Consider the following 395,394-nt stretch of genomic DNA (forward strand, 5'->3'; position numbering starts at 1 on the left):
CGGGCGGTCTGTATCCGGGCACCTGTTCGACATTGAACCTTTACAGTAAAACCCGCGCGGCTGCGCCGTTAAGCTGGCGCCTGCGGGCGGCAGGCGTGGCTTGTCACTTTACCGACTGCCTGCTTGGCCCGCAGCAGATAGCTCCGGCGCTGGCCCGGGAAGATTATATTCTGTTGCGCCGCGACGGCTTATTCTCCTATCAGTTGGCCGTCGTGGTGGACGATCTGGATCAGGGGGTAACCGAAGTGATCCGCGGTGCGGATTTACTCAGTATGACCCCTCGTCAGCAGCATTTATTTCAGTTATTGGGGGCAGCGGAGCCGGTTTATGGTCACTTACCGTTGGCGGTTACCGCACCAGGTTTTAAACTGAGCAAGCAGAACCATGCGACGGCGCTCAGCAACTGGCCTGCCTGCTACACTATGGCCCGCGCACTGGCGATATTAGGGTTGGTTTTGCCGGCTGAATTACAACAGGCTCCGGCAGCAGAGCAGTTAACGTATGCGCTTGCCAACTGGTGCCCGGCCGATATTCCGGCAGCACGGGAAGTATTAACCAGCGATTTTGGCTGATTTTAGCCAGATTAATTCTTTTTTGTCGTCTGCTGCGGTATTATTAGCCGTTTTTTTTATTCAGATGCCAATGCCATCAGCCCGACTGGCAAGTGCTCAGGAGAGATATCATAATTTCGCGTGTGTTAGATTTCTGCCGCAGAACCCTAAGCGGCAAGCCTCAGGGCGACAATAAAAGTAAGCCGGTTGCTGCCAGAACAGTTGCAGCAGCAGCGCCTATGGCCCAGGCGGCTGCAAGCTCAGTATTGCCACCGATGCAGGTGATTACCCGCGACCAGCACAGTGTTTCACGGCGCGATATCAGCCCAAGTGCGCTGAAAGTTCTGTATCGGCTGAAAGATGCCGGCTTCGAAGCTTATTTAGTAGGCGGCTGTATTCGCGACTTATTACTGGGGTTAAAACCAAAAGATTTTGATGTAGTCACTAATGCCCATCCGGAGCAGGTAAAGCAGGTATTTCGTAACTGTCGCCTGATTGGCCGGCGCTTCAGGCTGGCGCATGTGGTGTTTGGCAGGGAAATTATTGAAGTCGCCACCTTTCGCGGACATCACAGCGGTGCTGACGACGAAGAAAATACCGCCCCGAAACTGAAAACTGCCAGTTTAAGCGACCATGGTCAGATTTTACGTGACAACGTCTACGGCACGATTGAAGAGGACGCTGAGCGCCGTGATTTTACCATTAACGCGCTGTATTATTCGGTAAAAGACTTCGCCATTTACGACTTTGCCAATGGTATGCGGGACATTGCCGCCCGGCGGATTGAACTGATTGGCTCAGCTGAGGTGCGTTACCGGGAAGACCCGGTACGGATGCTCAGAGCCATCCGTTTTGCGACCAAGCTTAATATGGAAATCGCTCCCGACGCATTAACACCTATCAGTCAGTTAGCGGTGCTGTTAAAAAATATTCCGGCGCCGCGCTTATTTGACGAGCTGGTCAAAATGCTGATGGCGGGAAAAGCGTTTGACAACTTTATGTTGTTGCGTGATACCCGCATTTTAAAACAATTGATGCCGCAGCTGGACAAAATACTGAAGCAGGAACCGGAAGGTAAAGCGTTTAGTCTGGTTACCCGGGCGCTGCAGGACACCGACCAGCGGGTTGCTGTCGATAAACCGGTGACCCCGGCCTTTATCTTCGCCGCTATGCTGTGGTATCCGGTAGAGCTGCGCAGCCAGACCCTGCTGATTGAAAGTGGCCTGAATGAAATTGATGCTCTGAATATTGCAATGACTGAAGTGCTGGACGATGTGCAGCGCACCATCGCTATTCCAAAACGTTTTAGTTTAACGATGCGCGATATCTGGGCGCTGCAATCCCGGCTGACCAAACGCAGTGGCCGCCGCGCTTTTAAAATGCTGGAACAAACTAAATTTCGTGGTGCCTTTGACTTTCTGCAACTGCGAGCACAGGCTGAGGGCGGCAGCCTGACCGAGCTGGCCAGCTGGTGGCAGCAATTTCAGTTTGCCGACGATGCTGAAAAACTGGAACTGATCAACAGTCTGGGCCGTGAGGGGCAGGACAGGCCCAAACGCCGGCGTAATAACTATAAACGTAAGCGCAGCAGCACCCCCGATGCCTGAACAGCAGTTGGCACATCAGCCTGCGCCAGCGCAGATGGCTGAGCATGAAGTCTATCTGGGGCTGGGGGCAAATTTGGCCAACCCGGTATTACAGCTGCAAAACGCCATCAGCGCGCTGCATACGCTTGAGCAAAGCACTCTGGTGGCTGTATCAGGCTTATATGGCTCGCGACCTATGGGCCCGCAGGACCAGCCTGACTACGTTAATGCGGTGGCTAAGATCCACACCCGGCTTACGCCGCTGGCATTGCTCGACGCGCTGCAGCAAATTGAGCAACAGCAGGGCCGGCAGCGTAAAGCCAAGCGCTGGGGACCACGCTCGCTGGATCTGGATATTTTACTGTATGCCAACCACACTATTGCTTCAGAGCGTTTAACAGTGCCGCATTATGGGTTAACGCAGCGTGAGTTTGTGTTGTTTCCGCTGGCCGAAATTGCCCCAGAGCTGATACTGCCCTGTGGCACACCGTTACAGACATTGCTTAAGCAGGTGCCGTTAAATGGCCTGGAAAAACTAAGCGAACCCTGCAGCGGCTAACTTGCAGCTGCCGGCACTTTGTGCGATCTTGCGCACCCGTAATCAATGGTCGGATGAGAACTTTATGGCTAAGATCACCACAGCAGTACTGCAAAAGATGAAGCAGCAGGCTGATAAAATCACCATGCTGACAGCTTATGATGCCAGCTTCGCCAAGTTGTTTGCCGAGCAAGGCGTTGATGTGCTGTTAATTGGCGACTCGCTGGGCATGGTGTTGCAAGGTCATAGCGATACGCTGCCGGTGACGGTGGCCGATATTGCCTACCATACCAAAAGCGTGCGGGCCGGTGCGCCTGAAGCGTTTGTTATTGCCGATTTACCATTTATGAGTTACGCCACAGCCGAGCAGGCAATGCAAAGTGTTACCCCGTTAATGCAGGCCGGCGCCAATATGGTGAAACTGGAAGGCGGTGATTTTTTACTGTCAACCATTAAAGCCCTGACGGAGCGTGGCGTACCGGTGTGTGGTCATCTCGGCCTTACCCCGCAGTCAGTGCATATTTTTGGCGGTTACAAGGTGCAGGGTAAAACCGAAGCTGCCGCCGAGGCGATGGTTACTCAGGCCAAAGCGCTGCAGGATGCCGGGGCCCAGCTGCTGGTACTGGAGTGCATTCCCACCCCGCTGGCAAAACGGATCACCGAAGCGCTGCGTATTCCGGTTATCGGCATCGGTGCCGGCAATGTCACCGACGGCCAGGTACTGGTGATGCACGATTTGCTGGGCATAAGCAGTGGCTATATTCCAAAATTTTCCAAAAACTATCTGGCGCAGACCGGCGAGATCAGAAGCGCTATTGCCGCTTACGTCAGTGAAGTAAAAAGCCAGGTATTTCCAGGCGCTGAGCATAGCTTTAACTAAATGAATATTGTCACCACTATTGCTGAGCTCAGAGAGCTTACCGCCAGCTGGCGCCGTGCGGGTCAGAAAATTGCTTTTGTGCCAACGATGGGAAACCTTCATCAGGGCCACCTGCAACTGGTTGATGTTGCAAAAAGCCGCGCCGATAAAGTGATTACCAGCATTTTCGTTAACCCGATGCAATTTGGTCAGAACGAAGATTTAGCCAGTTACCCCCGTACGCTTGAGGCCGACATAGCCGGCTTAACCCGCCACGCTGCCGATGCGGTATTTACCCCTACGCCCCAGCTGATGTATCCGCGCGGGCTGGACGTGCAAACCTTTGTTGAAGTGCCGCAACTGGGCGATTTGCACTGCGGCGCCAACCGGCCGGGCCATTTTCGTGGTGTATCGACTATCGTTTGTAAGCTGTTTAATCTGGTGCAACCCGATATTGCCTGCTTCGGTAAAAAAGACTTTCAGCAATTGGCGATTATCCGCCAGATGGTAACGGATTTATCATTACCAATAGAAATCATAGGCGTTGCCACTGAACGGGCCGGCGATGGCCTGGCGTTAAGTTCACGTAATGGCTATTTAAGCAAAGATGAACGGGCTAAAGCCCCGGCCTTATATCAGGTATTGCAGCAGCTGAAAGCTCAGATAGCTGGCGGCAACCATGATTACCGCGCTCTGGAGCAACAAGCTAAAGCGCAGCTGGCTGTAGCCGGCTTTGTGCCGGACTACGTCAATATCAGCAACCAGCAAAGCTTAACCCTGGCAGTTGACCCGGCTGAACCGAAAGTGATTCTGGCGGCAGCTAAACTGGGTAGCACCCGGCTGATTGATAACCTGGAGCTGTAATTAATGGAATACCTAATGGATTTCGAAATGCACGTAGGCGGCAAGACTCTGAACTGGAGCGCCAGTGCGGCCCATGAGCTTAGTTGTACTAAGTGATTGGGGTTCAGGGATCGCAGCCAACACCCGTGCAGTTTGAAAGACGACAGGTATATTTGGGTTGTCCGATGTGGGCTAATCCACGCTGGAAAGGCAGCTTATTTGCAGAAGATCTCAGCAGCAACGAGTTTCTGACCAGTTACAGCCAGTTTTTTAACACTGTCGAGGGCAATACCAGTTTTTATGCCGACCCGGCAGCCAGCCAGTTGCAGCGCTGGGCCAGCCAGTTGCCAGAACATTTCCGGTTTGTCTTTAAAATACCCCGTCGCTTCAGCCACCAGTTAGCAGAGCTGGACCACACCGCCCTGCTGGCATGGTGGCAGCACTTTGCGCCCGTACACCGCTTTATCGGCCTTATTCAGCTGCAATTGCCGGCGACTGCCGGCCCGGCGATGCTGGGCCAGTTAACAACGGTCCTTGAGCTGCTGGGCAATGTGGTGCCGCTGGCTGTAGAAGTGCGCCATCCGGCGTTTTTTGATAAAGCGGAACATGAGCTGGCATTAAATCGCCTGCTGCAGCGTTATGATGCTGAACGGGTGGTACTCGATAGCAGGGCGTTGTTTTCCGTGGCGGCCAGCAGCGCGGCATTGCTGGATGCCCAGGCCAAAAAGCCGCGCTTACCGGTGCATGCTATTTGTCTGAGTTCCCGGCCGATGCTGCGTTTTATCGGCACCGATGATTTGGATTTGAACCGCCGGTTTTACGCCCCATGGCTGGCTAAAATTAACAGCTGGCTGGCGGAGGGGAAAAGCCCTTACTGCTTTTTCCACACCCCGGATAATACCCTGGCGCCACAACTATGCCGCCAGTTTGCCCGGGACTTACAACAGGCGCACCCTGTGCTAGGGGCCTGGCCTGGCGAGCAGCAAGCCCAGCTGGGTTTGTGGTAGCAGTAGAGCAAACCACCCAACCACCCAGCCAGCCAGCCACAACGTTATTCCAGCACAAACCCGCTATCAGTTAGCGATATTTTCATGCTGATTTAAGCAGAGCCGGTATTATTCCGATTAACCGGGTTGGGTTGGACTATGTTCTGCAATCGCAACCCCCAGCAACAGCCAGAAAATACCTACCAGAAAACCTGCAGCAACGTCGCTGGCATAATGGACACCAAGCAACATACGGCTAAAACCCACCAGACAGATAAGCACAGCAGCCCAGTAAACAACTTCAAACCGACGACGCCGGGTATCGAGATCTCTGGCAATAATGTAAGCAAGAAACCCGTACACCGCCATGGCACTGGTAGAGTGGCCACTGGGGAAGGAATGGGTAACTTCAACAATATCTGTTACAACCTCTGGCCGGGGACGGGCAAGTACGTATTTGCCAACATAAGTGGTAATTTGTGAGCCAATAATTGTCAGCCATAATGGCGCGATTAGCGACGTGCGACGATGCGCCCACAGCAAACCCGTTGTGACAATGGCTACCGCTACCAACACCGGTGAGCCACCCAAATCAGTCAGCCAGCTGAAGGCTGTTATCAGTTGCTCAGTTCGTAGCACAGTGAGTTGCTGATTAAGCCACTCGTCGAGCAACACCAGCTCTTCTGCTTCCAGTAATTCTTCAATCAGGCCACCAAAGAGTGCAGCAATATACAACGCAGCGATCAGCATAAGTGTCAGCGGCAGGCCGCTGAAGTGATGTGGTGTTAGCCTGGCTTTTACTACCCGGAACGTTTTTGGATAGGCTTGTTTAAACCTTAAGCTCAAGCCGGCAACCCCCTCTCGCGCCCGGATTTGCCTGACCGCTGTTGCAGAGCTGCCGGCAAGCCGGTTAAGCCCCTTCAGCCCGAACCAGCTTACAAAACGCAGGATGATTATAATAGCCAACAGTAGCAACAATACTGATAGTTCGACTGTCATAGATACATGCCTCCTTGCTACTTACTCAACACAAGTATAATTATTCTCAGATCCACAATTAGTGTAGTTCAGCAAACGCATCAGGTCGTGATTAAGACACTGTAGTCAGCATCGGTTGGCCAAACAGTTGAAAGATAGTAAGACATTACCCGGTCTTTGAACCATATATGACTAAACCGCTTATAACTTACATAAATATCGAGCAGGCAATGAGTATTTTTAATATGAAAACCCTATATCTGGCGCTGTTACTGGTTCCGGCTTTCAGTTCAAGCGCCGACACAGCACCAAAGGTCTCTGCCCAGCAGTTTGTTAATCTGCAGCAGGGCGACACTGTTTTTGCCGGATTTCGTCGTGCGCATGCCAAAGGCATTTGTATCAGCGGTGAGTTTCATGCCAACGGCCAGTTAGCCGCTTATTCAAAGGCCAGTCTGTTTAAAGCCGGTATTACCCCTTTTACCGGCCGTTTATCTATTGCCGGCAGTAACCCAACGGCACCTGATCTAAAGTCGCCGGTACGCAGCATGGCGCTGAGTTTTGCCAGCAGCAGAACCGAGCAATGGCGGCTGGCGATGAATACACCGCCGGTGATGGCCGTTGCCGATCCCCACAGCTTCTACCAGCAAATACTGGCCATTAAAGCCGGTCCGGCGGCAATACAGCAGTTTTTTGCTGAGCATCCTGAGAGTAAAGAATTCCGCGCCTGGGCAGCACAATATCAACCAACCGGCAGCTATGCCGCAGAAACCTATCACAGCATTAATGCGTTTTATCTAGTTAACGCTACTGGCGAACAGCAGGCGGTGCGCTGGGCGATGCGACCAACAATTGCTGTCACGGCCGGTGCTTTAGATGGCAACGATGCGCTACAGACAGAAATTGCCAACCGGATTGCTGGCGGACCTGTGGTATTTGACTGGGTTTTCACTCTGGCAGAGCCGGCAGACGATGAAAATAATCCGACTAAAGCCTGGCCTGATAACCGCCGGCAAATAACCGCCGGCCAGCTGGTACTTACCAGTACAACCGCGCAGCTCGAAGGCAACTGCCACGCTATCAACTTCGACCCACTGGTGTTACCCAGTGGCGTCGCCGCCAGCCGGGATCCGATTTTACGAGCGCGCTCTGCAGCCTACGCTGAGTCTTACCGGCGCCGGGCAAAAGAGCAGTTACAAGGTGCACTGGAGGGCAGCAATAATGATTAGCTCAGATCGTTTTTCATTGTCTATGCGGTTGTTTCACTGGGGGATGGCAGCGCTGGTGTTATCGATGCTGGCCGCCGGTTTACTGATGGTAACGTCATTGCAGCCCTGGCAGTTAACGCTGTTAACCATTCATAAAGCGTTTGGGGTTGTCGCCATTTTACTGGTAACGGCAAGGTTGATAAACCGCTTGCGACATAAGCTGCCCGCATTACCGCACGACTTAGCTGACTGGCAGAAAACTGTGGCGAAAGTATCTCATTGGTTACTGTATTTTTTATTGTTTGCCATGCCGGTGTCAGGTTATCTGATGCAGTATTTTGCCGGGCGGCCAATTGATATTTTTGGCTTGCTTCGTCTGCCTGCGGCGCTGCAGGTTGATATCCACCTTTACGCCTTGTTCCGGGAGTTACACAGCTTGCTGGCACTGGCCCTGATCGGCATGATCGCACTACATGTTGGGGCTGCAATGCACCACCATTTTGTTCGCAAAGATGATGTTTTAAAAAGTATGCTCTGAACAACAGGCTATAGCGCTGCTGCTACTTTAGCCACTAAGCGGCCAGAATATCGGTAACAGTGCCATGGTGATCATAAACAGCAGTAAACTTAACGGGCCGCCAACTTTTAAATAATCAACAAAACGGTAGCCGCCGGGGCCCATTACCAGGGTGTTGGCGGCGTGCGACACCGGGCTGGCAAGGCTGGTAGCGGCTACTGCAACCACCATCATCGCGCTTTGGCCATTTACCCCAAGCGCATTGCTCAGCATTAAGCCAATCGGCGCCATAATCAGCACTAGTGCCACTGTGGGTATCACCAGGGTGCCGAGCGCGGTTACCAGATATAAACCCGCCATGACGGCCAGCGGGCCATACTGACCTAACCCTGACTGCACACCACTGGCCAGCCAGGCAGCGGCGCCTGAGTGTTGCATCGCCAGTCCCAATGGCAGCATGCCGGCGATCAGAAATATCGAGCGCCAGTCGATGGCGGCATAGGCCTGCTCCATACTCAGACAGCGACTGGCAACCATTAAGGTAGCAGCCAGAATAGCGGCCAGATAAATTGGTAAAATGCCGGTTACTGTCAGCAAGACCATCAGGCCCATTAAACCGGCAGCAAGCGGTGCTTTGCTGGCATTTACCGGCTTAACCTGTACCGGGTTCATCACAATTAAATGCTCGCTGTCATTTAACTGCGCCAGCCGGGAGCGTGGGCCCACGATCAGCAAAGCATCGCCTGGCTGCAGCAACATGCTGCCAAGTGCGGTGCGATAAGAGCGGCCCTCGCGCCAGATGGCAGCAACTTCCACTTTATAGCGTTTATCCAGTTGCAGGGCATTGACGCTCTGGCCAATGTATTTACTCCGCGGGTGCAGAGTGGCCTCAACCAGTTCCAGTTTACCCTTGGCCAGCAGGTCATGATAGGGCGACATATCATCTAACCGTTCCAGCTCTTTAAAACCACGCAAAATATCGAGGTCTTCTTCCCGGCCCTGGATTAGCAGTAAATCCCCGGCCTCCAGGGTGTCGTCAGAGTGAAACTGCTGAATAATTTCGCCATGACGGAATAACCCCAGTAAGCGGAAATCAAACGCATCACCAAGGCGGTTATCAGCAAAGGTACTGCCAACCAGCGGGCTGTCTGCCGGCAAGCCAAGCACAAACAGCCGTTCTTCCAGTTGATATTGATGTTTTACATCATCGGCAGTTAACGGCAACACAGAGCTGAAGGCCTCCTGCTTTTGCATCCCTTCAATTGCGCTGCGACTGCCCTGTACCAGCAGCTTGTCTCCTGGTGCCAGGGTGACATCGGTCAGCCGGGTATATAAGGTTTTTCCCGGGCGCTTAACAGCCAGCACATTGAGCTGATAATTTTCCCGAAAGCGGTGGTGTTGCAGGATTTCATCATTCAGCGGCCCGTCAGCGGCTACCTCCAGTTCAGCCAAACCACTGGCTGCCAGCAGTTTCTCATGCAGCATCGGTGCTTCACGTTCAATCGTCAGTGAGTTCCAGCTGCGTAGCCGCTCAAAACGGTTAAATTTGCCCTGCGCCAACACGATATCACCGGCTTTGAGCACCGTCTGACGTGATGGCAGGGTAAAGGTTTCCCGGCCCCGGGTTAACGCTATTACCATCAGGCCGACTGTGCTTATCAGCCCTGACTCTTCCAGCGTACGCCCTGCCAGCAAGGACGGCTTTGGTAAACGCAGCGCAAAAATCCGGTCCTGTAAGCCATACTGATCGCTTAAGTTACGACTGCCAGCGAGGCCGGCGCGGCCGGGATCAATTGCCGGCAGCAAATGACGGCCAATAAAGGCAACAAATAACGTACCTGCCAGCAGCACCGGCAGGCCGATAAAGGCAAAGTCGAACAGCTTAAAACCTGGTTGATTATTGTTTTCCAGGGCAATGCTAACCAGTAAATTCGGAGGCGTACCAATCAGCGTCAGCAGGCCGCCGAGCATGGCACCAAAAGCCATTGGCATCAGTACCTTGGCGGGTGCAATGCCACAGCGCCGGGCCGCTTCTACCGTAACCGGCAATAACAACGCCACTACCCCGATATTACTCATAAAGGCTGATAACAAGCCCGCCACCAGCATAATGACGATGATCATCTGAGTTTCGCTCTGGCCCGACAAACGAATAACCCGCCGGCCGATACTGTCAGCAATGCCAGCCCGGGTAAGCCCTTCACTCATAATAAACATGGCCCAGACGGTGATCACCGCCGGGTTACTGAAGCCGCTAACTGCCTCCGCTGGTGATACCAGTCCCAGCAAAGCCAGGGTGCACAGGATGAGCAAAGCAACCACATCCATTCGCAGCCATTCGGTGACAAATAGCACCAGTGCCGTCATTAACAGCAACAGCACCAGGGCAATTTCCAGTGTCATAGCGGCCAGAACACCGTAAGTAGTGGCAGAGCAACCAGCACCACCAGGATTTCCAATGGCAGGCCCAGACGCCAGTAGTCACTGAATTTAAAGCCACCAGGCCCCAGAATAAGGGTGTTATTCTGGTGTCCTATCGGGGTTAAAAAGGCACAGGAGGCCCCGATAGCAACCGCCATTAAAAATGAATCTGCATTTACCCCCAGGGTCATGGCCGCACCGATAGCGATAGGACACATTACTGCTGCCGTCGCGGCGTTATTCATCAAATCAGACAAAAACATGGTTATCACCAGTACCATACCCAGGGCAACGATAGCATTGCCTCGGGCGACATTCTCCATCAATAAGCTGGCTATCAGTTCAGCTGTGCCGGTTGCTTCCATGGCACCGGCTACCGGAATCAGCGCTGCCAGCAGCACAATAACCGGCCAGTCGATACTGGAATAGACCGAACGCGGCGGCACGGTTTTAAATACCATTGACGCCAGCACGCCAAGTGCAAAGGATATCGCTGCAGGCAATAAGCCGAATGCAGCCCCGGCTACTGCGCTTAACATAATAATCCCTGCCAGCGCAGCACGCTTTTTATCAGGTATTTTTAAGTTTCTTTTGGCTAGTGGCACACAGCCATAATCACTGGCAAACTCCAGCACACTTTCGTGGGTGCCTTGCATTAACAATAAGTCACCTGCCCGCATTCTCAGGTTTCGCAGTCTGGACTTAGCCCGGGCGCCATCGCGCGAGACTGCCAGTAAATTAAGATTATAGCGTGAGCGCAGCATTATATTGGTCGCTGAGCGGCCCTGTAAGTTAGATTCAGGCCGGACCACCAGTTCCATTAATACAATATCTTCTGAATTTTGAGTTTTGCTATCATGTGACTTGGTGTCTGGCTTTTTTTCTTCAGTTTGCTTTGTGCTGTTTTTTTTCTGCTCAGCGGGGCCATTACTCTTTGCTGCCTGAGATTCCGGTTTCTGCTGTTCTTCCTCCTCTTTTGCCGGCTTTTCTACCGTTTTGGACTCTTCCAACTCCAGCCCCAGCGTTGAAATCACGGTGCCCAGCGAATCCACCTCGGCTTCCAGCACCAGAATGTCACCGGCCCGGATCACCCGCCCGCCACTGGGCGCATTGATTTTGACATTATTTCGGATCAGGCCAACAATTTGAGCGCCGCTGTCATCAAATTCGCTTTCGATATCGTATAAACGCTTATCGACAATTTTACTCTTTTCGGTGACCCGCGCCTCCGTAAGGTAGGCGCCGGTTTCAAAGCCCTCTGTACCGGCCTGCTTGCGCGCCGGCACTATCCGCCAGGCCAGCACCACAAATATGCAGCCTGTCAACGCTACGGCAATACCTACCGGCGTAAAATCAAACATTGCAAAGCCGGTATTACCCTGTTGTGCCCGAAACCCCGAAACAATTAAGTTAGGCGGTGTACCAATTAACGTTGTCATACCGCCAAGAATAGTGCCGAAGGCCAGTGGCATCAGTACCCGGCCCGGCGGCACATCTAACCGGTTAGCGATCTGCAGCGCAACCGGCATCAGTAACGCCAGTGCGCCAACGTTGTTCATAAAGCCTGATAGCAGAGCGCCAATAGCCACCAGCGCAGCCAGGCTGACCATCAGACCGGCATTTTTGGGCATAGCCAGGCGGGCCAGCACATCTACCGCCCCAGATCGCTGTAAGCCGGCACTTAATACCAGCACACAAGCGACCGTAATAACGGCTGGATGGCCAAAACCGCTGAAGGCGATAGCAGGCTCAATAACGCCGGTCAGCACACAAGCCAGCAGCGCAGCAAGGGCTATCATGTCATGACGCCAGCGGCCCCAGAGAAACATCGCAACGGTGACCAGTAAAATCAGAACAATAATGCTTTGCGGCACGGTCATAAGGGCTCTTTCTTAGTTAATCGTCGTTTTAACGGTTGTTGCCGCTTGCGTGTGCTGCAATTTTCTCAGTACAGCCGTGGCCGAAACTTTGCCGCATCTATAATGGCCCATAAATGGGCAATTGCAGCAATAATGGCCGGTATAATCAGCCACCAAAGCGCGTAGCCAGCCGCACAAACCACAAAAAACAGCAATGCGGCCAGGATGCGCCCCTGCACCAGCTGCCCCAGGCCTGGTACAAAAATATTACAAAGAGCCGCTATAACGTTCCCTCCGGAACCCTGTCCTGACATAGTACTCTCCTGTTCTGTTTAATCTTGACAATACACAGCGCGCACGCTGGCGCTGCCTATTGTTTAAGGGTAGCAATAAATTGTTGCGATTCGCTAATCGCTTTATTCATGTTACTGATAAGTTTAGTGATATCCCGTTCAATACTGGCAAACTCATTGCGAAGCGCGCCAATCGCCTGCGCATTTAGATTATGTTTCAGATACAAGCTATTGTCTCGCAGGCTATCGAGCACCGGTGCCATTGAGCTCTCGGCCTGGCGCATAGTGTTAAGTAATTGCTGGTACTGGCGTTGGGTCGATTTCAGCTTAGCTGCACTTTCCTGCTTCAGCTTGGCGTTACTGTACATATCCAGTTCTTCCTGCCACTCATCAAACAGCGCCTCTGCCACATCTTCAATACTGTTTATCCGCTCTGAAACCAGGGCTGCCGCTTCACTGCAGTCCTGATACTGTTCATTGGTTTGTTCGTACTGTTTCTGTAAGTCACCACCATCAAACTGAATCAGGGTACTGAACTGCTCCAGTGCCGATTTAAACTCCTGCTGGGCGTCCTGCTGGGCATCCTGTGCTTTATCAACCCGGTCGGCCAGAATATCGCGCTTATGAACGCCCACTTTCTCCATCGTGGAGTAGTAGGCGCTCTGGCAACCTGTGAATAATAACAATGACATAACTAATATTAGTATACGCATAAGTGTTCCTTAAGTTGGTATGGGCCAGACTGTCCTTTACTACACCGACAATAGCAATTCATCATTAGTTTACAACATAAATACCGAAATAATGTCACAGATCAAGCTATAAGCTGGCAGCGGGCTATACTCTGTAGCGAAAATATTTAAAAGGAATTTGTCTTGCTTAAACAGCTTTTCGGCGTAGCTCGGATTAACTTTCTGAGCCTGACCCTGGTATGTATAGCCCTTGCTGCCGGCGCCAGCTGGCAAGCCGGCCATCCGTTATCGCCTGGCGTGCTGATGCTGGTTACTGCTATCGGATTATGCGCCCATATAAGTGTCAATGCGCTGAACGAATACCTTGATTTTAAATCCGGCCTGGATTTTCTTACCAATCGCACACCGTTTAGTGGGGGCAGTGGCACCCTGGTGACCCATCCGGGGGCCGCTCATCTTGCCCTGCTGCTGGGTATCGTCAGCATGCTGCTGGTTATTGGCGGTGGTTTGTATCTGAGTTATCAGCTGAACTGGCAACCATTACTTATTGGGATACCCGGTGTACTGCTGATTTATGGCTACACCCGGCACATTAACCGCTGGCCACTGCTCTGTTTGCTGGCCCCGGGTATTGGCTTTGGTATTTTTATGACGCTGGGCAGCTACTGGGTACTTGCCGGCAATATAAGTGCTGCGGCGTGGCTGCTGGCAATGATTATCACTTTGCTGGTAAGTAATTTATTACTGCTAAACCAGTTCCCGGACGCAGAGGCAGACCGTCAGGTGGGCAGACGCCATTTACCCATCGTGATTGGCCGGCGCCATAGCGCCAGTGTCTATACCCTGCTGTTATTACTCAGTTATCTGGTGTTGATTTTAGGCGTATTGAGTGGAATTTTGCCCTGGCAATGTTTACTGGCGCTGTTAAGTCTGGCGCTGGTAGCAAAGTTGCTACCGGGGCTATTCCGCTTTGCTGACAAACCGCAGCAACTGCAGCCCTATCTGGGAATGAATGTGTTGCTTTGTCATCTTTACCCACTGCTGCTGCTGACCGGGCTGCTCTGGGCCGGGCCCGTCTGACACTAAGGCCAACCAATGCTATAAAACATTATTTAAGGGGTTGCAATCAGCTAGTCGGCGTCGCAGTTAATCAGCCAATTGACTATTGCATTGGTGTAGCTCATTTTGCAGCTGAAAAAACTGTTCAAACTCTGCTGGTACAACATAGTTCAATTCAGCTGGCTGACCTAGCATTGCGCGTTTACTTCGCCAATCCTGCAACAGATTCGGGTAAATCTCATCGAAGCGGGCACTTTCTTCAGCCGACAACACCTCCTGCTGTAATAGCTTACGTAGCGGATAATGCATGTTAGCAAGCTGCGGCATCACCTCTAATGATAAGTGTACATAAGCAAGGAGTAATATTTTTGTATCTGTGATCTGATCTGTTATTGCTGCAGCGTGCTGCGGACTGGCTGTTAACTGCCGATTTAAATCAAGTAATTCAATTAAATAGCTTCTAACTAGTAGCGATATAAAGGCTCCGCCGTAACCATGCAGGGCAGCTTGCTCTGCCCAGTAACGCCCCTGTGCCAGCGCCGAGTGATCGAGCTGTATTGAAGTTTGCTGCTGAGCTGGCCTTTTATACTGCTGAAACTCGGCATAGTTCAGATACTTTTCAGCCAGCATCCGCATCGCATTCACATCAGCCGCTTGTGCTTGTTGCAACAACTCGTCCATTTTCAGGCCTTGATAGTAGCTGTTACGCAAGTCGGCTGACAATTCCTGTTCAAACCAGATTATAAACTGCTCTCTTGCAGGATGATTTTTCAGTTGGTTAGCGAAGGTTTCACAGTTTTGGGGGGTAGCAGGCGCAGTTTCCACTGGCTGTTCTGGTGACAACGCAGCAGATGAACCGGTTGCCGGGAGTTGGCGTTCCTTATCTCGCTCACTGAGATTATTAGCGGGAGTGGCTGCAGTGCCTGGCTCTGCTCGTTGCAGTTTTCTATCGGCAGTCGGCTGATCGGGCCAATAGCCCACGTATAGCACAACTACTGCAATGGTAAAAATAGCAATTACGTAGTTGCGGCGGGATTTGTTCACCATGGCTGTCAACCTGCTGTCGTTTTAGCCAACTGCAATAACTTCGGATAAAACTCTTTATTTTGCTGGGCTATCTGATCCTGCTCCACCAGCACATCATGCAGAATTTGCTCAGTGGTCAGCGGGTTAGCCAACACTACCCTAAATACAATGGTTTCCTGGCGATCATATACGGCCGGGGTTAAGCGGGTACGTGAAACAAATGACTTACCCTCTTCCCGTTGCCGTTTCTGAATAAATTTAGTCAGGCCGTTTAACAGCTCGTTAAACTGCTGGCGCTGCTCGCTGCTGGCAACTGCCATGGCTTTTTGCACCTGCGCCGGCACATAACGATAGGTCAGTAAACACAGCTCTGGCGCGGTAATCAGCTCAAAGTCAATATTATGCTCAATTAACATGGCAAAATAGCGGGCTTTTTCCAATGAGCGGTTTATCAGAATTTCATAGCCATCGCGGCCAATCACCTGCAAACAGGCATGCACCAGCATCGCCATACCGGGGCGTGAGCCTTCCAGGGTCTGACTGCCTAAATCTTTCGAGCCTTTACGCAGAATATACTCGGCATGATGCTCAATGGCATGGGCCGATGACGGATGCTTAAACACCACCATGCCGGCACCCATTGGCACATACATTTGCTTATGTGCATCAATGGTTACTGAATCGGCCCGCTCAATGCCGGCCATTAAATGGCGGTACTGATCAGATAGTAAAGTTGCACCGCCCCAGGCAGCGTCGACATGAAAATGACACTGAAACTGCTCTGCCAAATCGGCCAGCTGATTAAGCGGGTCAATATTACCGGTCTCAGTAGTGCCCGCCACGCCAACAATGGCCAGTACTTTAATATTTTTTGCGGTCAGTTCAGTCAGCACCTGCTGCATCTGGCTGACATCAACTTTATTGTCAGCGTCCGTTTTCACGCTAACCACATAATCACGGCCAATACCCAGCACGTCGGCCGCTTTGCCTAACGAGTAATGGCCGCGTTCAGAGACAACGATCGCCAGGCCCTCATAGCCATAATGCTTCAGCGCCCGGAATAAGCCTTCTCTGGCAATCCCTTTAAAGTCGCCGTCAGCTTTTAACAGCCGGTTGCGGGCAATCCACAGCGCCGTAATATTAGCGACAGTGCCGCCCGAGCAGAAGGCACCGAGTGAGTGATTGGCACTGTGCATCCACTTTTTATAGAAGTTATCTTTTTCGCCATAAACCAGGTGATGGATCATCCCTAATACCTGGCGCTCCAGCGGGGTAAAAGCTTTGGACGTTTCAATCTTTACCAGATTCTGATTCAGCCCCACCATCATTTTAGACAACGGCAGCACAAAGTACGGCAGCGCTGAGGTCATATGGCCGATAAAACTGGGTGACGCAGTATGCACTGAATGAGCCACCAGTTTTTGCATCATACTTTCGGCATAATCTGAAACAAACTGTGGCGACAGCGGGATTTGATGCGCCTGAAAATCGCGTTCAATTTGCCATAGTGGCTTTTCCAGCGCGACAATACTTTCCCGCAGAAAGCCGGCCAGGTTCTGCGACAGATTCTGTTCAATAATGCTCAGGGTGGAATCCGGCGCCTCGGGTACAGTAAATATACGCCAAAGCGCATCTTCAGAGGCGGCGGCCAGCCGTTTTGTCGGTTCTGTCATGCGTTTTGCTACTCACTGCGCCGAAACAAGCCCCACTTCAGTTATCTGATATCAGATTTCAGACCAGGGCGAAGAAAGGGCCTAACTCTACTGCAACTGCTAAAAAATGTCTGCAAAAATTTCAATAGTACAAAGATACTAGCTGCGCAGACCGACACCGCGGTTGATTAAATACAGCGAAAAACTGAACATCACCACGATAAAACTAAGCACTACTGCCAATGCCAGCAACAGGCTGACATCGCTGATGCCAAGGAAGCCGTAACGAAACGCATTAACCATGTAGACAATCGGATTTAGCGCCGCCACGTTTTGCCAGAACCCCGGCAACAGGGTTAACGAGTAAAATACCCCACCCAGATAGGTCAGCGGTGTCAGCACAAAAGTCGGAATAATACTGATATCGTCAAAGGTTTTGGCATAAATAGCGTTAATTAAACCACCCAGCGCAAACAGCATCGCTGTCAGGATAACGGTAATAATAATAATCGCCAGATTATGGATTTGAATATCAACAAAAAACAGCGACAAAATTGTGACGATAATCCCGACCAGAATGCCGCGGGCCATACCACCACCAACATAACCCAGCACAATCAGGTAGTTCGGGACCGGCGCGACCAGCAGCTCTTCGACATTGCGCTGAAACTTGGCGCTGAAAAACGACGAGGCCACATTGGCATAGGAGTTAGTGATAACCGCCATCATAATCAGCCCGGGGACGATAAACTCCATATAACTGAAGCCGCCCATATCACCAATTCGTGAACCGATTAAACTGCCAAAAATGACAAAATACAGGCTCATGGTAATGGCCGGCGGTACCAGGGTTTGCACCCAGATCCGCATAAAACGGGTAATTTCTTTCGTTAAAATACTTTGCAGGGCAATCAGATAACTCGCTCGCATTATTTTGTTTCTCCCCGACCGGTTTCGACCAGTGCCACAAATAGCTCTTCCAGCCGGTTGGCTTTATTGCGCATCGACAATACATTGACCTGCCGCTTGCTCAGCTGCTCAAAAATCGGGTTTAAACCGTCACTCTTTGCCACGTCAACCTCAATACTGTGCTCATCCAGGGTTCGCCATGTCAAATCGTCCAGTTGCAAGCTGGCCGGGTCCTGATCCAAATCGAGAATAAAGGTTTCGATGGTCAGCTTATTCAGCAAGGCTTTCATGCTGGTATTTTCGATAATCCTGCCCTTGTCGATAATGGCGATATTGCGACAAAGTGTCTCCGCTTCTTCCAGATAATGGGTGGTCAGAATAATGGTGACACCGGCTTTATTAATTTTCCGGAGGAACTCCCACATTGAGCGGCGCAGTTCGATATCAACACCCGCTGTCGGCTCATCCAGGATCAAAAGCTTAGGTTCATGCATCAGGGCACGGGCGATCATCAGCCGCCGCTTCATGCCGCCTGACAGCTCCCTGGCCCGGGCATGGCGTTTTTCCCACAACCCCAGCTGCCCTAAATACTTTTCTGCCCGCTCCAGCGCCAGCTTTTTCGGCACGCCATAATAACCTGCCTGATGCACTACGATTTGCAGCACGGTTTCAAACTGGTTGAAATTAAATTCCTGCGGCACCAGGCCCAGCTGGCTTTTTGCCTGCTCCAGCTGACTGTCGATATCAAAGCCAAACACACTGACACTGCCACTGCTTTTGTTCACCAGTGAGGTTATCACCCCGATAGTGGTACTTTTACCGGCCCCGTTCGGGCCCAGCAAGGCGAAAAAGTCACCCTGCTTCACCTGTAAATCAATACCGCTTAACGCCACAGTGCCACTTTTATAGACTTTATGTAACGCTGAAATATCTAATGCCAGACTCACTCACCCTCTCCTGTCTCTGCTTTATTGCCGGTATCAGACGTTGGCCGCTCGCCGCCATAGCCCCAGCGGGCAGTCAGCTGCTGCGCTACCCCAAGCTGGTCTAAAATACGGGCAACCATAAAGTCGACTAAATCGCTGATTTGCTGTGGCTGATGATAAAATCCCGGCGCAGCCGGCATAATAGTCACGCCAAGCCGGGCCAGCTTCAGCAGGTTTTCCAGATGAATCGCACTTAGCGGCGATTCACGCGGCACTAAAATCAGCTTGCCGCCCTCTTTAATGACCACATCAGCCGCCCGCTCTATTAAATTGTCACTGGCACCACAGGCAATTGCTGCCACTGTGCCGGTCGAGCACGGGCAAATCACCATCTGTTTTGGCGCTGCAGAACCCGACGCTACCGGCGAGAACCAGTCATCCTTGCCATAAACCGTCAGCTGATCCGCAGCGCAGTTAAATAAGGCTTGCAGCTGCGCGGTGCACTTATCGGGTGCACCAGCCAGTTTAATATTATGCTCAGTAGCAAACACCACCCGGGCGGCACTGGAAATCAGCAAATGCACCCTGATCCCTTGCTGCAACAGCAACTCCAGCAGGCGCCAGCCATAGGGTGCTCCTGACGCACCGGTAAAGGCTAAGGTTATTTCCCGCATGGTTACTCCCATTTGCGCGCCAGCGCGCTAATCAGCTTATCGTGAATGCCGCCAAAGCCGCCATTACTCATAATGACGATGTTATCACCCTTTGCTGCCTGTTCGACCAGTAAACCGACCAGCGCCTCAATATCATGCGATAAAACGGCTTTCGGGCTTAAACTGCGGGTCAGGGCGTCGAGCGACCAGTTGGCATTGGCCGGCTCATATAAGTACACTTTATCGGCAATGGCTAACGACACCGGCAATGCCGCCTCGTGCACGCCCATCCGCATTGTATTGGAGCGCAGTTCCAATACGGCGATTAACCGGCCCTGGCCCACTTTATTTCGCACCCCCTGCAAGGTGGTGGCAATGGCTGTCGGGTGATGGGCAAAATCATCGTACACCTTAATACCGGCAATCTCGGCTTTAAGCTCCATCCGCCTTTTCGGCGCGACAAACTTTGACATTGCTTCCAGCGCGACGGCTACCGGCACACCGGCATGACGGGCAGCAGCTATCGCCATTACCGCATTATCGACATTGTGCTGGCCTCCCAGCTGCCAGTGCAGCTCACCTTGTAGCTGCTGCCGGTAATAAAGTTTAAAAGCGCTACCATCGTTGTTAATCAGCTCTGCCCGCCAGTCCTGGCCGTAGCTCTGCCGCTCGCTCCAGCAGCCCATGGCCAGGGTCTGACTGACCGCTTTGGTATCTTCCGGCGATAACACCAATCCATTGGCCGGCACCATTCGCAATAAATGATGAAACTGGCGTTGAATGGCTGCCAAATCAGGAAAAATATCGGCGTGATCGAATTCCAGATTATTAATGACCAGAGTGCGGGGCCGGTAGTGAACAAATTTTGACCTTTTATCGAAAAAGGCGGTATCGTATTCATCCGCTTCAATCACAAAAAACGGTGACTCGCCAAGCCGGGCTGAAGTATCGAAATTTTGCGGCACGCCACCAATCAGAAACCCGGGCTTCAAACCGGCGGCTTCTAATATCCAGGCCAGCATGCTGCTGGTGGTGGTTTTACCATGAGTGCCTGCGACGGCCAGCACCCAGCGATCCTGCAACACTTGTTCAGCCAGCCACTGCGGGCCCGAGGTATAGCGCAGGCCACGGCTCAGCACATATTCCACCGCCTCATTACCGCGTGATAACGCATTACCAATAATCACCAAATCCGGCTCAGGGCTGAACTGGCTGCTGTCATACCCTTGCACCAGACCGATACCCAGTTCAGTCAGCTGTTCACTCATTGGCGGATAGACGTTCTGATCGGCACCGGTAACCTGATGCCCCAGCGCTTTGGCAATAGCGGCAATACCGCCCATAAAGGTGCCACAAATACCTAAAATATGAATATGCATCAGTTATTTCCTGCCTGTGCAGGCCCGTTAGTCACAGAAAAACAGATAAAACTACGATCAAAACTGCAATTTAACAATAAATTCTTTAAAATAGCCCGACCCTACAACTTTACTACAGCAATAAAAGGAATAACAAAATGCGCCGTATTTCCCCGGTACTGCAGCAGGACGGAGTCGAACCTGATTTAATAGCCCTGCTTAAAACTATTCTGGCCGCCTGTCGCGAAATCGCTTTTCGGGTCAGCCAGGGTGAACTTGCAGGGGTATTAGGTTCTACCCTGGGTGAAAATATTCAAGGGGAAACCCAAAAAAAACTGGATATTATTGCCAATGAATTACTCAAAGAAGTGATCCTGGAAACCGGCGTAGTCAAGGCAATCAGCTCAGAAGAAGAAGACACTATTGTTGCCGGCAACCCGCACGGCAAATATCTGGTGACCTTTGACCCGCTTGATGGCTCATCAAACACTGACATTAACAGCTTAATTGGTACCATTTTCTCTATTTTGCCTGCCGATCCTGACAAAGCGCCTGACGACAGCAGCTTATTTTTACAGCCAGGCACGGCACAGGTTGCAGCAGGCTATGTGCTGTATGGTCCGTCTACCATGTTAGCCCTGACTACCGGCCACGGCACCCGCCTGTATACCCTGGACAACACCTATGGTGGATTTTTGCTGACTGAAGACCAGGCCGCCATTCCCAAATACACCACTGAGTTCGCCATCAATATGTCGAATCAGCGCTTCTGGCAGGAGCCGATGCAGCGTTACGTTGCAGACTTGCTGCTGGGCAAAACCGGTCCGCGGGGCAAAAACTTTAATATGCGCTGGATAGCTGCCATGGTAGGTGATGTGCATCGGGTACTATGCCGCGGCGGGATATTTGCCTATCCCCGCGACAGTAAGGATCCGCAAAAGCCTGATAAATTGCGACTAATGTATGAAGCCAATCCAATGAGCTTTCTGGTAGAACAGGCAGGGGGGGTAAGCTCAACCGGCTACCAGCGGATAATGGACATCGTGCCGACCGATATCCATCAGCGGGTAGCGGTTATTCTGGGCTCAAAACATGAAGTGGAAACCTGTATTGGTTATCACAAAGCGTAGCCATTTCTATTGCCGGCGCTATAATAGGCGCCATTTTTAACGAACTTAATTGTGAACCTAAGGACCAGACCATGAGCTTAAGCGATGTTGCAGCAGGTAAGAATCTGCCAGATGAAATTAACGTTATTATTGAAATTCCGGCTAATGCCGACCCGATTAAATATGAAGTAGATAAAGATACCGGCACCGTTTGGGTTGACCGTTTTATGTCAACGCCAATGTTTTATCCCTGCAACTACGGTTTTGTTAACCATACTTTGTCACTGGATGGCGACCCGGTAGACGTATTGGTCCCTACCCCTTATCCACTGGTTCCGGGCGCAGTTATTAAATGCCGGCCGGTTGGTGTATTAAATATGTCAGACGAAGCGGGTGAAGACGCTAAAGTTATTGCCGTACCGGTAAGTAAACTGACTAAGCTGTATGACCATATTCAGGACATCAATGACGTGCCTGAGCTGTTAAAGCAACAAATTCAGCACTTCTTTGAGCGTTATAAAGAACTGGAACCGGGCAAATGGGTTAAAGTCCTTGGCTGGGGCGACGCGGCAGCTGCCAAAGCTGAAATTATGACGTCGTTTGAGCGCGCGAAGAAATAACCACCGGTTTTCTGTGATTAAAGCTAAAAATAAAGCCGCAATATGCGGCTTTATTTATTGGTTATGCCGGATTCAGCGGCTTTATCAGTATTGTTTTCCGCTAGAAATACCAGCAATTGCGCGGCGGACATCGGTTTGGCGAACAGAAATCCCTGCATCTCATCACAGCCCATAGCGGCAACCGCCTGTTGCTGCGCCTCGGTTTCCACCCCCTCAGCAATCGTTGACAGGCCAAGCCGTTTACCCAGGTTAATAATGGTTTGGGCAATCACTTCGCCGGCAGGCTCAGTAACCTCTCGGACAAAAGCACGGTCAACTTTAATCCGGTCCAGCGGTAACTGCTGCAGATAACTCAATGACGAGAAACCAATACCAAAGTCATCAATTGCAACTTTAATACCGGCATTTTTAAGTTTCTGCAGAGCATCAATCACAATCTTCGGTTCGTCCATCACGACCGACTCGGTGATCTCAAGCTCTAACAAGGCAGGGTCGATATTATAACGGTTAACGCAATCGATCACTGTCTGGACAAAGTGATGGTTTCTGAACTGCGGCATGGAGACGTTAACGGCAATGCGCAAATCACTATAACCCTGGGTAGCCAGATGTTTAATTTGCTGACATGCCTGCTCAAGTACCCAAGTGCCAATTTCAACAATCAACCCTGAATACTCTGCCAGCGGAATAAACACCGCAGGTGAAATATACTGACCATCAGCAACCGGCCAGCGCAACAGCGCCTCCATGCCAACCACCTGTTTACTGCTTAATGATACTTGCGCCTGATACCATAGTTCGAGTTTATCACGACTGAAATCACTGCGTAGTTTACGCAGCAGTGACAAACGTTCAGCCATTTCATCTTCCATTTCCGGTTGATAATACTGGTAACTCTGACTGATACTTTTTTTAGCTTTATTCAGCGCGATGTAAACATGTTTTAAAATGGTCAGGCCTTGCTCAGCAGAGTCAGTCAGCCGGCACAGGCCAAAGGTTGCATTGACCTGCAACGCATGCTCAGAAGCCTGGAAGGGCTCGTTGAATACTTCTTCTAACCGCTCTGGTGTCAGCTCATGAGCCGGCCCGACTAAGCCAAATACATCTGCGCCAATCCGGCCCAACTGGCTACTGGTACCAAAAAAAGCAATCAGTCGCAGGGTCAGGGCTATAAGTAACTCATTGCCGACATCCTGACCGAGACCATCGTTTACATCAGAAAAATGATCAATATCCACTAATACCGCAACCATCCCTTCGGCATCGAATCGCCGGGTATCCTGCAGGATCTGAATGAACTCGTTGCGGTTAGGTGTTTTAGTCAGCGGGTCAATATAAGCAGCATGCTTCAGCTGCTGAAACAGCGTCACATTTTCATAACCAATAGAAATGTTGCTCAGAAACACTTCTATCAGCTGGCGGTCGAATGCCTCAATCGGCCGGTTGGTTTCGATATAAACCGCTGCACAATGTCTGTCGCTGCCCAGGTACAATACCGTATCCTGCTGGCCAAAAATATTTTGGCGCTGACTTAAACATAAATTAATCTGCTGGACTATTCGTGGATTATCTAACTTATCCAGCTGGCATTTAATAAAAGGCGCATAGTGGCCTGCTGCACCGAGCACATAAATTTTGTCACTGGTACTGCCATCGTCTTCAATTTGAGCGCACAGTACCCCTTCAGCATGCAAGCCAATTAGCGACGCAATCTGGGTTACCACGCCTTCAGAAAATTCATGCAGGGAATGCTGCTCCAGCAAATTAGCGCCGGCATTAATAATTTTTTGCAAACCAATCCGGTTCTGATTGATAGTGCGAATTTGCTGATAGGAACGAATTGACGCAATGATAGCGGTGACTAACTTGCCACGGGTTAGCTCAGTTTTCGTTTTGTAATCATTAATATCATATTCTTTAATAACGCTTTCTTCCGGTGCGTAACCGGGCTGCCCTGTTCTGAGTACGATGCGTAACTCTTCCAGATGCAACTCATCACGGATCCGCTGCACAACTTTCAGGCCCGCGTCATCAGATTCCATTACAACGTCAAGTAATACCATGGCAATATTTGAGTTGTTATGTAAAAACCGTATAGCTTCGTCACCAGAGTAAGCATGGTGAAAATTAAGTTTACGGCCAAGGACAATCAGATCGTTCAGTGCCAGCTTGGTAACGGTATGGATTTCTTCATCATCATCAACGATAAGAATATTCCAGACGCCAACTGCAAGCTCCGGTTCAGGCGAGGGTTGCTCGTCTTCCGCGAAAAACAGAAAATCTTCATCTGTTTCATTCGATTTCATGATTACGCCTTTATCTGTCTCTTGTCTTAAATATACATGCATACGTTAGAAAACAAAAAACGAATTGTCGTTTATTTTTATGTTATCTGACTTTCTTAGCCGCCAGGCCTAAATTTTTGCTGCTACTTGCCGCTACAACAGCTTAATGCCAAGATAACATTTATTACGTTATCAATACCGGATTTATTTTGAGCAAAATAACCTCGGCTTCCGGGCAGCAGCGGCTATTAAAACTGGCGCGTTATCATCTTGGTGCGCCAGTGGCTGGCAAAACTGCTGAAACCCTTGATGAAGCCGGTGCACATGTCACCGACGTTACCCCGGGTAGTGCTAAACATCAGCAACTTGCCGCACGCTCAGGTGCGCCAGACCCCGATGGCGATCTCAACCTGGCACAACGGGTAAACCGCCGCCTGCAAATGCAACGGGAACGTCAGCAGCAGAATCTGGAAAAAATCATGGCAATGGCGCTGGAATATTGTCCGGAGCGGGTCTCTGCGCAGGAAGTTGATCCGGACTGGTTTTCTCAGTATTGCGAATTGGTACTGGATATCTCAAATAGCAGCATGCAACAATTATGGGCCAAAATACTGGCAGGTGAAATCGCTACTCCGGGTCGTTTTTCCCTGAAAACCCTGCAAACGCTGAAACTGATGAGTTTTAAAGAAGCACAAAGCTTGCAGCTGGCAGCCAGTCTCAGTTGTCGCAGCAGACAGGAACAAAGTGGCCGCATTTATTTTGGGTATATCCGTAAACCCTCGCTCTGGCAACTGCTGACAGGGCGGCGGATGGCATTACTTAACTTAAGTCAGTTTGGCTTATCTTATCCGCAAATCCTTAATCTGGTCGACATCGGCATTTTACATAACGTGGAAATTGAAAGTGGTGAACTGCAACCCGGGCAGCACTTCAGCTGGCAGTTTCAGAGTCAAACCCTGGAGTGCACAGCGCTGCAGCGCGGCGTGGTATTACAATATTATAAATATACTGCGGTGGGCACCGAGTTGCTGCCACTGTTAAACAGCCCAACCCATAGTGGTTATTTAGCCACATTGCAGCAGCAACTTGGTGCCGTACTGGCATTTAAATGAGTCATGCTTAGCGGTTGAATCCGGGCTAACCCGGATTTGCGCTGAGAGAAAATCTGGCAAGTAACGTGTCTAACCTCGCGGGTTCCAGTGGTTTAAACACAATATCATCCATGCCCGCCTCTCGGTAACGCTCTATCTCTGCCGGCAGGGCATGTGCGGTGAAAGCAACAATAGGAACCTGCCGGTACTGGGGCATCTGACGTAGTTTTTTAGCAATATCAACGCCAGACATATCCGGCAGCTGAATATCGAGCAGAATCATATCAAAACGCGTTTGAGCACATAGCGAAAAAACCTGAGCCGCAGAAGTAGCGGTATGTAAGACCAGCGGCTTATTTTTCAGCAATACCTGGACGAAAGCCAGGTTTGTTTCATTATCATCAACCACCAGAATATGTTGCTGGTTAGCCGGATTGGGTAGCTGCTCAGCCTTTTTCTGTACCAGGGACAGACAAAACTGCTGACTTGCCAGTACATCTGGCAGGGTTTGCAGCCAGCTTGCAATTGAATCCGGTGGCGCGAAATATAGCACTCCGGGCTGTTGCTGCAGACTATGTCGTAGTTTCTGCCAGTCTGAAATATCTGTCGTCGGCGGTAAAAACACTAAGACTATATCAAACACCTTGCTGTGAATTAACTGCTCCAGTTCAGCAGGCTTATTACATTTACTAACCTGAGATGCGATGCCATTGAGCGCAACACTTCGCTGTTGTCCCCGCTCCGAATCCGCATCAAAAATCAATAAATGTTGAATGGTCTTTGCGACATGGTGCCGCTCAGTCTGCACCGGAACGGTTAACTGCAGAATACATCCGAGACCATCCAGTGATTGAGAATTGAAAGCGGCGCCTGTTGTCTGAATGGCTTTAAGCAAAGCGACATCGGTGTCACTCCATTGCAACTCTTGCAAATCATCGGTTTTTATCAGCTCGCGGCAATGCGCTGGCAAGCCATTGCCATTGCAACTGGCGGTCAATCGCAATACCGGCTGTTGTTCACTCGGCTGCAATTGAATTGTTACAGCAATTTTGCTGACATCCTCGATCCGCAGACATAGCATAATCAATGCTTGTAACAATGACTGTAATGTTTTCTGACAAATATTTACGGTACAACCCAGGCTGTCTGCATGTTCGTGCCAGTCCAGCGAAATTGCCGCAGTAGGAGCTAATATCTCGTTCAGTTCACTAATATGCTGCCCCAGCCAATGGCCGAGCTGAACCGGCTGCCCCTGGACAACTTTGTCACTGAACTGATAATACCCCGCCAGCAAATGCATTTGCAGTAACCGTTGCAGCTGTCCAGACTGAAGCTGGTCTCTGCGCTGCCACAGCAACATACTTTGCCCAAACCAATGCCGTAACTGACGTTGCTGTAACTGTAGCTCAGTCGTAAGCTGCTGCCGCTGTTGTTCAAGCTCAGTCAGTTGTAAATTAGCGTGTTGCGCCCGTTGGTTTAACTGTTGGACTAATTGCTCTGTCGTCAGCTGCTTGTGATCAAGGGTGGCGGCCAGATCATTGATTACCTGCTGTAACGGTTTTAACACTGCTACCAGCGGTTCAGCAGTCTGGCTGTGTTGCCGGGAATTTTGTAACCGCCGGCAATAGTGGGCTAACAGTTCTACATCAGTTGCCAAACGCAGCTGACCACGTCTCAGTGCACCGATGCTTAGGATCAGGCCAGCCGCCAACGCCACTGTTAACAGCGCCAATGGAACTAACCATACCAGGCCGCCCGGCTGGTTTCTGAAGACTACCACCACATAACCGTTGCCCCGGTTCTGTCCTGCAACAGCTGGCTGGCTGCTGGCCAGACCGGTACTGACTGGTAACACTGCCAGTTGGCTACCATCGGGCAATGCTGTTACCTGATAAACGTCTGCGGCATCATTCAGCACAGCGGCAGCTTCAGCGGGTTTACTACTGGCAATCAACTGCAGTTGTCCATCATAAGCAGCAATGTACTTTACCGCTGGCGCAGCACTGTAGTCGATTTGCCGCAGCTGATTGGCTAATTGTTGATTGTTATTGCCAGACAGCGTGGCCTGAGCAGCATATTTGGCAGTAACAGCCAACTGCTGAATTTGCTGCAGTTGCTGATTGCGGGTCTCATTATAATGCCATACGATTATGAGTACCCAGGCCAGGACCAGGGCGAGCAGCCAGGGAGCAATTAACTGTCTGAATATGTTTGTCAAATTGATACTGCCATCGGTCAGAGTAAGGTAACTATAAAGTGATTTTATGCTGGCAACAAGGGTTGCTCCTTAGCACAACTGACCGATAGCGAATGATGAGTAGTTAACCAGATAAGTTGCAATTAGCCGGCTTACCTGGGGGTTACCGGTTTAAAAGTGCAACTCGACACCAGCAAATACTCCTTTAAAATCAAGATTACTATACAAGTTATCCAGATCGTCCAACCGTAAATTAACTGCCCGGTATCCCACTTTAAACCTGATATCGACTGCAAGTGTATCAACAATTTCATAACCCAGGCCCGCCTGAACATCATACATCCGGCTATCACTCCAGCCGATATAACTCCCTTGTGCAAACACATCCAAACCGGTTAGTGGCAGACCAACTTTGCTGTTGACGTACACCAACGGTAACCATTGTGATACTGACTCTTCACCTTGCAGACCATTCTGGGCCTGATCCACTACTGAAGCTGAACCATTAATATGTTTCGCATTAACACCCAGATCGAAAGCGACCACACTGTTATCGAGAATTTCATAATACAGTACGATATCGGTATTAGTCAGATCTACCTGATTGGCTACGGTTGTATTCACAGCGAAGTTTTCACCGCCAAAACTAAACTGACCGTCAATTAACGTAACACCGGCAGCATCCAGTTGATTATGTGCCAGCCGGATATTGGGTAACACGGGTATCGGGTGTTCAAGCGCAATGAAATATGAACCTTGTGTTTTGCTGTCAAAATTAAATGCCGGTGCAGGTTCGCTGTTACCAAAGCTGCCCGTTACATCTGTACGCCAGCCATCCCCACCCACGTAAACACCCAACAGCGTGTCGGCTGCGGCGTTTCCTGTAAGCAAGACTGAACTTAGCGCAAGCGCTGACATGGAAGCAATGACGGAGTGTTTTTGCATACTACTTATCCTTGAGTTAATAATTCTGATAAATCAATCAGTGCCGCATTGGCCCGGGAAATATAGTTTGCCATTACCAGGCTATGATTGGCCAGCAGTCCAAAACCGCTGCCATTTAATACCATCGGACTCCAGATTGGCTGCTGGGTCGCTTCCAGCTCGCGGATGATCTGTTGCAGACTTACCATAGCGTTACGCCGGTGTAACACTTCGGCGAAGTCAACTTCAACGGCTTTCAGGTAATGCAATAAAGCCCAGGCTGCACCGCGAGCTTCGTAAAACTCATCATCAATTTTCCACCAGCTGGTTTTAACCACCTGATGACGGGGTCCATCAGTAGACTGTCGAGCATCTGCGTCACCGGCAAGATCAGTATTCAGCCGGTCCTGACCAACGCTGGCACTTAACCTTTGCGAGTAACTGCCCAATCGTTTTTCGACATTTTTAAGCCAATCCCGCAGGTTGTCTGCCCGCGCATAAAACTGACTGCCGGCACTGCTACTGTCAGATAAGGCATCACGGTATAAGTACAATTGCGCAATCGCTTTTCGGTATTCAGACTCGGCACTGGGGATAGCCCAGCTGCGATGGTCAATATTGAGTTGGGGCTGAGCAACTTTTAAAAATTCATTTTCAGCAGATTGTGATTGTGAGCGACTGAAGTCTTTCCGAAATGCCAATGCCAGATCGCGCGACATTTCCAGCACACCAAACTCCCAGGCAGGCATATTATCCAGCAGGCTGTAAGGAGGTAAAATATCATTAGCCAGGTAACCACCCGGTTTATCAAGCAGGGTTTCCGTTACTTTTATCAATGCAGTTGTTGTTGTATGGCCGACTGTTGCGCTGTCAGTACTGGTTTGCTCAGACTGCGTAATATCTGCGGTTAACAGCGCCGGTTCCCGGCTGACCCACCAACTGATCACGAAGAAAAAAAACAGTACTAGGCCTGCCGTTATGAAGGCCAAATTACGTTTGTTCATAGTTAATCCTTAGCGCCGTGGCATTTCAGTTAGTGGCATACTCAATTCAAGTTGTTTGCCATTACTAAAGTGCAGGACAACGGTGACACTTTCACCGGTAAGTAACGGCTGCTGCGGGTTAAATAACATCAGATGCAGACCGCCAGGTTGCAGGCTGACACTGCTATTGGCCGCAATATCGATATGAGCAACGTGCTCCATCCGCATCACGCCATCCTGATGGGTGTGTTGATGTAACTCAGCACGTTCAAACGCAGCACTTTCAGCTGACATCAGCTTTACTGCCGCTGAAGAATTGTTATGAACAGTAAAATAACCTGCGGTCACTGTCCGCCCGGGCATTGGCACCCTTACCTGGCCTTCAGTCACAGTCAACTCTGTCGCAGTTGCAGGTAAGCCTGCCAGAGCGAAAATAGCAGTAGATAAAAAAATAGCCAGTCGATTCATGTTACGCTCCCTTAACAAGTTTAGCTCATCTTACACCAAATCATGGCAGCGAACAGCGACTTAGCACAAAGTTAAAACCTTAAAATGGCAAAAAGCCCGGAACAACTAACTCCGTGCTTTATGCCACAACAACATTACAGGCGTAAGAAAGCTCCACAACACGAACGCCGAAAACATGGTGACAACGGGCAGTAAATACAGCAGCAATAAACTGCTTGCGGTCAGCATCGGTTACTCTATCGCAGACTTGGTGTCGGCTTTGGCAACCACATCTTTCTGCTGAGTAACCTGGGGTTCTGCCTGTAACAACTGACGAACCTCAGCTGCTGTCTTTTCCATCGCCTGCCGCGCTTGCTGTGCGACAGTGACTTTCAGTTCAGCTAACTGATTCGCAGCTAATTGCTGTAAAGCCTCAGTTGCCGGGTTGGCCTGGACAGGTGTTGCAGTAAACATTACGGCAGCGGTTAAAGTAAGTGCAGCTAACGTTTTCATTTTATATTCCTTCATAATAGTTAAGTTATTTGATACTACGACTTAGCTATTACAAAGCTTATGCCAACTTTAAATGAAAGCTATCCAGCTGATTTATAACAATTTTAATTCAATGCAAAAAAAACGGAATTTACCACTGATAAGCCAGAAACCAAAAAGTAGCAAAATTAACCACTAAGTTGGTCAAAATCTTCATGCTCTATTCAGCTCGCTGTTTCAACTGTTCTACCGGGTGCCGCATTTTCAGGAACAAACGCCAGCGCCTGCAGCAATACCTCAGGCCCTGCCTCAGCCTTATGGCCGTTTTCACTTAAATGCCGTCGCCACTGGCGGGCACCTGGCAGCCCCTGAAACAAGCCCAGCATATGACGGGCAATATGCCAGAACCGCCCGCCTTGCTGCATCTGCTGTTTAATGTAAGGTAGCATCGCCCGCACCAACTCATGCTGGCTTAACACTGGCTGTTGTTCGCCGTAGATATAATGATCAACCTGACTTAATAAATACGGGTTGGTGTACGCTTCACGTCCCACCATTACGCCATCAACCAGCTGCAGCTGTTGCCGCACATCATCCAGTGTCTTGATCCCGCCATTGATACTGATATCCAGCGCTGGAAAATCCTGTTTCAGTTGGTGCACCCTGGGGTAATCCAGCTCAGGTATTTCCCGGTTTTCTTTTGGGCTCAGGCCTTTTAACCAGGCTTTACGGGCATGGACAATAAACTGCTGACAACCGGCATCAGCAATGGTACCAACAAAGTCGGTTAAAAACTGATAGCTGTCGAGCTCGTCAATTCCAATCCGGCTTTTCACCGTCACCGGTATCGATACCGCATCCAGCATCGCCGCAACGCAGCTGGCAACCAGTTCCGGCTTTGCCATCAGACAGGCACCGAACATGCCGTTTTGAACCCTGTCAGACGGACAACCAACATTGATATTTACCGCATCATAACCACGCTGCTCTGCCATTTTTGCGCAGCTGGCCATTTCTGCCGGATTCGAACCACCCAATTGCAGTACTAACGGATGCTCCTGCTCGTTAAATGCCAGATAATCGCCTTTACCATGGATAAGCGCGCCCGTCGTTACCATCTCGGTGTACAACACCGCATGCTTGCTCATAAGCCGGTGAAAATAACGACAATGTTTATCAGTCCAGTCGAGCATCGGGGCGACTGAGAACTTGTGATCCAACGGTGTAATAGCCAAAAGTCAGGTACCTGCAGCGAGTCAGTAATATAAAGCTGTATAGTGTACAACATATGACGCTGAAATTGACGCTGGGCAGCCAATTATCAGCTAAGCCGGGGCGTGGAACTTAGCAGGCAATATGCTACACTGCGCTCGACTGCTGCCAGGAGATAAGATTAAGTATGTCGACAGAATCATTAGTTAGCCGGGCCAAAGCTATTTGTGATAAAAATGGCGCGCGCTTTACGTCCATCCGTGAAAAAGTTTTTCGCTTAATGGCTGAAACCGATGGTGGCATGGGCGCATACGATTTGCTGGAGCAATTAAAACAAACTGAGCCGGCAGCCAAACCCGCCACGATTTACCGGGCACTGGAGTTTTTGACCGAGCAGGGCTTTATTCATAAAATTGAATCGAGCAACGCCTTTATGCTGTGTCACCATTTTGGTCACCACCACCCTGCACAGCTGCTGATCTGTGATAGCTGCGGCAGCGTAAGCGAGTTACATTCGGCATTATTACACCAGGAGTTCAGTGCACTGGCGATAGAGCAAGGTTTTAAAATTACACACCAGACCATTGAAGCTCACGGTTTTTGTCATAAATGCCAGCAAGTTGCATAAATAACAGCAAACTCATAAGCTGGCTTGTATGATGAGCGAAATACTCCTAGTCTTAAAATGGCAAGCTGGTATATTCCAACGTATAACTTACAGGCGCGTTCCATGAATGTTGAGTATATAAATCCTTTTCTTTCTTCTCTGGTTAATGTTTTAGCTACTATGGCCAATACTACTATCGTACCAGGGCAGCCGCGGATTAAAAAAGATGAAATAGCGCGTGGCGATGTATCTGGTCTTATTGGTATGGTTGGCACCGATATAAAAGGTTCGTTTTCAGTCAGCTTTGAAGAAGGGCTGGCACTGGAAGTGATGTACCGGATGCTGGGTGAAAAGCCAAAAACCATTAATGCAGATGTCACAGATATGGTTGGCGAAATTACCAATATGGTTACCGGTGGCGCCAAACGTATTTTAGGCGATAAGGGTTATGAGTTTTCGATGGCCACCCCGATAGTTGTCTCAGGTAAAGCCCATACTATTACTCACAAATGCGAGGGGCCGACCATTTTAATGCCTTTCGATTCGGAATTCGGTAAAGTACATATTGAAGTCAGCTTCGATAAATAGCCTTTGCGTAGGTGAATGTCAGCCAGAAATGTACTGATAATCTACCCTCGGGGTAATATTACAAAGCAGTTCGTATGGAATGGTATCAGCACAGCGGGCGATCCGTTCAATTGCCAGCTCCGGGCCCCATAACACCGCTTCTGCGCCGATAGTCTCCGTCGGCTCAGAGCCCAGATCGACCGTGATCATATCCATCGATACCCTGCCCACCAGCTTAACTTCGCGCCCGGCCAGCCAGACCGGTGTGCCATTCACTGCATGGCGCGGATAACCATCACCGTAACCAATAGCGATAACCCCGATCCAGGTATCTTTTTCTGCTTGCCAGTATGCACCATAGCCAACGGTTTCACCCGCCTGGACCTGGCGCATGGCAATAAGTCTGCTACTTAACCGCATTGCTGGTTGTAACTGGTGCTGTTGTCCCTGTTGATTGGCAAAGGGTGAAATACCATGCAGCATCAATCCCGGCCGCACCCAGTCGCAGTGACTTTGCGGCAGGCAGATAATCGCCGCGCTGTTTGCCAGACTGCATTGCTCTGCTTTATCAGCACAAAGCTGCTGAAATAACGCCAGTTGCTGTGCCGTTTTGTCGCTACCTGGCATATCAGCACAGCAGAAATGACTCATCAGCCGGATACCGGGCTGCACAGCGGGACATTGCCACAGCCTGCGGTAGAATTCATTAAACTGCTCCGGCGCAACACCCAGCCGGTGCATACCGCTATCGACTTTCAGCCAGATTTTCAGCTGCCCGTCTAACGCTGTTTGCTCCAGTGCCTGCAACTGCAGCTCGTTATGCACCACTGTCTGCAGATTATTAGCCAGCAGAACGGGCAGTTCAGCGGCTTCGTAAAAGCCTTCCAGTAACACAATCGGTTTAACAATGCCGGCAGTGCGTAAAGCCAGCGCTTCATCAATTCTGGCAACGGCAAACGCATCGGCTGCAGTTAATGCCTGCGCTACCTTTACCAGACCATGACCATACGCGTTAGCCTTCAGCACTGCCAGAATTTTACTCGCCGGCGCCAGTTGCTGCACCCGCTGTAAATTATGACCAAGTGCCGCCAGATTAAGTTGAGCGACCGGCCGGCGGGACATTAATACTCATCCTCAAAACGGGCACTACCGGCGTAGTTGTCGAACCTGGAGAAATGACCATGGAAGGTTAGCCTTACTTTGCCGATGGGACCGTTACGCTGCTTACCGATTATAATTTCAGCAAGGCCTTTTTCGGCACTGTCTTCGTGGTAAACCTCATCGCGGTAGATAAACATAATTAAGTCAGCATCCTGCTCGATAGAGCCCGACTCCCGTAAATCCGAGTTAACCGGACGTTTATCGGCACGTTGCTCCAGGCCACGGTTTAGCTGCGATAAGGCAATAACCGGCACTTTAAGCTCTTTGGCCAATGATTTTAACGAGCGGGAAATTTCGGCAATTTCCAACGTGCGGTTTTCACTTAGCCCCGGCACTGTCATCAGCTGTAAATAGTCGACCATAATCATACTCAGGCCACCATGTTCCCGCGCTACCCGGCGGGCACGGGAGCGCACCTCAGTCGGCGTCAGGCCGGAGGCATCGTCGATATACATCTTGCCTTTGCTGTTTAACAGCTCAATGGCAGATGACAACCGCGCCCAGTCTTCATCTTCCAGCTGGCCGGTCCGCACCTTAGTCTGGTTAATCCGGCCAAGTGAGGCCAGCATCCGCATCATAATCTGATCAGAGGGCATCTCAAGGCTGAATATCAGTACCGGCTTGTCGCTGGTAATGGCCGCATGTTCACACAGGTTCATGGCAAAGGTGGTTTTACCCATCGATGGCCGCGCCGCAACAATGATTAAATCCGATGGCTGAAAGCCATTGGTCATTTTGTCCAGATCCATATAACCAGACGACAAGCCGGTAATACCGGTTTGCGGTGAGCGGAACAGCGCGTCTATTTTATCAATGGTTTTAGCCAGAATATTGTTAATCGGCTCCGGGCCTTCGTTAGCATTGGCCCGCTGCTCGGCAATCTTAAATACCTTACTTTCGGCAAAATCCAACAGTTCTGCTGACGTGCGGCCCTGTGTGTCATAGCCCGCATCGGCAATATCATGGGCTACTGCTATCATATCGCGCACTACGGCGCGCTCGCGCACGATGTCAGCATACGCCATAATATTGGCAGCGCTCGGCGTGTTCTTAGCTATTTCACCTAAATAGGCAAAGCCGCCAATATCATCTAATTGCTGGTTGGCTTCCAACGCTTCAGAGACGGTAATTAAGTCGATAGGCTGATTCGCTTCAGCAATCCGCGCCATAGCACTGAAAATAAAACGGTGCGAGCGCAGATAAAAATCCTGCTCCACCACCTTCTCCGACACCCGGTCCCAGGCCTGATTATCCAGCATTAAACCGCCCAGCACAGATTGCTCAGCTTCGATAGAGTGCGGGGGCATTTTCAGGCCGGCGACCTGCTTGTCTTTATTACTGCTCATAACACCTGACAGAGTTGGAAATAACTGTGCAATGCTACCTTGCAAGCGGCAGAATAAAAAGCAACGTTGAGGATTTTTTTAAAACAAGTGGAACAGGCGATAAGAAATGCGAAAAAGAGGGTGTCCGGAATAACAGGATGGCGCACTGCAAGGCAGTGCGCCAATAGCCTTAAGCTTCTGCGATAATAACAACTTTAACCGTTGCTACTACTTCAGCGTGCAACTGCAGATCGATATCGAACTCGCCAGTTTCACGTAAAGTACCGTTTGGTAACTTCACTTCAGCTTTAGTCACTTTTACGCCAGCTTCAGTAATGGCATCTGCGATATCGCGGGTACCTACTGAACCGAACAGCTTGCCTTCATCACCGGCTTTAGAAGCGATAGTCACTTCACCCAGTTCTGCCAGCTTAGCAGCGCGGTCGTTAGCGGCAGCTAAATCAGCAGCCAGTTTGGCTTCTAATTCAGCGCGACGCTGTTCAAACTTTTCGGTGTTAGCTTTGTTAGCCGGAACTGCTTTACCCTGTGGGAATAAGAAGTTACGAGCATAACCAGACTTAACAGTAACATTGTCACCTAAACCACCAAGGTTTGAGACTTTGTCTAACAGAATTACTTGCATACTTATACCCCTTCTGTATTAGCTGTGTGAGTCGCTGTACGGCAACAAGGCCAGGTAGCGAGCGCGCTTGATAGCACGAGCCAGCTGACGCTGATACTTAGCGCTGGTACCAGTAATACGGCTAGGTACGATTTTGCCGCTTTCTGTTACATAGTTTTTCAGAACAGCGGTATCTTTGTAATCAATCTCTACAGTGCCTTCTGCAGAAAAACGGCAGAATTTACGGCGACGGAAAAAACGTGACATTTGTCTGTCTCCTAACTTATTTGTTCAATCTGCTGGGCGTGCAGTACCAGTTTTGCCTGACCACTGCGGTTCTGGTGCCGGTTTAAAAACCCGCTGACCTTTACCATGCTACCCAACGTCAAAGTTTGAGCTTGCTGATGTAACACCGTACCACTTAAGACTACCTGCATCCTGACATAAGCCTGACGGTTAAAGCCGGCTTCCTGTTGGTTACTGCGATGTTCTATGCTGATAACAGTGTGCGGGATACCCGCCGGACTCTCACTGCGTTCAGGGTGCCGGCATACGGCGCCACTAAGCACGATGATATTGTCCATCAAACTTACTCTTCGTTTTCTACCTGCTCTTCTGATTCACGAGGAGCACGGTCACGAGGACGGTCGTCACGTGAACGCTCTTCACGTACCTTAGCCATTGGAGATGGCTCAACTACGGCACCGTTAGTGCGCATAATCAGGTTACGTAATACAGCATCGTTGTAACGGAAGTTAGTTTCCAGCTCATCAATCACTGTTTGTGGTGCTTCCACGTTCATCAGCACATAGTGTGCTTTGTGCAGTTTTTGGATTGGGTAAGCCAGTTGACGACGACCCCAGTCTTCCAAACGGTGGATAGTACCGCCCGCTTCTTTGATAGAGCCAGTGTAACGCTCAATCATGCCAGGCACTTGTTCACTCTGATCAGGGTGAACCATAAAAACGATTTCGTAATGACGCATTGTAGCTCCTTACGGTTAGTAAGCCTCGGGTGAGCTCGGCCGGGCTCGCATAGAGGCAAGGAACGTTAGTGTATGGCCGAAGGTCGCGTATTTTACGGAGTTAGCGGGTAAATAACAAGCAGAATATCCAGTAACGGGTTTACTACCCAAACTATTTTAAAAGTGCAGGTAGGCGGCAAGGGAGTGAATTCCCATGAGCATAGGTAAACTATGTAATTGGGATGAATGAACGAAGCCAACACCGCTGCAATTTTAAATAGGAAGGGTTTAGCTTCGCTGTCGTACTGCTTCGAATAAGCAAATCCCAGCCGCAACTGATACATTCAAACTGGAAACGGAACCAAACATTGGTATTTTCACCAGACTGTCACAGGTTTCGCGGGTTAGCCGACGCAGGCCTTCGCCTTCAGCGCCTAACACCAATGCCAGCGGGCCTTTAAAATCGGCCTGATAAATGGTGGTGTCGGTTTCACCGGCGGTGCCAACGACCCAGACCCCGGCATCCTGTAATTCGCGCAGGGTTCGGGCTAAATTAGTCACAGTGATAAAAGGCACCGCTTCGGCTGCCCCACAGGCGACTTTACGCACCACAGAGGTCAGTTTAGCGGAGCGATCTTTAGGTGAGATAACGGCATGCACCCCGGCCGCATCAGCACTGCGTAAAATAGCGCCTAAGTTGTGCGGGTCAGTTACGCCATCAAGCACCAATAAAAACGGTTTATCTTTTTGCTCGAGTAAGGTTGCCAGATCGCTTTCATTACCACTGCTGGCTAAACGCGCTTTAGCAACAATGCCCTGATGCTGGCCATTGACCATATCGTCCAGGGTTCTGCGGTTACAAAACTGAATAGAAATCCCTTGCTGGCGCGCCTGCTGAATAAGCGGTTGCATCCGCTTATCTTCGCGGTCTTTCATAATAAACAGCTCTAAAATATCCTGCGGCGCCCGCTCTAACAGGGCATTAACCGCATGAATACCGAATACAAAATCTGCGCTCATATATTGCGTTTTCTCTTTACTTATTTAATGTCGGTCGCCTAAGATTTTTTCGCCCGGCGCCGCGGCTTTTTCGGGCCACTTTTAGCCGCTTTCGGCTTGTCGGCTGCCTTGGCTGCAGGTTTAGTAGCGGCTTTGCCACCACTTTTGCCACTACGCCGGCCGCTGCCACCGCTTTTTGCTTCTTTTTCCGCAAACGCGGCATTGCGGCTGGCTTTTACCGCGCGACCAGACACATTATGCTTAGGCTCGCCCACTACGGCTAAATCTATTTTGCGTGATTCCAGACTGACAGCCAGCACTTTTACTTTAACCTGATCCCCCATCCGGTAACTGACACCGCTGTGTTCGCCTAGCAGCACCTGACGTTCGGCGTCAAAGCGGTAGTAATCGTTTTGCAAAGAGCTGACATGCACCAGGCCTTCAATGTATAGATCACTTAACCGGACAAACAAGCCGAAATTAGTGACGGTTGATACCACACCCTCGAACTCGGTGCCCAGATGGTCCTGCATATACTCGCACTTCAGCCAGTCAGACACCTCACGGGTGGCATCATCAGCCCGCCGTTCAGTCATCGAGCATTGCTCACCAAAATGGCTTATCTCTTTTTCGCTGTATGCCCGTTCACCTGTTACCGGCTGCTTTTGTTTAAGCAGAATGGCTTTAATGGCCCGGTGCAACACTAAATCAGGATAGCGGCGGATAGGCGAGGTAAAGTGCGCATAGGCCTCCAGCGCCAGGCCAAAGTGGCCCTGATTATCGCCCTGATACACGGCCTGCTTCATCGAACGCAGCATGGTGGTTTCAATCAGCTCCCGATCCGGCCGGTCGGCGAGACTTGCCAGTACCTCAGTAAGTTCCAATGGGGTTGGTTCGCTTGACAGATTGGCCTCAATCCCTAATTCCGCTAAGAAACGGCGGAAATTGGCAAAACGGTCGCTGTCAGGCCGCTCATGCACCCGGAACAAAGCATTCGCTTCATGTTTCTCAATAAAACGGGCAGAGGCAACGTTAGCCATAATCATACATTCTTCAATGATTTTATGGGCTTCGTTACGATGCACCGGTACTATCTGTTCAATCTTACGATGGCTGTTAAAAATAAAACGGGTTTCCACCGTTTCAAACTCGATTGCGCCGCGCTGGCCCCGCACTTTAGCCAGCTTTTTATACAGACTGTACAGCGTTTCCAGGTTGGTCAGATTTGCCTGATACTGCTGTCGCAGTTCCGGATCGCCCTGCAAAATGGCATGGACTTTGTTGTAAGTAAAACGGGCAGCGGAATGCATTACTGCTTCGTAAAACTGATAGCTTTCCAGCTTACCCGCAGCGCTGATTTGCATCTCAGCAACAAAACATAAGCGATCAGTATGCGGGTTTAACGAACACAGACCATTGGATAAGGCCTCAGGCAGCATCGGCACCACATGATCGGGGAAATACACCGAGTTACCGCGCTCCAGTGCGCTGCGATCCAGTGGCGTGTCGGGTTTGACGTAGGCGCTGACATCAGCAATGGCAACCCACAGTTTCCAGCCACCATTTTCTTTCGCTTCAGCATACACCGCATCATCAAAATCACGGGCATCTTCGCCATCGATAGTCACCAATGGCAGTTTGGTCAGATCAACCCGGCCCCGCTTGGCGTCTTCAGGCACCTGCTCGCCGTATTTGGCTACTTGCTGTAATACCGCTTCCGGGAATTCGTGCGGGATCTGATGATTGCGGATAGCAACTTCAATTTCCATGCCCGGTGCCATATGTTCACCCAGCACCTCAGTAACCTTACCTACTGCACTGACCCGTTTTGACGGGCGCTGGGTAATTTCCACCAGCACTATCTGGCCATGGCGGGCTGCGCCCTGCTCGCCTTCAGGAATAATGATGTCCTGGGTCATTCGCGGATCGTCAGGGACTACAACGCAGACAGCATGGTCTTTATAGTAACGACCGACCACCGGCTCAGTTCGAGGCTCCAGTACCCGCACTACCCTGGCTTCAACTTTATCTTTGCTTTTCATCGCAGCCGCGGTAGCCAGCACTTTATCGCCTGGCAGCACCCGCTGCATTTCATGATAAGGCAGATACCAGTCAGGACCACCCTGTTCCAGCTTCAGAAAGCCAAACCCTTCGCGGTGGCCGATAACAATGCCTTTTACCAAATCCATATGATCGACCAGACCATAGCGTTTACTTTTGGTAAAAATAAGCTGGCCATCGCGCTCCATTGCCCGTAAGCGCTTTTTCAGGGCAAAAATAGCATCGTCATCGGTCAGGGCAAGCTCAGTAACCAGTTCGTCAAAATAGGCAGGTTGCTGCCGCTTGTCGATGTGCTCCAGGATAAACTCCCGGCTGGGGATGGGGTTGTCGTATTTTTCTTGCTCACGCGCAAGATGCGGATCATTTACCGTCATTAATTAAACTTTTTTTTCCTTTATTCATATAAAGAGTGTAACAGCTCAGCCGTCACTTTGGATGAAATTCATTTGACAGGTCGTCTGGCACTTGCCACGACCCGCTCTGGCATCTTTTGGGCAAGCTGTTGCAGCAGTTTCTGTATTCTAGCATGTGTCGCATCATTTGCACTAATGGCATGGTGCAACCAGCGATAACTCTGCTCGTAATCTACCGGCGAACCATAGCCCTCTACCAGCAACTGAGCATAGCGCAATTTGGCGTTCAGGTTACCCATAGCCGCAGCTTCATGTAAGTACACCAGTGCTTTATCGATATCCACCTGGACAAAACGGCCGATATGGTAATAGCGGCCTACCTGCTCCAGTGCTTCGGGTAACCCCTGGGCAGCTGCTTGTAGCATCAGATCCCAGCCGCGCTCGACATTTCTCGGTACACACACCGCGTACGCCAGCATATCGCCATACAGAAACTGATAGGCCGGCAGCCGCATGATGTCAGCCCGGGCTTCAATATCTTCAACCAATTGACAATCGTCAGCACGAACCCGACGTAAATGACTGTTAGTTTTAATTAAATCTAACAATTCATCCTGGCTGTATAGTTGTACAGCATCTACTTGCTGGGCAGTTGCCTGTGGCACGGCTGTAAGGCTGCTGCTAAGCAGGACAACCGGTAGTAACATTGCTAATTTCATAAGGTGTCAATAAACCGTTAAGTAGTGCAACCAATTAATTACCGCCTGCAAAAAACACGCCATTGATACTTATTGCTCATTATAAAGCAGCCATTGCGGTTGCACCTGCTCCAGCGTCCGTCGCTGCTGCAGGCTCTGACCACTGACCGCTACTGCGGAGCAACTGTCGTTATCAATATAGGCAAGGGCTTCGGCATACAGTGGGTCATCGCTTACCCCCCAGTCGCCGGCAACCGAGGCGTTTACCGGACAATTGGGGCTAAGCCCTTCAAAGTAGTCGCCAAAATCCAAGGCATTCACTGTCTGAAAGTTAATAGCGAATAACCGGAAATCGCCGACCCGGTCTGGCACCTGCCCCACCGGCTTACCGCAGGTGGTTTCGCCAATTTGTACCACATCAATAAAGGGATTCAGCGCATTGATGACCAGCTCACTGGAGGAACAACTCCCTGCTGTGGTTAACACAAATACCCGCGGCAAATTCAGATTAGTGCGGCCGGCGCCCAGTGCAAAAGCAACTGTACTGTTTTTCCGGGTATTTTTATCGTTGTAGCGATACTTAACGAAAATATTGCCCTGCAATTTAGGTAAGGCAATATGCGAACTCAGCTGATTTGCCACCCGGATTAAGCCGCCGCCGTTGTAGCGTAAATCCAGCACCAATTCGTCAATATTCTGCTGAGCGAAAAAGCTGAAAGCCTGTTCCAACTCAGTTTCCGATAATTCAATAAAAGTATTAAATACCAGATAGCCGACTTTTTTATCGCCCACCTGAGCGACCGAGCGGTGCATTACAGTGTTAGTGCTGACAGTGCTCTTTACAAAGTCAGCCTGACGCTGGCTGTTATCCGGCTTACGCCAGACGAATTGCCGCACCACCCCTTCTTCATTCGGACCGTAAATGTCATCATTGGTGGCAGTACCGGCATCCAGTCGCGCTAACCACTCAGCAACGCTGATACCATCAATTTCAATTATTTTATCAGCCCGGCGCAATCCCCGCTGGGCGGCAGAGCCGGCATCATAAACATATAACACCTGCAAAGCCGTATTATTGTCAGTACGCTGAGTGGCAAAACCGTAACCGAAAAACACCGCATTAATGTAACGGTCCTGATATTGCTGCTCAGTCATGATAAAACTGTAGCGATCCCTATCGGCAATTACCTGATTTAAATAAGCAGAAGGCGTGGTGAATGCCAGCGGGTCGACGCCTGTTTTCAGTTCGTCGTACCACAGGTAATCGGCATACAACTTACAGTAGACCTGGCTGTTAATATCATTGCGGCTACACTCAGCAACAGTATTATCTGAGTTATCAGCCGCACTGTCAGATCCGCCACACCCGGCCAGCAGCAGACTTAAGAAAATCACCAGCAGCTTATTCATTTCAGACCTCCAACCTTGATGGCTACAGCGTATAAAAAAACGCCACCAAATGGCAGCGTTTTTTTATACGAGCGACTTACGCAAACGGATGCGTTAGCACTATAGTCTGCACCCGGTCCGGTCCGGTGGAAACAATGTCAATCGGCACGCCGGTCAGTTGCTCCAGCCGGCTGATATAATCACGCGCGGCCCGGGGTAATTGTTCCAGTTGCTGGATGCCAAAGGTATTATCAGACCAGCCTGGCATGGTCTCATAAACCGGTGTTACCAGCTCATAGCCTTCTGCTGCCAGAGGTGGCGTATCCAGCACACTGCCATCAGGCTGGCGATAACCGACACAGATACTGATGCTTTCCAGGCCATCGAGTACATCCAGCTTGGTCAGACAAAAGCCGGAAATACTGTTCAGTTGCACCGCACGGCGCACGGCGACGGCATCGAACCAGCCGGTACGACGCTTACGGCCGGTAGTAGCGCCGAATTCGTGACCTTTTACGCCCAGATGCTCGCCTACTGCACAATCAAGCTCAGTCGGGAACGGGCCGGAACCAACCCGGGTGGTGTAGGCTTTGACGATACCCAGCACATAATCAAGATAGCGGGGGCCAAAGCCACAACCGGTAGCAACGCCGCCTGCAGTCGTGTTAGATGAGGTGACATAAGGGTAGGTACCATGATCAATATCAAGTAGGGTGCCCTGCGCACCTTCAAACATGATCTTGTCACCATTTTTGCGGGCTTTATCCAGCAAATCTGTTACATCCACCACCATCGATTTCAGCAAGTCTGCCATGGCCAGGGCATTGTCCAGCGTAGTCTGATAATCGACCGCTTCAGCTTTGTAATACTGAGTCAGCGTGAAGTTATGCAACTCCATCACAATTTTCAGCTTTTCTGCAAAAAGTTCCGGGTTAAACAAGTCACCAACCCGTAAGCCACGACGTGCCACTTTATCTTCGTAAGCCGGGCCGATGCCACGACCGGTAGTACCAATCGCTTTGTCTCCACGGGCTTTTTCCCGTGCCACATCCAGTGCCACGTGAAATGGCAGGATCAACGGACAAGCTTCGCTTAGCAACAGCCGCTCTTTTACCGGCACGCCACGCTGCTCGAGCATGGTCATTTCCTTTAAAAAAGCTTCCGGAGAAAGTACCACACCATTACCAATCACACATTTTACGTTAGCGCGTAAAATGCCCGATGGAATTAAATGCAATACGGTTTTTTCACCGTCAATAACCAGAGTATGCCCTGCATTGTGGCCGCCCTGATAGCGCACCACATAGCTGGCTTTATCGGTTAATAAGTCAACGATTTTACCTTTTCCTTCGTCACCCCATTGAGTGCCGAGCACAACGACGTTTTTGGCCATGGTTCCTACATCATGGAAAAAATTAGGCGAGGATTCTATCAAATCGCTGGCTAACTTACAGCTGTGTTACTAAAAAAAAGCCGGTTTTTTATCCGGCTTAATCCTTAGCAGCCGTTTTATGCGTGTTGCAGGCAGGATAAATTAAAGCTGTCGCTGGTTTGATACAGGCCAAACCCAAAACGCAACCGATCACCACGATAGTCAGTAATAATGCCTTTATTTTTGAGAAATGCTGCTAATTCAGCCACTTCACTGTTGCTGGCAAGTTTATAGGTAAAAAAATGGCCATGGGCTGCCAGATCAGCAAGCAGCAAATTAGCCTGATTTAATTGCGGATGCTGCTGACGTGCTAACTCAGCAAGAAAAGCCTGTTGCAATTGCCTGACATAGTGATGAATTCTACCAACGGTAATACCTTGCTGTTTAAATAACAGCAGCACGGCATGCAAGCGGTATAGGGCGGTATAGTCCATGGTGGCACCAGCAAAATGATTACCGTCATTGCTGTACAGTACCAGCGCAGACTTTTCAGCGGCCAGAGTACCAAATTCAGCAAACCAGCCAGTGTACCAGGGCCGCTGCTTACTGCCGGGTGGCACTGCCATAAAGCAACACCCCTCACCGCCCTGAGCATACTTATAGCTGCCGGCCAGATAAAACGCCTGTTCAGCCACCGACGCAAGATCTGTCGGCAGTGCCATAAAGCCATGATAGCCATCAATCACCAGCATGGCGTCGGTGACCGCTGCCAATGCGCTGACAAAACCAGGTAAATCAGCTATCGCATAACCGGAATTAAAAAAAACCTGGCTGCAAAACACCATGTCTGGCTGCTGCTCTTTCGCTTTCGCAATAAAACGTTCGGTAAAGCTGGCAAAAGGTTCAGTCGGTACCGTAATCAGCTCAATATTGTCAAACTCTGCCAGCCTTTTTGCCTGCCGCTGAAAACTGTAAAACTCACTGTCAGTACTTAATACCTTGAGCGGTTTAGACAAATCAAAACAACTGAATAGCCGCATAACCAGTTCATGGGTATTGCCAGCAAACACAATTTGCTCGGGCAAAGGCAAATTAAGCACATCAGCTATCAGTTGCTGGGTTTGCGGGATCATCTCCCCAAAAATCCGCTGCCATTTATCATCGACCAGTCGGGCGCTGTCGTCCCAGTAAGCCAGGGTCGCGTCGCGGGTAACGTCTGGCCAGTAATGATGAGAGTGGCTGGCAAAATGCTGTTTGCCCTGATTAGCCTGCAGAAAACGCTGATAAAATTGTTTATACATAGGGCCTCCGCCACTCTTGCTACTGAACTTAAGATTGCTCAGACGAAAAAGGCCCTGACGGGCCTTTTTATATTATTGATTATCTGGCTAGTTTTGCACTTTATCTGACTGCATATATTTAAAGAAGTCATTATCAGGCTGAACTACGATAATATCGTCTTTATCTTTAAAGCTGTTTTTATACGCTTCAAGACTGCGAACGAAAGAATAAAACTCAGCATTGCGGTTGTACACATCTGCATAAATTTTTGCAGCCTGCGCATCGCCCTGACCGCGAACAGTACGCGAATTTCGTTCAGCGTCAGCCAGCATCACCGTTACCCGGGCATCAACATCAGCGCGAATAATATCCGACTCTTCCATACCACGTGAGCGATGCTCCCGAGCTACCGCATGCCGCTCGGCTTCCATCCGGGCAAATATTGAACTGCTGACTTCAGTCGGCAGGTTAATCTGCTTAACCCGGACATCAATCACTTCAATACCCAACTCGTTGGCCGCCTGCCCTGCCTGAGCCAGTGCACTTTCCATCAACTGGGTCCGTTCACCGGAAACAATTTCCTGAATAGTACGGGCACCAAACTCAGTCCGCAGGCCGTTGTTAATATACTGCTTTAACAGCACTTCTGCCTGTGAGGTAATACCACCGGTTGATAAGAAATAGGCGCCAAAATCTTTAATCCGCCATTTTACATAACTGTCGACCAGTAAGTCTTTCTTCTCAGCCGTGACAAAGCGATCAGCCTGATCGTCCAGGGTCTGGATCCGGGAGTCCAGTTTGCGTACCATTTCAATCATCGGGATTTTCAGGTGCAGGCCGGGTTCATATACCACTACCTGTCCGGCATCGTCCCGTTGAATTTTACCGAACTGGGTAACAATGGCCCGCTGACCTTCCGGCACCACAAATAATGCGGAGACAACGATAATAGCGACCACGACAATAATAGCGATAATAAAATTCTTCATAACTTATCCCCTCCCGCTACGCGTCGAGCTACTGCGCAGTGTTTCCTGCTGGCGCGGTGTCGTATTGTCGTTACTGCGAGCTGGCAATGGCATCGGGTTTGCGTTACCACTACTACTGCCACCAGACTGATTCATTAACTTATCCAATGGTAAATACATAATATTATTGCCATTTTTAACATCTACGACCACTTTCGATGTATTACTGTAAACCGACTCCATGGTTTCTAAATATAAGCGGTCACGGGTCACTTTTGGTGCTGCCAGGTATTCTGGTAACAATTGTTCAAAGCGGGCGACTTCACCTTGCGCTTTTAACACAACCTGCTGCTTATAGGCTTCTGCTTCCTGCATTACCCGGTTAACCTGACCCCGGGCCCGCGGTTCGATTTCCCGGGCATAGGCCTGGGCTTCCTGGACAAACCTTTCCTGATCTTCCTGAGCCTTAATCGCATCATCAAACGCATCACGTACTTCTTCCGGCGGTCTTGCGTCGCGGAAGTTAACATCAACCAGACTTAGTCCCATGTTGTAGGGTGCAATAATAGACTCCAGTTCCTGCCGGGTATCCTGACGAACCACTTCGCGACCACGGGTTAACACGTCATCCATAATAGAATGACCAATAACAAACCGCAGCGCGGCATCGGTCGCTTCACCTAAGCTGCGGTCGGCATCCACCACTGAGAACAAATAATCACGGGCATTATAAATGCGGTACTGTACTTCAAAGGTTACCCGCACCAGGTTTTGATCCTGAGTTAACATAAAGCCATCTGAGCGCAGCGACTTTACCTCCTGCACGTTCACCGGCGTGACCGTGTCAATAAAGGTCGGTTTCCAGTGAATACCCGCACCCACCTCAGTGTGATACTGACCAAAGCGCAAAATAACGCCACGCTCTGCGTCTTTAATGGTGTAAAAACCGCTTATTGCCCAAACTACAGCAGCAATAACCAGGATCAGGACCAGTGCAGCAGAAGCACCATTACCAGATGACTTATTACCCCCACCGAAAATACCGCCAAATTTCTTACCAAAATTGCGGAATACTTCATCTAAATCGGGTGGACCCTGGTCACGACCGCCCTGCTTCCAGGGGTCGTTGTTTTTACCATTGTTACCCGGCTCATTCCAAGCCATGTTTAACTCCATCTCAAGTTATAAATTAACGGTTAATGTATCAAATAACAGGCGCCTTGACGATATAGTTTTCCAGCTCACCCTCGCTTTGCTTTAACATCCGGGCCCATTGCGCCAATGAAAGCCTGAGATCAAGCAAACAAACACCGTCGTCATCAAAACGTTCAGCTGAAATCAGCTGTAGCTCATGAAACCTGGCTCGCCAGGCCGAACAATGCGGAGGCAGTGCTAAGCGCAGCTGGACATGCTCTGTTGATAACAGATCAGCAATTGCCCGCTGTAATAAATCCATGCCCTCGCCAGTCAATGCCGACAGATACACCGCCCGCGGCAGGCCGTCATCGCCATACTCTATACGGGCGGTCTGCTCCATCTGATCTACTTTATTAAAAACCAGTAATTGCAATACGCCATCAGCGTCAATATCGGTTAACACTTGCTGCACTGACGCGATATTTTCATCTTTCCTGGGATCCGCACCATCTATCACATGCAGCTGCAAATCAGCGTCACGGGTTTCCTGCAATGTCGATTTAAACGCGGCCACCAGATTGTGCGGCAAATGGCGAATAAAACCTACCGTATCTGCCAGCACAACAGGCCCGAAATTATCCAGCTTAACCTGACGTAAAGTCGGATCAAGAGTGGCAAAAAGCTGGTCAGCAGCATAGACGCTGGCCGACGTCAGCCGGTTAAATAACGTTGATTTACCGGCATTGGTATAACCCACAATGGACACTACTGGCGTGGCACTTCGTTGTCGCGACTTGCGGCCCTGTTCGCGTTGCAAACCGATTTTTTCCAGGCGCTGCAACAAGGCTTTAACCCGTTCCCGCAACAATCTGCGGTCTGTTTCTAACCGTGTTTCACCGGGCCCGCGCAGGCCAATGCCACCTTTTTGCCGCTCAGCGTTATCCCAGCCGCGAACCAGCCGCGAGGCCAGATGCTGTAACTGGGCAAGCTCTACCTGCAACTTACCTTCGTATGTTCTGGCGCGCTGGGCAAAAATATCAAGGATAAGGGTTGTGCGATCAATCACTCTGGCTTGCAGAACCTGATCCAGGTTGCGGGTTTGGCTGGGGCTTAAAACGTGATTAAAAATAACTACCGTTGCCGCAAATTGCTCGACGGCAGCTTTAATTTCCTGTGCTTTACCAGAGCCGACAAACAGCCGGGTATCCGGTGCACGGCGGTTGGCAGTCACAGTATGCATGGCGTTGACATTTGCAGAAGCCACCAGCATGGCAAGCTCCTGCAAATCTTCGTTGCTATGCTCTTGCGGAAAGGTTACATGAACCAGAATGGCTTGTTCTGCAAGCTCAGCTAAATCAAACAAGCGCTAATGCTCCTGGCGTTATTCCACGTCCTCGCCTTCACTGTCGTTTTGACCCGCACCATGGCTAACCATAGTATTGACCGCACGAGCTGGCACGACCGTGGAAATGGCATGCTTGTAAACCATCTGGCTTACTGTATTTTTCAGCAAAATGACGAATTGATCAAAAGACTCAATCTGCCCCTGAAGTTTAATTCCATTCACCAGATAAATAGAGACCGGAATACGCTCTCGTCTTAAGGTGTTTAAAAATGGATCTTGTAAAGATTGGCCCTTTGCCATGTGCCGCTTTCCTTTTTTTATTAGTGAGCTGTATATAGGTATTATTTTTTTTAATTCAAGTTGTTAAAGCTAACTTTTTTTTCCATCTTAATTAGCTTAGCGAAGAAAGCACCGCTTGCAAGTTTTCTGCCGGTTCAGCTTCACTTTTCAGCCAATTTACCTCTGGCCAACCTCTTAACCAGGTTAACTGCCTTTTCGCCAGTTGCCGGGTAGCCGCAATGCCTTTTGCCACCATGTCGTCATAGCTGAACTCGCCATCCAGATATTGCCAGACCTGGCGGTAACCGACGCAGCGCATTGACGGCAAGTCCGGATGCAATTGTGGCTGACTTTTTAAGCCGGCGACTTCCTGTTCAAACCCGTTAGCCAGCATCTGCTGAAACCTTTCAGCAATACGCGTATGCAGCAGTGCACGATCAGTTGGCGCAATGGCAAATTGGTGTACTTTATACGGAAAAGGTTCCCCTTTTTGCGCAGTTAATTCTGTCATGGTTTTGCCACTCAACCGGTATACCTCGAGCGCACGGTTTATCCGCTGCGGATCATTCGGATGAATACGCTCAGCTGCAACCGGGTCAATCTGTTGCAGCTGACGGTGCATTGCCGGCCAGCCTATTGCAGCAGCTTCAGCTTCCAGGGTTGCTCTGATTGCGCTGTCTGCCGGCGGTAACGGCGATATCCCGTCCAGTAACGCTTTAAAATACAACATAGTACCGCCGACCAGAATGGGTATCTTGCCCCGCTGCTGAATGTCGCTGATCAGTCGCAGGGCGTCATCTCTGAAATCCGCTGCCGAATAACTTTGCCAGGGTTCCAGCATATCCAGCAGATGATGTGGCGCCTGCAATAGTTCTTCCCTGCTGGGTTTAGCTGTGCCGATATCCATACCGCGATAAACCAGTGCACTGTCGACACTGATGAGCTCTGCCGGCAGGTGTTGCAGCAGTTCAATTGCTAACGCTGTTTTACCAGACGCCGTCGGCCCCATAATAAAAATAACCGGGCTGGTGCCACTCATATTTGCCCTTGTTGGCTTAATGCCCGAATGCTGTTGCTTAAATCAAGCGGGACGGCCCGCCAGTCGCTGCTGTCAGTTAACATTGAGGCAAAGTAGTCTAACAGTACTGCATCACTGAGCCAATTCGATGATAGTAGCATGGACAGTATTGCCTGGCTGCTGGCAGCAGGTTCAGCGGGTTGCAACAGTGCCAGTGCTTGCAACAACCACTGACTAACCGGAGTTGAACGTAACCAGGGGGCTACTGCTCTGACAATAGCGGTATGGTCATGCAGCAGAATATCAAATCCCAGTTGCTGCAGCAGCTCAGCGCCAGCCAGTAGCTGCTGTTTCTCGGATACGTCAACTCGAAGCCGAAGCGGCAACAACAACGGAACCTGCTTACCATCGTCCAGCCATTGCCTGGCGAGACTGGCTGCTAAATCCAGCAATACCAGGCCATCCGGCCCCCGGGTAACGGCAAAACCCTGCCCTGCAGGTAAAAATGCTACCGCATCAGTGGTAACAGCAATACCGTTGTCAGCGGCCGCGGCATACTGCTGCTGTAAATACTGCACCTGTTGCTGCGTTTGCCGGGGGCCCGGCCTTTCTGTTACCGCCAGCGCACTGCCTGCTGGCCGCTGTCCAAGCGGCGAACGCCCCTGCAGGCCGGCGCCACTAGCACGAGCTGCAGGCGCCTGATAAGCGGCAGCAGTATCCGTCGTCCGGGATGGCACTGCGCCAGGTGCAGCAGTTAGCTGATCGAGGGCATCTGTCAGCGCACTTACCACAAAGTCATGTATCAGCCGGGCCTGATGAAAACGTACTTCATGTTTGGCTGGATGAACATTAACATCAACTTCTGTCGGCGCTATCTGCAGATACAGCACAAAACCGGGCTGCTGCTCTGGCGTCAGCCGATCACCATACGCCTGCCGAATAGCATGGTTAAGCAATTTATCCCGCATCATCCGGCCATTAACATAGCTGTACTGACAACCGCTCTGGCTCTGACATGCCTGCGGCGTCAGCAGCCAGCCACTAAGCTTCAGCGAACCATAGCTGTTTTCGATATAGGCAGCTTGCTCAGCAAAAGCCCGGCCACAGAGCATTGCTACTCTTTTCTGACGGGCTGTATCGGTAATCGCCTGCGGCAAACGACGGACACTCTGACCATTATGGTTAAGCTGCCAGCTGACATCAAACCGGCTAAGCGCCAGCCTTTTAATCAGCTCATCAATATGACCGAATTCCGTTTTATCTGTCCGCAGAAACTTGCGCCGGGCCGGAGTATTAAAAAATAAATCGACCACTTCTATACTGGTGCCTTCAGGGTGGGCAGCCGGCTTAACCGTTACCGCCATATCACGCCCTTCAGCCTGAGCCTGCCAGGCTGCAGCCTGGCCTGCTGGTTTAGACGTTAATGTCAGGCGTGATACCGAACTGATACTGGCCAGTGCCTCACCGCGGAAACCAAGACTGGTGATCTGTGCCAAATCGTCTAAATCACTGATTTTACTGGTTGCATGCCGACTTAATGCCAGGACAAGTTCTTGCTCAGCAATACCAGAGCCATTATCCCGAATCCGGATCAGCTTGCTGCCGCCTTTTTCAATATCGATATCAATCTGGCTGGCACCGGCATCCAGGCTGTTCTCTACCAGCTCCTTCACGACTGATGCCGGTCTTTCAACCACTTCACCGGCGGCAATCTGGTTCGCCAGTTGTGGCGGCAGAATTTTAATGGTCATCGTCAGGGGATCCGTAAAACCTGACCAATCCGGATACTGTCATTGGCTAACTGGTTGTGGCTGCGCAGCGCGTCTACCGACACATCATAGCGCTGCGCCAGTAACGACAACGACTCACCAGCCTGCACTTTATGTTCACGAGCCCGCTGCTGCGCAAATAGTGAATCAGCCGGCGGCGCCAGCTGAAAATGACGCTTTAACGCCCGGTGCAGTGATTGTGCTAATCGCGCCTGATGGTTAGCCGACTTTAACTGCTTTTCTTCCTGCGGATTCGAGATAAAGCCTACTTCTACCAGAATAGAAGGAATATCGGGCGATTTCAGCACGCCTAAACTGGCTGCCTGCGGTTTTGCCTGATGTAGTGAGGTAATTTTACCCAGCTCGCCCAACACCTGATTGGCTGCCTGATAAGCAGTGACCATTGAGTGGTTCATCGACAAATCGAGTACGGTTTGCGCCAGATAACGCTCATTGGCCGAATCGCGGATAATTTCTGCCACACCGCCCAGTAACTCAGAATGGCGTTCAGTTTGCTCCAGCATCCGGCCCACTTCTGTCGTTGCGCGGCGTAACGACAGTACCCAGACCGACGCGCCCCTGGGCTGCGGTGAAGTAAAGGCATCGGCATGAATTGACACCAGCAAGTCTGCCTGCTGGCCCCGGGCCAGCTCTGTGCGTCGGTTAACATGAATAAAGTAGTCGCCGGTCCGAACCATTTCGGCGCGCATGCCGGGTTCGTTATTAATCAGTTCAGCCAGCCTGTTAGCAATCGGTAACGTCAGGTTTTTCTCATAAATGCCACTGGGGCCAATCGAACCCGGGTCTTCACCACCGTGGCCGGCATCGATGGCAATAATGATATCCCGCGCCGCGCGGATGCTGGGCGGTGGCCGACTTTCAGTACGTTGTTTATCCGGTAAATCGATTACCAGCCGATGGCCATAAGGCGCGGTAGGCGTAAGCGCAAAGACGGTTGGTTTTACCTTGTTGGTTAAATCCAGCACAATGCGCATCTTGTCATTGTCGCCGCTACTACGAATTGCTTTTATCAGCTGCGAGTCACCGTCAATCTTCGGCAACGATATACCAGAGGCCATATTACTCAGGTCGATAACCAGCCGGTCGGGATTATCCAGACTAAAACTGTTGTATTGCGGCGCCGCTGCCAAATCAAATACTACCCGGGTATTGTCTGGCGATGGCCAGATCCGGATATTCTGAACCTGATTACTTGCATAACTCCACGCTGAAAAAAACCATAGAATGGTTAAACCGGCGCAGCTAAGAAATTTATTATTATTTTTCATCATCTCTTATTGCATCTGTTATGGCCCGGCCAGCAGCAGTGCCGGCACGAATGACAATCTGTCGCTGATCGTCAAGATAACTTAAGTGTATGTCGAGATCAGGTTCAGGTAAATAACCCTGGCCGTGTTCAGGCCATTCCAGCAAGCACAGGCTCTGCGGATTAAAATAATCGCGGATCCCCATAAATTCCAGCTCTTCCGGGTCGGTCAGCCGGTATAAATCAAAATGATATACGGTTAACACCGGCAATTGATAGGGCTCGACCAGGGTGTAAGTCGGGCTTTTAACATTCCCCTGATGACCTAACGCCAGCAAAATGCCCCGGCAAAAAGTCGTTTTACCCGCTCCCAAACTACCATGTAAAAAAATAACCTGACCACCCTGTAAATATTGTGCCAGCCTGGTTGCCCACTTCAGGGTTGCTGCTTCATCCGCTAAAACTGATGTTACCATCGTAACCTGCTCCATCGGACACTCCGTTGTAAGTAATGTAGCCACTTTACCTCTGCTATATGTTAAGCGCTGCCAAGCTGCCAGACATGTTAACAAACTATGGCAAAGGCCGGCCAGCAAAACTGGTGTTAAACAGCGCGGACAGCATAAATACTGTTATTGCATGAGGAGTCTGACCCTAAAATGAATATCCGGTTCCCGGTCGTTAAATCGCTATGGTAAAGTAGCACAAATTTTCTTGCTAATGACCGCCTCCGGAACTGACAGCTATGGCAATCGATTATCAGCAACTGGCCGTGCGGATAAAACAATGGGCACAGGAGCTGGGTTTTCAGGAACTGGGGATAACCGGCACTGACTTAACTAAAGACGAACCTAAGCTTCAGGCCTGGCTGGATAAAGGCTATCATGGTGATATGCAGTATATGGCAGAGCATGGCATGCTGCGCGCCCGCCCCGCTGAGTTGCTGCCAGGTACCTTACGGGTGCTCAGTGTCAGAATGGATTATCTGCCGGCTCAGGCCGGCTTTGCCACTAATCTGGCTGATCCGGCTAAAGCTTACATCAGCCGCTATGCGCTGGGTCGCGATTATCACAAACTTATTCGTAACCGGCTGAAACAACTGGCGCAGAAAATCCGCACCGAAATACCTGAACTGGGCTTCCGGCCTTTTGTCGACTCAGCACCGCTGCTTGAGCGGCCGCTGGCCCAGCAAGCTGGCTTAGGCTGGGTCGGCAAACACAGTTTATTACTCGAGCAGAGCGTCGGCTCCTGGTTTTTTCTGGGTGAATTGCTGGTCGACATTCCGTTGCCGGTCGATGAACCGCATCAGGGGGATTGCGGCAGTTGCGTCGCCTGTATCACCAGCTGTCCGACAGGGGCTATCGTTGAGCCTTACGTGGTAGATGGCCGGCGCTGCATCTCCTATTTAACCATCGAATTAAAAACCGCTATTCCTGAAACATTGCGGCCACTAATCGGCAACCGCATCTATGGCTGTGATGATTGCCAGCTGGTTTGCCCTGAGAACCGGCAGGCACCGCTGAGTATTGAAGCCGATTTTCAGCGCCGGCCGCAGTGGCAGGACCAGAACTTGCTGCAGCTGTTTGCCTGGGACGAAGCCACGTTTTTACGGCTGACTGAAGGCAGTGCTATCCGCCGGATTGGTTTTGAGCGCTGGCAGCGCAATATTGCCGTGGCGCTGGGCAATGCGCCTTATCAGAGTGAAATTACCGACGCATTACAAAAAGCCAGAGCGCACAGTTCTGCGCTGGTACTGGAACATATCGATTGGGCACTGGCGCAGCAAAAACGGAAAAGCTGGCAGGCGGCTAATCTGCTGCCCCGCGCGACTGAAAGACTGGTCAGGATTGTTCAGAAGGGGTTGCCGCGGGATGCATGAAAGCAGGCTGGCGGGCGTTCTGTCGCTGCTTAGCCTGTTCAATGATAAGGTGCTGCTGTTGCTCGCTAAGTTGTTGCCATTGCAGAATTTCTGTCAGAAAACGACCACAACCCAGACAACAGTCCTGCTGGTCCAGACAACAGTTTCGCACACAAGGTGATATTAGCATAAGCACTTACCTGAAGACGTTAAGCTCAGTGTAGCAAAGCTGAAAAACAAAAAGCCGCTTAAAAGCGGCTTTTTGTTCGAATGTGGAGCGAGTAACGAGGTTCGAACTCGTGACCTCGACCTTGGCAAGGTCGCGCTCTACCAGCTGAGCTATACTCGCATCGGTCAACGCTGTTGCGTTGTGATGGCGCGCATTTTACAAAATCGGCGCTCTTATGCAAGTACTTTATGCCGGTAATTTGAAAAAATTTTGGCGATAGGTTACTAATTCAGCAATCGACTCCCGAATATCGTCCAGCGCCAGATGCGCACCTGTTTTCTGTACTTTTTTCAGAATTGCCGGATGCCAGCGCCGGGCCAGCTCTTTTACCGTACTGACATCCAGATTGCGGTAATGAAAATAACGTTCAAGTTCCGGTGCATATTCGGCTAAAAATCGCCGATCCTGGCCAATACTGTTGCCACACATTGGCGATTTACCTTTCGCAACATACTGACTTAAAAAATCGATAGTCTGCTTTTCCGCCTCGGCTAGGCTAACATTACTGGCCAGGCAGCGGGCGGTTAAACCGCTTTTGCCATGTTGCTCTACGCACCATGGGTCCATATTATCGAGGATCTGGGCCGAGGTACTGATAGCAAACACCGGCCCTTCGGCCAGAATATTCAGCTCGCTGTCGGTAACAATAGTGGCCATTTCTAAAATTACATCAGTTTTGGGCTCCAGCCCGGTCATTTCTAAATCCAGCCAGATTAAATTAGTGTCATTTGTTGCCATATCCTTTCCTTACATGCATGCAGCTTTGTTCAAATTCAGATTACAGGTATGATACACGTCTTAAGCTTAACACTGATAGCGCCTGTTTGCGCACAACGGTAAAACCAGCACGTGACCAAAAAAAAACACCTGACCAAACGCCAGACTGACCGGATTGCCCAGAATGAGCAAAAACGGCTGCGGGGTAATAAAAAAGCCAAAACCGAGCATTGGGATGACGATGTGCTGCTGGCGGCAGAACCCGGCCTTGTGCTCAGTCGCTTTGGCCAGCATGCCGATATTGAAGATGCTAACGGTGACGTGGTGCGCTGCAATATGCGCCGCACCATCAGCTCGGTGGTAACCGGCGACAATGTAGTCTGGCGCAGGGCCAGGCAAAGCACTGGCAGTATTGATGGCGTTATCGAAGCGGTAGAGGATCGCAAATCCGTGCTGTTGCGGCCCGATTTTTATGATGGTTTAAAGCCTGTTGCAGCAAATATCGATTTAATGATTATTGTGTCTGCCATTTTGCCGGCATTGTCATTAAATATTATTGACCGTTACCTGGTCGCCGCCGAAATGACTCATATTAAGCCGCTGCTGGTTATCAACAAAGTTGATTTGCTGACAGAGCAAGAGCATCAGCAACTTACTGAGCAACTTAGCCTGTACCGTAAAATTGGCTATGATTATCTTTTAGTCAGCGCCAAATCTGGTCAGGGTATGCCTGAACTGCTGGAGCAGATACATAGTGGCACCAGTATTTTTGTTGGTCAGTCCGGGGTGGGTAAGTCATCGCTGATGAATAACCTGATGCCGGGCCTTACTGCTGCAACCCGCGAGGTTTCGGAAAATTCCGGCTTAGGTCAGCACACGACTACGGTGTCCCGACTGTATCATCTGCCACAGGGCGGCGATTTAATTGACTCCCCGGGCATTCGCGAATTTGCTTTGTGGCATTTAAGCGAACAGGAAGTGACTGAAGGCTTTATTGAGTTTCAGCCCTGGCTTGGCCGCTGTAAATTTCGCGACTGCAAGCATGTCAATGACCCCGGTTGTGCCATCCAGCATGCGGTGCAACAAGGTGAAATCAGTAGCGAGCGCTACGACAGCTATTTGAAAATCCTGGCCAGTATGGCGCAGGACAAACCGAATTATTTTTAAGTAAAAGGTTAATAACCCCGATGGATAAAGCAAAAATCACCTTGCAGTACCTGATGCCGAAGCATCTTATCTCGCGCCTTGCCGGTAAAGTTGCCGCAGCTGAACTCGGCTGGTTCAGCCATTTTCTGATTAAGCGCTTTATCAAAGCGTACAAAATTGATATGAGCGAAGCCCAATGGGAGCGCGCTGAAGATTACGCCAGTTTTAATGAATTCTTTACCCGGCCTCTAAAAGACGGCATCCGGCCGCTGGCCAGCGAACCTGATATTGTCGCCCATCCGGTCGATGGCGCTATCAGTCAGTTAGGGCCGATTGTTGACGGTAAACTGGTGCAGGCAAAACACCATAACTACTCGTTGCAAAACCTGCTGGGTGGCCTTGAGCAAACTGCAGCGCCTTTTGCCGGTGGCTCTTTTGCCACTATTTACCTGGCGCCAAAAGATTATCACCGGATTCATATGCCGGTAACCGGCACCCTGCGCGAGATGATTTATATCCCCGGCGAGCTGTTCTCGGTAAACCCGTTAACCGCCGAGTGTGTAAAAGATTTGTTTGCTCTGAATGAGCGAGTAGTCACTATCTTTGATACCGAGTTTGGGCCGATGGCGCTGGTACTGGTTGGTGCTACCATCGTCGCCAGCATTGAGACTGTCTGGGCAGGTACCATTACCCCACCAAGTGGCAAAAACATTTTCCGCTGGACTTACCCGGCAAAGGGCAATACCGCAGTTAAACTGGAAAAAGGCGCTGAGATGGGCCGCTTTAAACTGGGCTCTACGGTGGTACTGGCTTTTCCGGCCGGCAAAGTTGATTTTCTGGCCGACCAGCAGCCCGGCACCGTCACCCGGATGGGTGCGCCTTTTGCTGAAATTAACTAACTAGCCCCTCATGAGCAGGACATTGAAGTGTCCTGCTCCTTTCTCCGCACTCGCGACAGCGCCGTATATTTTTTCTGCGACACGCCGTAAACCCTTCCATGGGGGCTCGTTTATAAACTCCATCCATGAAGTTTACCCTGCGGGCCAGCGAGGCTGTTTAAATGTGTTCCCTACACATTTATCCGCCCGTCCAGGGCTTCAACGGTCTCAGAAAAAAATACTCTGCTCCCGCTTTATCTGCAGTAGACTAATTAAAAGTCGTTCTGAGGAGTGAATATGCAAATTATAGCCCATCGCGGGGCCAGTGGCGATTACCCGGAAAACACCCTGCTGGCCATCGAACAAGCCATCGTTCAGGGGGCAGATGCGATTGAGATAGATGTTTTTGCCGTACAGGGCGAGCTTATCGTTATTCACGACCACCATTTAGCCCGCACCACCAATGGCACCGGCAGCATTTATCAATACAGTCTGGTTGAGCTAATGCAACTGGATGCCGGTCGTGGCCAACGCATTCCGATGCTATGGCAGGTACTTGAGCTTATTAATGGTAAATGCTGGTTAAATATCGAATTAAAAGGTGATGACACCGTCGCGCCGCTATTAGCGCTGCTTGATAAAGCCGAACAGCAACTGGGGTTTGATCTGCAAACGCTGGTTATCTCGTCATTTAACCATCACCTGCTCGCCGCTATTAAACAAGCACGGTCGCAATTAAAGCTCGGCGCGCTTACTGCAAGTCTGCCGCTCGATTATGCAGCCTTTGCCAGCCAGTTGCAGGCCTATTCGGTAAATTGTGATGTCAGCTTTGTTAATAAAGCATTTGTTGATGATGCTAAAGCCCGCGGCTTAAAAGTATTTGTCTACACGGTAGATCAGCCAGATGATATCCAGCGCTTAAAAGCATATAGGGTCGATGGTATTTTCAGTAATTTCCCGGCCAGAAGCCGGACGTTGGCAAACAAAAAACCCGCTGATTAAGCGGGTTCGTCGGCGTGGTGTTCAGTCTCGCAGCTATCACACTGACTGCATAAACGCATGTTCATCACATGGGCCAGCACCACCAGGGAGGCGCCCACTATTAACACCGCATGCTCATATTCGTGGCCCCAGACATCCCGTTGCCAGTAAATAAAGCCACCTAAAAACAAAGAGTAAAAAGGGTAAAGCTTCCGATGGTAACGATGAAAGCCAATAAACAGCGCGACAAAGCCAAGCACCATGGTAAACAGCAGCATAATGCGCTCAAACGCATGGTTATGGTTAACTGTTAAGCCAAGCAGTGGCAGCACCGGTAACAATACCGGCAGCATAATACAGTGAATCGCGCACAGCGATGTCACAGTAATGCCCACTTTATCAAATAACACTCTGGCTTTGGCTAACACGTTAAAAATTCCACTGTGCTGAATTAACTAAAACGATATAATATAACAAATCAAAACACAAATAAACGACCTGATAAAAATTAGTTTCGGATACCCTGCTCTGCCGACATCCGCAAAGCTGATCGCCGGTTCCTGTTATGGCATAATGGCCGCCTGTCATTTTCCAGTAGGCCTGATATGGACTCCTTACTATCCCAACTTGATGAAAACCTGAAAGAACTTTATCGAAAAGCATTAGACGCTGATGCGGTATTAGACCAGTTACAGCAACAGGGTCAGGCGAAACATCAGAGTATTTTTCCTGCCAACAGTGATTTCAGCGTTAACAGCAATCGTTTTATGCCTTATTTAAGCGAAGCAGCAGAGCAGATTGCCGCTATCCGGCAAAGTCAGCAATTCAATACCGCTACGCTGGCCCGGGTGGTTAAACAGCTGCAGTTGTTGCACAAAACGCTGGCAGAGTTTCGCCTTGCGGTGAAGTAATTGCCGGCAATACCGGTAATAAGTCCGCTGGTAAAATCAGCGAAAGCAACTATGCTTAATGGTGGTTAATTGAACCTACATAGTTAGTGAGTAGTCGATGCTAGTTAATAAAGTTACCATTAACAATCCGGGCATTGCCGCCAGCGGAACGTCGAATAACAGCATTGCGACTGCAGCCCCCCTGGTTGCAGATGCAGCATCAGATCAGCTAAACCAGAACGCAACAACAATTAAGGCGCTATCAACACCTCCTGCATCTGAATCTGTGCAAACAGCTGATAGAAACTCAGAAAGTATCCGGGTTAGCAGTAGTATTGGCCGGGCAGCCAGCGCCGGCCAATTAACCCGGGAGCAGGCATTGGAAATTTACCGCAATATTGCCCGCTTTCTATAAGTTCAACCTTACCGTTCTGGATGACTCACTTTTGCAGGTAAGGCGGCATGTTCAGTAATTTCAGGCTTTAGGTCCTGGTTAAACCAGTCTTGTAGCATGTCCCGTTCAAATGAAAATTCAGGAGTATTGCTACGGGGTTTCATCCGGCTCATAAATGCCATATCGCGCAGACGCTCCTCACCACCAACCACTTCTTCACCATACTGATCACGTAACAGGTGACTAAAGCGAACAGCCGGTGAATGAATTTCTTTGATCACCCGAATTGCCTGGCCGGTATCGGTAACAAAGTAGTCAACTTCACCTGCCAGATCAATATCAGTAATCGTTACCTGCCAGCTATACCCTTCAGGTAACTCATCTGCCATTTCCTGAAAAAAATTCTCGAAATTACGCTTCACACGATCTTTAAAACGGCTGCGGGAATCATTGGCAGCCCGAACATCAGTAAATTTATCCATATCCTGCCAGTTAAGTTCCAGTGTGGCGCTCGAGTCTGGATTGCTTAGCACTGGTGCTGACATTGCCAGGACACACACCGCTATCAAAAATGTTTTCATCACTACCTCTCAGTCATTCTCTGCACACGACAGATCGCCCGGTTCAAGTTTTACTATATGCGCCAGATCCGGCATTAAAAAAATTATTGGTACACACAGTCACTACTATAGAGCATAAAAGCGCAACGTTTCTGGCTAAAATTGTATAAATAGTAGAGTGAAAGTGTATTAATCTGTATCAGAAAAAAGCCCCCGCTTTAATACGGAGGCTTTCAAAATATCAGCTAAACTGAATTATTTATCGAGATCAAAACTTATTGAACTTGCGCATAGTCGCTTACTTTTGGTTTAAACTTATTATCAAACCAATCTTGCAGCATCTGCTGCTCATAACGGAACGCGTCATCATCGTTAGTTGAACGCAGCGAATGCATAAAGCCCATATCACGCAACTTCGTTTCGGTGCTAATCACTACCTCACCCTGTTGGTCAGTTAAGACATGCTTAAAGGTGATAGCGGGCGAATGAATATCTTCAACGACCCTTAGCGGATTACCTGCACCGCCAACGAAATAATCTACATCGCCAGCTAAATCAATATTAGTAATTGTCGCCTGCCAATTGTAGCCATCAGGCAACTGGCTTGCTAATTGCTGGAAAATCTCACTAAACTCTCGTTTAACCCGTTCGTGAAACTGACTACGGGTAGAATTGGTGGCGCGAACATCTGTAAACTTGTCCATATCATGCCACTTCAGTTCCAACTCCGCACCCGACTCAGTATTGGCAAGTACTGGTGCTGTCATGGCCAGTGTCAATAATGCTATCGGAAATGTTTTCATATTCACCTCCTGAAGGTTGATTTTCTCAAATACTGCTACCGAACTCTGGTCAACTGTTAACAGCATTCACTGTCTGCTCAGACCCCAATTACAACCTAAAGTTCAGTTTACTGCGTTATCACTAAGCTTAGCAGGCAAAGCCTGCAGAGCAAATTGTGCTGAAAACGCACTTATTCACGAAAAAAAAAGCTCCCGGGATCAGCCGGGAGCTTTTTCTGCAGAGCCAGAAGCAGCGAATTACATCATACCGCCCATGCCACCCATGCCGCCCATATCAGGCATTGCCGGGGCATCGTCTTTTGGCAGTTCAGTGATCATCGCTTCGGTGGTGATCATCAGTGAACCGACAGATGCCGCAAACTGCAGTGCTGAACGGGTTACTTTGGTTGGGTCCAGAATACCCATCTCCAGCATGTCGCCGTATACGTCGGTAGCAGCGTTGTAACCGTAGTTACCTGAACCTTCTTTAACCTTGTTCACCACCACTGATGGCTCTTCACCAGCATTGGCCACGATTTGACGCAGTGGTGCTTCCATTGCCCGCAGCGCGATTTTAATACCGTGGGTCTGGTCTTCGTTAGCACCAGTTAAGCTGGTCAGTTTGGCTGCCACGCGCACCAGGGCAACACCGCCGCCAGGTACCACACCTTCTTCTACCGCAGCACGGGTTGCATGCAGTGCATCTTCCACCCGGGCTTTCTTCTCTTTCATTTCCATCTCAGTGGTCGCGCCCACTTTGATAACGGCAACACCGCCAGCCAGTTTAGCCAGACGTTCCTGCAGTTTTTCTTTATCGTAGTCTGAGGTCGCTTCTTCGATCTGCTGGCGAATCTGCTTCACCCGGCCATCGATACCATCCTGCTCACCGGCACCATCGATAATGGTGGTGTTGTCTTTAGTGATCACAACGCGCTTAGCGGTACCTAAATCCTCCAGCGTGGCTTTTTCCAGTTCCATACCGATTTCTTCAGAAATAACGGTACCGCCGGTTAACGTTGCAATGTCCTGCAACATCGCCTTACGACGATCACCAAAGCCTGGCGCTTTAACGGCAGACACTTTAACAATGCCACGCATATTGTTGACAACCAGAGTTGCCAGGGCTTCGCCTTCCAGATCTTCAGCAATAATTAACAGCGGCTTACCGGCTTTTGCCACGCCTTCTAATACCGGCAGTAACTCGCGGATATTAGAAATTTTCTTATCAACAGTCAGAATAAACGGGTTGTCCAGTTCTACCTGGCCGGCTTCCTGATTATTGATAAAATATGGTGACAGGTAGCCACGGTCGAACTGCATACCTTCAACCACGTCCAGCTCGTTGGCTAAACCCTGGCCTTCTTCAACAGTGATTACGCCTTCTTTGCCCACTTTATCCATGGCATCGGCGATGATTTTACCGATTTCTTCGTCAGAGTTAGCTGAAATAGTACCTACCTGAGCAATGGCTTTGGTATCGGCACAAGGCTGAGATAAGTTTTTCAGCTCTTCTACTGCTGCGATAACGGCTTTGTCGATACCGCGCTTTAAGTCCATCGGGTTCATGCCGGCCGCAACCGCTTTTACGCCTTCATTAATAATGTTTTGCGCTAACACGGTTGCAGTAGTCGTACCATCACCGGCTTCATCGTTGGCTTTAGACGCAACTTCTTTCACCATCTGCGCGCCCATATTTTCGAACTTATCTTCCAGTTCAATTTCTTTGGCGACCGATACACCGTCTTTGGTGATCAGTGGTGAGCCAAAAGATTTGTCCAGAATAACATTGCGGCCTTTCGGACCCAGGGTAACCCGTACCGCGTTTGCCAGAATGTTTACGCCCTTAAGCATTTTATTGCGAGCTTCGTCGCCAAAACGTACGTCTTTTGCAGCCATTTTGATAATTCCTTAATTCAGTTTTCAGTTAAACGATGCGTTAAAGTGCAGCTTACGCAGTGCAACTTAATCGAGGATCACACCTAAGATGTTGTCTTCTTTGGTGATTACAAACTCTTGCCCGTCTACTTTTTCAGTGCGCTCTACATAGGCACCAAATAATACTTTGTCGCCAACTTTTACATCTAATGGCTTCACGTCACCGTTATCCAGAATGCGACCATTGCCAACCGCAACGACTTCGCCACGGCTCGATTTTTCGGCAGAAGCACCAGTTAAGACGATGCCACCCGCTGACTTGCTTTCTGCTTCTAAGCGTTTGATGATGACACGATCATGTAATGGACGAATATTCATGCTCTAATCTCCTAAAGCGTTTTTTGTGTTTTAACATGGGTGTTAAAATGTGTGTTCGGTATATGGGGCAGTAGCAAAAAAAATCCAAGGGGCAATCAAAAAAATTCTTGCTGTTAGCCAGATTCAGCAACGCTGACGCCGCTTTCTTAAGACTTAATTAAGTAAGCCTTGAAATAATTGCCAGCGACAACAGGTCTGATATTTGCAATGTCAGATCGTAACTAAAAAGACCAATTGACAGCTATTGCCGTATAGTAGCGGAGCAACATCGGCAAAGGTATAGCCTGCGTTTAACCAATAATTCAGAAGGTTTAATTGATGTATAAACTGTTTTTGCTGCCATTTTTACTGTGGTTTTCGCTGCTTGGGCTGACTCTCAGTGCTTCGCCGGCTCAGGCTCAGCAAAGCTCGGTGCTCGATAGCCTGCTGCAACAAGATGATGACTTTTTACCGGTAGACCAGGCCTTTGTTATGGATTTCCGGCAGCAGGACGATGAACTTATTGTCAATTGGACGATAGCGGACGGTTATTATATCTATCGCGATAAGTTCAAATACGGCGGCGTCGCGGTAAGTTTCTCTCATCCCACTTATCCACCCAGCATGCAGATAGAAGATGAATTTTTCGGGGTAACCGAAGTTTATTTCCATCAGCTGACCTTGCGTATTCCTTTGTCGGATATTAGTGAAGATGCGTTTTTACGCATTCAGTATATGGGCTGTGCTGAAGCAGGCCTGTGTTACCCCCCGATTAAAGCCGAGATACCATTGTCAGTTCCGGGCAATTCAGCAGCGACAGCCAGTGCAGACACGGCCGGGCAAACGGAAGCCGGCATACCGGTATCCAGCCAGTTTAATCTGGCAGATCGGCTTAGCAGCGGCTCGGTCTGGCTGAATATGGGCGTATTTTTTCTGTTAGGGCTGGGCCTGGCATTTACCCCTTGCGTATTTCCGATGTATCCGATTTTAAGCAGCATTATTGTCGGTCAGGGCAAACAGCTTAGTACCCGCCGGGCATTCAGCTTATCATTCAGTTATGTCCAGGGTATGGCCATTATGTACTCGGCGCTGGGGCTGGTTGTCGCCAGTTTAGGGGTTAAATTCCAGGCCTGGATGCAGCACCCTGCGGTGCTTATCGTCGCTGCGGTTATCTTTGTGTTGCTGGCACTTGCCATGTTCGGTGGTTTTAATTTTCAGCTGCCAGCCAGCTGGCAGGCCAAAGTCAGTAACATAAGTAATAAACAGCAGGGCGGCAGTTTAAAAGGCGCCTTTATTATGGGCGCCTTGTCTGGCCTGATAGCCTCACCCTGTACCACAGCGCCATTGTCAGCAGCATTGTTATATGTGGCACAAAGCGGTGATTTGCTGCTGGGTGCCCTGACATTATATGTTCTCAGCCTGGGCATGGGCATACCGCTTATTCTGCTGGGTACGTCTGGTGGCAAACTGCTACCCAAAGCCGGCCCCTGGATGAATATCGTTAAAACTGCCTTTGGTTTCGTGCTGTTGCTGGTGCCGATAATCCTGCTGGAGCGTATTCTGCCAGTATGGCAAGTCGTGCTGCTGGCTTCAACCCTCAGCCTGTTAGTTTGTGGTTATTTGTTTAAGCTGCTGTTTGAACTGAAAAGCAGCACAGCGAAAGCGGCCATGTTGTTATCGGCTCTGGTGTTGCTGCTAGTGACCGTATTGTTTAACTGGCAATATTTCAGCCCCACCCAGCCTGCTCCGGCCCCGGTTGCAGCAAATACCAGCCAGAGTGGCCAGTTTATTGACGTAGCCGATTTAGCGGGTCTGGAGCTACAATTAGCAGAGGCTAAAGCCGCAGGCCAGTATACCCTGGTCGATCTTTATGCAGAGTGGTGTGTTGCCTGCAAGGAGTTTGAGCAATTTACCTTCCCGGCGGAGCAGGTACAGGCCCACACCAGCAAAATGCGCCTGATAAAAATAGATGTTACCAACATGAGCCGCTCCGACGAAAAATTATTGAACCATTATCAGGTGCTCGGCCTGCCAACCTTGCTTTTCTTCAGCCCTGACGGTGAGGAACTGACAAAAGCGCGGGTAACCGGCTTTATGGCAGCCACTCCCTTTGCTGAGCATCTGGCCGCCCTTACCAAAAAGTAATGGCAAGCGGCAGGCAGCTGGCCTGCCGCTTTTAGCAACTATAAGCCCCCTGCCCCGTGCCCGCTTTTTGACTACTCTGTGCCTACTCTGGCTGATAAGACCAGTATTTTGCTGCCATTTGTCACGATTTCACTATAATAAGGCGCTAATCTGGTAATAAAGGGCGCGGTAATGTGCTGAATTAAGCAAACAGGTGCAATTTTGCATCCACTTTCGTAAGATAAAGCTTATTCGAAACATTTAGCGGAAATACAACACAAATGGCGGCAAAATACCGAATTTTAGTTTTAAATGGTCCGAACCTGAACATGCTTGGCGTACGTGAGCCAGGGGTGTACGGTGCCGCCAGCCTGAATGATATTGTCAGCGAGCTGGAACAGCAGGCCGACAGCATAAACGTCAGTCTGCAGCATTTTCAGTCAAATGCTGAGCATGAGCTTATTGCTACCGTTCAGCAAAGTCTGGGGCAGCAGGATTTTATTATTATAAATCCGGGCGCCTATACTCATACCAGTATCGCACTTCGTGATGCGCTGCTGGCGGTGGCCATACCCTTTATTGAAATTCACTTATCCAACGTGCATGCCCGGGAAGCATTCCGGCGACATTCTTATTTAGCTGATATCGCCCAAGGGGTTATCTGCGGCTTTGGTGCCAAAGGTTATCACTATGCGCTGGACGCAGCGGTAACAGCATTACAAACAACCAAATAAATTAACTAGCAAATTAACTAACATCAGGCGACAGACATGGATATTAGAAAAATTAAAAAATTGATCGAATTGCTGGAAGAGTCTGGCATTTCTGAGCTGGAAATTACCGAAGGTGAAGAATCAGTGCGGATCAGCCGCCACAGCCCGGTACAGCACTATGCACCAATGCAACCGATGCAGTACGCCCAGCCACAAATGCAGGCCCCGGCAGCTGCACCAGCCGCCGTTGCAGCCGAACCAGCTAAACCGGCTGCCAGCGGCCAGGTTGTTAAGTCACCAATGGTAGGCTCATTTTACCGGGCAGCCTCACCCACCTCTAAAGCCTTCGTTGAAGTAGGCCAGAGCGTTAAAGTAGGTGATACCTTGTGTATTGTTGAAGCCATGAAAATGATGAACCAAATCCAGTCTGATAAAGCAGGCGTGGTAAAAGAAATTCTGGTTGAAAACGGCGATCCGGTCGAATTTGATCAGCCGTTATTTATTCTCGAATAACCGAAAAGGCTGACCGATGCTAGAAAAAGTACTCATTGCCAACCGGGGCGAAATTGCACTGCGTATCTTACGCGCCTGCAAAGAACTCGGTATTAAAACGGTAGCGGTGCACTCCACCGTCGACCGTAACCTGAAACATGTGCTGCTGGCAGACGAGACCATTTGTATTGGCCCGGCACCGTCACCACAAAGCTACCTGAATATTCCGGCGCTAATTGCTGCAGCAGAAGTCACCAACGCCCAGGCGATTCACCCTGGTTATGGCTTTTTGGCTGAGCGTGCTGACTTTGCCCAGCAGGTAGAAGAAAGCGGCCTGGTATTTATTGGCCCGCACCCGGACTCTATCCGGCTGATGGGCGATAAAGTGTCAGCGATTGAAGCGATGAAAAAAGCCGGCGTGCCCTGTGTGCCAGGTTCAGACGGCGCAGTAGGTGACGATGCTGACACCAACAAAAAGATTGCGAAACGTATAGGCTACCCGATAATTGTTAAGGCTGCCGGCGGTGGTGGTGGTCGTGGTATGCGCGTGGTTCGCAGCGAAGAAGAGCTGGTCAGCTCAATTGAGATGACCAAAGCCGAAGCCAAAGCCGCTTTTGGTAATGACATGGTATACATGGAGAAATTCCTGGAAAACCCACGTCATATCGAAATTCAGGTACTAGCTGATGGCCAGGGTAATGCCATTCATTTAGCTGAGCGCGACTGCTCGATGCAGCGCCGCCATCAGAAAGTGGTGGAAGAAGCGCCGGCACCGGGTATTACCCCTGAGCTGCGGGCCTTTATTGGCGGCCGCTGTGTTGATGCCTGTAAAGTAATGAACTATCGCGGTGCCGGTACCTTTGAGTTTCTGTTTGAAAACGGTGAGTTCTTCTTTATTGAGATGAATACCCGTATTCAGGTAGAACACCCGGTTACCGAAATGATCAGTGGCGTCGATCTGATTAAAGAGCAATTACGGGTCGCATCCGGCATGCCATTAACGCTGAAGCAGGAAGATATCGTCATTCGTGGCCATGCGGTAGAGTGCCGGATAAACGCGGAAGACCCGGTAACTTTTATGCCATCACCGGGTAAAATTACCCGTTTCCATCCGGCCGGCGGCAACGGCGTGCGCTGGGATTCGCATATTTATGCGGATTACACGGTGCCACCTAATTATGACTCGATGGTCGGCAAGCTGATTACCTATGGCGAGAGCCGGGAAATAGCCATCGCCCGGATGCGTAACGCGCTGGACGAGCTGCTGGTAGAGGGCATAAAAACCAATATTGCGCTGCATAAAGACATTATGCGTGATACTGAGTTCTGTAAAGGCGGCACCAATATTCATTACCTTGAGAAAAAACTTGGCATGAAGTAACGCTGCTATGTAGTGCAACTGCAGTAATTAGCTGAGAATAAAGGCCGCATTTGCGGCCTTTTTGTTATAATGCGCCCAAAATGCAGCAAGAGAGCTCACCATGCCCTGGATCCAACTACGCGTTACCACTACTGAAGTTAAAGCCGAGCAAGTCAGCGACATGCTGCAAGGCTGGGGTGCGCAGGCGGTCAGTTTTGTCGATGCGCATGATACGCCGATTTATGAGCCCATGCCCGGCGAGGTAATTTACTGGACCAATACCGTGGTCGTCGGTTTATTTGATGCTGAGCACCCGATGGACCAGGTGATCAGTAAATTGCAGCAGGTGTCTTTTTTTAAAGACAAGCTGCAGTACAAGCTGGAACAACTGGAAGACAAAGACTGGGAACGGGAATGGATGGATAACTTTCATCCGATTAAGTTTGGCGAGCGCTTATGGGTATGCCCCAGCTGGCGTGATATTCCGGACCCGGATGCAGTTAATGTGATGCTCGATCCCGGTCTGGCGTTTGGTACCGGCACCCACCCTACTACGGCGCTGTGTATGCAATGGCTTGATCAGCATATTAAGCCGGAACAAACGGTGGTCGACTTTGGCTGTGGTTCAGGCATTTTAGGCATAGCTGCCCTGAAGTTAGGTGCAAAACGGGTCGTTGGCATTGATATTGACCCGCAGGCCATAGAAGCCAGCACCGCCAACGCGAAGCGCAACAATGTCAGCGGCCAGATAGAGCTATACCTGCCCAGGGATCAGCCCCAATTACAGGCCGATGTGGTGGTGGCCAATATTCTGGCCGGGCCGCTGGCAGAACTTAGTCAGGTAATCAGCGGTTATGTAAAGAGCGGTGGTTTACTGGCATTGTCCGGTATTTTACAAAGCCAGGCCCAGAGCGTTATCGATGCCTACAGCAACGAATTCAGCTTTGACCCCGTCGCCGAGCAGGACGAATGGGTGCGGTTAAGCGCCCGTAAAAATCACGCTTAGACCACAACGCAACTGGTGACAAAATAAACAGCCTTACAATTATCTTTTTAGTGAGGCCATTGTTTACGGGCTGGTAGCAGCGGGAAAACACGTCTTTTCAGCCTTTTAGCGAATGTCAATCCCTGAAAGGCCAAATTAATTGCAGTTTTGTTTAAATAATAACCTTTGCTTTGTTGCCAAAAATCCGTAAACTTAGCGCCCCTTGGGGGTAGAGCCTTGGATTACATGGTGCGCATAGGTCCTTATCAGTTAGCGAACAAGGTAATTTGTGCTCCGATGGCCGGAGTGACAGATCACACTTTTCGTGAGCTTTGCCGGCGGTTTGGCGCCGCTTTAGCTGTATCTGAAATGCTATCAAGCAATCCTCAGGTCTGGCAAAGCGAAAAGTCACAAAACCGGATGGGACATCGCCAGGAATCCGGGATCCGCTCGGTACAAATTGCCGGCAGTGATCCGGCCCAAATGGCCGCAGCAGCGCAATACAATGTTGAGATTGGTGCTGATATTATCGACATCAACATGGGTTGCCCGGCCAAAAAAGTAAATAAAAAGCTGGCAGGCTCGGCGTTATTACAATACCCGCAGCTGGTAGAAGACATTATTCAGGCCGTGGTAAAGGCGGTAACAGTACCGGTAACGCTGAAAATTCGTACCGGCTGGGATACCGATCATCGTAATGGTGTGCAAATTGCCCGGATTGCCGAGGATAATGGCATTCAGGCGCTGGCCGTACATGGCAGAACCAAAGCCTGCATGTACAAAGGTGAAGCCGAATACGACACCATTAAAGCGATTAAACAGGCAGTGTCACTGCCGGTTATTGCCAATGGTGACATTACCACGCCGGAAAAAGCACAGTATGTGCTCGATTACACCGGTGCCGACGCCATTATGATTGGTCGGGCGGCACAGGGGCGCCCCTGGATATTCCGGGAAGTGACCCACTACCTGGCAACAGGTGAAAAACTGGCTGCACCGGCAATTGCTGAGGTGCAGCAAATCATGCTGGAACATGTGCAGGGCTTACATCAGCTATACGGTGTGCATTTGGGGCCTCGGATTGCCCGTAAGCACGTTGGCTGGTATTTAGCTGAGCATGATGCCCAGGGTGTGTTTCGCAGCGAATTCAATGCCATCGAGCAGGCTGAACGCCAGTTTGAGGCATTAAATGACTATTTTCATAAACTAGCAGCAACCTAACGCAAAAGAGATAAGCAATGTTTAATTCGAACGTTACTTCGCCATTTATTACAAATGCCCATGTTCAAACCCAGGAAAAGCCACAGGCGTTAAGCAACGCGGTGCAAAAAGCCGTTGCTAACTACCTGCAACAGTTAAACGGTCAGGACGTTAACGACCTGTATGAGTTGGTGCTGTCTGAATTAGAGCGGCCGTTACTGGAAGAGGTGATGAAATACACCCGCGGTAACCAGACCCGCGCAGCTAACCTGATGGGCATCAACCGCGGTACCCTGCGTAAGAAGCTGAAACAATACGGCATGAGTTAATGCCACTGCGGGGCTCCGGCCCCGCCACTAAGCACCTTCGGGTGCTTTTTTATTGGTTAAGTTAAACTCTGATTTCTGCAAGTGACAAGAGAATTTAAGCATGACAACACTACGCCCTATTCGCCGCGCACTATTAAGCGTGTCTGACAAAACCGGTATCGTTGAATTTGCCCGCGCCCTGGCAGAACAACACGTTGATATTCTGTCAACCGGCGGCACCGCTAAATTGCTGGCCGAACACGGTATTCAGGTGACTGAAGTTTCCGACTATACCGGTCATCCGGAAATTATGGACGGCCGGGTGAAAACCCTGCACCCGAAAATTCACGGTGGTATTCTGGCAAGGCGTGGTGTTGATGAAAACGTGATGGCCGACAACAGCATTGGCCCGATTGATCTGGTGGTCGTTAATCTGTATCCGTTTGCCAGTACCGTTGCCAAACCAGGTTGCACCCTGGAAGATGCGATTGAAAATATAGATATCGGCGGCCCGACCATGGTGCGTGCTGCCGCGAAAAACCATAAAGATGTGACTATTGTGGTTAATGCCAGAGACTACAGCACGGTGCTCGCTGAGATGAACGAGAATAATGGCGCAACCAGCCATGCCACCCGCTTTAGCCTGGCGATCAGTGCTTTTGAACATACCGCGCAGTACGATGGCATGATAGCCAATTATTTTGGCGCCATGCTGCCGGCCTATGACAACCCTGCCGAGCCAGTCAGCAAGTTCCCACGCACCTTCAACAGTCAGTTTGTTAAAAAACAAGATTTACGCTACGGCGAAAACAGCCACCAGAGTGCCGCGTTTTATGTGCAGGATGGTGCCGCGGAAGCGTCTGTTGCAACGGCTAAACAGTTACAGGGCAAGGCGCTGTCTTACAATAATATCGCCGATACCGATGCTGCACTCGAATGCGTCAAAGAATTCAGTGAACCAGCCTGCGTTATCGTCAAACACGCTAACCCGTGCGGCGTGGCCATTGGTGACTCTATTCTGGCTGCGTATAACCGCGCCTATCAGACTGACCCCACCTCGGCGTTTGGTGGCATTATTGCCTTTAACCGCGAGCTGGATGAAACCACGGCCAAAGAAATTGTCAGCCGCCAGTTTGTTGAAGTGATTATCGCGCCCGCTGCTTCAGACGCCGCCGTTGCGGTAGTAGGCAGCAAGCCTAATGTGCGGTTACTGGTATGTGGCGAGTTCAGCCAGGCCGCTAACGCGCTGGATATGAAACAGGTTAATGGCGGCATGCTGCTACAGGACCGCGACCAGGCCCAAATAACAGCTGATGATTTAAAAGTTGTGACTAAGCGCCAGCCCACCGAGCAGGAACTGAAAGACTTACTGTTCTGCTGGAAAGTCGCTAAGTTTGTTAAATCAAACGCCATTGTTTATGTCAAAGACAGCATGACCATCGGCGTTGGCGCCGGCCAGATGAGCCGGGTCTACAGCGCGAAAATCGCCGGCATCAAGGCTGCTGATGAAAACCTGGAAGTTAAAGGGTCAGTAATGGCTTCAGACGCGTTCTTCCCGTTCCGGGATGGTATCGACGCTGCTGCCGCTGCAGGTATTACCGCGGTCATCCAGCCAGGTGGTTCGATGCGCGATGCTGAAGTAATTGCCGCCGCCGATGAGCATGGCATGGCCATGGTGTTTACCGGTGTAAGACATTTCCGTCATTAAGCACCTGCTTTAGTTGATAAAAGGCCGCTATGCGGCCTTTTTTTTCTTTAATAAAGCTGTAAAGTCTAGTGTTACAACCAGATACAAAATTTTAGAGTGGCAAAAATGTCTAATATGGGTGACGTGGTAATTCAATCATTTGAAAATCCTGAAGATTTTTTTTCTTTTATTTCTCAGCGTTTAATTACAAGAGATCATAAACTAGGTTTTAGGGGACATGCATGTTCCTCTTGGGAACTTGAAACCACTCTTACAAGATTTTCAAAACAAATACTTTCGAAGTTTCCTGATAAAAAACACAGTTTAGAAACCATAACATCTGTAACCAAAAATCGATTAGAACGACAATTCATAAATAATCTCATAGTCAACAATGACCTTCCCAGAGATAAAGCTGAATCTATAGATATCTGGCAATTTGGCCAACATTTTGGGCTTCCATCACCTTTACTTGATTGGTCACACTCACCCTATATCGCGTTATTTTTTGCTCTGTCAGATAGTATAAAAGCGAGTGGCAATTCAGAAAAATGTATTTGGGTTATAAATATCGATCTTATAAACGAAATAAACGATTTAATTAGTAGAGAGATATGGCCTGAATTCATCGAGAAGATACAACCAGTAGAAACTCTTCACGAGCAGTTCCCTCTTTTAAAAATCAAAGGAGATATGGAACTTCACAACCGAAGATTAGCATTCCAGCAAGGCTTCTTTACTGAGCATGGTTTCTATATGAGCCTAGAAATATGGCTTAAACGAATAGTCTCAGTTTTTGCAAGACCGAATACAGACAAGCCCGTATTGCAGAAATTGACATTCAAATGTAACGAAAAAGATCGCATAAATATCTTGGATCGCTTAGACAAAATGAATATCAACAATCGAACCTTATTTCCAGATATTGAGGGCTCGGTCAAAGACGCAATCGACACGACATTCAGATCATTTCAGGAAAATAGCATTAAGACTTTTAGTTACTGGGCAAACAATTAAACACTAGAAATCACAAATCCTTAAAATAAAAGGTTGGTGTGCACACCGACTAACTTTTGCTGGCTTTAACCCAACCAATACTCAACAAATAACGGCTGCCCTGCTCTACTTTGCTTACTGCATGCTCGCATAAGTCTGGCCGAAAAAATTTAATGCGGGAATTCTGATAAATCGGCGCGGCGCAGATAAAATCGCCGCCCTTTTTGGCTTGTTTTAATACGATATTCAGCCGGTAGTGCCGGCCACTGCGTATGGTGTCTTTATGTGGCGGTACTTCACAGCCTTGCGGAAAGCGCAGCAGATAGCAGTCAAATTTTAGCGGCCAGTATGCGCCTGCCAGCAGCATTTTATTGTAGCCACTCTGCTGGCGGCCTTTTTGCCAGCGAAACAGTTGTTTTAGCATACTCATAACGCAAGCCTGCTGACTAACTTCAGGCTGCGCTGTTTAATACTAATTTTTCAACTACAGGCTGTTCGCCATGTTCGGCCTGCCATGCATCATAATTTGCCTGCAGGTTTATCCATAAAGCCACATTGCTGTCGGTTGCCAGGGCAATACGCTGTGCCAAATCTGCGGAGCAAGGTATATGACCATGACAAAAATTACTCATAGTAGTACGGGAAACACCTAACGCTTTGGCAGCTTTAGTCACCGAGATACCATGTTCTTCCAGGATCTGGCTTCGAAAAACCAGCCCGGGATGATTAGGACAACGTGTCATTTTTTCCATAACAACCTCCAGATTACTTTCTACACCAGCCATACTATTTTTGTGCCCTTATTTGCTTACCGTGATAATCCCGGTAATCCAACAGCACAGCACCATCTTCTTCAAGTTCGAAGGTCACCCGCCAGTTACCATTCACTTCAATTGAATATACACCTGCCCCGGAACCCACTTTTTCAGTAAATTTGGTTTGAAACAATGCACGTAAATCTTTAGGCTGATGAGAGGCGGCAATCGAATCAAGAATTATGGTGAGTTTGGCCGCATGTTTCGGCTGCACCCCACTGTGGTCGCCGTGCAAAAATAGCTTCTTTAGTCCTTTATGTTTAAAGTTCTTAATTGCCATGTTGATCCCTCATCAATGCCCAAAGTGTAAAGCATTGCTTTACACTTATCAAATATTGCGAGGTAAACAGGATAGTTTTAAAGGCAATGCAGAAAATCACCCGACATTATCTGCTGCAGGCCATCAGTTGGGTGGTTATAGCTATACACCCAGGCGCTAATCTTTAGGCTGTTTTCAACAGTGATTTGTTGTTTAAGCCGCAGGTATTCGGTGGGGCTGGCAAAGCCGGGGCCGCACTCTTCATACTGGTCCAGTTCTGCCAGTAATAGCGCGGGTTGCTTAAGCTGATACACCTCACCTGATACCTGCCACTTCGGGTTGTTACTTACAACGGCACCAGGGTAATAATCGACCAGATACAACGTTGCCTGCAACCGGCCCTGCCCGAGCAGACTGGCATGCTGCTGTAGTAATTGATAACAATGCTGGCCGGCGGCGCGGCGCTCGGCATGTTTACGAAGGGTACCGTATACAAATAAGTAGTCTGACATTGGCACAACCCGCGAAAGCAGAAATCCTCAATTCTACATAAATTTAGCCGGAACTGACCATTCCAGCTGAAAGCGGTTGCTGATTTCGCAGTATGCCAGTGCCGTTAATGACGCTTTTCTGATTTTAAGTGCCGGCTGATAACAGCCCAGCAGTAGACTAATCAGAGCTGAAATATCCGGCTCATGGCCGACCAGCAAGGTGTGCTGCGGCAATTCGGGCAGCTGCTGATACAGCTGGCATAAGGCGCTTTGACTGTCGGTAGCCAGCGCCAGCCAGTCAAGCTCACGGGCCGGTGTCAGTTCTGCCTCTTTGCAGACTATCGCTGTGGTTTGAATAGCTCTTGGATAAGGGCTGGTCAGTACCAGCTCAGGTTCAATAGTGTGGCGCTGCATAAAATGGGCAACCCGTCGGGCCTGCAAGCGACCTTTTTCCACCAGGCAGCGGTCAATATCCAGCTGATTGGGCCGGATAACCTCTGCGGTAGCATGGCGAAGAAAATATAAGTATTTATTCATAGCGGCCGCAGTTATAGCACGGTGTTAAGGCAAATTTATGACACCAAAAATATCTGCTAGCTATTTAAGCCAATTTAGTCCCGTTGGGCACCGGGCTGTCGACCCCTACCAGCACAATGGCACCGTCTTCGCGGGCAAAGCCGGTTACCAGACACTCTGACTGGATTGGCCCTATTTGTTTGGCCGGAAAATTAACCACCGCCATTATCTGGCGCCCCAGTAATTGTTCTTTACTGTACAGGGTAGTGATCTGAGCACTGGATTTTTTAATGCCTATGTCGCTGCCAAAATCGACCTGCAGTTTATAAGCAGGTTTGCGGGCCTCGGGGAAATCGTCCACCGCAATAATGGTGCCTACCCGAAGTTCTACTTTGGCAAAATCCTGCCAGCTGATAGTTTCCATACCGACTCCTGCGCTAAACTGTTAAGCTGCTATGCTAATATCCTGAACATAAAGCATAACTTAATCCGGAGAACCCTATGGCGCAATGGTTAAATGCAACGGTTTCTGAAACAATTTACTGGACCAGCAGCTTATTCAGTATAAAAGCTAAAACCGGACCACTGCCTTTTATTGCCGGTCAGTTTGTCAGACTGGCTGTTGAAGGCCCACAGGGGCGAGTTCAACGCGCCTACTCCCTGGTAAACCCACCCGACAGCGACTATCAGGAATTTTTAATCAGCACGGTGGCAGAGGGCTTATTATCACCGTTACTGCAGCAACTTACCCCAGGCGATACCATTGGCATCAGTCAGCCGGCCAGCGGCTTTTTTATTCTGGATGAAGTGCCTGATGGTGATAATTTATGGCTGATTGCAACCGGCACCGGCATTGGTCCCTATTTATCGATGCTGGCGACCAGCGAACCTTACCGGCGGTTTGAACAGATTATTCTGGTGCATAGCGTACGCAATGCTGCCGATCTGGCGTATAAAGATTTGATTGAAGGTTTTGTGGCGCAGCATCCGGGACACCTGCATTACCAACCGGTTGTTACCCGCGAGCAGCATCCGGGTGCATTACATGACCGGATCCCGAATTTAATCAGCTCGCATCAGTTGCAGCAACAATGCGGCCAGCTACTCAACTCCAACTCACAGGTCATGCTGTGTGGTAACCCGCAGATGATCACAGACACCAAAAACTTACTGATCAGTTTAGGCTTGAAAAAGAATTTACGCCGCAGCCCCGGCAATATCACTGTTGAGCAATATTGGTAACGCTTGCCGCAGCTGACCACATTTGCAGCAGGATCAAAAGATACCGGCTAACGAGCGCAGCAGCCCCTGATGCAGCGGCTGTTCGGCGTCCTGCCAGCTCAGGTTGGCTTTATTAGCAAAGCTAACCACTTTTACCTGATACTTGCGCCGGTCGGTTGCCAGCTCCCATAACAATTCAGTATTACCACTGTCACCCTGTTGCAGTTGCTGCCTGCTGCTTTCCTGCACCCGGCCAATACTGTCAGGGGCAATCTTTTCGGCCAGCTGGATATCGGTCAGCATAGTGTAATATTTATCCTTTACCAGCTGATTACCGACATATTCAGCACCCGCCCAGGCGGCCAGCACCACCAATGCCCTGGCGATATCCTTACCATCAATATCAGTACCATAACTGGCATCAGCATATATTGCGACATTGCGGGCCCGGCGCTGCACCGCAACGGCCTGCAAATGGGGATCTTCGTACGGTATGCCCGGATACAACAGCTGATGAATTTGCTCCGGGCTCATATTATATTCGCCACTGGCCAGTACCACCTCTGGCCGCTCTTTTAACACGGTGCGGACATTCACCTGCAGCCAGTACTGTGCCTGCTGCGGGGAATCAACCAACTGGTAGCCACGGCTTAGTAGTAAATCGCGCACGTCGTCCGCCAGCGGCAACTGGTATTCGGCTGCAGTCTGGCGGATATCCAGAAAAATGGTTCTAAGCTCAGGCTCTACCGGGTCCAGATAGATGGTTTCGCTCATCCGGGTTTGCACATCCAGCTTACCTTTCGCGACCGAAGTATGCAGTGCCATACAGCCTGTTAGCGGCAATAGCAGCAGCAAGCACATTAGCCAGCGCATTTAGAACAAACCGGCCAGCGAGCGGGCAACACCATCAGTAAGTTGTGGTGCCGCTTCGGGCCACTTCAGGTTTGCCTGATTGGCATAGCTCATTACCCGGCTCTGGTATTTGCGCATATCGGTCTGCCGCTGATAGCTTGAGCTCGTACTGCCACTGTCACCCTGCAATAGCTGGTGCTCAGAGCGTTCGCTGACCGTGCCGGCAAAGCGTTCCATAATCTGAATGTCGGTAATCGCGGTGTAGTAAACATCTTCCACCAGGGCATCGACAATAGTACCGGCAGCAGCACCCGCTACCGCCGCACCTAAACCGGCAGCGCCAGAGCCGCCTGTTGCGCGGTGAATGGCATAACCGGTAACCGCGCCGCCAGCTATACCAGGGCCCGCGGCAAACGCCCGGTTCGCATCGCGGCCATTAGTACGTCCGACCTGCAATACATTTGCCTGTAACCAGTAATGTGCCTGGCCCGGGCTATCTATTACCTGATAGCCTCTGGCGCGCAGGTTAGCGACCACCTGCGGTTTAATATCAAATTCGGGTTTATCAGAGGTATTGCGCACGTCGACAAAAATGGTGCGCTGAGAAGGCTCTACCGGGTCCAGAAAAATGCTGGAGGACATCTTGGTCTGCACATCCAGATTACGTTTAGCCACTGAAGTGTGTAAAGCCCCGCAGCCTGTCAGGCTTATCAGCAGCACGCCTGTCAGGGTCAGTTTCAGAAAACTCATAGCAACCTCACTAAATTAGTACTTTATTTATAGCGCTATTGTGCGCAATCAAGCTGAATATTATCTGAATCGTTAGCAAAGCGTTAATATTCGCTGGTTAAACTATGTAACCAGGTGTTGCTGGCGATGACGACGCTCTTTTAATGCCAATTATCTTTACTTTTAGCCTGCAGCCGCTACAATACGCGCCGCTCTTTTGTTTGTTCTTTATACAGCTCTTTATAACGCTCTTTTTAAAATAAGGTAATCGCTATGCATCCGATGTTGAACATCGCCATCCGTGCTGCCCGTAGTGCAGGTAATATCATTGCCCGTGCTTGTGGCCAGTTAGATATGGTTCAAAAGCTGCAAAAAGGCAGCAACGACTTTGTCACTAATGTCGATAAAGAAGCTGAACAGGCTATCGTGGCAATTTTGAAAAAATCTTTTCCGACGCACGGTATTGTTGGTGAAGAGCATGGCGATTACGGTAACAGCGACAGCGAGTTTCAGTGGATTATTGATCCACTCGACGGCACCACCAACTTTATTAAAGGCATTCCGCACTTCGCGGTTTCCATCGCCTTAAAACATCAGGGCAAACTGGACCAGGCAGTGATCTTTGATCCACTGCGTGGTGAGTTATTTACCGCCTCACGTGGCCGCGGTGCCCAGCTTAACGGTACCCGTATCCGGGTAACGGCGCTGCCTGATATGACAGGTGCTATTTTAGCAACAGGCTTTCCGTTTAAAGCAAAACATCATTTAGACAGCTACAGCAAAATCTTTAACAGCTTTTTTGCTGATTGCGCTGATATGCGCCGGACCGGCTCTGCTGCCCTGGATTTAGCCTATGTCGCCGCCGGTCGGTTCGATGGTTTCTTTGAAATTGGTTTAAAGCCCTGGGATATTGCCGCCGGTGAACTGATTGTGCGTGAAGCCGGTGGTATGGTGTGTGACTTTACCGGCGGTTCTAACCAGATGAAAAGCGGTAATATCGTAGCTGCCAGCCCGAAAGTGTTGCAAGCGATGGTGAAAGGTATGCGGCCACACCTGTCAGAAACCCTGGCTAAATAAACCGCTTACCCGTTCCGGCTTAGCGCTCAGGCCTAAGCCGGCACTTCCACTGCCAGTCCCTGCTCTGTCCATTCTCTGTAGCCACCGGCCAGACTCAATACCTGCTGATAGCCCATTTGCTGCAAGGTAAGTGCTGCCAGCGCTGAACGATAGCCACCGCCGCAGTACAACACGATTTTTTGTTTCTTATCCGCTACCGTTTGTTCAATATCCCGTTCAATAATGCCTTTGCCCAGATGCATTGCTTCGGGCAGGTGGCCTTTGGCCCACTCGTGATCTTCCCGCACATCCAGCAACACATAAGGTTGGTTATGTTGCAGCAATTCATCGATAGTGATCTCATTAATTTCAGCTTTGGCCTGGTTAACCAGGGCAATAAAGCCGGGGGCATGTTGGGCCGCCATAGTTATCCTCCAATTATTCTCAACAGTACTCTTAACAATACTCTCAACATTATTTAAAAAAAATGCCAGTCACAGACTGGCATTTGTAGCACATAAAGCGCTGTTTTACAGCAAAGGCTCGGTGCCTTCGCCTTCTTTTTCCGGCGGCGGTGGTGGCAACATATCCTCACGGCTGATACCCAGCTGCACTGCCAGCGAACTGGCCACGAATATAGAGGAGTAAGTACCAATGCCAATACCAAACAACAAGGCAAAGGCAAAATTGTGGATTAACGCCCCGCCCATCGTAAACAATACAACCAACACAATAATGGTGGTTAATGAGGTGACGACAGTCCGGTTCAGCGTCGAGGTAACCGCCTCATTGATGGTTTCATGTACTGTGGCGTCACGCAGTTTGCGAAAGCTTTCCCTAATCCGGTCAAACACCACGATGGTATCGTTAATCGAATAACCGATTAGCGCCAGGATGGCCGCCAGCACCGTTAAATCAAACTCCAGTTGCAGCAATGAAAACAAGCCAAGAGTAATAATCACATCGTGGCCCAGCGACAATACTGCACCTACAGACAGGCGCCATTCGAACCGCATGGTGACATACAGCAGAATACCAATCAGTGCCGCCAGCATGGCTAAACCGCCCTGCTCTTTTAACTCATCTCCGACACTGGGTCCGACAAATTCCACCCGGCGCATCTCAATGGGCTCGCTGGAGGTTGCACTCAGTGCCCGCAGCACCTCATTGGAAATGGTTGACTGGTCCACCCCTTCGCGCGGTGAAATCCGGATGGCGACATCTTCGCTGGAACCAAAGTACTGCACCACGGCATCAGCATAGCCGTTATCGGCCAGCACTTTACGCACCTGGGATAAATCGGCGCCACCGTTGTAACCTACTTCAATAACGGTACCACCGGTAAAATCCAGACCCCAGTTCATGCCTTTCACGGTAATGGTCGCCAGTGAGGCAATGACCAACAGACCTGATAATATCAGCGCCGGCATTTTAAACCGCATAAAATTAAGCGGTTCTTTAAAGCTAAATATTCTCACACCGCCTCCCTACATAGGTAGTGACTGCACACGGCGGCCACCCCAGATTAAATTAACCAGCAAGCGGGTTCCGACCACAGATGTAAATATTGATGTCAGAATACCGATAGCCAGAGTAATGGCAAACCCTTTAACCGGTCCGGTACCAATACCAAACAGGATCAGCGCCACCAGTAAGGTAGTGATATTCGAGTCGGCAATGGTACCAAATGCGCGGTCGTAACCATGATGAATGGCCTGCTGGACACTGCGTCCTTCTGCCAGCTCTTCCCGGATCCGCTCAAATATCAGCACGTTAGCATCAACCGCCATCCCCACTGTTAACACGATACCGGCCATACCCGGCAGGGTCAGCGTAGCGCCCGGGATCATCGACATAAAGCCGGTGATCAGAATAAGGTTGGCAATCAGGGCAACATTGGCAATTAAACCAAAGGCTTTGTAATACAGCACCATAAAGATCAGTACTACCACCATGCCCCACATAATGGCGGTCATACCCAACTCAATGTTTTCCTTACCCAGGCTCGGGCCTATGGTCCGTTCTTCAATGATCTGAGTCGGGGCAATTAATGCACCTGCGCGCAACAGCAATGCCAGATTCTGGGCTTCGGCCGGATTATCAATACCGGTTATCCGGAAACTACGGCCAAGCCTTGCCTGAATAGTGGCCGCATTAATAACTTCTTCATGCTTAACCAATACCGGCGTGCCATCTTCATTACGTTCTTCACCTGGCTTGTATTCAATAAATACCGTTGCCATTTGCCGGCCGATAGTACTGCGGGTTGCATTCGACAGTAAGTTACCGCCCTGTGCATCCAGCGTAATACTGACTTGTGGCCGTGACATTTCATCATAGCCAGAGCTCGCGCCGGTTATATGATCACCAGTTAGCATGGTGCGGTTTTCCAGCAAATAAGGCATACCGTTACGATCCCGATATAAACTTGCCCCGGCCGGCAGACGGCCGTCTAACGCCGCACCTATATCAGAGTCATTATCTACCAACCGGAACTCCAGCGTGGCGGTTGCCCCCAGAATTTCCTTGGCTTGCGCCGGGTCCTGTACGCCCGGTAATTGCACAATAATCCGATCGGCACCCTGGCGCTGAACCAGCGGCTCAGCTACGCCAATTTCATTTACCCGGTTACGGATAATGGTAATATTCTGCTCCAGCGCATATTCCCGGATTTCTCTGACCCGGTTTTCGCTTAAGCTGACAACCAGGCTATGCTCGCTGTCACCGTCACTGAATAGCAGCTCCTGGTCGTTTTTAGCTAATGCAGACCGCGCTGCTGCCACATCTTCAGCACTACGCAGTAAAATCTGCACCTGAGCGCGCTCTAAATCGGCCTGCACTGCCCGGTAGCGTACCCGCTCTTCGCGTAAGTCGGCCCGGAACGCCTGCACCAAATCGTTAAGGTTTTTATCAATAGCCGCTTTCATATCAACGGCCATCAGAAAGTGCACGCCACCACGTAAGTCCAGGCCCAGTTTCATCGGACTGGCACCAATAGCGCGCAGCCAACCCGGTGTGGTTGGCACCATATTCAGCGCAGTAATGTAGGTACCGCCCAACTGGCGCTCTGCCACTTCCCGCGCCCGCAGCTGATCTTCAGCACTGCTGAACCGGGCCAGGATCTGACCTTCGGTCAGGGTCACGGCTTTAGCCGTGATATTGGCAGCAACAAACGCCTGCTCAAGTTCGGCGCGGGTGGTCTCGCTGACCACGCCGCCCCGACTGGCATTAATGTTTAATGCCGGATCTTCTGGGTACACATTAGGCAGTGCATACAGGAATGCTGCCAGCAGCATGCCAAACACCACCAAATACCGCCAGAGAGGATTTTTGTTCAACACAAGATGATCCTTTTTATTCGCTTAGCCGCTTACAGCGACTTTAAGGTGCCTTTCGGTAATACAGCACTGATCGCTGATTTCTGCACTGTTACTTCAGTGCTGTCATTTAACGCTACGGTAACAAAGTCTTTGTCATCGGCAATTTTGCTGATCCGGCCAACAATACCACCCTGAGTTAATACTTCATCGCCTTTACCCAGTGCCGCCATCAGGTTGCGGTGCTCTTTTACCCGCTTGGCTTGTGGCCGGTAAATTAAGAAATAGAAAATCAGGCCAAAGGCCAGCAACATAATAATTAAATCCCAGCCGCCACCCTGTGGTGCTGCTGCGGCGCTGTCGGCATAGGCATTGCTGATAAATAGACTCATGGTTATCCCCTTAAAATTAATAAAATAGTTAAGTTTTAATTTATTACATTGTTATTGCTGGTCGTTATTAATTCGTGCTAACTGCTGTTGCAGTATTATCCGGGCAATTGGCAATCTGCTCCAGCTGCGGTACCGCCATATCGCGTTTAGCATAAAACTCACTGACAAACTGCTCCAAGGTACCAGCGGCTATGGCGTCGCGCAATCCCTGCATCAGTTTTTGGTAATGATGCAAATTATGAATAGTGTTAAGCCGCGCACCCAGTATTTCATTGCAGCGATCCAGATGATGTAGATATGACCGGGAATAATTTTTACAAGTGTAGCAATCGCATTCCGGATCCAGAGGCGAGATATCCTCTTTATGTTTGGCATTGCGAATTTTCACCACCCCGGTACTGATAAACAGGTGGCCATTGCGGGCATTGCGGGTTGGCATAACACAGTCGAACATATCGATACCCCGGCGTACGGCCTCAACAATATCTTCCGGTTTGCCAACACCCATTAAATAACGAGGCTTGTGGCTCGGCATCTGGCCGGTGGTATGGTTCAGAATATTAATCATATCCTCTTTCGGCTCACCGACCGATAAACCGCCAATGGCGTAGCCATCAAAGCCAATTTCTTCCAGGCCCTGCAGGGAAACATCACGTAAATTCGGGTACATGCCGCCCTGAATAATGCCGAATAACGCTGCCGGGTTGTCAGCGTGGGCATCTTTAGAGCGCTTTGCCCAGCGCAGCGACATCTCCATCGACTTTTTCGCCTGCTGCTCGGTCGCCGGATAAGGCGTACATTCATCGAAAATCATCACGATATCTGAGCCTAAATCACGTTGCACTTCCATCGAGCGCTCAGGAGTCAGCATAATTCGCTCGCCATTAAGCGGCGAGCGGAACTTAACACCCTCTTCGGTGATCTTGCGAAGCTCACCCAGGCTAAATACCTGAAAGCCACCAGAGTCGGTCAGAATAGGCTTATGCCAGTGCATAAAGTCATGCAAGTCGCCGTGTTTTTTTATGATCTCAGTGCCCGGGCGCAGCATTAAGTGAAAGGTATTACCTAAGCAAATCTGGGCACCGGTGGCGTCCAGCTCTTCCGGCGTCATACCTTTAACGGTGCCGTAAGTGCCTACCGGCATAAAGGCCGGGGTTTCGACTATGCCACGGTCAAAAATCAGCCGGCCACGACGGGCCCGGCCGTCGGTGGTATCTAATTCAAATTTCATTACTATCCTCATATGCCAGAAAAACAGTCTGGCTTTTTTGCGCCGCGATTATAACAGCTAAATCCAGATTAACTAAGCAGGAACCTGCAAGAAGGTAGTAAGGTGTTCCTGTGTAGCAGCGGCATGGATGCCGCGGAGGCTGAGACAGCACAGGGATGTGCTGTCGAAGGCGGCGAAACAGGAATTTCCTTACTACCTGATCTTACTTAGAAGTTAGCCAATAAACATCGCATCGCCATAAGAGTAAAACCGGTATTGCTCGTTAATCGCTGTATCGTAGGCATTCATGACATGTTCCCGGCTGCTGAATGCAGATACCAGCATAATCAGCGTTGATTCCGGCAAATGAAAGTTAGTGATCAACGCATCAACGACTTTAAACTGGTAACCCGGATAGATAAAAATCTGGGTATCGCCGTTATAGCTAATCAGCTGACCACCGCCCTGCTGAGCAGCCGATTCCAGTGAACGCACCGAGGTCGTGCCTACCGCTACTACTTTGTTGCCACGGGCTTTACAGCGGGCAATAGCATCAACCACCTGCTGTGGCACCTCGATATACTCGGCGTGCATCTTATGTTCCAGCACATTATCAACCCGTACCGGCTGAAACGTGCCCGCGCCAACATGCAAGGTTACATAAGCAAACTCCACGCCTTTAGCTTGCAGCTTATCCAGTAACGGCTGGTCAAAATGCAGGCCGGCAGTCGGTGCGGCAACGGCACCAGGCTTTTCGTTATAAACCGTTTGATAACGCGCTTTATCTTCTTCGGTGTCAGGTCGGTCGATATAGGGCGGCAGTGGCATATGGCCTAACCGCTCCAGCATCACTAAAACCGGCTCGTCGCTAAGCACTTCCAGTTCAAACAGCTCGTCATGGCGCTGATTCATCCGCACTTCAGCAGCGTTTTCCAGCAGCAACACCGTGCCGGGTTTAGGCGCCTTGCTGGCCCGGACATGCGCTAAAAAACGCTTGTCATCCAGCATTCGCTCAACCAATACCTCAACTTTGCCGCCTGAGGCTTTCTGACCAAACAGCCGGGCCGGTATCACTTTGGTGTTGTTAAACACCAGTAAGTCGCCGGGCTGCAAAAAGTCAGTCAGCTCTTTAAAAATATGGTGGCTTAATGCTCCGCTTTGCTTGTCCATCGCCAACAGGCGGCTGCTCGAGCGTTCGGCTTTGGGAAAACGGGCAATAAGTTGCTCAGGCAACTCGAATGAGAAGTCTTTAACTTGCATACAAAAATTTCCTTGGCTTTACCGACCAGAGGCACGGCTGTAAAAAAACAGCCGCTATTCTAGCAGAAGCCCGCTTAGATTTACTGGCATTTTTGCGCCAGTACTTCGCTGATCAGGCTGGTCATTAACCGGTAGCTGCGAGCTTTACTTGATGTCGGCCGCCAGGCTACGCCTATATCGCGGTATGCGTTGCCGCTGGTTGGCAACTGGGTAATCAGTTCGGTACTCTCCAGCAAGCCGCTGTTAATCGCCATTTGCGGTATAAAGGTCACACCCAGTTTATTATTGACCATCTGGGTTAAGGTATGCAGGCTGGTAGCAAAAAACGGGTTTACCTTGCGACTGTCTTCCAGCTCACAAGCTTTGACCGCATGACCGGTCAGGCAGTGCTCCCGCTCCAGCAAAAAAATACTTTCGTCCGGCCATTGGCTGATATCCTGATTAAAACCCCGGCCCAGCCAGTCTTTATGCAGCACCAGTTTAAAACCATCCTGCGCCAGGACTTCGGTATGAAAAGCGCCGGTTTCGTAAGGCAATGCCAATAACACCATATCCAGCCGGCCCTCGGCCAGGGCATGCAGGGAGTTGTCGGTAGTGTCCTCCCGCAGCAACAGTTGTAAATCAGGGTAGCGCTCGCGGCATAAACTCATTACCTCGCTAAGCACAAACGGCGCTATAGTCGGGATACAACCTAACCTGAAGGGGCCCGCCATCGGTTTGCCCTGCGATTTGGCAAACTCAGTTAGCTCCTCACATTGCTCAATAATATGCCGCGCCTGGCGCACCACATCTTCACCGAGCGAGGTAAAAATAAAGGTTTTATGATCCCGCTCCAGCAACTGGGTTTGCATGGTCTCTTCCAGATTAGCAATAGCAGCACTTAAGGTTGACTGGCCAACAAAGCAAGCTTCAGCAGCACGCCCAAAATGCTGGTGTTCATGCAACGCCAGTAAATATTGCAGTTGTTTAACGCTTGGCAGTCTTTTCATTGTAAATTTCGCTCAAAAATCAAATTTTGTACAATTATACAAATCAATATAGCGGATAGCATGCCCGGGGTCGAGCGCCGCTCAAAAATTAACATCTGTAGTAATTTTTTATTAATAAGACTGCTGATTTGCTTTTGCAAATTATAAAAAGCGAATTTTCAAACACTTACATTTACTATTTGTTTATTTTGTAAATTACAATTTGAAACAGTAATCCTTTTGTTATAGCTTGATGCAATCAATGTATGTAATTTGCGCCGTATTGCAATAGTGCTCCGGAGTATTTCACTGCTAAGAGTAACATGCGATGTATTTGCATTGACCCTTGTTTACGAGTTGGGCAGTCCGTAAACCAGTTTGAAGGAACAATCTATTATAAAAATCACCTCAGGAGGGTGAATCATGTCCAAATTGACCAAACCACTGGCCGTTGCCAGCTGCAGCCTGCTGGCCCTTGCCGTTAGCAGTGCCCTTGCCGCCACCGATAAAAACAGCGCTGACGATAATCGTTATATCATTAAGTATAAAGACAGCAGCCTGGGGCTGAGTAAACACAAAGATTTTGTCTTAAACCAGCATAAACAGACTAAAGAAGCCATTCTGGCGCAGCTAACTGACAGTAGCAGCAAGTTAAAACGCCAGGGTGCCCGGGTTCATCATCTGTTGGCGGCGCAACGTGCCATTGCTGTTGAGCTGCGCCCCGGCCTGGTTAACTTGTTAAAAACTGATCCCACCATTGAAATGATTGAAGTGGATCAACGTCGTTACCCGCTGATGCAGCAAATTCCTTATGGCTTCCCAATGGTACAGGCCGATTTAGTCAGCGATGAGTTTGCCGGTAATCAGACTGTCTGTGTGATCGATTCCGGGTTAAATCTGCCGCATGAAGATTTTGCAGCAGGGAACATTAACGGAACCAATGATGTTGGAACAGGTAACTGGTTCGATGCGGGTGGCCCGCACGGCACCCATGTAGCGGGCACTATCGGCGCCCTGAATAATGACACCGGTGTAGTCGGCATTATGCCAAATGGCCAGCTGAATATGCATATCATTAAAGTGTTTAATGCTGAAGGCTGGGGCTACTCGTCAACCCTTGCCAGTGCAGTTAATGCCTGTGCCGATGCCGGTGCAACAGTAGTTAATATGAGCCTGGGCGGTGCAGGTGCGAGCGCCACCGAAAACAACGCCATGCAAGCCGCCTTTGACGCCGGGCTGTTATTAATTGCTGCTGCCGGTAATGACGGCAACACCGCTATGTCTTACCCGGCCTCTTATGATTCTGTGGTTTCTGTTGCGGCAGTAGATAACACCCGCACCCTGGCAGATTTTTCCCAGCGTAATGCCCAGGTCGAATTAGCCGGTCCGGGTGTAGACGTGCGTTCTACTTACCCTGAAGGTCAGGGCCTGGAAGGTCAGCTTAGCGTAAACAGCGTGTTTTACGATGCGATCCCAATGTCAGGCTCTGGCAGCGGCGCGGTTAATGCAGAATTTGCAGACTGTGGTCTGGCAGTTGAGGCCTGTACTGATGTTACTGATAAAGTCTGTTTAATTTCCAGAGGTGAAGTGGCTTTCTCGCAGAAAGTCGAATCGTGCCAGGCGGGTGGTGGTTTAGCTGCCATTATCTATAACAATGAATCAGGTAATTTCAGCGGCACCGTGGAAGGCACTACTGCCACCATTCCTGCTGTAAGTATTTCTCAGGAAGACGGTCAGATGCTAATGGCGCAGCTCGGTAGCATAGCTAACCTGACTTCAGGTGCCAGTAACTATGGCCTGATGAGCGGCACCTCGATGGCATCACCTCATGTTGCCGGTGTGGCAGCGCTGGTCTGGAGCCACTTCCCGGATTGCAGCAATGCTGAAATACGCTCTGCCCTGGCCGCCAGTGCGGAAGATCTGGGCGCTGCGGGTCGCGATACCTCTTATGGCTTTGGCCTGGTGCAAGCCAAAGACGCCGTTGACTATCTGGCTGAATATGGCTGTGCCGGTTCAGGCGATGGCCCGGATGAGCCTACCCCGCCCGGCGCGACTGAGCTGGAAAATGGTGTCGCAGTTACCGGATTGGCCGGTGCCGGTGGTGAGGAGTTAATGTTCACGTTGGATGTGCCTGCGATGGCTACCGACTTGTCCTTTGTGATGAGTGGTGGCACAGGTGATGCTGATATGTACGTTAAATTCGGCGCAGCGCCTACCGTTGGCGACTACGATTGCCGGCCTTACCTGGGCGGCAACAATGAAAGCTGCGACATTGACCCGGCCCAGCAAGGCACTTACTTCGTTAAGGTAATTGGTTATACCGCCTTTACCGGGGTTAGTCTGACAGGCAGTTTTAATGAAGCCGACGATCCGGATTTACCAGATGCCGGTGGTGAAACCATTACTGATATCAATGTGGGCCGTCGTGCCTGGCAGCACTACACGCTGGATGTCCCGGCGGGTATGGCAGAGCTGAGCGTAACCATTACCGGTGGCCGCGGCGATGCCGACTTGTATCTGAAGTATGGCAGCACACCAACAGCAGGCAGTTATGATTGCCGGCCAAACCGCAATGGTAACGAGGAAACCTGTGTTATCTCAAACCCTGAAGCGGGCGTCTGGCATATGTCGGTCTATGGCTTTCGTGCAGTTCGGGATTTAACCCTGATCAGCACATACCAGCCGTAACCGGCCAAGGTTATTTACAGACCTAACAAAAAGGGGCTGAATTTCAGCCCCTTTTTCATTCCCGCATTTCAGAACAACTACAAGGTAAACAAGAACTGCAGAATGTAAAAGAAGACAATCGCCAGACCGGCACCGACTGGCAGGGTAATAACCCAGGAAATAAAGATATTACGCACCACGCCTAAGTTAAGGGCAGCAATGCCGCGGGCTAAGCCGACGCCTAATACAGCACCTACCAAAGTCTGGGTGGTAGATATCGGTAAACCGGCACCGGAAGCGATAACCACCGTTGACGCGGCCGACAGTTCGGCTGCAAAGCCACGGCTTGGGGTTAAGTGGGTAATGGCTGTGCCGACGGTTTTAATCACCCGGGCACCCAGGGTTGCCAGACCAATTACGATACCAATACCGCCCAGTGGCAATATCCACCAGGCCAGTGCCGCTTTACTGGCGATTTCGCCGCCAGAGCTGACCACGCTAACGACCGCTGCCAATGGCCCTATCGCATTGGCAACGTCGTTAGAACCATGGGCAAACGCCATACAACAGGCAGTGGTAATCATTAACACACTGAAAATGCGCTCAACGTTGTTAAACTGCATTTTCTTATCAGCTGCCGGGTCAATTTTTATCCGGCTGATAACAATTTTACCAATGATGCCAACGACCACCCCCAGCGCCAGCGACAGCAGATAGCCATTGGCCGTACTGATATCCAGACCAATATGTTTTAAGCCTTTTTGCACGGTGACCAGCGCCATAACAAAAGCGGCGAAGGCCATATAAAACGGCACGTATTTCTTGGCATTGACAATGGGATGATCGGTATCAAAAATAAGTTTCTGTGCACTCATAAAGAACATATAAGCCAGAATACCGGCCAGCACCGGCGTCACCACCCAGCTGCCGACAATACCGCCTACTTTATCCCAGTGCACCGCATCAATGCCGACGCCGACTGCGGCAAAACCAATAATCGAGCCAACAATAGAGTGCGTGGTTGATACCGGCCAGCCAAAGTAAGAGGCCACGATTAACCAGGTTGCTGCGGCCAGTAACGCCGCTATCATGCCGTAAACCATCAGCTCTGGCGTATCGACAAAAAACGCCGCATCGGTAATGCCGCCACGGATGGTGGAGGTAACCGAGCCACCAGCCAGATAAGCACCGGCAAATTCAAAAATGGCAGCAATAAAAATTGCCTGTTTAATGGTCAGTGCCTTTGACCCTACTGAGGTGCCCATGGCATTGGCCACATCGTTTGCCCCGACGCCGTACGCCATCAGAAAGCCAAAAACGGCAGCCAGGATAATCAGAATGAGGCCGTATGATTGAATAATATCCATCAGTAATACCTTTTTTATTAACGGGCTAGCATGATTTCTAGACGAGAGCCCACTTTCTGGGCGATATCGGCTAAATCGCCAATCCATTCGATAGTCCGGTACAGAAACATTACATCTACCGGATTCAGTTGGGCTTCTGCGCCGCGCACTGCTTTACGCAACTTAATCTGCATTTCATCGGTATCATGCTCGATGGCGTCCAGCTTTTCGACCATCTTGATAACCAAGTCCACTTCACGCCCGCGAAAACCGGTTTCCAGCAATTCGTCCAGCTCATTAATGGCTTCAGACGCCATCGCCGTGGCATCAATACAACGCTGAATATACGCATGAAAGTCGGTTTGAATGGCCTCAGGAATTTCCAGCTCGCGGCCCAGTACCCGGCCAGAGATATCTTTGGTTTTATTGGCAATTTTGTCTTGCTGTGCCACTAATTCCAGAATATCAGTCCGGTCTACCGGCAAAAATAAGCCGCGGGGCAAGTTAATCCGGATGTCCCGCTTCATTTTATCTGCGTCTTTTTCCAGGGTAACGATATCTTTTCGCACCTCGGCTGCTTTGTGCCAGTCTTTCTGATACACCGCAGAAAAAAATGGCAACAGCAGCTCACTGGCTTCGTGCACTTTGCGAATATGTTCTTCAATAGGTTTTATCGGTGACTTGGCAAACACGGATAAAAATGTATTACCTGGCATAGTCTGGCCTCATAATATTCAGGGTGAATAAGGTCGGCGCGCATTGTAACTGCAATCAAACCGCAATAAAAATGAAATATTAGCAGATAAAAACAAACGCCTCAGCCAGAAGTCTGGTTGAGGCGTTTTAAAAAAGCGAGCCGGTTTTCAAAATGTCAGCTGCGGGCTTCTTTTTCCAGCGTTTCTTCCGAGCTGTGCCGGACGACTTTACCTTTAACAAAAAAGATAATGTATTCAGACAGGTTTTTGCATCTGTCTCCAATCCGCTCCAGCGAACGGGCCGACCAGAGCACATTCATGATCTTTGGAATAGAACGGGGGTCTTCAATCATATAGGTCATTAACTGACGGGTAATAGACTCGTATTCCCGGTCCACTTTTTTATCTTCTTTATGCACTGTTAATGCAGCTTCGACGTCCATCCGGGCAAACGCATCCAGCACATCATGCAACATCTGACCAACATGCCGGCCCAGATTATCCAGATTAACCAGTAAATCCTGCTGTGCACTGTTAAATGACTCCAGTGCCACCTTGGCAATCCGCCGGGTTTCATCACCAATCCGTTCCAGATCAGCAATGGTTTTCAAAATGGCCATAATTAACCGTAAATCGCTGGCTGCTGGCTGGCGCTTGGCAATGATCCGGGTGCACTCCTGATCAATTTGCAGCTCCCAGTCATTGACCTTTAAGTCGTTCTGAATGACTTGTTGCGCCAGCTCGCTATCGCTGTTGGCTATTGCTTCCAGTGCATCAAACAGCTGTCTTTCAATTAAGCCGCCCATCGCCATAACATGGTTACGAACCTGCTCTATCTCTTCATTAAACTGACTGGAGATATGCTTAGATAAATTTAACTTGTCCATTGAATGACCCTTGCTGCTGTTAAATGTGCTGTTTGCTGAGCCTGCTAGCCAAAACGACCGGTAATATAATCTTCGGTAGCGCGGTGGCTGGGATCAGTAAACATCTTATTCGTTTCATCAAACTCAACCAGCTGCCCCATATTTAAAAAGGCGGTGTAATCTGACACCCGGGCGGCCTGTTGCATATTGTGCGTTACTATTACCAGAGTATAGTGCTGTTTTAAGTCGTACATCAGCTCTTCTATTTTCAGCGTTGAAATCGGATCCAGCGCTGAAGCGGGCTCATCCAGCAATAACACCTCCGGTTCAATCGCTATCGCTCTGGCAATCACTAACCGCTGTTGCTGACCACCCGATAAATTGACCGCACTGTCATGCAGGCGGTCGCGGACTTCTTCCCACAACGCTGCTTTGCGTAACGCCGACTCTACCCGCTCATCCAGCTGCCGGGCCTGGTTAATGCCCTGTAAGCGCAGGCCAAAGGCAACATTTTCATATACGCTGTGCGGAAATGGATTCGGCTTCTGAAACACAATTCCCACTCTGCGTCTGAGTTCGGCCACTTCAACTGCAGAGTGGTAAATGTTCTGACCATCCAGTAACACTTGGCCGGTTGTCGTCGTATCTTCCAGTAATTCATTCATCCGGTTAAAACTGCGCAATAAGCTGGATTTACCGCAGCCAGACGGGCCGATAAAGGCGGTAATTCTGTGCTTTGGGATCCGCAGATTCACGTGCTGCAATACGGTTTTGTCAGCAAATTTCAGCGATAAATCCTGCACTTCCAGTTTTGCGATAACCTCTGCTGCCATAGTCTACCCTGCCAATGTTACAGTTTTATTACTCTGCTGCAGGTCGGTTGCGATAGCGCTGCGTTAAGCGCTTACGCAGGCGATACGCCAGCAGATTCAATATAAAAATTAACGTTATCAGCACCAGCGCTGAGGCAAATACCAATGGCTCAGCCCGCTGTGCATCCGGGCTTTGCAAGCCGGCGTCATAAATATGCATACCGAGGCTGGTAATTTTCTGTTGCAGCTGCAAATACGGAAAATCGCTGGTCAGAGGCAACTCCGGCGCCGATTTAACAACCCCGACAAATACCAGTGGCGCCACCTCACCGGCGGCCCGGGCGATGGCCAGCATCAGGGCAGTGACCATCGCCGGCGAGGCCTGCGGTAACACTATTTTCCAGATAACTTCAGCCTTAGTTGCTCCCAGTGCAAAACAGCCCAGGCGCAAATTGTTCGGAATACCGGCCAGCCCCTGCTCGGTCGCCACTATTACCACCGGCAGAGTGAGTAATGCCAGCGTCAGTGACACCCACAGCAACCCCGGCGTGCCAAAGGTAGGGGTCGGCAGGTTGGCATTGTAGAACAGATTATCAATACTGCCGCCCAGAAAATAAACGAAGAACCCCAAACCGAATACACCAAAAATAATAGATGGCACCCCGGCGAGGTTATGCACTGCCACCCGGATCAGCCGCAGTAACGGGCCGTCTTTTGCGTATTCATGCAGGTAAACTGCTGCCAGCACGCCAAGGGGGGTTACCAGCACTGACATCAGCAGCACCATTAATACCGTTCCCAATATCGCCGGAAAGATACCGCCATCGCTGGAAGAACCGCTGAGAAACTGCCACCAGTTAACCAGATATTGCAGTAATTTTTCGCCAACATGACCGGGCAGCTCTGCCGGCCAGAACACCCCGATACTCTGGATCAGAATAAACGCCAGCAGCGAGCCGACCAGCAACAGACTGAGTGCAACAGCGCCGGCGTTCAGCCAAATCCAGGGCGTGCCACCGCCAAACCAGTTTCTGAGCATGACTATAACCTCTGATACTTTTTACGTAACCGTTGCCGGATCACTTCAGCAACGGTATTAGCGACAAAGGTAAATAGCAGCAGTAGTAAGGCGGCAACAAACAGTACCCGGAAATGGCTGCTGCCTACTGTCGCCTCCGGCAACTCAATAACCAGCGTGGCGGTTAAGCTGCGTAGCCCCTCGAAAATATTAAAATTGGTTATCGGGCTGTTACCGGTCGCCATTAAAATAATCATGGTTTCACCGATAGCCCGGCCAAAACCAATCAAAGTCGCGGCAATTAGCCCGGGCAATGCCAGTGGCAAACTAATTTTAAGCACCGTCTGCCATTGGGTAGCGCCAAGGGCTAATGCGCCACGAGTCAACTGTGGTGGTACCTGATAAAGCACATCATCGGCGATGCTGAAAATACCCGGTACTACCGCAAAACCCATAGCAATACCAACTATCAGTGCATTGCGTTGCTCATAGTAAATACCCAGTTCATTCAGATATAAACGTAAACCACCAGCAAATAAGCGGGCGTCCAACACATTAGCCAGGCTGAATACAACAATTGTTACCACTGTCAGCCATACCATCAGCAGCAGGATTTCCCGCCCGCCGCTGCATCGTTGCCGGATGCTGACTGGCAGCCGGGGCCACAGCGCTGCCAGAGCAAGAATACTTAGCGGCAGCAACAAGATCCAGAGCACTAATGCCAGCAAGTGGCCCTCAATTACCGGGGCCAGCCAGACCGCTGCAATAAAGCCCAGAATCACTGTCGGGAATGCCGCCATCAGTTCAATTACGCCCTTAATGCGCCGCCTTGGCCCCGCGGGCAGAAAACAGGCGGTATAAATAGCTGCCATAATGGCCAGCGGCGCCGCAAAAAGCATGGCATACAGGGCGGCTTTCAGGGTGCCTGCTGTCAGCGGCACCAGAGAGAATTTAGGTTGATAGTCATCTGCTGCTGACGAAGTTTGCCAGACATAGTCGGGCCGGGCAAAACCTTCATACCAGACACTGTGCCATAACGTCTGCCAATGCACTTCCGGGTGTGGATTATCGATCGCGAAGGAATGACGGCTAGTTTGGGTATATACACTAAGCTGCTGGTTATCAGCAGAAAACCGCAAGGCTGTGGCGTTTTTAATGCCGCTGGCATCTTGCCATAATGGTTTGGCCATAGTCGAGTAATACAAAGCCAGCTGGCCATCAGCGCTCAGCGTGGCAAAACCACGGCGGTTATATTCCGGTGCAATATGCAGTATCGCTGCCTGCTGGCCCGGCAACTCCCGCACTAACCGTAAGTGCGCTGCACTGCTATTTTCAGCCAGCAAAAACCATTGCTGTAAGCGGCCACTCTGATAGCCCGCCAGCAGTGATTGATCTGCCGCCAGCCAGCGTAAACTGGTCAGGGTGTCGCTACTGTCAGTCAGCGGCCACTGCTGCAGGCAGCCGGCACTGATATTTTTTGAATAAAGACAGGCATCGCCGTCTGCTGTGGCCAGCAGGGTATAATCGCCAGAGCCGGATACAGCGCGAAAAGCAACGTTACCGGACCAGCCCGGTCTTGATTCGGCTATCTCTGCCGCAGCTGGCTGATATTGCTCCGCCACCGGCGGCAGCGCTGTACCGGTGATCTGCCGCAATAACGGGATCACTTCACTGAACAAGTAAATAAACAGTGCAGCCAGCATGATCAACACGCTGACACCAGACAAACCAATTACTGCGTGGAACAGTCGGTTATACCAGCGCCGGCGTCGCTGCAGCTTATACGAACGTGGCGGGTCTGTTAGCTGGCTCATTTCATTATGGCTCCGGCCAGGCGGGTAACCCAAGCATCTGCCGCCAGTAGCTGATAACTGCAGCCGGCAGCGGCAGAAAACCATCCTGCCGCACCAGTTGCTGACCCGTAGGCGATAACACCAGATCAAAAAAGGCCTGCTCGTTGGCGGTCAATGGCTGTCCTGGCGGCCGGTTCAGGTAAATATACAGCTGTCTGGCCAGCGGATAATCTCCGGCCAGCGCGTTGGCAGCCGTTGGTGCAACCGCCCGGCCGTCAGCCATTACCAGCGACAGCACTTTGACATCTTCGGTGGCATAGCCAATCCCAGAGTAACCAATACCGGCCGCTGACTGACTGATTGCCCTGAGGATGGCAGACGAGCCGGCCAATTGGTTCGTCCGGGCTTTGATATCGCCATTGCATAATACGTGCTGTTTAAAATAGCCATAAGTTCCCGACACCGAGTTGCGGCTATACAGGCTGATAAAACGTTGCTGCCAGGGCCCGGTTAAGCCTAACTGGCCCCACCGGGTGATATCAGCCGGCGCGCCACAACGCCGGTTTATTGAGAATATGGCGTCCAGCTGAGACAGGCTTAACTGATCCAGCGGATTATCGGGATGAACATAAACCGCCAGCAGATCAATAGCTACCGGCACGGCCGTTGGCAGATAACCAAACCGCTGTGCAAACTGCTGCAATTCCGTCTGGCGCATCGCCCGGCTCATGGGCCCAAGCTGCGCAGTGCCTTCAATCAGCGCAACGGGGGCGGTTGATGAACCAATACTTTGGATTTGAAAATTCACGTTAGGGTGGCGACGTCGGTATTCGTCTGCCCACAATTGCATGACCTGCTGCAGGGTGTCAGAGCCGACGCTGGATAAGGTACTGTCAGACTTCGCGGCAACCTCTGACACCCCGGCGCTGCCAATACCTGCAATCAGGATCAGCCCGGGCAACATTGTCCGCCATCTGGTTAGCCTCATCTGCATTTTTACCTGTACCCGATAACTTGCTGGGGCTATCTTATAACAGCACAGCGTGACAAGACAGCAAACCAAAAATAAATTGTTAAGTAGCGTTTTAAAATCAGAAAGTTGTGTCTACACTCTAAATCACTTTTTATCGTATAGTAAGCCTAATCAACCGCGTAAAGCGAAGTTTAACCTTTAGTGATAGTAAGGGAATATCCATATGAAGCAGTTAGTCCTTACCGTTATTGGTAAAGATAAAGCAGGGTTAGTAGAGCAGTTAGCCAGGGTAATTAATGACCATAACGGTAACTGGATGGCCAGTAACTTAAGCCACCTGGCCGGCTATTTTGCCGGGATAGTGCAAATAGAAGTGGCTGAACCCGACCTGGGCAACCTGGTGACGGCTCTGAGTCAGATCACTGATTTAGATATTAAAGTGCAGCAAGGTGAGCAAAGCGATCTGAATAAAAAACAGCAATTGCGCTTTGTTATTACCGGCAATGACCGGCCAGGTATCGTCCGCGAACTGTCATCGGTTATTAAGCACAAAGGCACTAATATTATTCAGTTTTCCAGCAATAAACAAAGTGCACCAAACTGGGGTGTACCGCTATTCCATGCTGAAGCCACGGTGCAGTTGCCCGCCGGTTTAAGCCGTGATGAAGTGATTAAAGCGCTGGAAGCCATTGCTGCCGATATTGTGGTGGATGTGGAAACTGCAGTGGACTGACAGCCGGTCCTGGCAATATCACAGCAATTAATGATTTGAACCGACACCCGGCTTCGTGCCGGGTGAGCCGTTTCATCATTTTGTCACAAAAATGCCATAGTGTGCTTTGCAGGCAGTAAGCAGGAGCAATCGAGATGGATCAGCTGGCATCACCACAACCAAACCCGGGGGCGCACCCTGACTACCCGTTATTTCCACGCGAACTCAGCTGGCTGGCATTTAATGGCCGGGTGTTGCAGGAAGCGGCCGACACCCGCAATCCACCGATTGAGCGGTTGCGGTTTTTAGGTATTTACTCCAATAATCTGGATGAATTTTTCCGGGTGCGGGTCGCTGATGTTAAACGGCGAATTCTGCTGAAAAAATACCAGACCTGGGAGCATGAAGACGCCGAAACCCTGCTGCAGCAAATTCAGCAACAGGTCAAAGAGCTGGGTAAGCAATTTAATAAAATTTACCTCGATATTCAGCTGGAGCTGCGCAAACACAACATCGAGCTTATTGACGACAGCAAGCTGACCGAAGCCCAGTCGGCCTGGGTAAAAGCCTTTTTCCGCAGTGAAGTAAAACGGCATATTTCGCCGATTATCCTCTCCAGCACTGACAGCTCGCTTAGCAAAATTCTGGAAGATAACACCACCTACCTGATGGTGGAAATGACCGGCAGCGGCAAACCCGACTATGCCATTATTGAAGTGCCTACTGCTGAAGTATCGCGTTTTATTGAGCTTCCGTTGCAGTTAAATACCCGCAAAAAAAACGGCCATTACCGACGCCAGATATTATTGCTCGACGATATTATTAACCATTGTGCCAGTGACTTATTTAATGGCTTTTTTCAGTTCGACAATATTTGTACGTTTTCATTAAAACTGACCCGCGATGCTGAATATAATATCAGTGACACCCTGGATCAGAGCCTGATTGATAAAATGTCCAAAGGCATTCGCCAGCGGTTAAAGTCAGAGCCCACCCGGTTGGTTTACGATGCGGCCATGCCGGAACAAATGCTTAAAGTGCTGACCAGGCAGCTTGGCACCAGCTCTACCGATGCCCTGATTGCAGGCAGTCGTTATCGTAACTTTAAAGATTTCATCGGCTTTCCAAACCTGGGCCATCAGAGTATGGAATTCCCACTGATGGAGCCGTTACCCAGTCCGGATTTCGAGCACTACCCAACCAGTTTCGATGCCATCCGGGCGACCGATATTCTGCTGTACTACCCCTACCATAATTTCAGTTATTTTACCGAATGGGTACGCCAGGCATCATTTGACCCGAAAGTCAGTCATATTAAAATGACCATGTACCGGGTGGCGAAGCACTCAAGGGTTATTCACTCGCTGCTGGATGCGGTGCGCAACGGCAAAAAAGTAACCGTGGTAGTTGAATTAAAAGCGCGGTTTGACGAAGAAAATAATATTAACTGGGCCAGGCGAATGACCGATGCTGGTATAGAAGTGATTTTCGGCCAGACCACGTTAAAAATTCACTCGAAACTGTGCTTAATTACCCGCCAGGAAAAAGGTAAAGCGGTGCGCTATGGCCATATTGGCACCGGCAATTTTAACGAGAAAACTGCCCGTATTTACACCGATATGAGTTTGTTTACCTGTCATAGCGAAATTACTGCAGAAATTGACCAGGTATTTGAGTTTATTCAGTACTCATACCGGCCGTTTAATTTCCAGCATTTAATCGTTTCGCCTACCTGGAGCCGGCCGCGGCTGCTGAGTTTAATTCAGCGTGAAATTGATTTTGCGACCAGCGGCCGCAAAGCCGAAATCTTTTTAAAAGTAAACAATCTGGTCGATGAAGAAATTGTCCAGCTGCTATACAAAGCCAGTCAGGCCGGGGTCAAAATCCGGATGATCATTCGCGGCATGTGTTCATTAATGCCCGGACTGCCGGGTAAAAGCCAGAATATTAAAGTGATCAGCGTACTGGACCGCTATCTGGAACACGCCCGGGTTTATTTGTTTCACAACGGTGGTGATGCGTCGTTATATATATCGTCAGCCGATTGGATGACCCGCAACATTGATCAGCGGGTTGAAGTGGGCGTACCGGTTTATGATAACCGCATTAAGCAGCAAATTATCAGTACCCTCGATATCCAGTGGCGGGATAACGTTAAGGCGCGTATTATTGACGGCAAACATTCTAATGCTTATGTTAAACGCGGTAACAAACGCAATCTGCGTTCCCAGCAGGAAATTTACAACTTTCTGGCGCGACAACAGGCGGTACAGGTTGATACAGACAATTGACTGATTCTGAACAGATAACGTCGTCAAACGCTGACTATATGGCAGCCGTAGACCTTGGCTCTAACAGTTTTCATATGGTTATTGCCCGGGTTATTGACGGCTCGTTGCAGCTTTTGCACCGGGAAAAACAAAAAGTCCAGCTGGCCGAAGGGCTGAACGATGAGCTGGTACTTAGTGAAGAAGCCATTGAACGCGGCCTGCATGTGCTGGCCCAGTTTGCTGATACCCTACAGCCTTTTGCCCCGAATGCAGTGCGGGTAATTGCCACTTACACCCTGCGCCGGGCCCGCAACTCAGCTACCTTTTTACGCCGGGCTAAGGTGGTCTTCCCATTCCCGATAGAAGTCATTTCCGGACAGGAAGAAGCCCGCTTTATTTATCAGGGTGTCGCCCACTTTGAACATTTCAGTGCAAAACGGCTAGTGATTGATATTGGCGGCGGCAGCACCGAATTTGCCATTGGCGAAGGCTTACAGCCGCTGCGCCTGAGCAGCCGTAATATGGGCTGCGTCAGTTATGGCCAGAGCCATTTTAGCCAGGGCAAAATCAGCCCCCGCCGTTTTGAGCGCGCCATTTTACAGGCCGAGCAGGAACTTGAACCTATTGTCAGCAGTTTTCGCACTGCTGGCTGGCAACAAGCCGTTGGCACCTCAGGTACCGTCAAAACCATCAAAGACGTGATCAGCGGTCTTGGCTGGAACAGCACCAGCCTGCGGCTGAATGATTTAACCGCGCTGAAGCACCAGCTACTGCAATATAACAATGCCAGTGAACTTGAACTAAATGGTTTAACCGACGATCGCAAGTTGCTGCTCTGTCCTGGCCTCGCCATTTTAATCGCCGCTTTTAACATGCTGCAAATTGATGAGATGGTATATGTCGATGCGGCGCTCAGAGAAGGGGTGCTGTATGAAATGAGTGAGCGCCTGCAGCATCATGATATCCGTGAGCACACGATCAGCAGTATGATGCGCCGGTATACCGTTGATGATGCCCAGACACAACGGGTGCAACACACTGCTCAGGCTTTATTTAACCAGGTGCAGGCTGCCTGGCAGCTAACTGATGACGATGGTCTGCTGCTTAGTTTTGCTTGCCGGGTATTTGAAATTGGCCTGCATATTAACTCGTCCGGCATTCAGAAACACTCGGCCTATATTCTGCAAAACGCCAACCTGCCGGGTTTTAACCAGGAGCAGCAGCAGTTACTGGCCTGTCTGGTGCGCTTTCACCGCCGTAAAATCCGGGCGGATGAGCTGCCTATTTTCAGTTTGTATCAGTTGCCTCAGGTTATAAATCTGCTGGTGCTGTTACGGCTGGCAGTGTTACTGAATCAGAAACGACGCGATGATTTTATCCCGCAGTTCACAGCCAGCGCCAGTGCCCAGCAGCTGCAACTGCTATTGCCGCCCGAGTGGCTGGCCCAGCAAAGTGTGTTATCTGCTGATTTGCAGCTGGAGCAAAAAGCCCTGAAAAAAATTGCTTTCAGACTGGATTGCCCGGGCCTGCCAGAGACGGTTGTCTATTAATACCAGGCTTTCATGTTGTCAGCGCCCGACCAACGGCTCGCCACCTTACCCGGTGGCTATCTTTGATAACGGCATGGCTTCCAGGTTATTTGTGGCTTCCGAGATACCCGATACCTGCTGCAAGCCGCTGCGCCGGCCGGCCTGATAGCCTGCTTCCAGCTGCTCCGGGTTCTGACAAAAACGGCCCACTCCAAAATCAGCAGGCGGCGCCACCACATTTACCGTGCAATCAGCCGGTGGGCTGGCAATAAAATTCAATGCCTGATTATAACGCGCCGTTCTGCTCAGTACGGCGCTGAACATCTGAGGATGCTGTTTAAAAAACGGTTTCATTAATACCGGCAAGCGGCTGGCGCGTTTACGATAGCCTACCGGCTGTGACAAAACCACAGTAATATCACGCGCGCCCATGGCATAAGCCTTTAATACCGGAATGGCATCGGCCAGGCCGCCGTCGGTCATCTGCTCACCGTTAATCTGGGGGAAATCACGGTACATCAGCGGTATCGCGCACGATGCCGGAAACAACTGATGCATGTTATCGCCGGTTACCTCAAAATAGTGAGCCAGGCCGGTATTAACACTGGTAGTGACGGCATAAAGCGGTACCTGTTGGTGCAGGTAGTGCCCGACATCAAGCGGGACTTCGTCAAAAGAGGCATGCCATAACCAGCTGACATCGCAAAAATGGCCGCCCTTCAGGTAGCGGCGCCAGTTTAGAAAATCGGTGCGACGGGCATGGTCCAGTAAAATTTGCCGGCTGCGGCCATGATTGCCGGCTAAATAGCCAATTAAATTAGTGGAGCCGGCAGAAACGCCAATGGCAAACTGAAACGGCTGATACTGCTGCTCCATAAAAGCATCCAGCACGCCTGCAGCAAAAATGCCACGCATGGCGCCACCTTCTACCACCAGTGCCGACGATTTTGCTGGTATCCCCTTACTCATCGTACCTCCTGTTACTACCTTGAAGCCTAGCACAGCCCTACCCGGAGTTACAGGTCAACTTGGAATGCTTTTAAAGCCATCGCTGCAACCGACTTATGCCTGCTTACAAAAACATTGTTCAGACGCTATATCGGTAAGGCGCTGTTGCTCTGCCTTCTGCTGCTTCTGCTATGCTATTAGCAACTAACAATCTGATCCCGCAGCCAAAACTACATATACTTAAACCCGCTGTGACCTGACTGACTGCAGCAGCAATTTCAACGATAGTATAAGGAGATATTTTTTGGATAAAAGACAGGTCGACGTCGCTATAATCGGTGCCGGCACAGCCGGCCTTACCGCTTACAATGCTGCGCGCAAGCACACCGACAAGCTGGTGCTGATTGAAGGCGGCAGCTATGGCACTACCTGCGCCCGGGTAGGTTGTATGCCCAGCAAATTATTGATTGCCGCCGCAGAGCGCGCCCACGACGCTGCGCATAGTGAGCTATTTGGTATTCAGATTAATGATGTTGTTATTGATAGCGAGCAGGTGCTGCAACGGGTTCGAAAGGAAAGAGATAACTTTGTCGATTCAGTAGTTAAGTCAATGCAAGCCATTGCCGATGACCACAAACTAAAGGGCCCTGCCCGTTTTTTGGCGCCGGGTGTGCTGGCGGTTGGCGAAACAACAGAAATAACCGCAAAGCGTATTGTTATTGCTACCGGCTCAAGCCCCCATATTCCTGAGATGTTTCAGGGGTTAGGTGACCGGCTGCTAACCACTGACACTCTGTTTGAATTGCCCGTCTTGCCAAAGAATATTGCCGTATTTGGCGCCGGCGCGGTCGGGCTGGAACTGGGCCAGGCGTTAAGCCGGCTGGGTGTTGACGTTTACCTGTTTGGCCGCAGTGGCGCCTTGGCCGGCATTGCTGATAAAGACATTCGTGACTATGCCACACAATGTTTTAACAAAGAATTTTATTTGGATACCGATGCGGACGTGACGGCTATTTCCGCTGTCGCTGACGGTGTAACCATCAGTTTTACGCATCGTGACAAAGGGCCGGCAACCGGGCTGTTTGATTATGTTTTACTGGCCACCGGTCGCGCCCCTAACCTTCAAAGCCTTGACTTGTCTAACAGTGGCCTGACGTTAAATGAAAAAGGCGTGCCATTGACTTCCCCATCAACATTACAATGTGGCGATATGCCGGTGTTTCTGGCCGGTGATGCCAATCAGCAAAGCCCGGTGCTGCATGAAGCAGCTGCTGAAGGCAGAATTGCCGGAGATAACGCAGGACGTTATCCAGAGCTTAAAACTGCAAAGCGCTATGTGCCGTTTTCAGTGGTATTCAGCAGCCCGCAAATTGCCCGCGTCGGTACTTTGCCCTGCCAGAGGGCAGCGGCTGAACGGGGTAACTATGCAGAAGGTCGCTGCTCTTTTGAAGATCAGGGCCGCAGTAAGGTTATTGCGAAGAATCAGGGCATACTGAAAGTATACGCCAGACGTGACAGCGGAGTATTTAGCGGCGCCGAAATGTTTGGTCCGGCGGCTGAGCATATAGGTCATCTGCTGGCCTGGGCGGCACAACAGCAGATGACAGTTTCTTCGATGCTGGCGATGCCTTTTTATCACCCGGTTATCGAAGAAGGGGTGCGTACCGCGCTGAAAGATTTGCAGCATAACCTGCAAAAATCCAGTGCTGAGGTTAACCCCTGTCTTGAATGCGGCCCAGGTACTTAGCAATGTCGGCTTTCGCAGTTAATCAACATTGGCGCTTCTGGTAGACTGCAGGCTTCAGATAGCATATTGACGGAGACGCTATGATCCGCTTATTTACGATTGACCAGGGCATTATCCGGGAAATTCCGGTGGCCGGGGCCACTGATGATATTGAGCTGATGCGCACCGCTCACTGGATAGACGCCCATGAGCCGACTGAACCCGAGCGTGAGCTGCTAAGTACCCTGCTCAGTGTCGAGCTGCCTGAATCAGATGATGTCGAAGAAATTGAAGCCTCGGCCCGTTGTTTTGTTGATCAGGCCGGCATTCATGTCCACTCCCTGTTTCTGGCTGCTCAGGAGGGTCGCCATGTTACGGTAACCGTTGCCTGCATTTTGCAGGACGAGCGGCTTATCACCATTCGGGAAGATGAAATTGCCGACTTTAGGTTATTGCGCTTGCGGGCCCGACGTGGTCAGGTAAGTTGCTCTGATCCGGCCGGGCTGCTGGTCACTATCCTTGAGCAGAAAGTGGAAAATCATGCCGATACGGTGGAAGACTTGCACCGGCAGCTGGAAGACGTCAGTCATCTGGTCCTGGAAGAAAAAGACTCAGAGCTTTATCAGGCGATTAGCAAAATGGCGCGACTGGAAGACAGCAACGGTAAAATCCGGCTGTGCTTAATGGATACCCAGCGCGATATCTCTTTTTTGCTACGCAATCTGAAAGGCCGGCCCGCCCATGAAGAAACCCTGCGGGAAATTATGCGCGACGTCGAAACCCTGATGTCCCACACCACGTTTTTATTCGATAAGATTAACTTTCTGATGGACTCAACCCAGGGTTTTATCAATATCCGCCAGAACCAGATCATTAAAACCTTTTCCATCGCTGCGGTAGTCTTTTTACCCCCGACACTGGTGGCCAGTGCTTACGGTATGAACTTCAGTCATATGCCGGAACTGGAATGGCTGCTGGGCTACCCCTGGGCGCTGGGGCTGATGCTGCTTTCCGGCTTTGCCCCCTACTGGTTTTTTAAACGCAAAGGCTGGCTATAACAGTCTGGTTATAACAGCCAGATTGGAACTGCAGCATATGCCTTGGCTTTTTTAGCCAGAGCGCTTAAGGTAGTAATACTTAATAGTCACTATCCGGAATTGCTATGCGTCTGTCGCTGCTAAGCCTGTCTGTTTTACCCTTTTTATTCGCGCCACTGGTTATTGCTGAAGAGCGGCCTGAGCTTGCAAAAAACATTCAGAACGTGATGCCAAAGGTTATTGCCTGGCGGCGCGATATTCACCAGCACCCGGAGCTGTCAAACCGCGAGTTTCGAACGGCCGCTAAGGTCGCCGCCCATTTAGAAAAACTGGGCCTGGAAGTACGCACCGGTATTGCCCACACCGGTGTGGTCGGTATTTTAAAAGGCGCCAAGCCCGGCCCGGTAGTGGCGCTGCGGGCCGATATGGATGCCTTGCCGGTAACCGAGCAAACCGGTTTGCCGTTTGCATCTAAGGTAACCAGCGAATTTAACGGCCAGCAAACCGGCGTTATGCATGCCTGCGGCCATGATGCCCATGTCGCCATGCTAATGGGTGCAGCAGAAGTGCTGAGCAAACAACAAGCCGATATTGCCGGCACTATCATGTTTATCTTTCAGCCGGCTGAGGAAGGCCCGCCAGCCGGTGAAGAAGGTGGCGCGAAAATGATGCTGGCCGAGGGGCTGTTTGCCAACCCTGCCCCAAGCGCTATTTTCGGCCTGCATGTCTGGCCCGGCGAGCCGGGCCAGCTGCAGGTTAAAACCGAAGGCATTATGGCCGCGGCCGACAGCTTTCAGATAACCGTTAAAGGCAAACAGGTGCATGGCTCCAGCCCCTGGCGTGGCATCGATCCGATAAATGTCACCGGCCAGCTGATCAACGCTATTAACCTGATACCGGCGAGGCAGATAGATGTGACCAAAGCCCCGGCGGTGGTGTCGTTTGGTCAGGTACACGGCGGGATCCGCTGGAATATTATTCCGGATGATGTGAAATTAGAAGGCACCATCCGTACCTTTGACAGTGAGATGCGGGAAGACTTAATCGCCCGGATGGCTCACACCAGTGAACACATTGCCAAAGCCAGCGGCGCCGAAGCTGATTTTCATGTCCATAACTTTGCGGCGGTAACCTGGAACGATCCGGCCCTGACCGATTGGGCAATGCCAAGTTTACGATGGGCGGCGGCAGATAACGGCGTTGCGTCGATAAAACCTATTACCGGTGCTGAAGATTTCTCGTTTTATCAGCAGCAAATTCCCGGGGTATTTTTCTTTTTAGGCATATCACCCGATGACACGCCGCTTAGTGAGGTACCACCGAATCATTCGCCAATGTTTGACGTTAACGAAGATGCGCTGATAACCGGAGTGCGGGCATTAACCGGTTTAGCGCTGGACTACCTGGCCGCACCGCCACAGCAGGCCGCACAGGGGGCAGAATGAACAAGGAATTATGCCGTTGCAGCTGGGTTGATTTAAGCAAACCCGATTACGTTGCCTACCACGATACTGAATGGGGCGTACCGGTATATGACGATACTAAGCTGTTTGAATTTTTAACCCTGGAGGCCGCTCAGGCCGGTTTAAGCTGGTATACCGTATTAAAAAAACGCGACAACTACCGGGCCGCCTTTGCTGATTTTGACCCGGTGAAAGTGGCGGCTTTTGATGATGCTAAAGCCGCTGAATTGCTGCAAAATCCGGGAATTATCCGTAACCGGTTAAAAATAGCGGCCGCTATCAACAATGCCAGCCGTTTTCTGGAAATACAGGCCGGGTTTGGCAGTTTCAGCGCTTATCAGTGGCGCTTTGTTAATGGCAAACCACAGCAAAACAGTATAAGCAGTGCCGCAGATTTTCGCGCCACCAGTCCGGAATCCGATGCGTTTAGCAAAGATTTAAAAAAACGCGGTTTTAAGTTTGTCGGCTCGACCATTATTTATGCTCATATGCAGGCCTGCGGCATGGTAAATGATCATCATAACGGCTGTTTTCGGAAAACAGAGCTAATCAGCAGCTAAGCCGTGACCTTTAAGCGATAACCCGCACCCTGGCGCTGCAAATTTTACGTTTGGCGACGGTAATATCTTCAGTATGACGGCTGGCTGCCAGCCTGGCCATGTCGGTTTTGCGTTGGCTAATCCACCTATACTTTTGATTTTCTTAATTTTTTACCTCACCTTTATTACGGGCATAAAACCTGCAGCAAGCTTACACGCTTATTTGTTTTTACTGCTGGCAGGAGGTGCTGAATGACCACCAAAAATCAATTCTCAATGCAGGATCCCCGCAAACAATATACCACTGGTAACACGGAGCATGACCCTTCGCAGCCCGATCCGGGGCTTGACGCTAAACTGAGCCCGACAGCTGATCATGGAGAAGACAGCTATCAGGGCAGCGGCAGGCTGCTCGGGCGCAAGGCGCTGATCACCGGTGGTGATTCCGGCATTGGCCGGGCGGTAGCTATTGCCTTCGCCCGCGAAGGCGCAGAGGTGGTGATTAATTATCTGCCAGACGAACAGACTGATGGCGAAACCACCTTAAAACTGCTGAAAAAAGCCGGGGTAAATGCTTATGCGGTACCCGGCGATATTGCCGATGAAGCCTTTTGTAAAGAATTGGTGGCCGAGACAATCAGCAAGCTTGGCAGCATTGATATTCTGGTCAATAACGCCGGGAAGCAGCAGTTTGAGGCAGAGCTCGCAGATTTAAGCAGCGAGCAATTTCAGCAAACTTTTACCACCAATGTGTTTGCCATGTTCTGGATAACGAAAGCCGCTGTGCCGCATATGCCGGCCGGCGCCAGTATTATCAATACCACCTCTATTCAGTCTTATCAGCCATCAGCCGGCCTGCTGGATTACGCCTCTACCAAAGGCGCAATTACCAGTTTTACTAAAGCATTGGCCAAAATGCTGATTGACAAAGGCATCAGGGTTAATGGGATAGCACCCGGCCCCATCTGGACCCCGCTGCAGCAAAGTGGCGGTCAGCCGCCGGAAAAGCTGGATAATTTTGGCAAACATGTGCCGATGGGCCGCCCCGGCCAGCCGGCTGAGCTGGCGCCGGCTTATGTTTTTCTGGCCTCGCAGGAGTCCAGTTATCTGACTGCCGAAGTTATCGGAGTGACCGGCGGAGAACATTTACCTTGAGCGCCCCTATGCAAGATACAACCGCTGAGCCGGCCAGCTCGCCGCTCGGTAACATTAACCAGCATTTTCATCAATGTTATGCCAGGCGCAAACAGGATTTTAAAGATAAGATAAGCCGGGGTGAAGTATTGCTGATTATCCGGATGGACAGCCGGCTGGTGGCCAGTTGCGGTGATGACATTCAGGAGTTACCGGTAAATGGCGAGACTTATCATCAGTGCAAAGCGTTAGCCCATAGCACTCTGGCAGCCTATTACACGTTACTGCACTCGCCGCCAGAGCAGGCTGTTTCGTTGTTAAAAGACTGGTTACCACAACTAAAAAGTGAGGCGGCGCCTGAACTGGCCAGCACTATTGCCGCCCACATTCGCCAGCTTATTAACGATGTTACAAAACACAGCACAGTTAGCCACTTGCAGATCCAGCACTTTGCCAAAGCGCTGGAGCCGGTGTTTGCCAGGTTACTTGTACTCAGTGCTGAAGATGAAGTTAAACAGTTGCATCGTCAGTTAAACAAGCTGACCAGCGACTATGATATTGCTACTTCAGATAGCTTTTTTATTGTGTTTGGCGGCCCGCAGGCCCGCTCGCGCGAGCTGGCCAAACTGGTCTTTACCAAATGGTGTGACGAGTCAGATGACTTGCTGGCAGATAGCCGCCATCATGTCCGGTATTTTGAAAACGCCAGCACCATTGCCGATGCGGCTGAGCTGGTTGCGACCCTGATGGCCGATCGGGAACTGGCACAAACCTTTCTGGGCCGGGCCGAGGGGCTGGAGCAGGATGTACTGGGTAAAGCGGCCGAAAAAGTACTCGAGCGTTGCTGGCCCAAACCGCAGGCCAAGCACCGTTAGCGCCGGATTATTTTACTTTAAATTTGGCTTTTTTCAGCGGGGCTGTTTTATTGTTACCGAGTACCAGTTCGGCCGGTATGGTAAAAGAGAAGCTGCTGCCCCGCCCCGGTTCGCTGAAAATCATCAGCTGGCTGTTATGGCGCGATAGCACATGCTTGACAATGGCCAGGCCAAGGCCAGTGCCACCGGTGTTGCGGGCCCGCGCCTGATCCACCCGGTAAAACCGCTCGGTTAAGCGTTTGACATGATGCGGCGCAATGCCCTCACCGGTATCATTTACCGCAAATACCGCCCGCTGATGCTGGCGCTGCCAGCTGACTGTGATGTCTCCACCGGCCGGAGTATATTTGATAGCATTGGTTACCAGATTATTAAAAGCGCTACGCAGCTCTTCGGTAACGCCGGTGACTTTTAAATCTGCTTCAATATTAAAGCTGATATTGTGCTGCTTTTCATGGTTCAGCGCCTGCGCTTCCTGCTCCAGCGTAGCCAGCATAGCCGGCACATCGACTTCATCATCAAACTGAACCCGGGCAGAGGCTTCTATCCGCGACAAGGTCAGCAGTTGCTGGACCAGACCGTCCATCCGCCGGGTTTGCTCCAGCATCACGGTGTGGGCTTTTTGCCAGATAACAGGGTCAGGTAACCGCTCAGCGTCGATCACTTCCAGGTAGCCCTGTAGCACGGTGAGCGGCGTCCGCAGTTCATGTGAGACGTTGGCAACAAAGTCTTTGCGAATTTGCTCCAGCTGTTTTAACTGGGTAATGTCGCGGATAATCAGCAGATACTGTTCACTGCCGTAGGGCATCATTTTACATTCCAGTACCAGGGTGTTGTTGCCGCTGGCGCTGATTTCCAGCGGCTGCTGAAACTGCTTCTGCTTTAAAAAACTCTGAAACTCCGGATTACGCACCAGGTTGTCAATCCGCTGGCCTTCATCACTGGGCCAGCGCAGCCCCACCAGCATCTGGGCCAGCTTATTACACCAGACAATGGTCCAGTCGCTGGTCAGCACCACTACCGCTTCCGGTAACGCTTCTGCGCCATCCCGGAAGCGCCGCACCAGGGTACGCAGTTCTTTGCGTTTTCTGCGCTCACGTCGTTGCTGATAATAAATGCCATCGAAAATCTGCTGCCAGAAGCCTTTGCCTTCCGGCGGGGTCAGTTTACGGTCGTGCCACAACCATTTGGTAATTAAAAACAGGTGGTTATAATTAGATGCCAGCAAATAAAAGCTTAGCAGTAACATAAACAGCATGCTCTGGCCGAAGGGCCAGCCCAGTAGCCCCGCCAGGGAATAAAAAAGGAAGACTTTAGCGAAAATCTTCCCTTTAGAAAGCTGTGGCCGCATAAAACCTACTTAGCAGAAAAGCGATAGCCTGAGCCCCGCACAGTTTGCACCAGCTTATCATGCCCTGCGATAGAAATCGCTTTACGCAAGCGACGAATATGCACATCAACCGTACGGTCTTCCACATAAACATTGGTACCCCAGACATGGTCGAGCAACTGCTCACGGCTGTATACCCGCTCCTGATGCGTCATAAAGAAATGCAGTAACCGAAACTCAGTCGGCCCCATATCCAGTGGTTGCTGCTCCGCCATGACCCGGTGTGCTACCGGGTCCAGTTTCAGGCCCTGCACTTCAATCACTTCATCCAGGCTGGTAGGCGAAACCCGGCGGATCACTGCTTTTATCCGGGCCATCAGCTCTTTCGGTGAAAACGGCTTGGTGACGTAATCATCGGCACCCACTTCCAGACCGCGTACTTTGTCTTCTTCTTCGCCACGAGCGGTGATCATAATAATCGGGATATTGCGGGTCAGTTCATGCTGCTTCATTTTTTTGGCAAACTGAATACCGCTACCACCCGGGATCATCCAGTCCAGCAAGACTAAATCCGGATAAGGTTCAATCAGCTGATTGACCGCACTGGGGAAATCTTCAGCAGTAATAGCCTGATAACCATTTTGTTCCAGTACAAAGCACAACATATCGCGGATCGGGGCTTCATCTTCCACCACCAGGATCTTTCTTGCCATAAGGTTCACCACATTCTGTTAGCCGGCAACACTACCGGACGGTTCTAACTGTCTCTGCTGCCTAGTATTACTGCAGTTTATGACATTTTTATGAAAACACGAGGTTAATCTTGGCTGCGGGCTAAACGGCCAGCAAGCAATACAAATAAATAACAATTATCACAATATTAAAACCTTAGCCGGACCGCTATGGCATGACAGTAAAATGAATTTTTTTTGACAGCGTTACTGCCGCCCCAGAGCCCACCACAAGCAGCCATCACTGTAACTCAGGCGTCGCATTACTGTAATAAAAGCGTCATTCGCCTGCTGTAGGGTGCCAGCAACTTGATTGGCAACACCTATAACAACTCAATGGAGAGATGGTAATGGCTTTACGCAAACTGTTAAAACTAAGCGCAATAGCGTCAGCATTAATACTGGCCGGCTGTGGTGGCGACTTAGTCGTTAATGCTGGTGGTAATGATAACGGCGGCGGTAACGGCGGCGGTGGTACTCCGCCACCGGTCACCTCAGATTGTCCGGCATTTGCCACCGAAGGCGATAGCCTGGCCGGTGTTGATTTGCCAGTATGCGAAATCAGCGGCACCATTACCAGTGATACCCGTTTAAGCAATGATATTGCCTGGTCACTGAGCGGCAAAGTTACCGTTGGTAACGATAACGCGGACAGCGCCACTCTGACTATTGAACCTGGCACCTTTGTTTTCGGTAAAAGCGGTGCCGATTATCTGGTTATCGCCCGCGGCTCAAAAATTCAGGCAGTAGGTACGGTAGACGCACCCATTGTTATGACGTCTGTTAATGACATGCTGGGCTTATCTGATAATGAGTCATCAGCAGAATGGGGTGGCCTGGTTTTATTAGGTAACGCACCAAGTAACAAATGCGACCAGGCTGCTCTGGCCAGTTGTGAAATCCAGGCAGAAGGCGAAGCCGGCCCATACGGCGGTGCAGATCCGGAAGATAACAGCGGCGCTCTTAAATACGTCCAGGTACGCTATGCCGGTTTCGAAGTTATCCCGGACAACGAACTAAACGGTATTACCTTTGCCGGTGTTGGCCGAGGTACCAGTGTTGAATACATTCAGGTACATAACAATCTGGATGACGGCGTAGAATTTTTTGGCGGTACGGTAGACGCAAAATACGTCGTGCTAACCGGCAACCGCGATGACTCCTTAGACTGGGCAGATGGCTGGAGTGGCCGGATGCAGCACGTCCTGGTTCGTCACAACCCGAACGACACCAAAGCAAACCGTGGTATTGAAGCTGACAACCAGTCAGGTAACTTTACCGCTGAACCAGTATCCAAGCCGCGAATTGCCAACATGACTATCATCGGCAATAACTTTGATGGTGAAGATGATTCAGAAGGCGTGTTGCTGCGCGCAGGTACGGCCGGTGAGTTGTACAACTTTATTGTCACCGGCCCGGCAGGTATGGGTGAGTGCTTTGAAATAAACTCTGCTGAATCAGTAACGAACACTGGCAATGGCGAAATTATCTTCCGCAACTCTATTCTGGACTGTGCCGAACCAACCAAAAACTCTACAGATGACGCGGGTAACGTTACGCTGGATGCTAACGCCTGGTTCCGCGCTCAGCCGGGCAACATTATTGGCGACGCCTTACTAGGTGGCTATATCCCTGCGCCGAATTCACCGGCCCTGGGTAATGGTTACAATGTCGCAAATAACGTTGACAGCTGGTTCGACAATGTTGATTACATTGGTGCCTTTGACGGTGAAGATGACTGGACAGTAGGCTGGACTGTGGGTATTCACCCGGAAGATGACTTAGCTGCCTGCCCTACCGGCACCAGCGAAGTTAACAGCTTATCGGGCCGCTTAAACTGTCAGTTAACCGGTGACATTACGGCCAACGTGACCCTGGCTGCGGGTGCTGACTATGTGCTAAGTGGCAGGGTACGGATTGGTGTGGATAACACCACCGCCGCCACCCTGACTGTTGAACCCGGCGTGCGGATTTACGGAAAATCAGGTGCTGACTTCCTGGTGGTTACCCGTGGCTCAAAAATTGAAGCTAATGGTACCGCCGCCAACCCTATCGTCATGACCTCAGTACAGGACATAATCGGCTCGCCTACAGCAGCCGGTCAGTGGGGTGGTTTAGTCCTGCTGGGTAACGCGCCAAGCAACAAATGTAATCAGGCAGACTTAGCCAGCTGTGAAATTCAGGCAGAAGGCGAAGCCGGCCCTTACGGTGGTGCAAATGCAGAAGATAGCAGCGGTACCTTAAACTATGTAGTAGTCAAACATGCTGGTTTTGAAGTTATCCCGGATAACGAATTAAACGGTATTACTTTTGCTGGTGTTGGTTCAGGTACTGAGTGTGCAAATATCCAGGTTCACCAGAACGTGGATGACGGTATCGAAATGTTCGGTGGTAGCGTCAGCTGTAAAAACGTGGTGTTAACCGCTAACGGCGACGACTCAGTAGACTGGGCCGATGGCTGGAACGGTAAACTGCAATTTGTGCTGGTAAAACATGCTGCCGATGGCGCCAAGGCTAACCGCGGTATTGAAGCCGATAACCAGTCTGGCAATTTCACTGCTACTCCGGTATCAAACCCAACCATCGCCAATATGACCATTATTGGTAACAGCTTTGACGGTGACGATGACTCAGAAGGCGTATTACTGCGCGCCGGTACCAATGCTCAGCTGGCTAACTTCGTTATCACCGGTCCTGAGACCATGGGCGAGTGTCTGGAATTTGATTCAAACGAAACTAAAGCCCTGGCAGCGGCCGGCTCATTAACCATGACGCATTCGGTTATCGCTTGTGCCGAGCCATTTAAAGGCGACCTGGGCAACGGTACCACCACTGAACAGTGGTTCCTGGGCCAGCAAGGCAATAGTGTGGCAGCTAACCAGGCTGCAGTACTGGACGGCATCTTTACCATCGACGCCACCGCACCAAAAGATATGTCTGCGCTTGATAGCTTCTTTGAAGCGGTAGACTTCATCGGTGCAGTTGAAGCCGGTAATGACTGGACTGCTGGCTGGACAGTTGGCTTGGAAGACTAAGCAAATCGGCACTGCCGGGGCAACCCGGCAGTGCCTTTTCTTATTCAGACATTCGATATACCAAGACTAGTAACCGTTTTAAGCTGATAGGACAACGTTCAGATGAGCAGCATTCAAAAATTTAGTTTCAGCCGTGTTGGCCGCAGTGTACTGCTGGCCTTAGGCACGACCACTGCGATGATGTCGTTAAATACCGTCGCACAAGAAACGCCAGAACCCACTCAAGCCGGGCAGGAAGAAGTAGAACGTATTTCTGTATCCGGCCGCCTGATGAGCTCTGCTGCCTCTGCTGCTGCAGAACGTCGTGAGCAAGCCTATGTAGCAGAAGTACTCGGTATGGAACAAATTTCCCGTGCCGGTGACAGCAACGCTGCAGCCGCCCTGCGTCGGGTTACCGGCTTAACCCTGGTAAAAGACAAGTTTATTTATGTTCGCGGCTTAGGTGAGCGTTATTCCAGTACCTTACTAAATGGCGCCATGGTGCCAAGCCCGGACCCTACCCGTAACGTTATTCCGCTGGATATGTTTCCGGCCGGTATTATTGAAAGTTTAGTAGTACAAAAAGCCTATTCACCAGAGCTGCCGGCGGCTTTCGGTGGTGGTAATGTTAATATTCGCACCACCGCAATTCCGCTGCAAACCAGTTTTAATGTCTCAGTGGGTACCGGCTATAACAGCCTGAACAGCGATGATGGTTTTGACTATGCCGGTGGTGGCGACGATTGGCGCGGCAAAGACGATGGCCAGCGCAGCATTTCGCCGGCACTGGCTTCGGCCCAGCAACAATATGGCGTTCTGACACCGGTTAATATCGCTGAAGCCTTAGGCGGCATTAATGCATCTACGCTGGCGCAGGCAGAAACCATAGTGCGTGAGCTGGGTACCGCCTTTAACCGCGATATTGATATCAGCCGCACTACAGTAAAGCCTGACTTCGACGCCAGTGCCTCGTTTGGCACCCGTTTTGATCTGACCAAAAATGTGGTTTTCGGGGTAATGACCGGCCTTAGCTACGATCGCTCCACTCAGAATATTGACGAGCGTGAACGTTATTACTCAGTATCAGGTGATAATCTGGTGCCGCTGAATCGCTACGATGATATTAAAGGTACTGAACATCAGGTAAAACTGTCGGGTATGCTGAACTTTGGTTTAGAGCTGGGGGTTGACCACCGGCTGGAAACCTCAACCATTTACCTTAGTGACACCAAAGACGAAATTAAGATTAAAAACGGCGACAGTATCGAAACTATTAACGAGACTAACCGTTCTAATACCGATACCAGCATTTTGTATGAAGAGCGCACCATGCTGAGTAATCAGCTGCGTGGTAAGCATAACTTCCCGTATTTGATGGATTTAGCGCTGGACTGGCAGTACACCGATGCCAAAGCACGACGCAATGCGCCCGGTGAAGTTGAATATCGTTACCTGAATGAAACCCAGGACGATGGTTCAGTGTTTTCATTCCTGCGCCGCAATCAGAATGCGGTAAATTACAGTTTCAGTGATATGAAAGATAACACTGAAAACCTGAGCTGGAATATGAAGCTACCGTTGACATTCGGTAAAGCTGAGATGACCTTCAGCGGCGGCTACAGTTACTTTGAACGCAGCCGTAATGCCCAGACCGATCGCTTTAACTTTGATACCGTAGGCTATAGCCTTGAGCAACTGTCAGGCAGCTTCTCGGAGATTTTCTCTGACAGCAATATTTTAAACCCGGCTAATCGCTTTAAAATTTCCAACGTTACTACTCAGGCCGACGATTATGTGGCGGCACAGATGATTGATGCCGGCTACGGCGCGCTGGAACTTAACTATGACTATCTGTTGCGGTTAAATATTGGTGTGCGTTACGAAGATTTTAAACAAATCTCGTTACCCTTGGGTGCTAATGGCAATGTCAGCGGCAATGTCACTGACTCCATTTTAATGGAAGATGGCTTCTACCCGGCGCTGTCATTAACCTGGTTTGTTAATGACGATTTGCAGGCCCGCTTTGGTTACAGTAAAACGGTAGTGCGGCCAGACTTACGGGAAGTGACACCGGTGTTGTACGTTGACCCGTTGACTGACTTTAAAGTCACCGGTTTTGCCGGCCTGAAAAGCACCGACATTGGCAGTTTTGATGCCCGCCTGGAATGGTATTACGACACCAGTAACTACAGCTTTGGGCTGTTTTACAAAGATTTGGAAAACCCGATTGAAGCTATCGAACTGTCAGGCTCTGATGGTAACCTGCTGATGTCATTCCGCAATGCCCAGAGCGGCAAGGTGTATGGTGCAGAAGCAGAGTTTTTACAGCAGCTGAATATGTTCAGTGGTGATTTTGGCCAGTTTGCCAATAACTTCTTTGTTGCCGGCAACCTGACTGTCAGTGAGTCTGAAATTAATATTCAGCCATTCCCCGGTGCCGACTTAACCAATCTGAAGCGTGGTTTAAGCGGTCACTCCAAGTATGTTGCTAACCTGCAACTGGGTTTTGACTCTGATAATAACCAGCACAATGCGACTCTTACCTATAACGTATTTGGTAAGCGGATCGCCTTTGCCGGGGTTAACGACAAAGACGATGCCTTTGAGCAGCCGTTCCATTCACTGGATTTCACCTATGGTTATACGCCGCTGGAGAATATGACCGTGAAACTGGGCCTGAAAAACTTACTGGATGAAGAAGTGGAAATTCTGCAACAGGGCGAAATTCTGCAGCAGCGCACTGAAGGCCAGAGCTACAGTTTAAGCTTTTCATACCGCTACTAACCGGCTTTTAATAACAGTGGAAACAAAAACGCCGGTCAGTGACCGGCGTTTTTTATAACATCATAAGCTTAGAATTTGTGCTTAATACCTACAGCCAGATAGTCACGATCCGGCGCAGCCATATCCAGATTAAAGCTGCTGTACCAGGCAAACAAGGTGGTATTTTTACCAGCTTTGTAATCAACGCCGATACTTACCGCGTCGTCATCTTCCAGCGTTTGATACTGGGCTTTTAACTCGGTTTTACCCAGCGGGTAAGCGGCACTCAGTAACCAGCCATCCTGCTCCAGACCACTGACAATATTTTCCTGAGTGTGATACATCGCCCCCAGTTTAAAGCCTGCCACTTTACCCTGAGCCTGAGCACGCATGGCGTCAAAGCCGGCAACCTCTGAATCCATCGCAACGGCCGCATAGAAAGTGCTGTCTTTCAGGTTTTCGTCACCATAATAGACGGCTGCTGAGAACGCATCTTCAGCATCTGCAGCGTCTTCCATTACATAAGTCAGATGCACACCAAAGCCATTTACCGTTGGCGTGTAATAGGTAACCGAATCACTGGCCCGAACTTCGCCGCGCCACAGGTTCTTAACGTCAGCTTCGTAATCACTAAATAAGTCAATTTTACCCTGAGCATCTTTTAAGGCGGTATCATGACGGCCCAGCCGCACTTCACCAAAATTGCCTTTCAACCCGACATACTGGTTGCGCGAGGTAATATTGTCACCACCGCCAACATCAGCCATATCAACAGCCCATTCCAGTTGGTAAACCAAAGTTAAACCATTATCCAGGGCAAAATCGCCCTTTAAACCAAAACGTGAGCTGTTGCTCTTTAACTCAGAGAAGCGGCCATCGCCTTCATCACTGGATTGAGCCGATACATTCAACTGACCATAGACTGTTACCGGGTCGGCCTGCACTGTTGTGATTGTACCTGCCAAAGCCATTGCTAAAGCTACTACTGATTTTTTCATATTCTGCACCTGAGTTAGTGGCGTAACCAATGCTGCCAGCGCACTAATTACTGCTGTTGTTGACGGCGGCTATATTATGGCCACTTTATGACATTTAGATGACAAGGTGGCAATTTTATGACTTTAAGATGATGATTTTATGACTGCAACAAGCCACACCAGCCAATTTCATTTAGCAAAAGTATTCATCAAATTAAGCAGATAGCCAGCACTTATCGCAAAAAAATAAAAAAAGGAGCCGCAGCTCCTTTTTATTTTTTTTAACCGGTTGCCGCTTAACCGTAGCGGCCGGTAATATAATCTTCAGTTCTTTTATTCTTTGGATTGGTGAACACTTCATTAGTGGCACCAATCTCAATTAAATCGCCGAGGTGGAAAAAAGCGGTCCGATCAGACACCCGCGCCGCCTGCTGCATATTGTGAGTAACGATAACAATAGTAAAGTTTTGTTTCAGCTCGTCTATCAGCTCTTCAATAATAGAGGTAGCAATAGGATCCAGTGCCGAACAGGGTTCATCCATTAAGATCACATCCGGGCTGACGGCAATACTGCGGGCGATACACAGTCGCTGTTGCTGACCACCCGATAAACCGGTGCCGGGCTGGTCCAGCCGGTCTTTGACTTCGTTCCAGAGGCCGGCACGACGTAAACTGGACTCGACCACGTCGTCCAGTTCTGACTTGCGGCTGGCCAGGCCGTGTAAGCGCGGACCGTAAGCAATATTTTCATAAATCGATTTCGGAAACGGGTTTGGTTTTTGAAATACCATGCCCACCTGTGCTCTTAACTGCACCACATCCAGTGACGGATCGTATATATCCCGGCCATCCATCTTAATACTGCCGGTTACCCGGCAGATATCAATGGTATCGTTCATCCGGTTCAGACAGCGCAAAAAGGTGGATTTACCACAACCAGACGGGCCGATAAAGGCGATAACTTCGTTTTCAATGACATCCAGGTTAACGCCGTGAATAGCCTCGTTGTCACCGTAGAATACCTTGACATCGCGCGCTGTCATCTTTACCTTGCCGCTGCTGCTAGTCTCAATTGCTGTCATCGCTAAATCCGCCTTAGTTACACCGTGTAAGGTTACATCGTGTTCGGTTAATATTACATCTTGTTTAGTTGATATGCCGGGTTGGGCCGGGTTACTCATTTATTGCTACCAGCACTGTTTCCCCGCATCGCTTACCAGCGTTTTTCATACTTTTTACGCAGCCATATCGCCAGCGCATTTAATGACAGCATTAATGCCAGCAGCACAATAATGGCTGCAGAGGTGCGCGCCTCAAAGAAGTTGCGCAGCTCGTTACCCTGCCACAGGAAAATTTGTACCGGCAACGCCGTAGACTGTTCAAAGGGCCCGGTGGGTACCTGAGCCACAAATGACTTCATGCCTATCAGCAGCAGTGGTGCAGCCTCACCAAGGGCCTGCGCCACACCGAGGATAGCACCGGTTAAAATGCCCGGTACCGCCAGCGGTAAAACATGGTGAAATATCGCCTGCATTTTTGATGCGCCAAGACCCAGCGCGGCCTGACGGATGGACGGCGGTATCGCTTTCAGGGTTGAACGGGTGGCAATAATGACGGTAGGCAAAGTCATTAAACTCAGCACCAGACCACCCACTATCGGCGCGGACATTGGCAATTTAAACCAGCCAATAAATACCGCAGCCCCCAGCAAACCAAACACAATAGAAGGCACCGCAGCCAGGTTATTAATATTCACTTCCACTAAGTCGGTCAGCTTATTTTTTGGGGCAAACTCTTCCAGGTAGATTGCTGCAGCCACACCCATCGGTACCGCCAGAAAAATCACCACCAGCATCATATACAAGGAGCCCATAAAAGCTCCGGCTAAACCGGCAGATGCCAGCGAGCTACGTGAATCCGGGTTCATAAACAGGGCAAAGCTGAAACGGTTCTGAATAATACCCTGCTCTGACAGCATCGCCACCCACTCCCGAACTTTCGGGCTTAACTGCTGCTGCGAGTCCGGCAGGCTACGGTCAATATTACCTTTTAACCAGACATCGATATTGGCATCCGTCAGCAAATCGACCGTTTTGGTCTGGCCAATTATATCCGGATTTTCAACAACCATATCCCGAAGGGCGTAGCGCTCACCGGAGGTCACAATCCGGGCTGCGTCCCGCCGGTGCTGGCGTTCTGCCGCTTCAGGGATCACCTTATACAGGCCTTCCAGAATTAACCGGTTAAAATTGATCATACCGACTTCAGTCTGCCATTCCAGATAGCGTTGCCGGAAGGCATTTTCAGTTTCATCCGGCTGTTGCACCGGCTTGTCACTGATTTGAATAATTTCCGGGTCAAAGTAAATATCCAGGGTAATGGCCGATTGCCAGAACGCCGGTAAACCTTTGGCAAAAATATTAATAAATAGGATCGCCACCAGCGTCAGGCTGATCAGCACCGCAGTCAGACCGATGCCTTTAAACAGCTTTTCCTGGCGATGGCGCCGGTTTAGTGACGCCGCCACCTTTTGCTGAGTTTTACTCAGCGGCGCCGGTTGTCCGGCCGATGTTGCTTGCGCTGAATTCATATTCTGCTCAGTCATAAGTTACTCGTATTGTTCCCGGTATTTACGCACTATCACCAGCGCTACCACATTCAGCAGCAAGGTAATCACAAATAAGGTCAGACCCAGTGCAAAGGCTACTAACGACTGCGGACTGGCAAAATCATTGTCACCGGTTAACTGGTTAACAATGGTCACGGTCACTGTCGATACCGCCTCAAACGGGTTAGCGGTCAGGGTTGGACTGTTACCGGCCGCCAGAACCACGATCATGGTCTCGCCTATAGCACGGCTGGCTGCCAGCAAAACAGCGCCGACAATACCGGGTAAGGCTGCTGGCAAAACCACTTTTCGTACGGTTTCAGACTTAGTTGCGCCAAGCCCCAGCGAGGCATCACGCAATGCTTTTGGCACCTGGGTAATGATGTCGTCAGACAACGATGAGATAAAAGGGATAATCATAATACCCATGACCACACCGGCTGTCAGGGCAGAGGTGGCGCGGATCGTCAGGCCAATACTGGCACCAAAATCAGCCAGAAACGGCCCCACTGTTACCAGCGCGAAAAAGCCATAGACAATGGTAGGAATGCCGGCCAGCACTTCGATAATTGGCTTAGCAGTCGCCCGGAATTTTGCAGGCGCATATTCGGCCAGGTAAATAGCGACCATTAACCCCAGTGGAATAGCCACCAGCAAGGCAATAACAGCCACCAGCATGGTGCCGGATAACAGTGGCAATAAACCAAAACTTCCCTGACTACCGGTCAGTGATCCCTCAGTGACGCCGGTTGTTGAGAAACGGGGGTTCCAGGTGGTACCAAAAAAGAAATCTGCCGGAGGTACAAAAGTGAAGAACTTGATGGTCTCGCCCACCATCGACAACACGATGCCAATGGTGGTTAAAATTGCGATCGTGGAGCAGATAATTAATACCGCTTTGACGGTCCGCTCGATCTGATGGCGGGCCCGCAGCTGCGGCTTAATCCGTTTATAGCTGAAAAACAACCCTGCGGCTGCTATTGCTGCCATCAGGCCGGTTAACAGCAAGGCACTGCTGCTTTTTAACTGCTGCATATAAGCTGCAGCGGCCAGCTCCCATTGTTCAGCTTCCGCCACCACCCCAAAATTGGCAGCCAGGTTACTGATCCGACGCATAATGACTTCGGCATTCATCCCTTCTGCTGCCAGCGCTTCCGGCGGCAATTGCGCTGCCACCATGCTACTGATCACACCAGGTGCCAGTAGAGTCCACAGCACCAGAATAAACAAAGCAGGGATAACCGCCCATAGGCCCACCATCATGCCGTAATGATGCGGCCTGGAGTGCATTTTTTGCTGCGGGTTAACTGTCGCGACCTTGCGACTGCGTACCATGCCAAGTTGATAGCCAACCGCCATCAACGCCAGCAGCAGTACAATTAACGAAAAATTACTCATGCTTGCTCCATTCGCCAATCCGGGTTATCCCACAGGGGACATACTTCTTTAATAAGCCGCGCAAGCTTAACGCGCGCATATTGCAGTTTTATTACAATCGCTGTCATATTACTGAAATAGAAAAAGAGGACCGCCTGGCCCTCTTCTTTTCTGTACCATGCAACAGCTGTTACAGAGACTTTTTCGCGCGAATTCTGGCCAGCATTTTTGCCCGTTCGTCATCATCCAGCGGAATTAAACCTGCGGCTTCCAGTGGGCTGCCAAAACCTGATGCCGCATCAGAGACAAAGTATTCAGCAAACTCTTTTAAACCCGGGATAACACCGATATGCTCACCTTTAACATAGAAAAACAAAGGCCGCGACACCGGGTAAGTTCCCTCGATGATATTATCAACCGTTGGTTCAACGCCACTGACAGTCGCGACTTTAATCCGGTCGCGGTTCGCTTCATAGAAACTTAAACCAAACACACCCAGGGCATTTTTCTGCGCCTGTAACCGGGCCAGCGTTTCAGTATAATCACCGGCGATTTCAACCACACTGCCATCAGTGCGCATCGCTAAACAGAAGTTATTCTGCTCGGCTTTTGCTAAAGCCTGTACTTCAGCAAAGGTTTTACAACCGTCGATAATCACTTTCTCTTCGTATACTTCGCGGGTACCGTGGTTAGAACCCGGGATGGCTAGTAAAATAGCCTGATCTGGTAAAGACTTATCAATCTGCTGCCAGTTAGTGTAGGGGTTGGCGACCATTTTGCCATTTTGTGGCACCTGAGCAGCCTGGGCCAGAAACACGTGTTCTGGCTTTAATTTAAAGATGCCGGCATCAATCCGTGACGCAAACACAATGCCGTCATAACCAATTTTAACTTCGATGATTTCATTAACGCCATTCTCTTTACAGGCGGCGACTTCTGCCGGGCGAATTTGCCGTGACGAGTTGGCAATATCGATAGTGTTGGTGCCCACACCCTGACAGAACTGGCGCAAACCACCTGAAGAGCCACCTGAGCCAACAACCGGAGTACGGAACTGGGCGAAATTGTTACCGAATTCCTCAGCAGCAATCGACGCAAAAGGCAGCACAGTAGACGAACCCGCTACCTGCACTGTATCGCGGTTGGCATGAGCCTGCCCTGCAAACGCCAGGCTGACGGCTGAAGCGACAATCAGTTTAGTAAGCTTATTCATTTTCATTTGGTAAATCCTCGGCTGGAAATATGCATTTAATGGCAAGCATTATGCGATACTTTTATGTCAGTAATATGACAGTCATTGTAAAAGCAAAGGGTAACAGCGGGTGATGGCTGCGGTTCTTTACACTTTAAACGCCTGACACCCCTCCGCCAGTTGTCTGGCCAGTATATTGAGCTGCTTGCTGGCATCGGATGAACGCCCGGTCCCGTTGTTAAGCTGACGAATATCGTCGTTAAGCATAGTAATGCTATCGGCAATAGCGGTGGCAACCTGCTGTTGCTCATCCGTTGCCACTGAGATTTCTGCATTTAGCTGAACAATTTGTTTAACTGCCCCGGCGATTTGCCGGAACATCTGATCAGTCTGGCGTGACTGGCCGACACTTTCACTGGCCTGTGCCGCAGCCTGGGCCATTGCGGCTACCGCAGAATCAGCCTGCTGCTGCAACTTGCTTATCATGGTGCGGATTGATTCTGTTGCCTGCTGGGTATTGGCAGATAGCATCCGCACTTCATCTGCCACCACAGAAAAACCGCGACCGGCTTCACCGGCACGGGCAGCTTCAATTGCTGCATTCAGTGCCAGTAAATTGGTTTGCTCTGAAATTTTCCGGATCACTTCCAGCACACTGGATATTTGGCTACTGTCCTGTTGCAACTGGCTGATAACACTACTGGCCTGCTGCATTTTTTGCTCTAACTGTTCAGTCGTTGCCATGCTACTGGCGGCGACCAGACTGCCGTCATGGCTGAACTGCTCGGCTTGCTCGGCTCGGTATGCCGCACTTTTGCCATTTTCTGCCACCTGGCGGATCGCCATGCTCATTTGTTCAACTGCTGTCGCTACCTGACTTACCTGTTCGGTCTGGCGGGCCGACCCGCTGCTGACTTCAACACTTACCGCAGAAACCTGCCCTGACTGCTCACTAAGCGCATCAGCGCTGCTACCGAGATTTTGAATAAGCTCCGCAAACGACTGCAGCATGCTGTTTAACGCCCTTGCCGCCTGAGCAATTTCATCCCGGCCCTGGCCATCAGCCCGTAATCGCAGATCAGATTGCTGGGCGACTTGCAGCAATAAGCTTTTTAAGCCATTTAACGGCATTGACACTGAGCGCTGAATTGCGAGGACCAGACCGGCAATCGCCAGCAGCAAAAATACCCCACCAAACAGATAGACTTTAACCAGCATCCCGGTAAAGTTTACCGACTGGTCACGCACTACTGCCGCAGCGGCAATCTGTTGCTGAACAAAAGCATCGGCCAAATCGGCGAAGCCGGTGATACGGCGCTCAATTTCACCATTAATGGTTGACTCATTTAAAATACGAACCAGCAGCGCATCAGAGCCGGCAAACGCCAACCACTCTTCATACTGCTTAATCGCTCCGGCAAAGGCCTCATCCAGTGCCTGATAACCCTTTTCTTCAGTGAGCGCCGGCCGTTTTGCCGTAAAGCTCTGCCAATGCAGCTGCGCCTGCTCCAGCTGCGCCAATACAGTAGTCCGGGTATTTTCAGCGGATGCCCAACCAGTTCGATATTTACGGATCTCAATTAATCCCTGCTGCTGAATAATTTTCTGGGCACTCATTACATCAGACAGGATCACCAGATGTTGATTGTAAAGCTGGTTAAACAATTTATCCTTGGTTTGGGCTGCCCAGAAACTGGCCATCAGCACCGATGCCAGTACCAATAACGGTAGCAGGCCAAGTAATAAAATGCGTTGTGATATATTCAGTTTGGACAACATAGCGACTTCTCAGGCAGCGTTTGCCGCTGAGGATACGCGCTATAAATGACGTTTTTATGACAAATTCCGGTGTTAATCAGGCCGCAACCAGGGTTAAGCCTGCACATAAAAAAACCCACCTCGCGGGTGGGTTTTAACATTTAGCCGGCAGGCTTATTTTTCGTCTTTGGTTACCGCTACTCTTTTGGTTGGCGGGTTTAACCAAACCACATGGCCGGTATGTTTTGAGGTACGGGTTAAACTGTTGGCTTCTGTCAGCCGGTCATTGTCTACCACATAAGTGTATTGCTGTTTGCTCAGGCTGGAACACCCCGTTAAACCCAAAAGTGTTACCGCTGCTAATACTGCTATCAGATGTTTATTATTCATTTTCATCACTGTACTCCTGCTACGTCTTATCCAGACTATAGTCAGCGCAGCAGCGGCTGTCTAGCATATTTTTATTACAGTTTAGTGAAGGTTGATAATATTTTTAAAATAAACATAACCTAATGTTTTTAATGGAATTATTACTGTGGCAGCAATATGCACCCAGTCATAATTACGTCATATTGTTTAATGATTTGTTAACCACTGATTGCCTGACCGGATCAGGCCTTACCGGGGGCGTCGGGGCTGCAGTTCAACCCGGGCTGATTGCCCCCTGCTGACTCTGGCCATAAATATGGCCTGCCTGGCCAGATTAACACTGTGCTCAGCAATCCGCTCCAGGGCTCTGGCCACCCAGTTCACCCCTAACACCGCATCGAGCTGATCCGGTTGCTGACCATTATCAGCCAGATTGTGCCGTAAAATCGCGCCATAACATTGATTAACGGTTGCGGCCATATCAAGCGCCTGCTCAGCCTTGGCAGTACTGGATTGCTGCAGTGCCGCCAGCGCCAACGTCAGCATAGTGCCCACCGGCGTGGCAAGGGTATCAATAGCAGCCAGCTGCTTTACCGACGGTGGTGTTGCTGTGTTCAGCAGCACCTGCTGGGCTATCTGCACATTCTGGTTGCAAATCTGCTCGATATCACTGATCGCCTTTAACAATGCCAGCACCAACCTTAATTCACGATCGCTGGCGGTATGGTTTAACATATCAAGACAATGATCATCCATTGCTACTTCAAAATCATGAGCGCGTTGCAACTGGCTCAGCACCTGCTGTGCCAGTCGGCTATTGCTGCTCTGATAAGCACTCAGCGCCTGTTCAAACTGTTGCAGGGCCAGACTGCTGACCGCGTGTAACCGCTGCCGGGCCTGGGTCATTTCAACACTGAAGTCTGGCTGGCCGCTATCTGGCTCAGTGTGATTGCTGGCTGTTGCTGACTGGCTGTCATTTGGCATAGTGGTTCCTATGGCAATCGGGTTATGGCCGCATCTTAACGCTGCCACTACCAACGGTAAAGCATAGCTTAACAGCAATGACCTGCTGGCTGACGGCTTGACATATGGAAAAATGCATATATGATTATTCGCATATTTAACCCACCCGGTTTTACCACCCTATGTTAAGCCCCCTGGTATTTTACAAAGCCCTGGCCGACGATACCCGGTTAAAAAGCCTGCTGTTAATCACCGAGCAGCAAGAGCTGTGCGTCTGTGAGCTGATGACCGCACTGGAGCTGAGCCAGCCAAAAATCTCCCGCCATTTAGCTCAGCTGCGAAAAGCCAATATCCTGGCGGACCGGCGCAGTGGCCAGTGGGTGTTTTATTCACTGCACCCTGAACTGCCCGCCTGGGCCCAGAAGGTGTTACAACAAACCCTGTTGACGAATGTGGCGTATCTGGCGCCCTGCCGGCAACAGCTCACTCTGGTATCAGAGCGGCCTGCTACGCAGAGTTGTTGCTGATAATAAAAAGGAAACTGACATGAGCATAAAAGTGGGAATTAATGGTTTTGGCCGGATTGGCCGCCTGGCGCTGCGCGCAGCATTTGACTGGCCTGAACTGGAGTTTGTGCAGATTAACGATCCGGCCGCTGATGCTGCTACCCATGCCCATCTGCTGAATTTTGATTCGGTACATGGTATCTGGCGCCATAATGCCAGTGCCGAGGGCAGTAACATTGTGATCAACGGCAAAACCATTGCTGTTAGTCACAATAAAACCATCAGCGATACCGACTGGTCAGGCTGCGATCTGGTAATTGAAGCGTCGGGCAAAATGAAAACCGTTGCCGCTCTGCAGGATTATTTAGCGCAAGGCGTAAAGCGGGTGGTGGTCAGTGCCCCGGTAAAAGAAGCCGGTGCGTTAAATGTAGTCATGGGTGTTAATCATCAGTTGTATGACAAAACTAAACATCAGATAGTCACTGCGGCCAGCTGCACCACTAACTGCCTGGCGCCGGTGGTCAAAGTTATCCATGAACAACTGGGTATTAAGCATGGTTCAATTACCACCATTCATGACTTAACCAATACCCAGAGCATTATGGACACCCCGCATAAGGATTTACGCCGCGCAAGGGCCTGTGGCAGCAGTTTAATCCCGACCACGACCGGTTCGGCCACGGCTATTGTTGAAATTTTCCCGGAATTAAAAGGCCGTTTAAACGGCCATGCGGTGCGGGTACCGCTGACCAACGCTTCGCTGACTGACTGCGTGTTCGAAGTGGAACGCGAGACCACAGCCGAAGAAGTGAACGCAATGCTCAAAGCGGCAGCAGAAGGTGAACTGAAAGACATTCTCGGTTTTGAGACCCGGCCGCTGGTGTCGGTTGATTACAAAACCGACCCACGCTCCAGCATCATCGATGCGCTGAGCACCATGGTGATTAATGGCACCCAGGTAAAAATATACGCCTGGTACGATAATGAATGGGGCTACGCTAACCGTACCGTCGAGCTGGCGAAAATGGTTGGTTTGCAGGATCAGGTCTGAACATGAGTCTGGCAGCACTCTCCCCCGCGGTACGCCAGTATTTACTGGTAACGGCTAATTACTGGGCATTCACCCTGACCGACGGCGCACTGCGGATGCTGGTGGTGCTGCACTTTTACAGCCTGGGCTACAGTGGCCTGAGCATTGCCATGCTGTTTTTGTTTTATGAAATTTTCGGTGTTATCACCAACCTGATCGGTGGCTGGCTCGGGGCGCGAATTGGTTTAAATAATACCATGAACATTGGCTTGTTTTTGCAAATTGTCGCGCTGTCGATGCTGTTACTCCCTGCAGCCTACTTAGTGGTGCCCTGGGTTATGGCCGCGCAGGCGTTGTCAGGTATCGCCAAAGACTTAAACAAAATGAGTGCTAAAAGCAGCATCAAAACGCTGGTGGCTACAGAGGCGCAGGGCACGTTGTTTAAATGGGTGGCGCTACTGACAGGTTCCAAAAATGCGCTAAAGGGCCTGGGGTTTTTTATCGGCGGCCTGTTGCTCAGTGTCGTGGGCTTTCAGCTGGCCATTCTGGTTATGGCCGGCGCCTTATTACTGGTCTGGATCTTAAGTTTAATCAAACTAAAGCAGGACCTTGGGAAAAGCACTGCCCGGCCTAAATTCAGTGAAATGTTATCGAAAAGCCGGGCCATTAATATTTTATCGGCGGCCCGGATGCTGTTATTTGGTGCCCGCGATGTCTGGTTTGTTATTGCCCTGCCACTTTTTTTAGCCAGCACCCTTGGCTGGGATCACTGGACCGTGGGTGGCTTTCTGGCATTGTGGGTTATTGGCTATGGCGGGGTGCAAAGTATCGTACCGCTGCTGCTGGGCAAAAACACTATCCCGGATGGCAAAACAGTCACATTCTGGGCGTTGTTGCTGTGTGTTATCCCCGGGCTGATTGCCCTGGCCCTTAGCGCCGACTGGCAAATTGAACTTGCGCTGACAGCAGGGTTAATGCTGTTTGGGGTGGTGTTTGCTATTAACTCGGCTGTACACAGCTATTTAATTGTCAGCTATGCCAGAAATGATGGTGTTTCCATGGATGTTGGCTTTTACTATATGGCCAATGCCATGGGCCGGCTACTGGGTACTGTGCTGTCAGGCTGGCTATATCAGACTGCCGGGCTTGCCACCTGCTTGTGGGTCTCATCGGCTATGCTGGTGATCACCGTGGTAGTTTCGGGATTATTGCCAACAATCAAGTCAGCACAATAATAAGTAATAATTAGCTCGCTGCAATTAGCACAACATAAAAAATGCGGCTACAGTAAAGAAACCCGATAAAAATGTAGTATCGACTTTAATGCCGAATAACCCAGAGCTTAGCCAGTCTTTCGTTGTCAATCCTCCGGTCCGGCTTAACAAGCTGCGTACCAAGCGCTTATTACAGATAACCGGTCTGACGCTGTTTGGCCTGGTATTAGCCGTGGCAGTGGCTTCCGGCACAACCAAATGGGTGTTGCTGGCAGGCTGCTGTGCGCTGGGATTAGCCGCTTTGCTGGCTTATCAGCGCCACATTGTTACCGCGACCTATATTTTGTTGTGGGCAATGTGTTTAATGCTGTCAGCGCTGGCTTTTATTTCCGGTGGTATCCGCGACTTAGCCCTGCTGGGCTATCCCGGGGTGCTGGTCTTTGCCGCTATGCTTGGCAACAGCCGGCTGTTTTTCTCGCTAATCAGCTTTATGCTGGTGTTCTGTGGGGTCCTGACCTATCTGGCAACCAGTGGCATCGTTCAGCCGGTTATCCCAACAGTAAGTGCCGCCCACTTCGTATTTATTGGCGCCATTTTACTGGTGACCGGTGGTTGCGTTTATTTACTGTATCGTGACCAGCAGCAACTGATGCATTCATTGCAAAGCGAAAACCACCGCGTCAAACAAAGCCAGGCTCATATAGAACATCTGGCGTTGCATGATCCGCTTACCGGCCTGCCCAACCGGGTATATTGCCAGCAACATTTTCAACGCTTATATGGCAGGTGTCTGGCCAGCTCCGATAAACTGGCAGTGATATTGCTCGATTTGGATAATTTTAAGCCGGTGAATGATTCGCTGGGCCACGCGGCAGGTGATTTACTGTTACAGCAATTAGCCCGCAGACTGGAAAATTTGCTGGGTGAAAACGATGTTCTGTGTCGGTTTGGTGGCGATGAGTTTTTAATGCTGGTACCCGGTTTTGACGATAATGAAGCGCTGGCAGCCAAAGCAACTGCTTTATTACAGCAAACCACTGCACCGTTTTTTATCATGCAGAATCAGATAGAAATCTCAGGATCGGTAGGCATTGCCATTACGCCCGATGATGGCAACGAATTCAGCGAAATATGCAAACATGCTGATATGGCGATGTTTCAGGCCAAAGCAGACGGCCGCAATGTATACCGCTTTTATCATGATGAATTAAACAAAGCCAGTATCGATAAATTCAACCTGCTACAACTTATGCGCAAAGCATTAAAAAATAGCGAATTTCAGTTATATTTTCAGCCGAAATTGCGGCTGGGCGATCAGCAGATAATTGGCGCCGAAGCCTTACTGCGCTGGCCACAGGCCGATGGCAGCATGATTGCGCCGGACGAGTTTATTCCGCTGGCAGAAAGCAGTGGTTTAATAGTGGAAATTGGCGAGTGGGTATTGCAGCAAGCGTGCCTGGCCTGCAGTCGCTGGCAGCAGCAGGGGTATGATTTAACCATCGCCGTTAATTTATCTTTTGTCCAGTTCCGGGATGGCAGACTGGAGCAACAGGTACAGCAGGCCCTCAGTGCCGCGGCCCTGCCGGCTCATAGTCTGGAACTGGAATTAACTGAGTCTTTGCTGATCGGTGAAGGGGACAATATTGCCCGGCAACTGACGGCTTTGCATCAACTGGGGATCCGCTTTTCGATTGATGATTTTGGTACTGGTTACTCGAATCTGGGTTACTTGCGCCGCTTCAATGCCAGCCGGCTGAAAATTGATAAATCCTTTATTTTGTCACTATGCCTATCCGAGCGGGATGAGCCACTGGTAAGGGCGATTATTCAGATGAGTAAAAGTCTTGGCCTGAAAACCGTAGCTGAAGGGATTGAAGACAGTGCGACTGCGGCGCAACTGGCGTTACTGGGCTGTGATGAAGGTCAGGGTTTTTATTGGGCCAGACCGCTGCCAGAAACTGACTTTCTCGGTTATGTCAGTGCTGAGTTAATGAATGAAGCCGGCAAATAAAACCTGATCCCACCTTGTAACGTATAGCCTGCTTTAGCCTTTATCTGAATGAACTTATATTTATGTCTGACGCCTCAAAAGGTCTTATTATTATCACCGGAGCTGGCCAGCGGGTGGGCCTGCATTGCGCTATGGCATTGCAGCAACAGGGCTATCAGCTGCTGGTAACTTACCGCAAAATGACTGCCGGTATTACCGCTCTGCAACAAGCCGGTGCTCACTGTATTGTCGCTGACTTAACCCAGCTTGATAGCATGGCAGCTTTTATTGACGCTTTAGCACCCTACCCGGCTATCCGGGCGGTTATTCACAATGCCTCCAGCTGGCAGGCAGATTTACCCCGCGCACCGGCCGGCAGCGGCCAATCGTTGTCAGCGCAATTACAGCATGACGCCGCAGTATTTGATGCGATGCAGCATATTCACGCCCGGGCGCCCTATTTACTGAACCGCGCTTTACTGCCTAAGTTGCTTGCCAGTAGCGATGGCGCCGATATTATTCACTTAACAGACTTTGTTGCCAGCGTTGGCAGCAGCAAACATCAGGCTTATGCTGCTTCAAAGGCCGCGCTTGAAAATCTGACATTGTCGCTGGCGCGGCAGTTAGCTCCGAAAGTTAAAGTGAATGCCATAGCACCAGCATTGGTAATGTTTAACGAGGATGACGATGCCGTTTATCGCCAGAAAGCGCTGGCAAAATCATTAATGGCGGTAGCGCCGGGGCCCGATGAAGTACTACAGACTATTTTATATTTACTGCACAGTAACTACATCACCGGCCGGATACTGCCACTGGACGGCGGCAGACATTTAAAACTGCCTTAAACAGCGTTATCGTGAACTAAAGAAAAAAACGGCCTGCTGGCCGTTTTTTATTACTGACGTTTGTTATTACTGAATATGTTACGCCGCGATTTTTTTTACCCAGGCCGCGCACCAGCCTTCACTGGCGACCAACTTGCCCGGGAAAATAGCACAAGGCCGCCATTCCTGGCCGGCTTCCCCCTGCACCAGATTGCAGTTAGCGCATTTTTGTCCTTCTACTTCCGATTTATGGGTGTAGCGCATCGCTGCCGCCAACGGGTCATCCAGCTTCAGCTGCTCTGCTGCCAGCGCACTTAAACTGATGCCGCCGGCAGTCAGACCGATAATGGTTCCGGCAGATACTTTGAAAAACGTGCGACGATTGAAGTTGCTCATAGCTTACTCTCCTGCATTTAGTAATTATTATAATACTGGCAAACTGGCCTGGCGGTTTTGACGGACATCAACAAATTAGTATAAAAAACAGCCTAGACTTTAGTCTCAGCCGCTCCGGTAATACTTTACCGCTTCCCTATTTATGCCATATTAAGCCTAATAATAGTGCATATTCCGGAGTTAATATGTTGCTGTGGTTAGTTAATCTTGGACTTTTAGTTGTGCTGCTGGCTGGATACTGGTTAAGCAGTGCCAGCATGGTAAGCAGTGCTCTGCTGGTTATATTGCTACTAGGCTATTTCTGCTGGCTGCACTACAACCGGAACCGGCCTGCGTTAGCCTCTGCCCTGCCTGATACCAGGCAACCTGAGCTCGATATCAGCAGAATCGAAGTATCTGCTTCAAAGCTGGCAATCGGTTCAGCCGAAGTGTCTTTTTTTATCGATAGTCTGAACAGTGAAATTAAACTCAGCGCGACAACCAGTAGCCAGATTGCTCAGAATAGCAGTGAACTGAGTCAAACCAGCAGCCAGCTGAATGATAGCTTGCAAACCCTGAATAAGAGTATTCAGCAAACCGCCAGCGCCTGTCAGCAAGCCGATGTACAACTGGGCAGCAGCGTCAGCGGCCTGCAGCAACTGGCCAGTTCAGTCAGTCACTCTGCAGCTGAATTAGAGCAACTGCGCAGCTCTGCCGATAATATTCAACGGATAACTGAGGTTATCAACAATGTCGCCGATCAAACCAACCTGCTTGCCTTGAATGCAGCGATTGAGGCCGCGCGGGCTGGTGAACAGGGCCGAGGGTTTGCCGTTGTCGCAGAAGAAGTGCGGGCGCTTGCCAGCAAAACCTCTGGTGCTACTGCTGACATTGCAAAAATGCTGGCAGAGATCCGTCAGCAAAGTGGCCAGACTGCCGATCAGATGAGCTTACTGGTAACAAAAAGTGGTGAAGTTCAGCAGCAGCTGCAGCAGGTTACTACTGGGTTCAGCCTTATCAATAGTGAAATTAATCTGGCTGCTGAAGCCAGCAGCCAACTGGAAAATGCCGGTAGCATGCTGGAACGAACCAGTGCATCGATAACGCAGGCGATAAGCAGTATCAGTGGCACTTTGAACGAAATAGAGCAGAAAAGCAGCGGCATTGCCAATCAGGCTATTGATTTATCTATGGAAACCGAAAGCATATACCGGGAACTCAGCCAGCTGGAGCACCAGAGCTTTTACCGCCCGCTGCTGCAGGAAGCACAACAAGCGGCTGTGGCAATTGCTGCTCTGCTGCAGCAAGGGATTAGCAATGGCAAGTATACTGAGCAACAACTGTTTGCCAAAGAGTATCAGCCCATCGCTCATACAAATCCGCCAAAATTTCATACCGCTTACGATAGCTATACCGACCAGGTTTTCCCTCAGATTCAGGAGCCCATTCTCAGCCGGCACAGCGAGGTGCTCTACGCAGGTGCAGTTGATCGCAAAGGTTATTTCCCCACCCACAATAAAAAGTTCTGCCAGCCGCTCAGCGGTGACTATAATAAAGACCTGCTGGCCAATCGTAATAAACGCATTTTTGCTGACCGTACCGGCAGTCGTTGTGGCAGCAATACTGAAGCGATGTTATTGCAAACCTATAAGCGGGATACTGGCGAAATCCTGCATGACTTATCTGTACCCATTTTTGTTAACGGTAAACATTGGGGTGGCTTCAGGATTGGCTTTAAACGCTGAGGCCTTAATAATAAGGACTGATAATAATGAACTGGTATCGCCCGTTTCTTCTGCTTGCCTGCCTGATAAGCCTGCTCGGTTGTACTGCTGCCACCTTTGTGCAGCCCTATGATGAACAGTTATTAACCGGTAGCGAGCAGTTTTATCGTAAAGCGGCGACTATTATTGAGCATAGCAGAATGCAAAGCCCGGTCAGCCGGCCGACGACCGAAGAGCGCAGTCATCCTGGTCATATCGCCAATATGGAAAACCTGTATGCAGAGCTGTTAATTGATGCCAATATTCTGCTGTTACGGGCAATGGCAAATAGCGGCCAGGTTGATGCCAGCGGCCAGCGCATACAAAGCAAAATCAGCCAGTATATCGACAGTGCCTTGCCGTCAAACTGCGACAACAGCGCTGATGATATCCGGGCTGAATTCAGTTCGCTGACGGTAAGAAACTTTATTGATTTAAAGTGCCTGATTGTTATCTGGCAAGCGCAGCACCAGGCGGCACCTGGCAACGTTCTGACCCAGGCCGACTGGTCACGCCGCCATGTCTCCCTTCTTCGCTTTATTATGGCGGTGCAACAGGCAGAAATCGCAAAACTGCGCCAGACCGGGCGCTAACGGAGCCATCATGACCGTCCTGAACGATACCGATATTGGTGATGTGCTGGCTGAGGCCCTTACCAGCGCCAGACAAGCCGCCCAAGACAGCTGGCCGGCGGTAAGTGAACTGGCAGACAATATCGCCCGCAGCATTTTAATCGATATTGAGTATGTCGCCCGCCAGAAGCTACTGGGCCAGATAGACGAGTACGGTGCCAAAATATTTCTGGAAGACCAGCGGATGGTCGCCAGAGCGCGCCTGCGCTCCCTGGCGATTGTCACCTTGCAACTTGCTGAAAATATTATTAACGCTATGCTGCGGGTCTTTAACGCTGCGGCACAGAAAGCGTTGGGCTGGGTACTGTTTCCGGTTAGTCCTGTGTAGGGGCCTGCAACGCTATCCGCAGCAAATAATGTGTAGCCGTTATAAACAAAGCATAACCGGGTAAGCCAACCGTCCATTTACCTGCGGCAGCGGCTTTGCTAGCATGTAACCTTCTGACCCTGAAGTGAAAACCATGCACGACAACCTTGTTACCACCTGGTATTTACAGTATCAGGGCCCGATGCTCACCCTGCCAAGCTTACCGGCAGATTGCCTGTTAATGGAGGCAACCATCCCCAGCCCGGAGTTAAGCCAGTTCTTATTCACTGCGGTTGGCAATCACTGGCGTTGGTTCAGCCGGCTTAGTTGGGACTATCAGCAATGGTTAAACTATCTGAGTAAGCCGGCAGTTCGTATCTGGGTGCTGTATAAGAGCGGCACCCCAGCCGGTTTTATTGAGTTGAATTTTCATGCTGACGCTGAGCAGGAGCCCAGTGTTGAATTAATGTTTTTTGGGTTGCTGCCTGCTTTCACCAGTAAGGGTCTGGGGCCGCTACTGCTGCACTCTGCTATTGCCCTGGGCCAGCAATGGCTAACCGGCGCTGTAAATACTATTGCTGACACAGCTACCAAGCCAAAGATTTGGGTACACACCTGTTCAGATGATCATCCGGCGGCTCTGGCCACTTACCAGAAAGCGGGTTTTGTCATTTACCATACCTGCCACGATGCAGATGCCGATGCCCCGGAAAACTATGCTGAGGCAGCACTGTGCCGCAATTATATTCACTCCCGTCTGGCATATTTTAAAAACCGCTGACAGTTACCTTGTCAACTACAGCGGTTGGCGGCTGGTCTTATCCTTGCATATTCTCTTGTTAAAGTAAGTTCGCAGCTAAATCTGCAGACAGGAGAAACTATGAAAGTTGAATCATTCCGCGATCTACTCGACTGGACCTCAGGCTACCATCAGCATTTGTCGAACTGTTTCGCTGACAGTGCCCGGGCTCAGTCAGACAAGCGCTCCCAGCTGCTGCTGAATTATCTGGCTGATAAGGAAATGGACCTGGCAACCCGGGTTCGTGGCTTTAAGGATGTGGGCGAGGATAAAGCGCTCAACACCTGGTGTACCGCGCATATTGATAAACACCCGCTGATGGTAGAAGCGGTTTGCGATGACGCTTATACCACGATGGATACCAACGAAATTATCACCGAAGTGGAAAAGCAGCACGAGCTGATTACTCTGCTCTATCATAATTTAATGGAGCGAAGTCATCCGCCAAAAATGCAGGAACTGCTGGGTGAAGTGCACGATCTTGAAAAGGAACTGGCTCAGCAAATGATGCACGGGGCCAACCGGCTGGAAGATATTTAGCTTAGCGGGCCTAACCGGTAAGTTTTACAGTCAAACCTGTAAAACTTTGCCGGCTGCTGCCTTTTTTACAACCAGAAACTGAAGGAGACCGAATATGAACGACATTAAACCTCTTGCAGGAAAAAAAGTGGCAATTTTAGCCACCAATGGTTTTGAACAAAGTGAATTAACTTCGCCGCGTGATGCATTGCTTAACGCAGGAGCCGAAGTGGATATCATCTCGCAACGCGGCGGCGAGATCACAGGCTGGTCAGGTAAAAACTGGGCTGACGAAGTTAAGGTTGATAAAACCCTCGATGAAGTAAAAGCCGAGTATTACGATGGTTTGGTGTTGCCGGGCGGTCTGATTAACCCTGATACCTTGCGCCAGGATAAAAATGCGATCAACTTTATTCAGGGCTTTTTCAGCGACAATGCCAATAAACCGGTAGCCGCTATCTGTCATGGTCCCTGGTTGCTGGCAGAAGCCGGCGTCTTAAAAGGTCGTAAGGTTACCTCTTACAGCAGTATCAGTACCGATTTAAAAAATGCCGGTGCTGACTGGGTCGATGAGCCGGTAGTGGTGGATAACGGTCTGGTAACCAGTCGCAACCCCGATGACTTGCCGGCGTTTAATAAAAAAGTATTGGAGGAAATACGCGAAGGCCGCCATCACGCTTAGCTGCTTCGCTATCATTTCCTGACTATAAATTAAGCACCAAAGTTTTGTAACCGGGCTTTGGTGCTTAACCGGTGAAAAGATCAAACTGGCAGCGGAATAAATTCCTGCTCATCGCCCGGCACCTTCGGGAAGCGGCCCTGCTGCCAGTCCAGTTTGGCCTGCTCTATCCGTTGCTTTTGACTGGACGCAAAATTCCATTCCATATAGCGCTTGCTAATGGTTTCCCCTCCAATCAAAGCAATCCGGCTCGGTGCGGTAGCGGTAATCACAACCCCTTCGGCCGGTTTCAATACCGCCAGCTGTTGTGCTTTCAGCTGGCTATCCTGCAGGTTAAGCTCACCTGATAGCAGATAAAGCCCGCGCTCTGGTGCCACAGGTAGGCACAGGCTTTGTCCCGGTAGCAACTCGGCTTCCAGATACAACGTCTGATAAAAGGTTTTCACTGGTGATTCAAGGCCATAAGCAGTACCAATTAAAACCCGCACCGGCACATCATCTACCAGAGCGGCAGGTATCGCACTCGCAGGGTAGTGATAAAACGCCGGCTCGGTTTCTTCATCGGCTTCTGGCAATGCCATCCACAGCTGCAAACCATGCAACCGGTGTAACCTGCCCGTGACCTCGGGCCGTTCGCGCTCAGAGTGGACAATGCCTTTGCCGGCGACCATCAGATTAATATCACCTGGCGTGATTGGCTGATAACTTCCTAAAGAATCACGGTGCAGAATTTCTCCCTCGAACAAATAGGTAACCGTCGCCAGATTAATATGCGGGTGTGGCCGCACATTTACCCCATTACCGGCTGCAAATTCGGCCGGCCCCATCTCATCGAAAAAAATCCAGGGGCCAATGCTGCGCTGTTGCCGCACCGGGAAGCTGCGCCGCACGGTAAATCCGCCTAAATCATGCGGCCGGGGCTCAATAATCTGCGCGATAGCTGCACAGCCCTGCTCGACTTCACATTCAGCTTCCGGATTTTTACTGGTAATACTCATCCTGTCCTCTCTCTGTAATCAGCGGCGCTGCCACATGGGATAAGTAAAGCAGTGCGCAGCGGCAAAGTAAATCACAGAAAGGCTTGCTGGCCAGTCATTCCGGCTTTGCAAATCAGCTGTTTCATTTATAATCAGTTGAAGTACTGCTGCTTTGTATGACTTAATGTAGTATAAATTCCAGAATGAAAAGTAAAGAGGCTTTGTTGAGCCCGATTAAACCCCGCCATTCACTGGTACGTAAACTGACCCGGCAAAACCTCACTGTTTTGCTGGGCAGTATGCTGATTACCTTCACCCTGATCGCAATAATGCTGTGGCTGACTGCCCGTGAGCGCCAGGGCAGTGCGGCAGAGCTTGCCGCTATTCAGCTGGCAAATAATGTATCTGCCATGCTGGTGTTTAATGACCCCGATGCCGCCGAACATGAACTGGAATTACTTGCCAAAAGCCGCGATCTCAAAGGTGTGGCACTGTATAGTGCTGACGGAGAGTTATTCGCCGCTTTAGCAGATGTACCCACCCTACCCTGGCAACCATTGCCTGCTTCAACTCAACCGGTAAGGCGTTATCAGGGGCTGGAAATTGCCCTGATCGTGCCGGTAATGGTTCGGGATAACATTGAAGGTGTACTGTATGTCCGCGAGAGTTTGCATCAGTTAATGAACTGGTTCCTGCGGGGCTTATTTATGATTTCAGCATTGATGATTGTTATTTACTGGTTTGCCGCCAGATTGTTAATTTCGCTGCAACGCAAAGCGCTCTCACCTTTAATTGACTTGTCGGCTCTGGCAGAGAAAGTCGCCAGCGAACGGAATTTTTCGTTAAGAGCCTCAGTGGTCGACAATGATGAAATCGGCAGCTTAACCCAACGCTTCAATGAGTTACTGAAGCGGGCAGAAATCTGGCAGGCAGAGCTAAGCAACAAATTGCAACAACAGGCAGCCCGGGGAGATGAGCTGGAACATCTTGCAATGAAAGACAGCCTGACCCAGCTGCCGAACCGGCATAGCTTCACTGAGCTGTTAAACCAGATGGTCCTGGAGAGTATTAACAGTAATATGATGTCGGCGCTGATGTTTATCGATGTCGATAATTTTAAATTTGTGAATGATAACTTCGGCCATGATGCCGGCGATGAAGTGCTGATAGAGATAAGCGACCGGATCCAGGCTGCAATCCGGGCTGACGATACCTTATGTCGGCTGGGGGGTGACGAGTTCGCCCTGTTGCTGCCCAAACAAGTAACACCGCAACTTACCGAACAAGTGTGTAAGAGGTTATTACACAAGATCAACCAACCCATTTGGGTGAAAAACAAACAAATGCCGGTAACATTAAGTATCGGCGTGGCATTGTGTCCGCAGCACAGCAACAGTGCAGCGACATTACTACAGCTGGCAGACGAGGCCATGTATCAGGCAAAAAGGGCGGGGAAAAATGGTTATCAGATATACAGTGCTGATTAAAGCGCTGCTGCTGTGCCTGAGCAGCACACAGCTGCAGGCGCAACAGGTTCCAACCCTGGAAGAACTGCTGCAGCAGCCTACTGCAACCGATCCGACTCTGATTGAGGTATCGACCTCAGCGCGCCATGCCCAGAGTGCCGGCAAGTCGGCCCAGGTTACTCATATTGTTACCGATCAGGATATCAGACGGTTCAGCCTGAGGAACCTGATTGAAATACTAAGCTTCTTCCCTGGGTTATACATTAGCTCTGACACCAGCTACGGCTATCTGAGCGCCCGCGGCATAGGCCGGCCCGGCGACTACAACTCGCGAATCCTGCTGCTGGTTGATGGCACCAGAGTAAACGACAATATTTATGATGCCGGCATGATCGGCAACAATTTCTATATTGATCCGCAACTGATTGACCGGGTGGAATACAGCCCGGGCAGCGGTTCAGCGCTCTATGGCAATAATGCCTTTTTGGGCGTGGTAAATGTGATAACAAAACGGGGCAATAAGCTGCAGGGAGGTCAGTTAGCCCTGGCAGCCAATCAGCGCGATCAACTTGACCTGTCGCTCTCTTACGGCCTTCGCCATGCAAGTGGCCATGAGGGTTGGGTCTCGCTAAGCCGCAGTCAGCAAGACGATATCGTTTTTGCTGATATCAATGCCCCTGAGCCGGTGATATCGCAACAGACACTGAACAATGATGTTAACCATAAACTGGCTGCCAGCTATCGCTATCGCCGGCTGCAATTACAAATGGCCGGGGTATCCAGAACCCGACAGGAACCCGTATCACTGGTAGAAGATCCCAGTCGCAGTGATCTCTTTAAAATAGACAACCGCAATTATTTTATTTCATTGCAGCACGGTTACAGCCTGAACGATCAGGCTGAGTTGTATACTCATTTATCAACCAATGGCTTTGATCTGACCACTTTCACGCCGTTTATCTTTCCAACCGGGGAAATTCGCCGTTACCATTTTGATGTTACCGGCAGATGGACCAACCTTGATTTACGCTTAAGTTATACGCCTGAACCGTCTCACCATTTGCTGTTCGGTGTTGATGGCCAGCATGATCAGCATCAGAGTTATCAGTTCAGTATTGACGATGTTATCCCGGTGCTTGGCGCCAGTAGCAATAACAACCGAATTGGGTTTTATCTGCAGCACAACTGGCAACTTTCTGAAAATCATAAATTGATCAGCGGTTTTCGTTACGATTATACCGAGCAGAATGTGCGGGAATTCAGCCCTAAGCTCGGTTGGATATGGCAGCTGTCTAACTGGCAAAGTATCAGGCTCAGTTATGGTACGGCTTTTCGCGCGCCCAATGAATATGAGCAGAAAAGTAATTTATATAACGAGTTACCTGTCCCTGAGTCTGAGTTAATCAGCACGCTGGAAGCAAACTGGCAGGCTCAGTTTGATCGGGGCTGGTCTGCCAGTGCCACGGTTTATCATTCACGGGTTCGCAATCTGATAACCGGCAACTTTGCTGAAAGTGCCATCGTCCAGTTTTTTAATGACCGCTCTGTTGAGGCCTATGGCCTTGAAACCACAGCCGGCAAAACCTGGCAAACGGGTGCAACACTGCAACTTTCGGCCAGCATTCAGCGCGCCCGTTATAAAAATGATCAGGCCGGATTAACCAACTCGCCGGAACATCTGTTTAAAACACAGTACAGCCAACCGCTCTGGCGGGAGGATCTACATCTTAACTGGCACATGTTTGCGACATCAGCCCGAACCAGCCGTCTCGGGCAAATGCCCGGTTATGCCCGGCATGATCTGCTGTTATCCTGGCAGTACAACCCAAAGTTGCATATCGTGCTGGGCCTGAAAAATGTCTTTGATAAAGCCTACGTTGACGCGCCGCTGCCGTCAGCCGCTACGCTGCGGCAGCCCGGACGCACGGCAGAGTTATCAGTTAACTGGAATTTCTTCTGATGAGCAGGTTGCTGGTGGTGCTTATCATTGCAGCCGGTGCTTGCCTGATCTCGCCTGCCCGCGCCCAGCCGGCCCAGGCAACGTTAAAAGCAGCCTTGTTGTACCGGTTTGTCCAGTATAGTGAATGGTCAGATAATCCACCGGCGCAGCAGCACTATTGCATCGCCCAGGATACCGGGGTATTTAATTCGCTAACAGAGATACTGGCGAAACAGGCGCAGGTTTCGCTGTTAACGGCGGCCGATCAGGCAACAGAATGCACCGTATTATATTTAACTGCAGAACTTGCCTCCAAACCCGAATGGTCGCAGTTGCTGCAAGCCTCCGACCGCCTCACTGTGGTAGAAGGAGCCGAGTTATTTCGCCAGGGGGCGATGTTTGGTTTAATTGCTGAACCCCATCGGATTTCGTTCCGGGTTAACCTGACCTTAGCCCGGGAAAAAGGCTTTCATCTCAGCGCGCAGATGCTGAAACTGGCCAAGGAAATCCATTAACCAACTCAGACAATTTTTTGTTTCCTTTGTCGCGACAAAGTCTGTTAATGTCAGCTAAGCTCATTGCTAAAATCAAAGGACCGGCTTAAGAAATGGAATTTTTTAAAGAACTGCTTAATGGCGACTTTATGCCGCATGGCCATTGTTTACTGTGGCGAACCGACTTATTAATCCTGCATGTTGGTGGTGATCTGCTGACATTTATTGCCTATATGCTTATTCCTGTTGCCCTGATCCGGCTGGTCCGGGCCAGAGATGACCTGCGTTTTGACTGGATGTTTCTGATGTTCGCCGGCTTTATTTTTTTCTGTGGCGCCACCCACTTACTGGGCATCATTAACGTGTGGCACGGTTACTATTATATTCACGGTATTATTAAGTCGACTACCGGCCTTATCTCTATTGCCACCGCCATTTTGCTCTGGTATTTGCTGCCACAAGCTATCAGTCTGCCCAGTAAGCGCACTATGCAGGCGAAAATTGCCGAACTGACCCGGGCCGAGCAACAACTGGCAGAGTCTAACCAACGGCTGGAAACCGAAGTACGAAAACGGACAGCTCAACTGGAAAAAATGGCGACCACAGACGAGCTGACCGGCATTATTAACCGCCGTGAAACAATGCGGGTACTGGATATAGAAATATCCCGGGCTACCCGCCAGCACGCGCCGCTTAGTATTATGATGCTGGATCTGGACAACTTTAAAGTTATTAATGACACCTTTGGCCACCAGAGGGGTGATCAAACGCTGAAAGTTGCCGCAGAGTGTTGTCAGCAACAACTTAGAAAAACCGATTATGTCGGCAGAATTGGCGGTGAAGAGTTTCTGATTATTCTGCCTGATACCGCAATCGACAGCGCTGGCGAGCTGGCCGAGCGGATCCGGATTTCGCTGCAGCAATATACCACAGCCCATAACACGATTCCGGTCTGCACCGCCAGTATCGGGGTGGCGCAATGCCGGAAAACAGACACCTCTGCCAGCCTGATCCAACATGCGGATGATGCACTTTATAAAGCAAAAATGGCCGGGCGCAACAGGGTACGCCAGGCTCCGGTCTGACAGCGTTACAGCAGCCACTCGTTGGAGCAACAAATGCTGCCAAGCCATTAGCGCATAGCAGGGCAACTGCAACCCTCGGCTTAAGATGGTAAACTCAGCTTATCAGTCAGTATCCGGTATTAGTGATGCGCATAGTGTGGTTGTTTTTTATGTTAACGTGGCAGGCCGTTGCCGCACCGCAAACTCTGCAGGTAGCCGTTAATATTGGCCCGCCCTGGGCGTATTATCAGGAGGGCGAAGGCGTAACAGGTATTGATGTTGAAATTATCCGCCATATTTTTAGCGGGATGGGCTACAACACCGAATTTCACCTGTTAGGTTATAACCGGTTAATTAAAGAGTTTAATGAAGGCAAATATGATGTCGCCAGCCCCGCGGCTTTTCCCCCTGAACATGGCCACTTAACCCAAGCCTATCTGCCGTTTAAAGACGTCGCGGTATCATTAAAAAGCGCCAATCTGATAATTAATACGATTGCCGACTTAACAGATAAAAACATTATTGCTTATCAGTTTGCCCGTATTGTACTGGGCGAGAAGTTTGCTAATACAGTGCAGGATGCAAATTATCTGGAAGTGGCTGAGCGGGAACTGCAGTTAAAATTGCTGGTAAATCACCGTACCGATGTGGTGATTGGCGAGCGCAGATTGCTGACCTACATAATCCAGCAACGCTTCCCGCTTCAGCAGCTGGCTATCCATCCTATATTTGAGACCAAATCCTATGGCGCCATTGTTAAAGATCCGCAACTGCAGCAACAGTTCGACAAACAGCTCAGCAAGCTGAAAGCATCGGGTGACTACGACAAAATACTCAGTAAATGGCCATAAGCGACTTTCAACCAGCAAGCCATCGCTTGTCTCTGCTTTCCCCCCTTACCTTTGGCCGGGGTTATCCCGCCTGTTCAGAGGTGCCTGAATCTTTTTTACTCAGTTTGCTTTTCAGTTTTAACTGCAATACCGCCAGCGCCGGCAGTAACAGCAGCAGAATAGTGGTGGCAAACAGGATGCCTATGCCCAGTGATACGGCAGTCGGTTTGAGAAAGGTTGCCTGGACACTGGGCTCCAGAATAATCGGGGTAACACCTAAAAAGGTGGTCAGGGAGGTCAGGACGATAGCCCGGAAACGTTGCAAAGTGGCGTTAAGCACGGCTTGTTCAATATCCTGACCTTTTTCCCGAAAACGGTTAATAAACTCCATCAGCAGCAGACTGTCGTTAATCACCACCCCGGACAGGCCTATCAGGCCAAACAACGATAGTAATGTTAAATCCAGCCCAAGCATAAAATGGCCCAGCACAGCACCTGTCAGGCCAAACGGAATAATCGCCATAATCACCAGCGGCTGGCTGTAGCTGGAAAACACCAGCGCCAGCAGCGCATAAACCATAAACAGCGACAACAGAAAATTCCGGGCCATCGACGGCTTAACCCGTTCCTGCTCAGCCTGATCACCGCCAACTGTTACCTGAACCTCCGGATACTGGCTGCTGATTGCGGACCATTTTTGCTCCAGAATTTGCCGGGTTATCTTACTGCCGGTGGCGATCCGGTTATCAACGTCGGCTTTTAGTGCGGTAACCGACTGGCCGTTTAAGCGGTTCAGCCGGGACGGCGCCGGTGCAATATGGATATCGGCAACCTCAGCAACCGGAATAAAGCTGCCATTAACCAGAATACGACGTTGTAGCAGGTCCTCCAGCTTACCGCGCTCCTGGGCGGACAACCTGACCCTGACTTCAATCTCTTCCCTGTCCCGGGCAATCCGGGTGGCGACCGCACCATAATAGGAGGCCCTGATTTCCTGTGCCAGCTGTCTTAGCGTCAGGCCATAAACCAGAGCTTCGGGCTTAAGCCGGATTTGTACTTCATCAGTGGTGTCAAACCTGTCATCGCGCACATCCAACACGCCGGGTGTATCCTCAAGCGCCTGGCGCAGCTTAGCAACAACCTGTTCGCGCTGCCCGGCATTTGCCGAGCGCACTTCCAGCTGCACGGCGGCGCCGGCCGACACCAGACTGGAGGTAAAGGTCAGCTTTCTGGCGCCCGGCACTGCACCGGTTATCTCTCGCCAGGTACGTTCAAAATCGACAGCACCAAACTGGCGGGTCGCAGCATCTTCTATTTTGACACTAACATAAGCCAAATTTGACGCGGCACTGACCTCAGCATCAGCCGCTGATGGGCCACCACCGACGGTTTTACCCCGGGTGGCCAGGATGCCCTGAATGACATTACCATCCGGAGCCTTTGCCGATGCGTTAAATTGGCGGGCGCTTTGTCTGGCGCTGTTAATCAGGGTTTCAATCACCTGGCGGGTTTGTGTTTCCGAGGTCTGGTTAGACAGCTCTACCGAGGCGGTAACATAGTTCCCCTCCACTTCCGGGAAAAAGATAAACTTTACCGCGCCGCTGATAAACAGCCCGGCGATTAAAAACAGCATGGCAATAAACAGCCCCACGGTCAGCAGTGGATGATGAATCGCGCAGCCTACGGCGGCTTTGACCGGACCGTTTCGCAGCTTATCCATGCCGGTTGAGGCCTTTTTGCGTAAAAATTCACTCAGATGTCGCGGCGACCAGCGTCCCGGCGGGTCCATATTAAGATGAGACAGATGTTTAGGCAGAATATAAAAGGCCTCGACTAACGATAGCAGCAGCACGAAAATAACAATAGCGGCAATAGGCCCCAGAAACTGGCCATACAGGCTGGGAATAAACAGCAGCGGAATAAACACGGCGATAGTTGTCAGAATAGAAACCAGCACCGGCGTCGCTACCCCTACCACCCCTTTGGCGGCGGCTTCGCGCCCGGATAAGCCATCTTCAAGCTTGCTGTAGACATTCTCGCCGACCACAATCGCATCGTCCACCACAATGCCGATAACCAGAATAAAGCCAAATATCGACATCATATTAATGCTGTACCCAAACAACTGAACCAGCGAAAAACTACCAACAAACGCCACTACCAGCCCGGCAGCAACCCACAGTGCCAGCCTGACTTCCAGAAACAGCATTAATAACAGCACCACCAGCACCAGGCCGATTGCGGCATTTTTAGTCAGTAAACTGATCCGGCTGCGCAAATTATCAGACTCATCGCGCCAGATTTCAGCCTGCATGTCTGCTGGCAATGACGGTACAAACTGCTGGTTAAAGACGGTTTTGGCGTTGGTAACCAAATCCAGGATTTGTTCCTGACCCACCCGGTAGGCACTGATAACTATGGCCGGCTGATTATTGTAAAAACCGGCCAGTGGCGAGTCGGTAAGAGTATCGTCAATGCTGGCGATATCCTGCAGATACAGCAGGGCACCATTGTCGCCCGTGCCAACCACCAGCGATTTAAACTGCTCCGCAGTCAGCCGCTCGCCAATGCTTCTGACCAGCAGCCGCCGCTCGGGGCCTTCAATTTCGCCGGCGGATAAATCAAGCGACTGGGCAGCAATCCGCCGGGCAATTCCGGTTAGCGATAAACCATGGCGGCGTAAGGTATCTTCGGTGATTTGAATATCCAGCAAATAATCCGCAGTCGCTTCCAGCCTGACGTCGGAAATGCCGTCAGCATCCGCCAGCATAGTGCGCAGTCGCTGGGCTTGTTGTTTCAGTTGAAAGCCACTGGTATCGCCAAACAGCACAAACTGGATGGCTAACTCATCGTTTTCGGCCACCACGACCCGTGGCTCTTCTGCATCTTCGGGAAACACCCGGATCTGATCAATCTGATTTTTAATATCATTCAGGCGTTTGATCTTGTCTTCACCGGCATAGAGTTCAATAACTACGCTGCCGATATTCTGCGATGCCACCGAGCGGACCCGCCTTACACCCTGCTGGCCTTCAATTTTCTGCTCAATAGGCTTGATAATAACTTCTTCCACTTCCGCTGGCGTCGCACCCGGATACGGCACGGTAACGGAGATCGTTTCCAGATCAAGGGTAGGAAACAGCTTAACCGTCAGCTCAGTTAACGACACCAGCCCGGCAAGCAGCAGAAATATTGCCAGCAGATTAGCAAATACCCGGTTATGGCTGGCTTTTTCTAATAAAAACACCGATCAGTCTTCCCTGGTTCTGACTTTAAGGCCGGTTGCTTCGTTAACCAGTGATGTCAGCAGTAACCTGGCATCCAGCAGACGGGTGTCTTCGGTGATCAGCACCTCCTGTTGCTGATAAGCCACTGGCGTAACTTCAATTTTCTGCAGTTTATTATCTTTATCAAGCAGATAAACATGGCTGTTTTGTCTGACGCTGGCTGCCGGCACCCGCATTAGTGGCTGCCCGGCCCGGGCGGCAAAATGAACCTGAACATACTCACCGACGGTAAGCGCAGCGCCCGCTTTATTGGCTGGCTGGCTGAGCAGCACGGTATGGCTGATAGTGCGGGACGTGCGATCCAAAAGCGGGCTGACTGAGCGCAAACTGGCGTTGAGTGTCAGTTGCTTATCGCTGGCAACAACGGTAATGGCGGTGTCGCTTTTGGCATCAAGCCGTCTGGCTACCGCAGCGCTCTGTTCCGGTGTCAGGCCGGCTTCCACTTCCAGTTGATTGGCGCTTATCAGCGTCAGTGCGGGCTGAGCTGGTGAAAAATAGGCACCGACACTGACATTTTCACTCGCAATCAGTGCAGCAAAAGGGGCAGTAATAACGGTATCGGCTAACGCCTCTTCTGCCAGTTGCACCGCTGCCCGCGCTTTTTTCAGCCTGGCTTCAGCCGTGGTCAGTGCCAGCCGACTGTCATCCAGTCTGGCCTGCGCCGCAAGGTCGCGCTGAAAAAGCGACTGAATGCGCTGCAAATCATCGCTGGCTGTTGTCCGGGCCACCTCGGCATTGTCCAGTTCAGCCTGCGCTTGCAACAGCTGCGCCTGATAATCAGTTTGCTCCAGCCGGAACAACTCTTCGCCCTGCTCAAAATATTGGCCCACTTCCAGCTGTGCAGACTTAGTAGCGACAACCCCGGCCACTTCAGTCACCAGGCTCACCTGCTCCGGTGCGCGGACAAAACCATTAACGACTATCGTATAATCCTCGCCGTGAGGCGTTGCCGTAGCGGTTTCGACCAGCGGCAGCGGTGCTGATTCAGCCTGTGGTGGCGGTTTATCGCAGGCGGTTAACCAAGCCAGTGTAACGATAAAAGCGAGATACCGGCTTACTGAACTGAGGTTGCAGTGTTTGTTCACGGGCAGACTAAGCATTTGACAGAGCTGTACCTTTATCAGCGTTATAAGGTTCAGTAGAAACTGTAGCAGATGAGCCGGATTCAACAAATTTTAAGCCAGCTGCAGTACGTCAATACAATCATCGGGGACTGGCGCAACGAGCCAATAAACAAATACCGTAACGCTGGGTTCAGCTGAAAATCTGGTTAAAGCCGCGGATCCCCTGCTCGAGGGTGACGGTTAAATTATCTGTGCTATCGCGTTCGACAAAAGCATGCTGTAAGCCTGCCAGGGTCGCAGATGCCGTTACAGCTGCAAAATCAATCACCCCTTTGCCAAGGTCGGCAAAGTTGCCGTCAGCCGCCATATCTTTTAAATGCCATAGCGGGAAACGGCCAGGATGACGCTGAAACAGTGCCGCTACATCTACCAGCATTTTCGCTGCCCAGTAAAAATCGATTTCCATTTTCACTAATCTGGCATCGGTCTGGCTCAGCAAGATGTCATAAGGGCGGGTATGGTCAATCAAAGCAAACTCAAAATCATGGTGATGATACGCCAGGGTTATTCCTGCAGTCTGACAGTGCTCGCCCACCTGATTTAGCTGCTGTGCCAACTTCTGGTAACCGGCTAACCCATTACTGCGCTCAGTTTCTGTCAGATACGGCATAACCAGATAACGATGCCCCAGGGTTTGCGCTTCATCTAATACCCGGTTTGTGTCGTGCAGCAGTGGCTGTAACATGACATGTCCGGCCGGAGCCGACAGCCCCAGCTCATTCAGCCAGCTTGCTATTTGTGCCGGCGGCCGGCCAAATAACCCGGCAAATTCCAGCTGCTGATAACCCAGGCCGGCCAGCAGTTGCAACGTACCCCTGATATCTTGCGCCATTAAGCTTCTGACCGTATACAGCTGAATTCCGGGTTGAATACCGCCACTGGCAAAAGCCATTTTGCCGGCAAGTAGCGGGCTTAATAGTAAGCCGCTGCCGGCCAGCAGTTTAAGAAAATGGCGCCGGGCATTTTCGCCGCTGCCTGCCATCGACGGTGCAAAATTAATTTTCATTATATTGCCCCTGAATTTGGCATCTTGCAGCGTTTAATTATGTTAGGTTGAATGATTTGTGTATATCAACTTAAAACGCCACGATTTATAACCCGGTGAAGTTTAAGTAGCTCACAGACTAAAGCCTGACAGCTGTAAACCCAGCACTAAATGGGCCCAGGCGAAACTCAGCTGCTGAACCTGCTGACATTGGGGTGGCTGCCAGTTATAGCTGATGCAATATTGCATCAGTTGCGCCGGTGCATCTTGTCGAACACCAATGGCGCCTAAAAAAGTCAGGTTGCGTAAAGCCAGCGTTTCAAAAGCATATTTCGTGTCACCAAACCAGGTCATGCCGACCCACGCCTTGCGGTTAACCACTAAACCATCAAAACGCTGAAAAGGTGTCAGATAACTCCACTGCGGATCGGCAGCCCACTGGGTATCGTCATATTGCTGGCTGATCCAGGTTTCAAATTGCACCGATAAATTCTGGGCCTGCATCACCGAATCGGTCTCCTCCAGCATCACGTACATCCAGATCGGTAATCCTGCCTGGCTGAACGGTAACGTCACCTGCCATGGCTCGCCTGCTCGGGGTTTGAGAACCGACTCTGCTGGCACCACCAGGGTGGCGCCGGTATTTACGTCCTGATAAATGTCATACTGAAAGGCCAGCGGATTAAACATGGCGAAAGCGTTTGCCAGCTGGTTAAGCCCCAGCTGATCATCGGCAGAGCCCATCAGCTGAGCCAGATTACGGGTACGCACTTTAATCAGTCTTACTTCGCCGAACTGCACTTCCTGGCCCATTTGCGCTTCCAGTTCCGCGGCGAAAAGTTCACTGGTGCCCTTGCTGCCCGGCAGCTGGCGCTGGGTACTCTGGCCAAGCCTGATCAACTGCGCCGCCGGGATCCCCCAGCTTATATTTAACGCACCTTCTTCCAGGCCGCCATTGCCAATCGCGACCACCACGCCTTTGCTATCGAATATGGGGGCGCCGGATAAGCCCGGTAGCAGGCTTTCACTGCCAAGTTTAATCACCTCAAGCCCGGGATCCGGATAGCCATTTTGCCGCAGTTTAGCCAAGACCTTTGTCGACACGTTATCTTGCAGCCTCCGGCCACCATAACGCTGTTTAAACGAAAAGCTATTGATCTCTGGCGTATTCAGCGGATAGCCCAGAGCGTGGATCTCATCCTCTATGGTGGGCAGCTGATGACTGGAGCGAAGTGGCTTAACCTGCGGCGCATCCTTAATCTTAAGCAGCACCAGATCAGCGTCTTTCAGCACCCGTTCGACACTGGCGCTGCGGCTGACCCTTGGCTCAACATAATCGACAATGATCTGGCTACTGCCATCGACCACATGTAAGGACGTTACAATCAAATCTGCAGACTGCCAGACAAAACCGGTCGCTGCATGTCCGGTATCTGCGGTGCGCACTTTAACCACCGACGGTCTGACCCGATCGAAAGTTTGCTGCAGCTGGGCCAACGCCGCCGCCGATACCATTAGCAGACAACCGATAACAAGTCTGAGCTTCATGGGGCCTCCACACTGCAGGCCAGTAGCCAGCTGGCTGCCAGCAATGACCGGGCTCGTTCGGGGGTAAGAGTGATGGCAATAGCGGCCACGTCTGCCCACGCTCCCTGCTGCAGCTGCCAGGCATTTAATATCTCAGCGTTATCGGTAAATACATCGGGTGCAAGGTCGCGGCAGGTTTCGGCATCAGCCACATACAACACCGATGCCTTGCCCTTTAGTACTTGCGGATCAACTTGCAGATCGCCCGGTTTCACGCCGAGTTGCCGGTAGGCGACCAACTCACCGGCCTCCCGCTCACTAAAACCAATGGCGGTCCAGAGGCGATGTTGCTCCATAGCGGAAGGCGCCAGCGCATCATGAGTACGCACCATTAATGCCGCTATGACCGACAGTGTCGAAAATATCCCAAAAGCGCCAATACGCCAGGGCCGCGCCCCGATTTTTTCACTGGCCGATACCAGCCCCAGGGCAGCAGCAAGTATCGCAACAATACCGACCACCACATCAGCAACCACCTCATTTGCCGATAGGCCCACCAACACACCGAGCAAAACACCAATGCCTGCGCCACAGAACAGATCTGCTGCAACAGATGGTGAGCCTTGATTTGCCATGGGCATTTGCCCTGTAAAGATGTCAGAGGATGAAAGAAATATAGCAAGCCACAGCTGGATTGCCAGCTAATGAAAATTTTCAGGAACAGGGATTGGTCAGACAAAAGCATTGGTGCCTAGGGTCGGACTCGAACCGACACGGAGTTTCCCCCGGCGGATTTTGAATCCGCTGCGTCTACCGATTTCGCCACCCAGGCACTGAGGGATATTTTGAGGTAAACGCCTGCATTATACGGCGCTGCTTAAGCTTGGCAAGTGCTTTTATGACACTTTGTTTTAATTGGCTTTTAATTGCACAAATATCCAGCAGTGACGAAAAACGCGCCGGCCGGGATCGTAAAAAAGTATGGTCGTGTTAAACTTGCCGAAGTTTTGCAACAGGATGCTGTTATGCTTGCCAATGCCCCCCGTGCCGGTTTTGCCCGCCGTTTAGCGGCCATAATTTACGATATTCTGGTGTTAGCGGCCCTGCTAATGCTCTCTGCCGGTATTGCGATGCTGCTGGTGCAACTGCTGGCATGGGCCGGACTGGTTAACCTGAGCGGTTACACTGATATTGCGGATTACTTAAATACCGGGCTGCGCCGCTGGCTGTACTTCAGCTACCTGGTGGCGGTGATATTAAGCTTTTATGTGTATTTCTGGTGTAAAGCCGGCCAGACCCTGGGTATGCGGGCCTGGCGAATAGTCGTGGTTAAGCAAAATGGCTTGCCGCTTAGCCCGCTGCAGGCGCTGGCCCGGGCCTTGCTGGCGTTATTCGGCTTAGGAAACGTCTGGCTGTGGCTACGCTGGGGTAAAGGCCTGGCATTGCAGGACCAGCTTACCGCCAGCCAGATGGTGGTGATAAGTAAAGAGCACAGTAAAAGCCTGAATGTGCACAAAACGGCCGGCTAACTCACGCTGGACGACTACACCTTTTTGCGCATCAGATACACGGCCAGTGCCATAAACAATAAGCTGGGTAGCATAGCGCCGGCCAGCGGTGGTAACTGATACACCAGTGCCAGCGGGCCGAACAGCTCATTGCTCATAAAAAAACCAAAGCCGGTGAGAATACCGAGCAGCACCCTGGCCGCCATCGTTACACTGCGCAGCGGCCCGAAAATAAAACTCAGCGCCAGCAATAACATTGCAGCGACCGACAGTGGCTGCAGTACTTTGCGCCAGAAGGCCAGCTCATAGCGGCTGGCTTCCTGATCATTTTGCTCCAGATAATCGACATACTGCGCTAAGCCGGTCAGTGACAACATTTCAGGTTTAATGGTCACTACGCCCAGTTTGTCGGGGCTTAAACTGGAGCGCCACTGCTGCTCTGCCTCGTTGTTCTGGATCACCCGCTCTGGGGTAAAGGTGAGCTCGGTGACATTCTCCAGCCGCCAGCTGTTGTTGCGATATACTGCACTGCTGGCGCTGATAACCGTTTCCAGCTGCAAATCCTTGGCAAATTTATAAATGGTCAGGCCGGTTAAATTACCGACGTCATCAACTTCTTTAATATTAACGAAACTATCGCCATCTTTGGCCCAGACACCCTGACGAGCAGCGAACAGGTTACCGTCGGAAATTGCTTTAATTCTGAGCTCGCGGGCCGCGCGGTCGCTGACCGGTGCACCCCACTCGGCTACCGCCATCACCACCAGCACCATAACAATCGCAGATTTCATCACCGAGTTAATAATATTTAAGCGCGACAAACCGGCCGCCTGCATTACCACCAGCTCACTGCTGCTGGCCAGCATACCCATACCGATTAAACCGCCGATTAATGCTGCCATTGGGAAAAACAGCACCACATCACCCGGCATGCTGTACAGAGTAAACAAGGCAGCATGCACCATGTCATAGTAGCCGCGGCCGATAGAACGCATCTGATCAATAAACCGGAACAGCGCCGACAGTACAATAAGGACGCTCAGGGTAAGCGCAGAGGTGGCCAGAATAGTGCGGCCTATGTATAAATCGAGAATTTTCAGCATATCAGGCGCGCCCCGCTATCCAGGCCCGAAAACGCTGGGCACCGGCCCGGTTTCGCAGGATCAGAAACAGCCCGAGCAGCAGCGCGCTGCCATGCAGCCACCACATACCGAGTTCGGGCGGTATTTTGCCGTCTTCCAGTGCCGAACGGCCAATAATAAGTAAGGCATAGTAGCCCAGATACAATAACAATGCGGGTAGCAGCCGGCCAAACTTACCCTGACGCGGATTGACCCGGCTCAGCGGCACGGCTATCAGGGTCAGAATAGGAATCGATAATGGAATAGCTATCCGCCAGTGCCATTCTGCGGCCGCTTCAGCACTTTGCTGCTGCAATAATAACGGGGTACTTAAACTACTGAGCTTGCGCCGGCGTTGTTCAACTTGTTGTTCCCGTAACTGAATTTGATAGCGGCCAAATTCAGTGACTTCATAAGCCGGTGAGCGGCCATCGCCGGCATAGCGCCTGCCTTGCTGCAGCTCCAGCATCTGGGCGCCGCTGGCAGCATCTTCGCTGACGGCGCCGGTTTGCGCATAAACAATAGCATGCCGGCTTTGCTCGCCTTGCAGCTCAGTTTGCGCGACAAAAACCCGCGATAAATTATTGCCGGTGCGGCTTATCTCCTGCACGAAAATTACGGCCTGTTCATTGGCAGTATGCTGAAAACGTCCTGGTACCAGCGAAAATAAGCCGACATTACTGTCTGCTTTTTCCAGCAACTGATATTCGCGTTCAGTCGCCCACGGGCTGAGGTACAAAGTGACACTACCAGCCAGAATGGCCATCACCACCGACAATAACAAGGTTATACGGGTCACATACCATTCGCTGACGCCGGTAGCATGTAACACTGTCATTTCACTGTCGGCATACACCCGGCCATAGGCGACCAAAATACCTAAAAACGCACTTAATGGCAGAATAATAACCGCCAGCTGAGGTAACTTCAGGGCAACAATACTCATTACCAGCTGACCCGGTAAATCACCTTCAGAGGCATCAGCCAGAATTTTAACAACGCGCTGGCTGATTATAATGCTGGTCAGAATAACAAAGACAGCCAATTGGGCGCGAAACACCTCACCAATCAGATAGCGAAAAATAATCAAAAATGCCCCCTAAAACCTGTCTTTTTGCTGGAAACCTGGCAATTTTTAAGTAAACTTGATATTTATAGCAATTATTATCAGGCAAAGTACCGGGAAAGCCGAGCTTTTTTCTCAATTCACGGTAGAATTCAGCCATGTCATCAGCTGGCGCTTTAGTACAATTGCAATTGTTAACAGCTATTTGTTAATGGCTATAGTAGCACAGTCTATTAGAATCAGGAGTAAGTATGGAGTTCAGCGTTAAAAGCGGAAGTCCGGAAAAACAACGCAGCGCATGTATTGTTGTCGGCGTTTACGAGCCACGTCGTCTTTCCGCAGTTGCAGAGCAACTGGATAAAATCAGCGAAGGTTATATCAGCAATTTATTACGCCGCGGCGACTTAGAAGGCAAGCCGGGCCAGATGCTGCTGCTGCACCATGTGCCCAATGTGCTTAGCGAGCGGGTATTGCTGGTGGGTTGTGGTAAAGAACGCGAGTTGGACGAACGGCAGTACCGCCAGATTATCGCCAAAACCATCAGCACTCTGAACGAAACCGGTTCAATGGAAGCAGTATGCTTTTTATCTGAGTTGCACGTCAAAAGCCGCGATACCTACTGGAAAGTTCGCCATGCAGTGGAAACCACTCAGGACTGCCTGTATGTATTTGATCGCTTAAAAAGTAAAAAAGACGAAACCCGCCGGCCGCTGCGCAAAATTGTCTTTAATGTGCCTACCCGGCGCGATTTAACCATTGGCGAGCGCGCGGTAGAACAAGGTCTGGCTATTGCTGCTGGCATTAAACAATGTAAAGACGTGGGCAATATGCCGCCCAACATCTGCACCCCGGCTTACCTGGCCGAGCAGGCGCAGGCACTGGTTGAGTTATCTGATAAAATCAGCGTCGAAGTACTGGGTGCCGAAGAGCTGGCCAGCCATGGTATGAACTCCTATCTGGCAGTAGGTCGTGGCTCGGTCAATGGCCCGAAAATGTCGGTAATTAAATATAACGGTGCCGACAATGACAGCGCGCCGATGGTATTAATTGGTAAAGGCCTGACATTCGACTCGGGTGGTATCAGTTTAAAGCCAGGCGATGGCATGGATGAAATGAAATACGACATGTGCGGTGCCGCCTCGGTGTTGGGTACTATGCATGCCGTTATTGCTCTGGGACTGCCAGTCAATATGGTCGCTATTCTGGCAGCAGCCGAAAATATGCCTGATGCCAACGCTTACCGGCCCGGCGATATCTTAACCACCATGTCTGGCCAGACCGTTGAAGTGTTAAATACTGATGCCGAAGGCCGCTTAGTACTGTGTGATGCGCTGACCTATGCCGAGCGCTTTGATCCGGAGCTGGTGATTGATGTGGCTACCCTAACCGGTGCCTGTGTTATCGCTCTGGGTAAACATGCCTCTGGCCTGCTTAGTAACCACAACCCACTGGCGCATGAAATTCTCAATGCGTCAGAGCAAAGTGGTGACCGCGCCTGGCGCCTGCCGTTATGGGATGATTATCAGGAGCAACTGGAAAGCCCCTTTGCTGACTTCAGCAACTTAGGTGGCCGGGCTGCCGGTACTATTACTGCCGCCTGCTTTTTGTCACGCTTTACCCGCAAATATAACTGGGCGCACCTGGATATTGCCGGCACTGCCTGGCGCAGTGGTGGCAAAGACAAAGGCTCTACCGGCCGGCCGGTAGCGCTGTTAACCCAGTTTTTAATAAACCGGGCTGGTCACAACCAGGATCACTGATGGCGGTTACCTTTTATGTGCTGGCTGACAGCCAGCAGCCACCTGCAAATGAGCTGAGCGATTCGCCAGCTCATTTTGCTTTGGCATGTCAGCTTTGCGCCAACTTTTACCGCGCTAATCAGCGGGTTTTTGTTTATACTGCCAGCCAGCAAGATGCCGAGCTCATCGACCAGCTGCTGTGGCAGTTTGACCCAGATAGCTTTGTGCCACATAACCTTAGCGGTGAAGGCCCTGCCCGCGGTGCGCCGGTTGAAATAAGCTGGCAGCCTCCCCGGCAAAGTCGTCAGGTATTAATTAACCTGACGCCGGATATACCGGCCTTCGCCAGCCGGTTTGCCGACATTATCGAATTTGTTCCGGCAGAGGCCGCTGCTAAAGCACAAGCCCGGGAACGTTATAAGCAATATCGTCAGTCGGGAATTACTCCTGCTACCGTCAATGCCGACTGAACAACAGGTACTCTCATGGAAAAAACATTTAATCCCAGTCAGATAGAACAAGCCATGTACAGCGCATGGGAAAGCAAAGGCTATTTTAAACCGGCAGGCGATACTGGTAACGGTAGTTACTGCATTATGATCCCGCCGCCGAATGTGACCGGCAGCCTGCACATGGGCCATGCTTTTCAGCAAACCATTATGGATGCGATGACCCGCTATCAGCGGATGCGCGGCAAAAATACCTTATGGCAGGTTGGCAGCGACCATGCCGGTATCGCTACCCAGATGGTCGTTGAGCGGCAGCTGGCAGCGGCTGGCTTACCGGGCCGGCACGAGCTGGGGCGGGAAGCGTTTATTGAGAAAGTCTGGGATTGGAAAGCCGAATCGGGTGGCACTATTACCGCGCAAATGCGTCGCCTTGGCAACTCAGTCGACTGGGACCGTGAACGCTTTACCATGGATGCGGGGTTATCTGAGGCTGTGCAGGAAGTGTTTGTCAGGCTGTATCAGGATGACTTAATTTATCGCGGCAAACGGCTGGTAAACTGGGATCCGAAATTACATACTGCGATCTCTGATCTGGAAGTAGAGAATAAAGAGCAGCAGGGCCATATGTGGCATCTGCGCTATCCGCTGGCTGATGGTGCAGTTACCGAAGACGGTAAAACTTATCTGGTGGTCGCCACCACCCGACCAGAAACCATGTTGGGTGATACTGCCGTTGCCGTAAACCCGGCCGATGAGCGCTATCAGGCACTGATTGGCAAAGAGGTACTGCTGCCCTTGGTTAACCGGCGTATTCCCATTATCAGTGATGAACATGCCGATAAAGACAAAGGTACCGGTTGCGTTAAAATTACCCCGGCGCATGATTTTAACGATTACGAAGTGGGTAAACGCAATCAGCTGCCAATGATCAATATCCTGACCCAGGATGCCACTATCCGCAGTGACGGCGAATGCTTTCACAGCAATGGTGAACTTAACCCGGCAATAACAGCTGCTATTCCTGAAGAATATCAGGGGCTGGACCGCTATGACGCACGCAAAGCGATTGTCGCGGCATTTGGTGATGCAGGTTTATTAGAAAAAGTCGACAATTTAACCAATACCCTGCCCTATGGCGATCGCAGTGGCGTGGTCATTGAACCTTTACTGACCGATCAATGGTATGTGCGGGTCGCACCACTGGCCAAAACGGCTGTGGAAGCGGTGGAAAGTGGCCAGATTGAGTTTGTACCGAAACAGTATGAAAACATGTATTTCAGCTGGATGCGGGATATTCAGGATTGGTGTATCTCGCGGCAGCTGTGGTGGGGCCACCGCATTCCGGCCTGGTACGATAACGACGGCAAGGTCTACGTCGGCCGCACCGAGCAGGAAGTTCGCAGCAGCTATCAGCTAGCGGATGATCTGTTACTGAGCCAGGATGACGACGTGCTGGATACCTGGTTCAGCTCAGCACTGTGGACTTTCTCCACGCTGGGCTGGCCACAGCAGACAGACGATTTAAAAACATTTCATCCGACCGATGTACTGGTAACCGGTTTTGACATCATCTTCTTCTGGGTAGCCCGGATGATTATGATGACTATGCACTTTATCAAAGATGATGAGGGTAAACCGCAGGTACCGTTTAAAACCGTGTATGTTACCGGCTTAATCCGGGATGAAAATGGCGACAAAATGTCAAAATCCAAGGGCAACGTCGTTGACCCGCTGGATATGATTGACGGCATCAGCCTGCCCGATTTGCTGGCCAAACGAACCAGTAATTTAATGCAGCCAAAATTGGCTGAGAAAATAGCTAAACAGACTGAGCAGCAGTTCCCGGACGGTATTACCGCCAGTGGCACCGACGCGGTGCGGTTTACTCTGGCGTCACTGGCATCGACCGGCCGTGATATCAACTGGGATATGAAACGCTTAGAAGGTTATCGCAATTTTTGCAATAAACTGTGGAATGCCAGCCGCTATGTACTGATGAATACCGAAGATAAAGATTGCGGTTTTGGCAGTGAGACTAAGGTGTTGTCGCTGGCCGATAAATGGATTTTGGCGCAGTACCAGCAAACGGTAAAACAGGTTAATCAGTATATCGAAAGCTACCGCTTCGACTTAGCTGCCGCTACGTTGTATGAATTTACCTGGAACCAGTTCTGTGACTGGTATTTAGAGCTGACCAAACCGGTGTTGTTTAAAGGCAACGAGCAAGAGCAGCGCGGCACCCGCCATACTCTGGTAACGGTACTGGAAAGCCTGCTGCGTTTAATGCACCCGATAATGCCGTTTATTACCGAGACTATCTGGCAGTCGGTTAAACCTTTGGCAATGTCAGCTATTGAAAGCAGCAAAGCGGACAGTATTATGCTGCAGCCTTATCCGCAGTTTGATGCCAGCCTGGCAGATGATACCGCTATGGCCGATTTGGAATGGTTGAAAGCGGTGATTACAGCCATTCGTAATATACGCGGTGAAATGAATATTGCCCCCAGCAAGCCACTTGCGGTGCTACTGCGCAACCTGAATAGTGACGAGCAGCGCCGGTTAGCGCAGAATCAGAACTTTTTAATGGTAATGGCGAAGCTGAGCAACATTACCGTATTAGAGAGTGATGAGAAGGCACCTGCCAGTGCCACTCAGCTGGTCGGTAGCATGGATTTACTGATCCCAATGGCCGGTTTAATTGATAAAGAAGCAGAGCTCAGCCGGATTGATAAACAACTGGAAAAAACTCAGCAGGAACTGGCGCGAGTCAGCGGCAAACTGAATAACCCGGGTTTTGTCGCCAAAGCGCCTGAGGCTATATTGGCCAAAGAACGGGCTAAACAAGCTGAGTTAGAGCAGGCTGTGGTTAAGTTGCAGGCGCAACAGGCTGAGATAGCTGCGCTGTAAGTCAATACGGCGTCAGGATAACCAGGGCCCAGTAAAAAAGCGACATATTTGTCGCTTTTTTACTGGGCGGATACTTTGCGAAGCTCCGTTTTCTTCAATTAAAAAAACCGGAGCTAGCTCCGGTTATTATTCATGTCGTTATTACCCAGGCTCTGGCAATTAGTAATGCTGTTATTATTTCTTAACTGAACGGCGGCGACCGAAAACTGTAAAACCTAATAAACCCAGACCGAACAAACCTAACATGGCTGGTTCAGGCACATTTAAAGGACGGGTGGTAATAAAGAATCCAAACTGAGCAGGGGTAAAAGTTTTCTCACGGGTAGTAAAACCTAAACAACCATTTGCTTTACCTGCTCTGGCGCACGTTGCATCAGGTAAGGGAGTTAAATTACCTGATAACTCCACAATGCTCAGAAAATATGTCAGGCCATCATAAACAAATTCAGTATTTAATGCCCCAAACTGAATAACAAAAATATCATCACACACTGTCTCTGTTGGGAAATTACATGGTGTAGTGTTTGGCGTTTCAATGAAATCGACAAAAAAGTTAGTCGAAAACTGTGGTACAGCAGGGCCAACCGGATTAACCGGAGTCAAATCCAGAGTGGTTAAGATACTGGCAGTGGTCAATGTGCTATAAGTGCTGGAAAGCGTGTTATTGTAATGAGTAATAATATTAGTCGGTGCCGGCATCATATCGTTTGTGATCACACTACCCATTGCCGGTGAATTACTAATTTCTATACCACTACGTGAATTAATCGCACTTAGCGTTGGATTAGTATGATCACCACCCGCTCTGCCCCAGCTTATCAGTGAGTCATTTACTATTTGATTAGCATTTGCCCCACTAAAGGTTGCGCCCAACCATTCCGTTGTAACATTGTAAGACCACTCTATCACTGCTGCCTGGCTAAACGGCGCAATCAATAATGCAGCTCCCGCCAGCAACCCCTTACTTAATTTGTTCATATAAATCTCCATGATGGAACAAATGAGCAAACAACCATTATTATTTGCTTCCAACTCTCTACAGCACGTTACGTGCCACTTAGTTAAGATAATGCTTCTAAAGGAATTATTTAATCGCTCGTGCCAATTATGTAAACAATCGTGACACTCTAAATGTGTGAACTTAGCGTCATTAGCCAAGCAAACGGGAACAAAAGATCGAGGTGACTTTGCTAATTGTCTTAGTGTTGTCAGCACGCAAAACGGGCCGGCAGTTTGATATTTTATTTCGGCATAAAAAAACCGGAGCAAGCTCCGGTTTTTTTTAGTTTGCAGTACGTTACCGCATCATTTATTTCTTAGCTGAACGGCGACGACCGAAAGCTCTTAAACCTAACAGACCCAGACCAAACAATCCTAACATAGCTGGTTCTGGCACGTTCACCGGGCGGCTGGTAATAAGAAAACCAAATTGCGCCGGAGTAAAAGTACTCTCTTGTGTGGTAAAACCTAAACAGCCGTTAGCAACTCCAACCGCTGCACAGGTCGCATTAGGCAGTGGATTCAAGTTGCCTGTCAGTTCAACAATGCTGATGAAATACGTTACACCATCATATTCAAACTCACTATTTAGCGCACCAAACTGAATGACAAAGATGTCGTCACACACGCTGTCACTTGGATACCCACAAGGGCTGGTGTTTGGCGTTTCAAAAAAGTCGACAAAGAAATCAGTCATAAAAGCAGGCGCAGCAGGTCCAGCCGGATCGGTCGGCGTTAACGTCAGCGTAGTTCTTACCTCGGCGCTGAGCAGGGTGGCAAAGTTACTGGACAAGATATTGTTGTAGTGAGTAATAGTGTTTGTCGGCGCAGGCATCATGTCATTGGTAAATACGTTACCCACCGCTGGTGAATTAGTAATTTCCAGACCACTGCGTGAATTTGATGCGCCTTGGGTAGGATCAGTATGATCACCGCCAGTGCTGCCCCAACTAATCAGTGAATCATCCTGAAATGTAGTACCATTACCAGCAGTAAAGTCTGCATCAAGCCATTCGGTCGTGACGGTGTAGGACCACTCAATGACTGCCGCCTGAGTAAATGGCGCAACCAACAGAGCGGCACCCGCCAACATACCCTTACATAATTTGTTCATATTAAATCTCCTTGTTGGAACAAAAGGGCGAATAACCGCTAATATTCGCTTTCCCTATGAACAAAGCATTATTCAGGCCAATTTTTAAACCACTGTTTTCAATATAATTTAACATTTAAGAAAAGTATTGGTGTAAATTTTCATGACAATTATTCCGACTATTCATCGTTACGGTGCTGATTGGCGTGCCGCGAAGACAATTTTCTGGTGGAAAAATATTTTTTTGATATTATTGCGCCGTGGTTTTCCCTAGCCGAAGCCATTACAACTGGACAGATATTAACCGGTGAAATCGATAAACAATTCAGAAGTATTGATAGTGCGCTGTGTTGCGTTTTTTATCTGCTGCAGCGGTTCATTAACCCGTCTCTGATATCAGAGCTTTTATTTGAGAATACAAAATGTCAGCAGATAGCACCGTGGGAAATCTTGCCGAACCTGTTGCTGCCGCCATCGAAGCGGCCGCTGTTACCCCTTCCGCAATAAGTTTAATACCACCATTAGTTGTACTGACCTTTGCTGTCTGGTTAAAACGTCCTATTCTCGCGCTGATCCTGGGGGCTGTTATTGGCTTATTGCTGATAAACCCGTTAGATGCCTTAGCTAACTTTTCAGATATTTCTGTCAATGTAATGCAGGACGAAACTATCGGTTGGTTGATTCTGGTCTGTGCCGGCTTTGGTGCGCTGATTGGTTTGCTGATCCATACCGGCGGTGCTGTTGCCTTTGGCCGTTTCGGCGCCAGAAAAGCCAGTGGCCCCCGCTCGTCAATGTTTATGACTTTTTTGCTGGGCTGCGTTATTTTTGTTGATGACTATCTGAATGCATTGTCGGTTGGCGAAGCAATGAAGCGGGTCACCGATAAATTTAAAGTTTCCCGGCAAAAACTGGCTTATATCGTCGACTCCACTGCCGCGCCTGTTTGTGTACTGGTGCCTATTTCCACCTGGGCCGTATTTTTTGGTGGTTTGCTTGAAGACAATAACGTTGCTGAACAGGGCAAAGGCGTTGCCGTCTACATTGAAGCCATTCCTTATATGCTATACCCGATCGTGGCCATTATTGTGGTTATGCTGGTTACCTTAAAACTGATGCCTGATATCGGGCCAATGAAGAAAGCGGAACTGGCAACGCAACAGGGTACACCTGTTGAATGTGAATTAGCCGACAGCCCACAGGCAGGCGCACGGATGCAGAATCATGCTGTTGATGAAATGCCCTACCATACCAGTGATGAGTATGCCGTTAGCAGTATTGAAGAAGAATTTGAAACCAGTAACAAGCACGGTAAAGTGCATAACTTTGTGATGCCGATGCTGGCACTTATTGCGTTTACCATGCTGCTTGGCGAGTCATTAAGTGAACCGGATATTTTAAAAGGCGTGATAGCCGCCCTGGTATTTTCCTTTGTTTATTATGGCGTGCAACGGCTGATGTCGTTATCTGAAATGATGGACGTTATGATGAATGGCTTTAAAACCATGTTACCGGCAATCAGTATTGTTATTGCCGCTTTTATCTTTAAAGATGTCTGCGATAAACTCGGTCTGCCTTTGTATATTATCGAAAACCTGGCGCCATATATGAGCGCGCAAATGTTACCGGCGCTGGTATTTTTAGCCATGGCGCTGTTGGCCTTTGCCACCGGCTCCAGCTGGGGTATTTTTGCCGTTTCAATCCCGATTGTTATGCCACTGGCCTTCGCGGTGGATGCCAATATTCCACTGGTAATAGGCGCGCTGCTATCGGCCAGCTCATTTGGCAGCCAGGCCTGCTTTTACAGTGACTCGACCGTACTGGCAGCGCAAGGCTCAGGCTGTAACCTGATGAGCCACGCCTTAACCCAGTTCCCCTATGCCTTAATAGCAGCCATAATAGCCTTTTTTGGCTTTATCCTGCTGGCTTAATTTTGTGTTGTTTAGTCGGGCTTCAACGGTCGGCTTAGGGTGATCCGGTTTTCGCTTTTGGGCTTAAGCGTGAGACTGGAAACCCGATTTGGTTGCCACAGAGTGTCTGAGTGAGGGCGTCAGCCCGAACGAGTTGCTGTGGCAAGCCAAATGGGGTATTGCAGTCGAGCGCTAACGTGCTACACGAGCTACCCTTCGCTCCTCCATCGCACAATACAATACAGGCACCATAAATACGCTTAACAGTACAAATAACATCCCGCCAAAGGTTGGAATGGCCATGGGGATCATTAAATCAGCCCCGCGGCCGGTGGCACTTAACACCGGCAATAATGCCAGAATAGTGGTGGCCGAGGTCATCAGACAGGGCCGGATCCGCTTTGCTGCGGCTGAAAGCACCAGCGCCCGCACCTCTGCTTTACTGCCCGGTTTGCTGTCAGTAAAGGCCTGCTTTAAGTAACTGGCCATCACAATACCGTCATCGACTGCGACACCAAATAACGCCAGAAACCCCACCCAGACAGCAATACTCAGATTATACGCCTGCAGCTGAAACAGCTCGCGCAGGTTGGTACCAAACAGGCTGAAATTTAAAAAGCCGCTCTGGCCAAACCAATCGAGCATAATAAAGCCGCCGGCCCAGGCGACGGCAATGCTGCTGAAGATCATCATTGTGGTACTAACCCGCCTGAATTGCAGATACAGCAACATAAAAATAATAATAAGTGCCAGCGGTACCACCCACAGCAGCGTTGTCGCCGCCCGCTGCTGCTGCTCAAAACTGCCGGCAAAGCTGTAACTGACCCCGGCAGGCAACTGCCAGGCACCACTGCTACGCTGTTGATCCAGATAAACCGCAACAGCATCCACCACCTCGACTTCAGCCATGCCCGGCTTACCGCCAAAGGTGACATAGGCCGTTAAAAAGGTATTTTCAGAGCGGATCATCTGCGGTCCGCGCTGATAACGAATTTCCGCTAACTGGGTTAACGGCAGCGGATAACCGGCCGGGGTGTCGACTAATACGTCAGCCAGTTGCTCCAGGGTATCGCGCCGTTCGCGCATATAACGCACCCGGATCGGATAACGTTCACGGCCATCAATGATCCGGCCGGCATCCATACCACCAATCGCAGTGGCAATGGTCTGTTGCACCTGCTGCATACTCAGGCCATGCCTGGCGATTGCAGCCCGGTCCGGGTGAATTTCCAGATAAGGCTGGCCGACAACCCGCTCGGCATTGACTGTTGCCGCCAATACAGCAGGCGCCTGCCGCAGTATCTGCTCAAGCTGCAAGGCGCTTTGTTCCAACGTGACTAAATCCGGCGCCGCCAGTTTGATACCCATTGCTGCACGCATCCCGGTTTGCAGCATCAGCTGGCGGGTTTCAATCGGCTGTAATTTCGGCGCTGACGTGACGCCGGGTAACTGTGCGGCCTGAATAATCTCCTGCCAGATATCGTCCGGGCTGTTAATATGATCACGCCACTGCCGGTATGGCCGGCCATCGGGATCAGCGATTAACTCGCCATTACTGTCTCTGACAAATTGCTCTTCGGCGCTGTCATAGCGAAAATACTGCCGGTTGCCAGCAGTGTCAGTTTTATACTTGTTGTGATACTGAATAAGGGTTTCAATCATGCCAAGTGGCGCCGGGTCAAGCGCGGTGTCGGCCCGGCCAACTTTGCCGACTACCGAGCGCACTTCAGGAATAGCAGCAATCGCCAGATCCTGCTGTTGTAGCACAGCCAGGGCTTCTGCTATGGAGGCATGCGGCATCAGGCTGGGCATTAACAAAAATGCCCCTTCATCCAAGGCCGGCATAAACTCCCGGCCCATGCCGGGGTAACGCTGGGCTGTCGCGCTGTCGGCCTCTACCCAGGGCAATACCCGCTCAGCACCCAACCAGATACTAAGCCCGTGCAATACCAGCAACAGCGGCAGCAGCATAAACAGCAGCTTCACCTTTAGTATCAGTCGCAGCAACGGCAGATAGCACAGTAAAAACAGCCAGAAACACACGAGTACTGTGCCAAGCAGTGTGGCAACCAGCAGAATATTGCTCAGCAAGCCGGCAGCCGGACCCAGCGGCTGCCAAAAATAAGCCAGCAAGCCGGTGACTGATAATAACAACACTAACAACAGTAATGCCCGCAGCCGGGTACCAAAATTGTACGGCAGGGTTAAGCGGGGCCAGCGGGCAGCAAAACCTTGAAAGGTGTTTTTAAGCCGCTGCAGCCGCGGGGAGAACAGTAAAAACAGTAGCACCGGTAATAATGTTAACGCCAGCAAGGCTGCCGCCAGTAACACCAGGGTTTTACTGTAAGCCAGCGGACCAAACAGCTTACCTTCGGCCCCCGTCATACTGAATACCGGTAAAAAGCTGACTATAGTGGTGCTGATTGCCGTTACGATTGCCGGCCCTACCTCCTGCATCGCCCGCTGCACTGCAGCATAAGCACTAAGAGCGGGTTGCAGCTGCCGCTGGCGGATCAGGTTCTCACTGACAATGATCGCCATGTCGACAATGGTACCGATAGCGATAGCAATACCGGCCAGTGCCACGATATTGGCTTCTACCGCAAACAGTTTCATGCCGATAAAGCTCAGCAGCACCGCTAATGGCAACATAATACTGACGGCAAATACCGCCCGCAGGTGCCATAACAGCACCAGCACCACGATGATGGTAATCAGAATTTGCAGGCTTAGTGCCTGCTCGAGCGTACCCAGGGTTTCGTTAATCAGCTCAGAGCGATCATAAAATGGCACCACGGTCAGCTGACTTAAGGTCAGCCACTGTGGCCAGCTATCAGCCGCCTGTTGTTGTAAAAAGGTGGTCCATTGGCTGTTGCCCTCTCCCCAGGCGGGTAAGCCATTGGCATGGCTAAAGTCGGCTACTTGCGCCGCGCTGGTGTGTTGCCAGTCGATAACCGCTTTAACAGGCAGGCCGCGACTTAACTGGGCAAGTTTTGTGTAAATATTATCAATCGCCTGACGCGGATTATAACCCTGGCGCACCGTTACCACGCCACCCACTGCTTCTGCTCCTGCCACATCCAGCGCACCGCGACGCTGCGCCGGGCCGGTACTGACTTTTGCCACATCAGCTACCGTTATCGAGGTATTATCTGGTGCTAAACGCACTACCGCCTGTTCAATATCACTGAGGTTTTTGACTAAACCAACACCACGCAACAGGTATTCGACACCATTAAGCTCCCGGCTGCCGGCGCTGACATCCAGATTTGCCGCCATCACTGCATTACTGACGTCGGCCAGGCTAACCTGATAAATCCGCAGTAAGTCCGGATCAACCTCTATCTGATACTCGCGCTGATAGCCACCAATCGATGCAACCTCGCTGATCCCTTCCGCAGCCAGTAAACCGCTGCGTAAATACCAGTCCTGAATGCTGCGTAGCTCGTCCAGATCCCAGCCAGAGGTGTTGTTACCTGATGGGTCGCGGCCTTCTAACGTATACCAGAACACCTGGCCTAGTGCTGTCGCATCCGGCCCCAGGCTGGGTTGCACCCCGGCCGGCAATGTATCAGCTGGCAGACTGGCCAGTTTCTCCAACAGGCGGCTGCGTGACCAGTAAAACTCAACACTGTCATCAAAAATAACGGCAATACTGGAAATACCAAACATCGACAGCGTGCGGACATCCTTAACTCCGGCTACGCCCATCAGGGCGACACTGAGCGGGTAACTCAACTGATCTTCGACATCCTGGGGTGAGCGCCCCGGCCACTCGGTAAACACAATTTGCTGATTTTCACCCAGGTTTGGAATGGCATCCACCGCCACCGGTTTAAGCGGTATGCCGGTCTGCCAGCCAAAAGGCGCGTAGCCAACACCAACCAGGACCAGCAAAGCGCTGATCAGTAACACCAGCAGTTTCTGGCGCAGACAGCCACTAATCAGCTGGGAGAATAACGAGGTCTGTCGCCTTGCAGAGTCAGTGGGCATGACGGCCTCCATCGCTGTATTGTTGCTCTATATCGCCACAGCCCTGCATCCCAGGGCCAAAATACGGGTTTAGTATCGCGGATTGCTGCTGCAACCAGCTGGCTCCCTCACCGTCGCGTGCCATCGGGCAATATGCCCGGTACCAGCCGGCAGCCAGAATACCCTGCTCTGCCAGGGTTAACATGGCCTGCGTTTGCAAATAGTAAAGCTGCCGGGCCTGCTCAAGATCAGTGATATGTTCGCTGTGGCCGGCGCTCGCCAGTAATTCTGATACTTGCTGCTGCAAAGCTGCTGGCCAGCTAATTGTAGCAATCGCTTGCTCAAAGGCAGCAGTAGCCCGCTGCCAGCTGCTCAGATCATCTTCTGTTAACGCCAGATATAACTGCTGATAGGGTTCCAGAATGGCGGCTTGCTGGGTAGCCGTCAGACTAAAACTGGCTTGCTGCGCCGGCACGACCGCCGCTGCTGCTGCTGTTGGCTGATTTGTCATTTGCTGATGACCATGCCCCGCATGAGGATTGCCGCTTTGACCATCGGCAGAGAGCATACTGGGCAGGCCGCGGATTTGCAGCTCGCTGTCTAGGCGAAATGCCCCTTTGCTGACGACCAGCTCGCCTTCGCTCAGCCCCTCCAGCACCTGATACTGATCAGCAAAGCGCCGGCCCAGCACTACTTCGCGGCCTACATAGCTAGCCGGCTGGCCGGCCTGCTGTACATATACCAAGGATCGCTCGCCGGTATGTAGTATTGCTGAAGCCGGTATAAGCAATACATTATCCAGGCTGTCCAGCAGTCTGGCACGGGCTAACATACCCGGTAACAACCGGCCATCCGGGTTATCCAGCACAGCTCTGACGGTTACGGTGCGCTGGTTGCTGTCAACCTGGGGTTCCAGCAGCAATACTGTGCTGCTGAATGTTTCTCCCGGCAGGGCCAATAGTTCTACGCTGATAGTCTGGCCCGGGGTAATCGCGCCAAGCTGATGCTCAAAGGCTTCCAGTTCCAGCCAAAGCTTATCCAGCGCCAGCACGCTAAACAACGGCTGGCCGGCACTGACATGGGCACCTTCATTGACCATTTTATCCAGTACCCGGCCCGAAACCGGGGCACTGATGGTCACCGTGTCCTGCAGGCTTTCGCTCTGTAAAATATCGTCAATCTGGCTGGCAGGTATCCCTAACAGCCGCAAACGTCGTCGTGCAGCAGCTAACGTGCTGTCGGCCGCTAAACTGCTGCCCCGGGCGCCAGCCAGTTGCTTGGCCTGCACCAGTTCCTGCTGAATAACAATAAGATCAGGATTGAAAATTTCGACCATTGGCTGGCCGGCCGTGACATCGACCCCGCTGCTATCCAGGTAAAACTTGTCAATCCGGCCGGAGGTCCATGCACTGATGGTTTTAAGCCGGCTCTGATCAGCAGCCAGCTTGCCAACCAACGCCATACTATGCTGTGCTTGCTGTCGCCGCACAGGCGTTAACTCTGGCTGCAGCAATGCCTGAGCCCGCGGGCTTAACCGCACCGCGCCTAAAAATGGGTCAGAGTGATTTTCTGCTTCATCTGTAACAACCGGAATAAGCGCCATACCGCAAATCGGGCAGCGGTCATCCGGATCAGTGGAGCGGACATGCGGGTGCATCGCACAGGTATAGACGGTGGCGGGTTTATCACCCGTTATCAGCTGCTGCAGCGTGCTTTGACTTGCCTGCGGGCTTTGCAGGGCCTTTTCATGTTGGGCGTGGTCATGTTGGGCGTGATCATGCTGTTGCTGCTGAGCAGGCTCGGCCAACACCGCGCGGCTAACGAAAAGTAACACTGGCACACTGGCCAGCAAGCTGCTTTTAACCGGGATAAACATAGTAAAACCTCTGCTTTAGACATACCGAAAATAACCGTAGATAACACGGCCGGTATCAAATCAGCAGCAGGTTTTTACGCAAATAAAGTGGAACAGAGGGTCGCGGCGGGGGCGCCAGCGCAAAGTTGTCAACAGCATGGACAGTGCCAGGCCACAGTTCAGTAACCTGCAGCCAGCTTACTGATAATATCACTGCCGGCAGCGATAAAGGATCGAGCTGGGTTGCCTGGCTGTCGCAGCCGGAACAATTATCGTGGGTGCTGTTAAGGGGCAGTGAGCCGTTTTCTGGGGCATCGGTTAAGCTGATGGCACCATGACAAGGCGGTGTCTCTGAAGATTCGACGGCGTGCTGCGGATAATCAGCTGCAGCATAAGCCTGATTAACCAGACCATTACATAGCAGCAAACACCAGGACAGCGCTAAGCTGACCATCAACGGGATAGTCCAGTGCTTTTGCTGTTGTACCAAAGTACTTAACATAAAGTGCTTAACATAAGGTGCTTAACATAATGTTTGGATTAGCTGCCGTATTACTCAGTGAGTTTAGCTCAAAAAAGCCAGAGGCCATGGCCGCTAAGATTACGCCTTAGCGGCTAAAAAGTCAAAATTGCCAGCTTGAGCTTAGTGAGCTAACTGCTTTACAAAACCCGGTTGCTGATAGGCTGCCAGTTGCTGCTCCAGCAACGTGGCCAGCGCCAGCAGTTCGGGCTCTGTCCAGGGTAAACCGACCAGACTAACACCTAATGGCAAAATACCGCTGAAGCCTGCCGGCAAGGTAACCGACGGATAGCCAGCCACAGCCGCCGCCGTTGAGGTGCCAAAGTTAAAGGCATCGCCCTTCACATGATCAATCGGCCAGGCAGGACCATATGAAGGCAAAATAATGGCGTCAAAGCCCTGCTGTTGCAGATACTGATCCAGAGCAGCTTGTGCCAGTTGCCGGCTGCGGTTAAGCGCCTGCTGATAGCTGGCTTTATCGCTTTCCAGATCAATTGCCGCGGCCTGCTTCAGATATTCCTGGCCAAAGAAGCCCAAAGCGGCTTCGCCGATGGCCTGGTTAAAGGCAACAATTTCAGCCAGGGTATCGCGCTCAGCCGGCACCTGATAGTCTCGCAACCACTGTTCTAAATCACGTTTAAATTCATACACCAATACTTTTAGCTCTGCCTGATACAGCTCAGGCGGCAACTGCCATTTATCTGTACTTACCACTTCAATGCCGGCCGCCGTAAGCGTTGCTGCCAGCTTATCCAGCATCGGCGGTAACGCCTTGTCTTGCTTATCGTAGGCGCGAACCAGCAATACTTTGCTGGCGGTTGGGGTCTGCCTGGCTGCCGTGCTCAGCGGCAGGCTGAACTGACTTTTTGCCTCTGGGCTTAGCATCGCATCCAGCAGTAACGCGGCGCCATACACTGTTCTGGCCATCGGCCCGGCAATATCCTGCGCCGCGGCAATCGGAATAATGCCCTCGCCAGATACGGCAGAGCGACTGGGTTTAATGCCGACAATGCCATTGATTGCCGAGGGGCACATAATAGAACCGTCAGTCTCGGTGCCAACAGCCAGTAAGGTGAAATCTGCAGCCACCGCCACGGCAGAGCCGGAGCTTGAACCACAGGGGCTATGGCTGAGTAAGTGCGGATTGCGAACCTGGCCGCCAAGCGCAGACCAGCCGCTGGCTGAATTTTCACCCCGAAAATTGGCCCATTCCGACAGGTTAGCTTTGGCCAGAATAATCGCGCCGGCTGCGCGTAACTGACTGACAAGTTGTGCATCTGCAGGGGCAAGATGCCCCTGTAATGCCAGGGCCCCTGCCGTTGTCGGCAGGCTGTCCAGCGTCGCGATATTGGCTTTTAATACCACCGGCAAACCATGCAGCGTCGAGCGCACCTTGCCGGCGCGGCGCTCAGCATCCAGTTCCCGTGCCTGACTCAGTGCATCAGGGTTAATATCGCTTATTGCCGCCAGCTGATGGCCGCTGTTGTTATTGCTGGCGATTTGCTGCAGGTAATAGCTAACCAGCTGCTCTGAGTTCAGCTTGCCATCGGCTAAGGCCTGCTGCGCGGCAGCGGTTGACAGCCAGGTCGGGTTAATCGTGCTCTGTGCCGTGTCGGGCCCGGAGACAGCCGACTGAGTGCCAGGTGAAAGCGTTGCTACAGGTTGATTACTGCAAGCGCTTAGCGTCAGCAGCAGGCCAAAACCCAAACCTAAAACAAAATGGCGCATCAGTGTTCCTTAGTAAACGTTAACAGTCCATGCTAACCGCTTGCGAGCGGTTTGCCGCTACCTTTTATCGCACCGCAGTGGTTATTGTTCGCAAAAACATCAGCATTTGGCCGCAACGTTACCCTTTTTATTAATCGCTAATAATGACTGACCATCTGCTGCACAGCATTCAGCATATAAATATCCCAATAAGGCGTCCACCACGTCAAACTGCAACTGACAGTACAGTGTTCTGCCCTCACGCTGTTGCTGCAGCAAGTCTACCTTAATCATCCGGGCAAGATGATGCGACAGGGTGGAAGCCGGAATATCCAGCTGCTGCTGAATATCACCTACGCTCAGGCCCTGCCGGCCGGCTTTTACCAGAATACGAAAGATAGCCAGTCGGGTACTGTGTCCCAGCTCTGCCAGCCGGGCTGCGGCCAATTCAAGTTCCATGGTTTACTCCTGTTATTACTTATTGTTAGTGCTGACTGTTGTTACTGACTGGTGCCAGAAAATAAAATCATTCTATATTTATCGAAGCATATTGACAATTCCATATTAGTAGAAATAAAATGATTCCACTAACATAGAATCATTAGCGCCCAACCGGGCTTTTTTATTAACCTATATTTCGATATTTGCAGATATATAAAATTAAGGAGTGCAATAATGTTAGATTTGACCCCTGCTAGCCAACATGCGCTATTGGACAGTCTGCGGTTCTTTGTAATCGTATTCAGTGAACTGCTGGTGCTATTTGTGCTGATCAGTATGCTGGTCAGCTGGCTGCAGCTTAAAATTCCCAAAGCGCGGGTAAAAGCGCTGCTGTCAGGCAAAAGTGGTTATATGCTGGCAGCTGGCCTTGGCGCTATTACGCCGTTTTGCAGTTGCTCCACCCTGCCCATGATGGTTGGACTGCTGCGAGCCAACGCCGCTTTTGGTCCGGTAATGACCTTTCTGTTTACCTCGCCACTGCTAAACCCGTATTTAATCGCCATGCTATGGGTTATTTTCGGGTTGAAACTGCTGCTGATCTACAGTATTGCCGTGCTGGGCGTCGCTATTGCCAGCGGCCTTATGCTGCAGGCTTTTAATTTTCAGCGGTTTGTTACCTTGCCTGCACCAGCCAACAGCTGTTGTGGCAGCGGTAATAGCACAGTGGCAGTGCAAACTAACAGCAGCGTTTCAGTTAGTGCGCTACTGCGCCAGGCCATTAAAGAAACCCGAAGCTTTTTACCGCATATCGCGCTTGGCGTTGCCGTAGGTGCGGTGATCCACGGCTATGTACCGGCCTCGCTGCTGGCAGGCTTAAGTAACAGCAACCCCTGGTGGCTGGTCCCGGCAGCGGCACTTAGTGGCATATTATTGTATGTACGGGCCAGTACTATGCTTCCCCTGGCCGCTACGCTGGTGGCTAAAGGGGTCAGTTTAGGTACCGTGATGGCACTGACCATCGGTGGTGCCGGTGCCAGCCTGCCAGAGATGATTATTTTAAAACGGCTGTTTCAATGGCCACTGATGATTGCTTTTGTAATGGTGGTACTGGGCACGGCAATAATAACAGGCTTTAGTATTCAGCTGCTGCTAGGCATTAGCGCAGTTTAACAGGCCATGCCGGCTCATTTCAGTAAACCCTTGACTCTGGAGTAAGCTCAAGGGTTTATACTGTGCCCATAGTCGTTGCCAGCTGATAACAGGAGCAGACAGATGAAGATTGGTGAGTTAGTGAAACGGCATGGGGTCAGTGTGGATACCATTCGCTTTTATGAGAAACAGCAGCTGTTAAAGCCAAGCGCCCGCTCTGAAGCAGGTTACCGCCTGTACAGCGAAGCGGACAGCCAGCGCCTGGCCTTTATTCTGCGCGCAAAAAGTGTCGGTTTCAGTTTGCAGCAAATTCACGAACTGCTGCAAATTGAAGATAACAAAAACCAGTGGCAATGCAGTGATGTGAAAGACAAGGTACAACAAAAGCTTACGGAAATTGCCAGGCAGCTGGCAGAACTTAGTCAGTTTCAGCAGGCACTGCAACAACTCGACGAGGCCTGTTGTGGTGGCAGCATCAGCGCCACTGAGTGCTCGATTCTGACAGCGCTGGAGCAAGGCAGCACGGTTAAACCGGAACAGCATACTGGTGAGCAACATAATAAGGAGCACAACTGATGCTAAGTTTTATCGACAATTTCTGGCAGCTGTTTGTGCTGTCAGCCCCGTGGCTGCTGGTCGGGTTAGTGGTGGCAGCAATAATGAAAGTCTGGATCCCGATGAGCTGGCTGCAGCAGCAACTGGGCGGTGATGGCATAAAACCAGTGATAAAGGGTGCCTTGCTGGGCGCACCACTGCCGCTGTGCAGTTGCGGCGTGATCCCGGCCGCGATGCAGTTACGTCGCGGCGGTGCCGGCAAAGGGGCAACCGTTGCTTTTTTAAGTGCCACCCCGGAAACCGGTGTCGACTCGATTTCCGTTTCCTATGTGTTGCTTGGGCCGGTAATGGCGATAGTGCGGCCGGTTGCGGCGATAATAAGCGCCATTGTCTCGGGTTTATTAGTCGGTAAGGCCAGTGAACCAGCAATCCCGGTCACAGAGCCAGCCCCTGCTCTGCCAACAGCAAAAAGTTGCTGCGCCGGCAAAGCCGCAGCGGTAATCAGCGAACCGGTTAAAGCGTCATGTTGTGCCACTAATCAAACCAAAGCGGCAAAATTAACGCTGTGGCAGCAGGCAAAACAAGGCCTTCAGTACAGCAGCGGCAAACTGCTCAGCGACTTTTACCTGTGGCTGCTGCTGGGCTTATTTTTTGCTGCGCTGGTGCAAACCCTGGTGCCGATGGATTATTTAACCCAGTACGGCAGCAGCATCTGGACCATGCTGTTAATGGTGCTGATTTCAGTACCCATGTATGTCTGTGCCACCGCATCAACCCCTATCGCCGCAGCGATGATGCTGGTGGGCATCTCGCCCGGTGCAGCGCTGGTGTTTATGCAGGCTGGCCCGGCAACTAATATTGCTACTATCAGTGTGGTGTATAAAGAGCTCGGTAGCAGAGCGCTGGCCGCCTATTTATTCGGGGTTATCGTAATGTCGGTGCTGTTTGGCTGGTTGCTGGATCAGGGCCTGGCCTATTTTGATATCTCCGTGCAGGGCGCAATGCAACACCAGCACTCGGTATTACCCGGCTGGCTGGAACTGGCGGCAGCCCTGTTGTTGGCAGGCTTAATCCTGCGCATTATCTGGCGCCAGCTTAATCAACGCCGGCTGCGTCATCAGCTGCAATCATAACGTGGCTAAAATCTTCAGATAAATCCTTGTTTTACCCACCGGCGGCTGACAAACGCCGGTGTGGCTGTTACCTTATATAACAGCAACCATTGTGACGATAAAGGATGTCCCATGCTAACCCTGCTTGCCCGAATTCTGAAAGTACTGAACTCTGAAGCTTCACCCTGGCAAATAGGCTGGGGCATTGGTTTGGGGTTGCTGGCCGGTTTACTGCCATTTGGCCTGCTGACCCTGCTGATTTTGCTGCTGGTGTGCCTGCTCACCGTCAATCTGGCGACCTTTCTGCTGGTATGGGGCCTGTGCAGTGGCCTGATGTTTATTTTCGGTGACGCGCTGGAAAGCCTTACCTGGCAATATGCGCAACATCCTGCGCTGTTACAGTTACTGGCTAAAAGCGAAACGCTGCAATTATTTCATCTGCATCACACCCTGGTGCTGGGTGCCTTTGTGCTGGGCCTGCTGTTACTGTTGCCAGTGGCCTGGCTTGGCACCGTGCTGGTCAGACAATATCGTGGCCGGGTGATGAGCAAACTGCAGCAATGGAAAGTGGTGCAGATGTTAAAAGCCAGCAAGCTGGTTCAGCTGTATGAAAAATTAAATTAAGGAGCGAGCAATGATCCGTAAATCCGGTTGGTTAATTTTTCTCACCCTGCTCGCTGCCGTGTTGGCACTGGTTTATCTTTTTCTTGGCACCGCTATCCGGCTTGGCATGGTCTACACCCTGGAAAAAGCAGTCGGTGCCGAAGTCAATATCAGTAATGTCTCGGTCAGCCTGGCCCCGCTTACCCTTAACGTCAGCGAACTGCAAATTACCGATAACGCCAAGCCCAGCCATAACAGTATCAGCTTTAGCAATGCCCGCGCTGCGCTTGAAGTGTGGCCGGCGTTACTTGGTTATTATGTGATCAACGACTTATCAGTTGATGGCTTAGCCTATGGTACTGAGCGCAGCAGTCCGGGCAAAGTATTTCGCGGCCCTAATGCCGACCCTGCCGATAAAGTCGATTTTCAGCAATTGCTGCGGCTTGACTTACCCAATGCCGACGAGCTATTGGCCCGGGCCGATTTAAAAACGGTCGAGCGCGGTGAAGAGTTAACACAACTTGCTAAGAGCCAGCAGCAGGTATTGCGTGATATTCAGTCGCAATTACCCGACAAAGAAAAACTTGAGCAAATTCAGGCAGAGATTAAAGCGCTTACCGACAGTAAAATTGATAATGCCGCCGATTTAACAGCCAAGGCGGCGCAGCTGAAAAAACTGCAGGACACCCTGCGGATTGAACAGCAGAAATTAAAAGACGTGCAGCAAACCCTTAGCCAGAGCAGGCAGCAATTGCAACAGGCAGTAACCGCCGTGCGTGAGGCCAGCAGCAGTGACTGGCAGAAATTGCAGGATCTGGCCAATATTGGCGACGGTGGCCTTGCGCCAATCAGCCAGATTTTACTGGGTGATTTCTGGGGTGAGCGGATTGGCCAGTTAGAGGCGGTATACCGGCTGGCCGCACCGTATATTCCGGAAAAGTCAGCCAAGGCTAAGCAAACAGCTGAGCCTGAAATCACTCTGGCTAACCGGATTTTGCCACTGCCGAGCCAGCCCTATCCGGATTTCTGGATTAAAAACGCCCGGGTTAACTGGCTGATCGGTGGCGGCGAAGCGTTAATAGAATTGCAGGATATTACTGCGCAACATCAGATTATAAATGCCGCAACCCGCTTTAATGCCGAGGTAACTGGCCTGCCCCAGCTGTCATTGCTGAAGCTGGATGGTGACTTTGCCGTACTGGAGCAAATGGTCACCAATGTAAACTGGCAACTGCAGGGCATTCAGGTAGACAGTATGGATATTGGCCGTGATGATATCCTGCTTAAACTGGCCAGTGCCACTTTAAATACCAGCGGCAAGCTTAATCTGGTCGACAATAACGTAGAGCAGCAAGCCAGGGTAGTACTGCAGCAAGCTGAGTTCAGCGCCAGTGATAATAAATATGTGCAGCAGCTGGCGACGCTGCTGAATCAGCAGGCAGAAATCCCGCTTAACTTAAACGCCAGTGGTTTAATCAGTGCACCGGAAGTGAGTATTCGCTCACCACTCGACAAGCTGCTGGCCGATGCGATACTGGGTGAAGCCAAAGCGAAAATTGCAGAACTGCAAACCGAGTTACGCAGTAAACTCGACAGCAAACTTCAGCAGCAGCTGGCTGGCCAGAGCGAATGGCTGAGCATGCTGGATCAGCAGGACAGTGCAGCCGAATCAATCGAAAGTAACATTGAGCAAATGCTTAATGCTAAACTGGCCGATGTGAAAGAACAGGCCGCTGATAAATTAAAAGATAAGTTACGCAAGCAGCTTGGCGGTGGCGGCTAACGCACTTAATATGCTAACGACGCATCTGGCGGATTAACTGCTGATAACGGCGCTGACCAATGCCACCATCGGTAACCTGAGCCAGTCGAAGTACGGTCATGCCCTGATAATTACCACGGCGAAATACTGCATCAATATTGTCCCAACCCTGCTGATGTGTAACGCCGCCTGCCAGGGCGTTCTCCCCTTTTACCACCACCTGCTGGCGGGTTGCTTCAGCGCCCAGCCAGCCAACCAGGGTTTTGGCCAGTGACTGACTGCGGCTATCTGGCAAATCGTCCATTTCCAGCGCAGTAAAGTGCAATACAATGCCGCGCGGTTCATTGCCAAACGCCGCTGCTAAGCCAACAATACCGGCATAACCAAAACCATTGTCAGCACTGAACGGCAATGCACTAGTGATTAGCCCGGCAGCCAGCTCGGCGCTGCGTTGGCTGTGGTCCGTTGCCGCTATTTTCCAGTGAATACCCGGGATTTTAAAGCCCAGTTCAATGCCAGCCAATTCATTTGAAAAAGCCACTAACGCCGCAGTCAGCATACGTTTGCCATGGGACAGCAGCGCCATATGATACCAATCAATATAATCCCGGCCATAAGCACTGTTAAACGCCGCACCACTGGCGATAAAACTATCGCCATCTGTGGGCGGCGACAGCTGGCTGAACGCGCTGAAATGAGTTTGCCAACTTTGATTCAGCGCCGCCACGCTCTGATACTTTTGCCGCATAGCAGCGCGAAAATCGCTGATCGCTAAATCTGAATATGCCTGAAATCCGCCACGACTGGGATAAGCGGTTCTGCCACCATCGTGGCCGTTGTAAGAGGGGTAGCGCAATTCACCAGCCGGCCCCATAGAAATATTAATTTCACTGATATCCGCCGCCATTGCCGCATATTGGCTGGCAAACGCCTGCATAAACTCAATATATTGCGGCAGCACCCATTGGTCGGCCCACAATGCGACCGTTTCAGTGGAACGGTTACCAAATTCGCTCTGATACTGCAGATCTGCAGCCGCAACACCCTGCTGGCGAAAATGCTGCCAAATCCACGGCGGCAACGGAATATCACAATCATCACCGACATTGCCACCACATTGATGAAACGCCATTATTGGCACTATTTTAAGCCCGGCAGCCCGGATATCGCTGAAAACTGCATCATAGTAGCGCCAGTCAAATTGCTGATCAGCCGTGCGCTCTACCAGCCCCCACCAGATATCAACTGATACGCCATCAACTCCGATTTGCCTGGCTATCGTCAGTTGCCGTTGAAATTCAACCCGATCAGTCACCTGCAGCGGCGCCATTACATTAGCAGTAAAGGCACTGATCAGCCCGGAGTAAAACAGCAAAGCAAACCAAAAAGGTCGTAAGAGCATCGGTGGCCTCCATAGCGGCATTAACGGTTATCCTGACCGCATTAAAACGCGCTGATGCACTGTAAGTCTTGTTCAGTTACGACAAAAGCAGACCCGTTAATATCAGCTAGCCCGAAGCACAAATAAAAAAGCCGCTATAAAGCGGCTTTTTTATTGCTAAACAATATCTTACTCTTCGTCGTCGTCCAGCTCGAAGTCTTCTTCGTCACCTTCAAAGTAGGTGCCCCAGCCGTCGTATTCTACGCCGTGTTTATGGGCCAGTTGTTCCAGCTTTATCGCATCGGCGACAATCGGGGCAACTTCCAATGATTGTTCACGAATAGCATCGAACACCCAGGCACTGGCGCCATCTTCGAACTCGACCTCTTCAGCGTCGGTGACTTCATAGCCCATCTTAAACAACTCTACCGCCAGTTTTTCCAGCTTGTTAAAGTCTTTATCGTAGAAATGGTGTTCAACGGTATAAAGTGCATCCGGATCGCTGCCATCTTCCAGCAGCGCGCCTATGGTGTCTTCAGTAAATTCCTGCCAGTTTTCCATGCAATTACTCTTCTGATTTGCTGTTTCGCGCAGTGTAGTCGTTGCCGAGCTCTTCATCAAGCTGGCTGATTTGTTCTGCCATCTGTAATCGAATATTTTTGGCAAACTGGCGCAGGTTATCGTCTTTGCTCAGCGGCACTGGCGCGGCAAAGCGGACAATCACTTTGCCGTTATTCCAGCGGTTAAATTTAAACTGACCATGAGTGCTGCTCATCGTTACCGGTACCAGTGGCACATTTGCTTCCAGCGCGATATGAAAAGCACCCATTTTAAAGGGTAATAAACCACGGCCATAACTGCGGGTACCTTCGGGGAACATCCAGACTGAAATTTTATGCTGCGAAATTCGCTCAGCTGCAGCCAGCATGGTACTTAGTGCTTTATTTTTATTATCACGGTCAATCATGATATTGCCGCTGAGCCAGTATAACTGGCCGAAAAACGGAATATATTTCAGGCTTTTTTTGCCAATGGTTACCGTGCGTGGCAAAACGGTGCCACTTAGGGTAAATAAATCGAGGTTGTTCTGATGGTTGGCGATAAACACATAGGGCTCACCGGCAATGATGGCCGGATCGCGCCGCACTTCAACGTCGATACCGAGGATCCAGGAGACCTTGCCATACCAGCGGCTGAACAACGCGACATTATCAGGGTGAAAGGGCCTGAACAAACAGACGATTAACCCTGCTACTGTACTGATGATAAAAAATAACGTCAGTAATATTAAACGAACTACCGCAATCACTATCGGGCCCCTTTGGGATAAAAGGGGCACAGTATAGCGGCTTTAGTTGTCACTGCTGGTTTGATCACTGGCTGTTTCATCAGCTGGCATACTGTCGGCAGCGCCCTGTTGCAACTGTACTTCATCAATCCGCTGCAAACCCCGCGGCAGCTTATTACCACGCCGGCCCCGCTCACCGCGATAATGCTCTAAATCAGCAGTTTTCAGGCTGAGTTTGCGCTTACCCGCCACCAGGGTAACGCCGCCATCGGCCGGCACCACCGCCAGCTGACAAACGTACTCCTCCCGACTGGCAGCACGGGCTGACGGAATAGACATCAGCTTGTTGCCCTTACCTTTACTGAGCTTGGGTAACTCGCTGATCGGGAACACCAGCATCCGGCCTTCGTTCGAGATACACAGCAGCAAATCGGTATCGGGCTGTTTTACCACTAACGGCGGCAACACTTTAGCACCGACCGGCAAGCTGAGTACGGCTTTACCCGCTTTATTGCGGCTGAGTAAATCACTGTATTCAGCTACAAAGCCATAGCCGGCATCACTGGCCAGCAGCAATGGCCGTTTTTCATCCCCTAATAACACATGATCGACCGTTTCGCCGGCGACGATGGTAAAGCGGCCACTGAGGGGTTCACCCTGGCCGCGGGCAGAGGGCAGCTCATGCGCTTCGGTGGCATAACTGCGGCCACTGGAATCGATAAACACTGCCTGCTGATTAGAACGGCCACTGGCCATCGCCTTAAAGGCATCCCCCGCCTTGTAACTTAGGGCATTGCCATCAACATCATGCCCCTTGGCACAGCGCACCCAGCCTTTTTCCGACAGTACTACCGTTACCGGCTCGCTGGGCAGTAATTCTTTTTCGCTAAGGGCTTTCGCTTCTTCGCGGGTCACCAGCGGGCTGCGTCGCTCATCACCGTATTTTTCGGCATCGGCCAGCAACTCATCGCGGATAAGTTTGGTCAGTTTTTTCTCCGAACCTAAAATACTTTGCAACTTATCGCGCTCTTTAGTTAATGCATCCTGCTCGCCGCGGATTTTCATCTCTTCTAACTTTGCCAGGTGGCGCAGTTTTAATTCAAGAATGGCTTCTGCCTGGCGTTCACTGAGCGAAAATGCCTTAATCAGCTCTGGCTTGGGCTCATCATAAGTGCGGATTATCCGGATCACTTCGTCGATATTTAAAAAGGCAGTTAATAAACCTTCTAATACATGCAGCCGGTCGAGTACTTTGTCCAGCCGGTACTGCAGACGGCGACGTACCGTGTCACGACGGAAACTGAGCCACTCGGTCAGAATTTCCAGCAGGTTTTTTACCCGCGGCCGCTGATCCAGCCCCAGAATATTTAAGTTAACCCGGTAGCTGCGCTCTAAATCGGTTGTGGCAAACAAATGCTGCATCAGCTGCTCAATATCCACCCGGTTGGAACGTGGCACTATGACAATCCGGGTCGGGTTTTCATGATCAGACTCATCCCGTAAATCACTGACCATTGGCAATTTTTTCGCCTGCATCTGGCCGGCGATTTGCTCCAGAATTTTGGCACCTGAAGTCTGGTGTGGCAGTGCGGTCAGCACAATATCGCCATCTTCCAGCTGATAGACCGCCCGCATTTTTATGCTACCGCGACCGCTTTGATAAATCGCAGCGATATCACTGGCCGGGCTGATAATTTCAGCATCGGTCGGGTAATCCGGGCCTTTAACATACTGCATTAAATCAGTGATGCTGCTTTGCGGGTTATCGAGTAAGGCCGCGCAGGCATTAGCCACTTCGCGCACATTATGCGGTGGAATATCGGTTGCCATACCAACGGCGATACCGGTAATGCCGTTAAGCAAAATATGCGGCAGGCGAGCCGGCAAGACTTTCGGCTCTTCCAGGGTACCATCAAAATTGGGTGACCAGTCGGTGGTACCCGATCCCAGCTCTGATAACAACACTTCACTGAAGCGGGATAATTTGGCTTCGGTATAACGCATGGCGGCAAAGGATTTCGGATCATCCGGTGCGCCCCAGTTGCCCTGACCATCGACCAGCGGATAGCGGTATGAAAACGGCTGTGCCATCAGCACCATGGCTTCATAACAGGCACTGTCGCCATGCGGATGGAACTTACCCAGCACATCACCGACGGTACGGGCCGACTTTTTATATTTGGCCAGATGCGATAAACCCAGCTCTGACATCGCGTAAATAATACGCCGCTGCACCGGTTTTAAGCCATCACCAATATGCGGTAAGGCACGGTCCATAATGACGTACATCGAATAATTTAAATAGGCTTCTTCAGTAAAGCGGCGTAGCGGCAACTGCTCTACACCGTCCTGGGATAACACCGTTTCTGTCATGCCGGTTCCTGTTATTAGTAAACTGATTTCGTTGCAGCTAAATCGTTATATGGCTGATTTACAGCGGTAAATCGGTATTTTTTCTGTTGGCTTTACCGGCACGCCGGGAGAACTGCCACAATACTATGCCCAGTAAAATCAGGCTTGTGCAGCCCAGAATCGCCAGCCATAGCATCTGGATCTGCCGCTTGCGTTCCACTTCCTGCAAGCGCAGGGCTTTTAATTCATTTTCCGCTTCCAGTAAGCTGGTGCGTACCCGCTGGCGTTCGCTGTCAAACTCCAGCCGCATGTGCTCCAGCGCTAGCTCATTTTCTTTATTACGCAGCTGCTGAAAGCCGTCAATAAAATCATTTAGCGTCAGGTAAGCTTTCTGATACTGGTCCTGCTGCGCCAACAGCTCTGCGCGCAGCAAGGTAATCGCCAGCATAACATGGTCGGCTTGCTCGGCCGGCTCTCTGGCCGCCTGCTCTGCCAGCATCACTTGTTGCATTGCCAGCGAGGTTTGTTCTAGGTCGCGATAAATAAGTGCTTTTTCATAATGATGCGACTGCACATGATAACTTGACTGTAAATGGGTCAGATATTGCTCGGCTTTTTCGATATAACCCAGTGCCGTCTCGGTGCGGCCCATTTCGGCACTGGTAATCGCCAGCCCCAGATAAGCATGGTATAAATTTACGCTGTCATTGGCTGCCAGACTGCGCTGCAACATCTGATTAAAGTGGTCCAGCGCCTGCTGATACTGTTCCTGATAGCTGTAGGTACGGGCCAGATTAAACAACACCGCAATTTCATTTTTAACCCAGCCCAGTTGCTGATAAAGCCCCAGCGCCCGTTGCAGAAACTCCAGCGCATCCGCTTCAAATGCCAGCGACGAATACATTAAACCCAGCTGGGCATTAACCTCAGCCAGAATTTCCGGGTCCTGCAGGATTTCAGCCCGCTGATATACGTCTTTTAATAAAGTTAATGCCTGTTGATCATTATTCTGTTCACTGATAATGGCAGCCTGATTGATCAGGCCACGTAAAATCAGTTTCTCATTGTCCAGTAAGGTGGCTAACGCTGTGCCCTGCTGATAATGCTGTAACGCCTCTGTATGCTGAACCTGCATTTCCAGGGCATAGCCCAGCTCATACCATACTTCCACTTTCAGCGCCGACTCCGAGTTCTGCAATAATTCCAGCGCCTGGCGGGCCGCCTGTTGTTGCTGCTGGTGCCGGCCAAGCGCGCTATACAACGCAGCCTGCTGGCGTAACCAGTAAGCCTTAACGTTATCCGGTTGGCTGGCAAACTCACTTTGCCGCTCGGTAAGCCGTGCCAGACTTTGCTCAGGCTGACGGTGCTTCATACTGTCAAGCTCGAGCAGCCAGCCCGGGATTGGCTCAGCCTGTAGCATAAAATTGATGCAGAGGCATAAAAGCAGTAGTAAGTTGCGGCAGATTCTCATCAAAACAGTTTCACATCCTTTATTCTGTTATCCAGGCATTCCGGCCGCAGCGCTACGCAATCAGCGCCCGGTCACCTTTTAACTCCAGCCAGTCGCGCCGATCGGTCGCCCGTTTTTTTGCCAGCAACATATCCATTAGTTCCATGGTCTGGGCCACATCATCAATGGTTAACTGCACCAGACGCCGGGTATTCGGGTCCATTGTCGTTTCCCGCAGTTGCAGTGGGTTCATTTCGCCCAGGCCTTTGAAGCGCTGCACGTTAACCTTGCCGCGCTTTTTCTCAGCTTCTATCCTATCCAGCACACCGGTTTTTTCATCTTCATCCAGCGCATAATAGACATCTTTCCCAATATCTATCCGGTAAAGGGGCGGCATGGCAACATACACATGGCCGGCGGCCACCAGGGTGCTGAAATGGCGCATAAACAGGGCACAAAGTAAGGTGGCGATATGCAGACCATCTGAGTCGGCATCGGCCAGAATACAGATTTTGCCATAACGCAGCCCGGTTAAATCCTGACTGTCAGGGTCGATACCAATGGCTACCGAGATATCATGCACTTCCTGCGAGGCCAGAATTTGGCCCGATTCCACTTCCCAGGTATTTAAAATTTTACCGCGTAACGGCATCACTGCCTGAAACTCGCGATCCCGGGCCTGTTTGGCACTGCCACCGGCAGAGTCACCCTCGACCAGAAATAATTCCGTCTGGTTTAAATCCTGGGCCGAGCAATCGGTTAACTTGCCGGGCAGCGCCGGACCCGACGTGACTTTTTTGCGGATAATTTTCTTGGCCGCTTTTAACCGTTTCTGCGCATTGTTAATACAGAAATCCGCCAGGGCCAGCGCAATATCGGTATGCTCGTTTAACCACAGGCTAAAGGCATCTTTTACAATGCCCGAGACAAAAGCGGCGCACTGCCGCGAAGACAAGCGCTCTTTAGTCTGGCCGGCGAATTGCGGATCCTGCATTTTTACGCTCAGCACGTAGCTGCAGCGGTCCCAGACATCTTCCGGCGATAGCTTAATGCCGCGTGGCAGCAGGGTGCGGTATTCACAGAATTCACGTAACGCTTCCAGTAAGCCCTGGCGTAAACCATTAACATGGGTACCGCCCTGGGCGGTCGGAATTAAGTTAACGTAACTTTCAGTAACCAGCTCGCCGCCCTCGGGCAGCCACAGTAGCGCCCACTCTACCGCTTCCTGAGAGCCACTGAAGTTGCCGACAAAAGGCTGTTCCGGCAGCGCGACATAGTTTTGTACCGCCTCTGCCAGATAATCGCGAATGCCGGCCTGATAACACCAGCTGTATTGCTGCTGGTTTACCTTGTCATCAAATTTAACCGTTAGCCCCGGACACAATACTGCCTTGGCTTTAAGCACATGCAGCAGGCGGCTGACTGAAAATTTCGGTGAATCAAAATAAGAAGGCGTGGGCCAGAACCTGAGTCGGGTACCGGTATTGCGTTTACCGACGGTGCCGGTAACGGCCAGCTCTGTCACTTTATTACCATGCTCAAAGGCAATATCGTATACGTTACCATCACGGCGAATACTAACATCTACCCGGCTTGATAACGCATTGACCACAGAAATGCCGACCCCGTGCAAACCGCCGGAGAACTGGTAGTTTTTATTGGAGAACTTACCGCCGGCATGCAGGCGGCACATAATCAGCTCGACACCCGACACGCCCTCTTCCGGGTGAATATCAACCGGCATACCACGACCGTTATCGATGACTTCCAAAGACTGGTCGTCATGCAAAATAACCTGCACTAAATCGGCATGACCGGCCAGCGCTTCATCGACGCTGTTATCGATGACTTCCTGGGCAAGATGGTTTGGTCGGGTGGTATCGGTATACATGCCCGGACGGCGCTGTACTGGCTCAAGCCCGGTTAAAACTTCAATCGATTCGGCGTTGTACAGTTGTTCTGTCATATTTTTTGTCACTGTCTAATCACTGGGAGCCTGCACTGGCAGGCGGCACTAACTGGCAAAATTCAGCAATGGCCGGCAGATAATCGGCAAAACCGATAAAGCTGTGGTCGCCACCCTTTACTACGTGTTGCCGGGCGCCCTGATAATAGCTATCGGCTTTGCGGTAATCTAACACTTCATCACCGCTTTGCAACAGCACTAAATAGTTTGCAGGCTGTTGCAAGCGTACCGGCATCAGTTGCTCCAGCGCTGCCATATGCTGTTGCTGCACAGTAAAATGGCGCTGCAATACCGGATGATAATAGTCTCCCAGATAACCTGTCAGCACCTGATGTGGCGCCACAGCCGGATTAATTACACAGGCCCGGCACTGATAACGTTCGGCCATCACCGTCGCCAGAAAGCCACCAAGTGAACTGCCGATAATGGCAGTCGGCGGCGCGCTGCTCATCGCTGTTGTTAACTGCGCTATCGCTTCAGCCGGGGTATAGGCTAAATCCATCGCAACAAAAGGGTGTGCCGGATAGTGTCTGGCAAAAAACGTTTTGGCCTGTACTGCTTTAACCGACAGCGATGAGCTGGCAAAGCCATGCAAATAGTAAAGGGTCAACGCTGCGCTCTCCTGTTAACCAAGTTATTCACTGACAGTAATAAATTGCCAGCTAACCTGGCCATTTGCAGCAAACTGCCACTGACAATACATGGGCCCCCGATCCAAAGTGTGCCAGCTGTCCTGCTGACAAAACTGCACTGAGCTGGCCGGGCAACCAACCAGCTGAATGGCTTGATGCTGCCGGGTATAGCCGTGGTGACAATGGCCATGGGCCAGCCCTTTTACCCGGGGCTCTGTCGCCAGCAATTGCCAGAACGGTCCGGCATCCTGCCAGCCATGCTTATCAATGGCACTGCCAACCGGCAGCGGGTGATGATGACTGAACAACCAGAAATGATCAGCGCTGCTGCAGGCAAAACGTTGTGCCAGTTCATCGCGTCTTGCTGCACCGAAATATCCGGCTGGCGTCTCGCCTTTGGTATCCAGTAGCAGTAACTGCCAGTCGGCAAGCTGCAAACTGGTTGCATTTAGCAGAGGCGGCTGAGCAGCTAACCAGTTAAGATTTTGATAATCATCATGATTGCCCGGCAGCACCAGCACCGGACAGCGCAGTGGCGCAAGCAAATGAGCCAGCAACTGATAGGATTCAGCACTGTGGTCCTGGCTTAAATCGCCACTAAGGATTATCGCATCGGGCGGACTGGCGCAATTGGCAATGGCCCGGATAGCGCGCTGCAGATAACGGCCGGGCTTCACCCCCTGATACTCGCCGTCGATACTGGCCAGCAAGTGGCAGTCGCTTAACTGAATTATCTGATAATGCGTTTTGCCGGTTAACTGCACTACTGTCATTACTGCAGCTCCACCGCAGCATTATAGCCCTGACTGATACAGAGTTTCAGCCAGTCAGCCAGTAACTGGTTTATCTGCCGTTTTTCATCAGGTTGCATCATTTGCGGATTAGGATAGGGATAACGCGCAGCAAACTGGCGATAACGGGCTACCCGCACCACTTCGGCCAGGCGGGCGTCATGGTAAAGCTGCACATCAAAACCGGTGCTCAGATAGGTATTGCCAGATGCTGTTTTGTCATTGCTGACCAGTTCAATTTGCACCCGGGTGGTAAAGGGCCCGCATTCCAGCACCGTTAACTGATAGCGGTGCTGTGCAGTAATGGCAATATGCCACTGCAGGCCGGGTTTAAAACCGGCTGGTAATAAGCGGCTTAAGCGGGCGAAGTTGCGCTCGCACAAACTTAAAAAATCGGGTAACTGCGGCTGATATTGCCGCGGTTTAGTCAACAGCATTATGACTCCAGGCGCGTTGCACCTCGGTTAAATGTAAACTCAGCCACTGCAGTGCAATGACGCTGGCAGCATTGTCAATTTTGCCCTCTGCCAGCAATTGCATGGCGTCAGTACGGGACAATAACTGCACTTTAATATCTTCATGCTCAGCGGCCAGACCATAAATGCCAGGTAAAACAGCGCGGGTTAACCGGCCAAGATACAACTGCACCCGTTCTGTACTGCCCCCCGGGCTGGAAAAATAACTAAGCATAGGCCAAAGTTCGCCAAGCTCAAGCCCGGCCTCTTCCAGCGCCTCACGCCGGGCTGTTTGCTCGGCGCTCTGGTTTTTATCTATCATACCGGCAATAATTTCCAGCAACCAGGGGCTGCGGTTTTCAATCATCGCACCGGCCCGAAACTGTTCAATCAGCACCAGCTCATCGGTTTGTGGATTATAAGGTAACACAGCAACCGCATGGCCCCGCTCAAAAATCTCCCTCACCATGGTGTTGCTCCAGCCACCGCCATACAGTTTATGACGCAGCTGGCAACGCTCAACCCGGAAAAAACCCTGAAAAACCGTGCTTTTATCGATTATCTCTACATCTTGCGCGGCAAATGATGGATAATCGGTGTTATTGACTTCAGACATGTCTGCCCTCACATTTTGTTACACTCTTGACGGTAACTTTACGGTTTAATCCTGACTTAGTTTACCGTAACAGGTTATCATTTGGGCAGTTTCCGTTAAGCCAGGACTTGGTGATTATGAAAAAAACGATTTTAAGTACTTTAATTCTGTCATCGCTGACCGTTTTCAGCGTTAGCGCCTTTGCTGAAAATTTAGCCACTGTTTATCAGCTGGCCACTCAGAAAGATCCGCAGCTATTACGGGCAGAAGCCGTTCGTAATGCCGCCAGAGAGCGGATTGATATTTCCAAAGCCCGCTTGCTACCACAGGTAAATCTTACAGCGGGTTACAGCAGAAGTATGCGCGAAAGCCAAGCATTCATTGGAGACGATCTGGTTAACCTTGAAATAGAATCCAAGGGTTGGAGTGCACAGGTTGGGTTAAGTCAGTCAATATTTGACTGGACCAACTGGGAAAACCTTAATACCGCCGAAAAACTGGCGTTGCAAAGTCAGGCCATTCTGGATGCCGAAATGCAGGGCTTAATTGTCCGCGTTTCACAGGCTTATTTTAATGTGCTTAAAGCTGTCGATGATTTAGGCTTTGCCGAAGCGGAAAAAAAGGCGATTGAACGCCAGCTGGAGCAAACCAAGCAACGCTTTGCGGTAGGCTTAACCGCTATTACCGATGTGCATGAAGCTCAGGCGCAGTATGACAGTGCCGTTGCAAGAGAAATAGCCGCCCAGAATATGCTGGAAACCGCCCGCGAAACGTTGCGCGAAATTACCGGTCAGTATCATAGCGAACTGGCCAGTTTAGATACCAGCAAATTTGATACCGTGCAGCCATCGCCTGCTACTGCGGATGCCTGGGTCAATATCGCCGAAGAAAAGAACCTGAATATCAAAGCCAATAAGCTGGCGCTGGATGTGGCGCAGAATGATATTGAAATTGCCAAAGCCGGTCACTATCCCACTCTGAACCTCGAAGCAAGCTATGGCACAGAGGATGGCGAAGCAGATAGAAAATTTGCTGGCATGGTGCAAAGTAGTAATCCGCCGCGATTTGATAATAACAGTATCGGTTTAAATTTAAGGGTACCGTTATATAGTGGCGGCGGCACCGTAGCGGCAACTGATGTGGCCCGAGCCAACTATGTCGCTGCCAGTCAGGATTTAGAGCAAAGCTACCGCACTGCAGTGCGCCAGGTGCGGGTATCGTTTAACGATATTAACGCCAATATTGCTACTATCCGCGCCCTGCAACAAGCCGTGGTGTCGGCAGAAAGCGCCTTAAATGCCACTGATGCCGGCTTTGAAGTCGGCACCCGGACTATTGTTGATGTGCTGCAAAGTACCCGTAATTTGTTTGAAGCACGCCGTAATCTGGCCGGTGCCCGTTACAATTATGTTATTGCGATTCTGTCGCTGAAACAGGCTGCTGGCAACCTGTCCGAGCAGGACCTGCTGGCGATAAATCAGGCATTAACCGAGTAATCCCTGCTAAGGTTCACCGCCCTGGCGGTGAACCTCCTACCAGTTTGGCCTTTTCTGGCCGGTTTTTTCCGTTACAATAGCCCCATTATTTTCTGATGAGACAGCCGCTGTGGTTAATGCTCCCCGTTTTAGCTGGCGTTTTTTACTGCCAAAATACTGGTTATTATGGCTGGGTGTCGGCCTGATGTGGCTGATAAGCTGGCTGCCTTACCGGTTATTAATGCTGATGGGAACGGGGGTCGGTGCACTGCTGTATAAACTTATGTCCTCCCGGCGTAACGTCGCGGCCCGCAATATTGCCCTGTGTTTTCCTGATATGCCGGCAGCACAGCAACAGGCGCTGCTTAAAGCGAATTTTGCCGAATCAGGTAAAGCCTTGTTTGAAACACTTATTGGCTGGTGGTGGCCAAACTGGCGGGTGCGTAAACTGGCCCATTTTCAGGGCTACCATCATATTGAAGCAGCGTTAGCAGAAGGCAAAGGCGTACTGCTGCTGGCGGGGCATTTCCTGCATCTGGAAGCTGCCTGCCGGGTATTTGGTTTAACCCACCCCAGCGTTGGCTTTTACCGGCCCCACAACAACCCGTTAATGGATTACCTGCAATACCATGGCCGCAACCGTGCCAATAAATATATGGTAGGTAAACGCGATGTGAAAGGATTAATTCAGGCCCTGAACCAGCAGGAGGTATGTTTTTACCTGCCGGATCAGGACTATGGCCGCAACCGCGCCGAATTTGTGCCGTTTTTTGCTGTGGCAGAAACCGCTACCACCACCGGTACCCTGTTGTTTGCCAATGCTGCCAACTGTGTGGTGATCCCGGTCTATACTTATCGTTTACCGGGTTATCAGGGCTATCAAATTGAAGTGCTGCCGCCACTGGCTGATTTCCCCAGCGGCGATGATAAAACCGATGTCACCCGGGTGAATCAATGGGTTGAGCAGGCAGTACTGAACCATCCGGAGCAATACATGTGGTTACACCGTCGTTTTAAAACCCGGCCATCGCCGGACGACCCGTCGTTGTATAAGCCGGCAATTGCCGCCAGCAGTGGCCGGGGGCAATAGTAATGGGGTTCTGGATACGTACGCTGATTATTCTGGGGGTGCTGGCAGGTGGCGGTTATTTGCTGCTGACCAAAGCAGATATGATTTTTAAACAGGAAACGGTTAATACCGCAGCGCGCGGTTTCAGTGAGTTTTACGCCAAAATTCGTGGTAATCAGGCTGGTGGTAACGATCAGAGTGACTATCATATTGCGCTACCCGATACCAGTGGCCAGTTAAGCCGCAACCTGGCCCAGCGCGGTCGTGAAGTGTTGCCAGCTGCCGCAGATTGGCAGGGTTTAGTCACTGACCGCCGATTCCGCGCCGGTGAAAGCCTGAAAACCACCCTGAGTAACTATGCCCGCAGCGAAGGCATAGAATTATACTGGACGTTGCCGCGCGATTATGTGGTAAAACAATATTTTCAAACCGACACCACCTTGCTTGGCACCGTGCAAAATATTGGTAAAGCCATTGCTCCTGACTTTGCCGAGCCGGTACTAACCTATTTTTGCCCGAACGAACGGGCGGCCGTTATTACCGACCGCCTTACCCCTTATCTGAAGCAACACTGTAAGCCGATCAGCAGCAGTTAATCTTGCTGGTAATCTTGCTGGCTAACCGTAAATAACTGCTGCCAGATCTGCTCTACTGTAGCACGCGCAGCTGCCAGACGGCTTTCAGTTGGCACTCTGGCCGGCGCCAGAGTCAGACGATGGCCCCAGCCCCGCAGTAACTGATAAGCTTGTTGCAATTCAGTGACCTGCTGCACCTCAAGTAACCCGGCGTCACCGGCCGCCTCCAGGATCCGCATATTGTCACTGAACCGGTATAATGCCGGGTGGGCTTTGCCATGTGCCAGCACCAGATACTGGCTGATAAACTCCAGATCAACAATGCCCCCGGTGCTGTGTTTAACATCATCGTCGGCACTGCCATGGTGATTACGCAGCTTCTGGCGCATGGTAATAACATCATGCCGTAACTGGTCCGGGTCGCGTTTAAGCCTGATAATATCGGCGCGAATTTTATTAAAACGGCCTGTCATCTGCTCAGAGCCGATAACCAGTCTGGCCCTGACCAGCGCCTGATGTTCCCAGGTCCAGGCTTCATCCCGCAAATACTGGAAATACGTATCGATATGAATCGCCAGCAAGCCTGAGTTACCGGAAGGACGCAGCCGGGTGTCAATATCGTACAGCACGCCGCTGTTGGTACGGGTGGTGGCCAGATGCAACACCCGCTGGGCTAATTTCAGATAAAACTGGCGCGAATCTATTGCCTTGTCGCCACTGGTACTGGCCAGACTGTCGCAGTTATGGACAAATACCAGATCAAGATCAGAGCCATAACCCAGCTCCAGACCGCCCATTTTGCCATAGGCAATCACAGCAAAGCCGCGATCCGTATCGCTGGCACCTACCGGCAGGCCGTAACGCGCGGTCATCTGTTGCCATGCCACCGTGACCACCTGCTCCATGACCACTTCTGCCAACCAGGTCAAATGATCACTGACCTGCAGCAACGGCAAGGCGCCACTGATATCGGCTGCCGCAATCCGCAATTGCTGCGCCTGTTTATACTGACGGAATGTTTCCATCAGCAGTTCCAGATCATCATCCGGCACCCGCAGTAAATACTGGCGTAACCGGTCCTGATAATCGGCTTTATCGGCCACCCGGTATAACTGCTCGGGGTCAATCAGCTCATCGAGTAACATCGGATAGCGGGCCAGTTGCTCCGCCAGCCAACCGCTTTGGGTACATAACAGCACCAGTTGTTGCAATGCTGCCGGATTTTCAAATAATAATTCCAGATATGCGGTACGGGTCATAATTTGCCGGAACACGCCAAGCACCCGGCCCAACACTAAACTTTCCGCCTGTTCGGTTTGCAGCAAATGCAATAATATCGGCATCAGCTTGCTTAAAAAATCATGGCCCCGCGGGCCGACGCTGCGTTTCTGACAATCCTGGCGAAACGCCTGCAAATGTTCAATCATCTCAATTGCAGCGTCTGAGTCGAGCCAGTCCAGCTGCTCTGCCAGCTCTGTTGCCGGCAACTGACTGCCCCATAGCAAACGGCCCAACCCTAATTCTTGCTGCTCTGGGGTATCTTCATTGTCAATAACCAGTTTAAATTGCTGATGCACCCTGGCCATGGCGTCTGCCACCTGTTGCTGCAAATCTGGCCAGGCAGCGATGTTCAGACAAGCCAGCAGTTGTGCCCGGCCACTCTGATCTGCGGGCAGAGTCTGGGTTTGTTTGTCGTCAATCCCCTGCAGCGCCTGTTCCACCCGGCGCAGAAATAAATAATCAGCTTTTAACTCTGCGGCCTGGCTGGCTGTTAACATCTCATGCTGCACCAGGCCATCCAGCGCCACCAGCAGGCTTTGCTGCTGTAATTGCGGGATACGGCCACCGCGGATTAATTGCAGGGTTTGCACCACAAATTCCACTTCGCGAATACCACCGGCACCAAGCTTAATATTGTCGACCCGATTACGCCGCCGGTTTTCTTGCTCGATCAGCTGCTTCATCCGCCGCAGTGACTCAATTGCTGAAAAATCGATATAGCGCCGGTAAATAAAAGGTTTCAATAATTTTTGCAGTTCTGGCGCATGCTGTGAGTCAGGATTAAGCACTCTGGCTTTGAGCAGCGCATAACGCTCCCAATCGCGGCCCTGCTCCTGGTAATAATCTTCCAGTGCAGCGAAGCTGAGCACCAAAGGGCCACTGTCACCAAAGGGCCGCAGTCGCATATCAACCCGGTAGACAAAGCCGTCAGCTGTCGCCTGATGTAATGCCGCAATCAGTTTCTGGCCGACTTTAGTAAAGAATTGCTGATGCTCAAGAGATTTTCGACCGCCCTGGGTTTCACCATGCCCTGGATAGGTAAAAATAAGATCAATATCAGAGGAAAAGTTAAGCTCTTTGCCCCCCAGTTTACCCATCCCCAGGATCAGCATCGGCATCGCCATATCGTGCTCGTCGAACGGTGTGCCATTATGTTGCTGTTGCAGCTGATATGCCCAGCGGTAGGCACTGTTAATCAGGCAGTCTGCCAGACTGGATACTCTGGCCAGCCCCTGCTCAATAGTTTGCAACTGATAAATATCGGCTGTAAGCAACATAGCCAGTGCCCGGTTGCGGTAACGCCGTAACCGGCTGAATACTGCCGCTTCATCGGTTAAATCAAATGAGGTAAGCGGGTCCTGCCAGCTCTGTCCCAGCTGTTGGACCAGGGCGTCCTTATCCAGCAGCACAGCTGCTAATTCCGGCTGGCGGCTTAAGGTACGACCTAAAAACAAACTGGCTTTTAACAATCTGATAAGTTGCTGTTGCTCGCTGACAGCCAGCTCAGGGCCATTGAGCTGATTAAAGGCTTCCTGCCAGTAATTGCCGGGCTGATTCATAATTTCTCCTGGCCCGTTACCACACCGCTTTGCTGTAACAACAAGACAGTGAGTGCCAGCAAAAAACTATTGTAGAGCGGTTGCGAAAATACCACCACACCTTGCTGTAACTGGCCAGCTAACGCCTCTGCCTGAGCGCTGTAGCTTTTATATTGCAAAGCTGTCAGCTCGTCACTCAGGCCCTGCAGATAGCGACTGGCCTGCTTAAGCAACGGCAATTGTTGTGATGCCTCAGACTCAGCGGCAAGTCGGCGATAATATAAAGCTTCAACCGTTTGCAGCGCGCTCAGATTAGCAATAAGCCCTTGCGGCTCGGCCAGCGGCATAGTCAGTTGCTGGATATCTGCCAGCAGATAACCCCGTGCAGCCTTACTAAGCCAGCCGGTGCGCAGCGGCAGTTTATTGATTAACTGTTCAGCGACCCGAAATAGTGGATTGATACTGCCACTTAGCAGCTCCAGTTCCAGCTCGGCAATTAATTCTGTTTTTTTGCCGGCGATAACTTCACCACAGTCGTACACCACGTCCAGTACGCTGTCCTCACAGGCAAGCTGCCAGCTATGGCGAATAAAGTCAGTGCGGAATATCTCAGTTAACTGCTGTTGCAATGCCTGAACATCAGTATCAGCAGGCCAGATCTCAGCAGGGAAGGCCGTTAACTCCGGCACGATATCAGCAGCCGGTAAGTTGAATTCCGGCCTGGCTTGTAAGGCACCATGTTGCTGGCCTGCCAGTTTAATAGTTTGTTCAAATCGGCCATTTTTCAGCCGGGTACGTAACCCCATATTATGGCGTCGGAACCAGTTGTCCGGCGTATCGTAATAAGCGTTCAGCAGGGCTGCCGGACCATTGTCTGTGATTGTACCACTGGCGGCTAACAGCACAGGCAGCGGATGGCTGTCTGCCGGCGCTAATAAAAACTTTAATTCCAGCTCTATACTCATATCAGGCTATCCTCTGTAACAGGCTGCGGCGAGCCCGGCCAACTTTTACACTTGTCAAGTTGCTGACAACTCCCTATCATCCGGAGTACTGTGTTAACCCCTGTACCAGCGTAACCGTTGCTTAGATTGAATTAGGATACCTATGTTTAGCTTATTTCGCAGCTTTGTTTCCCGGAAATTTTTCCTGCCATTATTTATTATGACATTGAGCTTGCCGCTAATGGCCCAGCAATCAGCGGAAGAAAAACCGGCTTTTATCAGTGATGCGCTGTTTGTTTATCTGCATTCAGGTCCGGGTAATCAGTACCGGATTGTCGGTACCATTAATGCCGGTCAGGACGTGACCTTTATCAGTGAAGACAATGACTATGCGCAAATCAGGTATGATGGTGATAAAACCGGTTGGTTACCGAAGGAATATATCAGCTATACCCCCGGTCTGGTCACTCAGCTGGATACCCTGACTGAGCGCGTTGAAAACCAGCAGACGCAGCTGCAACAACTCGAAGAGGAACGTAATAACCTAACCAGCCAGCTTAACAGCGCTATTGCTGAGCGTGAAAACGCGCAGGAACAGTTAGCTCAGGCAAACCGCTCGTACGAACAACTGAAAACCCAGCTGGAAGCAACCCAAACCAGTATCTGGCAAAACCCGATGGTAATTGGTTCTGCCATCTTATTAATCGGCCTGATTTTCGGCCTGGTATTACCGGCGTTGTGGCCTAAGCGTCGCGATAGCGAGCGCTGGATGTAACCCACTCTACCCCAGGCTGTCGTTGGCTTTCAGCGGCAGCCCGGTATCACGTTTTACCTGCTCTATCACCACGTAAGTATGATTTTTAACAACCCCGGGCAGATCAACAATTTGCTCCAGAATAATCCGGTAGGCATCCATATTCGGCAAGCGCAATTTTAACAGGTAGTCGAAGCCGCCCGCGACCATATGACACTCGACCACATGCGGCACTTTTAATACCTCATCTTTAAACCGATCAAACACCGCACTGGTGGTATTATCCAGGGTAATTTCAATAAAAACCGTGGTACCAAAACCCAGCATAGTGGCGTTTAACCGCGCACCATAGCCTTCGATATAGCCATTTTTTTCCAGCCGTTTAACCCGGTCAATACAAGGGCTGGCACTCAGGTTAACCTTCTTTGCCAGATCAACATTGGCTATCCGCCCTTCTTTTTGCAGGGTATCGAGAATATTCAGGTCAATCCGATCCAGGTTTTTGGGTTTTAACGGTAAGGTCATGGTTTCAGCTGTCAGGCTAAGGAGCTAATAGCACGATTATATACCGATAATTACTAAAAATAACCAGTCTGGTCAGTCAGCGGCCGATAACAAACAAAAACAACAAATTTGTTAGCTTTTGCTATGCTTAGCATAAATTAAATAACGAAATGCTGAACTGCTCCGCTTAACCGCAGGAACCCGGCTTTTAATCGACTCGTTAACGTCAGGTTAAGTGGTGTAACGTATAATCAGTTTACATTTTTTTGGCATAGGTTAAAGCTGGCAATTGGATGGCATATCAAAAAGTCTCTGTCACTGAGCTGCAACCTGGCAGCTATGTTGTTGAAGTTGTAGAACAACGCGGTGATATTATCGTTAAGCATGCCGGCTGGGTTCGCAGCCAGCAAGCTATTGCCCAATTGCAGGCCAAAGGGGTGCAGACTGTGCTTGTCGACCCTGCCAGATTTTTGCCCGGCGAAGAACCTGTACCAACGCCGGCTCCGGAAAAAACCGCCCCGGTAGCCACCGAGCCGGAGACCACCCCGGCCCGCCATTTATTCGCAGATGAATGGCCCCGCGCCGAAAAAGCCTTATTACAAAGCCAACGGGTGCAGCAGTTAGTATTAGAGGCAACCCGAAGTCAGCAACCCATTGATTTAATGCTGGTGCATGAAGTCAGCGCCGGCTTGTCTGACTCGGTCAGCCGCAACCAGGATGTGTTGCTGTGTTTAACCCGGATCGCAGAGCAAAGCGACAGCCTGTTACAGCACAGTGTTAACTGCGCGGTTTACATCGCAGCCTTCGCCAAATTTATCAATCTGCCAAGCGATCGAAGCAAAACATTAATCACTGCGGCCTTGCTGCATGATGTCGGTAAAGCATTAAAGCCGGAGCTAATGAATCAGGCAGATCATGCCGCCATCGGCACCAGCCTGGCGGCACTGCAGCGCAATAAAGATTTAGCCGGTCAGGTATCGCTGTGGATTAGTCAGCACTGTGCCTTGCTTGATGGCAGTGGCTCACCACCGATTAAAGGTAACCAGATAGCTAAAGGCAGTCAGATGCTGGCTATTGTTAATCAGTATGAAAAACTGACTAATCCGGCCAACAGCAACCAGAGCCCGGTTGCAGCGTCACGCTATTTACTTAGCCTGACACCATTACAACTGGATGCTGAACTATTACAGTTGTTTATTAAATGCATCGGCGTATACCCGCCAGGCACGGTAGTAAAGCTTACTACCGGCAAGTTGGCGCTGGTGCTCGAAAATAACCCGAAAAAGCCGACTCAGCCCAAAGTAAAGTTGTTTTACCATAGCGTGCACCAGCACCACATTGTTCCTAAAGTGATGGACTTATCACGCCAGCAGGAAGAACATATTGAAGGCTGTGTCGATTTGAAAAAATACGGGCTCGATGTCCGTAACTATTTATAGTCAGTCAGTGCTGGCACACTAAATAATTCATTACCCATCTTCAGCAAGACAAAATGCGGAGTAATTTCAGATAACTGAATATCCGCGGTCACCCACTGCCCTTCCTGCAGGCTTTTACCATTAACTTTAATCCAGCGCTGGGTACTCTGGGTAGCGTAGACATGAGCCTCAAATCTCAACGGCGGTATCTGTTGTTGCAATGCCGGTGCTAACTCACTGATATCCTGCGCCGGGGCACTGTTACCCCTGGCCATAGACCTTGACTGACGATTATCCACGTCACTGGCTGCCATGGCCGAGGCAAAGCGCTGACGTAACTCATCAGATACTTCAACCTCTGGCAGCGCTGCCAGCTCCGCTTGTCTGCTTATCTGGGCTGATTGCTGTTCTGCAGTGGGTGCAGTAACGCTGACCACTTTCGGTTCAGCTGTAAATTGCTCCTGCACCGGTTGCTGAGGCTGGGCTGCGGCATCAGGTTCAGCACTCTGCAGGGCAGCGGCAATGCTGGTGCTGTCGGCAAGATCGGGTTGTGCTGGCGGGCTGACAGTAACCGCAACCTCAGCATTGGCTACCTGTGTATGTTGCCACCAGCTGGCAAGCGCAACGCCCAGTAACACGGCCAGACAAAACCCCAGCAGCAATGCCAGATTGCGCCAGCCATTTGTAGCAGATGCAGTAGTGGCTGCTGTCGTCGGCTCGACCTGTTGTTTCAGTGCATCCATTAAAATTGACACTATTAACCTCTTAGCCTTTTAACGTCTCAACCGTTAAATACGGGCATTAAAACCATCGCCAGTAAAAATCCGACAACTATACCAGTGCCGGCCAGTAACGGCCAGAACCAGCCAGGTAATACTACGCGGGCATTAGCCGCAGCGCCGACGGCGTTAAGTGGCAATACCTCGCCCGCGGCGCGCTGTACCTGCGCCACCTCTACCATCGGTTTTTGCTGGCTGTAGGCTGCCAGCATGGCCCGATCAGCCAGTAAATTCAGCAAGCGCGGAATACCGCCACTTTGCTGATAAAGTGCGGTTACTGCTTTTGGACTGAACACCGGCCGGCTGCAGCCTGCGACCTGCAGCCGGTATTTTAAGTAATGCTGTACTTCGTTTAAATCCAGCGGCAGTAAATGATAGCGGGCTGTTATTCGCTGCGCTAACTGGCGTAAGTCATTTCGTTGCAGTAATTGCTGTAATTCCGGCTGGCCAATTAATATAACCTGCAGCAATTTTTTGGTATTGGTCTCAAGGTTGGTTAACAGCCGTAACTGCTCCAGTACTGCCGGCTGCAAATGCTGGGCTTCATCAATAATTAAAATGGTTTTCCTGCCCGCCTGATGGTTCTTTTGCAAGCGCTGGGTAATTTTATCACCCAGCAGCTTTAAACTGGCATCGGCTTTTTTATAGCGGATTTTCAGTTCATCGCAAATGGCTGCCAGCAACTCCAGCTCAGACAATGTCGGGTTCAGGATAAAAGCGACATCGGTATCGGTGTCCAGTTCCTGCAACAATGAACGCGATACCGTGGTTTTACCGGTGCCGACTTCACCGGTAAGCAACACAAAGCCACCGGCATCGCCCAGGCCATAACGTAAATGGGCCAATGCTTCAGTATGCCGGGCGCCCAGATACATAAAATCCGGGTTAGGGGCGATGGAAAAAGGTGGGCTGGTTAAACCGAAAAAACCGGTATACATCAAAGCATCCTGGGTTAATAGCGCTGCAAAATTGGCTGACGGCGCTATAATGGCAAAAAATAAGCAATCAGGAAAGCATGTGCAGATATATCTTGTTGGTGGTGCTGTGCGGGATGAACTTCTCGGCTATCCGTTTGATGAACGGGACTGGGTCGTCGTTGGTGCCACCCCGGAACAAATGCTGGCCGCAGGCTATCAGCAGGTGGGAAAAGATTTCCCGGTTTTCTTACACCCGAAAACCAAAGAAGAACATGCCCTGGCCCGCACCGAACGCAAAAACGGTAAGGGCTACACCGGCTTTAGCGTGTACGCCGCACCCGATGTTACTCTGGAGCAGGATTTACAGCGTCGCGATCTGACCATTAACGCCATTGCCCGGGACAGCGATGGTAAGTTAATTGACCCTTTTGGTGGTCAGGCCGATATAGAGCGGAAAATTCTGCGCCATGTCTCCGACGCTTTTGCCGAAGATCCGCTGCGGGTGCTGCGGGTTGCCCGCTTTTATGCCCGTTATGCCCATCTGGGTTTTAGTGTGGCTGGCGAGACACTGACGCTGATGCGCCAGCTAAGTAGCAGTGGTGAGCTGACAACCTTAAGTCCGGAGCGGGTATGGCAGGAAACCGCCAAAGCATTAAGCTGTCAGCGCCCGGCCGCTTATTTTCAGTTACTGTATAATTGTGGCGCACTGAAAACCCTTATGCCTGAGCTGGCAGCATTATGGGGCGTACCGCAACCACAGAAATGGCATCCGGAAATTGACACCGGGCTACACACGCTGCTGGTGCTGGAGCAGGCAGCGGCTTTGTCAGATAAGTTAACTATTCGCTTTGCGTCACTGGTACATGATTTAGGTAAAGGTGTGACTCCAGCAGAAGTGCTGCCGGCACATCATGGTCATGAATATACCGGTCTTACTCTAATTGAGCAGTTGTGCCAGCGGCTGCGGGTACCCAATGATTGTAAAGAACTGGCGCTAAAGGTATGTGAGTATCATCAACTGGTACATAAAGCCCGCGAATTAAAACCGGCTACCGTGTTAAAGCTGTTTAATGGCGTTGATGTCTGGCGTAAACCTCAGCAACTGAGCGATGTACTGCTGTGCTGTACAGCCGATTTACGTGGCCGCACCGGCTTTGAACAGGCCGACTATCCGCAAGCGGCTTACCTGCAACAGCTGGTAAAGGCCGCCTCAGCTGTTGATGTGGCCGCGATAGTCGCCAGTGGCTTACAGGGACCAGCCATCGGCGCGGCTATCCAGCGCGCGCGACTGGCTGCTATCACTGAGGCAAAGCGGGCCTGGCAGGATGCTTAAACTAAGTGCCAGCTTAAACCGCATACCAGCTTAAAAAGATAATTAACCCTACACCTAATAACAGCCGGTAAATAACAAAGGGCAGCATGCCCATCCGGCTGATTATCTTCAAAAAGAAATGAATACACACTAAGGCGCTGATAAAAGCCAGGCCTGTACCCAGGAAAATGGCATTTAAGTCAAAGCGGCCTGGTTCAGCCAGCAACTTGCTGGCCTGATAACCGCCACTTAGGGTAATAATCGGAATAGAAAGCAAAAAAGAAAAGCGGGCAGCACTGACTTTATCCAGCCCCAGCAGCATTGCGGCTGTCATGGTAATGCCCGAACGCGAGGTGCCGGGAATTAACGAGATGGCCTGCGCCACCCCGATAAATAACGCCTGGCGCCAGTTTAACTGTTCCATATTTTGATTTTGCTTCGCTGTGGCATCAGCCCACCATAACGCTAAACCGAAAATAATAGTGGTGGCAGCCAGTACCCAGGGCGAACGCAAATAGCTTTCAATATAATCGGCTGCCAGTAAACCAGCCAGGCCGGCCGGGATAGTCGCCAGAATAACCCACCAGGCCAGTTTGCTGTCGGTACTATGGCGCCCGCCGAGGCTTTGCAGCCAGCCAACAAATAACCGGCTGATATCCTGGCGGAAATACAACATTACCGCCAGCAAGGTGCCAACATGTACCGCCACATCAAAAGCAATACCCTGATCCTGCCAGCCGAAAATGGCTGACGGTAATATAAGGTGCGCTGAAGAAGAAATAGGCAGAAACTCTGTTAAACCCTGCAGGATGGCTAAAATAATAACTTCCACTGTACTCAATTACATTCACTCCAGTTAAACGGCACAGGCCAGATTTTTTGTTTATTTTTGGGGTATGCCTGCCACATTTCGGCATAACTCAGTTTGGTCAGCGGATGCAGGGCGTTGGGGGCAAGCTCAGCCATTGGCCATAACACAAAGGCATTTTCAGTAATTTCACCGCGTGGCAGCACTATCGGCTGCTGACAGCAAACCTGATCGTAAGTCAGTAAATCTAAATCAAGGGTACGACCACAAAATTTCTCAGCGCCGCGAATACGGCCATGGCTGTCTTCAATTTGTTTCAGCACCTGCACGCAGTCGGCAATTGGTAATTCAGTATCAGTGGCGGCCACCAGATTATAAAAGGCATCACCATTAAAGCCGACAGCCTCGCTCTCATACACCGAAGAAAGTTGCACCTCGCCAAAATAATGTTTAAGCGACAATACCCCGGCCTGAATATAGTGATCACGATCGGTGTTGCTGCCAATACTGATAAAAATACGAGCCATCAGGCATAGTCCTTCGGCGGCGTTACCAGCGGAGCCGTTCTTACAATATGCACGCCGACTGTTTGCGCCTGCGCAACGGCACCGGGTTTACTGACCGTCACTTCTACCTTGCTGGTAGCAAACTCGGTTAGCAACATAGCAGCAACTTTTTCAGCAACGGTTTCAATCAGCTCAATCGGCTCGGCAGTGATCAGCGCCGTAACTTTCTCGGCTATCACGGCGTAATCCAGGGTCAGGCTGATGTCGTCTCTGGCCGCTGCATTGCGCTGGTCTGCTGTCAGGGTTAAATCAAGTAACAGCCGCTGCTGAATGGATTTCTCCCAGTCGTACACCCCGATAATGGTATCGACTTGTAGCTGTTTTATAAAAACTATGTCCATTCAGTTAAATCCGGATTGCGTTATTTTTCGTTTCAGGTAGGCTGGTCGGATAGGTAAAACGCCACCAAGCCTTTATCCTGCTGCCGTGCAGCGAGCTGCAATCTTATCGTAAAAACTGGTGCTGAGGAACCGTCGAAATGACCCTGCTGATTGTTATTATGATGTTTACCGCCTATTTACTGGGCTCGGTGTCATCAGCAGTGCTGGTTTGTCAGTTATTTCGCCTGCCCGACCCGCGTTTTCATGGTTCAGGCAACCCCGGTGCCACTAACGTATTACGCCTCGGCGGCCCTTTGCCTGCAGTGCTGGTATTACTGTTCGATATTTTAAAAGGCACCATTCCGGTTTGGGGCTCGTATTTTTTGCAAATTGAACCGCTGTGGCTGGGCGCAATCGCCATTTGTGCCTGCTTAGGCCACATTTACCCGGTATTTTTTGGTTTTAAAGGCGGTAAAGCCGTGGCTACTGCGTTTGGCGCCATGATGCCAATTGGCCTTGATCTGGCCGGCTTACTGATTGCCAGCTGGGTGTTACTGGTAGCAGTAAGCGGCTATTCGTCGTTAGCGGCCATTTTAACCGTAGCACTGGCACCGCTGTTTACCTGGTGGATAAAACCGTTATATACCGTGCCGGTTATTATGCTAAGCATTCTGATTATTGCCCGCCACCGCCAGAATATTGTCCGGCTGTATCAGGGTAAAGAAAGTAAAGTATGGGATAAGTCGAAACGTATTCGCGAGTAATTTTAAGTCGTCCTGCACAAACCTATTAAAGCAAGGTTGGAATCCGGCTTAATCATCAGGGCTTCCGGTTGCAACTCCCGCCTTGGCTCGCCACAGCAACTCGCTCGCGCTGACGCACTCACTCAGACACTCTGTGGCGCCCAAATCGGGATTCCAACCTTCAGCTCTAAAAGCGCTTCTCTTTAAACCGGCGCTAAATCTTGCATGGGCCAGCGTGGTGTTACGCCAATAGTCAGGTCTTGCTGCTGACCGGCCTGTAACCGCTGATAGCCGGCATAGGCAATCATGGCGCCGTTGTCGGTACAAAACTCTTTGCGCGGGTAATACACCTCTCCGCCGCGTTGCTTTAATAGCACCGCCAGTTGCTCGCGCAGCGACAGGTTCGCACTGACCCCACCGGCAATAACCAGCCGCTGATAACCGGTTTGCTCCAGCGCCCGCTCACATTTAATCACTAAGGTATCGACCACGGCCTGCTGAAACGATGCCGCAATATCAGCCTGCACCTGCTCACTGTTGCCTTCTTTGGCAATCACGTTAGCCGCAGAGGTTTTCAGGCCGCTAAAGCTGAAATCCAGCCCGGGCCGGTCGGTCATTGGCCGCGGAAACTTATATTTTTTACTATCACCTTGCAGCGCCAGCTTCGCCAGCAGCGGACCACCTGGGTAATCAAGCCCCATTAACTTGGCCGTTTTATCAAAAGCCTCGCCGGCCGCATCATCAATTGATTCACCGAGCAACTGATAACGCCCTATGCCCTCTACCCCCACCAGCTGAGTATGGCCACCGGAAACTAACAGCGCTAAAAACGGAAAAGGTGGCGGGTTTTCTTCCAGCATCGGTGCTAATAAATGACCTTCCATATGGTGTACGGCTAAAGCCGGCTTTTGCCAGGCGTAGGCCAGGCTGCGACCAATAGTGGCGCCGACCAGCAAAGCGCCAGCTAAACCGGGACCGGCGGTGTAGGCGACACCATCAATATCACTGGGATTAAGGCCGGCCTGCTGGATTGCCTGCTTAACTAACGGCAGGGTTTTTTTAACATGATCGCGTGACGCCAGTTCAGGCACCACACCGCCATAATCGGCATGCAGCGGGATCTGACTGTACAATACATGGCTTAACAAACCCTTTTCGCCATCGTAAACTGCAATAGCGGTTTCATCGCAGGATGTTTCTATACCTAATACGCGCATCGCCTTCCCGGAAATCGTGTTAAATAATCAGCAAATTAGTAGGATCTGGCCGGCAACTTCAGGTACACTTGCCGACCTTTAACGCGCGCATTGTAACGACTTCACCCTGTCAGAGCCAGAAGATCTGATTAAAGATCACTTATTCGCTTTACATTGGTGGGGGTTTTTGCGTAAAATGCCGCACCATTTTTAATCGTAATTGGTTACTGATAACCAAGTTTGACCGAGGTGAGAATTTAATGCCTGTTGTTAAAGTAAAAGAAAACGAACCCTTTGACGTAGCATTACGTCGTTTTAAGCGCTCTTGTGAAAAAGCTGGCGTACTAGCTGATGTACGCGCTAAAGAATTTTACGAGAAGCCTACCTGGGTTCGTAAGCGCAAGAAAGCAGCAGCGGTAAAACGCCACGCTAAAAAGCTTTCTCGCGAGAATGCACGTCGGATCCGCCTGTACTAAGTTACAGACAACCGGCGTAAACCTGCCAAACCGCACTATAGCGGTTCTAAGCAGCAGGTTCGCAATCAGGCGCAAGGCCGATATCTGCACACCGTGTTCATTGAGCACGGTTTGTCTTTTTCTGGAAACCATATAAAGGACAGCAGTGGCAGGACAAATACCCCGTCAGTTTATTGATGATCTGCTCGCCAGAACAGATATCGTCGAACTGATAGACCAACGTGTACCGCTAAAAAAAGCAGGTAGTAAAAACTACGCTGCCTGTTGCCCGTTTCATAACGAAAAAAGCCCATCCTTTACTGTCAGCCCCGATAAGCAGTTTTATCACTGCTTCGGTTGTGGTGCCCATGGCAATGCCATCAGCTTTATGATGGAGTTTGAACAGCTGGAATTTGTCGAAGCTATTGAAGAGCTTGCCAAGCAGTTGCATATGGAAGTACCACGTGAACAAGGTAAAGGCCCGGCACGGCCAGCAGCGCAGGCCGACGATTACAGTCTGATGCAGCAGGCGGCAGATTATTACCAGCAGCAGCTGCAGCAGCATACCAATGGCCCGACAGTGCAGCAGTATTTGCAACGTCGTGGCTTATCGCCGCAAACCATCAGTGATTTTCAACTGGGCTATGCCCCCGATGGCTGGGACGGGGTATTAAAGCAGTTAAGTAGTGGTAAACCCAGAGCCGTGCGCGAGCAGCTGATTGAGCTGAAGCTCGTTAATCGCAACGATAATGGCCGGGAATACGATTTTTTCCGCGACCGGCTGATGTTTCCTATTCATGATAAGCGCGGCCGGGTGATTGCCTTTGGTGGCCGCATTTTAAACGATGGCCAGCCGAAATACCTGAATTCACCGGAAACCAGGCTGTTTCATAAAGGCCGCGAGCTGTACGGTCTGTATCAGGTGCGCCAGCAACCCGGCCGTTTAAAACAGTTGCTGGTGGTTGAAGGCTACATGGATGTCGTGGCGCTGGCCGAGCATGATATTCGCTTTGCGGTGGCATGCCTTGGCACCGCCACCACATCAGAACAAATGCATACCTTGTTCCGATACAGCCCGAAAGTTATTTGCTGTTACGACGGCGACCGCGCCGGTCGCGATGCGGCCTGGCGGGCTTTACAAAATGCCCTGCCGCAGTTAAAAGATGGCGTCGAGCTTAATTTTGTGTTTTTGCCTGACGGCGAAGACCCGGATTCGTTAGTCCAAAAAGAAGGCAAAGCCGCTTTTATGGCCCGGCTAGAGCAGGCCCTGCCGCTAAGCCAGTACTTGTTTGAGCATTTATTGCAAGAGTTTGATGCCAATACTGACGGCGGCAAGTCAGCATTAATGGCCAGAGGCAGTGAACTGATTAAGCAAATTCCCAGTAGCTTTTATCAGGAAACCCTGCAGCAGAAACTGGACAATTTGCTGGGCAGATCAAGTGAGCGATTGAAGCCGGCAGCTAACCGGCCTCAGGCAAGGCCAGCACCTGCCAGCATTAAAATGACGCCGATGCGCCGGGCCATTGCCCTGTTGCTGCAAACGCCGGAACTGGTTAATGTTATGCCCTACGCGCCTGAATTAGCCAGTGCCGAAATACCCGGTATTAGTTTGTTACTGGCCATACAACAGCATTTACTGGCTAAGCCGGGGCTTACCACGGCGCAATTGCTGGAATACTGGCGGGATCTGCCTGAGCATGCCATCCTGTTAAAGTTGGCAGCCTGGCAACATCAGATAGAACCCGAGCAGCTGTCAGCCGAATTTCTGGATACGTTCCACTCGATTGAAGATCAATACCTGCAGCAACGACTGGAAGCACTGGAACGAAAAGATAAACTAAAACAGCTGACCCAGGCCGAACAACATGAATATGTGCTGTTGCTAAAAGCACTGAAAAGCAAAAAACCGCGAACAGCAAGCTAACTCCGACTGGCTAGAAAAGCTTCGGTTTGTTATAATCGCTAGTTCGCATTTTTATATTAATCAACATTGGTGGAAGATAAGTCTCTATGGAGCAAAGTCCTCAGTCGCAGTTAAAACTCCTGATCATTAAGGGTAAAGAGCAAGGGTATCTTACTTTTGCCGAAGTTAACGATCACCTTCCACAAGACATTATCGACTCTGATCAAATCGAAGATATTATTCGAATGATCAATGATATGGGCATTCAGGTGTTTGAAAACGCGCCTGATGCCGATGATTTGATAATGTCCGATGCCTCCACAGATGAAGACGCTGCAGAAGAAGCTGCCCAGGCGCTGGTCAGTGTCGACAAAGAACTCGGCCGCACGACCGATCCGGTCCGGATGTACATGCGGGAGATGGGCACCGTTGAGCTGTTAACCCGCGAAGGCGAAATTGACATCGCCAAACGGATTGAAGACGGCATTAACCAGGTGCAAACCTCGGTGGCAGAGTATCCGGAAGCGATTACCTACCTGCTGGAGCAATGGGACAAATTTGAAGCGGAAGAAATACGCTTAAGCGACATTGTTTCTGCCTTTATCGACCCGAATGAAATTGATGAAGCGCCGGTTATTGCCAGCCATATCGGTTCTGAAGTGCCAGCCGATAAGCAGGATGACGACAACGACGATAATGATGACGACGACAGTGATGACGATGCTGAAGCCGACACCGGCCCGGATCCGGAAGAAGCCCGGATAAAGTTTGGCGAACTGCGCGATCAATACGAAGTTACCCGTAACTCTATTGAAAAAAATGGTCGTGAGCATGCGACCACCAAAGCCGAGATTGAAAAATTAAGCGAAGTGTTCCGCTGTTTCCGCCTGGTTCCCAAGCAATTTGACCGCCTGGTTAAAAACATGCGGGAAATGATGGACCGGGTACGGATCCAGGAACGGCTGTTAATGAAGCATTGCGTTGAATACGCCAAAATGCCGAAGAAAACCTTCGTTAAAGCCTTTACCGGCCATGAAAATTCCACCGCCTGGATCGATGCCGAAATTAAAGCCGGCAAAGGTTATTCAGGACGTCTGGAAGAAATGCGCGAAGATTTGGTTCGCAGCGTTGAAAAACTGAAAAAAGTTGAAGAAGAAACCGGCTTAAGCATCTTTAAAATTAAAGATATTAACCGCCGGATGTCGATTGGCGAAGCGAAAGCCCGTCGTGCCAAGAAAGAAATGGTTGAGGCAAACTTACGACTGGTTATCTCTATTGCCAAAAAATACACCAATCGTGGCTTGCAGTTCCTTGATTTAATTCAGGAAGGCAATATCGGCCTGATGAAAGCGGTAGATAAATTCGAATACCGTCGCGGTTATAAGTTTTCAACCTATGCCACCTGGTGGATCCGCCAGGCCATTACCCGGTCTATTGCCGACCAGGCCCGGACTATCCGTATTCCGGTGCATATGATTGAAACCATCAACAAGCTGAACCGGATTTCCCGCCAGATGCTGCAGGAAATGGGGCGCGAGCCAACGCCGGAAGAATTGTCAGAGCGGATGCAAATGCCGGAAGACAAAATTCGTAAGGTGTTAAAAATAGCCAAAGAGCCGATTTCAATGGAAACCCCGATTGGCGATGATGAAGATTCGCATCTGGGCGACTTTATTGAAGATGCCGGCGGTGAATCACCGCTCGACTCGGCGACGATGGAAAGCCTGAAAAACGCTACCAATGAAGTGCTGGCTGGTTTAACCGCCCGCGAAGCTAAAGTACTGCGGATGCGCTTCGGTATTGATATGAATACCGACCACACCCTGGAAGAAGTCGGTAAGCAATTCGACGTAACCCGGGAGCGGATCCGGCAAATTGAAGCCAAGGCCCTGCGCAAGCTACGCCACCCTTCCCGTTCAGAAGTATTAAAAAGCTTCCTGGACGAGTAAAGCAGCTTTGCAGCACCATAATTAAGGGCGCCAGATGGCGCCTTTATTATTTAAACCGGTATAAAGCCTAAAAAAGCAGCAATTAACTGCACTTAGCCTAATAAGCCGGATGACAAAGCAGCTAAAAGTTTTTATACTGCCTGCCGCTTCATATTGCACAGCAATATAGCGACAGTGTGGCCCCATAGCTCAGTTGGTTAGAGCGCTCGACTCATAATCGATCGGTCGCTGGTTCGAGTCCAGCTGGGGCCACCATTTCAAGCTGCGCTTTCATGTTAACCCTCAGCGGACTATTCCCTCTTGTAACTAAAGTTACTACGCGTTCAACTCGCACAAAGCAATGCTTTGTTACTGCACTCGTTTCACCCAACTGGAGCCACCATTTCAAGCTACTTCCTGTCATGCCTCTGTCATCTGGTTTATCGTTAAACACAGTCATCATACCATTGGCTGCTGGCTTGCCCTTTTTAGACATTCCTTACTACCCTTAACGTTCAGCTGGATTTTTAACCGGAGATATTTTTTATATAACGCAACAAATGGGTAACCCTTATGAATACTAAGGACACCATGATTGAGCGCCATCTGAAAGGCAGGGATATTGACGATCCGAGAGTGATAATGGCCATGCAGGCGGTAGACCGCGCCCTGTTTGTGCCTGAAGAGCTACAATCATATACCTACGAAGACCACGCACTGCCGATTGGCAAATCCCAAACTATCAGCCAGCCTTATATTGTTGCTTACATGGCCCAGGCACTCGACATTAAACCCGATGATAAAGTGCTGGAAATTGGCACCGGCTGCGGCTATAACACCGCCGTGTTAGCTCAACTGGCCAACAAAGTATATTCGATCGAAATTATTGGTTGGCTGGCCGAACTGGCCAAAAACAACCTGCAGAAAATCGATAGCAGTAATATTGAAAGTCGCTATGGTGATGGTTATGACGGCTGGCCTGAGCATGCCCCTTTTGATGTGATTGAGCTGACTGCTGCACCGGCAGCCATTCCCGACAACCTGAAGAAGCAGCTGAAAATAGGCGGCAGGTTGCTGGCGCCGGTAGGCAAATTAACCCAGGAACTGGTATTGCTGGAACGGCTCAGTGAGCATGAATTTAAGGAAAGCACATTATTGATGGTGCGCTTTGTGCCGATGACCGGCAAAGTGGGCAACTAACGATGATGGACTCCGTCATTAACCAGGGAGATTAATGATGACAGATTCAATTATTAATACCATTGAGCAGTATAAACACGACTTCGATAATACTGACGATTTACGGCCGCTGCTGGAAGCCGTTAAAGACAAAAAAGTAGTGATGCTGGGCGAGGCTTCCCATGGTACTCACGAGTATTACAAGTGGCGGGCTAAAATTTCGAAAATACTATTAGAGGAATACGGTTTTGATTTTGTGGTGGTTGAAGGTGACTGGCCGCCCTGCTATGAGCTGAACAGGCACGTAAAACACTATGATGATGCCATTGCCGACACGGAGCAGGCGCTGAAGGAGTTTCAGCGCTGGCCCAGCTGGATGTGGGCGAACTGGGAAGTACATGAGTTTGCCAGCTGGCTGCGCAAGTTTAACCAGTCACAGGATGAAGATCAGCGCAAAGGTTTTTACGGTCTGGATGTTTACAGCCTGTGGGAGTCGATGGACGCCATTATGAATTACCTGCGCGATGCAGATCCCGATGCGTATGAAACTGCGAAAACCGCAATGCGCTGTTTTGAGCCTTATCGTGATGAAGATGGCCAGCGCTATGCTATTGCCACCCGCCTCGCCCCTGAAGGCTGTAGTGATGAAGTCAGTAACTTATTAACTAAAATACGCAGTAAAGCCCCTACTTATGACCATGATCGGGAAGACGCTTTTAGTGCCGAACAAAATGCCACCGTCAGTAAAAATGCTGAGCATTATTACCGGGCAATGGCCAACGGCAGTGAATCGACTTGGAACCTGCGTGACCAGCATATGATGGACACCCTTAACCGGCTGATGGCCTTTCACGGCAAGAATGCCAAGGGTATTGTCTGGGCGCACAATACCCATATTGGTGATGCTGCCTATACCGATATGGCAACTCAGGGGTTGCTTAATCTTGGCGAGCTGGGCCGCAAACACTATGGCAGCGAGCAGGTAGCTCTTGTCGGTTTTGGCAGTTATCAGGGCAAAGTACTGGCCGGCAGCGCCTGGGGCACCCCGGTTGAAAACATGGACCTGCCGCCCGCGCGGGAAGGCAGCTGGGAAGATATGTGTTATCAGGCCGGCAAGCAGTTCTTTTTACACTCTGCAGATTTGCAGTCGAACCCGGCACTGGCGCGGCGCATTGCCCATCGTGCGGTGGGGGTAGTGTACAACCCCCTGCATGAACGTTATGGTAACTATGTGCCGACGGTGATCCCGAAGCGCTACGACCATTTTGTATTTTTTGCTGACAGCCAGGGCCTGCACAATATCAATATCAAGGAAGATACGGCTAAAATCCCGGATACTTATCCGCACGGGCTTTAGCTAACTTATTTGCCAGGTTTGCGCTTCGGCGGCCTTACGGTTTGTTCACTCAACAGGCAGGCCAAGCGCAGTCCAGGCTTTCATACCACCTAATAAATTGCTCACATTCTGAAAACCCGATCGTAGCAGAATACTGACACCCAGTCCGGCCCGGTGTCCCACCCCGCAGGTCACTACCACAGGCTGCGATTTATCTAAAGGCAGTTCATTAAGCTTATCGGCCAGATAGCCAACGTAACAATGTACCGCACCGGGTATATGACCACTGTCAAATTCGTCAATCTCACGCACATCCAGCACTTGCGGCTTATTATCCATGTTATGTAACACCGCTGGAGTAATCGCGCCGCTATTTTCCACGTCCCGTCCGGCGTCCCGCCAACTTTCAAAACCTCCGGCTAAGGCCCCCTGCACATTATCCAGACCAATGTTACTTAAATGACGTACCGCAGGATCCACATCATCGTTACGATTTGTCACCAGATAGACTTTACGATCCGCATTTCCTACCCAGCCAGCAAATACCGGTAAACCGCCCAGCCAGATACTGTAACTGTCTGGAATATGGCCGCCAGCGAAGGCCTCCGGCAAACGGGTATCGTAAATCTGAGCGTTATCAGCGACCTTGGCAAATTCTGCTACATTGAGCAAGCCAACATCACCCTGTCGCAAGCTGGGTGGTAAGCCTCCCTGCAAATTGACTTTCTCCATATGCCGGAAATACGGCGGCCTTGGCAGACGTTCGCCGCCTTTCTTTTCGGCAAATTCTTCCCGGGACAGCGTAAAGACATCGTTATAGCTTTTTTCATCGCCAAGCGTTGACCAGGAACGCTCCGCCATACCACTGCCACATACCGACCCTGGCCCGTGGGCAGGTAGCACCAGTGCAGTATCGCCCAGACCAGCCAGCTTGTTGTGAACAGAGTCATAAATACAGCCGGCATTTTCCACGGCTTTGTTCTCGTCTGGTAAATCAGAGCGGCCGGTGTCGCCAAAAAATAAGGTATCTCCGGTGAATATCGCCCAGGCGACCTCAGCATCGTCATTTTTATAAACGGCGTAACACATACTCTCCGGTGTATGGCCGGGCGTATGAAATGCCCGGATCAACAGCTTACCAACGTAAAAGGTATCGCCGTCCTCAAGCCGGCAATCGCCATGACCGAAGGTTTCATGGTTGCCATTGTAAATTCTGGCGCCGGTGCGCCTGGCCAGCCAGGCTGCCCCCATCACAAAATCTTCCTGCCGATGAGTCTCAACGATATGAGTAATCCGGGTTGCCATATCCCGGGCGGTATCCAGATATTTTTGCACATGCCGACTGGGGTCTACCAACATCGCTTGCTCACCGTCGGCCAGCAGCCAGGCATAATGGGCAATCCCCGGCGTTTCTATACGTCGTAGTTCCATTGAATTTTCCTCCTGTGCAATTCCTCTTAGTTTTAATTTCAGCCGTCGTCTGTTTTAAATTTAGTGCTACGCCAATTCTGCAGCAACATGCCTACTATCATGGCAATGACAAACAACAACACTTCCGCCTGAAACGTAGTTGCAGCTACAATCCCCGGCCCCGGGCAAAAACCGCCAAGTCCCCAGCCAATGCCAAAAATAGCAGCACCGACGATCAATTTAGCGTCAATGGTCTTGTTTGACGGGATATCAAAGTTATCAGCCAGCAAGGGCCGGCTGCGACGGCGAGCCCAGTAAAAACCCGGAATAGCCACCGCAACAGCGCCTCCCATTACCAGCGCTAATGTGGGGTCCCAGCGAGGCCCCCAGTCCAGAAAGTTTAATACCCGCGCCGGATTACTCATCCCCGCTACAATTAAACCTAAGCCAAATACCACGCCACAGAACAATGAGATGATTAAAGTTTTCAAAGCATTCTCCTTCTTTAATTAGATGAAATAGCGGATGGTATTGGTGGTAATTACTGCCGCACCGAAAAAAACCAGGGTGGCGACTATTGATCTTGGTGAGAATCGCGCCAGTCCGGCAACACCATGACCGGATGTACAACCACTGCCCAGACGGGTACCAAAACCGACCAGTAAACCTGCAATACCCATCCATAAAGCATCGAACTGCGTTTGCACCTGAAATGGGCCCGCGAACAGCTGGTAAAGTGGGGCCGCTAATAGCATGCCGGCCAGGAAGGCTAATCTCCAATGTTGCTCCAGGCGTTTTTTGGTTATCGCCCCGGCGGCAATTCCGGAAATACCGGCAATTTTGCCAATGCACAGCAGCAATATCACCACAGCAACGCCGATCATTATGCCGCCTGCCAAACCGGCCCAGGGTTCAAAAGGTGTATTAGTCCAGTCGTTCATTTTTGCTCCTGTAATGCCGGTCGCTAAAGGCAAATTGACCTAGCTTCGGTTTTTTTCTGCCGCTTCATTTAAATCAGCTTATGCAACATCAATACCTATGTTTGAAAGAGCTTCTTTAACTGGATCGCTACTGAAAAAACGCAGCAGAGTTAATCAGCATGAGACAACAATTGGGGGAGACTGCCAGAATGTTTTACACACCCAGGGAAACTTTTACATTGCGACCATCGCCGGTTTATCATAGTGTCTTGGTGAGTATCCTTGAGGATAGAATAACCATGAAAAAACTATTGCTCTGTATTTTTGGTTTATCTTTACCACTGTATGCAACTGAGTATGCAGCTGAACCTGACGATTTAGTGATTATTCAAAAGCCGATTATTTTTGATGAAAAGCGCAAAGCGCTGACCCTGCAGTATATGCAAGAGCGCTATAACATGGTGCAGGATGAGCCGACCATAGAACCGCGGATGGTGGTGGTGCACTGGACCGTTATTCAAACTTTTGAAAAAACCTTCGAGGTGTTTAACCCGCCAGAGCTACCTGCGGCAAGAGACGGGATCCGGGCCGGTGGAGATTTAAATGTTTCCAGCCAGTTTGTCATCGACCGCGACGGTACTGTTTACCAGCTAATGCCGGAAACGACCATGGCACGGCATACCATAGGCTTAAATTACACTGCCATTGGCATTGAAAATGTGGCTGATGGGAACAGCCTGCCGATGACTGAAGCGCAGCTGGAAGCGAATACTAAATTAATCAAATATCTGGCCCAAAAATACCCAATAGAATATGTGCTGGGTCATAGTGAATACCATCGGTTTCGGGATACCAAATGGTGGAAAGAAACCGATGCCAGCTATTTTACTGAAAAGAATGACCCGGATATTGCGTTTATGAACCAGCTACGCAGCAGGCTGAGCGAGCTGGCACTGAAGCCACTGCCTTAGCCACCACTTTGCTGTTTGCGCCGCTGTTGCTTATCTTTGTACATGGCTGCATCAGCCTGACTAAGCAGTTGATCACCATCGCTGATATCACCGGGTTGCCATTGCACCACCCCCAGACTGGGACCCTGATAGTCGAGGGTTACATCGGTTAACTCAAAGCTGCCACTGGTTGCGGCCCGAATACGTTTTAGCAGATGCTCTGCCTGTAAATCCGCTGGGCTGCCAGCTGAAAACTGGCATAGCATAACAAATTCATCGCCGCCATGGCGGGCAGCAAAGTCGCCACTGCGCATCGCTAAGCGGATCCGGTTAGCAAATTCCCGTAGAAATTCATCGCCGGTTTCATGGCCATAAGTATCGTTAATGGCCTTAAAACCATCTAAATCGATAAATAAAATAAAGAAGCTCAGCTGTTGGCGGTTAGCACGAGCCAGCTGCCGCGCCAGTTCATCAAATAAATAGCGGCGGTTTGGCAGCGCGGTCAGGGTATCGTGTTGCGCCTGATATTCTAGCTGCTGATTCAATATGGTCAGCGCATTATGATCGGCCAGCCGGCTGGCCAGCAATGATAGCGAATTACTAATGGCAGATAACAATGCCCGGTTTTCGGCCTGTGCCGCAGTAGAAGGCGCTACCTGCACAAAAATAAGGGCCGCCGGTGTGTATTCAGCAAAAACTTTAATTAACAGCGTATCGTGGCCGGATTGCAAAAAACCACTGAATTGCTGCTGCATGCCGTCTGTGATCTCAAGCGGTATGATAGTACGCCGGCGGGTTTCTGTGCTCAGTTCCGCGCGCAGCGCCTGCACCACACTCTGCCAGGGTTCATCTTCCGGGTTGACCGCGACCAGTTCATCGTTTACCAGATCAAAGGCTATTGCCTGACTGCAAAAACCACTTTCCAGCATATATTGTGCTGTCTGACTGATTGATAAACTAAGCGACTGCCCTGCCATACAAAGCTCGCTGATTTTAGCGAAAAGACTGACCCGGTTTAATTGCAGCTCAGCTTCAGCCGCCCGTTCAGCAGCAATTTTGGCCTGGTTTTCTCTATTCAGCTGGTGGCCAATCAAGTCAGCGCACAGTTGCAGCAGCTCAGGCAAATGCGACATTGTACCCAGCGCGATATTATGGGAACTGGCACCGCATAAGGTCCCAAATACACTGCCGTCCTGATTCATCACCGGCACACTGATATAGCTTTTCAATCCCAGTTCACGCGCCGCATCGGAATCGCCCCAACAAGCGGCGACGTCTTCAGTGACAAATTGCTGACTTTCCAGCGCTCTTTTACACAACGTATCCAGCCAGGGCACGGTAAGGTTTTCAGGTAGCTGCAGGGCACCGGCATTATGAGCAATCAGAATATGTTGCACCCCGGCTGTTTCATCAATGGCAGTCAGGTAAGTTGACTCGAGGCCGGTTATCCGTTGCAGCAAGGCTAATAACGGCCGGGTTAAGCCCTCGACGGTGTTGGCGGTGGCGACAAACTGGGCCAGCTGCTCGAGTTGTTTATCCATCCAATATTCACCACATTAGGAAATTACGTATGGCTAACAGCATCTTAGCTAAGGTTAGTTGCTAATAATCAAAACAGCAACGTTAAGTGTTGCTGTTGATATTGTCGGTATCAAACTTAACCTGGGCTGAGCCGCGCCATTTACCAGCAGGTAAATGGGCAGCTTAAAGGTGTGTTCAGTTCTGTTATAGTCAGGCTTTCGCCGGAATGCGTTCCAGCACCGCCAACAGTAATTGCCAGTATTGGCCAACCGTTTCAATATTGACCATTTCATCCGGGCCATGCGGATAACGAATGGTTGGGCCAATCGACACCATATCCATCTCAGGGTACGGTTTTTTAAATAAACCGCATTCCAGACCGGCATGGATCACCATTATAACCGGTTGTTTGTGGTAAATGTCCTGATAAGTATCATTAACGATTTTCATCACCGCAGAATCAGGATCAGGCTTCCAGCCCGGATAGGCGCCACTGAAACTGACCTCTGCCCCGGCCAGCTCGGCCAGTGACGCTAACATGGTTTCGACATGCTCACGGCCGGAATCAATTAACGAGCGAATTAAGCAAAGTACCTGCACCTGATTTTCATTGGTGCTGATAACCCCCATATTCAACGAGGTTTCGGTAACGCCGGGCACATCGTCACTCATCCGCATGACGCCATTCGGGCAGGCGTGCAACAGGTTTAACAGCGCTTGCTGGCTGGCAGATGTCATTACCTGCTCTGGCAGACTGGCTTCATGCAGGCTGAATTTAATGGCTGGCTCAACGGCGGCCAGCTCGGTTTGAACTAATTGCTCAAAAAAACGGATTTTCTGCTGCAGTAAATCAACTTTATCAGCGGGCAAGCATAGGGTTACCTGTGCTTCGCGTGGAATGGCGTTACGCAGTGAACCGCCGGAAAGCTCACTTAGCTGCAATTGCAGTTCACGGGCTTCAGCCACTAAAAAGCGGGCCAGCAGCTTGTTGGCATTACCCCGGCCTAAATGAATATTTACCCCGGAGTGGCCGCCTTTTAAACCGCTTAAGCTAAGGGTAACCGCCTGATTACCGGCAGATACAGCCTGCCAGCTTACCGGTACACTGAACTGTGCATCAACCCCGCCGGCACAGCCCATGTAAATTTCACCTTCCTGCTCCGAATCGGTGTTAATCAGGATCTCTGCTTCCAGCATACCGCGCTCCAGGCCAAAAGCGCCGGTCATGCCCGCTTCTTCGTCAATGGTTAGCAGTACTTCTAACGGGCCATGTTTTATTTCATTGCTGCCTAAAATAGCCAACGCCGAGGCCATACCAATGCCATTATCTGAACCCAGAGTAGTACCATTAGCGGTTACCCAGTCACCATCAATGTATGCCTCGATGGGATCTTTAGTAAAATCATGCACTTTATCGGCATTTTTCTGCGGCACCATATCTAAATGAGCCTGAATCACCACCGGCTTGCGGTTTTCCATGCCCGCGGTAGCAGGCTTTTTAATAATAAGGTTACCTACCTTATCTTCAACCACATTTAAACCAAGCTTGCGGGCCCAGTCCTGAATGTACTGACTTAATGCCTGTTCATGTTTTGACGGATGAGGAATGGCACAAATCTGTTCAAACCATTGCCATAAAGGTTGCGGGTATAAAGCACTTAATCCAGCCACGAAAAACTCCTGCAAAGGGCTATCTGAAAATTAGCAGCAGTTTATCATAAGCAAGCAGCCGCGTTGAGGGCTGCTCTGACGGGCAATAGTAGCGCAGCTGAGTACTGTAAAGCTGTGCTGCCAGCAGGTTATGGCGGGCTGAGTGCATAGCGGATCCTGATAATCACAAATTCTGCCGGTTTAACCGGCGCAAATCCCAGTTCGATGATCAGCTGTTGCTGGTTGATGTCCTGCTGGGTCATGGTTTCGTTCAGGCCGCAGCGAACAAAAAAGGCTTCTTGCTGTGTGCTGCCCTGAAATGCACCGGCCCGGAACAGGGTATTCAGAAAATTACTGATATTGCGCCGTACCGCCTGCCACAGCGGTTGATCATTTGGCTCAAATACTACCCATTGCAGGCTTTGTGAAATGCTTTGCTCGATAAAAATGGCCGTGCGCCGCACCGAGATGTAGCGCCATTCCGTATCGGTCTTACCAGCCAGTGTGCGGGCGCCCCATATTACCGTACCTACCCGCGGTAAGGTACGAATGCAGTTAATACCCAGAGGGTTAAGCTGTTGCTGTATGTTGTCGTCAATGGTAAAAGCCAGCCCGGTAATACCGATTAATTTGGCCGTAACCCCAGCAGGGGCTTTCCAGACACCATAACGGCCATCGTTACGACAATATAACCCCGCGGCCACAGCTGCAGGTGGTACCGTCAGCATTCCGCTTGCCAGCGGGTTAGTTATGGTTAACCAGGGATAATACAAGGCAGCATAGCTGGATGCCGGTAAGCCAACGGCACTTGCCCCGGCCGCACTGCTAAGCTGAATATCTGCCGCTAAATCCAGCAGTAATAAACAGTGTCTCTGCTGCTGGCAAAATGCCAGGCTGGCACTGATCACAGCATTACTTTGCGCATGTTTACTGCGCTGCCAATGCTGACCAGGCAGCAGTAACAGGCTGTAATCATTCAGCGCTGCCAACACGGTCTGATAAAACTGGTTATAGTCATTTACTGTCAGCTCGGCAACGTCATTATCGTCATTCGCGCTGGCCAGCCGGCAAATATAAGCGTCTTTGCCACCATTGCCAAAAAACGCCATAACAGCCAATGTCATCGCATCGGGTTGGCCAGGTGGTTCGGCCTTTGCTGAGCGCTGAAACTGCCGCTGATACTCGATGAAGCCGCTGATAAGTACCGGCTGATTAACCGGGCCGCTGGCGGCACAACCAACGAAAACGACAGTGCTGGTTGACACCGCAGTAACAGGTTGAGGGCTGGCCGGTACTTCATCAAGATAAACGCCGGGCCGGGTGTAATCTGGCATGGTTTTGCTTTCCAGAGTTGCAGGCTTAGCGCTAAAGATAGTCAGTAATAGCAGCTTTAGCCATCAGTTGGCAGCCAGTTTAGCGCAGACAATAGTGCAAAATTGCTTTAATCTGCCGGTATCAGAATATATCGCCACAACGCAGGATTGAAAAAATGAAATTAAAGGTTTGGGTAAGCAGCCTGGTATTCGCCACGCTTAGTCTGGCAACCGCTGCCCAGAGCAGCACTACCAGTCATGCACTAAATCTGGCAGAGGCCAATAAGCTGGTCAGCCTGCCGTTACATTGTGTTGAAACACCTTATCCTTACAAAACCGGAGTCGTGCTGGCCAGTGCCCAGGATGTGAAAGAGCCGGTAGCGATGCATCCGGTGTTTTATGGCTGTTTCGACTGGCACAGTGCGGTTCATGGCTACTGGTCGATGGTTACTTTGTTACGGCAATTTCCAGAGCTGGACCAAGCCGCAGCAATAAAAGCTATCCTGAAGCGCAACCTGACGGCGGAAAAAATAGCGCAGGAGCTGGCTTTTCTCAGCAAAGATATTAATGCTTCGTTTGAACGGACTTATGGCTGGGCCTGGTTGCTGAAGCTATCCGACGAGCTGCATACCTGGCAGGATCCATTAGCCAGGGAGCTGGCCACTAACCTGCAACCGCTGGCCGATTTGCTGGTAGAGCGTTATATCAGTTTTTTACCGCGCTTAGTTTATCCGGTACGGGTGGGTGAGCACACTAATACCGCTTTTGGACTAAGTTTCGCTTATGACTACGCCATCAACCGCGGCCATAACCAACTGCAACAGCTTATTGAACAGCGGGCCAGAGACTACTTTTTACAGGACAAAAACTGCCCGATTAACTGGGAACCCAGCGGCTATGACTTTATTTCACCCTGCCTGGAAGAAATCGGCCTGATGCAGCGTATTTTGCCGGCAGAGCAGTTTTTACCCTGGTTAAACGGCTTTATGCCGCAGCTGGCTGATCCGGCTTACCAGTTAGCGCCGGGCAAAGTAAGTGATCGCACTGATGGCAAGCTGGTGCATCTGGATGGCTTAAACTTCAGCCGGGCCTGGAATTTATATGCGCTGGCCAACCAATACCCACAGTATGGCCATCTTCGCCACGTTGCTAATCAGCATATGGCATACTCTTATCCCAACCTGATTGGCGACAGCTACGAAGGCGGCCACTGGCTGGGTAGCTTTGCTATCCATGCCTTAAACAGCAAACAGCAGTAAAGGTTTTCTATGCGAATTATTATTAAAAGTTTACTGGCAGGTCTGGCGATTATCCTGCCGCTGGTCATTACCATTGAACTGTTACGCTGGCTGCTGCATACCGTTGAAACCCTGTTAAGCCCGCTGCTACAACTGGTATTGCCCGCCCAGTGGTACCTGCCTGGCATGGCGATACTGGGCTTTGTTCTGTTGTGTATTGCGATTGGCTACAGCTCGCGCTGGCCCAGCTTTAACTGGTTATGGCAGTTGCCCGGTAAAATTATGATGAAGCTGCCTGGTACCAAACAGATTTACGGCATGCTGCAGGATATTATTGACCTGATGTCAGGCAAAAACTTCACCGACGGTTCAGTGGTCATGGTAAAGCTGCCAGCATCAGAAATTGAGCTGATTGGCATTATTACCAAACAAGGCGGCCAGAGTGATGATCGGATGTCATCCCTGATGAACGACGAACAGCTGGCGGTATTTATACCCATGGCCTACAACGTCGGTGGCTATACCATTATTATCCCGCGCAGCTGCACCCGGAATATCGATATGAAACCGGCCGAAGCACTGCAGCTGGTGTTAAGTGGCGGTTTAGGCAGCAATAAAGCGCCGGGTAAAAGCTGGTAGTCCGGCATAAATTAACCGAGCAGCATCCACAGCGCCACGCCAAACATCAGGCTGGCGCCAATCCGGTTTAAATACTGCACCCGGTTCGAGCGGGTTAAGAACAACGCCAAAGCCTTGCCGCCGCTGGCGTATAGCAGCATCGATAAAAACTCTAACAGTAAGATAATGCTGATTAAAATCACCAGCTGTGGCCAGAACGCCAGCTGGCTGTCGATAAAAGGCGGCAACAGCGCCATATGAAAGGCCCAACCTTTTGGGTTAGACACAGCGGTAATAAAGCCCTGGCTAAACAAGGTACGCCTGGGTAGCAGTTGTGGCACCAGCCCTGCGGTTGGTATCGCCAGCTTGCCTCTTGCCCGCCACATCTGCACACCAATATAGGTCAGGTAGCAGGCACCGAGCACTTTAAACCACTGAAAAACGGCCGGAAACTGCAGCATCAGCGCCGCCACACCCAGCACCGCCAACACGGCAACCAGGCCAACGCCGAGCATCTCGCCCCACATCATCCAGAAGGTACGGCGCACCCCCTGGCTCATGCCCAGGGTCATCGCCAGCGTCATGCACATACCCGGCGTCACCGACACAAATAAAAACGTTGGGACAAAAGCGCCCATCAGGGCCAGATTAACCATAGCAACCTCAACTGCAAACTGGCGCTATTCTCTCTGGTTGTTCAGCGCTCAGCAAGAGGATTGGGCAGAGTTTTTATGGTGTTGAGCGCAGTAGCGTCGACGGCCTTGAATCAGTACGTATCTTTTGAATTTTTTGCTATGTTGCGCTATACGCACCACCCTGCTATGCTGCGTATAACGCAACACCCACTAAAGCTAGTGACACCATGATTAAAAGCTTTAAGCACAAGGGATTAAAGAAGTACTTCGAAACCGGCTCTACAGCAGGCATCGACCCAAAACAAGCGAAGAAAATAAGTACCCGCCTTAGCGTACTGGATTTAGCCAAAGAGATTAATGATATCGATCTGCCCGGCTTTTTCTTGCATCCGCTAACCGGGGATCGCAAAGGCCAATGGTCAATAACCGTTACCGGAAACTGGCGTATTACTTTTGAGCTAAATGACGGCGATGTTTACATCGTCAACTATGAGGATTATCACTGATGGCTACCATGTATAACCCGCCTCATCCAGGTGAATTGATTAAAGAAACCATGGAAGCACTGGATGTCAGCGCCCGTAAACTGGCCTTGGCATTGGATGTTGCTCCCTCCACCGTACAAAGGTTGATAAGCGGTAAATCTGATATTTCTCCGGAAATGGCTATTCGTCTCGCAGCTGTGATCGGCAGCTCGGAACGTGTCTGGATGGGCATGCAAGATGCTTATGATTTGTGGCATGCCAGACAGAAAATAGATACCTCTAAGTTACAACGGCTATGTGGCGCCTAGCCAAAGTGCTTAACTGGTTTAGCCAACAACAAAATAAAGCTGTTGCACCTGAGGTTGCAGAAGTGGCGCAGGTGACTATGCAGGTGAATATCGCCAGATCACTAAGCGAACTGGAACCCGACATCCATCACGAGTTTATGCAAATTCAGGAAGAGCTTGCGGTGAATTAATAAGACGTACAGTAAAGAATACTAGATAACTGCTCTTGGACAATTCTCACCCAACCCCGCACGCAGTTCTTCCTGCTGCGGAAACTCCTGCCAGCTTCCAGCCATATCACGAACGGTTTGCGGCCAGGTGTTGGCTAAGCGTTGTTGAATTAGACTGGCCAGCCACTGGTTTTGTGTCATCTTCGCCTCGGCTGCAGCCTGCTTTACTTGCTGAATAAGCTCGTTATCCAGATTAATAGTAATTCTTGTCATAGCTACCTCCCGGCTGTTGCTTACTGCTAAGTATAAGTGCGCCGATTTAAGATGCAAAACGCCAATATCAAAAAAATTCGGATAGCTGTCGAATCCCGCCCTACTGTTTCGACTAAGCTGTGATACAGCGATTTAATGCGGCCTTGGGTTGCCGCGCTTAGCGCAGGAGAATCAATATGTCAGGCAATACCGTAACATTGCACCGGGTTATCAAAGCAACACCAGAGCGTCTATACCGCGCTTTTTTAGATGCGGATGCACTGGTGAAATGGTGTCCGCCGCATGGCTTTACCGGCAAGGTGCATAGTATGGATGTGCGGGTGGGCGGTGGCTATAAAATGTCCTTTACCAATTTTAATACCGGTAAAAGCCATAGTTTTGGTGGTACTTATCTGGAACTGAAACCCAACGAGTTAATCCGCTACAACGATCAGTTCGACGACCCCAACCTGCCCGGCCAGATGCAGGTAACCATCCGGCTGAAACCTGTATTGTGCGGCACTGAACTGCATATTGAACAAAGCGGCATACCCGAAGCGATACCGCTGGAGTTTTGCTACGCCGGCTGGCAGGAGTCGCTGCAATTACTGGCGTTGTTAACCGAGCCGGAGATACCGGATCAGGTTTAAAGTTGGTTGATTTATGCAAACAAAGCCGGCATGAACCGGCTTTGTTTGTTTTATTCAGCACGACATCTGCCCTACATCAGCTGAATACCGCCACCAAAGCTGCGGTAAATGCCCACCAACCGGATAAAACTTTGCTGTTGCAGTTGCGCTAATTGATCGCGGCTTTGCAGCAGTTCTCGCTCAGCGTCCAGCAAGTCCAGAAACTCACCGGTGCCAGCGTTGTAACGCTGACGGGCAATTTGCACCGCCTTGTTACCAGCCTGCCACTGTAGTTCCGTGCTAAGTTGCTGCTGACGGCTTAAGTTGTAGCTGTTAAGCGCTAACTGCATCTCGTTAATAGCGTTAAATACCTGCTGTTCAAACTGGGCCAGCGCCATTTGGCTGCTGGCTTCAGCCTGGCGGATACGGGCTTTTACCGAGCCTAAATCTGCCGCCTGCCAGCTTAACGTTGGCGCCACTGCCCAGCTTTGGCTGTCGCTGCCCAGTGTTAAGCCCGGGCCGGAGATAAAACCTAAAAAACCACGTACTGACAAATTCGGATACAAGTCAGCCGTCGCCACACCAATTTCAGCCGTGCGGGCTGCCAACACACGCTCGGCGCTGGCGACATCAGCACGGTAGCGCAGGTAATTTTCACCATTAACCAGCGCCACTGGTTGTTTTAACTCCGGCAAATGCGGTACGGCGCCTAGTTGTAACTGGCCTGGTCGCTGCCCCAGCAACGCCGATAAAGTGGCATCTGCCGTTAACAACGCCACCCGGTATGCCGGCATCATCGCCTGTACCTGATGCAACTGCACCTCTATCTGCGCCAGCTCCAAATCAGAGGCCATACCGGCTTGCAGCCGCGCGAGCACAATAGCCCGGCTTTGTTGCAGGTTGTGCAGGTTTTGCTCTGCCACCACTAAGCGCAACTGGGCGCCCCGGTATTCACCGTAACTGGTTGCCACCTGGCTTATAAGCTGCACCTGGGCGTCATGCCATAAAATATCCGCCTGCTCTGCCTGCGCCTCAGCCGCTTCTGTGGCCCGGCGCAGTTTGCCAAATAAGTCCAGATCCCAGCTTAAATTGGCGCCGGTGCTGTAACCACGGCTGATGACGCCGTCATCAGCTGGTGATATGGTCGGATTTTCACTGGCCTGGTAACCGGCGTCGACGGTCCCTTTCGGTAAAAAGTCGTTATTGGCATCACGAAACACCGCATAGGCACGGTCAACGTTGGCTCTTGCCTGCGCCAGCGTTCTATTTTCGGTTAGTGCCCGGCTAATAAGCTGGTTTAACGCGGCGTCGTCAAACGCCTGCCACCAGCTTTGAGCCTGCTCTGCATGTTGGTATGGGCTGCTAAAGCTGATATCCGCCACGTTTACCGGGGCCTGATAATCCGGCCCTACCGCACAAGCACTTAATGACGCCGCTACCAATAACGCCAGCGCAGAATGGTTGATAAATTTACGCATGATGTACTCCTTCGGCAACGGTATTGTCTGCAACCGTATTGTCTGCATCCAATTCAGCTTTACGATCGCCGCGCTTGGCTAACATGTAATAAAACAGCGGAGTTAAAATTAAGCCAAACACGGTGACACCTATCATGCCGGAGAATACCGCCACCCCCATCGCCTGGCGCATTTCTGCACCAGCGCCGCTGGAGAACACCATTGGCACAACCCCCATAATAAAGGCGATAGAGGTCATCAGTATTGGCCGCAACCGCAGCCGGCCCGCTTCCAGTATGGCTTCCATGGCATTCATCCCCTGATCCTGTAACTCTTTGGCAAACTCGACAATTAAGATGGCGTTCTTCGTTGCCAGCCCCACCAGCACGATAAAGCCAATTTGAGTGAAGATGTTGTTGTCGCCACCGTAAAGCAGCACGCCACTCAGTGCCGATAACAACGTCATCGGAATGATCAGAATAATCGCCAGCGGTAAACTTAAACTCTCGTACTGCGCCGCCAGCACCATAAACACCAGCAAAATCACCAGCGGGTAGACAAACATGCCAGCATTACCAGCCAGAATTTGCTGGTAGGTCAGTTCGGTCCACTCGTACGTCATACCATTGGGCAGGGTTTCAGCCAGTATTTTCTCAATGGCTGCCTGTGCTTCGCCGCTGCTGTAACCTGGCGCCGGGCCACCGTTAATTTCAGCGGTGGTAAAGCCGTTATAGTGCATTACCCTATCTGGCCCTGCGCTATTGGTGACATTAATAAAGGAGCCCAGCGGCACCATATCACCGGCGTTATTAGGCACTTTTAACTGGGCAATTTGCTCCGGCGACTGGCGAAATTGCTGCTCGGCCTGCATATTTACCTGATAAGTACGACCAAACTGGTTGAAGTCGTTGACATAGACCGAGCCCATATAGGCTTGCAGCGTCTGGAACACTTCGTCCAGTGCCACACCTTGCTGTTTGGCTTTGGTGCGATCGATATCTAAATCCAGCTGCGGCACATTCACCTGGTAGCTGGAGAAAATGCCAGCCAGCTCTGGTGTTTGCCAGGCTTTCATCATCACTTGCATCGTCACGTTATACAGCTCTTCGTAACCATGGTTTGCACGGTCCTGAATTTGCAGCCGGAAACCACCAATTGTGCCCAACCCCTGCACCGGCGGCGGTGGGAAAATGGCAATAAACGCATCTTCAATACCGGCAAACTTCTGGTTCAGTGCCGCGGCAATAGCACCGGCTGATAAGGCAGGATCGGTCCGCTCGCTGAAATCTGTCAGTGGGGTAAAGACAATGCCGCTATTCGGGCTATTGGTAAAACCATTGATGCTCAGCCCCGGAAAGGCGACAGAGTTGGCAACACCGGGTTGCTCCAGCGCGATCCGTGACATTTCTTTAATAACCGCGTCTGTGCGCTCCAGTGAAGCCGCATCCGGTAACTGGGCAAAAGCCACTAAGTACTGTTTATCCTGGCCCGGTACATAACCGGTAGGGGTGCTGGCAAACTGCAGGCCGGTTACCCCAACCAAGGCGATATACATGACGCCAACAATGGCACCAAAGCGGATCACCTTTTTAATCAGCCAGCCATATCCTCTGGATAAACGGGCGAAGAAGCGGTTAAACGGATTAAACAACCAACGGCCAAACAGCTTATCCATGGCGCGGGTAAGCGCATCTTTTTTCTCGCCATGGCCTTTTAGTAACAACGCCGACAGCGCCGGGCTCAGTGTTAACGAGTTAATCGCCGAGATAAAAGTAGATATGGTAATGGTTAACGCAAATTGCTTATAAAACTGACCGGTTAAACCCGACATAAAGGCAGTGGGAATAAACACCGCCGCCAGCACCAAGGTGGTGGCAACAATTGGCCCGGTGACTTCTTTCATCGCTTTTTGGGTAGCGGCAATCGGTGATAAGCCCTCGCTGATATTACGCTCGACGTTCTCAACCACCACAATGGCATCATCGACAACGATGCCGATGGCCAGTACCAGACCGAACAGCGACAGTGCATTTAGTGAAAAGCCAAGCAGATGCATAAAGGCGAAGGTACCCACCAGTGATACCGGTACCGCCACCAGCGGAATAATAGACGCACGCCAGGTTTGTAAAAACAGCACCACTACCAATACCACCAGCAGCACAGCCTCAAGCAGGGTTTTTACTACCGCCTCAATAGAGCCGCGGACAAATACGGTTGGGTCATACACAATGTCGTACGCCAGGCCATCCGGAAAATTCTGGGATAATTCGGCCATTTTCGCCCGGACATCGTCGGAAATCTGAATGGCATTGGAGCCGGAAGCCTGAAAAATAGGTAGCGCAACGGCGTCTTTATTATCCAGCAGAGAACGCAATGCATAAGTCGATGCGCCAAGCTCCAGTCTTGCGACATCTTTCAATCGGCTGATTTCACCATTAGCACCCACTTTAATAATAATATTCTCAAACTCGTCCACCGCCGCCAGCCGGCCTTTAACGTTAATCAGTAACTGAAAATCGGCATCGCCACTTGGCTGAGCACCTAAACTGCCGGCTGCGGCCTGCTGGTTCTGCTCACGAATGGCCGCAGTAATTTGTGCTGGTGACAAGCCCAGCGCTGCCACTTTGTTCGGGTCCAGCCACACTCGCATACTGTAATCACCAGCGCCAAATAAACGCACCGCGCCTACGCCTTCAACCCGCGCCAGTTCATCTTTAACATTCAACGCGGCATAGTTTGACAGATACAGCATGTCGTAACGGTCATCCGGTGACGTTAAATGCACCACCATGGTTAAATCCGGTGACGACTTTTCCGTCACTACGCCCAGCCGTTGTACTTCCTGCGGCAAGCGGGGCTTAGCCCGCTCTACCCGGCTTTGCACCTGGGTTTGAGCTAAGTCGGCATCAGTGCCAATGGCAAAGGTAATGGTTAAGGTCATCCGGCCATCGGATGTGGCCTGCGATGACATATACAGCATGTCTTCGACGCCATTAATTTCCTGCTCCAGCGGCGAGGCCACTGTTTCAGCAATCACCTTCGGGTTGGCACCAGGGTAGTTGGCCGTAACCACCACCGTTGGTGGCACCACTTCCGGGTATTCAGTAATTGGCAACTGCCATACTGCAATCGCACCGGTAATAAAAAACAGCAGCGAGATCACCGCGGCAAAGATCGGCCGGCGGATAAAAAATTGTGACAACATGATGATTTCCTTAACCGCGACCCGGCGCTTTGCCGGTGATTACTGTGGGTGCATTAGCAGCCTGAGCAGTCAGCGCGGTGCTTACCTGGTCCAGCAGCTGTTGTTGCTGACGAAGGTCGGCAAGTTGCTCATTGCTGGCCATCGGCACTAATTTGGGTTCAATTTGCATATTGGGCATCACCCGCTGCAGGCCGTTAACCACAATTTTGTCGCTTGCGGTCAGGCCGTCAGTAACGATGCGCAAACCGTTTACTTTTTCACCCAGGGTTATCGCGCGGTATTCCAGCTGGTTATTGCTGTTTACCACCAGCACAAACTTGTTATTCAAATCGGTGCCAATGGCCTTTTCGTCTATTAAAATGCCGTCGTAGCTGGCACTGCCGGCCAGCCTGATCCGGGCGAACAAGCCGGGCAGCAGGCTGTTGTCAGGATTGCTGAAGCTGGCACGGATCCGGATGGTACCGGTCTGGCTATTCAGCTGATTATCAACAAAATCAATCTGCCCATGGTGTGAATACTGTTGCTCGTTGGCCAGTGCCATAGACACCGGGTTGGCGCTGGCCTCACGGGTATCAGCACGCTTGCCCTCGTCACTCAGGCGGGCGTATTTCAGGTAGCTTTGCTCGTCTACATCAAAGTAGGCATACATTTTGTCAGTCGAAACCAGGCTGGTTAACTGGCTCTGGCCGGCGTTAACATAATTGCCTGCTGTTATCAGGGCATAAGATACCCGTCCACTAATCGGCGCGCGGATACTGGTGTAGCTTAAATCCAGCTCGGCCCGCTGTAATGCTGCCCGCACCGAGGCCACCGCCGCAGCGGTTTGTTGCTTGCGGGCCTGGCGGCTGTCCAATAGCTCGGCAGAAATAGCGCGCTGGGCACTGAGCTTCTCGGCACGGCCATACTCGGCGTCAGCCAAAATGGCGGCACTTTCCACACTTTGCAGTTCTGCTTTTAACCTTGCAACCTCAGCCGCAAAAGGCCTGGGGTCAATTTGCACCAGTAAATCGCCTTTGTTGACCAGGGCACCTTCGTTAAAGTGCACCTGCTCGAGATAGCCAGATACGCGCGGTACCAGATTAACGGTTTGCGGCGCCTGCAAGCGGCCGGTGAACTGGTCCCACTCGGTCACGCGTTCATTTACCACCTGCGCCACGCTGACTTGTGGTGCTGCTGCAGGCTGCGTCTGATCTGCGGCTTGTGGATCGCCACACGCCGCCAGCACCAGCGCGGCGACGCTTGCTACCATAAAAGTTCTAAGTGTGTTGTTGCTGCTCATGGCGCTGCCCTCCAGGCTATTGCAATAAAAAATTAAAATCACTTGCTAGTTTTGTACCGTGCGGTAAATATATAGAACAGCAAAAAACTGTCAATACATTTTTGTACCGAGCGGTAAATAAATTAATTCTACTGCAGAAGAATTTGTTCTAAGACGATAACCACACTGTTGCAGTGCTGTGGCCCCTGTAACGCTGTAACAGGTCACTCTCAGGCAACTATCAGGCTATGGCAGCATGTTACCCGTTAAGGCTGAGGGCTTTAATGCCGGATCCCGGCGGATCCTAGCCTGAAACTCTGGTACTGCAGATCTGCCAGTGTTTTCTGAACGATAGCAACCGGTTAAGGGTCTCAGTAGCAGATATCAGCAATAGCGGGTGGCAAGATATCTGTACTTAGCGGTAAATAACCCCTGCTGGACAAGGGGTATTTTGCTGTTTACTATACCAGCACGTTTTAATGCAGGAGTGGGTTTATGTCAGTAGTAAGTTGCACACCAAGTATAGGCCGGCCGCGGGCCTTTGACGTCGATACTGCTCTGGAGAAAGCACTGGACGTGTTTTGGCGCAAAGGGTACGACGGTACCTCACTGTCTGACCTGACTGAAGCGATGGGCATTAATAAACCGAGCTTATATGCTGCCTTTGGCAACAAAGAACAGTTATTTTTAAAAGCGATAGAGTTATATGAAAGCCGGCCTTGCTCGTTTTTCCTGCCGGCGCTGGAAAAGCCCACCGCCTATCAGGTGGCAGAACATATGCTGTATGGCGCGGCCATGAACATGGCAGATCAGGCTCATCCGCAAGGTTGTGTGGTGGTACAGGGCGCCCTGTCATGCAGCGAAGCCGCCGCCACAGTAAAAGAAGCCTTACTTAACCGCCGCGTTGAAGGCGAACAAAAACTGCGTGCCCGCTTTGAACAAGCCAAACTTGACGGCGATTTACCCGCAAGTACCGATGCTGAAACGTTAGCCCGTTATTTAGGTACCGTGCTGCAAGGCATGGCTATTCAGGCTAATAACGGCGCCACGTCTGAGCAACTGCGTCAGGTTGCCGAAATGACGTTGCAGGCCTTTCCACGCGCTGGTTAAGCCGGCGCTACCTGCCTTAAACTCCATACTTATTGCCTATTCCTGCAAACCAGCACTACAGTAATAGGCAAAGCCCCGACGGCTGCTTATACTGCGTTTATCCACTGTGCCAGGGGGCCGATAATGACCGACGAACGCGAACTTCTGCGCCAGCAAATGCTACAACCGGTGCTTGCCAGGCTAACCAGCACCGGTGTCAACGAGAGTTGTATACCCGGGCTAAAACTCTATCGCAGCAATGCACCGACATCTGCAACGCCGACCCTTTATGAACCAACACTTTGCCTGTTACTACAGGGCAACAAGCAAATATTACTGGGCGAGGAAATACTGCAGTACAATCCGCTGCAGTATCTGCTGGTACCGGTGATGCTGCCGGTCAGCGGTAAAATAATCAGGGCCAGCAGCAACGAGCCTTATCTGGGTGTCAGTATCAGCCTGGATTTGCGTGAACTTACCGAGCTGGTAATCGATCTGGGCGATAAAGTCCCGCGCCAGCCGGTACCTGCCCGTGGTATCAGTATCGGCGACGCCGATCTGGATTTATTATCGGTATTTCAACGTATTTTTGGCTTGCTGGAACGCCCGCAGGATGTCGCAGTACTGCATCCATTGTTAAAGCGAGAGCTATTGTACCGTCTACTGATAAGCCCTGCAGGCAGTCATTTACGCGAGTTTACCTTGCTTGACAGCCAGGCCAGCCGTATCGGCAAAGTGATTGATACGCTGCGTCAACGTTTTAACCAGCCGCTACGCATCAAAGAACTGGCTGACGTAGCACATTTAAGTGAGTCAGCGCTGTTTCAGGCTTTTAAAGCGGTAACTTCAATGTCGCCGCTGCAGTTTCAAAAGCAGCTGCGATTGAACGAGGCGCGGCGAATTATGCTATACGAAGGCCTGGAGGCCGCCACCGCCAGCTATAAGGTGGGCTATGAAAGCCCGTCGCAGTTCAGCCGCGAATACAGTCGCTTATTTGGCGCGCCACCAAAAGCCGACGTGGCACGCTTTCGACAAACGTTGTAAATTTATATGGTGCCCCCACTGTTTTAACACCCGTGAAGGCGCTATGATCGCCGCCTTTATTGTTGTCTGCGCCTCCTTGTTATGAAAAATGCCCTGCTTTACCTTGTTACCGTTCTTATCTGGGGATCGACCTGGTTCGCCATTGAGTTTCAGCTGGGTGAAGTGGCAGTGGAAGTGTCGTTAACTTACCGCTTTGTGTTATCGGCGCTACTGATGTGGCTGTTTTGCTGGTGGCGCCGCCTGCCGATGCGCTTCAGTGCTAAAGATCATGGTTTTATCGCCCTGCTGGCGCTGTTTAATTTTGCCTTAAACTATATTCTGATTTATCAGGCGCAGCAGTATTTAACCTCTGCCATGACCGCTATCGCTTTCACCACTATGTTACTGATGAACATCATTAATACCCGGTTATTTTTTGGTAAGCCGGTAGCGAAACGTATTTATTTTGGCGCCCTGATGGGCATTGCCGGCATTGTGGTGCTGTTCTACCCCGATTTAGATGGCCTGGATTTCACCAATGCCAGTTTAATTGGCCTGGTACTGGTGCTGGGCAGTGCGCTTAGCGCGTCCTTGGGCAATATGGCCAGCGTCCGTAACTCCCGTGCCGGCTTACCTATTACTCAGGTTAATGCCTGGGGTATGCTGTATGGTGCCGTTGGCCTGACAGCGCTGGTGTTAATTAGCGGTACGCCTTTTACGTTCAGCACCTCGCCGGCATTTATTATTTCGTTGCTGTACTTAGCAGTGTTTGGTTCAGTGATAGCATTCGCTACTTATTTTGCTTTGTTAAAAGGCATGGGCCCGGAAAAAGCCAGCTACACCATAGTGCTGTTCCCGCTGGTGGCGGTGTTGCTTAGCACAATGTTCGAAGATTTTGTCTGGAGTAGTTATACCTTTAGTGGTTTTGCGCTGGTACTGCTTGGCAACGCTCTGGTGCTAACCCCATTTGCTAAAATAAAAGCGCTGATGATTAAACCAAGGTTACCGGTTCAGCCGCTATTACCATAATTGCAGACTGATACGCTCTGTTGATTAGCTAAAGCATCCAGATGCTTGTTGCAGATCAATTGCTTGCTTAGTGGTTGCTCTATACTCGTCCTACCGACCCGGTTACAGCCGACGTTAACGGATAAATAACGATGGCAACACACTCTGACTTATCAAGTGCTGAAAAGCCTGCCATCAAGCCACCCAAATTATTCTGGCTCAAGTTAATGATGTTATTGGGTATCGCGTTGATAATCCTCGGCCATTTCTTATGGAAGGGCCTGAACCTGCCACAAACCATGGGCGTACCCGGCATCATTCTGGTCGCGGCATGCTGCGCAGTAGGACTTATTTTGTCACTCCCTACCAAAATTTACCTGACGCTGCTGCTAATGCAACATGAAAGTGAGGCTAAAATGGCAGAGCGAGCTGCAATAAGAAAAAAGACCGACCTATAAAAATGTAGTTTGAACAAAATCTGCAAATATGACCATCCATCATTTGCAATAATGAACCAGTCAGGCAGAATATCGGCAATTCCAACAATATGATTTAAAAAAGGATGTAATCATGGCATATGATTATGGTAGTGAGTCCTTAGGGATCCGTAACCCATTTAAAGCAGAAGGCCTGCTACGCGCCGTACGCGGTTTAATAGTTAGCTTGCTCGGTATTTACCCCCTATTACAAGTAGTTAGTCTGGTTCAACAAGATAAAACGCTGGCATGGATATATGCCGGTGTCGGGTTTTTATTGTTGGCAGGCGGATTAAAGGCACTGGGTAGTGGTATTGCCCAGATGATGCGTTTTTTTGTCGGTCGCAGTGTACCCACCTCGCTGGCGCCAAATTTTAGCAAGTCTGAGCGGGAAACTGCCAAGCTGGAACAGCCCCATTATAAAAGTATTGATCTTGAAGAAATGCTGATGGGGCGCAAGAACAAGACGTTTGTTGAGCCAGAAGGCTTTATTTCCCGTATGGTACATACTCTGGTACCCAAGCTGATTTTCCTGCCTTACCCGCTCCGTAATCTGGCGCAACGTTTCGCTGGGGCCTTAATTGCTACTGCCGTTGCGCTGGTAGCCTATGCATTGACTGCTTTCGTTTGTTTAACCGGTCTTGCGGGTGAAACCGGCGATATTCTGTTGCCGTTTTTCTCTTTTGTTCTGGTGGTGTACTTAATTCTAAGCTGGCGGAGCGCCAGTACTGTATACCGCAAGGCGGAAAAAACCATTGAAACTCAGGGCAAGCTGAAACTGGCCAAAATTATGGCCTTTGCTATTTTGGCGCCGGTGCTGCTTGGATTAGCTATTAATTTCCTGTTGCAGCAACGCGATGTGCAAAATCTGGTTAGCGAGTTAGCCAGCGCCGAATTACAAAGTTTTGCTGTGGTACCACAATTATTGCTGGTGCTGGTATTCACCGCGATCAGTGGGATCCTGGTGTTCCTGTTGTTAAAACAGCGCACAGCGAAGGTGCAGGCCCAAACTAAGGTGTCAGAATATCGTGCTAACTGGCAGGAAAATATTCACCCGCGCGAGTTGTTTGTCAATATCGACAATATTGTAATGGCAAACCGGCGCTATATGGAAATACCTAACCGCGTTTACCGTGAGCTAACCCCGAACCTGAACGAGCAATCTGAAAGTAAAGGCGATTTTAACGGCGAAGTGATGATTGAAACCCAGCCGGCATATGCGCCGCTGCAGCACACCACCGCGTTTAAACAACTGCGGTTATGGGCAACGATTGCGGGGCAGCTGCTATTGCTGGTTGGGCCGGTTATTTTATTTTATCTGCTGGCAGAAGCCCAGACAGTACTGGCACTGATACGCGAATTTGCCGCCCTGGCGCGGCCCGGCGATGCCGTCATGCAAAGTTTTGTGGTAAACCTGTTTAATGAAAGCCAGTTTATCTTAAGCCTGATCTTCAGCTGGCTTATTTGTCACAGCTTTGGCCGCTTACTGGAGAATTACAGTCATACGTTCTGGGCTGAGCTGAATTTTGATTCCTTACTGGTGTATTTGAAATGCGAAGGGACTTATACCCAAAGCAAACTGACCACAGGTAAAGGCATTTATGACTCTACCTCATCAGAAAACTATGTTATGCGCTCTTCATTAACGCCATGGATTATCAGTTCGCGCATTATGAGCAGCACCTTTGCTGACAGCGGCGCCAAAAATGTCGAGCACCCGCGGCATATTCTTGAAATGCAGGATAATCCGCAGGAAATGCAGGCGATAATTGACGATATTCAAAGCTTTTTATCTGCGCGTGAAACCATTGCTAACGTTAAAAATGCGCAAGATTTATCGAACACTGAACAGATATATCAGATTAACCAGCAATCACGTGCTATGCCGGTAACGCCGGACCAGGCCAGCCTGGCCAGCCCGCAACAAGACGCTGAGGCCAGCCTTAACCTGCAGGCGGAGCCGGAGCAAGCCTGAATCTGCTAACCCTGCGCTATACCAGTGCCGCATCAGCGGCATTGGGCTACTGCTGCACCAGCACCGTTTCTTCATCCATTTGTTTAATCATAAATGCCACCCGCTGCAAAAAAGCATCGCGGCTGTCAGCCGGAATAGGCTCTGCCAGCGGAATGTTAGCGCTCATTGGGTTTACCGGCCGGTTGTTGACATGCAATTCATAATGCAGATGGGCCCCGGTTACCCGGCCGCTGGCGCCGGATAAGCCAATCCGCTGGCCCCGTTCTACCTGCTGGCCGGGGCGAACCAGAACTTTGTGCAAATGCAGATAACGGGTTTTATACTGACCGTGGTGCTGGATTTCAATATAACGGCCGGCATAAGGATGGTTTTCAACCCGGACAACCTTACCTTCAGCAGCGGCCAGTACGGCGGTACCGGTGGGCGTGGCAAAATCTGTACCGTTGTGCGGCTGCACCCGACCGGTTACCGGATGCAGCCGGCGCGGATTAAAATCATCACTTATCCGATAAGAACGAGCCAAAGGCAGCCGCATAAATGCGCGCTCCAGACTTTCACCATTAGCATCATAAAACTGGCCGTTGTCATGCAAAAAAGCACTAAGCTGCTGACGGCGGTTAAACAACCGCACCCCTTCAATCCGACTCAGGCCGGTTGCGGTGTCGCCAATATAGTTGTCGCTTCGCACCACCTGAAAGCGGGCACCCGGCTGTATATCGCGCGAGAAATTAAGCCTGTCCCGAAACAGCTGATGCACGGTGGCAATGTCGGCATCGCTTAAACCGGCCTGTTTCGCCGACTGATAAAAACTGCCCGCTATTGTGCCGGTCAGGGTGCTGCTTTGCCACTCACCCGGGTTGAGCAACTCCTGATAACTGAATTCGCCATCTGCTTCACGCTGATACAGCACCCGGTTGCCGGGATGGATAAATAACTCCATCGCCTGTAGTTGCCTGTTTTCATCCAGCTGAAATGTCAGATTATTACCTGGTCGCAGTACATCCAGTGCCAGCAAAGACTGATCCGCGGCCATTATCTGCTGCATTTGCAGCTGACTGAAGCCGTGAGCTGAGAATATCCGACTTAAACTATCACCGGGTTCAATAGCGTAGTGCCGGATCCGCTCATCCAGGCTGTGCGCTTGCACTACTGCTGCCATGGCGCCTTGTAATTGCTGCCAGCTGTCCTTTAGTCTGGTTGCCTGCCAGCTGCGCCAGCCTTCTGCCACAAGGCCAGGCATTAGCAAGCCAGTGACCGGCGCCGGGGTTGGGCGTGGCGCCGGCCAAAGCATAATAATAACTGTTAAAACTGCCAGTAACAGCATGGCCCGCTGATGTCTGGCAGGAATATCAGAAAAGCGGGCCAGGTGTGCAGTAAGCTGCAACAAAGGACGTGGCATTGAGTGGCGCTCCGTATTAACTATGTCGGGGGTGCGGTATCGCATCATTAAACGCGTGTGGTTTATGGCTGCAGGGGCAGATACTTTGCCGGATCCTGCTGAGCGCCATTTCGCAGTAATTCAAAGTGTAAATGTGGTCCGGTTACCCGGCCACTGGTGCCTACCGTGCCAATCTGCCCGCCTGCGGCAATTTGCTGGCCAGCTGTAACAGAAAAAGCATTCAGATGGGCATACAACGTCTGGTAGCCATGGCCATGATCAATTAGCACCACCTTGCCATAGCGGCTATTCAGGCTGCTGGCATCGGCAATCAGCACTTTGCCTTGCTGACTGGCTCTGACCGCAGCACCGCTGGCAGCGGCAAAATCCAGCCCCTGATGCGGCCGGTTCTGCCGAATGGGATGTTGCTCAGCATAAAAAGAACTTATCACAGGCTTATCGACTGGCAACCCCCACTGCTGCGGGGGCTCGTTGTAACTAAGCACTGAACTGCTGACATGCAGCAACAGGGCGCAGCAGCCAAACATACCCCCAAGACGCCAGCGTTGACCGGCAGATAAGCTAACCGGGCGCACAAACAACTGTTGCAAGCGTTGCTGATAAAACCCCTGGTCGGCTTTGTCATGAATAAAAGCTGCCGTTAGTGCGGACAAGCTGCCACCATGGCTGAATTTTAAGCTGTTAAGCAAAGTCTGGCCGTACAGGGCTGCCAGTTCAGGCTGCTTTGCCAGCACCGCCTGATCCACGGCCAGCTCAATGCTTTGTAAAAATGCCTGCTCAAGCTGTTTCAGGGTGGGGATAAACCAGCAAACAGCCACCAGCAACCGCAGCACAATAAGTTGCTGTGGGTCCTGTCGCTGCAGATGCATCAGCTCGTGTGCCAGCAGCAACCGGCGCTGCGCCAGTGGCATCTGCCAGATATAAGCTGGCACTACCACTACTCTGTGCCGCCAGCCGGCAGTAAAGGGCGACAGTGCTGCCGACGTCTGCCGGAATTCAACACCTTGCGGCATCTCAGTAAGTTGCGCCGGGCTTAACAGGCTTGCTGGCGCCACTGGCTCTGTCAGGGCGATTAATTGTTGCAACCGTTGCCATTGTCTCCATACCCGCCATAACTGCCAGGCACTGACCATCATCAGCAGTAACAGCAGCAGCCCCGGCCAGTATTGCTGAAAAAAAGCGGGGGACTGTTTCAGCGCCGGGTGCGCGGGCTGTGCGCTAAAGGTGTGCACCGCGTTCAGGGTATCTTGTAATAACACCGATGGCACAAGCCACTGCTGACTCAGTTGTGGTAGCGGTAAAAGCGGCAGAAAGCATAAAGCGAGTAACCACCAGTAAAACGCCGGCCATTGCTTAAGGCCGGACACTTTTCGCAATAACAACCTGCTTGCAGGCCACAGCAACGCCGCCCAGACACTGCAAAGTGCCAGTGATATCAGCAGTTGCATGACCACCTCAGTCATTCCTGCCAGTTGTATTGCCGCGGGGGGCTGTGGTTTCTGTCGCTAAATCCTGCAACAGTTGCTCCAGATTGGCTATCTCACTGGCATTCACTAATTTACTGTTGGCAAACATCGCCACCGGTAACGGCTCTTTTATTTCAAATACCCGCTTGGCAAAATCCTGAACAAATGCCGCCAGGGTCGGCATTTTATCCAGCAGCGCAGTATAGGTATTTTTATGGCCCTGGCTGGTACAGGCAATAAACTCCTTGGTCACCATGCGCTCCAGCGTTTTGCGGGTAGACGAATAGCCCCAGCCCAGAACCGCTGCCAGTTCATCGTGCAGTTCACGGGCAGTAAGCGGCTGCTTTAGCCATAATAATTTCAGAATTTCCAGTTCAGGCGCTGTCGGCTGCTGCATTGCACTATATCCAGCTACTCAGGAATGGGCCAAGAGTGCGACAATTGTCACAGCTGTGTCAAGCAAAATTTGCGACAAATGTCGCAGCAAGGTGCAGCTTGCACCGCCCTGGTGGAAAAAAATTAGTGATACAAGCCGGTCGACGCGGCTGCCAGCAAGCGCTCTGCGACAGTAGTATTCACCGCGTCCCAAACCTCTGTAGCTACCCCATCGGTCCAGACCACAACCAGCAGCCGGTCTTCTCGGTAGACCCGGGCCCGCTCAAGGCTGACATTATCGGCCCAGATACTTCGCAGCGCCTGCTCAATCCGGTCAGCATCTGCCGCAGATTCTGCTTCCAGTCCATAAAGTCCCAAATTATTTTGTGCATCGTATAGCGCATACAAGGCTGAGCGGATGCCGCTCGCGGTTAGGTTACCCTGCGACCCGCTACGGACCACCGCGTTAACAAATTCAGGATCTGTTGAGTACTGCGGATTATGCTGCAATACATCATGCGGAATATGGCGAGTCGTATCTTTGTCGAGCAGGTGTGTGCTCAGTGCCGGATGCAGCTCTGGCCCCTGCAGTGCCAAGCGGTCTAAGCCGTTGCTGGCGCAGCCACCGAGCAGCATCGTCAGTGCGGCAATCAAGCCGGCTTTTGCTGTAGTGAGCATAAAATCCTTAAATCAGTTAGCATACAACCCTTAGCTGCCTGTTAAAAACCGGGCAGCTTTGCCGCTGGTTAGTTAAAATGGTTTCGCCCAACTTAACCAGTAAAAGTCCAGGCCGTCATTAGGCAGCTTAAAATCAGCATTTGAGTAGTGAGTATATCCCAACGTAATGCTTGCTTCAGAATTGCGGCTATATTGCCAGGAAAGCGACAACCGGTCTTCAAACTGAAAATGGGTTGATAAATGGCGGTTAGCCAATCGGGTTGTGTCAAAGAAACTTCCGCCAATACCTACTTCTACAAATAACGGGCGCTTAGTCCCTGCAACCAGCCAGGACAAAACGGGGCTAATAGTAAAAGCGGTTATATTGTCGGATGTATTGTTAGAATTTTGCCAGTGGTTCAGGGCCGCTTCAATGTGCAGGGCTGGTGAGCCAGTCCATTCTGGTAGTTCAACCGGGATATTTGTTACTCTGTAACCTGCTCTGACTCCTCTAAGTTGATCAGTAGAATAAGCGGCGGACACATGAAGTTCATCAGCACCACAGAAAAAGCCAAGGTTTGCTACTACAATAACAAGTAATGAGCGTCGCACGCATCCCCCTATAACAAATAATTAATACAATACAAGAATTGAGGTAAGTAAATAGCACCCTTTACTGGCCTCTTAACATAATTGTTGGTGATTATAAAGTTAGACGTTAAAGTAAACCATGCAGCACAGTGAGGCTGTGTGGCAATTCCCACCCTTTAACCTGAAAGGAATTATGCAGCAGATATTCGAACAGAATGAGAGTTACAGTCAGGTTCGACGGCGCAGGTTAATGCAAATCGCTGCGATATCGGCGAGCGGCTTAACGATTGCGTTAACCGTGGCCAATGGTATTACTTTCTTTATATTCGCGGCTGGTATCGGTTGTCTGCTTTTGGCATTAGTTTTTGCCTTAAAAAATAAGCTCAGGGTATCTGCCTGTATTTTGCTCTGGTCGATGAGTGCCATGCTGTTTGCCTTTGCGCTAACCGGCGCCGGATTATTTGATCTGGCTGTTCTGGGGTTGCCCGGGGTGCTAATTTTCGCCGCCATTCTGGGCAGCGTCAGCCTGTTTATCTCGGTACTGTTTTTTATTTTTGCTCAGTGTATTTTTCTTACCTGGCTGACGCTTTCCAGTTATCTTACGCCGCATGTGCCAAGTTTAAGCTGGCCGCACCTGGTATTTATTCTGATTATTTTTACCATAACGGGCTTTAGCGTCTACATTTTGGTGCGCGATATCAAACGGCTGATGCTGTCACTGCAGCATGAAAATGCCAAAGTGCAACAAAGTCAGGCAAAAATTCAGCATCTGGCTCATCATGACAGCCTGACCAATCTCGCAAACCGGCTGTATGGCGAAACGCTGTTTCAACAGTTGTTAGTTGCCTCTTTGCAGCAACAACAGCAACTTGCCCTGCTGTTTATAGACCTGGACAATTTTAAACCGGTAAATGATGCGTTAGGACACGCCGCCGGCGACGACCTGTTAAAACAACTTGCACAACGCCTGCGGGCAATTCTGACCAAAGATCAGGCGCTGATCCGCTTTGGCGGAGACGAGTTTCTGGTGCTGGCGCCCCATGTCGCCGATAGTCATCAGCTGGAACAACTAGCTGATAGCTTAATCAGCCAAATTACCGCAGCATTTAACATCTTGCAAACTCAGGTTAGCGTGTCGGCCTCAATTGGCATTGCCTGTGCTCCGGCAGATGGCACTGATTTTAAACAACTGTGCCGCAAAGCTGACATAGCCATGTACCGGGCAAAAGAAGAGGGTCGTAATACTTATTACTATTTTGATGATAGTCTGGATAAAGCCAATGACGACAAATTTAAACTACTGCAAATGTTGCGCCGGGCATTACTTGAGCAGCAGTTCAGGCTGTATTACCAGCCACAGGTTGCGTTAAACAGTGGTCGCATTACCGCAGTGGAAGCACTGTTGCGCTGGCCTCAGCCCGATGGCAGCATGATAGGTCCGGATCAATTTATTCCACTGGCCGAGAACAGCGGTTTAATTAATGAATTAGGTAGCTGGGTCATTGCCCAAGCCTGCCAGCACATTGCGCAACTGCGTCAGCAGGGCTTTGAACATTTACGTGTTGCGGTGAATCTGTCGGTCGTACAATTTAAAGATGGCCAGCTACCAGGCATTGTCCGGCAAGCACTGCAGCAGGCAGCACTACCGGCACAAGCCTTAGAGCTGGAGCTAACTGAATCCTTGCTGGTTGATAATACCGATCATATTCTGCAACAACTTAATGCTTTAAGCCAATTGGGGGTGACCATTGCCATTGACGATTTTGGTACGGGTTACTCTAACCTGAGTTATCTGCAGCGTTTTAACGCCAGCACCTTAAAAATTGACCGCTCGTTTGTTTCAACTGATGCCCAGTGGCAAGCAAATGCACCTCTGGTTCAGGCTATTATTCAGATGGCGGGCAGTCTTGGTTTAACTACCATAGCAGAAGGTATTGAACATGCCGCAGTGATGGAAAAGCTGCTGGCTCTGGGTTGCAAAGAGGGCCAGGGATACTATTGGTCGCCCGCCGTAGCCATAGCGCATTTGCCCGCTTTGCTAACCAAACTGCAATTACAGGCAAAAGCGGTCTGATATGCCGTCTAGTTATGCCACTTTTAAAGAAAACTTTAGTTTGATGCATTTGCTCTACCCGCTGATCCTGGCAATTTGCGTTATCTGCCCCCCCATTGCAGCCAGTCCGGTTGAGGTAAACGCGTTGCGCCAGGCAATAACAGAGGCCCGCCAACAAGGGGATATGGATAGCGCAGATAAGCTTGCCCAGCAGTATTTTAACGCAACAACAGCAGACGCTGAACAGTCTGAGCTGGGTAACGCCTACTATCAGCTGGGCAGAAATGCAATGGAACGCAACAATTACCCGCAAGCCAGAGAATATCTGGAGCAGGCGGTCAGCCAATATCAGAATGGTTCAGCGACGTTGTTGCTGGCCAATGCGTTGCAGCAACTTGGCCTGACATTTCGTTATCAGAGTGAGTATCATAAAGCACTGGAATACCTGTATCAGGCCATGCAGCATTATCAGCAGCTAAACGACCTCTCAGCCATTGCCTCTGGTTATAACAGCCTTGGCACCACGTTGGAGAAAATGGGCCAGTATGAACAGGCATTGCACGCACATCAGCAGTCACTTTCCTTACATTATCAAACCGGCGATAAAGGCGGGATTGCCAGTGCCATCTATAATCTTGGTGACCTTCACCGCGTGCTGGGAGATAACAGCCAGGCCCTGACCTATTTTCTAGAATCGCTGGAACTGGATAAAGCGAACGGTAATCTGCGCGATATTGCCTATAGCCATAATAAACTGGGGTATATTTACAGCGAATCGGGCGATTATCTGCAGGCAGCAGCGCATTTGCAGCAGGCACTAAGCCTGTTTGAACAAATTAGTGCACCCCGCGATCTAGACTGGGCACGCACCAACCTTGCCAAACTTGCCATGCATCAGGGGGATTACCAGCACGCTACTAAGCTGATTGAAGGGGTCATTAGCCGCGCCACATTACACCACTACAACAGTTTGCTGGTCGATGCTTACAAGCTTGCCACCGAGCTCGCCATCACCACAGGTGAGTACGACAACGCACTCACTTACATTGAAGCAGGCGTTAGTCGTGCCCGCCAGAACCATGAACGTGCAGATGAAGCGCAGCTTGAACAAATGCGGGTGAACGTACTGATCCAACAGGGCCGGGTGCGTGAAGCGCTCGCAGCTCTGCTACAGCAAAACAAACTGGAAGATGATATTTTTAACAATAACCGGGTGTCTGCTATTGCTTCCATCCAGGCCCAGACCGAATTTATTCGCCAGCAACACCGAATAGATCGGCTGCAACAACAGCAAATATTACAACAGGCTTTGTTGGAGCGACAAAGGTGGTCCCGTAATTTTTGGATCCTGGGTCTGGTGGCAACATTTATCCTGTTGCTGTCGCTGTATCGCAGGCTAATTCAAAAACGGCTGAATCAGCGCCTTAGCCAACAGGTTGCGGCCAGAACAGATGAGCTGAATCAAAAAAATCATGAGTTAAGCCTCGCTTACCAGCAACTAGAAACTATTAGCCTTACTGACAAACTCACCGGTCTTCACAACCGCCGATTTTTAGAAAATCATATTGAAAGCGATCTGGAACATTGCCGGCGCATGCAACAGGATTGGCAGGAAGGCAAAACGGCCCGACCAAAAGGGGCAGATTTGGTGGTATTTATGATCGATCTCGATAACTTTAAAGCGCTGAACGATAGCTACGGCCACAATATCGGTGATTTGATTTTAAAGCAGCTGAAACACAGAATGCAGCAGGTATTTCGTCAAACAGATTATTTGATACGCTGGGGTGGTGAAGAATTTGTTGCGGTGGCGCGGTTTATTGAACGGGAAGACGCCAGGCAAATTGCCGAGCGATTTGTCGAATCGGTGCACAGCACACCTTTTGAAGTGGATGCGCAGCACTCGCTAACTGTTTCCTGTTCAGTGGGTTACGCTTGCTACCCACTGCCGGTGGGGGCTACTACCCGGCCCTGGCCTGCATTACTTCGCCTTGCCGATCTCTGTCTGTATGCCGCAAAATACTCAGGACGGAATGGCTGGGTTGGCGTACAAGACTACCATACTGCATTGCCGTCGGACGCCGCTGATGTTAATGCGACACAGATGCAACAAGCGATTGATGAGGGTCATATCGAAATTTATCATTCGTTTGCCGACAATCTTAACTGGCCCACCATTGCCTGATGTAACCCATCAACTGGTTAATAAACCTGTTGCACTCTTAAAAAACGTGCGAAACGAGGCAAGCCATGCTTAGTCAGACCATTATACCGGTAAGTCACTACAGTACCAATTGGCGGCGGTGTCTGGCGCATAGCATCGGTTAGGCCGCTGCCAATGGCAAAGGTTTTACCCTCTGGCGTTTTAACAATTAGCGCGCCCGCCATACCCCGGTATTTACCCTTGCCAGGCCGGTAACCAATGACTTCCGCTTCCGTATCCTGATAAGTTTTTAGTTTGAGTAAGTCGCGGCTTCTGCCGGTTTTATACAGTGCATTTTGTTGATGCAGCATCAGGCCCTCGGCACCTGCACGTTCCAGCTCACCAAGTTTAGCCCGCAATGTGGCTGTATCATGGATACGAAACTGCGGCACCACCAGCAAATAAGGGCTGCTGTATTGCTGGCTAAGGCGTTGCATCTCGCTAATCCGCTCAGTAAAAGTACCTGCAGCATCGGGCAACTCAAACAGGTAATAACGAATGTGTTGCCATTCGCTATCTACCGGCTGTTGTTTGCTAACAATACTTAGGGTGTCGGCAAACTTATTGCGGCCAAGCCATAATTCACCGTCTAATTTTTGCTTAGGGAAACCGGCGACAAACCAGGCTGGCGCCGCAATAACATTGCCGCCACGGCTAATCAGCTGTTCGCCATCCCAGAAGGCCCGCACCCCATCCAGCTTTTCGCTGACCCAGTACTGCTGCACATCGATATTGCTGTTATACACGTCAGCCAGCAATAAATCGGGTTTGGTCGCTGCGGTTAAATGACAACAACAGAGCAACAGCAGGAAGGCTAACAATTTATTCATTATTTAGCATCTTTTTGCTTAAATAAGCAAAGTATAGTGAATAAGGCCGATACGGCAAATTAAGGATGGTGGCGCTAACGATAAATGGAGTTAATTCAGTATCCGCTGCAAATAACCTGGCCCGAGTTGTTGCATTTGCCGTTCAACCCAGGCCACCCGCTCGCGCAGATACGGGGTTAACTGACGGGCATCACGGTTACGCGGCCCCGGCAGCAGCACGGCCAGCCGCGCCGCTTCATTTCTGGTTAGCTTGCTGGCCGGTTTATTAAAGTAGTGCAGGCTCGCTGCTTCCACGCCATAAATACCTTTGCCAAACTCCGCGATATTTAAATACACTTCCAGGATCCGCTTTTTACCCCAGATCACTTCCAGACTCAGGGCCAGCCCGGCTTCCAGGCCTTTTCGAACCAGGCTGCGGCCGGGCCACAGCAACAGATTTTTTGCCGTTTGCTGGCTGATTGTGCTGGCACCACGCAAACCGCCGCGCTGTTCTGACTGCTCGAGGGCATCACTGATGGCAGTAAAATCGACACCGTAATGCTCAGGAAAACGTTGATCTTCAGAGGCCACCATCGCCAGCGCCACATGTGCAGGCAGCGTATCAATACTTACCCACTGCTGGCGCACCGGATAAGGGCTTTGCAGCATAAAAGAGGAGGTGGGCGGCGCTACAAACCGCAACGTCAGCAGCAGGATCAGCAACAACAGCACCATGCCCAGCACGACGCGCCACAGCACAAACCATGTCCAGCCTACAAAACCACGTTCACCCTGGGTCATTCACTCTTTACCACCCGATGTCAGATTCCAGAAAAAGCCGCTGTACGGCGCTGCCATTCGCAATGTTCAAGCATACAGGTTTTAAGCCTACCGCAGACTGAACTGTACAAACAAAGATCCATACCTGCCGGCGCAGCTAAGATGATCACAATATCGTCATTAGATTTACACTTTTAATTCACAACACTTGAATAGGGTAGCACTGCCGTGCCGTGAATCGGCTGTTAAATGCGTTCCTTAATGCTGCTATTGTTAAACTAACTATCAAGGAAAATTTTATGCTCAATTTAAAGATCTTGCGCGGTCTTGGCATATCCACCCTGCACGTGGCCCTATTGCTGAGCCCGGTGTTTGCCTTCGGCGATACTAACACCGTCCTCCGCCAGAAAGACAACCAGACAAATATCAGTAGTCCTTCCCTTAAAGTACCCAACAAGTATGCTGTGCAGTTCGGGCCGCGCCCCGCTTACCTGGTTGATAATATGGACTCCGGCCTGCTGAAACAGCGCTTACAGAGCTGCAATACCGGCCGCAAGCTGAAAAAAACCCTATTTTCTATTGGTCATCGCGGCGCACCTTTGCAATTTCCGGAGCATACCAAAGAGTCGTATGAGGCCGCAGCCAGCATGGGTGCCGGTATCATGGAGTGTGATGTCACCTTTACCCGGGACAAAGAGCTGGTCTGCCGCCATTCGCAATGCGATTTGCACACCACGACGAATATTCTGGCGATACCTGAGCTGGCAGCGAAATGCAGCGAACCGTTTACCCCGGCAGACCCTGCCACAGGCACGCCCGCAAGCGCCAGATGCTGCACCAGCGACATAACCTTAGCAGAATTTAAAATGTTAAAGGGTAAAATGGATGTCTTTAATCCAGAAGCCACCAGCGTTGCAGAGTATATGCAGGGCACGCCGGCCTGGCGTACTGATCTTTATGCCACCACCGGCACTTTACTGACCCACGCCGAAAGCATAGCGTTGTTTAAACAACTGGGCGTAAAATTTACCCCGGAGTTAAAAGCAGCCGAGGTGCCAATGCCTTATCAGGGTACCTACAGCCAGGCTGACTATGCCCAGCAGCTTATTGACGACTATCGGGCCGCCGGCATCAGAGCCAAAGACGTCTGGCCGCAGTCATTTAATATTGCTGACATCCGGTACTGGCTGGCCAATGAGCCGTCTTTTGGTCGCCAGGCAGTTTATCTGGATGACGCGAATACCCCTTTTGATCTGCCCTCAGCATCAGAACTGCAAGGTTATGCTGCCGAAGAAATTAACATCGTTGCGCCACCGATGTGGGCCTTGCTGGAGCTGGACGCAGATAATAACATTGTGCCGTCTGCTTATGCCCGCAATGCTAAAGATGCCGGACTTGATATTATTGCCTGGTCTTTTGAGCGATCCGGACCGTTAACCAATGGCGGCGGCTGGTATTATCAAACCGTCAACCCGGTTATTAACAATGACGGTGATATGCTGGAAGTACTACACGTAATGGCACAAGAGGTCGGGGTAATCGGCGTGTTCTCAGACTGGCCAGCCAGCGTCAGCTTTTATGCTAACTGCATGGGCCTGCCCTGAGTACGCTCCAGCCCAAGGTGTTCAGCACCGGCAACCAGTTGAAAAGCGGGTGAAAGCCCGCTACTGTTTAGCACAGAAAATTGTCTTACCTTACAGAGACTCAACATTACCATGAGTGAAAATCGCTTCCGCCATTTAATCGGGCCGGCTTTATTTGAGGCAGCATTTGTTGTGCTTGGTGTGGTATTGGCGCTGGCCGCCAATGAATGGCGGCAGAACCGGGCCGATATTGCCCAGGCTAACACTGCGCTGACAGAAATTGTGCGCGAGCTGGAGGCGAACCGGCAGGCAGTGGCTGACTCGTTGGAATACCACCGCGGTTTAGTCAGCCGGATTATGCAGGTAGCTGATGATCCGGCTCAGCTGAGTATTCGTGATTTCAGCCGTGGTTTTATTTTCCCGGCACAGGTTCACCATACCGCCTGGAGTTCGGCGGCTGAAATTGGTGCGCTGAGTAATATGTCTTATGATTCAGTGCTGGTGTTATCCCGTGTTTATGCACAGCAGGAGAGTTATCAGGAGCAGGCAAAAAGTGTCGGGCAGATTATCTATACCGAACTGTACCGGGGCGGAACAGCAGCTATTATTGCCAATTCAGATAATCTGATCACCATATTACAAACCTTTGCTTATCGGGAACAACAGTTGTTAAAGACATACAACACCCTGCTAAGCGAGACCTTCACTGAGCAGCATCGCCAGCTCGCAGCAGATTAAACCAACGCAAAATTGTCCTTAATCTTAGTTGAAAATGTTCATTGCCATCGAACGCGGCAATTTGACATACCGCTATCTGTAAAATATTTTTAAGTTTATTTACTGTTCATAAGCGAGGTCAGCCATGAGTGTCAAGACTCAGAGTTTAATCGTTAATGGTGTCAGAAACGGCATTATCAGCAATCTGACAGGAAAAAATGAAGTTTCATCGGCATTTGTTATCTCGGTCAGAGATACCGCTATCACTACCATTCAGGGTACCCGGGATTTAATGGTTAGCGGTATTGAAGTGCCGGCTTCCATTGTTAAAGGTGCTATTGAAGGAATAGCTGACACCCGGGTTGCTTTTACTAAAGTAATTAACTGGATTGTCGATGGCGCAGTACAAGGCGCTATGGCAGAAGGTATTCTGGAAACCGAAGCCGTAAGCGGCGCCGTGCAGCAAGCCATATTCAGCGCTAATGCTTTGGGCGAAAACAGTAGTCTGGTGGCAGTTGCAGCTGTAAAGGGGGCAATCAGTGCAGTACAACAGACAGAGGGTAATACTGTTCATACAACCCAGGATGCGGTAATGGCAGCGCTTCACGCCGCCAGCGAGATAGACAGCAGCGCTGAAGAAACGGTTAAACAGGCTCTGACTGACAAGATAGCTGGCGCGAAAGAAATTATCGCCTAACAAATAGAAGACGGTAATTAACCCCACTAAGGTTGCCGTTTTTCAGAATGCCTGTTTCCCCTAGTAACGATTGTGTTCTGGCATTACCAAAAGCGCAGACTATTCGCGGAATGCGCGGCCCCAAGCCGAGTAAATAAACGTCGCTGACCACGTCAGTACCATAAAGCCACCGAGCGACTGCATCATATTGATCATTCTAATCGGGCCGTGCGTTTCAATTTCGGTATAGCCCAGCGTCGCGAAATTAATGCCTGAGAAATAAATTAGATCTCCCCAGCTTCCGTCATAGAATGCTGTGAAACCGCCCATCGAGTCCAAGGTTAGTAGTATGCGATAAGCGACGGCGAACAATAGAATCTCAGCGGTATGGATCGTTAATAGCCCATTGAAAACGAGAAAAATCGTTCGGTTAGGCTTATCCCGAGCCGTCCCCGTTAACAGGTCAAGCCAACGCAAAGAGAAGTGGTGGATTACACCAAGCAGCATAACGAGTAAAAAGCCAATAAGCAGAGCCATGTCATTATCCTTTCTAATTTTCTTACAGCTATATGCTGCAATCACCCCTTAGTGACCAATAACCTTGAACATAGCCTATCCAGGAAGTACCTGAGCGCTATGCTTACAGCGTATTTGTGCTGATAAATGAAATGAGTACAAAATTATCCATGTGTATATCGATAATTCGAATACCCTTTGCGCTATTCCTACAAACGCAAATTCCGGGTTAAGCATAATCAGCATGACAAAGGCTAGCCCGCCTATCGCATAACCCATATTGGCCAGTAATCTGCTACCGGTTTGCTTCAGATAAGTCGCTAAAATAAAAACACTGGCTACTGCGCTTACATAGCCCAGCAGAGCCGAAAAATTATGAATAAGTTGAGATGAGCTGGGGTTCTCTGGCCGACAGCCGGCGTCACACGGGTAAAAAGCGGCAATGCCAAGTGTAATGGCATAAACGGCAATTGCTACCAGCCCTATCAGCTGTTTTCTGCGCCGGGAGCAATAACATATCGCTATTCCGACAAACAGCACCAGTAAAACACTTGCCGGAATAAAACCGCCGAAATTGACTACTTTTCCATTGGCCGCATCAATTGCCCCAAGTTCACTTATAAACTGTGACATGTGCTGATAACCCGGCTGATTAATGCCAGCTAAAATGATAGTCATTAAAAACCAGAGACCACTTGCCAACGGCAGTATTATTATTAGTTTCGTCAGGTATTTCATTGCTTAAATTTTCCATTGGTAACTGACAAGGTATCGACTGCCCGGGCATACCCGCCAGATTTGCGATCAGGCAAATTAACTACGGCCCTTTACTGATAATAATTGCCATAACGGGTTTCGCCCTTTAAGGTTAGCGCTGTCCCGCCACTTTGTAAGGCAGCCGATATGACGTTGTATAACATTTTTCGCCATTTTTGTATGGTCAGTACCTTAAGTTGTGTTGCAGTGGCTGCCACTTGCTACGCAACAGCAAGCCCAACGATAGCAAACTCAGCAGCCAGTGACTGGGTTAACAGCTGCACCGACTGGGATACGTGGGACAAAGCCGGGCCACCCTTTCATATTTACGGCAACAGCTACTATGTCGGCACTTGCGGTATCAGCGCTATTCTGATCACCAGCGCCGATGGCCATATTCTGATTGACGGCGCCACTGAAGCGGGCGCAGAGGTGATTGCAGCCAATATCCAAACGCTTGGCTTTGCAATAACAGATATAAAACTGCTACTGCAAAGCCATGAGCATTTTGACCATGTTGCCGGTTTAGCCCGGTTGCAGCAACTCAGCGGTGCCAGGCTGCTGGCGTCTGCCGCTGCCGCACCGGTGTTAACCAGTGGCGTGGTGGCCGCCGCCGATCCGCAAGCCGGCATGCACCAGCCTTTTCCGGCCGTCAAAGTCGATGGTTTGGTAACCGCCGGCGAAGTAGTTACCCTGGGTAAGCTAAGCCTGATGCCGGTGGCAACCCCCGGACACACTCCGGGCGCCTTAAGCTGGCAGTGGACCAGTTGTGAAGCCGAACAATGTCAGGTGTTGGTGTATGCCGACAGTTTATCGCCGGTTAGCAGCGACAGTTATCGTTTTAGCGAGCATCTAAGTTACTTACAAGCCTACCGGGCCGGCTTAGATAAACTGGCAGCGCTTGATTGCCAGATATTGCTTACGCCGCACCCATCGGCCAGTAATATGCGCACCCGGCTACAAAGCAACGGCTTAACAGACACCGATGGTTGTAAGGTTTACGCAGCAGCAGTAACCCAGCGGCTGGATAAGCGGTTAACTAAGGAAAAAGCGCAGTAGTCCCGGAGTATTCTGACAGCTTTTGTCTGCTCTTAGCTGCCGAAAACCTTATCGTTGGCTTAAAAGCCAGGCAAGCTCGGTGGCCTGACACTTTTTCTTTAAGCCGCCCGGCACCTCGAGTTCTGCCAGGCAGTTAAGTTGGTAGGCATGGCTATAGAGGTTAAGCATTTCTTCACTATTAACCGAGAACGGCGGCCCTGCCAGTAGCGCTTGATCATACTCAAAGCAAATAACCAGTTGCGGTGCGCACTGGCTTATTTCAATTAGATGCTTTGCATAGCGCTGGCGCATCTCAGCCGGCAGCGCCACCAGCGCAGCGCGGTCGTATATTGCAGCAACCGGGCCTAAGGTGGCTTGCGACAATTCAAAAATATCGCCAACAAACACCTCAAGCTCAGCAGCATGGTAGTGCTGCAACTTGCCGATACTGCTGACGGTGGGTGTTAGCCCCAGCTCAGCAAACAGTTCCTGCACCGCCATTTCGCTTAATTCAGCACCCACGACTTGATACCCCTGCGTCAATAGCCAGTGAATATCAAGGCTCTTGCCGCAAAGGGGCAGAAACACCCTTGCGCCAGGCGCGAGTGCCAGTTGCTTGAAACAGCGTACCAGCAACGGATTAGCCGCAGCCTGATGAAAAGCAATTTCTCTTTTTTGCCACTTTTCCTGCCAGAATTCCGGGTTCAAATGCGATCCTTTAGTTTTGTTGCTAATATTTTGAGCTGCCCCTAAATGTTACGGAGCGCCATGACTGACTTATTCGGACATCTCAGGATAAAGAATTATCCCTGCAATCATAAAAACCAGGAATGATAAATGCACCCATACAGCCAGAATGTAATCCCTTCGCCTGGCTAAAGCGCTACCGTCTTCATGGCGGATCTCATAGAAAATAGACGCCCTCTGCCAAATAATTGCAAGCGCATAAGTGCTAATTCGCGAGCCCCTCCAGTCTGACGTAACCCAGTCTCTGCCCATACGCGCTAATTCTTTATCAAAATATTTCACTGTAACTCTGATAAAGCACCACATGGAAATCAGGGTACTAATAACTGAAACCATAGCAATAATGACCAAAGCATCGTAGATAAGCGCAATGTTGATCTGATTCACAATCAAACCAAAACTAATCACGTATAAATGGATAAATAACAAATACTGCAACAAGAAAGAGTAAGAAAGACAATTCAAACCACAGTGCAAGGTAATAATCTTTCCTGCGGGCAATTGCTCTTACCTCAGCGCCTGCTATTAAAGGCGTTTTGGCAAACCATTCTGAGAGGATCGCAAGCGCATAAATACTGATTCTGATACCAATACCATCCCATACCGGCTTACCAACACCTGATAATGCGAGCTGTCTATCAATGTGTTTTACTGAAACACGTGCAAACCACATGGTTGCAGCTAAAAAATTAAATATCAGAACAATGACAACTAGCAGTAAATTACTAAATAACTCACTGGGCATCACTTAAGCCCTATCGCCGTGCTGGAATGCCATAAAACATCACTAATGTCTTTACCAATTTCGTCAACAAATTTTGCTGATATTAAACCTGCTATCAATCCAGCACCAATAGCTATCACCCAGCCATACGGCGTGGCGATAAGAATTAACGTTAAGGTTGTGGTTAGCTGACCACCAACAATAGATCCTGCAATCACACCAAGTCCGAAGCCCGTCATTTCTCTGGCCAGTTCTTTTTGCCAATTGCCGCCTTGATTATACGTATCCTGAACTTTATTTACTCGCAGCCCGGCATCAAGAACAACAAGCCCCTTGCCCGCAATATTGGCAACACGCTGAAATTGCTGAACGCGTTTTACGTTATGGTAGCTTTGCAGTTTTATCGCTGCATCGGTTTTGCTACCACGCGCTAAACCCATTGCTCGTTCCGGATTACTCCACACCGTACCCCGATTGCCGGTTTTGGCATCATTAGTGGCCATAATACGCTTAATCTCACCCTGAAAATGCCTGTTCACCTCTGCCTGAGCCGCCGCAACCTTTTTTGCCAATGCTCGTTTTTCTGCTGCTTTTACTTTATTGATGTAGGCCGCACGGTATTTTTCCAACGCCTGCTGATAATCTTTGATATATGAAGCAAAGTTTTTCAAACGTGAGTCGAGTGCCGTAGCAGCTGCACCAGCGAATCCCGGTATCTCCTTTTTCACATAGGGTATTGCGGTATTTTGAGTAAAACTATTTACCGATTGCAAAGCAGGCTTTAACTGCAACTGATAAAACTCGGCCAGGGCATCTACCACTTCGGTGCCAAAATCTTTATTGAGCCGGGCGATGTTTCTGCGATCGGTAGCAGGCATTTGCTTTAACATTTCCAGAAAATGTAAAGCACCTGAATCATTAACCACCGCATTATCAGATTTGGTGATATAAGGCGTACCTGCAGCCAGCAAAGGTGCAGCCGGAACAGACTTTTCATCTAAGGTGTGGCCGGCCGGGCAAGGAATAAATTCTCTTGTAACCGGATTGGTGGTAATACAAATTTCTAATGACATTATTCATCCCTGAAAGATATTGTTAATTTAGGGTGAATATTAGTTACATTTTATAGTCATTGCAAGTTTAAACAGGCAAACTTAAAGGGCCTTAAAGCTAAACAATTTTTGTGCGAATAACGGTGCACATACTGAGAGAGAGCCTTAACTATGACAATAATAATGCCCCGTAATAGTTCTGTTTTTCTGGCATTATTTGCTTCTTTTTCTGCTAACGTTCTGGCTGAAAACAGAACCAACCTGATCGTCGCACCATCCTGGGGTGATCCTGAATTCAGCCAGTACGAGGCGCCGCACCAAACCAGCGAATGGCGCTACTCGCGTCACAATGCCACTTTAATTATCACTAAGGCACAGTGCCCCAAGTGTAAAGCCATATCACAGCAGGATATTGCGGAGCTTAACCAAACAGGTGCAACCGCCGTTATGCTACAACACCAAGCCGGCCCCGCTATGTTGCGGTTAAGCATTAGCCCGAAAGGGCAACTGCTGCGCACCTTTCAGCTAAATAGCGCCGGTATCCATTATCAGTTTCAGTTGGGAATAAATAGCACGATGCCACTGGTAGAAAGCTTTGCGTTGGAACAAGAATTTTTGGTCATGGTTAATAGCTTTTTAGTGGATTAAGCATTAATCAGGCGTAATCTCACCGCCTCCTCCATTTTCGCTGTGGAAGCCAAGATGGTTGCCAGACCCAAAAAGGTGGGCAGTTTATGAAGATATTTTTATTATTAACGTTAATGCTTTACAGCATAACAGTAGCTGCCTTTGATATTACTGAAAACGAGTTTACTACACCTGATCCCGCAGAGCTCTGCACAAGCAACGAAGCATTGTTTGGCGGCGCTTCTGTTATCTACTCTGATTTCGCTAAAGACATTGAAAACATTATTGTCAGCAAGATTAAAAGCAGCCGAAATTTTGCTGGTTTGCTGCAGTTTGTTAGCCAGTATCAGCCTGATGGCAGCTTTACCGATAACGATATTACAGATGCATTATTTGACGGCACTATCGTAGCAATAACCCCGTTTGACAAAAATATGCAAGTCGCCAGCAACGGCAACACTTTACGTTTTCGCCTGGCAGATCGCACAGTTTACTTAATCAAAAACGACAGCAACTGGAACTCCATCACTGTCTTATCTCAATAGCCAATTTACAGCGAAGCCCATTTTGCCGTCGCGGATAAATGTACCCAAAAGTGGATCTGAACCTAAAGGTTTAGAGGAAGTATTCAGGTTAATCAAACAGAAAAGACTTTCAAGAGATATGGGTGTATGTTTGATATCTGAAACCATTTATACGACACACTGCCATGAAAAAAATTTGCACTATTATCTTACTTAGCACTTTAAGCATCGGGCCAGGCGCGGCTTCTACTTCAGAAATTTCGAATAGCATAGAAAAAGACTATAAAGCGCATCTCGCTCCATTGTGGGATCACTTTCATCGCAATCCTGAATTGTCACTAATGGAACACAATACTGCAAAACGTCTGGCTAAAGAAATCCGCGCTGCTGGATTTACCGTGACAGAGGGAATTGGCGGCACAGGTATTGTTGCAATATTGAAAAATGGTCCCGGGCCGATGGTTATGCTTCGCGCCGATATGGATGGTTTACCGGTAAAAGAATTGTCTGGCTTAAAAAATGCGTCTCAAATCGTAATGACGGATTGGGACGGTAATGAAGTTGGGGTAATGCATGCGTGTGGCCACGACGTGCACATCACCAGTTTGGTGGGAACTGCAAGGTATATGGCTAAGATTAAAGATCAATGGTCTGGTACCTTAATGTTAATCGGTCAACCTGCTGAAGAAAAAGGCCCGGGTGCGTCAGCCATGATGGCTGATGGAATTTGGCAGAAATTTGGCCAACCTGACTATGCCCTTGCTTTCCATGTCGATGCTGATGCAGTAGCGGGTAAAATTACTATCGATGAAGGTTCTCCCTACGCAGGGTCTGATTCCGTAGATATTATCGTTCATGGAGTGGGTGCGCATGGCGCTTATCCTCATCAAGGCAAAGATCCCATTGTTATTGGCGCTCAAATAGTAGCTAATTTGCAAACTATTATAAGCCGGGAATTAGCGCCTCGAGACGCCGGGGTGATTACCGTTGGCTCTTTTCATTCAGGCACTAAACACAACATTATTTCTGAACGGGCACATTTACAATTAACGGTAAGAAGTTTAAACCCACAGGTCAGAGAGCAATTGTTATCAGCGATAAAACGTGTTGCCATAGGCACTGCTAAAACAGCGGGTTTAAGTGACGACAAAATGCCCGAAGTTATCGTGAGTCCTGAAGCTTATCCCCCGACATTTAACGACAGAAATTTAGCCCAACGCCTGAAAGCGGTTATCGTAAAAAAAATGGGAGAGGACGCGCTAATCCCGCCTGCGGAATCGGGTATGGGAGCTGAGGATTTTGGTTTCTTTACCACAGATCCGTATATTCCCAGTGTGTATTTCTCAGTAGGTGGCACGCCTAGTGAAGACTTTGAGCGAGCAAAAGCAGGCGGTGCACCGGTCGCTAGCCACCATAGTCCTCAATTTAAAATTTCACCAGAACCTTCTATAAAATCAGGGGTTGAAGCAAGCGTGCACGCCTTGCTTGAATTAATGCCTAGAAAATAAGCGGTAATAAGTTAGTTTGTTGCTGTAGTTACCAGCTGACTATTTAACCTGTTACACAACGCCTGGCATTAATCAGCTTTAACAATTCCACCGTGGCGGTGGCATCATCCAGCGCGCGGTGGTGGTTGGTAAGTTTAATGTCGAACTCTTCGCAAAGCTTGCCCAGGCTGTAAGATTGCAGCCCTGGGTAGTAGCGGCGCATATTAACTACGGTACAAAGCTGCGGCATTTCAAATGGTAGTTCCAGCCGGTTGAATTCTGCCCGGATAAAGCCATAGTCAAACTTGGCATTATGGGCGACAAAGACGGCACCTTGCAGAAATTCAGTTAATTTCGCTGCAATATCGGCAAAAGTCGGCGCATTGGCTACCATGGCGTTGTTAATGCCGGTTAGCCGGGTAATAAACGACGGAATATAACGCTGCGGGTTAATTAAGGTGCTAAAGGTATCGAGTACCTCGCCGGCCTGCACTTTTACCGCGCCTATTTCAATTACCCGGTCGTTACCTGCCTTACCACCGGTGGTTTCGACATCCAGCACTACATAAACACGGTTGGGGTCGACTATCCATTGCAGTTTTTCAATCCGGGCGTTAAAGCCAGCCTGTTGTAACGCCATTAACCGGGCCAGCTGATGGCGCTGAATTTTATCGCCGGGTGCTTTTACTTCTATAAACTGAATGGTTTGATCTTTAATCAGCAGTAAATCAGGGTAACCGCTGCAGTGGCGCTTAAAATCCTGCGCCATGGCGCGCAGGATTGGCGAGAGCGCGCTGCTGCCGTCGGCGTTTTGTGGTGCAAACTGGATTAGCGGCATTAGCTGCTCTGCTAACTCGGTATGCCAGTAAAACAGGTTATTAGCTTTGCCATAGTGGGCGGTAATAGCTGCCAGTATGCTGCTGGCAGCATTGGCCGCCGTTAATTGTTGCAGTTTCTGCTCTATCTCGCTGCTGAACTGCTGATAAAACCCGCCGCTGGTTAAGTTGCGGGGCCGGCGTTCAAACGGGTTGTGCAGTGCGCTGTGCTGATGTTCAAATAGCTCATGCCAGAACCACAGGCCAAACAGGGCGAGCCACAGGTTATTTTCGCTATGAAATACCCTGTAGCCCTGAGCTGCATAATGGGCCATTAAGCCCTGCTCGGCCTGGCCCAGGTACAGCTCGTCGACTCCAATTTCTGGCGCATCGTGCAATAACTGGCTCAACTGCGAGCGGCGTTCATTTCCCTTCGGTGCATTAAACTTGCGCCGGTAAAAATCTTCGGCAAACAGCCATTCTTCATCACAGCTGGGATCGGCCAGTAATTGCTGCAGTAGCGCTTGCGCGTTGTCGGTTTGTTGCTGCTGCATCAGTAAACGCACCAGCCGTTCGCTGGCCGGAAAGCCATTACTCAGCTGATAAAAGCGAATGGCCAGCTGCGGCAGTTTTGCCTGCTCGGCCAGTTTACCCAGCTGATAACAATGCTCGCTGCGCTTTAACTGCAGTGCTTCATCCGTGTGTTCTGGCCAGCCGTTTACCTGACTAAACCACGCCTCTAACAGGGTTTGTGCTATTTCGGGTTGCTTTTTAAGTTGCTTGCCAAGCTCATGGATTGCCGGCCTGGCTTTGGCCAGTTGAAAGGCCAGTTGCGCCTGGCTGGCTTCAGTAAACCGTGGCTGAAACTGCTGCTTAAACTGGCCGCTTTGTCTGATCCCTAAATCACGCAGGGTAAACAGCGATAAATTGGCTTCAATCCGGCCGAAATACAGAAAATACAGATAATTCAGCGCATCCTGCCGCCTTAGCACGACATAGCGCTGCGCCAGTTTATCGATAAGTGCTAACCAGTCAGCCGGCAGTGCCAGCGCAGCACCCAGCAGCAGCGGTTTGGTCTGGCTCTTTTTAACCGGCCGAAGCGCGCTACACTCCGCCCACAGCGCAGGCGGCAAGTGGTCTTTTGCCAGTTGCAGCAGCTGCCACAAAGTATCTTTGGTTAACCGCAGCCAGAAATCGGCTAAGTCACTGTTACTTAACGGTGCCACAAAACCCTGGCTAGTCAGTTCATCCAGCACCGGCCCGGGTGAACCAATTTCGGTGTAGTTAAGCTCGACATCGCAAAATACCTGGCCTTTGCGGTTTAGCATCCGCACCAGCAGTTGCTGTGCGCTTTCGCTAAGCGCGCTAAAGTCATCGATAAAAGCCTGGCTGTCCGGGGTTAGCACCGGCTGATATTGCTGGCTGACAAACTGCAGCAGCTCGTTAAAGTGCTGCAGATAATAACCGCTGTCGAGTTCGGGTTGCGCCATAGAGTTACTCAGTTATACAAATACGTAGATAAAGTACCGGCCGTTACCCTGGCATGCTGCCGGCGCAGTTGGCGAACAGATACGGCCAATGGTAAGCTGCTGGCCAATGTTACAGCTAATAACAAAGGACAATGTTAGCATGGGTAATTTATTGACCATTCTGGTTATTTTATTTATCAGCCTGTTTGTACTGGTTACCTTACTGGAAAAGTTTGGCAAAAAAACCGAAGAACAGGATTTAAGCAAATACGCCCGCTGGGTTTATCCGCTAATGGCGGTAATGCTGGGCGCAATGCTTATCAAATATTTTTTTATGTCGTAGCGGTTATTACTTCAGCCGTCGTCAGCTACGCCGGCGGCCTTTGCATTCCCCGCCCGCCGCTGCTGCCACTGCATTACTGTTACCAGCAAAGCCGGTAAAAACGTCAGGGCAATAATGGTTGAACATAATAAGCCGGTAAGCACAATAATGCCGACCCCGCGATATAATTCAGTACCGGCCCCAGGAATAAACACCAGCGGCGCCAGGCCGAATATGGTGGTGGTGGTTGACATTAAAATCGGCCGCAAACGGGTGGCTACCGCCGCAGTTACCGCTTCAATGACATTACAATCGGCCTGCTGCAGATTTTTCCGGCTTTGATCGACTATTAGGATCGGGTTGTTCACCACAGTACCAAGCAAAATAAGAAAGCCTAGCATGGTTATCATATCAAACGGCTGGGAAATGCCCGGCAAGCCGGCCAGCTGCAGCAAATCGCCAATGCCATTAATCACAGCCAGCCCGACCAGGCCGCCAGCAAGGCCCAGTGGCACCGTCGCCAGAATAAACAGCGGATAGCCCCAATGGGTAAAAATAGCTACCAGCAGCAGGTAGATCAGTACCAGCGCTATAGCAAAGTTACCGCTCAGCGCAGCTTTGGTCGCCTCTAACTGATCAGCGGCGCCGGTGATACTCAGATTCACCCCTGTGGCTACCTCACCGGCCCGCTGCAACTGCGGCACCAGCTCGTCCTGCACCCGGGCCACTGCTGTTTCCAGCGCGACATCGCGCGGCGGAATAATATATAAGGTTACCGTACGCCGGCCATCAACCCGGCGTAAACTGGCGCTGTCGGCAACCTCAACTAAATCTGCCAGCGCATTTAACGGCAATACCGCGCCCTGCGGTGTCTGCACCGGCGCCTGCGCCAGCTGCTGCAGGGTCTGGTTGGTGCCAGCACCACTGAACAGAAAAATATCAACCTTATCGTCCAGCATAAAGAATTCATCAACAAAGGCACCGTCGCTCAGCGCCGCTACTGCAAAGCCAAAGTCGTTCGCGTCAAACCCTACTTCGGCCAGTCGCGACCAGCGCGGCCGGATCTGAATTAACGGCTGGTCCAGCGACAATGACGACGGGTCGGAATTTAGCTGCGGATTATCAAACAGCTGTTGCGCGGCCAGATAGGCCGCTTCTGCGGTGCGGTATAAATCGGCCAGCTCAGGGCCGGAGATATCCAGTGCGACTGCCCGGGTGCCACCGTCATTACTGGAAATAATCGAACCACGTGCTGAGAAGGCCCGCATCCCGGGATATTCCCGGAACAGCGTGGTCAGGGCGTTCATCATGGCCTCAATATCGTCATCACGGGTCGGTTCACTCAGTACCCAGATCCGCCCGACTGAGACACTCAGCGAATAATACTGCAATGAAGGGATCCGGCTTTCACCCTGGTCGAATTGCTCAGGGTCGGCATTTACAGCATCATTCAGAATAAGCCGGATTTCGTCGGCAATCATACTCATTTCCGACAGGTTATACCCCGGTGGCGCTATCATTTGCGAAAAGGCTTTTGGCTCTTCGCCTTCCGGCAGATATTCGGCTGGCGGCATTAAGATCCAGCCAGCACCGACCGTTAACGCCAGGGTGATAACGAGGGTCAGCACGCGGCTTTTCGCACTGCTGACCAGGCTGCTGATGCCACGCAGTAAGCGGCCCGGAGTATCGTCCTTGGCAGTTAATGCCGCCCCCGAGCCAAAACCGAGCCGGGCAATGGCGGCCGGCACTACAAATACCGCCACCAGCATCGAGGCAATAATGGCCGAGGCAATCGCAATGGCGATATCGGAATACAGCTGTCCGGCTTCCTGCTCAACAAATAAAATGGGGGCAAATACCAGCACTGTGGTCATGGTAGAGGCCAGTACCGCCGGCCACACTTCCTGCACGCCGTTAATAGCCGCCTCAAGCCGCTTTAAACCATTGCGCCTGGCCTGCTCAATGCTCTCCAGCACCACTATGGTGTTATCGACTGTCATGCCGATGGCAAAGGCGATACCCGCCAGCGAAATAACATTAATGGTGCGGTTAAACAGCAACAAACCTAAAAAGGCGGCAATGGTGCAGACAGGCACCCCCATCACCGCCACCAGGGTGGCACGGGACGAGCGCAGAAACAGATACATGACCATGGTAGCCAGTAAAGCGCCCAAACCAAGGTTGGTCCAGACATTACGGATAGAGCTTTGCACATAGCGCACATCGTCACTCACCAGCTTTAGCTGTAAGCCGTTGGCTGCCAGCATGTCCTGATTTATCCGCTCCACTTCCGGCAGCATGGCGTTTTTAATATCAATGACATTAGAGCCGCTTTCCCGGCGCACAGACAAACTCAGGGTACGCTCACCGTCGGAATAGGACATATCCCGCACTTCGAAGTGATCCAGCTTTACTTCGGCAATATCTTTCAGCCTTACCTGGCTGTCGCCCCGCTGCAGTATTATCAGGTTTTCCAGCTCGCTCAGATCATCGAAACGGCCGACCATCCGCAGTAAATAGCGGCGTTTGCCGCTGTCGATATCGCCGGCTGACGCATCGGTATTACGATTGCGGACCGCCTGGCGTACCTCAGTCATACTGATCCCGCGCTGGGCTAACCGGGCCGGGTCAATCAGAATTTGCACCTGACGGGGTGCGCCGCCGCTGACCCCAATCTCCGAGACACCGGGCACCCGCTCCATCCGCGGCCGCACATAGTCTTCGGCGTAATCACGCACCATGTCCATATCCAGCCCCAGCGGGTTACCGGGCAGCGGCATTAACCGGAAATACATAAAGGCATTGCTGGAGAAAGAACTACTGAACAGCCGGGGCTGATCGACATTCTCAGGATAGGCATTAACCTGGCTCAGGGCGTTACTGACCCGGATCAGCGCTTCGTTAATATCCACCCCGAAAGGAAACTCCAGCTCTATGGTCGCCGAGCCGGTTTCGGCTAATGAAATCATCCGCTTCAGGTTAGGCAGATTACGCAGATAGCGTTCCTGCTCAATCAGAATTTCTTTTTCGATATCCTGCGGTGTTGCGCCCGGCCAGCCGGTAACCACACTGATCGTGCGCACTTCCAGGTCCGGGATCATTTGCACCGGGATCCGCATCGCGGCAGCAATGCCCAGCACGGCAATAATTAATACCACGACGGCTAAAATGGTGCCGCGCCGAATTCCTGCTGCCAGCATAGCTGCTCCTTAGTCCTGATCCCGGGTAACAGTTACCGGCTGGCCGTCCCGCAGGGTTTCATTACCGCGGATCACCACCGCCTCGTCTGCTGTCAGACCGTCTTCGACTTCCACGTCTTTGCCATTGCGCCGGCCCAGTGTTACCAGACGCCGGTAAGCTTTGTTATCCCGGACAATAAACACACTGAAACTGCCATCAGGATGGCGCAAGATGGCATCGGCCGGCACCACAACACTTTGCTCACTGCGGGTCGTCATATTAAAGGTGGCGCTGGCCGAGGTGCCGGGCAGCAATTGCAATTGCTCCGACGGTTGTAACTGCAACCGCACCAGAAAACTGCGGGCGGTGGCATCGATTACCGGCACGGTTGCGATAATGCTGGCCTGCAGTGCGGTGCCAGGCTGCATATCGCTTTGCACCTTGATTTGCTGCAACTGATCCAGCGTTTGAAAATGTTCCTGCGGCATTTGCACATCTAAATGCAGCGGGCTTAGCGCCACCAGCTCCAGTACCGGTGTACCCAGGCTTACCCATTCACCGGCATCAGTCATTTTGGTCGCAATTACCCCGGCAAAAGGCGCAATCAGTTTGTGGCGCGCCAGTACTTCCTGTTGTTGCGCCACAGCGGCCTGGGCTTGCTGATGCAACGCTTTTGCCCGCGCATAATTGGCCTGGCGCAGTTCCAGCTCAGTTTGCGGAAACAGTTTTTGTGACGTTAACTGCTCGGCCTCTGTCACCAGCCGCGCTGTTTCCGTAAGGTCGGCCGCTGTTACCTGACTGGCGGCCTGTAGCTGCTTTAACTGCTCAGTCGCCAGCGCCGGATCAAGTTCCAGCAACACCTGGCCCTTGCTCACGTTATCGCCAGCATCAACCCTTACCCGCGACACTAAGCCATCGGTGCGGGCTGATAAGCGGGCATGCTGGCGGGCAGTAAGGGTACCGGTCAGCCGCAGTTGCTGGCCAACACTCTGCTCTGCAGGCAGGGCGACACGCACTGGCACTGGCTGATTATCCTGAGCCTGAGCCTGCAATGTTAACAAGGGGGCGACTAATAAGAAGAGGGCCACCAGCGCAGGGATCCGCAACATAAGCTTGAAAAGCGGTACCCTTCGATGGGGAAAACAAGCGACTATCCAACTTCGCATAAGGCATCCTTCGCTAAATAAGAACGGTTCTTGTTAAGCTACAGAGTATGGCGCAAAGCCGGCATCAGATCACTTTTTTATTGCCAGCTTAGCGGATTTAACCGGTAAAACCGGCTTAATTGCTGATAAAGCGCCGGGTGTTGCGCCTGCAATTGTTCCGGCTGCTCAAAGAACACTTCAGAGATCACCGCAAAGAATTCAGCCGGATTAGTTGCGCCATATCCATCAAGCAAACCACTGATGCCACTCGCTGTTTGTTGCTGCAACTGGCCAAAAGCCTGTTGCATTACGGTTGACCATTGCTGATAGTCACTGCTGCGACTAAGCAGCGGCGCACCGGTGGCCTGACCTTTTTCCTGATCGAGCTGGTGGGCAAACTCATGAATAACCACATTACGGCCATCGTGTGGCTGCGCTGCGCCCTGTACAGCATCCTGCCAGCTCAGTACAACCTTGCCCTGCCCCCAGGACTCACCACTTAACACCCGCCGTTGCTCGGCTACCACACCTGCAGCATCCGGGGCTGTGCCATGGACAATAAAGGCTGCCGGATAAATTAAAATTTGCGCAAGCTTAGGATAATAATAGTCAGGCCGGTTTAGCAGTAGCAAACAGGCCTGAGCGGCGATAGTAACCCGCATTTCATCAGTTACCGTCACACCGTCACAGCCAATAAACTGTTTTTCAGCGATAAATACCTGAATATGTTTCTTCAGCTGCAATTGCAAATCGGCTGGCAAGGCGCGGAAGTACGGCACCCGTTGCCGCAAAATAGCCCGCCATTGCTGCGGGAAAGGCCGCGCCTGAGCTTGTCGGCGTCGAAAACGACGCCACGGTTCCTGCCCCAGCACAAAGCCGATAATCAGGCTACCAAGCAGTATCACAATCAGGATTGGCAATTTTTGGTATCCTTAAACTACGTATGCAGTAATGATGTCAGAATGACTGAACTGTTTGAATGGGGCTGCGTCTTATCCAAATCAAGCGGTGCTGACCGCCCAACCGGAGTAACTATGTTTAATTTGTTTAAAAACTTACTGGAAAAATCAAATTCAGACTGGCAAGGCAGCGGTAATGCGCATCAGCAATGGCGTGAAGCCGGCCTGAGCGAGCAGCAATATCTGGCGGTGGTGCTGATGTTGCAGTTATCGCATGCTGATTTCAGCTCTGAGCGACAGGAACACGACGTGGTAATGCAGTATCTGCAAACAGAATTCAACCTAACGGCGGCGCAGGCTGAGCCGGTATTTGCTGCGGCCCTGGCTCAGGCAGGGGATGCTACCTGCCTGCATGGCTTTACCAGCAAGTTAAAAAACCTGGCTTATGCTGACAGGCTGGCGTTACTGGATCAATTATGGAAGGTTGCCTTTGCTGATGGTGAACTGGAGCCCAACGAAGAGGCGATGCTGAGAAAAATTGCTGACTTGTTGTTTATCCGCCACGGCGATTATATTCAGAGCAAACTGGCCGCACAGCCGGTAAACTAAGTAATACCTGAATTTACCACCGTCGTGCTAGCGCTCGTCTTTATGCAATACTTCGCCCTCAATGACCCTGTTGTCGCGGCCTGAGGTTTGCTGTTGCTGCTGGCCACCGTGAGTTTGGTTTTGTGCGGCGTGCTGGCGGGCAGCCTCAGCAAAACGGCGCATCTTTTTACGGTAGCGGTAGATAACGATGGGAATAACCAGCCAGCTTAACAACAACATAAACAGCAAAATAGCAGCCGCTACCACCAGCATGATCCCCAGTACTATCCAGGCCAGTAAGCGCTGCAGCAGGTTACCCCGTTGACGGTGGGCAAATTGTTGCTGCCAGGCCGCAGCCTGCTGACGAAACGAAGAATTAAACATAACCACTCCAAATAATTGGGAACAATAATAAAGCATCCGGGCCGCCTTGTCGCGAGCACCGCTAAAATTTGCAGTTATACTGTACCGATGATCTGCATCAAGGACAGTAATATGAGTTACTTTTGGCTGACCGTTAATTTGCTAACAACCGTTAATTTGCTAACAACTATGGCGACGCCCATTACCCTTGGCACCAACGTTACAAAAGTTAATGATCGGGCCAGCAATCAGATCCAATGCATAATGCAACAACAACATCAGCGTTATAAACTGAATTATTTACCCTGGCGCCGGGCTAAACATGAGGTTAAACAACAGCGAATCGATGGCTACTTTACCGCTGTACCAGACCCGGAGATTGCCAAATATGCCAGTTTGTCGGCCCCGTTATTTTTAGAGAACTGGTATTGGTTTTCGCGCAACAACCAGCATCAGCAAGTTGCCACCAATATTCGTTTTGGTGCCGTGTTAGGCAGCCACCAGGCTGATTGGTTCAACGCCAATGGTTACCAACTGGACGTTGAAGTTAACACTCTGGCCCAGCTTGTTCAGCTGCTTGCTTTACAGCGTATCGATATGATTCTGGCAGATCAGGAAGACTTTGCGCTGATGCGAGAAAGCCTGAAACTGCCGGAGCAGCAATTTAAGCAACGCTTCTTTCGTTATGTTGCGCTTGGGGTTTACTTTTCCAATAGTTTCCTGCAGCGTCAGCCAGATTTTTTAAATCGTTTTAATCAGCAGGTACATCAGTGCGCCAGCAGCCCTTTTGCCTTACCCGAAAATGAACAGCAGAAAATTACTGACTTGCTACTACCGGCAGTAACGGACTTGCGCCAGCAGGTTACCCTGATTACTGCGATCCAGGCCCGTAATGATCTGCAGCAAAGCATCGGTTTCATTCAGCAGCATGATGAGCTGTGGATAACCGAACAGGATCAGCAAAAATCAGGGCTGGCCGATACCATGCTGACAAGTACGCTGTCGAAAATGCTCGGCCAATGGCAGCAAAATTTCCCTGGCATTGTCACTGAAGTTATTGTCACCGACAACCAGGGCGCAAATGTTGCCATCAGTGCGGCTACTTCAGATTACTGGCAGGGCGATGAGGCCAAATTCCTCAGTATCTTTGAGCAACCCCGGACTTTTTACCTGGGGCCGGTGGAATATGACCAATCCAGCCGGCGTTTTTTAACCCACTTAAGTATGCCGGTACTTCACCAGCAACAGCATATCGGCACCATCATTGTCGGTATTAATATTGAACAGGCACTGACAGAGCGCAACTAATCTGCTTTATTACTCAGCGCCCAGCCGACAATCTGGCCCCAGCTGGGTTCTTTGCCATACATTTGCATGCCACGCAGGAAAATCCGGCCGGCAACCCGGCGCATCCACCATACCGCCGCCACCAGCAATATCAATGACAACGCAGGTTGCCACCAGGGCAAATCAACCATTGCCATTTTTACCGGCATAGCGGCAAAAGAGGTAAGCGGCAGCCAGCTTAATATCATCATGGCGGTGCCGGTCGGGCTGTCAATAACCAGATAGGTAAACAGCATTGGCAGCCAGGTGATCATCATAACCGCGCCCTTACCACTGGTATTCGGGTCGTCAATTGAGGCAGCAATCGCCCCCATAAAACAGGCGCTGAGCAATACTCCCAGCAACGCAAACGGCACCAACCAGGCCACCACGCCCCAATTTAGCCAACCAAGGTTAACACCGTCTTCTCTTACCACCACACTGACTACAATAAACACCAGCAGCATCACCAGTGCCGAGGTCAGCATGGCTTTCATCGCACTTAAACTGTGGCCCAGTACTTTGCCGTCCATCCATTGCTGCGGCGTGACAATAGCGTAAAGCTGCTCGGTTACCCGCTGCTGTTTCTCACCGGTTATGCTCAGCAGTACCTGACCAAAGGCGGTACTCAGGCCGATAAACAGTAAAATCAGCACACCGAGGGCAATCATTTTCTCCGGCGTGTCTTTACCTTTAAAATTCTCATCCAGATAAGCGTAGTCAATGGTCAGTGGTTGTTGCAGCTGCGCCAATTGTGCCGGTGTTAACTGCAACTTTGTCGCGTATTGCTGGCGAAAATAATCTGCCAGCTCAGTTTCCAGTTGCTGTTGCCATTTTTTGGCGGCAAGGGTGTGTAGCACCACGCTATGCTGATCAGATCCAGTCGTGTTGAGGGTAATCACGCCGTGCCAGCTTTCGTCTGCTTTCAGCTGGGCAAGTTGCTCGTCAAGGGCAATAGTCGGCCGTTGAAACTGGAACTGTTCTGTATTACTGATACTGAACTCAGCTGGTACTGCTATCCGGTATACTTTGCGGCTTTCATCAGTAAAATAGCTCCACAAGGCGACGGCAGCCATTACCGCCATCATCAGCAAATAAGAGATTAGCTGCTGTTTCCATTTAAAAAACCGCAAAAACTCCCACTTGGCAACAATCATACTTTGTCTTGAAATCATGCTTGTTCCCTCAGCTGATGCTCTGCCATCGCCGTTAAATATAACTGATGTAAGTCAGCGGTTTGCATTTCTACCTGGGTCAGTTCTATCTGGCTCACCAGCTGTTGCAAAATGGCAGATACATTTTGTGCTGCGGTCAGCTTCAGCACAAAGCGGGTAGTACTTTGTACGTCAATCTCCAGCTCTGGCAGCCACTGCTGCAACTGTTCAGCGACTACCGGCCCGGTACAACTGATCACCATCTGGCGCTGCGGACCAGCCTGTTGCTTAATATCAGCCAGGGTACCGGCCAGGATCGCTTTGCCCTGTGCCATCAGCAACATATGATCTGCCAGTTTTTCTACCATCGCCATTTGGTGGGCGCTTAAAATCACAGTCATGCCGCGGGCTTTGAGCGCTTTAAGAAAGGTAACCACTTTTTCCTGATTAATCGGGTCCAGACCAGAGAATGGCTCGTCCAGAATAACCAGTGCCGGCTGATGTAATACAGCAGCAATCAGCTGCACTTTCTGCTGATTGCCCTTGGACAATTGCTTTAAGTCTTCATTACGACGATCTGACAGCTCAAACACCTCCAGCCAGTGCGCCATCTCCTGCAGTGCTTTTTGTTTGCTAAGACCGTGTAATTGCGCCAGATACAACAGGTTCTTTTCGATGCTTTTGTCCGGATATAAGCCACGGTCTTCCGGTAAATAGCCCAGTAACCGCCTTGGCACATGGTCGTAATGCTCATCCTGATGACTAACCAGAATACTGCCGCTGTCGGGCTTGGTCATGCCGACCAGCATCCGGATAATAGACGACTTACCGGCGCCATTAGGGCCAAGCAAGGCAAATATATCACCTGAATTGATCTGAAAGCTTACCTGACGTACGGCGGCAATAGTGCCGTAGTCTTTACAAATTGCGGTAACAATTAACTGCATACTTTGCTCGTTGCTGACTGTTTCTGTGACTAAATTAGCATTGTTATCAGATAGCGGCTAACGGCAAATTGTTAGTAAATATGTAAAAGGTTGTTGAAGTTTTAGCTCAGGTATAACTATATCTGCCGCTTTCACCGATTCTGTTTGTCGCTGCGGCCAGACCTTGCTATGGTTATTTACATTTCCCGAAAAGCTTGCAGGTATGATGAAGTTAGCTTTGATCAACAGCGTACTGGTTATGGCAATGACCCTGTATGCCAGCCAACTGAAAGCGGCCAGTTTAACGCTTAATATCAGCAATCAACAGCAGCAACCGCTGGCTGATGCGGTGGTGGAATTGCGCTCGCTGACCAACCCTGAACGTAAACCACAGCGCATTCAGGTAGCCCAGCAGCAGTTAACCTTTGTGCCTTTTGTCAGTGCGATACCGGCTGGTAGCGTAGTAGATTTCCCCAACCTCGATAAAACCCGCCATCATGTGTATTCGTTTTCACCGGCTAAGCAATTTGAAATTCAGTTGTATGCCGACAAACCTGAGGCGCCAATCACCTTTGATACCCCGGGCATTATCGCAGTTGGCTGCAATATTCATGATTATATGCAGGCCTACATTTATGTCGCTGAAAGCAGTCTGGTCGCAGTAAGCGATCAGACAGGCCAGCTGATATGGCCTGATATTGCCCCCGGCAGCTATCAGCTTTTTCTGTGGCATCCCTGGCAGCTTGAGCCCCGGCAACCTGTTGCGCTCGATATTGTAATGCCGGTGCAAACTGCAGCTTACACACTGGCTGTGGATCTAACCCAGCAAAAACCGCAGGCACCGCAACGTGGTTTTGGCAGCAGGTAAATACTGAATGTTTAAGTCGTTGCGCAGCAAGTGGATAAGCTTACTGGTGGTGCTGCTCAGTTTACTGATGCTGCTGACCGGCTATGCCACGTTAAAATCCATGCGTGCCAATTCTATGCAACAGGCTGAGCAGTCGCTGGATGTCGCCAGCAAAGTTTTTCAGCAAGCGCTGGATGCCCGGGCGGCCCAGTTAACCAACAGTGTCAGCTTGCTGGCTGCCGACTTTGGTTTTCGCCAGGCGATAGCCACCGCGGAGCAAGCGACCATTGAATCGGTACTGCAGAATCATGGTAGCAGAATAGATGCTCAGCTTGCCTTGCTGTTAAGTCCGCAGGGCGAATTACTGGCAAGCAGCGACCGCTTAAAAGCCAGCGATATCCGCCAATTACTTCCCGAGACCCTTGGCTCCAATGCGGTCACTGACATCCTGTTGATTGATGGCCGGGCTTACCAGCTGGTAGTGGTACCGGTACGAGCACCGGTGCTGATTGCCTGGGTTGGCATGGGATTTCTGGTCGACGAGCCGCTGGCTGAACAAATTAAAGGCATCACCGGCCTGGATATCAGTTTTACCCAACTGAATAACCGCGCCGGTCAGCAGCTAACCAGCACCTTACCAGCACAGACACAGCGGCAGCTACTGGATCAGCTCGACAATATAATGGCTTACCCCGATACAACTCACTTTGCCGACGAGTTTAGTTTTATTACCCGTGGCAAACCGCTCGATAGTGAAAAGCAGCTCTGGGCCTTACTGCATATGCCTGATGACCGCTGGCTTGCCAGCTACCAGCAATTGCGGGGGCAGCTGGTCGAAATTTTTGCCTTTGGTTTACTGTTAGCACTGATTGCCGCTTTTATGTTTGCCCGCAGTATCAGCAAGCCGTTAAGTCTGCTCAGTAGTTTTGCCAGAGATATTGGCCAGGGTAATGCGGCAGTGCCACCGCCGGTCAGTCAGGATGAAATCGGTGTGCTGACCAGCACCCTGGTTAATATGCAACACAGTATTGCCGCCCGGGAACTGCAACTACGCCAGCAGGCAGAACATGATGCCCTGACTGGCTTGTTAAACCGGCATGCCGTGGAACAGCGGCTGCCCGCCATTTTAGCAGCCCAACCCGGTACCTTACTGCAACTGAACATTATTCAGTTTAAACATATTAACGATACGCTGGGCCTGGCCAACGGTGACACCTTGTTGCAATTACTGGCCCAACGCCTGGGGCACCATCAGCCGGCAGCGGCATTTTGTGCCCGTCTCAATGGTGATGAGTTTCTGATGTTGTTTAACGAAAACCTGACCGAACAACAGCTGGTTGACTTATACAACAGCCTGCAGCCTGCTTACAATATACAAAACTCGCTGATAAACTTAAAAATAGCTATTGGTATTTATCCGTTTGAACCGGCTCAGGTATCTGCCAGTGAGGCTTTGCGCCGGGTCGATCTGGCTCAGGAAAATGCCAGCCAGGCCGGTGGCGGCATCGCCTTTTATCAGCATGGTCAGGATGAAACCCATCAGCGGGAATTGACCATTATCCGCGATTTACCGGCAGCCCTTAGCAGTGGCCAGCTGTATGTGGTGTATCAACCCAAAGTGGAGCTGGCATCCGGCCAATGTCACAGCGCCGAAGCCCTTATTCGCTGGCAGCATCCGCAACTGGGTTTTATTTCACCGGTAGAATTTATTGCCACGGCCGAGCACTCGGGTAATATCAGTATGATTACCCAGTGGATGCTGCAAACAGTGATAAAACAACTGGCAGCCTGGCAGCAGGATTATCCGACCCTGCGGGTCGCCGTAAATTTGTCAGCAGCTGATTTACTGGACCAGAGCCTGCCGGTGCAAATCGGCAACTTACTGGCACAATATCAGGTGCCGGCAACCGCCCTGGCGCTTGAAGTTACCGAAAGTGCGGTAATGCAGGACACCAGCAAAGTTATCGCCAACTTAAATACCTTAAAAGCGATGGCAATTAATCTGGCAATAGATGATTTCGGCACCGGCCAGTCATCGCTGGCGTATTTAAAGCAACTGCCGGTTAATGAAATTAAAATTGACCGGGCCTTTGTCAAAGACATTGAAACAAACAGTAATGATGCTCTTATCGTTAATGCCACAGTGAAGCTGGCGCATGGCCTTGGCTTTAAAGTAACCGCAGAAGGGCTGGAGAACCAGGCAGGATTAAGCTATTTACAAGAATCGGGATGTGACACTGTGCAGGGTTATTTTTTCAGCAAGCCACTGGCAACCGCTGATTTCAGCCAGTGGCTGACTAACTTTGCCGCGACAGCAAACAACCCGGCAGCGGAGTTTTCTGAATGACATTACGCGTGCTGATGCTCATCCTTTTTATCCTGTCGCCGCTGGCAATTGCCGGCAGCAAAATTATCGCGACCGGCGGCGCAACCACCATTGAAGGTAATGCCGGAGGTGGCATTGTACCCTGGGCAGTAATCAACGGTTATGCCAGCAGTGATGAGTGGTCGGCTACCGCCTTTGCCAGCCGGGTCGGGGTAAACGATTTCAGCCTGAACAGCGGTGGCATTGCGCTGAGCGTCGACAACAGATGGGAGTTTTCCTATGCCCGCCAGCGATTTGCGCTGGAATCAATTGGTGGCAGTTTATCGCAGGATATTTTCTCAGTGAAGTATCATCTGGCCGGGGAATTACTGTATACCGCAATGCCGCAAATCAGCCTGGGAGTGCAGCATAAGCGAAATGCTGATTTCGCGCTGCCTGAAGCCGTTGGCGCAGCCAGTGCGAATGGAACCGACTTTTACCTGGCCGCCAGTAAAGTGCTGTTTGCTCAGGTAGCCGGCCGCAACTTGCTGCTAAACGGTACTGTGCGCGCCACTAAAGCCAACCAGACCGGCTTACTGGGGTTTGGCAGCGTCACTGACAACAACTACCAGTTAGTGTTTGAAGGATCAGCAGCTGTGCTGCTGAACTACAATCTGGCACTGGGTATCGAATATAAGCAAAAGCCCGATAAGCTGGCATTTGCTGCTGAGCAACACTGGCGGGATATTTTTATTGCCTGGTTTATCAATAAAAATGTCAGCCTGACCGGAGCTTACGTTGATTTGGGTAACATTGCCGGTCAGGGCTCACAAACCGGCTACTATCTGGCTCTGGAGGCAACATGGTAATACGCAGCGCAGTAATCTGGGTCTGGCTGTTCCTGCTACCGGGGTGCAGCAATACAACCCAGCCTTCACTGTATCAGCGGCTGGGCGCTGAACAGGGGATAGACGCTATTGTTGATGGCTTACTGTACGAAATTGAACATGATGAACGGATAGTTCATCATTTTGCTGACAGTGATATTGGCCGGTTCAGGGCAATGCTGGCCGAACAGCTCTGCGATTTAACTGGCGGCCCCTGTAAGTACAGCGGCAGTACTATGCAGGAAAGCCATACTGGTTTTAATATTACCCTGGCCGATTATGACGCCCTGGTTGCCGGCTTAATAAACGTTATGCAGCGTCAGCAAATCAGCATTGCCGATCAAAACGCGCTGCTGGCATTACTGGCGCCGATGTACAACGATATCAGTTACCGCTGAGCTGTGGTGTTTTAATCAGCCGGGCCGAAAGACGCCTGCTTAGCGGTGCAAATACAAATACCAGTGGAAAAGCACAGGCATGGGCATACAAATAAGCCTTGAGCCAGGCTGTTACAAAGTCGCTGAACCAGCCAAGGTTAATAAACGTCAGAATGCCGGACATCAGAAAGGCCATAAAGCCTGACATAATAAAAGCAAAAATAACCGGCTGGAATTTTGCGGGAAACATAATACCTCCACCTAACAGCTGACTATCATAACCAAATGTACTGAGGATTGCATGACGGATTGCATGACCCAAATTGTTTTTCTGGATGCCGGTTCGATGGGTGATACCGATTTAACGCCACTGCAGTTACCTGAGTGCCAGCTGACATGCTATGCCAGCACTGCCAGAGAACAGGTTGCAGAACGCTTGTTGCAGGCAGATATTGCCATCGTCAATAAGGTACAGCTAAGCAGCGACATCCTGCAGAGTCTGCCCCGGCTTAAACTGATTTGCGTCGCGGCTACCGGGGTTAATAATATTGATCTTGCAGCCGCCGCGGCAAAAGGAATTGCGGTTTGCAATGTCAGAGGCTATGCCGACACTGCAGTGCCCCAACACGCGATGGCGCTGCTACTGGGCTTAACCAATCAAATCAGCAATTATCAGCAGACCCTGGCCGGCGGTGAATGGAGCCGCAGCGCGCATTTTTGTCTGCATAGTCACCGCTTAACAGAGCTGGCAGGCAAGTGCTTTGCCGTGGTGGGTTATGGTGCCCTGGGTCAGGCTACCGCACGGCTGGCTGCCGCCTTTGGCATGCGGGTAATCGTCAGTGAGCGCGCTGGCCAGCAACACTGCCGGCCAGACAGAGTCATTTTTGAGGAGGCATTACGCCAGGCAGATGTGTTGTCGTTGCATTGCCCGCTAAGCACAGCAACGTATCGCTTGCTAAATGCAGAGCGGCTGAAATTACTACCTGACGGGGCCATTATAATTAACACGGCCCGTGGTGATCTGATAGATGAAACCGCCCTGTTAACTGAACTGACAGCAGGCCGGCTGGCAGCCGGGCTGGATGTACTGAGCACTGAGCCACCACCAGCCAACCATATTCTGCTGCAACAATCGCTGCCAAACCTGCTGCTTACGCCTCATATTGGCTGGGCAGGCCCTGCAGCGCGGGCCAGAATGGCACAACAACTAGCTGAAAATATCAGCGCATTTTTAGCAGGTAAAGCACTGCGGCTGCTATAGCGTGCTGCAGGGTTTCGGGCTACACTGGCAGAAAAAAATGAGCCGTTACTAAATTATGCAAATGCGCAGCACCAGATTGCTCTGCGGCCTGTTTTTCTGCAGCCTTTTTATGAGCCAGCAAGTGCTGGCAAACGAGCTGTCTGAACGTTTACAAAATGCCGCTGAAAATCATGAACAGGTTATTACCCGCCAACTTGCCAGTTCAGCACCACAGGAGTATCCAGACTGGCTGGTACTGGCTCAGGCTTACCTTAGTGCCGACAACAAAGATGCGGCACTACAGGCGCTGCAACAAGCCAGCAAACTGGCTGCGACCAGCCAGCAAAACGCCCACGTTGCCCTGCTCAGGGCCAAGGTATATGGTATTTTGTTCCGCGACACTCCCAATGCCATCAGCTTTCTTGAACAAGCCGAAACCTTATTGCAAGGCAGTACCGGCAAAGCTGAGCAACAATTATTGAGTGAAGTACTGACCAATTTCGCCCAGGCGCATAATCAGCTGGGCGATTTAGCAAAAGCCGAATATTTTGCCAGCCAGAGCCTGGAATTAGCCATCAGCCTGGCCGACCCGGCGAAAGAACTGGCCGCCCGGCTAATGCTGGGGCGGCTGGCACTACAAAATAACCGCTTTAATCAGGCGCATCAGCAAATGCAGCAGGCCATGATCCTGGCTGAAAAACTGGGTGATACCGAAGCCCGCGCCTCAATTTACTTTCGGCTGGGAATGGCATTTCGCAAAATTGACGAACATGCGCTGGCACTGGAGCATTTGCAACAGGCTGCAGCGCTGTACCAGAGCCAGAATAACTTATCCAGTTACAGCTACGCCCTGGTATATATTGCTGAAAGTTATCTGGAAAACCCGGAGGGCATTGCCCAGGCCGAGCAACATCTGCTGCAGGCGCTGGCGATCAGTAAGCAGATAAATAATGTGATGCGCACCGCCATTGTTAAACAAAGCCTGGGGCGGGCCAGCAAACTGCGCGGCGATAACCGGCAGGCAGCTGAGTATTACAACGACGCCCTGCAACAGTTCCGCCAGATTGGCGCTCAAACCTATGTGCAGGAAAGCGCGCTTGCCTTAGCAGAGTTATTATTCTTACAACAGCAATTTGGTCAAAGTCAGCAGCTGGTCGCCGAGCTCAGCCCGGCAATTGATGACGCAGCAAATTACCTGCAGGCCCGCTATTACGATTTAAGTGCCAGGCTTGCTGAGCAACAACAAAACTGGCAACAGGCTTACCTGTTGCAGCAGCAGGCCAGCAAGTTACAGTTTACCGAACTAACGGCAACAACCACTGAAAAACTGAATGAGCTGAAAAATAATTTAAGCCAGAGTAATGCCCGTCAGGATAGCGAAGCAGAACTGCTGACAGCGCAGCTGGCAATGCGCTCGACACTGCGGCACTGGCAAGTTACTGTTTTGGTGTTTGCCGTGCTGTTTGCTTTCATCGCTTACTTGTACTGGCAGCAACGCAACCATTTGCGGCAACGACAACCGCTACACCAGCCATTATTGCCTTCACAAAGTTGGAGCCGCTTTTGTGAAAAGTTGCAACAGGACGGCCGAAACAAACAGCCATTGCATTTAATCGCGATTGCCCTGGAACAGAGTCAGCAGCTTAAACTAAACGTCGGAGAAGCCACATTCAGCCGACCGGTACAGACTGTGCTGCACAATCTGCCCGACCTGCAGTTAGCGGCGTATTGCATCAACAGTGATGTATTATGGCTGGGTTACCGGGCCGGTACAACAGAAGTCACCCACGTTATCCGGCAACTGGAGCATGACATTCAGCAGGCCCTGGCCCAGCTGACCACGACAAGCCGGCTGATCAGTTTGCAGCTGGATGTCGCTCAGCTACTGGGGCCTCGCTGGCAGGCAGTTGATCTGGCAGCGCTTCGTGAAGCGCTCTGGCTGGGCTGGAAACTTGCCAGCTTACTCGACGATGATGCCCGCTGCTGGCATATACAACTGAGTGCAGAGCAGCCGCGGCCCTGTGAATGGCGCAGCAGTAATATCCGGCTGGATATGATTAATGCCCTGCAGCTGGGCGCACTTAAGCTGACAGTCAATCAGGAAGCAGTGCCCGGGGCTTTAAGTGGCACCCTGGTTATGGGAGCCACTGAAGCCAGCCAGTAGCAACTCTGCTGGCAACGCAATTGCCCGCTGATGACGCTGCAATGGGCAAGTAAAGGCAATGGCGCAGGCCTGTAGTGCCAGGCCACTCTGGTTTTTGTTATGCTCGCCGTAACGTGGGTCGCCCATAACCGGGTGGCCGATTGCGGCAAAATGGCGGCGGATTTGATGCTTACGACCACTGACTAAGTCAATATCCAGCCAACTAGTGTCCGTCGCCGGATCATATCGCCGTTGTTTAAACCGGGTTAAACAGGTTTTACCATCAAGCGGCAGGGTTATTTCACCGGCAGCAATAACATCCGGCGCCAGTCTGCCCTTGATCTGTATCAGATAGGTTTTACTCAGTTGCTGTGCTGCAATCAGTTTGCTAAATGCGGCAGCGGCGGTTTTGGTATGAGCAACAAGCACCAGACCGCTGGCCTCCCGATCTAACCGGTGCAGCAGAAATACCGGCCTGTTGCCAAAGTGTTGTTCAGCGAAGCGCAGCAAACTCAGATGATCGCCCCATTCATTGCCCTGTGACAACATACCTGCTGGTTTGAACCAGATACTGTAAGCACGATAGTCAGCGATCATAGTGGCGGGTGGACAGCTACGGTTAAGAATATCTGCATCGTAATGCAGCTGCAACACCTGGCCCGCTTGCAGCGCATACTGGGCCCGGCGTAACCGCTTTACCGGCCGGGCCAGTAACTGGACCGCCCCTTTATTCATTGCGTCTTTCAGCCGGCCTTTGGCCAGTTCTGGTATGGCAGCGGCTAAAATGGCAATTGCCTGGCCCGCAGTCTGCACCTCAATCCGGCGTGACAACTTCATACCTTTACGATTCCTTTACTAACAAGTTCAGCTGAAATTCAGCGCTTTAGCCTGTAATAGTATCAAATATCAAGGAGATCTGCTTATGAAAACCCTCATCAGAACAGCAGCTGGCGTATTGTTTTTTTTGCCGTTACTAAGCTGGGCCAACAGTGTCAGTACTGAACAAAGAAGTCAGCAGCAACAGGTAATACCAACCGTCAAAGTGCAGAGTCAGGCAGTCAATCAGAGCTATCAGTCAGACGTCTGGTTCCATAGCATTGATATCAGTCTGAGCAGAGACGATAACTATAACGGCTACTTTCACCGGTTATATGTCGAGTTTGATGCCGATACGGATTATTCATACCAGCAGGTGTTTGCAGAGCTGAGCCTGACACCTGATTTTGGCAGTGAACGTATATATTACACCAGTTCGGTGTTTGAGCTCTTTGCTGATAGCAGCAGCGACTGGCTGGGTATTGAAACCGACCTGCAACATAACTATCCGACAAATTTCTACCTGCTGACCATCCGGCTGTTCGATGCCCACACCGGTTATTTGCTGGCTGAAGCATCCGGCTATGATTTAAGCGCGCTGGATGCCCTGGCGCTGGAAGATTTTCAACGCGACCAAATCCAGACCAGCAGCAGTGTCGAAGTATCAGCCGGCAGTATTGGCATGCTGGGGCTGATGGCGTTATGCTTGATGTTTCTGCGACGCCCGGAGCAAGACTGATTGAAAACGTTTCTGTTACTGGTGTTAGTGTTACCGCTGGTGCTGCACGCAGATACCCTGGTGATGCAACAACAAACCGACAATAAGCAGCGCCTGTTCAGCTATCAGTTCCGGGCCGCTGAGCAGGACATTCGTTTTCAGTTTTCGCTGCCAGTGGCCAGCATTATACGCAACAGCAATCTGGTAAAGCCGTATGTAGCAGAAGTTATGCAACAACATCTATGGCGGGAATTACAGCAACAGGCGCAGCAGGCTGGCCCGTACCGGGTTGTAGCCGGACCCGCACAGGACTGGCAAAACTTTCAGTTACTGCATGCTTTTCCCAACGCATCACCCCAGGCAGAGCAGGCGAATACCCAGCGCCTGCAATTACGGCAACAGTTACAACAATTCAGCCGGCAGTTTCAGCAGCAATACCTGAGCAATAACGGTTATCAGCTGCAATATATGCCGGATAACCGGCAACGGATTATCGTTGATCACCTTAGAATTATTGAACAGAGTCTGGCGGATATCACGCCGTTAGCCCAAACTCTGGTTAGTCAGCTGGATATAACCAGTCAACGGCAGCTGATCGATATTTTACTAAGCTGGATCCAGCTGATCCCGCTACAGCCTGCGGAACAGGCCGAGTATGGCCGCAGTTACACCCCGCCATTGCAGTTGTTACGACAACATCAGGGCGACAGCGCCAGTAAAACGGTGTTGCTGGCAGCCCTGATCCGCAGCCTTTTACCTGATGTGAAACAAGCAATGGTATATTTACCACAGCGCACGGTACTGGCGCTGGCAATACCGGCTGAAGCAGACGATCGGACAGTGTCTCTGCAAGGCACTGCTTATCTGATAGCTGATCCGTCAGGGCCTGAATTAACACCTGTTGGTACTGTCGAATTGTCGCAGCAAGCATTTGTTATCAGTCAGTTTTTTGCTTATCAGCTGTTTTAAGCTCGGTTACCTTTTCAAACAGATCCTGCCAACCGTCAGGTATACGCCGTACGCCGGCCTGATCATTTGCCAGTCGGTCGATGTGGATTGACAAGCGCTGCAGCGGCCCCATAATTTTCCGTTTGTAGCGCCTGGCCAGCAGCCAGGCGAGTAGCAGTAGTACCCCGGCATAACTAAACCAGTGCAGCATAAAACTGGCAAAACCGGCACTGAATACCGAACCCCGTTTATCAATCAGCGCCAGCGACCAGGGTAAATCTGCCAGTCTTTGGATCTGTAACTGGTATTGCTCAAGGTTATCGCCATTAATAAATTTAGAACTGGCTACGATGTTGCCAGCGTGATCCAACAATAAAAAGTAACGGTCAGGGTTGTTCCTTTCCAGGTTAGCCAGCAGCGGGGCCAGTTCCAGTGCCAGCACAAATCTGCCAATTTTTCGTTCGTTAACGTAAAAAGGCACACTCATCGCGGCTTGTTCCAGAATAAAATCTTTATAAAAAACCGGATTGCGGTCATAGCCATTGTCCAGCCGTTGATAGCGCTGCAGCCAGTCGGCAAGTTGCTCTACGACATAATCAGACCATTTATGTTGTCCGTTGTAGGCATAGCCCTGCTCTGAGATGTAGTACAAGTCTTTTAACGGGCTGATACTGGCTGGCGCAATATCAAAATAAGGTTGTAGCTGCAGCAGCATCTGAAGCTCCTGATTAAGAGATGCAGTATCGGCTGACAATTCTTGCTGCAATACGTCGCCGGTAGTCAGCGACAGTAAGGGTATCGGCCTCTCCCCGGCAACAACCAATTGCACGCCAAGCTGGGCCCGGTTTACAACGGCACCGGCAAATTGCAATACCGGGCTAATCTGAGCATCCATTTGCTGAGTGAACATTTCAAGCTGTTGCTTGCTATGTTTAAGGTTACTGTTAAATTGCAGTAAAAACTGAATAAAGGCAGCAGCGAAACTGAGCATTACGATGATAAGTACAGAATATCTGAGCGTTCTGTTATAGACAGTTAAAGCGGGACTGGACATGCAACTCCTTTGCATTGTGCTGTTTTTTTAGTTTCGCAAATCCTAGACCATTTCGGCTGAGAAGCAAACAGTGACGGGGGCTTTTTTGCCCCCGCCCCGGCAATTTACAAATTAGCCTCAGCAAAAGAGGCCAGACGGCTGCGCACCACACCATTCAGATTGATGGTAGTACTGCCTTCAAAGTTTTTAAAACGCTCCACAATATAGGTTAAACCCGATGTGACCGCTGTCAGGTAATTGCTGTCAATCTGTGACAAGTTGCCCGAGCAAATCAATTTAGTCCCCTCACCACAACGGGTAATAATTGTTTTCAACTGGGCAGCGCTCAGATTCTGACATTCATCCAGAATGACAATCGCGTTCTGGATACTGCGGCCGCGCATAAAGTTGACCGACTTAAACTGAATATTGGCCTTTTCCATTATGTAATTAACGCTGGCATGAGGATGCTCGTCTGTTTTATGTAATACCTCTAATGAGTCGGTGATTGCAGCCAGCCAGGGCGCCATTTTTTCTTCTTCGGTTCCGGGTAAAAAACCTATCGATTCAGCAATTTCAGGGGTATTACGGGTGACAATAACTTTATCGTACTGGCCTTTTTCGATCACCAGCTCCAGGGCAGCAGCCAGCGCAATCAGAGTTTTACCGCAGCCGGCAGGCCCTGTCAGGATCACCAGATCCATTTGCGGGTCAAGTAAGGCTTGCATTGCCATCGCCTGGTAGATATTTTTCGGGTGGATCCCCCAGGCATGGCGATGCATCAACCGTTCGTAGCCGAAATCAAGAATTTTAATTTCCTGCTCAGTCATTGCCAGTACCCGTCCGGCAAAGGTTTCGGCCTCATCAATCAGATATTCGTTGATATAAGCATTGGGCAGTATTTTACGGCTGACATAATGTACGGTATCCCGGCCTTCATTTTCACTGCGACATTCGCCAACCTGGCTCCAGAACTCACCACTGAATTTAAAATAGCCTTTGTACAGAAAACGCACATCGTCAATCAGCTGGTCGGTCCGGTAGTCTTCAACCTGCTTCAGCCCGGCGCCTTTTGCTTTCAGGCGCATATTAATGTCTTTGGTAACCAGAATAACTTTTACCGGGCCTTTTTCACGTTGCAGAAACAGCGCGGTATTAATTATTAAATGATCGTTTTCGCCACCCGGCAAACCGGGGATTTCGTCTTTAATATGATGATCATTAATGATAAATAAATGACCGCTATTGAGGTTTTCATGCTGGCGGGGTAAAGCCACGCCCTGCAGCATTTGCTCCGGCGTGGCGTCTCTGAGTACATCTTCCAGCGCCCTTATCGCTACCCGGGCATCACGGCTGACGTCTTTATTCCTATCTTTAATATGGTCGAGTTCTTCCAGTACCGTCATCGGGATGACAACATCGTGTTCTTCAAAATTCAGAAAGGCGAAGGGTTCATGCAACAGAATATTGGTGTCTAACACATAGATTTTCTTTTCTTTGCTTTTTTTTCGCGCCATACGCAGCTCCTTCAGACGAGACTATAGTTACCGGTTATCCGTGTTGTCGTTGTCAGCTTACTGTAGCTAAACTAAGCATAGTGCAACTGCGCCATCCGGCGCTGAATTATTGAATTAAATATCTAATTTGCTGTTTAAATACTTTGCGACACTAGCGTGACAAAGACATGACAGTAAGCAAACACAAAATAAAGCGCCGCCGGCAGATGCAGTTTTAGTCATTTACTAGTACCATGGCGCCCCGATTTTATGATGGTAACTGCGATATGAATTTTGCTTTGGGACAACGCTGGATCAGCGATACAGAATCTGACCTGGGTTTAGGTACCCTGGTCGCGATCGAGGGTCGGATGTTAACGGTATTGTTCCCGGCTTCCGGGGAAACCCGGCAATATGCCCAGGCTGAAGCTCCCCTTACCCGGGTGATATTTAATATCGGCGATGAAATAAAAAGTGCTGAGGGTTTTAGTTTAATTATCTCTGAGGTAAAAACTGCCCATAACACGCTGATTTACGCAGGTAAACGCACTGACACCGACGAGCTGATTGAACTTAAAGAAACGTTTCTCGACCACTTTATCAGTTTTAACAAGCCTCAGGACCGCCTGTTTGCTGGCCAGATTGATCGGTTTGATAACTTCACCCTGCGTTATCAGGCCTGGCAGCAGCAAAGTCGGCTGCAGCAAAGTCCGTTGCGCGGCCTGCAGGGCGGACGGATGAGCCTGATACCTCACCAGCTGCATATTGCTGCAGACGTCACCAGCCGCCATGCCCCGAGGGTACTACTGGCTGATGAGGTGGGCCTGGGCAAGACAATTGAAGCCGGCCTGATCATTCATCAGCAACTGCTCTGTGGCCTGGCCAGCCGGGTGTTAATTGTGGTACCTGAATCGCTGCAACATCAGTGGCTGGTGGAAATGCTGCGCCGGTTTAACCTGCACTTTTCTATTTTTGATGAGGAGCGCTGCCAGCAATCGCAACTGGATGTCAGCAACCCGTTTGATACCGCACAGCTGGTACTTTGCAGCCTTGAATTTATCAGCAACAATAAAAAGTGGCTGGATCAGGCCCAAAGCAGTGACTGGGATCTGCTGGTGGTCGACGAAGCGCATCATCTGGCCTGGTCGGATGAACATGTCAGTAAAGAATATCGCTGCATTGAAAGCCTGGCTCAGGACACGGCCGGGGTGATATTGCTGACCGCAACGCCGGATCAGTTAGGTCAGCAAGGCCATTTTGCCCGATTGCGCTTACTGGACCCGGACCGGTTCTATGACTACCAGGCATTTATCGAAGAACAGCAGCAGTTTCAGCATATTGCAGCTACCGCTGCCCGGTTGCTCGACACCACAGTACTGAGCGACGAGTTAGCGACAACCCTGCAACAGCTGATCAGCGAAGAAGACATTAGCCGGCAACTGGCGCTGCTACGCCAGCCAGCAACTGCTGCCGGCGCCAGGCAGCAGTTGCTGGCGAAACTGCTGGACCGCCATGGCACCGGCCGGATTTTATTCCGGAACAGCCGCGCCAGTATTAAAGGTTTCCCTGCCCGCGAGGCGCTGCCCTGTGCCCTGGCGTTGCCAGAGCAATATCAGAACGCGCTGAAGGTTTATCACAGCCTCAATCGCAACAGCCCGGTTGCAGAACTGGCACACGCCAATTTATTTCCGGAACAGATTTTTCAGGCGTTTGAAGGCAACAGTAGCCAGTGGTGGCAGTTTGACCCGCGGGTCGATTATTTAACGACTCTGCTGAAACAACATAAACCGGCAAAGTTCCTGGTTATCTGCGCGGCTGCGGCAACGGCACTGGCCGTGGAAGAAGCATTGCGGCAAAAAGAAGGTATCCGGGCGGCGGTATTCCATGAAGGAATGTCGATTGTCGAACGTGATAAAGCCGCTGCCTATTTTGCGCAGGAAGACTACAGTGCACAGGTACTGATTTGCTCTGAAATTGGCAGTGAGGGACGTAACTTTCAGTTTGCCCATCATCTGGTGTTGTTTGACCTGCCGCTGAACCCGGATTTACTCGAGCAACGGATTGGCCGGCTGGACCGGATTGGCCAGCAACATGATATTCAGATACATATCCCGTATTTTCAAGGTAGTGCCCAGCAGGTATTGCTGGACTGGTATCAGCAAGGTCTGAATGCCTTTGCTAAAACCTGTCAGACCGGACGCACCATTTATGAGCAGTTCGGCCCAGAGCTACTGAGCCTGCTGGCACCACTGCAAGCTGACCATGCCAAAGTGGCACAACTGATAGCGCAAAGCCAGCAACAGCATCAACAGCTAATGCAGCAACTGGAACACGGACGGGATAAGCTGTTAGAGCTGAACTCAGCTGGCGGAGAGCAAGCCCGGCAACTGGCTGCCGGAATAGCAAAAACCGATGCCGACGTTCAGTTGCCGATGTTGATGTTCCAGGCCTGGGATCTGTTGGGCGTCAACCAGGAAGATCGTTCTGACACCAGCATAGTGCTGACGCCGGCAGAGCATTTACGCTGTGCTTATCCGGGGCTTGAAGACGAAGGTGTAACAGTTACCTTTGATCGCGCCACAGCACTGGCGCAGGAAGATATCCAGTTTTTAAGCTGGGATCATCCTATGGTCACAGGCACTCTGGATATTTTACTGAATGATAATCTGGGCAATACGGCGGTGGCACTGCTGCCGAATAAAGCCCTGCCAGTTGGCAGCTATTTTGTCGAACTTATTTACATTGTAGAAGCGAGTGCCCCTGCCAAGTTGCAAATAGGCCGTTACTTGCCGGCAACACCAATCCGTTTGCTGGTAGATAAGACGGGAAAAGATTTAGCAGCCAAGGTTCCATTTGATAATTTTAACCGCCAACTGAAGCCGGTTGGCCGGCAAACAGCCAGTAAACTGGTCAACGCTCTGCAAAGCCTGATCCATCCGTTACTGGCCGGCAGTGAAATGACAGCTATGGCGCAACTGACGAGCATACGAGAAAGTGCGCAGGCAAAAATGCAACAGGCACTGCAAGATGATCAGCAACGATTGACTGCGTTAAAGCAGATTAATCCGCTTATCCGCCAGCAGGAAATTGATATGATCGGCAGCAAACAGCAGCAGCTGGCAGAGTACATAGACAAAGCCCGCCTGAAACTTGATGCCATCCGGCTTATTGTGGTGAGTCACGATTAATATGACATTGTTTCAGTACCAGCCACCTCTGACACCCTATCTGGATATCATTTACCAGGACGATGATATCGTGGTAGTCAATAAGCCAAGCGGTTTGCTGTCCGTGCCAGGCAAAGCAGCTGAACACCGGGATTGTCTGGAATACAGAGTGAAATTAGTGCTGCCGACAGCACGGATTGTTCACCGGCTGGATATGGCAACCTCTGGTGTAATGGTACTGGCATTGCACGCGGAGGCGCAACGTCAGCTCAATCGTCAGTTTCAGTTGCGTCAGACCCAAAAGCACTATATTGCCAGAGTCCGGGGCCGGGTAGCAGCAGATCAGGGTACAGTGTGTTTACCGCTTATTTGTGACTGGCCCAACCGCCCCAGACAAATGGTATGTTACCAGCACGGCAAAGCGTCGGTAACCCATTACAATGTATTGGAACGTTCTGATAATGTCAGCCGCTTGCTGCTGACACCGGTTACCGGCCGCTCGCATCAACTTCGGGTCCATATGCAGATGATTGGCCATGCTATCCTTGGCGACAAGTTTTATGCGGACGCTGCAACATATCATGCTGCAGATCGTTTACAGTTACATGCTCAAACATTATCTCTGACCCACCCTGCCAGCGGAATTATTAAGACTTTTTCAATAAATTGTTCTTTTTGACTTTCTTTTACAATTATTAACCCCATATTCAGTTAACTGGCTTATGATACTCAGCATGTTAGGTTGCTAAATAACAAACTACTGTACTATTTTTACTAATCGACGGAATTAATAACAAAACGGTTTTAATAAAGATTGCATAACAGTAAGCATAGTCACTAAACATTTTGCTACTGGTATGCCGGATAAATCTAAGGAGAAATGGATGAAACTTAAAATAACCGCGCTTGCTGTTCTGGCTGCCCTGCCGTTTATAAGCTCACAGGCTTTTGCCCAATCACCCTCTGCTGCTGAATTAGAGCGCAAAGTATTTGGTTCATTATTTGGCGAGTATTACTGGTCACACGAAAATAAATCGTTGTCGGCTGCCTGGGATAATGTGGAACATGGCCCTGGTATCGGTGCAGAACTGGGTTACCGGGTCAATCAAACCTGGGGAGTTCGCTTAGAATACGCAAGACAACGTCTGGATTCACTGACCGGCGGCGATATTGGCATTGATCGTTTTGGTGTTGACGCCATGTATCATCTGGCTGACACCAATTTTTATATTGTTGGTGGCTGGAAGCACTTTGAAGGCAATCTCAGTTCAGATGCGCTGAATCTGGGTGTCGGCTACCGTCACTTTGTCCGTAATGATGTCGCGTTATTTGCTGAAGCAAATCGTTATGAAGGCATTAATAATGGCTCATGGTATGACGCTGGCATTAAGCTGGGCGCCAGTTGGATTTTTGGTGCTGAAGCTGCACCAGCCCCAACGCCGGCTCCTGCTCCTGCTCCTGCTCCGGCCCCTGCTCCGGTGCAACCGGCTAAGCCAGCTGACAGCGATAATGATGGTGTAAATGATATCAATGACCGCTGCCCTAACACTGCTGCCAATCATCAGGTTGATCCTCAGGGTTGTACCGTATTTAAAGAAGTAATGCAGCGGGTGGGTGATGTTGACGTTGAAGTTAAATTTGGCTTTGACTCAGCAACCGTTTCTGCTGATCAGCGCTCAGAAATCATTCAGTTAGCGGCGTTCATGAAGCGGTTCCCTGAATCAGAAGTGGTTATTGAAGGCCATGCCTCTATGCCTGGCAACGATAACTACAACATGCTGTTATCAAAGCGTCGTGCAAAATCCGTGGCAGATATTCTGACCAACGAAGGTGTTGATTCTTCTCGCATTACCTCGGTTGGGTATGGTGAAACCCGCTTACGCGTGCAAGGTAGCTCTGCGGAAGCGAATGCCGCTAACCAGCGGATTGAAGCCAAAGTAACAGCGAAAGTTAAAGAACCTGTATTACGTTAATTTTCTTACGCTTAACAAAAAACCGCCAATTCTGGCGGTTTTTTTTATTGCCGCTCACCAAACTTCCTGCTAGCTTTAGGCGACTATAAGCCGTTTGAGGAAGTATTTATGTCTATGCAAGCTATTGGTCGTTACTGTGTATTTGCCACAGTATTAGCCTGTATTACCTTCAATGTTCAGGCTGAACAGTCTGTATCTTTACTGCAGTCAGCGCACGTCTGTACAGATGAGAACGAAACGCAGCGCCTGGCGGTCAACGAACAACTTCGGGAAATGGCAAAAGCCCTGGCCGAATTCAAGCCCACCACCTTTTGTTTTATCATGCAGCCCGCTATTGCAGTTCAATTACTGGAGCAAGGCGAAAGCTATGTGAAGTTTAGTCACGACGGTAAAGTTTTATACACTTTCCCGGAATATATTCATGGTGGCGATACTGCTAACGTAATGACTGGTTTGGCCGATAACAGCCTATAGCAAAGGTTCGGTTAAGCAGGTGAGATTTGAACAGTACATGGCGTTTAGGGATAACCTGGAGTGTACTCGCGTTAGTATTGCAGTTTTCTGCTGCCGCTCAGCAATTGCCTTCCAAACAGCAATTGTGGCAGCGCGATTTGCAACGCCAAATTCCAGCCAGTGAACTGATAGAGTTAAGCACCGCAAACGGTAGCTTTACTGTATTACAGCGCGAAGCCCTTACCAGCTTTACCAAAGGCACAGCCATTCTGGTGCCGGACTGGACTGAACATCCTGCCAGTCCGGATTATCTGGATCCATTGCGCCAGCAACTTAATGACTATGGTTGGCACACACTGGCTATTATGGCACCACCGCCAGCAGATTTTAATCTTGAACAAAATGCCACTGACTACCAGCAACAACTTGCAGAGCACATGCTTGCAACCCTTGTTCAGGCAGAAATGCAGGGGGGCAATATTATTGTTATCGCAAAAGGCAGTAATGCGGCTTTATTAAACCGGTTGTATACGTCAGAACAGCTGGTGCCACCTGCTGCATTTATTATGTTAGGTGCCTATCTGGCAGATGTTCAGTTAAACCGGGAGTTAGCAAGCGAGATAGCGTCACAATCGATACCGACCCTGGATATAATCCACCGTCAGGATAACCGCTTTGCCAACGCAAACCTGAAACTGAGACAGCAATTGACAGAGCGCAACCTGAAAACCCAATACCGCCAGCGTCAGCTAACAGGGACTTTTTATGATGCTGACAAACATGCCTGGGTACTGAAAGAAATAACAGGCTGGTTGCAGAGTATTGGATTGTAATGCCGGCAACCTACTGGCGGTTTTTCAGCACTTCATATGCCGCCTGAATTTCCTGGGTCCGCCTTTTTGCCACATCAAGCATTGCTGCAGGCACACCTTTTGCCATTAGCTTGTCAGGATGATGCTGGGCCATCAGTTTGCGGTATGCCCGTTTTAATTCCTTTTCATTGCAGTCCGCACTGACACCCAGCACTTTAAACGCATCCTGAATTGCATTTGCTGCCGGGCGTCTGCTGTCACGCTGATTAAACCGCTGCTGCGCCCGATACGCAGCTAACAACTGCTCTAATTGCAAATGGGATACTGACAGCTGCATTGCTACCTGCTGCAACAATACGTACTGCTCCCGACTCATATCACCGTCAGCATTCGCTATGCCGAGTTGAATTTCAATAAAATACTGAATGACGTCATTCTGACGACCATACTGCTGATAAAAAGCCTGCAACTGAGCCATTAACGGAAAGTTGCTGGCTTTACCATCGCGAAAAGCGGCTTGTGCTTCCTGTTGTTGTGCTTCATTCAGCCCCAACTGCTGCATAAAATGCCGCGCCTGGCGAATGTGTGCCGGGGTAACTACGCCAGTTGCTTTTGCGATGTGGCCCATAGTGGCGAATGTGGTATACATAAACAGACCCTGCTGGTCAGCAGATTCATGAAACATGCCCCGAAACCGTGCCAGACTTGCGCCCATCTTTATATCGAACCAGTGCCCCAGGATCAGGCCGATAAACAGCCCGGGCAGCCTGAGTAATGCCAGACCAAACAAGGCACCGAGTATTTTACCCCACAAAGTATTTCCCTCATAAAATGAACTACACGGCAGTGACTGTTCTAACATAATGAAATAAGGCAGTGACCGTAGTACAGCCGCACTATATCGGATTAGCAGGAAATCTAAAATTGATTTATCATAGCGGGCTAATCTTATCAAAGAAACATAATAAATCTGGGGCAGAGAATACTGGATGAAAGTTTGGTTTACTGGAATAACTGTCACGGGCTTGCTCTGTAGTCAACTGCAGGCGAATGAGCCTGTAATACCGATGTGTTATCAGCCATTAACCCAGCCCGCTGTATTAAGTGACCTGGATCCGGATGACAACAGCGTCCGCATCATTTCTGACAGTGCTGATCTTCGTGGCGAACAGATGGCGCTGTTTAACGGTAATGTTGAAATAATTCATCGCGATACCTTACTAACTGCGCCTAGTGCCCGCTTCAGCCGTAACGAGCAACGTCTTTTTGCTGATGGCGGTATAGAGTATTTCGACAGCAGTTTAAAGGTTTCTGCCAGTTCTTTTATTGCTGATACTAATGATAACACGGCGGCAATCAGTAACGCCCACTATCAGTTTATTGCCCAGGCTGGCCGCGGTTATGCTGAACGTTTACAAGCCAGTCCGGCACAAATAAGGTTGGATAAGGCGTTATTTACCACCTGTCCTGTTCAGGATAATAGCTGGGCCTTGCATGCCAGTGACATCAAAATTAACGAAGGTGAAGGCTGGGGTTCTGCCAGTAATGCAGTTTTCAGAATTAAAGACATTCCGGTGCTGTACTTGCCCTACCTGACTTTTCCGGTTAATGAGCAACGTAAAAGCGGCCTGCTACTGCCTAAAATAGGCAGCTCTCAGTTATTGGGGCTGGATGTTGAGCTGCCCTATTACCTCAATTTAGCTGAAAATTACGATCTGACCCTGACCCCCCGCTATATGAGTAAACGGGGCACCCAGCTTAAATCAGAGTTCAGGTACCTGACCACTGAACATCAGGGTATTATGCAGTTTGAATATCTGGGATCGGATAATGATAAGCCAGAAAACTTTGGTAGTCGTTACCTTAGCCATCTGAGCCATCGTTCAGATTTTACGACTCGCTGGCGTGGCTATATTGACTTTACCGATGTCAGTGACGATGCGTACCTGACTGAGCTCGGCTCAGATTATACCAACCAAAGTGATACCCAGTTGTACCGGGAAGCAACCCTGGCTTACTACGGCGACAATATTGACAGCACGATAAGACTGCAGGGCTTTGAAATTCTGGGAAACTTTGCCGACGCCTATAAGGCGCTACCTGATATTGAACTCAGCTCGGCCAGGCCAATGCAGTTATTCAGTCCGCTGGAGTTTGTCTGGCAAGCAAGTTATGCCCATTTTAAAAACGATAGTGCCCTGATTAGTTCAGCTAACAGACTGCATTTGCAACCGACGTTACGCCTGCCCTTTGTGACGCCGGCACTTGAGTTTACCGCCGAAGCCAGCATGCTCTACACCTATTATCAGCAGAACAGCAATCTGGCAGCAGCAGAAGTTGACGAGACTGTGCAGCGAACGCTGCCCAAAATAAGACTGTACAGCAGATTAAATCTGGAGCGGGAGTATGACTGGTTTGGTGAACCGGCATTACAAACCTTCGAACCACAAATTCAATATTTGTATATTCCGTATCGGCAACAAAATAACATTGGCCTGTATGACACGACCCGGCTGCAGGATGATTATCATGGTTTGTTCCGGCAAAATCGGTTTTCAAGCATAGACCGCATCAACGAGGCTAACCAGTTAACCGTTGGCTGGACTACCCGTTTTTATGACAATGTGGACAACGAACTATTCCGTTTCAGTCTTGGCCAGATCTTTTTTCTGGAAGACCCGGTAGAGACTGCGGATAACCTGACCGACAATCAAACCGCGACTGACTCTGTGCTGGCCGCCGAAATGATTTGGCATTGGTACCGGAAATGGGTTTTCAGCGCTGCCACGCAGTATGATACTGACGGTCAGCAAATTGTGAAAAGTAATGCCAGTCTGGATTACCGGGGAAGTGAGAATACCCTGCTGCAATTGAACCATCGATACAGTCGTGCTGTCTCAGGTCTGGAAATTCAGCAACTGGGTGTACTGGGCACTGTGCCGCTGGCTAAAAACTGGCAGCTTGTCGCCAGTTACTATCGTGATGTAACAAATCATCGTATGATAGACGCCAATTTTGGAGTGCAATATGAGTCCTGCTGCTGGGCTGTCCGGCTGGTAGCACGGCGCTATATCGTAGCAAACCTCGATACCAATATTGACAATGCACTGCAATTTGGTGAGCTGGACAGCGGGCTTAGTCTGCAATTTGTATTAAAAGGTTTTGGCGATAAAGCCGGGTTTGGCGTATCGGACATGTTGTCAAATGGCATTTTTGGCTATCGCCGGCCATATTTACTAACTAATTAGTGTAGGAATTTATGAAGTTACAGCAAGTTATCTGTCTGGCTTTTATTGGCTGTTTAAGTTTTTCAAATATAGCCGCGGAAAAAGAGATCGATCGGATTGCCGCTATCGTTGATAACAGCGTTGTGCTGCAAAGCGATATTGATGATGTGGTAAGCCGGGTTAAGCGTAATGCCGAAGAGCAGGGACAAACCTTACCGTCAGATCAGGCGCTGCGCACTCAGGCACTGGAGCGATTAATTTTAACCAGTCTGCAATTACAATTAGCTGAGCGAATGGGCCTGCAAATCAGTGATGCCCAGCTGGACGATACCATTCGTAATATTGCTCAGGGTGAAAACCTCAGTATTGAGGCATTCCGGCGTCAGGTTGAAGCAGAAGAAGGCGATTATCAGCGTTTTCGCGAAAAACTCAGAGAAGAAATTATAACCAATGAAGTCGTCCGCGGCAGTGTGCAGCGCCGGATCTATATCAGCCCGCAGGAAGTTGACAGTCTGCTAAAGCTGATGGAAGAGCAAGGTGCCGTCAGTGAGGAATATAATCTGGGTCATATTCTGATTGCTATTCCCAGTCAGGCCACCCCTGATGATATCAGCGCAGCCAAAGAGCGTGCCGATAAAGTGATGGAATTGCTTGAAAACGGTAGCGACTTCAAACGGATTGCTATCGCCTCCTCTTCTGGCGGAAAAGCGCTGGAAGGTGGTGAACTTGGCTTTATGAATATCAATGAAATGCCAACCTTATTTTCTGAAAGTATTCGCGATAAGAAAAAAGGTGATTTAATCGGCCCTATGCGCTCTGGTGCCGGCTTTCACATCTTAACTATTTTTGATATCCGAGGCGAAAATGTTGCTGAAATCCAAGAGGTTAAGTCTCGTCACATTCTGATAAAACCGTCCATTATTTTAAGTGAAGAACGCGCTCGTAACACGCTGCAGGAATTTGCTACCAAATTGCGGGCTGGCGAGGCAGACTTTGCTGAACTCGCCAAGACTCACTCAGAAGACCCTGGTTCAAAGATGAACGGCGGTGAGCTGGGCTGGAGTGAGCCGCAAATTTTTGTACCGGCGTTCCGGGATACCTTATTGCGGCTTGAGCCTAATGAAATCAGCGATCCTTTCCGTACCGAACATGGCTGGCATATTGCTCAGGTGCTGGATAAAAGAGTAGTGGATGCCACGGCTGATAAAAAACGCGAGCAGGTATACCGGATGATTTACAACCGTCGTTTTAATGAAGAGTCGGCCAATTTCCTGAAAGAAATTCGTGATGAAGCCTTTATTGACGTATTACCGGAGAGTTAAATGACCCTGCGCATTGCGATAACTCCTGGTGAACCAGCCGGTATTGGGCCTGATTTAGTGGTGGCGCTTGCCCGGCAAGACTGGCCGGTAGAGCTGGTGGTCTGCGGCAGTGCAAGCTTACTGGCTGAGCGGGCGGCAATGCTGGGTATCGAGCTCTCGTTGTTGCCTTACGATGACCAGGCCCCGGCTACAGCCCAGCGCGCCGGCACTCTGACCATTGCTGACTTTGCGCTTGCAGAGCCCGTTCAGACGGGTAAGTTGAATGTTGCAAATGGCCAGTATGTGGTTGATACCCTGCAATTTGCCGGTGAAAATGCAATAGCAGCTAAGTTTGCTGCGATTGTCACCGGTCCGGTTCATAAAGGCATTATTAACAAAGCCGGTATTCCGTTCAGTGGCCATACTGAATTTTTTGCTCATCAGTCCAATACGCCTTATGTGGTTATGATGCTGGCTACTGAGGGCTTGCGTGTTGCGCTGGCAACTACTCACATCCCGTTAGCCTATGTTGCTAAAGCCATTACCCGGGATCGGCTGCTGAAAGTTATTACGATTCTGCACCATGATTTACATCACAAGTTTGCCATTAAAAAACCGCGCATATATGTATGTGGTCTTAACCCCCATGCCGGAGAAGACGGCCATCTGGGCCGGGAAGAGCTGGACATCATCACCCCTACGCTTGATGAACTGCGGGCAGAGGGCATTGATTTGGTGGGGCCTTTGCCAGCCGACACGCTTTTTCAACCCAAGTATCTGGATGATGCTGATGCGGTACTGGCCATGTATCATGACCAGGGGTTACCTGTGCTTAAATACAAAGGCTTTGGCCGGTCAGTTAATATCAGCCTGGGCTTACCGTTAATCCGTACTTCCGTTGACCATGGTACTGCGCTGGATCTGGCCGGCAGCGGTAAAGCCGACCCAGGCAGCTTATTCCACGCGGTAAATCAGGCAATCACTCTGGCACAACAAGCGAACTAAACTATGACTGATAATGTTCATCAGGGCCATCGCGCCCGCAAACGGTTTGGCCAGAACTTTTTACATGACCCCTATGTTATTGGCCGGATAGTAAAAGCCATCTCCCCTAAACCCACCGATGTCCTGGTGGAAATTGGTCCGGGGCTTGGCGCCCTGACTGAACCTGTTGCCGAAGCCGCTGGCAAGCTGATTGTAGTAGAGCTTGATCGTGATCTGGCCGAACGTTTAACCCAGCATCCGACCCTGGCAGATAAGCTGACTGTGTATCAGGCTGATGCAATGAAATTCGACTTTGCCGCGTTACTGGCTCCCGGCCAGCAACTGAAAATTTTTGGTAACTTGCCTTACAACATTTCCACGCCATTGCTATTTCATTTGTTTGAGTTTGCAGATTATATCGACAACATGCATTTTATGTTGCAAAAAGAAGTGGTTCAGCGCATGACAGCAAGCCATGGCAGTAAAGCCTTTGGTCGGCTGAGTGTCATGACCCAATACTACTGCCAGGCGATACCCGTGGTTGACGTTGGACCTGGCGCTTTTATCCCCGCGCCAAAAGTTGACTCCGCCGTGGTAAGGTTACTTCCCTATCCGATTGCAGAGCGCGCAAAAGTTGATCCTGCCGTATTAAACAGGGTATGTTTGGAAGCCTTTAACCAAAGGCGCAAAACGTTGCGCAATGGTTTTAGCAATTTCGCTACAGCAGAACAGATAAGTGCTCTGGGTATTGATCCGACAATCAGACCTGAACAACTACCGGTTAATGGTTTTATTAAGGTAGCGCAGTGGTTAGCAGAGCAGGAAACTAAAGATGAGTGAACCGTTAGATATCCAGGTTAAGGTCGACAATTTTTATCTGGGAGCGCAATCGGAGCCTGCCGAAAACCGCTTTGTGTTTGCCTATACCATCACTATTGAAAATCATAGCGAGCATCAGGTTAAATTGCTAAAGCGTTACTGGCTGATAACCGATGCCAATGGCAAACAAGCTGAAGTCTATGGCGATGGTGTGGTTGGCGAACAACCTGAACTTGCCCCTGGTGCAAGCTACAGTTATACCAGCGGTGCTGTGCTGGAAACGCCGGTTGGAACCATGCAGGGCCATTATGAAATGATCAGCGACAACAAACAGCCCTTTAATGCCCCAATACCGGTATTCCGGTTGGCAATGCCCAACATTCTTAACTAATGGCAACCTATGTTATTGGCGATGTTCAAGGCTGCTATGATGCCCTGCAACGCCTGCTAAAGCACATTAATTTTAAGCCCGCTGCAGATCAGCTGTGGTTCTGTGGTGATTTAATTGCCCGTGGGCCTGACTCCCTGTCGACCTTGAATTTTATTAAATCACTGGGTGACAGTGCCAGATGTGTGCTGGGTAATCATGACCTGCATTTTCTGGCCAGCCATTTCGGCTACAGCAAGCTCAAAGCCAATGATAAGCTGCAGCAGTTACAACAAGCCGCTAACCTGGCAGAGCTGGTAGACTGGCTGTTACATCAACCACTGCTCTACCAGAGCAACGATAAACAACAGTTAATGGTACATGCTGGCCTGTCGCCGGACTGGACATTGGAAGATGCCGAAGCAGCAGCTGCAGAGGTCAGCCAACAATTAAAACATCAGCCGGAACAAATTTTTGCTATTATGTACGGCGACACACCAGCACGGTGGCATCAGGCTGAAACCAAGCAACAACGGTGGCGCTATACCATTAATACCTGTACCAGAATGCGCTTTTGCCTGCCAGATGGCTCATTAAGTCTGCAGGAAAAAGGCAACCCGGCAGAGCAAAATACGCTGGTACCCTGGTACGAGTTCTGGCGGACCAAACCCCACCCAGAGCTGTTTTTTGGCCACTGGGCGGCGCTAAATGGCTATAGCCCGATCCGCGATATTCATGCCCTTGATACTGGCTGCGTCTGGGGTAACAGCCTGACAGCCTATTGTATTGAACGCCAGCAACGTTACAGTGTTGCCGGCATTACATAAATAACCTGATATCCGGGCAACGAAACTGCTGTTCAGAGTCTTGTTAAGCGGGAAATCTTAAGCTAAGGTGCTTAAACAAAACACTTAAAGTGGGAGTTATTATGAAGTTAACTGTAGCGTTGCGGGTTATGGGTGGTTTTGCCATCATTTCTCTGTTACTGCTGTTTATTGGTGTTACCGCTTATATCAGTCTGAATAATATCAGTAACGCCACCACTGAAGTGAATGAAGTCTCCATTCCGGCACTTGAAAACAGTGCAACAATGAAAACTGAGTTTGTAACAATGAGTCGCGCCAGCCTGCAGGGCTTTTATGCTGATAGCCTGGAGCGGACGGCGGCAGTCAATCAGCGTTTTGCTGAAGAAAAAGCGATTTATGATAGAGCAGCTAATGCATTACGCCAGGTGATAGAGCAGCACCCAGACTTAAAAGCAGGCGCTGAACAGGTAAGTGAAACCTATAGCCGCTTTATTGAAGCCAGTACCAATTTGCAACGCCGCCTGGACAGCAATATAAGGCTGCGAACCACGATAGCCAGCAAGATCAGTGACCTTGAGTTCAGTGCTGATGATATGGCGTCGTTAATCCTCGACTTTACCGATGTACGGGATGTACAGCGTCGTTTCCCCAAGGCATATCAGGCAGCGACCCAAATTGAGACAGGCATAAATACCCTGATTAATAATGTTATCGATTTAAATCGCACTGAAACTGATACTACCGTTGCTACTGTCAGCAACGAAATTGCATTCCGGTTACAGGAACTTCGGGATCAAGTCGCAATTATTCAGCAGGAAGCCGGTAACGCAGTACCATTGACCGCTGATATCGCCGAAAAAGTACAGCAGATATCGGCTTTCCTGGAAGGTAGCGACGGCATTCCGGCACTGAAAGTACAGTTACTGGCCGGCATCAAAGATGCAGAAGCACAACTTGCCACCGCTAATCAGCTGACTCAGGCCGGCATGGAGCGGCTGGATACCTTACTCAATTTAACCAGAACTGCGGCCGGTGAAATTGAACAGAATGCCACCACAGGCGTAGATAATGCCATCAGCTGGATATTCGTTGTGGTTATAATTTCCATTCTGCTTTCGATATTCATTGCTACCGTCACGGTAAGACGCATTGTTAAACCGCTGGCAGAAGTGAATAGTATGCTGGGTGTGGTAGCGTCAGGTGATTTAACCAAAACACTGGATGCGTCTTCTAAAGATGAATTTGGTGAGCTGGCCCGCAATGTGAATATAGTGGTAAGCAACCTGCAAAAGCTGATTCAGGGCATTATTTCCCGCTCAACGCAACTGGCTGCGGCTTCAGAGCAAACCTCAGCCATTACCGTGCAGACGACTCAGGCAATTCGCGAACAGAAATCACAGGTAACCCAGGCAGCTACAGCTACAACTGAAATGAGCAGTACCTCGCAGGGCGTGCTGCAAAGCTCCAATGATGCCTTAGCAGAAATTAAAAATGCCGATAAAGAAGCAGAACGGGTTAAGGGCATTTCGCTGGATAACAAGAGCACGATTATTCAACTGTCGAAAGAGGTTGATCAGGCTTCAGTAGTGATAAATAAGTTGCATAAAGACAGTGCTTCTATCGGCAGCATACTTGATGTTATTCGGGGTATAGCAGAGCAAACCAATTTGCTGGCACTGAACGCAGCAATTGAAGCAGCCCGTGCGGGTGAGCAGGGACGTGGTTTTGCGGTAGTTGCCGATGAAGTGCGGTCGCTGGCCAGCAAAACTCAGGCCTCTACCCAGGAAATCCAGGCGATGATTCAGGTACTGCAAAGCGGTGCTCAGGCTGCGGTTGAAGCGATGAATAAAGGCAAAAAACAAGCCGAGAACTGTGTAACCCAAACTGAAGTTGCTACCTCAGCCCTGGATTCAATTACCCATGCAGTGCATCTGGCACACGATATGAGTGAACAGATTTCCGGTGCAGCCAGAGAGCAGAATCAGGTGTCGAATGAGATTAGCCAGTTACTGGAATCTATTGTTGCCATTGCCGAAGAGACTGCGTCCGGCGCCGAGCAAACTTCAGACTCCAGTCATGAGGTAGCGAGGTTAGCTGAGGAACTCCGGCAATCAGTGGAGCAGTTCAGGGTATAAGCCCGGTTGAGATATACCGAATAAAAAAAATCCGCTGTAGCAGCGGATTTTTTTATTGGTAAATAAAGTTAATCGCCGGCGCCAGCCCGATCTTTCAAGGCGGCCAGTAACGGCGAATCTGCAAAACCATTACTCTCAGCCCAGGCAATATCACCTGAATCAGCTACCTGAGAGCCAGGTAGTTGCCTGACGATAAACTCACCAACATCCGGAGCATTACTTTTAAAAGCATGGCGGATCAAAGGTTCGCCATTACAGACAACACCATCATAGATATTACGTAAACGCAGCCGGTAATCACTGAGTACCTTGCGTAAACGGTTTCTGTCATTAGCCGCAACATAATCGCACATAGAGGCCGCCAACTGCTGGTCAGCAACCGCTATCGGCGATACAACAACAGCTGCCGTTAACACGGCTGTGCATAATAAGGTGGGAACCAATCTCATTTACTACTCCTCAGCTGGATCGTTAACCAGCATCTTAGCAACATGTTACAACCTGTGCAAATGCCTCACAGCTTCTAATTACGTTGTAATGTAATAAAACGATATGGGTAGGGATTTACCGCGTCGGCTGTATGTTGTTGTTCAGTAACCAGCCGCCAGTTGGCCGCAGCCTGATAATCGGGAAAATAAGCATCTCCGTCCGTTGTCAGTTCAATTTCGGTCAGATATAACGTATCTGCAAGCGGCAGACATTGCCGGTATATCTCACCACCGCCTATCACCATTACTTCGGCATCGTCAGCTACTGCCGCCAGAGCCTGCTCTACATTGGCAAACCACTCAACACCCTGAGGATCGTCTGGTAGTGTCCGGCTAATCACCAGATTACGCCTGCCGGGCAAAGGCCGGCCGATAGACTGAAAGGTTTTGCGCCCCATCAGTACCGGCTTGCCCAGGGTAACGGCTTTAAAATGCTTTAAGTCTGCGGGTAAATGCCAGGGCATCTGGTTATCTTTACCAATTACCCGGTTGTTCGCCATGGCGGCTATCATCGCAACTTTCATGTCCCACCTTAGCGCTGATAGATGACTTCAACGTCATAATCGTCATCATCAAAGTCATCATCATCATCCAGATCGTCTGCCAGTTCGCTGGCCGCATCGTCATGATAATCATCCCATTTGAAATGAACCGGATCAGCGATCTCGGTATCTACCGTCTCAGCAGGTAATTCTTCAATATAATTCAGGATCTCTGCAGCTAACCGTTCAGTGTTAGTGCGCCCTGCCGCAGAGATTTTGAATACCGGGCCCTGCCAGGCAAGCGCTTGGGTCACATCGGCAATAGTTTGCTCCAATTCGTCATCCAGCACTAAATCCAGCTTATTGAATACCAGCCAGCGTGGCTTAGCCGCCAGTTTACTGCTGTATTTATGCAGCTCCTGAATAATGGTTTTTGCATTCTCAGCCGGATCAGAGCCGTCGGCTGGCAAGACATCAATGACGTGTAGCAACAAACGACAACGTTCCAGATGCTTTAAGAACTGAATACCTAAGCCCGCCCCTTCGGCTGCGCCTTCAATCAGCCCGGGAATATCGGCAATTACAAAAGAACGGTGCGCTTCAACCCGCACCACACCCAGATTGGGAACCAGCGTGGTAAACGGATAATCGGCAACTTTCGGTTTAGCTGCTGACACTGAACGGATCAGGGTAGACTTGCCGGCATTAGGCAAACCTAACAAACCAACATCGGCAAGTAACAACAGCTCAAGCCGTAAATTACGGATCTCGCCCGGGGTACCATTGGTTTTCTTGCGCGGTGCCCGGTTAGTACTGCTGGCAAAGCGGGCATTGCCCAAGCCATGCCAGCCACCTTTGGCCACCATCAGCTTCTGACCATTGGTGGTTAAGTCGCCAATGATTTCATCGGTATCGACATCGACGGCCCGGGTGCCGACCGGTACCCGCAGCTCTAAATCACTGCCACGTTTACCAGTACAATTGACGCTGCCACCATTCTGGCCGCGCTCAGCGCTGTGATACTTTTCAAACTGAAAATCAACCAGGGTATTAAGGTTTTCATCAGCAACCAGGTACACGTCACCACCATCTCCTCCGTCACCCCCATTCGGGCCACCTTTAGAGATAAATTTTTCGCGTAAAAAACTGATAATGCCGTTACCGCCATCGCCGGCTTCAACCCGGATTATCGCTTCATCTACAAACTTCATGTGCTGTGTCCTGATCCACTGTATAAACATAGGCGCGTGCCGTAGCCGCTAAGTATAACCCATGTCATTGTGACGGGAGAAAATTTATAAAAAAACCCCGCACCAGGCGGGGTTTTTTCAGTATATGTTGCTTATTCGCTAACGATGCTAACGAATTTGCGGTTGTGCTCGCCTTTCACTTCAAACTTCACTTTACCTTCAGTTAAAGCGAATAAAGTGTGGTCTTTACCGATGCCTACATTGCTGCCAGCGTGGAATTTAGTACCACGTTGACGCACGATGATGCTACCAGCTAATACCGACTCACCACCAAAACGCTTAACACCAAGCCGTTTAGATTCTGAATCGCGACCGTTACGAGTGCTACCTACACCTTTCTTACTTGCCATGTGTCGATACTCCTGTTACGCGCTGATGCTGGTAATTTTAACTTCAGTAAACCACTGACGGTGACCCATCTGTTTACGTGAATGTTTACGACGACGGAATTTAACGATTTTTAACTTATCGCCACGGCCATGATTGACCACTTCCGCTACTACCTTGCCACCTTCAACTAAAGGGGCACCAATGCTGATTTCTTCGCCATTGGCGATCATCAGCGGGGTAAATTCAATCGTTGCGCCGGTTTCTAAGTCTAGTTTTTCTAGACGAAGCGTTTGACCTTCCGTCACACGGTGTTGTTTGCCACCACTTTGGAAAACCGCGTACATAGTTAACTCCGTACAAGCCACGCCTACGCTCTGCACTATCTTCACTTTTTAGATAGAGGCATCAGGGGCGTGTTTAATTCAAATCACAGGGCGCGAATTGTACGCAATTTCAAAGATAGCCGCAAGCACAATTATAAAAAAGATCATCGGCTGGCGAAAAGGATCGATATTCTCTTTATGCTGGCGGCTACTATAGTGTAGAATTGCCGCCATTCCGTGGGTTCAGCAGTTGTTTTTTCATGACGCTTGACGACATACGCCAGCTCAGCGACGCTGATATGGCCGCAGTAAACCAGCATATCTTTTCTCAGTTGAAATCAGACGTTGCGCTGATCAACCAACTGGGTATTTACATCGTCAATAGCGGTGGTAAGCGCTTGCGCCCGCTGCTGGCAGTATTGGCAGCCAGAGCGCTCGGTTACCAGGGCAGTAAGCACCTGAGTGTTGCTGCCATTATTGAGTTTATTCATACCTCAACCTTATTGCATGATGATGTCGTGGACGAATCAACGTTACGCCGCGGCAAACAAACTGCTAATGCTGTATTTGGCAATCAGGCCAGTGTACTGGTCGGTGATTTTTTATACAGCCGTTCTTTCCAGATGATGGTCCAACTGGATGATATGCGCATTATGCAAATTCTGGCAGATGCCACCAACGTGATTGCTGAGGGCGAAGTACTGCAGCTGATGAACGTTAACGACCCTGACACCAGCGAACAAAACTATATGCAGGTCATTTACTGCAAGACGGCCAAGTTGTTTGAAGCTGCTACGCAATTAGCCGCTATTATTGCCGAACAACCTGAAGCTGTGGTGAACAGCATGAAGTTGTACGGCATGCATTTGGGTACTGCTTTTCAGTTAATAGATGATGTACTGGATTATCAGGCTGATGCGGCTGAGCTCGGTAAAAACATCGGAGATGATCTGGCTGAGGGTAAGCCGACCCTGCCTCTTATTCATGCCCTGAAGCATGGTAATACAGTGCAGCAGGCGCTTATTCGCAGTGCCATTACCGACGGCAATGGCATGGCCAACCTGCCGGAAATCCTGCAGGCTATGCAGCAGACCGATGCTTTTGGTTACACCCGCAATATCGCAGAGCAGGAAGCCGAAAAAGCACGTCGGGCGCTTGATAGCATTCCGGAATCAGATTACAAGCAAGCCTTATTAGCGCTTGCCGAGATGGCAGTATCACGGAGCCACTAGCGTTTCATCAACCAGTTAATAATAAAAAAGGCGCCTGAGGCGCCTTTTTTGCTAGGTGAAATATACTGTAATCAGCGCTTAGTTATTCTTAACGAACTCTTCGCCAAGGGTAATATCCGCTTTCAGGGTACCCAGCATATCGTTCATTGCTTGCTGCTCGTAGCTGCTCAGCGTGCCGATTGGCAATAACTTTTCAACACCGTTTTTGCCAAGCACCAGTGGCTGAGCAAAGAAACGGGCATGCTCGCCATCACCTTCCACATAAGCATATTCAGTTACTGATTCGCCCTGTAAACCTTTGATCAATGAGATACAGAACCGGGCGGCAGCCTGGCCCATCGATAAGGTCGCTGATCCACCGCCGGCTTTGGCTTCAACGACTTCAGTACCCGCGTTCTGAATGCGGTGAGTCAGTGAAGAAACTTCCTCATCGCTGAAGCTGACACCTTCAACCTGAGACAGCAAAGGTAGTATCGTAGTACCGCTGTGGCCGCCAATTACCGGCACTGTTACCTGTTGCGGGTTTTTACCTTTTAATTCGCCAACAAAGGTTTCTGCACGAATAACATCTAAGGTGGTTACACCAAATAAACGCCGGGCATCAAAAGTACCGGCCTTTTTAAAGACATCAGCGGCAATAGCAACAGTGGTATTGACCGGGTTAGTAATAACACCAACCAGCGCTTTGGGACACTGCTGTACTATGGCTTCGGCCAGGGTTTTAACGACACCGGCGTTAATGTTAAACAAGTCAGAACGATCCATGCCTGGTTTGCGTGGCATACCAGCAGGGATCATGACAATGTCAGCACCCGCCAACGCTTTGTTTAAATCTTCTTTGCCAAAACCGGTTACCGTTACGGCTGTTGGGATATGGCTTAAATCAACTGCTACACCCGGAGTAACAGGCGCCAGATCGTATAAGGCAAGATCGGTACCCGCAGGTAAATCTAATTTCAATAGTAGTGACAATGCCTGGCCAATACCGCCAGCAGCACCTAATACGGCAACTTTCATGATTTTCTCCATATGTCAGGGTAAGATAAAACGCGCCAACAATACTGAACTGGCGCGACAATTACAAACAGCTTAAGCCTAAAGTCTAAGGTACACCGTCGCATTTTAGCGAATTTTACGCTTGTTTACCTGACAAACTGTACTGCTTGGCCGAATTTGTTACTATTAGCTGGCGTTCAACAACAAGAAAAAGCCATCATGACCAAACAATCAAAGCAGGAAGCCTTAATTCAGGCGTTTAAAGCATTACTGAAAACAGAAAGTTTCGGCTCGCAAAGTGAAATTGTCGATGCGCTGAAAAAGGACGGGTTTGACAATGTCAGTCAGTCAAAAGTCTCACGAATGCTCAGTAAATATGGCGCGGTGCGCACCCGTAACGCCCGCCAGGAGATGGTTTATACCCTGCCCCCGGAATTAGGGGTCCCCACCACCAAAAGCCCGCTGCGCCAGTTGGTACTGGATATTGAACATAATGACGTGATGATTATTATCCGCACCAGCCCGGGAGCAGCTCAGCTGATAGCACGCTTACTTGACTATGTCGGTAAAGCGGAAGGGGTGCTCGGTACAATTGCCGGCGATGACACCATTTTTATTGCACCGATCAGCGTAAAAAACATCAACTTCACCCTGGGCAAAGTGACAGAACTGTTTGAAAAGGTATAGCGGCTTTACGATTTATTGTCAGGCCGGCAGGCCATTTCCAGAAAGCTGAGTGAAGGAGCAAAAAATGCCGCACACAAATCGGCATGGCAATAGTCAAAAAATAAATCGTACTGATTAGCTGGCTGCTGCTCTTTTAACTGACCGGCAGTCTGATAGCCTAACTGATATCCAAACTGCAGGCTGAAACTATCAGGCTCACTGGCATAGCTTACGCTGATAAGGCCGTGGCTGTTTTGTTCAGCAAAAGGCATATTTTGCATCAGCAGCAGCGGCAGATTGGCTTCCTCGCCAAGCCGGCTGCTCAGGGCATGGCTGTTTGCCAGCAACCGGGGGGGTTGCAACAAACTCCCCTCTATTTTGCTCATCCCCATTATTTCTTCCTGCTGGCTGATATCCAGTTGCTGCCAATGCAGCAAATCATAATGCCAGCGTTGCAAATGCAGATAGCTGCCAGCAGCAAATACCGGCTGGTTCGACGGGTCGATCAGCGCCAGCTTACGCTTACGGCTGCCTCTGGGATTTTGTGGCGAGTCGATAAAACCTGTTAAATCACGACCGTCAAGATAGCGAAAACCCTGTAGTTGTTCCAGTAAATCAACATGCGGTTTTACCAGCTGACAGATTTGCTGACAGGCAATGTAATTGACATCAAGCCTGTCAGAGCGCACCACTATTAATAAGTCAGCCCAGACTTCTGCCAGGGCCAGGTTGTCATTTGCAGCAAAAGGAAATGCCTGCAACCCGCGGGGCCTGGCACCAGGATAAAGACTGTCCCAGTAGTTAGCCCCTATCGCAACCACGCCGGTCAGTTGAGTCTCAGAGAAATGCTCAGCCAGCCGGGCCAGCAACAACGGTATCCGCGCCAGCTTTTGGCGCAATAGGGCTTCCTGCCCCTCCAGCGCATTAAACAGCAAATAGCTGGCATGCAAATTAGCTTCAGCGCATATGCCTAGTTGTTCTCTTGCCATTCCCTTCCCTGAATCCCGATTACTGTTACAAATTTTATTGCTGTGTTTTTGTGTTCTTGCCAGCTGCTGAGGCGAATACCTGATCGCCGTGTGAGATATATCTCACAAAAAGGTAAGTTTAAACGCTATTTTCTGCAGTGCACCCAACGATGCAAACCTATAAATGCTTGTTTTAAATAAACTATTTAAACATGGCGACATTTTACAATATTATTACAGCAGGTTTATTTCTGAAACCGACCACCCTGCAAGCGTCTTTCGTTGCATAATAACCATGTCAACGGATGACAACTGACGGGAAGTCAGTAAGATTTACAGGAAGTAAATCAAAGCTAGGATAGCACAAGGAAGATTAAAGGACACGCTCAGGAATGAGCTTAAAATATCAGGATGATATTGCAGGAAGCAGCGCCAGGATGGCCATTTTGCTTGCTTCACAAGCGCAAAATAAAGGGATGACCCAGGACCGCTCAGGATGAGTGTGCTATTACAAGGCAGTAGTAGTTAAGGACAGCAGGACCGGCATGAAGCCGTTGGACACTCCGGGATGGAGCCAGGGAAGAATGACTCAGGAAGAGTAACAGTACGGATTAGCTGAAACAGAACCGAAAGTGGCCGCGCAGTTTGCGGCCTTTCGCTTTTCTGGCCTAAAGAAAATTTCCCCTCACTAATCACTAGTCACTAGTCACTAGTCACTAGTCACTAATAATCATATATCCGAAGTAATTGACGCTGAAGTAAGGTGACAAGTGAGTGAGTGCTCATTAGCATAGTGCAGCTATGCGATTGGGCCGAGCGAGCGAAGTCAACAAAGCTGTAGCTTCAAGTACGAAGGATGAAAAAAACCCCGCGGTAAATACCACGGGGCGTCAGACTATAAGACAAAGGACAAGGATAGACGTAGATTGGTGGATTAGGTTCAGCTGACTGAGGCACTACCTGTTACTAAAGATAATGCATCGCCAACCCGCTCCCGGGAAGTCCCACCGGCCCTCCCCGGGCTGCTTACTTTACCGACGAGACAAACTCAGGATAGGCTTCAATACCGCACTCTGAAGCATCTACACCTTCATATTCAGCTTGCTCGCTAACCCGGATACCCATCACCAGCTTCAACAGATACCACACCACCAGACTGGTAATAAACACCCAGAAGAAAATCGCTGCAGCGCCAATTAGCTGGCCAACGAAGGTGCTTCCTTCTTTTGTCAGTGGCACCAATAGCAGACCGAATAAACCCACTACACCGTGCACAGAGATGGCACCAACCGGATCATCAATTTTCAGTTTATCCAAACCGATAATCGACGCTACCACCAGCAAACCACCAATGGCACCAAATAAAGTGGCCTGTAATGGTGTTGGAGTTGAAGGTTCAGCCGTTATGGCGACTAAGCCAGCCAGAGCACCATTAAGTGCCATGGTTAAATCGGCCTTACGGAACAATACGACTGACAAAATTAACGCAGCAACAGCACCTGCAGCGGCGGCAGCGTTAGTATTAAGAAATACCACCGCAACGGCATTCGCATTGCTAATATCACCGAGCTTCAGTACAGAGCCCCCATTAAAGCCAAACCAGCCCATCCACAACACCAGAGTACCTAATGTTGCCAGCGGCATATTCGCACCCGGAATAGCGTTGATTTTACCGTCTTTACCATATTTACCTTTCCGGGCGCCCAGCAACAACACGCCGGCCAATGCCGCTGCCGCTCCGGCCATATGGACAATGCCTGAGCCAGCAAAGTCTGAGAATCCAAATTGGTCATCCAGATTAATTCCAAACATGCCCTCTGCGCCCCAGGTCCATGAACCATGAACAGGATAGATAAAACCAGTCATAACTACTGCAAACGCCAGGAATGCCCATAGTTTCATTCGCTCAGCAACCGCCCCGGAGACAATCGACATCGCAGTAGCCACAAATACAACCTGGAAGAAGAAGTCTGAAGCACCGGAGTAAACTGCACCGCCGGTAAAACCGTCTTCACGTTCAGCGAAACTGTTCAGCGTGGCATCTACATCGACCGCGTTAATGCTACTGAGGAAAAAATCACCGCCATACATAAACGCATAACCACACACCAGATACATAATGCAGGCAATGGAATACAGTGCGACGTTTTTAGTCAGTATTTCGGTCGTATTTTTAGAACGAACCAGGCCGGCTTCCAGCATAGAAAAACCAGCAGCCATCCACATTACCAACACTCCGCAAATCAGGAAGTAGAAGGTGTCCATGGCATATTGTAAGTGATAAATTTGTTCTTGCATGACAGGGCTCCTTAAATCGCTTCAGCGTCGGCTTCGCCGGTACGGATCCGAACCGCACGTTCCAGCTCATAAACAAAAATCTTACCGTCACCGATCCGGCCGGTATGAGCAGCTTGCTGTATGGCTTCCAGCAGGCGATCAACCTGGTCGTCCAGCACTGCAATTTCCAGTTTTACTTTTGGCAGGAAGTCGACTTGATATTCGGCACCGCGATATAATTCGGTATGCCCTTTCTGACGGCCGAAGCCTTTTACTTCAGTAACCGTTAAACCTTCTACCCCAATGTCTGCAATAGCTTCGCGAACATCGTCCAGTTTAAACGGCTTGATGATGGCACAAACAAGCTTCATGATGGTTTCCTTATGTACTAATCTTCTGCGATTGCAACAAATACAAGAAAACCTTGTGCCACTTTTATTTTTTTCATACTTTACAATGCATTAGATTGTTTCAGCTACTCAAATCGACTGATGCCGCCCCATAATGGTGCACCCTTTCCCGCTGGCTGTGCAGAATAAAATGCCGCTACCGTGCTGTTGCGTCTTGCCAATTGCTACTATGCTTAACATCAGATAAAAACGATATTCGTTGCCTCAGCATCCAAGGTTTTATTATGTACTTGGTTTTCAGACTATGTTGTTCATTACTGCCTGTCTTGCCGGCTCTGTTATCCCTGCCACTTTATGCAACCTCATTGGTAGAGGTTCCGGCTGCCTCGCGCTTTGCCCGCATCGATATCGAACAAGGCTTGTCGCAGAGCACGGTCACCTCACTAGCACAAGACCATACCGGCAATATCTGGATAGGCACCCAAAGTGGTCTGAATCGCTATGACGGTTTTGCGGTAAAAGTGTTTCGACCCGAGGAACAACTCAGTCAGTCGCTAAGTGATAACTTCGTTACCTCGTTACTGGTTGATAAAAAAGGCATGCTTTGGGTCGGCACCCTTAATGGCCTGAACCACTTTGATCCGTTGTCAGGCACCTTTGAAAACATACGCCTGGCAAAAACCAGCAATGGTTCAGAACCGCTGGTACTGGATCTGCATCTGGACGAACAACAACGGCTGTGGATTGGCACTAATCAGGGGCTGGCACTATGGCAAGATGCCACCCGCCAGGTTAAGTGGTTTGGCGATACTGAACGCTATATTACCGCTTTATCAGCCGATACCGCAGGTAACCTATGGCTGGGCACACCGCGCGGCCTGCTCCGTTTTGATCAGAACAGTCAGCAGTTCAGTCCTGACAAAAACTTTCCGTTTCGTGAAGCGTCTGTAATGACGTTGTATCATGATAAAGCTGACAGGCTCTGGGTAGGATTAGAACGTGAAGGGTTGCTGATGCGGCAAGTCGGAGCTGACAGCTGGACCCAGCATGAAATTACCAGCTACAACAATGGTATAAGCAGCAAAGAAATTCGTAGCATTGCCATGGATAGCGACGGCGATATCTGGGTAGGCACCCAGCATGGTTTAAGTCGTCTGGTGCAGCAAGACGGCCGCTGGCAGCAACAGGTTTCATTTCACCATCAGCGCAACAATCCGGCCAGCCTCGGCAATGGTAAAGTTGCCGCGTTGCTGCAGGATAAAGATGGCAGTATCTGGGTTGGCACCTGGAACGGCGGGGCATCCCGCCTTCATCCGGCAAATAACCTGTTTGTCAGTCTCAGTCACGATCTGGCCCTGATGGACAGTGCCAGAAACCCGGCTACCATCAGTCTGGCCAGCAATGAAAATACCATTTGGGCGGGGACTGCAGATGGTCTGTTTACTCTGAATTTAGCTCCGGCAACTTTCAAACTGGCAGACAATAATAGCAAAGGCTTAACCTTTTTCAGCGCCCTGCAGCGGCCTGATGAAATATGGTTTGGCCATGGTCAGGGTATCGTTGCAGTTAATCGGGCAACCGGTGATTACCGGCAACTATCGCTACCCACTTCATTAGCGCCTGGCCCGGTTCGGCGGCTTTGGAGCTCAGATAACCACTTGTGGCTGGCAATTGATCAGATAGGTCTGCTGGTAATAGATCAGGCGAGCCATCGCATTGTCGCTCAGCACACCTTCAGTCGCGCTATTACTTTTATCCGGCCGGTGGGGCCGAATGTCATGCTGGTCGGGTCATACCAGGGTTTATCATGGTTTAGTACAGCAGATGCCAGCCTGTTATATGAACACAAGCTGGCGTCAGGCGATAGCAACACTTCCCTAACGCTGCCGTCAGCCCCGATGGCTTATCTGCAAAGTACTGATAATCGCCACTGGCTGGCAACCAATGGTACCGGCTTACTTGAATTACTGTTGCCAGCATCGTTCGATAAGCCTGACGCTGCCCGCTTCAGGCAGTATGCAGAAAATGAGGGCTTAACCAGTGGCCAGTTGAAAGGCGCGGAGCGCGATCATGCGGGCAATATCTGGCTAAGTACGGCTTACGGCATTTCAGTATTTAATCCTGCAACAAACCGCTTTCGTAATTTTGGTTATCAGCATGGTACGCTGCGTCGCGATTATATTAATGCGTCCAGCACTGTTATGGCTGATGGCACCATTGTTTTTGGAGGAATGGATGGCTTTACTCTGTTCCAGCCAGAAAAGGTACTGAGCTATTCGGCCGGCCCGATCGCCATGCCGGCTATCCTGGCAATTGAAGTAAATGGTCAGAAAACCGTGGTGCCAGATAGCAACTTGACGATACCCGCCAGCGATAGTCGTAGCTTTAGTGTCCACTACTCCACCCGCGAGTTTATTGAAACTGCTCGGGTACAGTTTCAATACCGGCTTGATCCGGTAACCCCCGGCTGGGTAACTCAGAATGCGGCAGGACGTGGTGCCAGCTTTGAGCGATTACCACCTGGTAACTTTCAATTCCGGCTGCGGGCCGGCCTGGCAGAGTCTGGCTGGAGTGACGAAACCATCCTGAACATCAAGGTCTTACCTTTGTGGTGGGAGACCTGGCTGGCGAGAATTTTGCTGGTTAGTCTCCTGCTTAGCTTAATGCTTGGCGCACATCTTTTCCGGTTAAAACATCTGCGTAAACAGCAGGAGGAAATGGCCTGGCTGGTTGAACAACGTACTGAAGCTTTAAATGATCGTACCCGGGCTCTGAAAGAATCAAAAGATAAAGCCGAAAAGACCCTTATCCAGCTTGAATCAACGGTGAAAGAGCTGGTTCGCACCGAGAAAATGGCGGCGTTAGGCCAACTTGTTGCAGGGGTGGCCCATGAGGTCAACACGCCATTAGGGGTGGCACTAACGGCCAATAGTGTTGTTACCGAAGAAAGTCAGTTGCTGCAGCAGAAACTGGCCAGCGGCAATATTCGCCGCCAGGAGCTGGATAACTATCTGAGTAAATTAGTCCAGGCAGGGCTGTTACTTGATAATAACCTGCAGCGCGCCGCTCAGTTAGTGGCCAACTTTAAACAGGTATCTGTTGACCTTACGGCAGATAATCAACGGCAGTTTAATCTGGCTAAATATCTGGATGAGTTGCTCGACAGTCTGAGTTTAATGTGGCGCAACAGAAAAATCACGCTGCAAATGGACTGTCCGGATAATATTGTGATGGACAGCTTTCCCGGCACTATTGGCCAGATCATAACCAACTTTGCCCAGAATGCGGTTGTGCATGGTTTTAAAGATCGCGACAGCGGCGAAATCACAATTGACTGTCGCCAGCAAAAAGATCAGGTAGAAATATGCTTTGCTGACAACGGCGCCGGCATCAGCAGCGAGCATATTGAGCGGATATTTGATCCTTTCTTTACGACTAACCGCCATCAGGGTGGCACGGGGCTGGGCTTGCATATTGTGTTTAATCTTATCACCCAGAAACTGGGCGGCTCAGTAACAGTCAGCAGCACCCCCGGCGAAGGCACCCGCTTTACCTTGCTATTGCCACTGCGAGTATGAAACCAAGTGCCCTGGGCACCGATGCTTTATGTAAATCAGAGTTTAATTGCAATTCAATAGCCAGAATATGTACTATCTACCGCACGATTTTTTACAGGATGTAAGATTTTGCCGTTTAAAGAATTGTCGTTTCGTTACCCCTGGCGACCTTACCAGCAAAGGGTGCTGGATGCTGTTCACGACCACTTAACAGATAAGCGTCTGCACATTGTTGCCGCACCCGGTGCCGGTAAAACCAGCCTTGGTTTGGAAGTCTTCCGTCTGCTACAGCAAAAGACTCTGGTGATGTCACCCACCCGGGTTATTCGAGACCAATGGTTGTTACGGTTGGCCGATTTTCAGACTGATCCCGTTGATGAACAGCCTGACTGGACCAGCACCGATATCCGCTTGCCGGGAATCTTAACTTCAATTACCTATCAGGCATTGCATTGGCAACTGACTGGACTGTTAGCGGCAGAGACTGCAGCAGCTCTTGAAGCAGATCCCGATGTAAATAATCAAACAGAAGTAGAACCAGATGCGCTTGATAGCACCGCAACCCAATGTTTTATTTCAGTGTTGCAACAGCAACAAATCGGCGTGGTTATTTTGGATGAAGCACATCACTTAACCAAAGAATGGTGGCGGGCGTTAGATACCGTCTGTCGTGCTATGCCGGAGCTGATTCTGGTATCACTGACTGCTACCCCGCCCTACGATGCACAGCATCACAACTGGCAGCGCTACGAGCAACTCTGTGGCCCGGTTGACGAAGAAATCTCAGTGCCGGAACTGGTTAAAGCCGGTACCTTATGCCCGCATCAGGATTACATCTGGGCCGAAGTCATCAGCCAAAGCGAGCAACAACGCTTTACCGAACATGACAACAAAGTAGTCGCACTGTGCGATAGCTTGTTTAAACAGGCAGAATTCAACCAGTTAGTGCTGCAACATAAGTGGCTGAACAACACGATCAGTGCCCGGGATATTTTAGCAGCGCCCGAACTGGCCGCAGCAATCCTGGCATTTATGGCAGCGCGTCAGCAGCAGCTGCCGATAGGCTTAATGCAAATATTAGATTTTCAACAGCAAGATATTCCTAAATTAGACCGGAAAAACTGGCAAATTCTGCTTAATGCCCTGCTGTTTACCGCGGATTTTGACGCCGATAATCAACAGCAGCAATATCTTGGCCAGTTAAGTCGCCAGCTCACGTCCAGCCAACTGCTGCACAAACGCGAGTTACTGTTGACCAGTCACCCGCAGCTGGATCGCGCCCTGGCACTTAATCCCATGAAAATTAACGCCTGCGTGCATATTCATCAGATTGAATACCAACTACGGGGGACACAGCTTCGCCAAGTGATCCTGACTGACTATATCCGTGATGAGCAACTGGTCACAGGTGCTGCCAGTGGCGAAGCGTCGCTAGGTGCCTGGCCGGTGTTTAGCGCCCTGTGCCAGGCACCAGCTGCCACGCCCGCTATGGGTTTGCTAACTGGCAGGCTCAGCCTGCTGCCAACAGCGTTAGTAACACAACTCAGTGCAGAGCTTAACCAAGATAAAATAAGTGTCAGTCTTTTTGCTGAGGCGCCAGGTTATAGCAAGCTCAGCGGCCCGCTTAATGCACTAACCAACTTATATACCCGCCTGTTAATCAGCGGCCAAATTCAGCTGCTAGTTGGTACCAGGGCGCTCTTAGGTGAAGGCTGGGATGCACCGGTGGTCAATTCGCTGATCCTCGCAAGCTCGGTAGGTTCTTTTATGCTGACCAATCAGATGCGGGGCCGCGCTATCCGTTTGGATAAAACATCACCTGATAAAGCCAGTAGCATCTGGCACTTACTGGCAGTAGACAGTAAATCTTTTTTCGGCCTACAGGACTTACACAGCCTGAGCCGTCGCTTTGATACCTTTGTCGGCTTATCTGAGCACAAAAGCACCATTGAAAGTGGTTTTGCCAGACTTAACGCCACGGAACTGAACAAACTGGTTAATAGTAATCGCCAGCCCGACCTGGTACGAGCCAGTAATCAGACCATGCGTAACAGGTTACAACAGCTGACAAATCTGCAACAACGTTGGCAGCAGGCGCTGACATTAGATCATCAGGCACAGGTTACCCCCGGCGTCAGCAGCGAAAAGGTCCCTGGCATTCGCTGGTACCATACGATCAAAACCTTTAAATATTTACTGGCTCAATTTACCTTGTTGCTGAGTTTAGGCACAGTTGCCTCCCTCTCCATCGCCCGGGCTGGCTTGTCGGCGATGTTAGTAGTGTTTGCCGTGTGTTTGATTGGGGGCATTATTTACCTGCTGCCCAGCACAGTGCGCTGCATAAAAATTATGCTGCGGCATTTACCCACAGATGGCAGCCTTAAACAAATTGGCATGGCGCTGACCACAGCCTTATGTCAAACCGGCCATATCAGCACACCCTTCCGGCGGTTAAATGTCCATGCGACTGAACTGGAAAACGGTATGAGCTTTTTGGCGCTGCAGGGTGGTACTTTTTATGAGTCATCATTATTCGCAGATTGTCTGGATGAAATACTCCGGCCGATAGAGAACCCCCGCTACCTGGTAATACGGTCTGGCACTTTCATTGGAATGACACGAGATGACTACCACGCGGTGCCAATACGTCTGGCGATGACCAAAGAGCAGGCCAGTATATTTTATCGCTATTGGAGTATGTATGTGGGCCCGGGTGACTTGATTTATTGCCGGAATGACAGCGGTCGCGAACAGTTATTAAAAGCCAGAATGCGGGCATTTTCCGCGGCTTTTAAAACCCGAACCAAACGCCAGGACCGCTGGCAGTAATCGTTAATCTGCCAGAAACTGCTGCCACTGGCGCAGCAATAGCAGAAAATCATCCAGACCACACTGGCTGCTCATCCCCTGCTGGTCCAGTTGTAAGTCATCTTCCGCCAGCGCTTGTAACTGGCCGCTCTGCTCATCGGTACTCTGGTAAAAAAGACTGTTGTGACTCAGGGTTACTTCACCATTTTCGACTTCCAGCAAAAATTCCCGCCCCTGATACTGCATGCTTTGCTGAGGCTTTAATCCACTCAGCTGCTGCACCAGTGGTGTATAAGCATCTGCCTGCTGGCCAAATTCATCCAGCAAAAACCGGCCTAACACCTCAAGTTCGCCAGCAAGCCGGATGCTGAATTGGCGGGTTGTGCGATCAAAAATAAAATCGTATTCCATACTTCTTTCCGTACGAAGAAATAGGCTGATGGTTATTTGCGGCGTTTTACCCTGGCGAGCTAGTATCCCCAATGGGGCGACACAGGGTGTCTGAGCGGACGCGCCAAGCGGTAGCGAGTTACTGTGGCGAGCCCAGTGGGCGGTGCAAGCACGCCTACGCAAATAATCTATCAGCCGGTCTCAGCTAGAATTGTAGTTGTTCATAGTATATAAGCGAGCAGAAAAAAGGCCTGCAGTGGCAGGCCTTTAGCACAACAGAGCTGATTACACCGCTTGCTGGATAATCACGTTATCTGCTTTTTTGGTGTATTGCTCCATGCGGTGGAAGTTCAGGTAACGGTAGGTATCGGCCGCGGTAGCGTCGATTTGCTTCGCGTATTCCAGATACTCAGCCACTGTCGGCAGTTTACCGATAATAGACGCCACTGCTGCCAGTTCCGCCGATGCTAAGTACACGTTAGCGCCCTGACCTAAACGGTTCGGGAAGTTGCGGGTAGACGTAGAAACTACCGTTGAGTTCTCAGCTACCCGTGCCTGGTTACCCATACACAGTGAGCAGCCCGGCATTTCAGTGCGGGCACCGACTTTACCGAAAATGCTGTAGTAACCTTCTTCGGTTAACTGCGCCTGATCCATCTTGGTAGGCGGCGCTATCCACAAGCGGGTTGGCAGCTGGCCTTTGTATTTATCCAGCAGCTTACCTGCAGCACGGAAGTGGCCAATGTTGGTCATACAGGAACCGATAAACACTTCATCAATCTTGTCGCCAGCCACTTCAGACAGTAAACGTGCATCATCCGGATCGTTAGGTGCACACAGTACCGGCTCTTTAATATCGGCCAGGTCAATTTCAATGACTTCAGTGTATTCGGCATCAGCATCAGCTGACATCAGCTGCGGATCTTTTAACCAGGCCTGCATTGCCTGAATACGCCGCTCGATAGTGCGTACATCGCCGTAACCTTCAGAAATCATCCACTTTAACATTACAATGTTTGATTCCAGATACTCGGCAATAGAGGCATCTGACAGCTTGATCGTACAACCTGCAGCTGAACGCTCAGCAGAGGCATCAGATAACTCAAACGCCTGCTCTACCGTTAAGTTTGGTAAACCTTCGATTTCCAGAATACGGCCGGAGAAGATGTTCTTCTTGCCTTTCTTATCAACAGTCAGCAAACCTTTCTGGATAGCAACGTACGGAATAGCGTGCACTAAGTCGCGCAGGGTAATACCCGGCTGCATTTCACCTTTAAAGCGCACTAACACCGACTCTGGCATATCCAGTGGCATAACACCGGTTGCTGCAGCAAAGGCCACTAAACCCGAACCGGCCGGGAACGAAATACCAATCGGGAAACGGGTGTGCGAGTCGCCACCGGTACCAACAGTATCAGGCAGCAGCATCCGGTTTAACCAGCTGTGGATAATGCCATCGCCCGGACGCAGTGCTACGCCGCCACGGTTCATAATAAAATCTGGCAGGGTGTGGTGGGTATCAACGTCAACCGGCTTCGGATAAGCGGCGGTGTGACAGAATGACTGCATGGTTAAATCGGCAGAGAAACCTAAACAGGCTAAGTCTTTTAACTCATCACGGGTCATCGGGCCGGTGGTATCCTGCGAGCCCACGGTAGTCATTTTCGGTTCACAGTAGGTGCCCGGACGGATACCGGTTACACCGCACGCCTTACCTACCATCTTCTGAGCCAGGGTAAAGCCTTTACCAGAATCGGTTTTAGGTAACGGCCGGCGGAATTTATCTGACGGACCTTCGCCTAAAAATTCACGGGCGCGGTCAGTTAAACCACGGCCAATGATCAGCGGAATACGGCCACCGGCACGTACTTCGTCAATTAATACATCGGTGGCCAGGGTGAATTCTGCCAGTACTTCATCGCTGCCATGACGGACAATTTTGCCTGCAAATGGCAGAATATCTATCACATCGCCCATTTCAAGCTGGTTAACGTCAACTTCAATCGGTAAGGCACCTGAGTCTTCCATGGTGTTAAAGAAGATAGGGGCAATTTTGCCGCCCAGCACAAAACCACCACCGCGCTTGTTCGGTACATAGGGAATATCATCACCCATAAACCACAGTACTGAGTTAGTGGCTGATTTACGTGATGAACCGGTACCCACTACATCGCCGACATAGGCCAGTGGGAAGCCTTTTTTATTCAGCTCGTCTAACTGCTTAATCGGGCCAACGGTACCTGGCTGATCCGGGGTAATGCCTTCGCGGGCATTTTTCAGCATTGCTAACGCGTGCAATGGAATATCCGGCCGTGACCAGGCATCCGGCGCCGGCGATAAATCGTCAGTATTGGTTTCACCTGACACTTTAAAAACGGTAACAGTAATTTTTTCAGCCAGGGCTGGCTTACTTTCAAACCACTCGGCATCAGCCCAGCTTTGTACTACCTGCTTGGCATATTTATTACCGGCATCGGCTTTTTCGGTTACATCGTGAAACGCATCGAAAATCAGCAGAGTGTGTGACAATGCTTTGGCCGCGATAGGGGCCAGCTTTTCGTGGTCCAGCAGGCTGATTAACGGCTCGATGTTATAGCCACCCATCATGGTACCCAGCAGCTCGGTCGCACGCTCAGCACTGATCAGGCTGCAGCTTGTTTCACCTTTGGAAACAGCGGCTAAGAAGCCCGCTTTCACGTAGGCCGCTTCGTCGACGCCCGGTGGTACCCGGTTTACCAGTAAATCAACTAAGGTATCTTCTTCGCCTTTTGGCGGATTTTTTAATAGTTCAACTAAAGCGGCTACCTGCTCGGCATTGAGCGGTTTTGGCGGGATACCTTGCGCAGCGCGCTCGGCCACATGTTCGCGATATTGTTGTAGCACAGTATGATCCTCTTGGTCGTTGCCGGCAGTCTTGCTACTGCGGCGTCATTCTTAGAATGAATGGGCGCGATTATATGAAAATTCGGGCCAAATTGACATCGGGCCGTTAACCACGCCACTTATAGTGGGTATAAGTAGCATGAATGGGAAACCGGATGTTATATATTCTTTGTTATAGTGGTCAGACCTCAGCATCTCGGTGTTGCTGCCGATTTGAGTGCAAAGATGCCGGTTGCAACGCCCGCTCTGGCTCGCCACAGCAAATACTTCGGGCATCCTGCCCTTCGCGAGCCAGCAAAGCTGTTCAAATTCGTTCCCGACGAATTTGTCGCGCGTTGCCTATAGCAGAGGTTAGAATCCCGAACTGGGCGCCACAGAGTGTCTGAGCAAATGCGCGAGCATTTGTGAGTTGCTGTGGCGAGCCAGGGCGGGAATTGTAACCGGCGCCATATCGCTTGGCTATTGGTCACTCATATACAAAAAAGGCTGAGCAGTTGCGTGCTCAGCCTGTGTAGTCTAGCAGATTTTCATTACTCTAAGGGTTTCACATTACCAGATCTTAACGCGCTGCTCTGGCGCGATATACATCGCATCGCCTTCTTTAATATCAAAGGCCGTGTAAAACTCAGGAATGTTCGGCAGTACGCCAATTACCCGGTAATGCGCCGGCGAGTGTGGCCCGGTGCTTAACTGGCGACGCAGTGCTTCTTCACGGAACTTGGTGCGCCATACCTGAGCCCAGCTGATAAAGAACCGCTGATCGCCGGTATAACCATCCATTACCGGGGCGTCTTTACCTTCCAGCGATAATTTGTAGGCTTTCAGGGCTACCGTCATACCACCTAAGTCACCGATGTTTTCACCCAGTGCCACTGCACCGTTAACATTAACACCTGGCAATGGCTCAAACTTATTGTACTGGCCAATCAGTTTGGCACCCCGTGCCTGGAACTGGCCTTTATCCTGCTCAGTCCACCAGTTACGTAAGTTACCGTCACCATCGTATTTGGCACCCTGGTCATCAAAGCCATGGCCAATTTCATGGCCGATAACACCGCCAATACCACCGTAGTTTACCGCATCGTCGGCATCCATATTAAAGAACGGCGGTTGCAGAATTGCTGCCGGGAACACAATTTCATTATTTACCGGGTTGTAATAGGCATTAACGGTTTGCGGGGTCATAAACCACTCGCTTCTGTCGATTGGCTGGCCCAGTTTGGCGACCATCTGGTCATAACCCCAGTGGCTGGCACGGATAAAGTTACCGACTAAATCATCAGCTTTAATTTCCAGCGCCGAGTAGTCTTTCCACTTATCCGGGTAACCAATTTTCGGGGTAAACTTGCTCAGCTTTTCCTGAGCAGCAACTTTAGTTTCCTCGGTCATCCATTCTAATTCGTTGATCGACAGCTCATACGCTTTAATCAGATTTGCCACCAGCTCTTCCATCCGCGCTTTCGCTTCAGGTTTGAAATGGCGCTCAACATAGAGTTTACCGGTCAGCTCACCCAGCACCTGATCCGAGGCATCGACTGCCCGCTTCCAGCGCGGCTGTTGCTGTTCAGTACCACTTAACGTGGTGCCATAAAATGCAAACCGACGATCAGCAAAGTTGCTGCTGAGCTTATCGGCATAACCATGGATGGTTTTTAACGTAAGATAGTCCTGCCAGCTTTGTAAATCAGTGGCGTCGACAACCTTGGAAAAACCTTCGAAATAGCTGGGCTGACGCACGATAATATCGCTGACTTCAGCCAGTTTTACGCCACTGGCAAACGCGGCCCAGTCGAAACTGCCCATGCTATTGTTCAACTCAGTGACACTGACCTTATTATAGGTTTTGTCGGCATTGCGGTTATCTAACCGGGTCCAGTGGTGTTCAGCCAGGGCTTTTTCCAGAGCATAAACCCGCTCAGCCGCAGCAGCGGGGTCAGCATCGCCTGCCAGGCTGAACATATCTGTTAAATAAGCTTTATAATCGGCAATCAGCTTTAATGATTTTTCGTCATCATTAAAGTAGTAGTCCCGGTCCGGCAATCCTAAGCCGCTCTGGCTCAGATAAACAGCGTACTCAGTAGAGTTTTTCGCATCGTTGTTAATAAACCAGCCAAACGGGATAGCAATACCATCGCGTTGTAACCGGGCAAATAAGTCAGGCAACTGGGCTTTGTTTTCCAGCGAGCTAATCGCATCCAGTTGCGGCTGTAGTGGCGCTAAGCCTAGTTTCTCTATGGTCGCTTCATCCATAAAGCTGTTATAAAAGTGGCCTAATTTCTGCTCATCAGAGCCTTCTTTTAAATCAGTACGGGCAGACACTTCATCAATAATGGCTTTAACCGCTTGCTGTGAATTGTCGTTTAAAATATGAAAAGAACCGTACGATGATTTGTCTGCCGGAATATCAGTCTGGGCCAGCCACTTACCATTTACCGCCAGGAAGAAATCTTCACTGAATTTTACTGCCGGATCAAAATACTGGCTGTCTACGCCGGACACCCGGGGGGCTTGAGCCTGAGCCACAACCGGCTCGCCGGTTTTGGTGGCGGCAGGTTCACTACACGCAGTTAAACCTAACGCCAGGGCAACGCCGGCAGCAATGATACTGAGTTTTTTCATTATATGTTCCTGAAATACGCGGATGAAAGTCGGTTGTCGTTACTGTTACCGTTACTGGTTTAGTGACGATTATAATTATAATATCGGCGCTATCTTAGCGCCGTCATCAGGCAAAGCCAAATATCGGCGGCGGACAAGTTGTAACAGAATATATTCGCTACGCACACTGATAACAGCCCGGACTGCGCGGGCAGCTGTTACCCCTGGCACAAATTAACTGGGCCGGTTTCTGCAAACTTCTGGCTACCCAGTTAATATTTAAAATATTGGCAACACTGGTTAGCGAGGTCTGAATCGTTTTCGGCACTCTGGTACCACCGGCACTGTTAATACACAACTGTTTCAGCTCGCTGGCCATTGCATCAGCATCCACCCCTTGTGCCAGCAACGCCGGATTAAGATCGATGCCGGCACACAGTACATGGTTATTACCGGCCAGATCGCTGACTTTAGTTGACTCACAGCAGTAAATCCGCGGCTGACCATTTACATCCAGTAACGACAACTGGGCACTGCTGCCAACCCCATCAACATCAAACATCCGGAATACTGCCCAGTTCTGACACGGATCCTCCACCTTGCGCATATTGCCCCAAGGCAGCGGTATGCCATTCCCCCGATACACCGCTTTTAATTTGCCCGGGGTATAAGCATCAAAATAGTGCCAATGGGTATAAGGCGATACTGCGGTCATCCGCCGCATCGCAACCGAGGCGGATACGCCGGCCTGCTGATGGCTGTTGATTTCATAGCCCTGGCGGTCCAGTAACTGGCGAAATGGTAGCTTCGGGCAGAGCAGCGCACCGGCAAAAAAGCTCGATTCAAAATCGCGCCAGGCATGCAAAATATCCTGCGGTTGCACCCCGCTTGAATGCGACAGCTCATCATCATGGGTGCCGCCTACCGTCATACTGCTTTTGACGCCATCTTTGTTATGCAACACGGCGTGGCCAATATGTACGGCCAGCTCGTACTTTAAGCGGGTGGGAAATTGCTGCAGCAAGCGGTTTAAATGCAAGGTGGCGGGTGGGGTAAAAAACGAGGTTGAGACGTTTTTTGACAATACCCCAAGCTCATCCAGAATGTCTTTCGGTGGCTCGTCAAACCAGCTTACTTTCAGGCCCAGTTGTTTAACAATGGCCAGCAGTTCATCGACACTCAACGGCATCCGTTTCTGGCCGACCTCCTCTGCTGCCCGCTCCAGTTCAGGAAAATGGTTCTGATGATGCTCCTGATGTGCCCGGATCAGCAGCTGGGCAAATTGTTTACCGCTGGTGCCGGTTTGCGACAGCATTTCCGGAATGGCAATTTGTAGAATATCATTCGAGAATAAAAAGCCCGGCTCCAGCGCCATGCCACTGATGCCACCGCGGCTGCCTTTTTGCGGGGTTAAATCCTGCCCTTCATCTTCGCCATCTAAAAACCAGTCAATATCTTTTTGAAATACCTCTGCTATTACCCCCAGCATTTCAATACCCGGCGTACGTTTGCCGCGTTCAATCATCGACAGATAAGACACCGATGGCGCCTGCTCTGGATTTACCCGGATACAACGGGTAGACAGGTCTTCCATCGTTAAGTTATTGCGCTTTCTCAGGTTTCTGATTTTAGTTCCTAAGAAGTGCGACTTTCTGAGCAGGCTTTTGTTGGTTTTCATTTTGTAAAATTCACACTGTAAAATTTTTATTGTGAAATTATGCTGATTTTTAGCCTAGACTAGTTTTTAACCGATAGCAACTGGTCTGCGCTCTGAAACTGCGCGACCTGAACGAAGGTCCGGAATCCTGATGGCGCAACCACAGAGTGTCTGAGCGAACGCGCAAGCGGTAGCGAGTTGCTGTGGTGAGCACAGCAGGAGTTGCGGACCGGAGTATTGACCAACTTATAGCAAAAAAGACCCGACAAAAACGAGGATAACAACATGACTACACTGGCCCCAACCCACAGTCAAAACACGCCAAACCAAACTGCCTGGATGGCGACCGAGCTTAGCGTTATCAATCAGCTGAACGAGCGCCATGTGAAGCAAATCATGGATTACTCAAAAGGCTTTCTGGATAAAACCTTTCCGCTGGCCGAAGGCTCGCATAAAGATGTGGTCTGCTACATGGTGTATTTCCAGCATCTGCTGGCATTTTTTGCCGATGGCAGCAAAAGTGGCCTGCAGAACCCGGCGCAGTTTGTCGCGTTAAGTGGTCACCGGGAAGCGCCGGAGTCACTGGTGCTGGTTAATGACGGCCGCCATGTCGAGCTGGTACTTAACCGCCATGGCTGTAATGGTGAAAACGACTGTGCCGGTATTGATGATATTCAGCTGCAGGCTAAACAAAGCAACGAGCCATGGTTCAGCATGTTAACCGGTAAACAGGTTAGCAGAGGTTGCCAGAGTGAAAAATGCTTTACCGCAAAAGACGGCGGGGCTTATCAGGCCTGATGCTGGCTGGCGGACTTGTTAGCGCGGCTGCAGCTGATATTTTGTTAGCAACTGCTGATATCGCTCACCGCGCTTAAATCTCACCAGTGCCTGGTTAAATTGTTCGCGCTGCGCAGCCGATATGCCATGTTTTTTGCTAAAAGCAAAAAATACTTCTACAGAATCCAGTGCTGGCTGCAACATGACAACTTTGTCTCCAGCCTGCTGCAACAGTGCGGAGTGGCGGATAGTATGAGCCGACGCCATTATCAGCTTTACCCGTTTAGCCAGTAACATCTTAAACAACATATGATCAGACTCCACCAGATCTGCCCTGGCAAATTCCATTTCGTCCAGCAAACTACCATAGGAGAAATGCCGCACCGTTGCTACCGGTTCATCACCGACACTGGCTAAGGTGCCGTCGAACTTAAAAGGACAAGGATTAACGCACAACAGCACTATCGGATCAACCAGGTAGCTTTCGTCGCTGTACTCAAATTGCTGCATTCTTAGCGGCGTTTTGTAAAATACCGGGATCACATCGGCTTTGCCTGTTGCAACATGGTTGACGACCCTGCTCCAGGGCAGGCGCTGAAACTCCAGCTGAATTGCAAGATCCGAGGCAATATCGTGCAACGTTTCAACTGAAAAACCGGTCAGGCTGTTGTCCAGCACATAATAATAAGGAGGGTAATCGTCGTCAGGTATCGCTACCCGCAGAGCTTGCGCATGCAGCTGAAAAAACATAGATAACAGGCAGCCAAACAAAAACAGGCAGTGCAATTTAACTACCCGTTTTGTTATCAATGTACTGGAAACGCCAGTGATCACAAGTTAGCTCCATGCACCTGTTGCTCACTAACTATAGCCGATAGAGAATAACTAGCCAGCGTCCAGGCAAGGGTAATCGGTATAGCCCTCTGCACCGCCGCCGTAAAACAGCTCTGGTTTAGCTGGGTTCAGTTCAGCATCTTTGCTAAAACGGCTGACTAAATCGGGGTTGGCGATAAAAGGTACACCAAAAGCTACCGCATCGGCATCACCGCGCTCAATGATCGCGTTAGCACTGTCTTTATCAAACTTTTCGTTGGCAATATAGACACCGCCAAACAACTGTTTCAATTTCGGGCCTAAGCTGTCATCAGCTTCGGCTTCACGGGCACAGATAAAGGCAATGTTTCTGTTGCCCAGCTGCTGTGCCACATAGCCAAAAGTATCAGCCCGCTGTGAATCGCCCATGCTGTGTGCATCCGCTCTGGGGGCCAGATGCATGCCAACCCGGCCAGCGCCCCAAACCGAGATTACCGCATCAGTGACTTCCAGCATTAAACGGGCGCGGTTTTCAATACTGCCACCATATTTATCATTGCGCTGATTACTGCCATCCTGCAGAAACTGATCCAGCAAATAGCCGTTAGCGCCATGAATTTCCACACCATCAAAGCCGGCTTTTTTGGCATTGTCAGCAGCCAGCCGGTAGGCCTCGATAATGCCGGCAATTTCCTCAGTGGCCAGCGCTCTGGGAGTAACAAACGCCTGCTTTGGCCGCAGTAAACTAACGTGGCCGTTCGCTGCAATAGCACTGGGCGCTACCGGCAGTGCGCCATCTAAGTAATGTGGGTCAGAAATGCGGCCGACATGCCATAACTGCAGCATTATTCTGCCACCAGCCTGATGCACTGCCGCTGTTACTTTCTGCCAGCCGGCCAGCTGTTCATCAGACCAAATGCCCGGTGTATCGGGATAGCCCACGCCCATCGGTGATACCGACGTCGCTTCGGTTATTATCAGTCCGGCACTGGCGCGTTGGCGGTAATATTCAACCATCAGTTCATTAGGTACCCGGCCGGCATCAGCACGGCAGCGGGTTAACGGCGCCATAATAATCCGGTTTGGCAGTAGTAAATCGCCCATTTTTAGCGGGTCGAATAAATTAGCCATGCTCAATCCTGTTTGTTAGGGTTAATCAGTCTGAACTTAATTGGTCTGGCTTGCCCAAAAACAAGGGTTCCAGCGATAAATAACCAGAAGCAGAAGGCCGGTGGCTATATTTGGTTACAGTTCTTAACTTGCTGACATTCATCCATGTAGGTATATTTTAACCCTGCTGCTTCGCTGCTCATTTACCGTTACCGCCAAGGATTGTCCATGTTTAAAAAGCTCGCTGCCTCTCCTGTTATTATTGCCGTTATCTTAGCGCTTGCATTGCTACTGTGGTTACTCAGTGGTGATAACTACGCCGCTAAGACTGAGCCTCCTGGCGAACAACAGGTTCCGGAGCAAACCCTTGCTTTGGTTGAAGCCCGCTGGTCTGAAGCAGAACCCTATCAGCTTACCCGGGTAGCGCAGGGCCAGGTTTTACCCTGGCGCATGGTCAGTATTAAATCTCAGCAAGCCGGCACGGTAAGCCAACTGTTTGTCAGTCAGGGCGACAAGGTTGAGCAGGGCGATAAGTTACTACAGTTGTCTGATGAAGGACGTAGCGCACTATTAGAACAAGCGAAAGCCAATCTGACCTTGCGACAAAACGAGCTGGCCAGTGCTCAGGCGCTGGGTAAGTCACAATTTGTTTCAGAAACCGAACTTACCCGCTTAAAAAGCGAGTTGGCACAAGCCGAAGCAGAGCTTGAGCGTGCCCGGCTGGCGTTACAGCAAATTGAACCGGTTGCCCCGTTTGCCGGGGTCATTGACCGCCGTCATGTTGAAATAGGTGATGTAGTGCAGGTAGGCACGGAGCTATTGCAACTGGTACAAATTGATAAGCTGAAAGTTACCGCTCAGATCCCACAACAACATGTGAAAGCGCTGCAACAGGGGCAACAAGTTAACCTGCGGTTACTTGATGGCAGACTGCTTAGCGGTGAACTGAGTTTTATCAGTTATGCTGCCGATACCGCCACCCGCAGTTTTTATATTGAAGTTACTGTTGCCAATCCGCAACGGTTGCGGATTGCCGGCGGCAGTGCCACGGTAGAAGTGCTGTTGCCGCCAGTTCAGGCGCATTTAATCTCACCGGCGCTGCTTAGCCTCAACAGTGATGGGCAGTTGGGTGTTTCCCTGGTAAATGATCAGCAACAGGTTGAATTTTACCCGGTAGATATTCTCAGCGCTGACAATGAAGGGGCCCGGGTCAGTGGCTTACCTGAGCGGGCCCAAATTATTACCCAGGGCGCCGGCTTTGTGAAACCGGGTGATAAGGTGCAGGTGGCAGGGGCCAAACCATGAATGCCATTATCCAGGCCGCGATAAATCGCAGCCGCGCCAGTTTAATGTTGCTACTGTTTTTGTTTATTGCCGGCATTACCGCTTATCAGACCATACCCAAAGAAGCGAACCCCGACGTCGCGATCCCGATGATGTACGTGTCGATGTCACTTGATGGTATCAGCCCGGAAGATGGTGAGCGCTTATTGGTGCGGCCGATGGAGCACGAACTGCGATCGCTTGAGGGCATCAAAAAAATGACCTCAACCTCCAGCGAAGGCCATGCCTCAGTGATGCTGGAATTTGATGCCGGTTTCGATGCTGATCAGGCACTGGCGGATGTCCGGGTCAAAGTGGATGCCGCCCGCGCCAAACTGCCCAGTGAAGCAGACGAACCCACGGTAAACGAAATTAATGTCGCGCTGTTCCCGGTGCTGTCGGTAGGTTTATCCGGCCCCGTTTCAGAAAGCCAGCTGGTTTATATTGCCCGGCAGTTACAGGAAAATATTGAAGCGATACCAGAAGTGCTGGAAGTTGATATTGGCGGCGATCGCGAAGATATGCTGGAAATAGTGGTCGACCCGCAGGTACTGGAAGGTTATGGCCTGGATTACCAGCAACTGTTCAGTCTGGTTTCGAACAATAACCGGCTGGTTGCTGCCGGTAGCCTCGATACCGGCGCCGGCCGGCTGGCGATGAAAGTGCCCGGGGTAATTGAAAACCTGGAAGACGTGCTATCAATGCCGATTAAAGTCGATGGCGATACGGTTATTACCTTTGGCGATGTGGCTACCATCAGCCGCAGTTTTAAAGACCCGCTTGGTTTTGCCCGGATTAACGGCCAACCCGCGGTAGTGCTGGAAGTAAAAAAACGCGCCGGCGCCAACATTATTTCCACCATCGAGCAAACCAAAGCATTAATAGAACAGGCCAGCAGTCAGTTTCCGGACGGCATGCAAATTAACTACATTATGGACCAGTCAAAAGAAGTCAGAAATATGCTGTCTGACTTACTGAACAACGTGTTGACGGCAGTAGTGCTGGTGCTGATCTTAATTGTTGCCACCATGGGCGTGCGCTCTGCTTTGCTGGTTGGCATTACCATTCCCGGCGCTTTTTTTGCCGGCATTCTGATGATTTTCGCGCTGGGTTATACCCTGAATATCATCGTGCTATTTGCGCTTATTCTGGTGGCCGGCATGTTAGTTGACGGCGCTGTGGTGGTCAGTGAACTGGCCGATCGCAACCTGGCTGAGGGCCAGCAGCCAAAAGAAGCCTGGGCCAATGCCGCCGGCAGGATGGCCTGGCCTATTATTGCCTCAACCGCCACCACCGTGGTGGTATTTATGCCGTTGTTGTTCTGGCCGGGCGTCGTCGGCCAGTTTATGAAATACCTGCCGGCAACGGTGATCCTCTGTTTGCTGGCATCGTTATTTATGGCGCTGATTTTCCTGCCGGTAATGGGCGGCATCAGCCGCGCCCGGCCTGCCCCGCACAGCATGGAAGCCAGTCGGGCTGGCAAAGCCTACCGCAATTTATTAAGCCGGCTGCTGCGCCACCCCGGCCTGACCCTGGCCGGGTTGCTGGGGGCTATGGCGCTGATTTTTGTTGCCTATGGCAAATATAATCATGGTCTGGAATTCTTTCCCGATGTCGAGCCGGAATCGGCCCAGGTCTGGGTACGGGCCCGTGGCGATATGTCTATTTATGAAAAAGATGCGCTGCTAAAAGATGTAGAACAGCGGCTGCTGGGCCTGGCGGAGGTTAAAGCACTGTATGCCCGTTCGCTGGCTGCAAGCAGTGGTGAACTGGCGCCTGATGTGGTCGGCACCTTGCAATTTCAGTTTATCGACTGGCATCAACGGCGCAAAGCCGCCGCCATTCTGGATGATATGCGTGAGCTTACCAACGATATTCCCGGCATTATTCTCGAGTTTCGCCAGCAACAGGAAGGGCCCGCTGCCGGCAAGCCAATAGAGTTGCAGGTTAGCAGCAGTGAAGCAGCAGCAACCGAGCAGGCGGTGGAGCAGATTATCCGTCAGATGGAGCAGATGGACGGTTTTGTCGATATTGAAGACGACCGCAGCCTGCCTGGCATTGAATGGCGGATAGAGGTTGACCGGTCTGCCGCTGCCCGCTTTGGCGCAGATGTGCTGACAGTCGGTAATGCAGTGCAAATGGTCAGTAATGGTTTATTACTGGCCAAATACCGGCCGGAATATGCCAGTGATGAAGTCGATATCCGGGTCCGGTTTCCGCAGTACTGGCGCTCACTGGATCAGCTGGGCCGGCTGACTATTCAGACACCGCGTGGCCAGGTACCACTGAGTAACTTTGTTGAACTGGTGCCAGCGCCGAAAACCAGTGTCATTAAGCGGATTGATGGCAACCGGGCGATTACGATTAAAAGTGATTTAGCCGAAGGTGCCCAGGTAAGTGAGCGCTTACAGGCATTACTGGCCAGCGATCTGAAGCTGCCGGACAATGTTAAGGTGAAAACCGCCGGCGAAAGTGCTGATCAGCAGGAAGCGATGACCTTTTTAATGGGCGCCTTTGCTACGGCAATCTTTTTAATGCTGATGATTTTACTGGTGCAATTTAACAGCTGGTATCAGAGCTTGCTGGTGTTATCTGCAATAGTGTTTTCAACTGCCGGCGTACTGCTGGGCCTGCTGGTTAACGGCCAGAGCTTTGGCATCGTTATGGTGGGTATGGGCATTATTGGCCTGGCCGGTATTGTGGTAAATAACAATATCGTATTAATCGATACCTTTAATCAGCTGCGCCAGAGCGGTATGTCTGCGATGGAAGCCGCGCTGGAAACCGGTTGCCTGCGTTTACGACCGGTGCTGTTAACGTCGGTGACGACAGTGCTGGGATTAATGCCAATGGTACTGGCGGTTAATGTAAACCTGCTGGAGCCCAGTCTGGGCTTTGGCGCGCCGTCCACCCAATGGTGGACTCAGCTGTCGAGCGCGATTGCCGGAGGGTTAACGTTCGCTACCCTGCTTACCCTGTTTTTAACGCCCTGTATGCTGGTGCTGGGTGAGAAACTGCACCGCAAGGTCCGGCACTAATCAACAGGCCCCGCCCGTTATCCGGGCAGGGCCTTTCAGGCAGTAACCTGACAGGCTATTTCAGCTGTTGAAGCAGAGATTGCCATGGCACCAGTTTCAGGTTCTGCCCCTGCTCCGGCATGCGGTTGCGGCCATCCTGCACAATCAACGCGCCCTGTTCAAAGCCGGGGCCGAGTGAACGGGTGGTCAGCTCCAGGCCATCGGTTTCAGAGGCGCCATCGATCTGAAGCTTTGGGTTGGTGGTCACTCTGAAGCGCAAACGCTCAGCATAAGGCGGCGCGGCATCATAAATCAGGTAACTGTCATTGCCCTGACTTGATACCACCAGATAACTGCTGCCGCTATGTTCCGCTAACGCCAGCCCTTCAATATCATCAACCAGCCGTTCACCATCCACCTGCAGAATAGCTTCGCCCATTGCAGCGGCATCCGCTTCGGCGGCAAAGCGCCAGATCGCCTGATCTTCCTCACCCACAAATAGAATGCCGCGTTTATCATCGGCCACACACCCTTCCGGCTGGCCAGGCACCTGCAGCGAGCGGACTAACTCGCCCTGCCAGCGACGGCCATCACTGCTAAGCTGATACTGCTCAATCAGGCCCGACTTATCATTAACAAACACATAGTGCTGGCCGCTGGTCTCACTGTGATACAGACATAAGCCGTAGATTTCTGTCATCGCCGTCGCGACCTTGCCGGCGTTGTGCAGCACGCCATCACGAGCAATAGCAAACAACTGCAGGCTATTATCATCGCGTAAACTGGCCACAGCAATATCATGGGGCAGGCCCTGCCACGGCAAGTTATAGCGCACATCAACATTATTTAAGCGGCCAACACTGAGCTGTTGCAGCCGCTGGCCCTGCATATTGTAAACATCTAAGCCTGCCCGTTTATCGGTAGCCAGAATAAGGCTCAGCTCAGGCTGTGACGGGTGATGCCACATCGCCGGATCGTCAATCACATCGCCACGCTGGCTGGCGGCTTCAGTCTGCAAGGTTGGCATTACCTGTGCTATCGGTGCTCTGCTATTACGTGCTCTGCTGTTACGCGCTGGCGCTGCCGGCAATGTCAGTAATAACTGCTGCACCGGCCCGGCATCTTCGCTGCTGACAAATAAGGTAGCACTATCGGCTTGTATATTGACTGCCAGACCGCTGGCTTCTGCCAGCACCGGCACCGGCAGGGTGGTCAGCAGTTGGCCGCTGTCGCTTAGATGTAGTACCCGGCCCGGCTGTTCTTCCAGAACCAGCAAACTGCCATCCGCTAATAACTGCAAAGCCTTTACTTCACCCTGTAGCTGGCCAAAAGGCGCATTTACCTGCACCAGACTGCGGCCTTCATCGGCTTCCGGCTCGGCCTGATAACGCCAGATAGCACGGTCAGCTTCGGCAATATACAGGGCACCAGTAACCGGGTCAGTTGTGCACGCCGTGCTGTCATAAGGTACATTTAACTCGCGGATAACCAGCGGCTCTGCCAGCCATTGCTGCTGTTGCTGTAACAGCAACTGATCGGCGCCGCCACGCCCCCCCAGTAAAAACAGGCTCAGTTGCTGGTTCTCACTGCTCTGATAAAAACATAAATCATCCACCACCCGGCTACTGATTAACTGCTGGTGCACCAGCTGCAATGGTTCGCTGGCCAATGGGCTAAGCCGCCACAGGTATAAACTGTTGCTGTCGGCGTCCATCGCCGCCAGCAGCAGCGTTTGCTCATTAACCGGCTGCAGCGCAAGCCGGCTGAAATTACCCGTTACCGTTGCCAGTTGCGCGGTGCCGGCAAACACCTGCAACTGAGACGGCGTGGTAGCCAGCTGGTACTGCTGGCCGGCCAGCTGAATTTCAGTATAGTGGCTGGCGTTAATCTCCAGCTGAGATGCCTGCTCAGCTAATCCGGCCTGCCCTAACTGGCAGCCTGCCAGCATTAGGCCAGCCGCCAGGCACAGTACATTTTGGCTGAATACTTTGTTAGAAAATTGCATAACCTGATCCCGTTACCAGTTAGTGATCTGCACGCCCAGCACCACAGTGCGACCATACTGTTCGTATTGGAAGTTATAAGGCTTACGGCCGGTGTAGGCGTAGTACGGCTCGTCATTTAAATTGATAACATTAAAATACAGCTGCATACCGCGGCTGAAGGTCCATTTACTGCTGAAGTCCAGCTGCAGATGATCATCAGCATAAACGTCATAGGCTGCGTCACTGACGTCGCCCACTTCCGCCAGATACTTCGATTTATAATTGGCGGCCAGACGCAGGCTCAGGCTTGCTGTTTCGTAGCCAATGCTCAGGTTCGCCGTTTTATCTGACTGACTGGGCAATGCGACTTCCCGTTGCAGTAGCTGTCCGTCATCAAACCATTCAATATCGGCCGCCGAGTCGGTCAGCGTCAGGTTAGCCGACAGCAAAAGATTGTCCAGCCAGTTGCCAAAACCTGTCAGCTGATGCGCTGCATTTAATTCCAGACCATAGAGATCGGCGCTACCGCCATTGACAAAGGTTTCCGCTGTGGCGAAGTCGGCATAGTCACCACGCCCGGCTAAATCTGCTTCATAAATAAAGTTGTCAATCTGCTTATAGAACAACATAGCCGACAGCACACCAAGCTTATCGGCATAATGCTCGATGCCCAGATCAAAATTGTTTGACGTCAGCGCTTTTAAGTCCGGGTTACCGAATGCGGCTTCCAGCTCATCATCGTCACGTTCCAGAATAAAGGCCGGCGCCAGCTGTTCGAAGTTCGGCCGCACCAGGCCGGTGCTGAACGCCGCCCGCACTATGCTGTTCTCTGCCAGGTTATAGCGCCCAACCAGCGCAGGCAGCCAATAGCCTTCGCTGCTGCTTTGCCGGTTGGCACTGAACTGGCCGGTGCTGTCATCATAACGGGTGCCGACGGCATCGCGCTGCTCATGCTCATACCGCACTCCGCCAACCAGCTGCCAGTTTGCAAACTGCCACTGCGCCATAACATAGCCGGCGCTGATATCTTCATCTACCTGATAATCGTTAATTTGTGATTCGACCTCGTCGACAAAATCAGCACGGTTAAGACCGGCAACCAGCTGATAGATAGCGGCGCTACTCACCGCCGGCCCCAGGTTACTCAGACTGTAGTCCACCATGCCACCGGCATAATCACTCATAGTTAGTGCTGTGACACCCTGCTCGGCAAAATCTTCAAATAACCAGACATCTTCGGCCGCTGTTTTTTCCCGCTGACTGAATTTAACCCCGGCTTTCATTTGCAGGCTGTTGTCGCCGCGCAGCATTTCGCGGCTGAGATCAAACTTAATATTACGCTCGGTCTCTTTGGTATAGGTATCACCCATTTCCACTTCTTTTAGCTCATAGCCGTCGGCCAGATACGCATCGGCCGGCGCAGTCAGCCGCAGAATACGGCTGCCGCTAAAACCAACTGCATCTTCAAAAACCTGCTCAAAGTCGGCCGCGCCGATATTAAACGGTGTATCTTCATCAGCCTTGCTGGCCCCGGCTTCCAGTTGCCATTCCCAGCTACCGGTAACCTGGCGGGTACCGAGCACCAGAGCTGCAATGCTCTGCGTCTCTTTACGTTGTTTTAATGATCGCAGCAGCTCAGCTTCACCACTGGCGCCGGGCTGTTGCGGATCAGCAAATTCGACCACCAGCCCCTGGCGTTGTTCGTCGTCACTGAAGCGGCTATAAAGGCTGCGCAGATAATATTCATTATTGCTGCCTGGCCGGTAATCCAGATTCAGGGCCAGACCAAGCCGCTCGCGGCTGATGGTGTAGTCGCGCAGCTCGAACTCTTCCAAACCTTCTGCAAAGTCCCAGCTGCCACCGGTTTCCACGTTTTCGGAGCCAAATTTTCGCTCGGCAAAACTGGCAGCGATGGCAATTCCCAGGCTGTCTGTTTCGCCACCGGCATCCAGTATTTTACTGAATACCCCAGACACTTTAGGGCTGGTTTTAGCTTGTTGCTCGTTGTAGCCCGCTTCTGCGGTAAACGAATAAAAATCATTATTGCGGTCAAAAGCCGACAGGCTTTTAATTTCCACCGTGCCACCCAGTGAGCCGGCCGGCATATCCGGGGTCAGGGTTTTGTTAACCTCGACCGATTCCAGTAAGTCAGACGGGATCACATCCAGAGCCACCGCCCGCCGTCCGGCTTCCGGTGCAGCCAGTGAGGTGCCATTATAGGTTACCGCATTGTAATCCGGTGCCAGACCACGCACCCGGATAAAGCGGCCTTCGCCCTGATCACGCTCAACTGAAAGGCCCGCTAAGCGTTGCAGCGCCTCACTGACATTACTGTCCGGAAACTGGCCCATTTCGTCAGTACTGGCGACGGTAACAATACCGGCCGCATTGCGCTGGCGGTTCAGGGCTTTACTTAACGCGCCAAACTGGCCCCGTACTTCAATATGTTCAATATCATCGGTGGCAGTGTCTGCCAGTAATGGTGTGGCTAAGCTGCCACAGGCCAGGGTAATGGCAGATGCCAGTAAGGTACGACGGTAATTCAGCTTCATAACAGGCTCTCAGGTTGCAAAAAACAGGAATAACGAATGCAACCCAGTGTGCCGTTGCTCTGTGACAAAATAGCGGCGTTAACTAACCCTGGCTGTCCGCTGCGGACCCGGGTCTGCAGCGGACAGCAGTGGCGGCGAAGTGGCGCAATTTGTCATATCAGTGTCATGCCTGCACCGCAAACTGGTAATTATTTGCCGGAACATTAAAATCATGTGGCAACAACACCGATATAAATTGCTGTGCAGCTTGCTGCTACTGGTCAGTGGTCTGCTGCTGGCGCTGCACAGTGGCAACGTTAAAGCGGGCTTGCAGTTCGACTGGTTAGATATGCTGGGCGAAGGCACCACCTTACTGGTGGCCTGCGGCTGGCTGGGGCTGATTATCAGCAGCCGGCCGGCGGGACGGGTAACTGAATGGCTGTATTACGGCAGCCTGCTGCTGGTGTTTTCTTACTTTCTTGACTTACTGGATGAGTTTATCCGCTATCCGGATCAGATACGGTTAATGAGCTGGCTGGAGTCATTGCCGGCACCGGTTGGCATGTTAATCCTGACTTATGGTTTAGTGGGCTGGCACCGTGAGCAACGGGCGATTAACCGCCAGCTGCAGGGCCGTGAGTTATTTTTACGCCAGCATCAGCTTATCGACCCGTTAACCCAGCTATATGGTGCTGCTTACCTGCAGGCTGTATTGCAAAGGGAAATCGAGCTTCATCACAGCCTGCAAAAAAACCTGAGCCTGCTGGTTGTCGATATTGATAATTTCAGTCAGTTTAACCGCCACCACGGCATAGCAGCCGGCGATAGTTATCTTAGCCAGTTAAGTGAATTACTCAGCAACCAGTTGCGACACAGCGATTTGGTTTGCCGCTATGCCGGCGACCGTTTTATTGCCTTGCTGCCCGACACGGCCGAGCCACAGGCACAAATAATGGCCCAGCACTTGCGCCAGCAGTTGCCGCAGTTGGCAGTCGGCTCTGACGGCCCGGCCGCAACTGTTGTTGCACTGGCTGTCAGCCAGCATAACGCCCAGGCTGCATTTAAAGCGGCCGGGCAGGCGCTAGAACAGGCCAGAAAAACCGCGGCCTTTAGTTTCAGTGCCGCCTGATGCAGCAGCGCAGCTTTGGTTATCAGGACAAAATATTGCTGCTGCAACATGGTAGCAGTGAATTGCTGGCACTGGCCCAGCGCCGTGGTGCGTCGCTTAGCAAGTTGCTAACCGGCACGGGCATTTTTGAGCAGGATTTACATAAACCACATGGCCGGCTGCATCACAACGACTGGCTGAAATTGCTGCAGAACTGTCAGCAGCTGAACAGTCCTGAGCTGCCATTTTTACTTGGCAGCGCTATTGTTAACAGCCGTTATATTTCGCTGTGCCAGAGTTTACAGGCTGCCGCAAACCTGCGTCAGGCGCTGTCCCAGCTGTGTTACTTCCGCCATCAGTTGTTTCCGGCGGTTTATCCCACGGTGTACCTGCAGCCATCCCAGCAAACCATCACGCTGGAGCTACAGCCGGCTGCCGGCCTTAACAACCAGCAGCCGTTTATGATTATCCTGGTTTTTTCACTGGTACTGGCACTCATTCGCCAGCAACTGGCGACCAGCAGCGGCATCCGGGTGCAATTGCAGGCGCCCTGCAATGGCCAGCAGCTGCAATATCAGCTGCATTGGGGCTGCCAGATCAGTTTCAGCCAGCCGTGCAACAGTATCAGCATTCCGCTGCCGCTGTGGCAACAGCCATTTGCCGATGCAAATGCCGAGCGCTTTCGGGCAGCGCGGCGCAGCTGTCTGCAGTTAAACCGGGTGCTGCCCAGACAACGCGGCTTGCTGGAGCAGGTATGCCGCTTACAGCAGCGGGCGCTGCCGCAACTGTTAACCCTGGAACAGGCTGCCGGGGCGCTGGGCATGACCGGCAATAGCCTGAAACGCCAGCTTAGCCTGCACCAGACTAACTTTGCCAGGCTGCTGGATCAGATCCGCCGTGATCAGGCCAGAAGGCTGCTGCAGCAGGGCCGGTACTCCAACCGGCAGCTGGCACAACAGCTGGGCTATTCCGATGAACACAATTTCCGGCGGGCTTTTAAGCGCTGGACCGGCCTGCTGCCAAGTGATGTTAAAGGCTTACTGAACTTCAATTAACCTCAATAGTAAAAAGGAACCTTATGAAACCTGTTAAAACCTGCAACTGGCAACGGCTGCACCTGGCACTGCTCAGTACAATATTCGCAGCAGCTGTCAGTGTAAGTGCTGCTGCCCAAGCCACCGCTGAGCCAGCAGTTGGCGGCAAGGTGCTGAGTTTTGCCGTGCTGGGTGATGCCGAGCCCAAACCAGAACCCTACTTTCCAAACGTGGCAGCTGCGGTGGCAGATGTAAACAAATTAAGCGGGCCGTTACAGCTTAAATTTGTAGTTGGGGTCGGCGACATTGCCCACAAGGGAACCCTGGTGCAATACAAAAACGTCACACCGGTACTACAGCAACTTACCCTGCCGTTTTATCCGATTATGGGCAACGAAGAGCACGGCAGCACAGTAGATCGGTTCCTGCAATATGCCAACCTGTGGAACCAGGGGAAAATCAGCATAGATGCAGCAAGTTATGTGCTGGAATTTGACACCGTAGCTCTGGTGCTGGCATCGCCGGATCATGGCCGCGATTTTGCTGACAGCGGTATAGACTGGATGCAACAGCAAATCAGCCAGCTGCATCCCAAACCGGTGCTGCTGGTCGTACACGGCGCCCAGGCCGGTGTCTATCCTGAGAACGCCGAAAAAGGCATTCAGCACCCCGGTTTTGCGGATGTCATCGCCCAGCCGAATCTGGCTGCGGTAATTTCCGGAGATTTACATATGGATATGGACCGGGTGCAGCATTCAAAGCAACTGGGTAAGGTGCACTATCTGCATATCCCGGCGCTGGAGCGCACCAAAATACCGGATGAAACTAAGCACACCGCTATGTACCGGGTGTTTCATGTGTACAGCGATGGCCTGGTGCAGGTTGATACCTATCAAACCGGAACAGATCAGCCACTCGCGCGCCACGCTTATCAATTCCGGCTAAGCGCTAATCAGTAGCGCTCAACACAGGCAATAAATGCTACAGTAATCACCAGATCATTTTTTACTCAGGAGATAACTATGGCATTTGTGCCACCGCTTGCTGCTGATGCCAACCCTGATGTGGCTGAACTGGCGACATTTTTTAATGAAACCCTGGGGTTTTGCCCGAACAGTGTGTTGACCATGAGCCATCGCCCGGCAATTGCCAAAGCCTTTATTCAGCTGAATATGGCGGTAATGGAAAATAAAGGCCGGGTGACTTCGGCGCTGAAGCGGCTGATTGCCTACGTATCGAGCCACGCTACTGGCTGTCGCTATTGTCAGGCCCATACTATCCGGGCGGCAGAGCGTTATGGTGCGCCGGATGAGCAACTGGCCAATATCTGGCAGTTTCGCAGCCATCCGGCGTTTAATCAGGCCGAGCGTGCTGCCCTGGAGCTGGCCATTGCCGCCTCGCAGGTACCTAATGCAGTCGATGACGCTGTGCAGGCGGCGATGCACCAGCACTGGGATAGCGGTGAAATTGTTGAAATTATGGGCGTTATTGCGCTGTTTGGTTATTTAAACCGCTGGAATGATTCGATGGCTACCACCCTGGAAGAAGGCGCCAAAGCGTCCGGCGACGCGCTGCTGGCAGCAGACGGCTGGTCCGCCGGCAAACACGGTTAATGCACCAGCCAGTATTGTAGTTTTTGGGCCTGTAAAAATTCCTCAGCGGCAGCACCTTGCAATAATGCAGTGGTCGCCAGCATGCCAGCCAGCAAACAGTTTGGAGCCGCTACTGTTACTGAACGTGGTGCGTTGCTAACGGGCCAGCCGGTTTTCGGATTAACAATATGGCTGTAACGCACGCCGTCTTTCAGTAAAAAACGCCGGCTGTCCCCACTGGTTGCAAGGGCGCCGTTACTTAAACCAACGGCAGATATCGCCTGATCTGCCAAGGTGGGGTTTTCAATGCCTATACGCCATGCACTGCCGTCCTGTCTTGGCTGGCTGCAGCGCATATCACCACCAAAATTAACCACCAGGCTGGGAACGTTATTTTGATTAAACTGCTGGCGCAGCAGTTGCAGCACTTTATCTACGGCATATTCTTTCGCAATGCCGCCCAGATCCAGCTCCATACCTGCGGGCAGCCAAATTCGGTTGTTATCCCGGATAACCTGATGCCAGCCGATATATGGCAATAAAGCATCTATTTCCGCCTGGTCAGCCAGTTTGGCGGAGCCATCAAACTGCCAGATCCGGCGTAAAATACCGCTACTGATGTCAAACAAGCCATCACTTAACTGATAACAGCTGTCGGCAAACGCTAACAGCTGTCCTGTCTCCGCATCCAGGGTCTGCCAGCTGCCAGCATTGCGGTTTAGCTGGCTTAATACACTGCTACTGCGATAACGGCTGTACTTTTGCTCAATGCGCTCCGCTTCAGCGGCGGCAAGTTGGGTTAGCTGCCGGCACAAGGTCATGTCCTGTACCTCCAGCAATATTTCACATGGGCTGGCCATTGCCCGGAACTGGCCAACAGCACAGTTTTTGCCGGCATTAACTGTGATATCGACCATCGTATCTTCCTGCCATTTGCTTCTTAGAAAGAATAACTTATCTGGGCCATGACTGCGGTCACCTTCTCATACAGATCAATATCGGCCAATACGCCCGGGGCAGTAACCCCATCATTTTGCGGGTTCTGCTGGTACAGTGCTATCCGGAATGACAGCTCATTGCCCGCGGCCAGCTTAGTGCCAAATTTTGCCCCCACGGTATAGGTATTCATTTTACCAATACGGTAATCGGCACTGACATACTGCGGCACCGGTTCAGCCTGCAATATAAACGGCTGATAAAATTCAGCCGCAGTTTGCTGATAATAACGGAACTGTGGCTCAACGTACCAGCTGTCGGCTATTGGCAACCGCCACTTTAGATCCGCCGTGTGCGATGTCAGTTCCCAGTCATCCCACATATAGCGGTATGACGCATCCAGGTAGCTGCCGCGAACATGCAGTTTATTTTGCCAGTATAAACTGTGCTTAGTGCGCTGGTCTGGCCGGCTTTCATACAGATTTTGTTGTACTTCACCATTGGCATTTACCACGCTAACCAACTTAAACGGGTCAGTCATATAGCCATCGGCCAGGCTGAATGAATAGTTAAACTGCATTAACCAGTCGCGGTTAATAACCTGGGTCAGCCCCAACAACACATCAAGTGTATCTTTGGTGTCATCGGCGCGGTCCCGGGTGGCATCGAAAGCAGCCTGATAACTGCTGTCATTGGCAAAATCACTGCGCAACAACATAGGTGCCAAAGCTTTTGCAATGCCACCTTCCGGTGAAATTGTGTCGTGGCTGTAGCCCATACCCAGCGATACTGTGGTGTTTCTCTGGTTAAAATCACGAGCCACAGAACCATTCAGTCCCATTGATAAATAATCATACTCTTTTGATAAATGGCCACCGCCGCTAACCCGCCAATTTGCTGCTATCGGCTGCTCCCAGCTGGCGTCCAGCTGCACCCGGGTATCATGAAAGGTATCATCCAGTGGTGTTACACCTGGTGCGACATCGTAGCTTCCGCGACCTGATGGCCGGGTAAAACTTTGCACGTAAGGTTGTGCTACCGCGCCGGTGGCAGACGCTCCGGTAAGGGCATCTACCACCAGGCCGAGATTCAGATATTTATCGTCACCAAAATCACCCCGCGCGGTTAGAATGCCCTCGCCGGCGCTAACCCGGTCAGTTTCGTTATACAACAAAATGGCACTGTTAAACTGCCAGCCATCCAGTAGGGTGCCCGCCTCGGCTTGTTGGCCCAGTGCAGCACAACTGGCCGCAGCCAGCGCCACGCTGATATTTGCCAGTTGTTTTAATTGCATCCGCAACCTCCACCGGCAAAGCTGCGGCCGCCACTGCTGCCTTCTTTGCTGAAGTAAATATGATCATCTAACCGGTTGTCTAACGGCGCACTGTTCAGCGCCATCTCTTCTTTTGCCAGGGTATCCCGCTGCCATGGCTTTACTCCCAGGCTGCTGCATGCAGTCAGCTGGCTAAGCAGCAATATGACCACGCTGGCACTTAGCTTTTTTTTCAGTTTCATTCTACATACTCCTCAGCCAGTAACTGGCGGATTATTGCTTCATAACCAGCAATATCAGCTTGTTTAAAACCAATATGGCGATAACGGATCTGGCCTTTTTTATCAATCAGGAAGCTACTGGGCATACCGGGCAGCTGAAATTGCTCTGCTACAGCACCATTGTTGTCGTACAACACGGCAAACTGCGCCGGCACCTGCTGTAAAAAGCGGCTGGCTTCATTGCGTTCACTGTCTTCATTGACCGCCAGCACCAGCAGGCCATCACTGCCATAACGCTGCTGGATTGTATTTAACCAGGGAAAGGACTTGCGGCAGGGCGCACACCATGAGGCCCAGAAATCAACCAGTACTACCTGACCTTTTAGCTGCTGCATGCTGCTTACCGGGCTACCTGGCAACTCGCTGAGCTCTGTCGCCGCAACGCTGCCGGCTGTCAGATAACTGAGCAAACATCCCATCAGCAAGCCACCCATTTTCCAAAACCGCATAGCACCTCCGATTCGTTTGCATTGAGGCTAACGGTGTTTGCTTAAGCAAACCTTAAGCGAAGCTATGCGATGAAAAACAATGAGGGATAGATAAGGGTTGAGAAGGATAGAGAAAACCAGAGCGGTAGAGAGCATCGAAATACTGACTCAGACCGCAACTCCAAAAATACTGCCCACCAGCGCGGTTAAGGCCATTGCCAGCGCTCCCCAGAATGTCACTCTTGCTGCACCTCTGGTAACAGGAGCACCCCCTGTCCGGGCAGCTAGTGCTCCCAGAACAGCGAGAAAACATAGTGAGAGTAAGGCGACTGCGTAAATCAGATATGCGCCGGGCAAAAACCAGGCAACCAGTAATGGCAGTGCAGCGCCAATAGTAAAAGTCGCTGCAGACGAGAGCGCCGCCTGGACAGGCCGGGCTTTGCCCGTCGCAGAAATACCAATTTCGTCACGGGCATGAGCACCCAATGCATCATGCGCCATTAGCTGCGCGGCAACCATCTGCGCCAGCTCAGGCGCCACACCTCTTTTCTGATAAATTTCAGCCAGTTCATTTTGTTCACCCTGCGGATTAAGTGCTAATGATTGCCGCTCCAGCTCAAGATCAGCCTGTTCAGTATCCGCCTGCGAGCTGACCGAAACATATTCACCTGCGGCCATCGACATCGCTCCTGCAACCAGACCAGCAACGCCGGCGAGCATGATACTGGCATGCGATGGACTGGCGGCCGCCACTCCGATAATCAGGCTGGCAGTTGAAACAATGCCATCGTTCGCCCCCAATACGGCTGCCCGCAACCAGCCAATCCGGTTTGAACGGTGCATTTCTTTGTGGATCATAGTCAACCCTTCTGCGCTTTAGTGCACAATACAAACTTTTGTTATCTTCTTTTATAAATGTAGTTGTGGTCTTAAGAAAAGCTTAAGCTGATTAAAATAAACTTTACTAAGCATTGTTCAAACGGAAAACTGACATGCGCATTTTACTGGTAGAAGATGATGAGTTGCTGGCCCAGGGTATGATTACCCGCCTGAAACGCATGGGATATCAGCCTGAACACTGCACTACAGGTAAACAGGCGATGCTGGCAGCAAAGGACAATAATTTTGCGCTGATAATCCTCGATTTAGGGCTGCCTGATGGCTTTGCGCTGGAGATCATTGCTCAGTTACGGCAGGCGGCAATTACCATACCCATTTTGGTGCTGACCGCCCAAAGCCAGCTGGAAACCAAGCTTGCAGCATTAAACAGTGGTGCCGATGACTATCTGGTCAAACCCATTGATGTGTTAGAACTTGAAGCACGGATCAGAGTATTATGCCGTCGTCAGCAACAGCGCACCGACGACAGGCTGCACCTGGCCGGCATCAGCCTGAATTTGCAGAACCACCAATGCCAGTTTCAGCAGCATGATGTCACGCTGACCCGACGCGAATTTATGCTGCTAAAAGAATTTATGCTAAAACCCGACCGGATTTTATCGCGCCAGCAACTGGAAGAACTCAGCTACGGTTGGGATGGTGATAATGAAAGTAATGCTATCGAGGTCCATATTCACAATTTACGTAAAAAGCTCTCAGCCGATGTGATTAAAACAGTGCGTGGCGTTGGCTATATGCTGGTAAGCCAGTATGGCGTTTAATAGTATTAAATTTTATCTGCTGTTGGGTATTAATTTACTGATGCTTGGCACTTTAAGCTTAAATGCCTGGATCGCCTACCACGATGCATTGCACGAACTGGATGAAATTTACGATGCCGAACTGGCCCGCAGTGCTAAGTTAATCAGTCTGTTGCTAAGCAGCAACCCTATTCCGCAAACCAATACTGAACCGCTGGTTATCGCGGTGCCACATATTACTGAAATGGGTGAAACATTAAGCGCCCAGCAGGAGAGGCTGCTCGATGGCCATAAGTATGAGGGCAAAATTGCTTTTCAGGCCCAGCAGGGCGATAAACTGATTATGCTATCGGAGAATGCGTTGCAATTCCCGACCCCGCAACGACAGGCCGGCTATCACGAGATCACCGAGCATAACACCCTGTGGGTGACCTTTAGCTATTTTGTGCCCGAGCAGGATTTGTGGATATTCACTGCCCAGCGCGAAGATATCCGCGAAGAGCTGGGCGCGCATATTGCCCAGGCTCAGGTCAGGCCTATTCTGTTTATGATGCTGCCCCTTAGCCTGTTAATTTATCTGGTGATTAGACTGGTATTACGACCGCTGCAGCTGCTGCAACAGCAGGTCGCTGACAAAACCCCGGAACAACTGCATGAAATACAACTTGCGCTGCCGTTGGAACTGCAACCCATCCAAAGCGCAATAAACAGGTTACTGCAACGGATCCGTCGCTACTTACAGCAGGAAAAACGCTTTATTGCTGACGCCTCGCATGAATTACGCACGCCGCTGAGTATTTTACAACTGCATGCGCAAAATCTGAGCAGCGCCAGTGATCCGGCTGAAGTAACTGAAGCAGTAAATGCCATTACAGAAGGCAGCAAACGGATGTCGCATCTGATTAATCAGTTGCTGTCGATTGCCAGGCTCGATCATCTGCAACAGCCCGACTGCACAGCAATACCAGTGAGCTCGCTGCTACATCACAGTCTGTCGCAACTGCCGATGAAATTGCTGGATAAAGTAAACTGGCAACTGGAGCTTGATGATAGTTGTCAGATATATGGTGACGACACGCTACTGCAAAGTGTAATGCGCAATGTGCTGGATAACGCCGCTAAGTATTCGCCAGCTGATGGTACCGTGAAAGTTCAGACCAGTCGCAACAAACAGCAACAAATTATGATTAACATTATAAACAGCGGTAGTACCAAGGCAGAGACCAGCCGGCTCGGCAACCGGTTTTACCGGCATCAGCAGCATCAGCAAATTGAGGGGGCCGGCCTGGGGTTATCTATTGTGAAACATATTATTGAGCTGCATAGCGGCAGTATTTCGTTCAGTGCTAACAATCAGCTTGGCCTTGATGTGTTGATCCTGTTGCCGCAAGCACCGCAAAATGGCTGATTTATACTTTACTGACGCTGCCGAAAACTCAATAGCGACATTTTAAGATAACGTTGATGCTAACGCGCGGCATCATACTGCTGCAACGCCAGCGTCGCCTGCTGCAAATTAGCGCTTGTTTTCTCCGGATGCCGCGTCGCGATGCTATCAGCCTGTTGCAGCGCTTCGCCAGCCTGCTGTGGTTTACCCTGCAACAAATACGCTCTGGCCATACCGGCCCAGGTATCGATAACATCAGGATGATCATGGTTTTCGTCACCTCGCAGCGCAACAATCTGTTGATATAATTGCAGCGCCGCAGCCGCTTTTTGCTGTGCCAGATAAGTATCGGCCAGAATTTGTGCCGTGATCAGCGTTGTCGGATGCGCCTCGCCTAATTGAGTTTGTTGTTTGCTATACGCATCCAGCACCAGCTGTTCGGCTTCAATAAACTGTTGCTGCAGCCGTAACACTCTTGCTAACTTCATCTGGCTTTGCAGGGTTTCAATATTGTCACTGCCCAGCACGTCGCTGCGCTGCGCCAATACCTCTCTGAATAGTGTATCGGCCTCAGCATAGCGCTCCAGGCCCCGGTAGCTATCGGCCAGATTATGTTTGGAGCGTAGCGTCGCCGGATGCAAGGCACCTAATACCTCAGTTGCCAGTTCAATATGTTCAGTGATTATCGGCGCAGCCTCGGCGTACTGGCCGGAACTTTCATAAACCGAGCCCAGCGTGCTCATGCAGGTTAAGGTGGTCGGGTGGCGCTGGCCCAACTGACGCTTTGCCATCTCAAAACAGCTTTTGTAGTAGTGCTCGGCCTGCTGATACCGGCCCAGCCAATGATTAATCACGCCAAGGTTGGCCAGCGAATTAATAATATCCTGATGCTCTTCACCCAACACTTTGATCCTGTCCTGATATAGCCGCAGCCACATTTGCTCTGCCTTTTCCAGCTCGCCGGCGTCCATATACGCGGCGGCCAGATTACCAATTGAGCCCAGGGTTATTTTATGGTCCCTGCCATACAGCTGTTCAGCCAGTTGCAATGCCTGATAGTTCAGGTCGAGCACCTTGTCAGTCTTAAACTGATCCTTATAGATGTAAGACAGGTTGGTCAGAATTTGCCAGTACAGCTCGGTGCCCGTAAAGTTATGCTGCAACGCCAGTTGGCTGGCTTGTTCCAGATGTTGCCGGGCGGCAGGCAACAGCCCGAGGGAATGATAGGTACGGCCGATGATCCGGTGAATGGCCGCAGCGACTTCAGGTTGCCCGCTCAGCGCATGGTCGCTTTGCGTTGCCAGCTGGTTGCTGGCTTCATCCAGTACATCCCGCACTTTTGGTTCAGTGCCCTGTGCTTCGCTGGGGTCAACTTTGCCGAGCATCCCGGTCACAAATTCGGTAATAGCCATTGCTTTATCGCGCTGCAGCCGGGCACTGTCCCGCTCCTGCTTTACCAGTTGTGCCTGTTGCCAGAACGCGGCGCTAAACGCAGTAATACCACAAAGTATCACCGCAGCCAGGGCACTGCTGGCCGTATTGCGCCGGACAAACATCCGGCTGCGATACCACCAGCTGTCTGGCCGCGCCCGCAGCGGCCGTTTGCCCAGTAAGCGTTTTATATCATCGGCCAGCGCAGCAACAGACTGATAGCGCCCGGCCGGTTCAGGCTGCAACGCCCGCTGAATAATGCAGTTGATGTCGCTGTTGTCTGTTGGCAGTAATTTCTGCAATACCCGCCCCAGCGCATATACATCGCTCAGGGCAGACACTGGCTTGCCCTGCTGTTGCTCCGGACTGGCATAATCCAATGTTAAGCCAAGCTGGCCATGTGTCCTGGCTGTCTCCATGCTGGTAGCCCGGTTCAGCAAGCGGGCAATGCCGAAATCCAGTAACTTTGGTTCGCCATACTGATCAATCAGAATATTGGATGGTTTAAGATCGCAGTGCACCACCATTTTCTGATGGGCAAAAGCGACTGCAGCAGCCACTTTAACAAACAGTTGCAGCCTTGCCGTTAACGATAACAGCCGCGCCGCGCAATACTGGTCTATCGGCTCACCTTTAACATACTCCATCACCAAATAAGGCATACCATCACCGGTGGTACCACCATCCAGCAGCCGGGAAATGGCCGGATGCTCCAGATCAGCTAAGATCTGGCGCTCTGTTTTAAAAGCGTGCAATAACACCGGATTAACCAACGTCGTACCAATAACCTTAACCGCCACCTGCTTTTCAAACTGCTGATCGGCCCGCTCTGCCAGATAAACGGTACCCATGCCGCCACGGCCAAGCTGGCGCACTAACTGGTACCGGCCCAGGGTATCGCCGGTTAAATCCTGCTGGCTGGCAACCAGCTTGGCGGCCTCGGCAGCCAGCATATCCTGCAGCTGCAGAGTCTGGCCTTCACTGGCCAGCAAGCGCTGCAGCGCCTGGTAAAGCCCGGCATCACCATTGCTCTGCTGTCTAATAAAAGTTTCGCGCCCGGCAGCAGGCAACTCCAGTGCCTGATAATACAGTTGCTCAACTTTCTGCCACAGCAGCTTGTCCATTAGTGTTAACCCCCGGCTTTTCTACATTAGTTAAAATGGGTCTATACTGATAGTCCCATAACAGCCTAGTTGAAAATCACCTGATGTCTAACGTTAAGGAACAAACCGACCTTACTACCCTGCTTGGTCAATGGCGGGAAGGCGATTTAGACGCAGAGCAGCAACTGAGCATGCTGGTGCAGGATAAGCTGCATCAGCTGGCGGCTAAATATATGCGGCAGGAGCGGCCAAACCATACATTGCAGGCAACAGCCCTGGTCAATGAGGCCTTTATCAGCCTGATGCAGGCAGATGTAGAATATCAGGACCGGTTACATTTTTTCCGGCTGGCCGGCAATATTATGCGCCGTATTCTGGTGGACCATGCCAGGGCCCGCAATGCTGCCAAGCGCGGCGATGGCTTTCTGCAGGTTACCCTGACAGATGATGCGCTGGGAGTCGCTGACAGCAGCAGTATTATCGGCCTGCACAATGCAATGGAAGCACTGGCCGAATTTGACCAGCAAAAAGCCGATATCCTCGATTTGCAATTCTTTGCCGGTTTAAGCCCGGCCCAGATTGGTGATTTATATGGTGTATCCGGCAAAACCATCGAACGTAACACTAAGCTGGCAAAAGCCTGGTTAACGCAGGCAATGTAGCACCTGTTTTAATTTTTTTGTTTCTGTTGTCTTTTTATCCGACCAAATCCGCTTACTACTATAACAGCCCAGTTAAGCGGTATGGCTGACGCATTGTCATGATGGCAATAACGGACAGATAAACCGGATAATTTTATGAAACATACATTTAGGCACTTACTGGTTGTACTGCAAAATCAGGCTGATGACGAACAGGTACTTACCAGAGCAATCAGCCTGGCAAAGCAGCACCAGAGCAAACTGACATTGTTCTGTTCATGGTATAAAAAGCAGCCGCAGCCTGATCTTGCGCAGCAAGCGGCGCATTACCGCCGGCAATTGCTCCAGCAAATCAGCGAGGCAAGGCTACCGGCAGAGCGTGGCGCCAGTAAGATCATCATCGACTGGCAACAACCCGCCCGGCAAGCCATTGACCAGTTGCTGCAGCAGCAGAGTATCAGCCTGATTATTAAACAGCAGCAACCGAAGCGCAGCATGTTGTCCTGGCTTATCCCGGATATAGAGCATTATCTGATCAGCAGCTGTGAGCTGCCGGTCTGGCTGGTCAAACCATCGACAGCAGCCACAGAGCTGAGTATTCTTGCCTGCCTGGATGTTGATGGCAGCGCCCGTCAGCAACATCAATTAAACGATACCATCCTGTCAATTGGCGAGCAGCTGGTGCAGCAGCACAGCAAGCAATTGCATGTGCTGAATTGCTATCAGGCTGACGATTACAGTATGAGCCTGCCATACGACAGCAATCATGGTTTTGCGCCGCTGCCCGATATTCAGCAGCAGCACACTGCTAAGCTGTCGCCTTACCTGACAGCGCATCAGTTAGCCGCTGATACGGTGCATCTGAGCGAAGGCCTGCCCGACGATGAAATCCCCAAAGCAGTGCAGAATTATCAGTGCCAGCTGGCCATTATTGGTAACAGCCACCTGAATAGCATCAGCTCAATGCTGTTTGGCGATACGGCGCACTATTTAAGCCGGCATACGCCCTGTGATGTGTTGATTATAAAACAACTGAATTAGTGGCCAGCACGTAACTGCTGCTCTATTTCTGCCAGGGCAGTGGGTTTGGCATATAAAAAGCCCTGGCCAAATTCACAGCCGAGCGACGCCAGCAGTTGTTGCTGGGCCTCGGTTTCAATCCCCTCAGCGATCACCGGTACCGTAATTGCTTTGGCCATGGCTAACATTGCTTTTACCAGGCTAAGGTTGTGATCACTTTCCAGCGCCTGGACGAAGGTTTTGTCAATTTTAATAAAATCAATGGGTAACGACGTCAGATACGATAGCGAGGAGTAACCTGTACCAAAATCATCAATAGCAATTTTAATTCCGGCGCTGCGAAAAGCGTTCAGGTTATTCAAAGTGGTTGGCGACTTATCCATTGCCACCCCTTCGGTAATTTCCAATTGTAAGCCCGACGGGTCCAGCTGCAACTGCTGCAGTTTTGCCATAATGTGATGGTAAAGCTGCGGATCCGAAAAATGCTTGCTGGTAATATTTACTGCAACGGGTTGCGGTTGCAAACCGGCTTGTTGCCAAAGGCTTAGCTGCTGCAACACGGTATCAATAACCCAGCGGTCCAGTTGTTTTCCCAGATTTACCGCTTCTGCCACTGCCACAAACACATCCGGCGCCACAGTACCCAGGTTAGCGTCGTGCCAGCGCACTAACGCTTCGTAGCCAGTGGTTTTGCCATTATTTAAACTGTACTTAGGTTGCATTACCACATTCAGTAAATTGTGTTCCAGTGCTCGTCTTAAGCCCTGCTCTATTTCCAGTCTGCGGGTCAGTGCGCTGTGAATATCTTCATGATACATCCGCAACGGCAAACCCTGCTGTTTGGCATCAAACATTGCAGATTCAGCCTGCTGGATCAACGCCGGAAACTGACTCGAATCATCCGGACAAATACTGATACCGACACAGATTGATGGCGCTATTTTTTCCTGGGCCAGCCAGTAGGGCTCGGTACATTGTTCAATCAACTGGTACACAAAGGGCAGTAAATCGCTGCGTTCTGCTAACGGCAGTAATACGATAAAATCATCTGCGCCAGGCCGGCAGGCCAGGGCACCTGCCGGTAACAGATTTTTCAGCCGGTGGGCCGCCTCAATCAGCATTAAATCGCCGCATTCATAACCGTATTTTTCATTGATCAACCTGAAGCGATGGCAATCTATAAACAACACCGCACAAAGCTCGTTTGGATCAGACCGTCGGCTGAACTGCTCCATTAAGCCTTCTTTATTCAGTAAGCCCGTTAGCGCGTCAAAGCTGGTCAGAAATTTCGCATGATTTTTTGCTTTTACCTGCTCGGTAATATCAATACCCACGCCCTGGATCTCATCGCCGGACTCAGACTGGCCGGCAAGACTGCTGAAGGTCCAGTCAACCCAGTGCACGGCATTATCAGCGCCAAGCATTCGCACCGATAGCGAGACAGTTTGTTGCTGTCCGCCTTGCCGTAATTGTGCCAGTAACGCCTCAACATTGTGTCTTTCATCAGCATGAATAAACTCAAAAATGGAGATACCCAGCATCTGAAATAATTGCTGGTTCAATTGCCGGCTGAAGGCATTATTAACAAAAGTGAGCCGTGAATTTTTACTTAACCGGCAAATAAATTCTTTCTGGTTTTGGACAATATCGCGATAGCGTTGCTCAGCCGTTATCAGCCGCTGCAGTACCGCTTTAAACTCTGACAGATCATGGCATACGCCAACAAAAATCCGCCCCTGCTCGGTAACCGATTCACCTACCGACAAATGCATAGGAAATACGGTGCCATCTTTGCGCTTAGCCTGCACATCGCGGCCAATACCAATAATTTTGGCTTTGCCGGTCGTTTTATAATTGTGAATAAAACTATCATGCTGATCTTGGTGCTGCTTTGTCATCAGCATGCTGACATTATTGCCAATAACCTCCTGCTTGTTATAACCGAACAACTGTTCAGCGCCGCGATTAAAACTCTGCACCACCCCCCATTCATCAATAGAAATAATGCCGTCAACCGCCGCCTCTAACAGCGCATCCTGTACTGACTGCAAATTTAAGTGGGCCTTTACACTGGCCTGATAGGCAGATAAGTCATGACAAATGCCGACAAAATACGGTTTGCCGTTAACTTTTGCCTCTCCGACCGAAAGATGCATCGGAAATACCGAGTTATCTTTTCGCTTGCCTGTAACATCGCGGCCTATACCAATAATTTTTGCCGGTCTTTTATCACGAACGTAATTTTTCAGATAACCATCATGTTCACTGTGAAACGGTTCAGGCATCAGCATGTGTACATTCTGGCCGATGCACTCTTCCGCTTTATAACCAAATAATGTTTCGGCCGACGGTGAAAAAAAACAGATTAAGCCGCGCTGATCAATGACAATGATGACATCCACTGCTGAATGGACAATAGCATCCTGCAGCTGGCTTAACTGAAAAGTATCCATACTGTGCGTTACCCTTTTATTAGCAAGTAAGACATAAAACTTACATGCTAAATCAGTAGTTTTTTGACATTAGCCCCAACTGTAGAAGCAATGCTTATTATTTTCCAACAGTAAATCCCAAAATAGGGGCAGGAATATGCTTTTTGGGGAAAATAGTTAAAAATATATTTGGCGTCAGTGATCGCCATCAGAAATAAGCCGACAGCCCACTGCGCCAAAAGCTGGCTATTTACGTATACTGCACGTTGAATCAATAATCTTAAGCTACCGGAGACTTGCCAATGATCAGTTACGTTACCCTGGGTGTAAATAATTTAACCGCCGCCAAAGCTTTTTATAACGAGTTATTGGCAGAGTTTGGCGCCAAGGCGCTGCTGGACATGGGCCGGATTGCCTTTTTCGGCAAAAGTATGGCCCAGCCGATGCTGGCAATTTGTGAGCCGTTTAACAAAGAACCTGCTACCCCGGGTAATGGTAATATGGTGTCGTTTCAGCCTGGCTCAAAACAGCAGGTAGACGCGCTGTATCAGAAAGCAATTGCCCTTGGTGCCAGTTGCGACGGCGCACCGGGTCAGCGCATCGCCGGCAAATTTTACGGCGCTTATGTTAAAGATGCCGATGGCAATAAATTGTGTTTTTGCCATTTTGGTTAAGGTTAGTTAGCGATGCAGCTAAACAGTGACTTCAGTAAGCGTGCGGTAATACTACCTCAGCAATATCAGTTTGTAGCGTCCCCTCTGGCCGGCGTCAGCCGGATGATGCTGGACCGGGCAGGCGGCGAAGTGGCCCGGGCTACCAGCATCGTGCGCTATGCTGCCGGCAGTGGCTATAGTAGCCATACCCATAATGGCGGCGAGGAAATCCTGGTGCTGGATGGTGTGTTCAGTGACGAACATGGTGATTATCCGGCCGGGACCTATTTACGTAACCCGCCCGGAACATCCCATCAGCCCTTTTCTGAACAGGGTTGTACCTTACTGGTCAAACTGTGGCAGTTTGCCGCTACTGATACCCAACAACTGGTTATTGATACACGCCAGCAACCATGGCGGGCAGGTTTAGTGCCGGGGTTATCCGTTTTACCGTTACATGAGCACGATGGCGTCAGTACTGCACTGGTACGCTGGGCGCCGGACACCCAATTTAACCGGCACATTCATGTTGGTGGCGAGGAAATACTGGTGCTTGAGGGGTTGTTTTGTGATGAGTCTGGACAATACCCGGCAGGCAGCTGGCTGCGCAGCCCCCGCTACAGCCAGCATACGCCTTTTACTAAAGCAGAAGGCGCACTTATTTACGTTAAGGTTGGGCATTTAGGGGCAGGCTTATTGGGTGATCAGTTTATCCAAAGCAACCAGGATACAGCATTATGAACGACACTTTCAGCGCGGCAGATTTATCGCGAATCATTGAAATGGCCTGGGAAGATCGCACGCCATTTGAAGCCATTGCCCGGTTATATGGTTTAGGCGAGCCGGACGTAATAAAACTGATGCGGCGCGAGTTAAAACCCGGCTCGTTCCGGTTGTGGCGAACCCGGGTCAGCGGCCGTAGCAGTAAACACCTTAAATTACGCCACCCGGATATCAGCCGTGCTTATTGCCCTACCCAGTACAAGCGCTGAGCAGCTGGCCCTGGTTAAAAGAGCGACAGCCCCAGCTCGTCTGCCAGCTTGCTGATAAGTTGCATAGCAACCACCGAATTACCAAACCGGTTCAGCGGTGGGCTCCAGGCCGTGATAACCCCAAACTGCGGCACTATTGCAACGATAGCGCCGCCGACCCCGCTTTTGGCTGGTAAACCGACTTTAAAGGCAAACTCGCCAGACTGATCATACATACCACTGGTGGATAAAATGGCATTAACCCGGTGCGCATCGCGCCGGCTGCAAATTTGCTCGTTGCTATGCGGCTGTACTCCGCGATTGGCCAGAAAAAGCAGGCTTTGCGCCAGCTGCTGACAGTTAATTGCGGTAGCACACTGATGAAAGTAATGCTCCAGCACCAACGGCACGTCAGCTTCAATATTGCCAAAGCTTTTCATCAGATAAGCCAGTGCCGCGTTGCGGTTACCATGCTCCAGCTCTGACAGATACACCTGCTGATCAGCATAAATATTTTCTTCACCGGTCAACCGGCGTAAAAACGTTAAAAAAGCGGTTTTGCTGGCCGAGTAATGACTGACCAGTACATCCGAAACCAGAATAGCACCGGCATTAATCACCGGATTACGCGGAATGCCCTGCTCCCATTCCAGCTGCACGATTGAATTAAATGGCTGTCCGGAGGGCTCCATATTAACCCGCTGCCACAGCTCATCGTCCAGCCGGTTCATTGCCATCACCAGCCCGAAAATTTTCGAGATGCTCTGCAACGAAAAATTCTGCCTGGCGTCACCGGCACTGTGCACCTGACCATCCAGGGTGGCAATTGCCACTGCCGCCTGATCGGTTGCTACCTGCGCCAGGGCCGGAATATAATTGGCCACTTTACCCTGATGATAAAGTGGCCGGCACTCGGTTAATAAATGTTGCAGCAGTGCAGTTAAATCAGCGCTATTTTTCATTGGCAACACCGTAGTGGCTGGCAATAGCTGTTCATTCAGCGGCAGCCTCAGTTGCCACCGCGGGGCTGTCGGCAGTCAGCGCTTTACTCTCGTCGGCAAAATACACCAGGGTCCAGCCGAGGCTTGGTTTAAAGCGCTGCTCACAAGAGTAAATTTTTAACTCGCCTCCGGCAGACACACAACCAAGTAAAATCCAGTCTTTTCCCGGTTTCCCTAACCGGCCCTGTAAGCGGTCTAAATCGAAATCTTTGGTCAGGCGGGTAGTCTGGATGGTCCAGCCTTCTGTCAGTCGTTGCTGCAGGCTATAGTAATCGGTGGTCGCTTCGAAGGAAAAATAGCCGCGTTGTTGCAGAGTCAGCCGTTTATGCCGCATATCTGATTCCTGATGCGGTGCCAGCTGAAAGGTACGATGATGGCCGAACTCATGACCCTGTGCCTTACAGACCAGCGCATTATAGTAATAATTGTCGGTGGCCACTAACAGAAAACTCAGATGTTCATCTTCCAGCTCATGCTCTGCATGTTCAGATAAAATCTCACCATAATAAATCTTAATGCCATTCATCCTGACTGGCTTTAGTCGCTGATAAGAGCCATCGGCGACCACAACATCTACTTTCAGCTTTTTTAACGTCTGCGCCAATGCCAGAGTCCACGGCGATGCGCCAACAATCAGCAGGCCGTTTTCTTCTTTTGCGGCAAGCGACATTTTCTGCGCCAACGGTGCCAGGGTAAGGCCATGAGCCAGGACCGTGACGATAATAATCAGAAACACAATCGGCAGCAGCGCTTCAGCGTCCGGATAACCGGCGTCGACCAGTGCCGGCCCGAAAATACCAGCGGTAGCCGCCGCTACTATGCCGCGGGGCGCTATCCAGGCTAACAGCATTTTATCGTTGCGCCGCATCGGCGCCCCCAGGGTGGCCAGCAGGATGCTTAGTGGCCGCACCAGCACCAGTAACGCCAGCACAAAAGCAACCACCCGCCAGTTCAGAAGATCCAGTTGCTCAATGTTCAGTTGTGACGGAATAACAATAAACAATACCGAGAGCAGTACTACTGTCAGGTTTTCTTTAAACCGGCGCAGCGGGTCACGTTCAACCAGTTTCATATTGCCAATCACCAGGCCCATCACGGTCACCGTCAGCAAACCAGCCTCATGCTGAAACTGGTTACTCAGCCAGTAAGCTGCCAGCACCCACACCATTAGCAACGGCGCCTTTAAATTCGCCGGTACGGCGCCGCGCCGGTACAGCCAACCTGTCAGCCAGCCACCAGCGCCACCCAGCACCGCCGCTACGGCAATTGCAGTACCCAGGCCGGTGACAACCTGTGACCAGTTGCTGCCAGCCAGAGTAAAGTACTGAAAAGTCAGTACCGCCAGCAATACGCCAACCGGGTCGTTAACGATGCCCTCCCACTTCAGCAGAGAAGAAGACTCGCGATTAAGCCGGGCCTGTTGCAACAGGGGCAGAATAACAGTCGGGCCGGTTACTACTAAAATTGCCCCCAGCACCCACGACACCGGCCAGCTCAGGCCGGCAACATAGTGTGCTGCGACTGCGCCGAAAATCCAGGCTAACGGTGGTGCCACTACGGTTAAACGACCAATACCATGGCCCACCCGGCGAAATTCGCCCAGTTTCAGGTCCATGCCGCCTTCAAACAGAATAATTGCTACGCCCATGCCTATCAGCTCGGTCAGTTCAGTTTGCGACATGGCCAGTTCAATCACGCCGGTAACCGGCCCCAGAATAAGGCCGGTGGCAATTAAGATAACAATTGCGGGGATCCGGATACGCCAGGCTAGCCATTGACTGGCCAGGCCGGCACTTAACATGATTAGCAACAGAGTGGCAGTGTGCATAGGATCTCCATATTCTGCAAAAAACTAACGCCTGCCAGAAAAAGTTTAATCAGGCTGGTGAAAAAAAATTACCTGCTGGTTGTGACAATTTGTCAGGTCAGGCGACAACGTTACTGTGGCCGCTGCACCATAAAGCAAATACAGTAACATGAGCATAAACAAGAACAAATGAGATTCTGGCACACAATACCGTCGCCAGCCTGCAACATTACCCCTGCATTACAGCTTAAACCAGCCGCCGCGAGCAATAAATAACCGGTTGCTTTTCGTACGATTGCTGATTATTGTGAAGGCGCAGTAGCTTTAACACAGTAGCTGTAGCGTAGTAGATTTAACGTAGTAGAGGTAATGATGAAGTATACCTTTTGTTTTGCACTGATATTGTCGTCAATAGTCGTGTTGTTCCCCCCCTTCGCCGCCGCCAAGCCGGGCAAATGGTGCCAATCCACAGATGCCGGTAAAACCTGTAGCAGCTATGTGTCATATTTTGCTAACGGCGAAGTGTATGGTTATGGGGTTAATGATGATTTGCTATATATTGCTACCGGTTACTGGCGCCAGCATAGCGATCAGTTATGTCTCAATCTGATCTATAAATCATTCGATATCGTTACCGAACGGCCCTATACCCCTGACGATCAGAATCTCTGCAATAAAGTGCTTAGCCAGAGCGAAACTCAGCTTAGCCTCAGAACAGAAGATGGCAGCATTGCCACGCTCTACCGGATAAGCGAGACGCCCGACCATAGTATGTCACCGGCGCCCGGCCTGCTTGCCGACAACGCGGGCAAGATAAAGCCCGGCATCCTGGCACTTAATGTACCACCGGGACAATTTGGCCTGTACCCGCTGCCGCTGGAAATGGCACCGGCCAGCGTTAGCTTTAATATGTCACTAACCCCGATTGCGGCAGACGATAACACTGTCACCGCCTATGCCAACGTGCAGATTGGCGATCCGGACAACGACTACCTGCGGGTATCGTTGCTGCAGCCCAAAGATGCCGACAGCGCCTTGCTGATGATCGAATATATCATGCCGGGCTATAAACCCTTTCGTAAAGCGCTGGCCAGTGATATCAAACCCGGCGAAGCGGTGTTAATTCACCTGGACTGGCAACCCGACGGTCTCACCACCGTGAGCTATAAAGATCAAACCGTGCAATACAAGTTGCCGCTGCAGCAATGGCAAAGCTACTTTATGGCTTCCAATACCAAAGCGACGTTTCAGCGCTTGCCTGATTGACGGTCAGCCGCCAGAGCCAGCAGCACGCTGCTGATTATGACGTAATGGTTATAAGCTTAACTCCGGCTATGCTAATGTTGGTTTTATTTTGCCAATAACTCATTAGGACAAAAATGCAGCGATTAGTAATTGCGATGCTGGTTGTGTTGCTACTGTATTTTTCGTATCAGTTATTCCGGGATGATCCGTTGCTACCAGAGGCTCAAGCATGGTTAAAGCTTACTGAGCAGCAGCCTGATTTAGAAAATAACGCGATTATCTATTTGCTAGGCTTAAACCAGACCGGGGCCGATTATGCAAACGCCTTACAACGTTATCAGCAGGCGGTGCAGGACAAAACGTATCAAAGCAGCCCGCTGCACTACCCGGGTTTACCGGGTTTAAAGACTTTAGACTTAGCAACTTTAAGCTGTGAATTAGCAACGGCCGATTGTCAGCAACTGATGCTTGTTCAGCGCCAGGAAACTGAGTTAGTTATTCAACAATATCAGGCCAGCCTCACTGCATTCTACCAGCTGGTTAACTTCGATAACTTTACAAATGTAGACACTTTTATCACCCAACCCGAAATTGAGGAACTAATCAGGCTGTATCGGCTGGCTGCCAATGAAATCTATTACTTAATTACTGACAATAAGCTGGATAAAGCCGCCGCCAAATTGACTGTATTACTGACCATTGAGCGCTCATTAATGCACAGCAGCGGAGAAATGATCCTGCATGTTTTGCCAATTATTCATACCGAATCTTTATATCAGCCATTGCTTGTAAAATTACAACATGCCGGCTTCACAGAATGGGCGGTTTTCGATACTGCTCTCTCGCCGTTATCAAATACAGAACGTTTAATGAATAATGTTTGGCGGTATGAATTTGCGGATCAGATAAATGCTATTCAAAACGCACTGCAGGCACAAAATAACAACAATTTTAGTTATAAACCGAATATGACCGTTAATATCATGGCGAAATTTTACCAAACAAAAATGCTAAGCGAAGATATTGCCCCAATGGCGTTACTTGCAGCCGTAGAAAAGTCTGAGGAGCAAATAAAAGCGTTTAATAAAAAAGCAAAATTAGCCTCGCAGCCATGGCGTCACGTGCTTTACAATTACCGTAATATTGTTGGATCATTACTGGCTTATACAGCGACACCTCGTTTTATTCCAATATTGACGAATAAACTTGAAATGGATCTGCAATTACAGTTACTTCATGCCATGGTGCATGCAAACAGCGCGGCAGACCTCAACACTGATCGTTATCGTAACCCCTATACCGGCGAGCACCCTTACCTGACCGACGATAAGCTCTGTCATAAGCTTGCACAGGAAATCTGCGTGCCCTGGCCGCATGGCACACAACCAACATTAATATCAGCCGAGCATTAAGCATGCAAGACCTGCTCTACCTTCGTCATTATTCTGATAGCTTGCAACAGCAGGTGCGTCAGCTGCTGTCTGACAACAAGCTGGGTACGGTATTACAACAACGCTACCCGGAACAGAGTCATCCGGTGCAAACCGATAAAGCCTTGTACGAGCTTACTATGGCATTAAAACGGCAATGGCTGAAAAGCAGTGAGCCGGTAAGCAAGGTAGTGTTTGACCCGAAAATTCATGTGATTAATAACGCACTGGGTACCCACACCCAAATTAGCCGGGTGCAGGGTGGCAAATTAAAGAGTAAAAATGAAATACGGGTGGCAGCGCTGCTGAAGCAACTGCCACTGCCGCTATTGCAAATGGTGGTGGTACACGAACTGGCCCACCTGCGGGAAAAAGATCACAACAAAGCCTTTTATAAGCTGTGCCTGCATATGGAGCCCGCTTATCATCAGCTGGAGCTGGATTTACGCTTATATCTGACCTTACTGGAACAGCCAGGCCTGACACCTTAATTGGCGGTACTGGCCTGGCGCAGTAACGCGGCAAACCGATTCAGCTGATCGTCATCAAAACAGGGCTCTTCGAACTTTTTCAGGTAGGCCGGTGCCGTATCGAGGTAAGTTACATTGGCCGGCATCTCGGTTTTAAACTGGGCAAGCCGGCTAAAGGCAATAACCGAATGCACGTGTTGGGCTAACGGCGTGCCTTGCAGTTCTAAGTGATGTTTTATCGCTTCAACATGCTTAAAGTTCTGATGCAGCGGATTCATAAACTGCTTTTTATTGCCAAAATACTGCCGTAGCCAATTGGCCTCGGCTACGTCACCAAAAATGCTGCCACGGTAGCCTTTAACCATAATCACAAAAATACCAAACGGGCTAAGCACCAGGTGATCAACCACCACCAGTTCTTCTTTGGCGGTGAGTAATTTCAGCTTGCGAAAATGGCGATAGCCACGGGCCAGACGCCAGCGCAGCAGCCGGTTTAATTTATACTCAGCAAAAATACCTTTAAAGCCCGGTAAGTTAAGACCAAGCCAATTCGTCACTAAAAAAACAGCCAGTAAAAAAGCGAAAATATTGGCAATGATCAGAGGCAGGTTGGCTAACACCAGGTTTATTAAATTAGCAGGCCGCCACCAGTCAGCCGGCAGTCCCCTGTCGTCTGTTGGAATAACAACCGGCACCGGCAACATGGGCTCCGCCAGGGTATTTGGTTCAGCCACTGCGGGTTCCGGTTCTGCTGGTTTATCTTCTTCAGGTTCTGCCTGCAGCAATTGTTCAGCAACTACAGCAGGTGAAGCAACGGTCACTGCTGGCGGGCTTGTTTCAGGCTGTGCCGGGTCGGCGGCAGTATTTGCAGACTCTACCGGCGTTGGCTGAGTAATCTCTGCCGGGGTAATTTGCTGCTGCGGCTCAGGCTCAGCTGGCTTAACCACCACGGGTTCAGCTTGCTGGGGGGCAGGTTTTGGCGGCACAGGCCGGCTGGGCTTGTTGCAGTGCTTATCATATTCGCTTTTGGCATTGCGATAACTGCTGCTTTGCGGCATGTGACTAAAACGCTGAACCTGCTGGTCCAGCAAAATACAGGCCCCCTCTGAATATCGTTGCTGGCCAACGGCCTGCACAGCAATCAGTAACAGCAAAGGTAATAAATATCGCACCCAGTGCATAACATGTCTCGTAATAATTGTTAACTGATGCTAGCAAGGGAATGATAATGCAGCAATAGCTGTTTTTAACCAGCGCGGTTTGGCTATCGGTTATAAAGGTAATATCAGCGCGGTGGCACAAAGGCTTTAGGTATAATAGCCACTTGTGCCAACACGCCCTGGGCTTAGTCGTTAATTTTTACCGGGCCGTTGATGGCGTTTATTTTTAAACCACCCGAGCCACTATCCAGAATCGTCAGGCCACCGGCACCGTTGACATTAATATCACCTGAGCCATCATCAACCGTCACCACGCCGCCAATGTCACTGATCATCAGATCGCCCGAACCATCTTCCACCGTGACGTTGCCTTTAACCTGACGGATATCGGCATCGCCCGAGCCGTCTTCAAGTACTAAATTACCCTGTAACTGGCTGATATAAAGCTCACCGGAACCATCAACCACTTTGGCATTATTACCACCACTAATCCGCAGCGCACCTGAGCCATCTTCAATATTCAAATCGCCCTGTAAGCCGCGGATGTCGGCATCTCCCGAGCCATCATCCAGGGTAAGTGCCAGCCGGGCCGGAACTTTTACCACAACATCAATATAGGGGCTGTTACCATTGTAAGAACTGCTGGCAAAACCGGCTTCCAGCACTGCATCATTGCCGCGGCGAATCAGCGACAAGCGAATATCCTCACTGTCGTAATAATAAATACTGGCTTGCAACTCGATAAGCTCGCGCCCTTCTTCGCCGATTATGTCCAGCTTGCCGGCGCCGGTATCTGCCACCAGCTGGTTAAGATTTTCAGCACTAAGGCTAAGATTACGCTCTTCATGCAGCCTGTCGTCTGCATGGCCATTGCCAACATAAACTATACAGCCACTTAGCAGCAAGGCAGCTGCCACACTTAGTATACCGGTTTTCATATTGTGTCCTTTTTTGTTTGTTATTGATTGAAATAGCCGGCAAGACTGTAGCAAGTTAAATGCCTAAATTAAAAGCGCTTAAATTCAATAACTTAAAATTTAATTAAATTTCAGATTGGTGCAAAAACACTATTATCTGGTGATTATGGCTAATTATCTGAACTGAAACCATAACCAGCCAATTGCCAGGACAAATAACATAGCGCCAATTTGTTTAGAATAGCGCTGCCACAACTTCATCGCTTTGTCGCCGGCAAAATGTACCAGTAATGCCAGACCATAATAGCGGGTGGAACGCGAAATACCGACAGCCAGCAAAAACAGCAGGAACGAATAACCGGTTGCACCGGCGGCTAACATAGCTATTTGTAATGGTGTGGGGCTGATACCCACAGCCAGAATGGCACTGAAGCCGTTGTTTTCAATTTCGCTGCTGAAGCTGTCAAAGGCCTCTGCACCACCAAACAGCCCAACCAGCGTATCGCCCCACTGCTCCATGGCCAGCACACCCAACCAGTATCCACCCGCGGCAGCGGTAAGGTTGCCGGCCAGTGCCACGGTGGCAATAATCCAGCGTCGGCCCGGATGGCTTAGCATCCACGGGATCAGGATGGTTTCAATCGGTATCGGTATTATCAGAGTTTCAGCCATCGACAACAAAAACAGTAGCGGTAGAGCATAAGAAGAACGATCCAGCCGGTCCAGCCAGGTCTCGGCTGACAATGCTTTACTCTTTAACATAAAATACGAGTTCCTTGGTTTCCCGGCCCATGGCGTCAACAATTGCAGATAACAGCATAGGCAATATTCTGCTGGTAAGTTTTTTTCCAAATCAAAATTCGGCACTTTGCCGCAGCAATTGCTGCTTTACAGCGGTACTGATTTTCTGTTCTGATAACTTATCAGATAATAAAGAATAACAAAAAATGGCGAAATTTTTCCGCAGCCTGCACAACTGGTTGGGGCTTATTCTGGTGGTTCAGATCGCGCTGTGGTTTTTAAGTGGTCTGGTTATGGCTATTTTGCCGATCGAACAGGTGCGGGGCGAACATTTACGCCGGGTTGTCAGCACACCCTGGCAGCAGGCAACAGTCAGCCCGCAACAGGTGTTGCAGCGCCATAGCAAAGAAGCCAGCTTTAGCCTGAGCCAGCGTCTTAGCTGGCAACATAATCAGCTTACTGCGCTACCGGTCTATCTGGTTAATGATGGCGGCCAGCTTTATCGCTATAGCGCAGCAAGTGGCAAAACTTTGACCGTTCTGACCGAGCAGGATATTCGGCAACTGGCCCAGGCGCAGTATCAGGGCAAGGGTGAGCTGCAAACTGCCCGCTTGTTGCAGCAGCTACCACAGGAAGTGCAACAGCTGACCGCACCGCTGTGGCAACTGCAATTTGCCGACAGCGATAACAGCCGTTTTTATCTGGATCCGGCCACCGGTGCCGTGCTCAGAATACGTACCAACAACTGGCGCTGGTTCGATTTTTTCTGGATGCTGCATATTATGGATTATCAGGATCGCAGTAACTTTAACAGCCCGTGGCTTATTGCATTTTCAGCCAGCGCCCTGCTGTTTACCTTAAGTGGCATAGTGCTGCTCTGGCAGCGTTTCCGGCCAAAAAGGCGAAAATTCCTTAATAATAATGTGTCATCAGGTTAAGCGGAGGCATTATGCTTAATTGCGATTTACACGACTATATTGAAATAGTCTGCCTGTACCATTACCCGTTAAAGCTGACGCTAAGCTCGGGTACCGAGCTAACCGGCACTGCTGTCACTACCCGCTATAACGACAACCGGCAGGAATGCCTGGTGATCCGGCAAAACGATACTGAGCAGCTGGTGCTGCTGGATCAGATAACGCTGCTGCAAGTAACAACGGCTAACCCGCATTTGCAGCAGGTGCGGTTTAGCTAAGTAGCAGTTTGGCAGCACCTAACTCCCCCCGCACTTTTAATTTAATTGTTATCTGACCCCGATTTTAGGCCCCCGATTCTAAAGTACGACCCAATCGACCAAGTAATTTTTATGTAAATTTAATTTGAACAAATAAAGCGTGATGTATAGAATCCATCGAAAGAATCTGCACCTATCATAAGGAATTTTTATGCTTACGGATCAACAAAAACGCTGTATGCAACAGGTGATTCAAGAAAACCAACACGAGGTTTGTGTTATTTCCCCGGAAATGATGGACGAAATTGTCAATAGTCAGGCAGCTAGAGGGAATCCCGAAGCAAAAACGCTTTGGGAGCAAATTAAAGGTAGCATTGAATTCGGGGCCAACTATCTTGCCTTAGGTGGTGATATGACCAAACTGGCCCAGCTCGGTTATGCATTAGGTGGCCTAGGGCAGGCCTACGTTAAATCATACAATGGTAAGTCTTATATCATTCTCAAAGGCCATGCCGGATTACGCAGAATTCTGACCGGCACCCGCTATCTGGCAAACAATACTCAGGTAATGGCCTTAGGTTTAGGTAAACATGCTGCACAAGCTGCTGTCAGATCAGGTGGAATTCTTACCGTTGTTTTGGTTGGGGCTTACCGAATCGCCGATTTCTTTTTGCGCGATGAGGCCACATTAACTCAGTTGATTGGCTACTTAGCTGTCGATGTTGTAAAAGTCGCGATTACCGCGGGTGTAGCCTGGGGGGCAATTGCAGTAGGTGCAGCCATAGGGATTGCGGTTGGCCCTATAGCGGCTGTGGTGCTGGTAGGCTTGGCATTAACTCCAGCTCTTAACTATTTAGATGAACATTTTGGTATATCGGATAAAGTTGTCAGAGGATTAGAAGAGCTTTCTGAAAGATCACAGAATTACGCTCAACAATTGCGCCGGGATATACAGAACAGAGCATCGCAAGCGGCTTCTCGTGCTGCAAAGCCAGTGCTTGACTACGTTGTTGACTCTGCACGAAGAATTATTATTGATGCCGCGAAACATCAATTAGATCGCTTTCTATCGCCAAGGCTGTATTAATGCACAAAGATGAGAACGAACTGGCCCCATGGCAACTTGCCATTGGTCTGGGAGTGTTTGCGCTACTAACTGCCTTTGGGTTTGGCTACTTTGGGTACTACCTTCTGGTTTTACTAAATGGGCTGCTTACTGATGCCGCCGCAGTAACGATAAACAAAGGTGCTTTTTATTGTTTCGGAGCCGCACTAATTGGCAGCATGTTGTTGTACTTTGGCGGGCGCAAATTGCAGGGAAAAACGGTAACGCCAAGACAAAACAGGCGAGCAAGTCAGGTATTTTTTATCGGGCTGGGCCTGGCGGTAATTTTGCCGCAACTTATTCACTTCCCTTCGGCCAGTTACCTGCAAGCGCAGGGTTATAACGAATGTGAGTTGCAATCACGCCAGTGGTTGCACGATAAGGTAATGGTTTATACCAATACCCCAAAGCATTGCATTGAACTGGCGCGTGCCGACTGTGCTGAGTCACCAGAGCGACAAAAATGCCGGTTATTGCCGCAGTTCAGTACAAATACAGTAACAATTGGATCTGACCCTTAGGGTTCAGTGGAATGATGCCTATACCAAAGACCTGGAGAAAGTATTAGTTCTGCTGGCCAATTCACCACTAATGGGCCCGGTCTATCCAGAGATTGGAGAGAATGTTAGGCGCCATGATCACCAACGGCACGCCATTTTTACCGTAGACGCGAGCACGGTATCTTTGTGCTGAGAATACTCCATCAGCAAATGGAATCCACCCGCCACTTGTTTGAACCGCCACTTTAATTGTTATCTGACCGATATTAAAAAAGTGAACAACAAACAGATCTCACTGTTAAAGTAATAAAAATAAAGCATTTTATTATGCTACAAATATATTGAATAAGTTAATTCTAAAAGCTAATCTAGCAATCGCTTTCAATTAAGTTTTTGTAAAAGCATGCGCTATACACTGGCAGATTGAACAGCATCAGGAAAGACAAAATAATAAACAATTAGGATGATTTTATGATCAAAAAACTTGTTCTTGCTGCAACGTTGCTAGCGTCGATTATTTTAACCGGTTGCGCCAGTGTTCCAATGGCAACGCCTGAAATGGATAGTCAGGCAAAGCAATTTACAACTGTTCCAGACAAAGCGAAAATTTATATTTATCGCGATGAGACTATGGGCGCAGCTGTAAAAATGCCAGTATTACTAAATGGCATGTCTGTGGGCGACACCGTCGCAAAATCATATATTCTGCGCGAAGTTGAACCAGGCGAACATACTATTTTATCTAAAACTGAAAATGACGCAGAGTTAACGCTGACGGCAAATGCCGGTACTAACTACTACGTCTGGCAGGAAGTAAAAATGGGTGCCTTTGCTGCCAGGTCAAAGCTACACCTGGTTGACGAAGCTAAAGGTCAGAAATCTGTAAATGCATGCAAACTCGTTAAATAAGCGATAAAGCATTAACATTCAGAACTTATAAGGCCGCGCTGCGGCCTTTATTTACTCTACTTACTTTTAAAAAAAATTACTTTGTCATGACTTTTGAATTTGGCGGATTGGCGACTTAGCCTTTCTACGGCCAGGCAGAATTCGCCTACCCAATATGTATCTCACAACTTCTGTCCCTACATAAATAACACCAAATGTTTAACATCAAGTTAATTTTGTGATAATTTGCATTCGTTTTGTTCATTAAAGGAAATCACCATGGCGGACAATAATATAGACATCAGCAGAATGAACAGCGAGCGTAAAGAGCTTCATATACTTTCGATGGAGCAGTTTGCTGAGTTTGCTACAACGTTAAGTTCTCATACCAATATGGATAATGCCCGATTTACCGCTGGCATTGCTTCTCAACTTAGCGATGTGCGCCTGGCAAGCCAAATAATCGATGAGTTGGGCCTTACCGGTAAAGCTGTTATCAAAGAAGTTAATAATCAGAGCTATGTTGTTTTAAAAGGTTACCCTGGTCTGCGAGAAAAGCTTACTGGTACCCGGTATCTGACCAGTAATCCGAAAGTTGTTGATTTAGCCATTGGTCACAAAAGAGTCGGCAACGCTATGGCAAAGGGTGCCAGACTCAGTATTTTTATTGCAGTACCGATGACAGTGCTGCAATTCCTCATCACAGAACAGAGTACGCTAATGAGGCTAGTCGGTACCATTGCGACAGATTTGGTAAAAATTGGCCTGAGTACACTTATTGCTTCTGGCGCAGCCATGGTAGCCGGCACCATCACAACCATCGCTGCAGGGCCCATCATCGCAGCGGTAGGCTTTGGTATCGCCACTGCAGTGACACTTGAATATTTAGATAGAACCTTTGGCGTGACAGACGCACTGGTAAACGCCATGGAAAAAGCGAAACAACGCACCATCGGAGAGTTGGCACGCCAGATTGTGACTTTTGAACGCAATTTTATTAATGATGCGGTTCGCCGTATGCAGTTCAGATAAATGATGCGTTCAGCACTAAAAGCAACCTTAGTGGTGCTGTTCGAGGCAATGGCAATTGCCTTTGCCATATTCTTCTTTTGGCGTGTTCAGCAACAATATACAGCCATAGCGCAATCGGCTTTAGTTGAGATGCAAAGTGGTAGCGCATTTTTATTACTGCCGCTTATACTACCAATTCTGCATTTGATGAGCATCGCTGAAACGCGCTTTGCAAACGGTGCCCATCAAGCAAAATTCCGGAAAATGCAAAGCAGGTTTTTTATTGTTTTTGTGGTGATGTTGGTCGCCATCGGTTTTGTTGTTAATCAGATGGTACTCTCAACGTTAAACCAGCAAGGTTATCAAGCATGTGAATTAGTAGTACATCAAACTCGCACCTCTTTTACCTTCTACAGCAAAGACTTAGCACTATGCCCAGAATCCTGATCGCCCCATTTCTTTTCTTTTTGGCTACTACCACACAGGCCAGTGATGGCAAACTTGAACTGAACTGCAGCCTGATCCCGCTGGATTATCCTGGGTTTTCCCTGGAAGATATTCAGGATAAAACCGTCAAGCTAAGTGCTGCTGATGCTTCAGCCAAGCCGTTATTTAGCAAAAATAACTATACTTTTATCATCGGCGTTAACCGCACTGACATTACCGACCAGCCAGTTATTTTAGATTTCTACCTGCAAATACAACCGCCCGCTCCGGCCGCACCGGTAAGAGCCTATAGTGCATCCTTCTTTAGCCCCGGCAGCGGTAAACACCACGCCAGGCTGGAGCTACTACATTATGCTGATAAAGCAGAGCCTTATCCATCAGGCCAATTGGTTTTTGAATGCTGGCAGTATGAGTAACAGCACGGCCACAGTGTCTGCTTAACTTCGTACACAACAGAAATAACAGGCTATCAACGGCCGGATCCGGTTCTTACTGGCCCAACTTCCGCTACCAAGAAAACCTTTGTTGACGGATCAAACTTCAGTTGCTAGCATTACGAGTATTCAACCCTGAGCAGTAAGCTTGCATCAACTATCTAGATGCTTGCCGAGCCTCGGGGTTTTTATATTTAAGGCTATCGGAAATGTCTACAGCCATACTGATCGATGGCGCGTTTTTTATTAAACGGATCCGCCATTTTGAGCCCCATAACTATTTTAACGCCCAACGCATAGCCGACTTAGCGGTTCGCTGTGCCCTGCTGCATTTAAAAGATGGCGAAAGAGCTGAACGTTCACTTTATCGCATATTTTTCTATGACTGCGCCCCACTTGAAAAGAAGATGCACAACCCGGTTTCTCGTCTTGCAATTGATTTTTCAAAATCTGACGAAGCTAAATTTCGACTTGAACTACATCAGCGACTGCTGAAAAAACGCAAACTAGCTTTGCGGCTTGGCGAACTGTCGAAAGCTTCAGAATGGGTGATAAAACCGTTGGTTGCCCAGTCGATATTAAAAGGCCAGCGAAACTTAGCAACGAATCCTCTATTGGAGTCAGAGGTTGCTATCAGTACGCGTCAAAAAGGCGTAGATATGCGTATTGGTATTGATATCACTACCCTGACGTTAAAGCAGCAAGTTAACCAAATTATCCTTATTGCCGGAGACTCTGATTTTGTGCCCGCGGCTAAGTTGGCTCGCCGAGAAGGCGTCGATTTTATACTCGACCCAATGAGACAACCCGTACCACCTAAGCTAAATGAGCATATTGACGGGCTGCGAAGTACATATAATGCGAGGCAGAATGGTTCCACTCCCACAAATGGTGATAACAATATTAGCGCTTAAAATCCTATTCCTGGCAATTAGACCAGCCTTACATTAAACCTCTGACAAGAAAACTAAGGGTGGGTTATTGCTCTAATGGTTCAGAATTAATCGCCGACTCTGCTGATTAAGCATCAAACTGCTGCATATGCAGCTTACCCAGTACTTTTCTGCTATCGGCCACCATATCAAGCCCCGCAGCAAACTGGCGTTAGCGTTTCATCAAGGATCTTGCTGGTAAATACCCGGATCACTCGTTGAATTCGCTCAACTTGGCGGTATCAGCCTTTAACAGCAGTTTTTCGCTGATCCGGCTAATCTCTTTCAGCCGTGCTGCACCTGGGCGAAACAAACCAGGCTCTGCAGCGCCGGATGCCTCGATAATACGCAGCATTTTTTCATATAACTTAGCACTTAGCATATAGCCGGTAGGCTTGTTATTCGATAATACAGCCACGGGCTCATCGATAAAATACTGGCTTAAGTTTTTGCGGGCTTCAGATACCGAAACCGCCTTTTCCGCCAAAATTGCATGTGACGCCAAAACTCACCTCAGAGAAAAAAATACTTAATTATGTACATAACCATGTATTAAAATATGCACAAGGCCAGTATGGTAGATAGCACTATAGATTGCAAGGCGGGCAGAAATAATAAAGGCCACATTTGCGGCCTTCGTCTTATCTAAATTCAAATATGCATTTACTAAGCTTTTGGTTTGACCGAATAGCCATGATAGATTTTTGTAACCAACTCAGACTCGGCAAAGTCGATACACTTCATCAGTTTATTTTGCTTGCCTGCCTGGGTGGCGTAGTCTTTCTTTAACCACTGCTGTATTGGCTCTGCCAGTTCCTGATAAGCCTCCAGCGGCATAGCACCAAACTCGCGGTAACCGTTTAATGCACTAACAGCCTGCTGGTGAATGTCACCGTCTGTGAAAGCCGTAGCTAAACAACTTGCCTGGGCATAATGCTGAAACAGTTTTATTTCGCTTTGCTGCTTAAACGCCATATCGGCCTGGGCAGTACAAGCAGTCAATACACCTGCAACAAGAGCTAAAACTAGTCTTCTAAGCGCCATAAGTATGCCTTTTTTGCCAGAGAAAAATAACATTTGTCAGAGCAGCCAACACCATTCCAAATGGTGGCGTGGCCAGATGCATCAGACCAGCCTTCAACATCGAATACCAGGATCCCTTTTTCATCGGCAAATTGCGAAGCGGTAGGATTCGCAATTTCCACATCTGGCTCGCCAAATATCTCGCGCAAATGAGTGATCATTGTGCGAACACGAAAAATATACCAGTCGCCTTTTCCGCCGGAAACAGTTTGCCCTGCTATAAAAGGAACTTTGACCCCGGTTTTATTCAGAACGTAACTCATGCGAATTGCGCACGCATTACGGAACTGGCCCTGGGCAGGAGTTATATTGTTAATATTGTGGTCAACCCGGCCACCAATTAATGTGCCTACGCCAGAAACTGTTTTGCCTACATCATCGTAAACTTGTCTGAATGCGCGGGCGGCGGCGCTGAAGTTTGGTCTTGTTTGCATAGTAAGCGTCCTTTGCTGGAAAAAAACCGAACTATAGCATGCAAACTTAATAAAACACAAAATTCACAATTAAGTTTATTTGTGAATTTTTTAATTTACTTTGTCGTTAATTAACGATCGACGCAATACGAAGCACTTAAACAACAAAGGCCGCATTTGCGGCCTTTGTCTTAAACACTCAACTCAGAAAAATTACTTTTTCTTGGCTTTCGGGTTTGGTAAATCAGTGATTGAGCCTTCGTACATTTCGGCGGCTAAGCCGATAGACTCGTTCAGGGTTGGGTGAGCGTGGATGGTTAACGCGATATCTTCGGCGTCGGCACCCATTTCTACTGCTAAGCAAATTTCGCCCAGCATTTCACCGGCGTTAATACCGACAATGGCGCCACCTAAAATGCGGTGAGTTTCTTTGTCGAAGATCAGCTTGGTGAAACCTTCAGTCCGGGCTGAGGCGATAGCACGGCCTGATGCTGCCCATGGGAAGGTAGCGGTTTCTACTTTTAAGCCCTGCTCTTTCGCTTCTTTCTCGGTAATGCCGGTCCAGGCCATTTCCGGGTCGGTGTACGCTACTGATGGAATGCAGCGTGGGTCGAAGTAGTGCTTCATGCCAGAGATCACTTCAGCCGCTACATGGCCTTCGTGGACGGCTTTGTGCGCTAACATCGGCTGGCCGATAACGTCACCAATAGCGTGAATGTGCTTCACGTTAGTACGTAGTTGCTTATCAACATTGATAAAGCCGCGCTCGTCTACCTCAACACCGGCTTTGGTGGCATCTAACAGATTGCCGTTTGGCTTACGGCCAACTGCAACCAGAATTTTGTCGTAACGTACCGCTTTTTCTGGCGCGTTTTTGCCTTCGAAGGTGACGTATAAACCGTCTTTCTTGGCTTCAACTGCGGTAACCTTGGTCGACAGCATAATGTTGAAGTTTTTGCTGTTGTACTTGGTGTAGGCTTTAACCAGATCGGCATCCGCGGCTGGGACTAACTGATCGGCAAATTCCACTACCGATACTTTAGAACCCAGCGCACGGTATACAGTGCCCATTTCCAGGCCGATAATACCGCCACCTAATACCAGCATTTCGCCCGGAATGTCTTTTAATTCCAGCGCGCCGGTAGAATCAATTACCCGGTCGTCATCTTTTGGAATAAACGGCAGGGCTACCGGCTCTGAACCGGCAGCGATAATGGCGTGTTCAAAGGTAATTTTGGTATCACCAACCTGTAAGGTGTTAGCACCGGTAAATTTACCGAAACCGTTAACTACCTTCACTTTACGCATTTTCGCCATGCCGCCCAGGCCATTGGTTAACTGACCAACGACTTTGTCTTTCCAGCTGCGGATTTTGTCTAAATCGATTTTTGGTTCGCCAAAAGATACACCATGTGAAGCCATATCACGGGCATCGTCAATCACTTTGGCAACGTGTAATAAGGCTTTAGACGGAATACAACCGACGTTTAAACAAACACCACCTAAGGTGCTGCGTGCTTCAACCAGGGTAACCTCTAAACCTAAATCTGCTGCACGAAAGGCTGCAGAATAACCGCCAGGGCCTGCGCCCACGACTACTAACTGAGTTTTAATATCGTTGCTCATCGTATTACCTTCATAATTGTCCGGTTTTCCCGGTGTTCTGACAGCATTACTTTGTAGGGTACGGCCATCAGGCGAAAAAAGTGGCGGAATTTTAACATCAGAGCCGCCGCTCTGTAACCTAAGATTGCACTGGCAATGCAAAATTACGCCAGTTTTTGCTGGCGTAAGCCGGTTTTACATAATAATTTGCCGGATATCGGCCAGATAGCTGGCTAACGTCGCCGTAAAGCGTGCGGCTAAGGCACCGTCAATTACCCTATGGTCGTACGATACCGACAACGGCACCATTAACTTAGGTTCAAACTCTTTACCGTTCCATTTCGGTTTAATCTCTGATTTTGAGACACCTAAAATGGCCACTTCCGGCGCATTAACAATTGGCGTAAACGCTGTGCCGCCAATGCCACCTAAACTGGAGATAGTAAAGCAGCCGCCCTGCATATCAGCCGAGCTAAGCTTGCCATCACGCGCTTTGCCGGATATTTCCATCAGCTCGCGCGAAAGCTCGGTAATGCCCTTTTTATTGACATCACGAACCACCGGCACCACCAGGCCATTTGGCGTATCGACTGCGATACCCAAATGGATATATTTTTTCATTATCAGGCTCTGGCCATCTTCAGACAGTGAACTGCAGAAAGTGGGGTAGTCCTCCAGTGCCTTGGCCACCGCTTTCATAATAAATACCAGCGGGGTGTACTTGACGCCGGTTTTCTTTTTCTCAGCCAGGCTGTTCTGCTCTTTGCGGAAGTCCTCGAGATTACTGATATCGGCTTCGTCAAACTGGGTAACATGCGGAATACGTACCCAGTTACGGTGCAGGTTATTACCCGACAGCTTTTGAATACGCGATAACGGCTTGCTTTCCACCTCGCCAAACTTGGCAAAGTCGACTTTTGGCCAGGCAATAAGGTCGAAACCCATGCTGCTTGCTGCACCAGAACCGGCAGCCGATGCACCGCTTTCAGCCTGTTTTACCAGCTGTTTCACATAGTTTTGCACATCTTCTTTCACTACCCGGCCTTTACGACCCGTGCCTTTTACGTTGGCCAGGTTAATGCCAAACTCACGGGCTAAGCGGCGGATAACCGGTGAGGCGTGAGCATAAGCTTTGTTTTCAACAAAGCCGTCACCTTTATCCGCTTTATCTGTGGATTCTTTGTTGTCAGCTTTGGCTGCACTCTGCTCACTGGCTTTAGTGTCGCTTTTGCTGTCGTCTTTTTTGTCGTCCTTGCTGGTGTCTTCGCTGGCGTTGTTTTCAGAACTGGTATCGCTATCAGTGTCATCAGCCGCGGTTTCAAACACCATAATCAGGCTGCCGGTTTCCACTTTGTCGCCAACACTGACTTTAATTTCTTTTACCTTACCATCGAACGGTGCCGGCACTTCCATACTGGCTTTGTCGCCCTCAACGCTAAGCAGTGATTGATCAGCTTTAACGCTGTCGCCCACCTTAACCAGAATTTCGGTTACTTCTACCGGGTCACCACCAATATCGGGAACCTCGACATTTTTGCTGGCGCTGCTGGCTGATTTTTTGTTATCTGACTTTTTATCTGCTGATTTTTTATCTTCTGACTTTTTATCATCTGATTTTTTGTCATCGGCTTTGGCAGCACTATCTTTGCCATCATCTTCACTGTCAGAAGCAGGCTTGCCTTCGCTGTCACCTTCAAACACCATAATCAGGCTGCCGGTCGCAATTTTATCGCCGGTTTTTACTTTAATTTCTTTTACCACACCGCCTTCGGGCGACGGTATTTCCATGGCGGCTTTGTCGCCTTCAACATTAATTAAAGATTGCTCAGGCTTTACCTTATCGCCAACCTTGACCAGGATTTCGGTAACTTCAACCTCGTCTGCACCAATATCCGGTACCTTAATTTCAATCGACATACGTTATCCCCTTACGCGTACAGCGGATTGGTTTTGGTTGCATCAATGCCAAATTTCTTAATGGCCTCGCTTACCACCGCTTTTTTCAGCTCGCCCTGTTTTACCAGTTCGCTTAACGCCGCTACCACAATATAACCGGCGTTGACTTCAAAATGACGACGCAGGTTTTCCCGGCTGTCAGAGCGGCCATAACCATCGGTACCCAGTACTTTGTAAGATACCGCCGGGATAAAGGCCCGGATCTGGTCGGCGTAGTTTTTCATATAGTCGGTAGCCGCAATGGCCGGTGCCTTGCCCATTACCGTCGCGACATAAGCTGTTTTCTCTTTGGCGTCCGGGTTAAGCATATTGTAACGCTCAATGTCCTGGCCATCGCGGGCCAGCTCGTTAAACGAGGTAACCGAGTAAACGTCAGACGCTACACCATAATCTTTACTGAGAATTTCAGCGGCTTTACGCACTTCATTAAAGATGGTGCCTGAGCCCAGCAACTGTACTTTGCCGCGATCGCCGTTATACGACTCCAGCTTGTAAATACCGCGGCGAATACCCTCCTCGGCGCCTTTTGGCATGGCCGGGTGGTGGTAATTCTCATTCATTACCGTGATGTAGTAGTAAATGTTTTCCTGATCCGGGCCATACATCCGGCGAATACCGTCCTGCATAATCACCGCCAGCTCGTAGACATAAGTCGGGTCATACGAAATACAGTTAGGTACCGTGCTGGCCAGCACATGGCTGTGGCCGTCTTCGTGTTGCAGGCCTTCACCGTTTAACGTGGTACGGCCAGCCGTCGCGCCCAACAGGAAACCGCGGGCTTGCTGATCGCCGGCCATCCAGGCCATATCACCCACCCGCTGGAAGCCAAACATTGAGTAATAAATGTAGAACGGGATCATCGGTAAATCGTTGGTGCTGTACGACGTGGCAGCCGCTACCCAGGACGACATGGCACCGAGCTCGTTAATACCTTCCTGTAACACCTGGCCACCGACATCTTCTTTGTAGTACGACACCACCGAGCGATCTTCCGGGGTGTAGGTCTGGCCGCCGGGGTTGTAAATACCAATCTGCCGGAACAGACCTTCCATCCCGAAAGTACGCGCTTCGTCAGCAATAATGGGCACAATTTGCTTACCGATATGCTCGTCTTTTAACAGAATATTCAGGATCCGGGTGTAACCCATGGTGGTGGAAATTTCGCGTTTCTGCTCAGTTAATAACGAGTCAAACGCGTCCAGCTCTGGCAGGGTTAATGGTTTAGTAAAGTTTGGTAAGCGCACCGGGGTGTAACCATGCAGCGCTTTGCGACGGTCATGCAGGTATTGCAGCTCCGGCGAGTCTTTCGGCAGCTCAATGTAGGGTAAATCTGCTACCGCATCTTCACTGATATAGTCTTCCAGGCCCAGGCGCGTGCGCAGTTGCAGCACGTGAGTCATGTCCATTTTCTTAACCTGGTGGGCAATATTCTTACCTTCGGCGGCCTCGCCCATACCATAACCTTTAACGGTTTTGGCTAAAATAACGGTAGGCTTGTCGGTGCAGTTTTGCGCCGCTTTAAAGGCTGCAAACAACTTGGACGGTTCATGGCCGCCACGTTTTAAGGCGAAAATTTCCTCGTCGGTCATATCGGCAACCAGTGCCGCTGTTTCCGGGTACCGGCCAAAGAAATGCTTACGGACAAAGGCGCCGTCATTGGCTTTATAAGTCTGGTAGTCACCGTCAACCGTTTCATTCATTAACTGCAACAGCTTGCCGGTAGTATCTTTGGCCAGCAGTTTATCCCAGCCGCGGCCCCATACTACTTTAATCACATTCCAGCCGGCGCCACGGAATAAGCCTTCCAGCTCCTGAATAATCTTACCGTTACCCATAACCGGGCCATCAAGGCGCTGCAGGTTGCAGTTAACTAAAAAACACAGGTTGTTCAGTTTTTCGCGGGCGGCAAAGCTGATAGCACCGCGAGATTCCGGCTCGTCCATCTCACCATCGCCTAAAAAGGCGTATACCCGCTGCTCGGTTGTGTCTTTTAACTCGCGGCCATTTAAGTACTTTAAAAAGCGCGCCTGGTAAATCGCCGCTATCGGGCCTAAACCCATCGATACGGTCGGGAATTGCCAGAACTCAGGCATCAGTTTCGGGTGTGGATAGCTGGATAAGCCATTGCCATCGACTTCCTGACGGAAACCGTCCAGTTGCTCAGCAGTTAAGCGGCCTTCAACAAAGGCTCGGGCATAAATACCCGGTGAAATATGGCCCTGATAATAAACTAAATCGCCACCGTCTTTTTCATTCGGTGCGCGGAAAAAGTGGTTAAAGCACGTCTCATAAAAGGCTGCAGATGACTGATAAGAAGCCATATGGCCACCCAGCTCCAGCTCTTTTTTCGAGCCGCGCAGCACAATCATAATGGCGTTCCAGCGAATAACCGAGCGGATACGTCGTTCCAGATTAACATCGCCGGGGTACGCCGGTTCCTGCTGTGGCGGGATGGTGTTAATGTAGTTGGTGGTAACACCGGTTGGCATGTCCACGCCTTCTAAGCGTGCCTGCTCTAACACTTGCTCAAGCAGGAACTGCGCCCGCTCAACACCTTCGGTGCGCACCACTGACTCCAGCGCTTCCAGCCACTCTTTTGTTTCCAGAGCGTCGATGTCATTCTTACTGACTTCAGACATATCGAGGTTTCCTTTGGTTATTCACGCCCACAGGCGCATCAAATTTATAAGTATTAACCCTGCTGTGAACGACGCAACGAGCGCTCGATACGTGAGCGCTCCTTGTCCAGGTCCAACAGTGCTTCTTCAATAAAGGCTAAATGGCCATTGCTGGCCTGCCGGGCCAGCTCAGGCTGGCGGCTAATGACCGCCTGCATCAGCCGGCGCCGGTGATCATTTAATTTTTCGGCTATACCATCCCGCTGCTGTAGCGCCGCCAGATTTAACCGAATGTTCTGCTCAGTTAACGGCGTTAAACTTCTAACCAGATGCAGTAACACCACATTGTGTGACGCTTCGGCCACCGCCAGGTAAAACTGACTAACAGCTTTAGCTTCTGCCTCGGCATCCTGAAACTGCTGGTTCAGGCAAATTTCTTCATATAAGTTTTTGATTTTTTTATGATCACTTTCCGTACCGCGTAACGCAGCATAGTAAGCACAAATGCCTTCCAGCGCGTGCCGAAACTCCAGAAAGTCAAACTGAGAATCCGGATATTGCGCCATCAGGCTAAACAATGGGTCGGTTAAATCCTTAACCAGATTATCGCAAACGAAGGTGCCGCCCCCCTGGCGCCGGCTGACTAAGCCCTTCGCTTCCAGTTTTTGAATGGCCTCACGCAAAGACGGCCGGGATACCGCAAACCGTTCTGCCAGCTCCCGCTCTGACGGCAGCTTCTGGCCGGCCGCAAAACTGCCTTCCAGTAGCAGATGCTCCAGTTGGGTTACTATCTGATCAGACAGCTTTGCCGGCTTTATCTTTAAATCAGCCATAATGGGTAAGTAAAATCCTGTTTAATACCATTGTCATTCGAATGCTCAGCGCCACAAGGTAAATTGGTCTTACCAATATTAAAAAGTGGCGCTACGTTAGCATTTTTACGGTAACAAGTAAATAAAGCAGAGATTCACAGCAAAGGCAAAATGAATTTTTTATTAGAGTATGAGCTCAAAAAATTTCTGAATTGAACAAGCCGATTAAATTGGTCTGACCACAAATGATCCGGGTTTGAAAATCGACCGGCAGCAAAGCTATAAATTAACAAGCGTAACGCATACAATAGCTGCTGTTTTTTTTCAGGGTTTAAACGGCGCGTGTCAGAACAGTTATTAGCCACTCTTAAACAAGCTTTCGGTTACAGTGCCTTTCGGGATGGCCAGGCCGAAGTTATTGCCGCCGCCTTACATGGCCGCGACAGCTTTGTGCTGCTGCCGACAGGAGGCGGTAAATCGCTGTGTTATCAGTTGCCAGCGCTGCACTTGCCACAAGTAACCATAGTGGTATCACCGCTGATGTCGCTGATGAAAGATCAGGTCGATGCCCTTAAAGCTAACGGTATAGCGGCCGAGTTTGTTAACAGTAGCCTGAGCCGCGAGGCGGTACTTGAAGTATTCGCCCGCCTGCGCCGCGGCGAGTTAAAACTGTTGTATGTCGCGCCGGAGCGGTTATTACAGCCAGCCTTTTTAGACCGGCTAAGCGATGTCGGCGTCAGCCTGTTCGCGATTGATGAAGCGCACTGTATTTCACAGTGGGGCCATGATTTTCGGCCCGACTATATGGCGCTGGCACTATTAAAACAGCGTTTCCCGGCCGTGCCGCTGATGGCCCTGACGGCCACTGCCGATATCGCCACCCGTCAGGATATTGTCCAGCAGCTGACCTTGCACAACCCCTGCATTTATACCGGCAGTTTCGACCGGCCCAATATCCGCTATACGGTGCAGGAGAAATTCCGGCCGCTGGAACAGGTTGTCAGCTATTTAAAAGAGCAGGAAGGCAGCGCCGGCATTATTTATTGCAGCTCCAGACGTAAAGTGGATGAGCTGAGCGGTCAGCTGTCTGAACGCGGTTTTAAGGTGGCTGCTTATCATGCCGGCCATGACAGTGAACAACGTGGCCGGGTGCAGGATGATTTTAAACGGGATGATATTCAGATCATCGTTGCCACCGTCGCCTTTGGCATGGGGGTCAATAAATCCAATATCCGTTTTGTTATCCACTTTGAGCTGCCGCGCACCATCGAGGCCTATTATCAGGAGACCGGCCGCGCCGGCCGCGATGGCGTGCCGGCCGAAGCGCTGATGCTATTTGACCCGGCAGACATTACCCGGATGAAACGCTGGCTGGAAGCAGAAGAAAACCCGGCCCGGGCAGCAGTGGCCTGGCAACGCTTTCAGGCGATGGCAGCCTTTGCTGAGGCGCAAACGTGCCGCCGGCTGGTATTACTTAATTATTTTGGTGAAGCGAGACAGCAGCGCTGTGGTAACTGTGATATCTGTCTGAACCCGCCGCAGCAGTTTGATGCCACTGAACTGGCCCGGAAGGCATTGTCATGTGTGTACCGGGTAGAGCAAAGCTATGGCATGGCCCATGTTATTGAAGTACTGCGCGGCAGTCAGAACCAGAAAATCCGTGAACTGGGCCATGACACCCTCAGCACCTGGGGCCTGGGCAAAGATCACAGCCACGATTACTGGCTCAGTGTCTTGCGCCAGTTGGTGCATTTTGGTTATCTGCAGCAGGATATAACCCGAAATTCTGTACTGCAGTTACTGCCGGCAGCAAGGCCGTTGCTGCGCGGTGAAACCAGCTTACAACTGGCTGTACCGCGCTTACAAAGCAGCCAGAAAGTAACCGCTAAACTGGGCAATCAGAAATATGACCGGGCCTTGTTCGGCCGCTTGCGCACCTTGCGTAAACAGCTGGCCGAGCGCGACGATGTGCCGCCTTTTGTCGTATTCAGTGATGCGACCCTGATTGATATGTGCCAGCGCCTGCCAACGGATAACAGTAGCATGCTGGCGGTGTCCGGAGTGGGCAATACCAAACTGAGCCGCTACGGCAGCGAGTTTATTACCGAAATAAGCGATTATCTGGCCAGCCATGGCTAAGCCCTGATGTTATTTTTGTATAGCTAAAACGTAATTAATTAAGTTAAGCTGCAGATATCGTTGTGCCGTAGTTGACCATATTGTGCTAACATTGCGGCTGTTTTCGCATGTTTGCCTGCCAATGGAGAGCATCAGTGGTGCCAGTAAAACCCTGGTTGTATGTCTTGCTGCTGTGGCTATGCAGCTGGCCGCTGGCCGCCTCCCAAACCGAAACTAACCGGCTTAGCGTTGATACCAGCAGCAAAGCCGGCCTGCAATACCTGTACTATCTGAATGCTGATGACAATCTGACCCTGGATGACATTCTGGCTGATCCGGCTTACAACCATAGCTTTCAGGCAGTACAGGGCGATAAACGGATCCTGGTAAGCGATCATAAACCGGTCTGGTTTAAAGCCCGGCTACGCAATGCCAGTAAACAACAGGCAACATGGTTACTGGAATACAATTTCCCGATGGTGGATAAGCTTGAGGTATATCAGGTTGATCGGGCCAGTAAAGATATTGAACTGCTGAACCGCACCGGTAATGACTACCCCTTTTCGGAGCGGGCGCTGCCGTACCGGGGCTATATTACCGAATTGCACTTTAACCCGGAGCAGGAGTTTGATTTGTACCTGCGGGTAGAAGATGCCGCCATTATCCCCAGTGACATGACCCTGTGGCAACCGAACGCTTTTATCAGCGTGCAGCAAGGCAACGCGATATTTGATGGCGTACTCAGCGGTATTCTGCTGATGCTGTCCCTGCACAGTTTTATCATGTTTAATCAGCTGCGCCAGCGCCAGCGCTTGTATCAGGGGTTGTTCTTCGCCTGTTTTGCCATGGTACTGGCCATTCTGAACGGCCTGGCCTTTCCGTTATTATGGCCGGATAACCCGGCGATTAACCTGGCGGTGCTTTACATTTTTGCCGGTTTATCCCTGCTGTGCCTAAACCTGTTTATCCGCGCCAGGCTGGAGCAACCACTGTCGTTTATGTGGCATAAGGTCCACATTTTTAATAATTTACTGGCCTTGAGCCTGCTGTTCAGCCCATTGCTTATCGGCGGTGAATGGCGCTTCTGGCTGCTGCTGGGCAGTATTATTGTGGTGATAAGCAGCAATATTCTGCTTACGCTGCACTATGCGGTGGCGGGTCAGAAAAGTGCGCGCTCGCTGGCCCTTGCCTGCTTTTTCCTGCTGTTAAGTGCGGCGATTCTGACGATGGCACAACTGGGCTATTTTAAGCAGCTACTGGAATGGCATTATTTAACCCTCCTGCTGATCTTACTGTGTATGACGGTGATCCACTTCAGCCTCGATCATATTCATGCTGAACTGACCACAGACCACGAATCAATGCGGGAACTGGCAAAATATAAAACATTGTTTCATCAGGCAGCAGAAGGCCTGTTTGTTGGCAATGCCGAAGGCAAGCTGCTGGATGCCAATCTGGCGTTATTACAGATCCTAGGCTATCGGCAAATCAGTGAGTTGCGCCAGGATGTCGGTGGCCACGGCATGGCCCGTTTTTACGCCAATCCCAGTGATCGGCAGGATTTTATTACTCAGCTACATAAGTTTGGCCAGCAACAGGCAGAAATCCGCGGATTGCGGGCCGATCGCAGTCCGTTCTGGGCACTGTTATCTGCCAGGCTGGTGCCGGCAACAGCAACCGAGCCAGCCTTTATTCATGGCTCGGTGATTGACATCAGCAAGCAAAAGCTGGCCTACGAGCAGCTGAGTTATCAGGCAAACCATGATGCCATTACCGGCCTGTATAACCGCCATTATTTACTGCAGCAACTTACCCGCAGTCTGTATCAGGGCGCCAAACGAAACAGTAGCCTGCTGTTTATTGATGTTGCTCAGTTTAATGATATTAATACCCGGCTGGGCCATAGCGCCGGCGACAGCCTGTTAAAACAACTTGGCCAGCATCTGGCACAGAATTTAGCCCCGGCCGATATGCTGGCCCGGCTGGAAAAAGATCAGTTTGGGTTATTGTCACCCGGCAAAAATGCCAATGAGGCGCTGGTTATTGCCTATCGCTTGATTGATCAGGTCAAAGGGTTCGACTTCAACTGGCAGCAGCAACACTACAGCATCAGCATTAACATTGGGATCCGGGTGATTGATAACAGCCGGCAGGACAGTGCCAGCTTTTTAATGCAGGCAGCCGCCGCGGCCGCCAGTGCCAGAGAGAAAGGTCAGAACCGGATCCACCTGTTTACTGAGCCTACACATGTCAGTTGACTGTTTGCTAGCTGACGAGGTACAACAAACCGGTAAACTCTTGATTATATTTGCAGCGCCCCCTTGCTGAGCTGATCCGGCTCAGCGTAGAATGGCGCCGCGACAATCCGTCGTTTCTTTATTAAGCAAACCCTTTATGTATTTCGTTCGGAGTCTGTATGCAACGGCTGCGTGAATTATCGCGTCGTGTTGAGGCTGTGTATGGCGAAATAGCGGAAACCTACAGCAACTATCAGCAACGCCTGGGCTTACAATGCCGCAGTGGCTGTGGTGAGTGCTGTCTGGCACCGACTATTGAGGCAACGGTACTGGAAATGTTGCCGCTGGCATTGCACCTGTTTGACCAGGGCAAAGCCGAACAAACACTTGACCAACTCGGCCAGTTAACTGAGCCTCAGGGCTGTTTTTTCTATCAGAAGTTGTCATTTGATGGCAAACAGGGCCAATGCAGTGTGTACCAGCAACGTCCCAGTATTTGCCGGATGTTTGGCGCAGCGGGTTATCGTGATAAAACCGGCCAGACGTCACTGTCGGTCTGCAAAACCATTAAAACAGATAACCCGCTAAAATATCAGCAGGGTCTGATTATGTTGCAAAGCTCGCCACCGCCACTGATGATGCACAGTAAAGAGCAGATTAATGAGTTGGATTATCAACTCGGCAACAGGCATTACCCTATTAATACCGCATTGCAACTGGCGTTAGAGCAGGTGTTATTTAAAGCCAGCTACAGCTTTGAGCATGATGAGCTGCAAATTGCCTGATAATGGTCTCTGAGATCTGAGTTAAGCCGGGCCGGCTAAAAACCGGCCAGCACCACTTTACCAATGGCTTTACCACTTTCCAGTAACGCATGGGCCTGACGCAAATTAGCGGCATTAATCACCCCAAGCGTTTGTTGCAAGGTAGTTTTGAGCTGGCCCTGCTCTATCAGCCGGCTTAAATCGGTTAACAGCTGATGCTGCAAATGCATATCAGCCGTGGCAAACAGCGAGCGGGTAAACATAAATTCCCAGTGCAGCGAAATGCTTTTTTGCTTTAGCGGCATAATATCAAGCCCGCCGACCGGGTCGTCAATCAGTGCCAGTTTGCCCTGGGGTGCCAGCAATTGTACCAGCTCAGGGTAGTGCTGCTCAGTATGGGTTAAACTGGCGACATGGCTGACCGAGTCGATACCAAGCTCTGCCAGTTGCGGTTGTAACGGCTTGCTGTGGTCCACCACATAATGCGCGCCCAGTGCTTTGACCCAGGCCTGGCTTTCCGGCCGCGATGCAGTCGCCACAATACAGACGCTGGTCAGTTTGCGTGCCAGTTGCACCAGCACCGAGCCAACGCCGCCAGCCGCACCGGTGATCAGTAGCATTGGCCGTGGATATTTCAGGCTGGGCTGGTTTAACTCCAGCCGGTCAAACAACAATTCCCAGGCAGTGATCGCGGTAAGTGGCAACGCAGCCGCTTCGGTATAACTTAAATTCGCCGGCATCAGTGCCACCAGCCGTTCATCAACTAACTGATACTCCGCATTAGAGCCACTGCGATTGAGTGCGCCGGCGTAATAAACCTTGTCGCCTGGCTTAAACATGCTGACCTCATCGCCACAGCCAACCACTTCGCCGGCTGCATCCCAGCCCAGTACCTTATATTCACCTGCGGGGGGTGTCAGCTTTTTACGGATTTTGGTATCGACCGGGTTAACTGAAACCGCAGCCACTTTTACCAGCACATCGCGGCCCGACGCAACCGGTTGCGGTAACTCTATATCCAGTAACGCAGCCGGGTCGTTGATAGCCAGTGAGTGCTGATAACCTACTGCTTTCATGCTTAATCCTTAGTTGGCGCTATTACTGCAAGACTATCAGAAAACAGGCAGACAGCCAGCTGCCTGCTGATTTATTTACTGACTTTATACCAATAACGAACCGCGTGCAGTTATATGTTATACCGATGCTGTCAGGCAAGGCGACGGCCAATGGCGTATGATAGCAACCGTTATTTATCTGCTGCCGGGAATATTTTGTCAGAACTCAGTGTATTTTTTTTGGCGTCTCAGTTGCTTGCTGCGGTTGCATTTGCCAGCGGCATCTTCGCGTTCTGGCAGCAGCAGCGCAGCGCCATGCTGAAATTCTGGTTTATTTCCGCATTGCTGAATGCCAGCCATTTTGCTTTGCTGGGTCAGTATGAAGCCGCCTTATTTGTTGGCTTGACGGCTATCCGCTTTCTGGTGGCCGCCATTCAGCCGCGCCGGCACTGGATGCTGCTGTTTATGGCAGGCGCCACCTTTATTCTGCTGGCCAGCTACAGCAGTCCGCTGAATTTACTGCCTTATGCCGCCGCCATGCTGGGTACCTACGGCAGTTTTCAAACCCGGCTTGGCCGGGTACGGTTATGTATGGCCATGGGCGCCAGCTGCTGGATTATTCACAATATTCTGGTGGGCTCACCGGTAGCAGTGCTGATGGAGCTGGCATTTTTGCTCAGTAATCTGGTTGGTTTCATTCGTGCCCGCAGGCTGGCAGCTAATCTGGCTGGCGGTAATCAGGCTGGCTAAGCCCTGTTTATAACAACCATACTGGTAAAACCCTTTCTGACCTGCACCAATGGCAGCTGGTCGCAAGGCGCCATTATATTTTGTCCTGCCTCTTGCCAATATCAGCAGCCAGGCTCATTATCAGCTAAACCCAACGGCAACTGCCTTCCGGCAGATGCGTTGGCGTAATTGCCAGTCAATAACGGAAATTAAAAGTAACCTGATGATGCGTTGGTTTAGTGCTGTTGCCTTCATGTTTTACCTGTGCCTGCTGGTCACCCCGCAGGTGGCCAGTGCTCATGCGCCGCATTTAACCCCGCTAGCCGATAGCCAGTTACTGGCAGTAAGCCCGTTAACCGGTCAGGCCAGCCTGATCAGTGAACAGGACAGCGGTGATGATAACGATAACAGCCTACAACTAAGCAACACCAACGCACCACTGTTGTTCAATCTTGCTGTTAGCAGCCTGCCTGGGGCAATAGCCCTGCCCCAACCCAAAGCCGCCCATCCGGTGCGGGCACCACCGTCAGCTTCCCTAGCCTAAAACGTTTGTGGCATTTATGCCCTATTAAAACTTTTTATTCGCCAGCACGGCCTCTGCATGCTGGCAGCGAGGAAGACCATGAAAACTTTAGCCTTATTTGCAGTAGAACCTATTGACCATTTAGTCCAGCCAGGCCAGTTTGATCCGGCCAGATTAACCTCTCCGGCGTTACAACTGGTGACAGACTTTAAACACAGTACACCCGATATGATCAGTGAAAATCTGGCAGCCAGTGATGTGCTGGCCTTAATGCAGCTGGAACGTTGTAAGCTGAAACTGGTGGTGGATGAGCAGGGCGAACTAAGCGGCATTATCCATCTGGAACAATTATCCGATCAGGCTATTATGCGCCGGGTAGCGCTGGGCGACAGCCGGCGCGATATTAAAGTCGCCGATTTAATGCTGCCCCGGCAACGGATTAAAGCACTGGCCTGGCAACAGTTGCAGCATTGCACTATTGCCGATGTATTAAATACCCTGCAATCAAGTGGCGAACAACATTGTGTGGTGGTAGACAGGGAATCGCATCTTATCCGCGGCGTCATCAGCGCTCAGGATATTGCAAGGCGCTTGCATCTGCCGCTGCACATTCGACAGACACCGACCTTTTTGCAATTATTTGACAGCGTTAGCGCCTAAGCTCCGGCGGGCACGTAAAGAACCAGCGGCGCGAAAAAACGGCAGGCTGGCAGGCTTAATCAGATGCCTTGCCAGCCTGCAAATAGCACATAAAATTATCAGCCGGTAGCGGCTTGCTGTAATAATAGCCCTGACCATAACAACACCCTAATGCCAATAAAGCGGCCTGGTGTTCGGCAGTTTCAACACCCTCCGCCACCAGCGCTATCTGCATCGATTGCCCCAGCAAAATTATAGTTTTCACAATGGCATAGTCGTTTTTATCAGCTAACATGTCTTTGACAAATGACATATCAATTTTCAGCACGTCCACTTTAAATTGCTTAAGATAGGCCAGGCTGGAATAACCGGTGCCAAAATCATCGATCGCGATGCTAATGCCCAACGCCCGAAACTGACTTAAGGTTTTTGCGGTTTGGCCGGGGTTGTCAATCAGTGCTGTTTCAGTGACTTCCAGTTCCAGCAGCTCGGGCGCCAGCCTGTATTCCTGCAATAAGTGCTCGATTAATCCCAATAAACCGGGATCGGTGAACTGCGCGGCGGCAATATTGACTGATACCGGTATGGTAATTCCTGCGTGTTGCCAGCGGGCACTTTGCTGACAGGCTTTAATTAAAACGGTTTTACCCAGCGGGATAATCAGACCGGTTTCTTCAGCCAGCGGGATAAATTCTGCAGGAGACATTAACGTGCCATTCTGGTTACGGATCCTTACCAATGCTTCGGCACCGATAATGCTACCGTCAGCGAGCGAGACTTTTGGCTGAAAGTGCACTTCCAGCCGTTCTTCCGCAATGGCTTCACGTAAGCTTTGTTCCTGCTGATGGCGTTGCAACATCCGCTGGCCCAGCTCGTCAGAAAAAAAACAGTAGCGGTTACGTCCCTCTTGCTTAGCTTTGAACAGTGCCACGTCTGCATGGCGCAGCAGGGTTTCGGCATCGCTGGAATCAGTTGGATAAAGACTAATACCCATGCTTAACGACATAGTGTATTTTTTATTATTTAATTCATACGGTTGCCTGGATATGCGGGCTATGTTTTGCGCCAGATTACTAATTTGTTCGACTTGCACTATGTCAGGATAAATCAGCACAAACTCATCACCCCCTATTCTTGCCAGGGTATGTTCAGGTTCAAGGATCGATTGTAATCTTTTAACCAGCAGCTGCAGCAACTCATCGCCGGATTGATGCCCAAGAGAATCATTCAGGAATTTGAACTGATCAACATCAATCAGGATCAGGCCCACTTTGCGCTCTATCATCGTCGCCAGGCAGCAGGCCTGCTCCAGTCTGTCATGTAGCAGGATCCGGTTAGGTAAACCGGTTAGCGGGTCATGGTTAGCCAGAAAGCTCATTTTGGTAGCCAGCGCTTTTGCTTCGCCGACATCATGAAACACGATGATGGCTCCGAGCATTTTGCCATCCAGATCAAATATGGGTGCAGCAGAATCCTCTACCGCTGTAGATTGCAACGTATTGCAATGCACCAACTCACAATCCAGTGCCATAGCAACATTGCGCTGCTCTTTTAGCGCCAGAATAATCGGGTTTAACGACGGCTGTTTAGTTTCCGCGTCGCGCAGCAACATGACTTCATTGATTGGCTTACCCATGGCATCAGCCTGGTGCCAACCTGTCATCCGCTCAGCAATTGGGTTCATAAAGGTGATAACAGCGTCGGTATCAGTGGCAATCACGGCATCACCGATACTATTTAACGTTACCTGTAAGCGTTGTTTTTCAGCATAAAGGTGCTGCTTACTTTCAAGCAACGCTTTCGCCTGTTGCTGCAACAATAAGTGGTTTTGCACCCGTAAACGGCAGATTGCGCGGTTAAAAGGCCGGCCAATAAAATCGATGGCGCCGTACGCCAACGAATTAAATTCGACTTCCGCTTCAGTATGCGCTGAAATAAAAATGACCGAAATGCCAGAAGTAAGAGGGTTATTTTTTAGCAACTTGCATACCTCAAAACCACTGATGCCAGGCATTTCGATATCAAGCAGGATAATGTCCGGTTGCAGTACCAATGCTTTGCTAAATGCCTGGGTGCTATCATCAACAAAGTAAATATCAGCCAGCCCTTCCAGCATATCACTAAGCAGGGCAATGTTAGCTGGCTTATCGTCTACGATTAGCAGGGTGGGCGTGGTACTGGCAGCTGTCTCCATTGAGGTTACGTCCTGTAATATTACCGATTTCAGTAATAGCTTAGTCAATGGTTTTTGATGTGCCAATATATAACACAAATGACACAAGGTTTTGCATCTAATTAAATTTAATTAACATTGAGACGGCAGGGCCCGGTAATTAGGGCATAAGGTTTGGGGTAGTTTCGGCACGATGGCGGCAGACAAATTAGCCCGACAGGCATTGGTGCTGTCTGATAACGTGCAAAATCTGTTGTTTTACACCACGCAAAGCTGGGCTTAAACAACTGCTCCCGGCACAAGCCGGTTTGTTTATCTGGTCGCGTCGCTGCTGCCAGGCTATTGCAAGATTCTTTGCCAACCGCCACTCTGGGGAAATAAATGTTATTAGAAGAGCATCAAAAGAAGACAAAAGTTAAACAGTTTTTATTTTCACTGTGGCTGCCGGTCAGTTTGCTGCTACTTGGCTCCTTTGTCGCAGAGCGGGCCGTTGATAAAGAGAAAGTGCAACAACAGCAGCGAATAGAATTGGCCGTGCAGTCACGCTTGAATCAGATTAGTGAAGGAGTAAGAGAAAAAGTTACCCTTTACCAGTATGGCTTACGCGGTACTCGTGGCGCAGTGATGGCATCATCCCCGGAAAAATTTAGCTACTCTCTGCTGCAGGAATATACCGATACCAGAAATTATCCGCTGGAATTCCCGGGGGCACGCGGTTTTGGTTTTATACGCTACGTTTCGCAGGAAAACCTGACTGATTTTGTCAATGCTGCAAAAAATGAGCGGCCGGATAAAACGTTTACCATCCGTCAACTGGCCCCGCACAGCACCAGTCTGCTGGTGATTCAATATATTGAGCCGGAGCACCATAATAGAGAGGCTATCGGGCTGGATATCGGCTCTGAAGCTATGCGGCGCAATGCTGCACTTAGTGCTGCACGCAACAATGCCGTTCAGTTAACTGCGCCCATTACCCTGGTACAGGCAGAGCAAAAGAGCCAGCAGGGTTTTTTGATCCTTCTTCCTGTTTATAACATCAGTCCCGCGCCAACGACCGAGCAGGAGCGGCTTAACCACATTTTTGGCTGGAGTTATGCAGCATTGCTGATTGACGAAGTACTTAGCAGCTTTACTGGTCTGGGCCCGGATATTGTTTTAACGATCAGTGATATTACAGATGATCAGAATATCAACTTCTATCAGCGGGGTGAAACAGCCGCGGCACTAATTCAACATCAACAACAGGCTAAGCTCAACCTGTTTGGCAGACAATGGCGCTTAAACCTGGCACCCACGGCACAGTTTATCACTGCGCTGGCGTTGCCTTCTTACCATATTTTGTACTGGGAGATCCTGGGCTTAACCTTTTTAATTGCGCTTATCGTATTTATCCTGCAATTACTTTTAATACGTCGCAAACAAATGGCATTGCACAAAGCTGAATTATCGGCGTTAAAAGAAGCATCGTTACAACAAGCAAATACTGAACTTGAATCTGAAGTTGCCCGCCGTACTGCTGAAATCAGCCAAGTGAATGCATTACAACGCACCATTTTACAAAGTGCCGGTTACGCCATAATCGCCACCGATGCAGATGGTGTAATTACCTTGTTTAACCCTGCTGCGGAACAACTGTTAGGTTTCAGCGCTGCAGAGATGATTGGCAAAAAGACACCGGCTGCTTTTCATCTTGAACATGAAATTGAGCAACGCGCAGCTAAACTGAGTCAGGAATTAGCTACTGATGTGGCTGTAGGCTTTGAAACCTTTGTTGCAAAAGCCAGGCTGGGCGAAAATGACGTAAATCGCTGGACCTATGTGACCAAATCCGGCGAACATATCGCGGTGCGTTTAAATGTGAGCAGCCTGGTAAATACCGAAGGTGATATCTTTGGCTATCTGGGTATCGCGTATGACTTAACCGAGCAAATGCGTCGGGAGCAGGAGCTTGCCACAGCCAAAGAACTGGCTGACAGCGCAAATAAAGCTAAATCCGACTTTCTGGCAAATATGAGCCATGAAATACGCACGCCGATGAATGCAATTCTCGGGCTGCTGCAACTCACCCAGAAAACCGATCTTGATAACCGCCAGGCAGACTATGTCGATAAAACTCACCGGGCAGCGCAATCATTGTTGTCATTGCTGAACGATATACTGGACTTTTCCAAAGTGGAATCGGGTAATCTGGAACTCGATAATCACCCGTTCAGCCTGGCTACCCTGATGCAGGATGTGGGTATCATTTTATCATCCGCTACCCAGGATAAAGATATTGAAGTGCTTTATCGGATTGCTGCAGATGTGCCCGACCAGCTCAGTGGCGATAGCCTGCGGATTAAGCAGGTACTGCTGAATATTATCGGCAATGCTATAAAGTTTACTGAGCAAGGTGAAGTTGTTGTTACTATTGGCGTGACTCTTACCGTCTCTGACAATATTGTGTTGAATGTCCAGGTTCGGGATACCGGCATTGGTATGACCGAACAGCAGCAAGCTGTCATTTTCAGTGGTTTTCATCAGGCCGAATCCTCTATCAGTCGCCGGTTTGGTGGCACCGGGCTTGGTCTGGCGATCAGTAAACGGTTAGTAAATCTGATGGGCGGCACCATACAGGTTCAGAGTAGTTTCGGCGCCGGTAGCAAGTTTTCATTTAGTATGCCGTTAAAGCAAATAAGTGAGCAGCTGATCACCCCAACGAAGAATAATGCGGTAAGTGATTTTCATGTGTTGATCGTTGATGACAATGCCAGTGCCAGGGAGATCCTGCAGGAAATGTGTACTATGTTGGGCTGGACTGCTGACTGTGCCCACAGTGGCGCTCAGGCTTTACCCATGTTGAACATGGCTCTGAGCGAAAATTCGCCCTATACCTTGTTGTTAGTCGACTATAAAATGCCGGCAATGGATGGGGTAACCTTCGCCGAGGTGGTTCGAAACACCCCTGATCTGCCTTTTGCGCCCATTATTGTTATGGTGACTGCCCACGGGCGCGAACTATTGACTAAACATCAGAATTTCAGCAGCGATCTGCTGGATGGTTTTTTAATTAAACCGGTTACTCCTGACGTCATGCTGCAAACTGTGCAAACCATAGCGCATGGCACGTTAGAAAAGACTGATATTAAAAACCCGCAATTGATAAAACAACCCTTACATGGTCTGCAAATTCTGTTGGTGGAAGATAATTTAACCAACCAACTTGTGGCGATTGAATTGTTGCAGGCTGAAGGTGCCACCATCACCCCGGCAGAAAGTGGCGAGCGGGCGCTGGAAATACTGGCAAATCCTGATGCAGTTTTTGATGTTATTCTGATGGACATTCAGATGCCGCAAATTGATGGCTATGAAACGACCCGCCGGATCCGGCGTAATACCACGTTAAAACAAGTTCCTATAATTGCTATGACTGCAAACGCGCTGCCGTCTGACAAAGCAGCATGTCTTGCAGCAGGGATGAATGATCATATTGCTAAGCCATTCTCATTACAGGAAGTTATTGATAAGGTTTGCCATTATTGCCAGCATAAAGCACTGGCAGTGCAACAATCAAACACCGGCAAACCGCTGGTAGATGCGCCGTTGCTGGCATATTGCACCAAAAATAATATTGGGATCACTAGTGCTTTGCAGCGGCTGGGCGGCAATTTGGCACTATATTTCAAACTAGCCCGGCAACTGCAACAAGATATTGAGTCTGCGATGGATTCGCTAACGGCAGCCGAACCCGATCTGAATTTGCATTTACTCTGTCATAGCCTGAAAAGCGCGGCCGCAACGGTCGGATTTAATAACATGGCTGATATTGCGGCTCAGTTTGAGCAACAATCCGCTAAGGCTGCCGCAACGGGCAAACTGTCAAACCAACTATTAATTGAAACCTGTCAGCTTAGCCTGCAGCAACTGGCTGCACTGTTGCAATTTGAAGTTATCAACGGGCCATCAGCTGTTACACCACCAATCATCAATAGTGAGCAGCTGCTGGAAAACATGCAGACCCTGCTGCGCCATCTTAATAACGCCAATATGGCTGCAACTATTTTATTCAAAAAGATCCAATACGAATTAGTTAAACTTGATCCAAAGCTGGCAGCGGCCTTAGCCGAACGTATATCGATACTGGCTTTTAAGGACGCAGCAGCAATACTTCAGCAACTGCTTAATAAAAAATCAGAGTGATGAATGCCTGAAACAAAAATAGAGCGGTATTTAGCCGGCATTGGCAAAGCGACAACTTAAGTTGTCGATGATCAGTCTGCCCCAGGTTGCGCCAGGCGCTAAAAACTACCAGCTGGTCGCGGCATATTTGAACCTTAACGGCAAAACAGGTAGCTTAGCCGTTAAGGTTTTTACAATGAGACGATGCCCGTGAAACATACCCCATTAGCGATTAAACTTATTGCCGGCGCGCTGCTCAGCAGCGCCCTGCTTTATACCGTGCCGGCTGTGGCCAGCACCACTACCAGCCAATATTTTGAAGCTGAAGATATTTTTGCGCTGGAGTACGCCAGCGAGGTGCAAATATCGCCGGACGGCAGCCAGATTGTCTATGTGCGGGCCAGCAACGATATTATGACCGACAGCACCCGTAACAGTTTGTGGTTGCTGGATGTCAAAACCGGCAAACAGCTACCAATGTTTGCTGACAATTTTAACTACAGCCAGCCGCGCTGGTCCCCCGATGGTAAAAAACTGGCCTTTATCAGCAATGTCAGCGGCAGCCGCCAAATTCATCTGCACTATCTGGCCGAGAACAAAACCGCTCAGTTATCACGTTTACCGCAAAGCCCGGCCAACCTCAGCTGGTCACCGGATGGCACTCAGCTGGCGTTTACCATGAATGTGGCAGCCAGTGAAGCCGATGTGAAAAAGCGGGTAAAAAAGGTCAAAAAGCCGGAAGGCGCTAAGTGGTCAGAGTCAGCAGTCGTGCTTGACAGGGCACGTTACCAGGCCGATGGTCAGGGATTTTTAAAACCACAGTTCCGCCAGATTTTTGTGCTGCCGGCAACGGGCGGCAGTGCCCGCCAGCTGACCTCAGGCGATTTTCATCATGGCAGCGATTTAACCTTCAGCCCGGATAGTAAAGCCCTGTTGTTCTCGGCCAATTTAGACCCGGAGTGGGAATACCAGCCACGGGACAGTAACCTGTACCGGCTCGATTTAGCCAGCAATAAGCTGAGCGCGCTGACCACGATGGCCGGTGACGAATCTGCCCCGGTATTCTCGCCTGACGGTAAGCAACTGGCCTTTTTATGGAACAGCAATGCCTTAGTTCCCTATAGCAACAGCAAATTAAAAGTACTGAACCTGAGCAGCAACAATATCAATGATATCGCTGCCGACTTTGATCGCAGTATTGCCGCAGCGAACTGGCTCAGTAACCAGAGCTTTGTGGTGCAATATGATGATCGGGGCCAGCGCAAACTGGCCACGTTAAGCTACAAAGGCAAACTGACCGAGTTGACCGCCAGTTTAGGTGGGGTATCGCAACCACAGCCGTATTTAAGCGGCAGCTACTCGGTGTCTGACAACGGTATTATTGCCTACACCCACGGTACCAGCCAGCGGCCAAGCGATGTTGCCGTGCTGCAAAAAGGGAAAAGCACGGTATTAACTGCGCTGAACGAAGACTTGCTCGGCCATAAAAAGCTGGCACAGGTGCATGAGATTACTTATAAATCATCGTTTGATGGCGAGCAGATTCAGGGCTGGTATATGACGCCGCCGGATTTTGAGCCATCGAAAAAATACCCGCTGTTACTGGAAATTCATGGCGGCCCGCACCTGGCGTATGGCGCGCAGTGGAGTGCAGAAATGCAGCGCTATGCCAAAGAAGGTTATGTGGTGTTTTATGATAACCACCGTGGCAGTTCGTCTTATGGCGAGCGCTTTGCGTTATTGCTGCAGAATAAATACAGCTCGCCGGAAGATTATGCCGACCACGACAGCGGGGTAAATGCCATGCTGGAACTGGGCTTTATTGACGAAAACAACCTGTTTATCGGCGGCGGCTCGGCCGGCGGTATTGCCGCGGCTTATGCTATTGGTTTAACTAACCGCTTTAAAGCAGCTGCCGTGGTTAAGCCGGTGATTAACTGGCTGAGTAAAGTACTGACCGGCGACAGCTACCTGTATCAGACCTTTCATCAGTTCCCCGGCGTACCCTGGGAGCATGTTGAGCACTACTGGCAGCGTTCGCCGCTGAGTCTGGTAGGTAATGTGCAAACGCCAACCATTATTATCACCGGTGAGCAGGACCGCCGCACGCCGATATCTGAGTCAGAGCAATTTTATCAGGCGCTGCAGATCCGCCGGGTAGATACTGCGCTGGTTAGGATCCCCGGCTCGCCGCATGGCATTTCCAATACGCCAAGCCGGATGATTGAGAAAGTGGAATATATGCTGGCCTGGTATGAGAAATACCGCACGCCAAGTAAATAAGAAGCTAAAGCGAGCAAGTGTTGATGAACGTAAAACAGGATTACCCACGCCGACACGCCGTAAACCCATCCATGGGGGCTCGTTTATAAACTTCATCCATGAAGTTTACCCTACGGGCCAGCAAGGCTGTTTAAATGCGTTCCTTACGCATTTATCCGCCCGTACAGGGCTTCAACGGTCGGCTTAGGGTAAACCTGTTCTACTCATCGGACTAAGATTTAGCCTGCTGGTAAAAAGCGGTCCAGTATTGCCAGCGTATCGCGAACAGTGCCGATACGCTGCTCAATGGTGGCATCCAGCGGCCGGATACCGATTTTCGCGCCCAGTACTAATAAAGCTTCGGGTGTATCGCAGGCGGCCAGACAGTCGTGCATCGCCTGCTCGGTCATCCAGCTGCCCGGCTCGCCATGTTTAACCCGCTCACTTTGCTGTGGTGGCTGGTGGCTGTCACGCCAGGCACCATAGGCGCTGTCTTTGTCGGACACGCCGGAAAACATCACGCCAGTTAATACCCCGGCCGCTTGTGCTGAGTGAATATGCTGCACTGCGCCCTCTGCGTTACGGGTTTCAAACACCGAACGGCCCCAGTTAATGACCATGCCCAGTTGCAGATCTGCGGCTAAGCTGGCATTCACTGTTCCCAACACGTCCAGCTCGTCAGTCAGCGCTAAAAAGCCTTTTGATGGGGCGTGGCTGTCGACATAAGCATCACAGTGCTCAATAACAATCTTTGCGCCCTGCCAGTCCCACTGCAGCATCGTTTGCAGCGAGGCCAAAAGTGCCGCTTTGGACGATGGCGCCTTATGCCGGGCCGGTGCGGTCTGGATCATAATAGCGCGAACCGCCTGCCGGCTCAGATGACTATTCAGTTTACCGATGGCAGCACAGGCTTGTTGCATAAAGCTCAGCGCTGCTGCCCGCCCGGCTTCATCTTCGGAGGCAATGCCAAACTTAGGGTTCTGGCCCAGTGCATTCATAATGCCGGGAATACAGGTAAACACATAATCCCACTGGCTATCGATATTGGCTAAAAACCAGTTATCGTCATGTTGATGCAAGCTGCCTAAAAACGGATGCTCCAACCCTTTTATATTCGGTAAGGCTTTTAATTCGTTGTAAAAAGCGCTTTCAAGCTGCGGGTTCCAGCCGCTGTGGTTCGGTGATGCGGCATACGCGCCAAGGTAATACTTCATAGTTTGGTTCATCCGTTTGGCAGGATTAGTCGTCAAGGTTGGCTATTCATCAGGGCTGTTCAGGGTAAATACCAGATGCTTACGCATATCTTTTAGCACGATACCCTTTTTCAGCAGTAAACCACTAAGTCGCTTTTGCCAGGTTAACAACTGCGGCTGCGTGGCCGCAAGCCCGGCTTCGTCTGCAAACTGCAGCCGCACCAGCAATGAGCCGGGAAAGGCTTCATATTCCAGACTAAACCAGCACTGCACCACAGCCGGCAGTTCTGCCTGCGCCTGTTGCTCTAATGCTGTCACCGCGCTAAGCACGGCCGCCTGTTGTTTAAGTTGCACTTTGGAGAGTTTTTTCATTACTAATCAGTCTGTTAATAGAATACACATCTGTTGCACCAGTAGCAGAGTTTAGCCGGGATCGGCCTGAACGACAATCAGCAGCCTGCTTGCCATGCTCACTCAGGCAACCTGCGGGTCGACAGGAATAGTTATTGCATAAATTTCAGAAAGCTTAAGATAAGCATGGAGTCCTCTTATGCGTGCACTAAAAATTACTGGCTGGATTATCCTTGGCCTGGCAGTGGCAATCGCTGTCGCCCTTGCGGTATTACTGGTCGCGCCCAAATCTTACCTGGGTTTACTGCAAGCACAGCTAAACGCTGCTACAGGTTATCAGTTGAACGTCGATACGCTACAGGCAGACCTGTTTCCGCCGCGGCTGGCGGCCACTGATCTGCGGCTGCGCAATCCTGACATTGCTGAAAACCAGCAGCTGCTGGCGGTAGCACAACTGGAACTAAAGATTGATGCGGGCAAGTACTTTACTGCGGCACCAACCTGGTGGCAGGCCTCGGCTTCGGGCATTAAGCTGCAGGTGGCGGATCTTGACGATGGTTCAACAAACTGGAGCCGGCCGCAGGCGCAAAACCCGGCCAGCGCCAACGGCCCAGAGGGCAAAAGCGCAGCGCGCACGGCCGAAAATAGCGGGCCTTCACCGCTATTTCGCTTCTCGCAGCTTGATATCGCTGAGCTGGATTTCAGTCGTATCACCGATGATGAAGAAATAACCTTAACGGTTTCAAAGCTGCAACTGATTAAACAGCCGGAAGAGCATTTACAGGTAAAACTGGCAGCAAATTATCGCGACCAGCCGCTTAGTGCATCAGGTACCCTGGCGCTACCCCGTTCGGGCAAGGCCCGGGATGTCGACTTTACAGCGTCAGTTTTTGGCAGTGATATCACGCTAGACGGCACTATCGGCAGTGATGGCATTACCCCGGGCAAAGCCAGCTTCAGCGTGCAAAGCGCTGATCTGACAACCTTAGGCAAGCTGCTTAATCAGGATCTGAGGCCGTTTTCGCCGATAAAGCTGACAGGCAACCTGCAGGCACCTGAACCTACAAAGTGGCGCCTTGAGACGACAGGCTCTGTTGCCGGCCATAATATTAGTCTGGATGGTAAGGCCAGCAGCACCGGGGCAAGCTATACGCTGCAGCAACTGTCTGTGCAATTTGGCGCCAGCTCAGTAGCCGCCTCTGGCACCTTTAACAGCGAAAACCGCAGCATTGAAGCAGAGCTCAGCTCAGAAAAGCTGGCGCTCGACCCGCTATTAGCGTTATTTGCCAGTAACAGCAATAAACAACCCGCCAACAGCAATAGCGGCTGGGATCCTGCGCAGTTGATGCATTGGGCTGAGCAGTGGACAGTCGCCGCTGCGGTCAGGCTGGATGAGGTGCTTTATCAGCAGTATCAGGCACGGGATATGCTGCTTGATATCAATAGTGAAGCAGAAGCCATGCTGATGACTGCTGAAATCGGCAGTCTGGCTGCCACCGCTATGCAAGCATCAGCTAACAGTCTACCCGATGACAGTCAACCAGATAACAGTCAGCCAGACAGCACTTCGCCAGACAGCACTTCGCCAGACAGCTCTCAGCCAGAGAAAAATGCCGCTGACACCTCAACCCGCTGGCAGTTTGTAAGTCCGTTATCGGCCAGGATAAAACTTGGCTTTAAGCCACAGCCATCCGGTGGCTGGCCTTTGAGCGTCACCTTTAATACGACTGATATCAGCGGCGAGGTTACGACAGCTATAACACCAAATGATGTCACACTTACCCGGGGTAAACTGTCTGCTGAGATAGCAAGCTTTGCCGCAGTAAACGGTTTAAGCACCGCCAGATGGGATACCTTTCTGCCGCTGGCAATTAATGTGGATTTAAGCCGTGAGCAGTCCGTTCTGCAGTTTGATCCCTTTACGCTTGCCATTAAAGATAACGTTATAGAGGGCAATGCCACTGTTGATCGCAGCCAGACTCCGCTTGCTGTCAGCGGCAGTTTCCGCTCGTCAGAGCTGGATTTAAATAATTTTGCGACCACTTCGGCCCAGATGCTGGAAGGCAGCGGTGAGAACGTTGACAAGGACAGCGGTGACATTATCAAGGATGAACCGCTCAGCTGGAGCTGGCTTAACGCAGCCAGGGCAGATATCGGTCTGACCCTGGACGTGCTGCGCTTTAATCAGACCGTGTTCAGGGAGGTTACAACCCAGCTGACGCTAAGCGATGGCACGCTAACCATCGAGCCGTTTGATGCCAATTTATCCCAGGGTAAAGTACGGGGTCATGCCTCAGTGACGAAGACTGAAGCAGGTGGCAGTGTTGACGGCCGCTTACTGGTAGCACAGCTGACACCGGCTGATTTGGGCCAGCAAGACACCGGTTTAATTGATGGCGGTGCCACTGATTTACTGCTGGAACTGCGGGCTGAGGGTAATACTCCGCAGCAATTAGCAGCCAGTCTGAATGGCGAAATGGCGCTGGAGATCCAGGGTGCCACTATCCGCAATAACTTATTTGAAGTGATTGGCTCAGATCTTCTGCTGCGGACCATTAACTTAATCAATCCGTTTGCCAACCGCGACCCGACTACCGAGCTCGAATGCGCGGCAATGTATTTCAAAGCGGAGAAAGGTGTGTTAACCAGCCCCGATCAGTTGGTGATTGAAACCAGCAAAATAAAAATCCGCGGTGGCGGTACCATCAATCTGCGTGATGAGAGCCTGCGGATTGATTTTGTACCGACCCCACGGGACGGCCTGGGGATCAGTCTAAGTAATCTGGCGTCCGTTGTCCGGATTGGCGGTACCCTCGGCCAGCCGCAGCCGGTGGCTGATCCCTCTGGTCTGTTAAAAGCGGGCGGCACTATTGGCGCCGCTATTGCCACCGGCGGTTTATCGTTGCTGGGCCAGGGCTTATTTGACCGGATCCGTAGCGCAGGTACTGCCTGCGGCAAAATATTTGATACCGTGCCAGAGGCGATGAACGAGCAACAAAATTGACAGTAATAAACAGTTGGTTGCAGAGAAAAGCCGGCCAGATTTGTCTGTAATATCTACCCGGTTTTGTAAAATTAACAAAATTGCCAACGAACGTGTCAACGGCCTGGCGGCATGCCAATAACCTTACTGTAAAGCAAACCGCGGAGGAGTAATGCGTCAGCGAACTAATATCGACTTAGCAGCATATGGCCAACAGCAAGCTGCCGCCACTGATGAAATTGATATTTACAGCCACTATGCAGATACGTTTTTATGGTTACGGCAATATGACAGAGTGTTATGGCACGACCCACCTGCGCAACCTGGCGGTGAGCTGCCTTCACTACCAGCAGCCCGCAAGGCATTAGCGACACTAAAAGCCAGCTTAATCGCCAAAGGCGAAGCCGATGAAGATTTTGCCAACGAACGTGGCAACGGCCTGGCAGTCATATTTGCAGCGCTGCAACAACAGGTTTTTGGCGAGCCGGCCTATCCCACTGTCGAAAGTAAAGCTGCTCACCTGCTGTACTTTATCATCAAAGATTATCCTTTTACCGACGGTAATAAACGAAGTGCGGCGTTTTTGTTTGTTGATTTTCTAAAGCGTAACCAGCGGTTACTGAACCGTCAGGGGCAACCATGCATTACCGATACCGGCCTTGCTGCACTAACCCTGCTAATCGCTGAGTCAAAGGCGTGTCAGAAACACACCATAATCCAGCTGATTATGCATATGCTGGCGGTCAAGCACACCGATTAAATGTCGTCTGAAGCTATCAGACCGATATTTCCGTAATTGTCACAACTATTAAAACTGTAAGTAGCCATAAATCATTGTAAACAAGCGACAACAGATATAATGTCATCAACATCAAATTTACAAAGACGCACGAGTCCGTGTTTAAACACGGATCTTTACTCCCAAGAAGCGTTGAACTAAGCCGCTGCGCGGAGCCTTAGCAACCACCTATTATTGAACCACACTTACTCCGGGAATGTTCCCAACAGAACCGGAGAATCATCATGACCCCGTTACGCCAGGCAATGATCGACGAATGTCGGTTGCG

The 395,394-nt window shown here is 50.4% G+C and carries 353 protein-coding genes, 3 tRNA genes and 2 pseudogenes (1 of these 358 cut by a window edge); 167 read left to right on the forward strand and 191 right to left on the reverse strand.

The window, feature by feature from the left end; translation table 11 throughout:
• From gluQRS to R3187_RS03400, 6 genes are all read left to right on the forward strand, one after another.
• Positions 1–572: the 3' portion of a tRNA glutamyl-Q(34) synthetase GluQRS gene (gene gluQRS, locus R3187_RS03375; RefSeq protein ID WP_318965297.1), read on the forward strand. It extends 355 nt beyond the left edge of the window; only the last 572 of its 927 coding nucleotides appear in the window; its start codon lies beyond the left edge, outside the window; the stop codon is at positions 570–572.
• Positions 573–790: 218 nt separating this feature from the next.
• Positions 791–2,158 carry a polynucleotide adenylyltransferase PcnB gene (pcnB, locus tag R3187_RS03380; protein ID WP_318965298.1) on the forward strand — a complete coding sequence of 456 codons (1,368 nt, stop codon included), beginning with the start codon at positions 791–793 and terminating at the stop codon, positions 2,156–2,158.
• Positions 2,151–2,696, forward strand: coding sequence for a 2-amino-4-hydroxy-6-hydroxymethyldihydropteridine diphosphokinase (gene folK, locus R3187_RS03385; RefSeq protein WP_318965299.1), 546 nt, complete (start codon positions 2,151–2,153; stop codon positions 2,694–2,696). The genes pcnB and folK (R3187_RS03385) overlap by 8 nt, the downstream gene beginning before the upstream one ends.
• Positions 2,697–2,760: 64 nt before the next feature.
• Positions 2,761–3,555 carry a 3-methyl-2-oxobutanoate hydroxymethyltransferase gene (gene panB, locus R3187_RS03390; protein ID WP_318965300.1) on the forward strand — a complete coding sequence of 265 codons (795 nt, stop codon included), beginning with the start codon at positions 2,761–2,763 and terminating at the stop codon, positions 3,553–3,555.
• Complete coding sequence (panC, locus tag R3187_RS03395) at positions 3,556–4,398, forward strand: pantoate--beta-alanine ligase (protein WP_318965301.1); 843 nt, start codon at positions 3,556–3,558, stop codon at positions 4,396–4,398.
• A gap of 164 nt (positions 4,399–4,562) precedes the next feature.
• Positions 4,563–5,384 (forward strand): DUF72 domain-containing protein, encoded by an 822-nt coding sequence (locus R3187_RS03400; RefSeq protein WP_318965302.1) that lies wholly within the window; start codon positions 4,563–4,565, stop codon positions 5,382–5,384.
• 117 nt (positions 5,385–5,501) lie between these two features.
• On the opposite strand, the gene R3187_RS03405 is transcribed toward R3187_RS03400, so the two are convergent.
• On the reverse strand, positions 5,502–6,362 hold the full coding sequence (locus R3187_RS03405) for a phosphatase PAP2 family protein (RefSeq protein WP_318965303.1): 861 nt from the start codon (positions 6,360–6,362) through the stop codon (positions 5,502–5,504).
• A 224-nt stretch (positions 6,363–6,586) separates the two neighbouring features.
• On the opposite strand from R3187_RS03405, the gene R3187_RS03410 reads away from it, so the two are divergent.
• Both R3187_RS03410 and R3187_RS03415 read left to right on the forward strand, forming a co-directional pair.
• Positions 6,587–7,567, forward strand: a complete 981-nt coding sequence (locus R3187_RS03410) for a catalase family peroxidase (RefSeq protein ID WP_318965304.1) — start codon at positions 6,587–6,589, stop codon at positions 7,565–7,567.
• On the forward strand, positions 7,560–8,084 hold the full coding sequence (locus R3187_RS03415; protein ID WP_318965305.1) for a cytochrome b: 525 nt from the start codon (positions 7,560–7,562) through the stop codon (positions 8,082–8,084). The genes R3187_RS03410 and R3187_RS03415 overlap by 8 nt, the downstream gene beginning before the upstream one ends.
• A gap of 27 nt (positions 8,085–8,111) precedes the next feature.
• Here the strand turns inward: R3187_RS03415 and R3187_RS03420 are convergent, their stop codons facing one another.
• The 4 genes from R3187_RS03420 to R3187_RS03435 all read right to left on the reverse strand — a co-directional run bounded on the left by R3187_RS03420 (position 8,112) and on the right by R3187_RS03435 (position 13,349).
• Positions 8,112–10,466: an SLC13 family permease gene (locus R3187_RS03420; RefSeq protein WP_318965306.1), complete on the reverse strand. Its 2,355-nt coding sequence runs from the start codon at positions 10,464–10,466 to the stop codon at positions 8,112–8,114.
• Positions 10,463–12,364, reverse strand: coding sequence for an SLC13 family permease (locus R3187_RS03425; RefSeq protein ID WP_318965307.1), 1,902 nt, complete (start codon positions 12,362–12,364; stop codon positions 10,463–10,465). Before R3187_RS03425 ends, R3187_RS03420 begins: the two co-directional genes overlap by 4 nt.
• Positions 12,365–12,429: 65 nt before the next feature.
• A complete protein-coding gene (locus R3187_RS03430; protein WP_318965308.1) occupies positions 12,430–12,657 on the reverse strand; it encodes a hypothetical protein in 228 nt (75 codons plus the stop codon).
• A 56-nt stretch (positions 12,658–12,713) separates the two neighbouring features.
• Complete coding sequence (locus R3187_RS03435; protein WP_318965309.1) at positions 12,714–13,349, reverse strand: DUF2959 domain-containing protein; 636 nt, start codon at positions 13,347–13,349, stop codon at positions 12,714–12,716.
• A 162-nt stretch (positions 13,350–13,511) separates the two neighbouring features.
• Between R3187_RS03435 and R3187_RS03440 the strand changes: the two genes are divergently transcribed.
• Positions 13,512–14,408 (forward strand): prenyltransferase, encoded by an 897-nt coding sequence (locus R3187_RS03440; RefSeq protein ID WP_318965310.1) that lies wholly within the window; start codon positions 13,512–13,514, stop codon positions 14,406–14,408.
• Between the two features lie 66 nt (positions 14,409–14,474).
• Here R3187_RS03440 and R3187_RS03445 read toward each other — a convergent pair whose 3' ends face one another.
• From R3187_RS03445 to mpl, 6 genes are all read right to left on the reverse strand, one after another.
• A complete protein-coding gene (locus tag R3187_RS03445; RefSeq protein ID WP_318965311.1) occupies positions 14,475–15,434 on the reverse strand; it encodes a hypothetical protein in 960 nt (319 codons plus the stop codon).
• Between the two features lie 5 nt (positions 15,435–15,439).
• A complete protein-coding gene (panP, locus tag R3187_RS03450; RefSeq protein WP_318965312.1) occupies positions 15,440–17,086 on the reverse strand; it encodes a pyridoxal-dependent aspartate 1-decarboxylase PanP in 1,647 nt (548 codons plus the stop codon).
• Between the two features lie 138 nt (positions 17,087–17,224).
• Positions 17,225–17,995: an ABC transporter permease gene (locus R3187_RS03455; protein ID WP_318965313.1), complete on the reverse strand. Its 771-nt coding sequence runs from the start codon at positions 17,993–17,995 to the stop codon at positions 17,225–17,227.
• A complete protein-coding gene (locus R3187_RS03460; RefSeq protein ID WP_318965314.1) occupies positions 17,995–18,921 on the reverse strand; it encodes an ABC transporter ATP-binding protein in 927 nt (308 codons plus the stop codon). Before R3187_RS03460 ends, R3187_RS03455 begins: the two co-directional genes overlap by 1 nt.
• Positions 18,918–19,586 carry a flavin prenyltransferase UbiX gene (locus tag R3187_RS03465; RefSeq protein ID WP_413229012.1) on the reverse strand — a complete coding sequence of 223 codons (669 nt, stop codon included), beginning with the start codon at positions 19,584–19,586 and terminating at the stop codon, positions 18,918–18,920. The genes R3187_RS03460 and R3187_RS03465 overlap by 4 nt, the downstream gene beginning before the upstream one ends.
• Entirely contained in the window at positions 19,577–20,932 is a 1,356-nt protein-coding gene (mpl, locus tag R3187_RS03470; RefSeq protein ID WP_318965316.1) for a UDP-N-acetylmuramate:L-alanyl-gamma-D-glutamyl-meso-diaminopimelate ligase, read from the reverse strand. The genes R3187_RS03465 and mpl overlap by 10 nt, the downstream gene beginning before the upstream one ends.
• A 137-nt stretch (positions 20,933–21,069) precedes the next feature.
• Here mpl and R3187_RS03475 point away from each other — a divergent pair, with 137 nt between their 5' ends.
• Together R3187_RS03475 and ppa are read left to right on the forward strand one after the other, a co-directional pair.
• Positions 21,070–22,041, forward strand: a complete 972-nt coding sequence (locus tag R3187_RS03475) for a class 1 fructose-bisphosphatase (RefSeq protein ID WP_318965317.1) — start codon at positions 21,070–21,072, stop codon at positions 22,039–22,041.
• A 71-nt stretch (positions 22,042–22,112) separates the two neighbouring features.
• A complete protein-coding gene (gene ppa, locus R3187_RS03480; RefSeq protein ID WP_097111474.1) occupies positions 22,113–22,640 on the forward strand; it encodes an inorganic diphosphatase in 528 nt (175 codons plus the stop codon).
• 50 nt (positions 22,641–22,690) lie between these two features.
• Here the strand turns inward: ppa and R3187_RS03485 are convergent, their stop codons facing one another.
• On the reverse strand, positions 22,691–24,946 hold the full coding sequence (locus R3187_RS03485) for an EAL domain-containing protein (protein ID WP_318965318.1): 2,256 nt from the start codon (positions 24,944–24,946) through the stop codon (positions 22,691–22,693).
• A gap of 188 nt (positions 24,947–25,134) precedes the next feature.
• On the opposite strand from R3187_RS03485, the gene R3187_RS03490 reads away from it, so the two are divergent.
• On the forward strand, positions 25,135–26,037 hold the full coding sequence (locus R3187_RS03490) for a TIGR03899 family protein (RefSeq protein ID WP_318965319.1): 903 nt from the start codon (positions 25,135–25,137) through the stop codon (positions 26,035–26,037).
• 25 nt (positions 26,038–26,062) lie between these two features.
• Here the strand turns inward: R3187_RS03490 and R3187_RS03495 are convergent, their stop codons facing one another.
• From R3187_RS03495 to dusA, 6 genes are all read right to left on the reverse strand, one after another.
• Positions 26,063–28,234 carry a response regulator gene (locus tag R3187_RS03495; RefSeq protein WP_318965320.1) on the reverse strand — a complete coding sequence of 724 codons (2,172 nt, stop codon included), beginning with the start codon at positions 28,232–28,234 and terminating at the stop codon, positions 26,063–26,065.
• A gap of 150 nt (positions 28,235–28,384) precedes the next feature.
• The gene (locus tag R3187_RS03500) at positions 28,385–29,158 is read right to left on the reverse strand and encodes a TIGR04219 family outer membrane beta-barrel protein (protein ID WP_318965321.1); all 774 of its coding nucleotides are present in this window, start codon (positions 29,156–29,158) and stop codon (positions 28,385–28,387) included.
• 5 nt (positions 29,159–29,163) lie between these two features.
• Positions 29,164–30,141 carry a DUF2333 family protein gene (locus R3187_RS03505; RefSeq protein ID WP_318965322.1) on the reverse strand — a complete coding sequence of 326 codons (978 nt, stop codon included), beginning with the start codon at positions 30,139–30,141 and terminating at the stop codon, positions 29,164–29,166.
• A 9-nt stretch (positions 30,142–30,150) separates the two neighbouring features.
• Positions 30,151–30,588, reverse strand: a complete 438-nt coding sequence (locus tag R3187_RS03510) for a copper chaperone PCu(A)C (protein ID WP_318965323.1) — start codon at positions 30,586–30,588, stop codon at positions 30,151–30,153.
• Between the two features lie 231 nt (positions 30,589–30,819).
• Positions 30,820–31,080 (reverse strand): hypothetical protein, encoded by a 261-nt coding sequence (locus R3187_RS03515; protein ID WP_318965324.1) that lies wholly within the window; start codon positions 31,078–31,080, stop codon positions 30,820–30,822.
• A gap of 203 nt (positions 31,081–31,283) precedes the next feature.
• On the reverse strand, positions 31,284–32,294 hold the full coding sequence (gene dusA / locus R3187_RS03520; protein ID WP_318965325.1) for a tRNA dihydrouridine(20/20a) synthase DusA: 1,011 nt from the start codon (positions 32,292–32,294) through the stop codon (positions 31,284–31,286).
• A gap of 164 nt (positions 32,295–32,458) precedes the next feature.
• Here dusA and zur point away from each other — a divergent pair, with 164 nt between their 5' ends.
• Both zur and R3187_RS03530 read left to right on the forward strand, forming a co-directional pair.
• Positions 32,459–32,899 carry a zinc uptake transcriptional repressor Zur gene (gene zur, locus R3187_RS03525; RefSeq protein WP_318965326.1) on the forward strand — a complete coding sequence of 147 codons (441 nt, stop codon included), beginning with the start codon at positions 32,459–32,461 and terminating at the stop codon, positions 32,897–32,899.
• Positions 32,900–33,001: 102 nt separating this feature from the next.
• A complete protein-coding gene (locus R3187_RS03530; RefSeq protein WP_214001130.1) occupies positions 33,002–33,466 on the forward strand; it encodes a chemotaxis protein CheX in 465 nt (154 codons plus the stop codon).
• Positions 33,467–33,484: 18 nt separating this feature from the next.
• Here R3187_RS03530 and alr read toward each other — a convergent pair whose 3' ends face one another.
• The 20 genes from alr to tsaE all read right to left on the reverse strand — a co-directional run bounded on the left by alr (position 33,485) and on the right by tsaE (position 53,929).
• Positions 33,485–34,567 carry an alanine racemase gene (gene alr, locus R3187_RS03535; protein ID WP_318965327.1) on the reverse strand — a complete coding sequence of 361 codons (1,083 nt, stop codon included), beginning with the start codon at positions 34,565–34,567 and terminating at the stop codon, positions 33,485–33,487.
• Positions 34,567–35,952, reverse strand: coding sequence for a replicative DNA helicase (dnaB, locus tag R3187_RS03540; RefSeq protein ID WP_019675939.1), 1,386 nt, complete (start codon positions 35,950–35,952; stop codon positions 34,567–34,569). The genes alr and dnaB overlap by 1 nt, the downstream gene beginning before the upstream one ends.
• 169 nt (positions 35,953–36,121) lie before the next feature.
• Positions 36,122–36,574 (reverse strand): 50S ribosomal protein L9, encoded by a 453-nt coding sequence (rplI, locus tag R3187_RS03545; protein WP_318965328.1) that lies wholly within the window; start codon positions 36,572–36,574, stop codon positions 36,122–36,124.
• 18 nt (positions 36,575–36,592) lie between these two features.
• Positions 36,593–36,820 (reverse strand): 30S ribosomal protein S18, encoded by a 228-nt coding sequence (gene rpsR / locus R3187_RS03550; protein WP_008218940.1) that lies wholly within the window; start codon positions 36,818–36,820, stop codon positions 36,593–36,595.
• A gap of 11 nt (positions 36,821–36,831) precedes the next feature.
• Positions 36,832–37,137: a primosomal replication protein N gene (gene priB / locus R3187_RS03555; protein WP_318965329.1), complete on the reverse strand. Its 306-nt coding sequence runs from the start codon at positions 37,135–37,137 to the stop codon at positions 36,832–36,834.
• 5 nt (positions 37,138–37,142) lie between these two features.
• Positions 37,143–37,538 carry a 30S ribosomal protein S6 gene (gene rpsF / locus R3187_RS03560; RefSeq protein WP_318965330.1) on the reverse strand — a complete coding sequence of 132 codons (396 nt, stop codon included), beginning with the start codon at positions 37,536–37,538 and terminating at the stop codon, positions 37,143–37,145.
• A 267-nt stretch (positions 37,539–37,805) separates the two neighbouring features.
• Complete coding sequence (gene rlmB, locus R3187_RS03565; protein WP_318965331.1) at positions 37,806–38,537, reverse strand: 23S rRNA (guanosine(2251)-2'-O)-methyltransferase RlmB; 732 nt, start codon at positions 38,535–38,537, stop codon at positions 37,806–37,808.
• A gap of 38 nt (positions 38,538–38,575) precedes the next feature.
• Positions 38,576–40,951 carry a ribonuclease R gene (gene rnr, locus R3187_RS03570; RefSeq protein ID WP_318965332.1) on the reverse strand — a complete coding sequence of 792 codons (2,376 nt, stop codon included), beginning with the start codon at positions 40,949–40,951 and terminating at the stop codon, positions 38,576–38,578.
• Between the two features lie 68 nt (positions 40,952–41,019).
• On the reverse strand, positions 41,020–41,649 hold the full coding sequence (locus tag R3187_RS03575; protein ID WP_318965333.1) for a tetratricopeptide repeat protein: 630 nt from the start codon (positions 41,647–41,649) through the stop codon (positions 41,020–41,022).
• Between the two features lie 69 nt (positions 41,650–41,718).
• On the reverse strand, positions 41,719–43,038 hold the full coding sequence (locus tag R3187_RS03580) for a S41 family peptidase (RefSeq protein WP_318965334.1): 1,320 nt from the start codon (positions 43,036–43,038) through the stop codon (positions 41,719–41,721).
• A 76-nt stretch (positions 43,039–43,114) separates the two neighbouring features.
• Positions 43,115–44,410, reverse strand: coding sequence for an adenylosuccinate synthase (locus R3187_RS03585; protein ID WP_318965335.1), 1,296 nt, complete (start codon positions 44,408–44,410; stop codon positions 43,115–43,117).
• Between the two features lie 116 nt (positions 44,411–44,526).
• The gene (locus R3187_RS03590; protein WP_318965336.1) at positions 44,527–45,690 is read right to left on the reverse strand and encodes an aminotransferase class V-fold PLP-dependent enzyme; all 1,164 of its coding nucleotides are present in this window, start codon (positions 45,688–45,690) and stop codon (positions 44,527–44,529) included.
• Between the two features lie 87 nt (positions 45,691–45,777).
• Positions 45,778–46,659, reverse strand: coding sequence for a protease modulator HflC (hflC, locus tag R3187_RS03595; protein ID WP_318965337.1), 882 nt, complete (start codon positions 46,657–46,659; stop codon positions 45,778–45,780).
• 3 nt (positions 46,660–46,662) lie between these two features.
• The gene (hflK, locus tag R3187_RS03600) at positions 46,663–47,802 is read right to left on the reverse strand and encodes an FtsH protease activity modulator HflK (RefSeq protein WP_318965338.1); all 1,140 of its coding nucleotides are present in this window, start codon (positions 47,800–47,802) and stop codon (positions 46,663–46,665) included.
• Between the two features lie 40 nt (positions 47,803–47,842).
• Positions 47,843–49,138, reverse strand: a complete 1,296-nt coding sequence (gene hflX, locus R3187_RS03605; RefSeq protein ID WP_318965339.1) for a ribosome rescue GTPase HflX — start codon at positions 49,136–49,138, stop codon at positions 47,843–47,845.
• 18 nt (positions 49,139–49,156) lie between these two features.
• Complete coding sequence (gene hfq / locus R3187_RS03610; RefSeq protein ID WP_318965340.1) at positions 49,157–49,420, reverse strand: RNA chaperone Hfq; 264 nt, start codon at positions 49,418–49,420, stop codon at positions 49,157–49,159.
• A 91-nt stretch (positions 49,421–49,511) separates the two neighbouring features.
• Positions 49,512–50,438, reverse strand: a complete 927-nt coding sequence (miaA, locus tag R3187_RS03615; protein WP_318965341.1) for a tRNA (adenosine(37)-N6)-dimethylallyltransferase MiaA — start codon at positions 50,436–50,438, stop codon at positions 49,512–49,514.
• Positions 50,435–52,168 carry a DNA mismatch repair endonuclease MutL gene (gene mutL, locus R3187_RS03620; RefSeq protein WP_318965342.1) on the reverse strand — a complete coding sequence of 578 codons (1,734 nt, stop codon included), beginning with the start codon at positions 52,166–52,168 and terminating at the stop codon, positions 50,435–50,437. Before mutL ends, miaA begins: the two co-directional genes overlap by 4 nt.
• Before the next feature lie 2 nt (positions 52,169–52,170).
• Entirely contained in the window at positions 52,171–53,478 is a 1,308-nt protein-coding gene (locus R3187_RS03625; protein WP_318965343.1) for an N-acetylmuramoyl-L-alanine amidase, read from the reverse strand.
• Positions 53,465–53,929, reverse strand: a complete 465-nt coding sequence (gene tsaE, locus R3187_RS03630) for a tRNA (adenosine(37)-N6)-threonylcarbamoyltransferase complex ATPase subunit type 1 TsaE (protein WP_318965344.1) — start codon at positions 53,927–53,929, stop codon at positions 53,465–53,467. The genes R3187_RS03625 and tsaE overlap by 14 nt, the downstream gene beginning before the upstream one ends.
• Before the next feature lie 269 nt (positions 53,930–54,198).
• On the opposite strand from tsaE, the gene queG reads away from it, so the two are divergent.
• Entirely contained in the window at positions 54,199–55,332 is a 1,134-nt protein-coding gene (gene queG, locus R3187_RS03635) for a tRNA epoxyqueuosine(34) reductase QueG (protein WP_318965345.1), read from the forward strand.
• On the opposite strand, the gene R3187_RS03640 is transcribed toward queG, so the two are convergent.
• The 3 genes from R3187_RS03640 to orn form a co-directional block, all read right to left on the reverse strand.
• Positions 55,295–55,501, reverse strand: coding sequence for a DUF1289 domain-containing protein (locus R3187_RS03640; protein ID WP_318965346.1), 207 nt, complete (start codon positions 55,499–55,501; stop codon positions 55,295–55,297). The two genes, queG and R3187_RS03640, sit on opposite strands and share 38 nt — an antisense overlap.
• 83 nt (positions 55,502–55,584) lie before the next feature.
• A tRNA-Gly gene (locus tag R3187_RS03645) sits at positions 55,585–55,660 on the reverse strand.
• A gap of 66 nt (positions 55,661–55,726) precedes the next feature.
• Positions 55,727–56,278 carry an oligoribonuclease gene (gene orn, locus R3187_RS03650; protein ID WP_318965347.1) on the reverse strand — a complete coding sequence of 184 codons (552 nt, stop codon included), beginning with the start codon at positions 56,276–56,278 and terminating at the stop codon, positions 55,727–55,729.
• Positions 56,279–56,389: 111 nt separating this feature from the next.
• Here orn and rsgA point away from each other — a divergent pair, with 111 nt between their 5' ends.
• The 3 genes from rsgA to R3187_RS03665 all read left to right on the forward strand — a co-directional run bounded on the left by rsgA (position 56,390) and on the right by R3187_RS03665 (position 59,283).
• A complete protein-coding gene (gene rsgA, locus R3187_RS03655; RefSeq protein ID WP_318965348.1) occupies positions 56,390–57,424 on the forward strand; it encodes a small ribosomal subunit biogenesis GTPase RsgA in 1,035 nt (344 codons plus the stop codon).
• A gap of 20 nt (positions 57,425–57,444) precedes the next feature.
• The gene (asd, locus tag R3187_RS03660; protein ID WP_318965349.1) at positions 57,445–58,302 is read left to right on the forward strand and encodes an archaetidylserine decarboxylase; all 858 of its coding nucleotides are present in this window, start codon (positions 57,445–57,447) and stop codon (positions 58,300–58,302) included.
• Positions 58,303–58,578: 276 nt separating this feature from the next.
• Positions 58,579–59,283 carry a glycerophosphodiester phosphodiesterase gene (locus tag R3187_RS03665; protein ID WP_318965350.1) on the forward strand — a complete coding sequence of 235 codons (705 nt, stop codon included), beginning with the start codon at positions 58,579–58,581 and terminating at the stop codon, positions 59,281–59,283.
• On the opposite strand, the gene R3187_RS03670 is transcribed toward R3187_RS03665, so the two are convergent.
• On the reverse strand, positions 59,280–59,690 hold the full coding sequence (locus R3187_RS03670; protein ID WP_318965351.1) for a MerC domain-containing protein: 411 nt from the start codon (positions 59,688–59,690) through the stop codon (positions 59,280–59,282). The two genes, R3187_RS03665 and R3187_RS03670, sit on opposite strands and share 4 nt — an antisense overlap.
• 177 nt (positions 59,691–59,867) lie before the next feature.
• Between R3187_RS03670 and R3187_RS03675 the strand changes: the two genes are divergently transcribed.
• Together R3187_RS03675 and R3187_RS03680 are read left to right on the forward strand one after the other, a co-directional pair.
• Positions 59,868–60,173, forward strand: coding sequence for a prephenate dehydrogenase (locus R3187_RS03675; protein ID WP_318965352.1), 306 nt, complete (start codon positions 59,868–59,870; stop codon positions 60,171–60,173).
• 97 nt (positions 60,174–60,270) lie between these two features.
• Positions 60,271–60,567, forward strand: coding sequence for a hypothetical protein (locus tag R3187_RS03680; RefSeq protein ID WP_318965353.1), 297 nt, complete (start codon positions 60,271–60,273; stop codon positions 60,565–60,567).
• Positions 60,568–60,575: 8 nt separating this feature from the next.
• On the opposite strand, the gene R3187_RS03685 is transcribed toward R3187_RS03680, so the two are convergent.
• The 4 genes from R3187_RS03685 to R3187_RS03700 all read right to left on the reverse strand — a co-directional run bounded on the left by R3187_RS03685 (position 60,576) and on the right by R3187_RS03700 (position 64,141).
• Positions 60,576–61,127: a DUF3016 domain-containing protein gene (locus R3187_RS03685; protein ID WP_318965354.1), complete on the reverse strand. Its 552-nt coding sequence runs from the start codon at positions 61,125–61,127 to the stop codon at positions 60,576–60,578.
• 254 nt (positions 61,128–61,381) lie between these two features.
• Positions 61,382–61,909 (reverse strand): DUF3016 domain-containing protein, encoded by a 528-nt coding sequence (locus R3187_RS03690; RefSeq protein WP_318965355.1) that lies wholly within the window; start codon positions 61,907–61,909, stop codon positions 61,382–61,384.
• A gap of 237 nt (positions 61,910–62,146) precedes the next feature.
• Positions 62,147–63,784 carry a chaperonin GroEL gene (gene groL, locus R3187_RS03695; RefSeq protein WP_318965356.1) on the reverse strand — a complete coding sequence of 546 codons (1,638 nt, stop codon included), beginning with the start codon at positions 63,782–63,784 and terminating at the stop codon, positions 62,147–62,149.
• Between the two features lie 66 nt (positions 63,785–63,850).
• The gene (locus R3187_RS03700) at positions 63,851–64,141 is read right to left on the reverse strand and encodes a co-chaperone GroES (RefSeq protein WP_217671068.1); all 291 of its coding nucleotides are present in this window, start codon (positions 64,139–64,141) and stop codon (positions 63,851–63,853) included.
• A 318-nt stretch (positions 64,142–64,459) separates the two neighbouring features.
• Here R3187_RS03700 and R3187_RS03705 point away from each other — a divergent pair, with 318 nt between their 5' ends.
• The 9 genes from R3187_RS03705 to R3187_RS03745 all read left to right on the forward strand — a co-directional run bounded on the left by R3187_RS03705 (position 64,460) and on the right by R3187_RS03745 (position 74,006).
• Positions 64,460–66,265 carry a protein-disulfide reductase DsbD gene (locus tag R3187_RS03705; RefSeq protein ID WP_318965357.1) on the forward strand — a complete coding sequence of 602 codons (1,806 nt, stop codon included), beginning with the start codon at positions 64,460–64,462 and terminating at the stop codon, positions 66,263–66,265.
• A 260-nt stretch (positions 66,266–66,525) separates the two neighbouring features.
• Positions 66,526–66,978, forward strand: coding sequence for a type II 3-dehydroquinate dehydratase (aroQ, locus tag R3187_RS03710; protein ID WP_318965358.1), 453 nt, complete (start codon positions 66,526–66,528; stop codon positions 66,976–66,978).
• A gap of 36 nt (positions 66,979–67,014) precedes the next feature.
• Positions 67,015–67,470: an acetyl-CoA carboxylase biotin carboxyl carrier protein gene (accB, locus tag R3187_RS03715; RefSeq protein WP_318965359.1), complete on the forward strand. Its 456-nt coding sequence runs from the start codon at positions 67,015–67,017 to the stop codon at positions 67,468–67,470.
• Positions 67,471–67,486: 16 nt separating this feature from the next.
• On the forward strand, positions 67,487–68,830 hold the full coding sequence (accC, locus tag R3187_RS03720) for an acetyl-CoA carboxylase biotin carboxylase subunit (RefSeq protein ID WP_318965360.1): 1,344 nt from the start codon (positions 67,487–67,489) through the stop codon (positions 68,828–68,830).
• A gap of 100 nt (positions 68,831–68,930) precedes the next feature.
• Positions 68,931–69,815, forward strand: coding sequence for a 50S ribosomal protein L11 methyltransferase (prmA, locus tag R3187_RS03725; protein WP_318965361.1), 885 nt, complete (start codon positions 68,931–68,933; stop codon positions 69,813–69,815).
• 225 nt (positions 69,816–70,040) lie between these two features.
• Positions 70,041–71,015, forward strand: coding sequence for a tRNA dihydrouridine synthase DusB (gene dusB, locus R3187_RS03730; RefSeq protein ID WP_318965362.1), 975 nt, complete (start codon positions 70,041–70,043; stop codon positions 71,013–71,015).
• A 17-nt stretch (positions 71,016–71,032) separates the two neighbouring features.
• The gene (gene fis / locus R3187_RS03735; protein ID WP_019676480.1) at positions 71,033–71,323 is read left to right on the forward strand and encodes a DNA-binding transcriptional regulator Fis; all 291 of its coding nucleotides are present in this window, start codon (positions 71,033–71,035) and stop codon (positions 71,321–71,323) included.
• 100 nt (positions 71,324–71,423) lie between these two features.
• Positions 71,424–73,010, forward strand: coding sequence for a bifunctional phosphoribosylaminoimidazolecarboxamide formyltransferase/IMP cyclohydrolase (purH, locus tag R3187_RS03740; protein ID WP_318965363.1), 1,587 nt, complete (start codon positions 71,424–71,426; stop codon positions 73,008–73,010).
• Between the two features lie 105 nt (positions 73,011–73,115).
• Positions 73,116–74,006 (forward strand): FRG domain-containing protein, encoded by an 891-nt coding sequence (locus R3187_RS03745; RefSeq protein WP_318965364.1) that lies wholly within the window; start codon positions 73,116–73,118, stop codon positions 74,004–74,006.
• 49 nt (positions 74,007–74,055) lie between these two features.
• Here R3187_RS03745 and R3187_RS03750 read toward each other — a convergent pair whose 3' ends face one another.
• The 6 genes from R3187_RS03750 to R3187_RS03775 form a co-directional block, all read right to left on the reverse strand.
• Positions 74,056–74,415 (reverse strand): hypothetical protein, encoded by a 360-nt coding sequence (locus tag R3187_RS03750; RefSeq protein ID WP_318965365.1) that lies wholly within the window; start codon positions 74,413–74,415, stop codon positions 74,056–74,058.
• Between the two features lie 22 nt (positions 74,416–74,437).
• Positions 74,438–74,737 carry a HigA family addiction module antitoxin gene (locus R3187_RS03755; protein ID WP_097111429.1) on the reverse strand — a complete coding sequence of 100 codons (300 nt, stop codon included), beginning with the start codon at positions 74,735–74,737 and terminating at the stop codon, positions 74,438–74,440.
• A 34-nt stretch (positions 74,738–74,771) separates the two neighbouring features.
• A complete protein-coding gene (locus R3187_RS03760) occupies positions 74,772–75,080 on the reverse strand; it encodes a type II toxin-antitoxin system RelE/ParE family toxin (protein ID WP_318965366.1) in 309 nt (102 codons plus the stop codon).
• Between the two features lie 77 nt (positions 75,081–75,157).
• Complete coding sequence (locus R3187_RS03765) at positions 75,158–75,571, reverse strand: gamma-glutamylcyclotransferase family protein (RefSeq protein ID WP_318965367.1); 414 nt, start codon at positions 75,569–75,571, stop codon at positions 75,158–75,160.
• Positions 75,572–75,604: 33 nt separating this feature from the next.
• Positions 75,605–76,087: a SixA phosphatase family protein gene (locus R3187_RS03770; RefSeq protein ID WP_318965368.1), complete on the reverse strand. Its 483-nt coding sequence runs from the start codon at positions 76,085–76,087 to the stop codon at positions 75,605–75,607.
• A gap of 64 nt (positions 76,088–76,151) precedes the next feature.
• Complete coding sequence (locus tag R3187_RS03775) at positions 76,152–76,490, reverse strand: tRNA-binding protein (protein ID WP_318965369.1); 339 nt, start codon at positions 76,488–76,490, stop codon at positions 76,152–76,154.
• 77 nt (positions 76,491–76,567) lie between these two features.
• On the opposite strand from R3187_RS03775, the gene R3187_RS03780 reads away from it, so the two are divergent.
• Positions 76,568–77,308 (forward strand): ferredoxin--NADP reductase, encoded by a 741-nt coding sequence (locus R3187_RS03780; protein WP_318965370.1) that lies wholly within the window; start codon positions 76,568–76,570, stop codon positions 77,306–77,308.
• A gap of 33 nt (positions 77,309–77,341) precedes the next feature.
• Here the strand turns inward: R3187_RS03780 and R3187_RS03785 are convergent, their stop codons facing one another.
• Both R3187_RS03785 and R3187_RS03790 read right to left on the reverse strand, forming a co-directional pair.
• Entirely contained in the window at positions 77,342–78,160 is an 819-nt protein-coding gene (locus R3187_RS03785; protein ID WP_318965371.1) for a complement resistance protein TraT, read from the reverse strand.
• Positions 78,161–78,889 (reverse strand): complement resistance protein TraT, encoded by a 729-nt coding sequence (locus R3187_RS03790; protein WP_318965372.1) that lies wholly within the window; start codon positions 78,887–78,889, stop codon positions 78,161–78,163.
• Between the two features lie 252 nt (positions 78,890–79,141).
• On the opposite strand from R3187_RS03790, the gene suhB reads away from it, so the two are divergent.
• Positions 79,142–79,945, forward strand: coding sequence for an inositol-1-monophosphatase (suhB, locus tag R3187_RS03795; protein WP_318965373.1), 804 nt, complete (start codon positions 79,142–79,144; stop codon positions 79,943–79,945).
• A gap of 32 nt (positions 79,946–79,977) precedes the next feature.
• Here suhB and R3187_RS03800 read toward each other — a convergent pair whose 3' ends face one another.
• The 7 genes from R3187_RS03800 to R3187_RS03830 all read right to left on the reverse strand — a co-directional run bounded on the left by R3187_RS03800 (position 79,978) and on the right by R3187_RS03830 (position 87,092).
• Positions 79,978–80,349, reverse strand: a complete 372-nt coding sequence (locus R3187_RS03800) for a rhodanese-like domain-containing protein (RefSeq protein ID WP_318965374.1) — start codon at positions 80,347–80,349, stop codon at positions 79,978–79,980.
• A gap of 105 nt (positions 80,350–80,454) precedes the next feature.
• Positions 80,455–81,402 (reverse strand): protein translocase subunit SecF, encoded by a 948-nt coding sequence (gene secF, locus R3187_RS03805; protein WP_318965375.1) that lies wholly within the window; start codon positions 81,400–81,402, stop codon positions 80,455–80,457.
• A 9-nt stretch (positions 81,403–81,411) separates the two neighbouring features.
• Positions 81,412–83,265: a protein translocase subunit SecD gene (gene secD, locus R3187_RS03810; protein ID WP_318965376.1), complete on the reverse strand. Its 1,854-nt coding sequence runs from the start codon at positions 83,263–83,265 to the stop codon at positions 81,412–81,414.
• Between the two features lie 29 nt (positions 83,266–83,294).
• Positions 83,295–83,633 (reverse strand): preprotein translocase subunit YajC, encoded by a 339-nt coding sequence (gene yajC / locus R3187_RS03815; RefSeq protein WP_217671084.1) that lies wholly within the window; start codon positions 83,631–83,633, stop codon positions 83,295–83,297.
• 67 nt (positions 83,634–83,700) lie between these two features.
• Positions 83,701–84,864, reverse strand: a complete 1,164-nt coding sequence (gene tgt, locus R3187_RS03820) for a tRNA guanosine(34) transglycosylase Tgt (protein WP_318965377.1) — start codon at positions 84,862–84,864, stop codon at positions 83,701–83,703.
• Positions 84,865–85,077: 213 nt separating this feature from the next.
• Complete coding sequence (gene queA / locus R3187_RS03825) at positions 85,078–86,103, reverse strand: tRNA preQ1(34) S-adenosylmethionine ribosyltransferase-isomerase QueA (protein WP_318965378.1); 1,026 nt, start codon at positions 86,101–86,103, stop codon at positions 85,078–85,080.
• 80 nt (positions 86,104–86,183) lie between these two features.
• On the reverse strand, positions 86,184–87,092 hold the full coding sequence (locus tag R3187_RS03830) for a hydrogen peroxide-inducible genes activator (RefSeq protein ID WP_318965379.1): 909 nt from the start codon (positions 87,090–87,092) through the stop codon (positions 86,184–86,186).
• Positions 87,093–87,494: 402 nt separating this feature from the next.
• Here R3187_RS03830 and R3187_RS03835 point away from each other — a divergent pair, with 402 nt between their 5' ends.
• Positions 87,495–89,759 (forward strand): S8 family serine peptidase, encoded by a 2,265-nt coding sequence (locus tag R3187_RS03835; RefSeq protein ID WP_318965380.1) that lies wholly within the window; start codon positions 87,495–87,497, stop codon positions 89,757–89,759.
• A gap of 77 nt (positions 89,760–89,836) precedes the next feature.
• Here the strand turns inward: R3187_RS03835 and R3187_RS03840 are convergent, their stop codons facing one another.
• The 7 genes and pseudogenes from R3187_RS03840 to R3187_RS03870 form a co-directional block, all read right to left on the reverse strand.
• Positions 89,837–91,105: an inorganic phosphate transporter gene (locus R3187_RS03840; protein ID WP_318965381.1), complete on the reverse strand. Its 1,269-nt coding sequence runs from the start codon at positions 91,103–91,105 to the stop codon at positions 89,837–89,839.
• A gap of 17 nt (positions 91,106–91,122) precedes the next feature.
• On the reverse strand, positions 91,123–91,800 hold the full coding sequence (locus R3187_RS03845) for a TIGR00153 family protein (RefSeq protein ID WP_318965383.1): 678 nt from the start codon (positions 91,798–91,800) through the stop codon (positions 91,123–91,125).
• A gap of 155 nt (positions 91,801–91,955) precedes the next feature.
• On the reverse strand, positions 91,956–92,666 hold the full coding sequence (phoU, locus tag R3187_RS03850; protein WP_214001084.1) for a phosphate signaling complex protein PhoU: 711 nt from the start codon (positions 92,664–92,666) through the stop codon (positions 91,956–91,958).
• 44 nt (positions 92,667–92,710) lie between these two features.
• Positions 92,711–93,478 (reverse strand): phosphate ABC transporter ATP-binding protein PstB, encoded by a 768-nt coding sequence (gene pstB, locus R3187_RS03855; RefSeq protein ID WP_318965384.1) that lies wholly within the window; start codon positions 93,476–93,478, stop codon positions 92,711–92,713.
• Between the two features lie 28 nt (positions 93,479–93,506).
• Positions 93,507–94,346: pseudogene (gene pstA, locus R3187_RS03860) on the reverse strand (phosphate ABC transporter permease PstA); the annotation flags it as partial.
• Positions 94,347–94,498: 152 nt separating this feature from the next.
• Complete coding sequence (locus tag R3187_RS03865) at positions 94,499–96,289, reverse strand: ABC transporter permease subunit (RefSeq protein ID WP_318965386.1); 1,791 nt, start codon at positions 96,287–96,289, stop codon at positions 94,499–94,501.
• A gap of 4 nt (positions 96,290–96,293) precedes the next feature.
• A complete protein-coding gene (locus tag R3187_RS03870) occupies positions 96,294–97,256 on the reverse strand; it encodes a phosphate ABC transporter substrate-binding protein (RefSeq protein WP_318965387.1) in 963 nt (320 codons plus the stop codon).
• Between the two features lie 208 nt (positions 97,257–97,464).
• On the opposite strand from R3187_RS03870, the gene R3187_RS03875 reads away from it, so the two are divergent.
• The 3 genes from R3187_RS03875 (at position 97,465) to R3187_RS03885 (ending at position 101,773) form a co-directional block, all read left to right on the forward strand.
• Positions 97,465–97,974: a glycine cleavage system protein R gene (locus tag R3187_RS03875; protein ID WP_318965388.1), complete on the forward strand. Its 510-nt coding sequence runs from the start codon at positions 97,465–97,467 to the stop codon at positions 97,972–97,974.
• Positions 97,975–98,108: 134 nt separating this feature from the next.
• Positions 98,109–100,244: a polyphosphate kinase 1 gene (ppk1, locus tag R3187_RS03880; RefSeq protein WP_318965389.1), complete on the forward strand. Its 2,136-nt coding sequence runs from the start codon at positions 98,109–98,111 to the stop codon at positions 100,242–100,244.
• Positions 100,241–101,773 carry an exopolyphosphatase gene (locus tag R3187_RS03885; RefSeq protein ID WP_318965390.1) on the forward strand — a complete coding sequence of 511 codons (1,533 nt, stop codon included), beginning with the start codon at positions 100,241–100,243 and terminating at the stop codon, positions 101,771–101,773. Before ppk1 ends, R3187_RS03885 begins: the two co-directional genes overlap by 4 nt.
• Before the next feature lie 45 nt (positions 101,774–101,818).
• Here R3187_RS03885 and R3187_RS03890 read toward each other — a convergent pair whose 3' ends face one another.
• Positions 101,819–102,721: a patatin family protein gene (locus tag R3187_RS03890; protein ID WP_318965391.1), complete on the reverse strand. Its 903-nt coding sequence runs from the start codon at positions 102,719–102,721 to the stop codon at positions 101,819–101,821.
• Between the two features lie 283 nt (positions 102,722–103,004).
• Between R3187_RS03890 and R3187_RS03895 the strand changes: the two genes are divergently transcribed.
• The 6 genes from R3187_RS03895 (at position 103,005) to R3187_RS03920 (ending at position 109,474) form a co-directional block, all read left to right on the forward strand.
• Positions 103,005–104,447, forward strand: coding sequence for a dihydrolipoyl dehydrogenase (locus R3187_RS03895; RefSeq protein ID WP_318965392.1), 1,443 nt, complete (start codon positions 103,005–103,007; stop codon positions 104,445–104,447).
• 80 nt (positions 104,448–104,527) lie between these two features.
• Positions 104,528–105,484 (forward strand): magnesium/cobalt transporter CorA, encoded by a 957-nt coding sequence (gene corA / locus R3187_RS03900; RefSeq protein ID WP_318965393.1) that lies wholly within the window; start codon positions 104,528–104,530, stop codon positions 105,482–105,484.
• A gap of 104 nt (positions 105,485–105,588) precedes the next feature.
• The gene (locus R3187_RS03905) at positions 105,589–106,908 is read left to right on the forward strand and encodes an amidohydrolase (RefSeq protein ID WP_318965394.1); all 1,320 of its coding nucleotides are present in this window, start codon (positions 105,589–105,591) and stop codon (positions 106,906–106,908) included.
• Positions 106,905–107,486: a DNA-3-methyladenine glycosylase I gene (locus R3187_RS03910; RefSeq protein ID WP_318965395.1), complete on the forward strand. Its 582-nt coding sequence runs from the start codon at positions 106,905–106,907 to the stop codon at positions 107,484–107,486. The genes R3187_RS03905 and R3187_RS03910 overlap by 4 nt, the downstream gene beginning before the upstream one ends.
• A gap of 231 nt (positions 107,487–107,717) precedes the next feature.
• Positions 107,718–108,620: an SDR family oxidoreductase gene (locus R3187_RS03915; protein WP_318965396.1), complete on the forward strand. Its 903-nt coding sequence runs from the start codon at positions 107,718–107,720 to the stop codon at positions 108,618–108,620.
• A gap of 8 nt (positions 108,621–108,628) precedes the next feature.
• Complete coding sequence (locus R3187_RS03920) at positions 108,629–109,474, forward strand: hypothetical protein (RefSeq protein WP_318965397.1); 846 nt, start codon at positions 108,629–108,631, stop codon at positions 109,472–109,474.
• Positions 109,475–109,481: 7 nt separating this feature from the next.
• Here R3187_RS03920 and phoR read toward each other — a convergent pair whose 3' ends face one another.
• Both phoR and phoB read right to left on the reverse strand, forming a co-directional pair.
• Positions 109,482–110,825: a phosphate regulon sensor histidine kinase PhoR gene (phoR, locus tag R3187_RS03925; RefSeq protein WP_318965398.1), complete on the reverse strand. Its 1,344-nt coding sequence runs from the start codon at positions 110,823–110,825 to the stop codon at positions 109,482–109,484.
• A gap of 5 nt (positions 110,826–110,830) precedes the next feature.
• Positions 110,831–111,517 (reverse strand): phosphate regulon transcriptional regulator PhoB, encoded by a 687-nt coding sequence (phoB, locus tag R3187_RS03930; RefSeq protein WP_318965399.1) that lies wholly within the window; start codon positions 111,515–111,517, stop codon positions 110,831–110,833.
• Positions 111,518–111,885: 368 nt separating this feature from the next.
• On the opposite strand from phoB, the gene R3187_RS03935 reads away from it, so the two are divergent.
• Positions 111,886–114,570, forward strand: coding sequence for a hypothetical protein (locus R3187_RS03935; RefSeq protein ID WP_318965400.1), 2,685 nt, complete (start codon positions 111,886–111,888; stop codon positions 114,568–114,570).
• Between the two features lie 102 nt (positions 114,571–114,672).
• Positions 114,673–117,333: a TonB-dependent receptor domain-containing protein gene (locus tag R3187_RS03940; RefSeq protein WP_318965401.1), complete on the forward strand. Its 2,661-nt coding sequence runs from the start codon at positions 114,673–114,675 to the stop codon at positions 117,331–117,333.
• A 68-nt stretch (positions 117,334–117,401) separates the two neighbouring features.
• On the opposite strand, the gene R3187_RS03945 is transcribed toward R3187_RS03940, so the two are convergent.
• The 8 genes from R3187_RS03945 to R3187_RS03980 all read right to left on the reverse strand — a co-directional run bounded on the left by R3187_RS03945 (position 117,402) and on the right by R3187_RS03980 (position 126,577).
• The gene (locus R3187_RS03945; protein WP_318965402.1) at positions 117,402–118,310 is read right to left on the reverse strand and encodes a porin; all 909 of its coding nucleotides are present in this window, start codon (positions 118,308–118,310) and stop codon (positions 117,402–117,404) included.
• A gap of 275 nt (positions 118,311–118,585) precedes the next feature.
• On the reverse strand, positions 118,586–119,371 hold the full coding sequence (gene pstB / locus R3187_RS03950; protein ID WP_318965637.1) for a phosphate ABC transporter ATP-binding protein PstB: 786 nt from the start codon (positions 119,369–119,371) through the stop codon (positions 118,586–118,588).
• Between the two features lie 131 nt (positions 119,372–119,502).
• Positions 119,503–120,879 (reverse strand): phosphate ABC transporter permease PstA, encoded by a 1,377-nt coding sequence (gene pstA, locus R3187_RS03955; RefSeq protein WP_318965403.1) that lies wholly within the window; start codon positions 120,877–120,879, stop codon positions 119,503–119,505.
• Between the two features lie 18 nt (positions 120,880–120,897).
• Complete coding sequence (gene pstC, locus R3187_RS03960) at positions 120,898–122,295, reverse strand: phosphate ABC transporter permease subunit PstC (RefSeq protein ID WP_318965404.1); 1,398 nt, start codon at positions 122,293–122,295, stop codon at positions 120,898–120,900.
• Positions 122,296–122,464: 169 nt separating this feature from the next.
• Positions 122,465–123,493, reverse strand: coding sequence for a substrate-binding domain-containing protein (locus R3187_RS03965; RefSeq protein WP_318965405.1), 1,029 nt, complete (start codon positions 123,491–123,493; stop codon positions 122,465–122,467).
• Between the two features lie 120 nt (positions 123,494–123,613).
• Complete coding sequence (locus R3187_RS03970) at positions 123,614–125,245, reverse strand: methyl-accepting chemotaxis protein (protein WP_318965406.1); 1,632 nt, start codon at positions 125,243–125,245, stop codon at positions 123,614–123,616.
• 153 nt (positions 125,246–125,398) lie between these two features.
• The gene (locus tag R3187_RS03975; protein ID WP_318965407.1) at positions 125,399–125,620 is read right to left on the reverse strand and encodes a hypothetical protein; all 222 of its coding nucleotides are present in this window, start codon (positions 125,618–125,620) and stop codon (positions 125,399–125,401) included.
• A 222-nt stretch (positions 125,621–125,842) separates the two neighbouring features.
• Positions 125,843–126,577, reverse strand: a complete 735-nt coding sequence (locus tag R3187_RS03980; RefSeq protein WP_318965408.1) for a phosphate signaling complex PhoU family protein — start codon at positions 126,575–126,577, stop codon at positions 125,843–125,845.
• Between the two features lie 161 nt (positions 126,578–126,738).
• On the opposite strand from R3187_RS03980, the gene R3187_RS03985 reads away from it, so the two are divergent.
• The 5 genes from R3187_RS03985 (at position 126,739) to folM (ending at position 132,141) form a co-directional block, all read left to right on the forward strand.
• Positions 126,739–127,083: a metalloregulator ArsR/SmtB family transcription factor gene (locus R3187_RS03985; protein ID WP_318965409.1), complete on the forward strand. Its 345-nt coding sequence runs from the start codon at positions 126,739–126,741 to the stop codon at positions 127,081–127,083.
• Positions 127,084–127,102: 19 nt separating this feature from the next.
• Positions 127,103–128,113 (forward strand): ArsJ-associated glyceraldehyde-3-phosphate dehydrogenase, encoded by a 1,011-nt coding sequence (locus R3187_RS03990; protein WP_318965410.1) that lies wholly within the window; start codon positions 127,103–127,105, stop codon positions 128,111–128,113.
• Positions 128,114–128,115: 2 nt separating this feature from the next.
• On the forward strand, positions 128,116–129,327 hold the full coding sequence (arsJ, locus tag R3187_RS03995; protein WP_318965411.1) for an organoarsenical effux MFS transporter ArsJ: 1,212 nt from the start codon (positions 128,116–128,118) through the stop codon (positions 129,325–129,327).
• A gap of 88 nt (positions 129,328–129,415) precedes the next feature.
• Positions 129,416–131,317 carry a putative bifunctional diguanylate cyclase/phosphodiesterase gene (locus tag R3187_RS04000; protein WP_318965412.1) on the forward strand — a complete coding sequence of 634 codons (1,902 nt, stop codon included), beginning with the start codon at positions 129,416–129,418 and terminating at the stop codon, positions 131,315–131,317.
• Between the two features lie 62 nt (positions 131,318–131,379).
• On the forward strand, positions 131,380–132,141 hold the full coding sequence (gene folM / locus R3187_RS04005) for a dihydromonapterin reductase (RefSeq protein ID WP_318965413.1): 762 nt from the start codon (positions 131,380–131,382) through the stop codon (positions 132,139–132,141).
• Between the two features lie 78 nt (positions 132,142–132,219).
• Here folM and R3187_RS04010 read toward each other — a convergent pair whose 3' ends face one another.
• Positions 132,220–132,516: a high-potential iron-sulfur protein gene (locus R3187_RS04010; protein WP_318965414.1), complete on the reverse strand. Its 297-nt coding sequence runs from the start codon at positions 132,514–132,516 to the stop codon at positions 132,220–132,222.
• A gap of 185 nt (positions 132,517–132,701) precedes the next feature.
• On the opposite strand from R3187_RS04010, the gene R3187_RS04015 reads away from it, so the two are divergent.
• From R3187_RS04015 to R3187_RS04040, 6 genes are all read left to right on the forward strand, one after another.
• Entirely contained in the window at positions 132,702–134,240 is a 1,539-nt protein-coding gene (locus tag R3187_RS04015) for a methyl-accepting chemotaxis protein (RefSeq protein WP_318965415.1), read from the forward strand.
• Positions 134,241–134,266: 26 nt separating this feature from the next.
• Positions 134,267–134,851 carry a hypothetical protein gene (locus tag R3187_RS04020; protein WP_318965416.1) on the forward strand — a complete coding sequence of 195 codons (585 nt, stop codon included), beginning with the start codon at positions 134,267–134,269 and terminating at the stop codon, positions 134,849–134,851.
• A gap of 10 nt (positions 134,852–134,861) precedes the next feature.
• On the forward strand, positions 134,862–135,218 hold the full coding sequence (locus R3187_RS04025; RefSeq protein ID WP_318965417.1) for a hypothetical protein: 357 nt from the start codon (positions 134,862–134,864) through the stop codon (positions 135,216–135,218).
• Between the two features lie 133 nt (positions 135,219–135,351).
• Positions 135,352–135,978, forward strand: a complete 627-nt coding sequence (locus tag R3187_RS04030) for a GNAT family N-acetyltransferase (protein ID WP_318965418.1) — start codon at positions 135,352–135,354, stop codon at positions 135,976–135,978.
• Positions 135,979–136,077: 99 nt separating this feature from the next.
• Positions 136,078–136,536 (forward strand): hypothetical protein, encoded by a 459-nt coding sequence (locus tag R3187_RS04035; protein WP_318965419.1) that lies wholly within the window; start codon positions 136,078–136,080, stop codon positions 136,534–136,536.
• 94 nt (positions 136,537–136,630) lie between these two features.
• The gene (locus tag R3187_RS04040) at positions 136,631–137,197 is read left to right on the forward strand and encodes a type 1 glutamine amidotransferase domain-containing protein (RefSeq protein ID WP_318965420.1); all 567 of its coding nucleotides are present in this window, start codon (positions 136,631–136,633) and stop codon (positions 137,195–137,197) included.
• 80 nt (positions 137,198–137,277) lie between these two features.
• Here the strand turns inward: R3187_RS04040 and R3187_RS04045 are convergent, their stop codons facing one another.
• A complete protein-coding gene (locus R3187_RS04045; protein WP_318965421.1) occupies positions 137,278–138,192 on the reverse strand; it encodes a pirin family protein in 915 nt (304 codons plus the stop codon).
• Between the two features lie 203 nt (positions 138,193–138,395).
• On the opposite strand from R3187_RS04045, the gene R3187_RS04050 reads away from it, so the two are divergent.
• The 5 genes from R3187_RS04050 to R3187_RS04070 all read left to right on the forward strand — a co-directional run bounded on the left by R3187_RS04050 (position 138,396) and on the right by R3187_RS04070 (position 143,985).
• The gene (locus tag R3187_RS04050) at positions 138,396–139,658 is read left to right on the forward strand and encodes a diguanylate cyclase domain-containing protein (protein WP_318965422.1); all 1,263 of its coding nucleotides are present in this window, start codon (positions 138,396–138,398) and stop codon (positions 139,656–139,658) included.
• Complete coding sequence (locus R3187_RS04055) at positions 139,630–141,597, forward strand: TonB-dependent receptor (protein WP_318965423.1); 1,968 nt, start codon at positions 139,630–139,632, stop codon at positions 141,595–141,597. The genes R3187_RS04050 and R3187_RS04055 overlap by 29 nt, the downstream gene beginning before the upstream one ends.
• Complete coding sequence (locus tag R3187_RS04060; RefSeq protein ID WP_318965424.1) at positions 141,597–142,091, forward strand: YfiR family protein; 495 nt, start codon at positions 141,597–141,599, stop codon at positions 142,089–142,091. The genes R3187_RS04055 and R3187_RS04060 overlap by 1 nt, the downstream gene beginning before the upstream one ends.
• A gap of 92 nt (positions 142,092–142,183) precedes the next feature.
• Entirely contained in the window at positions 142,184–143,155 is a 972-nt protein-coding gene (locus R3187_RS04065) for a GGDEF domain-containing protein (protein ID WP_318965425.1), read from the forward strand.
• Between the two features lie 149 nt (positions 143,156–143,304).
• Complete coding sequence (locus tag R3187_RS04070) at positions 143,305–143,985, forward strand: substrate-binding periplasmic protein (RefSeq protein ID WP_318965426.1); 681 nt, start codon at positions 143,305–143,307, stop codon at positions 143,983–143,985.
• Between the two features lie 61 nt (positions 143,986–144,046).
• On the opposite strand, the gene R3187_RS04075 is transcribed toward R3187_RS04070, so the two are convergent.
• The 6 genes from R3187_RS04075 to R3187_RS04100 form a co-directional block, all read right to left on the reverse strand.
• On the reverse strand, positions 144,047–147,211 hold the full coding sequence (locus R3187_RS04075) for an efflux RND transporter permease subunit (RefSeq protein WP_318965427.1): 3,165 nt from the start codon (positions 147,209–147,211) through the stop codon (positions 144,047–144,049).
• A gap of 3 nt (positions 147,212–147,214) precedes the next feature.
• Positions 147,215–148,351: an efflux RND transporter periplasmic adaptor subunit gene (locus R3187_RS04080; protein ID WP_318965428.1), complete on the reverse strand. Its 1,137-nt coding sequence runs from the start codon at positions 148,349–148,351 to the stop codon at positions 147,215–147,217.
• Positions 148,352–148,505: 154 nt separating this feature from the next.
• Complete coding sequence (locus R3187_RS04085; protein ID WP_318965429.1) at positions 148,506–149,381, reverse strand: sugar phosphate isomerase/epimerase; 876 nt, start codon at positions 149,379–149,381, stop codon at positions 148,506–148,508.
• Between the two features lie 111 nt (positions 149,382–149,492).
• On the reverse strand, positions 149,493–150,908 hold the full coding sequence (locus R3187_RS04090; RefSeq protein WP_318965430.1) for a serine protease: 1,416 nt from the start codon (positions 150,906–150,908) through the stop codon (positions 149,493–149,495).
• The gene (locus R3187_RS04095; protein ID WP_318965431.1) at positions 150,905–151,522 is read right to left on the reverse strand and encodes a hypothetical protein; all 618 of its coding nucleotides are present in this window, start codon (positions 151,520–151,522) and stop codon (positions 150,905–150,907) included. Before R3187_RS04095 ends, R3187_RS04090 begins: the two co-directional genes overlap by 4 nt.
• Positions 151,523–151,632: 110 nt before the next feature.
• Positions 151,633–151,719: transfer RNA gene (locus R3187_RS04100), tRNA-Leu, on the reverse strand.
• A gap of 193 nt (positions 151,720–151,912) precedes the next feature.
• On the opposite strand from R3187_RS04100, the gene R3187_RS04105 reads away from it, so the two are divergent.
• The gene (locus tag R3187_RS04105) at positions 151,913–152,416 is read left to right on the forward strand and encodes an RDD family protein (protein WP_318965432.1); all 504 of its coding nucleotides are present in this window, start codon (positions 151,913–151,915) and stop codon (positions 152,414–152,416) included.
• Between the two features lie 14 nt (positions 152,417–152,430).
• On the opposite strand, the gene lptG is transcribed toward R3187_RS04105, so the two are convergent.
• Positions 152,431–153,498, reverse strand: coding sequence for an LPS export ABC transporter permease LptG (lptG, locus tag R3187_RS04110; protein WP_318965433.1), 1,068 nt, complete (start codon positions 153,496–153,498; stop codon positions 152,431–152,433).
• 1 nt (position 153,499) lies between these two features.
• Entirely contained in the window at positions 153,500–154,606 is a 1,107-nt protein-coding gene (gene lptF, locus R3187_RS04115; protein ID WP_318965434.1) for an LPS export ABC transporter permease LptF, read from the reverse strand.
• Between the two features lie 227 nt (positions 154,607–154,833).
• Between lptF and pepA the strand changes: the two genes are divergently transcribed.
• From pepA to R3187_RS04130, 3 genes are read left to right on the forward strand one after another with little or no spacing between them, the layout of a single operon-like run.
• Positions 154,834–156,342 (forward strand): leucyl aminopeptidase, encoded by a 1,509-nt coding sequence (pepA, locus tag R3187_RS04120; RefSeq protein WP_318965435.1) that lies wholly within the window; start codon positions 154,834–154,836, stop codon positions 156,340–156,342.
• Positions 156,342–156,791, forward strand: a complete 450-nt coding sequence (locus R3187_RS04125; protein ID WP_318965436.1) for a DNA polymerase III subunit chi — start codon at positions 156,342–156,344, stop codon at positions 156,789–156,791. Before pepA ends, R3187_RS04125 begins: the two co-directional genes overlap by 1 nt.
• 15 nt (positions 156,792–156,806) lie before the next feature.
• A complete protein-coding gene (locus R3187_RS04130) occupies positions 156,807–159,677 on the forward strand; it encodes a valine--tRNA ligase (RefSeq protein WP_318965437.1) in 2,871 nt (956 codons plus the stop codon).
• A 174-nt stretch (positions 159,678–159,851) separates the two neighbouring features.
• On the opposite strand, the gene R3187_RS04135 is transcribed toward R3187_RS04130, so the two are convergent.
• Entirely contained in the window at positions 159,852–160,655 is an 804-nt protein-coding gene (locus R3187_RS04135) for a THxN family PEP-CTERM protein (RefSeq protein ID WP_318965438.1), read from the reverse strand.
• A 331-nt stretch (positions 160,656–160,986) separates the two neighbouring features.
• Positions 160,987–161,790: a THxN family PEP-CTERM protein gene (locus R3187_RS04140; protein ID WP_318965439.1), complete on the reverse strand. Its 804-nt coding sequence runs from the start codon at positions 161,788–161,790 to the stop codon at positions 160,987–160,989.
• 401 nt (positions 161,791–162,191) lie between these two features.
• Here R3187_RS04140 and R3187_RS04145 point away from each other — a divergent pair, with 401 nt between their 5' ends.
• Positions 162,192–163,697 (forward strand): Na+/H+ antiporter NhaC family protein, encoded by a 1,506-nt coding sequence (locus tag R3187_RS04145; RefSeq protein WP_318965440.1) that lies wholly within the window; start codon positions 162,192–162,194, stop codon positions 163,695–163,697.
• A 171-nt stretch (positions 163,698–163,868) separates the two neighbouring features.
• On the opposite strand, the gene R3187_RS04150 is transcribed toward R3187_RS04145, so the two are convergent.
• From R3187_RS04150 to R3187_RS04170, 5 genes are all read right to left on the reverse strand, one after another.
• Positions 163,869–167,669, reverse strand: a complete 3,801-nt coding sequence (locus R3187_RS04150) for an efflux RND transporter permease subunit (RefSeq protein WP_318965441.1) — start codon at positions 167,667–167,669, stop codon at positions 163,869–163,871.
• Positions 167,659–169,524 carry an efflux RND transporter periplasmic adaptor subunit gene (locus R3187_RS04155; protein WP_318965442.1) on the reverse strand — a complete coding sequence of 622 codons (1,866 nt, stop codon included), beginning with the start codon at positions 169,522–169,524 and terminating at the stop codon, positions 167,659–167,661. Before R3187_RS04155 ends, R3187_RS04150 begins: the two co-directional genes overlap by 11 nt.
• Positions 169,525–169,579: 55 nt before the next feature.
• A complete protein-coding gene (locus R3187_RS04160; RefSeq protein WP_318965443.1) occupies positions 169,580–170,005 on the reverse strand; it encodes a hypothetical protein in 426 nt (141 codons plus the stop codon).
• Positions 170,006–170,146: 141 nt separating this feature from the next.
• On the reverse strand, positions 170,147–171,751 hold the full coding sequence (locus tag R3187_RS04165; protein WP_318965444.1) for an amidase: 1,605 nt from the start codon (positions 171,749–171,751) through the stop codon (positions 170,147–170,149).
• 99 nt (positions 171,752–171,850) lie between these two features.
• Positions 171,851–172,189, reverse strand: coding sequence for a metalloregulator ArsR/SmtB family transcription factor (locus R3187_RS04170; RefSeq protein WP_318965445.1), 339 nt, complete (start codon positions 172,187–172,189; stop codon positions 171,851–171,853).
• 216 nt (positions 172,190–172,405) lie between these two features.
• Here R3187_RS04170 and R3187_RS04175 point away from each other — a divergent pair, with 216 nt between their 5' ends.
• The 5 genes from R3187_RS04175 to R3187_RS04195 all read left to right on the forward strand — a co-directional run bounded on the left by R3187_RS04175 (position 172,406) and on the right by R3187_RS04195 (position 177,373).
• Positions 172,406–173,341, forward strand: coding sequence for a permease (locus tag R3187_RS04175; RefSeq protein WP_318965446.1), 936 nt, complete (start codon positions 172,406–172,408; stop codon positions 173,339–173,341).
• Between the two features lie 102 nt (positions 173,342–173,443).
• Positions 173,444–173,896 (forward strand): Zn(2+)-responsive transcriptional regulator, encoded by a 453-nt coding sequence (gene zntR, locus R3187_RS04180; protein WP_318965447.1) that lies wholly within the window; start codon positions 173,444–173,446, stop codon positions 173,894–173,896.
• On the forward strand, positions 173,896–175,008 hold the full coding sequence (locus R3187_RS04185) for an SO_0444 family Cu/Zn efflux transporter (protein WP_318965448.1): 1,113 nt from the start codon (positions 173,896–173,898) through the stop codon (positions 175,006–175,008). The genes zntR and R3187_RS04185 overlap by 1 nt, the downstream gene beginning before the upstream one ends.
• A 111-nt stretch (positions 175,009–175,119) precedes the next feature.
• Positions 175,120–175,611, forward strand: a complete 492-nt coding sequence (locus R3187_RS04190) for a TIGR03546 family protein (protein WP_318965449.1) — start codon at positions 175,120–175,122, stop codon at positions 175,609–175,611.
• Between the two features lie 10 nt (positions 175,612–175,621).
• On the forward strand, positions 175,622–177,373 hold the full coding sequence (locus R3187_RS04195; protein WP_318965450.1) for a TIGR03545 family protein: 1,752 nt from the start codon (positions 175,622–175,624) through the stop codon (positions 177,371–177,373).
• A gap of 13 nt (positions 177,374–177,386) precedes the next feature.
• On the opposite strand, the gene R3187_RS04200 is transcribed toward R3187_RS04195, so the two are convergent.
• From R3187_RS04200 to nudF, 10 genes are all read right to left on the reverse strand, one after another.
• A complete protein-coding gene (locus R3187_RS04200) occupies positions 177,387–178,754 on the reverse strand; it encodes a family 14 glycosylhydrolase (protein ID WP_318965451.1) in 1,368 nt (455 codons plus the stop codon).
• 168 nt (positions 178,755–178,922) lie between these two features.
• Complete coding sequence (gene rraB / locus R3187_RS04205) at positions 178,923–179,294, reverse strand: ribonuclease E inhibitor RraB (RefSeq protein WP_318965452.1); 372 nt, start codon at positions 179,292–179,294, stop codon at positions 178,923–178,925.
• 4 nt (positions 179,295–179,298) lie between these two features.
• Entirely contained in the window at positions 179,299–180,042 is a 744-nt protein-coding gene (locus R3187_RS04210; protein ID WP_318965453.1) for a 1-acylglycerol-3-phosphate O-acyltransferase, read from the reverse strand.
• 42 nt (positions 180,043–180,084) lie between these two features.
• A complete protein-coding gene (gene parC / locus R3187_RS04215) occupies positions 180,085–182,394 on the reverse strand; it encodes a DNA topoisomerase IV subunit A (RefSeq protein WP_318965454.1) in 2,310 nt (769 codons plus the stop codon).
• Between the two features lie 58 nt (positions 182,395–182,452).
• A complete protein-coding gene (locus R3187_RS04220; protein WP_318965455.1) occupies positions 182,453–183,793 on the reverse strand; it encodes a tetratricopeptide repeat protein in 1,341 nt (446 codons plus the stop codon).
• A 103-nt stretch (positions 183,794–183,896) separates the two neighbouring features.
• Complete coding sequence (gene parE, locus R3187_RS04225; protein WP_318965456.1) at positions 183,897–185,789, reverse strand: DNA topoisomerase IV subunit B; 1,893 nt, start codon at positions 185,787–185,789, stop codon at positions 183,897–183,899.
• Positions 185,790–185,808: 19 nt separating this feature from the next.
• A complete protein-coding gene (locus tag R3187_RS04230) occupies positions 185,809–186,399 on the reverse strand; it encodes a YqiA/YcfP family alpha/beta fold hydrolase (protein WP_318965457.1) in 591 nt (196 codons plus the stop codon).
• A 24-nt stretch (positions 186,400–186,423) separates the two neighbouring features.
• On the reverse strand, positions 186,424–187,194 hold the full coding sequence (locus R3187_RS04235; protein WP_318965458.1) for a metallophosphoesterase: 771 nt from the start codon (positions 187,192–187,194) through the stop codon (positions 186,424–186,426).
• Complete coding sequence (locus R3187_RS04240; protein WP_318965459.1) at positions 187,194–187,649, reverse strand: DUF1249 domain-containing protein; 456 nt, start codon at positions 187,647–187,649, stop codon at positions 187,194–187,196. Before R3187_RS04240 ends, R3187_RS04235 begins: the two co-directional genes overlap by 1 nt.
• On the reverse strand, positions 187,636–188,283 hold the full coding sequence (gene nudF, locus R3187_RS04245) for an ADP-ribose diphosphatase (RefSeq protein ID WP_318965460.1): 648 nt from the start codon (positions 188,281–188,283) through the stop codon (positions 187,636–187,638). The genes R3187_RS04240 and nudF overlap by 14 nt, the downstream gene beginning before the upstream one ends.
• A gap of 116 nt (positions 188,284–188,399) precedes the next feature.
• Between nudF and tolC the strand changes: the two genes are divergently transcribed.
• From tolC to R3187_RS04260, 3 genes are all read left to right on the forward strand, one after another.
• Positions 188,400–189,758 carry an outer membrane channel protein TolC gene (gene tolC, locus R3187_RS04250; protein ID WP_318965461.1) on the forward strand — a complete coding sequence of 453 codons (1,359 nt, stop codon included), beginning with the start codon at positions 188,400–188,402 and terminating at the stop codon, positions 189,756–189,758.
• 109 nt (positions 189,759–189,867) lie between these two features.
• Entirely contained in the window at positions 189,868–190,827 is a 960-nt protein-coding gene (gene lpxL, locus R3187_RS04255; protein ID WP_318965462.1) for an LpxL/LpxP family Kdo(2)-lipid IV(A) lauroyl/palmitoleoyl acyltransferase, read from the forward strand.
• A 2-nt stretch (positions 190,828–190,829) separates the two neighbouring features.
• Positions 190,830–191,402 carry a TcpQ domain-containing protein gene (locus tag R3187_RS04260; protein WP_318965463.1) on the forward strand — a complete coding sequence of 191 codons (573 nt, stop codon included), beginning with the start codon at positions 190,830–190,832 and terminating at the stop codon, positions 191,400–191,402.
• On the opposite strand, the gene glnE is transcribed toward R3187_RS04260, so the two are convergent.
• Both glnE and R3187_RS04270 read right to left on the reverse strand, forming a co-directional pair.
• A complete protein-coding gene (gene glnE, locus R3187_RS04265) occupies positions 191,399–194,221 on the reverse strand; it encodes a bifunctional [glutamate--ammonia ligase]-adenylyl-L-tyrosine phosphorylase/[glutamate--ammonia-ligase] adenylyltransferase (protein ID WP_318965464.1) in 2,823 nt (940 codons plus the stop codon). The genes R3187_RS04260 and glnE overlap by 4 nt on opposite strands.
• The gene (locus R3187_RS04270) at positions 194,218–195,165 is read right to left on the reverse strand and encodes a CYTH domain-containing protein (protein ID WP_318965465.1); all 948 of its coding nucleotides are present in this window, start codon (positions 195,163–195,165) and stop codon (positions 194,218–194,220) included. The genes glnE and R3187_RS04270 overlap by 4 nt, the downstream gene beginning before the upstream one ends.
• 142 nt (positions 195,166–195,307) lie before the next feature.
• Here R3187_RS04270 and R3187_RS04275 point away from each other — a divergent pair, with 142 nt between their 5' ends.
• Positions 195,308–195,919 (forward strand): TIGR04211 family SH3 domain-containing protein, encoded by a 612-nt coding sequence (locus R3187_RS04275; RefSeq protein ID WP_318965466.1) that lies wholly within the window; start codon positions 195,308–195,310, stop codon positions 195,917–195,919.
• A 6-nt stretch (positions 195,920–195,925) separates the two neighbouring features.
• On the opposite strand, the gene R3187_RS04280 is transcribed toward R3187_RS04275, so the two are convergent.
• Positions 195,926–196,423: an Lrp/AsnC ligand binding domain-containing protein gene (locus R3187_RS04280; RefSeq protein WP_318965467.1), complete on the reverse strand. Its 498-nt coding sequence runs from the start codon at positions 196,421–196,423 to the stop codon at positions 195,926–195,928.
• Between the two features lie 272 nt (positions 196,424–196,695).
• On the opposite strand from R3187_RS04280, the gene R3187_RS04285 reads away from it, so the two are divergent.
• Positions 196,696–197,841 carry an HD-GYP domain-containing protein gene (locus tag R3187_RS04285; RefSeq protein ID WP_318965468.1) on the forward strand — a complete coding sequence of 382 codons (1,146 nt, stop codon included), beginning with the start codon at positions 196,696–196,698 and terminating at the stop codon, positions 197,839–197,841.
• On the opposite strand, the gene R3187_RS04290 is transcribed toward R3187_RS04285, so the two are convergent.
• Together R3187_RS04290 and R3187_RS04295 are read right to left on the reverse strand one after the other, a co-directional pair.
• On the reverse strand, positions 197,832–198,575 hold the full coding sequence (locus R3187_RS04290) for a general secretion pathway protein GspB (RefSeq protein ID WP_318965469.1): 744 nt from the start codon (positions 198,573–198,575) through the stop codon (positions 197,832–197,834). The genes R3187_RS04285 and R3187_RS04290 overlap by 10 nt on opposite strands.
• Positions 198,576–198,601: 26 nt before the next feature.
• Positions 198,602–199,537: an AAA family ATPase gene (locus R3187_RS04295; protein ID WP_318965470.1), complete on the reverse strand. Its 936-nt coding sequence runs from the start codon at positions 199,535–199,537 to the stop codon at positions 198,602–198,604.
• Positions 199,538–199,616: 79 nt separating this feature from the next.
• Between R3187_RS04295 and R3187_RS04300 the strand changes: the two genes are divergently transcribed.
• Positions 199,617–200,849, forward strand: a complete 1,233-nt coding sequence (locus R3187_RS04300; RefSeq protein ID WP_318965471.1) for a multifunctional CCA addition/repair protein — start codon at positions 199,617–199,619, stop codon at positions 200,847–200,849.
• Between the two features lie 13 nt (positions 200,850–200,862).
• Here the strand turns inward: R3187_RS04300 and R3187_RS04305 are convergent, their stop codons facing one another.
• The 3 genes from R3187_RS04305 to folB are packed head-to-tail and all read right to left on the reverse strand — an operon-like array spanning position 200,863 to position 202,543.
• Positions 200,863–201,669 carry an undecaprenyl-diphosphate phosphatase gene (locus tag R3187_RS04305; RefSeq protein ID WP_318965472.1) on the reverse strand — a complete coding sequence of 269 codons (807 nt, stop codon included), beginning with the start codon at positions 201,667–201,669 and terminating at the stop codon, positions 200,863–200,865.
• Positions 201,666–202,163: a 2-amino-4-hydroxy-6-hydroxymethyldihydropteridine diphosphokinase gene (gene folK / locus R3187_RS04310; RefSeq protein WP_318965473.1), complete on the reverse strand. Its 498-nt coding sequence runs from the start codon at positions 202,161–202,163 to the stop codon at positions 201,666–201,668. The genes R3187_RS04305 and folK (R3187_RS04310) overlap by 4 nt, the downstream gene beginning before the upstream one ends.
• The gene (gene folB, locus R3187_RS04315; RefSeq protein WP_318965474.1) at positions 202,163–202,543 is read right to left on the reverse strand and encodes a dihydroneopterin aldolase; all 381 of its coding nucleotides are present in this window, start codon (positions 202,541–202,543) and stop codon (positions 202,163–202,165) included. Before folB ends, folK (R3187_RS04310) begins: the two co-directional genes overlap by 1 nt.
• A gap of 137 nt (positions 202,544–202,680) precedes the next feature.
• On the opposite strand from folB, the gene plsY reads away from it, so the two are divergent.
• Positions 202,681–203,286 carry a glycerol-3-phosphate 1-O-acyltransferase PlsY gene (plsY, locus tag R3187_RS04320; protein WP_318965475.1) on the forward strand — a complete coding sequence of 202 codons (606 nt, stop codon included), beginning with the start codon at positions 202,681–202,683 and terminating at the stop codon, positions 203,284–203,286.
• A gap of 182 nt (positions 203,287–203,468) precedes the next feature.
• Here the strand turns inward: plsY and tsaD are convergent, their stop codons facing one another.
• Positions 203,469–204,482 carry a tRNA (adenosine(37)-N6)-threonylcarbamoyltransferase complex transferase subunit TsaD gene (gene tsaD / locus R3187_RS04325; RefSeq protein ID WP_318965476.1) on the reverse strand — a complete coding sequence of 338 codons (1,014 nt, stop codon included), beginning with the start codon at positions 204,480–204,482 and terminating at the stop codon, positions 203,469–203,471.
• Between the two features lie 239 nt (positions 204,483–204,721).
• Here tsaD and rpsU point away from each other — a divergent pair, with 239 nt between their 5' ends.
• The 6 genes from rpsU (at position 204,722) to R3187_RS04355 (ending at position 211,283) form a co-directional block, all read left to right on the forward strand.
• Complete coding sequence (gene rpsU / locus R3187_RS04330; RefSeq protein WP_019675131.1) at positions 204,722–204,937, forward strand: 30S ribosomal protein S21; 216 nt, start codon at positions 204,722–204,724, stop codon at positions 204,935–204,937.
• 145 nt (positions 204,938–205,082) lie between these two features.
• Positions 205,083–206,840, forward strand: coding sequence for a DNA primase (dnaG, locus tag R3187_RS04335; protein ID WP_318965477.1), 1,758 nt, complete (start codon positions 205,083–205,085; stop codon positions 206,838–206,840).
• An 86-nt stretch (positions 206,841–206,926) separates the two neighbouring features.
• A complete protein-coding gene (rpoD, locus tag R3187_RS04340) occupies positions 206,927–208,768 on the forward strand; it encodes an RNA polymerase sigma factor RpoD (RefSeq protein ID WP_318965478.1) in 1,842 nt (613 codons plus the stop codon).
• Between the two features lie 178 nt (positions 208,769–208,946).
• Positions 208,947–209,023, forward strand: a tRNA-Ile gene (locus R3187_RS04345).
• 297 nt (positions 209,024–209,320) lie between these two features.
• A complete protein-coding gene (locus R3187_RS04350) occupies positions 209,321–209,947 on the forward strand; it encodes a protein-L-isoaspartate(D-aspartate) O-methyltransferase (RefSeq protein WP_318965479.1) in 627 nt (208 codons plus the stop codon).
• Between the two features lie 34 nt (positions 209,948–209,981).
• Positions 209,982–211,283, forward strand: coding sequence for an erythromycin esterase family protein (locus R3187_RS04355; RefSeq protein ID WP_318965480.1), 1,302 nt, complete (start codon positions 209,982–209,984; stop codon positions 211,281–211,283).
• Between the two features lie 45 nt (positions 211,284–211,328).
• Here R3187_RS04355 and R3187_RS04360 read toward each other — a convergent pair whose 3' ends face one another.
• From R3187_RS04360 to R3187_RS04370, 3 genes are read right to left on the reverse strand one after another with little or no spacing between them, the layout of a single operon-like run.
• Positions 211,329–212,693 carry a rhodanese-like domain-containing protein gene (locus tag R3187_RS04360; protein WP_318965481.1) on the reverse strand — a complete coding sequence of 455 codons (1,365 nt, stop codon included), beginning with the start codon at positions 212,691–212,693 and terminating at the stop codon, positions 211,329–211,331.
• Between the two features lie 38 nt (positions 212,694–212,731).
• Positions 212,732–213,163: a YeeE/YedE family protein gene (locus R3187_RS04365; RefSeq protein WP_318965482.1), complete on the reverse strand. Its 432-nt coding sequence runs from the start codon at positions 213,161–213,163 to the stop codon at positions 212,732–212,734.
• Between the two features lie 18 nt (positions 213,164–213,181).
• Entirely contained in the window at positions 213,182–213,613 is a 432-nt protein-coding gene (locus R3187_RS04370) for a YeeE/YedE family protein (protein WP_318965483.1), read from the reverse strand.
• A gap of 278 nt (positions 213,614–213,891) precedes the next feature.
• Between R3187_RS04370 and R3187_RS04375 the strand changes: the two genes are divergently transcribed.
• Positions 213,892–214,563, forward strand: coding sequence for a peptidoglycan recognition family protein (locus R3187_RS04375; RefSeq protein WP_318965484.1), 672 nt, complete (start codon positions 213,892–213,894; stop codon positions 214,561–214,563).
• On the opposite strand, the gene R3187_RS04380 is transcribed toward R3187_RS04375, so the two are convergent.
• The 3 genes from R3187_RS04380 to R3187_RS04390 form a co-directional block, all read right to left on the reverse strand.
• Complete coding sequence (locus R3187_RS04380; RefSeq protein WP_318965485.1) at positions 214,560–216,083, reverse strand: sensor domain-containing diguanylate cyclase; 1,524 nt, start codon at positions 216,081–216,083, stop codon at positions 214,560–214,562. The two genes, R3187_RS04375 and R3187_RS04380, sit on opposite strands and share 4 nt — an antisense overlap.
• A 190-nt stretch (positions 216,084–216,273) precedes the next feature.
• Positions 216,274–217,734, reverse strand: a complete 1,461-nt coding sequence (locus R3187_RS04385; RefSeq protein WP_318965486.1) for an aminoacyl-histidine dipeptidase — start codon at positions 217,732–217,734, stop codon at positions 216,274–216,276.
• Positions 217,735–217,862: 128 nt separating this feature from the next.
• On the reverse strand, positions 217,863–219,047 hold the full coding sequence (locus tag R3187_RS04390; RefSeq protein WP_318965487.1) for a phage tail sheath family protein: 1,185 nt from the start codon (positions 219,045–219,047) through the stop codon (positions 217,863–217,865).
• Positions 219,048–219,202: 155 nt separating this feature from the next.
• Here R3187_RS04390 and R3187_RS04395 point away from each other — a divergent pair, with 155 nt between their 5' ends.
• A complete protein-coding gene (locus R3187_RS04395) occupies positions 219,203–220,285 on the forward strand; it encodes a DUF2891 domain-containing protein (RefSeq protein ID WP_318965488.1) in 1,083 nt (360 codons plus the stop codon).
• A gap of 9 nt (positions 220,286–220,294) precedes the next feature.
• Positions 220,295–220,903 carry a DUF502 domain-containing protein gene (locus R3187_RS04400; RefSeq protein WP_318965489.1) on the forward strand — a complete coding sequence of 203 codons (609 nt, stop codon included), beginning with the start codon at positions 220,295–220,297 and terminating at the stop codon, positions 220,901–220,903.
• A gap of 11 nt (positions 220,904–220,914) precedes the next feature.
• Here the strand turns inward: R3187_RS04400 and R3187_RS04405 are convergent, their stop codons facing one another.
• On the reverse strand, positions 220,915–221,538 hold the full coding sequence (locus R3187_RS04405; RefSeq protein WP_318965490.1) for a LysE family translocator: 624 nt from the start codon (positions 221,536–221,538) through the stop codon (positions 220,915–220,917).
• 206 nt (positions 221,539–221,744) lie between these two features.
• Here R3187_RS04405 and R3187_RS04410 point away from each other — a divergent pair, with 206 nt between their 5' ends.
• From R3187_RS04410 to R3187_RS04420, 3 genes are read left to right on the forward strand one after another with little or no spacing between them, the layout of a single operon-like run.
• Entirely contained in the window at positions 221,745–222,023 is a 279-nt protein-coding gene (locus R3187_RS04410) for a type II toxin-antitoxin system RelE/ParE family toxin (RefSeq protein WP_318965491.1), read from the forward strand.
• Positions 222,023–222,310, forward strand: coding sequence for a HigA family addiction module antitoxin (locus R3187_RS04415; RefSeq protein WP_290614461.1), 288 nt, complete (start codon positions 222,023–222,025; stop codon positions 222,308–222,310). The genes R3187_RS04410 and R3187_RS04415 overlap by 1 nt, the downstream gene beginning before the upstream one ends.
• A 5-nt stretch (positions 222,311–222,315) precedes the next feature.
• Positions 222,316–222,480 carry a hypothetical protein gene (locus R3187_RS04420; protein WP_318965492.1) on the forward strand — a complete coding sequence of 55 codons (165 nt, stop codon included), beginning with the start codon at positions 222,316–222,318 and terminating at the stop codon, positions 222,478–222,480.
• 21 nt (positions 222,481–222,501) lie between these two features.
• Here R3187_RS04420 and R3187_RS04425 read toward each other — a convergent pair whose 3' ends face one another.
• On the reverse strand, positions 222,502–222,732 hold the full coding sequence (locus R3187_RS04425) for a CopG family transcriptional regulator (protein ID WP_318965493.1): 231 nt from the start codon (positions 222,730–222,732) through the stop codon (positions 222,502–222,504).
• A 176-nt stretch (positions 222,733–222,908) separates the two neighbouring features.
• Between R3187_RS04425 and R3187_RS04430 the strand changes: the two genes are divergently transcribed.
• Complete coding sequence (locus R3187_RS04430) at positions 222,909–223,361, forward strand: SRPBCC family protein (RefSeq protein ID WP_318965494.1); 453 nt, start codon at positions 222,909–222,911, stop codon at positions 223,359–223,361.
• A 71-nt stretch (positions 223,362–223,432) separates the two neighbouring features.
• On the opposite strand, the gene R3187_RS04435 is transcribed toward R3187_RS04430, so the two are convergent.
• The 3 genes from R3187_RS04435 to R3187_RS04445 are packed head-to-tail and all read right to left on the reverse strand — an operon-like array spanning position 223,433 to position 229,281.
• Complete coding sequence (locus R3187_RS04435; protein ID WP_318965495.1) at positions 223,433–224,818, reverse strand: TolC family protein; 1,386 nt, start codon at positions 224,816–224,818, stop codon at positions 223,433–223,435.
• Positions 224,811–228,005, reverse strand: coding sequence for an efflux RND transporter permease subunit (locus tag R3187_RS04440; RefSeq protein ID WP_413229014.1), 3,195 nt, complete (start codon positions 228,003–228,005; stop codon positions 224,811–224,813). The genes R3187_RS04435 and R3187_RS04440 overlap by 8 nt, the downstream gene beginning before the upstream one ends.
• Positions 228,006–228,012: 7 nt before the next feature.
• Positions 228,013–229,281 carry an efflux RND transporter periplasmic adaptor subunit gene (locus R3187_RS04445; protein ID WP_318965497.1) on the reverse strand — a complete coding sequence of 423 codons (1,269 nt, stop codon included), beginning with the start codon at positions 229,279–229,281 and terminating at the stop codon, positions 228,013–228,015.
• Positions 229,282–229,755: 474 nt separating this feature from the next.
• Between R3187_RS04445 and R3187_RS04450 the strand changes: the two genes are divergently transcribed.
• From R3187_RS04450 to R3187_RS04470, 5 genes are all read left to right on the forward strand, one after another.
• Positions 229,756–230,370 carry a TetR/AcrR family transcriptional regulator gene (locus R3187_RS04450; protein ID WP_318965498.1) on the forward strand — a complete coding sequence of 205 codons (615 nt, stop codon included), beginning with the start codon at positions 229,756–229,758 and terminating at the stop codon, positions 230,368–230,370.
• 123 nt (positions 230,371–230,493) lie between these two features.
• Positions 230,494–231,393: an AraC family transcriptional regulator gene (locus R3187_RS04455; RefSeq protein WP_318965499.1), complete on the forward strand. Its 900-nt coding sequence runs from the start codon at positions 230,494–230,496 to the stop codon at positions 231,391–231,393.
• 81 nt (positions 231,394–231,474) lie between these two features.
• Positions 231,475–232,401 carry a DMT family transporter gene (locus R3187_RS04460; protein ID WP_318965500.1) on the forward strand — a complete coding sequence of 309 codons (927 nt, stop codon included), beginning with the start codon at positions 231,475–231,477 and terminating at the stop codon, positions 232,399–232,401.
• A gap of 131 nt (positions 232,402–232,532) precedes the next feature.
• Positions 232,533–232,838 (forward strand): hypothetical protein, encoded by a 306-nt coding sequence (locus R3187_RS04465; protein WP_318965501.1) that lies wholly within the window; start codon positions 232,533–232,535, stop codon positions 232,836–232,838.
• Positions 232,839–232,950: 112 nt separating this feature from the next.
• Positions 232,951–234,831, forward strand: coding sequence for a hypothetical protein (locus R3187_RS04470; RefSeq protein ID WP_318965502.1), 1,881 nt, complete (start codon positions 232,951–232,953; stop codon positions 234,829–234,831).
• 46 nt (positions 234,832–234,877) lie between these two features.
• Here the strand turns inward: R3187_RS04470 and R3187_RS04475 are convergent, their stop codons facing one another.
• The 5 genes from R3187_RS04475 to R3187_RS04495 form a co-directional block, all read right to left on the reverse strand.
• The gene (locus tag R3187_RS04475; protein ID WP_318965503.1) at positions 234,878–236,230 is read right to left on the reverse strand and encodes a peptidoglycan DD-metalloendopeptidase family protein; all 1,353 of its coding nucleotides are present in this window, start codon (positions 236,228–236,230) and stop codon (positions 234,878–234,880) included.
• 62 nt (positions 236,231–236,292) lie between these two features.
• Positions 236,293–237,678: a M23/M56 family metallopeptidase gene (locus tag R3187_RS04480; protein ID WP_318965504.1), complete on the reverse strand. Its 1,386-nt coding sequence runs from the start codon at positions 237,676–237,678 to the stop codon at positions 236,293–236,295.
• Between the two features lie 7 nt (positions 237,679–237,685).
• Positions 237,686–238,093: a BlaI/MecI/CopY family transcriptional regulator gene (locus R3187_RS04485; protein WP_318965505.1), complete on the reverse strand. Its 408-nt coding sequence runs from the start codon at positions 238,091–238,093 to the stop codon at positions 237,686–237,688.
• A 122-nt stretch (positions 238,094–238,215) separates the two neighbouring features.
• Complete coding sequence (locus tag R3187_RS04490) at positions 238,216–238,749, reverse strand: hypothetical protein (protein ID WP_318965506.1); 534 nt, start codon at positions 238,747–238,749, stop codon at positions 238,216–238,218.
• A 72-nt stretch (positions 238,750–238,821) separates the two neighbouring features.
• The gene (locus R3187_RS04495; protein WP_318965507.1) at positions 238,822–239,340 is read right to left on the reverse strand and encodes an acyloxyacyl hydrolase; all 519 of its coding nucleotides are present in this window, start codon (positions 239,338–239,340) and stop codon (positions 238,822–238,824) included.
• 172 nt (positions 239,341–239,512) lie between these two features.
• Between R3187_RS04495 and R3187_RS04500 the strand changes: the two genes are divergently transcribed.
• Entirely contained in the window at positions 239,513–241,393 is a 1,881-nt protein-coding gene (locus tag R3187_RS04500) for a putative bifunctional diguanylate cyclase/phosphodiesterase (RefSeq protein WP_318965508.1), read from the forward strand.
• A gap of 1 nt (position 241,394) precedes the next feature.
• Positions 241,395–243,557: a diguanylate cyclase gene (locus tag R3187_RS04505; protein ID WP_318965509.1), complete on the forward strand. Its 2,163-nt coding sequence runs from the start codon at positions 241,395–241,397 to the stop codon at positions 243,555–243,557.
• 17 nt (positions 243,558–243,574) lie between these two features.
• Here R3187_RS04505 and R3187_RS04510 read toward each other — a convergent pair whose 3' ends face one another.
• Together R3187_RS04510 and mtgA are read right to left on the reverse strand one after the other, a co-directional pair.
• Positions 243,575–244,405 (reverse strand): DNA ligase, encoded by an 831-nt coding sequence (locus R3187_RS04510; RefSeq protein ID WP_318965510.1) that lies wholly within the window; start codon positions 244,403–244,405, stop codon positions 243,575–243,577.
• A 90-nt stretch (positions 244,406–244,495) separates the two neighbouring features.
• Positions 244,496–245,185: a monofunctional biosynthetic peptidoglycan transglycosylase gene (gene mtgA / locus R3187_RS04515; protein WP_318965511.1), complete on the reverse strand. Its 690-nt coding sequence runs from the start codon at positions 245,183–245,185 to the stop codon at positions 244,496–244,498.
• A 278-nt stretch (positions 245,186–245,463) separates the two neighbouring features.
• Here mtgA and R3187_RS04520 point away from each other — a divergent pair, with 278 nt between their 5' ends.
• The 3 genes from R3187_RS04520 to R3187_RS04530 all read left to right on the forward strand — a co-directional run bounded on the left by R3187_RS04520 (position 245,464) and on the right by R3187_RS04530 (position 248,161).
• Positions 245,464–246,768, forward strand: coding sequence for a glycerophosphodiester phosphodiesterase family protein (locus R3187_RS04520; RefSeq protein ID WP_318965512.1), 1,305 nt, complete (start codon positions 245,464–245,466; stop codon positions 246,766–246,768).
• A gap of 111 nt (positions 246,769–246,879) precedes the next feature.
• Entirely contained in the window at positions 246,880–247,485 is a 606-nt protein-coding gene (locus tag R3187_RS04525) for a hypothetical protein (RefSeq protein ID WP_318965513.1), read from the forward strand.
• 124 nt (positions 247,486–247,609) lie between these two features.
• Positions 247,610–248,161 (forward strand): hypothetical protein, encoded by a 552-nt coding sequence (locus R3187_RS04530; protein WP_318965514.1) that lies wholly within the window; start codon positions 247,610–247,612, stop codon positions 248,159–248,161.
• A 99-nt stretch (positions 248,162–248,260) separates the two neighbouring features.
• On the opposite strand, the gene R3187_RS04535 is transcribed toward R3187_RS04530, so the two are convergent.
• Both R3187_RS04535 and R3187_RS04540 read right to left on the reverse strand, forming a co-directional pair.
• Positions 248,261–248,677, reverse strand: a complete 417-nt coding sequence (locus R3187_RS04535; RefSeq protein ID WP_318965515.1) for an ion channel — start codon at positions 248,675–248,677, stop codon at positions 248,261–248,263.
• 75 nt (positions 248,678–248,752) lie between these two features.
• Positions 248,753–249,394, reverse strand: coding sequence for a DUF998 domain-containing protein (locus R3187_RS04540; protein ID WP_318965516.1), 642 nt, complete (start codon positions 249,392–249,394; stop codon positions 248,753–248,755).
• A gap of 165 nt (positions 249,395–249,559) precedes the next feature.
• On the opposite strand from R3187_RS04540, the gene bla reads away from it, so the two are divergent.
• A complete protein-coding gene (gene bla / locus R3187_RS04545) occupies positions 249,560–250,471 on the forward strand; it encodes a subclass B3 metallo-beta-lactamase (protein WP_318965517.1) in 912 nt (303 codons plus the stop codon).
• A gap of 48 nt (positions 250,472–250,519) precedes the next feature.
• Here the strand turns inward: bla and tmpT are convergent, their stop codons facing one another.
• The 4 genes from tmpT to R3187_RS04565 form a co-directional block, all read right to left on the reverse strand.
• Positions 250,520–251,158 carry a thiopurine S-methyltransferase gene (gene tmpT, locus R3187_RS04550; protein WP_318965518.1) on the reverse strand — a complete coding sequence of 213 codons (639 nt, stop codon included), beginning with the start codon at positions 251,156–251,158 and terminating at the stop codon, positions 250,520–250,522.
• 69 nt (positions 251,159–251,227) lie between these two features.
• Positions 251,228–251,584, reverse strand: a complete 357-nt coding sequence (locus R3187_RS04555) for a hypothetical protein (RefSeq protein ID WP_318965519.1) — start codon at positions 251,582–251,584, stop codon at positions 251,228–251,230.
• Between the two features lie 13 nt (positions 251,585–251,597).
• Positions 251,598–251,942: a hypothetical protein gene (locus R3187_RS04560; RefSeq protein WP_318965520.1), complete on the reverse strand. Its 345-nt coding sequence runs from the start codon at positions 251,940–251,942 to the stop codon at positions 251,598–251,600.
• Entirely contained in the window at positions 251,942–252,892 is a 951-nt protein-coding gene (locus R3187_RS04565; RefSeq protein WP_318965521.1) for a hypothetical protein, read from the reverse strand. Before R3187_RS04565 ends, R3187_RS04560 begins: the two co-directional genes overlap by 1 nt.
• Before the next feature lie 252 nt (positions 252,893–253,144).
• Here R3187_RS04565 and R3187_RS04570 point away from each other — a divergent pair, with 252 nt between their 5' ends.
• The 3 genes from R3187_RS04570 to R3187_RS04580 all read left to right on the forward strand — a co-directional run bounded on the left by R3187_RS04570 (position 253,145) and on the right by R3187_RS04580 (position 255,632).
• Positions 253,145–253,621, forward strand: coding sequence for a hypothetical protein (locus tag R3187_RS04570; RefSeq protein WP_318965522.1), 477 nt, complete (start codon positions 253,145–253,147; stop codon positions 253,619–253,621).
• A gap of 86 nt (positions 253,622–253,707) precedes the next feature.
• Complete coding sequence (locus R3187_RS04575) at positions 253,708–254,145, forward strand: hypothetical protein (RefSeq protein WP_318965523.1); 438 nt, start codon at positions 253,708–253,710, stop codon at positions 254,143–254,145.
• A 164-nt stretch (positions 254,146–254,309) separates the two neighbouring features.
• Positions 254,310–255,632, forward strand: coding sequence for an amidohydrolase (locus R3187_RS04580; protein WP_318965524.1), 1,323 nt, complete (start codon positions 254,310–254,312; stop codon positions 255,630–255,632).
• 43 nt (positions 255,633–255,675) lie between these two features.
• On the opposite strand, the gene R3187_RS04585 is transcribed toward R3187_RS04580, so the two are convergent.
• Positions 255,676–257,916, reverse strand: a complete 2,241-nt coding sequence (locus R3187_RS04585; RefSeq protein WP_318965525.1) for an exonuclease domain-containing protein — start codon at positions 257,914–257,916, stop codon at positions 255,676–255,678.
• A 139-nt stretch (positions 257,917–258,055) separates the two neighbouring features.
• Between R3187_RS04585 and R3187_RS04590 the strand changes: the two genes are divergently transcribed.
• Positions 258,056–258,238 carry a hypothetical protein gene (locus R3187_RS04590; RefSeq protein WP_318965526.1) on the forward strand — a complete coding sequence of 61 codons (183 nt, stop codon included), beginning with the start codon at positions 258,056–258,058 and terminating at the stop codon, positions 258,236–258,238.
• Positions 258,239–258,249: 11 nt separating this feature from the next.
• Here R3187_RS04590 and R3187_RS04595 read toward each other — a convergent pair whose 3' ends face one another.
• From R3187_RS04595 to R3187_RS04605, 3 genes are all read right to left on the reverse strand, one after another.
• Positions 258,250–261,417: an efflux RND transporter permease subunit gene (locus R3187_RS04595; RefSeq protein ID WP_318965527.1), complete on the reverse strand. Its 3,168-nt coding sequence runs from the start codon at positions 261,415–261,417 to the stop codon at positions 258,250–258,252.
• Between the two features lie 9 nt (positions 261,418–261,426).
• Positions 261,427–262,563: an efflux RND transporter periplasmic adaptor subunit gene (locus tag R3187_RS04600; protein WP_318965528.1), complete on the reverse strand. Its 1,137-nt coding sequence runs from the start codon at positions 262,561–262,563 to the stop codon at positions 261,427–261,429.
• 77 nt (positions 262,564–262,640) lie between these two features.
• Positions 262,641–263,462 carry a zinc-dependent peptidase gene (locus R3187_RS04605; RefSeq protein ID WP_318965529.1) on the reverse strand — a complete coding sequence of 274 codons (822 nt, stop codon included), beginning with the start codon at positions 263,460–263,462 and terminating at the stop codon, positions 262,641–262,643.
• Between the two features lie 114 nt (positions 263,463–263,576).
• Here R3187_RS04605 and R3187_RS04610 point away from each other — a divergent pair, with 114 nt between their 5' ends.
• Positions 263,577–264,050: a TerB family tellurite resistance protein gene (locus R3187_RS04610; protein ID WP_318965530.1), complete on the forward strand. Its 474-nt coding sequence runs from the start codon at positions 263,577–263,579 to the stop codon at positions 264,048–264,050.
• A gap of 27 nt (positions 264,051–264,077) precedes the next feature.
• Here the strand turns inward: R3187_RS04610 and R3187_RS04615 are convergent, their stop codons facing one another.
• A complete protein-coding gene (locus R3187_RS04615; RefSeq protein ID WP_318965531.1) occupies positions 264,078–264,413 on the reverse strand; it encodes a hypothetical protein in 336 nt (111 codons plus the stop codon).
• Positions 264,414–264,524: 111 nt separating this feature from the next.
• Between R3187_RS04615 and R3187_RS04620 the strand changes: the two genes are divergently transcribed.
• Positions 264,525–265,700 carry a hypothetical protein gene (locus R3187_RS04620; RefSeq protein ID WP_318965532.1) on the forward strand — a complete coding sequence of 392 codons (1,176 nt, stop codon included), beginning with the start codon at positions 264,525–264,527 and terminating at the stop codon, positions 265,698–265,700.
• Here R3187_RS04620 and R3187_RS04625 read toward each other — a convergent pair.
• Entirely contained in the window at positions 265,697–266,893 is a 1,197-nt protein-coding gene (locus tag R3187_RS04625) for an ABC transporter permease (protein WP_318965533.1), read from the reverse strand. The two genes, R3187_RS04620 and R3187_RS04625, sit on opposite strands and share 4 nt — an antisense overlap.
• Positions 266,890–267,819, reverse strand: a complete 930-nt coding sequence (locus R3187_RS04630; RefSeq protein WP_318965534.1) for an ABC transporter ATP-binding protein — start codon at positions 267,817–267,819, stop codon at positions 266,890–266,892. Before R3187_RS04630 ends, R3187_RS04625 begins: the two co-directional genes overlap by 4 nt.
• 202 nt (positions 267,820–268,021) lie before the next feature.
• Between R3187_RS04630 and R3187_RS04635 the strand changes: the two genes are divergently transcribed.
• From R3187_RS04635 to R3187_RS04650, 4 genes are read left to right on the forward strand one after another with little or no spacing between them, the layout of a single operon-like run.
• A complete protein-coding gene (locus R3187_RS04635) occupies positions 268,022–268,666 on the forward strand; it encodes a methylamine utilization protein (protein WP_318965535.1) in 645 nt (214 codons plus the stop codon).
• 7 nt (positions 268,667–268,673) lie between these two features.
• The gene (locus tag R3187_RS04640; protein ID WP_318965536.1) at positions 268,674–270,992 is read left to right on the forward strand and encodes a putative bifunctional diguanylate cyclase/phosphodiesterase; all 2,319 of its coding nucleotides are present in this window, start codon (positions 268,674–268,676) and stop codon (positions 270,990–270,992) included.
• Complete coding sequence (locus tag R3187_RS04645; protein WP_318965537.1) at positions 270,989–271,819, forward strand: DUF3034 family protein; 831 nt, start codon at positions 270,989–270,991, stop codon at positions 271,817–271,819. The genes R3187_RS04640 and R3187_RS04645 overlap by 4 nt, the downstream gene beginning before the upstream one ends.
• On the forward strand, positions 271,813–272,235 hold the full coding sequence (locus tag R3187_RS04650) for a group 1 truncated hemoglobin (protein WP_318965538.1): 423 nt from the start codon (positions 271,813–271,815) through the stop codon (positions 272,233–272,235). The genes R3187_RS04645 and R3187_RS04650 overlap by 7 nt, the downstream gene beginning before the upstream one ends.
• Here the strand turns inward: R3187_RS04650 and R3187_RS04655 are convergent.
• Positions 272,222–272,464, reverse strand: coding sequence for a DUF2798 domain-containing protein (locus R3187_RS04655; RefSeq protein ID WP_318965539.1), 243 nt, complete (start codon positions 272,462–272,464; stop codon positions 272,222–272,224). The two genes, R3187_RS04650 and R3187_RS04655, sit on opposite strands and share 14 nt — an antisense overlap.
• Before the next feature lie 63 nt (positions 272,465–272,527).
• On the opposite strand from R3187_RS04655, the gene R3187_RS04660 reads away from it, so the two are divergent.
• Together R3187_RS04660 and R3187_RS04665 are read left to right on the forward strand one after the other, a co-directional pair.
• On the forward strand, positions 272,528–273,475 hold the full coding sequence (locus R3187_RS04660; RefSeq protein WP_318965540.1) for a D-2-hydroxyacid dehydrogenase: 948 nt from the start codon (positions 272,528–272,530) through the stop codon (positions 273,473–273,475).
• 109 nt (positions 273,476–273,584) lie between these two features.
• Entirely contained in the window at positions 273,585–275,618 is a 2,034-nt protein-coding gene (locus tag R3187_RS04665; RefSeq protein WP_318965541.1) for a hypothetical protein, read from the forward strand.
• Here R3187_RS04665 and R3187_RS04670 read toward each other — a convergent pair.
• Positions 275,574–276,434 carry an RNA pseudouridine synthase gene (locus R3187_RS04670; protein WP_318965542.1) on the reverse strand — a complete coding sequence of 287 codons (861 nt, stop codon included), beginning with the start codon at positions 276,432–276,434 and terminating at the stop codon, positions 275,574–275,576. The two genes, R3187_RS04665 and R3187_RS04670, sit on opposite strands and share 45 nt — an antisense overlap.
• A gap of 85 nt (positions 276,435–276,519) precedes the next feature.
• Here R3187_RS04670 and R3187_RS04675 point away from each other — a divergent pair, with 85 nt between their 5' ends.
• Entirely contained in the window at positions 276,520–277,152 is a 633-nt protein-coding gene (locus R3187_RS04675; RefSeq protein WP_318965543.1) for a choice-of-anchor H family protein, read from the forward strand.
• A complete protein-coding gene (locus R3187_RS04680) occupies positions 277,153–278,100 on the forward strand; it encodes a hypothetical protein (RefSeq protein WP_318965544.1) in 948 nt (315 codons plus the stop codon).
• Here the strand turns inward: R3187_RS04680 and R3187_RS04685 are convergent.
• Positions 278,069–279,133: a hypothetical protein gene (locus R3187_RS04685; protein ID WP_318965545.1), complete on the reverse strand. Its 1,065-nt coding sequence runs from the start codon at positions 279,131–279,133 to the stop codon at positions 278,069–278,071. The two genes, R3187_RS04680 and R3187_RS04685, sit on opposite strands and share 32 nt — an antisense overlap.
• A gap of 104 nt (positions 279,134–279,237) precedes the next feature.
• Positions 279,238–280,629 (reverse strand): PhoH family protein, encoded by a 1,392-nt coding sequence (locus tag R3187_RS04690; protein WP_318965546.1) that lies wholly within the window; start codon positions 280,627–280,629, stop codon positions 279,238–279,240.
• Between the two features lie 266 nt (positions 280,630–280,895).
• Here R3187_RS04690 and rapA point away from each other — a divergent pair, with 266 nt between their 5' ends.
• From rapA to R3187_RS04715, 5 genes are all read left to right on the forward strand, one after another.
• Entirely contained in the window at positions 280,896–283,796 is a 2,901-nt protein-coding gene (gene rapA, locus R3187_RS04695) for an RNA polymerase-associated protein RapA (RefSeq protein WP_318965547.1), read from the forward strand.
• Between the two features lies 1 nt (position 283,797).
• Complete coding sequence (locus R3187_RS04700; protein WP_318965548.1) at positions 283,798–284,454, forward strand: RluA family pseudouridine synthase; 657 nt, start codon at positions 283,798–283,800, stop codon at positions 284,452–284,454.
• 205 nt (positions 284,455–284,659) lie between these two features.
• Complete coding sequence (locus R3187_RS04705; RefSeq protein WP_318965549.1) at positions 284,660–285,748, forward strand: OmpA family protein; 1,089 nt, start codon at positions 284,660–284,662, stop codon at positions 285,746–285,748.
• A 108-nt stretch (positions 285,749–285,856) separates the two neighbouring features.
• The gene (locus tag R3187_RS04710; RefSeq protein WP_318965550.1) at positions 285,857–286,222 is read left to right on the forward strand and encodes a hypothetical protein; all 366 of its coding nucleotides are present in this window, start codon (positions 285,857–285,859) and stop codon (positions 286,220–286,222) included.
• A 26-nt stretch (positions 286,223–286,248) separates the two neighbouring features.
• Complete coding sequence (locus R3187_RS04715; RefSeq protein ID WP_318965551.1) at positions 286,249–287,034, forward strand: DUF3530 family protein; 786 nt, start codon at positions 286,249–286,251, stop codon at positions 287,032–287,034.
• Positions 287,035–287,044: 10 nt separating this feature from the next.
• Here the strand turns inward: R3187_RS04715 and djlA are convergent, their stop codons facing one another.
• A complete protein-coding gene (gene djlA / locus R3187_RS04720) occupies positions 287,045–287,827 on the reverse strand; it encodes a co-chaperone DjlA (protein WP_318965552.1) in 783 nt (260 codons plus the stop codon).
• Between the two features lie 175 nt (positions 287,828–288,002).
• On the opposite strand from djlA, the gene R3187_RS04725 reads away from it, so the two are divergent.
• The 7 genes from R3187_RS04725 to R3187_RS04755 all read left to right on the forward strand — a co-directional run bounded on the left by R3187_RS04725 (position 288,003) and on the right by R3187_RS04755 (position 296,652).
• Positions 288,003–290,261: an LPS-assembly protein LptD gene (locus R3187_RS04725; protein WP_318965553.1), complete on the forward strand. Its 2,259-nt coding sequence runs from the start codon at positions 288,003–288,005 to the stop codon at positions 290,259–290,261.
• 11 nt (positions 290,262–290,272) lie between these two features.
• Positions 290,273–291,562, forward strand: a complete 1,290-nt coding sequence (surA, locus tag R3187_RS04730; protein ID WP_318965554.1) for a peptidylprolyl isomerase SurA — start codon at positions 290,273–290,275, stop codon at positions 291,560–291,562.
• Positions 291,563–292,546, forward strand: a complete 984-nt coding sequence (gene pdxA / locus R3187_RS04735; RefSeq protein ID WP_318965555.1) for a 4-hydroxythreonine-4-phosphate dehydrogenase PdxA — start codon at positions 291,563–291,565, stop codon at positions 292,544–292,546. It abuts the gene before it with no gap.
• A 3-nt stretch (positions 292,547–292,549) separates the two neighbouring features.
• Positions 292,550–293,365, forward strand: coding sequence for a 16S rRNA (adenine(1518)-N(6)/adenine(1519)-N(6))-dimethyltransferase RsmA (gene rsmA / locus R3187_RS04740; RefSeq protein ID WP_318965556.1), 816 nt, complete (start codon positions 292,550–292,552; stop codon positions 293,363–293,365).
• Positions 293,358–293,735: a Co2+/Mg2+ efflux protein ApaG gene (apaG, locus tag R3187_RS04745; protein WP_318965557.1), complete on the forward strand. Its 378-nt coding sequence runs from the start codon at positions 293,358–293,360 to the stop codon at positions 293,733–293,735. Before rsmA ends, apaG begins: the two co-directional genes overlap by 8 nt.
• Entirely contained in the window at positions 293,735–294,538 is an 804-nt protein-coding gene (locus R3187_RS04750) for a symmetrical bis(5'-nucleosyl)-tetraphosphatase (RefSeq protein WP_318965558.1), read from the forward strand. The genes apaG and R3187_RS04750 overlap by 1 nt, the downstream gene beginning before the upstream one ends.
• 101 nt (positions 294,539–294,639) lie before the next feature.
• The gene (locus R3187_RS04755) at positions 294,640–296,652 is read left to right on the forward strand and encodes a methyl-accepting chemotaxis protein (RefSeq protein WP_318965559.1); all 2,013 of its coding nucleotides are present in this window, start codon (positions 294,640–294,642) and stop codon (positions 296,650–296,652) included.
• Between the two features lie 68 nt (positions 296,653–296,720).
• On the opposite strand, the gene R3187_RS04760 is transcribed toward R3187_RS04755, so the two are convergent.
• The 5 genes from R3187_RS04760 to rplU form a co-directional block, all read right to left on the reverse strand.
• Entirely contained in the window at positions 296,721–297,101 is a 381-nt protein-coding gene (locus R3187_RS04760) for a DUF3718 domain-containing protein (protein ID WP_318965560.1), read from the reverse strand.
• A 74-nt stretch (positions 297,102–297,175) separates the two neighbouring features.
• Positions 297,176–297,664, reverse strand: a complete 489-nt coding sequence (gene folA / locus R3187_RS04765; RefSeq protein ID WP_318965561.1) for a type 3 dihydrofolate reductase — start codon at positions 297,662–297,664, stop codon at positions 297,176–297,178.
• An 8-nt stretch (positions 297,665–297,672) separates the two neighbouring features.
• Positions 297,673–298,833 (reverse strand): Obg family GTPase CgtA, encoded by a 1,161-nt coding sequence (gene cgtA / locus R3187_RS04770; protein ID WP_318965562.1) that lies wholly within the window; start codon positions 298,831–298,833, stop codon positions 297,673–297,675.
• A 131-nt stretch (positions 298,834–298,964) separates the two neighbouring features.
• A complete protein-coding gene (rpmA, locus tag R3187_RS04775) occupies positions 298,965–299,222 on the reverse strand; it encodes a 50S ribosomal protein L27 (RefSeq protein ID WP_019675069.1) in 258 nt (85 codons plus the stop codon).
• Between the two features lie 15 nt (positions 299,223–299,237).
• Positions 299,238–299,546 carry a 50S ribosomal protein L21 gene (rplU, locus tag R3187_RS04780; protein WP_019675068.1) on the reverse strand — a complete coding sequence of 103 codons (309 nt, stop codon included), beginning with the start codon at positions 299,544–299,546 and terminating at the stop codon, positions 299,238–299,240.
• Positions 299,547–299,785: 239 nt separating this feature from the next.
• Between rplU and ispB the strand changes: the two genes are divergently transcribed.
• Positions 299,786–300,757 carry an octaprenyl diphosphate synthase gene (gene ispB, locus R3187_RS04785; protein ID WP_318965563.1) on the forward strand — a complete coding sequence of 324 codons (972 nt, stop codon included), beginning with the start codon at positions 299,786–299,788 and terminating at the stop codon, positions 300,755–300,757.
• A 78-nt stretch (positions 300,758–300,835) separates the two neighbouring features.
• On the opposite strand, the gene mdh is transcribed toward ispB, so the two are convergent.
• Positions 300,836–301,774, reverse strand: a complete 939-nt coding sequence (mdh, locus tag R3187_RS04790) for a malate dehydrogenase (protein WP_318965564.1) — start codon at positions 301,772–301,774, stop codon at positions 300,836–300,838.
• A gap of 198 nt (positions 301,775–301,972) precedes the next feature.
• Between mdh and argR the strand changes: the two genes are divergently transcribed.
• A complete protein-coding gene (gene argR / locus R3187_RS04795; protein WP_318965565.1) occupies positions 301,973–302,440 on the forward strand; it encodes a transcriptional regulator ArgR in 468 nt (155 codons plus the stop codon).
• 5 nt (positions 302,441–302,445) lie between these two features.
• Here the strand turns inward: argR and R3187_RS04800 are convergent, their stop codons facing one another.
• The 3 genes from R3187_RS04800 to glnK all read right to left on the reverse strand — a co-directional run bounded on the left by R3187_RS04800 (position 302,446) and on the right by glnK (position 306,035).
• Complete coding sequence (locus tag R3187_RS04800) at positions 302,446–303,408, reverse strand: Dyp-type peroxidase (RefSeq protein ID WP_318965566.1); 963 nt, start codon at positions 303,406–303,408, stop codon at positions 302,446–302,448.
• A 1,005-nt stretch (positions 303,409–304,413) separates the two neighbouring features.
• Entirely contained in the window at positions 304,414–305,685 is a 1,272-nt protein-coding gene (locus R3187_RS04805) for an ammonium transporter (protein WP_318965567.1), read from the reverse strand.
• Between the two features lie 11 nt (positions 305,686–305,696).
• Positions 305,697–306,035, reverse strand: a complete 339-nt coding sequence (gene glnK / locus R3187_RS04810; protein WP_019675062.1) for a P-II family nitrogen regulator — start codon at positions 306,033–306,035, stop codon at positions 305,697–305,699.
• A gap of 344 nt (positions 306,036–306,379) precedes the next feature.
• Between glnK and R3187_RS04815 the strand changes: the two genes are divergently transcribed.
• Positions 306,380–309,592: a two-component regulator propeller domain-containing protein gene (locus R3187_RS04815; protein ID WP_318965568.1), complete on the forward strand. Its 3,213-nt coding sequence runs from the start codon at positions 306,380–306,382 to the stop codon at positions 309,590–309,592.
• Between the two features lie 108 nt (positions 309,593–309,700).
• The gene (locus R3187_RS04820) at positions 309,701–312,400 is read left to right on the forward strand and encodes a DEAD/DEAH box helicase family protein (RefSeq protein ID WP_318965569.1); all 2,700 of its coding nucleotides are present in this window, start codon (positions 309,701–309,703) and stop codon (positions 312,398–312,400) included.
• Positions 312,401–312,403: 3 nt separating this feature from the next.
• Here the strand turns inward: R3187_RS04820 and R3187_RS04825 are convergent, their stop codons facing one another.
• From R3187_RS04825 to R3187_RS04840, 4 genes are all read right to left on the reverse strand, one after another.
• Positions 312,404–312,790 (reverse strand): YacL family protein, encoded by a 387-nt coding sequence (locus tag R3187_RS04825; RefSeq protein WP_318965570.1) that lies wholly within the window; start codon positions 312,788–312,790, stop codon positions 312,404–312,406.
• Between the two features lie 264 nt (positions 312,791–313,054).
• On the reverse strand, positions 313,055–315,652 hold the full coding sequence (gene acnB / locus R3187_RS04830) for a bifunctional aconitate hydratase 2/2-methylisocitrate dehydratase (RefSeq protein ID WP_318965571.1): 2,598 nt from the start codon (positions 315,650–315,652) through the stop codon (positions 313,055–313,057).
• Positions 315,653–316,201: 549 nt separating this feature from the next.
• Positions 316,202–318,271: a M13 family metallopeptidase gene (locus R3187_RS04835; protein ID WP_318965572.1), complete on the reverse strand. Its 2,070-nt coding sequence runs from the start codon at positions 318,269–318,271 to the stop codon at positions 316,202–316,204.
• Positions 318,272–318,428: 157 nt separating this feature from the next.
• Positions 318,429–319,928, reverse strand: a complete 1,500-nt coding sequence (locus tag R3187_RS04840; RefSeq protein ID WP_318965573.1) for a DUF3612 domain-containing protein — start codon at positions 319,926–319,928, stop codon at positions 318,429–318,431.
• Positions 319,929–320,192: 264 nt separating this feature from the next.
• On the opposite strand from R3187_RS04840, the gene R3187_RS04845 reads away from it, so the two are divergent.
• Positions 320,193–320,705 carry a malate synthase gene (locus R3187_RS04845; protein ID WP_318965574.1) on the forward strand — a complete coding sequence of 171 codons (513 nt, stop codon included), beginning with the start codon at positions 320,193–320,195 and terminating at the stop codon, positions 320,703–320,705.
• An 18-nt stretch (positions 320,706–320,723) separates the two neighbouring features.
• On the opposite strand, the gene R3187_RS04850 is transcribed toward R3187_RS04845, so the two are convergent.
• Positions 320,724–321,434 carry a substrate-binding periplasmic protein gene (locus R3187_RS04850; protein WP_318965575.1) on the reverse strand — a complete coding sequence of 237 codons (711 nt, stop codon included), beginning with the start codon at positions 321,432–321,434 and terminating at the stop codon, positions 320,724–320,726.
• Between the two features lie 135 nt (positions 321,435–321,569).
• Entirely contained in the window at positions 321,570–322,628 is a 1,059-nt protein-coding gene (locus R3187_RS04855) for an alkene reductase (RefSeq protein ID WP_318965576.1), read from the reverse strand.
• 207 nt (positions 322,629–322,835) lie between these two features.
• Here R3187_RS04855 and R3187_RS04860 point away from each other — a divergent pair, with 207 nt between their 5' ends.
• Positions 322,836–323,912 (forward strand): efflux RND transporter periplasmic adaptor subunit, encoded by a 1,077-nt coding sequence (locus R3187_RS04860; RefSeq protein ID WP_318965577.1) that lies wholly within the window; start codon positions 322,836–322,838, stop codon positions 323,910–323,912.
• The gene (locus tag R3187_RS04865) at positions 323,909–326,968 is read left to right on the forward strand and encodes an efflux RND transporter permease subunit (protein WP_318965578.1); all 3,060 of its coding nucleotides are present in this window, start codon (positions 323,909–323,911) and stop codon (positions 326,966–326,968) included. The genes R3187_RS04860 and R3187_RS04865 overlap by 4 nt, the downstream gene beginning before the upstream one ends.
• 55 nt (positions 326,969–327,023) lie before the next feature.
• Here the strand turns inward: R3187_RS04865 and R3187_RS04870 are convergent, their stop codons facing one another.
• Positions 327,024–328,952 (reverse strand): phytase, encoded by a 1,929-nt coding sequence (locus R3187_RS04870; RefSeq protein ID WP_318965579.1) that lies wholly within the window; start codon positions 328,950–328,952, stop codon positions 327,024–327,026.
• A gap of 12 nt (positions 328,953–328,964) precedes the next feature.
• Positions 328,965–331,484 carry a TonB-dependent receptor gene (locus tag R3187_RS04875; protein WP_318965580.1) on the reverse strand — a complete coding sequence of 840 codons (2,520 nt, stop codon included), beginning with the start codon at positions 331,482–331,484 and terminating at the stop codon, positions 328,965–328,967.
• Between the two features lie 36 nt (positions 331,485–331,520).
• Between R3187_RS04875 and R3187_RS04880 the strand changes: the two genes are divergently transcribed.
• The 5 genes from R3187_RS04880 to R3187_RS04900 all read left to right on the forward strand — a co-directional run bounded on the left by R3187_RS04880 (position 331,521) and on the right by R3187_RS04900 (position 335,218).
• Positions 331,521–331,691: a hypothetical protein gene (locus tag R3187_RS04880; protein WP_318965581.1), complete on the forward strand. Its 171-nt coding sequence runs from the start codon at positions 331,521–331,523 to the stop codon at positions 331,689–331,691.
• A gap of 4 nt (positions 331,692–331,695) precedes the next feature.
• Positions 331,696–332,592, forward strand: a complete 897-nt coding sequence (locus R3187_RS04885) for a GGDEF domain-containing protein (RefSeq protein WP_318965582.1) — start codon at positions 331,696–331,698, stop codon at positions 332,590–332,592.
• Positions 332,592–333,626, forward strand: a complete 1,035-nt coding sequence (locus tag R3187_RS04890; RefSeq protein ID WP_318965583.1) for an AraC family transcriptional regulator — start codon at positions 332,592–332,594, stop codon at positions 333,624–333,626. Before R3187_RS04885 ends, R3187_RS04890 begins: the two co-directional genes overlap by 1 nt.
• A 23-nt stretch (positions 333,627–333,649) precedes the next feature.
• Positions 333,650–334,564 (forward strand): metallophosphoesterase family protein, encoded by a 915-nt coding sequence (locus R3187_RS04895; protein ID WP_318965584.1) that lies wholly within the window; start codon positions 333,650–333,652, stop codon positions 334,562–334,564.
• Between the two features lie 63 nt (positions 334,565–334,627).
• Positions 334,628–335,218, forward strand: a complete 591-nt coding sequence (locus R3187_RS04900; RefSeq protein ID WP_318965585.1) for a carboxymuconolactone decarboxylase family protein — start codon at positions 334,628–334,630, stop codon at positions 335,216–335,218.
• Here R3187_RS04900 and R3187_RS04905 read toward each other — a convergent pair.
• The 5 genes from R3187_RS04905 to R3187_RS04925 form a co-directional block, all read right to left on the reverse strand.
• Complete coding sequence (locus tag R3187_RS04905; RefSeq protein ID WP_318965586.1) at positions 335,215–336,114, reverse strand: FAD:protein FMN transferase; 900 nt, start codon at positions 336,112–336,114, stop codon at positions 335,215–335,217. The two genes, R3187_RS04900 and R3187_RS04905, sit on opposite strands and share 4 nt — an antisense overlap.
• A gap of 23 nt (positions 336,115–336,137) precedes the next feature.
• Positions 336,138–337,427 carry a DUF3570 domain-containing protein gene (locus R3187_RS04910; protein ID WP_318965587.1) on the reverse strand — a complete coding sequence of 430 codons (1,290 nt, stop codon included), beginning with the start codon at positions 337,425–337,427 and terminating at the stop codon, positions 336,138–336,140.
• Complete coding sequence (locus R3187_RS04915) at positions 337,418–337,648, reverse strand: DUF4266 domain-containing protein (RefSeq protein WP_318965588.1); 231 nt, start codon at positions 337,646–337,648, stop codon at positions 337,418–337,420. The genes R3187_RS04910 and R3187_RS04915 overlap by 10 nt, the downstream gene beginning before the upstream one ends.
• Positions 337,645–338,136 carry a TlpA disulfide reductase family protein gene (locus R3187_RS04920; protein WP_318965589.1) on the reverse strand — a complete coding sequence of 164 codons (492 nt, stop codon included), beginning with the start codon at positions 338,134–338,136 and terminating at the stop codon, positions 337,645–337,647. Before R3187_RS04920 ends, R3187_RS04915 begins: the two co-directional genes overlap by 4 nt.
• A 147-nt stretch (positions 338,137–338,283) precedes the next feature.
• Entirely contained in the window at positions 338,284–338,973 is a 690-nt protein-coding gene (locus tag R3187_RS04925; protein ID WP_318965590.1) for a VIT family protein, read from the reverse strand.
• A 134-nt stretch (positions 338,974–339,107) separates the two neighbouring features.
• Between R3187_RS04925 and R3187_RS04930 the strand changes: the two genes are divergently transcribed.
• On the forward strand, positions 339,108–339,776 hold the full coding sequence (locus R3187_RS04930) for a response regulator (RefSeq protein ID WP_318965591.1): 669 nt from the start codon (positions 339,108–339,110) through the stop codon (positions 339,774–339,776).
• Positions 339,766–341,163, forward strand: a complete 1,398-nt coding sequence (locus R3187_RS04935; protein WP_318965592.1) for a sensor histidine kinase — start codon at positions 339,766–339,768, stop codon at positions 341,161–341,163. Before R3187_RS04930 ends, R3187_RS04935 begins: the two co-directional genes overlap by 11 nt.
• A 59-nt stretch (positions 341,164–341,222) precedes the next feature.
• On the opposite strand, the gene R3187_RS04940 is transcribed toward R3187_RS04935, so the two are convergent.
• A complete protein-coding gene (locus tag R3187_RS04940) occupies positions 341,223–343,697 on the reverse strand; it encodes a tetratricopeptide repeat protein (RefSeq protein WP_318965593.1) in 2,475 nt (824 codons plus the stop codon).
• 83 nt (positions 343,698–343,780) lie between these two features.
• On the opposite strand from R3187_RS04940, the gene R3187_RS04945 reads away from it, so the two are divergent.
• A complete protein-coding gene (locus tag R3187_RS04945) occupies positions 343,781–344,338 on the forward strand; it encodes an ECF-type sigma factor (protein WP_318965594.1) in 558 nt (185 codons plus the stop codon).
• A 135-nt stretch (positions 344,339–344,473) separates the two neighbouring features.
• On the forward strand, positions 344,474–345,358 hold the full coding sequence (locus R3187_RS04950; RefSeq protein WP_318965595.1) for a universal stress protein: 885 nt from the start codon (positions 344,474–344,476) through the stop codon (positions 345,356–345,358).
• Here R3187_RS04950 and R3187_RS04955 read toward each other — a convergent pair.
• Positions 345,355–347,790, reverse strand: a complete 2,436-nt coding sequence (locus R3187_RS04955; RefSeq protein WP_318965596.1) for an EAL domain-containing protein — start codon at positions 347,788–347,790, stop codon at positions 345,355–345,357. The two genes, R3187_RS04950 and R3187_RS04955, sit on opposite strands and share 4 nt — an antisense overlap.
• Positions 347,791–348,071: 281 nt before the next feature.
• Between R3187_RS04955 and R3187_RS04960 the strand changes: the two genes are divergently transcribed.
• Genes R3187_RS04960 through R3187_RS04970 form a run of 3 tightly spaced genes read left to right on the forward strand, consistent with a single transcriptional unit; the run spans position 348,072 to position 349,414 of the window.
• Positions 348,072–348,443 (forward strand): VOC family protein, encoded by a 372-nt coding sequence (locus R3187_RS04960; protein ID WP_318965597.1) that lies wholly within the window; start codon positions 348,072–348,074, stop codon positions 348,441–348,443.
• 12 nt (positions 348,444–348,455) lie between these two features.
• Positions 348,456–349,163: a cupin domain-containing protein gene (locus R3187_RS04965; RefSeq protein WP_318965598.1), complete on the forward strand. Its 708-nt coding sequence runs from the start codon at positions 348,456–348,458 to the stop codon at positions 349,161–349,163.
• A complete protein-coding gene (locus R3187_RS04970) occupies positions 349,160–349,414 on the forward strand; it encodes a TIGR03643 family protein (RefSeq protein ID WP_318965599.1) in 255 nt (84 codons plus the stop codon). Before R3187_RS04965 ends, R3187_RS04970 begins: the two co-directional genes overlap by 4 nt.
• A 14-nt stretch (positions 349,415–349,428) precedes the next feature.
• Here the strand turns inward: R3187_RS04970 and glsB are convergent, their stop codons facing one another.
• Together glsB and R3187_RS04980 are read right to left on the reverse strand one after the other, a co-directional pair.
• Complete coding sequence (gene glsB / locus R3187_RS04975) at positions 349,429–350,355, reverse strand: glutaminase B (protein ID WP_318965600.1); 927 nt, start codon at positions 350,353–350,355, stop codon at positions 349,429–349,431.
• Positions 350,356–350,386: 31 nt separating this feature from the next.
• Positions 350,387–352,222 (reverse strand): sodium:proton antiporter, encoded by a 1,836-nt coding sequence (locus R3187_RS04980; protein WP_318965601.1) that lies wholly within the window; start codon positions 352,220–352,222, stop codon positions 350,387–350,389.
• A gap of 348 nt (positions 352,223–352,570) precedes the next feature.
• Here R3187_RS04980 and R3187_RS04985 point away from each other — a divergent pair, with 348 nt between their 5' ends.
• From R3187_RS04985 to R3187_RS04995, 3 genes are all read left to right on the forward strand, one after another.
• Positions 352,571–353,467: a hypothetical protein gene (locus tag R3187_RS04985; protein ID WP_318965602.1), complete on the forward strand. Its 897-nt coding sequence runs from the start codon at positions 352,571–352,573 to the stop codon at positions 353,465–353,467.
• Positions 353,468–353,910: 443 nt separating this feature from the next.
• On the forward strand, positions 353,911–354,858 hold the full coding sequence (locus tag R3187_RS04990; protein ID WP_318965603.1) for a hypothetical protein: 948 nt from the start codon (positions 353,911–353,913) through the stop codon (positions 354,856–354,858).
• A gap of 2 nt (positions 354,859–354,860) precedes the next feature.
• Positions 354,861–355,367 carry a YgjP-like metallopeptidase domain-containing protein gene (locus R3187_RS04995; protein WP_318965604.1) on the forward strand — a complete coding sequence of 169 codons (507 nt, stop codon included), beginning with the start codon at positions 354,861–354,863 and terminating at the stop codon, positions 355,365–355,367.
• Here R3187_RS04995 and R3187_RS05000 read toward each other — a convergent pair.
• From R3187_RS05000 to R3187_RS05010, 3 genes are all read right to left on the reverse strand, one after another.
• On the reverse strand, positions 355,364–356,527 hold the full coding sequence (locus R3187_RS05000; protein WP_318965605.1) for a nuclease-related domain-containing protein: 1,164 nt from the start codon (positions 356,525–356,527) through the stop codon (positions 355,364–355,366). The genes R3187_RS04995 and R3187_RS05000 overlap by 4 nt on opposite strands.
• A gap of 164 nt (positions 356,528–356,691) precedes the next feature.
• Positions 356,692–357,444, reverse strand: a complete 753-nt coding sequence (locus tag R3187_RS05005; protein WP_318965606.1) for a DUF4097 family beta strand repeat-containing protein — start codon at positions 357,442–357,444, stop codon at positions 356,692–356,694.
• Between the two features lie 153 nt (positions 357,445–357,597).
• Positions 357,598–358,185, reverse strand: coding sequence for a hypothetical protein (locus R3187_RS05010; RefSeq protein WP_318965607.1), 588 nt, complete (start codon positions 358,183–358,185; stop codon positions 357,598–357,600).
• A 185-nt stretch (positions 358,186–358,370) separates the two neighbouring features.
• On the opposite strand from R3187_RS05010, the gene R3187_RS05015 reads away from it, so the two are divergent.
• The 9 genes from R3187_RS05015 (at position 358,371) to R3187_RS05055 (ending at position 364,637) form a co-directional block, all read left to right on the forward strand.
• Positions 358,371–359,102 (forward strand): PepSY domain-containing protein, encoded by a 732-nt coding sequence (locus tag R3187_RS05015; protein WP_318965608.1) that lies wholly within the window; start codon positions 358,371–358,373, stop codon positions 359,100–359,102.
• An 11-nt stretch (positions 359,103–359,113) separates the two neighbouring features.
• Positions 359,114–359,359, forward strand: a complete 246-nt coding sequence (locus tag R3187_RS05020) for a Rho-binding antiterminator (RefSeq protein ID WP_318965609.1) — start codon at positions 359,114–359,116, stop codon at positions 359,357–359,359.
• Positions 359,360–359,549: 190 nt separating this feature from the next.
• Positions 359,550–360,425, forward strand: a complete 876-nt coding sequence (locus tag R3187_RS05025) for a hypothetical protein (protein WP_318965610.1) — start codon at positions 359,550–359,552, stop codon at positions 360,423–360,425.
• Complete coding sequence (locus tag R3187_RS05030) at positions 360,425–360,964, forward strand: hypothetical protein (protein WP_318965611.1); 540 nt, start codon at positions 360,425–360,427, stop codon at positions 360,962–360,964. Before R3187_RS05025 ends, R3187_RS05030 begins: the two co-directional genes overlap by 1 nt.
• Positions 360,965–361,414: 450 nt before the next feature.
• Positions 361,415–361,852, forward strand: a complete 438-nt coding sequence (locus tag R3187_RS05035) for a DUF2846 domain-containing protein (protein ID WP_318965612.1) — start codon at positions 361,415–361,417, stop codon at positions 361,850–361,852.
• A gap of 288 nt (positions 361,853–362,140) precedes the next feature.
• On the forward strand, positions 362,141–362,863 hold the full coding sequence (locus R3187_RS05040; protein WP_318965613.1) for a hypothetical protein: 723 nt from the start codon (positions 362,141–362,143) through the stop codon (positions 362,861–362,863).
• On the forward strand, positions 362,864–363,289 hold the full coding sequence (locus R3187_RS05045) for a hypothetical protein (RefSeq protein ID WP_318965614.1): 426 nt from the start codon (positions 362,864–362,866) through the stop codon (positions 363,287–363,289).
• Positions 363,274–363,705, forward strand: coding sequence for a hypothetical protein (locus R3187_RS05050; protein ID WP_318965615.1), 432 nt, complete (start codon positions 363,274–363,276; stop codon positions 363,703–363,705). Before R3187_RS05045 ends, R3187_RS05050 begins: the two co-directional genes overlap by 16 nt.
• 227 nt (positions 363,706–363,932) lie before the next feature.
• Positions 363,933–364,637 carry an NYN domain-containing protein gene (locus tag R3187_RS05055; RefSeq protein ID WP_318965616.1) on the forward strand — a complete coding sequence of 235 codons (705 nt, stop codon included), beginning with the start codon at positions 363,933–363,935 and terminating at the stop codon, positions 364,635–364,637.
• A gap of 229 nt (positions 364,638–364,866) precedes the next feature.
• On the opposite strand, the gene yafN is transcribed toward R3187_RS05055, so the two are convergent.
• From yafN to pdhR, 7 genes are all read right to left on the reverse strand, one after another.
• Complete coding sequence (gene yafN / locus R3187_RS05060) at positions 364,867–365,160, reverse strand: type I toxin-antitoxin system antitoxin YafN (RefSeq protein ID WP_318965617.1); 294 nt, start codon at positions 365,158–365,160, stop codon at positions 364,867–364,869.
• A gap of 161 nt (positions 365,161–365,321) precedes the next feature.
• Positions 365,322–365,657 (reverse strand): T6SS amidase immunity protein Tai4 family protein, encoded by a 336-nt coding sequence (locus tag R3187_RS05065; RefSeq protein WP_318965618.1) that lies wholly within the window; start codon positions 365,655–365,657, stop codon positions 365,322–365,324.
• Positions 365,658–365,680: 23 nt separating this feature from the next.
• A complete protein-coding gene (locus R3187_RS05070; RefSeq protein WP_318965619.1) occupies positions 365,681–366,172 on the reverse strand; it encodes a type VI secretion system amidase effector protein Tae4 in 492 nt (163 codons plus the stop codon).
• A gap of 192 nt (positions 366,173–366,364) precedes the next feature.
• A complete protein-coding gene (gene lpdA / locus R3187_RS05075) occupies positions 366,365–367,777 on the reverse strand; it encodes a dihydrolipoyl dehydrogenase (protein ID WP_318965620.1) in 1,413 nt (470 codons plus the stop codon).
• Positions 367,778–367,951: 174 nt separating this feature from the next.
• The gene (gene aceF / locus R3187_RS05080; RefSeq protein ID WP_318965621.1) at positions 367,952–369,673 is read right to left on the reverse strand and encodes a dihydrolipoyllysine-residue acetyltransferase; all 1,722 of its coding nucleotides are present in this window, start codon (positions 369,671–369,673) and stop codon (positions 367,952–367,954) included.
• A gap of 11 nt (positions 369,674–369,684) precedes the next feature.
• A complete protein-coding gene (gene aceE, locus R3187_RS05085) occupies positions 369,685–372,351 on the reverse strand; it encodes a pyruvate dehydrogenase (acetyl-transferring), homodimeric type (RefSeq protein WP_318965622.1) in 2,667 nt (888 codons plus the stop codon).
• Between the two features lie 53 nt (positions 372,352–372,404).
• Positions 372,405–373,163: a pyruvate dehydrogenase complex transcriptional repressor PdhR gene (gene pdhR / locus R3187_RS05090; protein WP_318965623.1), complete on the reverse strand. Its 759-nt coding sequence runs from the start codon at positions 373,161–373,163 to the stop codon at positions 372,405–372,407.
• Between the two features lie 321 nt (positions 373,164–373,484).
• Between pdhR and recQ the strand changes: the two genes are divergently transcribed.
• The 3 genes from recQ (at position 373,485) to R3187_RS05105 (ending at position 378,282) form a co-directional block, all read left to right on the forward strand.
• Positions 373,485–375,281 (forward strand): DNA helicase RecQ, encoded by a 1,797-nt coding sequence (gene recQ, locus R3187_RS05095; protein WP_318965624.1) that lies wholly within the window; start codon positions 373,485–373,487, stop codon positions 375,279–375,281.
• A 134-nt stretch (positions 375,282–375,415) separates the two neighbouring features.
• Positions 375,416–377,518: a diguanylate cyclase domain-containing protein gene (locus tag R3187_RS05100; protein WP_318965625.1), complete on the forward strand. Its 2,103-nt coding sequence runs from the start codon at positions 375,416–375,418 to the stop codon at positions 377,516–377,518.
• A 158-nt stretch (positions 377,519–377,676) separates the two neighbouring features.
• Entirely contained in the window at positions 377,677–378,282 is a 606-nt protein-coding gene (locus R3187_RS05105) for a YkgJ family cysteine cluster protein (protein WP_318965626.1), read from the forward strand.
• 35 nt (positions 378,283–378,317) lie between these two features.
• On the opposite strand, the gene R3187_RS05110 is transcribed toward R3187_RS05105, so the two are convergent.
• On the reverse strand, positions 378,318–379,337 hold the full coding sequence (locus R3187_RS05110) for a zinc-binding alcohol dehydrogenase family protein (RefSeq protein ID WP_318965627.1): 1,020 nt from the start codon (positions 379,335–379,337) through the stop codon (positions 378,318–378,320).
• A 150-nt stretch (positions 379,338–379,487) separates the two neighbouring features.
• On the opposite strand from R3187_RS05110, the gene R3187_RS05115 reads away from it, so the two are divergent.
• The 3 genes from R3187_RS05115 to R3187_RS05125 all read left to right on the forward strand — a co-directional run bounded on the left by R3187_RS05115 (position 379,488) and on the right by R3187_RS05125 (position 381,228).
• Entirely contained in the window at positions 379,488–380,066 is a 579-nt protein-coding gene (locus R3187_RS05115; protein ID WP_318965628.1) for a YgjV family protein, read from the forward strand.
• Positions 380,067–380,268: 202 nt separating this feature from the next.
• Positions 380,269–380,589: a hypothetical protein gene (locus tag R3187_RS05120; protein ID WP_318965629.1), complete on the forward strand. Its 321-nt coding sequence runs from the start codon at positions 380,269–380,271 to the stop codon at positions 380,587–380,589.
• Positions 380,590–380,667: 78 nt separating this feature from the next.
• Positions 380,668–381,228 carry a CBS domain-containing protein gene (locus R3187_RS05125; RefSeq protein ID WP_318965630.1) on the forward strand — a complete coding sequence of 187 codons (561 nt, stop codon included), beginning with the start codon at positions 380,668–380,670 and terminating at the stop codon, positions 381,226–381,228.
• A 55-nt stretch (positions 381,229–381,283) separates the two neighbouring features.
• Here R3187_RS05125 and R3187_RS05130 read toward each other — a convergent pair whose 3' ends face one another.
• Complete coding sequence (locus R3187_RS05130; protein WP_318965631.1) at positions 381,284–383,401, reverse strand: EAL domain-containing protein; 2,118 nt, start codon at positions 383,399–383,401, stop codon at positions 381,284–381,286.
• Between the two features lie 360 nt (positions 383,402–383,761).
• Between R3187_RS05130 and R3187_RS05135 the strand changes: the two genes are divergently transcribed.
• Positions 383,762–387,559 carry a CHASE domain-containing protein gene (locus tag R3187_RS05135; RefSeq protein WP_318965632.1) on the forward strand — a complete coding sequence of 1,266 codons (3,798 nt, stop codon included), beginning with the start codon at positions 383,762–383,764 and terminating at the stop codon, positions 387,557–387,559.
• A gap of 183 nt (positions 387,560–387,742) precedes the next feature.
• Positions 387,743–389,821, forward strand: a complete 2,079-nt coding sequence (locus tag R3187_RS05140) for a S9 family peptidase (protein WP_318965633.1) — start codon at positions 387,743–387,745, stop codon at positions 389,819–389,821.
• Positions 389,822–390,039: 218 nt separating this feature from the next.
• On the opposite strand, the gene R3187_RS05145 is transcribed toward R3187_RS05140, so the two are convergent.
• Complete coding sequence (locus R3187_RS05145) at positions 390,040–391,014, reverse strand: DUF4862 family protein (protein WP_318965634.1); 975 nt, start codon at positions 391,012–391,014, stop codon at positions 390,040–390,042.
• A 42-nt stretch (positions 391,015–391,056) separates the two neighbouring features.
• Complete coding sequence (locus tag R3187_RS05150; protein ID WP_318965635.1) at positions 391,057–391,365, reverse strand: hypothetical protein; 309 nt, start codon at positions 391,363–391,365, stop codon at positions 391,057–391,059.
• A 178-nt stretch (positions 391,366–391,543) separates the two neighbouring features.
• Between R3187_RS05150 and R3187_RS05155 the strand changes: the two genes are divergently transcribed.
• Together R3187_RS05155 and R3187_RS05160 are read left to right on the forward strand one after the other, a co-directional pair.
• Complete coding sequence (locus tag R3187_RS05155; protein WP_318965636.1) at positions 391,544–394,348, forward strand: AsmA family protein; 2,805 nt, start codon at positions 391,544–391,546, stop codon at positions 394,346–394,348.
• A gap of 217 nt (positions 394,349–394,565) precedes the next feature.
• Positions 394,566–395,087 (forward strand): annotated as a pseudogene (locus tag R3187_RS05160) (type II toxin-antitoxin system death-on-curing family toxin); the annotation flags it as partial.
• Positions 395,088–395,394 lie beyond the last annotated feature (307 nt).

The organism is Arsukibacterium sp., from assembly GCF_033721375.1.
Classification (GTDB): Bacteria; Pseudomonadota; Gammaproteobacteria; order Enterobacterales; family Alteromonadaceae; genus Alishewanella.

What these genes read in the sequence shown, in the direction of transcription:
- pcnB (WP_318965298.1), top strand. Translation starts at nt 791, where the DNA reads ATGGCCCAGGCGGCTGCAAGCTCAGTATTGCCACCGATGCAGGTGATT.
- folK (WP_318965299.1), top strand. Translation starts at nt 2,151, where the DNA reads ATGCCTGAACAGCAGTTGGCACATCAGCCTGCGCCAGCGCAGATGGCT.
- panB (WP_318965300.1), top strand. Translation starts at nt 2,761, where the DNA reads ATGGCTAAGATCACCACAGCAGTACTGCAAAAGATGAAGCAGCAGGCT.
- panC (WP_318965301.1), top strand. Translation starts at nt 3,556, where the DNA reads ATGAATATTGTCACCACTATTGCTGAGCTCAGAGAGCTTACCGCCAGC.
- R3187_RS03400 (WP_318965302.1), top strand. Translation starts at nt 4,563, where the DNA reads ATGTGGGCTAATCCACGCTGGAAAGGCAGCTTATTTGCAGAAGATCTC.
- R3187_RS03405 (WP_318965303.1), bottom strand. Translation starts at nt 6,362, where the DNA reads ATGACAGTCGAACTATCAGTATTGTTGCTACTGTTGGCTATTATAATC.
- R3187_RS03410 (WP_318965304.1), top strand. Translation starts at nt 6,587, where the DNA reads ATGAAAACCCTATATCTGGCGCTGTTACTGGTTCCGGCTTTCAGTTCA.
- R3187_RS03415 (WP_318965305.1), top strand. Translation starts at nt 7,560, where the DNA reads ATGATTAGCTCAGATCGTTTTTCATTGTCTATGCGGTTGTTTCACTGG.
- R3187_RS03420 (WP_318965306.1), bottom strand. Translation starts at nt 10,466, where the DNA reads ATGACACTGGAAATTGCCCTGGTGCTGTTGCTGTTAATGACGGCACTG.
- R3187_RS03425 (WP_318965307.1), bottom strand. Translation starts at nt 12,364, where the DNA reads ATGACCGTGCCGCAAAGCATTATTGTTCTGATTTTACTGGTCACCGTT.
- R3187_RS03430 (WP_318965308.1), bottom strand. Translation starts at nt 12,657, where the DNA reads ATGTCAGGACAGGGTTCCGGAGGGAACGTTATAGCGGCTCTTTGTAAT.
- R3187_RS03435 (WP_318965309.1), bottom strand. Translation starts at nt 13,349, where the DNA reads ATGCGTATACTAATATTAGTTATGTCATTGTTATTATTCACAGGTTGC.
- R3187_RS03445 (WP_318965311.1), bottom strand. Translation starts at nt 15,434, where the DNA reads ATGGTGAACAAATCCCGCCGCAACTACGTAATTGCTATTTTTACCATT.
- panP (WP_318965312.1), bottom strand. Translation starts at nt 17,086, where the DNA reads ATGACAGAACCGACAAAACGGCTGGCCGCCGCCTCTGAAGATGCGCTT.
- R3187_RS03455 (WP_318965313.1), bottom strand. Translation starts at nt 17,995, where the DNA reads ATGCGAGCGAGTTATCTGATTGCCCTGCAAAGTATTTTAACGAAAGAA.
- R3187_RS03465 (WP_413229012.1), bottom strand. Translation starts at nt 19,586, where the DNA reads ATGGGAGTAACCATGCGGGAAATAACCTTAGCCTTTACCGGTGCGTCA.
- mpl (WP_318965316.1), bottom strand. Translation starts at nt 20,932, where the DNA reads ATGCATATTCATATTTTAGGTATTTGTGGCACCTTTATGGGCGGTATT.
- R3187_RS03475 (WP_318965317.1), top strand. Translation starts at nt 21,070, where the DNA reads ATGCGCCGTATTTCCCCGGTACTGCAGCAGGACGGAGTCGAACCTGAT.
- ppa (WP_097111474.1), top strand. Translation starts at nt 22,113, where the DNA reads ATGAGCTTAAGCGATGTTGCAGCAGGTAAGAATCTGCCAGATGAAATT.
- R3187_RS03485 (WP_318965318.1), bottom strand. Translation starts at nt 24,946, where the DNA reads ATGAAATCGAATGAAACAGATGAAGATTTTCTGTTTTTCGCGGAAGAC.
- R3187_RS03500 (WP_318965321.1), bottom strand. Translation starts at nt 29,158, where the DNA reads ATGCAAAAACACTCCGTCATTGCTTCCATGTCAGCGCTTGCGCTAAGT.
- R3187_RS03505 (WP_318965322.1), bottom strand. Translation starts at nt 30,141, where the DNA reads ATGAACAAACGTAATTTGGCCTTCATAACGGCAGGCCTAGTACTGTTT.
- R3187_RS03510 (WP_318965323.1), bottom strand. Translation starts at nt 30,588, where the DNA reads ATGAATCGACTGGCTATTTTTTTATCTACTGCTATTTTCGCTCTGGCA.
- R3187_RS03515 (WP_318965324.1), bottom strand. Translation starts at nt 31,080, where the DNA reads ATGAAAACGTTAGCTGCACTTACTTTAACCGCTGCCGTAATGTTTACT.
- zur (WP_318965326.1), top strand. Translation starts at nt 32,459, where the DNA reads ATGTCGACAGAATCATTAGTTAGCCGGGCCAAAGCTATTTGTGATAAA.
- R3187_RS03530 (WP_214001130.1), top strand. Translation starts at nt 33,002, where the DNA reads ATGAATGTTGAGTATATAAATCCTTTTCTTTCTTCTCTGGTTAATGTT.
- alr (WP_318965327.1), bottom strand. Translation starts at nt 34,567, where the DNA reads ATGTCCCGCCGGCCGGTCGCTCAACTTAATCTGGCGGCACTTGGTCAT.
- dnaB (WP_019675939.1), bottom strand. Translation starts at nt 35,952, where the DNA reads ATGAGCAGTAATAAAGACAAGCAGGTCGCCGGCCTGAAAATGCCCCCG.
- rplI (WP_318965328.1), bottom strand. Translation starts at nt 36,574, where the DNA reads ATGCAAGTAATTCTGTTAGACAAAGTCTCAAACCTTGGTGGTTTAGGT.
- rpsR (WP_008218940.1), bottom strand. Translation starts at nt 36,820, where the DNA reads ATGTCACGTTTTTTCCGTCGCCGTAAATTCTGCCGTTTTTCTGCAGAA.
- priB (WP_318965329.1), bottom strand. Translation starts at nt 37,137, where the DNA reads ATGGACAATATCATCGTGCTTAGTGGCGCCGTATGCCGGCACCCTGAA.
- rpsF (WP_318965330.1), bottom strand. Translation starts at nt 37,538, where the DNA reads ATGCGTCATTACGAAATCGTTTTTATGGTTCACCCTGATCAGAGTGAA.
- rlmB (WP_318965331.1), bottom strand. Translation starts at nt 38,537, where the DNA reads ATGAGCGCAGATTTTGTATTCGGTATTCATGCGGTTAATGCCCTGTTA.
- rnr (WP_318965332.1), bottom strand. Translation starts at nt 40,951, where the DNA reads ATGACGGTAAATGATCCGCATCTTGCGCGTGAGCAAGAAAAATACGAC.
- R3187_RS03575 (WP_318965333.1), bottom strand. Translation starts at nt 41,649, where the DNA reads ATGAAATTAGCAATGTTACTACCGGTTGTCCTGCTTAGCAGCAGCCTT.
- R3187_RS03580 (WP_318965334.1), bottom strand. Translation starts at nt 43,038, where the DNA reads ATGAATAAGCTGCTGGTGATTTTCTTAAGTCTGCTGCTGGCCGGGTGT.
- R3187_RS03585 (WP_318965335.1), bottom strand. Translation starts at nt 44,410, where the DNA reads ATGGCCAAAAACGTCGTTGTGCTCGGCACTCAATGGGGTGACGAAGGA.
- R3187_RS03590 (WP_318965336.1), bottom strand. Translation starts at nt 45,690, where the DNA reads ATGTATAAACAATTTTATCAGCGTTTTCTGCAGGCTAATCAGGGCAAA.
- hflC (WP_318965337.1), bottom strand. Translation starts at nt 46,659, where the DNA reads ATGAAGAATTTTATTATCGCTATTATTGTCGTGGTCGCTATTATCGTT.
- hflK (WP_318965338.1), bottom strand. Translation starts at nt 47,802, where the DNA reads ATGGCTTGGAATGAGCCGGGTAACAATGGTAAAAACAACGACCCCTGG.
- hfq (WP_318965340.1), bottom strand. Translation starts at nt 49,420, where the DNA reads ATGGCAAAGGGCCAATCTTTACAAGATCCATTTTTAAACACCTTAAGA.
- miaA (WP_318965341.1), bottom strand. Translation starts at nt 50,438, where the DNA reads ATGAGTGGCACCAGCCCGGTTATTTTTATTATGGGGCCGACGGCGTCT.
- mutL (WP_318965342.1), bottom strand. Translation starts at nt 52,168, where the DNA reads ATGACCATTAAAATTCTGCCGCCACAACTGGCGAACCAGATTGCCGCC.
- R3187_RS03625 (WP_318965343.1), bottom strand. Translation starts at nt 53,478, where the DNA reads ATGATGAAAAATAATAATAAATTTCTTAGCTGCGCCGGTTTAACCATT.
- tsaE (WP_318965344.1), bottom strand. Translation starts at nt 53,929, where the DNA reads ATGGTAACATCAGTTTTAGCGGATGAAGCAGCAACCCTGAAGTGGGCA.
- queG (WP_318965345.1), top strand. Translation starts at nt 54,199, where the DNA reads ATGGCAATCGATTATCAGCAACTGGCCGTGCGGATAAAACAATGGGCA.
- R3187_RS03640 (WP_318965346.1), bottom strand. Translation starts at nt 55,501, where the DNA reads ATGCTAATATCACCTTGTGTGCGAAACTGTTGTCTGGACCAGCAGGAC.
- orn (WP_318965347.1), bottom strand. Translation starts at nt 56,278, where the DNA reads ATGGCAACAAATGACACTAATTTAATCTGGCTGGATTTAGAAATGACC.
- asd (WP_318965349.1), top strand. Translation starts at nt 57,445, where the DNA reads ATGGATAAAGCAAAAATCACCTTGCAGTACCTGATGCCGAAGCATCTT.
- R3187_RS03665 (WP_318965350.1), top strand. Translation starts at nt 58,579, where the DNA reads ATGCAAATTATAGCCCATCGCGGGGCCAGTGGCGATTACCCGGAAAAC.
- R3187_RS03675 (WP_318965352.1), top strand. Translation starts at nt 59,868, where the DNA reads ATGGACTCCTTACTATCCCAACTTGATGAAAACCTGAAAGAACTTTAT.
- R3187_RS03680 (WP_318965353.1), top strand. Translation starts at nt 60,271, where the DNA reads ATGCTAGTTAATAAAGTTACCATTAACAATCCGGGCATTGCCGCCAGC.
- R3187_RS03685 (WP_318965354.1), bottom strand. Translation starts at nt 61,127, where the DNA reads ATGAAAACATTTTTGATAGCGGTGTGTGTCCTGGCAATGTCAGCACCA.
- R3187_RS03690 (WP_318965355.1), bottom strand. Translation starts at nt 61,909, where the DNA reads ATGAAAACATTTCCGATAGCATTATTGACACTGGCCATGACAGCACCA.
- groL (WP_318965356.1), bottom strand. Translation starts at nt 63,784, where the DNA reads ATGGCTGCAAAAGACGTACGTTTTGGCGACGAAGCTCGCAATAAAATG.
- R3187_RS03700 (WP_217671068.1), bottom strand. Translation starts at nt 64,141, where the DNA reads ATGAATATTCGTCCATTACATGATCGTGTCATCATCAAACGCTTAGAA.
- R3187_RS03705 (WP_318965357.1), top strand. Translation starts at nt 64,460, where the DNA reads ATGTATAAACTGTTTTTGCTGCCATTTTTACTGTGGTTTTCGCTGCTT.
- aroQ (WP_318965358.1), top strand. Translation starts at nt 66,526, where the DNA reads ATGGCGGCAAAATACCGAATTTTAGTTTTAAATGGTCCGAACCTGAAC.
- accB (WP_318965359.1), top strand. Translation starts at nt 67,015, where the DNA reads ATGGATATTAGAAAAATTAAAAAATTGATCGAATTGCTGGAAGAGTCT.
- accC (WP_318965360.1), top strand. Translation starts at nt 67,487, where the DNA reads ATGCTAGAAAAAGTACTCATTGCCAACCGGGGCGAAATTGCACTGCGT.
- prmA (WP_318965361.1), top strand. Translation starts at nt 68,931, where the DNA reads ATGCCCTGGATCCAACTACGCGTTACCACTACTGAAGTTAAAGCCGAG.
- dusB (WP_318965362.1), top strand. Translation starts at nt 70,041, where the DNA reads ATGGTGCGCATAGGTCCTTATCAGTTAGCGAACAAGGTAATTTGTGCT.
- fis (WP_019676480.1), top strand. Translation starts at nt 71,033, where the DNA reads ATGTTTAATTCGAACGTTACTTCGCCATTTATTACAAATGCCCATGTT.
- purH (WP_318965363.1), top strand. Translation starts at nt 71,424, where the DNA reads ATGACAACACTACGCCCTATTCGCCGCGCACTATTAAGCGTGTCTGAC.
- R3187_RS03745 (WP_318965364.1), top strand. Translation starts at nt 73,116, where the DNA reads ATGTCTAATATGGGTGACGTGGTAATTCAATCATTTGAAAATCCTGAA.
- R3187_RS03750 (WP_318965365.1), bottom strand. Translation starts at nt 74,415, where the DNA reads ATGAGTATGCTAAAACAACTGTTTCGCTGGCAAAAAGGCCGCCAGCAG.
- R3187_RS03755 (WP_097111429.1), bottom strand. Translation starts at nt 74,737, where the DNA reads ATGGAAAAAATGACACGTTGTCCTAATCATCCCGGGCTGGTTTTTCGA.
- R3187_RS03760 (WP_318965366.1), bottom strand. Translation starts at nt 75,080, where the DNA reads ATGGCAATTAAGAACTTTAAACATAAAGGACTAAAGAAGCTATTTTTG.
- R3187_RS03765 (WP_318965367.1), bottom strand. Translation starts at nt 75,571, where the DNA reads ATGTCAGACTACTTATTTGTATACGGTACCCTTCGTAAACATGCCGAG.
- R3187_RS03770 (WP_318965368.1), bottom strand. Translation starts at nt 76,087, where the DNA reads ATGAATAAATACTTATATTTTCTTCGCCATGCTACCGCAGAGGTTATC.
- R3187_RS03775 (WP_318965369.1), bottom strand. Translation starts at nt 76,490, where the DNA reads ATGGAAACTATCAGCTGGCAGGATTTTGCCAAAGTAGAACTTCGGGTA.
- R3187_RS03780 (WP_318965370.1), top strand. Translation starts at nt 76,568, where the DNA reads ATGGCGCAATGGTTAAATGCAACGGTTTCTGAAACAATTTACTGGACC.
- R3187_RS03785 (WP_318965371.1), bottom strand. Translation starts at nt 78,160, where the DNA reads ATGCGCTGGCTAATGTGCTTGCTGCTGCTATTGCCGCTAACAGGCTGT.
- R3187_RS03790 (WP_318965372.1), bottom strand. Translation starts at nt 78,889, where the DNA reads ATGAGTTTTCTGAAACTGACCCTGACAGGCGTGCTGCTGATAAGCCTG.
- suhB (WP_318965373.1), top strand. Translation starts at nt 79,142, where the DNA reads ATGCATCCGATGTTGAACATCGCCATCCGTGCTGCCCGTAGTGCAGGT.
- R3187_RS03800 (WP_318965374.1), bottom strand. Translation starts at nt 80,349, where the DNA reads ATGGCGGCCCAACATGCCCCCGGCTTTATTGCCCTGGTTAACCAGGCC.
- yajC (WP_217671084.1), bottom strand. Translation starts at nt 83,633, where the DNA reads ATGAGTCTATTTATCAGCAATGCCTATGCCGACAGCGCCGCAGCAGCA.
- tgt (WP_318965377.1), bottom strand. Translation starts at nt 84,864, where the DNA reads ATGAAATTTGAATTAGATACCACCGACGGCCGGGCCCGTCGTGGCCGG.
- queA (WP_318965378.1), bottom strand. Translation starts at nt 86,103, where the DNA reads ATGCAAGTTAAAGACTTCTCATTCGAGTTGCCTGAGCAACTTATTGCC.
- R3187_RS03830 (WP_318965379.1), bottom strand. Translation starts at nt 87,092, where the DNA reads ATGAAAAGACTGCCAAGCGTTAAACAACTGCAATATTTACTGGCGTTG.
- R3187_RS03835 (WP_318965380.1), top strand. Translation starts at nt 87,495, where the DNA reads ATGTCCAAATTGACCAAACCACTGGCCGTTGCCAGCTGCAGCCTGCTG.
- R3187_RS03840 (WP_318965381.1), bottom strand. Translation starts at nt 91,105, where the DNA reads ATGGATATTATTCAATCATACGGCCTCATTCTGATTATCCTGGCTGCC.
- R3187_RS03845 (WP_318965383.1), bottom strand. Translation starts at nt 91,800, where the DNA reads ATGCCAGGTAATACATTTTTATCCGTGTTTGCCAAGTCACCGATAAAA.
- phoU (WP_214001084.1), bottom strand. Translation starts at nt 92,666, where the DNA reads ATGGACAAGTTAAATTTATCTAAGCATATCTCCAGTCAGTTTAATGAA.
- pstB (WP_318965384.1), bottom strand. Translation starts at nt 93,478, where the DNA reads ATGGCAGCAGAGGTTATCGCAAAACTGGAAGTGCAGGATTTATCGCTG.
- R3187_RS03865 (WP_318965386.1), bottom strand. Translation starts at nt 96,289, where the DNA reads ATGAGCCAGCTAACAGACCCGCCACGTTCGTATAAGCTGCAGCGACGC.
- R3187_RS03870 (WP_318965387.1), bottom strand. Translation starts at nt 97,256, where the DNA reads ATGAGGCTAACCAGATGGCGGACAATGTTGCCCGGGCTGATCCTGATT.
- R3187_RS03875 (WP_318965388.1), top strand. Translation starts at nt 97,465, where the DNA reads ATGAAGCAGTTAGTCCTTACCGTTATTGGTAAAGATAAAGCAGGGTTA.
- ppk1 (WP_318965389.1), top strand. Translation starts at nt 98,109, where the DNA reads ATGGATCAGCTGGCATCACCACAACCAAACCCGGGGGCGCACCCTGAC.
- R3187_RS03890 (WP_318965391.1), bottom strand. Translation starts at nt 102,721, where the DNA reads ATGAGTAAGGGGATACCAGCAAAATCGTCGGCACTGGTGGTAGAAGGT.
- corA (WP_318965393.1), top strand. Translation starts at nt 104,528, where the DNA reads ATGATCCGCTTATTTACGATTGACCAGGGCATTATCCGGGAAATTCCG.
- R3187_RS03905 (WP_318965394.1), top strand. Translation starts at nt 105,589, where the DNA reads ATGCGTCTGTCGCTGCTAAGCCTGTCTGTTTTACCCTTTTTATTCGCG.
- R3187_RS03910 (WP_318965395.1), top strand. Translation starts at nt 106,905, where the DNA reads ATGAACAAGGAATTATGCCGTTGCAGCTGGGTTGATTTAAGCAAACCC.
- R3187_RS03915 (WP_318965396.1), top strand. Translation starts at nt 107,718, where the DNA reads ATGACCACCAAAAATCAATTCTCAATGCAGGATCCCCGCAAACAATAT.
- R3187_RS03920 (WP_318965397.1), top strand. Translation starts at nt 108,629, where the DNA reads ATGCAAGATACAACCGCTGAGCCGGCCAGCTCGCCGCTCGGTAACATT.
- phoR (WP_318965398.1), bottom strand. Translation starts at nt 110,825, where the DNA reads ATGCGGCCACAGCTTTCTAAAGGGAAGATTTTCGCTAAAGTCTTCCTT.
- phoB (WP_318965399.1), bottom strand. Translation starts at nt 111,517, where the DNA reads ATGGCAAGAAAGATCCTGGTGGTGGAAGATGAAGCCCCGATCCGCGAT.
- R3187_RS03935 (WP_318965400.1), top strand. Translation starts at nt 111,886, where the DNA reads ATGGCTTTACGCAAACTGTTAAAACTAAGCGCAATAGCGTCAGCATTA.
- R3187_RS03940 (WP_318965401.1), top strand. Translation starts at nt 114,673, where the DNA reads ATGAGCAGCATTCAAAAATTTAGTTTCAGCCGTGTTGGCCGCAGTGTA.
- R3187_RS03945 (WP_318965402.1), bottom strand. Translation starts at nt 118,310, where the DNA reads ATGAAAAAATCAGTAGTAGCTTTAGCAATGGCTTTGGCAGGTACAATC.
- pstB (WP_318965637.1), bottom strand. Translation starts at nt 119,371, where the DNA reads ATGACAGCAATTGAGACTAGCAGCAGCGGCAAGGTAAAGATGACAGCG.
- pstA (WP_318965403.1), bottom strand. Translation starts at nt 120,879, where the DNA reads ATGAATTCAGCGCAAGCAACATCGGCCGGACAACCGGCGCCGCTGAGT.
- pstC (WP_318965404.1), bottom strand. Translation starts at nt 122,295, where the DNA reads ATGAGTAATTTTTCGTTAATTGTACTGCTGCTGGCGTTGATGGCGGTT.
- R3187_RS03965 (WP_318965405.1), bottom strand. Translation starts at nt 123,493, where the DNA reads ATGAAAATGAATAAGCTTACTAAACTGATTGTCGCTTCAGCCGTCAGC.
- R3187_RS03970 (WP_318965406.1), bottom strand. Translation starts at nt 125,245, where the DNA reads ATGTTGTCCAAACTGAATATATCACAACGCATTTTATTACTTGGCCTG.
- R3187_RS03975 (WP_318965407.1), bottom strand. Translation starts at nt 125,620, where the DNA reads ATGAAAATGAATAATAAACATCTGATAGCAGTATTAGCAGCGGTAACA.
- R3187_RS03980 (WP_318965408.1), bottom strand. Translation starts at nt 126,577, where the DNA reads ATGCCAAATGACAGCCAGTCAGCAACAGCCAGCAATCACACTGAGCCA.
- R3187_RS03985 (WP_318965409.1), top strand. Translation starts at nt 126,739, where the DNA reads ATGTTAAGCCCCCTGGTATTTTACAAAGCCCTGGCCGACGATACCCGG.
- R3187_RS03990 (WP_318965410.1), top strand. Translation starts at nt 127,103, where the DNA reads ATGAGCATAAAAGTGGGAATTAATGGTTTTGGCCGGATTGGCCGCCTG.
- arsJ (WP_318965411.1), top strand. Translation starts at nt 128,116, where the DNA reads ATGAGTCTGGCAGCACTCTCCCCCGCGGTACGCCAGTATTTACTGGTA.
- R3187_RS04000 (WP_318965412.1), top strand. Translation starts at nt 129,416, where the DNA reads ATGCCGAATAACCCAGAGCTTAGCCAGTCTTTCGTTGTCAATCCTCCG.
- folM (WP_318965413.1), top strand. Translation starts at nt 131,380, where the DNA reads ATGTCTGACGCCTCAAAAGGTCTTATTATTATCACCGGAGCTGGCCAG.
- R3187_RS04010 (WP_318965414.1), bottom strand. Translation starts at nt 132,516, where the DNA reads ATGAGCAACTTCAATCGTCGCACGTTTTTCAAAGTATCTGCCGGAACC.
- R3187_RS04015 (WP_318965415.1), top strand. Translation starts at nt 132,702, where the DNA reads ATGTTGCTGTGGTTAGTTAATCTTGGACTTTTAGTTGTGCTGCTGGCT.
- R3187_RS04020 (WP_318965416.1), top strand. Translation starts at nt 134,267, where the DNA reads ATGAACTGGTATCGCCCGTTTCTTCTGCTTGCCTGCCTGATAAGCCTG.
- R3187_RS04025 (WP_318965417.1), top strand. Translation starts at nt 134,862, where the DNA reads ATGACCGTCCTGAACGATACCGATATTGGTGATGTGCTGGCTGAGGCC.
- R3187_RS04030 (WP_318965418.1), top strand. Translation starts at nt 135,352, where the DNA reads ATGCACGACAACCTTGTTACCACCTGGTATTTACAGTATCAGGGCCCG.
- R3187_RS04035 (WP_318965419.1), top strand. Translation starts at nt 136,078, where the DNA reads ATGAAAGTTGAATCATTCCGCGATCTACTCGACTGGACCTCAGGCTAC.
- R3187_RS04040 (WP_318965420.1), top strand. Translation starts at nt 136,631, where the DNA reads ATGAACGACATTAAACCTCTTGCAGGAAAAAAAGTGGCAATTTTAGCC.
- R3187_RS04045 (WP_318965421.1), bottom strand. Translation starts at nt 138,192, where the DNA reads ATGAGTATTACCAGTAAAAATCCGGAAGCTGAATGTGAAGTCGAGCAG.
- R3187_RS04055 (WP_318965423.1), top strand. Translation starts at nt 139,630, where the DNA reads ATGGTTATCAGATATACAGTGCTGATTAAAGCGCTGCTGCTGTGCCTG.
- R3187_RS04060 (WP_318965424.1), top strand. Translation starts at nt 141,597, where the DNA reads ATGAGCAGGTTGCTGGTGGTGCTTATCATTGCAGCCGGTGCTTGCCTG.
- R3187_RS04065 (WP_318965425.1), top strand. Translation starts at nt 142,184, where the DNA reads ATGGAATTTTTTAAAGAACTGCTTAATGGCGACTTTATGCCGCATGGC.
- R3187_RS04070 (WP_318965426.1), top strand. Translation starts at nt 143,305, where the DNA reads ATGTTAACGTGGCAGGCCGTTGCCGCACCGCAAACTCTGCAGGTAGCC.
- R3187_RS04080 (WP_318965428.1), bottom strand. Translation starts at nt 148,351, where the DNA reads ATGCTTAGTCTGCCCGTGAACAAACACTGCAACCTCAGTTCAGTAAGC.
- R3187_RS04085 (WP_318965429.1), bottom strand. Translation starts at nt 149,381, where the DNA reads ATGAAAATTAATTTTGCACCGTCGATGGCAGGCAGCGGCGAAAATGCC.
- R3187_RS04090 (WP_318965430.1), bottom strand. Translation starts at nt 150,908, where the DNA reads ATGAAGCTCAGACTTGTTATCGGTTGTCTGCTAATGGTATCGGCGGCG.
- R3187_RS04095 (WP_318965431.1), bottom strand. Translation starts at nt 151,522, where the DNA reads ATGGCAAATCAAGGCTCACCATCTGTTGCAGCAGATCTGTTCTGTGGC.
- R3187_RS04105 (WP_318965432.1), top strand. Translation starts at nt 151,913, where the DNA reads ATGCTTGCCAATGCCCCCCGTGCCGGTTTTGCCCGCCGTTTAGCGGCC.
- lptG (WP_318965433.1), bottom strand. Translation starts at nt 153,498, where the DNA reads ATGCTGAAAATTCTCGATTTATACATAGGCCGCACTATTCTGGCCACC.
- pepA (WP_318965435.1), top strand. Translation starts at nt 154,834, where the DNA reads ATGGAGTTCAGCGTTAAAAGCGGAAGTCCGGAAAAACAACGCAGCGCA.
- R3187_RS04125 (WP_318965436.1), top strand. Translation starts at nt 156,342, where the DNA reads ATGGCGGTTACCTTTTATGTGCTGGCTGACAGCCAGCAGCCACCTGCA.
- R3187_RS04130 (WP_318965437.1), top strand. Translation starts at nt 156,807, where the DNA reads ATGGAAAAAACATTTAATCCCAGTCAGATAGAACAAGCCATGTACAGC.
- R3187_RS04135 (WP_318965438.1), bottom strand. Translation starts at nt 160,655, where the DNA reads ATGAACAAATTAAGTAAGGGGTTGCTGGCGGGAGCTGCATTATTGATT.
- R3187_RS04140 (WP_318965439.1), bottom strand. Translation starts at nt 161,790, where the DNA reads ATGAACAAATTATGTAAGGGTATGTTGGCGGGTGCCGCTCTGTTGGTT.
- R3187_RS04145 (WP_318965440.1), top strand. Translation starts at nt 162,192, where the DNA reads ATGTCAGCAGATAGCACCGTGGGAAATCTTGCCGAACCTGTTGCTGCC.
- R3187_RS04150 (WP_318965441.1), bottom strand. Translation starts at nt 167,669, where the DNA reads ATGCCCACTGACTCTGCAAGGCGACAGACCTCGTTATTCTCCCAGCTG.
- R3187_RS04155 (WP_318965442.1), bottom strand. Translation starts at nt 169,524, where the DNA reads ATGTTTATCCCGGTTAAAAGCAGCTTGCTGGCCAGTGTGCCAGTGTTA.
- R3187_RS04160 (WP_318965443.1), bottom strand. Translation starts at nt 170,005, where the DNA reads ATGTTAAGTACTTTGGTACAACAGCAAAAGCACTGGACTATCCCGTTG.
- R3187_RS04165 (WP_318965444.1), bottom strand. Translation starts at nt 171,751, where the DNA reads ATGCGCCATTTTGTTTTAGGTTTGGGTTTTGGCCTGCTGCTGACGCTA.
- R3187_RS04170 (WP_318965445.1), bottom strand. Translation starts at nt 172,189, where the DNA reads ATGGAACTTGAATTGGCCGCAGCCCGGCTGGCAGAGCTGGGACACAGT.
- R3187_RS04175 (WP_318965446.1), top strand. Translation starts at nt 172,406, where the DNA reads ATGTTAGATTTGACCCCTGCTAGCCAACATGCGCTATTGGACAGTCTG.
- zntR (WP_318965447.1), top strand. Translation starts at nt 173,444, where the DNA reads ATGAAGATTGGTGAGTTAGTGAAACGGCATGGGGTCAGTGTGGATACC.
- R3187_RS04185 (WP_318965448.1), top strand. Translation starts at nt 173,896, where the DNA reads ATGCTAAGTTTTATCGACAATTTCTGGCAGCTGTTTGTGCTGTCAGCC.
- R3187_RS04190 (WP_318965449.1), top strand. Translation starts at nt 175,120, where the DNA reads ATGCTAACCCTGCTTGCCCGAATTCTGAAAGTACTGAACTCTGAAGCT.
- R3187_RS04195 (WP_318965450.1), top strand. Translation starts at nt 175,622, where the DNA reads ATGATCCGTAAATCCGGTTGGTTAATTTTTCTCACCCTGCTCGCTGCC.
- R3187_RS04200 (WP_318965451.1), bottom strand. Translation starts at nt 178,754, where the DNA reads ATGCTCTTACGACCTTTTTGGTTTGCTTTGCTGTTTTACTCCGGGCTG.
- rraB (WP_318965452.1), bottom strand. Translation starts at nt 179,294, where the DNA reads ATGGAAAACTGGCAGGAATTTACTGAAGACACCATAGGCGCGCTGCTG.
- parC (WP_318965454.1), bottom strand. Translation starts at nt 182,394, where the DNA reads ATGACAGAAACGGTGTTATCCCAGGACGGTGTAGAGCAGTTGCCGCTA.
- R3187_RS04220 (WP_318965455.1), bottom strand. Translation starts at nt 183,793, where the DNA reads ATGCTACAGGCTGAGCCAATCCCGGGCTGGCTGCTCGAGCTTGACAGT.
- parE (WP_318965456.1), bottom strand. Translation starts at nt 185,789, where the DNA reads ATGACAGAACAACTGTACAACGCCGAATCGATTGAAGTTTTAACCGGG.
- R3187_RS04235 (WP_318965458.1), bottom strand. Translation starts at nt 187,194, where the DNA reads ATGACAGTAGTGCAGTTAACCGGCAAAACGCATTATCAGATAATTCAG.
- R3187_RS04240 (WP_318965459.1), bottom strand. Translation starts at nt 187,649, where the DNA reads ATGCTGTTGACTAAACCGCGGCAATATCAGCCGCAGTTACCCGATTTT.
- nudF (WP_318965460.1), bottom strand. Translation starts at nt 188,283, where the DNA reads ATGTCTGAAGTCAATAACACCGATTATCCATCATTTGCCGCGCAAGAT.
- tolC (WP_318965461.1), top strand. Translation starts at nt 188,400, where the DNA reads ATGAAAAAAACGATTTTAAGTACTTTAATTCTGTCATCGCTGACCGTT.
- R3187_RS04260 (WP_318965463.1), top strand. Translation starts at nt 190,830, where the DNA reads ATGGGGTTCTGGATACGTACGCTGATTATTCTGGGGGTGCTGGCAGGT.
- glnE (WP_318965464.1), bottom strand. Translation starts at nt 194,221, where the DNA reads ATGAATCAGCCCGGCAATTACTGGCAGGAAGCCTTTAATCAGCTCAAT.
- R3187_RS04270 (WP_318965465.1), bottom strand. Translation starts at nt 195,165, where the DNA reads ATGAGTATAGAGCTGGAATTAAAGTTTTTATTAGCGCCGGCAGACAGC.
- R3187_RS04275 (WP_318965466.1), top strand. Translation starts at nt 195,308, where the DNA reads ATGTTTAGCTTATTTCGCAGCTTTGTTTCCCGGAAATTTTTCCTGCCA.
- R3187_RS04280 (WP_318965467.1), bottom strand. Translation starts at nt 196,423, where the DNA reads ATGACCTTACCGTTAAAACCCAAAAACCTGGATCGGATTGACCTGAAT.
- R3187_RS04285 (WP_318965468.1), top strand. Translation starts at nt 196,696, where the DNA reads ATGGCATATCAAAAAGTCTCTGTCACTGAGCTGCAACCTGGCAGCTAT.
- R3187_RS04295 (WP_318965470.1), bottom strand. Translation starts at nt 199,537, where the DNA reads ATGTATACCGGTTTTTTCGGTTTAACCAGCCCACCTTTTTCCATCGCC.
- folK (WP_318965473.1), bottom strand. Translation starts at nt 202,163, where the DNA reads ATGGCTCGTATTTTTATCAGTATTGGCAGCAACACCGATCGTGATCAC.
- folB (WP_318965474.1), bottom strand. Translation starts at nt 202,543, where the DNA reads ATGGACATAGTTTTTATAAAACAGCTACAAGTCGATACCATTATCGGG.
- plsY (WP_318965475.1), top strand. Translation starts at nt 202,681, where the DNA reads ATGACCCTGCTGATTGTTATTATGATGTTTACCGCCTATTTACTGGGC.
- tsaD (WP_318965476.1), bottom strand. Translation starts at nt 204,482, where the DNA reads ATGCGCGTATTAGGTATAGAAACATCCTGCGATGAAACCGCTATTGCA.
- rpsU (WP_019675131.1), top strand. Translation starts at nt 204,722, where the DNA reads ATGCCTGTTGTTAAAGTAAAAGAAAACGAACCCTTTGACGTAGCATTA.
- rpoD (WP_318965478.1), top strand. Translation starts at nt 206,927, where the DNA reads ATGGAGCAAAGTCCTCAGTCGCAGTTAAAACTCCTGATCATTAAGGGT.
- R3187_RS04350 (WP_318965479.1), top strand. Translation starts at nt 209,321, where the DNA reads ATGAATACTAAGGACACCATGATTGAGCGCCATCTGAAAGGCAGGGAT.
- R3187_RS04355 (WP_318965480.1), top strand. Translation starts at nt 209,982, where the DNA reads ATGATGACAGATTCAATTATTAATACCATTGAGCAGTATAAACACGAC.
- R3187_RS04360 (WP_318965481.1), bottom strand. Translation starts at nt 212,693, where the DNA reads ATGGAACTACGACGTATAGAAACGCCGGGGATTGCCCATTATGCCTGG.
- R3187_RS04370 (WP_318965483.1), bottom strand. Translation starts at nt 213,613, where the DNA reads ATGAACGACTGGACTAATACACCTTTTGAACCCTGGGCCGGTTTGGCA.
- R3187_RS04375 (WP_318965484.1), top strand. Translation starts at nt 213,892, where the DNA reads ATGAAAAAACTATTGCTCTGTATTTTTGGTTTATCTTTACCACTGTAT.
- R3187_RS04380 (WP_318965485.1), bottom strand. Translation starts at nt 216,083, where the DNA reads ATGGATAAACAACTCGAGCAGCTGGCCCAGTTTGTCGCCACCGCCAAC.
- R3187_RS04390 (WP_318965487.1), bottom strand. Translation starts at nt 219,047, where the DNA reads ATGCCAGATTACACCCGGCCCGGCGTTTATCTTGATGAAGTACCGGCC.
- R3187_RS04395 (WP_318965488.1), top strand. Translation starts at nt 219,203, where the DNA reads ATGAAATTAAAGGTTTGGGTAAGCAGCCTGGTATTCGCCACGCTTAGT.
- R3187_RS04400 (WP_318965489.1), top strand. Translation starts at nt 220,295, where the DNA reads ATGCGAATTATTATTAAAAGTTTACTGGCAGGTCTGGCGATTATCCTG.
- R3187_RS04405 (WP_318965490.1), bottom strand. Translation starts at nt 221,538, where the DNA reads ATGGTTAATCTGGCCCTGATGGGCGCTTTTGTCCCAACGTTTTTATTT.
- R3187_RS04410 (WP_318965491.1), top strand. Translation starts at nt 221,745, where the DNA reads ATGATTAAAAGCTTTAAGCACAAGGGATTAAAGAAGTACTTCGAAACC.
- R3187_RS04415 (WP_290614461.1), top strand. Translation starts at nt 222,023, where the DNA reads ATGGCTACCATGTATAACCCGCCTCATCCAGGTGAATTGATTAAAGAA.
- R3187_RS04425 (WP_318965493.1), bottom strand. Translation starts at nt 222,732, where the DNA reads ATGACAAGAATTACTATTAATCTGGATAACGAGCTTATTCAGCAAGTA.
- R3187_RS04430 (WP_318965494.1), top strand. Translation starts at nt 222,909, where the DNA reads ATGTCAGGCAATACCGTAACATTGCACCGGGTTATCAAAGCAACACCA.
- R3187_RS04435 (WP_318965495.1), bottom strand. Translation starts at nt 224,818, where the DNA reads ATGCGTAAATTTATCAACCATTCTGCGCTGGCGTTATTGGTAGCGGCG.
- R3187_RS04445 (WP_318965497.1), bottom strand. Translation starts at nt 229,281, where the DNA reads ATGAGCAGCAACAACACACTTAGAACTTTTATGGTAGCAAGCGTCGCC.
- R3187_RS04450 (WP_318965498.1), top strand. Translation starts at nt 229,756, where the DNA reads ATGTCAGTAGTAAGTTGCACACCAAGTATAGGCCGGCCGCGGGCCTTT.
- R3187_RS04455 (WP_318965499.1), top strand. Translation starts at nt 230,494, where the DNA reads ATGACCGACGAACGCGAACTTCTGCGCCAGCAAATGCTACAACCGGTG.
- R3187_RS04460 (WP_318965500.1), top strand. Translation starts at nt 231,475, where the DNA reads ATGAAAAATGCCCTGCTTTACCTTGTTACCGTTCTTATCTGGGGATCG.
- R3187_RS04465 (WP_318965501.1), top strand. Translation starts at nt 232,533, where the DNA reads ATGGCAACACACTCTGACTTATCAAGTGCTGAAAAGCCTGCCATCAAG.
- R3187_RS04470 (WP_318965502.1), top strand. Translation starts at nt 232,951, where the DNA reads ATGGCATATGATTATGGTAGTGAGTCCTTAGGGATCCGTAACCCATTT.
- R3187_RS04475 (WP_318965503.1), bottom strand. Translation starts at nt 236,230, where the DNA reads ATGCCACGTCCTTTGTTGCAGCTTACTGCACACCTGGCCCGCTTTTCT.
- R3187_RS04480 (WP_318965504.1), bottom strand. Translation starts at nt 237,678, where the DNA reads ATGCAACTGCTGATATCACTGGCACTTTGCAGTGTCTGGGCGGCGTTG.
- R3187_RS04485 (WP_318965505.1), bottom strand. Translation starts at nt 238,093, where the DNA reads ATGCAGCAGCCGACAGCGCCTGAACTGGAAATTCTGAAATTATTATGG.
- R3187_RS04490 (WP_318965506.1), bottom strand. Translation starts at nt 238,749, where the DNA reads ATGCTCACTACAGCAAAAGCCGGCTTGATTGCCGCACTGACGATGCTG.
- R3187_RS04500 (WP_318965508.1), top strand. Translation starts at nt 239,513, where the DNA reads ATGCAGCAGATATTCGAACAGAATGAGAGTTACAGTCAGGTTCGACGG.
- R3187_RS04505 (WP_318965509.1), top strand. Translation starts at nt 241,395, where the DNA reads ATGCCGTCTAGTTATGCCACTTTTAAAGAAAACTTTAGTTTGATGCAT.
- R3187_RS04510 (WP_318965510.1), bottom strand. Translation starts at nt 244,405, where the DNA reads ATGAATAAATTGTTAGCCTTCCTGCTGTTGCTCTGTTGTTGTCATTTA.
- mtgA (WP_318965511.1), bottom strand. Translation starts at nt 245,185, where the DNA reads ATGACCCAGGGTGAACGTGGTTTTGTAGGCTGGACATGGTTTGTGCTG.
- R3187_RS04520 (WP_318965512.1), top strand. Translation starts at nt 245,464, where the DNA reads ATGCTCAATTTAAAGATCTTGCGCGGTCTTGGCATATCCACCCTGCAC.
- R3187_RS04525 (WP_318965513.1), top strand. Translation starts at nt 246,880, where the DNA reads ATGAGTGAAAATCGCTTCCGCCATTTAATCGGGCCGGCTTTATTTGAG.
- R3187_RS04530 (WP_318965514.1), top strand. Translation starts at nt 247,610, where the DNA reads ATGAGTGTCAAGACTCAGAGTTTAATCGTTAATGGTGTCAGAAACGGC.
- R3187_RS04535 (WP_318965515.1), bottom strand. Translation starts at nt 248,677, where the DNA reads ATGGCTCTGCTTATTGGCTTTTTACTCGTTATGCTGCTTGGTGTAATC.
- R3187_RS04540 (WP_318965516.1), bottom strand. Translation starts at nt 249,394, where the DNA reads ATGAAATACCTGACGAAACTAATAATAATACTGCCGTTGGCAAGTGGT.
- bla (WP_318965517.1), top strand. Translation starts at nt 249,560, where the DNA reads ATGACGTTGTATAACATTTTTCGCCATTTTTGTATGGTCAGTACCTTA.
- R3187_RS04560 (WP_318965520.1), bottom strand. Translation starts at nt 251,942, where the DNA reads ATGCCCAGTGAGTTATTTAGTAATTTACTGCTAGTTGTCATTGTTCTG.
- R3187_RS04570 (WP_318965522.1), top strand. Translation starts at nt 253,145, where the DNA reads ATGACAATAATAATGCCCCGTAATAGTTCTGTTTTTCTGGCATTATTT.
- R3187_RS04575 (WP_318965523.1), top strand. Translation starts at nt 253,708, where the DNA reads ATGAAGATATTTTTATTATTAACGTTAATGCTTTACAGCATAACAGTA.
- R3187_RS04580 (WP_318965524.1), top strand. Translation starts at nt 254,310, where the DNA reads ATGAAAAAAATTTGCACTATTATCTTACTTAGCACTTTAAGCATCGGG.
- R3187_RS04585 (WP_318965525.1), bottom strand. Translation starts at nt 257,916, where the DNA reads ATGGCGCAACCCGAACTCGACAGCGGTTATTATCTGCAGCACTTTAAC.
- R3187_RS04590 (WP_318965526.1), top strand. Translation starts at nt 258,056, where the DNA reads ATGGGTAATTTATTGACCATTCTGGTTATTTTATTTATCAGCCTGTTT.
- R3187_RS04595 (WP_318965527.1), bottom strand. Translation starts at nt 261,417, where the DNA reads ATGCTGGCAGCAGGAATTCGGCGCGGCACCATTTTAGCCGTCGTGGTA.
- R3187_RS04600 (WP_318965528.1), bottom strand. Translation starts at nt 262,563, where the DNA reads ATGCGAAGTTGGATAGTCGCTTGTTTTCCCCATCGAAGGGTACCGCTT.
- R3187_RS04610 (WP_318965530.1), top strand. Translation starts at nt 263,577, where the DNA reads ATGTTTAATTTGTTTAAAAACTTACTGGAAAAATCAAATTCAGACTGG.
- R3187_RS04615 (WP_318965531.1), bottom strand. Translation starts at nt 264,413, where the DNA reads ATGTTTAATTCTTCGTTTCGTCAGCAGGCTGCGGCCTGGCAGCAACAA.
- R3187_RS04620 (WP_318965532.1), top strand. Translation starts at nt 264,525, where the DNA reads ATGAGTTACTTTTGGCTGACCGTTAATTTGCTAACAACCGTTAATTTG.
- R3187_RS04625 (WP_318965533.1), bottom strand. Translation starts at nt 266,893, where the DNA reads ATGATTTCAAGACAAAGTATGATTGTTGCCAAGTGGGAGTTTTTGCGG.
- R3187_RS04630 (WP_318965534.1), bottom strand. Translation starts at nt 267,819, where the DNA reads ATGCAGTTAATTGTTACCGCAATTTGTAAAGACTACGGCACTATTGCC.
- R3187_RS04635 (WP_318965535.1), top strand. Translation starts at nt 268,022, where the DNA reads ATGATGAAGTTAGCTTTGATCAACAGCGTACTGGTTATGGCAATGACC.
- R3187_RS04640 (WP_318965536.1), top strand. Translation starts at nt 268,674, where the DNA reads ATGTTTAAGTCGTTGCGCAGCAAGTGGATAAGCTTACTGGTGGTGCTG.
- R3187_RS04645 (WP_318965537.1), top strand. Translation starts at nt 270,989, where the DNA reads ATGACATTACGCGTGCTGATGCTCATCCTTTTTATCCTGTCGCCGCTG.
- R3187_RS04650 (WP_318965538.1), top strand. Translation starts at nt 271,813, where the DNA reads ATGGTAATACGCAGCGCAGTAATCTGGGTCTGGCTGTTCCTGCTACCG.
- R3187_RS04655 (WP_318965539.1), bottom strand. Translation starts at nt 272,464, where the DNA reads ATGTTTCCCGCAAAATTCCAGCCGGTTATTTTTGCTTTTATTATGTCA.
- R3187_RS04660 (WP_318965540.1), top strand. Translation starts at nt 272,528, where the DNA reads ATGACCCAAATTGTTTTTCTGGATGCCGGTTCGATGGGTGATACCGAT.
- R3187_RS04665 (WP_318965541.1), top strand. Translation starts at nt 273,585, where the DNA reads ATGAGCCAGCAAGTGCTGGCAAACGAGCTGTCTGAACGTTTACAAAAT.
- R3187_RS04670 (WP_318965542.1), bottom strand. Translation starts at nt 276,434, where the DNA reads ATGAAGTTGTCACGCCGGATTGAGGTGCAGACTGCGGGCCAGGCAATT.
- R3187_RS04675 (WP_318965543.1), top strand. Translation starts at nt 276,520, where the DNA reads ATGAAAACCCTCATCAGAACAGCAGCTGGCGTATTGTTTTTTTTGCCG.
- R3187_RS04685 (WP_318965545.1), bottom strand. Translation starts at nt 279,133, where the DNA reads ATGTCCAGTCCCGCTTTAACTGTCTATAACAGAACGCTCAGATATTCT.
- R3187_RS04690 (WP_318965546.1), bottom strand. Translation starts at nt 280,629, where the DNA reads ATGGCGCGAAAAAAAAGCAAAGAAAAGAAAATCTATGTGTTAGACACC.
- rapA (WP_318965547.1), top strand. Translation starts at nt 280,896, where the DNA reads ATGAATTTTGCTTTGGGACAACGCTGGATCAGCGATACAGAATCTGAC.
- R3187_RS04700 (WP_318965548.1), top strand. Translation starts at nt 283,798, where the DNA reads ATGACATTGTTTCAGTACCAGCCACCTCTGACACCCTATCTGGATATC.
- R3187_RS04705 (WP_318965549.1), top strand. Translation starts at nt 284,660, where the DNA reads ATGAAACTTAAAATAACCGCGCTTGCTGTTCTGGCTGCCCTGCCGTTT.
- R3187_RS04710 (WP_318965550.1), top strand. Translation starts at nt 285,857, where the DNA reads ATGTCTATGCAAGCTATTGGTCGTTACTGTGTATTTGCCACAGTATTA.
- R3187_RS04725 (WP_318965553.1), top strand. Translation starts at nt 288,003, where the DNA reads ATGAAAGTTTGGTTTACTGGAATAACTGTCACGGGCTTGCTCTGTAGT.
- surA (WP_318965554.1), top strand. Translation starts at nt 290,273, where the DNA reads ATGAAGTTACAGCAAGTTATCTGTCTGGCTTTTATTGGCTGTTTAAGT.
- pdxA (WP_318965555.1), top strand. Translation starts at nt 291,563, where the DNA reads ATGACCCTGCGCATTGCGATAACTCCTGGTGAACCAGCCGGTATTGGG.
- rsmA (WP_318965556.1), top strand. Translation starts at nt 292,550, where the DNA reads ATGACTGATAATGTTCATCAGGGCCATCGCGCCCGCAAACGGTTTGGC.
- apaG (WP_318965557.1), top strand. Translation starts at nt 293,358, where the DNA reads ATGAGTGAACCGTTAGATATCCAGGTTAAGGTCGACAATTTTTATCTG.
- R3187_RS04750 (WP_318965558.1), top strand. Translation starts at nt 293,735, where the DNA reads ATGGCAACCTATGTTATTGGCGATGTTCAAGGCTGCTATGATGCCCTG.
- R3187_RS04755 (WP_318965559.1), top strand. Translation starts at nt 294,640, where the DNA reads ATGAAGTTAACTGTAGCGTTGCGGGTTATGGGTGGTTTTGCCATCATT.
- R3187_RS04760 (WP_318965560.1), bottom strand. Translation starts at nt 297,101, where the DNA reads ATGAGATTGGTTCCCACCTTATTATGCACAGCCGTGTTAACGGCAGCT.
- folA (WP_318965561.1), bottom strand. Translation starts at nt 297,664, where the DNA reads ATGAAAGTTGCGATGATAGCCGCCATGGCGAACAACCGGGTAATTGGT.
- cgtA (WP_318965562.1), bottom strand. Translation starts at nt 298,833, where the DNA reads ATGAAGTTTGTAGATGAAGCGATAATCCGGGTTGAAGCCGGCGATGGC.
- rpmA (WP_019675069.1), bottom strand. Translation starts at nt 299,222, where the DNA reads ATGGCAAGTAAGAAAGGTGTAGGTAGCACTCGTAACGGTCGCGATTCA.
- rplU (WP_019675068.1), bottom strand. Translation starts at nt 299,546, where the DNA reads ATGTACGCGGTTTTCCAAAGTGGTGGCAAACAACACCGTGTGACGGAA.
- ispB (WP_318965563.1), top strand. Translation starts at nt 299,786, where the DNA reads ATGACGCTTGACGACATACGCCAGCTCAGCGACGCTGATATGGCCGCA.
- mdh (WP_318965564.1), bottom strand. Translation starts at nt 301,774, where the DNA reads ATGAAAGTTGCCGTATTAGGTGCTGCTGGCGGTATTGGCCAGGCATTG.
- argR (WP_318965565.1), top strand. Translation starts at nt 301,973, where the DNA reads ATGACCAAACAATCAAAGCAGGAAGCCTTAATTCAGGCGTTTAAAGCA.
- R3187_RS04800 (WP_318965566.1), bottom strand. Translation starts at nt 303,408, where the DNA reads ATGGCAAGAGAACAACTAGGCATATGCGCTGAAGCTAATTTGCATGCC.
- R3187_RS04805 (WP_318965567.1), bottom strand. Translation starts at nt 305,685, where the DNA reads ATGCAAGAACAAATTTATCACTTACAATATGCCATGGACACCTTCTAC.
- glnK (WP_019675062.1), bottom strand. Translation starts at nt 306,035, where the DNA reads ATGAAGCTTGTTTGTGCCATCATCAAGCCGTTTAAACTGGACGATGTT.
- R3187_RS04825 (WP_318965570.1), bottom strand. Translation starts at nt 312,790, where the DNA reads ATGGAATACGATTTTATTTTTGATCGCACAACCCGCCAATTCAGCATC.
- R3187_RS04835 (WP_318965572.1), bottom strand. Translation starts at nt 318,271, where the DNA reads ATGAAAAAACTCAGTATCATTGCTGCCGGCGTTGCCCTGGCGTTAGGT.
- R3187_RS04840 (WP_318965573.1), bottom strand. Translation starts at nt 319,928, where the DNA reads ATGAAAACCAACAAAAGCCTGCTCAGAAAGTCGCACTTCTTAGGAACT.
- R3187_RS04845 (WP_318965574.1), top strand. Translation starts at nt 320,193, where the DNA reads ATGACTACACTGGCCCCAACCCACAGTCAAAACACGCCAAACCAAACT.
- R3187_RS04850 (WP_318965575.1), bottom strand. Translation starts at nt 321,434, where the DNA reads ATGTTTTTTCAGCTGCATGCGCAAGCTCTGCGGGTAGCGATACCTGAC.
- R3187_RS04855 (WP_318965576.1), bottom strand. Translation starts at nt 322,628, where the DNA reads ATGGCTAATTTATTCGACCCGCTAAAAATGGGCGATTTACTACTGCCA.
- R3187_RS04860 (WP_318965577.1), top strand. Translation starts at nt 322,836, where the DNA reads ATGTTTAAAAAGCTCGCTGCCTCTCCTGTTATTATTGCCGTTATCTTA.
- R3187_RS04865 (WP_318965578.1), top strand. Translation starts at nt 323,909, where the DNA reads ATGAATGCCATTATCCAGGCCGCGATAAATCGCAGCCGCGCCAGTTTA.
- R3187_RS04870 (WP_318965579.1), bottom strand. Translation starts at nt 328,952, where the DNA reads ATGCAATTTTCTAACAAAGTATTCAGCCAAAATGTACTGTGCCTGGCG.
- R3187_RS04875 (WP_318965580.1), bottom strand. Translation starts at nt 331,484, where the DNA reads ATGAAGCTGAATTACCGTCGTACCTTACTGGCATCTGCCATTACCCTG.
- R3187_RS04880 (WP_318965581.1), top strand. Translation starts at nt 331,521, where the DNA reads ATGCAACCCAGTGTGCCGTTGCTCTGTGACAAAATAGCGGCGTTAACT.
- R3187_RS04885 (WP_318965582.1), top strand. Translation starts at nt 331,696, where the DNA reads ATGTGGCAACAACACCGATATAAATTGCTGTGCAGCTTGCTGCTACTG.
- R3187_RS04890 (WP_318965583.1), top strand. Translation starts at nt 332,592, where the DNA reads ATGCAGCAGCGCAGCTTTGGTTATCAGGACAAAATATTGCTGCTGCAA.
- R3187_RS04895 (WP_318965584.1), top strand. Translation starts at nt 333,650, where the DNA reads ATGAAACCTGTTAAAACCTGCAACTGGCAACGGCTGCACCTGGCACTG.
- R3187_RS04900 (WP_318965585.1), top strand. Translation starts at nt 334,628, where the DNA reads ATGGCATTTGTGCCACCGCTTGCTGCTGATGCCAACCCTGATGTGGCT.
- R3187_RS04905 (WP_318965586.1), bottom strand. Translation starts at nt 336,114, where the DNA reads ATGGTCGATATCACAGTTAATGCCGGCAAAAACTGTGCTGTTGGCCAG.
- R3187_RS04910 (WP_318965587.1), bottom strand. Translation starts at nt 337,427, where the DNA reads ATGCAATTAAAACAACTGGCAAATATCAGCGTGGCGCTGGCTGCGGCC.
- R3187_RS04915 (WP_318965588.1), bottom strand. Translation starts at nt 337,648, where the DNA reads ATGAAACTGAAAAAAAAGCTAAGTGCCAGCGTGGTCATATTGCTGCTT.
- R3187_RS04920 (WP_318965589.1), bottom strand. Translation starts at nt 338,136, where the DNA reads ATGCGGTTTTGGAAAATGGGTGGCTTGCTGATGGGATGTTTGCTCAGT.
- R3187_RS04925 (WP_318965590.1), bottom strand. Translation starts at nt 338,973, where the DNA reads ATGATCCACAAAGAAATGCACCGTTCAAACCGGATTGGCTGGTTGCGG.
- R3187_RS04930 (WP_318965591.1), top strand. Translation starts at nt 339,108, where the DNA reads ATGCGCATTTTACTGGTAGAAGATGATGAGTTGCTGGCCCAGGGTATG.
- R3187_RS04935 (WP_318965592.1), top strand. Translation starts at nt 339,766, where the DNA reads ATGGCGTTTAATAGTATTAAATTTTATCTGCTGTTGGGTATTAATTTA.
- R3187_RS04940 (WP_318965593.1), bottom strand. Translation starts at nt 343,697, where the DNA reads ATGGACAAGCTGCTGTGGCAGAAAGTTGAGCAACTGTATTATCAGGCA.
- R3187_RS04945 (WP_318965594.1), top strand. Translation starts at nt 343,781, where the DNA reads ATGTCTAACGTTAAGGAACAAACCGACCTTACTACCCTGCTTGGTCAA.
- R3187_RS04950 (WP_318965595.1), top strand. Translation starts at nt 344,474, where the DNA reads ATGAAACATACATTTAGGCACTTACTGGTTGTACTGCAAAATCAGGCT.
- R3187_RS04955 (WP_318965596.1), bottom strand. Translation starts at nt 347,790, where the DNA reads ATGGATACTTTTCAGTTAAGCCAGCTGCAGGATGCTATTGTCCATTCA.
- R3187_RS04960 (WP_318965597.1), top strand. Translation starts at nt 348,072, where the DNA reads ATGATCAGTTACGTTACCCTGGGTGTAAATAATTTAACCGCCGCCAAA.
- R3187_RS04965 (WP_318965598.1), top strand. Translation starts at nt 348,456, where the DNA reads ATGCAGCTAAACAGTGACTTCAGTAAGCGTGCGGTAATACTACCTCAG.
- R3187_RS04970 (WP_318965599.1), top strand. Translation starts at nt 349,160, where the DNA reads ATGAACGACACTTTCAGCGCGGCAGATTTATCGCGAATCATTGAAATG.
- glsB (WP_318965600.1), bottom strand. Translation starts at nt 350,355, where the DNA reads ATGAAAAATAGCGCTGATTTAACTGCACTGCTGCAACATTTATTAACC.
- R3187_RS04980 (WP_318965601.1), bottom strand. Translation starts at nt 352,222, where the DNA reads ATGCACACTGCCACTCTGTTGCTAATCATGTTAAGTGCCGGCCTGGCC.
- R3187_RS04985 (WP_318965602.1), top strand. Translation starts at nt 352,571, where the DNA reads ATGATGAAGTATACCTTTTGTTTTGCACTGATATTGTCGTCAATAGTC.
- R3187_RS04990 (WP_318965603.1), top strand. Translation starts at nt 353,911, where the DNA reads ATGCTTGTTCAGCGCCAGGAAACTGAGTTAGTTATTCAACAATATCAG.
- R3187_RS04995 (WP_318965604.1), top strand. Translation starts at nt 354,861, where the DNA reads ATGCAAGACCTGCTCTACCTTCGTCATTATTCTGATAGCTTGCAACAG.
- R3187_RS05000 (WP_318965605.1), bottom strand. Translation starts at nt 356,527, where the DNA reads ATGCACTGGGTGCGATATTTATTACCTTTGCTGTTACTGATTGCTGTG.
- R3187_RS05005 (WP_318965606.1), bottom strand. Translation starts at nt 357,444, where the DNA reads ATGAAAACCGGTATACTAAGTGTGGCAGCTGCCTTGCTGCTAAGTGGC.
- R3187_RS05010 (WP_318965607.1), bottom strand. Translation starts at nt 358,185, where the DNA reads ATGTTAAAGAGTAAAGCATTGTCAGCCGAGACCTGGCTGGACCGGCTG.
- R3187_RS05015 (WP_318965608.1), top strand. Translation starts at nt 358,371, where the DNA reads ATGGCGAAATTTTTCCGCAGCCTGCACAACTGGTTGGGGCTTATTCTG.
- R3187_RS05020 (WP_318965609.1), top strand. Translation starts at nt 359,114, where the DNA reads ATGCTTAATTGCGATTTACACGACTATATTGAAATAGTCTGCCTGTAC.
- R3187_RS05025 (WP_318965610.1), top strand. Translation starts at nt 359,550, where the DNA reads ATGCTTACGGATCAACAAAAACGCTGTATGCAACAGGTGATTCAAGAA.
- R3187_RS05030 (WP_318965611.1), top strand. Translation starts at nt 360,425, where the DNA reads ATGCACAAAGATGAGAACGAACTGGCCCCATGGCAACTTGCCATTGGT.
- R3187_RS05035 (WP_318965612.1), top strand. Translation starts at nt 361,415, where the DNA reads ATGATCAAAAAACTTGTTCTTGCTGCAACGTTGCTAGCGTCGATTATT.
- R3187_RS05040 (WP_318965613.1), top strand. Translation starts at nt 362,141, where the DNA reads ATGAACAGCGAGCGTAAAGAGCTTCATATACTTTCGATGGAGCAGTTT.
- R3187_RS05045 (WP_318965614.1), top strand. Translation starts at nt 362,864, where the DNA reads ATGATGCGTTCAGCACTAAAAGCAACCTTAGTGGTGCTGTTCGAGGCA.
- R3187_RS05050 (WP_318965615.1), top strand. Translation starts at nt 363,274, where the DNA reads ATGCCCAGAATCCTGATCGCCCCATTTCTTTTCTTTTTGGCTACTACC.
- R3187_RS05055 (WP_318965616.1), top strand. Translation starts at nt 363,933, where the DNA reads ATGTCTACAGCCATACTGATCGATGGCGCGTTTTTTATTAAACGGATC.
- R3187_RS05070 (WP_318965619.1), bottom strand. Translation starts at nt 366,172, where the DNA reads ATGCAAACAAGACCAAACTTCAGCGCCGCCGCCCGCGCATTCAGACAA.
- lpdA (WP_318965620.1), bottom strand. Translation starts at nt 367,777, where the DNA reads ATGAGCAACGATATTAAAACTCAGTTAGTAGTCGTGGGCGCAGGCCCT.
- aceF (WP_318965621.1), bottom strand. Translation starts at nt 369,673, where the DNA reads ATGTCGATTGAAATTAAGGTACCGGATATTGGTGCAGACGAGGTTGAA.
- aceE (WP_318965622.1), bottom strand. Translation starts at nt 372,351, where the DNA reads ATGTCTGAAGTCAGTAAGAATGACATCGACGCTCTGGAAACAAAAGAG.
- pdhR (WP_318965623.1), bottom strand. Translation starts at nt 373,163, where the DNA reads ATGGCTGATTTAAAGATAAAGCCGGCAAAGCTGTCTGATCAGATAGTA.
- R3187_RS05105 (WP_318965626.1), top strand. Translation starts at nt 377,677, where the DNA reads ATGCAACGGCTGCGTGAATTATCGCGTCGTGTTGAGGCTGTGTATGGC.
- R3187_RS05110 (WP_318965627.1), bottom strand. Translation starts at nt 379,337, where the DNA reads ATGAAAGCAGTAGGTTATCAGCACTCACTGGCTATCAACGACCCGGCT.
- R3187_RS05115 (WP_318965628.1), top strand. Translation starts at nt 379,488, where the DNA reads ATGGCGTATGATAGCAACCGTTATTTATCTGCTGCCGGGAATATTTTG.
- R3187_RS05120 (WP_318965629.1), top strand. Translation starts at nt 380,269, where the DNA reads ATGATGCGTTGGTTTAGTGCTGTTGCCTTCATGTTTTACCTGTGCCTG.
- R3187_RS05125 (WP_318965630.1), top strand. Translation starts at nt 380,668, where the DNA reads ATGAAAACTTTAGCCTTATTTGCAGTAGAACCTATTGACCATTTAGTC.
- R3187_RS05130 (WP_318965631.1), bottom strand. Translation starts at nt 383,401, where the DNA reads ATGGAGACAGCTGCCAGTACCACGCCCACCCTGCTAATCGTAGACGAT.
- R3187_RS05135 (WP_318965632.1), top strand. Translation starts at nt 383,762, where the DNA reads ATGTTATTAGAAGAGCATCAAAAGAAGACAAAAGTTAAACAGTTTTTA.
- R3187_RS05140 (WP_318965633.1), top strand. Translation starts at nt 387,743, where the DNA reads ATGCCCGTGAAACATACCCCATTAGCGATTAAACTTATTGCCGGCGCG.
- R3187_RS05145 (WP_318965634.1), bottom strand. Translation starts at nt 391,014, where the DNA reads ATGAAGTATTACCTTGGCGCGTATGCCGCATCACCGAACCACAGCGGC.
- R3187_RS05150 (WP_318965635.1), bottom strand. Translation starts at nt 391,365, where the DNA reads ATGAAAAAACTCTCCAAAGTGCAACTTAAACAACAGGCGGCCGTGCTT.
- R3187_RS05155 (WP_318965636.1), top strand. Translation starts at nt 391,544, where the DNA reads ATGCGTGCACTAAAAATTACTGGCTGGATTATCCTTGGCCTGGCAGTG.